At 67.8% G+C, this 451644-nt stretch carries 450 protein-coding genes, 1 tRNA gene, 1 pseudogene and 1 riboswitch (1 of these 453 running past the window's edge); of the genes and pseudogenes, 218 read left to right on the top strand and 234 right to left on the bottom strand.

All coding sequences use genetic code 11. The features are described from left to right. The first annotated feature begins 60 nt into the window (after positions 1–60). Entirely contained in the window at positions 61–201 is a 141-nt protein-coding gene (locus tag OG474_RS10800; protein ID WP_405062123.1) for a hypothetical protein, read from the top strand. Positions 202–271: 70 nt separating this feature from the next. On the opposite strand, the gene OG474_RS10795 is transcribed toward OG474_RS10800, so the two are convergent. Next, positions 272–1558, bottom strand: coding sequence for a citrate synthase (locus tag OG474_RS10795; RefSeq protein ID WP_405062122.1), 1287 nt, complete (start codon positions 1556–1558; stop codon positions 272–274). A 287-nt stretch (positions 1559–1845) separates the two neighbouring features. On the opposite strand from OG474_RS10795, the gene rplM reads away from it, so the two are divergent. From rplM to glmM, 3 genes are read left to right on the top strand one after another with little or no spacing between them, the layout of a single operon-like run. Then, positions 1846–2289, top strand: coding sequence for a 50S ribosomal protein L13 (rplM, locus tag OG474_RS10790; protein ID WP_391541438.1), 444 nt, complete (start codon positions 1846–1848; stop codon positions 2287–2289). Between the two features lie 35 nt (positions 2290–2324). Next, positions 2325–2846, top strand: coding sequence for a 30S ribosomal protein S9 (gene rpsI / locus OG474_RS10785; RefSeq protein WP_405062121.1), 522 nt, complete (start codon positions 2325–2327; stop codon positions 2844–2846). A 7-nt stretch (positions 2847–2853) separates the two neighbouring features. Continuing rightward, a complete protein-coding gene (gene glmM / locus OG474_RS10780) occupies positions 2854–4200 on the top strand; it encodes a phosphoglucosamine mutase (RefSeq protein WP_405062120.1) in 1347 nt (448 codons plus the stop codon). A 51-nt stretch (positions 4201–4251) separates the two neighbouring features. On the opposite strand, the gene OG474_RS10775 is transcribed toward glmM, so the two are convergent. Next, positions 4252–5715: a ketol-acid reductoisomerase gene (locus tag OG474_RS10775; protein WP_405062119.1), complete on the bottom strand. Its 1464-nt coding sequence runs from the start codon at positions 5713–5715 to the stop codon at positions 4252–4254. A gap of 74 nt (positions 5716–5789) precedes the next feature. Here OG474_RS10775 and ilvY point away from each other — a divergent pair, with 74 nt between their 5' ends. Then, positions 5790–6626, top strand: coding sequence for an HTH-type transcriptional activator IlvY (ilvY, locus tag OG474_RS10770; protein ID WP_405062118.1), 837 nt, complete (start codon positions 5790–5792; stop codon positions 6624–6626). Here the strand turns inward: ilvY and OG474_RS10765 are convergent. The 3 genes from OG474_RS10765 to OG474_RS10755 form a co-directional block, all read right to left on the bottom strand. After that, entirely contained in the window at positions 6612–8105 is a 1494-nt protein-coding gene (locus OG474_RS10765; protein WP_405062117.1) for an apolipoprotein N-acyltransferase, read from the bottom strand. The two genes, ilvY and OG474_RS10765, sit on opposite strands and share 15 nt — an antisense overlap. Before the next feature lie 104 nt (positions 8106–8209). Further along, on the bottom strand, positions 8210–8767 hold the full coding sequence (locus OG474_RS10760) for a helix-turn-helix domain-containing protein (protein WP_405062116.1): 558 nt from the start codon (positions 8765–8767) through the stop codon (positions 8210–8212). A 216-nt stretch (positions 8768–8983) separates the two neighbouring features. Then, positions 8984–9997, bottom strand: coding sequence for a LacI family DNA-binding transcriptional regulator (locus tag OG474_RS10755; protein ID WP_405062115.1), 1014 nt, complete (start codon positions 9995–9997; stop codon positions 8984–8986). A gap of 105 nt (positions 9998–10102) precedes the next feature. On the opposite strand from OG474_RS10755, the gene OG474_RS10750 reads away from it, so the two are divergent. The 13 genes from OG474_RS10750 to OG474_RS10690 all read left to right on the top strand — a co-directional run bounded on the left by OG474_RS10750 (position 10103) and on the right by OG474_RS10690 (position 26065). Beyond that, entirely contained in the window at positions 10103–11332 is a 1230-nt protein-coding gene (locus OG474_RS10750) for an ABC transporter substrate-binding protein (RefSeq protein WP_405062114.1), read from the top strand. A gap of 1 nt (position 11333) precedes the next feature. Continuing rightward, the gene (locus tag OG474_RS10745; RefSeq protein ID WP_405062113.1) at positions 11334–12266 is read left to right on the top strand and encodes a carbohydrate ABC transporter permease; all 933 of its coding nucleotides are present in this window, start codon (positions 11334–11336) and stop codon (positions 12264–12266) included. Between the two features lie 12 nt (positions 12267–12278). After that, positions 12279–13094, top strand: a complete 816-nt coding sequence (locus OG474_RS10740; protein ID WP_405062112.1) for a carbohydrate ABC transporter permease — start codon at positions 12279–12281, stop codon at positions 13092–13094. 22 nt (positions 13095–13116) lie between these two features. Beyond that, positions 13117–13881 carry a ThuA domain-containing protein gene (locus OG474_RS10735; protein WP_405062111.1) on the top strand — a complete coding sequence of 255 codons (765 nt, stop codon included), beginning with the start codon at positions 13117–13119 and terminating at the stop codon, positions 13879–13881. Further along, positions 13874–14959: a Gfo/Idh/MocA family protein gene (locus OG474_RS10730; RefSeq protein WP_405062110.1), complete on the top strand. Its 1086-nt coding sequence runs from the start codon at positions 13874–13876 to the stop codon at positions 14957–14959. The genes OG474_RS10735 and OG474_RS10730 overlap by 8 nt, the downstream gene beginning before the upstream one ends. A 29-nt stretch (positions 14960–14988) precedes the next feature. After that, on the top strand, positions 14989–16122 hold the full coding sequence (locus OG474_RS10725; protein WP_405062109.1) for a low temperature requirement protein A: 1134 nt from the start codon (positions 14989–14991) through the stop codon (positions 16120–16122). Between the two features lie 88 nt (positions 16123–16210). Further along, entirely contained in the window at positions 16211–17995 is a 1785-nt protein-coding gene (locus OG474_RS10720; RefSeq protein ID WP_405062108.1) for a glycoside hydrolase family 3 protein, read from the top strand. 2 nt (positions 17996–17997) lie between these two features. Next, on the top strand, positions 17998–19281 hold the full coding sequence (locus OG474_RS10715; RefSeq protein ID WP_405062107.1) for an exo-beta-N-acetylmuramidase NamZ domain-containing protein: 1284 nt from the start codon (positions 17998–18000) through the stop codon (positions 19279–19281). A gap of 50 nt (positions 19282–19331) precedes the next feature. Then, entirely contained in the window at positions 19332–21020 is a 1689-nt protein-coding gene (locus tag OG474_RS10710) for a serine hydrolase (RefSeq protein ID WP_405062106.1), read from the top strand. Between the two features lie 202 nt (positions 21021–21222). Further along, on the top strand, positions 21223–22110 hold the full coding sequence (locus tag OG474_RS10705; protein ID WP_405062105.1) for a MurR/RpiR family transcriptional regulator: 888 nt from the start codon (positions 21223–21225) through the stop codon (positions 22108–22110). A 90-nt stretch (positions 22111–22200) separates the two neighbouring features. Beyond that, positions 22201–23094 (top strand): N-acetylmuramic acid 6-phosphate etherase, encoded by an 894-nt coding sequence (gene murQ / locus OG474_RS10700; RefSeq protein WP_405062104.1) that lies wholly within the window; start codon positions 22201–22203, stop codon positions 23092–23094. A 567-nt stretch (positions 23095–23661) separates the two neighbouring features. Then, positions 23662–24279: a phosphotransferase gene (locus OG474_RS10695; RefSeq protein ID WP_405062103.1), complete on the top strand. Its 618-nt coding sequence runs from the start codon at positions 23662–23664 to the stop codon at positions 24277–24279. 376 nt (positions 24280–24655) lie between these two features. Beyond that, positions 24656–26065, top strand: a complete 1410-nt coding sequence (locus tag OG474_RS10690; protein WP_405062102.1) for a class I adenylate-forming enzyme family protein — start codon at positions 24656–24658, stop codon at positions 26063–26065. Here OG474_RS10690 and OG474_RS10685 read toward each other — a convergent pair. Next, positions 25996–26604, bottom strand: a complete 609-nt coding sequence (locus OG474_RS10685) for a 4'-phosphopantetheinyl transferase family protein (RefSeq protein ID WP_405062101.1) — start codon at positions 26602–26604, stop codon at positions 25996–25998. The two genes, OG474_RS10690 and OG474_RS10685, sit on opposite strands and share 70 nt — an antisense overlap. A 17-nt stretch (positions 26605–26621) precedes the next feature. Here OG474_RS10685 and OG474_RS10680 point away from each other — a divergent pair, with 17 nt between their 5' ends. The 12 genes from OG474_RS10680 to OG474_RS10625 are packed head-to-tail and all read left to right on the top strand — an operon-like array spanning position 26622 to position 37462. Further along, complete coding sequence (locus OG474_RS10680) at positions 26622–26876, top strand: acyl carrier protein (RefSeq protein ID WP_405062100.1); 255 nt, start codon at positions 26622–26624, stop codon at positions 26874–26876. Continuing rightward, positions 26876–27124: an acyl carrier protein gene (locus OG474_RS10675; RefSeq protein ID WP_405062099.1), complete on the top strand. Its 249-nt coding sequence runs from the start codon at positions 26876–26878 to the stop codon at positions 27122–27124. Before OG474_RS10680 ends, OG474_RS10675 begins: the two co-directional genes overlap by 1 nt. Continuing rightward, complete coding sequence (locus OG474_RS10670; protein WP_405062098.1) at positions 27117–28118, top strand: beta-ketoacyl-[acyl-carrier-protein] synthase family protein; 1002 nt, start codon at positions 27117–27119, stop codon at positions 28116–28118. The genes OG474_RS10675 and OG474_RS10670 overlap by 8 nt, the downstream gene beginning before the upstream one ends. Then, positions 28115–28576 (top strand): hypothetical protein, encoded by a 462-nt coding sequence (locus tag OG474_RS10665; protein ID WP_405062097.1) that lies wholly within the window; start codon positions 28115–28117, stop codon positions 28574–28576. Before OG474_RS10670 ends, OG474_RS10665 begins: the two co-directional genes overlap by 4 nt. Beyond that, a complete protein-coding gene (locus OG474_RS10660) occupies positions 28573–30159 on the top strand; it encodes a class I adenylate-forming enzyme family protein (protein ID WP_405062096.1) in 1587 nt (528 codons plus the stop codon). The genes OG474_RS10665 and OG474_RS10660 overlap by 4 nt, the downstream gene beginning before the upstream one ends. After that, on the top strand, positions 30156–31427 hold the full coding sequence (locus OG474_RS10655) for a beta-ketoacyl-[acyl-carrier-protein] synthase family protein (protein ID WP_405062095.1): 1272 nt from the start codon (positions 30156–30158) through the stop codon (positions 31425–31427). Before OG474_RS10660 ends, OG474_RS10655 begins: the two co-directional genes overlap by 4 nt. Next, positions 31428–32495, top strand: coding sequence for a 4-hydroxyphenylpyruvate dioxygenase (gene hppD / locus OG474_RS10650; RefSeq protein WP_405062094.1), 1068 nt, complete (start codon positions 31428–31430; stop codon positions 32493–32495). It abuts the gene before it with no gap. Next, a complete protein-coding gene (locus OG474_RS10645) occupies positions 32485–33390 on the top strand; it encodes a phytanoyl-CoA dioxygenase family protein (RefSeq protein WP_405062093.1) in 906 nt (301 codons plus the stop codon). Before hppD ends, OG474_RS10645 begins: the two co-directional genes overlap by 11 nt. A gap of 12 nt (positions 33391–33402) precedes the next feature. After that, positions 33403–34218: a DUF3050 domain-containing protein gene (locus OG474_RS10640; protein ID WP_405062092.1), complete on the top strand. Its 816-nt coding sequence runs from the start codon at positions 33403–33405 to the stop codon at positions 34216–34218. Between the two features lie 3 nt (positions 34219–34221). Then, positions 34222–35163 (top strand): thiamine pyrophosphate-dependent dehydrogenase E1 component subunit alpha, encoded by a 942-nt coding sequence (locus OG474_RS10635; RefSeq protein WP_405062091.1) that lies wholly within the window; start codon positions 34222–34224, stop codon positions 35161–35163. Continuing rightward, on the top strand, positions 35163–36125 hold the full coding sequence (locus OG474_RS10630) for an alpha-ketoacid dehydrogenase subunit beta (RefSeq protein WP_405062090.1): 963 nt from the start codon (positions 35163–35165) through the stop codon (positions 36123–36125). The genes OG474_RS10635 and OG474_RS10630 overlap by 1 nt, the downstream gene beginning before the upstream one ends. Further along, complete coding sequence (locus OG474_RS10625) at positions 36122–37462, top strand: hypothetical protein (protein ID WP_405062089.1); 1341 nt, start codon at positions 36122–36124, stop codon at positions 37460–37462. Before OG474_RS10630 ends, OG474_RS10625 begins: the two co-directional genes overlap by 4 nt. On the opposite strand, the gene OG474_RS10620 is transcribed toward OG474_RS10625, so the two are convergent. From OG474_RS10620 to OG474_RS10595, 6 genes are read right to left on the bottom strand one after another with little or no spacing between them, the layout of a single operon-like run. After that, positions 37446–38684: an MFS transporter gene (locus OG474_RS10620; protein ID WP_405062088.1), complete on the bottom strand. Its 1239-nt coding sequence runs from the start codon at positions 38682–38684 to the stop codon at positions 37446–37448. The genes OG474_RS10625 and OG474_RS10620 overlap by 17 nt on opposite strands. Positions 38685–38715: 31 nt before the next feature. Further along, entirely contained in the window at positions 38716–39996 is a 1281-nt protein-coding gene (locus OG474_RS10615) for an aminotransferase class I/II-fold pyridoxal phosphate-dependent enzyme (protein WP_405062087.1), read from the bottom strand. Continuing rightward, positions 39996–41048, bottom strand: a complete 1053-nt coding sequence (locus tag OG474_RS10610) for an alpha-hydroxy acid oxidase (protein WP_405062086.1) — start codon at positions 41046–41048, stop codon at positions 39996–39998. Before OG474_RS10610 ends, OG474_RS10615 begins: the two co-directional genes overlap by 1 nt. Beyond that, positions 41041–41967 carry an alpha/beta hydrolase gene (locus OG474_RS10605; RefSeq protein WP_405062085.1) on the bottom strand — a complete coding sequence of 309 codons (927 nt, stop codon included), beginning with the start codon at positions 41965–41967 and terminating at the stop codon, positions 41041–41043. Before OG474_RS10605 ends, OG474_RS10610 begins: the two co-directional genes overlap by 8 nt. A 4-nt stretch (positions 41968–41971) precedes the next feature. Further along, positions 41972–43207, bottom strand: coding sequence for a cytochrome P450 (locus OG474_RS10600; protein ID WP_405062084.1), 1236 nt, complete (start codon positions 43205–43207; stop codon positions 41972–41974). A gap of 3 nt (positions 43208–43210) precedes the next feature. After that, on the bottom strand, positions 43211–44497 hold the full coding sequence (locus OG474_RS10595) for an SGNH/GDSL hydrolase family protein (protein ID WP_405062083.1): 1287 nt from the start codon (positions 44495–44497) through the stop codon (positions 43211–43213). A gap of 292 nt (positions 44498–44789) precedes the next feature. Between OG474_RS10595 and OG474_RS10590 the strand changes: the two genes are divergently transcribed. From OG474_RS10590 to OG474_RS10580, 3 genes are all read left to right on the top strand, one after another. Beyond that, the gene (locus tag OG474_RS10590; RefSeq protein ID WP_405062082.1) at positions 44790–46319 is read left to right on the top strand and encodes a class I adenylate-forming enzyme family protein; all 1530 of its coding nucleotides are present in this window, start codon (positions 44790–44792) and stop codon (positions 46317–46319) included. Positions 46320–46434: 115 nt separating this feature from the next. Next, the gene (locus OG474_RS10585; protein WP_405062081.1) at positions 46435–47652 is read left to right on the top strand and encodes an MFS transporter; all 1218 of its coding nucleotides are present in this window, start codon (positions 46435–46437) and stop codon (positions 47650–47652) included. Next, positions 47649–48326 carry an SGNH/GDSL hydrolase family protein gene (locus OG474_RS10580; RefSeq protein WP_405062080.1) on the top strand — a complete coding sequence of 226 codons (678 nt, stop codon included), beginning with the start codon at positions 47649–47651 and terminating at the stop codon, positions 48324–48326. Before OG474_RS10585 ends, OG474_RS10580 begins: the two co-directional genes overlap by 4 nt. A 725-nt stretch (positions 48327–49051) precedes the next feature. On the opposite strand, the gene coaA is transcribed toward OG474_RS10580, so the two are convergent. Then, positions 49052–50005 (bottom strand): type I pantothenate kinase, encoded by a 954-nt coding sequence (coaA, locus tag OG474_RS10575; protein WP_405062079.1) that lies wholly within the window; start codon positions 50003–50005, stop codon positions 49052–49054. 119 nt (positions 50006–50124) lie between these two features. Between coaA and OG474_RS10570 the strand changes: the two genes are divergently transcribed. The 4 genes from OG474_RS10570 (at position 50125) to OG474_RS10555 (ending at position 55904) form a co-directional block, all read left to right on the top strand. Then, on the top strand, positions 50125–51135 hold the full coding sequence (locus tag OG474_RS10570) for a LacI family DNA-binding transcriptional regulator (RefSeq protein ID WP_405062078.1): 1011 nt from the start codon (positions 50125–50127) through the stop codon (positions 51133–51135). 116 nt (positions 51136–51251) lie between these two features. Continuing rightward, positions 51252–51602, top strand: a complete 351-nt coding sequence (locus OG474_RS10565; protein WP_132170681.1) for a holo-ACP synthase — start codon at positions 51252–51254, stop codon at positions 51600–51602. Between the two features lie 3 nt (positions 51603–51605). Further along, positions 51606–53003 carry an NAD(P)H-hydrate dehydratase gene (locus OG474_RS10560; protein ID WP_405062077.1) on the top strand — a complete coding sequence of 466 codons (1398 nt, stop codon included), beginning with the start codon at positions 51606–51608 and terminating at the stop codon, positions 53001–53003. Between the two features lie 48 nt (positions 53004–53051). Beyond that, positions 53052–55904, top strand: coding sequence for a sugar-binding protein (locus tag OG474_RS10555; RefSeq protein WP_405062076.1), 2853 nt, complete (start codon positions 53052–53054; stop codon positions 55902–55904). On the opposite strand, the gene OG474_RS10550 is transcribed toward OG474_RS10555, so the two are convergent. After that, positions 55891–56661, bottom strand: coding sequence for an META domain-containing protein (locus OG474_RS10550; protein ID WP_405062075.1), 771 nt, complete (start codon positions 56659–56661; stop codon positions 55891–55893). The two genes, OG474_RS10555 and OG474_RS10550, sit on opposite strands and share 14 nt — an antisense overlap. A gap of 250 nt (positions 56662–56911) precedes the next feature. Between OG474_RS10550 and OG474_RS10545 the strand changes: the two genes are divergently transcribed. Genes OG474_RS10545 through OG474_RS10500 form a run of 10 tightly spaced genes read left to right on the top strand, consistent with a single transcriptional unit; the run spans position 56912 to position 65422 of the window. Next, entirely contained in the window at positions 56912–58117 is a 1206-nt protein-coding gene (locus tag OG474_RS10545; protein ID WP_405062074.1) for a GH12 family glycosyl hydrolase domain-containing protein, read from the top strand. Positions 58118–58176: 59 nt separating this feature from the next. Beyond that, positions 58177–58818: an HAD family hydrolase gene (locus OG474_RS10540; protein ID WP_405062073.1), complete on the top strand. Its 642-nt coding sequence runs from the start codon at positions 58177–58179 to the stop codon at positions 58816–58818. A 15-nt stretch (positions 58819–58833) separates the two neighbouring features. Further along, positions 58834–60012 (top strand): alanine racemase, encoded by a 1179-nt coding sequence (gene alr / locus OG474_RS10535; RefSeq protein ID WP_405062072.1) that lies wholly within the window; start codon positions 58834–58836, stop codon positions 60010–60012. Positions 60013–60015: 3 nt separating this feature from the next. After that, the gene (locus OG474_RS10530; protein WP_405062071.1) at positions 60016–61128 is read left to right on the top strand and encodes an alpha/beta fold hydrolase; all 1113 of its coding nucleotides are present in this window, start codon (positions 60016–60018) and stop codon (positions 61126–61128) included. A gap of 7 nt (positions 61129–61135) precedes the next feature. Next, the gene (gene tsaE / locus OG474_RS10525; RefSeq protein ID WP_405062070.1) at positions 61136–62062 is read left to right on the top strand and encodes a tRNA (adenosine(37)-N6)-threonylcarbamoyltransferase complex ATPase subunit type 1 TsaE; all 927 of its coding nucleotides are present in this window, start codon (positions 61136–61138) and stop codon (positions 62060–62062) included. A gap of 1 nt (position 62063) precedes the next feature. After that, on the top strand, positions 62064–62732 hold the full coding sequence (gene tsaB, locus OG474_RS10520) for a tRNA (adenosine(37)-N6)-threonylcarbamoyltransferase complex dimerization subunit type 1 TsaB (RefSeq protein ID WP_405062069.1): 669 nt from the start codon (positions 62064–62066) through the stop codon (positions 62730–62732). Next, positions 62729–63178 carry a GNAT family N-acetyltransferase gene (locus tag OG474_RS10515; protein ID WP_405062068.1) on the top strand — a complete coding sequence of 150 codons (450 nt, stop codon included), beginning with the start codon at positions 62729–62731 and terminating at the stop codon, positions 63176–63178. The genes tsaB and OG474_RS10515 overlap by 4 nt, the downstream gene beginning before the upstream one ends. Then, positions 63175–64230 carry a tRNA (adenosine(37)-N6)-threonylcarbamoyltransferase complex transferase subunit TsaD gene (gene tsaD / locus OG474_RS10510; RefSeq protein ID WP_405062067.1) on the top strand — a complete coding sequence of 352 codons (1056 nt, stop codon included), beginning with the start codon at positions 63175–63177 and terminating at the stop codon, positions 64228–64230. The genes OG474_RS10515 and tsaD overlap by 4 nt, the downstream gene beginning before the upstream one ends. After that, entirely contained in the window at positions 64227–64676 is a 450-nt protein-coding gene (locus tag OG474_RS10505; RefSeq protein WP_405062066.1) for a GNAT family N-acetyltransferase, read from the top strand. The genes tsaD and OG474_RS10505 overlap by 4 nt, the downstream gene beginning before the upstream one ends. Beyond that, a complete protein-coding gene (locus OG474_RS10500; protein WP_405062065.1) occupies positions 64673–65422 on the top strand; it encodes an alpha/beta hydrolase in 750 nt (249 codons plus the stop codon). Before OG474_RS10505 ends, OG474_RS10500 begins: the two co-directional genes overlap by 4 nt. Before the next feature lie 304 nt (positions 65423–65726). Here the strand turns inward: OG474_RS10500 and OG474_RS10495 are convergent, their stop codons facing one another. Continuing rightward, positions 65727–66875: a THUMP-like domain-containing protein gene (locus OG474_RS10495; RefSeq protein WP_405062064.1), complete on the bottom strand. Its 1149-nt coding sequence runs from the start codon at positions 66873–66875 to the stop codon at positions 65727–65729. Between the two features lie 101 nt (positions 66876–66976). Between OG474_RS10495 and OG474_RS10490 the strand changes: the two genes are divergently transcribed. Next, positions 66977–67987, top strand: a complete 1011-nt coding sequence (locus OG474_RS10490) for a hypothetical protein (protein ID WP_405062063.1) — start codon at positions 66977–66979, stop codon at positions 67985–67987. 11 nt (positions 67988–67998) lie between these two features. On the opposite strand, the gene OG474_RS10485 is transcribed toward OG474_RS10490, so the two are convergent. Beyond that, positions 67999–68598, bottom strand: a complete 600-nt coding sequence (locus OG474_RS10485) for a peptidoglycan-binding protein (RefSeq protein ID WP_405062062.1) — start codon at positions 68596–68598, stop codon at positions 67999–68001. A 68-nt stretch (positions 68599–68666) separates the two neighbouring features. Continuing rightward, the gene (locus tag OG474_RS10480) at positions 68667–69140 is read right to left on the bottom strand and encodes a peptidoglycan-binding domain-containing protein (protein ID WP_405062061.1); all 474 of its coding nucleotides are present in this window, start codon (positions 69138–69140) and stop codon (positions 68667–68669) included. 291 nt (positions 69141–69431) lie between these two features. Here OG474_RS10480 and groES point away from each other — a divergent pair, with 291 nt between their 5' ends. Together groES and groL (OG474_RS10470) are read left to right on the top strand one after the other, a co-directional pair. After that, positions 69432–69728: a co-chaperone GroES gene (gene groES / locus OG474_RS10475; protein WP_130384566.1), complete on the top strand. Its 297-nt coding sequence runs from the start codon at positions 69432–69434 to the stop codon at positions 69726–69728. Between the two features lie 129 nt (positions 69729–69857). After that, positions 69858–71477, top strand: a complete 1620-nt coding sequence (gene groL, locus OG474_RS10470; protein ID WP_405062060.1) for a chaperonin GroEL — start codon at positions 69858–69860, stop codon at positions 71475–71477. 323 nt (positions 71478–71800) lie between these two features. On the opposite strand, the gene OG474_RS10465 is transcribed toward groL (OG474_RS10470), so the two are convergent. Then, positions 71801–72394 carry an SRPBCC family protein gene (locus tag OG474_RS10465; protein ID WP_405062059.1) on the bottom strand — a complete coding sequence of 198 codons (594 nt, stop codon included), beginning with the start codon at positions 72392–72394 and terminating at the stop codon, positions 71801–71803. 87 nt (positions 72395–72481) lie between these two features. Between OG474_RS10465 and OG474_RS10460 the strand changes: the two genes are divergently transcribed. The 9 genes from OG474_RS10460 (at position 72482) to OG474_RS10420 (ending at position 80982) form a co-directional block, all read left to right on the top strand. Continuing rightward, on the top strand, positions 72482–73042 hold the full coding sequence (locus tag OG474_RS10460; protein ID WP_405062058.1) for a TetR/AcrR family transcriptional regulator: 561 nt from the start codon (positions 72482–72484) through the stop codon (positions 73040–73042). Positions 73043–73154: 112 nt separating this feature from the next. After that, positions 73155–73766, top strand: coding sequence for an RNA polymerase sigma factor ShbA (gene shbA, locus OG474_RS10455; RefSeq protein ID WP_405062057.1), 612 nt, complete (start codon positions 73155–73157; stop codon positions 73764–73766). Next, positions 73759–75120: a hypothetical protein gene (locus tag OG474_RS10450; protein ID WP_405062056.1), complete on the top strand. Its 1362-nt coding sequence runs from the start codon at positions 73759–73761 to the stop codon at positions 75118–75120. Before shbA ends, OG474_RS10450 begins: the two co-directional genes overlap by 8 nt. A 120-nt stretch (positions 75121–75240) precedes the next feature. Continuing rightward, positions 75241–76755: an IMP dehydrogenase gene (gene guaB / locus OG474_RS10445; RefSeq protein ID WP_405062055.1), complete on the top strand. Its 1515-nt coding sequence runs from the start codon at positions 75241–75243 to the stop codon at positions 76753–76755. 95 nt (positions 76756–76850) lie between these two features. Continuing rightward, positions 76851–77990 carry an AAA family ATPase gene (locus OG474_RS10440; protein WP_405062054.1) on the top strand — a complete coding sequence of 380 codons (1140 nt, stop codon included), beginning with the start codon at positions 76851–76853 and terminating at the stop codon, positions 77988–77990. Continuing rightward, positions 77987–78658, top strand: a complete 672-nt coding sequence (locus tag OG474_RS10435; RefSeq protein ID WP_405062053.1) for a DUF4276 family protein — start codon at positions 77987–77989, stop codon at positions 78656–78658. Before OG474_RS10440 ends, OG474_RS10435 begins: the two co-directional genes overlap by 4 nt. Positions 78659–78693: 35 nt before the next feature. Beyond that, positions 78694–79800: a GuaB3 family IMP dehydrogenase-related protein gene (locus OG474_RS10430; RefSeq protein ID WP_405062052.1), complete on the top strand. Its 1107-nt coding sequence runs from the start codon at positions 78694–78696 to the stop codon at positions 79798–79800. Next, positions 79797–80516 (top strand): alpha/beta fold hydrolase, encoded by a 720-nt coding sequence (locus OG474_RS10425; RefSeq protein ID WP_405062051.1) that lies wholly within the window; start codon positions 79797–79799, stop codon positions 80514–80516. Before OG474_RS10430 ends, OG474_RS10425 begins: the two co-directional genes overlap by 4 nt. Positions 80517–80580: 64 nt before the next feature. Then, entirely contained in the window at positions 80581–80982 is a 402-nt protein-coding gene (locus tag OG474_RS10420; RefSeq protein WP_405062050.1) for a hypothetical protein, read from the top strand. 10 nt (positions 80983–80992) lie between these two features. Here OG474_RS10420 and OG474_RS10415 read toward each other — a convergent pair whose 3' ends face one another. After that, positions 80993–82462, bottom strand: coding sequence for a hypothetical protein (locus OG474_RS10415; RefSeq protein WP_405062049.1), 1470 nt, complete (start codon positions 82460–82462; stop codon positions 80993–80995). Between the two features lie 205 nt (positions 82463–82667). Here OG474_RS10415 and OG474_RS10410 point away from each other — a divergent pair, with 205 nt between their 5' ends. The 3 genes from OG474_RS10410 to bioB all read left to right on the top strand — a co-directional run bounded on the left by OG474_RS10410 (position 82668) and on the right by bioB (position 87546). Then, complete coding sequence (locus OG474_RS10410; RefSeq protein ID WP_405062048.1) at positions 82668–84260, top strand: succinic semialdehyde dehydrogenase; 1593 nt, start codon at positions 82668–82670, stop codon at positions 84258–84260. A gap of 20 nt (positions 84261–84280) precedes the next feature. Then, entirely contained in the window at positions 84281–85990 is a 1710-nt protein-coding gene (locus OG474_RS10405) for a GMC oxidoreductase (RefSeq protein WP_405062047.1), read from the top strand. Positions 85991–86550: 560 nt separating this feature from the next. Beyond that, complete coding sequence (gene bioB, locus OG474_RS10400; protein ID WP_405062046.1) at positions 86551–87546, top strand: biotin synthase BioB; 996 nt, start codon at positions 86551–86553, stop codon at positions 87544–87546. Between the two features lie 172 nt (positions 87547–87718). On the opposite strand, the gene OG474_RS10395 is transcribed toward bioB, so the two are convergent. Beyond that, positions 87719–89152, bottom strand: coding sequence for a S8 family peptidase (locus OG474_RS10395; protein WP_405062045.1), 1434 nt, complete (start codon positions 89150–89152; stop codon positions 87719–87721). A gap of 168 nt (positions 89153–89320) precedes the next feature. Between OG474_RS10395 and OG474_RS10390 the strand changes: the two genes are divergently transcribed. Genes OG474_RS10390 through guaA form a run of 5 tightly spaced genes read left to right on the top strand, consistent with a single transcriptional unit; the run spans position 89321 to position 95016 of the window. Next, positions 89321–90622 carry an adenosylmethionine--8-amino-7-oxononanoate transaminase gene (locus OG474_RS10390; protein WP_405062044.1) on the top strand — a complete coding sequence of 434 codons (1302 nt, stop codon included), beginning with the start codon at positions 89321–89323 and terminating at the stop codon, positions 90620–90622. Beyond that, the gene (locus OG474_RS10385; RefSeq protein ID WP_405062043.1) at positions 90622–91743 is read left to right on the top strand and encodes an 8-amino-7-oxononanoate synthase; all 1122 of its coding nucleotides are present in this window, start codon (positions 90622–90624) and stop codon (positions 91741–91743) included. The genes OG474_RS10390 and OG474_RS10385 overlap by 1 nt, the downstream gene beginning before the upstream one ends. Beyond that, entirely contained in the window at positions 91740–92402 is a 663-nt protein-coding gene (gene bioD / locus OG474_RS10380) for a dethiobiotin synthase (RefSeq protein ID WP_405062042.1), read from the top strand. Before OG474_RS10385 ends, bioD begins: the two co-directional genes overlap by 4 nt. Continuing rightward, entirely contained in the window at positions 92399–93463 is a 1065-nt protein-coding gene (locus tag OG474_RS10375) for a hypothetical protein (RefSeq protein WP_405062041.1), read from the top strand. The genes bioD and OG474_RS10375 overlap by 4 nt, the downstream gene beginning before the upstream one ends. 2 nt (positions 93464–93465) lie before the next feature. Then, a complete protein-coding gene (guaA, locus tag OG474_RS10370) occupies positions 93466–95016 on the top strand; it encodes a glutamine-hydrolyzing GMP synthase (protein ID WP_405062040.1) in 1551 nt (516 codons plus the stop codon). A 44-nt stretch (positions 95017–95060) separates the two neighbouring features. Here guaA and OG474_RS10365 read toward each other — a convergent pair whose 3' ends face one another. Continuing rightward, complete coding sequence (locus OG474_RS10365) at positions 95061–97718, bottom strand: hypothetical protein (protein WP_405062039.1); 2658 nt, start codon at positions 97716–97718, stop codon at positions 95061–95063. Then, a complete protein-coding gene (locus OG474_RS10360) occupies positions 97715–99484 on the bottom strand; it encodes an HSP90 family protein (RefSeq protein ID WP_405062038.1) in 1770 nt (589 codons plus the stop codon). The genes OG474_RS10365 and OG474_RS10360 overlap by 4 nt, the downstream gene beginning before the upstream one ends. 80 nt (positions 99485–99564) lie before the next feature. Here OG474_RS10360 and OG474_RS10355 point away from each other — a divergent pair, with 80 nt between their 5' ends. After that, on the top strand, positions 99565–100527 hold the full coding sequence (locus OG474_RS10355) for an endonuclease/exonuclease/phosphatase family protein (RefSeq protein ID WP_405062037.1): 963 nt from the start codon (positions 99565–99567) through the stop codon (positions 100525–100527). On the opposite strand, the gene OG474_RS10350 is transcribed toward OG474_RS10355, so the two are convergent. After that, positions 100524–101267 carry a TetR/AcrR family transcriptional regulator gene (locus tag OG474_RS10350; RefSeq protein WP_405062036.1) on the bottom strand — a complete coding sequence of 248 codons (744 nt, stop codon included), beginning with the start codon at positions 101265–101267 and terminating at the stop codon, positions 100524–100526. The genes OG474_RS10355 and OG474_RS10350 overlap by 4 nt on opposite strands. 73 nt (positions 101268–101340) lie before the next feature. On the opposite strand from OG474_RS10350, the gene OG474_RS10345 reads away from it, so the two are divergent. From OG474_RS10345 to OG474_RS10330, 4 genes are all read left to right on the top strand, one after another. Then, on the top strand, positions 101341–102174 hold the full coding sequence (locus OG474_RS10345; RefSeq protein WP_405062035.1) for an NAD(P)H-binding protein: 834 nt from the start codon (positions 101341–101343) through the stop codon (positions 102172–102174). A 37-nt stretch (positions 102175–102211) separates the two neighbouring features. Then, positions 102212–103309: an Rv2578c family radical SAM protein gene (locus OG474_RS10340; RefSeq protein WP_405062034.1), complete on the top strand. Its 1098-nt coding sequence runs from the start codon at positions 102212–102214 to the stop codon at positions 103307–103309. Positions 103310–103446: 137 nt separating this feature from the next. Continuing rightward, entirely contained in the window at positions 103447–103995 is a 549-nt protein-coding gene (locus OG474_RS10335; RefSeq protein WP_405062033.1) for a GNAT family N-acetyltransferase, read from the top strand. A 47-nt stretch (positions 103996–104042) separates the two neighbouring features. Next, positions 104043–104378, top strand: coding sequence for a YnfA family protein (locus tag OG474_RS10330; RefSeq protein ID WP_405062032.1), 336 nt, complete (start codon positions 104043–104045; stop codon positions 104376–104378). Positions 104379–104411: 33 nt separating this feature from the next. On the opposite strand, the gene map is transcribed toward OG474_RS10330, so the two are convergent. Then, entirely contained in the window at positions 104412–105179 is a 768-nt protein-coding gene (gene map, locus OG474_RS10325) for a type I methionyl aminopeptidase (protein ID WP_405062031.1), read from the bottom strand. Positions 105180–105304: 125 nt separating this feature from the next. Between map and OG474_RS10320 the strand changes: the two genes are divergently transcribed. Beyond that, positions 105305–106489 carry a CapA family protein gene (locus OG474_RS10320; protein ID WP_405062030.1) on the top strand — a complete coding sequence of 395 codons (1185 nt, stop codon included), beginning with the start codon at positions 105305–105307 and terminating at the stop codon, positions 106487–106489. 61 nt (positions 106490–106550) lie between these two features. Further along, positions 106551–107093: an rRNA adenine N-6-methyltransferase family protein gene (locus OG474_RS10315; RefSeq protein ID WP_405062029.1), complete on the top strand. Its 543-nt coding sequence runs from the start codon at positions 106551–106553 to the stop codon at positions 107091–107093. A 52-nt stretch (positions 107094–107145) separates the two neighbouring features. Here the strand turns inward: OG474_RS10315 and OG474_RS10310 are convergent, their stop codons facing one another. After that, positions 107146–108882: an ABC transporter ATP-binding protein gene (locus tag OG474_RS10310; RefSeq protein ID WP_405062028.1), complete on the bottom strand. Its 1737-nt coding sequence runs from the start codon at positions 108880–108882 to the stop codon at positions 107146–107148. Further along, complete coding sequence (locus OG474_RS10305) at positions 108879–110615, bottom strand: ABC transporter ATP-binding protein (protein ID WP_405062027.1); 1737 nt, start codon at positions 110613–110615, stop codon at positions 108879–108881. The genes OG474_RS10310 and OG474_RS10305 overlap by 4 nt, the downstream gene beginning before the upstream one ends. 77 nt (positions 110616–110692) lie before the next feature. Here OG474_RS10305 and OG474_RS10300 point away from each other — a divergent pair, with 77 nt between their 5' ends. Continuing rightward, positions 110693–111322: a lysoplasmalogenase gene (locus OG474_RS10300; protein WP_405062026.1), complete on the top strand. Its 630-nt coding sequence runs from the start codon at positions 110693–110695 to the stop codon at positions 111320–111322. Here the strand turns inward: OG474_RS10300 and OG474_RS10295 are convergent. Then, on the bottom strand, positions 111257–112399 hold the full coding sequence (locus OG474_RS10295; protein ID WP_405062025.1) for a DUF418 domain-containing protein: 1143 nt from the start codon (positions 112397–112399) through the stop codon (positions 111257–111259). The genes OG474_RS10300 and OG474_RS10295 overlap by 66 nt on opposite strands. 130 nt (positions 112400–112529) lie before the next feature. On the opposite strand from OG474_RS10295, the gene OG474_RS10290 reads away from it, so the two are divergent. After that, on the top strand, positions 112530–113495 hold the full coding sequence (locus OG474_RS10290; protein ID WP_405062024.1) for a glycerophosphodiester phosphodiesterase family protein: 966 nt from the start codon (positions 112530–112532) through the stop codon (positions 113493–113495). Here OG474_RS10290 and OG474_RS10285 read toward each other — a convergent pair. Then, entirely contained in the window at positions 113492–114754 is a 1263-nt protein-coding gene (locus OG474_RS10285) for a M48 family metalloprotease (RefSeq protein WP_405062023.1), read from the bottom strand. The two genes, OG474_RS10290 and OG474_RS10285, sit on opposite strands and share 4 nt — an antisense overlap. 81 nt (positions 114755–114835) lie before the next feature. After that, positions 114836–115168 (bottom strand): PspC domain-containing protein, encoded by a 333-nt coding sequence (locus OG474_RS10280; protein WP_405062022.1) that lies wholly within the window; start codon positions 115166–115168, stop codon positions 114836–114838. A 154-nt stretch (positions 115169–115322) separates the two neighbouring features. On the opposite strand from OG474_RS10280, the gene OG474_RS10275 reads away from it, so the two are divergent. After that, positions 115323–115658 (top strand): MmcQ/YjbR family DNA-binding protein, encoded by a 336-nt coding sequence (locus tag OG474_RS10275; protein WP_405062021.1) that lies wholly within the window; start codon positions 115323–115325, stop codon positions 115656–115658. A gap of 54 nt (positions 115659–115712) precedes the next feature. Continuing rightward, entirely contained in the window at positions 115713–116642 is a 930-nt protein-coding gene (locus OG474_RS10270) for a zeta toxin family protein (protein WP_405062020.1), read from the top strand. On the opposite strand, the gene OG474_RS10265 is transcribed toward OG474_RS10270, so the two are convergent. After that, positions 116609–117481: a GlxA family transcriptional regulator gene (locus tag OG474_RS10265; RefSeq protein WP_405062019.1), complete on the bottom strand. Its 873-nt coding sequence runs from the start codon at positions 117479–117481 to the stop codon at positions 116609–116611. The genes OG474_RS10270 and OG474_RS10265 overlap by 34 nt on opposite strands. Positions 117482–117569: 88 nt before the next feature. Here OG474_RS10265 and OG474_RS10260 point away from each other — a divergent pair, with 88 nt between their 5' ends. Next, on the top strand, positions 117570–117971 hold the full coding sequence (locus OG474_RS10260; protein WP_405062018.1) for a RidA family protein: 402 nt from the start codon (positions 117570–117572) through the stop codon (positions 117969–117971). Between the two features lie 212 nt (positions 117972–118183). Continuing rightward, entirely contained in the window at positions 118184–119809 is a 1626-nt protein-coding gene (gene groL, locus OG474_RS10255; protein ID WP_405062017.1) for a chaperonin GroEL, read from the top strand. A 70-nt stretch (positions 119810–119879) separates the two neighbouring features. On the opposite strand, the gene OG474_RS10250 is transcribed toward groL (OG474_RS10255), so the two are convergent. Next, positions 119880–120248, bottom strand: coding sequence for a ribonuclease domain-containing protein (locus OG474_RS10250; protein ID WP_405062016.1), 369 nt, complete (start codon positions 120246–120248; stop codon positions 119880–119882). Between the two features lie 214 nt (positions 120249–120462). On the opposite strand from OG474_RS10250, the gene OG474_RS10245 reads away from it, so the two are divergent. Together OG474_RS10245 and OG474_RS10240 are read left to right on the top strand one after the other, a co-directional pair. Next, positions 120463–121401: a GNAT family N-acetyltransferase gene (locus OG474_RS10245; RefSeq protein WP_405062015.1), complete on the top strand. Its 939-nt coding sequence runs from the start codon at positions 120463–120465 to the stop codon at positions 121399–121401. A 38-nt stretch (positions 121402–121439) separates the two neighbouring features. Beyond that, positions 121440–121898, top strand: coding sequence for a hypothetical protein (locus OG474_RS10240; RefSeq protein ID WP_405062014.1), 459 nt, complete (start codon positions 121440–121442; stop codon positions 121896–121898). Here OG474_RS10240 and OG474_RS10235 read toward each other — a convergent pair. Further along, positions 121869–123047: an epoxide hydrolase family protein gene (locus tag OG474_RS10235; RefSeq protein WP_405062013.1), complete on the bottom strand. Its 1179-nt coding sequence runs from the start codon at positions 123045–123047 to the stop codon at positions 121869–121871. The genes OG474_RS10240 and OG474_RS10235 overlap by 30 nt on opposite strands. Before the next feature lie 115 nt (positions 123048–123162). On the opposite strand from OG474_RS10235, the gene OG474_RS10230 reads away from it, so the two are divergent. Together OG474_RS10230 and OG474_RS10225 are read left to right on the top strand one after the other, a co-directional pair. Further along, positions 123163–123903 carry an SDR family oxidoreductase gene (locus OG474_RS10230; protein WP_405062012.1) on the top strand — a complete coding sequence of 247 codons (741 nt, stop codon included), beginning with the start codon at positions 123163–123165 and terminating at the stop codon, positions 123901–123903. A gap of 27 nt (positions 123904–123930) precedes the next feature. Further along, positions 123931–125811, top strand: coding sequence for a prolyl oligopeptidase family serine peptidase (locus tag OG474_RS10225; protein WP_405062011.1), 1881 nt, complete (start codon positions 123931–123933; stop codon positions 125809–125811). On the opposite strand, the gene OG474_RS10220 is transcribed toward OG474_RS10225, so the two are convergent. From OG474_RS10220 to OG474_RS10160, 13 genes are all read right to left on the bottom strand, one after another. Further along, positions 125808–126938, bottom strand: coding sequence for a Fic family protein (locus tag OG474_RS10220; protein ID WP_405062010.1), 1131 nt, complete (start codon positions 126936–126938; stop codon positions 125808–125810). The two genes, OG474_RS10225 and OG474_RS10220, sit on opposite strands and share 4 nt — an antisense overlap. Before the next feature lie 108 nt (positions 126939–127046). Beyond that, the gene (locus OG474_RS10215; RefSeq protein WP_405062009.1) at positions 127047–127763 is read right to left on the bottom strand and encodes an FHA domain-containing protein; all 717 of its coding nucleotides are present in this window, start codon (positions 127761–127763) and stop codon (positions 127047–127049) included. Beyond that, complete coding sequence (locus OG474_RS10210; protein ID WP_405062008.1) at positions 127760–129037, bottom strand: VWA domain-containing protein; 1278 nt, start codon at positions 129035–129037, stop codon at positions 127760–127762. The genes OG474_RS10215 and OG474_RS10210 overlap by 4 nt, the downstream gene beginning before the upstream one ends. A gap of 46 nt (positions 129038–129083) precedes the next feature. Beyond that, positions 129084–130157 (bottom strand): protein phosphatase 2C domain-containing protein, encoded by a 1074-nt coding sequence (locus tag OG474_RS10205; protein ID WP_405062007.1) that lies wholly within the window; start codon positions 130155–130157, stop codon positions 129084–129086. Then, the gene (locus OG474_RS10200) at positions 130142–132421 is read right to left on the bottom strand and encodes a tetratricopeptide repeat protein (protein WP_405062006.1); all 2280 of its coding nucleotides are present in this window, start codon (positions 132419–132421) and stop codon (positions 130142–130144) included. Before OG474_RS10200 ends, OG474_RS10205 begins: the two co-directional genes overlap by 16 nt. Continuing rightward, a complete protein-coding gene (locus OG474_RS10195) occupies positions 132418–133542 on the bottom strand; it encodes a hypothetical protein (protein WP_405062005.1) in 1125 nt (374 codons plus the stop codon). The genes OG474_RS10200 and OG474_RS10195 overlap by 4 nt, the downstream gene beginning before the upstream one ends. Next, entirely contained in the window at positions 133539–134489 is a 951-nt protein-coding gene (locus tag OG474_RS10190; RefSeq protein ID WP_405062004.1) for a glutamate ABC transporter substrate-binding protein, read from the bottom strand. Before OG474_RS10190 ends, OG474_RS10195 begins: the two co-directional genes overlap by 4 nt. Next, a complete protein-coding gene (locus OG474_RS10185; protein ID WP_405062003.1) occupies positions 134486–135817 on the bottom strand; it encodes a hypothetical protein in 1332 nt (443 codons plus the stop codon). Before OG474_RS10185 ends, OG474_RS10190 begins: the two co-directional genes overlap by 4 nt. Then, positions 135814–137211, bottom strand: a complete 1398-nt coding sequence (locus OG474_RS10180) for an AAA family ATPase (RefSeq protein WP_405062002.1) — start codon at positions 137209–137211, stop codon at positions 135814–135816. The genes OG474_RS10185 and OG474_RS10180 overlap by 4 nt, the downstream gene beginning before the upstream one ends. Continuing rightward, positions 137208–137780 carry a hypothetical protein gene (locus OG474_RS10175; protein ID WP_405062001.1) on the bottom strand — a complete coding sequence of 191 codons (573 nt, stop codon included), beginning with the start codon at positions 137778–137780 and terminating at the stop codon, positions 137208–137210. Before OG474_RS10175 ends, OG474_RS10180 begins: the two co-directional genes overlap by 4 nt. 26 nt (positions 137781–137806) lie before the next feature. Beyond that, a complete protein-coding gene (locus OG474_RS10170) occupies positions 137807–139099 on the bottom strand; it encodes a toxic anion resistance protein (protein WP_405061999.1) in 1293 nt (430 codons plus the stop codon). Between the two features lie 127 nt (positions 139100–139226). Further along, on the bottom strand, positions 139227–139682 hold the full coding sequence (locus OG474_RS10165; protein ID WP_405061998.1) for a dihydrofolate reductase: 456 nt from the start codon (positions 139680–139682) through the stop codon (positions 139227–139229). After that, positions 139679–140470, bottom strand: a complete 792-nt coding sequence (locus OG474_RS10160; protein WP_405061997.1) for a thymidylate synthase — start codon at positions 140468–140470, stop codon at positions 139679–139681. The genes OG474_RS10165 and OG474_RS10160 overlap by 4 nt, the downstream gene beginning before the upstream one ends. 33 nt (positions 140471–140503) lie before the next feature. Between OG474_RS10160 and OG474_RS10155 the strand changes: the two genes are divergently transcribed. Continuing rightward, positions 140504–141157: a peptidyl-tRNA hydrolase gene (locus OG474_RS10155; RefSeq protein ID WP_405061996.1), complete on the top strand. Its 654-nt coding sequence runs from the start codon at positions 140504–140506 to the stop codon at positions 141155–141157. 144 nt (positions 141158–141301) lie between these two features. On the opposite strand, the gene OG474_RS10150 is transcribed toward OG474_RS10155, so the two are convergent. The 4 genes from OG474_RS10150 to OG474_RS10135 are packed head-to-tail and all read right to left on the bottom strand — an operon-like array spanning position 141302 to position 143384. Beyond that, complete coding sequence (locus OG474_RS10150; RefSeq protein ID WP_405061995.1) at positions 141302–141979, bottom strand: DUF6928 family protein; 678 nt, start codon at positions 141977–141979, stop codon at positions 141302–141304. Between the two features lie 9 nt (positions 141980–141988). Continuing rightward, a complete protein-coding gene (locus tag OG474_RS10145) occupies positions 141989–142576 on the bottom strand; it encodes a dihydrofolate reductase family protein (RefSeq protein WP_405061994.1) in 588 nt (195 codons plus the stop codon). 2 nt (positions 142577–142578) lie between these two features. Then, complete coding sequence (locus OG474_RS10140; protein WP_405061993.1) at positions 142579–143049, bottom strand: SRPBCC domain-containing protein; 471 nt, start codon at positions 143047–143049, stop codon at positions 142579–142581. Then, positions 143046–143384: an ArsR/SmtB family transcription factor gene (locus OG474_RS10135; protein WP_405061992.1), complete on the bottom strand. Its 339-nt coding sequence runs from the start codon at positions 143382–143384 to the stop codon at positions 143046–143048. The genes OG474_RS10140 and OG474_RS10135 overlap by 4 nt, the downstream gene beginning before the upstream one ends. Before the next feature lie 123 nt (positions 143385–143507). Here OG474_RS10135 and OG474_RS10130 point away from each other — a divergent pair, with 123 nt between their 5' ends. Together OG474_RS10130 and OG474_RS10125 are read left to right on the top strand one after the other, a co-directional pair. Further along, positions 143508–143732: a hypothetical protein gene (locus tag OG474_RS10130; protein ID WP_405061991.1), complete on the top strand. Its 225-nt coding sequence runs from the start codon at positions 143508–143510 to the stop codon at positions 143730–143732. Beyond that, the gene (locus OG474_RS10125) at positions 143732–144214 is read left to right on the top strand and encodes a Clp protease N-terminal domain-containing protein (protein WP_405061990.1); all 483 of its coding nucleotides are present in this window, start codon (positions 143732–143734) and stop codon (positions 144212–144214) included. Before OG474_RS10130 ends, OG474_RS10125 begins: the two co-directional genes overlap by 1 nt. On the opposite strand, the gene OG474_RS10120 is transcribed toward OG474_RS10125, so the two are convergent. The 6 genes from OG474_RS10120 to OG474_RS10095 all read right to left on the bottom strand — a co-directional run bounded on the left by OG474_RS10120 (position 144211) and on the right by OG474_RS10095 (position 148275). Next, positions 144211–145719 (bottom strand): multicopper oxidase family protein, encoded by a 1509-nt coding sequence (locus OG474_RS10120; RefSeq protein ID WP_405061989.1) that lies wholly within the window; start codon positions 145717–145719, stop codon positions 144211–144213. The genes OG474_RS10125 and OG474_RS10120 overlap by 4 nt on opposite strands. Before the next feature lie 2 nt (positions 145720–145721). After that, positions 145722–146150 carry a hypothetical protein gene (locus OG474_RS10115; protein WP_405061988.1) on the bottom strand — a complete coding sequence of 143 codons (429 nt, stop codon included), beginning with the start codon at positions 146148–146150 and terminating at the stop codon, positions 145722–145724. Further along, positions 146147–146521 carry a hypothetical protein gene (locus OG474_RS10110; RefSeq protein WP_405061987.1) on the bottom strand — a complete coding sequence of 125 codons (375 nt, stop codon included), beginning with the start codon at positions 146519–146521 and terminating at the stop codon, positions 146147–146149. The genes OG474_RS10115 and OG474_RS10110 overlap by 4 nt, the downstream gene beginning before the upstream one ends. 88 nt (positions 146522–146609) lie before the next feature. Further along, positions 146610–146954, bottom strand: a complete 345-nt coding sequence (locus OG474_RS10105) for a hypothetical protein (protein ID WP_405061986.1) — start codon at positions 146952–146954, stop codon at positions 146610–146612. A 63-nt stretch (positions 146955–147017) separates the two neighbouring features. Beyond that, entirely contained in the window at positions 147018–147227 is a 210-nt protein-coding gene (locus OG474_RS10100; protein WP_405061985.1) for a hypothetical protein, read from the bottom strand. Between the two features lie 13 nt (positions 147228–147240). Continuing rightward, positions 147241–148275, bottom strand: a complete 1035-nt coding sequence (locus OG474_RS10095) for a LacI family DNA-binding transcriptional regulator (protein WP_405061984.1) — start codon at positions 148273–148275, stop codon at positions 147241–147243. A gap of 114 nt (positions 148276–148389) precedes the next feature. Between OG474_RS10095 and OG474_RS10090 the strand changes: the two genes are divergently transcribed. Then, a complete protein-coding gene (locus tag OG474_RS10090) occupies positions 148390–149094 on the top strand; it encodes a copper homeostasis protein CutC (protein ID WP_405061983.1) in 705 nt (234 codons plus the stop codon). Further along, positions 149091–149375 (top strand): DUF4031 domain-containing protein, encoded by a 285-nt coding sequence (locus tag OG474_RS10085; protein ID WP_405061982.1) that lies wholly within the window; start codon positions 149091–149093, stop codon positions 149373–149375. The genes OG474_RS10090 and OG474_RS10085 overlap by 4 nt, the downstream gene beginning before the upstream one ends. Positions 149376–149391: 16 nt before the next feature. Here the strand turns inward: OG474_RS10085 and tuf are convergent, their stop codons facing one another. From tuf to OG474_RS10065, 4 genes are all read right to left on the bottom strand, one after another. Continuing rightward, the gene (tuf, locus tag OG474_RS10080; RefSeq protein ID WP_405061981.1) at positions 149392–150579 is read right to left on the bottom strand and encodes an elongation factor Tu; all 1188 of its coding nucleotides are present in this window, start codon (positions 150577–150579) and stop codon (positions 149392–149394) included. Positions 150580–150851: 272 nt separating this feature from the next. After that, a complete protein-coding gene (locus tag OG474_RS10075; RefSeq protein WP_405061980.1) occupies positions 150852–153233 on the bottom strand; it encodes a hypothetical protein in 2382 nt (793 codons plus the stop codon). A 214-nt stretch (positions 153234–153447) separates the two neighbouring features. Further along, the gene (locus OG474_RS10070) at positions 153448–155706 is read right to left on the bottom strand and encodes a PQQ-binding-like beta-propeller repeat protein (RefSeq protein ID WP_405061979.1); all 2259 of its coding nucleotides are present in this window, start codon (positions 155704–155706) and stop codon (positions 153448–153450) included. Between the two features lie 22 nt (positions 155707–155728). Beyond that, the gene (locus OG474_RS10065; protein ID WP_405061978.1) at positions 155729–156040 is read right to left on the bottom strand and encodes an ArsR/SmtB family transcription factor; all 312 of its coding nucleotides are present in this window, start codon (positions 156038–156040) and stop codon (positions 155729–155731) included. 89 nt (positions 156041–156129) lie between these two features. Here OG474_RS10065 and OG474_RS10060 point away from each other — a divergent pair, with 89 nt between their 5' ends. Genes OG474_RS10060 through OG474_RS10050 form a run of 3 tightly spaced genes read left to right on the top strand, consistent with a single transcriptional unit; the run spans position 156130 to position 159758 of the window. Then, entirely contained in the window at positions 156130–157323 is a 1194-nt protein-coding gene (locus OG474_RS10060) for an MFS transporter (RefSeq protein ID WP_405061977.1), read from the top strand. 15 nt (positions 157324–157338) lie between these two features. Next, positions 157339–158349 carry a hypothetical protein gene (locus tag OG474_RS10055; protein WP_405061976.1) on the top strand — a complete coding sequence of 337 codons (1011 nt, stop codon included), beginning with the start codon at positions 157339–157341 and terminating at the stop codon, positions 158347–158349. Next, positions 158346–159758, top strand: coding sequence for a hypothetical protein (locus OG474_RS10050; protein WP_405061975.1), 1413 nt, complete (start codon positions 158346–158348; stop codon positions 159756–159758). The genes OG474_RS10055 and OG474_RS10050 overlap by 4 nt, the downstream gene beginning before the upstream one ends. Here OG474_RS10050 and OG474_RS10045 read toward each other — a convergent pair. Next, a complete protein-coding gene (locus OG474_RS10045; protein WP_405061974.1) occupies positions 159735–161000 on the bottom strand; it encodes a PucR family transcriptional regulator in 1266 nt (421 codons plus the stop codon). The two genes, OG474_RS10050 and OG474_RS10045, sit on opposite strands and share 24 nt — an antisense overlap. 85 nt (positions 161001–161085) lie before the next feature. Here OG474_RS10045 and OG474_RS10040 point away from each other — a divergent pair, with 85 nt between their 5' ends. After that, positions 161086–162183 (top strand): ferredoxin reductase, encoded by a 1098-nt coding sequence (locus OG474_RS10040; RefSeq protein WP_405061973.1) that lies wholly within the window; start codon positions 161086–161088, stop codon positions 162181–162183. 13 nt (positions 162184–162196) lie between these two features. Continuing rightward, positions 162197–163351, top strand: coding sequence for a fatty acid desaturase family protein (locus OG474_RS10035; protein WP_405061972.1), 1155 nt, complete (start codon positions 162197–162199; stop codon positions 163349–163351). Here OG474_RS10035 and OG474_RS10030 read toward each other — a convergent pair. The 5 genes from OG474_RS10030 to OG474_RS10010 form a co-directional block, all read right to left on the bottom strand. After that, positions 163290–165329 carry a HelD family protein gene (locus OG474_RS10030; protein ID WP_405061971.1) on the bottom strand — a complete coding sequence of 680 codons (2040 nt, stop codon included), beginning with the start codon at positions 165327–165329 and terminating at the stop codon, positions 163290–163292. The two genes, OG474_RS10035 and OG474_RS10030, sit on opposite strands and share 62 nt — an antisense overlap. A 37-nt stretch (positions 165330–165366) precedes the next feature. Next, on the bottom strand, positions 165367–166080 hold the full coding sequence (locus OG474_RS10025; protein ID WP_405061970.1) for a phosphatase PAP2 family protein: 714 nt from the start codon (positions 166078–166080) through the stop codon (positions 165367–165369). 219 nt (positions 166081–166299) lie between these two features. Beyond that, complete coding sequence (locus OG474_RS10020; protein WP_405061969.1) at positions 166300–167145, bottom strand: carbohydrate ABC transporter permease; 846 nt, start codon at positions 167143–167145, stop codon at positions 166300–166302. Continuing rightward, a complete protein-coding gene (locus OG474_RS10015; RefSeq protein ID WP_405061968.1) occupies positions 167142–168050 on the bottom strand; it encodes an ABC transporter permease in 909 nt (302 codons plus the stop codon). Before OG474_RS10015 ends, OG474_RS10020 begins: the two co-directional genes overlap by 4 nt. Then, a complete protein-coding gene (locus OG474_RS10010) occupies positions 168047–169645 on the bottom strand; it encodes an extracellular solute-binding protein (RefSeq protein ID WP_405061967.1) in 1599 nt (532 codons plus the stop codon). Before OG474_RS10010 ends, OG474_RS10015 begins: the two co-directional genes overlap by 4 nt. Positions 169646–169708: 63 nt before the next feature. Here OG474_RS10010 and OG474_RS10005 point away from each other — a divergent pair, with 63 nt between their 5' ends. Genes OG474_RS10005 through OG474_RS09995 form a run of 3 tightly spaced genes read left to right on the top strand, consistent with a single transcriptional unit; the run spans position 169709 to position 172393 of the window. Next, on the top strand, positions 169709–170743 hold the full coding sequence (locus OG474_RS10005) for an exo-alpha-sialidase (protein ID WP_405061966.1): 1035 nt from the start codon (positions 169709–169711) through the stop codon (positions 170741–170743). A 16-nt stretch (positions 170744–170759) separates the two neighbouring features. Continuing rightward, on the top strand, positions 170760–171668 hold the full coding sequence (locus OG474_RS10000) for a dihydrodipicolinate synthase family protein (protein ID WP_405061965.1): 909 nt from the start codon (positions 170760–170762) through the stop codon (positions 171666–171668). A gap of 26 nt (positions 171669–171694) precedes the next feature. Continuing rightward, positions 171695–172393 (top strand): FadR/GntR family transcriptional regulator, encoded by a 699-nt coding sequence (locus OG474_RS09995; RefSeq protein WP_405061964.1) that lies wholly within the window; start codon positions 171695–171697, stop codon positions 172391–172393. Positions 172394–172426: 33 nt separating this feature from the next. Here OG474_RS09995 and OG474_RS09990 read toward each other — a convergent pair whose 3' ends face one another. The 3 genes from OG474_RS09990 to OG474_RS09980 all read right to left on the bottom strand — a co-directional run bounded on the left by OG474_RS09990 (position 172427) and on the right by OG474_RS09980 (position 177275). Beyond that, positions 172427–174067 carry a DNA repair helicase XPB gene (locus OG474_RS09990; protein ID WP_405061963.1) on the bottom strand — a complete coding sequence of 547 codons (1641 nt, stop codon included), beginning with the start codon at positions 174065–174067 and terminating at the stop codon, positions 172427–172429. A 75-nt stretch (positions 174068–174142) separates the two neighbouring features. After that, positions 174143–176431, bottom strand: coding sequence for a helicase-associated domain-containing protein (locus tag OG474_RS09985; RefSeq protein ID WP_405061962.1), 2289 nt, complete (start codon positions 176429–176431; stop codon positions 174143–174145). Between the two features lie 67 nt (positions 176432–176498). Continuing rightward, the gene (locus OG474_RS09980) at positions 176499–177275 is read right to left on the bottom strand and encodes a GNAT family N-acetyltransferase (protein WP_405061961.1); all 777 of its coding nucleotides are present in this window, start codon (positions 177273–177275) and stop codon (positions 176499–176501) included. A gap of 122 nt (positions 177276–177397) precedes the next feature. On the opposite strand from OG474_RS09980, the gene OG474_RS09975 reads away from it, so the two are divergent. Beyond that, positions 177398–178183, top strand: coding sequence for an alpha/beta fold hydrolase (locus OG474_RS09975; RefSeq protein ID WP_405061960.1), 786 nt, complete (start codon positions 177398–177400; stop codon positions 178181–178183). Here OG474_RS09975 and OG474_RS09970 read toward each other — a convergent pair. Beyond that, complete coding sequence (locus OG474_RS09970; protein WP_405061959.1) at positions 178170–178547, bottom strand: DUF427 domain-containing protein; 378 nt, start codon at positions 178545–178547, stop codon at positions 178170–178172. The two genes, OG474_RS09975 and OG474_RS09970, sit on opposite strands and share 14 nt — an antisense overlap. A 57-nt stretch (positions 178548–178604) precedes the next feature. On the opposite strand from OG474_RS09970, the gene OG474_RS09965 reads away from it, so the two are divergent. Both OG474_RS09965 and OG474_RS09960 read left to right on the top strand, forming a co-directional pair. Then, on the top strand, positions 178605–179477 hold the full coding sequence (locus OG474_RS09965) for a LysR family transcriptional regulator (protein WP_405061958.1): 873 nt from the start codon (positions 178605–178607) through the stop codon (positions 179475–179477). Positions 179478–179563: 86 nt separating this feature from the next. Further along, complete coding sequence (locus tag OG474_RS09960; RefSeq protein ID WP_391547001.1) at positions 179564–179746, top strand: 4-oxalocrotonate tautomerase family protein; 183 nt, start codon at positions 179564–179566, stop codon at positions 179744–179746. Between the two features lie 25 nt (positions 179747–179771). Here OG474_RS09960 and OG474_RS09955 read toward each other — a convergent pair whose 3' ends face one another. From OG474_RS09955 to OG474_RS09940, 4 genes are all read right to left on the bottom strand, one after another. Beyond that, positions 179772–180560 (bottom strand): metallophosphoesterase, encoded by a 789-nt coding sequence (locus OG474_RS09955; RefSeq protein WP_405061957.1) that lies wholly within the window; start codon positions 180558–180560, stop codon positions 179772–179774. A gap of 1 nt (position 180561) precedes the next feature. Next, on the bottom strand, positions 180562–181797 hold the full coding sequence (locus tag OG474_RS09950; RefSeq protein WP_405061956.1) for an Nramp family divalent metal transporter: 1236 nt from the start codon (positions 181795–181797) through the stop codon (positions 180562–180564). 62 nt (positions 181798–181859) lie between these two features. Beyond that, positions 181860–182618: a sensor domain-containing protein gene (locus OG474_RS09945; RefSeq protein WP_405061955.1), complete on the bottom strand. Its 759-nt coding sequence runs from the start codon at positions 182616–182618 to the stop codon at positions 181860–181862. Positions 182619–182710: 92 nt separating this feature from the next. Then, positions 182711–183331: an SIMPL domain-containing protein gene (locus tag OG474_RS09940; RefSeq protein ID WP_405061954.1), complete on the bottom strand. Its 621-nt coding sequence runs from the start codon at positions 183329–183331 to the stop codon at positions 182711–182713. A gap of 53 nt (positions 183332–183384) precedes the next feature. Between OG474_RS09940 and OG474_RS09935 the strand changes: the two genes are divergently transcribed. Further along, on the top strand, positions 183385–184332 hold the full coding sequence (locus OG474_RS09935; protein ID WP_405061953.1) for a DUF6454 family protein: 948 nt from the start codon (positions 183385–183387) through the stop codon (positions 184330–184332). On the opposite strand, the gene OG474_RS09930 is transcribed toward OG474_RS09935, so the two are convergent. Then, positions 184325–185788 carry a restriction endonuclease gene (locus OG474_RS09930; RefSeq protein ID WP_405061952.1) on the bottom strand — a complete coding sequence of 488 codons (1464 nt, stop codon included), beginning with the start codon at positions 185786–185788 and terminating at the stop codon, positions 184325–184327. The genes OG474_RS09935 and OG474_RS09930 overlap by 8 nt on opposite strands. Before the next feature lie 81 nt (positions 185789–185869). On the opposite strand from OG474_RS09930, the gene OG474_RS09925 reads away from it, so the two are divergent. Then, on the top strand, positions 185870–186766 hold the full coding sequence (locus tag OG474_RS09925; protein WP_405061951.1) for an AMP-binding protein: 897 nt from the start codon (positions 185870–185872) through the stop codon (positions 186764–186766). Positions 186767–186946: 180 nt separating this feature from the next. Here the strand turns inward: OG474_RS09925 and OG474_RS09920 are convergent, their stop codons facing one another. Both OG474_RS09920 and OG474_RS09915 read right to left on the bottom strand, forming a co-directional pair. After that, positions 186947–187492 carry a hypothetical protein gene (locus OG474_RS09920; protein WP_405061950.1) on the bottom strand — a complete coding sequence of 182 codons (546 nt, stop codon included), beginning with the start codon at positions 187490–187492 and terminating at the stop codon, positions 186947–186949. 54 nt (positions 187493–187546) lie between these two features. Next, positions 187547–188284, bottom strand: a complete 738-nt coding sequence (locus OG474_RS09915) for a multiprotein-bridging factor 1 family protein (RefSeq protein WP_405061949.1) — start codon at positions 188282–188284, stop codon at positions 187547–187549. A gap of 197 nt (positions 188285–188481) precedes the next feature. On the opposite strand from OG474_RS09915, the gene OG474_RS09910 reads away from it, so the two are divergent. From OG474_RS09910 to OG474_RS09900, 3 genes are all read left to right on the top strand, one after another. Beyond that, positions 188482–188700 carry a hypothetical protein gene (locus tag OG474_RS09910; protein ID WP_405061948.1) on the top strand — a complete coding sequence of 73 codons (219 nt, stop codon included), beginning with the start codon at positions 188482–188484 and terminating at the stop codon, positions 188698–188700. Between the two features lie 202 nt (positions 188701–188902). After that, positions 188903–189226 (top strand): hypothetical protein, encoded by a 324-nt coding sequence (locus OG474_RS09905; protein ID WP_405061947.1) that lies wholly within the window; start codon positions 188903–188905, stop codon positions 189224–189226. A gap of 31 nt (positions 189227–189257) precedes the next feature. Continuing rightward, entirely contained in the window at positions 189258–189548 is a 291-nt protein-coding gene (locus OG474_RS09900; protein ID WP_405061946.1) for a hypothetical protein, read from the top strand. On the opposite strand, the gene OG474_RS09895 is transcribed toward OG474_RS09900, so the two are convergent. From OG474_RS09895 to OG474_RS09600, 60 genes are all read right to left on the bottom strand, one after another. Next, on the bottom strand, positions 189545–189742 hold the full coding sequence (locus OG474_RS09895; protein ID WP_405061945.1) for a hypothetical protein: 198 nt from the start codon (positions 189740–189742) through the stop codon (positions 189545–189547). The two genes, OG474_RS09900 and OG474_RS09895, sit on opposite strands and share 4 nt — an antisense overlap. Beyond that, entirely contained in the window at positions 189739–190068 is a 330-nt protein-coding gene (locus OG474_RS09890; protein ID WP_405061944.1) for a hypothetical protein, read from the bottom strand. The genes OG474_RS09895 and OG474_RS09890 overlap by 4 nt, the downstream gene beginning before the upstream one ends. Further along, positions 190065–190340, bottom strand: a complete 276-nt coding sequence (locus tag OG474_RS09885; protein ID WP_405061943.1) for a hypothetical protein — start codon at positions 190338–190340, stop codon at positions 190065–190067. Before OG474_RS09885 ends, OG474_RS09890 begins: the two co-directional genes overlap by 4 nt. Position 190341: 1 nt before the next feature. Continuing rightward, positions 190342–190605 carry a hypothetical protein gene (locus OG474_RS09880; RefSeq protein WP_405061942.1) on the bottom strand — a complete coding sequence of 88 codons (264 nt, stop codon included), beginning with the start codon at positions 190603–190605 and terminating at the stop codon, positions 190342–190344. A gap of 1 nt (position 190606) precedes the next feature. Beyond that, complete coding sequence (locus OG474_RS09875; protein WP_405061941.1) at positions 190607–190843, bottom strand: hypothetical protein; 237 nt, start codon at positions 190841–190843, stop codon at positions 190607–190609. Positions 190844–191025: 182 nt separating this feature from the next. Beyond that, positions 191026–191316 carry a hypothetical protein gene (locus tag OG474_RS09870; RefSeq protein WP_405061940.1) on the bottom strand — a complete coding sequence of 97 codons (291 nt, stop codon included), beginning with the start codon at positions 191314–191316 and terminating at the stop codon, positions 191026–191028. A gap of 112 nt (positions 191317–191428) precedes the next feature. Then, positions 191429–191599, bottom strand: coding sequence for a hypothetical protein (locus OG474_RS09865; RefSeq protein WP_405061939.1), 171 nt, complete (start codon positions 191597–191599; stop codon positions 191429–191431). Further along, on the bottom strand, positions 191596–191976 hold the full coding sequence (locus OG474_RS09860; protein WP_405061938.1) for a hypothetical protein: 381 nt from the start codon (positions 191974–191976) through the stop codon (positions 191596–191598). The genes OG474_RS09865 and OG474_RS09860 overlap by 4 nt, the downstream gene beginning before the upstream one ends. Further along, positions 191973–192647, bottom strand: coding sequence for a hypothetical protein (locus OG474_RS09855; RefSeq protein WP_405061937.1), 675 nt, complete (start codon positions 192645–192647; stop codon positions 191973–191975). The genes OG474_RS09860 and OG474_RS09855 overlap by 4 nt, the downstream gene beginning before the upstream one ends. Next, the gene (locus tag OG474_RS09850; protein ID WP_405061936.1) at positions 192644–192976 is read right to left on the bottom strand and encodes a hypothetical protein; all 333 of its coding nucleotides are present in this window, start codon (positions 192974–192976) and stop codon (positions 192644–192646) included. The genes OG474_RS09855 and OG474_RS09850 overlap by 4 nt, the downstream gene beginning before the upstream one ends. Continuing rightward, positions 192973–193266 carry a hypothetical protein gene (locus OG474_RS09845; protein WP_405061935.1) on the bottom strand — a complete coding sequence of 98 codons (294 nt, stop codon included), beginning with the start codon at positions 193264–193266 and terminating at the stop codon, positions 192973–192975. The genes OG474_RS09850 and OG474_RS09845 overlap by 4 nt, the downstream gene beginning before the upstream one ends. Then, positions 193266–193877 carry a hypothetical protein gene (locus tag OG474_RS09840; RefSeq protein ID WP_405061934.1) on the bottom strand — a complete coding sequence of 204 codons (612 nt, stop codon included), beginning with the start codon at positions 193875–193877 and terminating at the stop codon, positions 193266–193268. The genes OG474_RS09845 and OG474_RS09840 overlap by 1 nt, the downstream gene beginning before the upstream one ends. Before the next feature lie 136 nt (positions 193878–194013). Continuing rightward, positions 194014–194250, bottom strand: a complete 237-nt coding sequence (locus tag OG474_RS09835) for a hypothetical protein (RefSeq protein ID WP_405061933.1) — start codon at positions 194248–194250, stop codon at positions 194014–194016. Beyond that, positions 194247–194636, bottom strand: a complete 390-nt coding sequence (locus tag OG474_RS09830) for a hypothetical protein (protein ID WP_405061932.1) — start codon at positions 194634–194636, stop codon at positions 194247–194249. Before OG474_RS09830 ends, OG474_RS09835 begins: the two co-directional genes overlap by 4 nt. Beyond that, a complete protein-coding gene (locus tag OG474_RS09825) occupies positions 194633–194974 on the bottom strand; it encodes a hypothetical protein (protein ID WP_405061931.1) in 342 nt (113 codons plus the stop codon). Before OG474_RS09825 ends, OG474_RS09830 begins: the two co-directional genes overlap by 4 nt. Continuing rightward, positions 194971–195414 (bottom strand): hypothetical protein, encoded by a 444-nt coding sequence (locus OG474_RS09820; protein WP_405061930.1) that lies wholly within the window; start codon positions 195412–195414, stop codon positions 194971–194973. The genes OG474_RS09825 and OG474_RS09820 overlap by 4 nt, the downstream gene beginning before the upstream one ends. Continuing rightward, positions 195411–195695: a hypothetical protein gene (locus OG474_RS09815; RefSeq protein ID WP_405061929.1), complete on the bottom strand. Its 285-nt coding sequence runs from the start codon at positions 195693–195695 to the stop codon at positions 195411–195413. Before OG474_RS09815 ends, OG474_RS09820 begins: the two co-directional genes overlap by 4 nt. 199 nt (positions 195696–195894) lie before the next feature. After that, complete coding sequence (locus OG474_RS09810; RefSeq protein WP_405061928.1) at positions 195895–196725, bottom strand: hypothetical protein; 831 nt, start codon at positions 196723–196725, stop codon at positions 195895–195897. Between the two features lie 317 nt (positions 196726–197042). Continuing rightward, the gene (locus OG474_RS09805) at positions 197043–197354 is read right to left on the bottom strand and encodes a hypothetical protein (protein ID WP_405061927.1); all 312 of its coding nucleotides are present in this window, start codon (positions 197352–197354) and stop codon (positions 197043–197045) included. A gap of 200 nt (positions 197355–197554) precedes the next feature. Beyond that, the gene (locus OG474_RS09800; protein WP_405061926.1) at positions 197555–199480 is read right to left on the bottom strand and encodes a DNA polymerase; all 1926 of its coding nucleotides are present in this window, start codon (positions 199478–199480) and stop codon (positions 197555–197557) included. Beyond that, on the bottom strand, positions 199477–200712 hold the full coding sequence (locus OG474_RS09795) for a DNA cytosine methyltransferase (protein WP_405061925.1): 1236 nt from the start codon (positions 200710–200712) through the stop codon (positions 199477–199479). The genes OG474_RS09800 and OG474_RS09795 overlap by 4 nt, the downstream gene beginning before the upstream one ends. Positions 200713–200821: 109 nt before the next feature. Beyond that, a complete protein-coding gene (locus tag OG474_RS09790) occupies positions 200822–201088 on the bottom strand; it encodes a hypothetical protein (protein ID WP_405061924.1) in 267 nt (88 codons plus the stop codon). Between the two features lie 10 nt (positions 201089–201098). After that, positions 201099–203660, bottom strand: a complete 2562-nt coding sequence (locus OG474_RS09785) for a phage/plasmid primase, P4 family (RefSeq protein WP_405061923.1) — start codon at positions 203658–203660, stop codon at positions 201099–201101. 165 nt (positions 203661–203825) lie between these two features. Then, a complete protein-coding gene (locus OG474_RS09780; RefSeq protein ID WP_405061922.1) occupies positions 203826–204005 on the bottom strand; it encodes a hypothetical protein in 180 nt (59 codons plus the stop codon). Next, positions 204002–204238: an SPOR domain-containing protein gene (locus OG474_RS09775; protein WP_405061921.1), complete on the bottom strand. Its 237-nt coding sequence runs from the start codon at positions 204236–204238 to the stop codon at positions 204002–204004. The genes OG474_RS09780 and OG474_RS09775 overlap by 4 nt, the downstream gene beginning before the upstream one ends. Continuing rightward, the gene (locus tag OG474_RS09770; protein WP_405061920.1) at positions 204238–204462 is read right to left on the bottom strand and encodes a hypothetical protein; all 225 of its coding nucleotides are present in this window, start codon (positions 204460–204462) and stop codon (positions 204238–204240) included. Before OG474_RS09770 ends, OG474_RS09775 begins: the two co-directional genes overlap by 1 nt. Positions 204463–204472: 10 nt before the next feature. After that, positions 204473–205042, bottom strand: coding sequence for an ATP-dependent Clp protease proteolytic subunit (locus OG474_RS09765; protein WP_405061919.1), 570 nt, complete (start codon positions 205040–205042; stop codon positions 204473–204475). A gap of 7 nt (positions 205043–205049) precedes the next feature. Further along, on the bottom strand, positions 205050–205436 hold the full coding sequence (locus OG474_RS09760; RefSeq protein ID WP_405061918.1) for a hypothetical protein: 387 nt from the start codon (positions 205434–205436) through the stop codon (positions 205050–205052). 93 nt (positions 205437–205529) lie between these two features. Next, positions 205530–205862 (bottom strand): hypothetical protein, encoded by a 333-nt coding sequence (locus OG474_RS09755; protein WP_405061917.1) that lies wholly within the window; start codon positions 205860–205862, stop codon positions 205530–205532. Beyond that, positions 205859–206095, bottom strand: a complete 237-nt coding sequence (locus tag OG474_RS09750) for a hypothetical protein (protein ID WP_405061916.1) — start codon at positions 206093–206095, stop codon at positions 205859–205861. The genes OG474_RS09755 and OG474_RS09750 overlap by 4 nt, the downstream gene beginning before the upstream one ends. Next, a complete protein-coding gene (locus OG474_RS09745) occupies positions 206095–206436 on the bottom strand; it encodes a hypothetical protein (protein WP_405061915.1) in 342 nt (113 codons plus the stop codon). Before OG474_RS09745 ends, OG474_RS09750 begins: the two co-directional genes overlap by 1 nt. A 20-nt stretch (positions 206437–206456) precedes the next feature. After that, a complete protein-coding gene (locus OG474_RS09740; RefSeq protein WP_405061914.1) occupies positions 206457–206690 on the bottom strand; it encodes a hypothetical protein in 234 nt (77 codons plus the stop codon). Between the two features lie 130 nt (positions 206691–206820). Further along, a complete protein-coding gene (locus tag OG474_RS09735; RefSeq protein WP_405061913.1) occupies positions 206821–207483 on the bottom strand; it encodes an RNA ligase family protein in 663 nt (220 codons plus the stop codon). Then, the gene (locus OG474_RS09730; RefSeq protein ID WP_405061912.1) at positions 207480–207809 is read right to left on the bottom strand and encodes a hypothetical protein; all 330 of its coding nucleotides are present in this window, start codon (positions 207807–207809) and stop codon (positions 207480–207482) included. The genes OG474_RS09735 and OG474_RS09730 overlap by 4 nt, the downstream gene beginning before the upstream one ends. Positions 207810–208022: 213 nt before the next feature. Further along, on the bottom strand, positions 208023–208415 hold the full coding sequence (locus OG474_RS09725) for a hypothetical protein (protein WP_405061911.1): 393 nt from the start codon (positions 208413–208415) through the stop codon (positions 208023–208025). A gap of 121 nt (positions 208416–208536) precedes the next feature. Further along, positions 208537–209616 carry a hypothetical protein gene (locus tag OG474_RS09720; RefSeq protein WP_405061910.1) on the bottom strand — a complete coding sequence of 360 codons (1080 nt, stop codon included), beginning with the start codon at positions 209614–209616 and terminating at the stop codon, positions 208537–208539. A 215-nt stretch (positions 209617–209831) separates the two neighbouring features. Then, the gene (locus OG474_RS09715) at positions 209832–210422 is read right to left on the bottom strand and encodes a hypothetical protein (RefSeq protein WP_405061909.1); all 591 of its coding nucleotides are present in this window, start codon (positions 210420–210422) and stop codon (positions 209832–209834) included. Between the two features lie 154 nt (positions 210423–210576). Next, positions 210577–210849, bottom strand: a complete 273-nt coding sequence (locus OG474_RS09710) for a hypothetical protein (protein WP_405061908.1) — start codon at positions 210847–210849, stop codon at positions 210577–210579. Further along, positions 210846–211418 carry a hypothetical protein gene (locus OG474_RS09705; protein ID WP_405061907.1) on the bottom strand — a complete coding sequence of 191 codons (573 nt, stop codon included), beginning with the start codon at positions 211416–211418 and terminating at the stop codon, positions 210846–210848. The genes OG474_RS09710 and OG474_RS09705 overlap by 4 nt, the downstream gene beginning before the upstream one ends. 63 nt (positions 211419–211481) lie before the next feature. Further along, positions 211482–211667, bottom strand: a complete 186-nt coding sequence (locus tag OG474_RS09700) for a hypothetical protein (RefSeq protein ID WP_405061906.1) — start codon at positions 211665–211667, stop codon at positions 211482–211484. Next, positions 211667–211915 (bottom strand): hypothetical protein, encoded by a 249-nt coding sequence (locus OG474_RS09695; protein WP_405061905.1) that lies wholly within the window; start codon positions 211913–211915, stop codon positions 211667–211669. The genes OG474_RS09700 and OG474_RS09695 overlap by 1 nt, the downstream gene beginning before the upstream one ends. Before the next feature lie 22 nt (positions 211916–211937). Then, positions 211938–212750 carry a hypothetical protein gene (locus OG474_RS09690; protein ID WP_405061904.1) on the bottom strand — a complete coding sequence of 271 codons (813 nt, stop codon included), beginning with the start codon at positions 212748–212750 and terminating at the stop codon, positions 211938–211940. 38 nt (positions 212751–212788) lie between these two features. Continuing rightward, positions 212789–213586: a hypothetical protein gene (locus OG474_RS09685; RefSeq protein ID WP_405061903.1), complete on the bottom strand. Its 798-nt coding sequence runs from the start codon at positions 213584–213586 to the stop codon at positions 212789–212791. Then, on the bottom strand, positions 213583–214728 hold the full coding sequence (locus OG474_RS09680; protein ID WP_405061902.1) for a hypothetical protein: 1146 nt from the start codon (positions 214726–214728) through the stop codon (positions 213583–213585). The genes OG474_RS09685 and OG474_RS09680 overlap by 4 nt, the downstream gene beginning before the upstream one ends. A gap of 21 nt (positions 214729–214749) precedes the next feature. Continuing rightward, the gene (locus OG474_RS09675) at positions 214750–216039 is read right to left on the bottom strand and encodes a hypothetical protein (RefSeq protein WP_405061901.1); all 1290 of its coding nucleotides are present in this window, start codon (positions 216037–216039) and stop codon (positions 214750–214752) included. A 12-nt stretch (positions 216040–216051) separates the two neighbouring features. Further along, complete coding sequence (locus tag OG474_RS09670; RefSeq protein ID WP_405061900.1) at positions 216052–216888, bottom strand: phage distal tail protein; 837 nt, start codon at positions 216886–216888, stop codon at positions 216052–216054. After that, complete coding sequence (locus tag OG474_RS09665; protein ID WP_405061899.1) at positions 216888–219242, bottom strand: hypothetical protein; 2355 nt, start codon at positions 219240–219242, stop codon at positions 216888–216890. The genes OG474_RS09670 and OG474_RS09665 overlap by 1 nt, the downstream gene beginning before the upstream one ends. Next, positions 219239–219676, bottom strand: a complete 438-nt coding sequence (locus OG474_RS09660) for a hypothetical protein (RefSeq protein ID WP_405061898.1) — start codon at positions 219674–219676, stop codon at positions 219239–219241. Before OG474_RS09660 ends, OG474_RS09665 begins: the two co-directional genes overlap by 4 nt. Next, positions 219583–219852: a hypothetical protein gene (locus OG474_RS09655; RefSeq protein ID WP_405061897.1), complete on the bottom strand. Its 270-nt coding sequence runs from the start codon at positions 219850–219852 to the stop codon at positions 219583–219585. The genes OG474_RS09660 and OG474_RS09655 overlap by 94 nt, the downstream gene beginning before the upstream one ends. Before the next feature lie 147 nt (positions 219853–219999). Then, complete coding sequence (locus OG474_RS09650; protein WP_405061896.1) at positions 220000–220560, bottom strand: hypothetical protein; 561 nt, start codon at positions 220558–220560, stop codon at positions 220000–220002. Positions 220561–220576: 16 nt separating this feature from the next. Next, a complete protein-coding gene (locus tag OG474_RS09645; protein ID WP_405061895.1) occupies positions 220577–221011 on the bottom strand; it encodes a hypothetical protein in 435 nt (144 codons plus the stop codon). A gap of 3 nt (positions 221012–221014) precedes the next feature. Then, a complete protein-coding gene (locus OG474_RS09640) occupies positions 221015–221314 on the bottom strand; it encodes a hypothetical protein (protein ID WP_405061894.1) in 300 nt (99 codons plus the stop codon). Continuing rightward, on the bottom strand, positions 221314–221586 hold the full coding sequence (locus OG474_RS09635; protein ID WP_405061893.1) for a hypothetical protein: 273 nt from the start codon (positions 221584–221586) through the stop codon (positions 221314–221316). The genes OG474_RS09640 and OG474_RS09635 overlap by 1 nt, the downstream gene beginning before the upstream one ends. Next, positions 221583–222056: a hypothetical protein gene (locus OG474_RS09630; RefSeq protein ID WP_405061892.1), complete on the bottom strand. Its 474-nt coding sequence runs from the start codon at positions 222054–222056 to the stop codon at positions 221583–221585. The genes OG474_RS09635 and OG474_RS09630 overlap by 4 nt, the downstream gene beginning before the upstream one ends. Before the next feature lie 33 nt (positions 222057–222089). Next, positions 222090–223034 carry a P22 phage major capsid protein family protein gene (locus OG474_RS09625; protein WP_405061891.1) on the bottom strand — a complete coding sequence of 315 codons (945 nt, stop codon included), beginning with the start codon at positions 223032–223034 and terminating at the stop codon, positions 222090–222092. Between the two features lie 24 nt (positions 223035–223058). Further along, positions 223059–223616: a hypothetical protein gene (locus tag OG474_RS09620; protein ID WP_405061890.1), complete on the bottom strand. Its 558-nt coding sequence runs from the start codon at positions 223614–223616 to the stop codon at positions 223059–223061. Between the two features lie 63 nt (positions 223617–223679). After that, positions 223680–224411 (bottom strand): hypothetical protein, encoded by a 732-nt coding sequence (locus OG474_RS09615; protein WP_405061889.1) that lies wholly within the window; start codon positions 224409–224411, stop codon positions 223680–223682. Then, on the bottom strand, positions 224411–225802 hold the full coding sequence (locus tag OG474_RS09610) for a phage portal protein (protein WP_405061888.1): 1392 nt from the start codon (positions 225800–225802) through the stop codon (positions 224411–224413). Before OG474_RS09610 ends, OG474_RS09615 begins: the two co-directional genes overlap by 1 nt. Positions 225803–225826: 24 nt before the next feature. After that, entirely contained in the window at positions 225827–227509 is a 1683-nt protein-coding gene (locus OG474_RS09605) for a hypothetical protein (protein ID WP_405061887.1), read from the bottom strand. Next, entirely contained in the window at positions 227506–227937 is a 432-nt protein-coding gene (locus OG474_RS09600; RefSeq protein WP_405061886.1) for a hypothetical protein, read from the bottom strand. The genes OG474_RS09605 and OG474_RS09600 overlap by 4 nt, the downstream gene beginning before the upstream one ends. 339 nt (positions 227938–228276) lie before the next feature. Between OG474_RS09600 and OG474_RS09595 the strand changes: the two genes are divergently transcribed. Continuing rightward, positions 228277–228420 carry a hypothetical protein gene (locus OG474_RS09595; protein ID WP_405061885.1) on the top strand — a complete coding sequence of 48 codons (144 nt, stop codon included), beginning with the start codon at positions 228277–228279 and terminating at the stop codon, positions 228418–228420. A 791-nt stretch (positions 228421–229211) separates the two neighbouring features. On the opposite strand, the gene OG474_RS09590 is transcribed toward OG474_RS09595, so the two are convergent. Then, complete coding sequence (locus OG474_RS09590) at positions 229212–230699, bottom strand: recombinase family protein (protein ID WP_405061884.1); 1488 nt, start codon at positions 230697–230699, stop codon at positions 229212–229214. A gap of 35 nt (positions 230700–230734) precedes the next feature. On the opposite strand from OG474_RS09590, the gene OG474_RS09585 reads away from it, so the two are divergent. After that, positions 230735–231646 (top strand): AMP-binding protein, encoded by a 912-nt coding sequence (locus OG474_RS09585; protein ID WP_405061883.1) that lies wholly within the window; start codon positions 230735–230737, stop codon positions 231644–231646. On the opposite strand, the gene OG474_RS09580 is transcribed toward OG474_RS09585, so the two are convergent. After that, positions 231582–232763, bottom strand: a complete 1182-nt coding sequence (locus tag OG474_RS09580) for an MFS transporter (RefSeq protein WP_405061882.1) — start codon at positions 232761–232763, stop codon at positions 231582–231584. The two genes, OG474_RS09585 and OG474_RS09580, sit on opposite strands and share 65 nt — an antisense overlap. A 51-nt stretch (positions 232764–232814) precedes the next feature. Here OG474_RS09580 and OG474_RS09575 point away from each other — a divergent pair, with 51 nt between their 5' ends. Next, entirely contained in the window at positions 232815–233240 is a 426-nt protein-coding gene (locus tag OG474_RS09575) for a winged helix-turn-helix transcriptional regulator (protein WP_405061881.1), read from the top strand. Here the strand turns inward: OG474_RS09575 and OG474_RS09570 are convergent. The 3 genes from OG474_RS09570 to OG474_RS09560 are packed head-to-tail and all read right to left on the bottom strand — an operon-like array spanning position 233237 to position 235759. Beyond that, entirely contained in the window at positions 233237–234187 is a 951-nt protein-coding gene (locus OG474_RS09570) for a R2-like ligand-binding oxidase (protein ID WP_405061880.1), read from the bottom strand. The two genes, OG474_RS09575 and OG474_RS09570, sit on opposite strands and share 4 nt — an antisense overlap. After that, positions 234187–234774, bottom strand: a complete 588-nt coding sequence (locus tag OG474_RS09565) for a TetR/AcrR family transcriptional regulator (protein ID WP_405061879.1) — start codon at positions 234772–234774, stop codon at positions 234187–234189. Before OG474_RS09565 ends, OG474_RS09570 begins: the two co-directional genes overlap by 1 nt. A gap of 55 nt (positions 234775–234829) precedes the next feature. Beyond that, positions 234830–235759: a TauD/TfdA dioxygenase family protein gene (locus tag OG474_RS09560; RefSeq protein ID WP_405061878.1), complete on the bottom strand. Its 930-nt coding sequence runs from the start codon at positions 235757–235759 to the stop codon at positions 234830–234832. A 106-nt stretch (positions 235760–235865) separates the two neighbouring features. Between OG474_RS09560 and larE the strand changes: the two genes are divergently transcribed. Continuing rightward, positions 235866–237353, top strand: coding sequence for an ATP-dependent sacrificial sulfur transferase LarE (gene larE / locus OG474_RS09555; protein WP_405061877.1), 1488 nt, complete (start codon positions 235866–235868; stop codon positions 237351–237353). A gap of 101 nt (positions 237354–237454) precedes the next feature. Further along, positions 237455–237838 carry a cold-shock protein gene (locus tag OG474_RS09550; protein WP_405061876.1) on the top strand — a complete coding sequence of 128 codons (384 nt, stop codon included), beginning with the start codon at positions 237455–237457 and terminating at the stop codon, positions 237836–237838. Here OG474_RS09550 and OG474_RS09545 read toward each other — a convergent pair. Then, entirely contained in the window at positions 237835–238542 is a 708-nt protein-coding gene (locus tag OG474_RS09545) for a TetR/AcrR family transcriptional regulator (protein WP_405061875.1), read from the bottom strand. The two genes, OG474_RS09550 and OG474_RS09545, sit on opposite strands and share 4 nt — an antisense overlap. 106 nt (positions 238543–238648) lie before the next feature. Here OG474_RS09545 and OG474_RS09540 point away from each other — a divergent pair, with 106 nt between their 5' ends. Beyond that, on the top strand, positions 238649–240178 hold the full coding sequence (locus OG474_RS09540) for an MFS transporter (RefSeq protein WP_405061874.1): 1530 nt from the start codon (positions 238649–238651) through the stop codon (positions 240176–240178). A 318-nt stretch (positions 240179–240496) separates the two neighbouring features. On the opposite strand, the gene OG474_RS09535 is transcribed toward OG474_RS09540, so the two are convergent. Beyond that, positions 240497–242377, bottom strand: a complete 1881-nt coding sequence (locus tag OG474_RS09535; RefSeq protein ID WP_405061873.1) for an MFS transporter — start codon at positions 242375–242377, stop codon at positions 240497–240499. Between the two features lie 84 nt (positions 242378–242461). Here OG474_RS09535 and OG474_RS09530 point away from each other — a divergent pair, with 84 nt between their 5' ends. Next, complete coding sequence (locus OG474_RS09530) at positions 242462–243364, top strand: DUF3027 domain-containing protein (protein WP_405061872.1); 903 nt, start codon at positions 242462–242464, stop codon at positions 243362–243364. Between the two features lie 283 nt (positions 243365–243647). After that, positions 243648–244154 carry a MarR family winged helix-turn-helix transcriptional regulator gene (locus tag OG474_RS09525; protein WP_405061871.1) on the top strand — a complete coding sequence of 169 codons (507 nt, stop codon included), beginning with the start codon at positions 243648–243650 and terminating at the stop codon, positions 244152–244154. Here OG474_RS09525 and OG474_RS09520 read toward each other — a convergent pair. From OG474_RS09520 to OG474_RS09510, 3 genes and pseudogenes are all read right to left on the bottom strand, one after another. Further along, on the bottom strand, positions 244151–244987 hold the full coding sequence (locus OG474_RS09520) for an SDR family NAD(P)-dependent oxidoreductase (protein ID WP_405061870.1): 837 nt from the start codon (positions 244985–244987) through the stop codon (positions 244151–244153). The two genes, OG474_RS09525 and OG474_RS09520, sit on opposite strands and share 4 nt — an antisense overlap. 40 nt (positions 244988–245027) lie before the next feature. Then, positions 245028–245210, bottom strand: a pseudogene (locus tag OG474_RS09515) (WYL domain-containing protein); the annotation flags it as partial. 106 nt (positions 245211–245316) lie between these two features. Next, entirely contained in the window at positions 245317–245622 is a 306-nt protein-coding gene (locus tag OG474_RS09510) for a DUF2530 domain-containing protein (protein ID WP_405061869.1), read from the bottom strand. Positions 245623–245702: 80 nt separating this feature from the next. On the opposite strand from OG474_RS09510, the gene OG474_RS09505 reads away from it, so the two are divergent. Further along, the gene (locus OG474_RS09505) at positions 245703–247172 is read left to right on the top strand and encodes an NCS2 family permease (protein WP_405061868.1); all 1470 of its coding nucleotides are present in this window, start codon (positions 245703–245705) and stop codon (positions 247170–247172) included. Positions 247173–247178: 6 nt separating this feature from the next. Here OG474_RS09505 and OG474_RS09500 read toward each other — a convergent pair whose 3' ends face one another. Next, positions 247179–247805: a TetR/AcrR family transcriptional regulator gene (locus OG474_RS09500; RefSeq protein WP_405061867.1), complete on the bottom strand. Its 627-nt coding sequence runs from the start codon at positions 247803–247805 to the stop codon at positions 247179–247181. A 73-nt stretch (positions 247806–247878) separates the two neighbouring features. Between OG474_RS09500 and OG474_RS09495 the strand changes: the two genes are divergently transcribed. Then, a complete protein-coding gene (locus tag OG474_RS09495) occupies positions 247879–248265 on the top strand; it encodes a Dabb family protein (RefSeq protein WP_405061866.1) in 387 nt (128 codons plus the stop codon). Here OG474_RS09495 and OG474_RS09490 read toward each other — a convergent pair. Next, positions 248233–249333, bottom strand: a complete 1101-nt coding sequence (locus OG474_RS09490) for a hypothetical protein (protein WP_405061865.1) — start codon at positions 249331–249333, stop codon at positions 248233–248235. The two genes, OG474_RS09495 and OG474_RS09490, sit on opposite strands and share 33 nt — an antisense overlap. 83 nt (positions 249334–249416) lie before the next feature. Here OG474_RS09490 and OG474_RS09485 point away from each other — a divergent pair, with 83 nt between their 5' ends. Both OG474_RS09485 and OG474_RS09480 read left to right on the top strand, forming a co-directional pair. Further along, positions 249417–249866: a MarR family winged helix-turn-helix transcriptional regulator gene (locus OG474_RS09485; RefSeq protein ID WP_405061864.1), complete on the top strand. Its 450-nt coding sequence runs from the start codon at positions 249417–249419 to the stop codon at positions 249864–249866. Then, on the top strand, positions 249863–251179 hold the full coding sequence (locus OG474_RS09480; RefSeq protein ID WP_405061863.1) for an MFS transporter: 1317 nt from the start codon (positions 249863–249865) through the stop codon (positions 251177–251179). Before OG474_RS09485 ends, OG474_RS09480 begins: the two co-directional genes overlap by 4 nt. On the opposite strand, the gene OG474_RS09475 is transcribed toward OG474_RS09480, so the two are convergent. Both OG474_RS09475 and OG474_RS09470 read right to left on the bottom strand, forming a co-directional pair. Next, entirely contained in the window at positions 251176–251817 is a 642-nt protein-coding gene (locus OG474_RS09475) for a DUF4429 domain-containing protein (RefSeq protein WP_405061862.1), read from the bottom strand. The two genes, OG474_RS09480 and OG474_RS09475, sit on opposite strands and share 4 nt — an antisense overlap. Positions 251818–251819: 2 nt before the next feature. Then, complete coding sequence (locus OG474_RS09470) at positions 251820–252560, bottom strand: DUF4429 domain-containing protein (RefSeq protein WP_405061861.1); 741 nt, start codon at positions 252558–252560, stop codon at positions 251820–251822. A gap of 45 nt (positions 252561–252605) precedes the next feature. On the opposite strand from OG474_RS09470, the gene OG474_RS09465 reads away from it, so the two are divergent. Continuing rightward, a complete protein-coding gene (locus tag OG474_RS09465; RefSeq protein ID WP_405061860.1) occupies positions 252606–254006 on the top strand; it encodes a mycothione reductase in 1401 nt (466 codons plus the stop codon). Between the two features lie 1153 nt (positions 254007–255159). Here the strand turns inward: OG474_RS09465 and OG474_RS09460 are convergent. After that, the gene (locus OG474_RS09460) at positions 255160–256596 is read right to left on the bottom strand and encodes an LLM class flavin-dependent oxidoreductase (RefSeq protein WP_405061859.1); all 1437 of its coding nucleotides are present in this window, start codon (positions 256594–256596) and stop codon (positions 255160–255162) included. A gap of 69 nt (positions 256597–256665) precedes the next feature. Here OG474_RS09460 and OG474_RS09455 point away from each other — a divergent pair, with 69 nt between their 5' ends. Genes OG474_RS09455 through efeB form a run of 5 tightly spaced genes read left to right on the top strand, consistent with a single transcriptional unit; the run spans position 256666 to position 260825 of the window. Beyond that, complete coding sequence (locus tag OG474_RS09455) at positions 256666–257004, top strand: hypothetical protein (protein ID WP_405061858.1); 339 nt, start codon at positions 256666–256668, stop codon at positions 257002–257004. A gap of 14 nt (positions 257005–257018) precedes the next feature. Continuing rightward, positions 257019–257573: an RNA 2',3'-cyclic phosphodiesterase gene (gene thpR, locus OG474_RS09450; RefSeq protein ID WP_405061857.1), complete on the top strand. Its 555-nt coding sequence runs from the start codon at positions 257019–257021 to the stop codon at positions 257571–257573. A 45-nt stretch (positions 257574–257618) separates the two neighbouring features. Continuing rightward, entirely contained in the window at positions 257619–258461 is an 843-nt protein-coding gene (gene efeU / locus OG474_RS09445) for an iron uptake transporter permease EfeU (RefSeq protein ID WP_405061856.1), read from the top strand. After that, entirely contained in the window at positions 258439–259572 is a 1134-nt protein-coding gene (gene efeO / locus OG474_RS09440) for an iron uptake system protein EfeO (protein WP_405061855.1), read from the top strand. Before efeU ends, efeO begins: the two co-directional genes overlap by 23 nt. Further along, the gene (gene efeB, locus OG474_RS09435) at positions 259569–260825 is read left to right on the top strand and encodes an iron uptake transporter deferrochelatase/peroxidase subunit (RefSeq protein WP_405061854.1); all 1257 of its coding nucleotides are present in this window, start codon (positions 259569–259571) and stop codon (positions 260823–260825) included. The genes efeO and efeB overlap by 4 nt, the downstream gene beginning before the upstream one ends. On the opposite strand, the gene OG474_RS09430 is transcribed toward efeB, so the two are convergent. The 5 genes from OG474_RS09430 to OG474_RS09410 all read right to left on the bottom strand — a co-directional run bounded on the left by OG474_RS09430 (position 260822) and on the right by OG474_RS09410 (position 265680). Further along, complete coding sequence (locus OG474_RS09430) at positions 260822–261277, bottom strand: MaoC family dehydratase (RefSeq protein WP_405061853.1); 456 nt, start codon at positions 261275–261277, stop codon at positions 260822–260824. The two genes, efeB and OG474_RS09430, sit on opposite strands and share 4 nt — an antisense overlap. A 47-nt stretch (positions 261278–261324) precedes the next feature. Then, complete coding sequence (locus tag OG474_RS09425; protein WP_405061852.1) at positions 261325–262164, bottom strand: carbohydrate ABC transporter permease; 840 nt, start codon at positions 262162–262164, stop codon at positions 261325–261327. Then, complete coding sequence (locus OG474_RS09420) at positions 262157–263137, bottom strand: carbohydrate ABC transporter permease (protein WP_405061851.1); 981 nt, start codon at positions 263135–263137, stop codon at positions 262157–262159. Before OG474_RS09420 ends, OG474_RS09425 begins: the two co-directional genes overlap by 8 nt. Beyond that, a complete protein-coding gene (locus OG474_RS09415) occupies positions 263137–264453 on the bottom strand; it encodes an ABC transporter substrate-binding protein (protein WP_405061850.1) in 1317 nt (438 codons plus the stop codon). Before OG474_RS09415 ends, OG474_RS09420 begins: the two co-directional genes overlap by 1 nt. 153 nt (positions 264454–264606) lie before the next feature. Beyond that, the gene (locus OG474_RS09410) at positions 264607–265680 is read right to left on the bottom strand and encodes a LacI family DNA-binding transcriptional regulator (protein WP_405061849.1); all 1074 of its coding nucleotides are present in this window, start codon (positions 265678–265680) and stop codon (positions 264607–264609) included. Positions 265681–265763: 83 nt separating this feature from the next. On the opposite strand from OG474_RS09410, the gene OG474_RS09405 reads away from it, so the two are divergent. After that, complete coding sequence (locus tag OG474_RS09405; RefSeq protein ID WP_405061848.1) at positions 265764–267410, top strand: acyltransferase; 1647 nt, start codon at positions 265764–265766, stop codon at positions 267408–267410. Here OG474_RS09405 and OG474_RS09400 read toward each other — a convergent pair. Genes OG474_RS09400 through OG474_RS09390 form a run of 3 tightly spaced genes read right to left on the bottom strand, consistent with a single transcriptional unit; the run spans position 267379 to position 270697 of the window. After that, positions 267379–268479 carry a LuxR C-terminal-related transcriptional regulator gene (locus OG474_RS09400; RefSeq protein ID WP_405061847.1) on the bottom strand — a complete coding sequence of 367 codons (1101 nt, stop codon included), beginning with the start codon at positions 268477–268479 and terminating at the stop codon, positions 267379–267381. The genes OG474_RS09405 and OG474_RS09400 overlap by 32 nt on opposite strands. After that, positions 268476–269585 (bottom strand): helix-turn-helix transcriptional regulator, encoded by a 1110-nt coding sequence (locus OG474_RS09395; protein WP_405061846.1) that lies wholly within the window; start codon positions 269583–269585, stop codon positions 268476–268478. The genes OG474_RS09400 and OG474_RS09395 overlap by 4 nt, the downstream gene beginning before the upstream one ends. Beyond that, positions 269582–270697, bottom strand: a complete 1116-nt coding sequence (locus OG474_RS09390; RefSeq protein ID WP_405061845.1) for a response regulator transcription factor — start codon at positions 270695–270697, stop codon at positions 269582–269584. Before OG474_RS09390 ends, OG474_RS09395 begins: the two co-directional genes overlap by 4 nt. A gap of 222 nt (positions 270698–270919) precedes the next feature. On the opposite strand from OG474_RS09390, the gene OG474_RS09385 reads away from it, so the two are divergent. Then, positions 270920–272260, top strand: a complete 1341-nt coding sequence (locus OG474_RS09385; RefSeq protein WP_405061844.1) for an FAD-binding oxidoreductase — start codon at positions 270920–270922, stop codon at positions 272258–272260. A gap of 301 nt (positions 272261–272561) precedes the next feature. After that, a complete protein-coding gene (locus tag OG474_RS09380) occupies positions 272562–273692 on the top strand; it encodes a hypothetical protein (protein ID WP_405061843.1) in 1131 nt (376 codons plus the stop codon). On the opposite strand, the gene OG474_RS09375 is transcribed toward OG474_RS09380, so the two are convergent. After that, positions 273619–274923, bottom strand: a complete 1305-nt coding sequence (locus OG474_RS09375) for an MFS transporter (protein ID WP_405061842.1) — start codon at positions 274921–274923, stop codon at positions 273619–273621. The genes OG474_RS09380 and OG474_RS09375 overlap by 74 nt on opposite strands. Then, positions 274920–275519 carry a helix-turn-helix domain-containing protein gene (locus tag OG474_RS09370; RefSeq protein ID WP_405061840.1) on the bottom strand — a complete coding sequence of 200 codons (600 nt, stop codon included), beginning with the start codon at positions 275517–275519 and terminating at the stop codon, positions 274920–274922. Before OG474_RS09370 ends, OG474_RS09375 begins: the two co-directional genes overlap by 4 nt. Positions 275520–275693: 174 nt before the next feature. Between OG474_RS09370 and OG474_RS09365 the strand changes: the two genes are divergently transcribed. The 5 genes from OG474_RS09365 (at position 275694) to OG474_RS09345 (ending at position 280566) form a co-directional block, all read left to right on the top strand. Then, positions 275694–276059, top strand: a complete 366-nt coding sequence (locus OG474_RS09365; protein ID WP_405061839.1) for a hypothetical protein — start codon at positions 275694–275696, stop codon at positions 276057–276059. 72 nt (positions 276060–276131) lie between these two features. Beyond that, positions 276132–277424, top strand: coding sequence for a class I SAM-dependent methyltransferase (locus tag OG474_RS09360; RefSeq protein WP_405061838.1), 1293 nt, complete (start codon positions 276132–276134; stop codon positions 277422–277424). Beyond that, positions 277421–278521, top strand: coding sequence for a hypothetical protein (locus tag OG474_RS09355; RefSeq protein ID WP_405061837.1), 1101 nt, complete (start codon positions 277421–277423; stop codon positions 278519–278521). The genes OG474_RS09360 and OG474_RS09355 overlap by 4 nt, the downstream gene beginning before the upstream one ends. A gap of 80 nt (positions 278522–278601) precedes the next feature. After that, complete coding sequence (locus OG474_RS09350) at positions 278602–279369, top strand: RibD family protein (RefSeq protein WP_405061836.1); 768 nt, start codon at positions 278602–278604, stop codon at positions 279367–279369. A 111-nt stretch (positions 279370–279480) separates the two neighbouring features. Then, a complete protein-coding gene (locus OG474_RS09345; RefSeq protein ID WP_405061835.1) occupies positions 279481–280566 on the top strand; it encodes a hypothetical protein in 1086 nt (361 codons plus the stop codon). A gap of 1421 nt (positions 280567–281987) precedes the next feature. On the opposite strand, the gene OG474_RS09340 is transcribed toward OG474_RS09345, so the two are convergent. The 3 genes from OG474_RS09340 to OG474_RS09330 form a co-directional block, all read right to left on the bottom strand. Beyond that, entirely contained in the window at positions 281988–284429 is a 2442-nt protein-coding gene (locus tag OG474_RS09340; protein ID WP_405061834.1) for an excinuclease ABC subunit UvrA, read from the bottom strand. A gap of 50 nt (positions 284430–284479) precedes the next feature. Next, positions 284480–285607: a phosphoserine transaminase gene (gene serC / locus OG474_RS09335; protein WP_405064560.1), complete on the bottom strand. Its 1128-nt coding sequence runs from the start codon at positions 285605–285607 to the stop codon at positions 284480–284482. 110 nt (positions 285608–285717) lie between these two features. Then, a complete protein-coding gene (locus OG474_RS09330) occupies positions 285718–286554 on the bottom strand; it encodes a phytanoyl-CoA dioxygenase family protein (RefSeq protein ID WP_405061833.1) in 837 nt (278 codons plus the stop codon). A gap of 63 nt (positions 286555–286617) precedes the next feature. Between OG474_RS09330 and OG474_RS09325 the strand changes: the two genes are divergently transcribed. Then, the gene (locus tag OG474_RS09325) at positions 286618–287376 is read left to right on the top strand and encodes a helix-turn-helix domain-containing protein (RefSeq protein WP_405061832.1); all 759 of its coding nucleotides are present in this window, start codon (positions 286618–286620) and stop codon (positions 287374–287376) included. On the opposite strand, the gene OG474_RS09320 is transcribed toward OG474_RS09325, so the two are convergent. Continuing rightward, complete coding sequence (locus tag OG474_RS09320) at positions 287373–288485, bottom strand: citrate synthase 2 (RefSeq protein WP_405061831.1); 1113 nt, start codon at positions 288483–288485, stop codon at positions 287373–287375. The two genes, OG474_RS09325 and OG474_RS09320, sit on opposite strands and share 4 nt — an antisense overlap. 96 nt (positions 288486–288581) lie before the next feature. On the opposite strand from OG474_RS09320, the gene OG474_RS09315 reads away from it, so the two are divergent. Continuing rightward, the gene (locus OG474_RS09315; protein WP_405061830.1) at positions 288582–289613 is read left to right on the top strand and encodes a hypothetical protein; all 1032 of its coding nucleotides are present in this window, start codon (positions 288582–288584) and stop codon (positions 289611–289613) included. A 76-nt stretch (positions 289614–289689) separates the two neighbouring features. Then, on the top strand, positions 289690–290331 hold the full coding sequence (pdxH, locus tag OG474_RS09310) for a pyridoxamine 5'-phosphate oxidase (protein WP_405061829.1): 642 nt from the start codon (positions 289690–289692) through the stop codon (positions 290329–290331). On the opposite strand, the gene OG474_RS09305 is transcribed toward pdxH, so the two are convergent. Continuing rightward, on the bottom strand, positions 290280–292469 hold the full coding sequence (locus OG474_RS09305) for an MMPL family transporter (protein WP_405061828.1): 2190 nt from the start codon (positions 292467–292469) through the stop codon (positions 290280–290282). The genes pdxH and OG474_RS09305 overlap by 52 nt on opposite strands. 103 nt (positions 292470–292572) lie before the next feature. On the opposite strand from OG474_RS09305, the gene OG474_RS09300 reads away from it, so the two are divergent. The 4 genes from OG474_RS09300 to OG474_RS09285 all read left to right on the top strand — a co-directional run bounded on the left by OG474_RS09300 (position 292573) and on the right by OG474_RS09285 (position 295601). Further along, on the top strand, positions 292573–293277 hold the full coding sequence (locus OG474_RS09300; protein ID WP_405061827.1) for a TetR/AcrR family transcriptional regulator: 705 nt from the start codon (positions 292573–292575) through the stop codon (positions 293275–293277). Positions 293278–293735: 458 nt separating this feature from the next. After that, a complete protein-coding gene (locus tag OG474_RS09295; protein ID WP_405061826.1) occupies positions 293736–294029 on the top strand; it encodes a hypothetical protein in 294 nt (97 codons plus the stop codon). Next, positions 294029–294982 (top strand): SPFH domain-containing protein, encoded by a 954-nt coding sequence (locus tag OG474_RS09290; RefSeq protein ID WP_405061825.1) that lies wholly within the window; start codon positions 294029–294031, stop codon positions 294980–294982. The genes OG474_RS09295 and OG474_RS09290 overlap by 1 nt, the downstream gene beginning before the upstream one ends. Positions 294983–294986: 4 nt before the next feature. Continuing rightward, entirely contained in the window at positions 294987–295601 is a 615-nt protein-coding gene (locus tag OG474_RS09285) for a CGNR zinc finger domain-containing protein (RefSeq protein ID WP_405061824.1), read from the top strand. A 52-nt stretch (positions 295602–295653) separates the two neighbouring features. Here the strand turns inward: OG474_RS09285 and OG474_RS09280 are convergent, their stop codons facing one another. Beyond that, positions 295654–296376 carry a hypothetical protein gene (locus OG474_RS09280; protein ID WP_405061823.1) on the bottom strand — a complete coding sequence of 241 codons (723 nt, stop codon included), beginning with the start codon at positions 296374–296376 and terminating at the stop codon, positions 295654–295656. 830 nt (positions 296377–297206) lie between these two features. Here OG474_RS09280 and OG474_RS09275 point away from each other — a divergent pair. The 5 genes from OG474_RS09275 to OG474_RS09255 all read left to right on the top strand — a co-directional run bounded on the left by OG474_RS09275 (position 297207) and on the right by OG474_RS09255 (position 301809). Then, positions 297207–297833, top strand: a complete 627-nt coding sequence (locus tag OG474_RS09275) for a TetR family transcriptional regulator (RefSeq protein ID WP_405061822.1) — start codon at positions 297207–297209, stop codon at positions 297831–297833. Positions 297834–297975: 142 nt separating this feature from the next. Further along, positions 297976–298911: an ROK family protein gene (locus tag OG474_RS09270; RefSeq protein ID WP_405061821.1), complete on the top strand. Its 936-nt coding sequence runs from the start codon at positions 297976–297978 to the stop codon at positions 298909–298911. After that, entirely contained in the window at positions 298908–300038 is a 1131-nt protein-coding gene (nagA, locus tag OG474_RS09265; protein WP_405061820.1) for an N-acetylglucosamine-6-phosphate deacetylase, read from the top strand. Before OG474_RS09270 ends, nagA begins: the two co-directional genes overlap by 4 nt. Continuing rightward, entirely contained in the window at positions 300026–300964 is a 939-nt protein-coding gene (locus tag OG474_RS09260) for a 1-phosphofructokinase family hexose kinase (RefSeq protein WP_405061819.1), read from the top strand. Before nagA ends, OG474_RS09260 begins: the two co-directional genes overlap by 13 nt. Before the next feature lie 11 nt (positions 300965–300975). Further along, positions 300976–301809 (top strand): ketose-bisphosphate aldolase, encoded by an 834-nt coding sequence (locus OG474_RS09255; protein ID WP_405061818.1) that lies wholly within the window; start codon positions 300976–300978, stop codon positions 301807–301809. Here OG474_RS09255 and OG474_RS09250 read toward each other — a convergent pair. The 4 genes from OG474_RS09250 to OG474_RS09235 form a co-directional block, all read right to left on the bottom strand. Continuing rightward, positions 301806–302849, bottom strand: coding sequence for an ABC transporter permease subunit (locus OG474_RS09250; RefSeq protein ID WP_405061817.1), 1044 nt, complete (start codon positions 302847–302849; stop codon positions 301806–301808). The genes OG474_RS09255 and OG474_RS09250 overlap by 4 nt on opposite strands. Then, positions 302846–303724 carry an ABC transporter ATP-binding protein gene (locus OG474_RS09245; RefSeq protein ID WP_405061816.1) on the bottom strand — a complete coding sequence of 293 codons (879 nt, stop codon included), beginning with the start codon at positions 303722–303724 and terminating at the stop codon, positions 302846–302848. The genes OG474_RS09250 and OG474_RS09245 overlap by 4 nt, the downstream gene beginning before the upstream one ends. Further along, positions 303721–304113: a GntR family transcriptional regulator gene (locus OG474_RS09240; protein WP_405061815.1), complete on the bottom strand. Its 393-nt coding sequence runs from the start codon at positions 304111–304113 to the stop codon at positions 303721–303723. The genes OG474_RS09245 and OG474_RS09240 overlap by 4 nt, the downstream gene beginning before the upstream one ends. Before the next feature lie 67 nt (positions 304114–304180). Then, positions 304181–305482 carry a cryptochrome/photolyase family protein gene (locus OG474_RS09235; RefSeq protein WP_405061814.1) on the bottom strand — a complete coding sequence of 434 codons (1302 nt, stop codon included), beginning with the start codon at positions 305480–305482 and terminating at the stop codon, positions 304181–304183. Positions 305483–305532: 50 nt separating this feature from the next. Here OG474_RS09235 and OG474_RS09230 point away from each other — a divergent pair, with 50 nt between their 5' ends. The 8 genes from OG474_RS09230 to OG474_RS09195 all read left to right on the top strand — a co-directional run bounded on the left by OG474_RS09230 (position 305533) and on the right by OG474_RS09195 (position 311665). Further along, a complete protein-coding gene (locus OG474_RS09230) occupies positions 305533–305826 on the top strand; it encodes a hypothetical protein (protein ID WP_405061813.1) in 294 nt (97 codons plus the stop codon). A 43-nt stretch (positions 305827–305869) separates the two neighbouring features. Next, the gene (locus OG474_RS09225) at positions 305870–306574 is read left to right on the top strand and encodes a metal-dependent transcriptional regulator (protein ID WP_405061811.1); all 705 of its coding nucleotides are present in this window, start codon (positions 305870–305872) and stop codon (positions 306572–306574) included. A gap of 72 nt (positions 306575–306646) precedes the next feature. Then, positions 306647–307423, top strand: coding sequence for a class I SAM-dependent methyltransferase (locus tag OG474_RS09220; RefSeq protein ID WP_405061810.1), 777 nt, complete (start codon positions 306647–306649; stop codon positions 307421–307423). Positions 307424–307495: 72 nt separating this feature from the next. Then, complete coding sequence (gene pabB, locus OG474_RS09215) at positions 307496–308830, top strand: aminodeoxychorismate synthase component I (protein ID WP_405061809.1); 1335 nt, start codon at positions 307496–307498, stop codon at positions 308828–308830. A 10-nt stretch (positions 308831–308840) separates the two neighbouring features. After that, positions 308841–309530: an aminotransferase class IV gene (locus OG474_RS09210; RefSeq protein ID WP_405061808.1), complete on the top strand. Its 690-nt coding sequence runs from the start codon at positions 308841–308843 to the stop codon at positions 309528–309530. 319 nt (positions 309531–309849) lie between these two features. Then, positions 309850–310761 (top strand): SPFH domain-containing protein, encoded by a 912-nt coding sequence (locus OG474_RS09205; protein WP_405061807.1) that lies wholly within the window; start codon positions 309850–309852, stop codon positions 310759–310761. Between the two features lie 9 nt (positions 310762–310770). Beyond that, on the top strand, positions 310771–310998 hold the full coding sequence (locus OG474_RS09200) for a hypothetical protein (protein WP_405061806.1): 228 nt from the start codon (positions 310771–310773) through the stop codon (positions 310996–310998). Next, entirely contained in the window at positions 310991–311665 is a 675-nt protein-coding gene (locus OG474_RS09195; protein WP_405061805.1) for a GPP34 family phosphoprotein, read from the top strand. The genes OG474_RS09200 and OG474_RS09195 overlap by 8 nt, the downstream gene beginning before the upstream one ends. Here OG474_RS09195 and OG474_RS09190 read toward each other — a convergent pair. Further along, complete coding sequence (locus tag OG474_RS09190) at positions 311662–311835, bottom strand: hypothetical protein (RefSeq protein ID WP_405061804.1); 174 nt, start codon at positions 311833–311835, stop codon at positions 311662–311664. The two genes, OG474_RS09195 and OG474_RS09190, sit on opposite strands and share 4 nt — an antisense overlap. Before the next feature lie 140 nt (positions 311836–311975). On the opposite strand from OG474_RS09190, the gene OG474_RS09185 reads away from it, so the two are divergent. From OG474_RS09185 to OG474_RS09175, 3 genes are read left to right on the top strand one after another with little or no spacing between them, the layout of a single operon-like run. Further along, on the top strand, positions 311976–312335 hold the full coding sequence (locus tag OG474_RS09185) for a GntR family transcriptional regulator (protein WP_405061803.1): 360 nt from the start codon (positions 311976–311978) through the stop codon (positions 312333–312335). Next, a complete protein-coding gene (locus OG474_RS09180) occupies positions 312335–313249 on the top strand; it encodes an ATP-binding cassette domain-containing protein (RefSeq protein ID WP_405061802.1) in 915 nt (304 codons plus the stop codon). Before OG474_RS09185 ends, OG474_RS09180 begins: the two co-directional genes overlap by 1 nt. Then, positions 313246–314016: a hypothetical protein gene (locus OG474_RS09175; RefSeq protein WP_405061801.1), complete on the top strand. Its 771-nt coding sequence runs from the start codon at positions 313246–313248 to the stop codon at positions 314014–314016. The genes OG474_RS09180 and OG474_RS09175 overlap by 4 nt, the downstream gene beginning before the upstream one ends. A 363-nt stretch (positions 314017–314379) precedes the next feature. Here the strand turns inward: OG474_RS09175 and OG474_RS09170 are convergent, their stop codons facing one another. The 4 genes from OG474_RS09170 to OG474_RS09155 form a co-directional block, all read right to left on the bottom strand. Then, positions 314380–316764: a glycogen debranching protein gene (locus tag OG474_RS09170; protein ID WP_405061800.1), complete on the bottom strand. Its 2385-nt coding sequence runs from the start codon at positions 316762–316764 to the stop codon at positions 314380–314382. A gap of 208 nt (positions 316765–316972) precedes the next feature. Beyond that, positions 316973–317974 carry a LacI family DNA-binding transcriptional regulator gene (locus tag OG474_RS09165; RefSeq protein ID WP_405061799.1) on the bottom strand — a complete coding sequence of 334 codons (1002 nt, stop codon included), beginning with the start codon at positions 317972–317974 and terminating at the stop codon, positions 316973–316975. Between the two features lie 81 nt (positions 317975–318055). Next, complete coding sequence (locus tag OG474_RS09160) at positions 318056–318796, bottom strand: SDR family NAD(P)-dependent oxidoreductase (protein WP_405061798.1); 741 nt, start codon at positions 318794–318796, stop codon at positions 318056–318058. Positions 318797–318881: 85 nt separating this feature from the next. Continuing rightward, positions 318882–322907: an RICIN domain-containing protein gene (locus OG474_RS09155; RefSeq protein WP_405061797.1), complete on the bottom strand. Its 4026-nt coding sequence runs from the start codon at positions 322905–322907 to the stop codon at positions 318882–318884. A gap of 203 nt (positions 322908–323110) precedes the next feature. Between OG474_RS09155 and OG474_RS09150 the strand changes: the two genes are divergently transcribed. The 3 genes from OG474_RS09150 (at position 323111) to OG474_RS09140 (ending at position 331468) form a co-directional block, all read left to right on the top strand. Further along, positions 323111–329398 carry an RHS repeat-associated core domain-containing protein gene (locus OG474_RS09150; RefSeq protein ID WP_405061796.1) on the top strand — a complete coding sequence of 2096 codons (6288 nt, stop codon included), beginning with the start codon at positions 323111–323113 and terminating at the stop codon, positions 329396–329398. Between the two features lie 142 nt (positions 329399–329540). Further along, positions 329541–330986: an AlkA N-terminal domain-containing protein gene (locus OG474_RS09145; protein ID WP_405061795.1), complete on the top strand. Its 1446-nt coding sequence runs from the start codon at positions 329541–329543 to the stop codon at positions 330984–330986. Further along, positions 330983–331468 (top strand): methylated-DNA--[protein]-cysteine S-methyltransferase, encoded by a 486-nt coding sequence (locus OG474_RS09140; RefSeq protein WP_405061794.1) that lies wholly within the window; start codon positions 330983–330985, stop codon positions 331466–331468. Before OG474_RS09145 ends, OG474_RS09140 begins: the two co-directional genes overlap by 4 nt. On the opposite strand, the gene OG474_RS09135 is transcribed toward OG474_RS09140, so the two are convergent. Beyond that, complete coding sequence (locus OG474_RS09135) at positions 331465–332682, bottom strand: cation:proton antiporter (protein WP_405061793.1); 1218 nt, start codon at positions 332680–332682, stop codon at positions 331465–331467. The genes OG474_RS09140 and OG474_RS09135 overlap by 4 nt on opposite strands. Position 332683: 1 nt before the next feature. Next, the gene (locus tag OG474_RS09130; RefSeq protein ID WP_405061792.1) at positions 332684–333169 is read right to left on the bottom strand and encodes a cation:proton antiporter regulatory subunit; all 486 of its coding nucleotides are present in this window, start codon (positions 333167–333169) and stop codon (positions 332684–332686) included. A 142-nt stretch (positions 333170–333311) separates the two neighbouring features. Here OG474_RS09130 and OG474_RS09125 point away from each other — a divergent pair, with 142 nt between their 5' ends. From OG474_RS09125 to OG474_RS09115, 3 genes are all read left to right on the top strand, one after another. After that, positions 333312–333851: a PadR family transcriptional regulator gene (locus OG474_RS09125; RefSeq protein ID WP_405061791.1), complete on the top strand. Its 540-nt coding sequence runs from the start codon at positions 333312–333314 to the stop codon at positions 333849–333851. Next, the gene (locus OG474_RS09120; protein WP_405061790.1) at positions 333848–335869 is read left to right on the top strand and encodes an FAD-dependent oxidoreductase; all 2022 of its coding nucleotides are present in this window, start codon (positions 333848–333850) and stop codon (positions 335867–335869) included. The genes OG474_RS09125 and OG474_RS09120 overlap by 4 nt, the downstream gene beginning before the upstream one ends. A gap of 685 nt (positions 335870–336554) precedes the next feature. Beyond that, positions 336555–337769 (top strand): FAD-dependent monooxygenase, encoded by a 1215-nt coding sequence (locus OG474_RS09115; RefSeq protein WP_405061789.1) that lies wholly within the window; start codon positions 336555–336557, stop codon positions 337767–337769. Here the strand turns inward: OG474_RS09115 and OG474_RS09110 are convergent. After that, positions 337728–338309, bottom strand: a complete 582-nt coding sequence (locus OG474_RS09110) for a TIGR03086 family metal-binding protein (protein WP_405061788.1) — start codon at positions 338307–338309, stop codon at positions 337728–337730. The genes OG474_RS09115 and OG474_RS09110 overlap by 42 nt on opposite strands. Positions 338310–338494: 185 nt before the next feature. Here OG474_RS09110 and OG474_RS09105 point away from each other — a divergent pair, with 185 nt between their 5' ends. Beyond that, positions 338495–339427, top strand: coding sequence for a GntR family transcriptional regulator (locus tag OG474_RS09105; RefSeq protein WP_405061787.1), 933 nt, complete (start codon positions 338495–338497; stop codon positions 339425–339427). Here the strand turns inward: OG474_RS09105 and OG474_RS09100 are convergent. The 4 genes from OG474_RS09100 to OG474_RS09085 are packed head-to-tail and all read right to left on the bottom strand — an operon-like array spanning position 339384 to position 343877. Continuing rightward, a complete protein-coding gene (locus tag OG474_RS09100) occupies positions 339384–339971 on the bottom strand; it encodes an HhH-GPD-type base excision DNA repair protein (RefSeq protein ID WP_405061786.1) in 588 nt (195 codons plus the stop codon). The two genes, OG474_RS09105 and OG474_RS09100, sit on opposite strands and share 44 nt — an antisense overlap. Before the next feature lie 4 nt (positions 339972–339975). Continuing rightward, entirely contained in the window at positions 339976–342051 is a 2076-nt protein-coding gene (locus tag OG474_RS09095) for an iron ABC transporter permease (protein WP_405064559.1), read from the bottom strand. A gap of 5 nt (positions 342052–342056) precedes the next feature. Then, a complete protein-coding gene (locus OG474_RS09090) occupies positions 342057–343037 on the bottom strand; it encodes an ABC transporter substrate-binding protein (RefSeq protein WP_405061785.1) in 981 nt (326 codons plus the stop codon). 12 nt (positions 343038–343049) lie between these two features. Continuing rightward, positions 343050–343877 carry an ABC transporter ATP-binding protein gene (locus OG474_RS09085; protein WP_405061784.1) on the bottom strand — a complete coding sequence of 276 codons (828 nt, stop codon included), beginning with the start codon at positions 343875–343877 and terminating at the stop codon, positions 343050–343052. 153 nt (positions 343878–344030) lie between these two features. Between OG474_RS09085 and OG474_RS09080 the strand changes: the two genes are divergently transcribed. After that, complete coding sequence (locus OG474_RS09080; RefSeq protein ID WP_405061783.1) at positions 344031–344630, top strand: dihydrofolate reductase family protein; 600 nt, start codon at positions 344031–344033, stop codon at positions 344628–344630. Positions 344631–344657: 27 nt separating this feature from the next. After that, entirely contained in the window at positions 344658–345563 is a 906-nt protein-coding gene (locus tag OG474_RS09075) for a hypothetical protein (RefSeq protein WP_405061782.1), read from the top strand. Positions 345564–345657: 94 nt separating this feature from the next. On the opposite strand, the gene OG474_RS09070 is transcribed toward OG474_RS09075, so the two are convergent. Beyond that, positions 345658–346605 (bottom strand): NAD-dependent epimerase/dehydratase family protein, encoded by a 948-nt coding sequence (locus OG474_RS09070; protein ID WP_405061781.1) that lies wholly within the window; start codon positions 346603–346605, stop codon positions 345658–345660. A 162-nt stretch (positions 346606–346767) separates the two neighbouring features. Between OG474_RS09070 and OG474_RS09065 the strand changes: the two genes are divergently transcribed. The 4 genes from OG474_RS09065 to OG474_RS09050 all read left to right on the top strand — a co-directional run bounded on the left by OG474_RS09065 (position 346768) and on the right by OG474_RS09050 (position 350904). Then, the gene (locus OG474_RS09065; protein WP_405061780.1) at positions 346768–347445 is read left to right on the top strand and encodes an SDR family NAD(P)-dependent oxidoreductase; all 678 of its coding nucleotides are present in this window, start codon (positions 346768–346770) and stop codon (positions 347443–347445) included. Between the two features lie 136 nt (positions 347446–347581). Then, positions 347582–349042: an LCP family protein gene (locus OG474_RS09060; protein WP_405061779.1), complete on the top strand. Its 1461-nt coding sequence runs from the start codon at positions 347582–347584 to the stop codon at positions 349040–349042. Positions 349043–349123: 81 nt separating this feature from the next. Further along, on the top strand, positions 349124–349513 hold the full coding sequence (locus OG474_RS09055) for a YciI family protein (RefSeq protein WP_405061778.1): 390 nt from the start codon (positions 349124–349126) through the stop codon (positions 349511–349513). 140 nt (positions 349514–349653) lie between these two features. Then, positions 349654–350904 (top strand): RNA polymerase sigma factor, encoded by a 1251-nt coding sequence (locus tag OG474_RS09050; protein ID WP_405061777.1) that lies wholly within the window; start codon positions 349654–349656, stop codon positions 350902–350904. Here OG474_RS09050 and OG474_RS09045 read toward each other — a convergent pair. Together OG474_RS09045 and OG474_RS09040 are read right to left on the bottom strand one after the other, a co-directional pair. Next, entirely contained in the window at positions 350901–351533 is a 633-nt protein-coding gene (locus OG474_RS09045) for a response regulator (protein ID WP_405061776.1), read from the bottom strand. The two genes, OG474_RS09050 and OG474_RS09045, sit on opposite strands and share 4 nt — an antisense overlap. Continuing rightward, on the bottom strand, positions 351530–352651 hold the full coding sequence (locus tag OG474_RS09040; protein ID WP_405061775.1) for a sensor histidine kinase: 1122 nt from the start codon (positions 352649–352651) through the stop codon (positions 351530–351532). The genes OG474_RS09045 and OG474_RS09040 overlap by 4 nt, the downstream gene beginning before the upstream one ends. A 113-nt stretch (positions 352652–352764) precedes the next feature. Here OG474_RS09040 and OG474_RS09035 point away from each other — a divergent pair, with 113 nt between their 5' ends. Continuing rightward, positions 352765–354306: a carboxylesterase/lipase family protein gene (locus OG474_RS09035; protein ID WP_405061774.1), complete on the top strand. Its 1542-nt coding sequence runs from the start codon at positions 352765–352767 to the stop codon at positions 354304–354306. A 63-nt stretch (positions 354307–354369) separates the two neighbouring features. On the opposite strand, the gene OG474_RS09030 is transcribed toward OG474_RS09035, so the two are convergent. The 3 genes from OG474_RS09030 to OG474_RS09020 form a co-directional block, all read right to left on the bottom strand. Continuing rightward, the gene (locus tag OG474_RS09030) at positions 354370–354990 is read right to left on the bottom strand and encodes a snapalysin family zinc-dependent metalloprotease (RefSeq protein WP_405061773.1); all 621 of its coding nucleotides are present in this window, start codon (positions 354988–354990) and stop codon (positions 354370–354372) included. Between the two features lie 211 nt (positions 354991–355201). Beyond that, complete coding sequence (locus tag OG474_RS09025) at positions 355202–355513, bottom strand: DUF3618 domain-containing protein (RefSeq protein ID WP_405061772.1); 312 nt, start codon at positions 355511–355513, stop codon at positions 355202–355204. Beyond that, on the bottom strand, positions 355510–355932 hold the full coding sequence (locus OG474_RS09020) for a phage holin family protein (protein WP_405061771.1): 423 nt from the start codon (positions 355930–355932) through the stop codon (positions 355510–355512). Before OG474_RS09020 ends, OG474_RS09025 begins: the two co-directional genes overlap by 4 nt. Positions 355933–355989: 57 nt before the next feature. Between OG474_RS09020 and OG474_RS09015 the strand changes: the two genes are divergently transcribed. Further along, entirely contained in the window at positions 355990–356409 is a 420-nt protein-coding gene (locus OG474_RS09015; protein ID WP_405061770.1) for a DUF4440 domain-containing protein, read from the top strand. On the opposite strand, the gene OG474_RS09010 is transcribed toward OG474_RS09015, so the two are convergent. Then, entirely contained in the window at positions 356399–360517 is a 4119-nt protein-coding gene (locus OG474_RS09010) for a GH116 family glycosyl hydrolase (RefSeq protein WP_405061769.1), read from the bottom strand. The genes OG474_RS09015 and OG474_RS09010 overlap by 11 nt on opposite strands. 147 nt (positions 360518–360664) lie before the next feature. Further along, on the bottom strand, positions 360665–362737 hold the full coding sequence (locus tag OG474_RS09005; protein ID WP_405061768.1) for a M4 family metallopeptidase: 2073 nt from the start codon (positions 362735–362737) through the stop codon (positions 360665–360667). 516 nt (positions 362738–363253) lie between these two features. Between OG474_RS09005 and OG474_RS09000 the strand changes: the two genes are divergently transcribed. Then, positions 363254–364045 carry an alpha/beta fold hydrolase gene (locus OG474_RS09000; RefSeq protein ID WP_405061767.1) on the top strand — a complete coding sequence of 264 codons (792 nt, stop codon included), beginning with the start codon at positions 363254–363256 and terminating at the stop codon, positions 364043–364045. A gap of 33 nt (positions 364046–364078) precedes the next feature. Here the strand turns inward: OG474_RS09000 and OG474_RS08995 are convergent, their stop codons facing one another. Together OG474_RS08995 and OG474_RS08990 are read right to left on the bottom strand one after the other, a co-directional pair. Beyond that, positions 364079–364705, bottom strand: a complete 627-nt coding sequence (locus tag OG474_RS08995; RefSeq protein WP_405061766.1) for a superoxide dismutase — start codon at positions 364703–364705, stop codon at positions 364079–364081. 195 nt (positions 364706–364900) lie between these two features. After that, positions 364901–365845 carry an NADP-dependent oxidoreductase gene (locus tag OG474_RS08990; RefSeq protein ID WP_405061765.1) on the bottom strand — a complete coding sequence of 315 codons (945 nt, stop codon included), beginning with the start codon at positions 365843–365845 and terminating at the stop codon, positions 364901–364903. 93 nt (positions 365846–365938) lie between these two features. Here OG474_RS08990 and OG474_RS08985 point away from each other — a divergent pair, with 93 nt between their 5' ends. Further along, a complete protein-coding gene (locus tag OG474_RS08985; protein WP_405064558.1) occupies positions 365939–366289 on the top strand; it encodes a winged helix-turn-helix transcriptional regulator in 351 nt (116 codons plus the stop codon). On the opposite strand, the gene OG474_RS08980 is transcribed toward OG474_RS08985, so the two are convergent. Together OG474_RS08980 and OG474_RS08975 are read right to left on the bottom strand one after the other, a co-directional pair. Further along, the gene (locus OG474_RS08980) at positions 366245–367060 is read right to left on the bottom strand and encodes an alpha/beta fold hydrolase (RefSeq protein ID WP_405061764.1); all 816 of its coding nucleotides are present in this window, start codon (positions 367058–367060) and stop codon (positions 366245–366247) included. The genes OG474_RS08985 and OG474_RS08980 overlap by 45 nt on opposite strands. Further along, the gene (locus OG474_RS08975; RefSeq protein WP_405061763.1) at positions 367057–367986 is read right to left on the bottom strand and encodes a methyltransferase; all 930 of its coding nucleotides are present in this window, start codon (positions 367984–367986) and stop codon (positions 367057–367059) included. Before OG474_RS08975 ends, OG474_RS08980 begins: the two co-directional genes overlap by 4 nt. Before the next feature lie 383 nt (positions 367987–368369). On the opposite strand from OG474_RS08975, the gene OG474_RS08970 reads away from it, so the two are divergent. Beyond that, positions 368370–371357, top strand: a complete 2988-nt coding sequence (locus OG474_RS08970; RefSeq protein ID WP_405064557.1) for a glycine--tRNA ligase — start codon at positions 368370–368372, stop codon at positions 371355–371357. A gap of 86 nt (positions 371358–371443) precedes the next feature. On the opposite strand, the gene OG474_RS08965 is transcribed toward OG474_RS08970, so the two are convergent. Then, positions 371444–372436 carry a GDSL-type esterase/lipase family protein gene (locus tag OG474_RS08965; RefSeq protein ID WP_405061762.1) on the bottom strand — a complete coding sequence of 331 codons (993 nt, stop codon included), beginning with the start codon at positions 372434–372436 and terminating at the stop codon, positions 371444–371446. A gap of 55 nt (positions 372437–372491) precedes the next feature. On the opposite strand from OG474_RS08965, the gene OG474_RS08960 reads away from it, so the two are divergent. Both OG474_RS08960 and OG474_RS08955 read left to right on the top strand, forming a co-directional pair. Then, entirely contained in the window at positions 372492–373454 is a 963-nt protein-coding gene (locus OG474_RS08960) for a pyridoxal-phosphate dependent enzyme (RefSeq protein ID WP_405061761.1), read from the top strand. Between the two features lies 1 nt (position 373455). Next, a complete protein-coding gene (locus OG474_RS08955) occupies positions 373456–374364 on the top strand; it encodes a ribonuclease Z (protein ID WP_405061760.1) in 909 nt (302 codons plus the stop codon). Positions 374365–374900: 536 nt separating this feature from the next. Here the strand turns inward: OG474_RS08955 and OG474_RS08950 are convergent. After that, entirely contained in the window at positions 374901–375785 is an 885-nt protein-coding gene (locus tag OG474_RS08950; RefSeq protein WP_405056218.1) for an IS3 family transposase, read from the bottom strand. Further along, positions 375782–376102 (bottom strand): transposase, encoded by a 321-nt coding sequence (locus OG474_RS08945; RefSeq protein WP_405056219.1) that lies wholly within the window; start codon positions 376100–376102, stop codon positions 375782–375784. Before OG474_RS08945 ends, OG474_RS08950 begins: the two co-directional genes overlap by 4 nt. A gap of 441 nt (positions 376103–376543) precedes the next feature. On the opposite strand from OG474_RS08945, the gene OG474_RS08940 reads away from it, so the two are divergent. Continuing rightward, on the top strand, positions 376544–377716 hold the full coding sequence (locus OG474_RS08940) for an IS30 family transposase (protein ID WP_405064556.1): 1173 nt from the start codon (positions 376544–376546) through the stop codon (positions 377714–377716). A 1914-nt stretch (positions 377717–379630) separates the two neighbouring features. Here the strand turns inward: OG474_RS08940 and OG474_RS08935 are convergent. Beyond that, positions 379631–380455: an alpha/beta fold hydrolase gene (locus tag OG474_RS08935; protein WP_405061759.1), complete on the bottom strand. Its 825-nt coding sequence runs from the start codon at positions 380453–380455 to the stop codon at positions 379631–379633. 75 nt (positions 380456–380530) lie between these two features. Here OG474_RS08935 and OG474_RS08930 point away from each other — a divergent pair, with 75 nt between their 5' ends. Further along, positions 380531–381091, top strand: a complete 561-nt coding sequence (locus OG474_RS08930) for a DUF3558 family protein (protein ID WP_405061758.1) — start codon at positions 380531–380533, stop codon at positions 381089–381091. Between the two features lie 4 nt (positions 381092–381095). Here the strand turns inward: OG474_RS08930 and OG474_RS08925 are convergent, their stop codons facing one another. After that, a complete protein-coding gene (locus OG474_RS08925) occupies positions 381096–382019 on the bottom strand; it encodes a helix-turn-helix transcriptional regulator (RefSeq protein ID WP_405061757.1) in 924 nt (307 codons plus the stop codon). A 62-nt stretch (positions 382020–382081) separates the two neighbouring features. Between OG474_RS08925 and OG474_RS08920 the strand changes: the two genes are divergently transcribed. Beyond that, positions 382082–383227 (top strand): epoxide hydrolase family protein, encoded by a 1146-nt coding sequence (locus OG474_RS08920; RefSeq protein WP_405061756.1) that lies wholly within the window; start codon positions 382082–382084, stop codon positions 383225–383227. Here the strand turns inward: OG474_RS08920 and OG474_RS08915 are convergent. Further along, positions 383224–384042: an SDR family NAD(P)-dependent oxidoreductase gene (locus tag OG474_RS08915; RefSeq protein WP_405061755.1), complete on the bottom strand. Its 819-nt coding sequence runs from the start codon at positions 384040–384042 to the stop codon at positions 383224–383226. The genes OG474_RS08920 and OG474_RS08915 overlap by 4 nt on opposite strands. A 109-nt stretch (positions 384043–384151) precedes the next feature. Here OG474_RS08915 and OG474_RS08910 point away from each other — a divergent pair, with 109 nt between their 5' ends. From OG474_RS08910 to OG474_RS08895, 4 genes are all read left to right on the top strand, one after another. Next, a complete protein-coding gene (locus tag OG474_RS08910; RefSeq protein WP_405061754.1) occupies positions 384152–384709 on the top strand; it encodes a TetR family transcriptional regulator in 558 nt (185 codons plus the stop codon). 82 nt (positions 384710–384791) lie between these two features. After that, on the top strand, positions 384792–386498 hold the full coding sequence (locus OG474_RS08905) for a trypsin-like peptidase domain-containing protein (protein ID WP_405061753.1): 1707 nt from the start codon (positions 384792–384794) through the stop codon (positions 386496–386498). Between the two features lie 1256 nt (positions 386499–387754). Beyond that, positions 387755–389158, top strand: coding sequence for an MFS transporter (locus OG474_RS08900; protein ID WP_405064555.1), 1404 nt, complete (start codon positions 387755–387757; stop codon positions 389156–389158). Beyond that, positions 389155–389688: a TetR family transcriptional regulator gene (locus OG474_RS08895; protein ID WP_405061752.1), complete on the top strand. Its 534-nt coding sequence runs from the start codon at positions 389155–389157 to the stop codon at positions 389686–389688. The genes OG474_RS08900 and OG474_RS08895 overlap by 4 nt, the downstream gene beginning before the upstream one ends. Before the next feature lie 15 nt (positions 389689–389703). Here OG474_RS08895 and OG474_RS08890 read toward each other — a convergent pair whose 3' ends face one another. Both OG474_RS08890 and OG474_RS08885 read right to left on the bottom strand, forming a co-directional pair. After that, positions 389704–391155 carry a multicopper oxidase family protein gene (locus OG474_RS08890; protein ID WP_405061751.1) on the bottom strand — a complete coding sequence of 484 codons (1452 nt, stop codon included), beginning with the start codon at positions 391153–391155 and terminating at the stop codon, positions 389704–389706. Next, positions 391152–391586, bottom strand: a complete 435-nt coding sequence (locus tag OG474_RS08885) for a hypothetical protein (protein ID WP_405061750.1) — start codon at positions 391584–391586, stop codon at positions 391152–391154. Before OG474_RS08885 ends, OG474_RS08890 begins: the two co-directional genes overlap by 4 nt. Positions 391587–391739: 153 nt before the next feature. After that, positions 391740–391831: riboswitch (S-adenosyl-L-homocysteine riboswitch) on the top strand. A 22-nt stretch (positions 391832–391853) separates the two neighbouring features. Here OG474_RS08885 and metH point away from each other — a divergent pair. The 3 genes from metH (at position 391854) to OG474_RS08870 (ending at position 396557) form a co-directional block, all read left to right on the top strand. After that, positions 391854–395459, top strand: a complete 3606-nt coding sequence (gene metH, locus OG474_RS08880; RefSeq protein WP_405061749.1) for a methionine synthase — start codon at positions 391854–391856, stop codon at positions 395457–395459. Between the two features lie 9 nt (positions 395460–395468). Then, positions 395469–395639: a hypothetical protein gene (locus tag OG474_RS08875; RefSeq protein WP_405061748.1), complete on the top strand. Its 171-nt coding sequence runs from the start codon at positions 395469–395471 to the stop codon at positions 395637–395639. A 63-nt stretch (positions 395640–395702) separates the two neighbouring features. Beyond that, positions 395703–396557: an HAD family acid phosphatase gene (locus tag OG474_RS08870; RefSeq protein WP_405061747.1), complete on the top strand. Its 855-nt coding sequence runs from the start codon at positions 395703–395705 to the stop codon at positions 396555–396557. On the opposite strand, the gene OG474_RS08865 is transcribed toward OG474_RS08870, so the two are convergent. Beyond that, on the bottom strand, positions 396545–397585 hold the full coding sequence (locus OG474_RS08865) for a LuxR C-terminal-related transcriptional regulator (RefSeq protein WP_405061746.1): 1041 nt from the start codon (positions 397583–397585) through the stop codon (positions 396545–396547). The genes OG474_RS08870 and OG474_RS08865 overlap by 13 nt on opposite strands. A 116-nt stretch (positions 397586–397701) precedes the next feature. On the opposite strand from OG474_RS08865, the gene OG474_RS08860 reads away from it, so the two are divergent. Continuing rightward, positions 397702–398058 carry a nuclear transport factor 2 family protein gene (locus OG474_RS08860; protein WP_405061745.1) on the top strand — a complete coding sequence of 119 codons (357 nt, stop codon included), beginning with the start codon at positions 397702–397704 and terminating at the stop codon, positions 398056–398058. A 235-nt stretch (positions 398059–398293) separates the two neighbouring features. On the opposite strand, the gene OG474_RS08855 is transcribed toward OG474_RS08860, so the two are convergent. Next, positions 398294–398959 carry a TetR/AcrR family transcriptional regulator gene (locus OG474_RS08855; RefSeq protein WP_405061744.1) on the bottom strand — a complete coding sequence of 222 codons (666 nt, stop codon included), beginning with the start codon at positions 398957–398959 and terminating at the stop codon, positions 398294–398296. A 106-nt stretch (positions 398960–399065) separates the two neighbouring features. On the opposite strand from OG474_RS08855, the gene OG474_RS08850 reads away from it, so the two are divergent. Continuing rightward, positions 399066–399992: an SDR family oxidoreductase gene (locus OG474_RS08850; protein ID WP_405061743.1), complete on the top strand. Its 927-nt coding sequence runs from the start codon at positions 399066–399068 to the stop codon at positions 399990–399992. Here OG474_RS08850 and OG474_RS08845 read toward each other — a convergent pair whose 3' ends face one another. Together OG474_RS08845 and OG474_RS08840 are read right to left on the bottom strand one after the other, a co-directional pair. Continuing rightward, entirely contained in the window at positions 399993–402002 is a 2010-nt protein-coding gene (locus OG474_RS08845; protein ID WP_405061742.1) for a DUF4157 domain-containing protein, read from the bottom strand. A gap of 93 nt (positions 402003–402095) precedes the next feature. Then, positions 402096–402626: a GNAT family N-acetyltransferase gene (locus OG474_RS08840; protein ID WP_405061741.1), complete on the bottom strand. Its 531-nt coding sequence runs from the start codon at positions 402624–402626 to the stop codon at positions 402096–402098. Positions 402627–402686: 60 nt separating this feature from the next. Between OG474_RS08840 and OG474_RS08835 the strand changes: the two genes are divergently transcribed. Further along, positions 402687–402980: a YciI family protein gene (locus OG474_RS08835; protein WP_405061740.1), complete on the top strand. Its 294-nt coding sequence runs from the start codon at positions 402687–402689 to the stop codon at positions 402978–402980. On the opposite strand, the gene OG474_RS08830 is transcribed toward OG474_RS08835, so the two are convergent. Next, positions 402977–403510, bottom strand: coding sequence for a dihydrofolate reductase family protein (locus OG474_RS08830; protein WP_405061739.1), 534 nt, complete (start codon positions 403508–403510; stop codon positions 402977–402979). The two genes, OG474_RS08835 and OG474_RS08830, sit on opposite strands and share 4 nt — an antisense overlap. 61 nt (positions 403511–403571) lie before the next feature. After that, on the bottom strand, positions 403572–405005 hold the full coding sequence (locus tag OG474_RS08825) for a chondroitinase-B domain-containing protein (RefSeq protein WP_405061738.1): 1434 nt from the start codon (positions 405003–405005) through the stop codon (positions 403572–403574). Between the two features lie 251 nt (positions 405006–405256). On the opposite strand from OG474_RS08825, the gene OG474_RS08820 reads away from it, so the two are divergent. The 4 genes from OG474_RS08820 to OG474_RS08805 all read left to right on the top strand — a co-directional run bounded on the left by OG474_RS08820 (position 405257) and on the right by OG474_RS08805 (position 409510). Further along, positions 405257–406087 carry an SAM-dependent methyltransferase gene (locus OG474_RS08820; protein WP_405061737.1) on the top strand — a complete coding sequence of 277 codons (831 nt, stop codon included), beginning with the start codon at positions 405257–405259 and terminating at the stop codon, positions 406085–406087. A gap of 1300 nt (positions 406088–407387) precedes the next feature. Next, positions 407388–408287, top strand: coding sequence for a hypothetical protein (locus OG474_RS08815; RefSeq protein ID WP_405061736.1), 900 nt, complete (start codon positions 407388–407390; stop codon positions 408285–408287). Further along, positions 408284–408655 carry a YciI family protein gene (locus tag OG474_RS08810; protein ID WP_405061735.1) on the top strand — a complete coding sequence of 124 codons (372 nt, stop codon included), beginning with the start codon at positions 408284–408286 and terminating at the stop codon, positions 408653–408655. Before OG474_RS08815 ends, OG474_RS08810 begins: the two co-directional genes overlap by 4 nt. A gap of 273 nt (positions 408656–408928) precedes the next feature. Then, positions 408929–409510, top strand: a complete 582-nt coding sequence (locus OG474_RS08805; RefSeq protein WP_405061734.1) for an adenylate kinase — start codon at positions 408929–408931, stop codon at positions 409508–409510. On the opposite strand, the gene OG474_RS08800 is transcribed toward OG474_RS08805, so the two are convergent. After that, positions 409486–410667: an MFS transporter gene (locus OG474_RS08800; protein WP_405061733.1), complete on the bottom strand. Its 1182-nt coding sequence runs from the start codon at positions 410665–410667 to the stop codon at positions 409486–409488. The genes OG474_RS08805 and OG474_RS08800 overlap by 25 nt on opposite strands. 229 nt (positions 410668–410896) lie before the next feature. Here OG474_RS08800 and OG474_RS08795 point away from each other — a divergent pair, with 229 nt between their 5' ends. Then, positions 410897–411487: a TetR/AcrR family transcriptional regulator gene (locus OG474_RS08795; protein WP_405061732.1), complete on the top strand. Its 591-nt coding sequence runs from the start codon at positions 410897–410899 to the stop codon at positions 411485–411487. Next, on the top strand, positions 411487–412542 hold the full coding sequence (locus OG474_RS08790) for a biotin/lipoate A/B protein ligase family protein (RefSeq protein ID WP_405061731.1): 1056 nt from the start codon (positions 411487–411489) through the stop codon (positions 412540–412542). The genes OG474_RS08795 and OG474_RS08790 overlap by 1 nt, the downstream gene beginning before the upstream one ends. Here OG474_RS08790 and OG474_RS08785 read toward each other — a convergent pair. The 6 genes from OG474_RS08785 to OG474_RS08760 form a co-directional block, all read right to left on the bottom strand. Further along, on the bottom strand, positions 412526–413353 hold the full coding sequence (locus tag OG474_RS08785) for a PhzF family phenazine biosynthesis protein (RefSeq protein ID WP_405061730.1): 828 nt from the start codon (positions 413351–413353) through the stop codon (positions 412526–412528). The genes OG474_RS08790 and OG474_RS08785 overlap by 17 nt on opposite strands. Before the next feature lie 4 nt (positions 413354–413357). Further along, positions 413358–413984 carry a dihydrofolate reductase family protein gene (locus OG474_RS08780; protein ID WP_405061729.1) on the bottom strand — a complete coding sequence of 209 codons (627 nt, stop codon included), beginning with the start codon at positions 413982–413984 and terminating at the stop codon, positions 413358–413360. A 64-nt stretch (positions 413985–414048) separates the two neighbouring features. Further along, on the bottom strand, positions 414049–414561 hold the full coding sequence (locus OG474_RS08775; protein WP_405061728.1) for a DUF1707 domain-containing protein: 513 nt from the start codon (positions 414559–414561) through the stop codon (positions 414049–414051). Then, a complete protein-coding gene (locus tag OG474_RS08770) occupies positions 414558–415259 on the bottom strand; it encodes a PadR family transcriptional regulator (RefSeq protein WP_405061727.1) in 702 nt (233 codons plus the stop codon). Before OG474_RS08770 ends, OG474_RS08775 begins: the two co-directional genes overlap by 4 nt. A 132-nt stretch (positions 415260–415391) precedes the next feature. Then, complete coding sequence (locus OG474_RS08765) at positions 415392–416114, bottom strand: DUF2993 domain-containing protein (protein ID WP_405061726.1); 723 nt, start codon at positions 416112–416114, stop codon at positions 415392–415394. A 74-nt stretch (positions 416115–416188) separates the two neighbouring features. Further along, positions 416189–417115 carry an NAD-dependent epimerase/dehydratase family protein gene (locus tag OG474_RS08760; protein WP_405061725.1) on the bottom strand — a complete coding sequence of 309 codons (927 nt, stop codon included), beginning with the start codon at positions 417113–417115 and terminating at the stop codon, positions 416189–416191. 92 nt (positions 417116–417207) lie between these two features. Here OG474_RS08760 and OG474_RS08755 point away from each other — a divergent pair, with 92 nt between their 5' ends. Next, a complete protein-coding gene (locus OG474_RS08755) occupies positions 417208–418236 on the top strand; it encodes a hypothetical protein (protein WP_405061724.1) in 1029 nt (342 codons plus the stop codon). Between the two features lie 100 nt (positions 418237–418336). Next, positions 418337–419470: a S1 family peptidase gene (locus tag OG474_RS08750; protein ID WP_405061723.1), complete on the top strand. Its 1134-nt coding sequence runs from the start codon at positions 418337–418339 to the stop codon at positions 419468–419470. Between the two features lies 1 nt (position 419471). Here the strand turns inward: OG474_RS08750 and OG474_RS08745 are convergent, their stop codons facing one another. Both OG474_RS08745 and OG474_RS08740 read right to left on the bottom strand, forming a co-directional pair. Next, positions 419472–419741, bottom strand: a complete 270-nt coding sequence (locus OG474_RS08745) for a hypothetical protein (RefSeq protein WP_405061722.1) — start codon at positions 419739–419741, stop codon at positions 419472–419474. Continuing rightward, the gene (locus OG474_RS08740; RefSeq protein WP_405061721.1) at positions 419734–420183 is read right to left on the bottom strand and encodes a DUF5994 family protein; all 450 of its coding nucleotides are present in this window, start codon (positions 420181–420183) and stop codon (positions 419734–419736) included. The genes OG474_RS08745 and OG474_RS08740 overlap by 8 nt, the downstream gene beginning before the upstream one ends. Before the next feature lie 202 nt (positions 420184–420385). Between OG474_RS08740 and OG474_RS08735 the strand changes: the two genes are divergently transcribed. Genes OG474_RS08735 through OG474_RS08725 form a run of 3 tightly spaced genes read left to right on the top strand, consistent with a single transcriptional unit; the run spans position 420386 to position 423520 of the window. After that, positions 420386–420973, top strand: coding sequence for a TetR/AcrR family transcriptional regulator (locus tag OG474_RS08735; protein WP_405061720.1), 588 nt, complete (start codon positions 420386–420388; stop codon positions 420971–420973). A gap of 1 nt (position 420974) precedes the next feature. Then, positions 420975–421727 (top strand): ABC transporter ATP-binding protein, encoded by a 753-nt coding sequence (locus tag OG474_RS08730; RefSeq protein ID WP_405061719.1) that lies wholly within the window; start codon positions 420975–420977, stop codon positions 421725–421727. After that, entirely contained in the window at positions 421712–423520 is a 1809-nt protein-coding gene (locus OG474_RS08725) for a hypothetical protein (protein WP_405061718.1), read from the top strand. The genes OG474_RS08730 and OG474_RS08725 overlap by 16 nt, the downstream gene beginning before the upstream one ends. A 2-nt stretch (positions 423521–423522) precedes the next feature. On the opposite strand, the gene OG474_RS08720 is transcribed toward OG474_RS08725, so the two are convergent. Further along, a complete protein-coding gene (locus tag OG474_RS08720; RefSeq protein ID WP_405061717.1) occupies positions 423523–423969 on the bottom strand; it encodes a hypothetical protein in 447 nt (148 codons plus the stop codon). Positions 423970–424062: 93 nt separating this feature from the next. Here OG474_RS08720 and OG474_RS08715 point away from each other — a divergent pair, with 93 nt between their 5' ends. Beyond that, positions 424063–424512 (top strand): hypothetical protein, encoded by a 450-nt coding sequence (locus OG474_RS08715; RefSeq protein WP_405061716.1) that lies wholly within the window; start codon positions 424063–424065, stop codon positions 424510–424512. A 1-nt stretch (position 424513) separates the two neighbouring features. Here the strand turns inward: OG474_RS08715 and smpB are convergent, their stop codons facing one another. Then, positions 424514–425002 (bottom strand): SsrA-binding protein SmpB, encoded by a 489-nt coding sequence (gene smpB, locus OG474_RS08710; RefSeq protein ID WP_405061715.1) that lies wholly within the window; start codon positions 425000–425002, stop codon positions 424514–424516. 93 nt (positions 425003–425095) lie between these two features. Between smpB and OG474_RS08705 the strand changes: the two genes are divergently transcribed. Then, positions 425096–425419 carry a hypothetical protein gene (locus tag OG474_RS08705; protein ID WP_405061714.1) on the top strand — a complete coding sequence of 108 codons (324 nt, stop codon included), beginning with the start codon at positions 425096–425098 and terminating at the stop codon, positions 425417–425419. A 46-nt stretch (positions 425420–425465) separates the two neighbouring features. Here OG474_RS08705 and OG474_RS08700 read toward each other — a convergent pair whose 3' ends face one another. Beyond that, positions 425466–426575 carry an alpha/beta hydrolase family protein gene (locus OG474_RS08700; RefSeq protein WP_405061713.1) on the bottom strand — a complete coding sequence of 370 codons (1110 nt, stop codon included), beginning with the start codon at positions 426573–426575 and terminating at the stop codon, positions 425466–425468. A 147-nt stretch (positions 426576–426722) separates the two neighbouring features. Here OG474_RS08700 and OG474_RS08695 point away from each other — a divergent pair, with 147 nt between their 5' ends. From OG474_RS08695 to OG474_RS08680, 4 genes are all read left to right on the top strand, one after another. Then, complete coding sequence (locus tag OG474_RS08695) at positions 426723–427709, top strand: ArsR/SmtB family transcription factor (RefSeq protein WP_405061712.1); 987 nt, start codon at positions 426723–426725, stop codon at positions 427707–427709. Between the two features lie 82 nt (positions 427710–427791). Beyond that, complete coding sequence (locus OG474_RS08690) at positions 427792–428244, top strand: hypothetical protein (RefSeq protein ID WP_405061711.1); 453 nt, start codon at positions 427792–427794, stop codon at positions 428242–428244. A gap of 191 nt (positions 428245–428435) precedes the next feature. Beyond that, the gene (locus OG474_RS08685; protein WP_137252348.1) at positions 428436–428678 is read left to right on the top strand and encodes a type II toxin-antitoxin system Phd/YefM family antitoxin; all 243 of its coding nucleotides are present in this window, start codon (positions 428436–428438) and stop codon (positions 428676–428678) included. After that, positions 428675–428935 (top strand): Txe/YoeB family addiction module toxin, encoded by a 261-nt coding sequence (locus OG474_RS08680; protein WP_405061710.1) that lies wholly within the window; start codon positions 428675–428677, stop codon positions 428933–428935. The genes OG474_RS08685 and OG474_RS08680 overlap by 4 nt, the downstream gene beginning before the upstream one ends. A gap of 862 nt (positions 428936–429797) precedes the next feature. Here OG474_RS08680 and OG474_RS08675 read toward each other — a convergent pair. The 3 genes from OG474_RS08675 to OG474_RS08665 all read right to left on the bottom strand — a co-directional run bounded on the left by OG474_RS08675 (position 429798) and on the right by OG474_RS08665 (position 432864). Beyond that, a complete protein-coding gene (locus tag OG474_RS08675) occupies positions 429798–430232 on the bottom strand; it encodes a transposase (RefSeq protein WP_405061709.1) in 435 nt (144 codons plus the stop codon). Between the two features lie 326 nt (positions 430233–430558). Beyond that, positions 430559–431641 carry an IS110 family transposase gene (locus OG474_RS08670; protein ID WP_405061708.1) on the bottom strand — a complete coding sequence of 361 codons (1083 nt, stop codon included), beginning with the start codon at positions 431639–431641 and terminating at the stop codon, positions 430559–430561. Positions 431642–432336: 695 nt separating this feature from the next. Beyond that, positions 432337–432864 carry a hypothetical protein gene (locus tag OG474_RS08665; RefSeq protein ID WP_405061707.1) on the bottom strand — a complete coding sequence of 176 codons (528 nt, stop codon included), beginning with the start codon at positions 432862–432864 and terminating at the stop codon, positions 432337–432339. A gap of 161 nt (positions 432865–433025) precedes the next feature. Between OG474_RS08665 and OG474_RS08660 the strand changes: the two genes are divergently transcribed. The 3 genes from OG474_RS08660 (at position 433026) to OG474_RS08650 (ending at position 435656) form a co-directional block, all read left to right on the top strand. Further along, a complete protein-coding gene (locus OG474_RS08660; protein ID WP_405061706.1) occupies positions 433026–434291 on the top strand; it encodes a hypothetical protein in 1266 nt (421 codons plus the stop codon). A 115-nt stretch (positions 434292–434406) separates the two neighbouring features. After that, positions 434407–434850: a hypothetical protein gene (locus OG474_RS08655; RefSeq protein WP_405061705.1), complete on the top strand. Its 444-nt coding sequence runs from the start codon at positions 434407–434409 to the stop codon at positions 434848–434850. Continuing rightward, positions 434850–435656, top strand: a complete 807-nt coding sequence (locus tag OG474_RS08650) for a S1 family peptidase (RefSeq protein WP_405061704.1) — start codon at positions 434850–434852, stop codon at positions 435654–435656. Before OG474_RS08655 ends, OG474_RS08650 begins: the two co-directional genes overlap by 1 nt. 480 nt (positions 435657–436136) lie before the next feature. Here the strand turns inward: OG474_RS08650 and OG474_RS08645 are convergent. Both OG474_RS08645 and OG474_RS08640 read right to left on the bottom strand, forming a co-directional pair. Next, a tRNA-Arg gene (locus tag OG474_RS08645) sits at positions 436137–436212 on the bottom strand. Beyond that, positions 436175–437020: an NAD(P)H-binding protein gene (locus tag OG474_RS08640; RefSeq protein ID WP_405064554.1), complete on the bottom strand. Its 846-nt coding sequence runs from the start codon at positions 437018–437020 to the stop codon at positions 436175–436177. Before OG474_RS08640 ends, OG474_RS08645 begins: the two co-directional genes overlap by 38 nt. Positions 437021–437117: 97 nt before the next feature. On the opposite strand from OG474_RS08640, the gene OG474_RS08635 reads away from it, so the two are divergent. Continuing rightward, the gene (locus tag OG474_RS08635; protein WP_405061703.1) at positions 437118–437540 is read left to right on the top strand and encodes a winged helix-turn-helix transcriptional regulator; all 423 of its coding nucleotides are present in this window, start codon (positions 437118–437120) and stop codon (positions 437538–437540) included. Positions 437541–437542: 2 nt separating this feature from the next. Here the strand turns inward: OG474_RS08635 and OG474_RS08630 are convergent, their stop codons facing one another. The 4 genes from OG474_RS08630 to OG474_RS08615 form a co-directional block, all read right to left on the bottom strand. Next, a complete protein-coding gene (locus OG474_RS08630) occupies positions 437543–438856 on the bottom strand; it encodes a hypothetical protein (RefSeq protein ID WP_405061702.1) in 1314 nt (437 codons plus the stop codon). Positions 438857–438948: 92 nt separating this feature from the next. Continuing rightward, a complete protein-coding gene (locus tag OG474_RS08625; RefSeq protein ID WP_405061701.1) occupies positions 438949–439557 on the bottom strand; it encodes an META domain-containing protein in 609 nt (202 codons plus the stop codon). Then, complete coding sequence (locus tag OG474_RS08620) at positions 439554–440048, bottom strand: SigE family RNA polymerase sigma factor (protein ID WP_405061700.1); 495 nt, start codon at positions 440046–440048, stop codon at positions 439554–439556. Before OG474_RS08620 ends, OG474_RS08625 begins: the two co-directional genes overlap by 4 nt. Positions 440049–440250: 202 nt before the next feature. Further along, entirely contained in the window at positions 440251–440883 is a 633-nt protein-coding gene (locus OG474_RS08615) for a hypothetical protein (protein WP_405061699.1), read from the bottom strand. A gap of 175 nt (positions 440884–441058) precedes the next feature. Between OG474_RS08615 and OG474_RS08610 the strand changes: the two genes are divergently transcribed. The 3 genes from OG474_RS08610 to OG474_RS08600 are packed head-to-tail and all read left to right on the top strand — an operon-like array spanning position 441059 to position 442518. Next, positions 441059–441748, top strand: coding sequence for a hypothetical protein (locus OG474_RS08610; RefSeq protein ID WP_405061697.1), 690 nt, complete (start codon positions 441059–441061; stop codon positions 441746–441748). Between the two features lie 9 nt (positions 441749–441757). After that, positions 441758–441898, top strand: a complete 141-nt coding sequence (locus OG474_RS08605; RefSeq protein WP_405061696.1) for a hypothetical protein — start codon at positions 441758–441760, stop codon at positions 441896–441898. Beyond that, complete coding sequence (locus tag OG474_RS08600) at positions 441895–442518, top strand: alpha/beta fold hydrolase (protein ID WP_405061695.1); 624 nt, start codon at positions 441895–441897, stop codon at positions 442516–442518. Before OG474_RS08605 ends, OG474_RS08600 begins: the two co-directional genes overlap by 4 nt. Here OG474_RS08600 and mscL read toward each other — a convergent pair. From mscL to OG474_RS08585, 3 genes are all read right to left on the bottom strand, one after another. After that, entirely contained in the window at positions 442515–442907 is a 393-nt protein-coding gene (gene mscL, locus OG474_RS08595; protein ID WP_405061694.1) for a large conductance mechanosensitive channel protein MscL, read from the bottom strand. The genes OG474_RS08600 and mscL overlap by 4 nt on opposite strands. 98 nt (positions 442908–443005) lie before the next feature. After that, complete coding sequence (locus OG474_RS08590; RefSeq protein ID WP_405061693.1) at positions 443006–443617, bottom strand: Flp pilus assembly protein CpaB; 612 nt, start codon at positions 443615–443617, stop codon at positions 443006–443008. A 55-nt stretch (positions 443618–443672) separates the two neighbouring features. Further along, complete coding sequence (locus OG474_RS08585; protein ID WP_405061692.1) at positions 443673–444014, bottom strand: FmdB family zinc ribbon protein; 342 nt, start codon at positions 444012–444014, stop codon at positions 443673–443675. 181 nt (positions 444015–444195) lie between these two features. On the opposite strand from OG474_RS08585, the gene OG474_RS08580 reads away from it, so the two are divergent. Continuing rightward, positions 444196–446742 (top strand): penicillin acylase family protein, encoded by a 2547-nt coding sequence (locus OG474_RS08580; RefSeq protein WP_405061691.1) that lies wholly within the window; start codon positions 444196–444198, stop codon positions 446740–446742. 11 nt (positions 446743–446753) lie between these two features. On the opposite strand, the gene OG474_RS08575 is transcribed toward OG474_RS08580, so the two are convergent. Then, entirely contained in the window at positions 446754–447302 is a 549-nt protein-coding gene (locus OG474_RS08575; RefSeq protein WP_405061690.1) for a 5-formyltetrahydrofolate cyclo-ligase, read from the bottom strand. A gap of 146 nt (positions 447303–447448) precedes the next feature. Here OG474_RS08575 and OG474_RS08570 point away from each other — a divergent pair, with 146 nt between their 5' ends. The 6 genes from OG474_RS08570 to OG474_RS08545 form a co-directional block, all read left to right on the top strand. Next, on the top strand, positions 447449–448837 hold the full coding sequence (locus OG474_RS08570; protein WP_405061689.1) for a UTP--glucose-1-phosphate uridylyltransferase: 1389 nt from the start codon (positions 447449–447451) through the stop codon (positions 448835–448837). After that, on the top strand, positions 448837–449340 hold the full coding sequence (locus OG474_RS08565) for a GNAT family N-acetyltransferase (RefSeq protein WP_405061688.1): 504 nt from the start codon (positions 448837–448839) through the stop codon (positions 449338–449340). Before OG474_RS08570 ends, OG474_RS08565 begins: the two co-directional genes overlap by 1 nt. A gap of 64 nt (positions 449341–449404) precedes the next feature. Beyond that, on the top strand, positions 449405–450631 hold the full coding sequence (gene glp, locus OG474_RS08560; protein WP_405061687.1) for a gephyrin-like molybdotransferase Glp: 1227 nt from the start codon (positions 449405–449407) through the stop codon (positions 450629–450631). Next, positions 450628–451107 (top strand): cyclic pyranopterin monophosphate synthase MoaC, encoded by a 480-nt coding sequence (gene moaC, locus OG474_RS08555; protein ID WP_405061686.1) that lies wholly within the window; start codon positions 450628–450630, stop codon positions 451105–451107. Before glp ends, moaC begins: the two co-directional genes overlap by 4 nt. Beyond that, positions 451104–451592: a molybdenum cofactor biosynthesis protein B gene (locus OG474_RS08550; protein WP_405061685.1), complete on the top strand. Its 489-nt coding sequence runs from the start codon at positions 451104–451106 to the stop codon at positions 451590–451592. Before moaC ends, OG474_RS08550 begins: the two co-directional genes overlap by 4 nt. After that, on the top strand, positions 451592–451644 hold the 5' portion of the coding sequence (locus OG474_RS08545; RefSeq protein ID WP_405061684.1) for a GNAT family N-acetyltransferase. Its footprint extends 565 nt past the window's final position; only the first 53 of its 618 coding nucleotides appear in the window; the start codon lies at positions 451592–451594; the stop codon falls past the right edge of the window. Before OG474_RS08550 ends, OG474_RS08545 begins: the two co-directional genes overlap by 1 nt.

Here is a 451644-nt window from a genome sequence, read left to right as displayed (position 1 = left end):
GGCAAACCCCCGTGCCTGCTTAGAGAGACGTTCCATCCCACCCATTTGGTTGTAACCGAAGTGAATTCTCCGGAACTCGCCCGCTCCAGGGTCGAGTCGTGGGACTACGTCGACCACGGGGCGATGGGGAAGGCGCGGGTCCGGATCGGTGAACTCACCGCGGAACGGCGGGAACCGGCGGCCGGAGATGGTGCGTCGTAGGTCCAGAAGCGCAGAAACGGCCCCGGTCCCTGGCGATAAGCCGGACCGGGGCCGTTCCCAATTCTTTGGATCAGCGGTCGCTCATGGGGACGTAGGAGACGCCACGGGCACCGGTGTAGATCTGCTTCGGACGCGCGATCTTCTGGTCGGTGTCACCCAGCGACTCCGACCACTGCGCCAGCCAGCCCGAGGTGCGCGGGATGGCGAACAGCACGGTGAACATCTCCGGCGGGAACTGCAGGGCCTCGTAGATCAGGCCGGAGTAGAAGTCGACGTTCGGGTAGAGCTTGCGGGAGACGAAGTACTCGTCCTCCAGCGCGATCTTCTCCAGCTCGACGGCGATCTTCAGCAGCGGGTTGATGCCCGTCACCTCGAACACGTCGTCGGCGGCCTTCTTGATGATCTTGGCGCGCGGGTCGTAGTTCTTGTAGACCCGGTGGCCGAAGCCCATCAGCCGCTCTTCGCCGTTCTTGACGCCCTCGATGAACGACGGGACGTTCTCGACGGTGCCGATCCGGCGCAGCATCTTCAGCACCGCCTCGTTGGCGCCGCCGTGCAGCGGGCCGTAGAGGGCGGCGATGCCACCGGTGACCGCGGAGTACGGGTCGACCTGGGTGGAGCCGATCGCGCGGACCGCGTTGGTGGACGCGTTCTGCTCGTGGTCGGCGTGCAGGATGAACAGGATCTCCAGTGCGCGCACCAGCCGGTCGTCGGCGGCGTACTTGGGCTCGCTCATCTTGAACAGCATCGAGAGGAAGTTCGCCGCGTAGCTGAGCTCGTTGTCCGGGTAGACGTACGGCTTGCCCTGCGCGTGCCGGAACGAGAACGCGCCCAGCGTCGGCATCTTGGCGATCAGCCGCCGGATCTGCAGCGCGCGGGACTCCTCGTCGAAGATCTCCCGCGACTCCGGGTAGAAGGTCGACAGCGCGCCGACCGAGGCCAGCAGCATGCCCATCGGGTGCGCGTCGTACCGGAAGCCCTGCATGAAGGTCTTCAGGTTCTCGTGCACGAAGGTGTGATATGTCACGTCGTGCACCCAGGCTTCGTACTCCGCCTTGTTCGGCAGTGCACCGTTCACCAGCAGGTACGCCACCTCGAGGTAGTTCGACTGCTCGGCGAGCTGCTCGATCGGGTAGCCGCGGTACTCCAGGATGCCCTTGTCGCCGTCGATGAAGGTGACGGCGGAGCGGGTGGAGGCGGTGTTGACGAACCCGGGGTCGTAGGTGGCCAGGCCACCGTCTCCGTCGGATGCGCTGATCTGCTTGAGATCGGCGGCACGGATGGTGCCATCGGTGATGGCAAGGTCGTAGTCCTTGCCGGTCCGGTTGTCCCGGACGGTGAGCGACTGTTCGGTCACGATGCCCTCTTCGGAAGCTGGCGTCATCGCCCGGGTGAGTGAGGGTGTATATCAGCCGGCGGGACGCGATTCGGACTGCAATCTTCACCGCTAAACTAGTGCGGTCCGCAGCTCCTTCCAAGCCGGGGTGCCCGACCCGTCCGGTCTCACTTTGACCCCGGGTGGCGTACGCCGGTATTCTGGGCTGCTGTTGTGCGTTTCAGGTCCCGAAGAGGTTCAATCCTGTCGGCGGACCGCTCGCCGACGTACTTGATTTGTCAACCTCTGAGAAACGAAGGTCAACGACCGTGCGCACGTACAGCCCGAAGCCTGCGGACGTCACTCGCGAGTGGCACGTGATCGACGCTACCGATGTGACGCTCGGTCGGCTCGCCGTTCAGATCGCCACTCTTCTGCGCGGCAAGCACAAGCCGACGTACGCTCCCCACGTCGACGGCGGCGACTTCGTCGTCGTCATCAACGCCTCCAAGGTCTCCTTGTCCGGTAAGAAGCGCACCGACAAGCTGGCCTACCGCCACTCGGGTCACCCGGGTGGTCTGACGGCCACGCCGATCGGCGAGATCCTCGACAAGGATCCTCGCAAGGCCGTCGAGAAGGCTGTCTGGGGCATGCTCCCGAAGAACCGTCTCAGCCGGAAGCTGCTCACCAAGCTGAAGGTCTACGCCGGTCCGGAGCACCCGCACACGGCCCAGCAGCCGAAGCCGTTCGAGATCACCCAGATCGCCCAGTAAGCGATCGACGAGCCAGGTAAACGAGGATTTTCAGCGTGAGCGACATCACCACCGAGACCGAAGAGTTCGACCCCGAGGTCCCCATCGAGACCGACGGCCCGGTTGCCTACACCTCCGAGACGAACCCGTCGCCGGAGCAGCGCGCCGAGACCGGTCGGGTCGCGGTCATCAACCCGGCCGGCGCCACCGGCCGTCGCAAGGAGGCCGTCGCTCGCGTCCGCCTCGTGCCCGGCACGGGCAGCATCACCGTCAACGGCAAGCCGATCGAGGCTTACTTCCCGAACAAGGTTCACCAGCAGCACGTGAACGAGCCGTTCGTCGTCGCGGGCCTCGAGGGCTCGTACGACGTCATCGCCCGGATCAACGGCGGTGGCATCACCGGCCAGGCCGGTGCGCTGCAGCTCGGGATCGCCCGGTGCCTGAACGCCGCCGACGAGGAGGCGAACCGTCCTGGCCTCAAGAAGGCCGGTCTGCTGAGCCGCGACGCGCGGATCAAGGAGCGCAAGAAGGCCGGTCTCAAGAAGGCCCGCAAGGCTCCTCAGTACAGCAAGCGCTGATCTCCTGATGGGTCGTTTGTTCGGTACGGACGGAGTCCGTGGCCTGGCAAACGTGGACCTGACCGCAGAGCTCGCACTCGACCTTTCGGTCGCTGCGGCTCACGTACTCGGCGAGGCCGGTGCCTTTGAAGGGCACCGGCCACGCGCCGTTGTGGGGCGGGATCCACGCGCCAGTGGAGAGTTCCTGGAAGCCGCCGTGGTGGCCGGTCTGGCCAGTGCCGGCGTCGACGTCTTCAAGCTCGGCGTGCTGCCGACCCCGGCCGTCGCCTATCTGACCGGCTCGACCGGAGCCGACCTCGGCGTGATGCTGTCCGCCAGCCACAACGCGATGCCGGACAACGGCATCAAGTTCCTGGCCCGCGGCGGGATCAAGCTCGACGACAAGATCGAGGACGCGATCGAGGTCCGGGTCGGCGAGGAGTGGCAGCGTCCGACCGGTGCCAAGGTCGGCCGCGTGGTCGACGACGGGCAGGGCTTCGAGACGTATGTCTCGCACCTGGTCCGCTCGGCGCCGAACCGGTTCGACGGGGTCAAGGTCGTGATCGACTGCGCGAACGGCGCCGCCTACGGGACGGCTCCGGAGGCGCTGCGCCGCCTCGGCGCCGAAGTGATCACGTATGCCGCCGCTCCGGACGGCCTGAACATCAACCTGAACTGCGGATCCACCCACCTGGAGGGTCTGCAGCGTGAGGTGATCGGGCACCGGGCCGACCTGGGCATCGCCCTGGACGGCGACGCCGACCGCTGCCTGGCGGTCGACGCCAACGGTGAGCTGGTGGACGGTGACCAGATCCTCGCGATCCTGGCGCTGGCGATGCGCGACAGCGGCCGGTTGTCCAACGACACCGTGGTCGCGACCGTGATGAGCAACCTCGGCTTCGTCCAGGCGATGGTCCGGGAGCGGATCGCGGTCGAGCAGACCAAGGTCGGCGACCGGTACGTGCTGGAGGCGATGAAGGCCGGCGGCCACAAGCTCGGCGGTGAGCAGTCCGGACACGTGATCCTGTCCGACCACGCCACCACCGGCGACGGCACGCTGACCGCGGTCATGCTGCTGGCCCGGATGGCTCAGACCGGGAAGACGCTGGCCGATCTGGCCGGCGTGATGACCCGGCTGCCGCAGGTCCTGGTCAACGTGAAGAACGTGGACAAGGGCCGCGCCGGCACGGACTCCGCCGTACAGACTGCTGTTGCCGAGGCCACCAAGCGGCTCGGCGACACCGGCCGCGTGCTGCTGCGCCCCTCGGGCACGGAGCCGCTGGTGCGCGTGATGGTGGAGGCGGAGTCGTCCGACCTCGCCGACGAGATCGCGCACGCACTGGCCGATGTGGTCGGTTCTTCGCTGAAGCTCTGAAAGCACTAAAGGCCCGGAACACCTGTTAGGTGTTCCGGGCCTTTTGCTGTCTCAGGACACCGAGATGTCGACCGACGGGCGGAGTTCGGCGGCGACGGCCAGGGCTTCATGGACCGGGTTCTGCAGGAACGCCTCGATGGCCTTCGCGTCCGCCGGGTTGTCCAGCGCCGGAAGGGCGAGCTGCTCGTACGCCGCCTGGAACCTCGGGCCCCATCGCCGGGTGCCGAGCCGGGCGGTCCGGGAGCAGTTGTCGACCATGAAGGCGACATCCCGGGCGTGCATGTACGGCAGCAGCGAGTCGACCGCCTCGATGATCGACTCGTTCACGATCTCCGACCAGGCGTGGCCGCGGGCGGCGAACTCGTCGACCTGAGCGGTCATCGTCGCGACGAAGAGCCCGGCCGTCAGCGGATCGAGGGCGGTGGTCGTGGTGGCTCGCCGCTCGTGGACCTCGGCGCTGTGGGACCACATCTCGCTCCCGGCGATCGCGGTCATCGGGCGGGTCGCGAGACGCTGGTCGGCCAGCACGACGCTGCGGAGTTCGGTGCCTTCGGCAACTTCGTCGTAGATCTCGGCGACCAGGTCGCGGGCCGGCAGGTAGGTCGCGCTGTAGGCGCGGTCGAACAGCTCCTGGTCCGCTCCGGACAGAGCAGCCCGTACGGCGGGGAGCCCGGCGGCCGAGATCGTCCGGGCGATCGGCCCGGTGACCGCTTCCGTCGAACGCTCGTACGCCGTGATCGGGTCCGAACCCTGGAGCCGGAAGTACCGGTAGAGCGCCTCGACCAGGCCGTGAACCGCGCCGAGCAGGATCGCCCGCTCACCGACGATGTCCGAGCGGTACTCGGACGAGAGCGTGGTGGCGAACGTGTACGGCGAGCCGAGTGCGACCGACCACGCCAGTGCCCGGTCGGTCGCGTGACCGTCCGGATCGGCGTGGACCGCGATGCTCGCGTTGATCCCGGCGCCGTTGACAGTCGCGCCCTGCTGGTAGAGACGCCGTACCGAGTCGCCCATGCCCTTCGGGCAGACCGCGATCACCGGGTGTCCCTCGGGGAAGTCGCGGCCGCTCGCCTGCAGGTGGCCGAGCAGGAAGCCGTGCGACAGGCCGATCGTCGCGCCGGGCTTCAGGGTCTGGAAGATCGTCTCGTGCTGGGCCGCCAAGGCCGCGTCCGCGATCAGCAGGATCACCAGATCGGAGTCGGCAGCGACGGTGAGGAGCTCGCCGAGGGTGCCGTTCTCCTCGGTGAACCCGTTGGCGCGGGCGTCATCCGCCGACGTCGAGCCGGGCCGGAGGCCGACGGAGACCGTGATGCCGGTCCCGGCCAGCGAGTCGCGCAGGTTGAGCGCCTGGGCCCGGCCCTGGGGGCCCCAGCCGAGGACGCCGATCTTCTCGATGCCGTGGAAGCCCTCGGGGAGCAGCGGGAACAGGTCCCGGCCGCCGCGAAGGATGGTCTCTGTGCCCCCGGGCACCGTCATGGTCTCGGTCGTGAAGACCGATGAGTTGATGGTGGTCATGTCTTTCAGTGAAGACCGGACTTACTCTTGCAGCAAGCGCAAGATTCGCATCGCAGCGTTGCAAAAGGTGAAACATGGACCATCGCGAGCTCGAACTGTTCCTGCACCTGGCCCGCACGCTCAACTACGGCCGCACCAGTCTGGAGTGTCACGTCAGCGCCGCGACCCTGACCCGGACCATCCAGCGCCTCGAGGTCCGCACCGGCAGCCGGCTGTTCGACCGCGGTCCGCGCGGGGTCGTGCTCACCGCCGACGGCCGCCGGTTCACGACGTACGCCGAACAGGTCCTGGGGCTGTGGAACGACTACCGCGCCGGAACCGACGTACCGCCTGACCTGTCCGGTGAGCTGCGTATCTTCGCCACTGTCACCGCCTGCGAGGCGCTGCTCCCCGACCTGCTTGCTCCGCTGCATGCTGCGCACCCGCAGATCCGTCTGGACATCCGCACTGGCGACGCTGCGATGGCACTGGCTCGGTTGGACGAGGGCGAGGTGGACGCTGCCGTCGCAGGCATCCCCAAGCGGCTACCCGAGACGCTGGTCAGCCGCACCATCGCCACCACTGACCTCATCCTGGTCAGTGCGCCAGGTGTGCCGTCAGACAGCCCGTACGTCGTACCGGCGCGCGGGCTGGTGCGTGAGGCAGCGTTCCGGTGGTTCCGGCAGCAGGGCCTGCGGCCGTCGATTGCGGCCGAGCCGGATGGCCATGAGGCGTTGCTGGCCTTGGTGGACCTCGGTATCGGCATCGGTGTCGTTCCGCGGCTGGTGCTCGACACCTCGACCTTCTCCGGCCGACTGGTCGAGCGACGGGTCCAACCGTCGCTCGACTCACTCGCGATCGGACTGTGCGTCCGGCGTACCGACCTGCACCGACCGCTCGTCACTGCGCTGTGGAACTCACCCGCGAGTTGAACTTCGCCGGCGCAGTCCAGCCACTGTCAGCAGGACAAGCCCAGCGAGGCAGAGCCAGGTGAACAGGTCTCCGATCGTGGTGTAGGCCGTGCGGAGACCGTGGGTCGGTACTGAGACCACCATGGTCTGTTGCTCGGTGCTGAAGTAGTCCACGCTGCCGACCGAGCGCCCGAGTGGGTCGAAGGCACCGGACTGGCCGTGGCTGTCCGCGCGGATCAGCGAGTAGCCGTTCTCGACCGCGCGCAAGGCAGTCTTCTCCGTGTGCGTGCGGCCGAACTCCACCCAGTCGTTCGACGGCACCAGCATCAGGTCTACCTCCGGCTGCTGCCGCATCAGGCTGGGGAAGTCGGCGTCGAAGCAGATCACGTTGGCGATCCGCCCCACCGGGCTGTCGACCGCCGGTACCTTGCCGTCGCCCGGCTCGATCCGGTCCATGGCCGGCACCGGCTTGCTCTTGTCGTACGTCCACCGAGCCTGGCCACGCGGGTCGATGAGCACTGCCTGGTTGCGGGCGTAGTACGGGGCCTTGCTGGTGAGAACCAGTAGGCCGGCGTTGATGTAGGTGCCGGTCTGACGTGCCACTGCGGCGATCTGCAGGAGCAGCGCGTCCCGGTCGGCCTCGCGGACCAGCGTGCCGGCCTCGGGCCAGACGACGATCTGCGCGCCGGCTGCAGCCTCGCGCTCGGTGGACTTCAGCAGGTCGTTGCTGACCAGTGCCAGCGCCGGACGCACTACCGCGGGGTCGCCGGAGGTCATCCCCTTCACACCCTCGTACTGCGTCAGTAGCCCATCCAGGCGAGCATCGACAGACCTGGACGGACTGATCGTTGCCACCCGGACGGTCTGAGCATCAGGAGCGAAGAAGGCGATCCGGATCGTGCCACCTACCAGCACAAGTGCCAGTACGGCGGCGTGCACCGTGGTGGCCAGCTTGATGTCTGGCCAGCGCAGTCGCTGCTCCCAGATGTGCAGAACTGTCGTGGCGAACCACGCCAGAATGAAGGTGATGCCATAGGTGCCGGTGATCGATGCCATCTGGATCAGCGGCAGGTTGGCGTGCTGAGTGGTCCCCATGGAACTGAGTGCGACGCCTAGCGGGCTGAGAGCGCCCAGGACGTACTCGGCGCCGACCATCGCGGTGGGGAAGACCAGAGTGCCGAGGAGACCCGGCAGTCGTCCGGCGAGCAGCCGGTCCACCACGTAAGGCACGACCAGGAAGGTGCTGTAGACCAGGATGATCGCGAACGTCGGGGTGAACACCTCCAGGCCGGACTCCGCCAGGTAGAAGGCGCCGCCGAGCGCGTACACCAGCCAGATAGCAGCGGTGCCGGTCAGCACGCGAGTGCTCCGGGTGAAGCGGAGCAGGAAGATCGTGAAGACCCAGGCGGCCAGTGCCATCCCCCAGCGGCCGTGATAGGCCAGCAGTGAGCCGGCTGAGCCGACGAGTAACCAGGGCCACGACTTGCTTTTGAGCAGCATGAACTGCTGTCCTTTCGGTGATTCGTGCGCGGTGAAACACGCCCTCGGGCGTGGTGTGCGGATCCGTGGCCGCCGAGTTGCCTCTCGGCGGCCACAGCCTTGTGTCAGTCCTTCGCCACCTCGGGGAAGGCCAGGAAGTAGGCCCGGACCGAGCGTGCGTCGGCACTGCTCTGTTCGCTGTTCGAGTACTTCAGCAGCAGCGCGATGTACTCCTCGAAGAACTCCTCGAGCTGGCCGAGCGTGACCTCGAGAACGCCCCGGGAGAACGGCAACGCGTCCGCCCACGGACCAAGCTCGTCGCGCTGCCGCAGGAACCGCTGCAGCGCCTCCTGGTCCTCGGCCAACGCCAGGTTGTTGAACTCCTGGAACGCCGCCCGGGTCGCCTCGTCCTGCTCGCTGTGCCTAGGAAAGCGGACATCCTGCGCGACACTGCGCCACCAACGCTCCCGACCGTTGCCTCGGCCAGGCACCTCCTCGACGAACCCGGCCTCGGCCAGGACGCGAAGGTTGTAGCTGGTGTTGCCGGTAGTCACACCGAGCGCCTTGGCCAGCGTGGTCGACGTGACCTCGCCCGCTTGGTTCAGCTCAGTGAGGATCCGTTGCCGGATCGGGTGCGCCAGCGCTTTCATCGCCCGCAGATCAGCGGTTCTCGACTCGGCCATAACTGCACGATAATCCGTGCACGGAAACCCGTGCAATCAGGGACAACCCTGGTTCCCGCTTCGCTTCCTCGCTCGGGCTCCTCGTGCCCGAAGGTGGGTCGGCTTCTCTTTGTGCACGAGGGCGATCTTTGTGCACCCACCAGTCACTTTTGCGGTCGAGAAGTGGTTGGTGGGTTCCCAAAGATGAGCGGGGTGCACAAAGAGGCTGGGGGAGAGCTAGTGCGGGGGTGGGCCTACTGTGCCGCCGGGGGTGAGGGTGGCGGGGACTAGTTGGGGTGGGAGGGGGGCTGCGCCTTCGAGTTGGCGGATCAGGGCCTCGATGCCCAGGCGGCCGAGCTCGGGGCCCGGCGTACGGAGGAAGGTGAGCTCGGGGTCGCTGAGGGCGGCGATCTCCGGAACCATCAGGAGCGAGAGCACGGACACGTCGCCGGGGACGTCGCGTCCCTGGCGTTTGAGGGCGGAGACGACGCCCAGTGCGCCGAACTCGTTCGCGACCAGGATCGCGGTCGTCGTCGGGTGCTCGCGCAAGAGACGTTCGGCCGTCTCACGGCCGGCGCGGGTGGTGTCCGAGCAGGGCTCGACGACGGTGCGCAGGCCGTACTCCGCCATGACCCGCCGGTACGCCGCCTCTGACCGGACCCAAGGGCCGTACTCGTGGAACCGAGGGTCGGTCAGGTCGCCTGAGATCAGTGCGAGCTCGCGGTGGCCGAGGTCGTAGAGATGGCCGACCGCGGCCTCGACGGTCGCGTCGAAGTCGATGTCCACATGAGCGAGGCCGTCGAGCTCCGTGGTCCGGCCGATCAGGGCGAACGGCGTACCGGTCCCGCGCAGCACCTCGACCCGCGGATCGGCGAGCTGGACCTCCATCAGGACGACGCCGTCGACCAGCCCCTGGCCGAGCAGCTCGCGCAGCTCCACGCCGTCGTTGCCGACCGGCCACAGCACCAGGTGATACTCCTTCGCGCGGGCCCGCTCGGCCGCCGCCGTGAAGAACTCCGCGGTCGACATCCCGAACCGGTGCTCGAGCGCGGGATAGGCCATCGCGATGATCCGGGTACGACGGCTGGCCAGGGCACGCGCGACCACGTTGCGCCGGTAGCCGAGCTCGGCCATCGCCGCCTCGATCCGGGCCCGGGTGGCCGGTGTCACCGGCTTGGTGTCGTTGAGCAGGAACGACACCGTCGCGATCGACACTCCAGCGCGCTCGGCGACGTCGCGCATCGTGACCATCGAGGCTGCCCCCTTGTGAACTCTTGACACCACTGTGACCCAAGGAACATAGTCCTTGCACTCCGGAGTTAAGCGCTTTACCTGCGACTGTGCAAGGAGTCCGATGTGATCAGCAGCAAGCGGCCCACCGCCGTCCTGGCGGCTGCGACAGCCCTGGCACTCGCCCTGGCGGCCTGCGGTGCCAGCGGAAACGCCAACAGCGGAAACGGCGGCGCGGTCAGCAGCCTGACCGTGCTCGACTACTACAACAACGATCCCGACAAGGCGCTGGTCCAGAAGGGCCTGGACGCGTGCGGGACCAAGCTCGGCGTCACTGTTCAGCGGGAGACGGTGCCTGGTGACACCTTGATCCAGAAGGTGCTGCAGCAGGCGTCGTCGAAGACACTGCCCGACGTGCTGATGCTCGACAATCCCGACGTCCAGCAGATCGCGGCCACCGGCGCCCTGGCGCCCCTGAACGACCTGGGTCTGAACGCGGACGGAGTCATTCAGGGCATGGTCGACGCGACGTCGTACCAAGGCAAGCTCTACGGACTGGCGCCGGTGACGAACACGATCGCGCTGTTCTACAACAAGGACATGCTGGCCGAAGCCGGCGTGCAGCCGCCGAAGACCTGGGACGAGCTGAAGGCCGCTGCCCAGAAGCTGACCAAGCCCGGCCGCTACGGCATCGCGTTCAACGCCAACGCGACGTACGAAGGTTCGTGGCAGTTCCTGCCGGCCATGTGGACCAATGGCGGCGACGAGACCGACCTGAAGAGCCCGCAGGTGGCGGAAGCCCTGCAGTTGTGGGTTGATCTCGTCCGGTCCGGCTCGGCGTCGAAGAGCGTGATCAACTGGACCCAGGGCGACGCCAAGGACCAGTTCGTGGCCGGCAAGGCCGCGATGATGGTGAACGGTCCGTGGCAGATCCCGGCGCTGCAGGAGAGCCCGAAGGTGAAGTGGGATGTCGTCACCTTCCCGCTGAACAAGCCGGATCAGACACCGATCGCGCCGCTCGGTGGCGAGGCCTGGACGGTCCCGCTGAACAAGGACCAGGCCAAGCAGCAGAAGGCCGCCGATTTCGTGAAGTGCCTGAACTCCGATGAGAACGAGCTGGCCTGGGCGAAGGCCCGCTTCACCCTCCCGACCAGGACCGCGCTGCTCGACCAGTACGCCGAGGAGGTGCCGTCGATGAAGGCGTTCGCCGAGCAGGTCAGGACGGCCCGGTCGCGGACCGGCAAGCTCGGCGACAAGTGGCCCGAGGCCGCCAAGGTGATCTACCAGGCGATCCAGCTGGCCCTGACCGGCAAGGCCTCGGCGCAGGACGCCTTCAAGCAGGCCTCGGGCGGCTGACATGGCGCAGGCGGCACTGACCCGGACAATCGCCGTACGCCGGCAGCGCGGCCGGCGTGGCGAGAGTCTGACGAAGGTCTTGTTCGTGCTCCCGGCCGCACTCGCGATGGCCGCGCTGTTCGGCTACCCGGTCCTGAAGAACCTGGTGATGAGCCTGCAGGCCTACGACCTGCGCACGTTCTTCACCGGGCAGGCGCCCTTCGTCGGGCTCAAGAACTACTCGGCGATGGTGAGCGACCAACTGTTCTCACAGGCGATGCTGAACACCGCGCTGTTCACCGTCGGCTCGATCGCCTTCCAGTTCGGCATCGGGCTGGCGCTCGCGCTGTTCTTCCGGCGACGCTTCCCGCTCGGTGGTCTGCTGCGATCGCTGCTGTTGCTGCCCTGGCTGCTGCCGCTGATCGTCTCGAGCGCGACCTGGCGCTCGATCCTCGAGCAGGACAACGGCATCCTCAACCGCACGCTCGCCGGTCTGCACCTGATCGATCAGCCGGTGCCGTGGCTGAACTCGCCGTCGGTCGCCCTGATCGCGGTGATCGGGGTGAACATCTGGATCGGCATCCCCTTCAACGTCACCCTCCTGTACGCCGGTCTGGCCGAGATCCCGGATGAGCTGTACGAAGCGGGGCAATTGGACGGAGCGACCGGGCGGCGCGCGTTCGTCCACATCACCTGGCCGAACCTGCGGGCGGTGGCCGGCGTGCTGCTGATGCTCGGCGTCGTCTACACGATCAAGGTGCTGGACATCATCCTCGGCCTGACCGGTGGCGGCCCGGCCAACGCGACGCAGACGCTCGCGACCCAGTCGTACGAGCGGTCCTTCGTCGACTTCAAGTTCGGTGAGGGCGCGGCGCTGAGCAATCTGCTGATCGCGATCTCGTTCTTGTTCGCGATCTTCTACCTGCGCGGCACCCGCCGTGCCGTGGACGAGTGAGGAGGCTCGGAGATGACGGATTCGGCCACCCGCCGAGCGACGTACACGGTGATCGGCGTACTGGTGCTGGTCGTGATGCTGTTCCCCGTCTACTGGATGGTGAACGCGTCGCTGCAACCGTCCGGGAACACCTTGACGGCTGGTCTGCTCCCGCTCGATCCGAGCTTCGCCGGCTACCGGCGGGCGCTCAGCGAGCAGGGTGGCAACCTCGTCACCAGCCTGATCATCGCCAGCGGCACGGTCGTGCTGAGCCTGTTGATCGCAGCTCCGTGCGCCTACGCGCTGGCCCAGTTCCGGTCCCGCTGGGTGTCGGTCGGCCTGCTGGCGATCCTGATCTCGCAGATGATCCCGGGGATCGTGATCGCCAACGCCCTCTACACGGCGTACGAACGGATCGGGTTGCTGAACTCGGTCCCGGGGCTGATCCTGGCGAACTGCAGCAACGGGGTGCCGTTCGCGATCCTGATCCTGCGGTCGTTCATGCTCTCGCTGCCACCGTCGCTGGTGGAGGCCGCGCGGGTCGACGGCGCCGGCCTGTTCCGCGCGTTCGTCGCGATCGTGCTGCCGATCAGCCGGAACTCCCTGATCACCGCGGGACTGTTCAGTTTCCTGTTCTCCTGGAGCGACTTCCTGTTCGCGCTGACGCTGACCACCAAGGGCGGCGTCCGGCCGGTCACGCTCGGCATCTACCAGTACCTGGGGACCCAGGTGCAGAACTGGAACGCGGTGATGGCCACCGCGGTCCTGTCGGCGATCCCGGCCGTCGTGCTGCTGGTCGCCGCGCAGAAGTACATCGCCGCCGGCGCCGTCGGCGGAGCGGTCAAATAACCTGCCTGACAAGGACATACAGATGACGATTCGCGTACTCGTCTGGGGCGAGAACCGGCACGAGCAGACCGAGCCGCACGTCGCCGGGATCTACCCCGACGGCATGCACGCCGCGATCGCCGCCGGGATCGCGGAGAACCTCGGCGACCAGGCGACAGTCGGTACGACGACGCTCGACGAACCAGAGCACGGGCTGACCGAGGAGGTGCTCGCCGATACCGATGTCCTCGTCTGGTGGGGGCATGCGGCGCACGGTGAGGTTGAGGACAAGGTGGTCGAGCGGGTGTACCAGCAGGTGCTGGCCGGGATGGGCCTGGTCGTCCTGCACTCCGGCCACTGGTCGAAGATCTTCGGCAAACTCATGGGTACGTCGTGCACGCTGCGCTGGCGCAGTGAGCGCGACCGTGAACTGGTGTGGACGGTGAACCCGACGCATCCGATCGCGCAGGGCGTGCCGCACCCGATCGAGATCGAGCAGCAGGAGATGTACGGCGAGTTCTTCGACATCCCGGTCCCGGACGAGCTGATCTTCATCTCGACCTTCAGCGGCGGTGAGGCCTTCCGGTCCGGCTGCACGTTCCGCCGGGGGCACGGGAAGATCTTCTACTTCTCACCGGGTGACCAGGACTTTCCGGTCTACCACCACAAGGACATCCGCCGGGTGATCGCGAACGGGGTGGCCTGGGCGAAGTCCGACCGCCCGGAGCGCGCCGTACCGACGCTGCTGCGGTACGAGAGTGGGGACTTCTTCAATGGTCACGGTTACGGCGGACCGATCGATGCCTGAACCCCTGCGCGTTCTCCAGGTGGGTGCCGGCGGTATGGGTCGTGCGTGGCTTCGGACCATTGCCGAGAGCCCGGACGCCACATTGGTCGGACTGGTCGACCTCGACACCGGGCTGGCCAGGAGTGCGGCCGACGAGCATGGGTACGGCGATGTGCCCGTGGCGGCGTCGATCGACGAGCTGGCGTCGCTGGCGGATGCCGTGGTCGACGTGACGGTGCCGGCCGCACACCCAGTCGTGAGTGCGACTGCGCTGCGGCATGGGCTGCCGGTGTTGTCGGAGAAGCCGTTGGCAGCGACTGTTCGCGAGGGACTGCAGATGGTGGCTGCCGCGGAGGTGAGCGCGAAGCTGCTGATGGTGTCGCAGTCCCGGAGGTACTTCCGGACCGGCAACGCCTTCGCCCGGCAGATCGCTCAGCTTGGCGTGGTCGGCTCCCTGTCGTGTGAGTTCTTCAAGGCACCGCGGTTCGGTGGCTTCCGCGAACAGATGGCTGAGCCGCTGCTGGTGGACATGGCGATCCACCAGTTCGACCTGGCTCGGAAACTGATCGGTTCGGCGCCGGTCTCGGTGTACTGCGACTCCTACAACCCGGAGTGGAGCTGGTTCGAGGGCAATGCGGCCGCCAATGCCGTATTCACCTTCGCCAACGGGACCAGGTTCGTGTTCAACGGCAGTTGGTGCGCTCCGGGCCTCGAGACCTCGTGGAACGGTGGCTGGCGAGCGAGCGCTGCGCAGGGAACGGCGTACTGGGACGGTGACAACGCACCGACCGGAGAGCTTGCTGACGGTACGGCGCTGGTAGCGGAGCTGACCGAGGAGCCTGAGCAGATCGCCGGTTCGCTGGCCGAGTTCGTCGCTGCGGTTCGTCAGGGGACCACGCCGCAGTCGGAGGTGCACTCCAACGTGGTCAGCGTGGCCATGGTGGAGGCCGCCGTACAGTCCGCCGCTACTGGTGCGCCGGTGCGGATTGCCGACGTACTGACTGCTGCGCATGAGGAGGCGATCGCTACTGCGTCAGACTCCGCTGTGCGTGCCTGCTTGGAGTCATGGCCGGACGTACTGAAGACTCTGGAGGTATGACGACCCTTTCGCGGTCACGGTTGGTTCCAATGCGACCGCGGGACCCGCACGAGCCCGGGCGCGTGGCGTCCACTCTGGAGCTGTTCTTCGACTTGGTGTTCGTGGTCGCCGTGAGCGTGGCGGCCGCCCAGCTGCACCATGCCCTCACTGAGAAGCACATCGCGCACGGCGTGCTGTCGTACGTGGTGGTGTTCTTCGCGATCTGGTGGGCGTGGATGAACTTCACCTGGTTCGCCACGTCGTTCGCGGTCGACGACTGGCTCTACCGGGTGCTGACGATCCTGCAGATGAGCGGAGTGCTGGTCCTCGCGGCCGGGATCGAGCGCGTCTTCGCCGACGAGGACTTCCGGGTCGTCGTCGTCGGGTACGTCGTGATGCGGGTCGCGATGATCGCGCAGTGGTTGCGGGCGAGCCGGGCCTCGGAGCATCGGCGGGTCACCCAGTTCTACGCGGGTGGAATCGCTGTGGTGCAGGTGCTGTGGATCGTCCTGCTGTTCCTGCCGCACGAAGTCACCATCATCGGCTGGGCGCTCTTCGCGCTCGCGGAGCTGGCGGTGCCGGTGCTGGCCGAGCGGCAGGGGCGGACCACGCCCTGGCACCCGCACCACATCACCGAGCGGTACGGCCTGTTCACGCTGATCCTGCTCGGCGAGAGCCTGCTGGCGTCGGCCAACGCGATCATCGAGGCGGTGCACGAGCATGAGGAGTTGCCGCCGCTGATCGCGATCTCGGTGCTCACCTTGGTCGTCACGGCGGCGCTGTGGTGGATCTACTTCTGGCCGCCGCACCACGCCGCGATCACCTCGTTCGCGAGCTCACTGCGCTACGGCTACGTGCACTTCTTCGTGTTTGCCGCGGCCGGCGCGTTCTCGGCCGGTGTCGAGGTGCAGATCGATGTCATCACCCATCACAGCAAGCTCAGTGAGTTCCTGGCGTCGTTCACGGTGACGCTGCCGATCGCCGTCTTCGTGCTCGGGATCTGGTGGATCGCGCTGCGCCGGAGCGCGGACCGGGTGGTGAACATCGTCGTACCGGTGGGTGCGCTGCTGGTGTTGTTCGACCCGATCATTCCGGTGCCGTTCGTGGTTACGGCGGTCCTGATGGTGGCGATTGTGGCGGTGCTCGTGATCAGGCCGCCGATAACTGTCGGTGGCGAGCAGTAGTTTCCCCTTGACCCACTGTGGCGATATTGTGGTTAACTTTCGCTACTGGGGGATGCGCCTGTAAGTCACTTACTGTTGGGGGTCCGCCATGCCCGCCCTACGCCGCCTCAGTCTCGCTGGACTGGCTCTTGTCACCACCGTCGCGGGAGTGTCGATGACCGCCGCCGCCGAACCACCTGAACCCACAGGGCTCGCGCAGGCCAACCGGACCATCCAGGGCATGTCGCTGGAGGAGAAGGTCGGGCAGCTGTTCGTGCTGTTCGCCTACGGACCCGACGCGCAGCTGCCGGACACGCGCAACACCAAGTTGTACGGCGTCCCGACCGCGGCCGAGGTGGTCGCGAAGTACAAGCCGGGTGGCTGGATCTACTTCGACGGCCGTGGCAACGTGCAGAACCCGACCCAGGTCGCGACGTTGTCCAACCAGCTCCAGCAGGCCGCGATCGGGACCGGGCTGCACGTGCCGCTCCTGATCGCCACCGACCAGGAGCAGGGCGTGGTCACCCGGATCGGTCCGCCGGCCACCCAGTTCGCCGGCGGGATGGCGCTCGGTGCATCCCGCAGTACGGCGGACGCCCGGACAGCCGCCGCGATCACCGGGCGCGAGTTGAAGGCCCTCGGTATCCGGCAGGACTACGCGCCGGACGCCGACGTGAACGTGAACGCGCTCAACCCCGTGATCGGCACCCGGTCGTTCTCCAGCGACCCGAAGCTGGTCTCGGACATGACTGTCGCGCAGGTCCAGGGCTTCCAGCGCGACGCCGGGATCACCGCGACCGCGAAGCACTTCCCCGGCCATGGGGACACGGTCGACGACAGTCACAACGACCTGCCGACGATCAACCACACGCTCGAGCAGTGGAACACGATCGACGCGCCACCGTTCAAGGCCGCGATCAAGGCCGGGATCGACTCGATCATGACCGCGCACATCGTCGTACCGGCGCTGGATCCGTCCGGTGACCCCGCGACGCTGAGCAAGCCGATCCTGTCCGGTGTGCTGCGGAAACAGCTCGGGTTCCAGGGCGTGATCGTGACCGACGGGCTGGAGATGGCCGCGGTCCGCGAGCAGTACGGCGATGCCGAGGCCGCGGTCCGCGCGATCGAGGCCGGGGTCGACCAGTTGCTGCTGCCGCCGGCTCCGGAGGTTCAGTTCAACGCGGTCTTGAACGCGGTGCGCTCCGGGCGGATCAGCGAGCGGCGGATCGACGAGAGCCTGCTGCGGATCCTGCTGCTCAAACTGAAGAACGGCGTCTTCTTCCAGCCGTACGTCGATGTCGCCAAGGCCGCCGCGATCGGGCCGGCGGAAAGCCTGGCGACGGCTCAGAAGATCGTGGACAAGAGCATCACGCTGATCAAGGACCACACCAAGACGCTGCCGCTGAGCAACACGCCGCGGAAGATCCTGGTGACCGGTTGGGGCGTCTCGACCACGCAGAACCTGGCGAACAGCCTCACCAAACGCGGTGCGGCCACGACCGTTGCCCAGACCGGTGCGGCGCCGAGTGACGCAGTCATAGCGGACTCGGTGGCGAAGGCCGCGGTCAACGACGTGACCGTCGTACTGACGCGAAAAGCCTGGGACTCGAAGGTCACCGACAAGCTCGGCAAGCAACGGAAGCTGGTCAACGACCTGCTGGCCACGGGTAAACCCGTGATCGTCGTTGCGGTCCAGGACCCCTATGACATCGCCTACTTCGACGCGGCACCGACGTTCCTGGCCACCTATGGCTATGCCGCGGTGTCGATGGAGTCGCTGACCAAGGCCCTGTACGGCGAGATCAAGCCGACCGGCAAGCTGCCCGTGGACATCCCGGTCGCCGGAGACCCGCAGAAACCCCTGTACCCCTTCGGCTACGGAATGAGCTGGTGACGATGAAACGACGCACTCTGTTCGCCGGTGCCGGCGTGATCGCCGCCGCGCCGCTGCTCGACGCACCCACTGCGCTCGCCCATGGCTCGGGAGGTGGCCGGACGTTGCTGACCGGGGCCGAGGTGCTGGCCAAGGACAACTGGAAGGCGCTGGCCGGGCAGAAGGTCGGAGTGATCAGCAACCCGACCGGCATCCTGTCCGACCTCAACCACGTCGTCGACGTCATGCATGCGTCCGGGAAGGTCAACGTAGTCGCGGTCTTCGGGCCCGAGCACGGCTTCCGCGGTTCTGCTCAGGCCGGTGGTTCCGAGGGCGACCACGTCGATCCGCGGACCGGCATCATGGTCTACGACGCGTACGGTGCGAACGCGGACAAGCTGGTGAACCTCTACACGAAGTCCGGCGTTCAGACGGTCGTCTTCGACATCCAGGACGTCGGTGCGCGGTTCTACACCTACATCTGGACGATGTACGAGGCGATGCTGGCCGCGGTCCGCACCGGCGCGCGCTTCGTCGTACTGGATCGGCCGAATCCGACCGGTGGGTCCGCGCGCGGGCCGATGCTGAAACCCGGCTACACGTCGGGCGTCGGCAAGCGGGAGATCATCCAGCAGCACGGGATGACGGTCGGCGAGCTGGCCCGGATCTTCAACGCCGAGTATCTGCCGCTCGACACCAACGGCGCCCGGCTGAAGGAGCTCCAGGTGATCCAGGTGCGCGGCTGGACGCGCGACCAGCTCTACGCCGACACCGGGCTCACCTGGGTGATGCCGAGTCCGAACATGCCGACACCGGATACCGCACTGCTCTACCCCGGCATGTGCCTGTTCGAGGCGACCAACATGTCCGAGGGGCGCGGGACGACGCGGCCGTTCGAGCTGATCGGAGCGCCGTACGTGGACTATCGCTGGGCGCAGGCGCTGCAGGCGAAGAAGATCCCGGGCGTGGCGTTCCGGGAGGCCTACTTCACGCCGACGATCAGCAAGAACGCGAACGTGCTCTGCGGCGGGGTCCAGGTGCAGATCACCGACCCGCGCAAGGCCGAGGCGATCGTCGCGGCGACGCACATGATCGTCGAGGCGCGGAGGCTGTACCCGGGCTTCGCCTGGCGGGCCGAGAACCCGCCCGGCCGCTGGATCGACCTGCTCACCGGGTCGGACCGGTTCCGGACCATGCTTTTGGCGGATGCGACTGCCGAGGAGATCGTGGCAGCCTGGAAGGCCGAGACCGACGCGTGGACCGCGCGGCGGGCCAAGTACCTGCTCTACAAGGGAGCGCATCGGTGAATCGCGTCCTTCCAAGAACAGTCCAAATGGCCACGATAGCCTCTGCGGTGATGCTGACGATGACTTCCCCTGCGGTTGCCCATGGCAACAAATCCGGCCGGTTCGACCAGCCCTATGACGGGTATGCGCCGAAGACGACCTTGCTTCGCGAGGCGACTCCGGCGAAGGCAGGTCTCGATCCGGCGCCGATCGACGCGGCGCTGGCCCAGGTCGACGGCTGGACGCGTCCGGCCGGTACGGCGAAACCTCTGTACGCCGGCGCGGTGACGCTGCTCGGTCATGACGGGCGCGTGGTCGCGCGGCAGGCGACCGGTCTCGCTCTGAAGTATGCCGACGGCAATGGCACCGAGCTGCCGGCCGACCAGCAGATCCCGATGCGGACCGACACCATCTTCGACATGGCCTCGGTCTCGAAGCTGTTCACCTCGATCGTGGTGCTGCAGCAGGTCGAGAAGGGCAAGATCGGGCTCGACGAGCCGATCGCGAAGTATGTGCCGGAGTTCGCCGCGAACGGCAAGGGCGCGATCACGGTCCGGCAGGCGCTCACGCACACGACCGGGCTGCCCTCGTGGCTGCCGTTGTGGAGTTCGCGGCCCGATGCGGCCTCGCGGCTGCTGATGGCGCTGACGGCGACGCCCACCACCACGCCTGCGGGGACGACGTACCTGTACAGCGACCTGAATCTGATCGCGCTCGGCGAGGTCGCGCACCAGGTGAGCGGCAAGACGCTCGACCGGCTCGTTGCCGACGGCATCACCAAGCCGCTGCAGATGCGCGACACCGGCTACAACCCGGATCCGAAGAAGAAGCCGCGGATCGCCGCGACGGAGTACCAGACGGCACCCCCTCGCGGGATGGTCTGGGGCTCGGTGCACGACGAGAACGCGTGGTCGCTGGATGGCGTCGCCGGGCATGCGGGTGTCTTCAGTACGGCGGACGACCTGGCCGTGCTCGCGCAGAGCTTCCTGAACGGCGGCAGCTACCGCGGTGCCCGGATCCTCAAGGAATCCTCGGTGACCGCGATGATCACCAACTTCAACCAGGCCTTCCCCGGGAACGACCACGGCCTCGGCTTCGAGCTGAACCAGCGCTGGTACATGAGCGGCCTGTCCGGGCCGCGCGCCGCCGGCCACACCGGCTACACCGGGACGTCGCTGGTGATCGACTTCGACTCGCGGTCGTTCGCGATCCTGCTCACCAATCGGGTGCACCCGAGCCGCAACTGGGGTTCGAACAACCCTGCCCGGCGTGCGGTCGCGCAGGGACTGGCGCTGGCGCTCGGGGTCGGTCCGCGGCACGGCAAGGACGCGTGGTTCTCCGGTACGACGGATGCCGCGACAACGACGCTCGCCACGACAGTCGCCGTACCGGCTGGTGGGGCGAAGCTGGCGTTCGACCTGTTCGTCGACACCGAGGACTCGGATCTGCTGTATCTCGAGACGTCGGAGGACGGGCAGACCTGGTCCAAGGTGCCGTTCACGGTCCGGGACCGGGGCACGGTGATCGACACCGACGGGACGATCAGTGGCTCCGGTGACCGGCACTGGCATCAGGTGACGGCCGAGCTGGCCGCTGGGCAGCGGTCGCTGCGCTGGCGGTATACGACCGATCCGCAGTACCAGGGCCGCGGTATCTACGTCGACGGTGTGAAGATCACGAGCGGTCGTGATGTTCTTCTCGACGGGGAACGAACGCCTGAGTCATTTACTGCAACAGGTTGGAGACTTTCGCGTCGGTGATCCCATCTGGTGCCGGGGGCTTGTCACCCAACCACACGCCTACTGCGGGGCGCTTGGCACGGCATCTCGCCGCACTGGTGCAAAGGCCACGATGGAAAAGCATCGAGGCCTTCGCCCCAGCACGCCGAGCTACCGCACCAAGCACCTCCTCGCTACGGCGTGTGGCTGGGCGACAAGCCCCAGTCGCCGTACCGTGGCTGTCATGAGTTCAACAACCTCTCCAGAACCCACGGGGCCGCTGCTGGTCCGAGTCCGCGCGGTGATGCCCGCGCTGGCGCCGGCCGAGCAGCGGGTGGCGAACGCGGTCCTCGCGGACCCGGGCGGAGTGGCTGCGATGACGATCTCGGAGCTGGCCGAGGTGGCCTCCACCTCGGAGACCACGGTCATCCGGTTCTGCAAGCAGATCGGCGTCCCCGGCTACCCGCAGCTCCGCCTGCAGTTGGCGGCCCAGTCGGCGACGGAGAACCTCCGGCCCGAGGTCGGTGGCGACATCGAGCCGGGTGACTCGCTCGACGACGTGGTCCGCAAGGTCGCGTTCGCCGACGAGCGCGCGGTCCGTGAGACCGCGCAGCAGGTCGACGTCGATGCGCTGGCCAAGGTGGTCTCCGCGGTCGTGAAGGCGCCGCGCGTCGACATCTACGGCTTCGGCGCGAGTGCCTTCGTCGCGCTCGACCTGCAGCAGAAGCTGCACCGGATCCGCCGCGTCGCGTTCGCCTGGTCCGACGTGCACATGGCGCTGCCCTCGGCCGCGCTGCTCGGCGAAGGCGATGTCGCGATCGGCATCTCGCACACCGGTGTCACGGTCGAGGTCGTCGAGGCGCTCGAGGAGGCCGCCAAGCACGGCGCCACCACGGTCGCCGTGACCAACTTCCCGCGCTCACCGCTGGCCCGGACCGCCGACCTGATGCTCACCACGGCCGCCCGCGAGACGACGTACCGGTCGGGTGCGATGTCCTCGCGGATCGCGCAGCTCACGGTGATCGACTGCCTGTTCATCGGGGTCGCCCAGCAGGTGCTGCCGGACGCGGTGAAGGCGCTGGAGCAGACGGCGACCTCGGTGCGTGGGCACCGGCTCAAGAGTTCGGAGTGAGAGCGGTCGGGTACGGATCGTTACGTCAATCTATTCTGTCAACGATGAACAGAATTGAAAATCCTTCAGTAGAAAACTAACATCGACACTGTGAGTACACCGACGGAGCAGCGCAATCCCCGCACGCTCGCCATCGACGCGGTGGGCACGACCGAGATCCTGCGGATGGTGAACGCCGAGGACGCCTCGGTCGCCGGCGCCGTCGCTGTGGTTCTGCCGCAGCTGGCCGATGCCGTCGACCGCGCGGTCGAGGCGATCCGCCGCGGCGGCCGTGTGCACTACTTCGGCGCCGGTACGTCGGGACGCCTGGCGGTGCTCGATGCCGCCGAACTGCTCCCGACGTTCCACGTCCCGGACGGTCTGGTGGTCGCTCACCACGCCGGCGGGATGGAGGCGCTGCTGCGCGCCGTCGAGAACGTCGAAGACTCCGAGCAGGGCGGCGCCGACGACGCTGCCGCGGTCACCGCCCGCGACATCGCGATCGGCCTCGCCGCCTCGGGCAGCACGCCGTACGTCGCGGGCGCTTTGAAGGCCGCCCGGGCGGCGGGTGCCGCCACGGTGTTGATCACCTCGAACCCGGACGCCCCGCTCGCGCCGCTGGCCGACATCGTGATTGCCGCGGACACCGGTCCCGAGGTCATCGCGGGCTCCACGCGGCTGAAGGCCGGTACGGCGCAGAAGATGATCCTCAACGCCTTCTCCACCACGCTGATGATCAAGCTCGGCCGCACCTGGTCCAACCTCATGGTCGACCTAGTAGCCACCAACCAGAAGCTCCGCAACCGCATGCTCCGCATCCTCGCCGAAGCCACCGGCGCCGACCCCGACGCCTGCGAATCAGCCCTCGCCGCCGCCGACGGCGAACTCAAGCCGGCCCTGGTCCACCTCCTCACCGGCGCCCCCATCCCCGCCGCCCGAGCCGCCCTCGAAGCCGCCAACGGCCGAGTAGCCACCGCCCTGACCACCCTCAACACCCACGCCTAACCCGCCCGCTCCAGCAACCGCCCCGTCCCCGGCCCCACCCCGTCGGCCCCGCCGCTCGCCGGTTCGCCGGCCCGCCCGCTGCCGCCTGCCCCGTGCCCAAAGGTGGGCTGCCTTCTCTTTGTGCACGGGATCCAACTTTGTGCACGGGATCCAACTTTGTGCACCCACCAACCATTTCTGCAGCCTCTAGGTGGTTGGTGGATACCCAAAGATGACCCAGGTGCCCAAAGAGCAGCGGGCTGCTCTTTGGGCACGGGTGGTGGGGGCCCAAGGGTGGGTTGGCTGCTCTTTGGGCGCGGTGCTCGTCTTTGTGCACGCATCGGTCGTTTTCGGGGGCTCTGGGTGGTTGGGGGATACCCAAAGTTGGATGAGGTGCACAAGGAGCGGCGGGCTGCTCTTTGGGCGTGGTTGGGTTTGGGGGTGGATGAAGAGTTGAGTGGTGGGCGGTTTTCGGGGGCTGTGCGGCGGGGGGAGGTGGTGGTGCGGCGGCGGGGGTCGGCGAACTCGCAGGGGTTGTTGCGGCATTTGGAGCGGGTGGGATTTGGGTTGGCGCCTCGGCTGATCGGGGTGGATGGGGAGACGGAGACGTTGAGCTATCTGCCGGGGGTGGCTGGGTATCCGCCGTTGAGTGCGGAGATTCGGTCGGATGCGGCGTTGGTGAGTGTGGCTCGGGCGGTACGGCGGTTGCATGACGCTACGGCGGGGTTTGAGCCGGTTGATGGGGAGTGGCGGGACCTGGAGGTCGCGGCACCGGTGCAGGTGGACTGCATCGGTCACCATGATCTGGCGCCGTGGAACCTGGTGTTCGATGGGCCCGAGGTGGTGGGGATCATCGACTGGGACACGATCCGGCCCTCGAACCGGCGGTGGGATCTGGCGTATGCGGCGCACCAGTTCGTGCCGTTCCATCCGCCGGCGTGGTTGGAGCCGTTCGGGTGGGACGTGGAGCCGGATCGGGCGAGGCGGTTGCGGTTGTTCTGCGACGCGTACGGGCTGGGGGTCGAGCCGGCCGAGCTGGTCGATCTGATCGGGCTCCGGCTGCTGGGGCACGCGGCGAACATCGAGCAGCAGGTGAAGGCGGGCAACTCGGCGTTCGACGTTCACCGGGACGAGGACCACGCGGGCGGCAACCGCGCAGCCGTCGCCTACATCCTGGCGAACCGCGCAGCGCTACTCGGCAACTGAGGACCGCCAGTACTCCACATTTGCGTTCGCGGCCGGGCGCGCATGCTCACTCGTTCCCGGCCGACGCAGTTGTGATGGCCTGGGCGTCCAGAAAGTTTCTGATGTCTTTCGGATGCTGTTCGGAGGTGAGTGCGGGGAACCCTTCGAATGTGTGTCGAGGGTGCTGCATTTCTAACCCTTCGGCGAATTTCCTGCGGTTTGTTTTTGGGGCGCTGGAGCGTTTGTTTTGAGGGGTTGCTTCGCGTGATGGGATCATTACTTCTGGTCCATAGCGCGTCCGTGTGATCGTGTCGTATCGTCCAGTCATCGCCAGGCCTTGGTGGGGGTGCTGGCCTTCGAATCCTTTGTGTACAAAGCCTTTGGAGCTCGGATGGCCATGGACGACACCAATAGTGTTGGGCACCGTGTCGTGCCCGGAGTCGAGAACGGTGCGGCCTGGGTCGACGAGGTGCTGCTGGACGGCGCCGGAGCCCAGGTGTGTTTGCGGCTGCCGGAAGTGATCGACCGCGCGAAACTGCGGCGATTGGTTCAGGAGCGGCAAATTGAATTGGCCCAGTCCGGTTTGCGGGCGGGTGGTGCGGCGGCTTTACGTTTACCGCCGTCGCTGGCATTCGTGACGCATTTGCTGGCAGTGTGGCGCAGCGGCGGGCAGGCGATCCTCCTGGATCACCGGCTGACCGATTACGAGGTGCGGAGGGCGATCGAGCGGCTGGTGCCGCAGGTGGTCGTTTCGCCGGATCGACCGGTTCCGGCCGGGCTGCGCACGTTCCACGATGTCGACGCGAGTGTCGCCAGTTATTCGGGCCATCCGGCCAGTACGTCGCACGCCGTCGTACAGCTCAGTTCTGGGTCGACCGGGCCGTCCAAGGTGATCGGTCGGACCGCGCAGGACCTGGTCGAGGAGATCAAGCGGTACACGCAGATCGACGGCGTACCCACCAAGAACGAGCGAGTGATTCTGCTGCCGTCGATGGTGCATGTGCTCGGTCTGGTCGGCGGTCTGCTCTACGGCCTGCACGCCGGAGTCGAGCTCGTTCCGCCGGCCCGGCTCACCGGTGACGCGATCCTGCAGGCGATCGCGGCCGAGACCACGCCGGCCACCGTGCTCGGCGTACCGTTCCACATCGGTTTGCTGGCCTCGGTTCAGCAGCCGCGGTGGCTGCCGCAGTTCAAGCGGATGACGACCGGTGGCGAGCTCGTGCCGAAGTCTGTGTCGGACGCGTTCGAGCAGAAGTACGGCGTCCCGCTCGGGAACATGTACGGGATGACCGAGGTCGGTGTCATCGGCACCGATCTGTACGGGCGGCATCGGCCCGCGATCCGCCCCGCGCCCGGGATCGACGTCCGGACGGTCGACGGCGAACTGCAGATCGCCAGGACGGAATCGCCGTACCTCGGCCTGTCCGATCCGGCCCGCTGGTCCGACGGCTGGCTGCGGACGCGCGATGCCGGGGTCGTCGATCCGGAGACCAGGCTGGTCAGCATCAAGGGCCGGCTGGATTCGCAGGTGTCGGTCGGTGGGCTGAAGGTCGACCTGACCGAGGTCGAGTACACCCTGGGAACGCTGCGCGGCGTCGAGGCCGCGGTCGTCGTCTATGACGGCTCGATCACCGCCTACCTGCAGCTTCGCGAACGCCGGGAGACCGCGCGCCTGGAGGCGGAGCTGTCGCAGCGGCTCGCGTCGTACAAGCGGCCGCGGACCCTGTACGTGCTCGATCAGTTGCCGCGGACAACTACCGGGAAGCTGGTCCGGGACCTCACCGTACTGCGCAAGGCGGTGTCGTGATGCTCGGTCACTACGATCTCCGCCGGTGGCTGGTCGAGGGCCACGGCCAGTACGGCGTCGTCGAGCGGCAGGCGGACGACGTACAGGCCGGGCACCGAGTCGACCGGACCGTCGCCAAACGGGACACGTCGCCGCAGGCCGGAGTTCCTAAGGCCCAGGCCGAGTGCTTTGCCGACGGCCTCCTTCGCGGTCCAGAGCTGCAGGAAGGCGAGCAGGTCGCCGGCCATCCACTCCAGCTCGGCGGGGTCGAACCAGCGGCGGGCGAGCCCGCTCACCTCCCGCGGATACACGTCCTCGACGTCGATCCCCACGACGCCGGTGCGCCGCGCGGCGACGGCGACGAGCGAGCGGCTGTGGCTGATGCTCACCGCCAGCCCGTCGATCTCGGGTCGGCCGCTCGCATCGTGGCGCAGCACCGGATCCGCACCGAAGGTGCCGGCGAGCGAGAGCAGCAAGGCGTGGGCGGTGGCACGGGAGTCGGCACCGGCCGGCGCCGTCCAGACCTCAACAACAGCATCACCCACGACAGCATCATTCACAGAAGGAAGGTAACCCGATGAAGGACGAGGTTCGCGATTTCGTCATCGCGCAGCTGCAGGACATGAACTACGACGTCGAGGGAATCGACGACGAAACGACCCTCGGCCCGGCCGGAGTGGACCTCGAGTCGCTCGCACTGGCCGATCTGTCGGTCCGGGTCGAGGACAAGTACGGCGTCCGCTTCTCCGACGACGAGTCCGAGCAGCTGGCACTCATGACGGTCGGCGAGTTCACCGCTGAGGTAGCTGGCCGGTTGGCTCAGCAAGTCTGATGAGCTCCCAGCTTGCGCACGGTGAAACACAGCCCCCGCCCGGGAGGGCCGAGATCATCGACTGGTTGGCCGGACTCGGTCAGCGACCGCCCGGTACCGAGCGGATCGACTCGATGGAGCTGGCGTGGCTGGTCCATCAGGTCGAGCAGCGGTACGGCGTGGAGCTGCCGGACGAGCTGCTCGAGCGGATGACCACGATCGACGCGGCTGTCGCCGTACTGGCTGAGGTGCTGTCCAGTCATGTCTAACCCCAGACCGGTCGCGGTGACCGGGCTTTCCGTGCTGACTGCCCTCGGGCGTGGTCCCGAGGCGCAGCTGTCCGGTGAGCCCACGTTCAGCGAGGTACGGCGGTTCGACACCGGCGCACTGCGGGTTCGGTACGCCGCATTGGCCGCTGAGACCGGGACTCTGGACGAGGAGCTCGACCTGGCGGTTGCTACGGCGTGCGCGCAGGCCGGTGTGGACCGCAGTACGACGACGCTGTTGCTGGCGATGCATGAGCCGCCGGAGTGCGACTTCAACGCAGCGCGGATCTACACGAGTGCCTGTGTGTCTGGCAGTACGGCGCTCGCGGACGCGGCAGCGTTGATCAGAAGGGGCCGGGCGGACCGGATCGTCGTCGCGGGTGCGTATCTCGTGGAGCCGTATCAGTTCGCACTGTTCGACGCTGGTCGCGCACTGGCCTACGACAACGTCGTCCGGCCGTTCAGCGCGCAGCGTCGCGGGACGCTGCTTGGTGACGGGGTTGCGGCCGTAGTGCTCGAGGCTGGCACCGGTCTGGCGCAGCTGGCCGGCTGGGGGCGTGCAGGCGACGCCCACCACCCCTGCCAGCCCGCACCGGATGGACGCGGTCTCGCTGCGGCGCTTCGGCGAGCGCTCCAGCGCGCTGAGGTCTCCGCGGAGGACGTGGGGTATGTGAACGCGAATGCGACCGGCACGATCTTCAGCGACCAAGCCGAGGCCGCTGCGCTGAAGGCGGTGTTCCGGAGCAGTCCGCCGGTCAGCTCTACCAAGGGGCTGCACGGGCATGCGCTGGAGGCCTCAGGGGTCGTGGAGTTCGTGGTGACGGTGCAGGCGTTGCTCGAGGGGAAGCTGCCGGTCAATGCGGGGTTCCTGGGGAGTGATCCGCACTGCGAGGTCGATCTCATCCTGGATGCGCCGCGCAGTGTGCGGACGCGGGTCGGGGTGTCGGTGAACTCGGCGTTCGGCGGCGCCAATACGGCTTTGGTGGTGAAGGTGTGATCGAGGTTCATGACTTGGTGGTGCTGGCGACGGGCCGTTGGCCGGAGCCGGGGGACGACGTGCCGCCGGGAGTGCCGGGGTTCGTGGACTCGGCGTTCAGTCCGATGGTGGCCGCAGCGGCGGAGCGGTGTCTGGAACGCGTCGGTACGGCGGGTGCCCTGACCGGGATCGTGATTGAGAGTGCCGGGGATCGGGTGAGCGCCGACCGCGTCCGGCAGCTGGTTGCTGTGGGCAAGCGAGTTGGGCCGTTGCAGTTCTTCCAGTCGGTGCCGAACAGCATCGCGGGCTGGATCGCGGCGAAGTGGGACCTGCGCGGGCCGGTGGTGTGCGTGACGGACTGCGGATTGGACGAGGCCGCGCTGCTGATCGGGGACGGCGACGCCGAGCTGGTGCTGGTCGTGCGGGTGGAGGCGGACGAGGCGTCCGCACAGATCGTGAGTGGGGGAGAGCCGGAATGAAGCAGGCAAGAGGCTGGCGCGCGCGGCTGGCGGCGGATCCGGGGATCGGTACCGGGAATGTGCTGGCGGCGGTGATTGCCCAAGGCGCCGATCTGGACGGGCCTGGGTTGACCTTCGACACGGCTGTGGACGGCTTCCCGGCCGAGCATCCGCTGACGTTGGGGGAGCTCGACGAGCGGGTCCAGGCCCGGACGGCGTGGTTGCACGAGCACGGGATCGGGCGGCGGGACGTGGTCGCGATCTGGGCGACCGAGGCGCAGGACATCGTGCTGAGCTTCCTGGCGTTGGCTCGGGTCGGCGCGATTCCGGCCTTGCTGAACGGGAAGATGGCGCCGGCGATCGCGGACGAGTACATCCGGCGGCTGCGGGTGAGCGCCGTACTGGCTGATGCCGGGCACCGGCAGTTGCTGGATGCCGACGTACTGGCTGAGCCGCGGGAGCTCGGGGCGGGTGATCCGGCGGCGGCGCCGGCTCACTACCAGCATCATCGGGACGACCCGGTGGTGATCACGCACACGAGCGGGACCACCGGCGTACCGAAGGCCGTGTTGCATACGCAGACGACGTTGTACGCCGCTTTGAAGCACCTGCTGACGATGCCGCAGGCGCAGGGGACGGATCGGATTCTGAACGCGCTGCCGATTCCGCATACGGCGACGATTCTGATGGTCAACCAGGTGCTCGGGAACCGCGCGGAGATGTTGCTGCTGTCGAGCCAGGACTCTCCAGGTGTACTGCAACAGATAGAGCGGTGGAAGCCGCATGCGGTGTATGGGTTCGCGGTTACGTGGGCCGGACTCGCGAAGGAGAATCTGGCCCAGCACGACCTGGATTCGGTGCGGATGTGGTTCAACACGGGGGACTGCGCGCATGAGCCGCATATTCGGAAGCTGGTCGCCGCCGGGAGTCGCGAGACGGTGACGCGGGCCGGTCGGGTGATGGTGCCGGGGTCGCATTTCATTGACGGGCTGGGCTCGAGCGAGATGGGGCACAACGGGTTCCACATCACGCACACGGTCGAGTCTGAGCATTACGGGCGGTGTATCGGGAAGCCGTACGAGTTCGCGGCGGCGACGGTGCTGAGCTCGACTGGTGTCGAGTTACCGGCGGGGAAGGCGGGGATCCTCGGGTTCCGGTCGCCGACGGTGTCGCCGGGGTACTGGAACGACTCGGTCAATACCTACCGTTTCCGACTGAACGGTTGGTTCGTGACTGGTGATCTCGTTTATCGGGACGAGGGCGGTCACTACTTCCATCTGGATCGCATTCCGGATGCTGTTGCTGGGTTCGAGGGACCGCAGCTTTACACATCCCTGTCCGAGGAACGCATCCTCGCAGCGCTTCCCGATGTTGCCGACTGCACAGTCGTGATCGTGGCGGAGGGTGGCCAGTACGCCGCCGACGTCCTCCTCGAGCTCACCCCGGATGCCCCCGAGGTAGACCGCACGGACGCCGTCAAAGCAGCCGTCGGCGAGGAGGTCGCCGCCATCCTCCGCCACGTGACTGTGGTCGGCGCCGACGACGTCCCAGTGACCGTCACCGGCAAAGTCCGCAAGGTCGCCTTACGCGAGGCCCACTCATGAGTACGACGGCGGGCGTGACGATCACCGGGATCGGGATGCTCACCCCGGTGGGGCGGGGGGCCGCTGAGGTCTTCTCCTCGTTGCTCCATGGGCGGTCGGGGATCAGCCGACCACCGGAAGGACATCCGGTGGCGGGGTCGGTTGAGCTGGGTGGGTTCTTGCCGGAGTTTGATGCTGGGCGGATTGCGTCCGGGCCGGACGGGAAGGTGATGGATCGGACCGTCATCCTGGCGCAGTTGGTAGCTGCGGAGGCGTTGGCTGATGCGGGGCTGGTGGTGGGGGAGAACGTTGATGCTGAGCGCATTGGCGTGATTGTTGGTGGGGTTGGGGGGATGGCGACGCTCGAGCGGCAGGTGCTGGCGAGGGCGGAGCGAGGAAAGGTTGCTGTTAGCCCTTATTTGCTGACGGGGATTCTGCCGAACATGCCGGCCGCGCGGGTGGCGATCCGGTTCGGGATGCGGGGGTATACGTCGGCGGTGGGGACGGCTTGTGCGTCGGGGGCGCAGGCGATCGCGGATGCGGTCCGGATCATCCGGGCGGGCGAGGCTGACGTCGTACTGTGTGGGGCCAGTGAGGCGCCGCTGTTTCCGACGTTCGCGGAGACGTTCGCGAATGCGCGAGCGCTGGCCCGCGGCTGGGACGATCCGACCGAAGCGAGTCGGCCGTTTGACCTTAGGCGTAACGGGTTTGTGCTGAGCGAGGGTGCGGCTCTCCTGGTTCTTGAGAGCTCCCAGCATGCAGCCGCCCGAGGTGCGAGCGGGTACGCCGATGTGGCCGGGTACGGGGTCAACTCGGACGCGCATCACCCGACGGCTCCCCGGCCGGACGGCACCGGAGCGGCTGCCTGCATGCGGATGGCGTTGAAAGACATCCGCCCCGAGCAGGTCGGATACGTCAACGCACACGGCACCAGCACGAAGCTCGGTGATGTCGCGGAGTCCGTCGCGATCGGCCTTGCCTTTGGCAACCATATGCCGGCGGTCAGCTCTACAAAGGCGTTGACCGGACACATGCTCGGCACCTCCGGAGTTGTCGAAGCGGCGGCCGCCGCGTTGGCGATCAACACCGGCCTGGCGCCCCCGACGTACCACCTGGACGACCCGGATCCGGCCTGCCCGCTGGACCACGTCCGCAAGGAACCACGAGCGATCCCGCTCGAGTACGCCGTCTCGAACTCGTTCGGGTTCGGCGGCCAGAACGTGAGTCTGCTCCTCGGCACAGCGAGCACGCCGAAGATCCGGCAACTATCAAGTGAGGAGAAGGCGTAGATGGAGATTTACGGGATCGACCACGTGGAGATGTACGTGGGCGACGCTCGGCAGGCGGCGTTCTACCTGGCGCATGCGTTCGGGCTGCAGGTGCACGGTCAGGGCGGGCCGGAGACCGGGCTGCCGGACCAGCGGTCGTTGCTGCTGCGGCAGGACGCCGTACAGATCGTGCTGACGTCCGGGCTGGCCGCGACCCATCCGGCCGCGGAGTACGTGCAGCGGCACGGGGACGGCGTGGCGGTCGTCGCGATGGAGGTCGACGACGCGACGGCGGCGTACGCCGAACTCACCTCGCGTGGGGCCGTAAGCCTCAAAGGACCGGAGCGGTTCGAGGCCGGGGAGTCGGTCGTGGTGGTCGCGGAGGTGGCCGGCTTCGGCGACGTGATCCACCGGCTGGTCGAGCGGCACGGCCCGCGGCACGAGTTCCTGCCGGGGCGGATCCAGCTGACCGCGCCGATCGGCGTACCGGACGAGAAGTTGTTCAGCGAGATCGACCACCTGGCGATCTGCGTACCGTCCGGTGAGCTCGAGCCGACCGCGAAGTTCTACGAGGACGTGTTCGGTTTCCCGCGGATCTTCGAGGAGTACATCGAGGTCGCGGGGCAGGGCATGGACTCGAAGGTGGTGCAGAGTCCGTCGAAGCACGTCACGTTCACGCTGATCGAGCCGGACCTGAGTCGCCGGCCGGGCCAGATCAACGACTTCCTCACCTGGCACGCGGGCGCCGGCGTCCAGCACATCGCCTTGCGGACCAGCAACATCGTCGAGGCGGTCAGCACGCTCTCCGACCGCGGGGTGAACTTCCTCGGTACGCCGGCGACGTACTACGACGCTCTCGCGGACCGCGTCGGCGAGGTGGATACGCCGATCGAGGAGCTGCAGCAACGCGGCATCCTCGTCGACCGCGACCACTGGGGGCAGCTGCTGCAGATCTTCACCGAGTCGATGCACGTCCGGCGAACGCTCTTCCTGGAGATCATCGAGCGGCGCGGCGCGATGACGTTCGGCAGCGGCAACATCAAGGCCTTGTACGAAGCCAAGGAGCGGGAGCTTGCTCATGACGTTTGAGTTCAAGCTCTCCGAAGCGGAGATCGAGCTTCTTCCGACCGACGAAGATGTTGCCTTCTACAACGAGCACGGCTGGTACCTCTCGAAGAAGCTGCTCACCGACGACGAGACCGACGAACTCGTCAACGCGAGCGAGCGGTACTACGCCGGTGAGCGGGACCGGGCCCTCCCGACGGCCCCGCCCAAGCTCGCGTACTGGGACCCCTCCAAGGGCAATGTCCAGCGCCACAACGACTACGTGCACTACGAGCACGAGGGCCTGGCGAAGATCCTGCGCAAGCCGCTGATCGGTGCGGTCGCGGCCCGGCTCGCGCAGACCGACGCGATCCGGATCTTCCAGTCCACCTTGATCTACAAGCCGCCGGTCGAGGGTGAACCGTCGAACATCGTGCCCTGGCACTTCGACAAGCACTACTGGTCGTCCTCGGCCTCGGACAAGATGCTGACCGCGTTCATCCCGTTCCACGACTGCCCGCCCGAGATGGGCACGATCACCATGGTCGACGGCAGTCACCGCTGGCGGGAGATCGGCTCCGACGACACCGTCGTCCGGCACTTCGCCGAGCGGGACCGCTCCCAACTCGACCAGATGCTGGCCGAGAACGCGGCGTACAACGGAGCCGAGGTGGTCAAGCTGGCGATCACGATCCCGCGCGGCCACCTGAACTTCCACCACTGCCGCACGTACCACGGCAGCGGTGCGAATATCAGCGACCGCCCGCGCCGGGCGATCTCGCTGCACCTGCAGGACGGGGACAACCGCTACCGCGAGTTCCCGCTGTCCGACGGCACCACGGCGGCGTACAACCACGACGTCCTGGTACGGCGGACCTCCGACGGGCGGCCGGATTACGCCGATCCCGAGTACTGCCCGACGCTCTGGGCCGATCGCTAAAGGAGTAGTGCCATGTCACGTTACGACTGGGGTCAGACCCACCCCGGCATCGAACAGCTGGAGAAGGCCGTCTCGGAGGCCCGCGACAAGGTCGTCCAGCATCCGCTCTACGCCATTCTGGACACGCACGACGCGCTGGTGACCTTCATGGAGCACCACGTGTTCGCGGTCTGGGATTTCATGTCCCTGCTGAAATCCCTGCAGCGTGAACTCACCTGCGTCACCGTGCCGTGGATCCCGACCGAGCACCGGAGCAGCCGCCGGCTGATCAACGACATCGTGATGGTCGAGGAGAGCGACGAACTCGGTGGCTCGGACGGCAAGCCGGCCTTCATCAGCCACTTCGAGCTGTACGTCGACGGCATGCACGAGGCCGGCGCGGACACGGCCGCGATCGACCGGCTGATCGACCTGCTCCGGGGCGGTGCTCCGGTGGTCGAGTCGCTGGGCGCGGCCGGCGTACCGCAGGCTTCGATCGATTTCGCCGGGACCACCTGGGGGATCATCGAGAACGCGCCGGTGCACTGCCAGGCGGCGGCCTTCGCGTTCGGCCGGGAGGACCTGATCCCGGACATGTTCACCCAGGTCGTCGCGGTGAACGAGCGCTCGAACAAGCTCAACACGTTCGTCGACTACCTCGAGCGGCACATCGAGGTGGACGGGGAGTTCCACACCCCGATGGCGATGCAGATGGTCGCCGACCTGTGCGGTGACGACCAGGCCAAGTGGGACGCCTGCGCGGACACCATCAACACCGCCCTCGCGGCCCGCGCCCGCCTCTGGGACGCGATCGCCGCCGCGATCGTGACGGCCCCGGCGACGGTCTGACCGATGTCCACAGATCTCTACCGGACCGTCCGGCTGATCCGCAGATTCGAGGAACGGGCGATCGAGTTCGTGCGATCCGGAGAGATCGTCGGCGGTATCCATCCGTACCTCGGGCAGGAGGGCATCGCGGCCGGAGTGTGCGCGGCTCTCGGCCCGAACGACGTCATCACCAGTACGCACCGCGGTCACGGGCATGTGCTCGCCCGCGGTGCGAATCCGGCGCGCCTGCTGGCCGAGCTGATGGGTCGTGAATCCGGTCTGAACAAGGGCCGGGGCGGCTCGATGCATGCGGCCGATTTCAGCCTCGGGATTCTCGGGGCGAACGCGATCGTCGGCGCCGCCGGTTCGATCGCGACCGGTGCCGCCTGGGCTTTGAGGCAGCAGGGCCGGGACTCAGTCGCCGCGACCTTCTTCGGGGACGGCGCGATGAACGAAGGCATGCTGCTCGAGGCCTTCAACCTGGCCGCGCTCTGGCAGGTGCCGGTGGTCTTCGTCTGCGAGAACAACGGCTACGCGACCACGATGCCGGTCGCGGCCGCGGTCGCCGGCAGCATCACCGGACGCGCCCGTGCCTTCGGTATCCCGGCCTTCACCGTCGACGGGCAGGACCCCGAGAAGGTGCTGGAAGCAACCAGTACGGCGGTCGCCCGGGCCCGGGCCGGGAAGGGGCCGACGTTCCTGGAGTGCGTCACGTACCGGTTCGACGCGCACCACACGTTCGAGCACCGGACCCGGGTCACCTATCGCTCGGCCGAAGAGATCACGACTGGGCGTTCGCGGTGTCCAGTGGAGATCCAGGGCGCACGGCTGACGGCCGCGGATCGGGCGGCCGTCGATGCCGAGGTCGAGTCGCTACTGGAGGCGGCGGCGGGCATCGCACTGGGCAGCGCCCACCCAGATCCCGCTGCCGCACTCTCGTACCTGTATGCGGGGGAGCTGCCCTGATGCCGAAACTGTCCTACCTGAAGGCGCTGAACCGGGCCCTGGGCGACGAGCTGGAACGCGATCCGGCCGTCTTCCTGCTCGGCGAGGACATCCGCGCGGCCGCCTCGAACCTGACGGCCGGTCTGCACACGCGCTTCGGCTCCGACCGCGTGCTCGATACGCCGTTGTCCGAGCAGGCGTTCACGAACTTCGCCACCGGCGCGGCGCTGGTCGGGATGCGGCCGGTGATCGAGTTCCAGATCCCGTCGCTGTTGTTTCTGGTGTTCGAGCAGATCGCCAACCAGGCACACAAGTTCTCGCTGATGACTGGTGGGCAATGCAAGGTCCCGGTCACGTACGTCGTTCCCGGGTCCGGCTCGCGGACCGGGTGGGCGGGTCAGCACTCGGATCACCCGTACTCACTGTTCGCGCAGGTGGGTGTGAAGACCGTGGTCCCGGCGACTCCGGCCGACGCCTACGGACTGCTGGTGACGGCGATTCGTGATGACGATCCGGTGGTCGTGTTCGCACCATCCGCCACGCTCGGCGTTCGCGACGACCTCGACTTCAGTGCGCTGGGACCGATTCCGCTGGGGGTTGGCCGGGTTGCTCGAATTGGTGACGACGTGACGGTGGTTGCCCTCGGCCACCTGCTCCACGATGCCTTGGCGGTCGCCGATGAGCTGGCCGGGCAACTATCCGTCGAGGTCTTCGATCCGCGCACGGTCTACCCATTGGACGTGGCTGGGCTGGTCGCATCCGTGCAGAAGACCGGTCGGCTCGTGGTGATCGATGACTCGAACCGGACCAGTGGGTTCGCCGCTGAAGTCCTCGCGGTCGTTGCCGAGCAGTGTGACCTGAAGACGCCACCACGCCGGATCACCCGCCCGGACGGCGCCGTACTGCCGTTTGCCCTCGCCCTGGACCGGGCGGTGCAGCCCGGCCGGGACCAGCTCCTCACCGCCCTCCTGGAGATGTCGTGACAGACCTGTGGAACCAGTTGCCCGAAGCAACCCGGACGGCGTTGCTCGCGCGCGGCGTCGATGCGTGGCGGTCCGTGTACGAGGGCGTTGCCACGCACAACAAGCAGTGGCGGCCGCTTCGGCCGCCGATCATGGCTGCTTCCGTGTACGACGAGTTCACCGCGATTTCTGCGACCGTCGCCCGGTTGATCCTGACCGCGTGTCAGCAGCGGGCGACGACCGCGGGTGAGCTGCGGGATGCGCTCGGGATGCCGGTCGGCGCGATCGACCTGCTCGATGAGGATCTGCCGTTGACCGAGGAACTGCTCGGCGGTGTCCGGGCGGACATCCTGCTCGCGGACGGAACGCCGTACATGGTGGAAGCGAACATCGACAGCGCGCTTGGTGGTGCGCATGATTCTGACGGCATCGCGGGGCGCTTCCTTGCGGCGTACGGCGGTGATCCGGTTCTTGATGCGGTTGGGCTGACTGCGCCGCCGTCTGCGGTCGATGCGCGGTACGAAGCGGTGCGGTCGGCGCTGGCGCTTGGTGGGCAGGATCGGTTGGCGATGGTGTTCACGACCGGCGGGAGTTATCCGGGGTCGCAGGACGGGTTGGCGATGATCAAGCTGCTGGAATCGTTCACCGAACGCGGTCGGCAGCTCGGGCTGGATATGCGGGTCTACCCGGTGGAGTGGCTGACCCTCGACGACGCCGGTCGGTTGTGCGTCGACGACGGCCCGATTGACGCCGTACTGCGGATGTTCGTCCCGCAGGGCACGCTGCCGAGCGTCGGTCTGGATGCGTTGGGGAAGGCCGTGCAGACGGGCGCGGTTCGGATCTTCACGCCGACTGCGAGCTGGTTGCTGGCGAGTAAAGCGATCTTCGCGTGGCTGTGGGATGACCTCGACACGCTCGCTCCAGCTGATGCTGAGGTTGTACGTCGCCACGTCCCACGCACGCAGGTGTTGTCGGCCGCGCTTCGGGAGCAGGCGTTGTCGGAGCAGCGAGAGTTGGTGCTGAAACCGTCCGGTTCCTATGGCGGTGTCGGCGTGGTGGTTGGTCCCGAGGTAGCGGCTGAGGAATGGCAGCATGCGGTCGACGAGGCGCTGGTGGAGAACGGCTACATCCTGCAGAAGTACGTCCCGGTCGACCGGCTGACCATGCAGTTCGTCGAGATGGAGACCGGCGCGATCAAAGAAGCCGACGTCCCCTTCTGCCTGGCGCCGTACCTCTTCGGCGGGGTGGCGGCCGGGGCGTACCTGCGGTTCGCGGTGCCGGGGGCGGGACCGGTGGTCAATGTCGCCCAGGGTGCGCTGACGAGCGGGCTGCTGCTGGTGCCTAAGGACAGGTACTAGTCGCCGAATCGGGGTCGAGGGAGCTCGGCTCAGGCGTGCGGAGCGGTATACGTACATCCCTATGACCTGTCCTTAGCGACGCTTTGAGGGCGGGGATGATGCCTAGGGCGACGATGGCGGCGGTGAGGGCGAAGGCGGTGGGGTAGCCGGTGCCGGCTACTACGGTGCCGAAGGCGATGGCGCCGATGCCCCAGCCGCCGTCGTACGCGAGGTTCCAGAGGGCGCTGACCTGGCCGTACCGGGAGGTGGGGGCACTCTCGTACATCATCGTGAGGGTGAGGTTCTGGGCGGCGCCGAAGCCGATGCCGAACAGGGCCGCGCCGGCGATCACGACGGCGGGGGAGCTGACGAAGACGAGGCCGGATGCGCCCAGGGCGGCGAAGAGCAGCGCGACCGGGAGCAGGCGGGCGGAGCCGATCCGGTCGCCGTACCGGCCGGCCAGCCAGCGGGCGCCGGGAGCGGTGACGGCTTGCAGGAAGAGGGCGGTGGCGGCCAGCGAATGGTTGCCGGCGGCAAGTGGGAGGAACGTGATGCTGATGCCGGCGGCGAGGGTGACGCCGGCGAAGACGAAGGCGGGCATCAGGAGACCGTGGCCGCGGAGGTCGTGGAGCACCTTGACCTGAGCCTTCTCGGTGCTGGTCCGGGTGGGGACACCGGCCATGAGACCGAGGACCGCCAAGGCCATCACCGCGGCGATGACGAACAAGGCATGGAAGCCGATCACGTCGATCAGGTAGACGCCGAGCGGAAGGCCGATGACCGCCGGCAGGCCGTTGGCGAGGCCGTACACGCCCAGCGCCTCACCGCGGCGGTTCGGCGGTGCGAGGTCGGCGATCAGGGCAACCGCGCCGACCACGTTGATGGCCAGGCCGGCACCGCGGACCATGCTGATCAGTACGACGATCGGCAGCGAGGTCGTGAAGAGCAGGGCCAGCGCCGGAACGCCCATCAGGACGAGGCCGAGACCGAGGACGACGCGGTAGCCCCAGCGGGCCAGCATCCGTGGCACCAGCAGTTCGACGGCGACGGCCGAAAGCATCATCGCGCCGGTCGAGAGGCCGGGGCCCAGTCCGGCCGAGCCGTTCGCGGCGAGGTAGAGCGGGATCACCGAGGTCAGCAGATACATGCTCAGCCCGGATCCGAGCACTATCCCCAGCAGGCGGACGAACTGCCCGCCGATGAGTGGGGCGGATCGCTCGACAGGGACTTCGCAGGTCGTCATACCTGCAACGCTAGGGCCGAACCGGTCTTTGCTACAGGTCCAGTTCTGACCGCGTAGAGAGAACCAATTGATCGGTGATGAGCGCGGTCAGCCGGTTGAGGGCGACTTGGAGCTGAGCGCCGGTGGTACCGCTGCACGAGATGCGGAGGGCGTTGACCGGCGCATCCGTGTCGTAGAAATGCGCCATCGGGGTCCACAGCACGCCGTACTCCTGGGCGGACTTGGTGAGGAGTTCGTCGTCGACCACGAACGGGACGGTGATCACGACGAAGAACCCGCCGGAGGGGATCGTCCAGGTCAGTTCACCGTTCGGGAAGTGGGCCGCGAGGTGGTTGCTGACGATCGCCAGGTTGGTCGCGTAGATCGCCCGCTCGCGCTGGTTGGCCGCGGCCAGGCTGAAGTCGCAGTCCAGCAGCTTTCCGCCGATCACCGCTTGCGCGATCGGTGAGGTGTTGACGGTGACCATGCTCTTCAGCTTGGAGAGTTCGTCGGCGAACAGTCCGCCGGTGTTGACGGTTTGGTCCGCGACGACGAAGCCGACGCGGGCGCCGGGCAGGCCGGTCTTGGCGAATGAACCCAGGTAGATCACGCGCCGCTCGGTGTCGAGCGCCTTCAGGGTGGGCAGCCGGTCGATGCCTGCAGCGGGGAACAGTCCGTACGGGTTGTCCTCGAGCAGCAACAGCTCCTCGGCCGTGGCGAGCTCCAGCAGGCGGCGTCGAGTGGGCAAGTCCATACTCAGGCCGGACGGGTTGGCGAAATCGGGCATGACGTAGAAGCCGCGGGGGCGCAGGCCGTCGGCCCGGGCGCGTTTGATCACGGCCGGCAGATCGTCGAGGTCAGGCACCGGCAAGACCGGCAGGTCGACGATGCGCGCGGCCCCGGTGATACCGACGTACGCCGGGGAGATCGCCAGCAGCACGTCCGCCGCGTCGGCCCGGAGCGCGCGCAGCGTGAGCAGCATCGCCTCTTGGCAGCCGGCCGTGACGACGATCGCCTCGGGATCGACGTACAGGTCCTCGTCGACGGCGAGATTGCGGGCGATCAGTTCGTGGATGACGCCCTTGGTCCGCCCGTACTGCAGGATCGTCCGGCGGACCGCCGCCTCATCGAGACCCTTGGTGCGCAGGTGTTCGGCGAAGAGTTCGAGATACCGCGGGATGTCGTCGAGATCGAAGAACTCCTCGGTCGGCCGGCCCGCGGCCAGCGAGATCGCGTCCGGGTAGTGGTGGGAGATCTCGTTCAGGAAGTTCATCGAGTTCAAGGCGCGATCGGTGAGCGACGCGTGCAACGAGCTGAGCTCGAGGTCGGCCATCAGTTCCTCCCCGTCACCAGCTCGGCGACCGCGGCCAGGTCCGCGCAGCCTGCCAGCAGCATCGCATCCCGCAGCTCACGGCCGAGCAGCGTCAACGCCTCATCAGGGGCCCCAGCGGCCAGTGCCCACAGCAACGGACGCCCGACCAGTACGGCGTCGGCGCCGAGCGCGAGTGCTTTCAGTACGTCGGTGCCCCCACGAATCCCGCTGTCGAGGAGCACCGGATAGTCGTTGCCGAGTGCATCGATCACGGAGCCGAGGGCATCGATCGAGGCGGGTGCGCCGTCGAACTGCCGGCCACCGTGGTTCGACACCACCACGCTGTCGGCCCCGGCGTCGACCGCCGCGCGCGCGTCCCGCGAATCGAGAATCCCCTTCACCGCCAGGGGAATCTCGGTCATCGACCGGATCCATTCGAGATCGCGCCAGGAGAAGGTGGGGTCGAAGGCAAGGGCGGTATGAGCGGCCACGGCCGACACCCCATGGGCCGCGGAATGTGCCTCTGTGTATTTGTCGACAAGATTGGCGGCGACGACCTCGGCCGGCAGTGCGAACGAGTTGCGGACGTCGCGTAGCCGGCGACCCATCACTGGCACATCGACCGTGACCATCAGCGCACCACAGCCGGACTCGGTGGCACGGTCGATCAGCGACCGGACCATGCTGCGATCGCGCAACCAGTACAGCTGGAACCACGATGGAGCGACCGCCGCGATCTTCTCCAGCGGGACGCTGCTCAACGTGCTGATGACATAGGGGATCCCGGCCTTGGCAGCGGCTGCGGCCAGCAGGAGTTCGCCTTCCGGATGGAACAGGCGCTGGTATGCCATGGGCGCGACCGCGATCGGATACGAGGCCGGCGTACCGAGGATTGTGCAGGTGGTGTCGGGGGACTCGACTCCGGCCAGGACGCGCGGGGTCACCGTGAGCGCGTCGAGGGCGGCGCGGTTGCGGTCCAGGGTGAGCTCCGCACCGCTGCCGCCGGCAACGAAATCGCGGACGGCGGCGGGCAGTACGGCGAGCTGTTCGTAGTCGGCGAAAGCCTCAGCCATGGGTGAAGGTCCGGCTGAGCCAGGCGGCGGCTTCGGCGGTCGCTCGTCGTCCGCCGTCGAGAATGCCCGCCATGGCGAAGAAGCCGTGCACCATCCCGTCGTACCGGCTGAGTGTCGTCGGGACGCCGGCGGCGTGCAGCTTCTCGGCGTAGAACTCGCCCTCGTCGCGCAGGGGGTCGTACTCCGCCGTGATCACCAGGGCCGGCGGGAGGTCAGCGTGGGACTCGGCGAGCAGCGGCGAGGCCAGCGGGTCGAGTCCGTCGAGCGAATCGGTCAGGTAGTGATTCCAGTACCAGCCGACTGAGGTCTTGTTGAACAGGAACGGGTCGTCGCCGGTCACCATCGACGGGGTGTTCGCGCCGTACCGGGTGTTCGGATAGACCAGCAACTGCCCGGCGAGCGCAGGACCCTTGTCCCGGGCAAGCAAAGTAGTTGCCGCCGCCAAGTTGCCACCGGCACTGTCCCCACCCACGACCAGCCGGGCCGGATCCACCTGTAGCTTCTCGGCGTTCGCCGCGATCCACAGCGCGGCGTCGTGACAGTCGTGCACCGCGGCCGGGAACGGATGCTCCGGCGCGAGCCGATAGCCGACAGTGATGACCTGGCACGGTACGGCGTTCGCCAACCTGCGGGTGATGCCGTCGGCGGTGTCGATGCTGCCAAGCGTCCAGCCGCCGCCGAAGAAGTAGATCAGTGTCGGCAACGGCCCGGCCAGATCCGGCCGATAGAGCCGGAGCGGCAGTCCGGCGTCGGTGCTGAGGTCCTCGACGTGGTGGACAGGCTCGGCCTGACCGCCGGCTGCCTGGATCGAGGCCAGGTCGGCCGCGCGTGCCTCGGCCAGCGTCTGGGTGTAGAGCTGCGGGACGTCACGCGTCTGGCGGTCGGCGCGCATCGCCTCCACCTGTGGGTCCAGCGGCATGAGCTCACCCCAATCGGATCGGCATGGACCGATGTCCACGCAACAACAAGCTAGGACTGCGTTCGGGTGGCCCCGCAAGCTCCAGCCCCGGGAACCGCCCGAAGAGCTGCCCGAACGCCGCGCGGCCCTCCATCCGGGCCAGGGCCGCGCCGACGCAGAAGAACGGGCCCGCGCCGAACGACAGATGCTGCAGGTCGCCCCGGCCCGGATCGAACGTGTCGGCGTTCGGATGCTTGGCCGGGTCGCGGTTCGCGGCACCCGGCAGGATCAGCACCAGACTGCCTTCGGGGATCGTCTCGCCGGCCAGTTCGAGATCGGTCGACGCCTTGCGGCTGATCAGCTGGACGGAGCTTTGGTGACGAAGGACCTCTTCGACGTAGCTTGCCGCCAGCTCGGGATCGTCGCGCAGGGCAACGATCAGGGCAGGTTCGGCGAGCAGTAGCTCGAGGCCGTTGGTGAGCAGGTTCATCGTCGTGACGAAACTGGCGTTGACCAGCACCAGCAGGTTGTCGATCAACTCCTGCTCGTCGATCCCCGACGTACCGGAGTCCAGAGCGTGCACGAGTGAGCCGACGAGATCATCGCGTGGGCGCAACCGCCGGTCGGCGATCATCTTGGCGTAGTAGGCGTTGAGCTCCTCGGCCGCCTGGTTCGCGGCGGCCAGCTTGGCCGGCTCCTTGCCACCTAGGTCGAGGTAGTCGTCGATCTGCTGGGTGCGGTCCTTGAACCAGTCGACATCGGAGCGGGGGATGCCGAGGAAGGTGGCGATCACCGTGATCGGCAGGCGGTAGGCGAAGTCGGTGAACTCGACCACCTGCCGGTTCGCGCCGGACTTGGCGAGGTCGTCGAGCAGTTCGGTGGTCAGTGCGTCGACGACCGGTTCGAAACCGGTCAGGCGGCGCGGGGTCAGCACGGCCTGGAACACCTTGCGCATCCGGAGATGATCGGGCTCGTTGCGGAACATCATCGATCCGCCGAGATGACGCAGTACCGGATCCTGAGGGTCCGGATCCGCCGTCAGCAGGCGGTGGAACCGGACGTCCTTCAGGGCTTCCTGGGCGGCGTCGTACCCGTTGATCACGAACGCGTACGGCGAGGTGCCGGGGGTGAGCCGGCAGACCGGGCCGATCCGATGCAGCTCCGCGAAGAGCGGCATCGGGTCCCGGCGGGCTTCTTCGGAGCCGAGGGCGGCGACGATTTCCGCGGCGGACCGGGAATCGTTCGTACTCCGAGCAGGCATGGCTTACTGCACCAGCTTCAACGGGATGGACGCTGCCATGGCCTGGTAGCCGGCGTCGTTCGGGTGGATGTGGTCGCCGGAGTCGTACAGCGCGTTCAGCTTGCTCGGTGCGGCCGGGTCGCGCAGCACCTTGTCGAAGTCGAGGACGCCGTCGAACTCGCGGCTGGTCCGCAGGTAGCTGTTGACTGCCTGACGCGTGGATTCCTTCGCCGGGGTCCAGCTGTCGGTGCCACCAAGACCCTCGTACGGCGTGATCGTGCTGACGAGGCTGCTCAGTCCACGCTCCTTGACCTGGGTGTTGATCTGCCGCAGGGCGCCGATGATCTCGGCCGCGGAGTCGTCGGACATCCAGATGTCGTTGACGCCGAGCTCGGTGATCACGGTGCGCACGCCGGTCTGCGGGAACACGTCCTCGTTCAGCCGGGCCAGCGAGTTCACGCCGACCTCGTTGAAGCCGGGGAACGCGCCGTTGTCGGACGGCTCGGTGCCGTCGTGGTTGAGCCGGCTGCCGGCGAGTCCGGCGTTCAGCACGCCTGGGAACGGCTTGTGGCCGGCGGAGGCGGCCAGCCGCTCGGCGAGCTGGTCCGGCCAGCGGTTGTTCGCGTTGAAGGTGCTGTTGGTCCCGTCGGTGATCGAGTCACCGAGGACGACGATCGACCCGGCCGACTTGTCGGTCTGGACGTCGACGCCGGACAGGAAGAAGAAGCAGCAGCGCCGGGTCAGCGTGTACGCCGCTCCGCCGGGCTGGGTGACGAGGTTCGTCGGGCCGACGAAGTTGTCCTGCAGCGACGAGCCGTGGAACGTGGTCGGGCCGGTGTTCTCCGGGAAGTACAGGCTGACCACGAGGTCGTCCAGATTGCCGAGCTTGAAGTTCAGCGGGTCGCTGAGCAGCTCGCTGCCCTTCACCATCGACGCCGTACCGGAGCCGTTGAATGTCAGTGTGCGCAGAGTGTTCGGGTCGATGTCGGACAGCTCCGGCGTGGCTTTGTTGGGCTTGGCAACAGTCGCCGCACCGACGGTGACGGTCTTCTCGCCGTAGATGTTCGACAACCGGATCCGGATCTTGTCCCCGCCGACCGTCGGCCGCACGACCAGCCGAACGCTCTGGTCGGTGAGCCCGAGGTTGGTCGACCCGGTCGCGTTGCCGTGCGTGACCGCGGTGGCCCAGCTGCCGACCCAGGCATTGGCGTGATGACCACCGCCGCCGTAACTCGCGCCGGCCAGGGTGGACCCGGCCAGAGTCAGTGCGGCAGTCAGCGCGACCGCGCGCCATTGCTTCGGAACATGCATGGACGGACCTCCCGGCGGAATGGAATCGGACGGAACGTAATACGTTTTCTTCAGGCCGGTCAATGCATCGGCAAATGCTTGTTTCGAATAGCCGGAGTGGTGGTTAGCGAGGGGTTCGTACCCCCGGTTCGCAGGGGTATACCTTCGCCTGGGAACGTCGGTGACCGGGTGGCTCCGGAGAGCGACGAAACCCTGTACAGAAGGCGGTTTCGGGCTCTGGTCAGCCGCTGGGGCGTCCAGTAGAGTCGCCGCACGGCTGGGGGTGGCCGTTGCTGAGGGGATCGATACTTAAATGCCGCCTGAATTGGTCGTGCCCAAAATATCCGGCAATTACGTGCACCGGGTCCTGGAGTTGTTCGCGCAATTCGCCGAGCGGCCCGCGCTGGTGCGCGGGCCCCGGCGGGCGACGTACGGCGAGTTGATCGCGGACGTGCTGCGGATCGCCGCCGCGCTGCGCGATGCCGGGGTCCGTCCCGGCGGCAAGGTGCTGGTGATGGCGGCGAACTGCTTCGACGCCCCGGCGCTGCAGCTCGCTCTTCATCTGCATGGTTGCCGGGCGTTGTGGTGCGCGCCGATCACGTCCCGGCGGGAGATCGATCGGTTCGCTGTGCTCGCCGATGCGGATGCGTTGGTGTACGACGAGGCCGCGGAGCTCGGTTCGGAGCTCGCGGCCGCGCTCGCGCCGATGCCGTCGTACGGGCTGAACGATCTGGTCGCTCGCGCGGCCGCAACGCCGTACGTGATCGGTGAAGTTCCGGCGCCGGATTCGGTGTTGCAGACGAGTGGGACGACGGGGGATCCGAAGCTCGTTCACCACACGCAGGCGTTCTATTCGCAGATCCTGGAGTTGGCGAAAGCCTTTGTGGATAACGGGTTTCCGCTGCTTCGGCACTACTCCAGCTCGCCGTTGTGGTTGGCGAGTGGGCAGATCACCAGCTTCTTCAACCTGTTCACCGGTGGCGTGCTTTTCCTGACCGATACCTGGTCACCGGAGGAGTTCTACCGGACGGTGTCGGGCGAGCGGATCACGTCGACGTACGTGACGCCGCCGATGCTGTACGAGGTGCTGGATCATCCGGGCGGCTCGGCGTTCGACTGCAGCAGTTTGTTCATGCTGAACGTCGGTGCCGGGCCGGCGACTCCGGCGCGGTTGCGGCAGGGGATCGATCGGTTCGGGCCGGTGCTGCGGATCGTTTACGGGTTGAGCGAGGCCGTGGTCGTTACTGCGCAGCCTGGGTTGACCGAGGATCCGGCGCATCCGGAGCGACTCGCGTCGGCGGGTACGGGGTACGGGGATGTCGAGCTGGAGATTCGTGATGACGACGGGAAGGTGCTCGAGCCGGGGCAGGACGGGGAGGTGTGGGTGCGGAGCAAGCTCACCTTCGCCGGGTACCTCGGTAAGCCGGAGCTGACGGCGGAGACGCTCGTCGACGGCTGGCTGCGGACTCGGGACCTCGGGCATCTGGATGCGGACGGCTATCTGTTCCTGGTCGACCGGGTGCACGACATGATCGTCACGACGCGGCGGAACTGGGCGATCTTCTGCCGGCCGATCGAGGATGTGCTCGGCAGTCATCCGGCGGTGCGGACGGCGGCGGTGATCGGCGTACCAGATGCGGTGGTTGGCGAGGCTGTGCATGCCTTTGTGGTCACGCGATCGGTGGTTGCTGTTGCGGAGCTGCAGCAGTGGGTGGCTTCGGAGTTGAACGAGATGTGGGCGCCGGCCGCGATCGACTTCGTCGCCGAGTTGCCGTTGACTCGTATTGCCAAGGTGGACAAGGTTGCCCTGCGCAAGCTCTATGCGGAATTGCATCCAGCATGACGGTATTGGATGCCACGCCTCCGGCGCAGCGGTCATGGGGCTTTAACTCCAGCTCTTCCCTCGTCGCTCCAGTCGCTTCGCTCCCTACTCTCCTCAGTCCAGATCTGGAGGCCCCATGACAGGCCGTCGTGGGTTGGTGATCCTGTTCGTCGCGGACGTGCTGTCCGCGGTGGGCAGCCGGATCACGATGGTCGCGATTCCGTGGCTGGTGCTGATCACGACCGGCAGTGCGGCGCGGATGGGGTTGGTGGCCGCGGTCGAGCTGGTGCCGTACATCGTGGTGAGCATCATGGCCGGTCCGGTGATCGACCGGCTCGGACCCCGCCGTACGGCGATCTTGGCGAACCTGACGAGCGCTGTCGCGGTGGCTGCGATCGCGGGTGCGGCGACCATCGGGTTCGCCGTACTGCTGGTGTTGGTTGCGCTGGCTGGTGGTCTGCGGGGCGCGGCCGATCGGTCCAAGGATCTGCTGGTGCGGCCGATGGCCGAGGCGGCTTCGGTGGAGCTGATTCGGATCACGTCGTTGCACGAGACCTTCGCCCGCGGCGCGACGTTGCTCGGGGCACCGCTTGGTGGACTGCTGATCTACTGGACGGATGCGTCGTCGGTGTTGTGGATCGACGCTGTCACGTTTCTCGTGTGTGGGCTGCTGATCGCAGGGTTTGTTCGGCCGCCTGAGGTGGTGGCCGCGTCCCGGCCGGACAAGTACTTCCGCTCGTTGGCGGTCGGTTTCTCTTATGTACGTCGCGACGCGTTGCTGGCGACGATGCTGATCACCACGTTCACCGTGAACATCTTCGCCAGCGCGAGTACGGCGGTCTTCATCCCGGTCTGGGTCGCGGACGAACTCGGCTCGCCGGCCGGCCTTGGACTGACCCTCGGCGCGTTCGCTGGTGGGGCGTTGCTCGGCAGTATCGCGTTCACCGTCTGGGCTACTAAGTTGCCGCGGTATCTGACGTTCGCGCTCGGTGCGTTCATCGGTGGGAGTCCGCGGTTGCTGGTGCTCGGGTTGAGCGACAACCTGGTTCTGGTGGCGGCGGTGACGTTCCTGTCCGGGATCGGGATCGCGGCGATCAACCCGGTCTTCGGTGCGGTCCTGTACGAGCATGTCCCGAAGGAGTTGCAGGCGCGGGTGATCGGGTTGGTGGCGGCCTCGTCGTTCGCTGGCTTGCCGTTGGGCGCGCTGTTGGCCGGGGAGTTGGTGAGTGGGTTCGGGCTGTTCCCGGCGTTGATCGGTTCCGGGCTTGTTTGTCTGGTGGTGAGCGTCTATCCGCTGGTACGGCGTGGGCCGGGGCGGATCCTGGACGCGCCTGCTGTGGTGGAGGCGACGTGAACGAGGAAACCGATCCGTACTGTCTCGCGTTCGGCGAGAGCGAGGAGCTGCTTGCCGGTCACCCGTGGCGGCGCTTCGTCGTACTGGGCGACAGCGTGGCTGAGGGGTTGTGCGAACCGGTCGAGGGCTACAGCGACTTGCAGTGGGCGGACCGGATCGCGCATGAGCTTGGGCCCATCGCCTACCTCAACCTCGGCGTCAGCGGCTTGCGAACGCGCGAGATCCTGGCCACTCAGCTCGAACCAGCCGTTGCCTTCGGCCCTGACCTGGCGCTGGTGGTTGGCGGCGGCAACGATGCCTTCCCGGCAACGTACGACGCGGATCGGGTCGACCGTGAGCTGACGGAGATGATCACCAGGCTGCAGGACGCCGGGGCGGACGTGATGACGTTGGGGATGTTCGACGTCTCGTACAGCCCGGCCGTGCTCGACTGGCTACGCCCGGGCCTCCGGCAACGAATGCGAACCCTCTCGGACCGCACGGCCGCCCTCGCAGCCAAACTCGGCACGATCCACGTGAACCTGACCGACCACCCGCTCTCCACCGCCCCAACCCTCTACAGCTCCGACGGCCGCCACGGCAACGCCCGCAGCGACGCCGTAGCCACCGCCGAAACCCTCCGCCAACTCAGCCACCACCTCAAGTCCCGCCCAATCCGCCCCAACCCGCGCTAACCGGTGGATTTTCGTCGCGGAGCACCCCCAATCCACCGGATAGCGGGGGCGCAGTCGGCGGCCCGATCCGCTGCCGCCGATCGGGCCTGCCCGGGAGGTCCGTGCGTTATCCGGTGGATTTTCGTCGCCGAGCACCCCTAATCCACCGGATAGCGCAAGGTCCTGCGCCTCAGCCGCAGCCCGTCAGCCCCAGGCGACGGGATCGCGGTCGCCGGGCTCGGCGTCCGGCTCGGCCATGCGCTCTGCTCGCCGCGCGTTTCAGTCGGCTGGCCTTGGCGGTCGGGCGGGGTGCAGACCGAAAGGACTCGGCCGGGCACGTGGGTTTGTGGTTGCTCGCCGCGACCGGCCGACCTGAAAGACAGCACGGCTGGCCGCCGCAGTGGCCGAGGTGGATGGCGAGGCCGGTTCCCGCGTTTCCGTTGCTTGGGCTTCCGGGCTTGGGTTGCCGTCCGGGAGAGAGGCCGGTTCCCGATGCGCCGGATGCTTAGAGCCGACGGGCTCTGGTTGCGGTCCGGAACCCGCCGCCACGTTCCCGCCCCGCCCGTCTCACCCAGCTCCATCTCATGGGTTCCCCAGCAGACGCCGCCCGGCGGTAGCCCCATTTGATGGGTCCACCCACCGGGTTGTGGGAGGGCTCGCCGCATGCGGTTGGCCAACCCGGTATTTGGCTGGTCCACCCATCAAATGGGGTCGCCGCGCGCCGTCGTACCGGGGTTCTCGTGGGGTTAGAGCTTGCGGAGGCGGACCCAGCGGACGGCGTGGTCCTGGCCTTTGCGGAGGACGAGGGTGGCGCGGGAACGGGTGGGGAGGATGTTCTCGCGGAGGTTGGGGCCGTTGATGCCGTCCCAGAGGGATTCGGCTTTGTTGACTGCTTCCTCGCGGCTGAGTTCGCCGTACCGGACGAAGTAGGACTCGGGGTTGCGGAAGGCTGTTTCCCAGAGTTTGAGGAAGCGGTGCACGTACCAGGAGCGGATGTCGGCGGCGGCCGCGTCGACGTACACGGAGAAGTCGAAGAAGTCGCTGACCGCGAGGCCGCTCTTGCCATCGGCGTGGCGGGGGGCGGGCTGGAGGACGTTCAGGCCTTCGAGGAGCAGGATGTCGGGCTGCTCGACGGTGGTGCGGACGCCGGTCATCCGGTCGTAGTGCAGGTGTGAGTAGACCGGCGCCTCGACCGCGTCCATCCCGGACTTCACCTCGACCACGAAGCGCAGCAGCGACTTGCGGTCGTAGGACTCCGGGAAGCCCTTGCGCAGCATCAGGCCGCGTTTCTCGAGCTCGGCGTTCGGCCAGAGGAAGCCGTCGGTGGTGACGAGGGCGACGCGCGGGTGCTCGGGCCAGCGTGCGAGCAGCTCGCGCAGCAGGCGGGCGGTCGTCGACTTGCCGACGGCAACCGATCCGCCGATCCCGATCACGAACGGGGTCCGGGTCGCGGCGGGCTTGCCGAGGAAGCCTTCGGTGTCCTCGTGCAGCGCCCGCGCGTGCCGGACGTACAGCGAGAGGATCCGGGACAGCGGGAGGTAGACCTCGCGGACCTCGTCGAGGTCGATCTCGTCCCCGAGTCCGCGCAGGCGCTCGATCTCCTCGGCCGTCAGTGGCGAGACGGTACTCTCCGCCAGCTTCGCCCAAGCGGCCCGATCCAGCTCGGTGTAGGGAGTCACCTCCCGCGACGGCTGCAGCATGGCCCCCATTCTTCCCATCCCCGAGGAGTGCGCCACACCACACCGGCGTGGGCTTCGTCTCAACCGTACGTCGTTGGGTCCGAAAGTTTCGGGTTTACGGGCGATAAGGTGTGGTGGTGATGGCGCAGCGGGTGACGATCGCGGAGATCGCGGCGATGGCCGGGGTTTCGGTGCCGACCGTGTCGAAGGTGCTGAACGGGCGGGCGGATGTGGCCGAGGGGACCCGGGCGCGGGTCGAGCGGCTGATCCAGGAGCACGGGTACCGGCGGCGGACGGCCGGTACGACGAGTAGTCCGATGATCGATCTGGTGTTCAGTCAGTTCGGGGGCGAGTGGGCGATCGAGCTGATCGGCGGGGTCGAGGAGGTGGCCCGGGCCGAGGGGGTCGAGGTCGTGCTGTCGGAGTGCGGTGGTGGGTGGCGGCCGCGGCAGGAGTGGATCGAGTCGGTGCTGAACCGGCGGCCGCTCGGGGCGATCCTGGTGGTCTCGGACCTGGATGCGGATCAGCGGGCGCAGTTGGAGGCGCGGCGGATCCCGTTCGTGGTGGTCGACCCGGTGGGGGACGTCGCGGACGACGTACCGGCGATCGGTTCGGCGAACTGGAGCGGTGGGCGGATGGCGACGCAGCATCTGACCGGGCTGGGGCATCGGCGGATCGCGGTGATCGGCGGGCCGGTCGAGGTGTTGTGCTCGCGGCAGCGGGTGGACGGGTATACGGACGCGCTGCGGTCCGCTGGGCTTGCGGTTGATCCGGAGCTGATCCGGGTGGGCGACTTCGGGGTGTCCGGTGGTTATCGGGAGGCGATCGCGCTGCTGCGGTTGCGGGAGCGGCCGACCGCAATCTTCGCCGGCAGCGATATGCAGGCGCTGGGGGTGTACCAGGCGGCGCGTGAGCTCGGGCTGGAGATTCCGCGCGATCTGTCGGTGGTCGGGTACGACGATCTTCCGGTCGCACAATGGGTCGGCCCGACCCTCACCACCGTGCATCAACCCCTCCGCCGGATGGCCGAGCTCGCCACCCGCCTCGTGCTGGACCTCGCCCGCGGCATCACTCCGGCGGCGACGCGACTGGATCTGGCGGTGGACATGCGGGTGCGGGGGTCGAGCGGACCGCCACCACTCACCAACTAGCTGTACGGCGGTCTGCGGCGCCCGCGCTGAGCGTGGGCAGGCCGGGCGGGGCGAGGTTGGTGAGTGGGGGCGGTCCGCCCCCAACAGCTCCAGGCCAAGGGAGTTAGGCTGGCGACATGATCGTCGGCGTGGGTATTGATGTGGTCGACGTGGAGCGGTTCATGAAGACGCTGGAGCGGACGCCGGGGTTGCGGGACCGGGTGTTCACGCCGCTCGAGGCCGTGAAGCGGCCGGCGTCGCTGGCGGCGCGGTTCGCGGCCAAGGAGGCGTTGGCGAAGGCGCTGGGGGCACCGGCGGGGATGCACTGGCACGACGCCGAGGTGCAGACCGACGAGACCGGCCGGCCCTGGCTGGAGATCACCGGGACGGTCGCCGCCCAGGCAGCCCGCCTCGGGGTACAGAGCATGCACCTGTCGCTGAGCCACGACGCCGGGATCGCCTCCGCCGTGGTCGTTCTGGAGGGCTGAACCATGCGCCGCGCGCACACCGTCGACCAGGTCCGCGCCGCCGAGGCCGACCTGATGGCGAGAGTTCCCGAGGGCACGCTGATGCAGCACGCGGCCAACGGGCTCGCCGTTGCCATCAGCAACTTCCTCGGCCGCACGTACGGCGCCCGCGTCGTGCTGCTGATCGGCTCCGGCGACAACGGCGGCGACGCCCTGTACGCCGGTGCCCGCCTCGCCCGGCGTGGTGCGCAGGTGACCGCGGTCCTGCTCTCCGATCACGCGCACCCCGAAGGCCTGACCGCCCTCCGAACCGCTGGCGGCCGGATCGGCTCAGCCGACGACATCCCGAACGCCGATGTGGTCGTCGATGGCATCGTCGGGATCGGCGGCCGCCCGGGCCTGCGTCCCGACGCTCTCGACGCAGTGACGCTGGCCGCCGAGTACGGCGTACCGATCGTTGCTGTCGATACTCCGTCCGGCGTCGACGTAGACAGCGGCGAGACGCCCGAACCGCATGTGCACGCCGCCCTGACCGTCACCTTCGGCACTCACAAGATCTGCCATCTGGTCGACCCAGCCGCCTCAGCCTGCGGTCCGGTCCACCTGATCGACATCGGACTCGACCTGCCGGACGCACCGGTCCAGTCACTCCAGACGAGCGACGTCCGCGCGCTCTACCCGCTCCCGGACGCGCACTCCGACAAGTACTCGCGCGGTGTGCTCGGACTGATCGCCGGCTCCACGCAGTACCCAGGTGCGGCAGTGATCGCCACCACCGGCGCGCTGGCCGGCCCACTCGGGATGCTCCGGTACGTCGGCCCCGACGCGGTTGCCGCTGCTGTACTGGCGGTGCACCCGGAGGTCGTGGTCGGTGAGGGCCGGGTGCAGGCCTGGGCCGTCGGCTCCGGACTGAGCGACGAGACGCTGGACCGTGAGCTGTTCGACCGGGTGACCCAGCAGCAGGACCTCCCGGTCGTGGTGGACGCCGGTGGCATCGGCGCGCTCGACACGGACCGCGCTGGGTACGTCGTCATCACCCCGCACGCTGGTGAGCTGAGCGCGCTGATCGACGTGCCGCGGGACGAGATCGAGGCGCGGCGACTCCACTACGCCCGTCTGGTCGCTGAGGACCGCCAACTCGTCGTACTGCTGAAGGGTGCGACCACTGTGGTCGCTGCGCCGGACGGCTCGGCCTACGTGAACCCGATAGCCACCCCCTGGCTGGCGACCGCCGGTTCGGGTGACGTGCTGGCCGGACTGCTCGGTTCGCTGCTGGCCGGCGGCGTACCGGAGTTTGAAGCGGCCGCACTGGCCGCCTACCTGCACGCAGCGGCTGGACAGCTTGCCGCAACCGACGGTCCGGTCACCGCAATGAAGGTGGCGGCCGCTCTCCCTGAGGTCACGCGCCAGATCCTGCTTTGACCTGACGGGTAGTGGGTAGGAATGCACCCACCGCCCGGAGGTGCTCGAATGAAACGTTTCGCCCTGCTGGTTGCCGCGCTGTTGATCGCCGGTCCGCTGCCCGCCTCGGCCACTTCCAGGCCGTACCTGGCGGATGCGGCGACCAAGATCCATGTGATGGGGGAGTGGGCCCATCCCGATGACGACACGAGCATCATCGGCCCCTGTGGCGTGTGGCATCAGCGGTACGGCGTCAAGTGCGGCGTGATCATGGTGACGCGGGGTGAGGGTGGTGGGAACGCGGTCGGGACCGAGCTGGGTCCGGACCTCGGCCTGCGGCGGGAGAACGAGGACCGGATCGCGCACTACCGGTCCGGGACCGTCGACATCTTCAACCTGGACCGGATCGACTTCTTCTACAACCAGAGTGCGCCGCTGACGCAGTACTTCTGGGATGAGGAGGAGACGCTGCGCCGGGTGACCCGAGTGATTCGGCAGACGCAGCCGGAGATCTACATCGGGTTCACTCCGACACTGGCTGCGGGCCATGGCAACCACCAGCAGGCCGGACGGCTCATCTGGGAAGGCGTGCTCGCCGCAGCGGACCCGACGCGGTTCCCTGAGCAGTTGCGTGGAGCGCATGCGCTCAGCACGTGGCAGGTGAAGAAGGTGTTCTCCGGCGGCGGTACTGCGGGCACAGGTGGTACGACGACCGCCGGGAACTGCACCACCGGCTTCACCCCGAGCGGGCTGGACACGGTGGCCGGGGTGTGGACCGGCTACCCGTCGCCGTACAAGTGGCCGGCCGGGAACGTGCAGGGTCAACCAGCCGGTACGGCGAAGAGTTGGCAGCAGGTAGCGGACGAGGGGCGGGCTGCCTATCCGACCCAGAGCCGGGTGATGTTCAAGGGCACATCCGCTCCGGCGTGCCCGCGGTTCGCGATGACGCAGTCGTTCGTACCGTTCCAGCCGAACAGCAGTCCGACGGCGGGGCTGGACGACGCCATCCTGTTCGGGGCGACCAAGGCCGATCCGGGTGGACTGCCGTTGGGAACGTTGCAGTACTTGACGTTCTCGCGGTTCTACAACGTGGCTGGGGAGCCGTTCCAGGCGACCGTGCATCTGCGCGGAAAGCTCGCCCGTGGCAACGTCACGCTAGACGTGCCGGCTGGCTGGGCAACCGATGGACCGAAGCAGGTCCGCGCGGGCAGTAAAGCCGATGTGACCTTCACAGTCACCCCGTCGGCCACCGCGACCGTCGACCAGAACGCACGGATCGCTGCGCGCTACACGACGGCAAAAGCGTCCGGGTACACCGACAACGTCGTACGGATCGTGGCTGCGGCCGAGGGACGCTTCCAGCGCTGGGGGAACTGGCAGGAGTACGACGAGTGGCTGGAAACCGTTGCACCACAGGCGAATCGGCTCGGCCGGTCCCAGGCGATCCAGTCGATGGGCGTCGGCCAGAGCATCGACGTACCGGTCGTGGTGCGCAACTGGTCGGCTCAGCCGCAGACTGGTGCGGTGTCTCTGGAGGTGCCGCCGAACTTCACTCTCGATGCCGCCTCCAAGCCCTACCAGTTGCAGCCCGGTGCCGACGCTATGGTGACCTTCCGGCTGACCAACACCGACACTGCGTTGCCAGCACAGCAGAACGTGTCGATACCGATCCGAACTGCGTCAGGCAGCGAGACGCTGACGCTGAGCCTTGTACCAACCACAGTGATCCCGCCGGCAGCGATCACCGTGGATGGAAAGGCCGGACCGGGTGAGTACCCCGGCCAGACGCTCGATGTGAACCGTATCTGGCAAGGAGCGTCCGGCTGTACCAGTCCGGCCGACTGTGGCAGCACCGCCAAAGTCAGCTGGTCGGATGACGCGCTCTACTTCTTCATCCACGTCAACGACGACTACCAGTCGTACGCCGTCACTCCGGAAGAGTGCGTCGGCCACTGGCAGGCGGACTCGGTGGAGATCCTGCTGGACCCGCGCGGTACGGCGTCCCAGTCGTTGATGGACACCGCCAACACCTTCAAGCTCGGCATCTTCCCGTTCAGCCAGACTGGCAAGCCCTGCTGGTCTCGCGACGCCGACAACAACCAGGGTCCCGCAGCAGGTGTCGAGGTGGCGTCGACTGCGCAGTGGGTGGGCAGCAACGAGACCACCGTGCCGCATGCGTACACCGGTGGTGGCTACGACCTCGAAGTGAAGATCCCACTCGAGCTCCTGCCGGCCGCGGTCGACCCAACCCGGCTCGGCCTGAACATCACGCCGTACGACAACGACGACACGTCAGCCGCCGGTACGACGACGCTGCGGCACATCGACCAGAGCACTCGGCTCGGATGGTCCGCACTCGGTTCCGTGCAGTCCGACCCGTACCGCTGGGGCCTGGCCACTCTCCCCGGCTACACCGCACCGGCGGATCGCCCCACGGTTCCCGGACCACCAGATGTCTCCAGTCCGAACCTCAACGGCGCACTGTCCCCGCAGACCATCGCCCAGTCCGCGCGCAACGGCGTACCGATCTCTGGCCGTGTCCCCAGTACAGACCTGCAGCTCCTGTACGCCGGACTGCGCGGAAACGCCGTGGACGTCGTGACGACGTCTCGTGGCAAGGGGACTGCCCGCGCGTTCCTGACGACTGGGGAGCTCGGTGCGATCCCGGTCTGGACCACGAGCTGCCCCGGCGACTCGTTCACGCCCTGTGCGGTGACGGACGGGGGTATTCCGCCCTGGGCTCCGGACATGAGCGGTCACCTGGTCAAACAGTCCACGCAGCAGATCACCCGAGGTCTGCAGCTGTGGTCGATCCCGCTCACTGCTGCTCAGCGTCAGAAGCTGGCGCAGGACGGCCGGCTGCTCGTCTCGTACGAGACCGCAGCCGACCAGGTCCAGGCCTTCGAGGTCAGGCTGCGATGAAGGTCAGGCCGGCGTTGCCCGCGGAGAGCGTGAGGTTCTTGGCGTCGATCTTGTAACTCATCTCGCCCTTGAGGCCGTTGACCAGCGCCTTCTCCATACCGGCCTCGGCTTCGGCGCACGCCCGCCGAGTGGTGGCCAGCTCGCCGAACGTGATGGTGTTACCGGCACGAGCGACCTTGCCGTTCAGCTCGTTGCAGCCGGTGAAACCGGTGACACGGTCGCCGTTGAAGGTGATCCAGGCCTTCTCGGCCCCGGCCTGGTGCCCGACCGAGTCGTAGTCGATCACGCCGCTCAGGGTCCACTTGGTGCCGTCGATAGCAGCATCCGGCTCGACGATCTCCCGGTCGCTGAAGGCGATCGTCGTACCGCCGGCGACCACGGTGAGCTTCGTGCTGTCCAGCTTCCAAGTCGGTTTGCTCTGCAACAGATTGCTCAGCCAGCTGTCCAGCTTCCCGCGATCGCCCGGGCAGCCCATGGCGGTCATGGCCAGCGGCTCCTTCAGCGTGAGCTTGCCGTCGCCGGTCGACACCTTGGCCTGCATCGTGTTGCAGCCGGCGTCCGCGACCAGCCGGCCGTCATCGGTGAACTGCATCCGCACGCGCGTGTTCGGCGAGGGCGGTGGGCCGTCGCCCTCCTGGGTGATGGAGGTCGACAGGTACGTCTTGCCGGCCAATGACCCACCGGCGGCCGACTCGTTCCCGCACGCGGCGAGTCCGAGCAGCAGGAGGCCGGCTCCGGCGAGGGCAGTCATCCGCATCTTCACACTGTAGGGACGCGGAAGGTGAGCGCCGCGTTGCAGTCCGTAGATGCGTCAAGGACGCGTAAAGTCGGCAGAACCCCGCCATCAGGGGTAGCGCATCAGGTCACGGTTGGATAACGTCGGCGCGCTGACAGACCACGGCCGGCCTCGCCGGTCCCACTGGGGTCCAACCGAACCAGGTGCCGGACGCTGTAGCGCTGGGGCAACACAGTGACCGCCCGTCGTACAAGACGAAGGATCGTTACGCATGCCCCCCATCCGAACTGCCCGACGCCGCGTGGTTGTCCCGGCGGTCCTCCTCGCACTGGGCGCGCTGGTCGCTGTCCCGTTCGCCGTCCAGGCGTCCAAGGAGAACCCCGTCGCCGCGAGTACGGCGAGCGCCGCGGACAGCACGGTCACCACCCTCCCGAGCGTCGGCCGCGTCGAGAGTTGTGTCCTCGACAAGAGCTCGGCCTGCACAGTCCTGCACGGTTTCGGCAAGAAGCCGGTCGCGATCACCGCGACCGCCTCCGGACCGGCGCAACTGTCGATCGACGCGGGCCAGACCACCGACAAGAGCTACCGGCTGCGCGCCCTGCGGCGCGACGGCCAGAACTACCGCGAAGGGACCAAGCTCCGCTACACCGCGCACTACGACTTCGTCGCCGCGCCCGCGCAGCCCCCGACGCCGACCCCCAAGCCCCCGACCGTGGCGCCGCCGACGCGCACACCTACCAAGCCGCCGACGACCAAGCCCCCGACCACGAAGCCACCGACCGTCAAGCCCACAACGGCTCCGCCGACCAGCAACCCGGGTCAGACCTGCACCAAACCGACGTGGACCACCACAGCGACCGGCAACGCCGGTGAGGGCCGGACCTACGGCCAGTACTACGTCCACAACAACATGTGGAACAACCACAACGGCACCTACACGATGGCGGTCTGCAACTACAACAGCTGGTACGAGGACGTCACCCAGTCCAAGCCCGGTGACAACGGCGTGCAGGCGTACCCGAACGTGCACAAGGACTACAACGACTTCCCGCTGGCCAAGATCCAGTCCGCCAAGTTCGCCGCGACCGCGCCGACCTGCGCCGGCTGTATCTACAACGTCGCCTTCGACGTCTGGATCAACGAGGGCTTCGAGAACGAGCTGATGATCTGGACGCAGAACTCGGGCCAGACCCCGGCCGGTTCCAAGATCGGTACGACGACGATCGGCGGTCAGTCCTACGAGGTGTGGAAGACCGACGGGGCGAACAAGCCCGGCGGGATCTTCACCTACAAGTCGGTGACCACGCAGAACTCCGGCACGATGCCGCTGCAGGCCTTCTTCAAGGACCTCGAGGCGCGCAAGTGGATCCCGGCCAACTCCACCACCTGGCAGGTCGACTTCGGCGTCGAGGTCGTCTCCACCAACAACACCAAGCAGCGCTTCACCTTTGACGCCTTCGAAATCCAAGAAAACTAGTTCGATCGCGGAGAGCTAACGCGGCAATCTGACCGGACCGGTTGCGTAGGGTTCCTTGCGTGACCGGTCTGGTGATTTTCGACAACGACGGCGTACTGGTGGATTCGGAGCGGCTGGCCAACACGATCCTGGCCGAGCTGCTGACCGAGGCCGGACTGCCGTACACGTTCGACGAAGCGGTGCGGGACTTCATGGGCGGGAGCATGAAGTCGATGCGCGAGAAGACCGAGGCGCAGCTGGGGCGGCCGTTGCCGGCCGATCTCGAGGACCGGTACCACCAGCGGCTGTTCGACGGCTTCGCACACCTGCAGGCGATCGAGGGGGTCGAGGACGTCCTCGACGAGCTCGACGCCACCGGTACGCCGTACTGTCTCGCCTCGTCCGGGACCCACCAGCGGATCCGGACGGCGCTGACCGCGGTCGGTTTCCTGGACCGGTTCGCGGGCAGAATCTTCAGTGCCGAGGATGTCGCGCACGGCAAACCCGCGCCCGATCTCTTCCTGCACGCGGCCGCCACCCTGGGCGTGCAACCGGCTGACTGTGTCGTGGTCGAGGACAGCCCGCTCGGCGTCGCCGCCGCCAACGCGGCCGGCATGACGGTCTTCGGCTACGCGGGGATGACGGACCCGGCCAAGCTCGCCGACGCACGTCAAGTTTTTCACAAGATGACATCCCTCACCGGATTGATCTCCGCGGCCTGACACACTGGAAGGGCCATGGCTACTCCCCAGTCACCCCAGGTTCACCCGCCACGCGAGCGCCCGACGCGCGCCGAGGCGATCGTTGACCTGGCTGCGATCCGCCACAATGTCGCGACGCTGCGTGACCGTGCCGAGGGTGCGCAGCTGATGACAGTGGTCAAGGCCGACGGCTACGGGCACGGCATCGTGCCGGTCGCCCAGGCGGCCCGCGCTGCCGGTGCGGACTGGATCGGCGCGGCGGTTCTGGAGGAGGCGCTCGCGCTGCGTGACGCCGGTGACACCGGGCCGATCTTCTGCTGGCTGACCACTCCCGGTGAGCCGCTGGCCGAGGCGATCGCCTCCGGGATCGACCTGTCCGCCGGTGCGCCGTGGGAGATCGACGAGCTGGCGGCCGCGGTCGGCGACCGACCGGCCCGGGTGCACCTGAAGATCGACACCGGCATGAGCCGGGGCGGCGCCGTACCGGAGGAGTGGCCGGCGTTGATCCGGGCCGCGCTGCGGGAGCAGGCCGCCGGACGGATCGAGATCAAGGGCATCTGGTCGCATCTGGCCCAGTCGGACGAGCCGAAGAGCGAGATCAACGAGATGCAGCTCGCGACGTTCATCGAGTCGATCGAGGTGGCCGAGTCGTTCGGAGTCGAGGCCGAGTTCAAGCACCTCGCGAATTCCGGTGCCACGCTGCAACTCCCCGAGACCCACTTCAACCTGGTCCGGCCGGGCGTGGCGACGTACGGGCTCTCGCCGTTCGGGCATGCGCTGAGCGCTACCGAGCTGGGACTGCGGCCGGCGATGACGCTGAAGGCTCGGCTCGCGATGGTGAAGCGGGTCCCGGCCGGTGTGGGCGTTTCGTATGGGCTGACCTGGACGGCGCCGCGGCCTTCGACACTCGGGCTGATTCCGCTCGGGTACGGCGATGGTCTGCCGCGGCACGCGTCAAACGGAGCGCCGGTGCAGTCGGCCGGTGGGCGGCGCAGCGTGGTCGGGCGGATCTGCATGGATCAGTGTGTGGTGAATCTCGAGGACGACGACGTCGTGGCGGGAGACGAGGTCGTGCTGTTCGGTCCGGGGACGGCGGGAGAACCGACCGTCGACGACTGGGCCGAGGCCGCGCGGACGATCAACTACGAGATCGTCACCCGGCTCGGGCCGCGGATCCCACGGCGGTACATCGACAGTTCTCCGGTCGAGGAGTAGGGGATGTCGAAGGCAGGACGGACCGCAGGACTCATCGGAGCCGCGGTCGGAGTGCTGGCCGCCGGTGCGGCCGCCGGGGTTGCGGTCGAGCGCACGGTCATCGGACGCCGGTCCGGTCAGCGTGCGCAGTTGGAGGCGGAGCCGTTCGGCTCCCTGCGTGGCACTCCACATGTCTTCACCGCGGACGACGGCGTCGAGCTGTACGTCGAGGTGGATGAGCTGAAGCGGTCCCGGCGACCGGTGCCGCCGCCGAAGAAGCGTTTTGGGCGCAAGCTGCCGACGCCGCCCGAGGATCTGACAGTGGTCTTCGCGCATGGCTACGGGCTGAACATGGACCTGTGGCACTTCGAGCGCCGCGATCTCGCCGGGATCGGCACGATGGTGTTCTACGACCAGCGGTCCCATGGGCGGTCGGGGCGCTCGCCCAAGGAGAACATCAGCATCGACCAGCTCGGGCGCGATCTGCACGGGATCCTGGAGCGGTTCGCCCCGAGCGGTCCGGTGATCCTGATCGGGCATTCGATGGGCGGGATGACGATCATGGCGCTCGCCGACCAGTACCCGGAGCTCTTCGGGGACCGGATCATCGGCGTCGGGCTGTGTTCGACGAGTGCCGGGCAGCTGGACGAGGTGCCGATCATCCTGCCGGGACTGCCCGGCCGGTGGTTGCGGAAACTCGCGCTCCCGACGGTGTCCGCGCTGGCCCGGGTCCCGGATGCGGTCGAGCGGGGGCGGAAGGCGGGGACGGACATCAGCTATCTGCTGACCCGGCAGTACGCGTTCGGCTCCGAGGTGCCGCCGGCGTTCACCGAGTTCGTGAACGAGATGATCGCGGCGACGCCGATCTCGGTGATCGCGGACTTCTACCCGATCTTCGCGCTGCACGACAAGTACGCCTCGCTCGAGCCGTTGCAGAAGGTCGAGTGCGTGGTGATCGGGGGCGACAAGGACGCGCTGACCCCGTTCGAACACGCCGAGGAGATCGTCCGCCGGGTCCCCGGCGCCGAGCTCGTCGAGGTGAAGAACTGCGGCCACCTGGGCCTGGTCGAGCACCACCGTGAGTTCACCGCGGCACTCCTTGGGATGATCGAGCGAGCCGAACAATCCTTGGGATGATGCTGGTATGACCGATCTGCATGTCGTTGACGCGACAGCCGAGCACGTGGACGAGATCGTCACGGTGATCCACCACGCGTTCTCCTCCCGCCGCGTGCTCGATCCGCCGTCGACGGCGTTGAGCGAGAACGCGACCACAGTGGCGGAGGCGATCGCGCAGTACGGCGGCCTGCTGGTCCGCATCGACGGTGTGCCGGCGGGTGCGGTGCTGTTCGAGGTGTCGGGTGACGTGCTGGTGCTGCGCCGGGTCTCGGTTGATCCGCGGCATCAGGGTCGCGGGGTCGCGTCGGCGATGGTCGGGTGCGCCGAGGAGGTCGCCGTACGGCGTGGGCTCGCGCGGGTGCGGTTGGTCGCGCGGGTTGAGCTGCCGGACACGGTGGAGTTCTGGCGGCGCCGTGGGTATTCGGTGGTTGAGCAAGCCGAGCACAACCTGATCTACGCGAAGGCGATGCCGGTCGAGCGGACCGTGCCGACGGCTGAGGAGATGCGGGCGATCGCGGAGGAGCTGGCCGGTCAGTTGCGGGCGGGCGACGTACTGGTGCTGTCGGGTGACCTCGGTGCCGGGAAGACGACGTTCACGCAGGGGCTTGGTGCTGGGCTGAAGGTTCGGGGTGACATCACGTCGCCGACCTTCGTGATCTCGCGGGTGCATCCGTCGTTGAGTGGTGGGCCGGCGCTGGTGCATGTGGACGCTTATCGGCTGGGTGGGTTCGCGGAGTTGGACGATCTTGATCTGGACGCGAGTCTGGACGAGGCGGTGACCGTGGTCGAATGGGGACACGGGCTGGCCGAGGCGCTTGCTCCCGATCGGCTCGACATCGTGGTGACCCGCGGCGACGACGACACCGACGAGACGCGGGAGCTCCGGATCACGCCCGTGGGACCGCGCTGGGCGGCGTCCGGCGTCCGGGTCACTGCACTGGAGAAGAACTGACATGCTGCTTGCCTTCGACACCTCGAGTGCCGCCGTCACCGTCGCCATCGCCGACCCGGTCACCGGCGCGATCGTCGCCTCCTCGACAACGGTCGACGCGCTGAGGCACGGCGAACTGCTGGCCCCCGCCATCGCTGCCGCCCTGGCCGAAGCCGGTTGTACGCCCCGCGAGCTGACCCGCATCGCCATCGGCGTCGGCCCCGGCCCCTTCACCGGACTGCGTGTAGGCCTGGTCACGGCCCGCACCATGGCGGACGTGCTGGGCATCGAGGTAGTCGGCGTCTGCAGCCTGGACATCCTCGCCCGCCAGTCCTCCCTGTCGTTGCCGGTCGCCGTAGCCACCGACGCCCGTCGCAAGGAGATCTACTGGGCTCTCTACGACGGCCCCGCCCCCGACGGCAGCCGCCGCCGCCTCGAAGGCCCCGCCGTAGACAAACCAGCCGCCGTAGCCCACGTCCTAGCCGGCCTCCCCCTCATCGGCCGAGGCGCAACCCTCTACGCCGAAACCCTGAGCGTTCCTGCTGACGAAGTAGTGGAGTACCCGTCGGCGGAGGTTCTTGCGTACGGGGTGGCGACGGGGACGCTTGAGGTTGTTGCGCCTGACCCGCTTTATCTGCGGCGGCCTGATGTGACTCTGTCGGGTGGGCCCAAGAGCGTGTTGACCAAGTGAGACCGGCTATTCGTCCTGCGGTTGTTGAGGATCTGGCGGCGGTCGCTCAGCTGGACGAGGTGTGCTTCGGCAATGAGGCTTGGAGTCTTGCGGCTTGGGAAGGTGAGTTCGAGCGGCTGGCTGAGGATCGGGTGATTCTCGTGGCCGACGAAGGTGCGGTTGCCGGGTATGCGGTTCTGCTGGTGCCGCCGGTGGTGGTGGATGTGGTGGAGTTGCTGCGGATCGCGGTCGCGCCGGAGGAACGGCGTACCGGGATCGGTGGGCAGTTGATGACGGCCGCGCTCGCGCGGTGTGCCGGGCGGACGGTGCTGCTGGAGGTTGCTGCGGGCAACGAGTCGGCGATCGGCCTGTACGGCGGGTTCGGGTTCGGACAGATCAGCCGGCGGCGCGGGTACTACGCCGGCGGCGAGGATGCGGTGATCATGCGGTGGCGGGAGACAGTGTGAGCAAGACAGAACCCTTGATCCTCGGGATCGAGACGTCGTGCGACGAGACCGGCGTCGGCATCGTGCGCGGGCAGACTCTGCTCGCCGACGCGATCGCGTCCAGTGTCGAGGAGCATGCGCGGTTCGGCGGCGTCGTACCGGAGGTGGCCAGCCGGGCGCACCTCGAGGCGATGGTGCCGACCATCCGGCGTGCCTGCGAGACCGCCGGGATCAAGCCGACCGACGTGGACGCGGTCGCCGTCACCAGCGGCCCAGGCCTGGCCGGCGCGCTGCTCGTCGGTGTCGCCGCCGCGAAGGGGCTCGCGCTGTCGCTCGACAAACCCTTGTACGGGGTCAATCACCTGGCTGCGCACGTTGCCGTCGACACGCTGGAGCACGGCGATCTGCCGAAGGGTGCGATCGCGATGCTGGTGTCCGGCGGGCACTCGTCGCTGCTCGCGGTCGAGGACATCACCGAGGGCGTCGTACCGATGGGAAGCACGATCGACGACGCCGCGGGCGAGGCCTTCGACAAGGTGGCGCGCGTGCTCGGCCTGCCGTTCCCAGGTGGGCCGTATATCGACAAAGCCGCTCGCGACGGTGGCGATCGGTTGTACGTGCGCTTCCCGCGCGGGCTGACCTCGCAGCGCGACCTTGAGCGGCACCGGTTCGATTTCTCCTTCTCCGGTTTGAAGACCGCAGTCGCACGCTGGGTCGAGTCGCGACGCCGGGACGGCGAGGACGTGCCGGTCAACCACGTTGCCGCCGCCTTCCAGGAGGCGGTCTGCGATGTGCTGGTCCGCAAGGCGATCGACGCTTGCAAGGATCGCGGTTACGAGCACCTGTTGATCGGCGGTGGCGTTGCGGCCAACTCCCGGCTCCGCCAGATGGCCGAAGAACGGTGCAGCGCGGCCGGGATCGCCGTACGGGTTCCGCGTCCTGGGCTGTGCACAGACAACGGCGCGATGGTCGCGGCGCTGGGCTCCGAGCTCGTGCGCGCGGGCAAAGCGCCGTCGCCGCTTGGGCTTCCGGCCGACTCGTCGATGCCGATCACGGAGGTGCTGAACAAATGAGGTGGTCCCACCCGGACGGGTTCGAGGCCGACGACGATGTGGCGCGGATCGATGTCGACGCCGTGCACGGATTCCTCAGTACGGCGTACTGGTCGCCCGGCGTACCGCGGGAGATCGTCGAGCGGTCGATCGAGGGTTCGCTGAACGTCGCGGTGTATGCGCCGACCGGTGAGCTGGTCGCGTTCGCGCGGGCGGCGACCGATCGGGCCACGTTCGCGTGGATCGCGGACGTGTTCGTGCTGCCGGAGTTTCGCGGGCACGGTCTCGGGAAGTTCGTGGTGACGTCGTTGCTCGAGCATCCGGAGCTGAAGGGGCTGCGGCGGATCATGCTGGCGACGAAGGATGCGCACGAGCTCTACCGCCAGTACGGCTTCAACGAACTTCCCGACCTGACCACGATGATGGTCATTCGCCGGGATCCCGCCGAGCTCTACGCCGGCCAATGAGGCGTGCCGGCGTCGACCTGCTCTGGAATCCACCGGGGGCAACGGATCTCGTGCTGCTGGCGCACGGTGGCTACGAGCACTCGCACAAGAACCCGCACCTGTGGCGCGGTCCCATCCTGCGCATGTGGCCCTTCGCCGCAGCCATCCGTACGGCGGTCCCGGCGGCCGCCGTTGGTCTGGTGCGCTACCGGTATCGCGGTTGGAACGACATCGGCGATCCGGCGATCGACCTGCGCGCCGTACTCGACGAGCTGCCGCCGTTGATCCAGCGGGTGGTGCTGATCGGGCACTCGATGGGTGGTCGCACGGTCGTCGCGGTGGGCGATCACCCGCGGGTGGCCGGCGTACTCGGACTCGCCCCGTGGCTGCCGCCGGCGGACCCGCTGATCGCGCTGCGGCCGCCGGTGATGTTTGCCCATGGCAACGATGACACGGTCACGTCGCCGCAGGAGACCCTCGCCTACGCCAATCGCGTGCGGGCCGCGGGCACTCCGGTCGGCATGGTCTTCCTGGCCGGCGAGACCCACCCGATGTTGCGCCGTACCGAAGACTGGAACACCCTCGTCGCCACCTTCACCCAGCACGCCTTAACCGGCGAAGGTGAGTTGGGAGAGGGAGACCGGGAGTGGCCGGTGAGCGGCGCGCAGGGCTCGACCCTGGGTGCGGTCGTGCGGCTGGCCCGGATCCGCTTCGGGATGCCCGTGCGAGAGCGCTTCCGCGTCGGCCACCTGGCAACCCACGTTTGAGCGGACTGCTTAGGGCGCGCCGTAGTGCGGGGGAGGGCGCGGCGGCGAGGAGGTAAAACCTGGGGCGGAGATGCCGCTTGCCCCAGGTGAGCGGTCAGCGGCCGACCGGTTCTCCTGCCAGCTTGCCGAAGGCAGATGAACGGCCTGCTGCGCCCGTGTGACGTCTTAGTGGCGGGCCCCCGGGGAGTGCATCAACTGGACGCAGCACCTCGTCCGCCGGCTAATCACCCGGGGGCCCGCTCGTGGTTCGATCATATGTTCGAATACGGTTCGAGCGCAAGTCCGCTACGGGAACGTTCGTCGTTCAGGGGCGGCGGCAGGAGTAGGCGACGGCGTCCCTGCCGATCCGGGTGATGATGAGGGTGGCCGAGGTGCTGCCCTTGGGGGCGAGCTTCTTGCGGAGGACGGCCGGGTCGAGGTCGACGCCGCGCTTCTTGATCTCGAGAGTGCCGATGTCCGCGCTGCGGACCCACGCGCGCAAAGCCTTCTCCTTGTACGGCAGTTCCTCGATCACCTCGTACACCGACGCGAGCGGAGTCTCCACGAGCTTGTCCGCCGTCACGTAAGCGATCCGCGGATCCAGCAGCCAGCCGTCCACCGCAGCGGCCACAGCAGTGACCAGACCGGCCCGTACGACGGCGCCGTCCGGTTCGTAGAGGTAGTTGCCCACCGGGCCGCTGTCTGTCTCCGGTGCGTCCGTCACGGTTGCACCGCCCGGCAGCAACGTCGCCCGCCGCGCAGTGCCGGAGTACAGCGCCCCCGACCACAGCGCAGCCTCCTTCACCTCACCCGCGTCGCTGATCCACTCCGCCTCAACCCCATCCGGTACGGCGTCGTGCGGGATCCCCGGTGCGACCTTCACACACGCGGTCCGCTCCAGCAGTCCCGTGACGAAGGTCCACGGCGGCGAGTAGGCGTTGTGGTCGAACACTCGCCGCCCATCCGCTCGCCGCGCCGGATCGGCGAACACGACGTCGTACGGCGTGATGTCCGTCGACTCTGCGTCGCCGACCAGTACCTCGCCGGGCAGGTCGAGCGCAGCGAGGTTGGCGCGCGCGGCTGCAGCGGTCTCGGGATCGCGTTCGACCCCAGTGACTCGAAGGCCGGCTCGGGCTGCGCTGATGAGGTCACCGCCGATTCCGCAGCCCAGATCGACCACACTGCTGCCAGGCAACGCTGCTGCGATCCGTGCGGCACGGTGAGCGCCCACGACGGTCCGAGTGGACTGCTCGTAGCCGTCCGGGGTGAAGTACATCCGTGCGGCGTCCGCACCGAACTTGGTGACCGCCCGGTGCCGCAGTGCGGCCTGCGTGACCGCAGCACTGACCAGCACGCCGTCGTACCGGCGTCGGAGCTTCTCGACGACCTGTAGCTCGCGACCCACCTGATACTCCGCACAGGCCGCTGCGAGTACTTCAGCACCAGAAGCGTCCAGGAGCGCGGTGACCGTCACCCCGCAACCTTAGGGCCAGCTCGTTCGGCTGGGGCCGAAGAGTCCTTTCCACCGGCCCCGAAGGGATTGGTGTGGCCCGGCGCGGCTGTCAGGGTGCGGCCATGAGGAGATCCTTCGCAGGCCTGGCAGTGCTCACCCTGGCGCTCGCGGTGACGCCGGCCCTGCCCACCCAGCTGGCCGCGGCAGACGAGCCGTGCCAAAAGTTGCCTTCCTGGCACAGCTTCGACATTGAAGGCATCGATCCCTCCGGCCGGTTCAAGGTCGTGACTACGCGCGGGGACGGAATGGCCACGACCGGCATCGGCATCTTCCGTAACGGCGTCGCTGCCGACCTGGTCCCGATCACCCGGGCCAGCTACACCGAGGCAAACGATGTCAATGTTCGCGGCGTCGCGGTCGGGTCCGTATCCGGGTCCGGATCCAACCCGATCCCGTTCGCCGCTTGGAGAATCACCTCCGCCGGGAAGACGGTGCTACCGGAGGCTGAGTCCTCGAGGGTTTTTGGCAGCAAGCCGGTGGCGATCAATGCCGCCGGTGAGATCGCCGGGACGGGGAATCTGGACACGCACGGGGAGGGGCACATAACGAAGCGCGCGGTCCTCTGGAGTCCGGACAACGTGATCCGCGTCCTGCCGGTCCCGGCAGGGTTCACCGACGCCACCGCTACCGATATCGACGACGACGGCACGGTCGTCGGCTACGCCACCGACGTGGACGCCAACTCGATGCCGGCCAATCAGCAGCCGGTGGTCTGGCCGGCCGACGGCGGTTACCGGATTCTGCCGACGAGCAACACAGTCGACGGGTATTCCACCGTCGAGGCGGTTCGCAACGGCATCGCGGTCGGCGCCGACAACGAGCAGGCAGTCAGTTGGCGGCTCGACGGCGACACCAAGACGATCCTGGATCCGACGGCCTCGTGGTCCCTCGCGAGGTTCGTCAACGCGGGTGGCGACATCCTGGTGGAGAGGACGGCCGGCGCCGACGGCGGGTGGGTGAGTACCTCGGACCTCATTCGCCGCGGGCAGCCGGCGCAACACGTCGGCGACCGGATCAGCTACGGGCTCGACGACTTCGGCCGGGCCTACGTCAGGTATGTCGGGTCCTGCTGAACCGGCACCGGTCAGAGCGGGCTGGAGCAGGTTTTGCTCCAGGTGCGGGTGCTGGTCGAGTAGAGGCGCCAGTTCATGGCTGAGCGGGTTTTCGGGCCGTAGATGCCGTCCGCGATGATGTTGTGCTTGCGCTGGACCATGGTGACGACGGCTCGGGTGTTCTTCCCGTAGATGCCGTCGATGGCGAGCTTGGTGCCGTAGCAGGAGTTCAGGTTGCGCTGCAGGACCTGGATCGAGGTCTCGGGGTCACCCGTGCGGTCGGAGCCGCGGTGCGGGTTGTCGCCGTACTTCAGGTTGCAGTTGGTGCTGGAGCTGCCGTTGACCGACGGCATCGGGATGCCCCAGGTCTTGTTCACCGGGATGAGTCGCGCGGAGCGGCACTGGTCCAGCTTGGCCTCGGCTGCGGCGGTCGCCTCCAGGGAGGTCTGGTCGCTGGCCTTGTTCGCGGTGAGCGGTGCGGCGGCCTGGTCGCCCGCGGGCTTCGGCTGGGCCGCTTGCTGGTGCTTGGAGGCGTTCGCTGCGACCGCGCCGATCGCCAACGCGCTGACGGCGGCGAGCACCATGACGGTGCGGCCGGACAGTTTTGGCAGCTTGGGCAGCGTGAATGCCATGGGAAGACGGTCCCACGCCGGCCTGCGTTAGGCCAGCGTGGGACCACTATCCGTACCCGACCGGATGCTCAGAGCTTGTCGTAGCAGCTCTTGCTCCACACCTTCGTGGTCGGGTTGTACATCCGCCACTTCATCGCCGAGCGGGTCTGCGGGCCGTAGATACCGTCCGCGGTCACCCGGAGTTTCTTCTGCACGGCCTTCACGGCGTCGCGGGTCTTGGCGCCGTACCGGCCGTCCTTGGCCAGCTTGGAGCCGTAGCAGTAGTTCAGATTGCTCTGCAGTGCGGCGATCGCCTGCGTCGGGTTGCCGCTGGGGTTCTTCGGGTCGCGGTCCGGGTTGTCGCCGTACTTGAGGTTGCAGGTGGTGCTGACGTCCTCCCAGACATCCGGGACGAAGACCTTCCAGCCGCCCCCGACGCTGCGGAAGGTCGCGGACTGGCACTGGTAGAGCGGCGCTGCCGACGCGGTGGTGGCGGCGGTGAGCGGCGCGACGACGAGGACGGCCGCGGCGAGTACGGCGGCGGGACGAAGGCGAACGGTCATTGGTGACCTCCCCAAGGACGGATCCCGACCGTTCGGAATCCTGTGCCGATGGGACTCGCGGACCGGGCGGATGGTTGGGGTCCGGGCCCCGAAGTGATCACTCCGCGATGTCTCGTATCGAGACAGACTTGGCACTCGAGTTGACCGAGTGCTAATCGCGGCCTAGATTCGGTGTTGGCACTCTCCTAGTGGGTGTGCCAACGGTCCGGCCTCCTGAGCCCCGCGACGGCAGGGGAGCGCGACCGCGCAGCACCACAGACAAAAATGCGAATCGACCGTGGAGGTCAGCAAGTGTCGGTCACGATCAAGCCGCTCGAGGACCGCGTCCTCGTCGCGCCGCTCGAAGCCGAGCAGACCACGAAGTCCGGCCTGGTGATCCCGGACACCGCCAAGGAGAAGCCCCAGGAGGGCGAGATCCTCGCCGTCGGTCCGGGCCGGATCGACGACAACGGCAACCGCGTCCCGCTGGACGTCGCCGTCGGCGACAAGGTCATCTACTCCAAGTACGGCGGCACCGAGGTCAAGTACGACGGCCAGGACTACCTGATCCTGGGCGCCCGCGACATCCTCGCAGTCGTCAGCAAGTGACGACCGCCCACTGTTCCTGACTGACACCGCCCCGGCTACCTCTGGTACCGGGGCGGAGTGGGTCAGGGCAGTGGGATCTTGGTTCGAAGCCTGCTACGCGAGACATTCAGAAAAGGACTGGTTTTCTTCATGCCGAAGATCCTCGAGTTCGACGAGAACGCTCGGCGCGCGCTGGAGCGCGGCGTCGACAAGCTCGCGAACACGGTGAAGGTGACGCTGGGCCCGAAGGGCCGCTACGTCGTCCTGGACAAGAAGTGGGGCGCCCCGACCATCACCAACGACGGTGTGACCGTCGCCCGTGAGGTCGAGCTGGACGACCCGTTCGAGAACCTTGGTGCACAGCTCGCCAAGGAGGTCGCCACCAAGACCAACGATGTCGCCGGTGACGGCACCACCACCGCGACGGTGCTGGCGCAGGCGCTGGTGCACGAGGGCCTGCGGGCCGTCGCCGCCGGGGTCAACCCGATGGGCCTCAAGCGCGGGATCGAGGCGGCTGTCGAGGCTGTCTCCGCGCGGCTCGTCGAGACCGCCCGGCCGGTGGACGACAAGGGCGACATGGCCCACGTCGCCACCATCTCCGCCCGGGACGCCGAGATCGGCACCCTGATCGCGGACGCGTTCGACAAGGTCGGCAAGGACGGTGTGATCACCGTCGAGGAGTCGAACACCTTCGGGACCGAGCTCGAGTTCACCGAGGGAATGCAGTTCGACAAGGGCTACATCTCGCCGTACTTCATCACCGACGCCGAGGCCGGCGAAGCGGTGCTGGAGGACCCGTACATCCTGATCCACCAGGGCAAGATCTCCGCGATCGCGGACCTGCTGCCGCTGCTGGAGAAGGTCGTGCAGTCCGGCAAGACGCTGCTGATCATCGCCGAGGACGTCGAGGCCGAGGCCCTGTCCACCCTCGTGGTGAACAAGATCCGCGGCAACTTCACCTCCGTCGCCGTCAAGGCGCCGGGCTTCGGTGACCGCCGCAAGTCCATGCTCGAGGACCTCGCCGCCCTCACCGGCGCCCAGGTCATCGCGCCGGAGGTCGGGCTGAAGCTCGACCAGGTCGGCCTCGAGGTGCTCGGTACGTCGCGGCGCATCGTCGTCACCAAGGACAACACCACTGTTGTCGAGGGTGCCGGCAAGTCCGACGACATCGAGGGCCGGGTCAACCAGATCAAGGCCGAGATCGAGCGGACCGACTCCGACTGGGACCGCGAGAAGCTGCAGGAGCGGCTGGCGAAGCTCGCCGGCGGCGTCTGCGTGATCAAGGTCGGCGCGGCCACCGAGGTCGAGCTCAAGGAGAAGAAGCACCGGATCGAGGACGCCGTCTCCGCGACGCGCGCCGCGATCGAAGAGGGCATCGTCGCCGGTGGCGGCTCTGCTCTGGTGCACGCCGCCACGGTGCTGGACGACGGCCTGGGCCTCGAGGGCGATGAGCTCGCGGGTGTCCGGATCGTTCGCAAGTCGGTCGTCGAGCCGCTGCGCTGGATCGCCGAGAACGGTGGCTACGAGGGTTACGTCGTGACCTCGAAGGTTGCGGAGCTCGAGGTCGGCAGCGGCTTCAACGCCGCCACCGGCGAGTACGGCGACCTGCTCGCCCAGGGTGTCCTGGACCCGGTCAAGGTGACGCGTTCCGCGCTCGCCAACGCCGGCTCCATCGCCGCCCTGCTGCTGACGACCGAGACCCTGGTCGTCGACAAGCCCGAGGACGAAGAGCCCGCCGCAGCCGGTCACGGCCACGGCCACGGTCACTGACCTTGGCACAGCACCACACGCACCACCACAGCACCGCCCCGGCACCCCGTGTGCCGGGGCGGTGCTGCGTTCCGAGCCCGCGCACCCCCCGCAGCCCCGTAGCCCACTTTGTGCACGACCGGCATCTTTGGGAACCCACCAACCACTTGCGCACCCGAAAAATGGTTGGTGGGTTCCCAAAGTCCTTCCGATCGCCCAAAGACACGCCGACCCACCTTTGGGCGTGAGCGGCGTCTTTGGGCGCTGTGGGCTTCTTTGGGCGCCCACCAGTCGTTTTGGGTCGGCGAAAGTGGTTGGTGGGTTCCCAAAGATGGGTGGGATGGTCAGCAGCCCTTCTCGGACTGGGTTTTTAGGTCGAGGAGCCAGGCGTCCAGGCCTTGGCCGAGGAACTGGCGGGAGAGGTCGGGCATGGCCTCGACCTGGGGGCCGGTCCAGGTTTCCTCGGTGCGGACGATCGTGCCGCCGTGGACCTTCTCGAAGTTCCAGACGTGCACGCCACGGTCGATTGTCAGACCTTCGCCGATGGCCGGGCCGCTCCAGCGCAGGCACTGGTTGTGTTTGGCCTGGTGAACCGTCGAGGTGATCACCAGCGTCGTCTTGGGCGTGTACGGCGTCGCCTCCACCGGGGTCGTCCAGCGGAACGCGGAGCCCGCGCGGAGGGGACCGTGGTCGAGGCGCTCGGCGCTCGCGACCGGCTGCTGCCAGCGCGTCCACTTCGCCACGTCCGTCTGCACCTTCCAGACCTTGCTCACGGGGGCCTTGATGAAGATCTCGTTCCGGTAGCTGATCTTCGCGGTCCGGTCCACGGTCTGCCCCTGGCAGGTCAGCGGTGCCGGTGCCCTCGTGGGCGCCGGCACCGGCCCGGCGAGGATGGATGCGGCGGCCAATGGTGCGGCGATCAGGGCAGTGATGCTCATCGGATTCTCCTTATTGGTTATCGCATTAGTTAGAAGCTATAACACTCCAAGGTTGAGAGTCAATAAGAAAAGTGAGAGGTTCTAACCATGGGTCCGAGGGAGCGTTATCGCGAGCAGGTTCGCGACGAGGTCAAGCAGCACGCCTGGGAGCAGATCGCCACGGCCGGCGTCACGGCGCTCTCGCTCAACGCGATCGCCAAGCAGATGGGCATGAGCGGTCCCGCTCTCTACCGATACTTCGCCAGCCGCGACGACCTGATCACGGCACTCATCCGGGACGCCTATCGCAGCCTCGCCGACACCACGCGAGCGGCGTACGACGGAGGGGCGGATCTGGTCGGAGTCGCCGGAGCGATCCGGGAGTGGGCACTCGTCGATCCGCATCGGTACCTCTTGATCTACGGCACACCTGTCCCCGGCTATCAGGCCCCCGCGGACACCACCGCGATCTCGGACGAGGTCATGACCGTACTGGTCGAAGCCGCCGGTGATCCGGCCACCGCCGTTCATCGGGGATTGCTGTTCTGGACCCGGCTGCATGGTGTGCTGTCACTCGAGCTGGCCGGGCATTTCGCCGGCATGAGCCTCGATCCGGCCGCGCTGGTGACCGAGGAGATCGGTGCGCTGGCAGTCCGTACGGGCGGGTAGTCACAGAATGTGAGGAAGTGGCCAGTAGTGGCCACGGATTGCCACTAGGCAAAGCAGAGATGAGAGCCGTACCATCTTTCACGCTGACCGGTCCGACACGAGGGGGCGAGGGGTGACTGAGGTCCGAGTACCGCACACCCACGACCGGGTCGAGCTCAGGGATCTAGCCGCGCTTGCCGCCAACGGGGACCATGCAGCTCTCAACGACCTGCTCACCAGGGTGCGCGCTGTGGCGCACCGCTATGTACGGTCCCGTCTGTGGACCTATCCCGGCGGCGCCGACATGGTCGACGACGTCGCTCAAGAGGTCTGTGTCGCGGTCTTCGGCGCGCTGAGCCGGTACCGTGACGAGGGAAGGCCCTTCGAGGCCTTCGTCTACGGCATCGCGGCCCGCAAGGTCGCCGATGCCCAGCGCGCGTTCGCGGTCGCCGACGTCACCACGCCGGACCTGCCGGACGGCGCGGACGAGTCGCCGACGCCTGAGGAGCACGCGGTCCGGCACTCGGAGGTCCAGCACATCATGGACCTGTTGGAGAGGCTGCCGGAGAAGCTGCGGGAGATCCTGCGGCTCCGGGTGGTGGCGGGGATGTCAGCCGAGGAGACCGGCCGGGCACTGGGAATGACACCGGGGGCGGTGAGGGTCGCACAGCATCGGGCGTTGAACACGCTCAGGGGGTATGTGGGGCATGAGGGACGAGGAGCAGGGGAGGGGCATCATGGCTGACCGATTCGACCTGGACGCGATCGACGCCGATGACGCACTGCTCGACCTGCTGGCTGCAGGAGGGGAGTCCGCGCGGTTCGCGGGCGAGCACGACCCGGCCGTTGCGCTGCTGGTCGAGCTGCGCATGGCGGTAGAGGTCGAGGACGAGCTCCCGGTGGAGCGGATCGACGACGCGGAGAGCTTCCTGGCGCGCTGCGCGGCGCTGAACCCGGTGATGGACCCGTTCGCCCGCAAGATGGCGGCCCGTGGTCTCGCGCTCGGGATCGCCGCGGTGGCCGCGCTGTCGGTCTCCGGTGTGGCCGCCGCGGTCAACGGCAACCCGCTCTCGCCGTACGAGAAGGTGATCGAGAAGATCACCGACGCCGTCACCCCGACCACCGACTTCCCGAAGGAACAGCTCGACGGCCTGCCGGTCGTCGACAAGGCCAAGATCGTCAAGGTCTCGAAGGACTTCCAGCACAAGCAGGAAGAGAAGGCCGCCGACGCCGAGCAGGACCGGACGGTCGCGAACGGCGAGCTGCCGGCCGCGCACGTCGACCCGAACCCGCCGTTGCTGCGGGTGCAGCCGGAGATCAAGCCGTCGGTGATCGAGCAGCCGCCGGTGGTTCCGCCGCCGTCGACTCCGACCGATTCGCCGACCGAGCCGGCGCCGTCCGACCCGACCACCAAGCCGTCCGACCCGACGCCGACCGACCCGCCGTCGACGGAGCCGAGTACGCCGACGGAGACTCCGCCGCCGTCGACTCCGACCGACCCGCCGACCTCACCTCCGACGACGGAGCCGACCAACCCGCCCTCGACCCCGCCGACCAACAACGGCGAGACCGGGACGGGGAACCCGGCGCCGGGCGACCCGGGGCCGGGGAGCCAGCCGAGCACGGCGCCGACCGGTGACACCGGCACGAAGCCGGGCGACGACAGTTCGCTGCCGGGCAGTGACGACAGCAGCCAGACGGGTAACACCGGCGAGACCGGCGACGGCAAACCGACCGGGGACGTCAAGCCCAGTACGCCGCCGCTCGGTGACCAGACGGGTCAGACCGGGGACAGCAAGCCGGTCGACGAGGCCGCCGAGCTGGCCAATCTGATCGCACCGGTGCTGCCGCCCCCGACCGGTACGCCGGTCGAGGTGCAGAGCGCGGTCCAGTACTTCGGCGGCGGGCTGGAGCTGACCGGGAAGCACTCCAACGGCAAGGTGACGACCGGTTCGGTCCGCAAGCACTACGCCAAGGGCAAGCACTCCACGGGTTCCTACGCGGAGGGTAAGCATGCGGCGATCGAGCGCACCCACGGGTCGCTCGACGACGAGACCGTTCTGCGGATCCTCGGCGTACTGAACAAGCGCACCAACTGACACTGAACACGGATTCAGGGCCCGGGCTGCTGCCCGGGCCCTAGGTCTGATTCTGACTCCGGGTAGCGGCGGCATACGATGGTGGTCCGTTCTCGCCGGACAAAGGTGCACGTTTTTCCCATGGACATCACCCCCGCTGGAGTTCCCGACAAGTTCGCCGCTCTCGGCCTCACCTTCGACGACGTTCTGCTGCAGCCGAACGAGTCCGATGTCATCCCGTCCGAGGCCAGCACCCGGTCCCGGGTGAGCCGCAACATCGAGGTCAACATCCCGCTGCTATCCAGCGCGATGGACACCGTCACCGAGGCCCGGATGGCGATCGCGATGGCGCGCCAGGGCGGTCTGGGCGTGCTGCACCGCAACCTGTCGATCGAGGACCAGGCCCAGCAGGTCGACCTGGTCAAGCGGTCCGAGTCCGGCATGATCGCGCAGCCGATCACCATCGGTCCGGACGCCTCCATCGGCGAGGCCGACGCGCTCTGCGCGCAGTACCGGATCTCCGGCGTACCGGTCGTCGACAACGCCGGCGTACTGGTCGGCATCGTGACGAACCGCGACATGCGCTTCGAGAACGACATGGAGCGCCCGGTCCGCGAGGTGATGACCAAGCAGCCGCTGATCACCGGCAAGCAGGGCATCTCCGCCGACGACGCGATGGCGCTGCTCAGCAAGCACAAGGTCGAGAAGCTGCCGCTGGTCGACGACGCCGGCAAGCTGACCGGCCTGATCACGCTGAAGGACTTCGTCAAGCGCGACAAGTTCCCGCTCTCCACCAAGGACGCCACCGGCCGGCTGATGGTCGGCGCGGCGATCGGCTTCTACGGCGAGGCGTACAAGCGGGCGATGGCGCTGGTCGAGGCCGGTGTCGACCTGCTCGTCGTGGACACCGCGCACGGTCACTCGCAGGCCCAGTTGGAGATCATCCGCAAGCTCAAGGCCGACCCGGCCGTTCGCGGCGTCGACGTGGTCGGCGGCAACGTCGGCACCCGTGAAGGCGCGAAGGCGCTGGTCGAGGCCGGCGCGGACGGCGTGAAGGTCGGCGTCGGACCGGGCTCGATCTGTACGACGCGAGTCGTGTCCGGCGTCGGCGTTCCGCAGGTCACCGCGATCTACGAGGCCTCGCTGGCCTGCAAGCCGGCCGGGGTCCCGGTCATCGGCGACGGCGGCCTGCAGTACTCGGGCGACATCGCGAAGGCGCTCGTCGCCGGTGCGGACACGGTCATGCTCGGCTCGCTGCTGGCCGGCTGCGAGGAGTCGCCCGGTGATCTGGTCTTCATCAACGGCAAGCAGTTCAAGGCCTATCGCGGCATGGGTTCGCTCGGTGCGATGTCGTCGGCCGGCGGGCTGCGCAAGTCGTACTCGAAGGACCGCTACTTCCAGAGCGATGTCGGCAGCGACGAGAAGCTGATCGCCGAGGGCATCGAGGGTCAGGTTCCCTACCGGGGCCCGCTCTCCGCCGTCGCGCACCAGCTGATCGGCGGCCTGCGGCAGTCGATGTTCTACTGCGGCTCGCGCACCGTGACCGAACTGCAGGACAAGGGCCGTTTCGTCCGGATCACCTCGGCCGGCCTGCAAGAATCGCACCCGCACGACATCCAGATGACGGTCGAAGCGCCGAACTACTCCGGCCGCTGACGCGACGAATGAGCCCGAGGCCGCGCTGGGGTATGGCAAGGTGTTGCCAACCACCTATGGCAATAGGTGATTAGCAACGAGTGGTGGAGGTCCGGGTGACCGTCGAGGTCCCGCTGCGGCGGATCGAGGTGAGTGGTCTCACCTCGCTGCGGCATGCCGTGCTGGACCTCTCGAGCGCGGTGACTTTGCTGGTCGGGCCCAACGGTGCAGGCAAGAGCAACGTCGTCGACGCCTTCGAGCTGCTCGGCAGGATCATCGATCAGCAACTGAACGACACCTTGGTCCGCTCCGGGGGGTTTGCCGCGCGGCTACACCGAACCCCCGATCCGGCGCTCGCTCCCGAATCGATCGAGATCAAGGTGTGGGGTGCCTGGCAGCGCGAGACCTCGAACGGCTACCAGGTCCGGGTCGAGGCGGGACCTGACGACACGGCCATCGTGCGCGAGACCACTATGTTCCACGACCGGTCGAGATTCGATAATCCACACACGACAACCCTCCGGTCCGCCCGCGAGAGCCGGCTGCGGACCGAGGCGGAGACAGCCCCCAAAGCGTCGTACGTGCTCGACGTGGTGTCGGGCTGCCGGGTGTTCCATTTCGACGACACCAGCGCGGACGCGCCGGTGAAACGCCGGGTCGACCCGGCCGACAACATCACTTTGGCGCCCGACGCACGCAATCTTGCCGCCGTGCTGCTGCGCCTGCGCGACGAAGACGCCTCCCGGTACCGGCGAGTGGTCCGGACGGTCCGCACGGTCGCTCCGTATTTCGACGACTTCGTGCTCGAGCCGGAGGGCGGAGCGATCCGGCTCCGATGGAGAGAGCGCGGTCTCGACTCCGTTTTCTCTGCCGACAACCTCAGCGACGGGACCCTCAGATTCGTCTGCCTGGCGGTCCTCCTGCTGCAGGACAACAAGCCCGGGACCATCGTTCTCGACGAGCCCGAGCTCGGCCTGCACCCGTTCGCGATTCATCAACTGGCTGCCCTGCTGCGTCGCGCGGCCGAGGACCGGCGGGTCGTCGCCGCTACTCAGTCGGTCACGCTGCTGGAGCAGTTCAGTGTCGACGAGGTGGCGATAGTCGAGCGGACCAGCGAAGGAACTCAACTCCAGCGGCCGGATCGCCGGGTTCTCGAGCAATGGCTCGGGGACTACTCGCTCGGTGAGCTGTGGGAAAAGAATCTGCTCGGGGGGCGTCCCCGTCCGGATGGTTCACCTCGTGTGGTGGGTGGATGAGCACGTTCCGCCAGATCGCGATGGTGGTGGAGGGGCAGACGGAGTCGGCGTTCGTCAGCGAGATCCTGGCGCCGCACTTGCAGCCGATGGGCGTCTACATCACGCCAGTGATCGTGACGACCTCGCGTCTGGCCGACGGCACTACCTTCAAGGGTGGCGGGGCGGTGTGGCGCCACTACGAGAACGACATTCGGCGACTGCTGGGCGCCTCCCATCTCCAGTGTGTCTCGATTCTCGTCGACTTCTATGCCTACCCGCGGAACGCGCCCGGTTCGGATTGTTGTGGCCGGCCGCATGAGCCACGGCTGTGTGTCGAGCGACGGATCGCGGCGATGGGGGCAGCGATCGACAACCCACGCTTCCTGCCGAATGTCGTACTGCACGAATTCGAGACCTGGGTGATTGCTGCATCGATGGACACGAGCCACGTGCTCGGGGACGCAAGCGTCGCCAGGTGCTTGCAGGCCGAAGCCGACTCCGTGGGCTGCGATGTCGAATTGCTGAACGACTCGGTGGCGACCGCGCCGTCGAAGCGTGTTCAGAAGTGCTGGCCCGACTACGACAAGGTGACCGATGGCATCGAAGTTATCCGGGAGGCGGGCCTGACCTCGGTGTTGGAGCGTTGTCCGGGCCTCCGGAGCTGGGTCGGACGACTTCTGGCCCACTGAAACGCCTGCATCGCCGCGCTCGGTAGGCTGAGCACATGAGTGAGATCGAGATCGGCCGGGCCAAGCGTGGGCGGCAGGCTTACGCCTTTGACGACATTGCGATCGTGCCGTCGCGCCGGACCCGGGATCCCGAGGAGGTTTCGGTCGCGTGGCAGATCGACGCGTACCGGTTCGAGCTGCCGATCCTGGCCGCGCCGATGGATTCGGTGATGTCGCCGGCGACGGCGATCGCGATCGGGAAGGCCGGCGGTCTCGGGGTGCTGAACCTCGAGGGGCTGTGGACCCGGTACGAGGACCCCGCGAAGCTGCTCGAGGAGATCACGTCGCTCGATCGTGAGCAGGCGACGCACCGGCTGCAGGAGATCTACTCGGCGCCGATCAAGCCTGAGCTGATCTCGCAGCGGGTGCAGGAGATTCGCGACTCCGGGGTCACGGTCGCGGGGGCGTTGTCGCCGCAGCGGACCAAGCAGTTCGCGAAGCACGTGGTCGATGCGGGCGTCGACCTGTTCGTCATCCGCGGGACGACGGTCTCCGCCGAGCATGTGTCGGGTCAGGCCGAGCCGCTGAACCTCAAGCAGTTCATCTACGACCTCGACGTACCGGTGATTGTCGGCGGCTGCGCCACGCACCAGGCTGCGCTGCACCTCATGCGGACGGGTGCGGCCGGCGTACTGGTCGGCTTTGGCGGCGGTGCTGCGCACACCACGCGCAAGGTGCTCGGGGTTGCGGTGCCGATGGCTTCCGCGGTGGCTGACGTCGCTGCGGCGCGGCGGGACTACATGGACGAGTCCGGTGGTCGCTATGTGCACGTGATCGCGGATGGCTCGGTCGGCCGGTCCGGTGACGTGGCGAAGGCGATTGCCTGCGGTGCGGATGCCGTCATGGTCGGGTCGCCGTTGGCGCGGGCCAGCGATGCGCCGGGCGGTGGCTACCACTGGGGTGCCGAGGCCTGGCACGCGGATCTGCCGCGCGGCGAGCGGGTAGAGGTCGGCGTCACCGGGACGATGGAGCAGATCCTGTTCGGGCCGTCCTGGGTGCCGGACGGCACGATGAACCTGGTCGGTGCGCTCAAGCGAGCCATGGCCACCACCGGGTACACCGAGCTGAAGGAGTTCCAGCGGGTCGAGGTCGTCGTCGGTTGAGTACCGGCGTTCTGCTCCTGCACGGCTCCAGCGGTACGCCGGACCTCGATCGGGCCCGGCTTCTCGAGGCCGAGGGGTACGACGTACTGGCGCCGGCCTGGCCTGTCCAGGCCGAGGTGGCGCTGGAGGCGTTCCCGCTCGACGAGCTCGAGGACCGCAACGAGCGGATCGTGGTGATGGGCAGCTCATGGGGTGCCGAGGCGGCGTTGCTGCTCGGTGCGCTGGACGAGCGCGTGGCCGCGGTGGTCGCGTTCGCTCCGAGCGCCTACGTGTGGGGTCGGGTCGAAGAGGACGGCACCCAGCGGTCGGCGTGGACGTGGCGGGGTGTGCCGGTGCCCTTCGTCCCGTACGCCGCGGACTGGCAGCCGGATGAGGATCCGCCGAGCTACACCCCGATGTACGAGCACAGTCTGCGGACCGCCCCTGAGGCAGACTCGGCCCGGATCCCGGTCGAGCAGATCCGGCAGCTGTTGCTGATCGCCGGTGGTGACGACAAGGTCTGGCCGTCGGTGGACTTCGCGGACGAGATCGTCCGGCGGCGCGGTGCGTTGCCGACGCGGTTGGTGGTCGGCCGTGCAGCGGGACATCGTGTGGTGCTGCCGGGCGAGACCCCGAAGACCGCGGGGCAGCAGATGGCGCGTGGCGGGACCGAGGCGGCCGACCGGGAGCTCGGCGATCGAGCCTGGCCGGAGATTCTGACGATCCTGGCCGGCTGACTCCGCTGGGTGGACGACGTGCGGCGTGGCCGCGCGGCTTGGTGAACTCTGAAAGGATTGCGGTATGGGACTGTTCAGCCGAAGCAACCGCAACCAGGACGCCGACAACGCCGCCCTCTCTGGGGCGCGCGCGAAGCTGGCATCGGAAGACGTGGAGCAGGTCCGGTTCCTGATCACCTCGAAGCTGCTCGTGCATGCCACGAAGCTGGTGATGGACCGGACCGGACTCGACCTGAAGAAGTCGCGGCAGATCGTCGACGAGATCCGCTACGGGACGTATGTGCCGCCGATCCAGAAGACGCCGCTGATGCGCACACCGGGGACGAATCTGGCCGAGCGGACGCGCGCACTGAAGGCGGCCGGCGAGCTGCACCAGGCGACCGCCCTCGTGGTCTCCGAGACCGGCATGACCGAGGTCGAGGCCGGCCTGTTCGTCGGCGCCCTCAAGCCCCAGCAGGACTACTGACCGACGCTGATCAGCCGCCGATGAGGCGGTCCGGGCCGCTGAGGAGTTGGTGCGCGGCTTCGTGGGCGTGCTGGGAGGCGGTGAGGTCGCCGGTGGCAGCCAGCAGCTCGCCGTGCTGGCGGTAGCAGTCGGCGGCCAGGTCCTTCATTGCCGGATCGTCGTCCGTGAAGGGGATCAGCGCAGTGGCCACCTCGGCGCACCAGCTCGCTAGGTCGAGCGCCAGCTCGAGCCGACCGGACTGGTAGTAGGCCTGCGAGACATCGCGCAGCAGCTTCGCCCAGATGGGGGCGTAGGTGCTCGTCTCGTACCGCATCCGCTGTGACTCGCGCTCTGACGAGATGGCGAACAGGTAGTGCGCTTCCACGCCCAGTGTCAGCGCAGCGTCCACGTCATGCAGCAGTAACTGCGGCACGAGCTCAGCCAGCTCAGTTGCCCGTACGGCGGCCGACTCGGGGTCGGTGCGGCCGGAGACAGTCGCCAGAGTCATACCGGGCGCAGGCTCGGCCAGAGCGAGCAGTCGGAAGTACTGCTCGTAGGGGCCGAGCTTGATCTCCGCATTCTCCAGTGCGGTAACCAGAGTCAGCGGCAGACCGCGCTCCAGCTCCTCGGTAACCCGTGCGGCCGTCTCAGCGTCGGTGTCGAAGGCAGTGCGGAGGCAGGTCTCGCCCTCCATGATCCGCCCGACGATTCCGAGGTGCTTGCCCTTGCGGGTGAGTGCTGCGACCAGAGTGCGCATGTCGGTCGCGGAATCCGAGTCGGCGAGGGTATCCGCCGTAGTCAGACCGATCTCGTCCGCCTCCAGCGCCAGGTCGAGCCGCCCCTCGGCTGCGTGGACGTCGGCCGACACAGCGGTCGCCGTACAGAGGTAGCGGGCGTAGGACAGCGACTGTGGGCTCTCGTTGATCTGGTCCGCGAGCTGCAGGAAGAGCTGGGTCGCTGCGTCGGCAGACGCGACGGCCAGCGCCGGATCGCCGTACCGGCGCAGGATGAGGGCGTTCATCGCGAGCACCCGGGCGAAGTCCGGCTGGTGCCGCAGACCGTCCTCACCACTGACCAGCTGCCCGTAGGAGATCACCGCGCCGTCCATCTCCAGTACGGCGGTGGCGCCACGACCGCGGTGCGCCTGCGTCATCGCCCGCCGTGCCCGGACGTCAGCCAGGAACGATGTGGCGTCGAGCACACCGGCGTCACTCAGCTCGGTATAGCCCAGCTGCGCCTCGTGCAGTGCGGCCAGCGCCTCCTCATGCCGTCCGGACGCGTTCAGCGAGCCGGCCAGCTCGTACTGGGTCGCGGCCATCAGGTGCTTGGCCTCGTAGTGGTTCGGGCTCCCTTCAGCCCGCTCCCTGGCCAGCTCGATCACGCGCTGCTGATAAGGCCCTGCCTCGTCGGCACGGCCTTCCTCGATCAGCACCTGGGCTGTCTGCAGCGCCTCACCGAGCTCGTCCTCAGGAGGCGTCCAGAGCCCCCCGCTGTCCACCATCTCGCAGTTCCACCCCTTCGAAGCTTCAGCCGTCCAGCCTAGGGCACACCATCTGCACGTGCAGGGGGACACGAAGGCGACTTCCACTACTGACATCCTCTATTACCGGCAGGTAGCCTGGCTGAATGAGCGAGCGGAGCGAGCGAACAGACAATACTGCCGAGCTCTCGCTCGTGTCGGAGCCGAGCGCCAGCGAGGTGGAGGCATGAGCGAGCAGACCTCGATTCCTGCCGATCCGGAGCTGGACCCGACTGCGTCGTACGCGACCGATCAGTCGGTCATCCGGCGGTTGTCGGGGCTGCTGCGCGCGAGCGCCGGGACGCGGACGACGTATGCGCCCGCGACTGGGCAGCCGATCGCGGATCTGCCGCTCTCGAGTCCGGACGACGTCGTCGCCGCGGTGCGGACGGCGCGGAAGACGCAGGCCAGCTGGAAACGGGTGCCGCTGGACGAGCGGGCCGCGATCCTGCTGCGCTACCACGATCTGGTCCTGGATCACCGGCACGAGCTGGTCGACCTGGTGATCCGGGAGTCCGGCAAGGCGCGCAAGCAGGCCTTCGAGGAGGTCGCGCACGTCGCGCTGACCGCCCGGTACTACGGCCGCAAGGCGCACGAACTGCTCGACCCGCAGCGCAAGCTCGGCATGTTCCCGGTGCTGACCCGTGCGGAGCAGCGGTTCGTCCCCAAGGGCGTCGTCGGCATCATCTCGCCGTGGAACTACCCGCTCAGCATGGCGATGGCCGACGGCCTGCCCGCCGTCCTGGCCGGCAACACCGTCGTGCACAAGCCGGACAGCCAGACCCCACTGACCGCACTGCGCGCGATCGAGCTCCTGTACGACGCTGGGCTGCCGCGCGAGGCGTGGATCCCGGTGAACGGGGACGGTGCGACGGTCGGCGGCGCGATCATCCAGAACACCGACTACATCTGCTTCACCGGCTCCACCAAGACCGGTCGCCTGGTTGCACAGCAGGCTGCTGAGCGACTGATCGGTTTCAGCCTGGAGCTCGGTGGCAAGAACCCGATGCTGGTACTGCGTGACGCGGACGTCGCACGTGCCGCCGAGGGCGCCGTACGGGCTTGTTTTGCGAGTGCTGGTCAGCTCTGCGTCTCTATGGAACGCCTGTACGTCGCGGACCAGGTGTACGACGCGTTCGTGACCGCGTTCGTCGCCAGAGTGAACAAGCTGAAGCTGTCCGCCGGGACGGGCTGGGACGTCGACATGGGCTCGCTGATCTCGAAGGCGCAGCTGGAGACGGTGACCCGGCACGTGGACGATGCCAAGGCCAAGGGTGCTGTGGTGCTGGCCGGCGGGAAGGCGCGGCCGGAGATCGGTCCGCTGTTCTACGAGCCGACTGTGCTGTCCGGCGTGACTCCGGCGATGGAGTGCTTCGACAACGAGACCTTCGGGCCGGTTGTGTCGATCTACCGGTTCTCCGACGAGTCCGAGGCGATCCAGCGGGCGAACGAGGGGGAGTACGGGCTGAACGCGAGCGTGTACACCCGCGACACCCGCCGCGGCCGTGCGGTCGCGGCACAGCTCGTGGCCGGCACAGTCAACGTGAACGAGGGCTATGCGGCGACGTTCGGCTCGATCGACACCCCGATGGGCGGCATGCGGTCCTCCGGGGTCGGCCGCCGCCAGGGCGTCGAGGGCATCCGCCGGTACGTCGATCCGCAGGCGATCGCGACCCAGCGGCTGATCCCGATCGCGGCGTCGCACGGTCTGTCCGACCAGGCGTACGCCGAAGTGATGACTGGTGCCCTCCGGGTTCTGAAGAAGCTGGGCCGCGCTTGATCTTCTAGCTTGGAGTCAACATGTCCTTCGATTATGACGTGCTCATCATCGGGTCCGGGTTCGGCGGGTCCGTCAGTGCGCTACGGCTGACGGAGAAGGGCTACAAGGTCGCGGTGCTCGAGGCGGGCGCGCGGTTCGAGGACTCCGGGTTCGCGAAGAACTCCTGGGACACCAAGCGGTTTCTGTTCGCCCCTCGCTTTGGGCGGTACGGCATCCAGCGGATCACGGCTCTGAAGGACGTGATCATCCTGTCCGGCGCCGGGGTCGGCGGCGGCAGCCTCGTCTACGCGAACACGCTCTACGAGCCGCTGGACGCCTTCTACAAGGACCGGCAGTGGGCGCACATCACCGACTGGAAGTCCGAGCTCGCGCCGTACTACGACCAGGCGAAGCGGATGCTGGGCGTCGCCACCTACCCCGGTTTCACCCCGGCCGACGAGGTGATGAAGCAGGTCGCCGACGACATGGGCGTGGGCGACACCTTCCATCCGACCCCGGTCGGGGTCTTCTTCGGCTCGCCCGGCGTCGAGGTCGACGACCCCTACTTCGGTGGCGCGGGCCCCCGCCGTACCGGCTGTATCGACTGCGGCGAGTGCATGACCGGGTGCCGGCACAACGCGAAGAACACCCTGACCAAGAACTACCTCTACCTGGCCGAGAAGGCCGGCGCAGAGGTCTACCCGCTGACCACGGTCACGTCGGTCGAGCCGCTGGCCGACGGCGGGTACGCCGTGGACACCCGCGGGACCGCGGATCGGCGGAGCGTCCGCCGGTTCACCGCGCAGCAGGTCATCTTCGCGGCCTCCGCCATCGGTACGGCGAAACTCCTGCACCGGCTGCGGGACGAGAACAAGCTGCCCCGGCTGTCGACCCGGCTCGGCGTGCTGACCCGGACGAACTCCGAGTCGCTGCTCGGCGCCATGGCGATCAGCCGCGACATCGACTACACCCGCGGAGTCGCGATCACCTCGTCGTTCCACCCGGACGAGATCACCCACATCGAACCGGTCCGCTACGGCCGCGGCAGCAATGCGATGTCGCTGCTGCAGACCGTCCTCACCGACGGGGACGGCGACCGGCCGCGCTGGCGGACCTGGCTGCACGAGCTGCGGGTGCAGTGGCGGAACCTGCGCCGGCTCTACGACCTGAAGCACTGGTCCGAGCGGACCGTGATCGCACTGGTCATGCAGACCGCCGACAACTCGATCACCACCTTCGGCAAGCGGGACCGGTTCGGCCGCTGGCGGCTGTCCTCGGAGCAGGGGCACGGTGCCCCGAACCCGTCCTGGATCCCGGTCGCGAACCAGGTGGTCCGCCGGATGGCGGGGGTGATGAAGGGGACGCCGGGCGGCACCATCGGTGAGCCGTTCAACGTGCCGATGACCGCGCACTTCATCGGCGGCTGCGCGATCGGCGACTCCCCGGCCACCGGCGTGGTCGACGCCTACCACCGCGTCTACGGGTACGACGGTCTGCACATCATGGACGGATCCGCGATCTCGGCCAACCTCGGCGTGAACCCTTCGCTGACGATCACCGCGCAGGCCGAGCGGGCGCTGTCGTTCTGGCCGAACAACGGGACGGCGGACCCGCGGCCGGCGATGAACCGGCCCTATCAGCGGCTGCAGCCGGTAGCGCCGACGGCTCCCGTGGTTCCCGCGGATGCGCCCGGAGCACTCCGGTTACCGATCGTGCAGATCACCACAAAGCAGCCTGTGACGAAGTCGTAACGCATTCCTGATATTGCAACGAGGTAATTCCCGGGACCCCGATGAAATGAAAGAACCTCAACCCTGGAGAAGGTTGAGGTTCGGTGCTGCAAAGGTGCCGTAAAAGGGAGCGAGCCCCTCGGGAACGTTTCCGCCCAAATCGTTTCCCGAGGGGCTCACTCAAGCCGGGGTGAGGCGCCCGGCGCTTTGGGATCGGGTCACCAGCCATAGCTGGCGACCCGAGCTCTTGGTCACTACCTTACATCCGATTTCTGGAGTTTCGAGCCCTGCGGAGTGGTTGTTATCACTCTGCGTGCTGTTCGTAATGATCAGCTACTCGTCGCTCTTTGTTACCGGGTGGCGGTCTTCCTTGCGGTAACCGCCTCTGTTCACATCAACGAGCCCCTCTACAGGGGGTTACGAGGTTCCAAAGAAAAATCCAAAAACTTTCTCCGGGCTCTTGCAACGGTCGCTCAGAGTTGCTGCGGCCTCAGCTGTCCCACGTGACGCGGACCGCAGCCCCGCCGTACCGCCCTGCCCTAGGGTGAGCCGACCCCCCGTCCGGATCAGGCAGGAGAACCATGGGCGACATCGTGGACGTGGCACGTGAGCAGGTGCTCGAGCAGGGCATCGGCCTGCGCGAGGAGCAGCTCGTCGAGGTGCTGCGGACGCCGGACGACCGGCTGCCGGAGCTGCTCGCGCTCGCGCACGACGTCCGGGTGAAGTGGTGCGGCGAGGAGATCGAGGTCGAGGGGATCATCTCCCTCAAGACCGGCGGGTGTCCCGAGGACTGCCACTTCTGCTCGCAGTCCGGTCAGTTCACCTCACCGGTGCGTGCGGTCTGGCTGAACATCCCCGAGCTGGTCCAGGCGGCGCAGGAGACGGCGGCGACCGGTGCGACCGAGTTCTGCATCGTCGCGGCGGTCCGTGGTCCGGACGCGCGGCTGATGTCGCAGGTGAAGGCCGGCATCGAGGCGATCAACGCTGCGGTCGAGATCAACATCGCTTGCTCGCTCGGCATGCTCACCCAGGAGCAGGTCGACGAGCTGAAGGCGATGGGGGTGCACCGCTACAACCACAACCTGGAGTCGGCGCGGTCGTACTTCCCGGACGTCGTCACCACGCACTCCTTCGAGGAGCGCTGGGACACCTGCCTGATGGTCCGCGAGTCCGGCATGGAGCTGTGCTGCGGCGGACTGGTCGGAATGGGTGAGTCCCTGGAGCAGCGTGCCGAGCTGGCCGCGCAGCTGGCCGAGCTGGAGCCGCATGAGGTCCCGTTGAACTTCCTGAACCCCCGGCCGGGCACACCGTTCGGGGACATGGAGGTGATGGACGGCAAGGACGCACTGCGCACCATCGCCGCGTTCCGGCTCGCCATGCCGCGCACAGTGCTCCGGTACGCCGGTGGCCGCGAACTGACCCTGGGCGACCTGGGGACCCGCGACGGTCTGCTCGGTGGGATCAACGCTGTGATCGTCGGCAACTACCTGACCACGCTGGGTCGCCCGGCTACTGCTGACCTCGACCTGCTGGCCGAGCTCAAGATGCCGGTCAAGGAGCTTCAGAAGACGCTATGACGTTCTGCAGCCACTGTGGACTCGCGGAGACCGACGGCAGCCACGAGGACTGCCGTCGTTCTTTGCTGATGGAGCCACCGCGCTACTGCGCGGAGTGCCGCCGACGGATGGTGGTGCAGGTCCACCCGATGGGGTGGACCGCCCGTTGCTCCGTCCACGGCACTCTCTCGTCTTAACGCACCGCGTCGGACGCTGCCACCACGTCGACGAGGCCGTGGCCCTTGTCGTACGACGTCGTGCCGCCGCCTCGGCTGTCCGTCTCGTACGCCGCGCCGTTGGTGTACTTGTGCGCCGTCGAGATCAGTGCGGCCTCGATCTGGGCCGGCGTGGCCGACGGGTTCGCCTGGAACAGCTGGGCGACGATCCCGGCGATGTGTGGCGCAGCCATCGACGTACCGCTGATGGTGTTGTAGTTGCCACCGTCCAGCGGAGCCAGACCGGTGGTGCAGATCGGCAGATAGATCCGGCAGGACGAGGTGATGTCCTCACCAGGTGCCGACAGGTCCGGGTAGGTGGCCTGGGTGCCGTTGAGGCCACGCGAGGAGAAGCTGGAGACCTGTCCGTCCCGCGTGCCGGTGGCAAGGTCGTAGTACGAGGCGACCGACAGGATGCCGCCGGTCGGATCCTGGCCGGGCGGGTTGGTCAGCGACGTGCTGCCGTCACCGCCGTCGTTGCCTGCTGCCCAGACTGTGACGACACCCTCAGCAGCAAGCGCACGCTGGAGTTTGACGGTGGCCGAGTTCGGGTCGAAGGCGCCGCCACCGGTCGGGCCGTACGAGTTGTTGGTGACCTTGATCGGCGGGCACTTGCTGGCCGGTACTGCGCTGCCGCAGGGTGCCGCATGGTTCTCCAGCACCCAGTTGAGCGCCGCGTCCGCGCCGACGATCAGCAGTGCGGCGCCGACCGAAACTGAGACGAGTGAAGCGCCCGGTGCGGCGCCCTGGAGCTTGGTGCCGTCGGCGAGAGTCACCTTGCGGCCGGCAACGATGCCGTTGACGTGGGTGCCGTGGCCGCCGACCGAGAGCAGGTCGGTGTCGAGCGAGCCGGCATCCACCGGCAGACAGAGCGTCTCCGACAGCGGGTCGCAGACGATCTTGAGGTTCTTCACCACGGCTGAGCTGCCGTCAGGCTTCTTGAAGAACGGGTGAGTCGGGTCGACACCGCTGTCGATCACCGCGACGCTCACGCCACTACCGTCCAGCGCCAGGCCGTTGGCCCCGGTCCGGGTGTCCGCGGCCTCCGCGCCGCGGGTGGCGAGATGCGAGGTCGACGTACTGATCTCGACCGGCTGGTTGCCCTCGAGGTAAGTGACGCCGGGCTGGGTGCGGGCGGCCAGGATCTGCGAGCGGGTGCCTTCGGCAACCACTACTCCAATCCGGTCGTACGACGAGAGCCGGTGCAGGCCGCTGGCCTCGACAGCGGCGTTGGCGGCAGCCAGATCGGTGCCGTGCACAAGGACTGTGGTTCGCTGCAGCAGGTTGAGCTGCTGACTCAGAAATCCTTGTACTGGTGCGGAATTCTGGGCCTGGGCATGGATCGGGGTACTGATCGTCAGTGCCAGCAGACTGACTGCGGCTGCGGCGATCAACGGGCGGGATCTGCGCATGAGTGCTCCTCACAAAGGCCTGACAACGTGGGCGGGTGACGGCCAGTAGCGATTGCTGGGCTCAATGTAAGCGGGCATGGCGGTCCGCGGAAGTGATTCGCGCAACGTCAGAACTATCAGATCGCAGTGATCTGCGATGCTTCGGAGATCACGGATTCGGGAGGCATAGTGGCACGGACGGTCGACGAGTGGCTGGAGCGCGACGCCCAGCTCCTCTGGCATCCGTACTCCTCGCTGAGCGAGCCCTCGCCGGTGCGGATGGTCCGTGGTGCGTCCGGTGTGCGCCTGCAGTTCGACGGTGGCGTTGAGGCGATCGACGCGATGTCCTCGTGGTGGAGCGTCATCCATGGCTACCGGCACCCGGTTCTGGATGCCGCACTGAAGAGCCAGGTGGACGATTTCAGCCATGTGATGTTCGGCGGGCTCACACACGAGCCTGCGATCCGGCTGGCCGAGCGACTGGTCGAGATCACGCCGGCGCCGCTTGAGCACGTGTTCTTCTGCGACTCCGGTTCGGTGTCGGTGGAGGTCGCGATCAAGTTGGCGCTGCAGTACCAGGTGGCCCGTGGGTACGTCGGGCGCACGCGCATGCTGACTGTGCGCGGCGGCTATCACGGTGACACCTTTGCGCCGATGAGTGTCTGTGATCCCGTGAACGGGATGCACTCGCTCTTCACGGGAGCCCTGCAGGAGCAGGTGTTCGGTCCGCAGCCACCGGCCGGATTCGACCGCCCTGCTGACGATCCGGAGCTCCAGGCCTGGGCAGCTGCGATGACTGCCATCGCTGCGGAGCAGGCTGGCTCAGTCGCCGCCATCGTGGTGGAGCCGATCCTGCAAGGCGCAGGTGGCATGTATGCCTACAGTCCGGCCTGTCTGCGCGTGCTGCGCGAGTTGGCCGATCAGTATGGCTTCCTGCTGATTCTCGACGAGATCGCCACCGGCTTCGGCCGGACCGGCACGCTCTTTGCCTCAGAGCACGCAGACGTCGACCCGGACATCCTGTGTGTCGGCAAGGCGTTGACCGGGGGCTACCTGAGCTTGGCCGCGACGCTCTGTACGGCGGAGGTCGCGCAAGCGGTTTCCAACGGCCCTGGTGGGGCCTTGATGCACGGGCCGACATTCATGGCCAATCCGCTGGCTTGCTCGGTCGCACTCGCATCAATCGACCTGTTGCTGTCTCAGGACTGGGCTGCGCGGGTGGCTGGGATTTCAGCTGGGCTGACGGCCGGTCTGGCGCCGGCTGCTGAGTTGCCGGCGGTGAAGGACGTTCGGGTGCTCGGTGCGGTCGGCGTGGTGCAGTTGGCTGGTCCGGTGGACATGGTGCGGATGACAGACGCCGTACTGCGGCGTGGTGTCTGGGTGCGCCCGTTCCGGGACCTCGTCTACACGATGCCGCCGTACGTGTGCACTGATGCGGAGATCGCCACCATCGCGTCCACGATCACGGATGCGGTGCGGGAGGTCGGCTGATGCTCGAGGAGTGGCTTGCGCCGAAGGCTGCCGCGCTGGAGACGCGTGGCCTGACCCGGCGGCTCCGGGCCCGGGCTGCCGACGAGGGCCTCATCGACCTGGCCGGCAACGACTATCTGGGCCTGGCCCGGGACCCTCGGGTCATTGAGGCCGCCGCTGAAGCAGTCTGCCGCTGGGGGACCGGCGCCACCGCCTCTCGCCTCGTCACCGGTACGACGACGCTGCACGAGGAGCTGGAGTCGCGTCTGGCGTCGTACGTCGGTCAGGCCGCCGGACTGGTGTTCTCGTCGGGCTATCTGGCCAACCTGGGTGTGGTGACCGCGCTAGGCGGCCCGGGGACGCTGCTGGTGACGGACGAGCACGTGCACGCGTCACTGATCGATGCGGCGCGGCTGGCTCGGTCGCGGGTGGAAGTCGTTCCACACAACGAGGTTGATGCAGTTGTGAAAGTGCTTGCTGAGCGCAACGAACCACATGCGGTACTGGCGACCGAGTCGGTCTTCAGTGTGCTCAGCGATGAGGCGCCACTGGTCGCGCTGGCTGAGGTCGCGGCGGCCCACGACGCCGTACTGCTGGTGGATGAGGCGCATGGGCTTGGGGTGACCGGTGCTGGCCATGGCTCGGTGCATGCGGCTGGGCTAGCCGGATTGGATCATGTGATCGTCACCATGACGCTGTCCAAGGCACTGGCCTCACAGGGCGGCGTCGTACTCGGTCCGGCGGTGTTGCGGGACCACCTGATCAACCGGTCCCGGCCGTTCATCTATGACACCGCACTGGCCCCGGCGTCCTGCGCTGCTGCCCTGGCCGCGCTGGAGGTGCTGGTGGCCGAGCCGGAGCGGCCTGCGGCCATCCACTTGGCCGCCGCGCGGCTGGCTGCGGCCGGTGGGGTTCCTGCGGCGGCAGGGGCGGTCGTTTCGGTCCCGATGCCCGGTCCGCGAGAGACTGTCCGGGCGGCGGAGATTTGCCGGGACAATGGCGTACTGGTCGGCAGTTTCCGGCCGCCGTCGGTCCCGGATGGCATCAGCCGGCTCCGGCTGACTGCCCAGGCCGGTCTGTCCGACGACGAGCTGGCCCGAGCCTGCGCCGTAATCAGTCAAGCCATCAGCGAGGTTTCATGATCACCATCGTCACCGGTACCGACACCGGCGTCGGCAAGACCGTCGCCACCGCCGCACTCGCCGTCCGCGCCGCCGTGCACGGCAAGGTCGCGGTCGTGAAGCCGGCCCAGACGGGCGTCGGCAAGGACGACCCTGCCGACCTGGACGACGTCAACCGCCTGACCGGCATCACCACCCTCTACGAAGGCGTCCGCCTCCGGGACCCGCTCGCGCCGACAACGGCCGCGCGTCGCGAGGGCGTTCCGCTGCCGACGGCCGAGGTGCACGCCAAGTCCGTCGACGGGCTCTCCGCGACCCACGAGAACGTGATCGTCGAGGGCGCCGGCGGTCTGCTCGTCGGTCTGGACGCCGACGGCGGGACGCTGATCGACCTGGCGAAGGCTTTGACCAAGCCGTTCACGTTCGTGGTCGTGACCCGCGCTGGGCTGGGCACGCTCAACCACACCGGTCTGACCGTCGAGGCGCTGCGGGCCCGCGGTCTGCCGGTCGACGGGCTGATCATCGGCTCCTGGCCGGAAGAGCCGGGTCTGGCCGAGCAGTGCAACCTAGAGGACCTTCCGGCCACCACAGGGCTGAAGGTGCTCGCCCGCATCCCCGCTGGTGCCGGTGCCTACGACCAGGAGACTTTCACGAAGGCTGTGCCCGGCTGGTTCGCGTGACCGGCTGCCCGGCCCGGTACGACGCCGAGCTGGGGTACTGGGTCGTCGACGACCCGGCGCAGGTGCGCGCGGTGATGCTGGACCCGGCCACCTTCCGGCCGGACAACGCCGTACTGGCTCACACGCCGTTGTCGGTGAAGGCACTCCGCGTGCTCTCTGCCGTCGGCTTCGCCCTGCCGCCGACGCTGGCGAACAACGGAGGAGAGTCGCACCGGGCGATCCGTGCTGCTGTTGCCCGTTTCTTCAGCCCAGCCCGGGTGGCCGCGATCGAGCCGCTGACTCGGTCGCTCCTGACCGCCAGGGTGGCTGCTGCTTCCGAACGGCTCGCTGCGGGCGAGCAGGTCGACCTGGTCGAGGCGATCGCCGCCGAGCCACCGGCACTCGTCGTACTGGAGTTGCTGGGGCTGACAGAGGTGCCTGTCGCCGAGCTGAAGGCCTGGAGCCTTGATTCGCTCGAGCTGTTCTGGGGTTGGCCGGATGCCGACCGGCAGCTGGAGCTGTCGCACAGCGCTGCCGCTTTCTACGCCTGGCTGCGGTCCCGGACGGCGGCGGCCCGGCGGACCGGTGGTGACGACCTATTGGGAGTCCTGGTCGGGCTGGGCCTCACCGACGAGGAGGTGTGTGCGGTTGGCTACTTCCTGTTGATCGCAGGCCAGGAGACGACCACTCAGCTGATCTCCACCGCGTTCCAGCGGGCTGTGGGCGGCGGTGTGGTGTCGGTGGACGACGTGCTGGCGGAGGCGTCGTCGGTGCCGACCTGGCGGCGGGTGACTGCCGGAGCGGTCGCTGTCGGTGCCGTCGAGCTGCCAGCCGACGCGCCTGTGCTGCTCGGCCTGAGCGGACACGGCGGTCCGGCTGACCTGGCGTTCGGTGTGGGGATTCACCGGTGCCTGGGAGCTGGTCTGGCCCGGCTGGAGGCCCGAGTGGCCCTGGAATGCGCGGGGGACCTGTTGAGCGCCGTACGGCTCGTCGAGGAGCCGCCGATGATCGATCTGCTGTCCTTCCGGGCGCCGAAGCGGCTGCTGGTTACAGCCTTGCTGAGCTGCACCGATACGCTTTGACGGTGGCTGAGCATGAGTTGGTCCTGGTTGTTGACTTCGGAGCGCAGTACGCGCAGCTGATCGCGCGGCGGGTGCGCGAGGCGAAGGTGTACTCCGAGATCGTGCCGCACTCGATGCCGGTCGAGGAGATGCTGGCGCGGCAGCCGAAGGCGATCATCCTGTCCGGCGGCCCCCAGTCGGTGTACGCCGAGGGCGCGCCGCGGGTCGACTCCGCGCTGTTCGACTCCGGAGTCGCCGCGTTCGGGATCTGCTACGGCTTCCAGGCGATGGCTCAGACGCTCGGTGGCGAGGTACGCCGTACCGGGCTGCGTGAGTTCGGCCGGACACCGGTGACCGTGAGTTCGGCCGGGACGCTGCTGGCCGGTATCCCGTCCGACCTGAACGTGTGGATGTCGCACGGTGACGCTGTGCACGCCCCGCCGGCCGGCTTCGACGTACTGGCTGCGTCCGAGGGCGCACCGGTCGCGGCGTTCGAGGATCTGGATCGGCAGCTGGCCGGTGTGCAGTGGCACCCGGAGGTGCTGCACTCGCAGGCCGGACAGGCCGTGCTGGAGCACTTCCTCTACGACATCGCCGGCTGTGTCGGTGACTGGACCACCACGAACGTTGTGGACGAGCAGATCGAGCTCATCCGCCAGCAGGTCGGTGACAAGCAGGTGCTGTGCGCGCTGTCCGGTGGTGTGGACTCCGCAGTGGCCGCAGCGCTGGTCAGCAAGGCCATCGGTGACCAGCTCACCTGTGTGTACGTCGACCACGGCCTGCAGCGCGCCGGTGAGTCCGACCAGATCGAGAAGGACTTCGTCGCCGCCACCGGGACCCGGCTGGAGGTCGTCGACGCGGAGGACCAGTTCCTCGGCGCACTGGCCGGTGTGACCGACCCGGAGCAGAAGCGCAAGATCGTCGGCCGCGAGTTCATCCGCACCTTCGAGGCCACCGCGCGCAAGCTCGACGCGGACCGGCACATCGAGTTCCTGGTCCAGGGCACGCTCTACCCGGACGTCGTCGAGTCCGGCGGTGGCGCGGGTACGTCGAACATCAAGTCGCACCACAACGTCGGCGGCCTGCCCGACGACCTGCAGTTCAGCCTGATCGAGCCGCTGCGGACGCTGTTCAAGGACGAGGTCCGTGAGCTGGGCATCGCCCTCGGCCTGCCCGAGACCCTGGTCTACCGGCACCCGTTCCCCGGTCCGGGCCTGAGCATCCGCATCATCGGTGAGGTCACCCGCGAGCGCCTCGACATCCTGCGCGCCGCCGACCTGATCGCCCGCACCGAGCTGACCGCAGCCGGCCTGGACCGCGAGATCTGGCAGTTCCCGGTCGTCCTGCTCGCCGACGTCCGTTCGGTCGGTGTCCAGGGCGACGGCCGCACCTACGGCCACCCGGTCGTCCTGCGCCCGGTCACCAGCGAGGACGCGATGACGGCCGACTGGGCCCGCCTCCCGTACGACGTGCTGGAGCGCATCTCGACCCGGATCACGAACGAGGTCGACGAGATCAACCGAGTCACCGTGGACATCACCAGCAAGCCCCCAGGCACCATCGAGTGGGAGTGACCCCGCCGCATCGAAGGCGGCGGGGCCGTTTCAAGCGTGGGTGATCAGGAGTTGCTGCTGTTGAGGCGGGTCTCCAGCGCGGCGGCGGCATCTGGGTTGCCGACGCCGCGGAGGCGGTCGACCAGCAGGTAGCCGGTGCGGTACCAGAGGTCGGTCTCGGGGGTCAGGGAGTTGAACAGGTCGTCGAGGGCCTTCTCGTCCTCGGTGCCGTGTTCGGCCAGCAGGAGCTGGGCGTTCAGGTACTGGTCCTCGTAGCCGCCTCGTTCGTAGAGGTCGGCGGCCTCGTCGGCGTGGGCGACCGCGGCGGTGCGGTCGCCGTGCTGAAGGTGGATCAGCGCCAGGTCCCAGTAGACGCCCGCAGTCTGGAAGATGACGTCCTGGTCCGCGGACGGCAGTGCTTCGAGGATCGGCTGGACCGAGCTGACCAGCTCGACAGCCCGCTCGTTGTCGCCGGTGTAGCGGGCGGACTGTGCGGCCAGCCGAATGGCTTGGACCTGCGAGAGTGCTGACTCGGCAGTGGCGAAGTGCTGGGCGGCGGCGAGGAAGACGTCGACCGCCTCCTCGTCACGGTCGAGCTGCTCGAGCAGGATGCCCTCGTCCTGGCGCAGCGTGCCCAGCCAGCCCGGGTGTGCGTCCGCAGGGACGTCGGCCAGCAGCTCACGGACCTTGGTGAGCGCTGACTCGTTCTCACCGAGCATCCGGTAGGAGTCGATCAGTACGCCGCGGGCGTCTGCCAGCGCGTCGTCGGTCAGCACCGACAGCGACTCTTCGGCAGATTCCGCAGCCTCCAGCGGCCGGCCGGTCAGCAGGTAGGCGCGGGCCAGCATCAGCTGCGAGTAGGCGATGTGCCCTTCCAGACCCGGTACGCCGGCTGCGAGGGCGACCGCTTCGATCAGGTCCTCGGCGGCTTCGGCGGGACGCTCCAGCTCCAGCCTGCTGCGTCCGCGCAGGTGGTGCGCGAACGACCGCTGAGTATCCTGCGGCGAGTCGAAGGCGACGACCAGTGCCGCGTCCGCCTCCTCGAAACGCTGCTCCTGCATCAGCAGGTTGGACAGCAGGATCGCAGTGCTAGCTGTGTGCTCAGGACGAGTGTGGGCCTTCCCGGGCCCGGTCAGAACCTCGATGGCATCGGTGAACCGACCTGACTGCGCGTAAATGATGCCCAGTGAGTCCCGCCAGGCGGCCTGGCGGTCCGGCTCGTCGTTCGCGATGAGCCAACGCAGCGGCTCCTCACCGGTGGCCAGGCCTTCGTCCAGCTGGCCCTGCTCACACAGCATCCGGCCGATGCGGGCCCGGGCACGCAGCATCCGGACCTCGTCGCCGATCTCGTCGTAGAGTGCCAGCGACTCACTCCAGGCGGTCAGCGCCACTTGCGGGTCGTCCGCACCGACCAGACCGCGACCGTCCAGCAGCCGCGCGCGGTCGAGCGTGGTCCACTCGCTCTCCGGTACCTCGCGCTCGAATGCCTCCCAGGCGGCCGTGGCCTCTGCACCGGCGAAGCTCCGCCAGGCTTCCTCGGCCCGGTCGAGCCACTCACGACCAGACGCCGGGGGACGCACGACCGGCTGCTCGACCTGCTCGGGTTGAGCGGTCTGGGCCTCCTTGCGCAGCTGAGCGCGCCGGGCAGTCTCCGACAGCGGCAGGTACTCGACCCAGGGCTCAGCCGTCAGCACCTGCTGGATCTGCTCGCTGCGATGCGTAGTGCCGTTACGGGCATCGAACTGTGCCGCCAGCTCCAGTGCACGAGCCGCATACCGCTCGGTCAGCGCACCGGCAGGCACAGCGTCCGCCTGCGGCTGCCGGATCTGCAGGTCGCTGTCCACCCGGCTCAGCGCCAGTGAGGCGGAGGCCGAGAATGCCATCTCCGCGTACGGCGAGGGCGGGTCGGCCAGCTCGGCTGCGTGCCGCTCGATCAGCTCGATCGCCTTGAGCTCGTTACCGGTCCGGGCCAGGAACTCGACGTGGTCCGCGTGCTCGCTCAGCTCACCGACCCGGTTCCGCAGCAGGCGGTAAGCCTTGCGGTGCGCGTCGACCGCCTCGTCATACATGCCTTCGGCAACATAAGCCGGGAGGAGTGCGGTGAGCATCTGCTGAGGCTGTTCGGCGCAGGTGAGCTGACCGTCCAGCACGTTCACGGCCAGCGCCACGGCGTCCGCCGTACGGCCGACTGACGTCAGGTGGTGCACCTTCGACGTCGGGTCGCAGCCGACGCAGTCCGAAAGATCGTCACGTGGTGCGGTCGACCACAGGCGGAACTGCTCGGCCGCGGTCTCCGTGTCGCCGATGTGGTGCGCGACCAGCCAGCGGTGCTGGTGGACGGCGTGCATGCTGTGCCCGCTGAGCCGCCACCGCTGCTCCATATCGTCCAGTACGGCGTACGCGCGATCCAGCGGCACCTCGGGGAACTTGCTGAGGGTGCTGGGCACGTACTTGTAGCACCAGTGGAACAGGTGTGAGTACTCGCGATACTTGTCCGGCTCCGCGTCCCAGTCCGCCACGCAGCGAGCGAACGGAACCAGTGACTTCCGCGGCTCGCCACCCATCACGTACGCCGTGACGAGGGACAGGCGGCTGTAGAACGCCAGGTCTGATTCACCCGCCGCGTCAGCTCGCCGGACGACGTCCTCGAGCAGAGCGGACCGGACTTTCCCGTACGGCGCACCCTCGGCGCGCTGGAGCAGGTCGATGAGTTCCGAGTTCATGGCGTCGGGTCCTTCGGCGTGGGGACGGCCTGGTCGAGCAGGCCGAGGAAAGAGCGGTTCACAAGAGCGGAGTCCGCAGGGGTGATCGGGTGGTAGCCGAGCATCAACGCGTGCCCGTACAACCCTTCCACCGCGAGTTGGGTCAGCTCAGGATCGTTGAGTGACGCCATCCGCCGTACCAGCGGGCTGCGGTAGTTCAGGACGAGCTGTGGGCGACTGTCGTCCTGGGTGTCGAGTGCACCGAGCACCTCGGACCAGAGCGCGTCGGCTCGGTCCTTGGTAGCGCGGAGCTCGCTGGCGAACTGCGCTGACCGGTCGACGAGATAGAGCGCGGGCAGTCCGGCCGGCTCGAAGGCCCGGAGGACCACCTCACAGCCGACCGGGTCCAGTGCGTCCTGTGCCAGCTGGACGAACGGCCGCAGCCGCAGCTCGGTGTCCGGGTCCAGGCTGTCGAAGCTAGTGCTCAGCTCGGTCGGGTCGAACCGGCTGGTGCTCAGGCCAGGGACCACCTCCGGAAGCCGAGCGAGCAGCTCGCTGTCGTAGGTGTAGCCGCCGTTCACCACGGTGATCTGCTGCGCGGCCGCGACCGCTGCGAGCTGACGGAACTCTTCGACCGTGGTGACGTACCGGATCTGGCTGGTGCGCTGCTGCAGCTCAGCAGTGGTCATCCGGCCGTGGTTGGTCTCGAACCGCAGCCAGCGGTGGACGAGCTGAAGCATCTCGTCGTCGTGCAGCGCCAGCGCCTTCACACCCAGCTGATGGATGCCGAGGAACCGGTCCAGCTTGCCGGGGTCGGTGTTGCCGAGCCGGACCAGCCAGCCGCGCAGCTGGTCGCCCAGCGCGTCCCGGGTGGCCTCCAGGGTGCCGTCGTCGAACAGCGCCTCCCGGCTGGCCGTGGGGCGCAGCTCGGAGGTGTCGATGACCGCTCGGACGAAGAACGCCCAGTCCGGCAGCAGGCCCTCGACGTTCTCCGCGAGCAGCATCCGCTTCAGGTACACGCGATGGGTCGCGCGCTCGGCAGGGTTCGCGGCGAACGGCAGCACGAACGCCACACCGGTGAGCCCGGTGGCCGGATTGTTCAGGTGGATCACGTCGAACGGGGTGAAACCGAGCTTGTCCTGCGCATAGCCGACCAGCTCGGCCCGCTGCAGCGCACCGGTGTTCTCCCAGGGCGCCTTGCCGTCGGTCACCTGCTCACCGTTGACCCGGATCTCGATCGGCAGCAATGCGCCGAACAGTCGGATCAGCTCGACCACAGTGGCGTGTTTGTACCACTGCTCGGCACCACGCCGAGCCTTCAGCGTCACCGTCGTACCGGTCTCGGAGCGGTCCGCCGTGGCTGCGAGCTCGTAGCGGCCGTCCGCCGTACCGATCCAGCGCGTGGCCGGGCCACCGGACGGCTGGGTGACGACCTCGATCTCGTCGGCGACCATGAAGGCCGAGAGCAGTCCGATGCCGAACTGCCCGAGGAACTCCGAGCGGGCGAACCCGATCTCGTCCCGCTTCGAGCTACGGCCGATGGTGGCCAGCAGTTCGCGCACCTGCTCCGGCAGCAGGCCGATGCCGGTGTCGGCGATGCTCAGGACACCGTCCGTCACCTGGACGTCGATCCGCCGCGGTGCCTCCGCCTCGCCGGCTTGACGCGCCGTGATCGCGTCCACGGCGTTCTGCAACAGCTCCCGCAGGTAAACCCGCGGGCTGCTGTACAGATGGTTGCTCAGCAGGTCGACGATGCCTTGGAGGTCGACCTGGAAGTTCTCACTCACCCCAAACCCCCTTGTTCGCCGCCAACCTACCCAATCGGCAGTTCGCGCCGTACTTTTGAGATTGTCCGGGGGAGGACGTTATGGCCTTGACGGTGGGGACCTTCAATCTCAACAACCTGTTCGACCGCTGGAACTTCACCGGCGCGCTCGACGTACTGGCACAGGGCAGCAGCACGGTGCCGGCCACCTACACGTTCGACGACGAGCATCGTCGCCGGCTGCAACTGGACGGCCACGGGAAGCTGCTGGTGTCCAAGAAGCCGGAGGACACCGACCGGGTGGCCGAACGGCTGCTGACGGCCGATGTGGACGTCTGGGTGGTGCAGGAGGTCGAGAACGTCGACGTGCTGCGGGAGTTCAACCGGGAGCATCTGAACGGCGCGTACCAGCACGTGATGGTGATCGACGGCAACGACGCGACCCGGTTCATCGACATCGGGATCCTGTCCCGGCGGCCGATCGGCGGTGTGACGAGCTACCAGCGGACGTTCCATCCGGACGTGCCGAGCAGGCCGATCTTCTCGCGCGACCTGGTCGAGGTGGAGATCCTGGACGCGCGCGGGCGCAAGGCGCTGACGGTGTTCGGGACGCACCTGAAGTCGAAGTTCGTCGACTTCACCGTGGAGAACCCGGTGGAGGCCGCGGCCGAGGCAGAGCTGCTGCGCACCCGGCAGGCCGACACCATCGTGCGGATCATGGCGGCCCGGATGAGCAGCCGGCAGCGGTACCTGCTGTGTGGGGACATGAACGACACTCCGGACTCACCCGCGCTCGCGGCGTACGCACGGTCGGGACTGGTCAACGCGCTCACCGCACCGACCGAGATCGGCGCTGTGAAGACCACAGTCGAGCTGCCGGCCAGTCCGGCGTGGACGTCGACGTTCAAGGCCGCACGGCAGCCACGGTCGTTCGATCTGATCGACCAGATCTGGCTGTCGCCGGCGCTGGTGCCGCGGCTGCAGGGTGCGTTCATCGGCCGGCGGAAGAAGCTGGCGCGGGACGGTACCGACCATGACCCGGCCTGGATCGCACTGGATATCTAGGAGCCGATGCCGTCGAGCAGACGGTCGAGGCCGTAGCGGTACGACTCCGCGGCGACCTCGTTCGAGCCTGCGGTGAAGCCACCGGCGTTCCAGATCGCTGTCATCGCCGGGTGCCGCTCGACATCGAAGTACGTCTCCCACAGGTCGGAGCGGTCGATCCACCACGAGTCGTGGCTCTGACCGCTGGCGCGCTCGATCAGCTGGCTCTCCGCCTCCAGACTGGCCGCAGAGTCGACGTACGTCGAGATGGCCAGCGCAGCGGTGTTCGTATCGCGCGGTGTGAGGTTCAGAGTGCTCACGACGGAGAGCAGGTACTCGCGGCCTGCCAGCAGCCCCGGTCCGGCGGGTGGGCGGATGGGGGAGACCTGTGACAGCCAGGGGTGCCGACGGAACATCAGCTGGGTCTGGCTGGAGTAGATCTCGACCTGAGCGCGCCAGTCGGCCGGACGGGGATCACCGGGGCCGGGGAGCTCTCGTTCACCGAGCACCTGGTCGACCATGAGCTCCAGGAGCTCGTCCTTGGACGGGACATAGGTGTAGAGCGTCATGGTGCCGACGCCGAGCTCTTTGGCCACGCCGCCCATGGAGGCTGCGGCCAGGCCGTCGCTGTCGGCCAGCCGGATCCCGGTGGCGATCACCTCGTTCACATCCAGCGACGGACGCCGGCCGGCGCCCTTGGCCGCGGCCGGGAGCGGGCGGTGGTTGCGCCAGAGCAGCGCAAGCGTGCGATCGACCGTCACAGAGGCAACCATAGGCGCTGATTTGAATTCTCGTATACCCTACGAGAATTGCTCCGAGTGTGAGGGGAACGATGTGACGATCTTGGTGACCGGCGCGACGGCGAGCGTCGGACGGCTCCTGGTGGACGAGTTGGTGGCTGCTGGTGCGCCGGTGCGGGCGCTGACGAACAAGCCGGCCCGGGCTGCGCTCCCGGCGGGTGTTGAGGTCGCGCAGGGGTACCTCGGTCGGCCGGAGTCGCTGCCTGCGGCACTCCAGGGGATCGACATGGTCTACCTGGCGCCGCTCCCGGCGTACGTGGATGACTTCGTGCGGTGTGCGCGCGAGGCCGGCGTACGGCGAGTTGTCGTGCTCTCGGGGGAGCCGGCCGACTATGAGGCGCAGGGGGATCCGGAGAGCTGGCACTACTACCGGTTGGAGCGGGCGATCGAGGAGGCCGGTTTCGAGTGGACCTTCCTGCGGCCTGGGCAGTTCATGAACAACACGCTCGACTGGGCCCCGTCGATCAAGGCGGAGGGAGTCGTGCGAGCGCCGTACGCCGATGCGGTGCAGACGCCGATCGATCTGGTTGATATCGCCGCCGTGGCTCGAGTCGTGCTGCTGGATGAGAGCTTCACTGGCCAGAAGCTGGTGATGAGTGGGCCGGAGGCGCTCACGCAACCCCAGGAGGTCGAGCACATCGCGGCCGCGATCGGTCGGCCGGTGAAGTTCGAGGAGCTGGCGCCGCAGGAGTATCTCGATCAGTTGGCGCCGGTGATCGGGCTCGAGACCGCGCAATGGTTGCTGGACGGGTTCCGGATGATGGCCGAGCATCCGATGACGCCGGAGGCGACGGTCGCCGAACTGACCGGTCGGCCGGCGACGCCGTACCGGGATTGGGCGGTGCGGAACGCGGCGGTCTTCAGCTGACTTGCTTCGCGGTAGAACATGTGTTCGACTGTGGTGCATGAGATGGGCCGGTCAGCAACTCGACGCGGAGGCCCCCGGGGCGTTGCCGGGGCTCGGATCGATCGCGGGCCTGGTGCGGTCGGTGACGACGCCGGAGTTTCGCGGGGTGACTTTCCATGAGGTGGTCGCGCGGTCGGCGCTGAATTCGGTGCCCGGTGGTGGGTTGCCGTTCAACTGGACGGTCAATCCGTATCGCGGCTGCACGCATGCCTGCCGGTACTGCTTCGCCCGGCCGACGCACAAGTATCTCGAGCTCGATCAAGGGCTCGACTTCGATCGGCAGATCGTCGTGAAGACGAACGTGGCCGACGTGTTGCGGCGGGAGCTGGCGCGGCCGTCCTGGGGGCACGAACAGGTTGCCTTGGGCACCAATACCGATCCGTACCAGCGGGCCGAGGGGCGGTATCAGTTGATGCCGGGGATCATCGGCGCACTGGCCTCCTCGGGCACACCGCTGTCGGTGCTCACCAAGGGGACGCTGCTGCGTCGTGACCTCGAGTTGTTGGTGGCTGCGGCAGCCGAGGTGCCGGTCGGGATCGGGGTGTCGCTGGCGCTCGGGGACGAGGAGTTGCGGCGGCGGCTCGAGCCCGGCGTACCGTCTGTGCGTGGTCGGCTCGAGCTCATTCGTTCGGTGAGTGAGGTAGGGCTGCCGTGTGGGGTCATGGTCGCGCCGGTGCTGCCCTGGCTAACCGACTCGGCCGACCAGCTCGACCACCTCTTCGGTGAGCTCGCAGCCGCCGGTGCAACCGGAGTCACCACACTCGTCCTGCACCTCCGCCCCGGCGTGAAGGACTGGTTCATGCAATGGCTCGCCCACGATCACCCCGAGTTGGTCGGCCGCTACGAATCCCTCTACGCCCGCGGCTCGAACGCCGCCCCCAGCTACCGCACCGCCTTCGAGCAGAAGGTCCGCCCCCTCCTCGAAAAACACGGCTTCGGCCGCCGCTCCCGCCACCGCTCCACCAACAACCCGTACGGCGTAGTCGACGCCGCCGGCCCCACCTCAGCCTCCGGCTGGGGCGAAACCGCCGACCCAAACCAACGCTCCCGCCCACCTACCCGCACCCAAACCCCCGCCCAAGACCCCCTGTTCTAACCCCACCACCCGAGCCCCTTGCCCGATCGGGCTCAATTCGGGGTTTTGGGCGGTGCCGGGGGATACGGTCGCGACATGGCGGCCATAGAAGCTATCGAGCTGGAGATCTTCGGCAGGACGGTAAGGGTGAGCAATCCATGACGGTGATCGTCAGGCCGGCGCAGGTGGGTGATGCCGACGCGATGGGCCGGGTGTTCGTCGACTCGTTCCAGGCCGGGCACCGGGGGCAGGTCCCGGAGAACGTGCTGCAGTCCAGGACGTACGAGTCGTCAGCCGCCGCGTGGCGACGGGACTTGGCCGCGCCCACGCCCGGCGAGTACATCTCGGTCGCGTCCAGCGGCGGCGAGGTGGTCGGGCTCGCGATGGTCGGCCCGCCGCATCCCTGGGTGGACGATGACACCGCCCGGAGCGAGGTCCCGACGGCCGAATGCTGGGCCCTTTACGTCGATCCGTCCCGCCAGCGGGAGGGAATCGGCCGCCTGCTGATCGGCGACTTCTCCCGTCACCTGGCCGGCGAGGGGATCAGCCGCCTGCTGGTGGGCGTGCTCACCGCCAACGCACCGGCCCGGGCCTTCTACGAATCCCTCGGTGCCGTGCTGATCGGCAGCCGCTCGAACCTTGACGAGGACCAGACCTTCCCCGAGTCCGTCTACGTCTGGCCCGACCTCCCCGCCCTAGGTCTATAGAGGGCACCAGCCCTGCTCCCAGCAAGCCGCTCGATACCTTCTGACCCATGACGATCGTCAAGTCCATCGCGCTGTTCGTAGTGGCCGCCATCGCCGAGATCGGTGGCGCCTGGCTGGTCTGGCAGGGCTGGCGCGAGCATCGCGGCCTGTTGTGGATCGCCGGCGGGATACTTGCCCTCGGCGCCTATGGTTTCGTGGCCACCTTCCAGCCCGACCCGAACTTCGGCCGCATCCTGGCCGCGTACGGCGGTATCTTCGTCGCCGGCTCCCTGGCCTGGGGCATGCTCGTCGACGGGTTCCGCCCCGACCGGTGGGACCTGGCCGGCGCCGCGATCTGCCTGATCGGGGTCGTCGTGATCATGTATGCCCCGCGGAGTGCTTGAGCGCAGCCGACTACCCGCAGAGGAGAACGCCGATCAGGGGAGGGTGAGGATCTCGGGACCGGAGGCGGTGATGGCGATGGTGTGTTCGGCGTGGACGCCTCGGGTGCCGTCGGCGGAGCGGAGGGTCCAGCCGTCGGGGTCGATGACGTAGGTGTTGCCGGGGCCGGACCAGAACCAGGGTTCGATGGCGAAGGTGTGGCCGACCTGGAGTTTGAAGCCGCGGCCGGGGCGGCCGCCGTTCGGGACGTGGGGTTCCTCGTGCATGCGGCGGCCGATGCCGTGGCCGCCGAAGTCGAGGTTGGTGCCGACGCCGGCGTCCTTGCCGATCCGGCCGATCGCGGCGCCGACGTCGCCGAGCCGATTGCCGGCGAGGGCGGTCGCGATTCCGGCGGCCAGGGCCCGCTCGGTGATCTCGATCAGTTCGAGGTCCTCCGGGCGCGGCGTACCGACGCAGAAGCTGGTTGCCGCGTCACCGCACCAGCCATCGACCGAGGCACCGCAGTCGACGTTCAGCAGGTCGCCGTCGGCGAGCTTGAGGTCCGACGGGAGTCCGTGCAGGACCGCGTCGTTCACCGACGTACAGATCACGCCGGAGAACGGACTGGTCGCGAAGCCGGGCTGGTAGCCCTCGAAGAGCGACACGGCGCCGGCCGCGCGGAGCACCTCGCGGGCGACCTCGTCGAGCTCGCGCAGCGAGACCCCGACCGCGGCTTCTTTCTTCACGGCGGCCAGCGCGGTGCCGACGACCCGACCGGCCGCACGCATCGCCTCGATCTCCGCCGGTGTCTTCAGCTCAACCATCGCCCACGTCCTCCATCTCTTGGCCCAGCAACCGTACCTGGAAGGGCACGATCTGATCACCGACCCAACTCAAAGGCGCGCCAGGTCGTCCGAGGAGCGATAGACACTGAATCTTGGGGGCTGTGATGGCGGTACGACGGCGCGCGGTGCTGGGCGCTTTGCTGGCGGGAGCTGGGGCAACCGTCGTCGGTGGTTGTGCGGACACCGATCCGGGCACCGGCGGAAGGCCGTCGAACGACGGATCGACCAGCGAGCCGGGGACACCGTCGACGACGGACAATCGCCCCGAGGGTCGGCCGCGCCCGCACCGGATCTCGATCGTTGCCACGGGCGACGTTCTCCTGCACGAGCGGTTGTGGACCACGGCTCGCCGCGACGGTACCGGCGGTGCCTGGGATTTCGCCCCGTTGCTGGCCGGCGTCCAGCCGCGCGTGATCGGGGCCGACCTGGCGATCGCCCATCTCGAGACGCCGCTGGCGCCGCTGGGCGGCCCGTACAAGGGCTACCCGTTGTTCGAAGGCCCGCCACAGATCGCGACCGCGCTCAAGCAGACCGGCTACGGTCTGTGCACGACGGCCAGCAATCACAGCTTCGACGGTGGTGCCGCCGGGGTCGACCGAACGCTGACCGTGCTGGAGAAGGCAGGGCTGCGGACCTCTGGCACGGCACGCAACCGCAAGGAGGCCGAGACCCCCACGATCGTCGACGTCAAGGGCGTGAAGATCGCGTCGCTCTCGTACACGTTCGGCTTCAACGGCCTGCCGTACCCGAACGGCCAGACCTGGCGGGCCGGCATGCTCGAGGCGGCCGCGGTCAGCCGGATGGCCAAGGAGGCTCGGGATCGCGGCGCCGAGATCGTCATCGTCAGCTGCCACTGGGGGACCGAGTACTCGGCGCAGCTCAACGACCAGCAGCGCGAGCTCGCGCCGCAACTGCTTGCCGACAGCAACATCGATCTTCTGATCGGGCACCACGCGCACGTCGTCCAGCCGATGGAGCAGCACGACGGCAAGTGGGTGGCCTACGGCCTCGGCAACCTGGTCGCGGCGCACCGCCAGCCCGACAGCACCCGCGCCGAGGGGCTGCTGGTCCGCTTCAGCTTCACGCGGAACGGGGACAAGTGGACCACCGCCGACGCCGGGTACGCACCGTTGCTGATGACGGACGCGCTTCCGGTCCGAGTTCTCGACGTACGGCGGGAGCTCGCGAAGGTGAACCTGCCCGCGGCCGAACGGACCCGGTTGGAGCTGGCGCAACGGCGTACCGACGAGACCGTCCGGTCGCTGGGGGCGAGCCCGAAAATGCTTTGAGCACTCGCAGTACGGCGGTCTAGGGTCGACGCCATGATTACCTACTTCGTGATGGTGCGTCGTGCCCGGCTCCGGGCAGGCGCGGGGTGCCTGGGGATGGCATCCACTCGATAGCCGGTGGGCTCAACGAGTAGTGGACGCTGCCGGGGTCAGGCCTGGCGAGCTGATTCTCGACGTCGGAGCCGGGCTGGGTGCGCTGACCGCACCGCTGGTCCGGGCCGGAGCCCAGGTGGTCGCCGTCGAGCTGCATCCGGGGCGTGCGGATCGGTTGCGCCGGCGGTTCGCGGACGCGCCGGTGACGGTGGTTCGTGCCGATGCCGGTGACCTGCGGTTGCCGTCGCGCCCGTTCCGGGTGGTGTCGAGTCCGCCCTACACGGTGTCGACCGCGTTGCTGAAACGTTTGCTGGCACCGGGATCGCGGCTGGTCTCGGCGGATCTGGTGTTGCAACGGCAGGTGGTCAACCGCTATGTCCGCGGCGACGCACCGGGCGCGCAGCGCTGGCTTCGGCACTACGAGCCGTCTCTCGGGCTACGACTTCCCCGCAAGGCCTTTACCCCACCTCCACATGTCGACTCCGCAGTCCTGCTGCTGCGCAAACGCTGAGAGGACGAACGCCCCGCACAGTCAGAGGTGACTGTGCGGGGCGTTCGCTTTGTCAGCCGTGCCAGGACTTCCAGAGCTTGGCGTACGAACCCTGGCGCTCGACCAGCTCGTCGTGGCTGCCGAGCTCGGTGATCCGCCCGTCCTCCACGACCGCTACCCGGTCGGCGTCATGCGCTGTGTAGAGCCGGTGCGCGATCGCGATCACCGTGCGGTCTTCGAGGACCGCGGCCAGCGAGCGCTCCATGTGCCGGGCGGCTCGCGGGTCGATCAGCGAGGTCGCCTCGTCCAGGACCAGGGTGTGCGGATCGGCGAGCACCAACCGAGCCAGTGCCAGCTGCTGAGCCTGCGCGGGCGTCAGTGCGAGCTGGCCGGACCCGACGCGCGTGTCCAGTCGCTCAGGCAACGCCTCTGCCCACTCACGGGCATCGACCGCGGCGAGTGCGTCGTACAGCTCGTCGTCGGTCGCTGTTGGGCGTGCCATCGACAGGTTGTCGCGCAGCGTGCCAACGAAGACGTGGTGCTCCTGGGTCACCAGTGCGACCTGTCTGCGCAGCTCGTCGAGCGATAGCTCAGTCATGCCAACACCGCCGACCGTGACGGAGCCTGTCCGCGGTGGGTGGATTCCGGCGACCAAACGGCCCAGTGTGGACTTCCCGGCACCGGACGGACCCACCATGGCGATCCGCTCACCTGGCTGCACGGTCAGCTCCACGCCATGCAGCACATCGCGACCGTCGACGTACGAGAACCGGACGTCCTTCGCCTCGATCAGCTCACCCTCCGGTGCGCGTCCGGACGGCGTCCGGTCGTCCGGTACGTCGCTGATGCCGAGCAGGCGGGCGAAGGCCGCGCCACCGGACTGCAGCTCGTCCACCCACTGGAGCAGTCGGTCGACGGGGTCGATCAGCTGGTTCACATAGAGGACACCGGCGGTCACCGCTCCGAGCGTGACGTGTCCGTTGATGCTCAGCCAGCCTCCGAACAGCAGTGTGCCCACGATCGGCACCAGATACCCGACCTCGACGGCCGGGAACCACAGTGTCCGCAGACCCAGCGTGTATCGCTCGGCGAGATACGAACCGCGCGCGTCCTCATCGCCGCGCCGGACGCGATCGTCGTACCGGCGCAGGGCCTCGATCGTGCGCGCGCCCTCGACCGTCTCGGCGAGTGAGCTGGTCATTTGTGCGTACGCCGCGTTCTCCCGCAGGTAGCCGTCTTTCGCGCGGCGCAGATACCACCGGGTGCTCAGCCAGAGCAGTGGCACCATCGCGACCAGCGGGACGAGGACCCAGACGCCCACCAGCAGGGTCGCCGTCAGCGAGAAGATGACGGTGACGACCGCGATGATCGTCTCGGGCACGGCGAAGCGCACGGTCCGCGACAAGGTGTCGACGTCGCGGGACGTGCGGGAGAGCAGATCGCCCGTCCCGGCCCGCTCGACCGTGCCGATCGGCAGCGCCAGCGCGTTGTCGACGAAGTCCTCGCGGAGCTCCGCCAGCACCTGCTCACCGAGGGCGAACGAGCGATAGCGGGCCCAGCGGGTCAGCAGCGATTGCACGACGACGAACGCCGCGATCACCCCGATGACCAGATTGACCTTGGTCGCCGTCGTACCGTTCTGGACGTCCTGGACCAGGTCGCCGATCAGGCGTGGCGCGGCCAGCCCGGAGACCGCGGCGAGCGCATGCAGCCCGAGCGCGATCAGCAGCGCCCGGGGATGCTGAAGAACGAGCCGACGGGCATGCCGACGGATCTCGGCGCTGTCCGCGACCGGCAGGATCTGCCTCATCGGTGCGCTCCTTCCTGCTCCAGCTCTTCCTGTTCGGTCTCTCGGGTGACCGTCCGGCGGTACCGCGGCTCGCGGTCGAGCAGGTCACGGTGCTTGCCAGTGGCAACCACTCGGCCGGCGGCGACGAAGATGACCTCGTCGACCCGGTCCAGCAGCAGTGGGCTGGCGGTCAGCACGACGGTGCTGCGGCTGGCTCGGTGATCGCGGAGCCGGTCCGCGATCCGCGCCTCGGTGTGGGCATCGACAGCGGAGGTCGGCTCGACCAGGACCAGCACCGACGGATCCGCCAGCAGTGCGCGCACCAGCACCAGGCGCTGCCGCTGACCGCCGGAGAACGACCGGCCCTTCTCCTCCACCTCGGAGTCGAGCCCGTCCGCGAGGGCGACCAGTACGTCGTCGGCCGAGGCAGTCCGGATCGCCGCGAGCAACTCCTCCTCGGTACGGCGGCCTGTCGGGTCCAGCTCGGTGCGCAGGATGCCGGTGAACAACTGGGAACCGGAGTCACTGACCAGGATCCGCTCCCGGACGTCCGCCCGGGTCGCACTGGCCAGGGTCACTCCGCCGAACCGGACCTCGCTGGAGATGTCATACCGGCCCAGGCGGTCGGCGAGCTCGCCGTACACGTCTGCCTCAGCGGCGACGATGGCGGTCAGCAGGCCGTCCCGAGCGCGGACTCCGGAGACCGGGTCGACCAGGTCACCCCGCTCCGGCAGCCGCACGGCCTCAGCCGGGTCGGTGATCTCCGGGCGCAGCGACACGACCCGGATCACCCGCGCGCCTGCGACCAGACCGCGCATCAGTTGGTTGACGAAGTCGGTCACGGTCCGCAGCGGCAGCACCAGGAAAGTCGCATAGCCGTAGAACGCGACCAGCGAACCGGCGCTCAGCTCACCGCCTAGCGCGAAGTGCGCGCCGATGCCGACTACGAGCACCACAAACGTGCCCGGCAGCAGCACCTGGGCCGCGTCCAGCACGGACTGGATCCGGGCGACCCGGACGCCGGCCTGGCGGACCTGCTGCGACTCGCGCCGGTATCGCTGGGAGAAGGAATCCTCGCCGCCGATCCCACGCAGCACGCGCAGACCGGCCACGATGTCCGAACCCAGCGAGTTCAGCTCACCGACCGCCTCGCGCTGGGCGGACTGCCGCCGGTGCAGCGGCCGGAGCATCGGGCCGAGGCAGAACAGCATCACCGGCACGCCGATCAGCACGACCAGGCCGAGCACGGTCGACGTCGACAGCAGGATCGCCGCGACCACGGCGAACGCCACGATCGCACCGGCGAACCGCGCCGACACCTCCATCAGTGTCCCGATCGAGGCCAGGTCGCTCGCACCGACGCTGACCACCTCGCCGGTCGCGAGGTGCTTCGGCAGCGTCGCGCCGAGGTCGGCGGACTTCCGGGTGATCACCTGGACCGTCCGGTACGCCGCCATCAGCCAGTTCGTCACCGCGAACCGGTGCCGCATGATGCCGGCCAGCGCCTGCAGCAGACCGATCGCGAACAGGACCGTGGTCCACTGCAGCAGTTTGTCCCAGTCCTTCGCCGCGACGCCCTCGTCGATCGCCTTCCCCAGGACCGCCGGGATGAACGCCTGCGACGCCATCCACAGGATCCCGAACGACATCCCGCCCGCGAGCGTGCGGGCCTGCCCTCGCGCGACCCACAACAGGTAGCGGGCCGGCGAGCGGTCATCGGGGACGCCGGGATCGGCGAGAGGGAGATTTCGCATGGTCCCACCAGGCTAGGCGTGCCCACCGACAACTTGCATGCGAATTACTCGCACCTGGGATGGACCATGATCTAGGCATGAAGCGAGGATCGGGCCGGCCCGTCGCGTACGCCGTGATCGCCCTCCTGCACCTGGTCACGATCGCGGTCGACGAGCCTTGGTCGGAGGGGATCACGAAGGTCCTCCTGATGCCGGCGCTGGCCATCTGGGTCCGCTTGCGGGGCGGCCCGGTCATGCTGCTGGTCGGGCTGGCCGCGTCACTCGTCGGCGACTTCCTGCTGCAGATCGACCACCTGGTGCCGGGTATGGCGGCGTTCGGCGTCGCCCACGTCTGCTACGTGCTGCTGTTCACCCGGCGTACGAAGCGGCGATCGCTGGTGGTGGTCACGGCGTACGGGGTGATCTGGGTGGTGGTCTTGGCGCTGCTCTGGCCGGGGCTGGGGGATGTCCGGGTTCCGGTGATCGCCTACTCGCTGCTGCTGACGACCACCGCTGTCACGAGTGCCTGGAACGGTTGGCGGTCCGGGATCGGCGGTGCGGTGTTTCTGCTGTCCGATGCGCTCATCGGGGTGGGGCTGGCCGACCATGAGTTCGGTGCGCGGCCGTATCTGGTGATGGCGACGTACTGCGCGGCTCAGTACTTATTGGCGAGCAGTCTGCTGGCGGTAGGTCAATCGGCGGAGCAGGACCTCGAACGGGCCGCGTAGACCGCGTCGACGCATCAGGTCGGCCAGGAAGACAGTGAAGGCCCAGGTGGCGACGGCGAGGATGACTGACTGCCACAGCTTCATGCTGTGGCCCAGGTCGAGCAGGAACGGCGCGAACATGATCGTCCAGACGACGGACTGCGTCAGATAGCAAGTCAGCGAGCGCTGCCCGGTCGCCTGGATCGCAGTGATCAGCGGAGTCCGTCGTACTCGGACGGACCAGAGCGCGATCAGCGCGGCGTACGCCGGACCACCCGCGAAGCCGGTCAGAGCGTGCAGACCGCCCGCCGGGATGACGTTGGCGTCGGTGGCGTGCAGCAGGCCTGAGGTGTAGAGCGGGACTCCGCCGAGGAACGCGAGCGGTATGCCGATAGCCACCATCCGGCGCAGCGTCTGCTGATGCTGCTCCGGGTGTTCGTACAGACCACGACGTGCGGCCCAGATACCGAACAGGAACGCACCGGCTGCGGTGACCGTCAGCACGGGGGCGCTGATCGAGATGGCGAAGGCACGGCCGGCCATGCCAAGCAGTGGGTTGTGCTCCAGAGCCCAGGGGTACATCTCCGCGGCAGCGTCCGGAGCGTTAGGAGTGGAGAGGAAGGCGAACGCCCAGGAGCCGAACAGTGCGAGGACTGCCGCGGAGACGAGCAGGCGGGCATCGCTCCAGCGGATGGCCGAGACCAGCACCAGCGCGATGAGGCCGTAGGCGGTGAGGATGTCGCCGTAGTAGAGCAGCACCGCGTGCAGCAGTCCGAGCAGCACCAGCCACCGCGCCCGGCGGCGGAGCAGCTTGCGGGTGTCCTTCCACTCGCCGGACTGGCGCCGGGCGATCTGCACCATGCCGTAGCCGAAGAGTGCGGCGAACATCGTGTACGAGCGTCCGTCGACCAGAGTGGTCTCCAGGAACGCGACGATCCGGTCCGGCAGTGTGGTGGGGATCGGCATCGCACGGATGTCCCCGGCACCGGACGGGTGCAGGAAGCCGTGTGTGTTGGCCAGCGCGATGAACAGCAGGAGCAGTCCCCGGGCCAGATCCGGGCCCAGGGCGCGGTCCTTGATTGCTGTCGGGCCGGTCATGGCTGAGAGCGTAGGCGTGCGCCGGTGACGGTGGGTACTACTTAGGTATCTCCTAGTCCATCCGAAGAGCTTCACCTTGCGTTGGGCAACGAGTTCCCGGCGGGCCATGTCGGCCGCCTGTCCTGGAACCATGCTGGTCATCGCGCATCGGGGAGCGAGTGGGTACCGTCCGGAACACACGCCGGCGGCCTACCGCCTGGCTGCGGCCCAAGGGGCCGACTACCTCGAGCCGGACCTGGTCGCCACGCTGGACGGCGTGCTGGTCTGCCGGCACGAGAACGAGATCTCCGGTACGACGGATGTCGCGGACCACCCGGTCTTCGCGGACCGGCGGATCACGAAGATCGTCGACGGCGAGGCCGTGACCGGCTGGTTCGCCGAGGACTTCAGCTACGCCGAACTGCGGATGCTGCGGGCCCGTGAGCGGATGCCCGGGCTGCGATCGGCGAACACGGCGTACGACTGCACCGAACAGATCCCCACGTTCGACGACGTGGTGGCACTGGCCCGGCAGGAGTCACTGCGCCTCGGTCGGACGATCGGGGTGATCCCCGAGATCAAGCACCCGACGTACTTCCGCCGGCTCGGTCTGCCACTGGAGGAGCTCCTGACCGAGCGCATCCTCGCACTGGGTCTGCGCGAGGACGAGATCATGATCCAGTCCTTCGAGCCGACCAGTCTGCGCCGGCTGGCCGTGATGACCCGGGTCCCGCTGGTCCAGCTCGTCGACTCCGAGAGCTCGCCGTACGACTTCCTCCGCGTCGGCGACGGCCGCACGTTCGCCGACCTGCTCGCTCCGGCCGGCCTGCGCGAGATCTCGACGTACGCGCAGATCCTGGCCCCGCACAAGGACCTGGTCATCCCACGCACCCCCAGCGGCGCACTGGGCGAACCCACCCGCCTGGTCGACCAGGCCCACCGCGCCGGCCTCGGCGTCCAAGCCTGGACCTTCCGCGCCGAACGCCGCTTCCTCCCCACCAACACCGACTTCCGCACCGAGCTGTCGCGCTTCGCCGCCCTAGGCCTCCAAGGCATCTTCGCCGACCACCCCGACATAGCAGCCGCCACCCTGAAAGCCGCCTCCCTCCCCGGCTAACCCAACTCCGCCTTCAGATCGCGTAGCACCTGCTCCGACGCCGGTGCGAGCTCCCGGTCGATGTTCGTGGACTGGTCGATCCCCATGACCACCCGCGCCGATGTGGCGGGCCTGGTCCGGATCAGCTTGGTTCGCAGCGACGTCGGGGGATGCGTCGCATCTGTCCGGGTCTCGCGGATTCTGCTCGCCCGCAGCCGACGCTCGAGCTCACGCGCCGGTACGCCGGTCACCGCACTCCGGACGGCTTCCAGCGGCTCGACCTCGGTGGGGAACCGGAGTGCGCGGACCATGGCGTCGTACGAGCTGTCCGCGAGCAGCGACCGTTCCAGCGCGTGTGCCGCAGCCTCCGAGCCGGCGATCTCACCGGACTTGCGATCGGCGAGGTACTCGTCGCGCTGACCGCTCCGGAGCTCCAGGCGAGTCAGTACCCAACTGAGACCGCGGACCAGAGTGCCGACGGTCGCATTGAGCACGCGGGCGGCCATAGTGGCGCCGGTCCCGTCGTCGACGCCCCACGCGCGTCGGTGTCGCTCGACGTGGCCCTCGGTGAAGGTCATCCGCAGGCCGAACAGGACATGCTGCGCACTCGAGACCAGCCAGGAGCTGAGGTGGTCACCGTGCCGGCCATGGCCGAACTCGTGCGCCAGGATCGCCACCCGCTCCTGTGGGCGCAGACCGGCCCAGAGAGGAATGCCCAGCACGATGATCGGCCGGAATCGCCAACCGACCTGGCCGTAGCCGACGTTGGCGTCCGCCGTGACCGCAACCGCGTGCGCCTTGCGAGTGCCGACGGCGGTGGCGATTTCGTCGAGCACGCCGAAGAGCACCGGCGCCTCGTCGGCGTACAGCAGGACTGCGTCATCCGAGAGCCGACCGAGCCGCGGTCGGAAGAGGAAGGCCACCGTCAGAGCGAGCAGCGCGAGGATGGCGCTGAACCACAGGGGCCGGTAGAAGAGCAGGAGCGCGATGCCGGTCAGGAAGGCCGTCAGTGGCAGCAGCAGGATCAGGACCGACAGCAGGCCGGCGCCGATGCGAGCGGCGTCCCAGCCGGGGCGGTGGATCGCACCCTGCTCGAGCTCGCGGTAGAGCGAGTCGGCGAGCCGTTGCTCGAGCCTGAGCCGCCAGGCGGGAGTCGGGTCGAGCAACGGCGTCGGGTCGACGTTCCAGTCGCATTTCTCGCACCAGGTCACGTAGCGCCGATCGACACGGATCCGATGTCCGCAGTCGGGACAGGTGGTGGTCTCTTCGACGCTCTGCACGGCAGAAGTGTGGCAGTGCAGGTGGCGGGGTGGGCTGGGTGGCTCACCCCGCCGGGGGTGTGGAGTGGTCGTGCTGGGAGATCACGCGGCCGGGGGCTTGGGGGCGTCGTCGTAGATGCGCGAGGCGATGTCGCCCTCGGGGGTCTGGCTCTGGTGGTTGGTGGACTGCTGGACGGTCTGCCAGACGGCCTTGCCGTCGGACTCCGGAATCACGATCCACGCGATGGCGTAGCCGAGGATGGCCGTGCCGCCGGTGATGATGGTGAGGCCGACGATGCCGAGGCGGACCAGGGTGACGTCGATGTTGAGGTACTCGGCGATACCGCCGGAGACGCCGGACAGCATCCGCTGGGAGCTGGAGCGACGCAGGACCTTGCCGGACAGGTTCGAGAACGGTGCGTTGGAGTTCGTCATGGCTCTACTCTCCCGTCCGAAGGCCCTCCGCCACATCAGGATCGGTACCGACTGGCCCCTGACCCGACCCCGGGGACCCATGGTGCCGACCCTGACTACTTTCGGCGTGGTCGGCGGCTGAGAACTGTCGGTGGGGGTGCTTAGCGTTGGTGGCATGGATGCGCAGGTGGTGCTGAAGTTGGTGCGGGGGCTGCCAGGGGCGGAGGAGCACGTGGGGTGGGCAGGGCAGCCTGCCTTCAAGGTGCGTAAGAAGGGCTTCGCGTATCTGTCCGAGGACGAGACTCGGCTGATCGTGAAGGCTTTCCGCGAAGAGCAGGAGGCGCTCGTCGCCGAGAGCCCTGACGTCTACGCACCGTCCTGGGAGAGCGGCCGCTTCGCCTGGGTCGACGTGACCCTGGCGGTCGCCGACGAGGACGAGGTCACCGAGCTCCTCACCGAGGCCTGGCGCCTGACCGCCCCGAAGTACCTGATCGCCCAGCTGGACCACTGAGCCGCCCGCGGAAATGGCTCGCTGCGACGTAGCGAGCAGGGGCATGCTGAGTGGATGAGTGTGGATGCAGCCCTCACCACAGCAGAGCGGGAGCGGGCGTTTGCGGAGCGGCTCGCCCAGCTCACGCCTCGCTACCTACCGGACCGGGCCCCCGGCGTGCGACCGCGTGCCGTCGTGTTCGGCGGCCAGCCGGCGGCAGGTAAGACGACGATGCAGCGGCTGGTCCATGCAGCGCTCGGAGCCGACCGCATCGTGCTGTACGACGGGGACGACAACCTGCGGGTCCATCCCAGGTACTGCGCACTCCGGCGCGCGCACGGGATCCAGGGACTCGAGATGGTGGCCGACGCCGTGGAGAACGGTCCCGATGCTCACCTGCACGAGGTGATCCTGAAGCACTTCTGCACAGGAGATCCGCGGTACGACCTCTTGGCCGGCCATCCGCTCGCCCGGCAGAAGTGGGCGCGGAAGTGGGCTGGTGACTTGAGAGATCTGGGCTACCGGTGCAGCTTCGTCTACCTGATCGTCAACCACGCGGACAGCGCCATTTCACTCGCCGAGCGCCATCAGACGGCTCTGGACACCGAGGGAGACGGTGGCTGGTTCGACCCTGAGCTGCACGACGAGTTCTACAACGAGCTGCCCGACACGGCCCAGGCCCTGGAGACAGAGGGCCTGATCGACGACGTATACCTGGTCGACCGCGGCGGTCACGTCCTCTACGAGAACAACCGCGCTGCGGACGGCACCTGGGCGCGACCGCCTGCAGTCAAACACGCCATTCTCGAAGAGCGTGCTCAGCCGCCCACTCCGGCGTCGCACGACTACCTGTTGCGGACCGCGGAGCTGTTTCTCGAGCGCGGCAACCTAGCCCCCAAGGTGCGAGAGACCGTGGAGCGCGCTGTACGCCGGGAGGCCGAGCGCCCGGAGCCGCAGCCGGACAACCGGGGTCAGGACATCGCCGCGCGGCTGTCAGTGCGGTAGCTCGACGGGGAGGTGCTCAGCTCGCGGCGGAAGGCTTCGCGGAGGGAGGTGGCGCTGCCGAAGCCGGTGGTGGCGGCTATGCGGTCTACGGTCCAGTCGGAGGTTTCCAGGAGGCGGCGGGCGCTCAGGAGGCGTTGGAGGACGACCCAGCGCATGGGTGGTAGGCCGGTCTCGTTCTCGAAGTGCCGGATGAAGGTGCGCCGGGACAGGGCGGCTTGAGATGCCAGGCGGTCGATGGTGATCGGTTCGGCCAGGTGTTCCTGGACCCAGGCGCGGACCGGTCCCAGGTCTGACCGCGGTGGCGTGAGCACATCGGCGTACTGGCGGTGCTCTCCGCCTCGCTCTGGTGCGGCGAGCACCCACTTGCCGACCTCGTGGGCTGCGGCCGCGCCGTAGTCGGTGCGGATGACGTGCAGGCCGGCGTCGATGCCCGCGCCCCCGCCTCCGGAGGTCAGTACCCGGCCGTCCTCGACGTACAGCCTGTTCTCGAGCACGGTGACCTGTGGGTGCAGGAGGCGCAGTTGGTCGGTGTAGTGCCAGTGCGTGGTCGCCTCACGGCCGTCCAGCACACCTGCGGCAGCCAGGGCGAAGGTGCCGGTGCAGATGCCGAGCAGCCGGGCCGGAGTGTCCCGCAGCAACTCCAGGTACGGCGCGGGCGGCGGCAGCTCGGGCTCGTCGAAACCCGGTACGACGATGATGTCCGCACCGGCCGCGGTCTCGGGGTCGCTGTCCTCCAGCACCCGGTAGCCGTCATGGTGACCGAATACGTGGGCCGCGATCCCCAGGTCGAGCGAGATCGCCCGCGGGAGCTTCAGCAAAGCCACCACCAGCTCCGGCACGATGACTCCTCAGCAGGCACGAATCCGGCGGTTCCTGGCACTGCGGCCGATGGCCGCGACCTGCCCGCCCTCCCTAGGTTAGTTGAAAATGAATCTTTCCAAAGGGGAGTACAGCGTGATCGAGAACTTCGGTGTGCCGTGGGAGCAGGACTACGGCTATGTCCAGGCCATCAGGTCGGGCGACACCATCTACCTGTCCGGCCAGGTGGGCCACCGTGGCACGGAGATCCTGGCGGGGATCGAGGAGCAGATGCGGCAGGCCTACGCCAACGCCGAGGAGCTCCTCCAGCGGTACGGCGCTTCGCTGGCGAACGTGGTCGAGGAGACGCTGTTCGTCCGCGACATGGAGGCGGCGTTCCCGTTCGCCGGTCCGGTCCGCAAGGCGGCGTACGGGCGGGAGGACCCGCAGGTGGCGAGCACCATCGTCGAGACCACCCGGCTGGCCTTCCCGGAGCTGCTGATCGAGATCGCGTTCACCGCGCGGGTCTGACCTGGCTTGCACTCGTTTGGGTCGAGTGCTAATACTTGGTTAGCACTCCCTGGGTGAGAGTGATAAGGCTCGCGCCCCGGGAATGAGTACCAATGACGGCCCGATGAGGTGCCGGGAGCGGGGCGGGACATGAGCGCCACGACTCCGGTGCCGTCCGTCGCGGGCATCTGGCCGGCTGATCAAAAGACTCGACGCGGGAGGACTCGCGGAGAATGCCCAAGCTTATTGCGTTCAATGAAGAGGCGCGCCGTGGCCTCGAGCGGGGTATGAACACCCTCGCCGATGCCGTGAAGGTGACGCTCGGCCCGAAGGGCCGCAACGTCGTCCTGGAGAAGAAGTGGGGCGCCCCCACGATCACCAACGACGGCGTCTCGATCGCCAAGGAGATCGAGCTCGAGGACCCGTACGAGAAGATCGGGGCCGAGCTCGTCAAGGAGGTCGCGAAGAAGACCGACGACGTCGCGGGTGACGGCACCACCACCGCCACCGTGCTGGCCCAGGCGCTCGTGCGCGAGGGTCTGCGCAACGTGGCCGCCGGCGCCAACCCGATGGGCCTGAAGAAGGGCATCGAGAAGGCGGTCGAGGCCATCAGCGAGCAGCTGCTGGCACTGGCCAAGCCGGTCGAGACCCGTGAGCAGATCGCGGCGACGGCGTCCATCTCGGCCGCCGACACCCAGGTCGGCTCGATCATCGCCGAGGCGATGGACAAGGTCGGCAAGGAAGGTGTCATCACCGTCGAGGAGAGCAACACCTTCGGCCTCGAGCTCGAGCTCACCGAGGGTATGCGCTTCGACAAGGGCTACATCTCGCCCTACTTCGTGACCGACACCGAGCGGATGGAAGCGGTCCTCGACGACCCGTACATCCTGATCGTGAACAGCAAGATCTCGAGCATCAAGGACCTGGTCCCGGTGCTGGAGAAGGTCATGCAGACCGGCAAGCCGCTGGCCATCATCGCCGAGGACATCGAGGGCGAGGCGCTGGCGACCCTGGTCGTCAACAAGATCAAGGGCACCTTCAAGGCCGTCGCCGTCAAGGCGCCGGGCTTCGGTGACCGCCGCAAGGCCATGCTGGTCGACATCGCGGTGCTGACCGGCGGTGAGGTCATCTCCGAGGAGGTCGGCCTCAAGCTCGACACCGTCGACCTGGAGCTGCTCGGCCAGGCCCGCAAGATCGTCGTCACCAAGGACGAGACGACCATCGTCGAGGGCGAGGGTGACGCGGACCAGATCGGTGGCCGGGTCAACCAGATCCGCGCCGAGATCGAGAAGTCCGACTCCGACTACGACCGCGAGAAGCTGCAGGAGCGCCTGGCCAAGCTGGCCGGCGGTGTTGCGGTCATCAAGGTCGGCGCGGCCACCGAGGTCGAGCTGAAGGAGCGCAAGCACCGCATCGAGGACGCCGTTCGCAACGCGAAGGCGGCCGTCGAGGAGGGCATCGTCGCAGGTGGTGGCGTCGCGCTGCTGCAGGCTTCGGTTCTCGCCTTCGAGAAGCTGGAGCTCGACGGTGACGAGGCGACCGGTGCAGCGATCGTGCTGTCCGCGGTCGAGGCTCCGCTGAAGCAGATCGCCTTCAACGCCGGCCTCGAGGGTGGCGTTGTGGTGGAGAAGGTTCGCAACCTCGAGCCGGGTCACGGTCTGAACGCCGCGACCGGTGAGTACGTGGACCTGATCGCCACCGGCATCATCGACCCGGCCAAGGTGACGCGCTCGGCGCTGCTGAACGCAGCCTCGATCGCGGCCCTGTTCCTCACCACCGAGGCCGTCATCGCCGACAAGCCGGAGAAGGCCTCGGCCGCTCCGGGTGGCGCGCCCGACATGGGCGGCATGGACTTCTGATCCCCTGAAGTTCAGCAGTACCTCAGCAGTACGAGCGGTCCCGGGCTTCGGCCCGGGACCGCTTCTGCGTTCAGGTCACCTTGCAGAACGACGCGTAGTGGTCGCCGGTGTAGTAGACGTTCTGCGGGTTGGTGACCGGCGACCCGCCACCGATCAGCCGGCGGGCGCCGCGGTCGGAGGAGCCGGGCGTCTTGACGGTGTACTCGTGGTAGTAGCCGGTCGACTGCCCCGGCAGGATGCCTTCCCGGTTCTGGAAGACGGTGCCGTCCTGGCTGTACGGGAACGGGCCGCCGGAGTGGATCAGCCGGAGGGTGTCGGAGGCCTGTGACGGCAGCGAGCTCAATGCGCAGTTCGAGATGGCGGTAGGGGCGGCGTACGCCGCGGCGGGGGCGACTGTGGTCGCGACGGCGAGGGTGAGGGCGGTGATGAGGGTTCTCATGGCGGGAGGCTTCCCGGCGTGGGCAACGACCGCACATCCCAGGTGTGAATAACAGTTGGACTATGACCCTCCCGGCCTCTAAAGTCTGGCGCAGCGAGACCATCCCGTGAGCGGAAGGAGCGACCGATGATCACCCTGTCTGGTATTCCGGCGCGACCTGCCCGCCACCACAGCTCGCACTGAGCGGAGCGGCGCGCCTCCTGTTGGAGGATTTGTGAGCATCCGTAACACCGTCGAGGCCGACCTCGACACCATCCACACCCTGGTCGAGCAGCAGCCGTTGGCGAACAACGCCACGCTCGACCGCTATCGCGAGTCGCTCGTGTCCGGTCACTACCGGCACGAGTGGAGCTGGGTCGTCGAGGAGAACGGCGTCATCCAGGCGCTGGCCGTCTGGTGGGGCGTGCCCGGCCAGGAGCGCCCGTTCAGCATCGACGGCCTGTACTTCGTCGGCGACGGAGACCCGGTCCCGTCCTGGACGGCCTTGATCGAGCAGGAGCTGCAGATCAGGCCGGCCGACGGCGAGCCGGCCGAGTACCACTTCCTGCTGGACAGCGGCTGGGAGTCCGAGCCGGCCGTGGCCGGGGCGGTCGAGCTGCGCATGCGGGCAGCCGCGGCGGCCGGGCTGACCGCGATCACCGACCGGCTGCGGTACGAGTGGCAGCCCACCGACGGGCTGCCGCAGCGATCGACCCGGCTGCGGTTCGAGCCGGCCGACGACGAGGCCTTCGTGACCATGTTCATGCGGGTCAGCGAAGGCAGTCTGGACGCGTCGACCGCGCGGGACGTCGCGCGGCTCGGCGCCGAAGCGGCGGCTCGCGAAGAGGTCGAGCTGTACCAGACCATGCTGGTCGGTGACCGCGCTTGGTGGCGGTTCGCGTACGACGCCGAGGGCAAGCTGATCGGATTCGCGATCCCGTCGAAGAACAACGGCGGGCCGGTCGTCGGGTATCTCGGGGTCCTGCCCGAGCACCGCGGGCACGGCTACATCGACGACATCCTCGCCGAGATCACCCACCTGCTGGCGGAGACCGGCGCCGAGCGGATCCGCGCCGACACCGATTTCGGCAACGTGCCGATGGCGAAGGCGTTCGAACGCGGCGGTTACCGAAACTTCGCCGTACGGCGGGTTCTGTCCTTCCCGGAGGAGTGAGCCCGCCCTATGCTCCCTGACATGTCAGGGAGTGTCCGGTGCGAGATATCGCGCTGATTCTGCATGTGGTCGCCGGGGTCCTGGGAGTACTGCTCGGGATCCCGGCCATCGTCGTCACGCTGCGCCGCCGGGGGTTGAACTGGGTCGGCGAGAGCTATCACTGGGTGATCGCACTGGTCTGTCTGAGCGCGCTCGTGATGGTCCCGTACGACTGGAAACGGCTCTGGTTCTTCTGGCCGGTCGCCCTCGCCACCTACCTGTTCGTCTACCTGGGGCAGCGATCGGCCGAGTCTCCCGGCGGCCTCTGGTACCGCGGGGTCCTTCGCGGGTACGGCGGCGCCTGGATCGCCCTGTGGACAGGCATCGTCATCACCACCGTGCCCGATCACGCATGGACGTGGGCGATCCCGATCGTGCTTGGAAGCGCCCTCATCGAGTGGCAGTGCTTGCGGCCGGCCAGTCGGGCGTTAGCGCAGCGGGCGGAAGAACAGCTGTAGATCGCTGGTGAGCAACTCCGGCACCTCCATCGCGGCGAAGTGACCACCGCGCTCGTACTCCGTCCAGTGGGTCATGGCACCCGCCGGATCGACCAGGCTCTTGATTGCGGTCTCTGCACCGAACACCGCGACCCCGGTGGGAGGCGGCGTGGCTGGTCCCCAGGACGCGTCGCTGCCGCCGGACTGCTGCGAGAGCATCGCCTTCCAGGCCTGCATGCCTTCGTAGAACGCATGCGCCGACGAGGCGCCGGACTGGGTGAACCAGTACAGGCTCACGTTGGTGAGCAGCTGGTCGCGGTCCACGGCCTCATCCGGCAGCTTGTGGGTCGGGTCGGTCCACTCGGCGAACTTCTCCACGATCCAGGCCAGCTGTCCGATCGGCGAGTCGTTCAACCCGTACGCCAGTGTCTGCGGCCGCGTCGACTGCTGCACCAGATAGCCGACACCGTCCTCAAGGTACCGGTTGAACGCCTCAGCCCGGACCTGGTCCGACTCTGACAACCCCTCCAGTGACACCGGCCCGCCGAACGGCGTGGAGGCGGTCACTCCGGCCAGATGCGCGCCGACAACGTGTGCCGGGTCGATCATCGTCAGCATCCCGGTCACTCCGGATCCGGCGTCGGTGCCATGCGCCGCATACCGCTCGTACCCGAGCCGGCTCATCAGCTCGACCCACAGTTGAGCCACTCCGAACAGGTTGAACCCGCCTGGCCCGAGTGGCGTTGAGAACCCGTAGCCAGGCAAGGACGGCACGACGACGTGGAACGCGTCCGCCGCGTCCCCGCCGTACGCGACCGGGTTGGTCAGTCGACCGATCAGCGCCTGGAATTCGACCGGCGACCCCGGCCAGCCGTGGGTGAGGATCAGTGGCAGCGCGTCCGGCTCAGCCGAGCGCTGATGGAAGAAGTGGATCCTTTGTCCGTTGATTTCGGTGCTGAACTGCGGGATCTCGTTCAAGCCGGCCTCGGCGGCCCGCCAGTCGTAGTCGTCGGCCCAGTAGGCGGCCAGTTCCTGCAGGTAGCCAACCGGTACGCCGCGACTCCAGTCGTCCACGGCAGGGGGGACCGGCCAGCGCGCGGCACGCAGGCGGGCCTTCAGGTCGTCGATGTCGGTCTGCGCCACTTTGATAGTGAATGGCTCGATGCTCATGCCGTTCAGCGTGCCGCCGTGGCGAGATCCGCGGATCCGGCGAATGCGGTATTTGCCTGTCCGGTCAGGCTATCCTCTGTACTGACACGATCGTTTCAGTGGAGGGGTCGTCGGCATGAGTTTGACCGGACGGACGGCATTGGTGACGGGGTCGGTGCGCGGCCTGGGGCTGGAGATGGCGCGTGGCCTGGCTGCCGCCGGTGCCCGGGTCGTGCTGAACGGACGTGACGCCGAGGCGCTGGACCAAGCGGTCGGCGGGCTTCGCGGCGAGGGCCTGGACGTCACCTCCGCTGCGTTCGACGTGACCGACCCGACCGCCTGTGAACAGGTCGCCGAGCTCGGCCGGCTCGACATCCTGGTCAACAACGTCGGCCACCGCGATCGCCGAGGCTTCGACGTGCTGGACCCGGCCGATCTGACCCGGATCCTTGATGTCCACCTCACCTCGGCGTACCGGCTGAGCCGGCAGGTGGCTCAGCAACTGGTGGCGGCCGGGACGCCGGGACGAATCATCAACGTGTCCTCGGTGCTGGGCCAGCTCGGCCGGCTGGGCGACGTCGCCTACCCGGTCGCGAAGGCCGGCCTGGACGGTCTGACCCGAGCCCTCGCGGCAGATCTCGGGCCGCACGCCATCACCGTCAACTCGGTCGCGCCCGGCACCTTCGCCACCGAGGTGAACGCCGACCTCGCCCAGGACCCGCAGTGGTCCCAGTGGCTCCGCACCCGAACCGCCCTCGGCCGCTGGGGCCGCCCCGAGGAGATCGCCGGCGTCGTCGTCTTCCTGGCCGGCGACGCGGCCTCCTTCATCACCGGCCAGACCATAGCCGTCGACGGCGGCCTCATCGCCACGTTCTGATGGACTGGCCGCGAGCTACGGTCGACCGTGGACTTCGACCGCTTCCTCGCCCTGCCACGCCCCTCTTCGCTCGCGCTCGCACCGGATGGCTCGCGTCTGGTCGCGGCCATCGCGCAGTACGACGATGCGGCCGGCAAACTGATCAGTGCGCTCTGGGAGCTCGACCCCACCGGCAGCGCCGAGCCGCAGCGCCTCACCAGATCAGCAGGCGGTGAGAGGCAGCCCGTGTTCCACCCCGACGGCTCCCTGTACTTCATCTCCACCCGCGAGGACCAGTCCGCGCTCTGGCGACTGCCGACGACCGGTGAGGCCGAGCAGGTGCTCACCAGTTCGGGTGGCGTCGACGAGGTCCGCATCGGTGGCAGCACTGTGGTCATCGCTACCCCGATGCTCCCCGGCGCCAAAGACTCGGCCGACGACGAAGCGCAACGCAAGGACCGCAAGTCCAGCGGGATCCTGCACACCAGCACGCCGGTACGCATCTACAACCACGAACTAGGTCCGGACGAGACCCGGCTGCACGTCGTCGACGGCCTCGACCTGACGCCCACCCCAGGGCGGGCCTTGACCGAGACCGAGTACGTCGTCGCGCCCGACGGCCGGACCGTGATCGCCAAGTGGTCCGTCGACTGCCCCGGCTGGCCACAGGGACAGTTGGTCGCGATCGACGTCGCAACGGGTGAGCGTCGGGTCATCGCCGACGATCCGGCGGCCCTCTTCACCGAACCCGCCCTTTCGTCCGACAGCCGGTACGTCGTCGCGATCCGTAGCCAGGACCCGCAGCCCGACACCCCGCCGTCAGGAGGGGTGGTGCTGATCGACCTGCAGACCGGTGACCTCAGCGACCTGGTGAACGACCGGGCGGTCTGGCCGTCCGAGCCGGCCAGTCCCGTTTTCGCCGCCGATGGCAGCGCCGTCTACTTGGTGACCGACGATCATGGCGACCGCCCGATCGTGCGCGTCGACCTGGCGACCCGAGCCCGGACCCGGATCACCGACGCAGGCTCGTACCAAGGACTGCAGGTCTCGCCCGACGGCAGCACGTTGTACGCGCTGCACCACGACATCGACTCCCCGCATGCGCCCGTCCGCATCAACCTGGCGACCGGTGCCGTCGTACGGCTGGTGCCGTCGGAGGCTGAACTGCCGGGCCGGGTCGAACGCGTCCAAGCGATTGCTGCCGACGGTACGACGATTCTCGGCTGGCTGCTGTTGCCGCACACCGACGAGCCGGCACCACTGGTCCTGAGGGTGCACGGCGGCCCGAACATGTCAGGCGGCGGCTGGATCTGGTCCCTGAACCCGTGGTGGCTGGTCGCCGCCGGGTACGCCGTACTGCAGCCGGACCCGGCCCTGTCGACCGGCTACGGCCAGGAGTTCATCGAGCGCGGCTGGGAGGGCTGGGGCGCGACCGTGTACGACGACCTGATGGCGATCACCGATGTGGTCGAGCAGCGCCCGGACATCGACGCGACGCGGACAGCCGCGATCGGCGCCTCCTTCGGCGGCTACATGATCAACTGGATCGCCGGACAGACCGATCGGTTCCGTTGTCTGATCAGCCACGCCGGCATCTGGCACCATGCGAGCCACCAGGCCACGGCGGACTACTCCGGCTATTTCGCTCGCCAGTTCGGGACGCCGGAAGACCGGCCGGAGCGCTACGAAGAACGCTCACCGGTCCGGTTCCTCACGAACATCACCACACCGATCCTCGTCACCCACGGTGGCCTGGACGAGCGTGTCCCCACGAGCCAAGGCATCCACCTCTTCACCGACCTCCAACGCCGCGGCATCGAGTCGGCCTATCTGTCCTTCCCCGACGAAGGCCACGGCATCGTCAAACCAGCCAACGCCCGCCTCTTGAACCAGACAGTCCTCGACTGGCTGAACCGTTTCCTGCGCTAGGTCTGGCCGGGGGTCTGTCGGTAGGGAACGACGCGCTTCGGTCGCTCGCCCCGGGTGTCACCCGACTCTGTCGCTGCCGCGCGTTCGTAGTCGGTGAGTATCTCGAATACCCGAGGTGCCTCGAACAGCCGATACCGCTTCTGGTCGCCGACGGGCCGGATCACCTCAGCTGCGCTGAGGCTTTCGATCGCCGCGAAGACCGCCGACCGGCTGGCGCCGGTCAGCCGAATGGCGTCGTCGGCAGTCACGACCGGATTGGCTATCAGTTCGGACAGCAGGCGGTCCGCGGCACTTCCTGCACGCGGTTGGGCCGCCGTGCGCCACTCGAGTTGAACCTGTCCCAGCAGCGACTGCAGGTTCGCGGCATCGGCTGTGGCACGGCGGGTCGCGCTCAGGAACAGGTCAATCCAATCGCGGATCCCGCTGTGAGCTTGCGGGCTGTCCGCCTCGCCGACATAGCGGAAGCGGGTCAAGGCCTCGACGTAGGCCGAGGCTCGCGTCGCCAGAGTCAGGCTGATCGGTGGGACGAAGTGCCGGGCAAGTCCCCTGCGCTTGAGGACTACGTGGATCAGCGCGCGGCCGGTCCGGCCGTTACCGTCGGCGAACGGATGGATCGTCTCGAACTGTGCGTGGACGAGTCCGGCTTGGAGGGTGCCCGGAACGTCGTCTCGATTGATGAAGAGACAGAGGTCGTCCAGCAGATCTGCCAAGTATTCGGGCGGTGGGGGGACGAAGACTGCCTGGCAGGGGTTGAAGTCGTTGCCACCGATCCAGTTCTGCCGCGTGCGTACCTGACCGCCGATGTCCGGGTGATCGGAGTGCTCCATCAATGCCGCGTGGATGTCGAGCAGGTGCTTGAGCTCGACGGTTTCCGCCGTGGCCACCTGATCGACCGCGTGTCTCATGGCCAGGACGTTGCCGAGGACGGCGTCGGCAGTGGCGTCCTGATCGGGGATGCCTGCCGCGATCCGGGCCTCGTGCCGGGCCAGACGCCTGCTGTTGACCTGCAAACCCTCGATCTTGGATGAGGCGACGGCCTCCGCCCGGAGGAGAAACCGGGCAAGCTGCTCCAGTCCCTGATCTGGAGCGCCCTCGAAGGCCGCCAATCCGCGCTCGGTGTCAGCCACGTCGGCTGCCAGTTCAGCGCTACAACCTGGACTTCCCTTCGTCTAAGTCCAGGTTATTTGACAACCTGGACTTAGACGAAGATTAGTCCAGGTTTCTGATCAGAGTTCTTAAGCCTGGCCGGCTTGTTCTTCCGGGGTGGCCTTGCGGAGGACCAGGCGGGTCCAGGCGCCGACGTAGATGCGGTCGTCGGCGTCGAGTTCCTGGCGCTGGCCCGGGGGGATGGGGGTTTCGGGGAGGGGGCCGGCGGCGGAGGCTACGTAGGTGCCGTTGGAGGACTGGAGGTCCTCGACCCACCAGCGCTGGCCGTCTGTGGTCAGTTGGGCTTGGCGACGGCTCACACCGGAGTCGTCGCCGCAGTCGACCTCGGGGGCGATTCCGCGGCTGCGGGAGGGGCGTCCGACTAGGACACTCTTCTCCGCGACCGGGATCACCACGGGCAGGCCAGGTGACGGACAGGGGTCGTCACTCTGCTGTACGGCGTACCAGTCGGGGTCGACCCAGCGTTCGACGACCCACTCCGCCACGACTGGTGACGGGGCAGGCGGTGCGGTCGGGGGAGTGGCCGAGAGGTCCAGCGACGACGCTGCGCGCGGCATGGTGCCGGTGGTGAAGTCGTAGCCGCAGCTCTCGCAGAACAGTGCGTCTGCGGCGGCTGAGTCCGAGCAGTTCGGACAGGTCTGCGTGGCTACTGCCGGACCGGGCGCAGCGACCGCCGGTGCGGGCGGTGCGACCGGAGTGGCAGCCGCGCCGATGGGGAGGCCGCAGACGTCGCAGTAGTCGGTCGAGACGGACGGGTGTCCGCTCGGACAGTTGACTGTGCTCATTTCTTCACCCGAGTGGTCTTCGTGGACGCGGTATCGAGAGCCATCTCATCGGCCTTCTCGACAGTCCGCTTCAGCCGGACGGTGCCGGTGTCCTGATCGTCGATGTCGACCACCTTGCGCAGGCGCGTGGTGGCCTCCTCGTTGCCGGTCTGGGCGGCCAGCTGGACCGCACGGCCGAGCTTGGTGGTCGCCGTGGCGGTGTCGCCGGCTGCCTTCGCGGCGAGGCCGTCCTGGATCGCCTCGGCCAGCTCGGTCTGTCCGGTGTAGTGCGCGACCTCAGGGCTGATCCGCGTGGTCAGTGCCTCGTCGGCCGACCACAGCGCCTTCACCAGGCCCTGTGCGACCACGTTGTCGCCGATGGTCAGCTGGACACGTGCGGCCAGCTGCTCCTGGCCGATGCCCTTCGCAGCCAGCCGGATCGACACGTGGTAGTCGCGGGACTCGTCGCCCCACGAGCCGGTCGGGTACGAACCGGTCAGCGGGTTGATCGACGTACGGCGTGAGGTCAGGTCCTCGACGGTCGGAGCCACCTGGCGGACGAACAGCACCTCGGCACCCTGCGGCGCCCAGACCCGCAGGTCGGCCTGAGCGACACCACGGCTCATCGCGTTCTGGATGAGCTTCGAGAACTCGGCCGCGAGCTGGCTCGGCGCCGGGATGATGTCGACGGTGCCGAGCAGGGCCTGGGCGATCCGCCGTACCTCGTCGACCTGCCAGGCCACGCCGACACCACGGGTGTCGCACTGGAACTGGCCGGTGACGGACTGGATGGCCTGGGTCAGCGCCTCCGGCGTCTCGTGCTGGTTCTCGCCGTCTGTCAGCAGGATGGCGTGCTTCTGCGACAGCGACGGCACGGTCGCGAAGACCCGGCCCGCCAGCCGCAGCCAGGTGCCCATCGCGGTGCCGCCGTCGGCGTAGAAGCGGGACACCGCGTCCTTGGCGGCCTGCCGGGTGTACTGGTCCATCTTGACCATCACCGGCTCCGCGGACGGCGGGAAGGCCAGCTGTGCGCGGTCGTTGCCGGAGATCACCGCGAACCAGACCCCGTCGAGGATCTGGTCGAGCGCGGTCTGGGCAGCGAACGCGGCTGCCTGCACACCCTCGCGGCCCATCGAGCCGGAGGTGTCGACGATGATGATCTCGCCCGCGTCACCACTGCCGGACTGGCCGGCCGCACCGGCGCCGGTGCAGTTCACGGTGACGATCGCGTGCACGTCGGTACCGCCGTCAGGCAGGAACTCGTTCTGGTAAACAGCGGCGGTGAAGTCTGCCATCTCGGGTCCTCTCGTTCGGGGCGGTGGGGTGGGAGAATGTATTTGGCTAAACACGCGCAAGCGTGACGGTGATGTTGTCCTGGCCGCCCTGGGCGTTCGCCCAGTCGACCAGTGCGGATGCGGTGGCGAGCGGGTCGCCGCCGTTGGCCGCAGCGGTCTGACGGACGAGGTCGGCCAACGGTGCCGCCTCGGAGCAGTAGTTCCACAATCCGTCCGAGCAGACCATGACCCAGCCCGGCTCGGTCACCTGGACAGTCGTCGTACGGGGTGTGTGGTCCGGAGCGTCCTTGCCCAGCCAGCGGGTGATCGCATGGGCGTGCGGTCCGGACTCAGCCTCTGCACGGGAGATACCGGTGGCGATCAGCTCAGCGGCCCAGGAGTCGTCCACCGTCAGTGCGACGGCTTCGGACGCGTCCGGGAACCAGTACGCCCGGCTGTCGCCGACGCTGCCCGCTACGAGCATCCCGTCCTCCAGTACGGCGGCCACGAACGTGCAGGAGGCCGGGTTCGGACTGTCAGGGCTAGTGCTCTCCAGAACGGCGTCGCTGGCGGCATCTGCCGCGGCATTCAGCCGGGCCACGATCGCACCGCTCCGAGAGGACTCGGTGCCGATGCCCTGTGCATGCCCAGCGGTCAGTACGTCGCGTGCGGCGCGCGCTGCGGCTAGTGAGGCGACATCGGAGTCGAGCGACGAGCTGACGCCGTCGCAGACCACCAGTAGTGCCCGGCTGCCCGGCTCGGCGTCGGCCGCGATCGCCATCGAGTCCTCGTTGCGGCTGTGCCGGATGCCCCGGTCACAGACCCCGGCCACCCACGGCGCCGGCTGCTCGCTGAAGTGGTCGCGCGGCTTGGCCGCCTTGGTGCCGCAGGTCTCGCAGTACCCGTCCGCGCCGACAGTGCCACCGCACGACGTACAGGGGCCCACCGGAGGCAGGGCGTTGATCTCGACGGTCGGCTCGGTGTCCGTATCCAGCGCCGGCGACGTCCCGGCCTCGGCGGGTACCAGCTCGCCGGGCTTGAGCTCGGCGCCGCAGGCCTCGCAGAAGCGATCGGCCTCGGACACGTGGCCACCACAGCTGGGGCAGACCGTGTCGGTCGTACTCGTCATCGCAACGTCCATCCTCGAACCTCGTTGGCCAGGTCGACCAGGGCGATCCGTTCCGGCCGGCTCTGGGCCTGGGCGGCCAGTTGCCGGTAGGTGGCTTCGAGCCCGTCCCGCAGAGCAGGCTCGGTCGCCACCCGGCCGTCGATCCGCAGACTCTCCTGCGGGCCCGACTGCCGTACCTCGTCCAGTGCGGTCCGGAACACGCTCGCCGCCAGGTTGGCCCGGTCGACCGGGTCGATGGTCAGCGACTCGATGCTGTCCATCGCCTGAGCGAGCGCATCCAGGCCACGCCCCGATCCTGCCAGTAGACCGGCTCGCTGCCGACGAGCCCGCACGTACGCGCCGCTGGTTCGCGGCACCAGATCCAGTGCGCCGAGCGCGCCGTCCAGGTCGCCACGGCTGGTCCGGATCGACGCCAGCCCGAAGGCCGACGGTGCGATGTAGTTGGCGTCCGTGCGCGCACAGGTCTGATAGAGGCCCTCGGCAACATCGAACTCGCCACTGAGCTCACAGGAGATCGCCAGCGCCAGTTTGGGCGCCAGCTCACCCGGCACCTGACCGTAGACAGCGTTGAAGGCGGACTGGGCCGCCTTCGCGTCGCCACGCGCCAGAGCGACCAGTCCGGCCATCCAGACCGCCCGCCACTCCCAGGGGTCCGCTGCGAGCAGATCCGCCACCGCGGTGTCGACCAGGTCGAAACGGTCCGCCCCAACCTCCAGAGAGGTCTCGGCGATCTCCAGCAGAATTTGCGGTGACGGCTCGGGCGCGTCGACCAGCAGCTCGAGCCGCTTGCCCGCATCCGGCACGCTGACGGTCTTCAACCAGCCGGCCATCTTGTCGCTGTCATCGGTGATCAATGACGGCAGCCGCTGCCATGGGGCAGCCGCATCACCCAGTCCGAGCGACTTGTCGCCCGGCGTACCGAACAGCAGGGATGACGCCGAGTGCTGTGCGGCCTTGACGCCCTGCTTGTCGGCGACAACCTCACGCAGTACGCCGAGGAGCTGCACGCGGAACTCGTCAGCGGTCTGGAAGCGGTCCGCCGGGTCCTTGGCGCAGGCCTTGAGCAGGAGCCGGTAGACCGAGTCGTACTTCTGGAACAGCGCCACCTCGCCGACCGGCGGCAGCGACGTGACATAGCGCGACTGGTACCCGCGGAACTCCATCGCAAGCACGCACAGCGTCCGGCCGAGCGTGTAGATGTCCGATGCGATCGAGGGGCCGACCTCAGCCACCTCAGGCGCCTGGAAACCGACCGTTCCGTAGATGGCCGAGTCCATGTCGTCGATCCGCCGGACACCGCCGAGGTCGATCAGCTTGACCGCGTCACCGACCTGGATGATGTTGTCCGGCTTGAAGTCGCAGTAGACCAGGCCGAGGTCGTGCAGGTACGAGAACGCGGGCAGGATCTCCAGCATGTACGCGATCGCCTGGTCGATCGGCAACGCGTCGTACTGGTTGTTGTTGGCCGTCATGCGCTGCTTGAGCAGCGTCTTCAGCGACGTGCCGCCGACGTACTCCATCACGATGTAGCCGGCGCCGTCGTGGGTGACGAAGTTGTAGATCTCGACGATCAGCGGGTGCTCGACCCGGGCCAGGAACTGTTGCTCGGCGATCGCGGCCGCGACGGCGTCCGGGTCCCCTGAGTTCAGCAGACCCTTCAGAACCACCCAGCGGTCGTTCACGTTCTGATCCTGGGCCATGTAGATCCAGCCGAAGCCACCGTGCGCCAGACACCCCTTGACCAGGTACTGACCGCCGACCAGGTCGCCGTCCTTCAGCTTCGGCGAGAAGGAGAACGGGTTGCGGCACTTCGGGCAGAAGCCCTCGGTGCGGCCCGGCTGACCGTCACGGGACCGGCCGACCGCGTTGCCGCAGCTGGGGCAGTTCCGGCGGTCCTCCGGCACCATCGGGTTCGCCAGGATCGCTTTGCTCGCGTCGATCGGCGGAATCGTCGGCACGTGGGTCAGACCGGCGCCCAGCCGCGCACCGCGCAGCCGGGTGGACGACGTACCGAGTCGGCGGGTCAGCTTGGAGCCGGCGGCCGCTGCGCGCGCAGAGCCGAGCGGTGTGGAGGCCAGGCGGTTCGACGCGCGGGACACCGTCGACGGGGAGCTGATCGGGTCTGGGTCCGGCTGGTCCGGTGCGACCACATCAGGGGCTCCGGCGACGGCCGACGGGCTCACCGCGCCGGCTGGTGCAGGCGTGCCGCACACGTCGCAGTAGCCGTCCACGATGGTGCCCGTGCAACCGGGCTCCTGGCAGGCGATGGTCGTCATCTGGTCCCTCCTGTGCTCTCCAGGTAGGCCTGGTACGCGGTGACGAGTGCAGCGAGCCGGACTGTGTCCACTGGCTCCGACTCCATCACCGCACGGCCACGCCGGTACAACTCCGCAAGGTCTTCGTTCTTCGGGGCCACTTGGCCCGACTTCACCTGATACGCGTCCAGCAGCGCGGCCAACTCGTCCCGCCGCGTCACAGCCGCCGCGTACGCCGTCTGCGCCTGCCCGAGCGCCCGCCGTACGGCGTCCAACCGGGTCAGGTACTTCTCCAGCTCAGCCGGGGTATTCGGAACCGGTCCAAGCGCAGTGACATCCGGTACGGCGAGGCGCGGGGCCGGTGTGACCGCAGCGACCGCTTTGTCGGCCAGCGCACGCACTGCGGTGCCCTGTGCTTCCAGGTCACCGCGCAGCGTCCGGGCGCGGGCTACGTCGGCCGCACGCTCCTTGCGGGTGGCCGCACCGACGATCAGGTCTCGTTCGGCGTGGGCAGCCTCGATCTCGAACGGGCCGATCAGGCCGCCGATGTCCGCACCACGTTTGTTGCGGTCGACAAGGTCTGTCAGCCGCCGGTCGAGATCGTGGTGCTCGGCGAGCGCGCTGTTGCGAACGTTCGCCGGCTCCAGCTTGACGAGGTCACCGATCCGCTCGACCTGCGCGCGCAGCTGCCGCAGCTTGGCGGCCCGATCCGCGTCGCCCGGCTCCAGCGCCAGCTTGGCGCGCAAGCTCGAGGCGAGGGCGTCGGAGAGTTTGCATGCCTCCGGCAACGAAACCGCCAGGGACCCGCCGACGCTGCCGGTATCGAGCCCGCCCCAGATCAACGTCGAGATCCGCTCGGTCTCGGTCTGGCCGACCCGTCCCGAATCCCACGTCACCAGGATCAGCTCGTAACGATCCGAGACCGCCTTCCAGACCGCCATGCTCAGCACGACATCCGCACTCAAGGAATCGGCGTCGGGAGCGCTGAGCGCGGCCTGGTCCAACTCCTCCAGCTCCGCCTTGCGCCGATCCCGCCAGCTCCCGAGCGCGCTCAGGAACGACAGCAGCTCCGACGCCGGAACGCTGCTCCCCATCCGCCCCGGCGGCGCCGGCGCGGTAGCCGTAGGAGTTCGAACCGTCATCGGCGTCCGTAAACTGGCGCCGGCGCAGTGGCTTTGCCAAGGTCGGGCTCGAGCCACTTCTCGTACGACGCCGCCCACTCGCCGTTGGCCTTGATGTCCTCGAGCACCTGGTTCACGAACTGCACGAGATCCCGCTTGCGGATGTTGATCCCGAGGCCGTAGGGCTCAGCGCTGAAGGCCTTCTCCGGTAGCACCTTCGCGTAGGGATCCTGAGCTGCGTCGCCGGCGAGCACCGTGTCGTCGCCGCTGATCCCGTACGCCCGGCCCGACTGGAACAGCACCAGGCAGCCGGTGTCGGTGTCAGCCGTGATCGGTTTGATGTTCGGGTTCTCTTCCTGCAGGTTGTCCAAGCTGGTCGAACCGGCCGGGGCACAGATCGTTTTCCCGTCCAGCTGCTTGTCCTTGGTGCTGGTCGCGGTCGAGTCCCGGGGGACCAGCGTCTTCTGGCCGGAGTGGTAGTACTCGGCGGAGAAGGCGATCTGCTGCCAGCGGGCGCAGTTGATCGTCATGTTGCGCGCGACGATGTCGACCTGGTTGTCCTGCAGCACGGGGATGCGTTGCGGGCTGGAGATCACCCGCAGCTCCAGGTGACCGACGTCGGTGCCGAAGATCGCCTTCGCGACCGCCTTCACCATGTCGATGTCGAAGCCCTCGATCGCACCGCTGATCGGGTTGCGGGAGCCGAGGTGGAGGCTGTCCGCCGAGACACCGGCGATCAGTCGGCCACGCGCCTTGATCGCAGCCACGTTGGGGCTGCTCACTGACGCACCCTCCGGTGAATACGACCGCACCGGGTTCAGGGTGTCGGGGCACTTCGGCGGTGCTGCGGGAGCAGCCACAGCCGGTGGCTGGGGCTTCGGCGGGAGCTCGGTCGCGTCGTACGCTCCCGAGCCGCAGGCGGTGACTGTCATCAGCACTGCGACCGAGGCCGCGATCAGCTTCTTCATCGGTATTCCCCCAGTCGCTGCGAGATTCCCCAGGCGATCAGCAGTGCGACCAGGATCCCGATCGGCAATCCCAGCCAGCCGATCGGCGGCAGCCCGTCCTGGGCGGCCTTCAGCTGGGTGCTGACCCCGCTGCTCTTGATCTGAAGGTCCCTCGCCGAGGACTGGTCGAAGGAGCTGAACGCGGCAACAGAGTCGTACTTCACGGACACCGGCGCGTTTCCGGTGGCGATCTGGACTGCGAGATCCCAGTTCCCGCCGGTGTCCTGCTTCCGGACCTCGGCGTGGGCGACCTGGTAGGTGTCCCACAGCCCGATGCCTGTGCTGGGACCGGTGATCTTGCGGAGCTGCTCGTCGACGACCTTCGCGGACGCGATGTAGGCCTTGTCGTACGCGTCGCCGGAGCCGCGGGCAATCAGGGTGAGGCTCTCATTCGAGCGTGCGTCGTACGCCGCGATGCGGGCTCGGGACAGCGCCAGCGTGGAAGCGTAGTCGCCGTCGCGTGCGTCCTTCGCGTGACCGGACGCGGCGAACAGCGCGAACCCACCGATCAGCGTGGTGAGCAGCACGATGACTCCGCCGACTGCGATCGGCACGTTGAGGTAGCGGTGCGTACGGCGGGCCAGCCAGCGCAGGGTGATGAACAGGATGACCAGCGCGACCAGTCCGCCGACGAACACCCACCAGACGCCGTTGCCGACTCCATCGAACTCAGTGTCGACGCGCTTCTCGTTTGCTCCGACCAGTGCCTTTACCAACGGCAGTGAGTCGTTCTGGAGAGTCGCATTCGCGTCCCGCAGGTACTGCGAGCCGATGGGGAGCCCCTGGCGGTTGTTGGCACGCGCCTGCTCGATCTGGCCCTGGTAAGTGACCAGGGTGGTGTTGAGCTGGCCCAGCGCGTCACGGTCGGCCGGCTGCGCGCTGGCGGCCTCGGCGACCAGACGTGCGGCCGAAGCCATCGAGTCGACGAAGTGCTGGCGCTGCTCGGGAGGCTCGAGCCCGCCGACCAGGAAGGCGTTCGTCGCGTCCGCGTTGGCGCTGACAAGGTTGGTGTGGATCGCCTGGATGCGGATGAGCTGGGCTGTGTTGGCCTCGGCGCGTTGCAGTGCACCGTCGGACTGGTCGAAGCCCTGCGCCGCGCACAGCCCGAAGACCACACTGATCGCAGCCGCGAGCACGAGGAACGCACGCATCCGCCCCGGCGTGCCTTCGAACCACTGCGCGACGGCGCCACGAGGAGCCGGCGTACCGGGTTGCTGAAGCGCTGCGCCCTGCTGCTGTGGCGCCGGCGGCGACCAGGTCGCGGGCGGCGCACTCTGAGTCTGGGTCACGCCTCAACTCCTTGCTCATTGGCGTCCGAAGGATCCGTAACGTCCGAAGACTCGCCGACGCCCGTCTCCGGTTCTTCGGACGTTGTGTCTTCGGAGGCGGGGGGATCGTCGCTGAGGTCCTCGGCGAGGATCTGACGCAGCTGGTCGGTCGTGGGTGCCGTCACATCGCGGAGGCGCCAGGCGTGCCGTCCGATGGCGGCTTCGAGCGTGTTGCGGGCGAAGCGGCCGTTGCCGAAGGACTGGCCGCGGGGAGTGTCGGTGAGGATCTCCCCGAACCGCTCCAGGGCCTCCGGCACCAGCTCGTAGTCGGCGCCCTCGGTCAGCCCCGTGAGGATGTCGGTGAGCTCTTCGTCGCTGTAGTCGTCGAAGGCGATCGTGGTCCGGAACCGGCTGGCCAGTCCGGGGTTGGCGGCGATGAAGACCGCCATCGGCTCGGGGTATCCGGCGACGATGACGACCAGGTCGTCCCGCCGGTCCTCCATCTCCTTCACCAGCGTGTCCACGGCCTCACGCCCGTACTGGTCGGCGCCAAGATCGCCTGCGGTCAGGCTGTACGCCTCGTCGATGAACAGCACTCCACCGACTGCTGAGGCCACCACCTCGGCAGTCTTGGTCGCGGTCTGGCCCAGATACCCGGCGACGAGCTCAGAGCGGTCCACCTCGACCAGTTGGCCCTTCGACAGCAGTCCGAGTGCTTTGTAGATCCCACTGACCAGCCGGGCCACAGTGGTCTTGCCGGTCCCCGGATTGCCCACGAAGACCAGGTGGCGGGTGATGGTCGGGCTCTTCAGCCCTGCCTCGGTCCGGAGCTTCTCCACGCGCAGTACGGCGACCTGCCGGTGCACCTCGCGCTTGACTCGCTCCAGACCGGTCAGCTCGTCCAGCTCGGCCAGCAGTTCGTCGACCGTCTTGGCGGGCGCCTCAGGCTTCTCCTCCGCCTTTGCCACAGCCGGAGCTGCGGGGGCAGGTGTGGAGCCAACTTGCAGCGGCCGGGCGCCAGCTGCCTGCAGCTGGGCAGCCGCAGCAACAGATGCGTTGCCGACAACCCGCATGGTCGGCTCACCCAACGTGCACGAGGCAGATGCGAGCTCGGCCAGCGCTTCGGCGTACGCGATCTTCTCGGGTGAGCCTGCGGTGACCAGCTCGGTCAGTACGCCGGTTGGTGCGCCTCGCCAGCGCCGTCCGCGGACGGCGGCGTCGAAGAAGTCCTGTGTGGTCGCACCAGGGAAGGCTTTGGCCCAGTCCGCCGGTGCACCGGGAGCCGACTCCGCCAGAGCGGCCGCAAGCGATAGAGCCTCCGTGCGGGCCCGCTCCTCGTCGACACCGGCACGTACGGCGATCTCCAGCAGCGCGGCCAGCGCCTGCTGCAGTGACAGTCCCCCCTCGCCGCTCATGCTCCCCCTCGTCCTGGTGGTGGTTGTAGTGGCCCGGTGTTAGGTGGTGGTGTGGAGGTGGTCGGACCGAGCGCCAAGCCTCCCCCTGTGGATCCGGTGCCGAACTTCTCCTGCAGGAACCGGCCATGGGCGATCAGTGCGGCCGCGTCGGCCCGGTTGACCGCGTCGAACACCTTGTCCATCGTTGCGCCCAAGAGGTCCAGCTGGTCGATCAGGATCATCAGAGAGGTCTTGCCACGGTCCACCGGCCGGGTGTCGGCCCACTGGCGTGGCAACCGCAGATACCCACCGATGGCCTCCGGCAGGTAGTCCGTCGCCGTAGCCATCACCGAGTACGCCTGGGCGCTCCCCGCGAGGTTGCCGAGCCGCGGGATGGTCTCCCGGACGATCCGCACCACCCTGTTGACCCGTGACGCCACCACAGCCGGTACGGCGCCCTCCGCGATCAGCTGCTCGACTCTGACCAGTGCTGCGAGCAGGTCGTCGTTCGTCGGTGCACGGGGTCCCGGGGCAGGCTCCGGCTCCTGCTGGCGACCAGTGAGTCGCGCAAAGAAGTCCCCCAGAGCCATGCCCGTCCCCTGCTAGTGGATTGGTGTCAGCGACCGATGTTGATATCGAGGCTGCCCTGGACGACCTGCTGGTTCTGGCCGGCGACTCGGTCCAGGTAGCTGCGGGACTTGGTCACCTCGGACTCCAGCGTGCCGATCGTTGCCGCCATGCTGTCGAGCGCCTCGGACTTGAACGTGTCGATCGCGTCCATGGTCGCGTAGATGTTCGCGAACGCGGCCTGCAGCTGCGGCAGCCCGATGGTTGCCGACGCAGCCTGCTGCTGGATCGCCACCGAGTTGTCCCGCAGCATCTGCGAGGTGCGCTCGATCATGCCGCTGGTGGTCGTGTTCAGCGCGGTGATCTGGTCCAGCACGAGCTTCTGGTTGCCCAGCGCCTGCGCCACGATGACCGCGGTCCGGAGTGCCGACACGGTGGTCGTGGAGGCCCGGTCGACGCCCTTGATGAGCTCGATGTTGTTCTTGATCACGATGTCGATGGCCAGGTAGTTCTGGATCGACACCGCGAGCTGGGTGAGCAGGTCCTGGTGCTTCTGCCGCACGTAGAACAGCACGTCCTCACGGAAGGCCTTCGCCTTGTCCGGGTTGGTCGCGTCCAGCTCCGCGATCGCTGCGGACAGACGTGCGTCCAGCCGCTCGGCGACGTACACGTACTGGTTCAGCCGCGTCATGGCGTCCCAGAGGTTCTGCTTCTCCAGGTTCAGCGCGGCGTTGTCCTTGCCGAGCTCGTCCTGGCCGTTCCGCAGCGAGTGCAGGATCCCCTCGAGGTGCGTCTGCGCGCTCTGGTACTTGCGGAAGTAGTCCTCGATCTTGTCGCCGAACGGGATCATCCCGAGCAGCTTCCGGGTCCCGGTCGCGCCCTTCGGGTCCAGGTCCTCGACGGTACGACGCAGGTCGAGCAGTGTCTTGCCGACCGTCGACCCCTCGGACAGTCCGCCGCTCTGCAGCGCCTTGACCGGCTGCTGCAGCAACCGGTTCGAGCTCTCGGCCGCGTTGCGGATGTCGATGTCGCCCATGCTGCGCACGTCACTGGCCTTGGCGGCGAACTCCGGCGAGCGGGGCTCGGCCACCATCAGCGCTGTGAGGAAGGTGTCCACCTTCGCGTCCAGACCAGGCAGTGCGGCCGCGTCAACGGCCGGAGCCAGGCTGGGCGCCGCCGTGGCGGCTACTGCCTGTGATGGCGGCGGAGCGGTCAGTATCAGGCCGGGCGCGGTCGCAGTCGGCGGCTGCAGCGGCGAGATCGCCGGCTGCGCAGCCGCTGCTCCAGCGGCGCCGGGCTGCCCGGTTCCTGCTGCTCCGGCGGTGTTATCGGCTTCGGTCATCGTCGTTCCCCTCCGGTGGCCTGCGCGAGGCGTCCCCCACCCTCGCGTGCTGTCACCTCCGTGACGCGCACACAATCTACGCGGTTCCCGGGCGACTTGGTGGTGTCGTTGTGTAGTCGTTGCCTGCTCAGCTACGCCGGTAGCTGACGAACGTGAAACCGTCGTGCGGGTCGCGGGCGGTTTCGGTCCAGTCCGAGCGGTCGAAGGCGGGGAACGTGACGTCGCCGGCGGGGGACTGGTCGACCTCGGTCAGTTCCAGGCGATCGGCGTACGGGAGTGCCTGTCGGTAGATCTCACCACCGCCGGCCACGTAGAGGTCACCGTCCTGTTCGAGGGCTTCCTCGAGCGTGTGGACTGTCTCGACGCCGTCTGCTGCCCAGTCCGGTTGCCGGGTGACGACGACGGTACGGCGGCCGGGGAGTGGTCGGCCGATCGAGTCATAGGTCTTGCGGCCCATCACCAGCGTGTGTCCGAGGGTCAGCTGCTTGAAGTGCTGCAGGTCCTCGCGGATACGCCACGGCAGGTCGTTGTCGCGCCCGATCACGCCGTTGGCGCCGACCGCCGCGATGAGGATCACCGTCATACGGCGATGGGGGCCTTGATGCCCGGGTGCGGGTCGTAGCCGACCAGTTCGATGTCGGCGATCTCGTAGGAGTCGATCGAGTCGCGCTGTGCCAACTTGAGGGTCGGGAGCGGCCGGGGCTCGCGGGTCAGCTGCAGGCGGGCCTGGTCGAGGTGGTTCAGGTACAGGTGCGCGTCGCCGAGGGTGTGGACGAAGTCACCGACCTCGAGTCCGGTCTGCTGGGCGACCATGTGGGTCAGCAGCGCGTACGACGCGATGTTGAACGGCACACCGAGGAAGATGTCGGCGGACCGCTGGTAGAGCTGGCAGGAGAGCCGCCCGTCGGCCACGTAGAACTGGAACATCGTGTGGCACGGCGGCAGCGCCATGTTGTCGACGTCCGCGACGTTCCACGCGTTGACGATGTGCCGGCGCGAGTCGGGGTTCTTCTTGATGCCCTCGATCAGTCCGGCGATCTGGTCGACCTGACGGCCGTCCGGAGTCGGCCAGGAGCGCCACTGGTAGCCGTAGACCGGCCCCAGCTCGCCGTCCGCGTCGGCCCACTCGTCCCAGATCTTGATGTTGTTCTCGTGCAGCCACTTGATGTTCGTCGAGCCGCTGAGGAACCAGATCAGCTCCCCGAACACCGACCGCAGGTGCAGCTTCTTGGTGGTGACGGCCGGGAAGCCTTCAGTGAGGTCGTAGCGCGACTGGTACCCGAAGACACTCAGCGTGCCCGTCCCGGTACGGTCCCCTTTCTCCGCCCCGTGGTCCAGCACATGCTTCAGGAGATCCAGGTACTGCTGCATGCGGTCAACCTACTCCCTGACAGACTCGCGTCCGTGGAGCACGTACTCACTCTGGTCATTCGCGTCGAGAAGAACGCCCGCCCGCAGCAGACCGACGCTCTGGAGGCCGCTGCGCTCGCAGTACTCGCGATCCTCGCCGACGACCGCTCCACCGGCGAGGGGGAGTGGGCCGCCGCCATGGCGGCCTGGCAGGACCACCGCATCCGCAAGGTGGTACGCCGTGCGCGTGGTGCCGAATGGCGCCGAGCCGAAGCCCTCCCCGGCCTCACCATCACCCACGGCACCGCCGAGGTCCGCGTCTTCCCGCCGGTCCCACTGGACGATGTCCCCAAGGACCTCGCGAAGCTCCAGGTCACCGGCACCGACTTCGACCAGCCCGAACCCCCTGCAGTACCGCACCCCGGCGTACCAGTCATCTGGATCAACCCGGCACTGCAGATGTCCAGCGGCAAAACCATGGCCCAAGTAGGCCATGGCGCCCACCTGGCCTGGCTGGCCCTCTCACCCCAGCACCGCAAGGAGTGGGCCGCCGCAAACTTCCCCCTGGCCGTCCGCAAAGCCGCCCCCGGCCACTGGGCCCAGCTCCTCCACACCGACTTCCCCGTCATCCAGGACGCCGGCTTCACCGAAATAGACCCCGGCTCCCGCACAGTCATCGCCGAACACCCGCACCTCAGATCAACCTGATCTGCCACCGGCGCCGGTCCCCGCTCGTCGACGAGGTCCAGTTGCTGGGGGTGTAGACAGGAAACGGTGGGCCTGAACAATGCATAACTTGTTCAAGTCCCCGGCGCGGTGTGCCTACCCCCGGTAGAGGTCCCTGCCGACGTTTCAGCCCACCTGATAGCCCGCCAGTACGATTCGGTCGAGGTCTGGCGCATTGGCCGGCATCTCGCTCTCGTAGGCGAAGCCGAACAACGTTCTCAGTGCCTCCTCGGCCAGGTCGAGCGGGTTGAAGTCGAACGGGCGGGGTGGCGCGTCCTCGAGTGGTCCGTCGATCACGATGAAACGGGTGAACTCGGCGATGTCGAGGTCCTCCTCCTCGTCGGCAGTGCGCTTGCCGGCCCAATAGGGGAGTTCGAAGGCGAGTGGTTCGCCAAGGTTCTCGAGGATGTGGTCGTCCGGCGACAGGCTCAGAGAGCGACGCAGTGTGCCGCCCTCCCAGATCGCGTACGCGAACCAGGCATCGGTGCTGTGCATCGCGTGGAGGTAGAGCGTGCGATCCCGGGCTTCGTCGATGTAGTGCTGCGGTAGCTCGGACGGCTCGTACTGTGCAGCGGATTCGGTGAGTATCAGGGTGAGCCCGGGGAAGACGCCGGCGTACACGGTGCCCTCGTCCGGGGCCGACTCCGATCCGAGGCTCGCGTCGTCGATAGGGGTCAACGGAGCGCTCGGGTGGAGTCGTTCGACGAAGGCTCGCGTTGCCTCGCGGTCCAGCGTGGGCTGGCTTCGGAGGATGTCAGCGGCGTTGCCCTCGGCGTACACGAGCATCCAGTCCTTGGCTCCCATGGAGCAGTTCTACCGGATGACCTTGTAGTGGAGGTGGGTGACTCGGTCACCCTGGATGACTCGGGGGTTGTCGAGGAGGAGTTCGGGGCCGGTGTAGTCGCCGAAGAACTTGCGGCCGGTGCCTAGGAGGACGGGGGCCAGGCTGTAGGCGATTTCGTCGACGAGGCCGGCGGTCAGGGCCTGGCCGGTGAGGTTGCCTCCGGTGATGGCGACGTCGTGGTCGCCGGCGTGGGCCTTGGCTTGGGCGACGGCTTCTTCGATGCCGTTCACGAAGGTGAAGGGGGCGTCGGGGAAGGGCCAGTCGGTGGGCGGCTGGTGGGTGACGACGAAGACGTGGTCACCCACCGAGGGGACGCCGTTCCAGCCGTTGGTGATGTCGAAGAGTCGGCGGCCGATGATGCAGGAGCGGACGTTCGGCCAGGTGCTGTTGATGTAGTCGGCACTGGCCTGGGTGACGTGGAAGGCGCGGTCCGGGTCGGTGCCGTAGACCTCTACCGGTCCGTTGCCGTACCAGTCGAACAGCGGCCCGACACCGTCGTCGAGGTTCGCCACGAAGCCGTCGAGTGACACGACGGCGGATGCGATCACGTTGCCCATGACTACTGCTCCTTGGCGACCAGTTCGGCGAGGCGGTCCATCGAGTCGTTGACGCCGTCGGCCATGCCGTACTCGACGGACATGTCGCGGGCCTCGACGGACGGGAAGACTGACTGCTGGTGCAGCCGGACTCCGGTCTCGGTCGGCTCCAGGGTGATCTTCTCGATGCACACCTGGCCCGGTGCGCCCTCCCACTCGAAGGTCTGGATGATCATCTTGTCCTGCTCGACGGAGTGGAAGACCCCGCGGAACGCGTACTCGCCGTTGGCGTCCTTGTGGACGTAGCGGTACGCACCGCCCCGGCGGACGTCGTACTCCTGGATGTCCGCCTCCAGATCACGCGGACCGAGCCACTGGCCCAGCAGCTCCTTGCTGGTCATCACCTTGAACAGCTGCGCGGGTGTGGCGTCGAACTCGCGAGTGACCTCGACGAACGGCGTACCGGCGGGGGTGTTGATGGTGGTGGCGTTCATTGCTCCTGCTCCTTCATGGCGTTGAGGACCGCGTCCATCCGGCGGAAGCGGCGTTCGGTCTCCAGTCGGTACTCGTCGATCCAGCTGGTCAGTGCCTCGAGCGTGGCCGGCACCAGGTGGCAGGGGCGGCGCTGGCCGTCCCGCGTCCGGGTGATCAGCCCGGCGGCCTCGAGCACCTGGATGTGTCGCGACACCGCCTGTGTGGTGATCGGGAAGGGCGCGGCCAGCTCGTTGACGGTCGCCGGACCGCGCGACAGCCGCGCGATCATCGCCCGCCGTACCGGGTCGCCGAGCGCGGCGAAGGCCCGATCGAGCTGCCCGTCATCAACCGACATCTTTATCAACCATTCCCTTGATCAACCGATGTGTTGAATATAGGGAAACGTGCCGGCCGGCGTCAAGAGGTGGCTTTAGCAACTCTGGTTGACAAGCGTGAGTTGTCAACCTAAGTTGCTTGCATGAGTGAGTTGGTGGATCCGGAGGACCCGGGGGCCGGTCTGGCCTCGGTCGTGGCGTTGCGCCGGTTGGCCGACCGGCTGGAGGACAGCCAGGTGGAGCAGGCGATGCGGGCCGGCTGGAGCTGGACCGAGGTGGCCGAGGTGCTGGGGGTCACCCGGCAGGCCGTGCACAAGAAACACGCCCGGCGGCTGGTCGCCGCCGGGGTTGCCTTGAGGAGGCGCTGATGTCGTCGGACACGAAGGACCTGCGGTCGTTGCTGGTGCACGAGGCGCGGGAGATCGCGCGCCGGGACGGTTCCCGGACGGTCGAGGCCGAGCATGTCCTGCTGGCGTTGTCGCGGACCGAGACCGCGGCCGCCCGGATGCTGGCCGAGGCCGGGCTGACCGAGGACACGATCCGGGCCGCGCTGGATCGCGAATGGGAGCAGGGGCTGGCGGTCGCCGGGATCGCGATCCGGATCGGCGTGCTGCCGGTGGCCACGCCGGATCCCGACCGGTCGCCGAAGGTCGGGGAATCGGCCATCCAGTTGCTCCGCCGCGCGCTCGACGCCCCGCCGAAGCGATCCGTCGGCCGGATCACTCCGATGCGTCTGCTGGCCGGCATTCTCGACAGTGAGCGAGGCCGCGTCGCCCGGGCGCTCCGGGCCTCCGGCATCGACCGCCGAGCCCTCCACGCCCAGGTGCTCGAGGTGATCGCGGCCGGTTAGATCGTTTCGAAGGCGGCCATCATGGCCATGTCTTCGTGTTCGAGGTTGTGGCAGTGGATGAGGTACTTGCCTTTGTGGGCGGTGAACTTCACCAGGACCTCGACGACCTCGGCGGGCTTCACGTCGACGGTGTCCTTCCAGCCGGCGTCGTACGGGCCGGGTTCGCGGCCGCGGCGGCTGAGGACCTGGAAGGGGGCGAGGTGAACGTGCACGGGGTGATGGACGTCGGTGACGAACGACCAGATCTCGTACTGGTCGAGCTTCACCTGCGCCTGCATGGTCACCGGGTCGAAGGGCTTGCCGTTGATCGTCCAGCCCTGGTGGCCGCCCGCATCGCCGCGGCGGAAGCGCCACTGCCGTTTGATCAGTCCAGTCGGTGCTGGGATGGCGGCGTACGTCGAAAGCTTGGCCGGGATGCTGCTGTCGTCGCTGGCGTGGCGTGCGACCTTGAAACGCAGTACAGGCGCGTCTTTGTCGAGTCGGTTGACCACAGTGACCTCGTCACCAGGCTGGTACGCCGAGAAGTCCACGATCACGTCGAATCGCTCGGCCGGTGCGATCACCAGCGTCTCGTGCTCGACCGGTGCGCCGAGTAGTCCGCCATCACTCCCGATCTGCACGAACTTCGCCGGACCACGATCCAGCGCCAGCTCGTAGCGCCGTGCGTTGGCAGCGTTCAGAATCCGCAGGCGGTACCGCGCCGCGTCCACCTCGTGCACTGGCCACGGTGCGCCGTTCACCAGCGTCACATCGGCCACAACGCCTTCCATATAAGCCGCTTCGACACCTGGGCCGTCCTTGGCAGCCGGGTAGATGAACGAGCCGTCCTCGGCGAACGCACGGTCCGCAATGACCAGTGGGAGCTCACGCTCGCCATGTGGCAGCGGTAGCCGGTCCTCTTCCTCGTCACGGATCAGATGCAGGCCGAAGAGCCCCCGATAGACCTGTGGTGCGGTGTAGTCCATCCGGTGGTCGTGGTACCAGAGCGTGGCCGCGCGCTGTGTGTTCGGAAACGTGTACGTGCGGCTCCCGGTCTTCACGTCACCGCCCTGCATGGTGTGGTGACCGGAGTGGTCGTGGTGCTCGCCTGCTGGCATCAACAGGTCCAACGGCCAGCCATCGCTCGCAGCGGGCGTGTGGCCGCCGTGGAGATGCAGAGCAGTCGGTACGTCGAGTTCGTTGACCTGCTCGACCACAGTGGTCTGGCCACTCCGCACGTCGAACGTGGGCCCCGGGAACAGGCCGTCGTACCCGAGCACCTCGGTCTTGAGTCCAGGGAGGATCTCCAGGCTCGCCTTGCGCTGTACGACGCGGTAGTGGCCCGGCGACGTGGGCTTCTTCACCGGTGGGATTGGCAGCGGGACGGTGAACGGCTGGGGGAGTTTCGCCTTGCTGCGCAGGAGTTCACCGGCCTGCGAGGGAGAGGCATCCAGTCCGCAGCTGGCTAGCGTGCCGGACAGTGTGACGGCAGCTCCGGTGGCTGCGAGCAAGGTACGGCGGGACACCTTCACTGCTTGACCTCCTGGCGGCCACGGCGTGCGGCCGGACGGAACGACCAGATGGTCATCCAGATGACGACGGCGACGATCGCCGTACCGAGTGGGATGTGGACGGCGAAGTTCTGCAGGTAGCCGAAGGTGATCTGGGCGGCCTCGGCCGCCACCAGCACGACGGACAACAGCAAGGGCCGGATGCGTCCGCCACCGCCGAGCCAGTAGATGCCGGCGATGATCACCTGCACGAACCCGAGCATCCAGACCGTCGAGCCGATCGGGCCGTGCAGGTTCATCGCATCGACCTCCCCGGCCAGGAAGTAGCCGGCCAGGATCGGCTGCATGCAGACGAAGGCGGCGTGCAGCAGCAGGATGATGCGCAGTGCCCACAGTGACGCCTGCGGGCGCCGGATTCGCTGCTGTGGCTGGGCTGTGAGTGTCATGCCGCCACCTCGGTCCGTACGACGCGTCGGCAGGTCCAGGCGGCGAAGCAGACCGTACTGCCGATCAGTGCGACCCCGAGCGGGATGTGGATCGCGAGCTGCTTGTTGAAGCCCATGGCGATCTGAACGGCCTCGGCGGCCAGGATCGCCAGGGCGATGAGCGGTGCGAGCAGTCGGCCACCGCAACGCCAGTAGACGATCGCGACGACCAGCTGGGTGAGTCCGACGAAGGCGAGCCCGATGCCCACCGGCTCGTGGATCTGCAGACCGGTGGTGGAGCCGTTGAGGTAGATGCCGATGGCGATCGGCTGCAGGCAGATCGCCGCGGCATGCAGGACCGCGACCAGGCGGAGCACGGCAAGTGACTTCATGTAGACAGACAATAGTAGGCTGGCTACATGTAGAGCAATCAGGTTTCCCCCGGACAGAGCTCTCCTGGGGAATCAGGGATGGAGTTGTTTACGTGAGGCGGCCGAGCGGCGCGACGGTGATCCCGGCGCGCTCGCAGACCCAGTGCGGGTCGGGGCCGAGCTCCGGCTCGATGCGGAGCTCGTGGTCGTTCAGGTCGTCGCAGGCGGTGCAGCGCGGCCAGCGGACGCGGGAGTCGACCAGACGGTCCTGGACGTCCTGTGCCACCAGCCCGGCGATGTGTTCGGCGCCGTCCGGCCACTGATCGAGCCACCACTGCCGCTCGGCCACCGCGTCCTCGACCACCGTCACCATGACGGCGTCGTTGAAGCCCCGCGCGGCCAGGTCGTGCAGGACCATGGCTCGGGCGGTCAGTAATACCCCTGGCTCACTCATCGCCCTTCAGAGTGCCAGACGCCACCGACAAACCCCAGTCAGCTGCCAGGTAGCTGGGCCCGACTAGTTGGCGCAGCTGGGGCTCGGGTCCAGGCGGTCGGCCAGGCGGAGCTCGCGGGCGGCGGCGGAACGAAGGGCTGTGCCGAGACGGGTGCGCAGTGCTGCGATGCGGCGCGGCGGCTCGTCATACGGCTCCTGCGGAGCGTTCGGGAGAGCCGACTGCGCCAAGGCGCGAGAGTTCTCGACTGCGGTGTTACCGGCCATGAATGACATGGGTGCTCCTTTCTCAGAGCGTTCTCGGTGCTGGTCCGCTGCTGGAGCGGACGACCAGGTTGGTCGGAAGCATGATCTGGCGTTCGGTGGCTTCGGGGTCGAGCAGGAGTCGCCCGAGTGCTCGGCCTTTGTCCTTGATGGGTTGGTGAATGGTCGTCAGTCCGGCCTGCTCGGCGGCTGGGATGTCGTCGAAGCCGGTGACGGTCACGTCGCGCCCGGGAACCAGCCCGCGCACCCGGATCGCCTCCATCGCACCAAGCGCCTGCACGTCGCTCAGTCCGACGATCGCGGTCGGCCGGTCCTGAGAGTCCAGCACCCAGCCGGCGCCGGCCACTCCGGAGTCGAAGGCGTTGTAGCCACCGGACACCAGCCGGATGCGGGCCTCCGGCATCGCCTTCCGTAGCCCCTCGACTCGCAGGATCGGATTGCCGCTTGCGACCTCGTCCAGCCCCATCTCCACCGGGCTGCCCGGTGCCTGCGCGTTGTCGAGCAGTACGACGATGTCGCGGTGGCCGAGCCTGGTCAGGTACTCACCCAGTCCAGCCGCTGCTGCCACCTCGTCGATGGCGACCCAGCTGTCGGTGAAGTTGCCAGGATCGGTCGCTGCGGCCGGCAGGCCGCGCGCGGCCAGAATGTCCAGTGCTGGATGGCCATGTGGCACGCAGAAGATCGCTGCGGCGTCGATCGCGGCCTGTTTGACCGCTGTGCTGTCGTCCTCGGTGTCCTCGCCGCCGAGCGGCATCAGCAGCAGGCTGGTGCGGAACTCCTCGGCGACCTCGGCCAGTCCGGCCAGGAAGCCGACGGCGAACGGATCCGAGAACGCGTAGGACAGCTTGTCGGTGAACAGCACTCCGATCGCCCCGGCCTTGCCGCTGCGCAGGGCCCGCGCGGACGCGTCCGGTCCGGCGTAGCCGAGCTCGCGGGCGGTGGTCAGGATCCGGTCGCGGAGTGCGGCGGACAGCTGGTCGGGCTTGTTGTAGGCGTTCGACACCGTCGACAGGGAGACGCCCACGGCCTTGGCCACGGTCTTCAACGTCACTCCGGCCATCTCCCGCACCCACCTTCTGTATCGTTCTTCTAAATCGATCTAGAAAAACGATACAGAAGGTTGCGGAGGAGTGCAACCGCTTAGTCGACGGACACCGCCTGGGAGGATGGGCGCATGGCTTCGTTGCTGGAGGTGATCGCGCTGCATCCGGCGGATGCAGAGGCGGCGCAAGAGGGTGGGGCGGACCGGCTGGAGCTGTGTGCCTCGATGGAGGCCGACGGGCTGTCGCCGTCGGTCTCGACGGTCAGTGCGATCCGCCGGGTCACCGATCTGCCGCTGCGGGTGATGCTGCGGCTCTCGGACTCGTTCACCACCAACGGAGCCGAGCTGAACCGGATGACCGCCCAGGCGCAGGCCTACCTCGCGGCCGGCGCGGACGGGTTCGTGCTGGGCTTCCTGACGCCGGACAACGTGGTGGATGCGGAGTCGGTGGCCGCACTGGCCAGCACCTTCGCCGGTACGCCGTGGACGTTCCACCGCGCGATCGACGCCGTACTGGAGCAAGCTGCTGCATGGCGTGCGTTGCGCTCGCTGTCCGGTCTGGACTGTGTGCTGACCGCGGGGTCGTCGCTGGGCGTCGGCCACGGGCTGGACGACCTCTGCAAGCTGGCCAAGGCGGATCCGGCCGTGGCCAGCGTCATGATGGCCGGCGGTGCGCTGAAGCCCGAGCATGTGCCGTGGCTGTACCAGTCCGGCGTGCGGCGCTTCCATGTCGGCTCGTCGGTCCGACAGGACGGCTCCTGGACCAAGGCCTACGTGAACTCGCGTTTCGTCCGGTCCTGGCGCAACCTGCTCGACGCACAGGACTCCCGCGGATGATTCTGATCGATCCGCCAGCCTGGTCCGCCTGGGACCGGCTCTGGTCGCATCTGGTCAGTGACGAGTCGCATGAGGAGCTGCACGCTTTCGCCAAGGCGGCCGGCATCCCGGCGCGCGGGTTCGATCGCGACCACTACGACGTACCCAGTGATCGGTACGACGACCTGATCGCGGCCGGCGCCGTACCGGTGTCCAGCCGGGAGCTGGTCAGCCGCATCACCGCAGCAGGGCTCAGACACCGCAAAGGTCACCGTAATGGGCAACAGCCCCCAACCAGGTGAGGTTGGGGGCTGTCGGTCAGTCGAGTAGCTCGGTGACTGTGCCTGCGGCGACGGTGTGACCGCCTTCGCGGACCGCGAAGCCGAGGCCGACGTTCATGGCGATCGGCTTCACCAGCTCGACGGCCAGGTCGACCGTGTCGCCCGGCATGACCTGAGTGGTCGTGCCGAGGTCGATACCACCGGACACGTCCGTGGTCCGGAAGTAGAACTGCGGCCGGTAGTCCGAGGCGAACGGCGTGTGCCGGCCACCCTCGGCGGTGGACAGCGCGTGCACTGTGGCCCGGAACGCGCGGTGCGGACGGACCGTACCGGGCACTGCGACCACCATGCCGCGACGAACCTCGTCCCGCTTCACACCACGGAGCAGGATCGCCGCGTTGTCACCGGCCTGCACTGTGTCCAGCGTCTTGCCGAACGTCTCGATCCCGATCGCCGTGCTGCTCACGGTCTCGCCGAGACCGACCACGTCGACCGCCGCACCGACCTTGAGCGTGCCGCGCTCCACCGCACCGGTGACAACCGTGCCCCGGCCGCTGATCGTGAGCACACCCTCGATCGGCATCAGGAACGGCTCGGTCAGCTCCCGCTCCGGGGTCGGAACGTAGTTGTCGACCGCATCCAGCAGCTCACCGATCGCAGCGGTCCACCGCGGGTCGCCCTCCAGCGCCTTCAGGCCGGAGACGCGCACCACCGGTACGTCGTCGCCCGGGAAGCCGTACTCCGTCAGGAGCTCACGGACCTCCAGCTCGACCAGGTCGAGCAGCTCGGGGTCGTCGACGGCGTCCGCCTTGTTCAGTGCGACCACCAGGTACGGCACACCGACGCGCTGCGCGAGCAGCACGTGCTCCCGCGTCTGCGGCATGGCACCGTCCTGTGCGGACACGACCAGGATCGCGGCGTCCACCTGGGCGGCGCCGGTGATCATGTTCTTCACGTAGTCGGCGTGCCCGGGCATGTCGACGTGCGCGTAGTGGCGGGACGCGGTCTCGTACTCGACGTGGCTGATGTTGATCGTGATGCCACGCGCGACCTCCTCCGGCGCCCGGTCGATCCCGTCGAACGCGACGAACCGGTTGGCGACCGGGTCGCGCTCGGCGAGCACCTTGGTGATGGCGGCGGTCAGCGTGGTCTTGCCGTGGTCGACGTGACCCATCGTCCCGATGTTGAGGTGCGGCTTGGACCGCACGAACTGGCTCTTGGCCATGAGTTTTCCCTTGCTGGTCAGAAGAATCGCCTGATCCAGGACCCTCCGGCTGGCCTCCCGGCGCTGTCACCGCGCGGAAGGGGGCCGGTCTCGGGCCACCCTCCTCCGCGGGTCCTGATCAGCAGGAAGAGGGTCGGCTATCGACTGACGCGGCAGCCCACGTGGGAGCGCCCGTCAGGCCGGTGCCTGACAGGTTCAGCTCGAAAACCACGCGGTACATGCGGATCACGTTAGGAAGTAACACGCGCTACCGCAACGTAATTCCCAGCAGGTCAGTTGAGGGCGAACAGGCGGGTGCCGTCGGAGAAGACGGGCCGCGCACCGGCCACTGTGGTGACCGGCTTGTTGCAGGTGACCTCTTCGGACCGGGCCACCGACGCCGCGGTCGGGCCGGGCAGGATCGGCCGGGGCTGGATCCCCGCGGTGCCGATCATCACTGGCGAGCAGCTGCCGTTCGACTGCGGCATCAGCGTGACCACGCGCCCGTCCGGCAGCAGTGCGAAGCCGTCACGCGGGTACTCGGGCTGCTGCAGCTTCGGCGGCACCTCCAGCAGGTGATGCCACTGCGGAGTGCCATCAGCCGGGCTGGCCGCCGACACGTCGTAGGTCTGTGGCTGTGTGGGGTCCGTTGCGTTGCGGCAGGTGATCAGCACGAGCGATGCGTGGGTAGCAGCGAGCTGGGCGTCGCAGGACGCCTGACCCAGCTGCGGTCGCGGAGTGCCAGGTACTGGCGTCGCCCAGCTGATGCTGCGTTCGCCGACGTCGATCGCCCACTGGTAGAGCGTTCCGCCGGCTGCAGCCGTCCAGATCAGGCCGGAGACCTGACGGGTGTCCGGTACGGCGACCAGATCGCCGACCCAGGTGTCCGGGTCCAGCTCGGTACTCAGCTCGAACCGCTGACCCAGATCGACCGCCCAGCGCTCCTCACCGGTCTTCAGATCCAGACCGCGCACGACAGCGCTGTTGCCGGCGCACGCGTCGACCACGATCGCTTGGTCGTTCAACAGCTCGCCCTGCGTCACGTTGCAGCGCAGCTGCGTCCGCCAGTGCGTCGGGTTGCTCACGCCATGCGCGGCGACGTAGTTGCCTTCGGCGACCAGCAGTTGGTCCTGGTTGACCGCGAGTGCCCGTCCGTCCGAGTGAACCTCGGTCAGCACCTCACCGGTCACGGCGTTCAGTACGGCGTACGTCGGCAGGTCGATTCCGGTCGGTGCGCGATTTCCGGCGTACGGGAGGTTGGCAGCGACGATGCGGCCGTCGCCCGAGACGAGGAGGCCCTTCGAGCCGCTGGAAGCTGCGTCGTCGACATCTGCCCGCGCGTACCGCCAGCGGATCTGGCCGGAGTTCGCGTCGGACATGACCACGCCGTCCTGTCGCAGCTCGGCCACGCCACCCGCCGTACCGGCGATGGCACCAGCTGCAGGTACCTCGCGGGTCCAGGCGAGGGTTCCGTCGAACTGCACCGGGAGCTGAGTGGGCTCGGCGGTGGTCGTCGTACTGACGGTGTTGGCGGTCTCCAGTCGGGCCTGGACGAACGGCTCGCCGGCAGACACCACGATCGAGGCGAGCAGTGCTCCGCACACGGCAGTGGCGGCGACACCCAGCCAGTCAGGGGGAGCCTGCGAGTACGGCGGTGAGCGGCGGAGCCGGCGTGCCAGCGCCAGCAGTCCGCCGGAGAGGATGAGCGCGATCGAGGCGAGCAGGAGGTACGGCCAGCGCTCCGACATGGCCGCACCGGGCTGTGCAGCCGGCCAGCGCCACCAGCAGACCGCTACCGCGATCGCCCCGGCCACTGCGAACAGCAGTGCCGGTATGGCCAGCATCCGCTGCCGGGCACGCCGGAACCAAGCACAAGCGAGTCCGGTGGCAATTGCCGTGCCGGCGATCGGAGTCCAGAGCGGGAAGCCGGTGATGTCCGACGGGTCGGCGGGCCACTTGGAGGCGGCGCCCAAGCCGCGGCCGAGCAGCACAGACGCGGCCACGACCGCACCGAGGGAAGCGCCGAAGTAGACGAGCGGCACGAGCCCACCGATCGGCCTGGCCGCCTTCGGGCCCCAGGAGTCGAGCTCTCGGTCGATGTTGGCGCGCGCGGTGCGCTCCCAGGCGTCGTGCCCCTTGCCGGTCGCATACAGCTCGGTCTCGGCCAGCCCCTGCAGGAACGACATCCGGCCGCGGGCGAAGTCCCGGTCGTCGATGTGCGCGTACTCCAGGCGGATGCCGGCCGCGTACTCGTCGTACCGGTCCGCGGGCATGCTCAGGATGCGCAGGTCGGCATCGCAGAGCACCGAGCCGTTCGCGTCGTCGGGGGCACAGTCGTGCTTGGCGGTCAGCCGGACCAGACGGCCGACCTCCTCGACCTTGGCGGCGTCGACGCCGTACGCGGCGAGCTCGAGCTCGGCCAGCTGGGCCGAGACCTCTTCGTTCTCGCCGGGGTCGGCCTGCGGGTCGTAGATCGCGTCGTGGAACCAGGCGGCCAGCCGGACCGTGTCCGGGTCGTCGGCGGCGTCGGCGAGCTCGTCCACCGTGAGCAGAACCTCGGTCAGATGGCGCTGATCGTGATAGTGACGATGTTGCTCTGCGTAACGAGCCAGCAGATCATCGCCCAACGGCTGCGCGTGCGGCAGCAGGCGATTCCACTGGTCGCGCAGGTCCATGGCTGCGAGTCTCGCACCCGGAACGAGTCCCGGCCGACCGATCCGGGGCTCCCGGAGACGGTCGTGGCCAAAGCGATACCGGCTCGTCACCTGACCGCTTCGCAGGGTGTGGGCGGCCCTCGAATTGCACGGTTGCAATTGCGTTGTGGGTCACAGTGCGGTCGTTCCGGGACCACATTCCGGGCGGAGTCGTTCCGGTCGTGACTACACGCAGTTAGCGCAGCGCGATGACAGCGTTGTCCCCGGTCACCAGAACCTGATTACCGACGGCATATGCCTCGCGACTGCAGGTGATTCCGAGGGGTAACCGGACCTGGCGGAAACCGGCCCGTTCGATGATGTTGGCCCAGCATCCTTCGGTGTCCTGGCTCAGTGAGACCACCCGGCCGTCCTCGGTGACCGTGACCTTGGCGCGCGGGTCCACCCGCGCCGTGACCTGCCACGCAGTGTGTCCGGTGGCGGTGTCGATCGCAGTGACCACAGTGCGCCGGTTCTGGATCGTGCTCGGGCCCGGGCAGTCCACCACGATCAAGTAGCGGCCGGCCGCGTTCAGCAGCGTCCGGCAGGCCCAGGTCTGCGGCACTGGCCAGCGCCACTTCACTGCGCCCGTCCGCGGCTCGATCGCGGTCAGAGCGACCGGTACGTCGGAGTCGCCGCCCGGCTCGGCCACGACGACCAGACCGCCGGCGACAACCGGCCGACGGTACGGATCGGTCGCGGACTTCGTCCACAGCTTCTTGCCGGACTTCAAGTCCAGTCCGGCCATCGCATCCGGCTGGTCGCCGCAGTTGCCCAGGAACGCGACCACGGTGTCCATTGAGGCGACCGCTCCGAGATCGGAGCAGTCGCCCGGCTCGAAGCTCCACCTCTCGTGGCCGTTCGGATCCAGGCCGTGCAGCTTGTCAGGTCCGCGCGTGGCCCGCTCTCCGGTCAGCAGCGGTTGCGCTTGCTGGATGACGTGGTCGCGCGTCCGGCCGGACCAGGCTGCCTTGCGCTCGCCGGTGTTGGCGTCGAGGAGCAGATAGCCGAGGTCGGGGAACTCGGCGAGCACGTACTCGCCGTCGCCGGTCGCCACGATCGTCGGGCGCTCGTCGGAGTCGGACCGGGTGTACCGCCAGCGCAGATCGCCGGTCGCAGCGTCGAGCATGTCGACCACGCCGTTCGGCCGCGGGATCGCGATGCCGTACTGCGTGCCGACCGCTTCCTCTGCTCCAGCTCCGAGCGTCGCCTTGCTCACCCAAGCGACCGTGCCGTTCAGAACGGATGGTGCGGCCATGCCTGCCGGGCGCTGCGATCGATCTACGCGCTCATTGCTGCTGAGGACGTAGTTGCGAGCCAGCGGCTGCACGGTCAGCAGCAGTGCGAGAGCAACAACTCCCGGTACGGCGAGCCAGGCCAACTGCTGCCCGAGGTTCCGGCTCGGAAGGAATCGTGCGGTTCTGGTGCGCAGTAGGGACGCTGCGAGTGCAGCCGCGCCGGCCACCAGTAAGAGCACCAGTGCGGAGATCAGCAAGGGCACTCGGAGTCCGACACCGACTGCCGGGTTGGTCCGCGGCAAACGTGCCCACGCAACCAGCAGCCCGGTGACGGCAATCGCCAGTACTGCGCCAGCGATCAGACAGGCCCGCTGACTGGAGCTCCGCGCGCAGCGGAACAACACTGGAGCGCTGAAGAACGCCACCGCGGCCAAGGCGACTGGTGGCCAGCCCGCTTCGCTCGGTGCGGTCGGAATCTGCCAGGACGCACCAGCCGCGGCAATGGCGACCACTGAGGCTCCGATCGCGCAGAACGTCGCGGTCGCGGTCAGTCCGGCCTGTTGCCAACCACGCCAGGGCGCGGGCAGTTCGCTGTCGAGACCGGCCAGCTCTGTCTCGAGGTTGACGCGGGCGACCGGTCCGAGGCGTTGCCGCGCCAACTGGGTCCGGTAGTGGTGGCCCTCGAGCAGTTCGCGGACATCGGCGTACCGCTGCTCCATAGCGCTCCGGCGTTCACCCGCGTCCCGTCGGACCTCAGCCGCGTGGACGGCGTACCGGACCGGGTCGGCGGACAGGATCGCGTTGACTGCATCGAGCAGTACGTCGCCGTTCGCGTCGCGTCGGGGTGGTGCGTAGGAGTCGGTCGGTGGTGCGGTCAGCTCGCCGGTGAGGCGTATCAGGCGGGCGACTTCGGCGACGCGGATCCCGGAAACGCCGTACCGCGGCAGCATGTCTTCCGCCAGCCGGGCTGAGGCCTCGGCGTCCTCCGCCGCTGTGCCGCCGGGCTCATGGACGGCCCGGTGGAACCAGGCGGCCAACCGGACCGACGCGGGGTCGGTCGACAGTTGGATGAGCGACTCCAGCGCGGCCAGCACGACCTCGAGGTACTGGTCGCGGTAGGCGCGTCTGTTCCGCTCGACGTACTGGGTGATCAGCGCGTCGGCGAGTTCACCAGGACCGGGCACCAGGCCGTCCCAGCGCGCGCGTAGCTCGACCACCGCACCAGTCTGCCAGTCGCCGTCACTGGTCGGCGGACAGCACTCCGGTCAGCAGGCCTGGGTACAGCGCGTCGAGGTCCTCGCGGCGCAGGCTGCTGATCCGCCGTGTGCCCTCGGTGTGGGTGGTCAGCACGCCGGCCTCGCGCAGCGTGCGCAGGTGGTGGGCCCGGGTCGACGGGGTGACCGCCAGCTCGATGTCACCACAGGCGATGCCCTCCGGGAGGTCCGCGAGCGCGCGGACGATCTGCAGCCGCACCGGCTCGCCGAGGGCCTGCAGAACCGCCTCGACGCGGATCTCCGCCCGGTCCGGCTGGGGGAGTTGTTTCCTGGTCATACCGCCATAGTACGACGTCGGTCGAAGTTCGATGAGTTTCGTAGTACGATCATCATCGAACTACTCGAATCTTCCCGGGGAAGGACCTCATGTCCGCACGGATCTACCTGCTCGGTGCTGGTGCGTTCGCGGTCGGCACCAGCGCGTATGTCGTGTCCGGTGTGCTGCCCGATGTCAGCTCCGAGCTCCATGTCTCGCTGACCGCCGCCGGTCAGCTCGCTACCGCGTTCTCGCTCGCGTATGCCATCGGTGCGCCGCTCCTGGCCACGCTGACCGGCCGGTGGGAGCGCCGTACCCTCCTGATCGCCGCACTGGTCCTGGCTGCGCTGGGCAACCTGATCGCGGCCGTTGCGACCGACTACCCGGTGCTGATGGTCGGGCGGGTCGTGGCCGCATTCGGCGCTGCTGCCTACACGCCGGCCGCCACGCTGTTCGCCACCGGGCTGCTGCCACCTGAAGAGCGCGGTCGTGCGGTGGCGGTCGTGTTCGGCGGCCTGACGTTCGCTCTGGTGCTGGGTGTTCCGGCCGGCAGCTTCCTCGGCCCGACCCTCGGCTACAAGGGCGTGTTCGCACTGATCGCCGTAGTCGCGGTGCTGGTCGCACTGATCGAGCGGAGTGCGCTGCCGAAGGTTCCGGCGCCACCTGTGGTCAGCCTGCGTGAGCGTTTCGCCGGACTGACTGACCGTCGCGTGCAGATCGTGCTGGCGATGTCGGTGCTCGGTGTGCTCGGTGCCTTCAGCGTCTACATCTACATCGTGCCGCTGCTGAAGGAGACCGCCGGTCTGACCGGCAACACCACCGGAATCCTGCTCCTCGTGTACGGCGTGGGCGCGGTGGTCGGCAATCTGATCGGTGGCCGCGCGACGGATCGCTTCGGCAGCATCCGCACCCTGATCGTGCTGCTGATCGGCATCATCCTGGCAGTCAGCACACTGGACCTGACAGCCCGCAGTACTGCGGGTGCAGCCGTCGCACTGTTCATCTGGGGCATGTTCACCTGGGCCTTCAACCCGCCGATCCAGAACCTGCTGCTGGAGCTCGGTGGCGGGCTGCTGATCGCTCTCAACGCCTCGGCGATCTACCTCGGCGCCGGTCTGTCCGCAGTGGTCGGCGGTCTGGTCATCCAGGTGGCCGGACTGCGCTACCTGCCCCCGCTGGCCGCCGTACTGTCGCTGATCGTCCTTGCCCTGACGCTGACCCTCCGACGTGACCCAGGTCTGGAAGACATCGAAGACCTCGAGCATGTCGAAGAGGACGCAGTAGCTGTTTCGCCCTCTGCCTAGGGCAAGGTAGCGGCCATGCGATTGCTGGCCGCGCTGATGCTGCTGACCACCACGATGACCGGAGCGGCTGACCCCGCTCCGGTCATCGACGGGTGGAAGAACTCACCTGTGTACGTCGATGCCACGCAGCGCGCGCTGGTTCCAGAGCGAGACGCGGATGCGCTGAAGTCGCGGATCGATGGGCGGGTGCCGGCTATCCGGATCGCAGTGGTGCCGACGGCGGTGCTCAACAACGGCGGTGGCGACAACGGCGCCGCGGCCAAGGCCTATGTGGACGCGCTGGTCGACAAGCAGGCCGCGGACGGCATCTACCTGGTCGTCTTCGGCGGTGCGCTGATCTGGGGGAGTGCTGTCGGTGTCGACACCCCGATAGCGAACATCCTGAGCGAGGAGCTCGCCAGACACAGTCGGTCCGATCCAGTCGGCACGCTCAACGGCGTACTCGACCAACTCGACGTACCGAAGGCTTCCAGCGGTCCGCCTGGCTGGATCTGGGTGGCAGGTCTCATCCTGGTGCTGCTCGCGGCTCTTGGGCTGCTCCGTCGCTGGTGGAAGTCGCGTCCGGCCGCAGACGCCGGTCCGGCGCTGTACCGGCCGTCGTACGACGTGCTTCCGGATGAGGCCGACACGTTGGCCGAGCGGCAGGCGCTGGCGCGTGAGGATGTCACGCGGTTCGGTGAGGAACTGGATGCTGCGGACGTGCGTCTGGATGGCGTGGACAACGCAGCGGATGTGCAGGCAGCGCTCGATGCGTACTCCGACGCCGGACGGGTGGTCAACGGCGACCTGGATGACGACGAACTGCGTGATGTGCGCGCCCGCGTCGAGTATGGACGCTGGCGGCTCGCCTGTGCGCAAGCACTGGTCGCGGGCACGCCTGCACCGCCGCGGCGAGCACTCTGCTTCTTCGACCCGGCACACGGCATCTCGGTGACCGACTGGATGTTCACACCGGGCGGCGGAAAGCCACGAGAGATCCCAGTCTGCAAGGCCTGTCAGTCCCGCCTCGAGAGGACCAGCCGATGAAGCGACTCCTTGCAGTGCTCGCATTGCTGGTGACCCCAGTGCTGGTGATCCCAGTCCTGCCGGCCGAGGCAGCGTCGTCACCGGAGGGGTACATGAACGACGTGGCCTCCCACCTCGGTGACCCAGGTGTGTGGGTCGATCCCGATGTCGGAGAGCTGAGCTCCAGTGAGGTCGCCAGCCTGGACGCGGCGGCCAAGAGTGCCGCGGCGCCGATCCGGATCGCAGTCATCCCCGCGGACAAGATCAAGAACGGCGAGTACTCACCCCTCGCCTGGGAAGGTGAGGAGATCGCCGACCAGCTGTACGACCGGGTCGGGGTCGAGGGCGTGTACGCCGTACTGGTCGATGCGAGCTCGCAGAGTTACGGTCGTGGGTTCCACGCCGTCCAGCGGGCCGACCATGGTCCGACGTACCACGTAGGTGATGCGGTGGATGCGGCTGTCGACTGCTGTGCTCCCAACTACGAGCGCATGCTGGAGCGCTTCATCCAGCGTGCACAGGTGATCGACAAGCCCTGGTACATCGACATCGCGCCGTACGCCGGCGGTCTGGCCGGACTGTTCGGTCTCTGGTGGGGCGTGGTGACGCTGGGAGCGCGCAGGGCGCGACGGAGCGACGAGAAGGCGCATCTGACGATCACTCGGCCGATGCTCAACGAGGAGATCATCGCGCTGTCGCAGCAGGTGTCCGCGCTGCCCACGACGAATGAGCCGCAGCAGGCCAAGATCTCCAAGGATGTGCTCGACACGGTCGAGAAGGCACGCCAGCGCTTGGACTCTGCCAAGGGTGACCCGGACGTCGAGGCAGTGACCACACTGCTGGGTTCTGCACGCTACGGGTTGGTCTGCATCGACGCAGTGCGCGCCGGGCAGCCGATCCCCAAGCCGACTGCGCCCTGCTTCTTCGACCCACGACACGGTCCCAGTACGGCGGAGGTGGAGTGGGCGCCTTTCGAGGGCAGCGTGCGCAAGGTCGACGTGTGCACGGCGTGCAAGCAGCGGGCCGAAGCGGGCGAAGAGCCGCAGGTCCGAATGGTCAAGCTCTGGCAGCAGCCGCGACCGTACTGGTCGTTCGGTGAGGAGATGGGTGCCTACATCGACGGCTACTGGTCGCAGGGTGACGGACGACGCTGGTGGTTCCCGGACGAGGACGCCCGCCGAGCAGGCGATCGCATGCGTGCACGCTGGGCAGGCCGCCGGGCGGGCTCCCGGTTCGGCCGCTGGCGCTCCGACGTCGGTGAGTCGGTCAGCAGCTGGGCGTCGTCGTCCAGCAGCAGCTCGTCGGATGACGACAGCGACGGCTGGTCGAGTGGGTCGTCGGGAAGCTCCTGGTCGTCCCGCACGCAGTCCAGTGGTGGCGGCTCCTCTCCGCGCTCCTCGCGACGCTCAGGTGGGTCCCGCGGCTTCTGAGTCGACGTGAGTGGACAAGGCGATGGTCAGGTCGAGGACGGTCTGCGGGTCATCCAGCCGGGGGCCGAAGAGCTGCCGGAGCTGGGTCATGCGGTAGCGGACAGTCTGCGGGTGGATGTGTAGCGCCGCGGCGACATCGTCGCGGCGCCCAAGGTGCAGCAGCCACTCGCGAAGTGTCTCGGTGAGGCGGTCCGCAGTGGCTGGGCGCAGGTCTTCGAGGGGCGCCAGCACCTGGCGGCGGAGATCCGCAAGAGCCGTCGGATCCGAGGTGACAACCAGCGTGGCCAGATGGCTCTCGGTGTCGACTGCCGCCTCCGCATCGGCGGTCAGCCGCAGTCCGCGGGCCTGCAGAGCACGCAGGTACGACGTACGCGCAGTCATCCAGGGTTGGGCCGGGCCAACGGTGGCTTGGCGGCCGCGGAGACTTCGCAGCAGGCCTGCCCGGGCCGGTCCATCGGCATCGGCGACCAGCAGCGCGCCCACCTCGGTCGGGTCTTCCGCACCCAGCGGTTCGGGATGGCCTAGCTCAGCCAGGTCGTCCTCCGGGTGCAGAGTCCGTGGATCCAGCGCGCCCAGGATGCCCCGGACGTGCGCACTCGGCAGGAGCACAGCGGTCAGTGTCCGCGGCGGATCCCAGTCGGCCTGCTTGGCCCTGCTGATCAGGTGGTCGGGTGCGTCGCCCTGCAACAGGCTGCGGCTCAGCGCCTGCAGATAGCGCTGCCGGACGCGGCCGGTGGTGGCCAACTCGTCGGTGTGGCCGGAGACGCTCGCAGCGGAGAGCTCGTCGATGTAGGCGAAGACCAGCTCGGCGAACTTGGCCACAGTGCCGGCAGGGAGCCCAGCTTCGACCGCGGTCCGGGAGAGCTCGCGCCAGGACACCCGGGCACCGACGCGATAGGCGGCCAGCAGGGCGTCCATGCTCCGGCCGCTACGGGCCTCCCCGCGACCCAGCACATACGCGGCCTCGAGCGTGGGCGCGAGCGGCGTACCGGGCTCTCCGCTGCTGGCCAGCCGGAGGAAGCCGCCGAGGGCGAACTGGACCGCGCCCTCGATCTTGGCGCCCATCGGTCCGGCCAGCGCGTTCGTGTAGCCCGGAACCTCGACGATGATCGCTGTCACCGTCTGACCGGCGATCTCCGGCAGTCGCGCGCGCAGGAGATCGATTGCCGCTTCGCCGAGCTCCAGCTCGGCGGCTCCACGAGCTGTCCGGCTGGTGTGCCGGGTCGGATCAGTGCCGGACAAAACTGTTCCCTCCGAACAAAATGAAGTTTCAGATTCACCGTCTCTGGTCATGAAACTACACCGTGGGTCGAGGATGCTGGAACGCATGACGACCTTTGCCTCTGACCCGCGCGCGCGGACAACGCTCCGCAGCCGGCTGCGGGACCGGGCCTGGCAGGTTGCGGCGGCGGCCACCCACCCGCGTGACCCCGCCGACTACCTGGACATGTTCCGACCACTTCGGGCCGGCGCCGACCTGCGCGCCCGAGTGGTCGAGGTCCGGCCCGAGAACTGCAACGCGGTGACGGTCGTCCTGCGGCCCGGCAACGCCTGGCGCGGCCACCGGCCGGGGCAGTACGTCCGGATCGGGCTCGACGTCGACGGAGTCCGGCTGTGGCGCTCCTACTCGCTGACCTCCGCGCCGGGCGACGGGCTGATCACCATCACTGCCAAGGCCGTCCCGGACGGCGTGGTCAGTGCCCACCTCTCGCAGGAGCTGAGCCCGGGCCAGCTGGTGCACCTCGACCAGGCGGTCGGGGACTTCGTGCTGCCGGATCCGGCGCCGCGCAAGATCCTGTTCATCACCGGCGGCAGCGGCATCACACCGGTGATGGGAATGCTGCGCGCCGGCCTGGGCCGGTTCGAGGACGCAGTGCTAGTGCACTCCGAGGCCTGTGCCGACGACGTGATCTTCGGTGCCGAGCTGCGCGACTACGCAGCGGCCGGACACCTGCGGCTGGTCGAGCAGCACACTGATACACACGGCAGGCTGGACGTCGCCGCGCTAGCGGACGTCGTACCGGATCTTGCGGAGCGGGAGACGTGGGCCTGTGGCCCGGCCGGCCTGCTCGATGCGATCGAGGAGCAGTGGGCATCGCTGGAGGAGATCGGCGAGCTGCACACCGAGCGATTCCGGACTGCGCTGGCTGAGCCCGGAGAGGGTGGCAGCGTCACCTTCTCGGCGACCGGTACGACCGTCGAGCTCGACGGTGCGACGCCGATCCTCGACGCCGGCGAACAGAACGGCGTACTGATGCCGTCCGGTTGCCGGATGGGCATCTGCTTCTCCTGCGTGCTTCCGCTGCGCTCGGGCTCGGTGCGTGACCTCCGCTCTGGAGAAGTCACCACAGCTGCACCCGGTGACGGCGTACTCATCCAGACCTGTATCTCGGCCGCGGCCGGCGCCTGCGACATCGACTGTTGAGAGAGAGACCCCTGTGACCGTTCTGCAGAAGAAGGCCGCCAACCCCATCGCGCACCTGTCTCCCGAAGACATCGAGGAGATCGGTCGCCGGCTGGACGAGATCCGCGACGAGGTCATCGCCACCCGTGGCGCCCGCGACGCGGCGTACATCCGCAAGGTGATCAGTGTGCAGCGGAAGCTGGAGCTGGGCAGCCGTGCGGTGCTGCTGCTGTCGCTGTTCCCGCCGGCCTGGCTGATCGGCACCGCGGGGCTGTCGGTGGCCAAGATCCTGGAGAACATGGAGATCGGTCACAACATCCTGCACGGCCAGTGGGACTGGATGCGGGACCCGAAGATCCACTCGACCACCTACGAGTGGGACCACGCGTCGCCGGCCGAACAGTGGAAGCACGCGCACAACAACCTGCACCACACGTTCACGAACGTGGTCGGTAAGGACAACGACCTCGGCTACGGCATCATGCGCGTCGACGAGGACCAGCGCTGGTACCCCCTCTACCTGGCGCAGCCGTTCTGGAACTTCGTCAATGCGATGTTCTTCGAGTACGGCATCGCGGCGTACGACCTGGAGCTGGGGAAGAACCTGGCCACCAAGGAGCGCCGCCAGGACCCTGACTTCAAGGCCCGCACCAGGCAGGTGCTGAAGAAGATCCGCGGCCAGATGACCAAGGACTACGTGGTGCACCCGCTACTGTCCGGGCCGTCGGTCCTGCACACGCTGGCCGCCAACGCGGTCGCCAACGTGGTCCGCAACGTCTGGTCCCACTCGGTGATCATGTGCGGGCACTTCCCCGAGGGCGTCGAGACGTTCGAGAAGAAGTCGATCGACGGCGAGACGCGGGGCGAGTGGTACCTGCGGCAGATGCTCGGCTCGGCCAACATCAACGGCAGCCGGGCGATGCACATCATGACCGGCAACCTCTCGTACCAGATCGAGCACCACCTGTTCCCGGACCTGCCGAGCAACCGGTACCAGGAGATCGCACCGAAGGTGCGGGCGATCTTCGACGAGTACAACCTGCGCTACACCACCGGACCGCTGCCGAAGCAGGTCGCATCGGCCTGGGCGAAGGTGTTCCGGCTGTCCCTGCCGAACGACTTCGGTTCTAGACTGCGGTCGCTAGGACGGTCGGCAGGTCCTCGCTATGGAGCACTGCCAGCGAGGTAACGGCTCGCGTCAGACAGACGTAGAGCCGACGGAGGCCGGTGCGCTCATCGGCCTCACCGGCCACGATGCCGGCCGGCTCCACCAGGACCACGTGGTCGAACTCGAGACCCTTGGCGAGTGATGCCGGTACGACGTCCAGGTGCGAATCGGCATCGTCCTCGTCACCCAGTACGGCGTACACGAGCCCCTGCTCCTGGAGTGCCTTCCGAGTGGCCGGGACGAGCGCATCGGGGACGATCAGGCCGATGGACCCCGGTCGGCTCGACACCTCGGACACCGTCTTCACCGCAGCCGCCAGACTGTCGCTGACCCGAGTGATGGCGAGCTCACCGCGCGCACGTCGTACGGCGGTGGGCGGTGTCAGGTGCGGGGCGATGATCGGGAGCAGGCGAGCGGCGTACTCGATCACTTGGCCGGGGACGCGGAAGCCGGCGGTCAGTTCCTCAGTGTGGGCGCCCGTCTTGCCCAGGTGCTTCAGGGCCTCGTCCCATGACGGAGTGGCCCACGGAGTGGTGCCCTGAGCGATGTCGCCGAGCACTGTCATCGATCCTGTCGAGCACCTGCGGCCGACAGCGCGCAGCTGCATGGCGGACAGGTCCTGTGCCTCGTCCAGTACGACGTGGCCCAGCGACGGCGTCCGGTCGACCAGATCGGCGATCTCGTCGATCAGGGTGGCATCGGCAACCGACCACTTGACCGCACCGGCGGATCGCGGCGCCTTCTCCCAGACCAGCATCGCCTGCTCGTCCTCAGTCAGGATGCCCTCGGCGTGCTCAGCCAAGAGCTCCGGCTCAGTGAACAGCCGGAACAGCAGCTTGGCCGGGTCCACGGCCGGCCACAGCGCTTCGGCGTACTGCTTGACCGGACGGCTGCGAGCCACCGCGTCCTGGACCCGGTCGTCCGGTGAGTCACCGGCCGCCTCCATCCGCAGCAGTACGGCGTGAGCCAGCCGCTGCGGCAGCATCGTGCGACCGGCGCCGTACCGGATGCCGCGGGTCCGCAGCTCGGTGACCAGCTCCTCGGCCTGGTACGTCGCTACCCGCCACCGGTGCGAGCCGCGCGGGACCACGAGTGCCTCCTCGGGTGTCCGCACCTGCGACCAGACAGCCCGGTGCAGCACCTCTGCCATCCGCGCATCGCCCTTGAGCACATCGAGAGCCGCCGGACCTGGCCCGCCGATGCGGACGCGGGCGACCATCTCCTCGACGGTGGTCTGCTTGGCCTCGATCTCACCCAGTGCCGGGAGCACGTCACCGATGTAGCGCAGGAAGCTCGCGTTCGGCCCGACCACGAGCACTCCGGACCGGCTGAGCTGGTCCCGGTACGCATAGAGCAGGTACGCCGCTCGGTGCAGACCGACCGCGGTCTTTCCGGTCCCCGGTGCGCCCTGGACGCAGATCGTGTCCTCGACGCCGGCGCGGACGATCACGTCCTGCTCGGGCTGGATGGTGGCGACGATGTCGCGCATCGGGCCGGAGCGCGGACGCTCGATCTCGCTCTCTAGAATGGTACTAGTGAGGATGTCGCTGTGCTCTTCGTCCGGCGAAGCCGGTGCCGACGTCAGGTCCTCGTCCTCGAAGGCGGTCATCTCGCCGTGTGTGAAGCCGAACCGGCGGCGGGCACCGACCCCCATCGGCTCGGTCCGGCTGGCCCGGTAGAACGGCACCGAGATGTCTGCCCGCCAGTCCACCACGAGCGGTTCGCCCATGGCGTCGTTCACGTGCCGGCGGCCGATGTGGAACGTCTCCGGGGCCGGGTCGACGTAGTCGAGCCGGCCGAAGAACAGCGGGACCTCCGGGTCGTCCTCCAGCTCCTTCATCCGCCGCCAGATAGCGGCCTTCAGGTACTCCTCGTTCACCCGGTCCGCGCTGTGGATCTCCAGTGCGCCGGTCTTCTCCCGCATCTGCGCCAGTGCGGCCCGGGAGGCCTTCAGATAGTTCTTCTCGGCCTGGAGGGTGTCGGACGTGTCTGCGGGCATGAGTGACCTCCGGCAGGGGGTGGGGAGCCCGGCTACGTTACTTGAGCACCTGACGGATCGGTACCGAATTACGCGTCCTCGGCAGGTCGCTGTGCAACCCCCGCCGCAGCAGGAGCGGCAGACAGGCTGCAAGTAGTACCAGGGCGACCAGACCGTCCAGCCAGTAGTGGTTCCCGGTCACCACGACCACTGCGAAGGTGATGATCGGGTGGGCGAGCCATAGCCAGCGCCAGCGAGACCGGGTGATCAGGATCATCGACAGGGCGATCAGGGCGGCCCACCCAACGTGCAGGCTCGGCATGGCGGCGAACTGGTTCACCACGCTGCCGGACCGGTCCGCGCCGTACACGGACTGGTCGAATGCCAGCCCGGTGTCGACGAACCCGGGCATCATCCGCGGCGGTGCGAGCGGAAACGCGATGTGACCGATCAGTGCGAGTCCCGTCAGCGCAGCGATCGTCCACCGCACGTTCGAGTACGCCTTGGGGCGCCAGATGCTCAGCCAGAGCAGTACGGCGCCGGTCAGTGGCGCGTGCACGGAGGCGTAGTACAGGTTCGCGGACTGGATCAGGTGCGGGATGCCGAGCGCGGCCTGCTGGATCGTTGCCTCGTTGGGCAGATGCAGCCAGTTCTGAAACGACAGCACCTCGTGCGCGTGGTCGAAGGCCGACCCGGTGTGCTTGGCCGCGATCTGCCGTCCGGCGCTGTAGACCCCGAACAGTGTCGCGAGCAGCACCGCCTCCCGAATCACTCGCCAGACGGTTGCCCGGCGCTGTTGTCCGTCCTGCTCCCGCCCTAGCCCCACCCGCTCAACAGCTGGCTCATACCTTCCCCGCCCCACCGCCCCAGTCGTCCCCATACCCCTCGACGCTACTCGTCGTTCCGTCAGGATTTCCCCAGGCGCAACCCTGACGTTGCCCTGGGCAACCCCTGGGCAACCCTTTGTGACGAGGTCGACACGTCGTCGAGATCAGCCCTTGACGGCTCCGGTCAGCACGCCCTTCGCGAAGTGCCGCTGCAGGAACGGGTAGACCAGCAGGATCGGGACGATCGACACCACCAGGATCGCCATCTGGATGGACGCCTGGGGCGGCAGCAGTTCAGTCCCCAGCTCGGCGCTACCCAGCTGGGTGTCGTTGATGACGTAGGTCCGTAGCACCAGTTGCAGTGGCCAGAGCTTGCTGTCGTTCAGGTAGAGCAGTGCGGAGAAGAACGCGTTCCAGTACGACACCGCGTAGAACAGCCCGATCACCGACAGTACCGCCTTCGACAGCGGCAGGACGACGTACCCGAAGGTCTTGAGCTCGCTGGCACCGTCCATCCGCGCGCTCTCGGTCAGCTCACCCGGCAGGTTCATGAAGAACGCGCGCAGGACGATCACGTTGAAGGCGCTGATCATCGTTGGCACGATCAGCGCCCAGATGCTGTCCAGCAGTCCGGCGCCCTTGACCACCAGGTAGGTCGGGATGATGCCGGGTGAGAACAGCATGCTGAACAACACCACCAGCAGGATTGGCCGCCCGGCCACGAAGCTCGGACGGGCCAGTGCGTAGGCCAACAGGCACGACACGGTCAGACTGAGCAGAGTGCCGACCACAGTGACGAACACGCTGATGCCCAGTGCCTGTGTCACCACACCGCCGGCAAACAACGACCGATACGCCGTGAGGTCGATCGACTCGGGTAAGAGCACCAGTCCGCCGGACTCGGTGATCTGTTTGTTCGGTGCGATGCTCGTTGAGATCACTGCGACGAACGGGATGATGACGACTGCGCAGAACACCAGGAGCACCACGCCTTTGAGCATCCGGATCATCGGTTGTACACCCCTTGCTCACCGAAGATGTGGGCGACCTTGTTCGCAGCCAGGACCAGTGCGACGCCGACGAGTCCCTTCACCAGGCCGACCGCGGCAGCGACTCCCCAGGCGCCGCCGAGGACGCCGTTGTTGTAGACGTAGGTATCCAGGACCTCGCTGATGTCTCGGCCGACGGCCTGCTGCTGCAGGATGATCTGCTCGAAGCCGACGGTCAGTGAGTCGCCCAGTCGCAGGATGAACAGCAGGATGATGATTCCGCGCAGTCCGGGCAGAGTGACGTGCCAGAGTTGCCGCGTCGGGCTGGCGCCATCCACACTGGCCGCCTCGTACAGCTGCGAGTCGATCTGGGACAGCGCGGCCAGGAACAGGATGGTTGCCCAGCCGGTGTCCTTCCAGATGATCTGCGACGTGAGTAGGACATGGAACAGCTCGGAGTTGCCGATGATGTTCAGCGTGGCCAAGTCGTGTGAGCGCAGGTAGTTGTTCAGTAGGCCGCTACCACCGAGCATTTGCTGGAACAGCGCGACCACGATAACCCAGGACATGAAATGCGGCAGGTAGAGGATGCTCTGGGCGATCCGCTTGATGCGCTCGGAGAACAGCGAATTGAGCAGCAGGGCCAGCAGGATCGGTGCGGGGAAGACGAAGACCGACTGCAGTCCGGTCAGGATCAGTGTGTTCTTCAGAGCGCGCAGGAAGGCCGGATCGCCGTTGAAGATCACTGCGAAGTTGGACCAGCCCGCCCAGTCGCTGCCGCCGATCCCCAGGAACGGTTGGTAGTCCTTGAAGGCGATCACGTTGCCGAGTAGCGGCACGTAGTGGAAGGCGATGATCAGGGCAGCGCCGGGCAACGCGAACAGCAGCAGAACCCGGTCGCGGCCCAGGCGGTGCCAGAGGCTCATTTACTCTCCGCCAGAGCCTGCTCGAGTTCGGAGCGGATCTTGTCACCGCCGGCCGACTTCCAGCCCGCCACTCCACGCGTCCAGTCCGCGACAGGCTTCTTGCCCTGCACGATCTGACCTTCCAGGTCGGTCATCGTCTTCGCGAGCTGCGCCTGCTTCTTCGACTGGGTGTCGGAGTACAGGCCGTACGACGCGTCGTACACGAGGCGTTTGGCGATCTTCTGCTGGACTGCGTGCTGTTTGCGCGGCACGTCCGGTTTGCCGGCCCAGTAGAGCGCCAGGGGTGAGTCGCTGATGTACTGCAGGCCGATGCCGGTCTCGACGACGCCTGCCTTCGTCGGCACCGGATCCGTTCCTTGCAAGGTGTAGTGGCGGCCGGCGACGCCGTACTTGCGGAACAGGTACTCCTCGGTGCCGAACGGTGCGGCCATCCAGTTGGCGATCTTGAGCAGGGTGTCCGCTGTGTGCTTGCTGTCTTTGCTGAAGGCGGTGACGTTGTTCAGTGCGCCGCCCATCCACGGACTGCCCGCGCCGCCGGTGAAACCGGGTACATCGAGCATGTTGACCGCGAACGAGTCGCCTGCGGTGTTGTCGGCGTAGTACTGGTTCCAAGCGACGAAGCTGTCGTAGTCGAAGGCCGCAGTGCCGCCGTTGAACCACTGCTTGCGCGCACTGGCCTTGTCGTTGAAGGCATCCGGGTTGATCACTCCGGCAGCGACCATCTTGCGGGCCGCCTCGAGCGCCTCCTGGTTTGCCTCGTGTTCGTAGCTGGAACTGAACTTGCCGCCCTCCTCCTTCCAGACGTTCGGTACGCCGAGCATCTGGCGGATCGTCGACAGTGGTACTCGGGTCCAGGCCCACTTGTTCTGTTTGGCAGCGGTCAGCTCCTTGGCCAGGCTGAAGAACTCCTCGAAGTTCTTCGGTGCGGGGTCCTTGATGCCCTTCGCAGCCAGCAGGTCCTCGCGGTAGAGCGTCAATGACGTCCTGGACATCCCGCGTGGCACCGGCACGCCGTAGATGGCTCCGTTGAAGACGCAGCCCTTCCAGTAGTCGGCAGGGATGTTCGCCAGGAACGGGTACTTCTTGATCGCGTCGCCGGACAGGTGCTCGGTGAGGTCCAGACACTTGGCCTTCACCAGCCCCGGGATCTGTGCGGTGTCGACAGGGATGTTGAGGATGTCCGGGAGGTCACCGCCGGCGATCCGGGTGGCGAACTTGTCCTTGTACTCGTCGTTGGACGCCATGCTGATCTGCAGCTCGGAACCGAGCCGTTCGTTCAGGGCCTGCCAGAACTGGTTCCGGTCCGCCGCGGGCGGGATCGCGCCCGGGATGTTGGTGAGGAACGTGATCGGCTGACCGTCACCCGGAGCCGCGGCGATCGCCTTGATCGGATTCGCCGGGTACTTCAGGAAGGCGTCCAGGACCACGCTGTCGCCGGGCAGGTCAGGGGTGACTCCGGCGTACTTCGTGTACGTCGGCAGTGCCACCGCGCGGTTGGCGGCCGCGGTGTTCTTCGGGCCGGACGAGCAGCCGGTGACCGCGACAGCGGCGGCGGCCAGTCCACCGCCGAGGAACGTGCGTCTGCTGACGGACATGGGCCTCACCCTCTTCGAAACAAGCACTGTCTTTGAGGGCCACACGATGACATAGTACGTCCTATGTCATCAAGGGTCAGGGTCGTCTTCGAGCCGGCCGGGAGCGGGTATCACACCTTCCGGATCCCGGCTGTGGTGTCGCGCGGTCAGCTGGTGCTGGCGTTCTGCGAGGGCCGGCGGCACGGAGCTGGGGACGCGGGAGAGATCGAGCTGGTACTTCGGCGGTCGCTGGACGGCGGAGTGACCTGGCTGCCGCTTCAGGTCGTGCTGGCGGTCCCCGGGAAGACCTGTGGGAACCCGGCACCGGTCTTCGACCCGGCCAGCGGAGACGTCGTATTGGTGTCGGTGCAGAACGGCGCTGAGTCGGTGGAGTCATCGCTGGCGCGGGGGAGCGACCCGGAGAACGGGCGGCGCGTGTTCGTGCAGCGGTCCGCGGACGACGGTACGACGTGGAGCGCGGCCGTGGAGATCACCGAGCAGGTGAAACCAGCGGACTGGGGCTGGTACGCGACCGGCCCGTGTCACGCGATCGCCTTGCGCAGTGGGCGTCTAGTGATCCCGGCGAACCACTCCGCATTACCTGATGGTGTGAACGGCGGCCACTGCATCGTGAGCGACGACGGTGGCCGGACGTGGTCGGTGGGGTTTGTCGATCGCAACGACGGGCCGGAGATCAACGCCAACGAGACTGCGGTCGCCGAGCTGCCCGACGGCCGGTTGTACTTCAATGCACGCAACCACCTGGGCACAGGACCGGCCCGGGTGCATGCGTGGTCGTCGGACCACGGCAGCACGCTGGAGGCGCCGTACCGGGGGATCTCGGAGGTCACGGCACCGGGGATCCAGGGGAGCGTGCTGGCACTGCCCGACGGGCGATTGTTGCTGTCGACACCGATCGACCCGACGGTCCGGCGGGAACTGGCCGTTTTCGTGAGCTCCGACGCCGGTGCGTCCTGGGAGCCCTTGCTGGTTGTGCATCCCGGGATGGCCGGGTACTCCGATCTGGTGTTGCTGGCCGACGGGTCAGTGGGGATCTTCTACGAGGCCGGTGAGACCTCGTCGTTCGCTGCACTGCACTTTGCCACCTACACCCTTTGAGCATGAGGAGATCGCCTTGCTGTCTGGTGTCGTACCGCCACTCGTCACACCGTTCACTTCGTCGTACGACGTGGACACCGGATCGCTGGCCCGGTTGATCCAGTACCAGCTGGCTGGAGGTGTGAATGGTCTGTTCGTCCTCGGCACGTCTGGTGAGGGGACGTTTCTGAGCGACGAACAGCGGCAGGTGGTGCTGGAGACAGTCGTGGGTGAGGTGGCCGGGCAGGTTCCGGTGCTGGCTGGAGTGATCGACACTTCGACGGCACGGGTCGGTGCGCACGTTGCCGCGGCTCTGAAGGCCGGAGTGGACGGGCTGGTTGCCACCGCGCCGTTCTACGCCGCAACGCATCCGGCGGAGATCGAGCGGCACTTCACCCGGCTGGCCGTGCTGGCGGGTGAGACACCGTTGTATGCCTATGACATTCCGGTCCGGGTTGGGACGAAGCTGCCGACCGCACTGGTCATTTCACTCGCCCAGGCTGGCGTTATCGCTGGAGTGAAGGACTCCAGCGGACAGGAGCCGAGTCTGCGGCGGCTGGTGATGGAACGGCGAGCAGCCGGGCTCAAGGAGTTCGCCATCATGACTGGGTCGGAGGTGGCGGTCGACTCCGCACTCGCCTTCGGCGTGGACGGCGTCGTACCGGGGCTGGGGAATGTGGACCCGGCTGGGTACGTGCGGCTGTTCGGTGCGTCCAGTGATGACGCCTGGGACGAGCAGGAGCGGCTGATCCGGCTCTTCGACATCGTCGATGTGGCGGACCGGTCGCGGATGGGCGCCAGCTCGGCGGCACTGGGTGCGTTCAAGGCCGCGCTGTACCTGCTCGGGGTGATCGACTGCCCGATCACCGCCTACCCGTCCATTCCCCTCGACGAGGCGGAGATCGCCGCAATCCGGCCGCTGCTGGACCAGGCCGGATTACACTGACGATCTTTACGGGAGGTGGACTGGCTGTGACGATCGGCCGGGCACGTGGTGCGGCGGGGAACCAGACCTTTATTCGCGACCAGATGAAGTCATACATCCTCGAGCGTGGGCTGAAGGCCGGCGACCCGCTGCCGAACGAGCAGGACCTGATGGCTCAGCTCGGGGTCGGCCGGCATCCGTTGCGGGAGGCGATGAAGGCGCTGCAGGCGGTCGGCATCATCGAGATCCGGCACGGCTACGGCACCTACGTCGGTGCGGTGTCACTGCAGTCCCTGGAGGACGGTCTCGCCTTCCGGATGTCGCAGTCGATGGCAGGAGACCTGCGCGACGTCCAGAACGTCCTGGAGGTCCGCCAGGCGCTCGAGGTCGGCCTCGCCGAGGACGTCGTCGCCCACTTCAGCACCCACGGCTCCGAGCCGCTCGAAGAGCTCGTCGAGCGGATGGAGGCCAAGGCCGCCGCCGGCAGCTACTTCCCCGACGAGGACTGGGCCTTCCACCAGGCCCTCTACGAACCGCTCGGCAACGCCCTCGTCATCGACCTGCTCTCGGTCTTCTGGCGCACCTTCGCCGACGTCGACGCCCGCCTCCCCGGCGCCCGCTACACCCCCGCCGACGCGGCCGCCTGGCACCGCGACCTCCTGGACCAGCTCCGGACCGGAGACCCCGACGCCTTCGCCCGCTCGATGAAGTCCCACTTCAACGGCATCCACACCCGCTTCGCCTAGAGCGACTTCTGCTCGAACTGCTCCGCGGTCGGTTCAGGCGAAGAGGTTTTCGGCGTCGACGATGGTGTAGGCGTAGCCCTGTTCGGCGAGGAAGCGCTGGCGGTGGGCGGCGAACTCGGCGTCGATGGTGTCGCGGGCGACGATCGAGTAGAAGCGGGCGGTGCGGCCGTCGCCCTTGGGGCGGAGGACGCGGCCGAGGCGCTGCGCCTCCTCCTGGCGGGAGCCGAAGGTGCCGGAGACCTGGATCGCCACCGAGGCCTCGGGGAGGTCGATGGAGAAGTTGGCGACCTTGCTGACGACCAGGCGGTTGATCTCGCCGGTCCGGAAGGCGTTGAACAGGCGCTGCCGCTCCTTGACCGTGGTCTCGCCCTTGATGACCGGACAGTTCAGACGCTCGCCCAGCTCGTCCAGCTGGTCGATGTACTGGCCGATCACGAGCAGCGGCTCACCGTCGTGGTGTTCGGCGATGCGCTTCACCAGGCGGGACTTGGCCGGGGTGGACGCGGCCAGGCGGTAGCGGTCCTCCGGCTCGGCGGTGGCATAGACGAAGCGCTCGGTCTGCTCCAGGTCGACGCGCACCTCGATGCAGTCCGCCGGAGCGATCCAGCCCTGCGCCTCGATGTCCTTCCAGGGCGCGTCATAACGCTTGGGGCCGATCAGCGAGAACACATCACCCTCGCGGCCGTCCTCACGGACCAGAGTGGCGGTCAGACCGATCCGTCGCCGCGTCTGCAGGTCAGCGGTCATCCGGAAGATCGGAGCGGGCAGCAGGTGCACCTCGTCGTACACGATCAAGCCCCAGTCGCGTGCGTCGAACACCTCGAGGTGCGTGTACACACCCTTCCGGCGCGTGGTCATCACCTGGTACGTCGCGATCGTGACCGGCCGGATCTCCTTGCGGGCACCGGAGTACTCGCCGATCTCGTCCTCGGTGAGGCTGGTGCGCTTGAGCAGCTCGTCCTTCCACTGCCGTGCGGACACTGTGTTCGTGACCAGGATCAGTGTGGTCGCGGACGCCTGCGCCATCGCAGCGGCACCGACGATGGTCTTGCCGGCTCCACAGGGCAGCACGACGACTCCCGAGCCACCGTGCCAGAACGACTCGACTGCTTGCTCCTGGTACGGCCGTAGCTCCCAGCCGTCCTTCACCAGCTCGATCTGGTGCGCCTCCCCGTCGACATACCCGGCGAGGTCCTCAGCCGGCCAGCCGAGCTTCAGCAGCGTCTGCTTGAGGTGACCGCGCTCCGACGGGTGCACCAGCACGGTGTCGTCGTCGATCCGCTCCCCGAGCATCGGCTTGATCTTCGCCGAGCGCAGGACCTCTTCCAGCACCGGACGGTCGGTCGTCACCAGCACCAGACCGTGCTGCGGGTGTTTCTCCAACCGCAGTCGCCCGTAGCGATCCAGAGTCTCCGCGATGTCGACCAGAAGCGAGTGCGGCACCGGATAGCGGCTGTAACGCAGCAGTACGTCGATCACCTGCTCGGCGTCGTGCCCAGCAGCCCGTGCGTTCCACAGGCCGAGCGGAGTCAGCCGGTAGGTGTGCACGTGCTCAGGAGCTCGCTCCAACTCGGAGAACGGGGCAATGGCCTTCCGGCACTCCCCAGCCTCCGGATGTGCGGTCTCCAACAGCAGAGTCTTGTCCGACTGCACGATCAACGGCCCGTCCGTCACCCGTCACTTCCCGTCTTTTCAACTGCCTAGCTGTTGCCCGACCCTCCATTGTGCCCCCACCCGCCAAACCGGGTGTTAGCTCTCCATCGCCCGCGCGGCGGAGATGCGGTGCAGCGCGTAGGTGTGGGGCTGGTTGGTGGCCGGGTCGTAGGCGGTCAGCCAGCCGTCGGCCACTCGGGTCGGCTCGACGATCCGCTCGGACGCGGTGCCGTTGTGGTCGACGTAGGAGATCCAGGCGCGGCTGTGTGCCTCGGCCGCGTTGGTGAGGACGGCGATGGTCTCGGCCGGCGCGGTCGGCTCGGACGCTACCTCGTCGGACGGCCGGTCTGCTGCCAGCCGGTCGCCGGCGCGGACCTTCTCGATGACGGCCTTCACCTGGTCGTCAGTGAGGTCGGCCGGGCTGTCGGCGAAGTCCCGGCTGGTACGGCGGCGCGGCGGATCACCACGTCGCGTCGTAGCCGTGCTGACGTGCAGCACGCCATCGAATGTCTCGGCCAATGGAGCCAGCCCAGCGTCACGCAGCCTGCTCAGCACCATGTCCGGCGGTGACGGCGAGACGACCACCGTCGGCGCCAACCGGCGGAAGCGCACGCCAGGCAGGTTCGAACTGATCAGCTGGCTGAGGACGTTCTCGTCATCACACCGCAGGTACGTCGACGCTGTCCCCAATCGCAGTACGCCGTGCCGCCGGGCCACGTCATCGACCAGGTAGGTCAACGGCTGTGGGACCGGAGTGCGCGAGTGCTCGGCCAGCCACTTGTGCAGTTGATCGGCGGTCCGGCCGAGGTCGAACGCACGCCGTACCGAGGCTTCGCTGAAGCGATAGACCGCAGCGCCACCCTGCGACTCGACATCCGCCATGGCGGACAGATCGTCCTGCACGGATCGCACAAGCGGGCCGGGAGCCACTGCGGTCAGATCGGCCTGCAGGAGGATTTCTGACACCGGCTCTGGCACCAGCGGGCTGATCGCCTTGGCCAACTCGTCGACAGTCGGCTCCTGCTCGAGCAGCGGTCGTCCATGGGTTGCCAGCGCGCCGAGACCGGTCAGGCCGAGCAGTGCGGCCTCGGTCAGCGTCCACTCGACCAGCTCATCGCGGAACTGCCCGCCGCGCCGCGGTCGATGCCAAGCCACCCACGTGACCACCGAGTGCGTGGATGCGGCAATCCCGTTCGCTGTCTTACCCAGTGCGTTCAGCGTCAGCACACGGATCTCCGGAGCCAGCAGGCGCTCCAAGTCCGGGGCGAGGGCGTTGATGAGCCGCTCGCGCGCAGCGGCAGTCGCGCCGCCGGAGTCGCGCCGACCGATCAATCCGATCGCCCGAAGCCCGCCGAACCACGCTGTCACGAGGTGGGCCCAGCGATGCGCCACATCCAGCTCAAGCCAGTCGTCGTACGCGTTCGTCGGCAGCCAGAGCTCGTTCGTGCCCACCTCGACTGCCGCGACCAGTCCGGCGGCATACGCGATCTCGAGCACGGCTCCGGTGGTTGTCTCTTCCGCACCGACCTTCCCGGCCAGACTGCGCAGCTCACGCACTCCGATGCCGCCAGTACGCAGCACGGGCGGCGGCTCCAGGCCAAGCTGCTCCAGCGCCCGGTCGACCTGACGCACCAGGTCCAGCGCGGCTCCGGCCGCGGCCCGATCGACGATCGACGCCATCACCGTCTTGCCGTCCAGCGGCGGCGGAGTGGGTCGGGTGGATGCGAGCACGCGCCCGCCACGTAGGTGCAGGCCGATCTGCCGCGGCAGCACCACCGTGTTCGGATCACGCGGTACGACGAGGCCGCGGGCGAGCAACCGCTCGACCGGGGTCCGTGCCGACGCGATCGTCACCGGACGCTCGGCCTTCTCGACCGATCCGGTCGGGGGACCCCAGGTGAGTTTGTCGAGCACCTCACGCGCTTCCGGACCGGCATCCGCGATCAGCTTGTCCAGATCGCCGAAGTGCCGGGTGGTGATCGGGCCCAGGCCGGCCGGTGTCGGGCCGAGCAGCTCGTGGACCGCGCGGATCAGCTTCAGGTCGTCCTCGGTGCCCCAGACCAGCGCGAGGTCCAGCAGCTCGGCCACTCGGGGCTGCACGACCTCCACCGGCTGGTCCACCCCGGCGGCCAGGTCGGCCAGGCTCACCGGCTCGGGCAGTGCGGACAGCGACTCCAGCAGGTCCACACCGAACTCGTCGAGCCGGTTGATCGCCCGGGCCGCCGACGCGTTCGTGGTGGCCCGGGCGGCCAGCTGGCTGGTGTCGGCCGGGATCGGAATGGCCAGATCAGGCCGGTGCTGGAGCAACGTCCCGAGGGCAGGGTCGTCCCAACTACGCAGAGCCTCAGCGAGGGTGCGTGGGCGGTACCGCTCGGACGTGGTCATCCCTCCAACGGTACGGCGCATCCGACCCGATCACTAACCGCTGGTCACTCCGTGGCCGAACGGCAGGTCACTCCGCGGCCCCGGCGAACCCGATCCGGCGGAAGCCGACCCGCTCGTAGACCGCTGCGACCGCGTCGCTCTCCGCCGAGAGCAGCAGCAGCTCCACGCCGTTGTCGAAGGCGTGCTCGGCCAGTACCGAGGTCACCGCCGCTGCCAGCCCGCGGCGGCGCATCGAGGGCAGGGTGGCGACCCCGACGATCTCCGAGGCCGGTCCGACCGGCTGGTGCTGCCCGCTGGCGACGATCCCGTCATCGGTGAACGCCCCGGCGGACACCGTCACGCCGCGGTGGTGCCGGTCCACAAGGCCGGCGATGAACTCGTCGGTCAGCTCGGCAGCCGCAGCGTCCCGCTCTGCCGGGCCCCCGGCACCGATCGCAGTGCCGCCGTCGCTGAAGGCCACGTTCTGCAAGCCGCGTCCCTGTCGTAGCACGGCGGGCTCGGCCGGAAGAATCTCGACCCGGGCATCCGCCGTCGCCGGCTTGAAGTCGGCCCGCTCCATCACCAGCAGTGGGTGCTCGATCACCTTCAGCCCGGCTGCGGCTGCCGCCGGTCCCAGCGATGGGCAGGCCTCGACGACCCACTCGAAGCTCAGTGGCAGCTCCAGCTCCGCACAGCGAGCACGGACTGCCTCGACATCGGCCTGCTCCACCGTCACCCCGGCCCGGGGGCGCGCGTAGTACGGCCAGATCGTCGTACTGCGGAACAACGTGAACGGACCGACCTGCTCGGGCTCGGAGCCGGACAGCGGCACAGCATGCAGGTACTCGTCGACTGTGGTGATCATGGCCACGCAGTGAACCACCAGTCGGGGATCACTGCCACGAAATATCTCCCCGCCGCGACACATGTCGATTTCTGCCGGACAGCTCCGACATAGAGGTAGAGACGACGAGCTGGAGGACTTCGATGGAGCATGTGACGTCAGCAGACGGTACGGCGATCGCCTACGAGCGACTGGGCAGCGGGGACCCGCTGATCCTGGTTCCCGGAGCACTCTGCGACCGGAGTGCTCTCAAGCCGTTGGCCTCGGCATTGGCCGGTGAGTTCGACGTGATCAGCTACGACCGGCGCGGCCGCGGTGACTCCGGCGACAGTACGCCGTACTCCGTGGAGCGCGAGGTGGAGGACATCGCAGCGCTACTGACTGCGCTGGGCAGCCGAGCGGCGATCTACGGACACTCGTCCGGTGCCGGGCTGACGGCGATCGCTGCGAGCAGCGGGCTGCCGTTCACCAAGGTAGTGCTGCACGAGCCGCCCTACGGGCCGGATGACGTCGACTCCAGTGACGATGGCGGAGAGGTGCTTGAGCTTCTGGGGGAGGGCCGCAACCGGGAGGCGGTCGAGAGGTTCCTGCTGATGACGGGCATGCCGATGGCAGCGGCCGTGAAGGTCGCCGCCGCGCCCGGTGTCGCCGAGCTGGCTCCGACGCTCGCCTACGACTTCGCAGTGATGGACCATGGCGCTCCGGGCGGACGCCTTCCGGTCGAGCTGCTGGCGAAGATCGACCAGCCGACACTGGTGCTGGCCGGCACCGCCTCACCGCCGTTCATGATCGACGCCGGCTACCGCGTGGTGAAGCAACTCCGGGCGGCCGCGCTGATCGAACTCGCCGACCAGAACCACGTCGTACCGCCGGAGTTCCTCGCGCCCGTGCTGCGGTCGTTCCTGCAGGGGCGGTTCAGTCGACGATGATCTCGATCGACACCTTGTCCGGGTAGAAGGCCACGTGGTCGCGGATGTCGGCCACTGCTTCGTACGGCTGCTCGTAGGTCCAGACCGCGTTCACACCGGCCTCGCCCGCGGGCAGGATGCTGTAGTAGGACGCATCGCCCTTGTACGGGCAGTACGTCGTGAGCTCGGTGCGCTCCAGCAGTGTGAAGTCGACGTCCGCCCGGGGGATGTACTGCGCCGCCGGGTACGTCGACTCCTGCAGCGACAGCGCGTCACGGGTGTCCGCGATCACCTGCTCGCCGAGCTTCACCACCACGCGGTCCGGGTTCTTCCCGACAGTGATCGGGTGGTCCGGGCCTGGGATCTTCCGCGTCTTCTCAGCCATAACCCGGAACAACCGCCCACCGCGCACCGGCATTCCCGGATCGGCCATGCTGGGCAGATGGAACTGCGGCAGCTGGACTATTTCGTCGCACTGGCCGAGACACTCCACTTCGGCCGGGCCGCTGAGCAGCTCGGGATCGGTCAGCCGGGACTCAGCCAGCAGATCGCCCGGCTGGAGCGGGAGCTCGGCGTACCGCTGGTGGACCGCTCGGCGCGCGCGATCCGGCTCACTGAGGCCGGCCAGCGCTTCCTGCCCGCCGCCCGTGCCGCACTGGTCGCTGTGGACGACGCCCGGGCGGCTGCAGTCGGAGAGCCGGTCGGCAGTCTTCGGCTCGGTACCAGTACCGGTCTGGGCGAGCGGCTGGAGACGGTCGTGGCCGAACTGGCTCAGAACGCCGTACCGGTCGAGTTGATCAGTACGTCGACGCGCGCGCGACTGGACCGGGTACGGAGTCGCCAACTGGACGCTGCGTTCGTCCGGGGCGTCGAGGAGGTGGCTGGGCTCGAGCTGATCCCCGTGTGGGAGGACGCGCTGCTGGTAGCGATGCCGGGGGCGATCGCACCGGACGGACCGGTCGCATTGCGGGAGCTGAAGGACCTGCCCTTGCGCATCACTGCCCGCCGCAACAACCCACCGCTGGTGGATCTGGTCATGTCGGCCTGTGCCGCCGAGGGCTTCGAGCCGTTGCTCGGTGCGACGTCGAGCAGCCTGCAGGACACCCACGCCGCCATCGGCGCCGGTACGCCGAGCTGGACCGTCATCTACGAGTCGCACGCCCAGCTACTGCGTGAAGGGCGCGTGGTCTATCGGCATCCGCAGCCGCGACTCACGCTGACGACCAGCCTGGCCGTGCCTGTCGGCTCCCGGATCGGTGGTCGGCTCGCTGCCTTGCTGGCCGCCTGCCGGGCAGCGTCCGATCAGTTCGAGTGATCGCTGGGCAACGGATCTGTGTCTCGTTCCCAGCGGCGGTGACGGCTGGAATGAGGACACCAACCGAACCACGAAAGGAAGATCCGATGCCGATCGTCACCGTCCTCCAAGGCCCGCGCAGCACCGAGCTGAAGCGCGCGCTGGTGCAGGACATCACCAACGCCTTCGTCGACACCCTCGGTGTCCCGGCCGACAGCGTGCAGGTGTGGATCCAGGAGACCGCACCGGAGAGCTGGTCGGTCGCAGGCAAGCTGCGCGCCGACGGCTGACCGCGGAGCCGGTCGTGGTGCTCGGTCAGGCGGGCTGTTCGAGCTCCACGACCAGGCAGGGGCCGCCGTCGAAGGCGCCGCCGTCGATGCCGAGCACCAGGCCGTCGGCGTACAGGTGCGGGCCGGTGAGGAACTCGGGGGAGATGTGCAGCATGTCGGCGACGATGCTGTGACCGTGCACGATCCGGCGGCCGCCGAGGGCCTGGAGCATGATCCGGGCCACCTCCGGACCGCTCTCGCCGCGGAACGCGTAGCGCGACGTCATCCGGCGCCAGATCTCCCACCAGACCACGATGTTGTCGGTGTGCAGGTCGGTGCGGGCACGGGTGTTGATCTGGTCGATCGTGTCCCCCCACTCCACGTACTCCGCGGTGTCGGAGTGCATCAGCAGGTGATCGGCGTCGAGGGCGAGCAGCGGCTGCTCCAGCAGCCAGGCTGCGTCGTCGTCGGTGAACAGCTCCTGGTCACGGTCCTGCCCGCCGTTCAGTGCCCAGGAGCGTTCGAAGCTGCGGCTGGTGATGCCCTCGTGCGGGACGAAGGTGTCGCCGAACTTGCGCATCCCCAGCGCGAGGATCTCGTGGTTGCCGAGCAGCACGTTGACCGCGCCGGCCGGTGCCTGCTCGACCAGACCACGGACGAACCGCAGCGCGCCGATCCCGTCCGGGCCGCGATCGAAGAAGTCACCGAGCACCCAGAGCCGTGCGTCCGTCCCCGACCAGTTGCCTTCGGCATCGGTGAGTCCGGCGGCCAGCAACGACCCCTGCAGCTTGGCAGGGTGCCCATGGATGTCGCTGACGGCGAAGACGCGCGTCATCTCAGCCCCGAACGGTCAGCACAATCAGTACGACGTTCAGCGCGGTCACGGCGGTTGCTACCAGGCATGCGGCGAGAGTAGTCGCTTTGCGGTTGACGAGGCTGCCCATGACGCGCCGGGAAGCGGTCAACCGGACCAGTGGCCACAGTGCGCACGGGATACCGAAGCTCAGGACTACCTGTGAGACCACCAGCGCCCGGCTGGGGTCGATGCCGATCGCGAGGATGGCCAGAGCGGGAACCAGTGTGACGAGACGCCTGGTCCACAGCGGGATCTTGCGGTGCCAGAACCCGTCCAGGATGACGGAGCCTGCGTAGGTGCCGACCGATGACGATGCGAAGCCGGAGGCCAGCAGTGCGAGTGCGAACAGCAGTGCGGAGAAGTGGCCGAGCCGGTCACCGATAGCTGCGTGGGCAGCATCCAGGGAGTCTGCGCCGGTCCCGCTGAGCGCTGCGGCGGCCAGGACGACCATGGCGAGGTTGACCGCGCCGGCCAACGCCATGGCCACGCCCACATCGGTGCGGGTCGCTTTGAGGACCCGCTGCTTGCCTGCGGCGGAGCGGATCGCCTTGCCGTGCCGGTCGGTGATCAGGGCTCCATGCAGCCAGATCGCGTGTGGCATCACTGTCGCTCCGAGCATGCCGGCGGCCAGTACCAGTGATTGCACGCCATCCAGGCGCGGGACCATGCCGCCGAGCACTCCGGAGGCTGACGGCTCGGACTGGATGGTGGAGACCACGAAACCGACCAGGACGACGGCGAGCAGTCCGATGATCGCGGCCTCGAACGGGCGCTGTCCGCGCTTGGACTGGTAGATCAGTAGGCCGAAGGAGACCACACCAGTGATCACTCCGCCCAGCAGAAGCGGGATGCCGAACAGCAGGTTCAGCGCGATCGCACCACCGACGACCTCGGCCAGGTCGGTCGCGACCGCGACCAGTTCGGCCTGGGCCCAGAGCCCGGTCGAGGTGGACCGCTTGAAGTGGTCACGGCACAGCTGCGGCAGCGTCCGTCCGGTCGCGATACTCGCCTTTGCCGCCAGATACTGCACCAGAACGGCCATCAGGTTCGCCCCGACGACCACCCAGCACAGCAGATAGCCATAGGTCGCACCGGCCGCGATGTTGGTCGCGAAGTTCCCCGGATCGACATAAGCGACCGCCGCGACGAACGCCGGTCCGAGCAGCAAAAGCCCGGACCGGTTCAACTGCCGCCTCAGTGGCGCCGGTGCATACATGAGAGCAGTCTCTACGACACAGCTCTGAGCGCAACCCTCGTTCTAGCTTTGAGACAGGCGTCTCAGGCGCCCTGGGTCGATGCCCCGAGCACCTCGCGCACCTTGTCCGCGGCGGCCAGTGTCGGCTCCTCGATGTCGGAACTGTCGAAGTTCATCGACAGAAGCACGTCGTTCAGCGCAGCGAAGGCGAAGTGGATCTCCAGGCCCTGCAGAGCACCGGAGGTCGCGCTGACCCGGACACCGACGGCGGCGTCCCCGGCCTTCGGCGCGGAGACCTCGGCGATCGCGACCGGCGACGTACCGGCGCCGGTGATGGTCAGCTTGGCCTGCTTGCAGCTCGCGACGGCCGTCTTGACGCTCGTGAGGTAGGCCTTGGCCGCAGCCGCGGACGGCAGCGCGTCGAGCTGCTCACCGACGAACGGTCCCTCCTGCCCACCGGAGAAGTCGCGGCTCACGGTGACCTTGGAGCCCGTCGGAGCCTCGTCGTTGAACAGCTTGATGAGCGGGGCGCACTTGGCGTTGGACGACGTCAGCTTGGTCCCGTCGTCGTCACCGCCGGAGTCCGGTTCGACGGCGAGGCCGGAGGGCAGGTCGTCCAGGGCCAGCAGAGCCTTGGTCAGCGAAGCCTTCGTCCGGGCTGCCGGCGCGGGCGGTGCGCTCGGAGTGGTCGGCGCAGTGCTGGCCGGCGGCGTCGGAGTGGAGACCGGCGCGGTCGGCGTGGTGTTGCTCGGAGCGGCGGCCGGCTTGTTGCCACCGTCGCAGGCGACGAGGCTCAGGCCGAGGCCCAGCGCGAGTACAGCAGCGGCAAGGGGTCGTTGCATGGGGTGGAGGCTAGCAGCGGGATTCGGCGTGGCTGCACGCCTTGGGACGACCGTGACTGGACCGGAATCAAGCACGTTCCAGTCACGCGGTGTCACGCCCAGGAGAAGTGCACTTCGAGGGATACCTCGACGGAGTGGTCGCCGGGGGTGATGTTGATCGAGGCGGCGTCGAAGGCCTTGGCCGCACCGGCCATGGCGACCTCGCGGATCGGGGCGTGGCTGTAGGTCTCGGCGATCGCGGTGACCGAGCCGAGCGAGTAGCCGGCCAGAGCGGCGAGCTCTGCGCCCTTCTCCTGCGCCTGCCGGAAGGCCAGCTCGCGAGCCCGGGTCAGCAGCGCAGACTTCTCCTGTACGTCGAATTGCAGCGACTGCAGGCCCAGCGTGTTGCCGGCTGCGTCGACCGCTGCGTTGAGCAGCTTGCCGAAGCCGGTCAGGTCCTTGGTCGTCACAGTGAGCTGGTGCGAACCACGGAATGCCGCTGCGGTCCCCGGCTCGCGGTACTCCTGGTAGACGTTCACAGTCGTCGTGCCGATGTCGGACGCCGCGACGCCTTGCTCGCGCAGGGCCGCGATCACCGCATCCGTCCGCTCGGCCACCTGCGCGACAGCGGCCGCTACGTCCGCTGCGACGTGCTCCACACTCAAGGACACCCGCAGTACGTCGGGCGCCGCGCTGACCTGACCTGATCCGACAACCGTTACCCCAGTTTCCATGGCAGTTAGTCTGACACTTCCCTGCGGACAGCGGAGTCTGCTCAGCTGGTGTCATGCGTAGCCGAATCGTCATCGCCACCGCGCTCGCCGGTGTGCTGCTCACCGGCCTCACCACTGCCCAGGCCACTGGGAGAGCCGAAACTACTGAAAAGCACAGCGAGGTCGCCCGTGCATTCACTGCGACCGATCGCAGTACCACGTGGACCCAGGTCGCACGCATCCCGTTGCGCTTCCCGACGTACCACCCGCAGGGGTTCGCTCTGGTCGGCGATCTGATCTTTCTGTCGAGTGTCGAGGTGCTCGAGGCGCCGGTGAAGTACCCGGTGCCGGTGGACGGCTACGACCGCACACCGGGCAAGGGGATCGGCCACCTGTTCGTTCTGGACCGACAGGGCAACCTGAAGCGGGACATCCGGCTCGGCGAAGGTACGGCGTACCACCCGGGCGGCATCGACTTCGACGGACGCGACGTGTGGGTCCCGGTCGCGGAGTACCGACCCAACTCGCTGGCGATCGTGTACACCGTCGACCCCAAGACCTACCGCGTCACCGAGCGCTTCCGGGCCAACGACCACGTCGGCGGCGTGGTCCGCGACCGGACCACCGGCCAGATCCACGGAGTCAGCTGGGGCTCGCGCACTCTCTACAACTGGACTCCCACCGGCCATCGCCTCGAACGCGTTGCCAACGAGAGCCATCTGCTCGACTACCAGGACTGTGACTACACGTCCCGCGGCAAGCAGCTGTGCGGCGGTGTGACGAGCCTGCCCGGCCCGAAGGGCTCCTACGACCTAGGTGGTCTGGCCCTGCTCGACCTGCGCACCAACCGGATCCTCCACGAGATCCCCTTCCCCTACTTCTCGCAGACCGGCCACAACGCCACCCGGAACCCGGTAGCCCTGGAAACCACCAAGGACAAGCTCCGCCTGTTCACCGCTCCCGATGACGGCGAAGACTCCACCGGCACCGAGATCCAGATCTACGAGTCGCCTCTTAGCTAGCCCTGGGGATGATGCGGGCCGGGATGTCGTGCAGGTGGCACAAAGCCAGCAGCGCCGTGCCGTCGATGAGCTGGAGTGGCTTACCGGTTGCGAACTGATAGCTGGTCGGTCCAAAACCGCTGGTGGTGATGAGGATGCCTTTGGTGGCCCCGGCATCGACGACGGTGCCGAACAGGTCGCGGACTGCGGATGGCGGCACAGTGCGGGTCCAGAGCTTGGCCTGGACGACGAACTTGCCACCGGTGATCGGCCGCGGGTCGTAGGCGACGCAGTCGATGCCACCGTCGGTGCCCAGCCGGAAGAGGCGAGCCTCCAGGCCCATCCGGGTCAGCAGGTTCTGGACCAGGTGCTCGAAGGACTCCGGGCTCAGGTCCAGCAGATTGGGCCGGCTGTCGATCTCACTGAGCACATCGATCGCCTCGACCGTGCGGGGGTCGGCCAGATCGAAGTCCAGAACCGGCTCGACCGGTTGGAGCTCCTCCGGGTGCCGGGAGACCTCAGCGGCGAAGTAGTGCCGCACACATGCGACGGGGTCGAGCTGGTCGAGCACCAGCGCCTGGAACTGCTCACGTGTTGCCCGCAAGGTGATCAGGCACGGTCGAACGGTCTGGCCGGTCGGCAGGTCCACCGACTCGACCATGCCGTTGAACACCACGGTGTCGACCACGCCGTACCGGTCGCTGCCGAAGACGAGGTGCAGCGCGCGCAATGCGAGCTGGGCGACCAGTTGCTGGTAGAGCAGGCGCACCTCCTTCTCCGGACGCGGCTCCGCCACCACGGTGTCGGCCACGCGGTCATACCGGTACGACGCCTCGGTCGGTACGACGGCCATGTCCGGCAGGTCCCATTCGACGGCCAGCAAGGTGGATTCGGGCACATAGCCGACCCGTCGCCGACGAGGAAAGTTGAGCGGCTCGGTCACGCGCTCCAGCGCCTTGGTGAAGTACCGCGTGACGGCAGCCCGGTCATGGCTCTCCACAGCACGCTGGTACGCGTCGACGCGGGCGTGCTGCTCGGCGGTCGCCTCGTCCAGCCGGCGCTGCTGCTCGACCTGCTCACGCATCGCGCGAGCCACTCGGTCGCGGCGGTTCTGCTCGGCGGCCCGGTGCCGCTCGATCGCCTCCGCGAACCTGTCCTCGGCCGCGGCCAGCCGGCGCGCATAGCGGCGTTCGGCTCCCCACCACCGGAACCGGCCGGGTGACTGGGGCAGGAACGCGTCCCAGACCGGTCCGGGACGCGCTGTCAGATCGGCTGCCGGTACGGCGGGCGGCGCGCGCCGGGGCGCTCGCTTCAGAGTCTGGAGATCGGTGCCGTGCACATCGATCGCCAGTGCGTCGGCCAGGACGTTGCCCAGCTCCCGGACATGATCGGTTACCGCAGCGGTACGTTGTGCCGCCTCGGCGGTACGTCCGGGCGGACGGTCGCTGCGGGCGTGACCTGCTACGGATCGGCCCATCGCCTCACACCTCTCCCGTTCACTGTAACGGCCCAATGACACAGCGCGACCGTTGTGACGGAGAGTTGGCAAGGACATTGCTTGCCGTCCACCCCCTGTTTCCTGCTGCACGTGCAGTTGCAGACGCACCTGACGCGGGTCACGATGACAGGCATGAGCCTGCCTTCCTATGCCTCCGGGATCTCCGACGTGCCGTTGCTGGGCGAGACGATCGGCGCCAACCTCAGACGGACGATCGCGCAGTACGGCGACCGTGAGGCGCTGGTGGAGGTGCAGACCGGGAGACGCTGGACGTACGCCGAGCTGGGTGCCGAGGTGGATCGGGTCGCGAAGGGCCTGCTGGCGCGGGGGATCGCCAAGGGCGACCGGGTCGGCATCTGGGCGCCGAACTGCGCCGAGTGGACAATCACGCAGTACGCGACCGCCACGATGGGCGCGATCCTGGTGAACATCAATCCGGCGTACCGGACGCACGAGCTGTCGTATGCGCTCAACCAGTCCGGTGTGCGGCTGCTGATCTCGGCCACCGAGTTCAAGACCAGCAACTACCGAGCCATGGTTGAGGAAGTGCGCCCGAACTGCGCAGCGCTCGAGGAGACCGTCTACATCGGCACCGGTGACTGGGACAGCCTGCGCGACGCGGCGGACCGGATCACCGACGAGGAGCTGCAGCAGCGCATCGACGAGCTGTCCTTCGACGACCCGATCAACATCCAGTACACCAGCGGTACGACAGGCTTCCCGAAGGGCGCGACGCTCAGCCACCACAACATCCTCAACAACGGCTTCTTCGTCACCGAGACGATCGCCTTCACCGCTGAGGACCGGCTGTGCATCCCGGTGCCCTTCTACCACTGGAAGGGAAGTCGCCGTAACCTCTCCGTGAGGGGAGTGACGAGTCGTCACTCTCTGTTGGGGTTGCAGGTAGCAGGTGGGTTACACCCTTATCCCACCTCTTTCTATACGGGAGCGCGGTAGAAAGAGGTAGGAATAAGGCTGCAACCCCCTGCAACCTGCTACCCAGAGGGCCATTTCGGGCCTCCTCCGTGGCGTAGCGCAGCCGCCCAGCTACCCTCCGCGTCTGCCGCCTCGCCCCGAACGCAACGAAGCCCCCGTGCTCAGTGAGCGCGAGGGCTTCGGGTTGCTACCGGGTAGCAGCTAGGAGGCAGCCGCCGTCTTGAACTTCGCGGCGTATTCGGCCGCCTGCGCGGGCGTCAGATCCCCTGTGACGCGGAGGAGAGCAGTGCCCACGACGGTGTCGTACTCAAGGGAGCTGACGGCCTTGGTTGCCGCCGCAACGTACTTGGCGCGGGCGGCGACGTCCTCGGCGGAGGCGAACACCTCTACCGACGCGCCGCACGAGACGCCCGCGTTCTTGGGCTCCGAGCACTCCACGCGCTTGTCCCGCACCGACGCCGCGGAGGTGTATCCGCCGGGCCGGCCGAGGAGCTTGTTGGGGTCGTCCTCGGCGGTCCAGACGCGGGGCTTCCCCTGCCCCAGCTCGGATGCCAGCGTCGCCGCGTCCTTCGCCTTGGGTGCCGCCGGGGTGGTGGCCTTCACGGGCACTGGCGCTGTCGAGGTCTTGCTCTGCGGGGCTTTCCCCGCGTCGGTGGGTGCTGCGCCGTCGCCACTGCCACAGGCGCTTAGAAGGGCGCCCAGGGCGAGGGCGGTGGCGAGGACGTGGACGGGCTTCGTGCGGTGCATGGTGTTCCCCCGTTAGGTGATGTGGCTGGTGTATCGCGGTTGCGGGCTTGGCCGTTACTCCGGCAAGTGGGTGTAGTCGTCGGCCCGGCGGGTGTCGTTCTCGACGCGGCGCAGGGACCACGGGCCGGTGTTGACGTCGAAGTCGCGGCCGAACCCTGCCCACGCGCCCGCCATGCGTGCGTTAGATGCTTCGATCTGCATCTGGATCACGCCGTGGAAGATCGCACCGCGGTAGTAGGACTTGGCGCCTGTGACCTGCTCCCATGTACCGCTGGCGACGCGTCCCCGTAGCTCTAGCTTCATGATCAGGGAGCCGCCGTCGGTCACCGAGCCGTCGATCGAGCGCAAGGTGACGGAGTCGCCCGCGTGGACGGCCACCAGATAGGCCATATCGACGCGGTCCTCTCCGCCCCGACTGGACGACTTGTAGGTGCACCGCGACTCCCAGATGCCGGCGAGCGTCGGCATGATCGGCACGAGCACGGCGGGCTCCTCCAACGCGTTGGGCGTGATCTGCACGGGCTCAACGTCCGTGTGATCCCAGAAGCTCTCGCCGCGGGCAACGTGATCGAAGCCGAGAGCCTCCGCGGCGTACCCGGTGGCCTTCTCGATGGCGCGGACCATGTTGCGGCGCGGGTAGGACACGCTGCCCGTCTCCCAGCGCTGCACAGTGCGGGCGGTGCACTCGTTGGGTTCGCCCAGCGCCGCGCCCGCCTCCTGGATCTTGGCGGCGAACTCCTCTTGTGAGAGGCGCATGGCCTCGCGTACGGCGCGAATTGTGGTGTTCGGCATAAGGCTCTGTCCGGTCTCTGTCGTTGACATGTCGTCTTGTGCGTCGTTGTGTCGTGCTGTCGGGTTGCGACATTCTTACGACATCAGCACGACAGAAGCCTAACTCGGCAGGTACTGCGAAGAGAAGCCCGGGCAGGCTGGCGCCTTGGGTCCGCCCGCGTCGGCCTGCCCGTTCCAACTGGGGAAGGACGGGGACGATGACTCACCCGGAGGACTGCGAGCGCTGTGAGGTCTACCAGCGTGTGCGCGCGGTGTTGGAGTCGAACCGCCTCCCCGGAGACAAGATCCGGGCCGTTGAGATGGCGCTCAACGCGCCGCCGGCTCGCCCCGTCCGCACGATGACGCGGGACGTCGATCAGTGGCCGCAGCTCAGCGCGGACGCGTGGGAGCGCCACGACGACCCGGAGCTGTCGTGAGCGCCGACGCCTTCGTGCAGATCGAGCGCGAGGCGGACGAGGCCCCGGTCGTCGTGGAGGATCGTTGCTTCATGCATCGAAAGGTCGTGGACGGGAAACTCGTTTGCGGATGTGGCAAGGTGGTTTTAACGTTCTACCTCCAGCCGTCGCGCCGGTCTGGGCGGCATCCGAGAACCTTCCCCCGGGAGGCGTGACGGAGGGCATGCGAGTCGTCACCTCGTACCGCACCGCGTTCCTGCTTGAGGCCGCGGAGGGCTTCCGGGTGCGCGTGCAGGCGTACGGCCCCGGTGGCGTTCTGTGGGTCCGCGAAGTCGTTGCCGACTGGAGTATCGAGAACCGGTGGCCGACCGTGACCCTCAACGGGTTCGCGATGGACGAGGGAGACGCGGTCTCCGAGTCGGTGGCGTCGCACGTCGCGCACGCCGCTCGCTCCGAGGACCACTGGGTGATCTCGCAGATCCCCGCGTCGATCAAGTCGGCGATGTGGGCCGCCGGGATGGCGCTGCCCCCGAAGTCCGAGTTCTGACGTAATCGAACATCTGTTCTAGCATGGTGGCATGGGCACGAACCGCCGGTATCCCCGCGAGGAGCCGCCGAACAACCTGCGCCGGCACGTCTGGGTGCGCGGTACGGCGGACCAGCGTGGCCCGTGGGTGCCGGGGCTGATCCTGGAGTGGCGCCGTACGCCGTCGCGAGACTGGCAAGCGCGGGTCATCTACGTGCCGAGCCCTCGCGAGGTCATGGCCGTCGAGCGGTGGGTTGCCGCGGCGCTGCTCCTGCCCGTAGACGTAGAGCCGCCGCCGTCCCGGGATGCGCGGACGGCGGCGTATGGGCAGGCGATGAGCTAGTCGTCGGCTACGCCCTGGACGTACACCTTATGGCCGTTGGGGCGGTCCCAGCCGAAGACGCGGTGCTCGGTCGGGACCATCACGTACGACTCCTCACCCCGCGACACGGCGGCGTCGAACTCGCGGGCCATCTGCTCGTCGTAGAACTCCAGCGTGTACGTGCGCCGTACCGGCGTCGGGTCGACGGTGCTCATACGGCTGATTCTCGCACTCGGCGGCCTTCGACGACGAAGCCCGGGCCTTGCGAGGTCTCACGAGGGAGTGCGGTGTAGACGACCCACGCGTCGGAAGTGTGGCCGGAGATCGCGAGGCGCTTGCTGGTCAGCTCGGTCAGGGGGTAGCTGGATGTCAGCCACAGCGGCGCCGCGTCGGGAGCCGTCGCGAGCGGGACTCGCCACAGCTTCCCACCTTCCATGTACTCGCGACGGGTGGGGTAGAGGCGCTCGACGCGGGCGCCGTCGGGGATGGCGAAGCCTAGCGAGCGCAGGCGGTCCAGGAAGCGGAGGGAGTTCGTGGTCACGCGGCGTCTCCGTCCCGCGTGGTGCTGTTGGCGTACAGGTAGGCGAGGGCGCGAACGCCGTACACCTCGGCAAACCGCGTTGCCTTCGTCGCGCGATAGCGGACGCGGGCCTCGCGACGGGAGAGGTAGACGCGACGGTGCATGTCCGCGACCACCTCGGCGCGAGCTGCCTTGAGGCCGAGGGTGTCGGCGCCGGCGCGGCGCTTCAGGTCGTGCGCGAGTATGGCGGCAACGATCAGAAGCACGGCGACGACCGCGAGGAAGATAGGCATGTCAGACCTCCAGAATCCGGCCGTCGGCGGACAGGCACATGGAGTCCGACGTGACGACCGTTACCGGCCGCCCAGTGGACGGGTCGATGCCGCTGCCGACGCCGTGCGAGGTGAAGACGTGGCCACCGGCGGCCTTGCAGTCGGCCTCCCACGCGTTCGACGCTCGGACGACGGCGACGATGCCGACGGCAACGAGTGCCACGACTGCGAGGGAGCTGAGGACGACGGCGCCGAGGCGGCCGTAGGTCCTGATGAAGTCGAGCATGTCACTTCTCCTTGATGAGGCTGATGGCGGTGACGACGGCGCCTTCGAACGTGTGGGCCGTGGCGACGGGGAACCGCTCGCCGTCGCGGAACACGACGTACGGGCGGAGGCCGATGGACTTGCCGACCGAGACGCCCGGGTACTGCTCCGAGCGGTAGCGGCCGGTCTCGAAGACGCGGACGAACGACGCGACGACGGCGTCGAGTTCGGCGCGCTGCTCCCTCAGGGACTTGGGCATGTCAGCGTCCTTTCCGGACCGTGCGGCGGCGGTCGATGATCGTGGCGGCGTTCCAGAGGTGCGAGAAGACGACGAGGGCGGCGATGAAGAGGCCGGCGGCGAACATGAGCGCTCCTTCCGCGCGGAGGTTCGGGGTGGTGGGACCGGCTCCCGCCCCGTGACGGGAGCCGGTGGTGTGGGGGTCAGTCGAGGACGTGGCGCGAACGAAGCTCGTCGACGACGGCGCAGTGCCGGTTGTGCTGGGCGGAGGTCTTGACCCCGTCGCGGCGAGCGAACTCGCGGACGAGGGCCGGAGTGGACATGTCGGCGGGCGACTCCGTGGCGCATCCACCGGGGCAGACGCCCGGGGAGGTGCAGCCGGGCTCGAAGCACAGGAGGTTCTGCTCGACGGGCACCCACGCTTCCGCGTCCTCGGTGAAGGCGTGGTTGCCGAGGGCGGCCCGACCGGCGGCCTTCTCTTCTTCGGTGGTCATCTCGGTTGCTCCTTCGTCGTGGTGGCCTTGCGAGATGAGTAAATCACGCGGAGGTTCGCCGTGGCAATAGGAAAGCCCCCGCCTCCCGGAGACAGGGGAGACGGGGGCTTGGTCACAGCCGACGGAAGGGGTCGCCGGCTCGGTACTCGGCAGTGCGAACGAGGGCGCGAGCGCGGGAGGTGGTGCGCTCGCGACGCCACTTGGTGATGACGGTGTGCAGGTGCGTGGTGGCGAGGCCGCCGAGGAAGGCGCCCCCGCAGACGCACAGGGTGTAGAGGATCACGGGATGCGGGTGTAGTAGGAGGCGTCTGACCGCGTCAGGAGCCGACCGTGGCCGACCAGTCCTTCCCCGTTGGTGACTACGACGTCGACGTAGCCGTCGTGTGTCTCGTCGGAGACCACTGTCCGTGTCGCCCGGGGACTGCCGTCGCAGTAGACCTGCTCGCCACGCTTGAGCTTCCGCGCCGCCTCGGCCTCTCGGGCGTCCGCGGCCTCAACCACCTCGGTGATGGCGGCGATGATCGCGACTGCACCCTCGCGGGTGAGCCAGCCGCTGTTCATCTCTGCGATGTAGACGACGGCGCCCTTGTTCTCGTAGGCGGTGGCCCGCTCAACGAGGAGGCTGTCTTGGTCACGGAAGTTCTTGATGACGGTGCTCACGCCGGCACCGCCACTGCGCGGGCGAGGTGGGCGACGTGGACGAAATTGGTGTCGCCGTTGCCGAGGGCAACTAGGACCTGTCCGCGACTGTGGAATCCGGAGAGGTCCGGGTGGTCGATGACGTTCACGGCCTTGCCGTAGAAGATGGGGGACACATAGGCGCTGCCAGGCTCGGCCTTGGTGCCTGGGTTGTCGCTGACGATGGCCGTGTCGCCCGGCTTGAACTCGGCGGCGAGGGCGGCGTAGTCGGGGGTGTACGGACGCACGTACTCCAGGCCGAAGCCGAAGCCCCCTTGCTTGAAGGCAGCACGGCGGACGCCGTCGAACGCGATGAGCAGGCTCTGATAGCGCGAGAGGTAGTCGGTGTTGACGACCGTGCCGACGCCGTCCCACTCGTCGCAGTAGCCGAAGACCTCGACGCGGTCGCCGACGTTGTAGCCGTGGCTCGGGATCTTGGGCTCCGGCGGGTGCTCCGCGGCGTCGCGCTCCTCGATCGCAGCGGACAGCGCGTCACGCAGCGCGCGGGCGCCGTCGCGGTCCAAGCGGTGATGCTTGCGACCCGTGCTGACGACGGTGACGTAGGCGGAATCCTTCTTGGGCCACGGGCCGATCAGTCCCAAGATGCGATCGGCGTCGAGGGTCGGGATGTTCGTGTCCTTGTTGAAGCTCACTTCGCTGTCTCCTTGCTGGCGGTCTTCTTGGCGGCGCGCTTGCGCGGTGTCTGGGGTGCATTACTGCTGGGCGTCGGCGTCGTGCTCACGTCTTCCGCGACTGCCTGCACCAACTGAGCGATCTGCGCCTCGTCGACGTCGTGGAAGTTGACGTAGATGACCTCGGGACGCGGGGCAGGACCGGCGCCCATCAGCGCGTGAACCGTTGCCCTGTGCAACATGTCCACGCGGTATGGGTGGCTGGGGGCGTAGTCGTCGCGGTAGACCTGCGCGAGGAGTTCGTTGGCCCGGAGGCGGTGCTCGTCGGCCGTGGGGTAGGGCGTGGTCATGCGAGTCCTGCCTCTCGTGCGCGGAGGATGCGCTCCTGGAAGTACTCGACGAGGTACTCGGCGGCCTCGATCGAGAGCACACAGCCGGGCGCGGTGGTCTGGAGGTGGAAGCCGGCGACCGCGCCCTCGTCGACGTCAGCGAGGGAGCGGACGAAGTAGGCGAAGGTGATGGTGTCGCCGTCGCCGTCCTTGGCCTGGATCACGTCGTCGGGGTTGACGTCGTCGAAGACCGCGGAGGTCATCTCGGCGAGGTCGTCGAGTCCGGCGACGGCGTCGTCGAATGCGCCCATCAGCCGAGCAATCCGGTGAGCTTGTCGCGGAGGTCGATGGCGTCGCCCTTGGTGAGTCCGACGAGGTCGCCGCCGCCTGCGCGGATAACTACCGCGTGTGCCCCGATGCCCGTGACGACATAGCCGTCAACGGTCATGGGAACACCGTCGGAGTCGGTGATCTTGTAGCGGAAGGGCTCGGGGTCGCCGGCGCTGGGGAGGAAGCTCCTCGCGCCCTCGCCGAGGCCGACAATGAGCCCCGCGGACATGTTGCGTCCGGCAACGTCCATAGCTGCGGAGATGGACGGTGCCTCGTGGCCGTTGAGGAACTCCGCCAGCGTGACGACGTCGTACACGTCCGCCGCGTCGCCGAGGATGTCCCGGGCGATGCGAGCGCAGTGGGCGCGGCGGGTGATGTCCAGCTTGACCGCGGGGATGGTGATGTCGGGGTCGAAGGGCGGGTCGACGAGACGGACGTCCTCCGGGCGGAAGGTGCCGACCGGCAGGCGCACTCGATCGAAGCGGACCTTAGGGTCGCCGTCGTGGAGGTTGATGACCGTCCCGCGGCCGTTCCATTCCGGGTAGTTGGGGGCCTCGACGACGACGCGATCGCCGACCTTGAACTCAGTCATTCGGTGGTCTCCTTGGGGTGGCCGTTCGGGCAGATCCAGCGGACGGGCAGGGATGGTGCGCAGACGAGAACCGCCCCGCACGCTGGACAGTGGGTCCGAGGTGCGGGGCGGGGGAGGACGATGGGCGGAGCTCGTTTCAACGGAGGGTCAGCACCTCCACGCCACCGGGCCAGTCGTGCGGCGTCCCGGCGTGGAACATCCCGTAGTTGCGGATGCGGCCGACCTTCCATAGCGCGAACTTCAGGGCGCCGGCGTGGTCGACGAAGGACCAGAACGGAGCCAGATCCTCTTGATCCGTGAACTGAACGATCCAGCGTCCGACGCTGAGAGGGTGCTCGTTGTGTCGAAGCTTGCGAACGCGGAGACGGCTCACGGCGTCTCCCGGGGCTCGGCGGCCTTGACCTCGTCGCGCCAGTCGAGGAGTTCGTTGATGCGCTCGTGCCACGAGACGTACTCGCGGGCGGCGCGGCCGTTGCGGGACGCCTTCAGGGCAAGCTCGGTGATCTCGGCCTCGATCGCTTCGAGCGACGTGGACGCGGGGAGTGCGGGTGCCACGGGAACCTCCTGATCGGCTTGACGTGCGGCGGCTCGTGCATAGATGGCGGACAACTCGGGGCACTCCTTCCGGTGCTCGGTGAGGGCGGCGGAGATGGCGGCTTGGTCGGTGTTGAAGGTGGCGGTGCTGACGTCGAGCTGCCACTTGCCGCAACCCGGGCAGGTGTAGGTGACCTGCCGCTCGCGGCGGCCGAAGAAGCTCATGCGCGGGACCTCGCGGCCTTGAGGATGCTGGAGGCAACGACCTGCGGGTCGCCGTGGCGGTGACATCCGCGGTCCGGCTCGCCGGCGTCGAGGATTTCGGGCTCGGGCCATCCGCGTGTCTCCGGCGGCTTGCATGAGCACGGCGGCGGCGTCCAGCCCGCGGGAGCGTTGGCTACGTCCTTGACCCATGAGCGCGGGAACCAGCGGACCTCGGCGGTCTCGGCGTCGCGGAGGAACGGCTCGCCGCGAGGTCCCCAGACGAGGACCTCGCCGTACCACTCCTTGCCCGACGTGCTGGAGATGACGCGGGCGGTTGCGCCGTTGCCGGGGGTGCTCACTGCGGGTCGCTCACGACGATCTCGAAGCCGTACCCGTAGTAGAACGGGTTGCCGCATGACCATCCGACGGTCAGCTCCAGCACGTCGCCCATGTCGGCGAAGATGTGCCACTTGGTGTAGCCGTCGGTCGTGGCGACGCCAGTGATGATGTGGTCGATCTGGTCGGCGTGGAGGAGGAATGCTTCCAGCTCGGTGTATGCGCAACAGTCGCCCGTGCCGATGAGGCCGACCCGGACGCCGTTGTCCAGCGTGATCACGGTGCCGGTGTTGCCGTGCCAGTAGTACTCGTCGGGGTCGAGCTGCTGACGGACGTTGGCGCCCTTCTCGACGCTGACGATTCGGTGACCGACGACGGCCTCCGACAGCGAGGCGACGTTCGCGGGCATCGTGCCGTCGTCGTCCTGGTACTCGCCCAGGGTGTCTGCGGGATAGCTGGTCATGCGACGGCTCCGTTCGGGAAGGCTTCGGCGTGGGCTTCGGTGCAGGCGCGGACGACGGCGTCAACGGCGGTGCCGCCGTCGCGGAGGGAGAAGGTGGACCAGGCGAGGCACGTGGAGCCGACGCGGTCGTTCAAGCGGCGCACCTCGACGCGGACGACGTGGTCCGAGTGGGTCTCCTGCTTGATGCGGTAGATGTGGTGGTCGGGCAGCTCGGGGGCGCCGGCGGAGTGCAGCGTCGCGGCAATCGACTCGCCCATCAGGGCGCGGCTCGCGGCGTTCACCACTCGTTCCCGTCGATCAGGATGGCGAGGGCCGCCTCGTGGTTCTGGGCGTCGACCTCGTCGCGGTCCTCGAAGGTGAGGGCGTCGTACTCGGTGGTGTCGAACATGGTGGTGGCTCCTTGCTGCGCTGTTGCTGTGGCTTGTGCAGTTGGTGGTTCGCTTGGTTGCAGGTGAGGTGTGCGGGAGCCCCCGCTACTTCTCACTGCTCGGCGGCGATTTCCGCGGCGAGTGCTTCGGCGTCCGCGGCGCGCATCGCGTCGAGGGCCTTGTGGGCTTGGCGGTTGACGGTGGCGCGGGGCATGTCGATGACGTCGCCGACGCGGGCGTCGTCGAGGACCTCGCCGAGCGGGTAGAGGATGTGGGCGTTGTCTTCGTTCCAGGCCGCGAGGAGGTTCGCCGTGGCGAGGTCGTCGAAGCCGTAGCGGAGCCGGAGGATGGACTCCTGGACGTCGGAGACGTGCGTGTACAGCCACTCGACGTAGTCGGCCCGGATGATGGCGTCGTCGGGCTGAGGGGCGCGGTCGGCGAGGATGACGTCGGCCTCGTTGTTGTGGGGGTCGAAGGTCTCGACGCCGCCGAGGGCCGCGTGTGCGGCGAGGAAGGTGGCGGAGGTGAAGTCGTTCACCTCGTGGAGGCACTCTTCGTACGCCGCGTTGGCGTCCATGTTGTGCTTGTGCATGAGCCGCCAGTACTTGGCTGCGGTGTTGTCCTTGACGCGGACGAGGTCGGAGGCGCGGGCCTCACGGAGCACGGCGGCGCGGAGGATCGAGGAGACGGTTGCCGCGAAGGGGAGGTCGGAGTCCGGATCGTAGTTGCGGACGGCAAGGACGAACGCCTCGGCCGCCACCTGGTAGGCGTCGTCGGAATCGAGCGCCTTGCTCGCGTGGGAGGCCGCCCGGATCGCGGGGGCGTAGGCGATGGTCAGGTCTTCGAGGGCGCCGGCGGCGGCGGGGGAGTTGGACTGGGCGGTGATGATCAGGTCCAGGTGCTCGACGCGGAGGTTTGCCGTGATGATGGTGGAATTGGGCATAACGAAGTACCTCCAGGGTGTGGGTAACGAGCGCGAGATCCGCGCTTCCACGGAAAACCTCCGCGTGCCCCGAGTATGCGCCCAAGTGAGCGCTTAAAGCAACGGTCTTCGGAGCGGGGGTCGGGTCACGGTTGAGTCACAAGGTGGCCGGATGCAACAAACCGCCGACACCGGGGAGGATCGGTGTCGGCGGTTAGGGGATGCTAAGTATGCAAGGAGCTACGCCTTGGTTGCGTAGAGCAACTCCTCAATGAGTGCGTCGGCTTGGGCGGCCATCTCGTCGTACAGCTCCTGGGCGGCGACGAGTTCTTCTGATGTCATTCCGAGTTTCCCCCCTCGTGGCCCTCCCACCGCGTGAGGGCGGCGGCAAGGATGATGCGCTGTTCGGTGAGTTCGCCGGTGATGCGGGCGAGAGTCGAGCTGGTGGCCCGAACCGCCTCCGATAGCCCGAGGCGCCGCGGGTCGATGACCGTGTCGAGAGTCGGGTTGGGGATGCCGTTGCGGGCAACCTCCCCGGTTCCCCCCGGCGGCGGCGAGTACTGCGCTGCCACTGCCGGCCCGAGGACCTTCTCTAGATCACGGAGAGTGTGGATGAGAGCGGCGTAGCTCTCCTGAATCGTCGTGGTCATCTGTGGTTGTGCTCTCAATAGGTCGAGGTTAGACCGTGGCGGGGACAATTTCGGCCACGGCCGATAATCAATCGATCGCTCGTTTGTGACATGGATCACGTAACTGTCTGAATTGTCTTGACATTTGGAAGCTGACAGATCGTCAGCTAGCGCCTACCGCGCAGTAGGGCAAGTGGTTGTGCACTGCAACTTGATGCAACTCAGGCGGCGTGTGCGTAGCCGTAGTGGTGGGGGTGGTCGGTGTCGACGCGGCAGGTACCGGCGTCGTCGCGCTTGCAGCCGTAGCCGGCGCCCCAGCTCTCGCCGTAGACCTCGGGGTCTGAGGTGATCTCAACGCCCTTGAAGGTGGAGTCCATGAGGCGGCCGAGTTCGTGGACGAAGTCCTTGGCGTCGGCGATCGGGGCTTGGCCGATTAGCTCGTCGTGGACCGGTAGGAGGATGTGGTCGGACAGGCCCGCCTCGTCGATGTCGATGAGAGCCTTGGCGAGAAGGTCGCGGGCGGTGGACTGGACGACGTAGTTGGTTGCCGCGTACGCCCTATCGCGGTCTAGCGGGAGGTGTCGGCCGAACGGGGTAACGACCTCGTGGCCGCCGAAGTTGGCCGCGCGCTGGAGCCGTCGGCCGTACGCCTTGATGCCGGGGAAGGTCTTGTCGTAGGCCGCAATGGCGACCTTGACGTCGGCGATGGGGGCGCCGGTCTGCTTCGCGATGGTGACCGCGCCGCCGCCGTACACCTTGCCGAAGCCGACCGCCTTGCAGAGCTTTCGGGCGCGGGCCTTCTGGGAGTCGGACATGGTCGGCCACGCGGCGGCGTAGACGAGCTTGGCCGTGAAGGTGTGCATGTCCTCGCCCGACCGGATTGCCGCGAGGAGAGCGGGGTCGCCGGACAGCGCGGCCAAGACGCGCATCTCGACTTGGCTGTAGTCGCAGGCAACGATCAGGTTGCCGGGGTCGGCGATGATCGCGCGGCGGATGGTCCAGTCGCCGGAGGGGAGCTGCTGGAGTGGCGGGTTGGAGATGGACATGCGGGCGGTGCGGGCGGCGAGCGCTTTGACGTCCGGGTGGATGCGGTCGTTGGAGTCGCGGCGATCGAGCATCGCCTGTGCATAGGACTTGGACCACTTACCCGCGCGCTTCGACCTGATTACCGCGTCGGCGACGGGGTTGGGGTCGCGGGCCTCGATGCGCTCCCAGTCGCGGTCAAGGTCGGCCATCGGAAGGAGGACGTCCTTGCCCACTGAGGGGGCGCCGCCGTCGGTCTTCTCTGACCACTCCTCTCCCATGCCCTGGAGGGCCGCGATGATCTGGGCGTTGGAGTTGACGTTCTCGACGCCGTACCGGGCGGCGACGTCCTTGAACTTGTCGGCCTCGGCGGTCAGCTCGCCGACGAGGTTGGTCGTGTACCCGACGTCGATGAGGAGGCCGCGCTTCATCTGCGCGGTGGTGATGAGCTGTACGCGGTGCTCCCAGTGGGCGAGCTTGGAGAGGCCGTTGCCCTTGATCAGCGTGCCGAGTTCGCGCAGGAGGCGGCAGGCGTAGATGACGTCGAGGCCGGCATAGCGGACGTAGACCGGGTGGTCGATGTCGATGAGAGCCCAGCCGGTCTCCTTGGTTGCCTTGTACTCCGATCGGAAGATCTTGTAGAGGCCCGCCTGAGTGTCCTCGGCGTTCTGGTCGACGTAGATGGCGGAGAGCGGCTTGAGGCCGAGGCCGGTGCCGCCCTCGTGCTCCATCCGCGGGTCGCAGAGGTGAGCGAGGATCTTGGTGTCAAAGACGCGGGGACCGAGGTCGGCGAGGGAGGCGAGGCCGAGGCGGTCCAGCACGAGAAGGTCGAAGGGCGCGTTGTGGGCGACCCATTGCTTGGTGCGGTCGGCGAGGGCGGCGCGTACGTAGAGGCTGAATCGCTCGACGTTCAGGACCCAAGCTTCAGTCTCGCTGCCAAATTGAACGAGGCGGCAACGAAACTCGGCGCCGTAGATGTGGAGGCCGGTGGTCTCGGTGTCGAGGCCGAGGACGCGGTTGGTATTGCGGGCAAGAAACTCGGTGAACCCGGCGACGTCGTTGTCCGTCTCGGGGAAGTGGATGAGGCACTCGGTGCCGGAGACGCGGTGCGTGAAGGTCTTCACTCAGGACTCCTTCCGAGTGCAGAGGCGAGAACAGCACCGGCGAGAAGGGGGGGGATCGCGTTTCCAACCTGTTGGTATTGCTTGGTCCGCGAGCCTTGCCACGGGTAGTCAGCGGGGAAGGACTGAAGGACGGCGGCCTCCTGGACGGTGACGCGGACCCCCGACGCCTTCGGATCTGAGGCTGTTGCCTCCGGCATCCACTCGACTTTGTTGGCGCGCTCGGCGAAGTTCACCGTCGGCGCTGGGTGATGGAGCGGTCGACGAGCGGCGTGGGCTTGGTTGCTGCCTCGGTAGACCCAACGGGCGCCAGCGGGATCGTGACCGAAGGCCATCGTCGGCGCGGGATGGTCGACGGGTCGGACCGTTGCGCGGGACTGGGTACCCGCTACGTAGGCGTCGGGAAACCTGGTCCAGCTCCGAGCCTTCTCGGTCACTACCTGCGCAGGGACGTCCGCCTGCCGCAGATCGCGAGAGCGATAGTCGACGCCGCCGATGGCGATGACGCGGTCGGTGTCGGCGAGGCGCGGGAAGCCCACGAGGTCGCCAGCTCCCCAGCCGAGAGCCTCCGCCATGGAGACCCACTTCAGGAGGCCGACATCAAGCTTGCCGGGGTTGCGGCCGTAGTACTTGGAGTGGGTTGCACCGGGGAGTGTCGCCTCCCCGTGCAGGCGGGCTACGAGGATGGCGCGCTTGCGGGTTTGCGGTACGCCGTATTGCTCGGCCTGTAGGTTGCCGGTGGCAACGGAGTAGCCGAGGACGCGGAGGACGTCGGCGTACGCCTCCCAGATCGGAAGCACGGTGGGGACCTGCTCAAGGGTGATCCACTCGAAGGGCCGGCCCCAGTCGTGAGCCTCCATGATCCACCGGAGCGGCTCCAGTACGAGGGCCGTTCGGTAGTCGGAGAACACGTCGTAGCTCATGTGCTCTCGCGCGGCCAGAGCGGCGACGCCCGCTAGTACGGCGTCGAGTGCCAGGCGTCCGGCGCCCTTGCCCGCTGTAGAGAAGGTCTGGCAAGGAGGCGAGGCGATGAGACCTCGCGCATTCGGGAAGTCCTTGACGCTGTAGTTCCGTACGTCGTCGTGGATCGTGTGCAGTCCGGCAGCGGTGCGGGTCTGGCAAGCGGCTAGATCGAACTCGATACCAACCGCGTCAAGGCCCATCCGAGCGGCAGCGTGATCCCAGCCGCCGGGACCGGCGAAGAGGTCGACGACCTCGGCGTCGTGGTGGAGCACGGTGCCTCCCTAGGCATGAAGAAAGGCCCCCGGACTCCGTCGTGATGACGGGCCGGGGGCCTTGGGTGTCCGCGTACGAGGACGCGGGGCGGTGGTCCTCGTACGAGGATCAGAAGGTGAAGGACTCGCGGATCTTGCTGGCGCGCTCGCGGTTGCGCCGGGCGGCGGTGCGTGCCCCATCCGCGCAGTCTTCGTGCTTGACGGCTTCGGAGCCGTGGATGTCGGCCAACTCGTCCAGCTCGGCGGCGGCGGTCTCCAGGTCGGTCGCCGCGTTGGCGAAGACGACGAGGGCGGCCTCGGTGGTTGCGGCGGCCGAGGCTGCGCGCTCCTCCAACGTCAGGGGCTGGTTCAGCTTGTCCCGGTTGATCAGGGGCATTGGTGGTCTCCTACGGGATGAAGGTGTCGAGGTCGGGTGCGTTCTCGGTGTCGACAGAGAGGTGTGCGGGATCGGTGTCTGCTTCTCGCGGATCTTCGATTGCCTCGGATGGGCGGCGCCGGCGAAGGCCGCGGAAGCCCCGAACGCCCTTGCGGCCGGTCTGCTCGACGCCCTCGCGGGTGGTGATCTCCTGGTAGAGGGTGGCGTTGCGCCACGGGTGCTTGTTGCCCTCGTTCTCGCACCACTCCTCGTACGCCTTGTAGAGGTCGGCGCGGGACATCCACGACTCTTCGTCGTGCACGAGGAAGCCCGGGTAGAACTCCAAGAGCTTGTCTGCCTCGGCCTGGTAGCCGTTGACGGTGTCGGTGACGGACTTGGGCTCCAGGAGGCCGCTGCGGTACCACTCGATGGCGCCGCGGACAGCCCACGCGAGGATGCCTTCTCGCTCGGCGTGGAGCTTGGCGGAGAGGCCGGAGTCCTTGCGCTTGCCCTTGAACTGCTGCTTCCACTCGACGATCTTCTGCCGACGCCAGATGCCGTCCGAGTTGTCGCGGACTTCGGGGATGGCGTTCGTGCTGAGCATCAAGAGGAAGCTCGGCATGAAGGTGAACGCCTCCTTGTAGAGGTGGCGCGCGGTGACGGGGTCGCCGCCGGTGAGGCGCTTGATCTTGGCTTCGGCCATGCGGGCGCCTGCCTCGGCCTCGGAGGTGAGGACGAGACGGGAGCCGCGGAGGGCGGCGACGTCGGGGGAGGAGGACGAGCCGTCCGCGGTGTTTGAGCCGGTGAGGAAGGTCTCGATGCCGACGTTGGCCGTGATGGGGGCGAAGACGTCGAACAGCGCGGTAGTGAAGACGGACTTCCCGTTGCCGCCGCTGCCGTGGAGCATCACGTAACACTGCTCCGTTGAGTAGCCGGTGATGCCGTAGCCGACGAGGCGGCGGAGATAGTCGACGACGTCGCCGTTGTCGGGGAAGCACTCGGCGAGAAAGGACGTCCAGCGTGGGGCTTCGGCGTCCGGGTTGTAGTCGATGTGCAGGGCCTTGGTGAGAAGGTCGTTCGGGTCTGCGGGCTTGAGTTCTCCCGTGCGGAGGTCGATGGTTCCGTTGCGGCAGGCAAGGAGATCGGGCTTGGTGTCGAGGTCACCGGCGTCGACGGCGATGCCGGGGAGGGCCTTGACCTCGTTCATGACGGCCTCGATGCCGCGGGACCGCTGAGAGTCGTGCGCCCAACGGAGAGCGGCGGCTCGGCGCTTGGCGATCGGTGAGCCCTCGACGTCGCGGGGCATGGCGAGGGCCTCGGTCATGAGGTCGATCGCGGACTGTTGCGCGGCGGCGCGGACGGAGCTGCGCTTATCGATCTCCCACGCCGCGCCGTTCCATACGAGGAAGCCGAGGGCGGGTGTGTATCGGAGGTGGTGGTTGAGACGACGGGCGAGGCGGATCGCGTTGGCAAGCTCGGTGTGCGGGAGCTGATCCTCGGCGGGGTCGGTGCGGGTAGGAGTGTTCGGGGTATTGGGCTGTTCCGCTGCCGCCGGAATCCACGGTTTTCCCGAACTGATGGCCTCGGTGAGCGCGGGATAGAAGGCGTCCGGATCGGCCTCACGCCACTCCGACAGGTCGCCGGCGGGGATCTCTAGGACGTGGACGGTCAGGCCCGCGGATGTCAGGCGCTCGCCGACGAGCTGGTTGAACTGACGGCCGCCGCGATCGTTGTCTCCGGCAAGGATGAAGGTCTTGTCGGGGAAGCGCGCGGCGAGGTCGGCGAGGACTTCGTCCGTGAGGCCGATGGCGGCTCCGCGGATGAGGAGCGTGTCGTATCCGGCGCCGACGGAGGTGAGGCCGTCGCCGGGGCCTTCGGTGACGATGACCTCGTCCCAAGGGAGGTCGCCGGGGAACCAGCCGTATCGGCCCCATGAGGCACCGTCAGGGTTGGCGGGTCCGGACCACTTGGCGCGACCTGCGTACGCCGGGTCGAGGGCGCGAGCCTGGAGGTAGTGCGGGTGGCCGTCGAAGTCGTTGAAGGGAACCACTAGACGCGGAGTGTCGCGATACAGCTCACGGGAGAGGGAGACGATGCCGGACGGCGTCGCGCCCTCGTCGTATCCGATGCCCAGAGCCACGGCTTGCTCATGGACGATGCCGAAGCGGTGGAAGACGTAGTCAATCGCCGGGACGCCCTGTGGCGCCGCCGGGAAGTCGGCCACGGGGCGGGCGGCCTTGTCCAGGTACATCCGGAGGGCGGCCTTGTGCGCGATGCCGACGGGCTCGGGGACACCGCCCGCTGCGCGGACGTTGGCGAGGTCGCCGGGCTCGACGTTGAAGAGGGCGGACATGGAGAGATCGAGGGCGGCCACGACGTCAGTCGTCTTGCAGCCGGCTCGGCATTTGAGGCCGATGAGCTTGCGCTCGGCGTTGTAGATGACGCGGAGGGTGGGGGTGGAGTCGTCGTGGGAGGGGCAGGTGACGGCGTAGCCGTTGGCCTCTTCGTCCACCTCCGAGAAGCGGTCGAGGAAGTCGGCGAGGGTTAGGGCTCCCGCGGTGCCGTTGTCGGGCTGGGCGAAGGGGTCGGCCATAGTGGCGGTGGTCTCCTTGTTAGACGAGGTGCCCGCAGGACGAGCAGTAGTAATAGGGCTGGACGTCTCCGTCGTCGGTGACCTCCGCGCGCTCGTGGACGACTCCTCGGCAGACGGGGAGGGGGCAGGTCGTCCACGAGGGCGGAGGTGGGTCTTGGTCTTCGTTCACTCGGGCGCGGCTTCCACGTGCTGCCACATCCCGCGCGCCCACACTGAAGCGGTGCTGACCGCGGTGGTGTGGACGGAGAGGTCACCGTCCTCGTGGACGGCGTACCGCGCTCCGCTGTACCGGACGGGCGGGCCGCCGTTGGCCGGGTAGACGGCGACGTTGCCGTAGCCGATCACTCGACGTCCTCCCAGACGAGGGCCGCGCGCTGGACGGTGCCGGTGACGGTGGGCTTCGGGTCGCCGTAGTACCAGCGCTGTGGGTCTCGCTTGGCTCGGGTGATCGCCGCCGACGCCTGGCGCTTGTCCTCAAAGGGGCCGTAGATGAGGACGAAGTCGGGGCGGCCGTCCGTGGATGTGGTCACGATGGCGCGGAAGACCTCGGGGGACGTGACATGCATCAGCCGTGCCATCAGCGGACCGCCCGGCGTCCGGCACGCTGGCGCTTGCCCGCTGCGCGACGGGACTTGCGCTCGTCGCCGGTGACGGTGTTGCGGTAGATGTGCTTGCCGAGGGCAAGGAGGGCGCGGGTGTAGCGGAAGCGGAACATGCTGGCTTCGGCGAGCTGGTCCTTCAGCGCCTTGGCCTCGTCGCGGTCGACGCCGGGGAGTTCGACGCGGGGGAAGCTGCGTTCCATGGTGGGTCTCCTAGCTGAAGAGTTCGTCGGCGAAGCCGAGTTCGATGGCCTGACGCGCAGGGATGTACCAGTCGATTCGGGAGTCGACCTCGCGGCGGATTTCGTCGGCGGAGAGGTTGCCGCGACCTGCGTAGAGGGCGATCATGCGGTCGTACATGAGGCCGAGGCGGTCGGCCTTCTCGCGGATCTCGTGGACGTTGCCCCAGACACCGGAAGACGGCGGGTGAAGGTGGAGCGTGGACTCGTGGCCGATCTTGCGGACCGATCCGGCCTGGAGCATCAGGCCCGCCATGGAGGCGGCGAGACCGGAGGCGCGGGTCGTGACGGTGTGGGTGCGGCGGAGGTGGCGGACTTCTTCGATGAAGCGGAAGCCGGAATCGACGTCGCCGCCGGGGGAGTGTAGGACGATCTCGATCGGGGCCTTGGAGGCGGCGGCCCACTCGTTCAGTTGCTTCAGGCAAGCACTGACAGAGCGGACGTTGACGTTGGAGTCGAAGACGTAGGTGCGGAGGGTGGTGTCGTCCTCGGCGACCGAGATGAGGCGCTCCAGGACGCGGCCGACGGCCTTGGGGATCTTCATGGCGCTCCTAGTCGTAATCGCGGCGGTAGTTGTCGTAGTCCTCGGAGACCTTGGAGAGGTCGTGGAGTTCCTTGGCCACCTCGCGGAAGGTCTCCAAGGTCATGGAGACGCGGGCTTGTGAGATGTGGGCGTTGCGCTTCTTGATGACGACGACGGCCCACCGCTCGCCCGCGTGGACCTTCTGCACCTCGGCGCCGGCGAGGCCGATGTTGAGGGCGGTGGCGACGTCGGCGTAGTTCTTTGCCTGGATGACGAAGGGCGAGAGGTGCAGGTCGCCGACGTCCTTGAAGCCCTCGTTGTGGGGGCGACGGACGAGGCGGCCGAAGACCTCGAAGAGGTAGCGGAAGATGGCGAGTTCGAACGCGGAGCCCTTGGCCTTGTTGGGGTTGGTCATCGACGCACCCGAACCCACGCACAGACGGCGATGATGCAGAGGGTGTGGACGGCGAAGACGGCCATAGCGGCGACGTCGGGCCACGTCATGTGCTCACTCATTGCGTGCCTTCCGTGGGCGTCCGGTGCGGGCGAACTTCTGGAGCCGCCGGACGGTGTCGGCGAGGATGGCCTTGGCCTCCTCGTAGTCGGGGTCGGGCCACGAACGTTCCGTGTGATAGCCGCGTTCGCCGTACTGCGGGCAGTCCATGTGCTCTACGGGACAGGCGAAGACCAGCTCTCCAGCCTCGACGCGGATGCGGTAGCCCCAGTGCCCCGCGGTCTGCATCTTGTGGAGGTTGCCGAGGGCGGTTTCGGCGCGGGAGAGAACTGTGCGGATCTCAACTAGGTTGGTGGAGGTCTCGCGCCCGATCTCGCGGGCGGTCACTCGTAGTCCTCCGGGTGGTTGAGGGCCTCGCCGTACCACTCCCAGTTGTCGACGCCTGCGTTGTTCAGGAGCTGGAGCGTCTTCTCGTCGTCCTTGAGAAGATCGAACTCGGCGCGCGGGATGGTGATGGTCTCGGTGCCGGGGGCAACGACGCTGTAGTCGTGGGCGCGGAGGACGTCGGCCATTCGGTCCAGCTCTGATTGGCGAAGGGCTCCGGAGTCGTCGACCTGCATCACGCCGCCTTCAGGTGTCGGGTTGCCCGGACCGCCTGACGGTTGCTGTGGGCAAGGATGATCTCGGTGGCCTTCGCGGTACGGCGGGCGCCGAGGTGGGGGAGGACTGCGCGCATGACGGCGACGGCGGAGTCGCCGTGGATCTGGGCGACGAGGCAGGGCTTGTGATGGGGCTGACGCGGTGGCTCTGCGTGGACGCGGGCGTTCATGAGGGTGGCCGCGCGGATGATCACGTCGTGGTCGGACATCTTGACGCGGAGGCGTGGCGAGGAGTGCGTCATGTCGAAGCACCCCTCGCCGTCGAGGAGGCCGGCGAGCCAGGCGGCTTGCTCCGGAGTCATGGGGGCGGCGTCGGGGAGGTTCATCCGCGACGCCCGACGACGTGGGACGCGGCGTAGAAGAGGCCAGCCACCAGAGCGATGGCGCCGACGACGGCGAGGACAGCGAGGGTCGGGCCGTAGAAGGGCAGGAGGACCAGCCACCACGACCAGTGGATGACGCCGACCAGCTTGAGGACGACGAACGCGACGCCGAGGACACCGGCGATGGGGAAGGTCTGCCCGGTGTTGTGCTGGATCGTCTGACGGGTGGTCATGTGCGCTCGTCTCTGCACTCGGGGCATTCGCCGAGCGGCTGGTGATAGGTGAGGTGGTGGGTCGGGCAGACGGTCTCGTTGGGGGCGAGGCCCGAGGTGGGGTTGATGACAGCGAGGGAGTCGGGGTGGATCACGAGGCCGATCCCTTCGGGGCTTCGTCGTTCTCGATCAGGGCCTTGAAGGTCTGGCGGGCGGCGGTGTGGTAGACGACGACGCCCTCGGGACGCATGAAGCCGGGGGCGGCGGAGGAGCCGTTCTTCTCCAGCTCGCGGAGGATGTGGCGGACGTCGTCGAGGTCGAAGGGGCCTTCGGCAAGCGTCGGGACGAGGTCGATGTCCTTGAAGACGCCGGAGATCCCTGCGTAGCGGTTGACGTTGAAGAGGGAGAAGCGCTTCTCGCCACCGGTGAGGCCGTAGCCGCGGTTGATGCCAGAGCCCCACCACTCGCCGAAGTGACGACCGGGGCCGAGAAGCGCGACGAGGTCGGCGGCGTGCTCGTAGACCCAACCGGCGAAACCGTGGTTGTCGGTGGACTTGCCGGGAGTGACGAGCTGCTTGCGGGACTGCGCGCCGACGAGGTAGATGCGGCCGTCGTGCTCGACCACCTTGGCGTCGTGAGCGACCCAACTCTTGATGTATTCAAGGTGATAGGCGCCGAAGGAGCGCCCACTGTCGTCGAGGTGATCCCACGCGTCTTCGATGATGACCGCGGCGTTGGTGCCGTCGAGCTTCTCGGTGACGACCATGTCGCGGAAGAGGCGCGGGGTCTTTGGCCAGGCTTGGAAGGTGATCACCGGATAGGCCCGTAAGCCTCGGCGATGAAGTCGAGGGTCGACCGGGCGGCGTCGCTGTCCTTGGTCAGGCTGTAGAAGCCGTTGGGACAGAGGTACCAACGGTCGCCGTCTACGTCCTGGACGGACTTCGGCTGCTTGGCGGGCTTGCCCTCGGCAACGTTCGCGGCGCGCTTGAGGGCCTTGGCGATCTTCCGGGCGGTGGTCGGCATCAGGTCGTCCGAGCACACCTCTCCGTGGTCGGAGACCGACAGCCAGACGAAGCCGTCGTCTTCCACGGTGACGGAGACGCCGTCGCCGTATTGGTTCTTGATTGCCTTCTCGTACACCGTGGCTCCTTACAAGAAAGGGGAAACGCCCCGCCCGCCGGGTGAGGGCGAGCGGGGCGTTGGGGTTGCGCGCCGCGGGATGGTGGATTCGAACTCACTGCTCCTTGCGGAGCCACGGCATCCCATATCCGCCCAGCCGATCCGGTCCGCGTGGTTGGTGCGGCACTAGCTGGGACTCTCTTCCGCGACGCGCGGTCTAGCGGGGGACGCCGGTCAGAACGGCGCTTCGGTGGACTTCGCGAGGTACTCGCGGGCGACCTTGGCGTCGGCCTCGGTGTTCGGCGAGAGCTTCCACGGCGGGGACTGCTTCGGCTTCGCCTCGCCCTGACCGACGCGGCCGAGGACCATGCCGCCGACCTTGTTCTTGACCTGCGACTGGAGCACCTTCGGGAAGATGAGGGTGTCCAGGAACTCCGTTCCCGCGTCGACCTTCTCGCCCTTGTCGTCGAGGACGATGACGTCGGCGCGGACCGCGGTGGTCTCGCCGAAGTCGGTCTTCATGGCGATGTTGGCCTCGTGCACCTTGACCAGGACGAGGGCGCCCTTGAGGTCAGACCAGGTGATGCCGGCGGAGTCGGACGGCTGGCCGAAATCGTCGCTGCTCATGCTGTTGTGTTCTCCGTTGCTCTTGCTAGCGAGCGGCCGGGCGGCGGCTCAGTGGAGAGGTGTGCGGGATTGGGCACAGCTTCTCGGTGCAGAGCAGGGAGTTTCGTCAGCCCTGTAAGGCTCAGCCTTCGATCTCGGCGCGGCGCTCCGTGGCGAGGGCGGTGAGGCCCGGCGTCCACTTCGCGGAGTTCATGGCGTAGATGCCCTGCAACGCGGTGTACGACGTCGCGGCCTTGATCTGCTCGACGAGGGTCGGGCCGGCCTGGACGGTGACCGAGGTTGAGGCGAAGACGTGCGTGAGGTCCTTGCGCTTGCGCCAGCCCTGGACGCCCTTGGCGAGGGTGGACGCGGCCTCGAATCCCGCGGCGATGTCGAACCACAGAAGGCGCGCCGAGCCGGTGCCCGCGGGGAGGTGGACGACGACGCCCCACTCCTTCGACGGGTTGCCGGGGAGCGGCGACCGGGTGCCGAGGGTGTGGTCGTAGCTGACCGAGTTGGCGTAGACGCCTTCCTGCATGGCGATCTTGCCTTGGCCGAGGTCGACGTGACCGGTTTTGACGTCGCCGATTGCGGCCTCGCCGGGCTGGATTTCCTCGCCGCCTTGGGGAGTGAGAACGCCGAGGGCGTTGCGGCCGGGCCAGCGGAGGCGGAAGCCGTTGACTCGCTCGAAGTTGTCGAGGAACTCCGCGGTGAAGATGAGGATGCGGTCGTAGGTGCCGCCGACGCGGAGAGCGTCGTTGACACAGAAGCCCTCGATCTCGGCGTAAGCGAGGCCCTTGGTGATGTCGGCGTATGCCTTCAGGTCAGGGAGGTACTCCTCCGGGACGTAGTCGCCGAGCCCCTCGCCTTTGTCGATGCGTTCGGTGAGGGTGTGGATGGCGGTTCCGGTGTTCGCCGCGGCGTCACCGGCGGCGGCATCCTTCGCGGCCTTGGCGATGTCGTTGAGCTTGCGCTTCTGGTACTGGTCCGTGGGGTCGTCGATGGCGGACGCGGCGAGGATGAGGTCCTTGCGGCGGGACATTCCGAGGACGGCCATGCGCAATTGCCACTGACCGAGGTGGTAGGTGTCCTCCAGACAGCCGACGAAGGTCGTGCATCGGGTGTAGGCGACCGGGTCGCCGCCGTCGGGAGGGGTGATGAGCGGGCGGCCCCAGCGGTCGCGGGGGAGTTCCGTCTGCACGGTCGAGAATGGGTCTGCCACTAGGGCTCCTTGGGCTTTGGGGAGGTGAGGTCCAAGGAGGAGGTGTGCGGGATTGGGTGAGGCTTCTCAACAGGGCATGCGAAAGCCCCCGGACGCGGGGTGCGGCCGGGGGCTGGGTAGCAGGTAGCAGGTGGGTTACACCCTTATCCCACCTCTTTCTATGCGAGGGAGCGTAGTAAAGAGGTAGGAATAAGGCTGCAACCCCCTGCTACCTGCTACCCCGCATCAGCGCTGGGGTCCCCCGCGACGGCGCCCCGGAGGTTTTCCGTGTGCTCCGCGATGTTGTCGAGGGCGATTCGGATGACCTGACGGTGACTGGGGGCGAGGGCCGCGATGTCCTCGCCCGCCGCCTGTGCTAGGAGGCGCTCGGCGAAGACCACGCGGTTGGCGGCCGTCGTGTCGGGCGCGAAGGTCGCCGCGATGGCCGCGTCGGTGGTCCGCTTCTTCGTCTGCCGCGCTTTCGGGTTGAGCGGCTTGATGCCGTTGGCCGTCAGCTCCTCGGAGGGGATGCCGCGGTCGTCGAGGGCGAGACGGACCCAGTAGGCGAACGTCTTCCGGAACGGCTCCCGCTCGGCGGCGCTCAGGCCCGCACGGCTGTAGATCTCGCCGACTGCGGTGCGGTACGGGCCGGTGTGTCCGCTCCAGTCGGGTAGGCCGTCGGCGGTGCGCGTGAAGCGGGAACGCAGCTCGACGAGGTCCGCGGCGGCTGCCTTGAGAAGGTCAGCGTCCTTCCTGCCTCCGGCGTAGTACTCCCGGAGCGCGCCGGCGGCGTCGTCGATGAGGCGCTCCTGCGACTTGCGAGCCACGTCGTGCCCTTCTGTAGAGTTCCCTACGCGGCCGTAGGTTCGGAGCTACAGTTTGCACACCCTAAGGACCACGCGCAACCTCCGCGTGACTAGTCCCCGGAACTATAACGAAAAAGCCCCCGACACCGAGGGTGACGGTGTCGGGGGCTTTGGGTTAGTGCAGGAGGCGGTACCAACTGCCGACCTGGAGGCGGCGGTATTCGGGCTCGGGGGCGCACCCCGTTTCCTCAGTGCCTTTGGAGGTTCGGACCCAGACGCGGAAGCACTCAGGAGTCTTGTGGGCGGGGCGTCCATGCTCCGGCTCGTAGTGCAGTCCGGTTACCGTGCCCTCGACGGGTGCCTGTGCCCAGTCGTGGCGGGCGGCGAAGAAGATCCCCCAGAAGAGGGCGACCGCTGCGAGGGCGGCCCACACCACGCGCAGCCTCACCGCTCAGCCGCCCAGAGGACGGATGCGGCGAGGAGGTCGGCCTTCCGGTTGAGGATGGCGACGTCGCGGTCGTTGCGGATGACGGCGTCGGTGAGGACGTTGTCGAGGCCGGTCTCCGAGATGTGGGTGTCGGTGTCCTGACCCGGGCGGGTGATGCGGACGGTGGTGCCCCGCGCCTGCACGAAATGGTGCTCGTTCGGGAAGCGGACGTCGGTGATGACGACGGGGCCGTCGTGGGCGTCGACGGCATCCATCACCGTGCGAACCCAGAAGTCAGGGTCAAGCTTCCGGATGGACTCGGTGCCGAAGTTCTGGAGGACGCGGCGCACCTCCGCGTAGTCCTTGGCAAGCTCCCATCCGAACATGCTGACTAGTTCGGACAGCCGCAAGGCTCGGAAGTCCTCGTCATCTCCGGCGGGCAAGATCCAGGGGTCCAGGTCAAGCGCGGCCTGACGGACGTTGTCGGCGAAGGCGAAGCGTTTGTAGCCGTGAGCCTCGACGAGGCGGGCGGCGAAGGTGTCCTTGCCGGAGCGCTTCCGGCCGAGTAGTCCGATGAGGTGCGTTGCCATTGGTCCGCGGGTCTCCCTAGATGGTGGTCTCCCTAGGAGGTGTGCGGGATTGGCGGCGACTGCTCAGACCAGATGCGAGACGAGCTGCGACAGCCCGGCGCCGCCTGCGATGGCGAAGCCGGTAGCGATGAACACCGCGCGCTCCAGCCGGCGGAGGCGGGACTCGTGGTCCGCCTGCGCCGCGTGCCAGACGTCGAGCTTGGTCTCGATGCGGGCGAGGCGCTCGACGACGGTGTCTTCGTCGCCCATTACTCGGCCTCGTCGCTTAGTACGGCGTGCTCGTCGGCGTAGGCGTCGTCGGTGGGCAGCACCGGCGAGACGCCCGCCCGCGCGGTCTCGGTGCCGAGGACGATGCCGAGGACGGAGAGGATGAACTCCTTGTCCGTCGGGCTGACGACGCCGCGGACGAGGAGATAGCCGACGACGAGGGCGGCGACGGTGTAGATGCGGACGCGGACGGGGTTGGACTTGAGGGCGTTCAGGATCTTGTCGAGCATGATGCGGGGTCCTTTTCTTGCGTCAGGCAACGACGCGGAACGAGTACTTGGCGAGCATGGCCTTCATGTGGGCCTTGGTCTTGGTGCCGACGACGCCGTCGGGGAAGAGGCCGAAGCGGACCTGATAGCGGCGGACCATCCCGGCGTACTGCTTGCCGGCGAGAGTCCAGGCGGCCTTGGTGTCGGCGCCCTTCGCCTCGCTGATGAAGCGCTCCCAGATGCGGAGGTCCTTGTCGGAAACGACTTCCTGGCGGTTCATCCAGCGCACGACGGCGCGGGCGTCGTCCTCGGCGGGCTTCTGGCTACTGTGGAAGTAGCCGCCCTTCGCGGCGTAGGCGATCGCGCCGAGGGAGACAAGTTCGCCGGTCTTCGGGTTGAGGCCCGCCTTGTAGGACTCCCACGTGTTCTTCACGTAGAGCTGGTCGCCGTCGTCTTTGCCGTTGCCGACAAGGCCGTTGCGTCCCTTGTGGTACGCGGCTACCTGGTTCGCGGCGCCCTTGGACAGGACAGTTGTCTTGGCGCCGACGGGCGGGACGGCGATGCAGTGGATGTGCTCTACCCACTTGCCCTGTGCGGGAGTGCGGTGCCACGCGGCGAAGCCGACCTGACGGAGGCGGCGGATTGCCTCGGCGATCTGAGTGTCGGTGAGGTTCTTGGCGCGGATGTCGAGCGCGCCGCCGCCGTCGTGGGTGCCGGCGGACGCGGGGACGGCGCCGTTGTTGTAGCCGCCCTGGGTGATGAAGAGAGGCGCGGTGCAGATACGCCGCGCCTCGATGAGCATGTCGCGTGAACGGGCGTCCAGACGGAAGCCCTCGAAGATGATGTAGTTGGCCATGGTGTTGCGCGGGGTGCTTTCGTAGGTGGGCGGCGGCGTCAGAGAATCCCGTAGGACCCCGAGCCGTAGATCCAGGACGGGCAGGCTTTGACCTTCCCGGCGGTGGCGCTGTTCTGTCGGCCCTCAATGAGGACCTGCACGACCTGCCCCGGTGTGAACGGAGCGAAGGTGGGCACGTTGACGGTGAAGTTCTGGTCGACGAAGGTGTTGGAGGCAACGACGATGTCGGAGCCGACCTGGATGCTGTTCAGGCTGACGCGGACACGCCCGCCGGTCGTTGCGGCCTCGGCGAAGGTGGAGATGCCGATCTCGAGGATCGGGTTCCACAGAGGCATGTAGTTCAGCCACAGCCCAGCCCAAACGCCCGCGGTGCTGGTGGTGGTGCCGGGCCAGACCACGGGGTCGAATGATGGGTACATGGGCAGCGAGTGCGTCGGCGTCGCGAGGCCCCATCCGGAGATGGTGTCCTCGGAGAAGATGACGTTGCCTTGGGCATCTTGCATCTTCAGGAGCTGGCGATAGCTGCCGTCGTTGGGGTTGGGGTCGTCGAGGGCGAAGGCGAGGGAGCCGTCGTTGCGGCGGAGGATGAAGCCGGGTTGAGGGTTGCCGTCGGGGTCGTGGGGGATGTCCTCACGGATTCCCATGCGGGCAATCTCGCGGCCGTCGACGTCCTGGAGGATGATCGCGCCGCCCTTGATGGTGATGCCCCCGCGGCCGATGGTGGCGGCCTCCAGTCGGCGGGCGGCTTGGGCTTGCTGTACTTGGCGTTCTAGGTCTTCGAGACGCCGGAGGAGTGAGGTGTGGTCGTTCGGCTTCATGTCTTCGAACTTGCTCACGCGTCGTCGCTTTCCTCTTGCAGGAGTGGGGTAACGGTGCCGGCGCCGGTGGTGTCCAGCTCCCAGCCGATGGCGCGGGCGCGGGTGGTGATGCCGTTCGGGTGCCGCGGAGACCAAGCGACGTCGACGGCGATGTCGTCGCCGAGGAACCAGTCGACGCCGAGGAGCGGGCCGTCGGTGGCGTTGGCGGTGACGGTGAAGATCTGAGCGCCCTTGGCCTTCCAGGCGAGCTGAGAGAGGGCGTGGTCGATGAGGGTGGGGACCTCGACGACGCCGGAGCGGGTGGCGCGGTACTCGACTCGCGGCCAGCCGGCGGCGATGAGTGCGGTGGCGTCCTGCGGGCCGGACGTCGGCCGGGTGTCGCCCTCACCGTCGCCAAACATGGTGATGTGGTTGGCGCCCTTGGAGGAGGTGTAGTCCTCCGAGAACTCGTAGGCGGTCACACAACCCGGCATGTCGAAGACCGCGCGGGGTGTGGCCGACGCGGTGCCGATGCGATCCCTGGCGCGGAGGAACTTGTCGAAGCCGGTGCGGGTGGCGTTCCAGCGGATCTCGATCGTCCACTCGGGACCAGACGAGGCCATGAGTTCGGTTGCCTGTGAGTAGACGGTCTGGTCGGAGACGTCGGTGTAGGTCCGGGTGACGGTCTCGGAGCTTGTGCCTACCGCGTACTGAAGGCCGAGGCCGTTGATGTGGTCGACGCTGTAGAAGAGGTCGATGAGGACCTGAGCGGCGTTGCGGTTGACCTCGGCGAGGTCGCCGACGAAGCGGCGGTCGTAGTAGGACTCAAGCGTCGCGAGGGGGAGGGTGACGGTGTTGGCCGAGCCCCCCTTTCGGCCGAGTACGATCCCCGCCCATAGAGGGACGAGGTCGTCGGCGCGGACACACACGAGCATCGTGCGCATCGGGTCGGTGGCGCGTTCCCAGTTCGGCGGGCAATCCGCGAGGGTGAGTTCCCCGCCGCCGGACGTGTAGGCGCCGAGGAGCGACTGAAGGGGGCCGGAGGCAACGAAGGGGAGTTCCTCGACGATGGTGCCCGTGACGAGGTCGCAGCCGAACCAGAGGTAGGCCGCGGGGGCGCGGGGTGTCGGAGGGTCAGGAACCGGCCGCGACGCAAAGGCGAACGAAAACAGATCAGGCACGAGGCCGGTTCCCTTTCTGGATCAGAAGTAGGTCGTGACGATGACGCGGCCAGGACCGCCAGCGCCGCCAGCGTTGGCAGCTCCGGCGCCGTTGATGAATGCGCCGCCACCGCCAGCCCCGTAAGCGCCTCCGATGTCGCCGACGTCGGCGGCCGTGTTGGACGCGGACGCCTTGGATCGGCCGCCACCGCCGTAGTAGCTAGCGCCGCCCGCTCCGGAACCGCAGAGGGCGCCGGAGCCGAATCCGAGGGAGCCGCCGGAACCGGTGACGGACATGTCGCCGCCGGACGCGGTGCCTCCCGCGCCGCCTGCAATGGCGAATGCGGCGGTCGTGGTGTTGGAGCTAGCTCCGCCGGCTCCGCCGTTGGCAGCAACGGGCGTGGAGTGGGCGAAGGATGAGGCGGTACCGGAGGGGCCGTCGGCTCCGGCGGTGGCCGCGCCACCCGCACCAACGGTGACGGTGACGGTCGCGGCGAGTGCCGTTGCGTCAAAGCGCTTCCAGGACCAGCCGCCAGCGCCGCCGCCGCCGCCCTTGGAGTGGCTGCCGCCGACGGAGGTCTTGCCCCCTCCGCCAGCGCCGCCACCGCCGACTACTTCGACCTCGACGTACTTGGCGCCCGCGGGCTTGGTCCAGGTGCCGGATGCGGTGAAGATCGTCGTGACGGGCTGGGCGGTTGAGAAGGAAATCCACGTGGTCCCGTTGTGGTACTCCATCTGGCCTGAGGTCAGGTTGTAGATGGAGAGGCCCGGGTAGGTGCTTGTCGGCCGCGTTGCGGTCGGGAGGATGCCGCCGGAGGCTACGGTGTACTTGTTGCTCTGGACAACGGACGGGGAGCCGGCGCCAACCTTGGGGACGTCGACCGTGCCGAGGAGGAGCGACTTGCCGGGGACTGCGGGAGCTGAGGGGACGGCGGCGGGGGTGCCGGTGATGTAGACGACGAGGGCTTCTCGGGTCGCGTCGCCGTTCTCAGCGTCCTTGACCGAGAGGACGATGATGTCCTTGCGGGGGAAGGTCACGTCGGCGGCGGGGACGACTCCGGTCTCCGTCGCGGTGACGGGGACGATGTAGATGCCGAGGGCGCCGGTGGCGATCCCGGAGACGGCACCGATGCCAGCGGCAACGTTCCAGTTGAGCGGAGAGCCTGAGAGAGTGACGGCCAGCGGGTTGCCGCCAGGGCGAGTGCCCTCTCGGGCGCCGAGGACGGCGCCGTCGTACGAGGCGAAGAAGGTGTCGATGACGCGGAGTTCGGTGGCGTCGTAGGTGGGGAGGCCGGCGCTAGCCGCAAGCCACGCCGGGGTACCGACGGTCATGGAGGGAGGTCCTTACTTCCACGCGTCGCGCCAAATGATCTGAGCGGCGGCGTCCGCGGAGTACGTGGGCGAGTTGAAGGCGACGAATGTCGTGCCGGGGTCAAGCGCGAACCACGTGCCGGAGACGCTGCCGCGACGAGACGCGGTGCCGTTCAGGTAGGCCGTGTGCGCTGTGAAGTCGAGATCGAGGTACTCGCCGGCGGCGATGTCGAGATCGATGAAGAGGGATTCGCCGGTCGCGACCTTGGTGAGGCGGGCGTCGCTGACGGGGCCGTAGATGATGATTCGCGGGAAGGTGGCGGCGTTGCCGTTGTTGTCAACCTGCGCGACACCGGAGACGGTGACGGAGTCGATGCTGAACGGCACCGAGAAGGGGACGGACAGCCCGCCTGTAGAGCTAGGCAGGCTGGTCGATTCGGCCCGTTCGATGGAGCCGTACTTCAGTGGGTCGTCGGCGACGAGACCGATGGAGAAGGACGCCTCGCGGGGCGAGACGATCCGGATGTCGGGGTCGCCCTCTTGCCGCACGTAGATCAGGCGGTCGTCGGTGTTGACGCCGTAGACGGTGAGGGCGTCGGGGACGTCGAGGGGGATGGCGCTGACGAGCTTGTCGAGGATGTCGCCCACGTTGGGGACCGACGTGACGACGGAGCCCCGGAGGGTGAGACCACGCGGCGTGTAGAACGCTCGGTTGCGCCATCCGCCGTGACGGGCGGTGCGCTGCGTGGTCTCACCCGACGAGCCGGGTGCGTGCCAACCCTCGATGTCGTAGAGAATCCAGTGGTTGCCGTCAGCATCGAAGTCACCGAGGAGAAGCGACCCGAGGGAAGCGCTGTAAGGGCCGGACATCAGACTCCTAGGTCGGCGAGCTTGCGGCCGACGATTCGGGCGGTTGCCTCGGGGTCGTTCTGACCGTTGACGGTGATGTCGATGTCGTTGCCGACGCCGACCTGAGAAGCCGCGCTCGTGATCGCGCCGCCGTTGGAGGCGGACCGGATGGGCAGTGAGGCGCGCGGGATGGCTGCGGATGCCATGGCCTGGGAAGCAGCGGTGACGAGACCGGTCGACTTCTTGAGGCCGTTGGCGAATCCCTGACCGGCGAAGACACCGACTTCTGTTAGGACCTTCGACGGCGAGTGGATGCCGAGGGCTCCGGTGATGGCGTCCTTGGCGGCGTTCGCCAGCTCTTTGGCCTTGTTGGCGGCGTCGCCGACGAGGTTTCCGATGCCGTTGATGAAGCCGCGTGCAAGGTCCTTGCCGGCGGATAGCAGCGTGCCGGTGAGGTCGCCGATGGCTCCGGTGATGCGCTTCTTGATGCCGGACACCGTGGACACGACACCGTCGATGGCGCCGGAGACCGTGGTCTTGATGGCGTTCCAGGCGCCGGAGGTTGCGGACTTGATGAAGGTCCACACGGCCGACATGACGGCCTTAACGAGGTTGATGCGGTCGGTGACGTACGAGACAACGAAGCCGATCACCGCAGACACGGCGGTCTTGATCGCGTTCCACGTGGCGGAGGTCGCGGTCTTGATCGCGTTCCATACGGCGACCACGCTGGCGCGGAGACCGTTGACGTAGGCAACCACCGCGTTGACGACGAAGTTGACCGCGGCCTTGATGGCGTTCCACGTAGCGGAGGTGGCGGACTTGATCGCGTTCCACGCGGTGACTACGGCGTCCTTCACAGCGGTGACCGCACCGACGACGAAGTCCTTGACCGCGGAGAAGACGGCGTTGACGATCTTCCGGAAGGTCTCGCTGTGCTTGTAGGCGTAGATCAGGCCGGCGGCGAGAGCGGCGATCGCGATCACTACGAGCAGGACGGGGTTCAAAGCCATTACGGCGTTGAGGATTCCCTGCGCCACCGCGAAGGCGCGGGTGACGATGGCAATGCCCTTCATGATCACTGCACCGGTGGCTAGCGCGAGCTGGAATGCCTTCCAGACAACGAGTCCCGCTCCGATGGCGACGGCCAGCGACTGGAAGGTCGTCGCGTTGTTGCCGACGAAGGTGCCGAGTTCCTTGAATCCGGTGAGAATGCTGCCGCCGATGAGGGTGGCGAGCTTGATGACGACCGGGAGCACCTTCGACCCGATCGAGAGCGCGAGCTTGGCGGCGCTGACGACGAGGGGAGCGATGGCCTTGACGAGACCGACGACTCCGGGGACGACGTTGGAGATGATCTTCCGACCGATCTCCTGGAGGACCGGGAGAACCTTGGCGCGGATGGTGTCGATGGCCGTGCGAGCGACGATTGCAACGCGCTCCATCGCGCCGGCGAAGCCTGAGGAGGTGACGCCATCGCCAGCGTTGGAGAACGCGGAGGCGAAGGCGGTCACGCCGCCCGAGATCTCGGAGAAGATCGGGAGGGCCTTGGTGTTGAGGAACGTGACGAGGGTGGTGATGATCGGGAGTAGTGCGCCGCCGACCTTCGCCTTCACGTCGAGGAACTGCGCGGCGAGGATGCGCTGTTGGTTCGCGAGGCCGCCGGATGTGCGGGCGAAGTCGCCTTGGGCGGTCTTCGTCTGAGCCATGATCAGCGCCTGCGCGGCGAGAGCCTTGGTCTGCGGGTTGAGCGCGTCCTTGGTGCTCTTGATCAGCCCCATCTTGAGGGCCTGGGCCTTTAGGGTGGCGTCGTTCATGTTGACGCCGAACTTCTTGAGGGGCTCGGCCTCGCCGGTCAGACCGGCCTTCAGGGCGTCGAGCGCTTCCTCGGGAGAGACGTTGTTGAACGAGGCAAGGTCTCCGGCCAGCTTGACCATCTGCTGGGACATGTCGGCGGCCTTCTGGGGCGCCAGATCGAGGGAGACGAGAAGGTTGCCGAGGGTGCCGGTAGCCGCGAGGTACGCCTCTTTGGAGAGGCCCATACCCTTCGCGGAGGTTTGGCTAGCCTGGAGGATCTGAGCTGCCGAGGACTTGAAGACGACGCCGACCTTGGAGGTCGACTCGGAGAGGTCAGAGGCGCCGTTGACGGCGTCCTTGAAGAAGTCGATGACGGCGGTGCCCGCGACGAGGGCGGCGATGGGGCCAGCGATTCCCTTGAGGGAGCCGAGGATGCCGCTGCGGAACTTGCCGCCGGCGGCCTTGCCTTCCTTGTCGCCTACGCTGCCAAGGGGCCCGTTGACCTCCTTGTCGAGGAGGGCCTTGAACCCCTTGGCCGAGGGGATGATTTGGAGAGTGCCGTAGCCGACGTTGCTCACTGCTTGTTCCTTTCGAGCCGTGCGCGCTGGGCCTTCAGACGCGCGGTGACGTCACGGGCACGGTCGGCGGAGCTGGTGTCCTTGGGGAGGGACGGATGCGGGGTGCCTGTCCAGGCGTGGAAGAGATCGGCCAGAAGGACGGCCTCGGTGGTCCACTTCGCGTGCTCGCCGCCGAGGGCCTTGTAGGTGGCCGACTCGCGGGGGAGGTGTGCGGCGAGATGGGAGACGCGGCGGAGGGAGAGACGGCCTCGCCAGAGGTCGAGGAGGTCGATGCCGTAGAAGCGCAGGAAGTCAGCCTCTACAGCGCCGCTGTGCTCGCGGAGGAGCGCACCGAGGCCGTTCAGTTTCCCGAGATACCGGACGCCTCGCCGAGGGCTTCCATCAGACCGGAGATGTCTTGGACGTCCGGGTCGGTGGACATGAACGCCGTCCACTGCACGGGACCGAGGAGGGCTCGGCAGAAGGTGGCGATCTTCTCGTCCTCGAAGGCCATGAGGGCGGAGACGGGCCACTTGATCGAGGGCGGGACGGTGTAGGTCTTGTCGCCGTAGGGGAAGGTGACCGGGGCGTCGGTCGCTTCGGCCTTGGCGGCGGGGAGGTCGTTGGACATGCGCGGGGCTTCCTTACCTGAAGGGAGAATGGGGGCGCGGGGCAACAACCCGGACTTAGCTGGGCGTAAGTCCGGGTTAGAGGGCAGATAGATGGAGGCGCCGTCCTGCCCCGCGCAGGGGGACGGCGCCTCCGGTAGAGGGGAGGACTACGGAGTCGGGTCCTCCGCCGGGCCGGTCAGCGTCTTGTACAGCTCGCCGTCGGACTCGGGGTAGAGGGTCGTGGTCATCTCGTAGGCGGTGAGGTCGGCCTCGGAGTCCTTGATCTCGCCGACCTCGGTGATTTCGCCGCGCTTCACGATGCGCCGACGGACCTTGTCGCCGTCGCGGACCTCGAAGAGGAAGGCGTACTCCTGGGCGACCGGGACGCGGACGGTGTCGACGACGACGCCGTTGACGTCCGCGGCGGCGCGGTCGCTGCCCGGGTTGACGAGGGCGAAGACGTTGTCGTTGTCTTCGAGCGCGACGAACTTGATGGTCCGCTTGTGCTTGCTGCGCGTGGACTTGACGAGGATGCCGCCCCACGCGTAGTGCTCGGAGGTGTCCTCGTCGCGGGCCTCGGTCATGCCCTCGTCACCGTCGAGGAGGCCAACGAGCTTCCAGGCAACGGCCGGGGCGGTGTAGGTGTCGGTCGGCGCGGTAGTGCCGACGGGGGCGTAGTAGACGTCAGCGTTTGCCCAGAGGGAAGCCTTGGTCGGGTCTCCAGCCATTGTGTGGATACCTCTTTCAGAGGGAGATAGGCCGCAGGCGAACCGCGACGGTGAGGAATGCGAAGGGCGAACCGGCGTCAGATGCGCGGTTCACGAGGGGGCCGGCGTCCGGATCGGAGGCGGGCGTTGGGCCGATGGGGTTGGCGAACCCTCGACAGATCGAGCTGCCTGGGAACGCCATCAGTACGGCGAGGCAGGTCTGAGCGAGGGCGAGCGAGTTGGCAGCCGAGGTGTTCCACACGACGACGCGGAGGAAGTCGGTGCGGGCCACGGGGTACCGGACGTCGGCCGGGCTGTCCACGGTGACGCGGATGTAGGGGAGGCCCTGCTTATCGGCGGGGCGTTTCTCCGGCGGGATGGTGCCGACCTTGACGGAGTCGGGGAGGCCGTCGCGAAGGATGCCGACGGCAACGATCAGCGCGTCGGGGAAGGTCACGGGAGGCGCTGACATGGGCTACGCCTTCTTCGCTTTGACCTCAAGGCCCGCCGCACGGGCGGCCTTGGTTAGAACGCCGTGCTTGCCCTCCATGCCGAGGCCGGCAGGGTGGGTGATCGTGACGGAGGTGGCGGCGCGGTCTGTGACGTAGTCGTCGACGGAGACCTCGCCTTCGATGCCGCGGCGAAGGATGTTGGGGTCGGCGCGGACGTTGTCAGCTACGTTCTCGGCAACAGCGTGGATAGCGGCGGCGACCTCGGCGGACCGAAGCATTGCCTGAATCCCCGCGCTGTCGAGCTTGATGCGGGTGGCGGCCATCAGTCCTCCAGTCGGGAGATTGGGATCTGCCAGAGCTTCGAGGCGGAGGGCGATCGGATCAGCGCGGGATCTCCGGCGAAGGTGTCGTCTCCCAGCCGGTAGCGGTCGCCCTTGCGGACGTCGGCTGACGGGGGGAGGAGGAGCAGAGTGCCTTGCACGACCTCGAAGCACTTCTCGGTGTGCTCGTCGGCGTTGTCGAAGTTGACGCCCTCGTTGCCGTAGGCATCGGTCTCAGTGGGCCGGAGGACGGTGATGGTGTCGGGGAAGTTCACAGGGTCCACCGCCCGTAGAACGGGTCAGGCGGGCCTGTGCCGGGGTCGTAGTACGCGGAGGGCGTGCGGATTGTGCCGACGCCCTTCCAGGCTTCGGGATCTGTCCCGGAGTTCTTCGCGGCCTTCTTGATCATGGCGACCTCGTCCTCGGAGAGGTAGACGGTCGCCTCGCCGGCGGCGAAGGTGTAGCTGTAGGCGCCGGAGCCCATGGCCTCGTTGTTGACGCCGGAGGGGTTTCGGAAGTCGCGGACCGCCGCGCGGACGATGATGGTGAGCACCTCGTCCGGCGCGGTGATCGAGTCGTCGTCGGGGTCCACCCATGTGACTGGGTTGGAGACCGAGCGGACGAGCGCAGACGCATCCTTGAGAGACGTCTGCGCGGCCACCAGGTCGAGACCGGCTAGAGAACCGACCTCGACCCGGAGGCGGACCTCCATGTCGGCCACGGTGGCGAGAGGGGGAAGTGTCATCGTGACTCGCTTAGGAGGTTTGAGGGGCGAGGATTACGCGGCGACCGTGGTGGTGTTGATCCGGTACGCGGACGGAACCGTGGCGATGACCGCGGTGGCGCCGGAGCGATCCACCTTGCGAGCCGGGATGTACTGCGTGCCGATGAAGGTCGACAGGAGCGAGCGGTCGGAACCGATCTGCGAGTCGTAGTCCTGGATGTGGAGCATGGCGAAGCCGTTGCTCGACACCGACGCGGAGAACGGAGCGCCGTTCGGAGCCTGCGGGGCGCGGACGGCCAGGGTGAAGGCCGCCTTGTGGTAGAAGACGATGTCGTCCTCGGCGAGGCGGTTGGTCTCGAAGGTCTCGAAGCCAGCCACCGGGCGCGCGCCCGTGCTCGGGTTGGTCGCCTGCGTACCGAGGTCGGAGAAGACCTTGGCGTCGACGAGGTTCTTGTAGACCTTGGTGCCACACGCGGCCATCAGGCCCGTGGTCGGCAGACCGTTGTCCCGCAGGAGCTTGCGGATCGCGGTGAAGGTCTTGGTCGGGTCCAGCGGGTCGTACGCGCCACCGGCGGCGATGGTCGCGGTCTCGGCGAGGGCGGTCATCTCGGCCGCGACCTTGGACTCCACCCAGTCGACGAGGGCGTCGATCTGCGGGGCCAGGACCTGACGGCCGAAGTCCTCCAGCTCGAAGGTGCGCTCGCGGTCGTTCAGAGCCACGACGCTGTACGGGTTCTCGTCGAGCGAGACGGTGAAGGTCGTCTCGGTCACGGTGTCCACGACGAACGCGGAGTTCTGGCCGGTGACGCCGGACTCGGTCAGGTCGCGGGTGCGAGCCTTCAGGACGGCGGGCACGCGCACGTTGACGCTGGTGCCCTTGCCGCCGCCGTAGTTGGCTTCGTAGTCGCGGTTGATGGTCTGCGCGAGGACGAGGTCCTTGGAGGCGAGAGCGTTCGCCAGGGCCACGACGTCGGGCGCGGTGTAGAGGGTGTTAGCCATGGGGTGGGGTGGCCCTTTCTAGGGTCAGATGGAGCGGATTCGGTCGGCCATAGCCGCCGCGTCCAGGGGGGTGGCGGGTGCGCCGCCGGTGCCGGGAGTGGCCGCGGGAGCGGGCCGGCCGGGCGGGGTCGCAGCCGGAGTGCCTGCCGGGAGAAGGGCCTTGATGGCTTCGGCTTGCGCGCGAAGGCCGGCCTCATCGGCGGCCGTCAGCAGGACGGCGGGGACGCCGAACTCAGCGGCGAGGGTGGCAACGAGGGTTTGTGCGGTCGCCGCGGCTAGTGCCTTCTCGGCGGCGTCGGCGCGAGCCTGGACCCTCTGTAGCTCGGTCATCTCGGCTTCGGCGCGCGTCTTCTCGGCGGCCTCGAAGGCGGCGAGCTTCTCGCGGGCCTTCTTCAGGTCGTCGGCCTGCGCTTCGATCTTCTTCTTGGCGCGGTCCTCGTCGTACGGTCCGTCGAAGACGACGGCCGGGGTCGCTTCCGCGGCGGGAGCTGCCGGGGTCGCGGGGGTTGCCGGTGTAGCCGTGGCCTCCGGGGTCACTGCGGGAGTCGCAGGAGTGGCCGGGGTGGCGGGGGCGTCGGGCATGGGTGTTCCTCCTGGGAACGCGGAGCGGCCGGGCCTGCCGGTCGCAAGATGTGGGGGTGGTGGTCAGCGCTGCGCGTCGTACGCGCGGCGGAAGGCGCGGGCCTTCTCGGCGCCGGAGAACTCGCCTGTCGTGGCGGACCAGAGGTCGGAGAACTCCTGACCTCTGCCGGGGACGGCGTCGTCGTGGCGATACATCGGTTGCGCGAAGCAACCACAGCGGTCGTGGTACTGGCCGCCGGCTGTCTCTTCGGACTTGTAGACGAAGCCGCGGGAGGCGAGCATCGCGCAGAAGGCGCAGGGCTTGCCGTCGGTGACGCGGGCGAAGCCGAGGGCCTTGGTGTCGCGGAGAGTCGTTGCGTGGATGGTGTTTCGGCCGCCGTCGGCGACGATGCGGAAGATGGCGCCGAGGGTGGACGACTCGGCCGCGCGCATGGCGGCTTCGATGGTCGCGCCCTTGGCCAGGGTCGTCCTGACGGTGACCGGGCCTGTGTAGAGCAGGGAGGCGGCTGTCTGCTCGATCGTGAGCGGATCGGCGAAGACGATCTCAGCGGCGCCGGGGATGCCGGAGGCGAATCGGTGCGACGTGTAGTACGCGGCGGCTAGCTGGGCAGTCTCGCGGCGGCCTGCACCAACGAGGAGGTTCTGAAGGGCTAGATACTGCGGGAACGTGCCGTTGAGGTCCGCGGGGTTGAGCAGGGTGCGGAAGGCGATGGTTGCCTGTGCTGCGACGGTGCCGGCTGCCCTCGCCTGAGCGACGCGGTAGGCGTTGGTCAGAGCGAGGGTTTCAGCGGACACTAGGCAGCCGCCGGGGGCTCCGCCGGAGGTTCAGCGGTGGCCGGATCGGGCGGCGGGGCGGTCTGGCGCGAGATGGCGTCAGCGAGCTGGCGAAGGCCGGTGTCGTTGGAGCCGAGTGCACGCCAGCGTTTGATGGTGGCCTGCGTGACGCCGGGGATCATCTCCCATGCACCCTCGGCCGGGACCGAGAGCATCTGGACCATCTTGCCGAGGGCATCGACGGTCTGAGCGAGGGAGCGGGCTTCGGTGTCGGCCCACTGGACCTGAGCGGTCTCGGTGCCCTCGTTGACGGGGTCGCCGGCGGCGATGGCGGCGAGCTTGAGGACCAGCTCCCACGACTCGCCGAACAGGGTTTGGAACCTCTTCAGCTTGCGCTGTGTGCCCTTCTCCGCGGCGGCGAGAGCGTCGGCGGAGAGGTTGATGAGGTCGCCGAGGAAGACGTGAGGCGAGGTTTGCGCGATGGCGGAGAGCGAGCTGACGGCCTGCTCGTACGAGGAGATGTGCCCTGCGACCTCGGTCTGTGCGAAGTCTCCGAACTTGGTGTCCGGTGAGTCGCTGATCCAGAGGCGGTCAACGGCGGCCTTGAAGGGCTCAACGGCCTTGCCGGTCTCGGGGTCGATGGGGACGTCGAGTCCGGTCGCCCAGCGCTGCCGGAACGAGGCGTACTGGATGGCGATCATGAGCGAGAAGACCGCGGTGTTGATGCGGTCCTGGATCGTCATCAGGGGCTTGATGATTCCGACGTTCTCGCCGTCGAGGCGGTCGCGGAATCGAACGAGCGGGGGCTTGTCGAAGCCGTGCGCGATGGGGCCTTCGCCGATGACCTTGAAGTTGTCCTGGCCCTTGGGCTTCTCGATGTCCCATACGTTCGGGCCTTCGAGGAGGGTGTACAGCTCGGAGCCCTGGGCGGAGACGCCGTTCTTGATGAGGGCGAGGACGGGGAAGTCGTCGTCCTGATCCTCGTACAGCGCCCACACGCGGGTTGGGTGAAGGGCCTTGATCGAGGGGTCTGGGTCGCCCTTGCGGACAAGGACGTAGGCCGCGCCGTACTCCAGAGCGGCGAGGTGCACGACACTCTGCCGGGCGTCCATACCGTTGCGCTGCCAGTGCGCCCATGCGGCGTCGTCGGCCTCGGCGGACGGCGTCCGGTAGCCGCTGACAGCGAGGCCCTGCGAGAAGGTCTCGGAGACCAGCGGGAGCCAGTTGGTAATGGAGGTCTCGGCGAGGGCCTTGTACTCCGCGGTGGCGCCGCGCGGCATGTAGGGGAGGTCGTGATCGCCCTTGAGGTACCGGCGGATCTTCCCGAGGAAGGCGTCCTTCTGGAGCGAGCTTGTGAGCTGGGACGCCATGTCCTGCGCGGTTTTGGCTACCTCTTCGGGGGCGAGAGCCATAAGGTCGCTCCCTTCAGGGGCGGGTTAGAAGCTGTGGAACTTGCCGGCGGGCTTGCGGCGTTTGGCGAGGACGTTTTCGCCGAGGACGCGGGTGCGAGCCATGCGGGCGAGGAGGAGCGCGGCGAGTGCGTCGACCTTCTTGGGGGATTCGCGCGACTCCTTGCCGAACGAGACGCCGAAGCGGCCCACACGACGGCGGGCGTTGAGGACGTGGCGACGGAGAGCGGCGGCGCCGTCTCGCTTGTCGTCGAGGTTGTGCGGGCCCCACGGGAGATCCCCGTCGGTGATGGCGCGGTGCAGAGCCTCGATAGAGCGTGTGGTTTCGGACTGGTGTCCGCGCATGTCGAACGCGACAGCGTGCCGGGTGGTGGCCTTGAGCAACAGCTTTTCTCCGTGCTCGTCGCGCCAGTTGTCGACGTCGGTTTCCCAGTAGGCGACGTCGGAGAAGAACGCGACGACGTCGAGGCTCTCGAAGGCCCAATCGACCATGCCGCGGACGGCGGTCTTGTCAATGGACCAGCCCACGCCGGCAGCGCCGGTGGGCTTCTCCCAGAGGCCGAGGAGGAACGGGGCGCCGTCGGAGATGCGGACGGCGACGAGGGCCGAGCTGTCGTCGGTGAGGCCGCCGTCGAAGCCGAGCGAGACGGGCTCGTCGGACTTCAGGGGCGGCAGATCGAGGCGGGCGTTGGCGTCCCACTGGTCGGGGTCGATCCAGGAGTTAGCCGCGGCGACGATCTGGTTGAGGTAGAACCGTCGCGAGTCCTCGGGGGAGGTGTCCGGGTCGTAGATCTCCTCGACGAGGCGGTCGATGTCGATCCACGTGGAATCGCCGTACGCGGCCTTCAGGGCAAGGCGAAGGATGACCTCGTCGGCCATCTCCTCCATGGAGATCGGGGGAGCCTCGCGGGAGTCGTAGAGGATGCCGGAGCCCCTGGAGCGGCCGTCCTTGATCGCGAGGTACGCGAGGTAGGAGCCCTCGGCAATCGAGCCTTGGTCGGGCTCGTGCGCGTTGGTGGTCTCGATGACGCGGGCGGCACCGTCGCGGGACTTAGCGAGGTTGCGCTTGATGACCGCGGCGAGCTTGTGACCGCCGTTGGACTCGGTCCAGTGGTGCGGCTCGTCCATGACGGCGAACGACGGGCGCGCGCCTTCCTGGGTCGACGCGGACGCGGTAAGGGGGATGAGCTTTCCGCCGCCGGGAAGGAGGATGCGGGTCATGCCGACGTCGAGACCTATGGTCTGGGGGAGGTCGGAGTCCTCGCACATGGCGCGGACGGCGGAGAGGGTGTTGTCGGTCTGCGTCTCGGAGACGCCGGCGACGACCACGACGGGGAGCGGGTGTCGCTTGCCTACCGGCTTGCCGTCGTCGAAGTGGGAGAAGCGGACGGGTCCGCACAGCTCGGCGAGGCAGAGGGCGCCGATGAACGGCGACTTACCCCAGCCCTTGGGGCGGCGGAGGACGCCGCGGCGGGAGAGGAACTTGCCGTTGTCGTCGACGGCGTACCACCACAGGATGAACGAGATCTGTTCGCGGGTGAGGCGGTACGGGTCGCCGGCCTCGTCGCCGTCGGGCTGGAGGAGGTGGGCGTGAATCCAGCGGATGACGCCGAAGCCGAGGCTCTTGACTGAGCCGTCGGTCGGGAAGGTTTCGAGGGTGGTGACTGCCGCGAAGCGCGGGTCGTTGACAGCGGCCTCGGCGAGGCTCACGAGAGCTGACCGAGGATGTCGTCGTCGTCTTCCTCGTCGACGAGGGAGAGGATGGTCGCGTCGATGCCGTCTCCAATGGAGATGCGGGCGCGGAGGCGATCGACGACGGTGGCGCCGAGGCGCTCCTCGTTGAGGCGGATCTCGGACATCGTCGCGCCGGTCGGGGAGGCGAAGTGCTTCTCGACGAGCGGGGCGAGGAGAGCGAGCCGAGCCCAGTCAGTCGGCTGGAAGATCTGTGCCTGCGCGGAGTTGCGCCACACGTCGTACCAGCGGTTGACGTCGTCGTCCCACGTCCGGCCTGTGGCCTCTTCGAGGGAAGGGCCACGGGTTACGCCGTCGGCGGTGAGGACGTGGTTGTGAGCGCCGAGGCCGGAGTTGTTCCGGTTGACGCTGTTGGGCTTCTTGGGGTTGAGCGTGCCTCTGGCCATTTGCGGCCTCCTGGGCAGCGTTAGGAGCGCGTCGCCTGGACGCGCGAGGGGCGGTGATGTTGTTGAGCTGCCGGGGAATGAACTCGCACACGACAAGTCAGGGATCACTACATGGAGTTACTTGCATACGCGGGTTGAAGCTGTATGCATGTACAATTCCTGAGGCGCTATGCCAACTGGCCTTGGTGTCCAGGCTGGAAGGGGTCGCCCCCCACCCCGTCGAGCGTCGATCGAGCCGACTTCGGGTTAGTTGAGCGCGCCTGGGTGCCTAGACGGCCGGCGGGCGCTGTATCCCCGGCGTTCGCGAGCTTCAACGCCTTCACGCGAGGACTTCTCAGCGTGGTGGTCTTGGCACAGGGCGCGGAGGTTGGCGGGGGAGTGATCGTTGCCAGGCTCGATGTGATCGACCTGGTTGGCGCGCGTAACACAGTCGCGTACGCCGCGGTGGTCGCGGTGCTCGCAGGTGTAGCGAGCGTTACGTAGGACACGCAGGCGAATGGCCTGCCAGTTAGGGGGAAGCTCTGCTCTGCGGGCACTGTCGTCAGCCCATGGCATGGGGTGCCTGCCTGTTGAAATACGGAGGGGAGGGGGCCTTGTTCAGGAAGCAGGGGCTTTCACTAAAACTGAACAGGGTGGGGGATTGAACAGAAGAGGGGGTGGGGGGTGTTGGAAGAAGGGCGCACGGCGTCCGCTCAACCACGCAGGGGCGGGGAGGTTGGACCACCTCAACCGGGCCTGACGCTTGCGTGGGAGGGACGCCGTGCGGGTCCAGTGCTGGACGCGGGGTTGCCGCTATCGGTGTCCAGCGCACCGGCCGTGTGGGCGCTACCCACTCACACCGACGGCTCGGCGCCCGGTCATGACTGTGAATCAGTAGATACCGGGGCTGTGGTCATCGGGGAGTCGAACCCCGTTCTTCCAGCGTTTGGGCTGGCGCGCTGCCGTCATGCTCATGACCGGGCCACCGTGCGAGCGTCCTCGCCGTGGCCGCTGGAGTCGATCCCAGAAAGGCGCCGCGTGGGCCTGCCAATGGTCCGCGATTTCAGGTCGCGTCGGACATCCGGCGTGCGGGCGCTGCGCACCTAGCCGGGGACGAACCGGCCCAGTCGAGGGTGCGCGTAGAAGACCTGGTCCACGAGGGACGAGGTGGGTGGGGGAGACGCTTCCGGGCACGCCCCATCAGGGCTCGCGTGCGCGCGTAAAGGTCTCCCAATATAGAAGTGTGCGGGATCTGGCGATCTGCTCATATTTGACGATGTGAGCTGCGTCACACCTCACCATTCGAGGCGGTCGGGGTCGAAGGTGCCCTTGGTGCCGCGGTGGACGGTGACGCGGTTGTTGAAGGCCAGACCGAGAATCGCGGCCTTCTCGAGGATCGTCTCGGCGGCGTCGAACGCCTCGCCGTAGGTGCGGCCGGGCTTGGTCTCGCGGTAGGTGATGTGTGTCGGCGTCGAGGCGGCCTGTGCGGCGTCCTGGAGGGCGGCTAGGCGGATGCGCAGGTCTCGCCGTTGCCGGAACACTACGAGGGCCTCGTCGTCGCTCAGGTCGCCTTCTAGGGCGCTGTCCGCGGCGGTGATGGCTTCGGTGAGCTTGGCGACCTCGACGGGGTCCGCGGTGACGGCTTCGGGCATCCAGCCGCCGAGGTCTTCGGTGTCGTGGGCGAGGGTGCGGCGGAACTCGGCGAGGAGGAACGTCTCGACGTCCTCCATCTTGACCGAGACGGTTGCGGGGCAGGCTGAGCCGCCGCGGCAACGGTAGGTCCAGACGCGGCCGTTACGCGGTCGGTGAGGGCCCATCACGCGTTCACAGCTCCCGCAGTAGAGCAGGCCGGCGCAGAGGGCGTCATCCGTGTTGTTCGGGTGGTCGCGGGAGGTGGCGCGTTTGGCTAGGAGGTGTTGCAGCTCCACGAACTCAAGGTAGGTCAAGGCGGCTTGCTCCTCGTCGATGCGTACCGTGCCGTCCTCATTGCGGAGTAGTTGGTCGTGGTCGACGGTGGCGCCGTAGAGGTTCGGGTTGTTCAGGATGCGGGTGATGGGCGTGATGTGCCACGCGGTCTGGATGCCGGCTTTGCGGGCCTTCGCCGAGCCCTTGGGCTTCAGCTTGCGGGCAGTCCACTCGCGGACGATGGCGGCCTTGCTGCCACCCTTCCTGAGGTGGTCCAGTGCCCAGCGGACCGCATCGGCGTGCGCGGCGACGGGACGGCGTACGGAGCCCGGACCGTGGGGGTTTGGGACGGTCTCGAAGAGCCATGGGCGCCGGCCGCCGACGGCTCGGCCTACCTTGCGGTTGGAGGCGCGGTGGGCGAGGAGGCGGGCGGAGGTAGCGTCACGCTCGCCCTTGGCTCCCTCGGCGTGTAGGGAGAAGATCGTCTCCCAGCGCGGTTGCGACGAATCGACGCCGTCCTCCGCGGTGAGGATGCGGGGGCGGTGCGCCTTGGACGGGAGCCCGGTCGTTGGGTTGATCCCGTTGGCAAGGTCGACGAGGGGCGCGATGGAGGCGATGCCGCCACGGGAGATGCGGTCGGACTTCCACGCGATGAGTAGGTCAGCTCCCTCGGCGCCGTCCTTCATCCAGGCGAGGAAGCCGGGGCGCTGACGGAGTACGCCGGACCAGCCATCGTCCTTCCGGACGGCGATAACGCGGGCACCGAGGCGCTCGGCGATGGCGCGGCTGTGCGCCTCCTGTGTCTCGAAGCCCGTCCTGTCCTCCTCGTCAGGGGACGAGAGGCGGAGCATGATGGAGGCGGTGAGTTCGTCGGCCATGGTTACGGAGTCTACCGTTTCACCACTGCTTCGGCATGGTGATGGCGAACCTGGGCTGTACGACGCACGGTGCGTGCATGGTGATCCCCGGTCCGGCGTTCGACCCGGCTGCCACACTGCAGGCGGTCCAGGACGAGCGGTGCACCGGACTGTACGGCGTACCGACGATGTTCATCGCCGAACTGGGACTGCCGAACTTCAAGGGCTATGACCTGTCCACACTGCGCACTGGGGTGATGGCTGGGTCACCGTGTCCGGTAGAGGTGATGAAGCGGTGTGTTGCCGACATGCACATGGCTGAGGTGGCCATCTGCTACGGCATGACCGAAACGTCGCCGGTGTCCACGCAGACCCGGCGTGACGACGACCTGGACCGCCGTACGTCGACAGTCGGGCGCGTGATGCCGCATGTCGAGGTGAAGCTCGTGGATCCGGCCACTGGTCTGGTGGTCGAGCGTGGTGAGCCGGGAGAGCTGTGCACTCGCGGCTACTCCGTCATGCTCGGCTACTGGGACGACCCCGAAAAGACTGCCGAGGCGATCGACCAGGCGCGCTGGATGCACACCGGCGACCTGGCCACGATGCGCGAGGACGGCTACGTGAACATCGTCGGCCGGATCAAGGACCTCGTCATCCGCGGCGGCGAGAACATCTACCCGCGCGAGGTCGAGGAGTTCCTCTACACGCACCCGTCCATCGCCGACGTCCAGGTGATCGGTGTCCCGGACGAGAAGTACGGCGAGGAGCTCTGCGCGTGGATCAAGCTCAAGGACGGCGCCGAACGGCTCGACGCCGACGCGGTCCGCGAGTTCGCCACCGGCAAGCTGGCCCGCTTCAAGATCCCGAAGTACGTGCTGCTCGTCGACGACTTCCCGATGACCGTCACCGGGAAGATCCGGAAGATCGAGATGCGCGAGAAGTCGGTCGGCCTGCTCGGCCTGTCGTGAAGCGAACTGTCGTGAGCAGGGCGCCGACGGCGAAGGCCGCGCCGAGCACGCTGACACCGGTCCAGCCGGCGTGGGCGTACAACCAGGTCGACGCGATCGCGCCGAGGCCACTGCCGAGCGAGTAGAAGATCATGTAACCGCCGATCAGGCGGCTGCCCGCATCCGGCCGGAGCGGGTAGATCCGGCTCTGGTTGGTGACGTGGATCGTGCTGTTGGCGAAGTCGAGAACGACGGCGCCGATCGCCAGTGCCAGCAGGGATTTCGGCGTCCAGAAGATGACCGCCCAACTGGCGACCAGTACTGCGGCGGCAACCAGCGTAACCAGTTGCCCATGGCCCCTGTCCGCCAGTCGCCCGGCCGGGCCGGCCGCGATCGCCCCCGCCGCACCGATCAGCCCGAACGCACCGATCGCCGTGTGCGACAGACCCTGATCGGTCAGCGGCAGGGCGACGGCGCTCCACAGTGTGCTGAACGAGGCGAAGATGAAGAAGGCGCGCAGCCCGGCGTTCCGGAACACCGGCTCCGCGCGCCACAGGTCGATGATCGAGCGGAGCAAGGCGCCGTACGAAAGGTCGGTGCGCTGCTGGGGCGGAGCCGGGACGAAGGTTGCGGCGATCAGCAGGCAGAGGGCGCAGGCCACGAGATAGATCGCCCGCCAGCCGGCCACGTCGGTGAGCGCTCCGGAGGCGGTGCGGGCCAGCAGGATGCCGAGTACGACGCCTGTGGTGATCGCGCCGACGGTCCGGCCGCGTTCGTCCGGCGTACTGAGTGAGGCGCCGAACGCGACCACCGACTGCGTGACCACCGCGAGCCCGCCGACCGCGGCCAGCCCGATCAGCAGCAGGACGGCGTTCTGCGCGAAGCCGACGATCAGCAGTGCACCCGCGAGCAGGACGAACTGCGTGCGGATCAACCGGCGGCGGTCGAGTCGATCGCCCAAGGGGACCAGGAAGAACAGGCCCAGCACATAGCCGATCTGGGTGACGGTCACGAACAGTCCGACCGTGCTCGTGGACAGGCCGAGGTCCTGGCCCATCGTCACCAGGAGCGGCTGGGCGAAGTAGACGGTGGAGACCGCGATCGCGGCGGACACCGCCAGGAAGAGTCTTGGTTTCATGTTGAAACCGTACGACCTCCTGGTAGCATCTTGCAACTAGGAGGTGGTGAGGTGGTCAAGCGGACCCGGTTCGACGAGGAGAGTTGCCCGGTGGCGCGATCGGTGGATGCGGTCGGCGACTGGTGGTCGCTGCTGATCGTGCGCGATGCGTTCGACGGCAGCCGCCGCTTCGGTGAGTTCCAGCGGAGCCTGGGGATCGCGAAGAACATTCTCAGCGCACGCCTGAAAGGCCTGGTGGAGCAGGGAATTCTCGAGCCGGGCGACCAGCACGAGTACGTACTCACGGCCAAGGGGCAGGCGCTGTTCCCGGTGATTGTGGCGTTGCGTCAGTGGGGTGAGGCGTTCTCGTTCGGCCCTGGCGAGCCGCGCTCGGAGCTCCTCGACCGCCGGGACGGCCAACTGCTACGGCCGCTTGAGGTGCATGCTGCCGACGGCCGTCTGGTGACGGCCGCCGACACTGAGGTGCGAAAGCCTTAACGAACCGCAGCTAGCGCAGCTGAGTCTTCGTCGCCGAAGACGTCTTCCAGCTTCTCGGGGGAGTAGTCCAGGTCGATACCGGCCACATCTGCGCCGACGGCCGACTCGATCGCGCCGAGACGCCGGGTGGCCCGGTCGCCGGCGTACGTCATCAGTGCGGTCGGGTTGATCTCCGGTGGGAGTTCGGGGGAGTTGTCGAGCGCCCACTGGATCTGGACGAGTGCGTGGGGCAGCAGCTCCTCCATGGTGTCGGTGACGACCTTCCAGTTGGTTGCGTCGCCGGCGACGTGCCGGCGGCAGGTGAACGTGCCCCATGCCATGTGGCGGCGTTCGTCATCACCGATCCGGCGGATGAGCTCCTGCATGCCGGGCAGTACGCCGCGCGCCGTACAGAGCAGGTTCCAAGCGTGGTAGCCGGTCAGAGCGAGTGTCCCCTCGACTACGTGGTTGTAGGTGACGGATGCGCGGACCTGGTTGGCCGGTGAGGGGTCGTCGGCCAGTGACTTGAGTGCAACGGGGAGGGCCTCGTAGAAGATGGCCCGGTAGCCCGGATTGGTCTCGACGTACCGGTGCAGGTCCTCGGTGACGCCGATAGCGTCCAGCCAGAGCCGGAAGACCGCAGTGTGCTTGGCCTCCTCGAAACAGAACTGCGTCAGGTACATCTCGTCACCGAAGCGACCCTCCGCTGCCATGGCTTGCAGAAACGGCTGCAGGTCCTCGGTGACTGCCTCCTCGCCCGCGATGAACTGTGAGCAGAGCATCAGCGCGTTGTCTTTGTCGTTCTCGCTCATGCCTTGCCAGTCGAGAGCGTCCTGGGTGAAGTCGATGTCACGTGGGTTCCAGAACTTGCGGTTGCCCTTGTCGAACAGTCGCAGCGGCAGTGCGTCCCAGTTGAAGCCACCTGACTTCAATGAGCTGAAACCCTGTCTGTGCAACGGATTCGTCATCACTGCCTCCTGGACTGGACTAGGAAGGGACTGAGAACGCGAGCCAGCTGCGCCGCCACAATCGCCGGTGGGGGACCCGGCGTGACGATGTGGCTCAGGACGACGCGGAGTGCGATGTCGACGCAGCTGGTCGCGTCCTGTGGTGGCACCTCGGGCCAGTGCTCACGGACGTGGGCATCCAGCGCCTGGTGGCTCACCTCCAGCAGTTGCTGCCCCCGTGTGGTCAGCAGCTGACTGGCCTGGTCCGATCCCGGCTGTCCCAGCATCGCCTTCACCAGCGGGTTCTCCCCGGCCAGTGTGAGCGCCCGCTCGACCGCGGCCTGCAAACCGGCGATCGGATCGGACTCTGCAGCGAGTGCCGCGTTCACTTCCAGCAGGAACCGTTCCGTCTCCCGCGTGGTGACCGCCTGCAGCAGCCCCCACTTGTCGCTGAACTCGTTGTAGACGGTCTGCCGGGACACTCCGGTACGCCGAGCCACCTCGGCCATCCGGAGTCCGTCGTACCCACCGTCGACGATCGCGTCGTGGGCAGCGTCCAGCAGCTCGTCACGCAGCCGCCGCTTGGTCCGGTCCGCGAACGAGTCCATGTCCCTGATGGTTTACAAAACAGTCCAAAGTGTCAAGAGGTCGGACAATCAATCCTCAGTTGTCAAGTGACGAGAAGTGCGAGGCATCCCCGGTGCGCGGCGTGCTGCGGACACCGTCGACGCTCACCGGTACGTCGCCGGCCAGCGTGATGCGGTGCAGCCGGCGCGGCTGGTCGTCGTAGTCGGCGACCCCGTAGTGCTGGGTCGCGCGGTTGTCCCAGATCGCCAGGTCACCCGGCTGCCACTGCCAGCGGACGGTGTTGTCGAGGTTCGTGATCCGGTTCTGCAGCAGCTGGAACAACGCGGACGTCTCGGTGCTGCTCAGCCCGACGAAGCGGCGTAAGAAATGCCCGAGGACCAGCGAGCGCTCACCGGTCTCCGGGTGCACGCGGACCACCGGGTGCTCGGTCTCGAACAGCTTCGACTCGAACTCCTTGTGGTGCTCCTCGAACTTCACATCGACGCCACCGACCCGGCCCTCGTCCGCATGCCCCGCGTAGTCGTACACGTTGCTGTGCACCGCCCACAGTCGATCGACGAGAGCCTTCAAAGCAACAGGCAAGCCCTCGTACGCCGACACCGTGTTCGCCCAGGTGGTGTTGCCGCCGTACGCCGGAAGGGTCACCGCACGCAGCAGGCTGATCGCGGGGATCCGGTCGACGAACGTGACGTCGGTGTGCCAGCTGTTCGCCTTGCTGTAGTCGGAGTCGATCGGCAGCACGTTCGCCGCGCCGTCGATACTGCGCGAGGTCGGGTGCGCGAGCGTCGGCGTACCGAGGAGTCGTGCGAAGGCGAGCTGGCCGGCGTCGTCCAGCTCGTGCTGGTCGCGGAAGAAGATCACCTTGTGGTCGAGCAGGGCCTGCCGGATCGCCGCCACGGTCTCGGCGGCGAGATCCCCGCCGAGCCGGACGTTGCCGATCACGGCGCCGATCGCGCCGCCGGCCTTGCTGACGGTGATCTGGGGTGCTTCGAGCTGAGCGGTCATGATGCCTCCAAGGGGTTCATCCCATAATCCAACTGATTTACTCGACATAGGGCGGGTTTCGGGATGCGAGACCGGGCTGTCGGCGGCAGGACGTAGGGTTGGGGACGTGTCAACCGCCGAGATCCAGCCCCCTTCGTTCGCAAAAGGGGAGGTCGCGACCTTCGACGTACCGGAGCTCGTGGTCGGGTTCGACCTGGACATGACGCTGATCGACTCCCGGCCGGGGATCCAGCTGGTCTGGGATCTGCTCGCCGCGGAGACCGGCGTCCACATCGACTCCGAGCTGGTGGTGAGCCGGCTCGGGCCGCCGCTGACCTGGGAGATGGCGAACTGGTTCCCCCCGGAGCAGGTCGACGCGATGGTCAAGCGGTACCGCGAGCACTACCCCTCGCACGCGATCACCGGCAGCCTGCCGTTGCCGGGCGTGGCCGAGTCGCTGGCCGCCATCCGGGCCCTGCGTGGGCGGACGATGGTCGTCTCGGCGAAGCACACGCCCTCCGTGCGGCTGCACCTCGAGCACCTCGGGCTGGACGTCGACGAGCCGGTCGGTGACCTCCACGGAGCCGAGAAGGGTACGGCGCTCCGCGAGCACCACGCGGGCATTTTCGTCGGAGACCACACCGCCGATATCGATGGCGCGCATGCCGCCGGGGCGGTCGCGGTGGCGGTGGCGACCGGGCCGTTCACGGCTGACGAACTCCGTGGGTACGGCGCCGACGTCGTACTGAACGATCTGACCGAGTTCCCGGCCTGGCTCGACGCGTATGTGCTCGAGCAGCGGCTGGAAGCGTTGATGAAGCGGTTGGCGAGCTACGACAAGCTGGTCGTCGCGTTCAGCGGTGGCGCCGACTCGGCGTTCCTCCTGGCGGCCGCGGCGCGGGCGATCGGCCCGGCCAATGTGGTGGCCGCGACGGCGATCTCGCCGAGCCTGCCGGATGTGGAGCTGGAGCCGGCCGCGCGGTTCGCCGATGGTCTCGGCGTTCGCCATGTCACGCCGCACACGCACGAGATGGAGCGCGAGGGCTATCAGGCGAACGCGGGAGACCGCTGCTACTTCTGCAAGGCCGAGCTGGTCGAAACCCTGCAGCCGATCGCCGACGAGTTCGGGATCACCGCGATCGCGACCGGGACGAACGCCGACGACGCGATCGCCGGGTTCCGGCCCGGCATCCGCGCCGCGCACGAGCGGGGTGCGATCACGCCCTTGAAGGATGCGCGGCTGACCAAGGCGCAGATCCGGGAGGCCTCGCGCAGTTGGGGTTTGGCGACCTCGGACAAGCCGGCCGCGGCCTGCCTGTCCAGCCGGATCGCGTACGGGATCCGGATCACGCCGACGCTGCTCGCCCGGGTCGACCGGGCCGAGGAAGCGGTCCGGTCGCGACTGGCGGCGTACGGGGTGCAGAACGTGCGCGTCCGCGACCTGGGGGAGGCCGGCAGCATCGAGATCGACCACGAGCTGATCGCCCGGGTCGACCACCAGGAGCTCGTCGACGCGGTGATCGCCGTCGGGTTCACCGCGGCCCGGGTCGACCCGCGCGGGTTCCGGTCGGGATCGATGAACGAGCGGCTGAAGGATCCGGACAAGTACCGGTAATTTCCCACGGGCGCCGCGGCGCTCGGTCACGTACCCTGGGTAGCCGGTCGGGCCGCCCGCCCGGTCCTGTTCTTCCGACGATTGACACCGAAGAGGTTCCCGTGCCCGTTGGCAAGGTCAAGTGGTATGACTCCGAGAAGGGGTTCGGCTTCCTCAGCAAGGAAGAGGGCGGTGACGTCTACGTCCGCGCCGAGGCACTGCCGGCCGGAGTGACCAACCTCAAGCCCGGCCAGAAGGTCGAGTTCGGTGTCGTCGAGGGCCGCAAGGGTGAGCAGGCGCTGCAGGTCCGGCTGATCGACCCGCCGCCGTCGGTGGCGAAGGCGATGCGGCCGAAGCCGGAAGAGATGCAGCTGGTCGTCGAGGACCTGATCAAGCTGCTCGACAACCTCGGCGAGAGCTACCGTCGCGGTCGCCAGCCCGACGGCAAGGCCGCCCGCCAGGTCGCCACTGTGCTCCGTGGTGTCGCCGACAAACTGGACGTCTAGTTGATCCGGGCCTGGATTCCGTCGAGGACGGTGTCCAGGCCGTCGTTGAAGCCGTCGGTGCCGAAGTCGATGCCGAGTTCTTCGGGCCGCTGCATGCCGGCGGCGGTCGCCGGGAAGCGGTCCTCGGTCGCCAGATAGCGCAGCCGCTCGGCGTAGAGCCGGTCGGCCGCCGCGGACTCCGCGGGTGACTTCGTGAACTGGTGAACGGTGAGCTGGACGGCGCCGCGGACGTAGATGTTCACCAGCAACATCGCGGACAACTTCTCACCTGCCGTCAGTGCCGTGTCGTGGAAGGCCTGCAGCGCCGACTCCATCCAGCCCAGCTGGTTGGGTGACAGCGGCGGCTCGGTGACCGGCACCTGCAGGATCCACGGGTGCGCGCGCAGCCCGTCGCGGAATGCCTCCGCCCAGGACATCATCCGGCTCCGCCAGTCCTCGCCGTACAGGACCGGGGCCTCGCCGAAGGCCTCCTCGAGCATGACCGTGTAGAGGTCGTCCTTGGAGTCGACGTACCGGTACAGCGACATCGTCGTGAAGCCGAGCGCGGACGCGACCTTGCTCATCGACACCGCTGCCAGCCCGCCCGCGTCGGCCAGCTCGACCGCGGCCGCGCCGATGTCGCTCAGCTGGAACGTCGGTTTCGGGCCGGGGCGCGCCGGGCCCTCGACTCCCCACAGCTGTTCGAGCACCCGTGGTAGCTCCATCGCCGTACCCCTCTCGCCGCTGATTGTTTACATCATAGACAGATGTCGCTATCGTCTGTGTATGGCGCACACTGTGTGCGCCGTAGACAGATGTTCTGGAGGGGTTATGAGTACGACGGAACGGGCGGGGCGCAAGGAATGGATCGCGCTCGGCGTGCTCGCACTGCCGCTGTTGCTGGTCTCGATGGACGTCTCGGTCCTGTACTTCGCTGTTCCGTACATCTCGGGGGATCTCGGGGTGACCGCCACCGAGCAGCTGTGGATCTTCGACATCTACGGGTTCGTGCTGGCCGGGCTGCTGATCACGATGGGCTCGCTCGGTGACCGGATCGGGCGGCGCCGGCTGCTGATCTTCGGTGCGGTCGCCTTCGGGCTCGCCTCCGTCGCCGCGGCGTACGCGCAGAATCCGGAGCAGTTGATCGCCGCTCGGGCCGTGCTGGGGATCGGCGGCGCGACCTTGATGCCGTCGACGCTGGCGCTGATCCGCAACATGTTCCACGACGCCGGTCAGCGGCAGAAGGCGATCGCGTTCTGGAGCGCGGTGATGATGGGCGGGATCTCGCTCGGGCCGGTCTTCGGTGGTTTCCTGCTGGAGCACTTCTGGTGGGGCTCGGTCTTCCTCGCGAACCTTCCGGCGATGGCGTTGCTGCTGGTGCTCGCGCCGGTGCTGCTGCCCGAGTTCAAGGCGCCGACCGGTGGGCGGTTCGACCTGATCGGCTCGGTGCTGTCGCTGGCCGCCGTACTGCCGATCATCTGGGGGATCAAGGAGCTGGCCGCGCACGGTGTGGCCTCGCTGCCGGTGGTCGCGATCGTGGCCGGGCTGGTGTTCGGGGTGCTGTTCGTGCAGCGGCAGCGGACCGCGGCGTACCCGATGATCGAGCTGGCGATGTTCCGCAACCGGGCCTTCAGTGGGTCGCTCGCGGCGAACACGATCGGCACGCTGGCGCTGGTCGGCAACGCGGTCTTCATGACTCAGTACCTGCAGTTGGTGCAGGGGTTGTCGCCGCTGAAGGCCGCGCTCTGGTCGCTCGCACCGTCGGTCGCCGTCGGTGGTGCGGCTCCGCTCGCAACCACGCTGGCTCGACGGTTCGACCGTGCGTACGTGACCGGTGGCGCCTTCGTCCTCGGGGCCGGCGGCTTCGTCGTACTGACTCAGGTCCGCGTCGAGTCGTCGCTTGCGGTGATCCTGATCGGCGCCGGTTTGCTCGCGGCCGGTCTGGTGATGGTGATGTCGCTGGTCACCGAGGCCATCGTCGGCTCGGTCACCCCGGAGCGCGCCGGCTCGGCATCCGCGGTGATGGAAACCTGCAGCGAGTTCGGCGGCGCCCTCGGCATCGCGGTCCTCGGCTCCATCGGTACGGTGGCCTACCGCGCCACCCTGCCCACCGACGCGATCGCCTCCCTCCGCGAAGGCCTCCCCGCCGCCGCAGCAGCCGCCACCCACCTGCCGCCCGCCGCGGCCCAAGCCCTCCTCGCCACAGCCCGCCAAGCCTTCACCCACTCCCTCAACACCATCTCCCTGGTAGGAGCGCTCCTCCTCATCACAACAGCCGTCCTCACCACCCTCACCCTCCGCCGCCCCACCACCCCGGCCGACCCCACCCCCACCACTGAGCTCGCCGCCGTTTCCCACTGACTGTCATTTGCTGTCTCACGCCACCAGTTGTGGCCGGAGACAGGATGTGAGGGCCTGAGACCGAGTGCCACAGGTCTCCGGCCCTCGTTGGTTGTCTCCTGCCCTGGCTGGTGGGCCCGCGCCACCAGTTGTGGCCGGAGACAGGGAATGGGGGCGGGGGACGCGGCACCACAGGTCTCCGGCCGCCGGTGGCTGTCTCGGGCCGCGGTTGGCTGGGTCGCGCCACAAGTGGTGGCGTGAGACAAGAAGTGGGGGCCGGGGACAGGGCGTGCCTTGTCTCCGGGCCCGGGGTGTTGTCTTCGGCCGAGCTTCCGCGGGTCAGCGGGGTGGGCGGCGGGGCGGGTCGTGGGGGCGGCGGTGGTTTTCGACGGTGGGGTCGTTGGAGCCGGGGGCCTGGTCTTCGAGGGTGTCGTCGGCGTCGTCCTCGGGCTGACCGCTCCACCACTGGCCGACGGGCTGCGGGGGTTGGCCGGTGGTCGGTACTTCGATGGTCGGTTCGTTGACGGGTTCGTCGGGGTGCTGAGTTCGGTGGGCGCGTTGCTCGGCGATGCTCGTGGTGAGGATGGTCCGCGTCGTACTGGTCGGAGGGTCGGGCTCCGGGGAACGCTTGGCGGCGGGTGCCTGCGAGGAGCGCGACGGTCCGCTGGGTGCGCCCGTTTTGCGCGACCGGCCGCCGACACCAGGGATACCGGACGGTTTCATGCGCAGGACCAGGAAGACGGCGACCAGCAGGACCGCGGCGAGGAAGCCGAAGCCGAGGCGCGGGATGAGCGGCAGCACGATGCCGAACCCGCCGCCGATCACCCAGGACAGTTGCAGCACCGTCTCCGAGCGCGCGAACACCGACGTACGGACGGATTCGGGAACGTCCCGCTGGATCATCGCGTCCAGCGACAGCTTGCCGAGCGAGCTGCACGAGCCCGCGACCAGGCCGAGCGCGATCAGCAGCGGGAACCCGTAGAACACCGCCACCAGGACCGCGATCGCGGCGTCGGCGAGCAGCACGACCAGTACGACGGTCTCGGGTTTTCGGGCCTTGAGCAACGAACCGGCCAAGGTCCCGAGGCTGTTGCCGATGCCGGCCGCGGCGACCACCGCACCGGCCGCGACCGTGCCGTTGATGCCGGCGAGCGGCTGGTCGCGGAGCAGGAACGCGAGATACATGGTGAGGAAGCCGGAGACGAACCGGAGCCCCAGGTTGCAGCGGATCCCGCGCGCGACCGCCTCGGTGATCGCCTTCCGTCGCATCTCGCGCCCCGCCGTACCGGTGACTTCCTCGCCGGCCGGTGAGTCGACCGCGGCCGGCAGCCGGATCGCGAGGATGAGACCGACCAGATACACGAGCGCGGCCCAGCGCAGCGACCACTGCGGACCGATCGCCGCGAACGCACCCGCGATCCCGGCGCCGACCGTCGCGCCCGCGACACCGGCCAGGGAGATCCGCGAGTTGGCGGTGACGAGGGTGATCTCTTTGGGAAGCAGCCGCGGTACGGCGGATGCGCGCGTCACCCCGTATGCCTTGGAGGCGACCAAGCAGCCGAGGGCCGCCGGATACAGCCAGACCGAACTGCTGTCCGTGATCGACCCGGCGAGACCCCAGACCAGGAACCCGCGGGCACCGAGCGTCGCCCCGATCGCCCACCGCCGGCCGTGCCGGAAGCGGTCCAGGATCGGCCCGATCAGCGGAGCCATCAGCGCGAACGGCGCCATCGTCAGCAGTAGGAACAGCGCGACCCGGTCCCGGGCCTGGTCGCTCGGCACGGTGAAGAACACCGTCCCGGCGAGCGAGACCGCGAAGGCTGTGTCACCGGCCGCGTTCACCGCGCCCAGCTCGATCAGCCGCTGCAACCCGGACTCCCGAGCGCCCTGCGCGCCGGTCAGCCCGCTGATCCGTCGACCGGTCCAGCGGCCGACATTCCCGCCGACACTCGCCGTCTTCTTGGACGCTGCCGCGACACCGGTCGCCCCGACCTTCGAGGCTCGGCCGAACTTCCGCCCCGCCGTCCCCAGCCGCTCCCGAGCCGCTCCGACCCGCTCACCGGCAGACTTCTTGGCCCCCGAGCTACCGGCCCCCGTAGGGCGTGCGTGCCCGGATCCGCCCGCGTCGCCGGCGGGCGGCGTACGGCCGTCTCGAGCGGCACCGGACGGCGGAGTGCCGGAGGGTGTCGGCCGGGGGTCGGCGGGGTCTGGCGTCTGCATGTCTCCATCCTGCCTCCTGCGAGGGACAGACCGCAGTCACGGCGCGTTCGTGGCAGTGCGCAGGGCATGCGAGAATAGGCGACCGTGACTGCCCTCAGAACTCCGGAAGCTGTGCGCGCCAAGGCCGACGCGGTCTGTGTCGCGGCGGTGGAACCTGCTCGTGAGGCCGCGATCGACGAGGCCGGGGCCGCGCAGATCGGTGAGTACCTCGGTCACAACGTCGAGGGCGAGCGCCTCGTCACGCACTACTTCGCCTCCGCGCACCCGGGATATCGGGGCTGGCGCTGGGCGGTCACGCTGACCCGCGCCTCGCGTGCGAAGACGGTCACCGTCAACGAGGTCGTCATGCTCCCCGGCGACGAGGCGATCGTCGCGCCCACCTGGGTGCCGTGGTCCGACCGCGTCCAGCCTGGTGACCTGCGTCCCGGCGACCTGTTCCCGACGCCGGCCGACGATCCGCGTCTGGAGCCCGGCTTCACCGAGACCGGTGCCCCCGAGGATGTCCTCGAGGTCGTCGAGGAGCTCGGCCTCGGCCGCGAGCGCGTTCTCTCGGTGCTCGGTCGCGACGACGCCGCCGAGCGGTGGGCGGCCGGCGACTTCGGCCCGACCGCCGCGATCGCGCAGGCCGTTCCCTACAAGTGCAACGGCTGCGGCTACTGGATCCGCCTCGGCGACAGCCTCGGCCGCTCCTTCGGCGTCTGCGCCAACGAGATGGCCCCCGGCGAAGGCCGCGTCGTCGCCTTCGACTACGGCTGCGGCGCCCACTCCGACGCCGTCATCGACCTGGCCGAGCCGCCGATCGCCGACCACGCCTTCGACACCACCGGCTACGACTCCATGGAGCTCGCCACCGACGACGAGGCCGCCGAGGCCGACGCCGTCCACACCGAGCTCGAAGCCGCCGCCGAACCCACCTCCGACGACGAGGTCACCTCCGACGACGAGGTCACCTCCGACGACGAGGTCACCGAGATCACCGAGTCCTGACCCCGGGGTACACCCCAGCCAAGCCCCCGCCCGCACACCGGCCGGGGGCTATTCGCTGCCCAGCGACCGTCGCAACGACAGGACGTATACGTCCACGACCGGCGCTCGCCCATCACCTCCACGCGGGCGGCAGCGGCTACGCATACGGCTATGTCCTGTTCCTAGGCCGCCGATGTCGGGAAGGACATGAGGTAGGGGCTGCCGGGATGACCGGCAGGCGCGGGGGCGAGCTGGAGAGGCGACGTGTACCTGTTCTTACCGACGGGCTCGGTAGGGTGCGGGGATGGGTGAGTTGCGGGAGGCCGGGGACTTTCCGTACCGGTCGGAGTTGCTGGCCAGCCTGAGCGCGTTGATCCTGTTGTGGGAGTCGCCCGGTCTGCAGCGGGAGATCCTGACCTCGAGCGGCGAGCCGATCGATCAGCCGGCCCATCAGGCATTGCGGCATCTGGTCGCGGGGCAGCCGATGCGGGCGGGCGAGCTGGCGCAGGCGATGGGGACCGGCGCCTCGAACGTCAGCAAGATCGTCAAGCGCCTGGAGGCCGGCGGGCTGGTCGAGCGCACAACCGATCCGGACGACACCCGGTCCACGCGGATCACGTTGACGGCTGCGGGTACGGCGGCCGCCCGGCACATCTACGACCTCGGCGACGACATGATCGCGCAGGTGCTGGCCCGGTGGTCGTCCCGCGACGTCGCCCGGTACACCGAGCTCACCAAACGCTTCACCACCGACGCGATCGCGGCTGCCGAGGACATGCGCCGCGACGGCCTCAATCGCCGTACGGACTAGAAGTCCGCACCTCGCGACAGTGCTTCGCCGGACCGGATGTCGGCGAGGTTAGCCTCCAGGGTGCCGACCGCCGCGTCGAAACCGCCGCTGCCGAGCACCAGTCGATGCGGCGGCGACTCCAACTCCATCGCCCGCAGTACGGCGTCAACTCCGCGGACCGGATCGCCCGGCTGGTTGCCGTCCTGATCGATCATCGCCTTCCGTACGGCGTCCAGCTGCGGAAGGTAGGCGTCGACCGTCTCCCGCAGCGGCTCGTCCGCGAACCCCGCATAAGCGCGGGTCCGGAACGCACCCGGCTCAACCGCCAGCACCTTGATCCCGAACTCGGCCACCTCCTCCCGCAGCACCTCGGTCACCCCCTCGAGCGCGAACTTCGCCGCCGAGTAGTACCCGAACCCGTTGATCCCGCGCAGCCCCGCGACCGACGACATGTTCACGATCCAACCGTTGCCCCGGGCACGCATCTGCGGCAGCACGGCCCGCGTGACCGTGAGCACCGCAAAGAAGTTGAGTTCCAACGACCGCCGCACATCCGCCGAAGGCATCCCCTCGATCGACCCGTACCACCCGCGCCCGGCGTTGTTCACCAGTACGTCGATCCCACCGAACCGCTCCTCCGCGGCCGCCACCGCAGCACGCACCTGCCCCTCGTCCGTCACGTCCACCTCCAGCACCAGCACGCGCTCCCCGTACGGCGCCGCCCACTCCGCCAGCTCGGCCGGCCGGCGCGATGTGATCGCCACTCGTTCGCCCCGAGCCAGCACGGCGGTCGCGAACGTCAACCCGAACCCACCCGGCGTACCGCCGGTGATCAACCACGTTTTAGTGTCCATGCAGACATCATAAACTGTCCCCACCGACAGTATTTGAAGATCAGCTCTCCAGTAGCGCACGCAGGTGCGACCGGAACGCGTCCCGAACCGAAGGCGGCGAGACGACCTGCAGCTGGACCCCGAGGCCGAGCAGATACCGCACGAGCTCGTCCACATCGGTGCCGCCGATCCTGATCGAACCGTCGGGCGAGTGACGCCTCACGCGCCAAGGTCCTGGCCAACGGCCGCACCTTCGAGAACCACTACGTCTCGATCATCACGATCGAGAACCGCCGGATCACCCACTGGCGCGACTACCTGGACTCGTACGCCGTCATCCAGGCGATGTCCTAGTCGCGGACCGGCTCGCCGGCCTTGATCTTGCCCCAGCGGCGGTGGCAGTACCACAGGCCGATCCAGCCGAGGCCGAAACCGGCGGCGGCGACCCAGATCCACCACTCGAGGCCGTCGCGCTCGAGCGTGCTGCGGAAGAAGAGGAGCACGACGAAGGCGACCGCCCACAGGACGATGCCCACGATGACGGTGGGGATCCCGGACAGGTCGAGGGGCTTCACCTCGGCGTGCACCAGCTCGCCGCGGGCGAGCTGGCTGGTGGGGTCGGTGCGCTTCTTGGGCGCGGGCTGCTCCTCCGTCACGGCACCACCATAGACGCCCTGCCCGAAAGGCTTGGTGTTAGTGCTCGCAACCAGCGGGTCCGACCTGGCACCATTCCGTCATGAGCTCGCTCCAGGACACATCGGCCCGCTCCGGATCGAATCCCTTCGACTCGTTCTTCAAGATCAGCGAACGGGGGTCCACGTTCGGCCGGGAGATCCGGGGCGGACTGGTCACCTTCTTCACGATGGCCTACATCGTGGTGCTGAATCCGCTGATCCTCAGTTCGGGTGAGGACAGCACCGGTCAGCTCATCGGTGGTGGGCTGGACGCGGGGGCGGCGATCGCCAAGGTGGCGGTGGCGACCGCGTTGGTTGCGGGGGTCGTGACGATCCTGATGGGTCTGGTCGCGAACTTCCCACTGGCCCTCGCGAGCGGGCTCGGGCTGAACGCGTTTATCGCGTTCAGTGTGGCGGGCAAGATGACCTGGGCCGACGCGATGGGCCTGGTGGTGCTCGAGGGTCTGATCATCCTGATCCTGGTGCTGACCGGCTTCCGCAAGGCTGTCTTCGAAGCTGTGCCGGTGCAGCTGAAGGTCGCGATCAGTGTCGGCATCGGCCTTTTCATCGCGTTTATCGGCGTCGTCGACGCAGGTTTCGTGCGGCCCGTCAAGGGCGGGGTGCCCCCGGTCTCGCTCGGTGTCGGCGGCAACCTCAAAGGCTGGCCGGTCCTCGTGTTCGTCTTCGGGTTGTTGCTGATCATCACCCTGTACGCGCGCAAGGTGAAGGGCGCGATACTGATCGGCATCATCACCGCGACGGTCCTTGCGATCGTGATCGAGGCCGTGACGAAGGTAGGCAAGGGCACCCCGGAACACCCGGGATGGGGACTGAGTGTCCCGAAGCTTCCCGACCAGGTGTTCACCAGGCCGAACTTCGATCTGGTCGGCGAGTTCAACCTGTTCGGCTCGTTCAAAGCGGTCGGCCTGATCTCCGCGCTGCTGCTGATCTTCACGCTGATGCTGGCCGACTTCTTCGACACGATGGGCACGATGACCGCGATCGGCGCCGAGGCCGGGCTGCTGGACAAGGACGGCAACCCGCCGAACTCGCAGCGCATCCTCATCGTGGACAGCGTTGCCGCGGCCGCTGGTGGCGCAGCGTCGGTCTCCAGCAACACGTCGTACATCGAATCGGCGTCCGGTGTCGGTGAAGGTGCTCGGACCGGTCTGGCCAGCGTGGTGACCGGGATCTGCTTCCTGATCTCGATGGTGGTCGCGCCGCTGGTCACCCTGGTGCCCTACGAGGCGGCGACCCCGGCGCTGATCCTGGTCGGGTTCCTGATGATGACCCAGGTGAAGGGGATCGACTTCGACGACATCGAGGTCGCGTTCCCGGCGTTCCTGACCATCATCCTGATGCCGTTCACGTATTCGATCTCGGCCGGTATCGGCGCCGGCTTCGTCTCGTACGTCGTCCTGAAGTCGGTCCGCGGCAAGGCCCGTCAGGTGCACCCGCTGATGTGGATCGTCAGCGCGCTGTTCGTCATCTACTTCGCGATCGGCCCGCTGTCCGACTGGCTGACCAAGTAGCTCCGATCAGTTGTTGCCGAAGGCACGCAGAAACGTCTGTACGGCGTTCTGCGTGACCTCGGCCAGTTCCGCCGCAGGCACCTCGCGGCTCCCGAGCCGCGACCGCGTCTCCAGTGGGGCGGTCAACAGCGCGCCGAACTGCTCGGCCGCGACCGCCGGGTCGGCGAGCCGCAGATGCCCGGCGAGCGCGAGCCGCGCGAACCGGTCGGCCAAGGCCTCGTTCACCTTGTCGGCCGCGCGCTCGCGGACGATGTCCTGCAGGTCCGGAAGGTTCTGGATCTCGGCCTGCAGCAGCCGTCGGCAGGCGCGCGACCGCTCATCGCAGTAGCACTCGGCCAGCCGCAGCGCGACCTTGCCGAGAACGTCGGCGAGATCGTCCGAGCCGGCCGGCAGCCGCAGCAGATCCACTGCGGCGAGATTCCGCGCGAACGCGTCTTCGGCGAGCGCGGCGATCGTCGCGCGGAACAGACTCTCCTTGTCGCCGAAGTGGTTGTAGATCGTGTGCTTGGCGACACCCGCCGCCGCGGCGACGGCGTCCACACTTGCCGGCCGGTATCCCTCCTGGGCGAACACGGTGAAGGCCGCGTCGAGGATCGCCTGCCGCTTGTCGATCCGTCCTCTGGTCGCCGTCACCGGATCAGCCTAGCGATGAACCGCCAAGTGCGTTAAATTGCACTGGTCAGTGCAATCGACGCGAGGAGGGTTCATGTTCGTCAACCTGCTGCGCTTCCGGTTCAAGGACGGCGTGTCGGACGAGGAGCAGGCCGAGGTGCTTGCGGCGATGCGTCGTACCGCGTCGCTGGAGTCGTCTGCGTTCGGCGTCGTCGGCGCGGACCTGGGGGATCCGGCCGAGGGGTTCACGCACGCCTATCTGTCCGCGATCCCGGACCTCGAGGCGTTCCGGCGCTACACCTGGGATCCGGTGCACCTGGCCGGCGACGAGCTGATCCTGGGCAAACTGGCGAAGATGAGCGCGGTCCGGTTCGCTGATGATGATCCGGCGATCAGTCAGGCCATGTACGCCGAGGTCGCGGCCAAGCAGGAGAAGTTTCCGGCCTGGTCACAGGAGGTCGCCAGGCTGTTCGGTGAGTAGCTCGCGACGTAGTTCGAGGTAGTCGGCCCGAGCTGTGAAGAGATCTCGCAGCTCGGCGCTGACGTTGTCCAGAAACTCTTCCCGGTACGACGAATCGGTGAGCAGCGCGATCGAGTAGTAGAGCCCGGTGAAGTTGGCGATGCCGATGGCAACCTTCACCAGGCTCGCGGTGAGCAGCAGGTCGTGGCCCATCAACGGCAGCTCGACGGACCAGGACCCCGGCTGCACGCCCCATTTCTCGTAGATGTCGGCGTTGATCGAGATCATGCCGAAGGCAACGAAGAACAAGCCGACCCCGGTGCTCACTACCAGCGCCTGCACCCATTGCCGGATCACCAGGTTGACGCTCAGATTCAGTCGCTGCACCCGTCGTAGCGGCGGATCGGACTTCACGTCGTCCTCGATGGCGTCCAGCTCCTTCGGCAGCCGCACCATCAGGAACAGCGTGCTGAGCAGCGTGAACGCGAGCACCGACAGCACGATGAACGCGACCGGCATGCCGGCGAACACCTGCCACATCTCGGTGTTGATGAACAGCACCAGTGAGAACACCAGCAGTAGTGGCAACGCCCGGACCAGACTGGCCAGCGAGTTCGCCAGCTCCCCGACGATCCGGCGCAGACTCCAGTACGTCGTCGCAATCAGTCCGTACCCGACCACGACGTACACGGCGCCGATGAGCAACAGGTTGCCGACGGCAATCCCGAAGAACTGCTTCCACTGGTTCTCGGTGACGACCGGCAGCAACGCGGGCAGGAACACGAAGACTGCCAGCTCAGGCAGACCGAAGCGGGTCGGCAACGACCAGAACGGCCGTCGTCGCAGCTTGTTCAGGATGCCGAAAGCAGCAATCAGCACGAGCAGCGCCAGGCCGGCGGCCAGCACGTTCTTCCACGGCCTCCAGCCCAGTGAGGTTGCGCCGATCATCTCGGCCAGGAACACCAGCGTGAGCAGTGGCGCGGCCCGGTTGAAGATGTCGTGCGTCGGCGAGAAGTCCTCGATGAACAGCGGCAGCCCGGCCCGCCGGAACTGCTGCTCGTACCGCACCAGCTCGCGAGGCGTCCCCATGGCAGCGAACTCTAGCGCCTCGGGAATACCACTGGGCGGAACGAGGTTATTGTTAGCAAAGGTAATGAGTTAAGGTAAGGAATATGCCGGAAGTCGTAGCACAGCAGGTGAAGAGTGACGTGGGGCTCGTGAGTGCCCTGCGGTCGTCCACGTTGCGGTTGTCGCGGCAGATCCGGCGGCAGCGCGAGCCCGGTCACGACCTGACCGCGAACCAGCTCGGCGTCCTGGGCGCCCTGGCCAAGCACGAGCTGATGACGATCGGTGAGCTGGCCGCCCATGAGCAGGTCAAGCCGCCGTCGATGACGCGGATCATCTCGAACATGGAGGAGGCGGGCCTGGTGGTCCGCCGCCCGCACCCGACCGACAAGCGTCAGGTGACCGTCGAGCTGACCGGCAAGGCCGACGAGCTGATCCTTGCCAACCGCAAGCGCCGCGACGAGTGGCTGCACGCGAAGCTCAAGCAACTGACCCCTGAGGAGCGCGACATCCTGCGTAAGGCAGCACCTGTTCTCGAGCGGCTGGCGGCCAAGTGAGCCCCACCTTCCACGCCTTCCGCGTCCGCAACTTCCGGTTGTATGCGACGGGAGCGATCGTCTCCAACGTCGGCACCTGGATGCAGCGCGTCGCGCAGGACTGGCTGGTCCTCGAGCTCACCCACTCCGGTACGGCGCTCGGCATCGTCACCGGCCTCCAGTTCGCCCCCGCCCTCCTCATCGGCCCGTATGCCGGTCTGGTCGCGGACCGTTTCCCCAAGCGCAAGCTGCTCCAGATCACCCAGGTCTGGATGGCCATCGCCGCGCTCACACTCGGCGTCCTGACGGTCACCGGCCTGGTCGAGCCGTGGCACGTCTTCGTGATCGCATTCCTCTTCGGGATCGGTACGGCGTTCGACGCCCCGGCCCGGCAGTCGTTCGTGGTCGAGATGGTCGGCCGGGACGACCTGTCCAACGCAGTCGGTCTGAACTCGGCGTCCTTCAACGCTGCCCGCCTGATCGGCCCCGGTCTGGCCGGCCTGCTGATCCACTGGATCGGCACCGGCCCGGTCATCATCGTCAACGGCCTGAGCTACGCCGCGGTCATCCTGTCGCTCCGCCTGATGCGCACCGCCGAGCTGCACACCCCCAAGGTCGCGGCCCGGGACAAGGGCATGATCCGCGACGGCATGCGCTACCTGTGGCGCCGGCCGGATCTGATGATGGTCCTCGTCACGGTCGCCTTCGCCGGCATGTTCGGGCTGAACTTCCAGCTCACGTCGGCGCTGATGGCGACCGAGGCCTTCCACAAGGGCGCGGGGGAGTACGGCATCCTCGGCTCGGTCCTCGCGATCGGTTCGCTGTCCGGTGCCCTGCTGGCCGCCCGCAGAGTGCGGATCCGCGCGCGGATGGTGATCGGTGCCGCGATCGCGTTCGGTCTGCTCGAGGTCGTCAGCGCGGTCATGCCGACGTACCTGACCTTCGCACTGATCCTCCCGCTGGTCGGCCTGGCCTCGCTGACCATGCTCACCACGGCGAACGCGACCATGCAGCTCAGCATCGAGCCGACCATGCGCGGCCGGGTGATGGCGCTCTACATGACCGTCCTGATGGGCGGTACGACGATCGGCTCGCCGCTGATCGGGTTCGTCGGGCAGGAGCTCGGCGCGCGCTATTCACTGATCGTCGGCGGTGGCCTGACCGCGATCGGGGCGGTCGGTTCGGTGCTCTACTTCTCGCACCGGCGCGGCATCTCGATCCGTCCGCGCCTGCTGCCCCGCCCGCGCCTGGAGATCCTCCCGCAGAGCGAGCTGCTCGCCGACAAGGCCGTGGTCGACGTACCGGTCGCTGCCACTGCCAAAGAATCCGCCTAGGGCTGGATCCGGGTCAGCAGCCGGGCGGCGAAGAACAGCGCCTCGATCTCGTCCTCGGCCGCGACCCGCACCGCGGCCGGATCATGTTTCGGACGCGGCCGCTCGACCGGCGTCCCGGTGGTGCCGACCCGGACGAAGCCGGCGTGCCGGCCCTCCCGCGGCCGCCATTCGACATCGAGGATGTCGGCCAGCGAGATCGACCGCGGATTGCCGTCCGCCTTCTTCCGCCGCGTCGCCGACCGCGGGTACGCGAACATCAGCAGTCCGTTCGCGACCGCGACCGTGGCATCCCGTCCCTCCAACGCGTCGGCTGCCAGCGGCGGCGCGACCAGCCAGGCCGTCGCAGCAGTCTCCGGTACGGCGCGGCGCGCGCGAGCGATCCGGATCTCGGACGCGAGCCGCTCAGCAGCCGCCAGATCGTCGATCTCGAAGTGGTAGATCGACCCGTACGACCCGCCGCTGACACTCAGCAACGGGTCGGCATGCTCGCGCAGTTCGAGGTCGAGCGCTCCCGACACCCGTACGCCGCTCAGCGCTTCGACCGGGATCACCCGCTCGCCCAGCGGGCCGTCGTACCGGACGCGGATCGTGCCCGTCCCGTCCCACTCGAGCGTGCCGTGGTCGGTCTGCAGCCGCATGGTCACCAGTTGATCAGAGACAGCAGCTTGGCGCCGAGGAACAGCGCGTCGGTCTCGGACAGCGGCCCGGTGTACAGCGTCTCGGGATCATCCGCGGGCGCGGGTCGCTCCGCGGGGGTGTGCGTGGTGGTCAGCCGCAGGTAGCCCCGCTGCTGCGCCGAAATCATCACCCACTCGACGTTCCGCAGGTCGGCGACCGGCAGCCGCCACGGATCACCGTGAGCCTTCTTCGCCGCCGACGCGGCGAAGCCGTAGTCGAGGACGAGCACATCGCCGTCGAGCTGCGCCTTGACGTCCTGGAACTTCACCTTCTCCGGAGCCGCCGGTGCCTCGACCAGCCAGTGTTCGGCGGGCCCGGCCGGAAGTTGATGCCGCGCGATCGACTCGCGGATCTCCTGCGCGTAGAAGTCGGCGAGCAGCCACTGCTTGTTGTCGAAGTCGAACCGGTACGGATCGACCAGCTCGTCCAGCGAGCCCCCGGCGACGGCCAGGATCGGGTCGGCGCGTTCGCGCAGGATCAACCGGATCGTCGGGTCCTCGGTGCCGCCCGGCATCACCAGCTCGACCCCGGTCAGCGCCTCGACCGGGACGGTCCGCTGGCCGAGCTGCTTCAGCGCCTTGAACGTCTTCGTACTCTTCTGCCGGAGCCAGGACCCGCCGTACCGGAGCTGGACCGTGCCCAGACCGTCCCAGACCAGCGTCGCGTTCCGTCCCCGCAGTTCGTCACCACTCAAGCCCTCCACAAGCCACCATCCTGTCGGTTTTGAGGGTCAGACACATAATGGGGTGTGACTCATTACGATCTCGTCGTCATCGGCACCGGCTCCGGCAACTCGATCGTGAACCACCGGTTCGCGGACTGGAAGGTGGCGATCGTCGAGCGCGGGGTCTTCGGCGGCACCTGCCTGAACAAGGGCTGCATCCCGACCAAGATGTTCGTGCACACCGCCGACGTCGCGGCCACCCCCGCCGGCAGTTCCCGGTACGGCGTGGACGAGGAGCTGACCGGCGTTCGCTGGCCGGACGTCCGGGACCGGATCTTCGGCCGGATCGACCCGATCTCGGCGTCGGGTTCGGAGTACCGGCACCACAACCCGGACAACGCCAACGTCACCGTGTACGACGGCACGGGTCGCTTCACCGGCGCCAAGGAGCTGACCGTCGAGGGGACCGACGGGCAGACGAGCATGGTGACCGCGGACCGGTTCGTGCTCGCCGCCGGCAGCCGCCCGGTGATCCCGCCGATCGTGGGCATCGAGGAGACCGGCTTCCACACCTCGGACACGATCATGCGGCTCGACGAACTGCCGCGCCGGATGGCGATCCTCGGGTCGGGCTTCGTCGCGGCCGAGTTCGCGCACGTCTTCTCGTCGTTCGGGGTCGAGGTCACGCTGATCGCCCGCTCCAAGGTGCTGCTGCGCGGTGAGGACGCCGAGATCGCCGAGCACTTCACCGAGATCGCGCGCGGCAAGTACGACGTACTGCTGCAGCACGAAACCATCCGCGTGGCCCGGCGTGAGGACGGCTCGGTCCGGCTCTGGATGCTGTGCCCGGACGGCAAGGAAGAACTGATCGTCGACGAGCTCCTGGTCGCCGTCGGCCGCACCCCGAACGCCGACCTGCTGAACCCGCAGGCCACCGGCGTCGAGGTCGACCACGACGGCCGCGTCGTCGTCGACGAGTACCAGCAGACCGCGGTCGACGGCATCTACGCACTCGGCGACCTGACCTCGCCGCACCAGCTCAAGCACGTCGCGAACCACGAGGCCCGCGTCGTCAAGCACAACCTCCTCGAGCCCGACAACCGCATCAAGTCGGACCACCGCTTCGTCCCGCACGCCGTCTTCACCTCACCACAGATCGCCTCGGTCGGCCTGACCGAAGCCCAAGCCGAGGAACAAGGCATCGAGTACGTCGTCAGCCGCCAGAAGTACTCCGACATCGCCTACGGCTGGGCCATGGAAGACACCACCGGCTTCGCCAAACTCCTCGCCGACCCGACCACCGGCCAACTCATCGGAGCCCACATCATGGGCCCCCAGGCCTCCACGGTGATCCAGCCCCTGATCCAAGCCATGAGCTTCGGCCTGGGCGCCTACGAAATGGCCCGCAACCAGTACTGGATCCACCCCGCCATGCCCGAACTCATCGAGAACGCCCTCCTCAACCTCCCCCTCAAACCCAGCTAAGGCGTACCGAAGCACAGGTAGTACTCGGGTAGCTGCCTTCCGCCCAGGCAGGAGGCGGGGTCGGGGGCCCGCCGGAAGGCGACTACTACCTGTCCTTCCCTACGGCAGACCGCCTGCGATCTCGCGCTGCCGGCGCCGTGTGGGGGTGGAGGAGTGCGCCGCCAGGGCGGACCTGCATCACCCAGTAACTGTGGTTGTGGAGGGCTCAGGCGTGGCGTGTGGTCGGATGCGCGTGTTACTGGGTGATGGACGTCCGCCGGCACACGGCGCCGCCCCCAGCCCCAGCCCCAGCCCCAGCCCCAACCCCAACCCCAACCCCAAGCCCTTATCCGCGTGCCCGGCCCCCGCCCCGAGCCTCAGCTCCGGGCACGCACGCTCCTTCGTCGAGTGCTTGCGCCCGTGCGCCCCGCCGCCCTTCCACGCGGCTGCCGCCACTTCCTCCCAACAGCAGTAGACAACGAGCGCTCATTCGCCCCGCTCCGGGCACGGTCGCGTGCACGCGGCTTGCTGAGCCCGGGTTGGGTGGGACGGTCGCGCCGAGTGGCTCCTCGCCTTCGGGCCCAGGGTTGGTCGATGTCCGCGCCGTACCGAAGAACAGGTAGTACTCGGGTTGCTGTCTTCCGCCCAGGCGGGAGCCGAGGCCGTGACGCCGCCGGAAGGTGACTACTACCTGTCCGTCGGTACGGTAGGCCGCCCCGAGCCCCCGCCCCGGCCTCCCGCTCGCTTCCTCCCAACAGCAGTAGGCGGCGACTGCTCATTCGCCGCCGCCGCTAAGCCCGCTCCTTCGGCGCGTGCACTTGGCTTGCTGAACCCGAGTTGGGTGGACAGGGCGAGCCTGCGCCCTCAGTCCGCCTCGCAGCGCATGATCACCCCGACGCCCCCGACGCCCCCGACGCCCCCGACGCCCCCGACGCCCCCGACGCCCCCGACGCCCCCGACCCGCCGACCCGCCGACCCGCCGGGTGGGCCGAGTGCTTCGACTGCTCGGCACCTCCGCACTCGCCCGGCAGGTCCTCCGCGGGGGATCCGTGCCAAGGCGTACCGAAGGACATGTGGTAGTCGGTCAACCGCCTCCAGCCCAGGCGGGAACTGAGCTCCCGGGACCGCCGAAACCCGACCACTACATGTCCTTCCGGACGGCGACCCCGATTGCTCAGACTCGGAAGGCTGCGATCACTCGGCCGGCCTCGTCCAGGGTGTCCAGGTCAGGCAGAGTGAGCATGACCTCGGCGGCTCCGGCTTCGGCTAGTTCGCGGAAGCGGCCGATTTGGTCGTCGACTGTTCCTGCGTTGACGGAGGCGGCGTACTTGGCCGGGTTCTGGTTGCGCGGCCGCAACCGTTCGACCGCGGCGTCATCGCCGATCAACGTTGTCGACAGGTGGGTGATCTCCACCGGCCGATCCGTCAGTGAGCGCACGTACGCCGCCCGCTCGCGCACCGCCGCGACATCTCCGAACACGTTGACCGCGTCGGCGTACTTCGATGCCAACCGCAACGTTCTCCGACCGCTCCCGCCAACGAGCAAAGGCAGTCGCTCCTGCAGCGGCCGTGGATAGCAAGTCGTGTCCGGTACGTCGAGCACGCGACCCTGGAACGGTTTGTTGCCTGGCCCCCACAACACCGGCAGCAGCTGCAAGGCATCTTCCAGCAGCGCGTAGCGATCGCCCACCGACGGGAACGGCCATCCGTAGGCCTTGTGCTCGGCCTCGAACCAGGCGAGCCCAACCCCGCACACCGCACGTCCACCACTCAGTACGTCGAGGGTCGCGGCGATCTTCCCGAGATGCGCCACGTTGCGGTACGTGATCCCGGAGACCAGCGTCCCGAGCCGGACTCGCGTCGTACAGGCAGCCAGGTAGCCGAGGGTCGTCCAGCTCTCCAGGAAGTCGTCCCACGCCCGCCCGACCTGCGGGATCTGCCGAAAGTGATCCATGACATAGATCGCGTCGAACCCGACCGCCTCCGCCTTCGTCGCCACCTCCCGGACCCACGACGCCAACCCGGCCCGCCCACCCCGATAGCTGCTCAGCTGCAACCCGAACCGCAATCCCGTCGGTGCCGCAGCCTGCCGCTCCACCGCTGAGGACGCCTCGACAAACGCCTCCGGTACGACGCGCACGACGCCAGGCTGGAGCACGTCGTCGTACCCGTCATTGGGCAACTCACTACGTGCCGCACCCCAAGCGCGGATCTGCCCGGTGAGCACATCGGCCGGAATCCGCTTCGCTCGCAGGCGGTTCCGACGGCGACACTCGGCGGCCGGCGTATCGAAACCCACCGCCACACAAGGCATTCCAGCCGCGCGAGCCAACTGCAGCCACCGCAACCGCCGTGCACGATCCAGACCGAGTGTGTCGATCACCGTCGTCAGCCGTCGCCCGATCCGCTGCTCGACCACCGTCTCCAGCAGTGCGAACGCATCCGCACTCGCGGCCAGATCGTCCTCGCCGGCCCCCACCAACGCCCGCAGCCGATCACTCGACACCACCAGCTCAGCCGCGAACCGCTCCGCCGCCCACGTCGACTTCCCCGCGGCCCCGGCCCCGACCAGGATCACCACACACGGCGACGGCAGTCTGCGTTCGTCCATGCTCCAGTGTGATCCGGTCGCGCGGAATTCGGCGTACTGATCGACGACAACCTCGACGAAGGAGCACCCATGTCGTTGCGAACCCGCTCGATGATCGCGGCCCTGACCATGACCGGCGGACTGCTCGTCGCCGCTGCCCCCGCGTCGGCAGCGGCCGGGCCTTGTGAGCCGGCCGAGTACGGCTTCACGAAATCGGGCACAACTCTCCGGGCAACCGGCTCCCGCTTCTGCACCGGCAAGCCGACACAAGCCATGCCGGTGAAGATCGAGGAGTACTACTCGTACATTCTCGAACAGATCATCTATACCGGCTGGATGCAGCGGGCGAGCGGTGTCGGGTCCGTCTCCTGGACGTGCCGGCCCGGCAACAAGTACCGCGACGGACGCAGCGGGACCATCACCTGCTGACCTAAACTCCTCCAATGCGATTGTTCGTGGCCGTAGTGCCACCGGTAGACGTAGTGGAGGATCTGAACGAGTTCGTCGCACCGCGGCGGGAACATCCGGATGACGACATCCGATGGTCCGCGGGCGAACACTGGCACATCACCTTGGCGTTCCTGGGTGAGGTGCCGGACTGGAAGACCGATGAACTGGCGGAGCGGCTGGAAGCGGTCGCCAAGCGGCAGAAGCCGTTCCCGGTACGACTCGCCGGGGCCGGGGCGTTTCCCGGCGTACCGGATGCGCGGGTGCTGTACACCGGGGTCCGGGACGAGACCGAGGCGCTGCAGCATCTGTCGAAGACGACGCGGGCGGCGGCGAGCAAGGCCGGGATTGCCCCGGATGGGCGGAAGTTCGTGCCGCATGTGACGCTGGCGCGGTTCCGTCGGGAGATGGACGTGACACGCTGGGTGCGGGTGTTCGACACGTACAGTGGCGCCGAGTGGACAGCGGGCAGTTTGCGGCTGGTCGAGTCTCATCTTGGGACAGGTTCTGCGGCGTACGCCACAGTGGGCGAATGGGATTTCTTAGGTTAACCTCAGGAAGGTTAGCCACTCCTAAGGTTGGGAATCCTTTCCGCCATGCTCGCGAACTACTTGATCGGACTCCGTGAGGGTCTCGAGGCCTCCTTGGTCGTCAGTATCCTCGCCACCTTTCTGGTCAGGTCGAAGCGGAAGGACCAGCTGAAACTGGTCTGGATCGGAGTCGGCGCGGCACTGGCCGTGGCAGCCGCCGCCTGGGGGCTGCTGCAGTTCGTGACCGCGCTGACCGCCAAGTCCTTCACCACCCAGGAGACCGTCGGCGGGGTGATGTCGATCGTCGCGGTCGGCTTCGTCACCTGGATGATCTTCTGGATGCGCAAGGCCGCGCGCAGCATCGCCAAGGAGCTGCGCGACGGGATGGAGAAGGCGCTGGCGATCGGCCCGCAGGCCGTCGTGGCACTGGCCTTCCTCGCGGTCTTCCGGGAGAGCATCGAGACCGCCTTCATCGTGTACGCGTCGGCCGCCACCGCGACCACGGCGGCACCGTTCGCCGGCGTACTGCTCGGGCTCGCGACGGCCGTCGTACTGGGCGTACTGATCTACAAGGGCGCGGTGAAGATCAACCTGGCGGTCTTCTTCAAGTGGACGGGCGCGATCCTCATCCTGGTCGCGGCCGGCATCTTCGCCTACGGCTTCCACGACCTGCAGGAGGCCAACATCCTCCCGGGTCTGCAGCATCTGGCGTTCGACATCTCGCACGTCATCCCGCCGGACAGCTGGTACGGCGTACTCCTCAAGGGCATCTTCAACTTCAACCCGGCGCCGACCGTTGTCGAGTCGATCGCCTGGGTGCTCTACCTGGTGCCCGTGCTGGTGCTCTACTTCCGTCCGGTTTCCTCATCACCTGTTCAGGAGAAGCATGTTCCCGTCCAAGACTCGTAAGGCTGCGGTCGTCGTAGTGGGCCTCGCTGCCCTGACCGGTTGCGCCAAGGACGCCACTCCGGTGGCCGACGACGGCACCGGCCCGGTCACCGTCAAGGCGACCGACCAGGCGTGCGACCTGAGCCGCCGCGACGTGAAGTCGGGGACGAGCACGTTCTCGGTCTCCAACGGCGGGAGCAAGGTCACCGAGTTCTACGTGTACGCCGACGGCGACCGCGTGATGGGTGAGGTCGAGAACATCGGCCCGGGCCTGAAGCGCGACCTGATCGTCGAGCTGCCGACGGGGAAGTACAAGGCGGTCTGCAAGCCGGGCATGGTCGGCGACGGGATCCGCGGCGACCTGACCGTGGCCGGCGACGCGCCCGCGCAGGTGGACGAGGACACCCTGCTCAAGCAGGCCACCGAGAGCTACCAGCGCTACGTGAACTCGCAGGCGGTCGCGCTGGAGCAGAAGACCACCGAGTTCGTCGACGCGGTCAAGGCCGGTGACGTCGCGAAGGCGAAGACGCTGTTCCCGATCTCGCGCACGTACTGGGAGCGGATCGAGCCGGTCGCGGAGTCGTTCGGCGACCTGGACCCGAAGATCGATGCCCGGGTCAACGATGTCGAGCCGGGCACCGAGTGGACCGGGTACCACCGGATCGAGCAGGCGCTGTGGGAGAAGAACACCACGGCCGGTATGGAGAAGTACGCCGACCAGCTGCTCGTCGACGTGAAGACCGTTGTCTCCAAGGCGAAGACGGTCAAGCTGAACCCGCTGCAGCTCGCGAACGGCGCCAAGGAGCTGCTGGACGAGGTTGCCACCGGCAAGATCACCGGTGAGGAGGACCGCTACTCGCACACCGACCTGTGGGACTTCCAGGCCAACGTCGAGGGGTCGCAGGCCGCGATCCAGGCGCTCCGGCCGGCTCTGCAGGCCCGCGACGCGGCCCTGGTCACCTCGCTGGACACCAACTTCAAGGCCGTCTTCGCGGCGGTCGACAAGTACCGCGAGGGCGACGGTTTCAAGCCCTACAACGTGACCGAGGCGGAGAAGAAGGAGCTGGGCCGGGTCGTCGACGGTCTGGCCGAGCCGGTCTCCAAGGTCGCCGGCGTCATCGCCAAGAAATGACAGCAGAACAAAGCAAGGGCATCTCCCGCCGCGGCCTGTTCGGCGCGGCGGGTGCCGCCGTCGCGACCGGAGTCGCCGGGTACGCCGCTCATTCGGTGTTGTCCGGCGAGGAATCGCAGGCGGCCGACACCAACGGGCCGGTCGAGTTCCACGGACCGCATCAGGCGGGCATCACGACCGCCGTACAGGATCGGCTGCACTTCGCCGCGTTCGATGTGACCACGACCAAGCGCGAAGACCTGATTGCGCTGCTGAAGGAGTGGACGGCCGCGGCCGCGCTGCTCACAGCCGGGCGTGACATCGGCCAGTACGGCGCTGTGAACGGACCGGGCGAGGCTCCCCCGGAGGACACGGGTGAGGCGGTCGGTCTGCCGCCGGCCAGGCTCACATTGACGATCGGGTTCGGGGCTTCGCTGTTCGACAAGCGGTTCGGGCTGGCCGGCAAGCGGCCGGCGGCGCTGGTCGACCTTCCGCACTTCATCGGCGACGACATCGACCCGGCCCGCTCGGGCGGCGACATCGCCGTACAGGCTTGTTCGGACGATCCGCAGGTCGCGGTGCACGCGATCCGCAACCTGGCCCGGATCGGGTTCGGCCGGGTCGCGATTCGCTACTCGCAGCTGGGTTTCGGGCGGACGTCGTCGACGTCGCGCGCGCAGACCACCCCGCGGAACCTGTTCGGCTTCAAGGACGGCACGAACAACCTGAAGTCGGAGGATCCGGCCAAGCTCGAGCAGCACGTCTGGGTCCAGCCCGGTGACGGCGCGGAGTGGATGAGCGGCGGTTCGTACCTGGTGTCACGCCGGATCCGGATGAACATCGAGATCTGGGACCGGACGTCGCTCGGTGAGCAGGAGACGATCATCGGGCGCGGCAAGGGCACCGGAGCGCCGCTGGGCAAGGCCGAGGAGTTCGACGCGATCGACTTCGCTGCCAAGGGCTCCGACGGTGAGCCGAAGGTGCCGGCGGACTCGCATATCCGGCTCGCGCACCCGGACTTCAACAGCGGCGCGGAGCTGCTGCGGCGCGGCTACAACTTCGTCGACGGCTCCGACGGGCTGGGCCGGTTGGACGCCGGACTGTTCTTCCTTGCCTACCAGCGTGATCCGCGCAAGCAGTTCATCCCGATCCAGAAGCAGCTCGCCCGCTCGGACACGCTGAACGAGTACATCCACCACGTCGGGTCCGGCATCTTCGCATGTCCCGGTGGTGTCGCACCTGGCTCGTACTGGGGCGAGAAGCTCTTCGCCTAGGGCCGCGCCGGTTGGGCCCGGGCGCCGATCAGGTTGAGGACGACGCAGGAGAAGACCAGGGTGTTGTCCTGGTTGTAGAGCTCGGTGCGGGTCCGGACCAGGCCGCGATCCGGCTTGGAGCGGGAGCGGTCGGCCTCCTGTACTTCGGTGGTCAGGCGCAGGATGTCACCCGGGCGGACCGGCAGGTGCCAGCGCAGTTCGTCGACACCCGGGCTGCCGAGGCTCGCCACCTTGGACAGGTACTGGTCGGCGTACAGGCGCATCATCAGCCCGGCCGTGTGCCAGCCGCTGGCGATCAGGCCGTGGTAGGGCCCGTCGGTGGCCGCGACGGGGTCCACGTGGAAGGACTGGGGGTCGAATCGCCGAGCGAACTCGACGATCTCCCCCTGGCCGACCACGACCCGGCCCGGGTGTTCGGTCCGGGTCCCCACCACGTAGTCCTCGAAGTACATAGGTTCAAGATACTGATCAAACAACTATTTGCCGCGCCGAAGGCGATCTATTTCACTGCTCCGGCGGTCACACCGGCGACAAAGTGGCGTTGGGCAAGCAAAAAGCCGATCACGACCGGGATGCTGACCACGAGGGCCGCGGCCATGATCTGGTTCCAGTAGATATTGGTCTGCGTCGAGTACTGACGGAGACCGACCGACAACGTTCTGTTGGCCTCGGTCGTCATCACCGAAGCGAACAGGACCTCACCCCACGCGGTCATGAACGAGTAGATCGCGACCGCGATCACGCCGGGGCGTGCCGCCGGCAGGACGACCCGCCACAGCGCGCCCATCGGGCCGCAGCCGTCCACGAGCGCCGCCTCGTCCAGTTCGCGCGGGATGCTGTCGAAGTACCCGGCCAGCATCCAGATCGAGAACGGCAGGCTGAACGTCAGGTACGTGATGATCAGCCCGAGTCGCGTCCCGACCAGCTGCAGCCCGAACTGGTTGTTGATGTTCACGAAGATCAGGAACAACGGCAGCAGGAACAGCACACCGGGGAACATCTGCGTGGACAGCACCGTGGTGGTGAAGACCGTCCGCCCGCGGAACTTGAACCGCGAGACCGCGAACGCCGCCAGGATTGCCAGCGCCACCGAGAGCACGGTCGCGACGACGGAGACGATCGTGGAGTTCACGAAGTACCTTGCCAACGGCACCGTTTTCCACATGTCGATGAACGGTGTGATGGTCAGGTTCGACGGCCACCAGGTGAACGCGCCCTGCACGTCCCTCAACGGCTTCAGCGATGAGGTGACCATCACGTAGAGCGGGATCGTCACGAACAGCCCGAGGACGATCAGCACGACGGCCCGGTAGGCCTTGAATCCTCTGGTCTCAACCACGGCGAGTCTTCCTTCCCGTGACGACGAGATAGATGCCGGTGACAATCATCAGGAAGATCAGCAGCAGCACGGACATCGCGGCGCCGGAGCCGAAGTTCCAGGTCAGGAACGACGCGTTGTAGATGTGGAAGGTGATCAGGTCACCGGCCGGCGGCTGCGCCGTACCGAAGAGCACGTACGGTGTGTTGAAGTCGCTGAACGTCCACAGGAACAGCACGAGCACCAGCACCAGGTTGACCGGGCGCAGCGACGGCAGTGTGATGTTGCGCCACTGCCGCAGGTTGCCGGCGCCGTCCACGGACGCGGCCTCGTAGAGATCGCGGGGGATGCTCGTCAGGCCGGCCATCAAGGTCAGGAAGGCGAACGTCCAGAGCTTCCAGGTGGCGACCGTGATCAGTGAGATCAGGGCGTTGCTGCCGATCAGCCAGAACGGCTTGCCGTCGCCCAGGTGTAGTTGGGTGAGGACGTGGTTCACGGCGCCGGTGTCACGCTGGAGCATGAAGTTCCAGGTGAGGATCCCGGCGTACGCCGGAAGCGCGTAGGGGACCAGGAACAGCGTGCGGATGATGGCCCGACCCTTGAAGGCCGGCTGCAGCGCGACCGCGGCCGCCATCCCGAGCACCCAGGACAGCGCGACCGTGACGAGCGAGAAGACGAGCGTGACGCCGAAGGACTTCAGCAGGCCTTCGCCGACCGCGTTGTCGAAGTCGAGCGCGACCTTGTAGTTGTTGAGCCCGGCGCTCGGGGCGGCCGACCAGTTCGCGATGAAGAACTTGGTCAGCTTGACGAAGCTCATCCAGATCCCGACGAGCATCGGGAGGATGTGGATGACGAGCTCCATCAGCACCGCCGGGGCGACCAGTGCGTAGGGCAACCAACGGCGCAGACCGGGGCGATGTTCGATGCCGGGCTTGGACCTGCGAGCCGGCGGCGTGACCGCCGCCGGCTTCGCTTCGTGGGTGGCGACCGACATCAGTTGCCTGCGGCCACTTGGTCCTCGGCGGTCTTGAGCGCGGCCTTCACGTCGTCGGCGCTGACCGTTCCACCGGTGGCGATCTTGGCGAACAGGCCGTTCATCGCCTTACCGACCGTGCTCTCGAACTGGTCCTCGGCCGGCACCAGCGGCAGCGGCTTGGACTTGGTGTTGTAGATGTCCTGGAACGTCGCGGCCTCGGTCGCGTCGGTGGTGAAGACCGGCTTGGCGTCCTTCAGGACCGGCAGCGACGAGAACGGCTTGCCCAGCGTGGTCTGGGTGGTCGCGTCCGTCATGTACTTGACGAACTTCAGCGCCGCGTCCTTGTGCTTGGTGTTCTTGAACACCGACAGGTTGATCCCGGCCACGTGGCTGGCCACCTGCTCGCCCCCGGCGGGCGACGGGAACGGCACGACGCCGTACTCGCCGGCCTTCATGCCGTTGGCAACGATCGAGGAGTCGGCGTTGTTCTGGTTGATGACCATCGCGACCTTCTTGGTCGCGAAGTCGTTGACCGACTTGGTGCCGTTGTCGTACTGCGCGTTGGACGGGTTCGCGACCTTGTCCTTCTGCATCAGGTCGAGGTACCGCAGGACGCCCTGGACGTTGCCGTCACCGGTGAAGGTGGGCTTGCCGTCGGCATCGAACCAGTCGGCCTTGTTCTGCGCGGCGTTGATGAACGCGAAGTGCACGTTCTCGGTGTAGCTGCCGGCCGCGAGCGCCATCCCCCACTGGTTCTTGGCGGGGTTGGTCAGCTTCTGGGCCGCGGCGACCATCTCTTCCCAGGTCTTCGGCGGCTCGACCTTGGCCGCCGCGAACATCGCCTTGTTGTAGTACAGGCCGTAGGCCAGACCGTAGAGCGGGACCGACGTGACGTCCTCGCCCGCCTTGCCGCCGGTCGCCAGAGCCGTCGGCACGAACTTGTCCTTGCCCCCGATCGCGGTCATCGCGTCACCGTCGAACGGCAGGAACGCCTTGGTGGCCTGCAGTGAGGCCGCCCAGGTGTTGCCGATGTTGACGACGTCCGGCGCCTGGCCGGAGGTGATCGCGGTCTGGATCCGCGTCTGCAGGTCGTTCCAGCCGATCACCTCGAGGTTGACCTTGATCCCGGTGTCCTTGGTGAACTGCTCCAGGACAGGGGTCAGGACCTGCTTGTCGTTGTCCAGGCTGGTGCCCTGGTTGCTGGCCCAGTAGGTCAGCGTCTGGTCCCCGCCGGACCCGCTGCTGCCGGAGCCGGAGTCGCCGCCTCCGCAGGCGGCCAGGCCGACTCCCAGGGCGGTCGCCGCTACCGCGGCTACAAGCGAACGCAGTCTCACGTCGGACTCCTCGTCCTCGTGCGGTCATGATGTGGGCCCATAGTGGCCTAACCGGTTAAGTTCCGGAACCCTAACCGGTTCAGTTGCGTGATGTTTGTTACTCCCTCGTGACGTGCTCGCCACTGGTCGTCATCGCGCACTTGCCCAGAGTAGTCAGACAGGCGCGGGACCCGAAGAAGTGCGTACCCGCAGGAGCCCCGGCGGAGCCTCGAGGTGCAGCTCCTGCCGGCCGCCGGCGAGCCGGAGCAGCAGGTCGGCGGCGGCGCGGCCGCGCTCCATCGTCTGCTGGTCGACGGCGGTGATGCCGGGGCCGGCCAGCTCGCACAGCGGCGAGTCGTCCCAGGCCAGGATCGAGACCTCACCCGGTACGTCGATGCCCAGCTCCGTCGTGACCCGCAGCGCGGCGACCGCCATCAGGTCGTTGCCGAGGATGACCGCGGTCGGGCGGTCCGGCCCGGTCAAGAGCCGTCGGGTGTGGTCGGCGCCGTCCTCGTAGCGGTAGTTGCCCTCGACGTGGCGGACCGTGATGCCACGCCGCTCGGCGGACTCGCGCAGGAGCTGGACGCGGAGCTGTTCGTGGATGAAGTGGAACGGGCCGCTGACGTGGGCGATCTCGCGGTGACCGAGCTCGGCGAGGTGATCGAGCAGCAGCGTGACGGTCTCGTCCGGGCTGCTGATCAGGCGGCCGACGCCGTCGTCCGGCGCGTTGGAGCTGACCACGACGCACGGTACGCCGAGCTCCCGCAGCAACGGGATGCGCGGATCGTTCTGGTGTTCGTCGAACAGCACGAACCCGTCGACCCGCCCTTGCCGCGACCAGCGCCGCAGTACGTCGAGGTCTTCGCCGTTCTCGCCGGTGAGGCGCAGCAGGAGCGACGAGTCGACCTCGTTCAGGTACTGCTCGATGCCGACCAGGGTGCGCATGTAGAACGCCTCGGTCGAGATCAGCGTGGGGTCGCGGGCGATCACGATCCCGATCGTCCGGGTCCGGCTCGCCGACAGGGCGACCGCGGCCGAGTTCGGATGGAAGCCGAGCTGCTCGGCCAGGTCGAGCACCCGCTGCCGGGTCTCCTCGCTGACCCCGGCGCGGCCGTTCAGCGCGTACGAGACCGAGGCCTTGGAGATCTGCAGTTGCCGCGCCAGATCGCTGATCGTGACGCGATGACCACGGCGCCCAGCATCGGCCGGACCGTCGGCGTCGCCGTCAGCCAATGATCCCGATGTCATGCACTCCCACCCCGCATGGACGGGAGAGTAGCAGCGCCGAAACCGGCCAAGCGCGATTCCTGAGTGTTGGATAGCGTTATCCCATGACCTCCGCTGAGCCGTTGCGACTGGATTTCCTGCCGTGGGAGTACGCCCGGACCGCCTCGCCGGCCGAGCGTTCCCGCCAGACCGAGCGCCAGGCGCGGCTCACCGGCGAGGTGGTGCTGGCCGCGGACGTGTACGTCGCGGAGTCGGCCGCCGTCTACTGCGACGAACTACGGATGGGGGAGCGCGCCTACATCGCCGCCCACGCCTATGTCACCGGCCGCATCACTCTCGGTGCCGACACCACCATCAACCCGTTCACGGCCGTCCGCGGCGAGGTCACCATCGGCGACGGCGTCCGGATCGGCGCCCACACCTCGATCCTCGCCTTCAACCACGGCACCGCCCCCGGCGAGCCGATCTTCCGCCAGCCCCACACCAGCCGCGGCATCACCATCGCCGACGACGTCTGGATCGGCTCCGGCGTCACCATCCTCGACGGCGTCACCATCGGCCCCCACACCATCATCGGCGCCGGCGCCATAGTCACCAAAGACATCCCCGCCAACACCATCGCCGCCGGCAACCCCGCCCGCCCCCTCCGCTCCCGGGTGAGTTCCGCCAAGCCGGTCGCGAACCTGCCTGCTCGGCTCACCGCCTTTGCAGTGCGGGCTCGGGATCAGGTGGACGACGTACTGGCTCGGTCGTGGGACGGGGAGCGGTTCGTCGACCGGCCTGGGCTCGACCATGCACCGGCTGTCCGCCCATGGTGCGACGCGATCGAGATCGCCGACCTGCTGGTACGGCGTACCCCGGCCGGCCATACCCGCGACGACCTCGTCCGCCGCCTCCGTGCCCGCCAGGATCCGCAGACCGGACTGGTCGCACCAGGAGACCTCTCCGACGCCGGCCTGCACCTCCCCTCCGACGTCAAACTCACAGTCCTGCAAGGCGAAGCGCCGTACCACATCCTCTGCGTCGGCTACGCCCTCCAGGTCCTCGGCAGCAGCTTCGAGCACCCCATCGACACCACCTTCGACACCACCGAACTCGACAACTTGCCCTGGGCAAGAAACTCCTGGTCGGCCGGCGCCGCGATCGATGCCCTCGGCACCGCTCTCGCCCGAAACCTCCATGACCACAACGAAACCGGACCACTCGACAAGCTCATCGGCTGGCTCACCATCAACGCCGACCCGGCCAGCGGCACCTGGGGAAGTCCGCACCCCGACGACGGCTGGCTCCAAGTGGTCAACGGTTTCTACCGCCTGACCCGCGGCACTTACGCCCAGTTCGGCCTACCCCTCCCGTACCCCGAGCAAGCCATCGCCACAGTTCTTGCCCACAGCAACGACCGCCGGATGTTCACCGGCGACAACGACAACGCCTGCAACGTCCTCGACGTGATCCACCCACTCTGGCTGGCGCGCAAGCAGACGTCGTACGGCGAAGCGGATGCCCGCGCCTGGGCCGAGGAGCAGCTGAACCGAGTCCTCGACCGTTGGGTCGACGGTCAGGGTTTCGCCTTCGCCCCGAACGGCGCCGACGACCGCTCGATCCCAGGCCTGCAAGGCACCGAGATGTGGCTCTCGGTCGTCTGGCTCCTCGCCGACTACCTCGGCCACTCCGACGCCCTCGGCTACCGCCCCCGCGGCGTACACCGTCCCGAGCCGCTCATCCCTCCGCGAACCAGCCCGTGGCAGTAGGGCTCTGGCCAAGCCGCCCGACGTAGTGGTCGAAGAAGACCCGCGACGTCAGCTCCCGGCGGCTCGACACCCCCACCTTCTCGAACACCACCTTGAGATGGTCCTGCACCGTGTACGGCGACAGGTGCAGCCGCTGGGCGATCTCCTGGGTACTGGCCCCGCTGAGGACCTGCTGTACGACGCCCTGCTCCCGACCGGTCAATCCGTACGCCGCGATCACCAGGGGAACGATCTCGGCCGGTCCAGCCGGTGAAATCGTCACTGCGATGTCCGTGGTCACCCCCTCTGGCCCACGCACCCGCGCAGCATGCAGAGTCAGCCACTCACCAGCCATGGTGCGGATCTGCAGCTCCGGCACGAACGAGCCGCCCACTCCGCGCGCAGCCGCCAGCACACTCACCACAGGGACCGGTAGCTGCGACCACAGGTCACCCCCGAGGTCCTGGAACCGCTGCTCGGCCGCATCCGTCGCCGAAACGACCTGGTCCGCCGCGTTCAGAATCACCACCGCAGCAGCCGATGACCGCTGCGCACGCTGGAGGTCCCCGACGATCAGACCACGTCGCAACCCCCGCGCCAGTACCGGCTCGATCCGCCGCAGGAAGTCCGCCTCGCCCGGGGAGAACCCACTCCGCCCACTGCTGCGGTACAGCGTGAGCACACCCCACATCCGCCCACCGGACCGCAACGCACTGCGCATCTCGTGCGGGATGTCCCCTCTGGTCAGGAACTCCCGGTACCGCCGGCTCAGCTGCGGGTTGCCCTCAGTCTCCTCGGCCAGAATGCTCACCCCGACCGGCCGCTGCGCCAGATCGACGAAGTGGTTGTAGTCCGGATCGCCGTACTCGGCCGCCACGAACTCGTCCGTCGTCAACTGGTCGAGATCGTGCATCACCGCACCACACAACAGATTGGTCGCCGGATCCGCCGTACCCATGCACAACGAGTCGAACGGAATCGCCCGCCCCAGCAACTCCGTCGCCGCCACGCAGAAGTCGTCCCACCGAAGCCCCGCATCCGCCACCGCCTCAAGCCCAGCAGACGCACCCTCAGCGCGGTAGGTCTTCATCCGGCCAGCCAGCTGTTGGCATCGAGCTCGTTGCCGTCCCGGGTGAGGTAGTGCTCGAAGAAGATCCGGGACTGCAGCTCGCGACGGCTGGAGACGCCGGACTTGCTGAAGACCGCCTTGAGGTGGTCCTGCACCGTGTACGGCGACATGTGCAGCTGCTGGGCGATCTCGGCGGTACTGGCACCGGCCAGCACCTGCTGTACGACGGCTCGTTCGCGCTCGGTCAGTCCGTACGCGGCCACGATCAGCGGAATGATCGCTGCCGGACCGGCTGCCTCGATGGTGACGGCGATGTCGGAGGTGACTCCGCTTGGGCCGCGGACCGGTGCGGCGTGCACTGTGACCCACTGGCCGGACAGCGTGCGCAGCCGCATCCGTGGCAGCTGTGGTGGCCGACCGGGAATCCCGCGCGCGGCGGAGACGACGATGGTGACCGGGTGCGGGACCCGTGACCACATCTGACCGCCCAGATCGGCGATCCGTTCCTCGGCGGACTCGGTGGCCGAGATGATCTGGTCGGCGGCGTTGACGATCACCACCGCTGTGTCCGGCCTGCGCTGCCGGCGCCCCACGTCCGTGGCGATCAGTCCGCGCCTCAGACCGGCAGTCAGGATCGGTTCGAGCCGGTGCATGAACTGCGCCTCGCCCGGCGAGAAGCCGGTCCGGCCCACGTTCCGGTAGATCCCGTAGTAGCCCCACATCCCGGCCTTGGACCGCAGTGTGCCGCGCATCTCGTGACCCATCCCGCAGTCCGACCGCATCGACCGGTACCGGGCGCTGAGCTCCGGGCGTCCGCCGGTCGCCTCGGCCAGGATGCTCACTCCGACCTCGCGCTGGGCCAGGTCCGAGTAGCGGTTGAAGTCCTCGGCGCTGTACTCGTGCTGGAGGACCGAGACCTCGTGGTCACCCCCGCTCGACAGTCCGCCGACGGGGGCGCCGGACAGCAGGCTGGTGGCCGGATCCGCCGGTCCCATCCCGATACCGTCGTACGGGATCGCCTTCCCGAGCAGCTCGACCGCTACCTCGCAGAAGTCCACCCAGCTCAGTCCCGCCTCCGCGGCCGACTGTAGCCCGGCTCTGGCCGACTCCGCGTGATACGTCTTCATTCCTCGAACCAGCCGGTCGGAGTGAGCTCTTGGTCGAGCCGGCCGGCGTACTGGGTGAAGAAGATGCGGGAGGCAAGCTCCCGGCGGCTGGAGACGCCGACCTTCTCGAAGATTGCCTTCAGATGGTCCTGCACCGTGTACGGCGACAGGTGCAGCTCAGCCGCGATCTCCCGCGTACTGGAGCCTTCCAGTACCTGTCGGACCACGTCCCGCTCGCGGTCGGTCAGACCGTAGGCGGCGACGACCAGCGGGATGACTCCGGCTGCTCCGGCAGTCTCGATGCTGACTGCGATGTCGCCGGTGAGCCCGTCGCGGTTGCGCACTGGGCCAGCGTGCAGGGACAACCATTCACCGGTTCGGCTGCGGACCTTGGCCTCTGGGACGAAGCTGCCCGTTCCGCTCACCGTGGCCCGGGCCGCCAGCACCAGACCAGTCACTACCAGCGGCAGCTGCGACCACAGCTCACCGCCGAGCTCAAGGATCCGCTGTTCGGCAGCAGGCGTCGCTGACGCCACCTCGTCGTTGCGGTCGAACACCAGCACCGCTGCACCGGTGGACTCGCGTTGCCGACGATTCCGATCGAGACCTTCCGCGATCAGCCCTCTGCGTAACCCCAGGCTGAGCGTGCTCTCCACTCGATGCATGAACGCGGCCTCGGCCGGTGAGAAGCCGGTCCGGCCGCTCACGCGGTACAGCGCGTAGCCACCCCACATCCGCCCCGAACTGCGGACCACTCCACGCAGTTCGTGCCGGAGCCCCTGACCGTCCAGCCACCCGTGTTGCCGAGGACTGCGGCCGGGATCCCCACCGGTCGCGTCGTCCAGGATCCCTACTGCCATCGGTCGCTTGGCCAGGTCCGCGAACCGGTTGAAGTCCGGTACGCCGTACTCCAGCGCGAGGAACTCGGACTGGTCGGCGGGCTGCCGGGCCAGACCGGCCGATCCGGTCATCATCCCGGTGGTCGGATCGGCGATACCGACGCACAACGCGTCGTACGGGATAGCGCGCTCCAGCAGCTCGACGGCGGCCAGGGCGAACTCCCGCCAGGGCAGACCGGCACCCGCCGCGGCCTGGATGCCCGCGCGCGCGGACTCGGCGTGGTAGGTCTGCACAAATTGAGTGTGAACCCAGCGGGCCGAACTTCGCATCCCAGAAAGCTGGGAGTGGAATCCCCCAGACTGCTGGGATACCGGAGTGTGCCCGATCGGGCCACCGTTGGACCATGACGATTCCGAGCTGCCCGGCCGCCGTGACCGCCGGCGCGTACCGAACGCTGTGAAGCACCCAGAAAGTTGGGATACCGCCCGGGGCGCGGCTGGCCGAGGGTTTTGAACATGATCGAGGAACTCCGAGAAGTAGTGTCCGGGCGGCTGGTGACTCCGGCCGACCCGGCCTGGGCACTGGTCCGGCCGGCCTGGAACCTGACCGTCGATCAGCAACCGCTGGCCGTGGTGGAGGCCGCCGGGCCGAGTGATGTCGAGCACGCCGTGGCATTCGCTGCGGCGCACGGCCTGAAGGTCGCCGCGCAGGCAGGGGGACACGGCGCCACCCGGGCGCTCGACAACACGATCGTCGTCCGCACCAATGCGTTGGACGACGTCTGGGTGGATTCGCATGCCCGGATCGCCCGCGTGGGGGCCGGAGTCCGGTGGGGGACGTTGCAGACCGCTCTGGACGGGACAGGGCTGACCGGTCTGCCGGGGTCGAACGGGGACATCTCCGTCGTCGGGTACTGCACCGGCGGCGGGTTGTCCTGGTTCGCACGGCCCTACGGCTCCGGAGCCGGCAGCCTGCGGGCTGCCGAGATCGTCGACGGGGCTGGGGCCCGCCGATGGATCGACGACTCCACCGACCCCGAGCTGATGTGGGCACTGCGAGGTGGCGGAGGGAACTTCGCAGTGGTCACTTCGGTCGAGGTGGAGCTGCATCCGGCCCCCGCGATCGTGGGTGGGCGGCTGATGTTCCCGATCGACCAGGCACCGGACGTGCTGGCGGCGTACGGGAAGGCCACGCTGGAGGCGCCGGAGCACGTGACGCTGTGGGCCTATCTGACGCACTATCCGCCGGCCATGCATCTGCCGGACACGATCCGCGGCAAGTCGTTCTGCATGGTCGACGCAGCGGCGCCGTACGACCCGGAGGCGCTCGAGACGGCGCTGGAGCCGATCCGGGCCGCCGGCACGGTGCTGGTCGACACCATCGGTCCGCGGGAGGCCAGCGGAGTCGTCCACATCACGCAGGAGCCGCTCGCTCCGGCCGCGATCACGCTGGCCACCAGCACATTCGACGAGGTCACACCGGAGCTGATCGACACCCTGCTGGAGTACGCCGGTCAGCCGTCGCTGATCTCCCAGGTGCAACTGCGACATCTCCGGGCCAGCGACGAGGTGATCCACCCGGGCATCGCGTCGGCCGATCCAGCGGCGCAGTACATGTTGCTGGCCGCGTCGATCCTGCCCGTGCCCGAGCTGGTGAGCTCCGCCGAGCAGGCCCTGGCCGCACTGATGTCCGCGGTGTCTCCGTGGCGTGCGGGCAACCTGCCGCCGACCGGCCTGTCCACGAAGGGATCACTCCTGGAGTGCTTCACCGAACCGGACCTCGCGCGTCTCCGGGAGATCAAGCAGCGGGTCGACCCGGCAGGCACTCTGACCGGTAACTACCCCCTGCCCTACTAGGTGCCGGGCGGGGGTCCACTAACCTGAGCCGGTGGATCCCCGCACACGCCGCTTGGTGGTATCGCTCGTTCTGGCAGCGCTAGTCGCCATGGTGGTCATCGCAGCGCTCGTCAAGTGAACCTAGGGCACGCCTCTTGATCCCACGCCTACTGCGCTGCACTCGGCACGGCACCTCGCCGCACTGGAGGCAAGACCACGATGGAAAAGCATCGAGGCCTCCCCTCCAGCACACCGAGTCACCGCACCGAGCACATGCTCGCTACGGCGCGGAATCAAGAGACATGCCCTAACCTTCTGCCACATGACCCCCACCACCACGCGGTCGTCGTACCTGATGCGGGCGGGCCTGGTCCGCAATGTCCGTTCGGGCGAGCATCTGACCACCTTCGTGGTGTCCGGCGTGGCGACGGTGCTGATCACCCGGCTGATCCTCAGCCTGAGCGGCTACCCGCAGATCGGTGGCAAGGGCCTGCACATCGCGCACGTCCTGCCCGGCGGCATCCTGATGCTGATCGCGATCTCCCTGCTCCTCGGGTACGTCGGTCCGGTCGTCCGCCCGGCGGCTGCGCTGGTCGGCGGGGTCGGGTTCGGGTTGTTCATCGACGAGGTCGGCAAGTTCGTCACCTCCGACAACAACTACTTCTACAAGCCGACCGCGGCCATCGTGTACGTCGTCTTCGTGCTGATCGTGCTGGCCAGCCGGTTCCTGTCCACGCGGCGGCCGATCGACCCGCGCGAGGAGCTGGCCAACGTGATCGACCATGCGGTCGAGGGCGTCGCGGGCGGGCTGTCGCGGCAGCGGCGGGCCCAGGCCGCGGAGCTGCTGCATCGTGTCGAGCCCAAGGTGAAGGGACGGCGGGAGACCGAGGCGTTGCTCGAGGCCTGCCCACATGACGAGGTCGAGCTGGCGGCACCGGTCGATGCGGCTTGGCGGGCTTTGCAGCGAGCCTTCGAACGGCTGGCGACGCATCCGAAGGCTGCCACGGTGGCCGTCGTCGTACTCGCTGTCCAGGCCGTCGGTGCGATCACGATCGCGATCGTGGCCGGCCGGGGACTCGGGCAACTGTCCGTGGCCGGAGTGACGGCCGGGAGCTTGCTGTCGGCAACCTTCACGGTGCGGGGCGGTCTGCAGTTGCGGAAGGGAAACCGTGCCCGTGCGGTCCGGCTGTTCGAGCTGGCTGTCCTGGTGTCGCTGCTGATGACTCAGGTCTTCCAGTTCGCTCTGACCCAGTTCGCCGCGGCCGGTGGGATGCTGCTGGACCTGGTGATGCTGGGTCTCCTGCGCGCCGAGCGCGACCGCATGCAGCGCGAGGAGGAGCTGGCGAAGCAGACGCCGGCCGGGATCTTGCCGACGGCGACTACGCCGCTGGGACTGCCACCCGATCCTGCGGCTCCGCGCTTTCCTGAGGATCCGTCTGATCCGGTGCAGTGACCTTCCGCCACTGCTCCTTGCGGCCGAAGAACACCGGTGACATGGTCGCCGCGAAGAAGAGTGCCCCGGCCAGCAGCAGCGCGGGCGCCATACCGATCACGGCGATCGCTGCTCCGGCGAACAGACCGCCGAGCGGCACACCGGCCCAGGCGACCGCCGAGGACAGTGAGTTGACGCGGCCGAACAGGTGCGGCGGGATCCGCTCGATGAAGAGCGCACTCAGCACCGGGTTGATGAAGCCGGCGCCGATTCCGCAGACGGCATAGATGCCCGCCAGGGCCCACAGCGGCGCGTCGACGGCCATCACGACGAAGCGTGGTGCGCCGCAGATCAGGAACGCGACGATGAAGACAGCCTTGCGCGGAATCCGGTGCCCGATCGCGGAGGCGACCAAGGCGAACAGAGTGGCGGTCACGCCGAACGCGGTGAGGACCAGGCTGAGGTGTCCGGGACCGAGGCCGTGGTCGTTGATCCAGACCGGCAGGAAGACCGCGCCGACGGCAGTGTCCAGCAGGTTGGTCATACCGATCATCAGGACCAGCGGCAGGATCAGCTTGTCGCCGCGCAGGAACCGCCAGCCGTCCAGTAGCTGCTGCCCGTATCTGGAGTCCTCTGTTGTTGTCGCCTCCTCGACTACGGGCTGCCGGTGGGGGAGCCAGCGGTAGATGAGCGCCGCGCAGACGCCGAACGAAGCCGCGTCGACCCAGAGCGCGTTGACCTCGCCGACCAGGGTGATCAGACCGCCTGCGATCGCGACGGCGATGAACCCGGCCAAGCGGTCCGTCGTACTGGACAGGCCGGTGACCCGCTCCATCGGAACCCTCGCCGCGATGGCGATCTCCGGGATCATCACCCCCTTCGCGGAGTCTCCCGGGCCGCGCAGTGCTCCCGCGACGGCGACGAGCGCGAGAAGGACGGGGAATGACAACAGGTGGAGGGCGTGCAGCAGGGGGATGGCTGCGACCACTCCGGTGCTCGCGCTGTCGGCGAGGATGCTGACCCGGCGGGCACCGACCCGGTCGATCCAGGGGCCGCCGATCACCTTGCAGATCACCAACGGTGCCATCTCGGCCAGCGCGACCAGGCCGGTCTTGACCGGCGATCCGGTGCTGGTCAGAACGAACCAGGGGATCGCAATCGCGCTGACCCGGGTCCCGCAGATCGACACCACGTTGGCGATCAGATAGGCGATCAGCGGAGCGCGGTGCGGCGTACTGGTCGGGGTGTTCATCGCGTCTCCCGGGGGTAGGCCTGGATCTGCACGGTGACCTGCTCTTCGCCGTCCTCAAGGGGCGCGGCGAGGTCCGTGACGGTGTACTTGCGCAGTACGGCGGCCAGCTCCTGCCGCAGGTCCACGAGTTGGTCTGGGCGCAGGTGGCAGGTGAAGTCGGACAGCACGCTGGCCTCCTTCCACTCCGGAGCCATCGTTTCCAGGGAGTCGATGAACGCGAACATGTTCTCCGCGTAGATCTGGCCGACACCGTGCAGGAAGCCCATGGTCAGCTCGGGCTCCTCGTCCAGTAGCTGCGGCATGTCGAACGACGTCGACTGGTGCGCGGCCTTCCACCAGCGGTCCCGGGCGTTGCCCCGACTGTCGTCCTCGACCACCAGTCCTGCCTCGGCCAGTTGGCGCAGGTGGTAGCTGGTGGCGCCGGAGTTCACTCCGAGCCGCCCGGCCAGCGTGGTGGCCGTCTGGGGGCCGTGGACGCGGAGCAGCCCGAGTGCCCGGCTCCGCAGCGGATGGGACAGGGCCCGCACCAGCTTGCGGTCCAGCCGCACGATCTTGTCGTCGGAGATTCCCGGGTTGCTGCTCTCGCTCTCGCTCATGGGCCGATCGTAGGACTGCAAAGACAGTTTGCAAAGAGTTTTTGCAAACAGATTCTGCGATCGGTTGTCCACAGGTCCGAGATTGGTGGTCCGGGAGTGGGTGGGATCGCTGCATCTTCTCTGCTGACACAGCCGACGGCGGCAGACCGCCGCCTACGACACGGAGAGACCACCATGCTGCGAGTGATGCTCGAGGACGCCGACTACTGCGACGTCCCGGCCGATCTGATGACGTTCGACGACGGGGCCGTCGTGTTCTGGCGCGACGGCGAGGAGGTCGGCCGGCACCGCCAGGCGCGGATCCGCTCCCTGGAGGTGCTGGACAGCCGCTCGATGACCCGCAAGATCGCGGCTGCCCGCCGCAACCATCCGAAGGCGTTCCGCCCCTGGACCTCGGAGGACGAGCAACTGCTCGCCGAGATGTTCCGCGGCGGCGCCGGCAAGGACGAGTTGATCGACGCGCTGGGCCGCCAGGAGGGTGGGATCGCGACCCGGTTGCGCGGTCTCGGGCTGCTGCCGGACGACCAGAAGTTGCTCTGAGTCCGATGGCCGCGACCCCCTGCCGACGAGACCCTTTTGTGATCAGCCGGAGGCGTCGGACACAATGGCGCGATGCAGGCAGAGGTGGATGCGGCCGGACGCCCGGGCACGCCGACCGCGGAAGCGGTCGGCGAGATGGGGGCGTGGGAGGCGATCCGCGTCGCCTTGCTGGACCGGAGCGGCCTGGTGCGCGCGGTCGCGTCCGGGCGGCGTCGCGGTCTCGACCAACCGCCGTACCAGCGGGTCGAGCTGCGCTACGTCGACCTCAAGGGGCAGCGCCATCTCCAACTGACCGAGTACGACGAGCGCCAGGCCCACATCCGGAACTTCGTCGGCCCGGAGGTCCTGGAGGCGGTCGACAAGCTGCTCGCCCAGCCGTACGGGACGTGGCATGTCGAGACGACCGCCGAGACGCTGCGGCTGCGCTACACCAAGAAGGGCAAGGAGCTGCTGCAGCGGCAGGCCGAGAGCCGCGAGCAGACGACCAGCCACGACCGGGTGAAGCAGCGCGCGCTCGATCCGGCGGCGCCGTTCCTGATCGAGCTCGGGATCAGCGACCACCTGGGCCGGGTGAAGCCGTCCCGGCAGTCGAAGTACAAGCAGATCGACGAGTTCTGCAAGCTGCTCGAGCCGGCCCTCGACGAGGCGATCTCGGCCGGCCGGATCGCGACCGGCCGACCGCTCCAGATGGTCGACCTCGGCTGCGGCAACGCCTACCTCACGCTCGCGGCCCATCACCTCCTGACCGCGGCCGGGCATGACGTCCGGACGACCGGGGTGGACCGCAACCCGGCCGCCCGGAAGCGGAACACCCGGATCGTGACGGCGCTGGGCTGGCAGGACCAGCTGCGGTTCGTCGACGCGACGATCCAGGCCGCGGAGCTCGACGTCCAGCCGGATGTCGTGCTGGCGCTGCACGCCTGCGACACCGCCACCGACGACGCGCTCGCGCGGGCGGTCCAGTGGGAGGCGCCGCTGGTGCTCGCAGCTCCGTGCTGCCATCACGACATCCAAAAGCAGCTCAAGAGCGTCACACCACCGGCGCCTTACTCTCTGATGACGAGGTATGGCATCGTTCGTGAGCGGTTCGCCGACGTCCTGACAGATACTCTCCGGGCGGCGGTCCTACGACAGGTCGGGTACCGGGTGGAGGTAGTGCAGTTCGTGGACAGCCAGCACACGCCCCGCAATCTGCTGCTCCGAGCCGCCCGGACGAACGCCGCGGTGCCCGCCGATCTCGAGTCCGACTGCGCGACGTTGATCGCGGAGTGGCAGGTCACACCGCGGCTGGCCGAGCTGCTGCTCCCGGAGGCGGGCGGTCCACCCGCCGGGTCCGGGCGGCCGGCGTCGGAGGTGGGTGCGTGAAGCTCCTCCGCTCGGCGTTCGCCCTGGCAGCCGCGACCTGCGTCACGCTCGCCGTCGCCGCGCTGCCCGCCGTTGCAGTGGTGACCGCGGACCCGACACCGGCCGCACCGAAGAAGCTGTTCACGATCGACGACGCCCGCGTCAAGGTGCCTTCGGGCATGGCCAAGAGCCAGAAGTACCAAGACCTGTACTGGACGGTGAACAACACCAAGGGCGCCTCCGCGCGCGTCTTCGGGGTCGATGCCGAGGGCGACGTGAAGGTCACCCTCAGGTTCAGCGCCGAGGTGCAGGACGTCGAGGCGATCGCGGTCGACCGCGAGGGCACGATCTACGTCGCCGACATCGGGGACAACGCCAAGACGCGGGACATGATCGAGATCTACACGATCCCCGAGCCGGCCAGCCTCGAGAACGCCGAGAACGTCCGCTACCACCGCTACGACTTCAAGTATCCCGACGGCGCGCACGATGCCGAGACCCTGCTGGTCCAGCCCGAGACCAACCAGCTCTTCATCGTCACCAAGTCGAGCAAGGCTGCGATCTACGAGGCTCCCGGCACGCCGTCCCGCGAAGGCACCAACAAGCTCACCAAGCTTGCCGCCGCCCCAGCCGGCACCTTCACCGACGGCACCTTCCTCCCCGACGGGCAGCGTGCCGTCCTTCGCACCAACACCGACATCGCCACCGTCGCCTGGGGCGACAAGCCCGTGCTGGCGGCCCGCGGCTCGGTGGGCTCCGCGGCAGGCGACGCCTTGGCCGTGGGCCCCGACGACGACACCGTCCTGGCCGGGAGTGCAGTCTCCAAGTCGGTCGTCTACCAAGTGCAGGTCCCGGCCAAGAAGGAGGCCTCACCGCCGCCCGCGTCAGCCTCCACGCCCCCACCGAAGGCTTCTGCTGGTAACACCGACGCCGGAGCCGGTGCCCCCGAGAAGAACCACAACCTCCGCTGGATCATCATCGGCGCGGCCCTCTTCGCCCTGGTAGTCACCGTCGTGACCTTCCCGCCCGGCCGCCGCGAGCGCCTGGACCGCATGGCCGAGAATGCCCGCCTCACCGGCCAGGCTGCCGGCCCGACCCGCCGCCGCCACAGCGCGTAACGCGCCACCGCGCCGCACCGGATTGTCGGTGACCGCTGGTAGATGTGGGTGTCGACATCCAGCGACCGATGGAGGCCGTGATGGCTGAGCGACCGCGCGTGGTGGTCACTGTGGGAGCCAGCGTTGACGGGAAGGTGGCCCTGACCCGAGACGCGCTCTTGATGCACCAGCCGAGTACGGATCTGTGGGCCGCGATGACGCCGCCGGCCGCGGACCCGGCGCCGCTCGACATCGTCGAGCTGATCAGACAGCAGTACGGCTGCAACGCGATCCTGGAGGGCAGCGGCAGCCTGGTGACCGAGTCCGAGACTCCGGAAGAGCTGCCTCCCTATGACGGTGATACTGCCGGCCCCTACGAGCACTTCCTTCCATCGGACGTCACCAGCCTTCCGTCGCCGCCGCTCATGTGGTTCACCGTCGTCGACAGCCGCGGACGAGTGCGCTGGACCGAGAATCACGAGAACTGGGCCGCGCTGGTCCTGGTGGCTCAATCCACTCCCGCGGCCTATCTCGCATACCTCCGCCGCGAACACATCTGCTATCTCGTTGTCGGCGAAGACCGTGTCGACGTGGCGCAGGCGATCGCCGCGATGGGTACTGAGCTCGGCATCCGTTGCGTCTTGTCAGCTGCGGGCGGCGGCCTCAACGGCGTACTGCTGCGGGCCGGGCTGATCGACGAGCTCTACGTGACGTTGGCGCCGGCTCTGATCGGCGGCCTTGGGACGCCGTCGGTCATGGACGGGCCGCCTCTTGCCGTCGGGGAGGCTGCAACCGCGTTGCAGCTGCTCTCGGTGAACGCCGATACCAGCGGCTCCGTTCGTCTGCACTACGCCGTAGCCACAGGCTGACCCGGCGCTCGTAAAAAACCTTCCCCCGGACTCTCTTTGAGGTTTCTGAGTGACGGGATCTGCGGTACGGTGCTGCGACTACTGACAGCGTCAGCTTCGTGACTGGCCGCGATGAGTGTGGAAGGGGTCGACGCGATGCGCATGGTGCGTTTGCTGATGTCGGTGGTGCTTCTTGGCACCGGCATGATCTGGGGGACTGTGCCTGCGCAGGCGGCGAGCGTGGTTGTGCCGCCTGGCGTGACGGCCGGCGTGGCCGTGTTCGACCGGCAGACCGGTCGGTTCACCGAGTCGCTCAACCCCGATCTCCAGTTCCGGTCGGCTTCGGTCGTGAAGCTGCTGCTGGTGCTCGACTACCTGTGGAACCGCGGACCGGCGTACGACATCCCGGCGTCCGACCGCGCACGGCTCGAGGTGATGCTGCGCAGCAGCGACGACGATGCCGCGAGCTACTACTGGGATCAGCTCGGCCGCTCGGCGGTCATCGACCGGATGGTTCCGCGCCTCGGCCTGACGAACACCGCAGGCCCACCGGCCGGCTACCCCGGCTACTGGGGATACGCGGCCTTCACCGCAGCCGACACCGTACGGATCTACCGCTACCTGCTCGACCAGGCACCGGCCCCCGTCCGCACCTTCGTGATGGGCAACCTCCACCAGGCAACGCGCTACGGCACCGACGGCTTCGACCAGTACTTCGGTATCGCGTCCGTCTTCGAGCAGCCGTTCGCCATCAAGCAGGGCTGGTCAGGTTTCTCGAACTCGAAAGCTGTAGACCTCACCAAGGAAGCTCTGCACACCACCGGCACAGTAGGCCCCAACGACCGAACCATCGTCGCGGTCTACACCCTGCACCCCGACGGCACCGCCTACGGCAAGGCCTACACCGACGTCACCCGCTTGACCCGCACGCTGAACGTCCCAGGAGCCGTGAAGACCCCCGGCACCTGGATCACCTCCACCGGCTCCGGCGTCCGAGCGCGAACCGCACCGAACACCTCCAGCACCGTCATCGGCACCCTGCCCGCCGCGGTCGAAGTACTGGTGACCTGCCAGAAAAAGGGCCAACTGATCAACGACCCACCCCACGCCAGCGAATGGTGGGCCTACCTCCCCAAATACAACGGCTACGTAACCAACGTCTACCTAGGCACCGGCACCCCCAAACTCCCCAACATCCCCGACTGCCCAACCCCTTAACCGGTGGATTTTCGTCACAGAGCACCCAAAATCCACCGGATAGCGGGGGGTGCCGGCTGGTCCGTGCGTTAGTCGGTTGATTTTCGTCGCCGAGCACCCCCAATCCACCGGATAGCGCAAGGTCCCGCGCCTCCGCCGCAGCCCGTCAGCCCCAGGCGACGGGATCGCGGTCGCCGGGCTCGGCGTCCGGCTCGGCCATGCGCTCTGCTCGCTGTGCGTTTCAGTCGGCTGGCCTTGGCGGTCGGGCGGGGTACAGACCGAAAGGGCCTCGGCCGGGGACGTGGGTTTGTGGTTGCTCGCCGCGACCGGCCGATCTGAAAGACAGCATGGCCGGCCGCCGCGGTGGCTGAGCCGGATGGCGAGGCCGGTTCCCGCGTTCCCGTCGCCTACGGTTGGCGGGATCCGGTTGCGGTCCGGCGAGGGAGGCCGGTGACCGCGCTTCCCGTTGCCATCAGGTGACGGGCTTGTGGCTAGGGTCCGGGAAACGCCGGCGACCGCGTTCCCGTCGCCTTCGGTTGCTGTCCGGGCTGCGGTAATTTCGGGGGCTATCCGTTCAAGTTGCTCCTTCTCCGGTCGTATGAAGGGGGGAGAAGGAGCAATCTCAGGGGTTATCCGTTCAAATTTCGCTCGGCGGGCGGGCGAGGGGGTGACGGGGTGACGGGGTGACCGAGGCTCGCGTTGTTTGGGGTTGGCGTGCTCTGGTTGCCGTCCGGGGAAATCGCCACCCCTCACCTCGAACGCCGCAACCAGGCGCTGACCGAATGGGCCGCCAGCAGCAGCTACGGGGCCAACCTCACCAACTCCTGCTCGCTCTCCAGCAGCCGGTCGCCGGTCGCCGGTCGCCGGTTTCGGGGCGGATACTGGGGGCGTGAACAGGAACCGGTGGGCGTGAACAAGGTATTACCTGTCCACAGCCCCCACCGGGTAGGCGGACCCCCGGGTTGTGGCCGGCGCGACTGAAGCCACCGTGCACAACCACGCCGTACAGCCGGTCCCGACTCGATGCGCGCAGGCATGCGCTTGGAAGATCCCCATTTGATGGGTTCACCCATGGCGTTGTGGGTGGGCTAGCTGCATGCGGTTGGCCGACCCGCCAGGGGATGGGTCAGCCCACCAAATGGGGGCGCCGCGCTCGTCGTAGCGGGGTCTGGCGTGGTGCATTTGGTGGGTTCACCCATGGGGTGGGGGGTTCCGGACCCGCATGCGGTGGGGGAACCCACAAGCTGGTAGGTGGACCCACGAGGTGGTGCGGCGGTTGCTGGGTCGGGGCGGGTCGGGGTTGAGTGGAGGGCGGTTCACGGGGTTGTGCCGGCAGGGGTGGCAGTGGTCGTCCGTGGGGTGGCTCGGCTGGGGCGGCGTAGGTGACGTCCGGGGATGCCGACCGTGGGGCGCCGTACCGGGCTCTGCCCGGGGTGTGGTGGTTAGCGCGGGGTTAGGTAGTGGCCGGTGAGGCTTTGGGGGTGGGTGGCGAGGTTGGTGGGGGTGGTGGCGGCGACTATGCGGCCGCCGGCGGTGCCGGCTCCGGGGCCTAGGTCGATGACGTGGTCGGCGTTGGCGATGAGGTCCAGGTCGTGCTCGATGACGATGACGGTGGCGCCGGAATCGATCAGGCGGTCGAGGACGGTGAGGAGGACGCGGATGTCGGCGGGGTGCAGGCCGACGCTGGGTTCGTCGAAGATGAAGAGGGTGCCGGCCTGGGGTTTCTCGAGGTCGGCGACGAGTTTGAGGCGTTGGGCCTCGCCGCCGGACAGGGCGGGGGTGGCTTCGCCGAGGATGAGGTAGCCGAGGCCGATCTCGTCGAGGGTGCGCAGGCGGGACTGGAGTTTGCGCAGGTGGGTGAAGACGCCGCGGGCCTCGTCGATGGTGAGGGCCAGGGCTTGCGGGATGGTGAGGCCGTCGACGGTGACGGCGTCGGCGGCGGGGCTGTAGCGGGAGCCGCCGCAGAGTGGGCAGGGGATGTCGACGTCGGGGAGGAACTGGACGTCGAGCGAGATCTGCCCGGTACCGTCGCATTGCGGGCAGCGCAGGCTGCCGGTGTTGTAGGAGAAGTCCGCCGCGGTGAGGTCGGTCGAGGCCGCGGCGTAGGCGCGGCGCAGGTCGTCGAGGATCCCGCTGTACGTCGCCACGGTCGACCGCACGTTGCGCCCGATCGGTGCCGCGTCGACGACGACCGTGCGTTCGATGCCCCCGGCATCCAAATGCTGTACGTGCGCAGGCGACCGACCGAGGAGCGCGGCGGCCAGGCTGTCGAGGATCAGCGTGGTCTTGCCCGAACCGGAAACCCCGGTCACCGCAGTCAGCCGACGCAACGGGAACTCGGCTGACAAAGCCTTCAAGGTGAAGTACGGCGAAGTCTCCAACCGGATCCGCCCAAACGAGAAGGTCTCCGACTCAGGCACCCGCGGCCGAACGACCACCGGCTCGGCCCCACTCAAGAAGCCCCCGATCACCGAGGTGTCCGAGCCCTCCAGCGCAGAAACGGTGCCAATGGCAACAATCTCGCCACCGTGCGAACCGGCGCCCGGCCCGATCTCCACCAGCCAGTCCGCGTGCCGCAGTACTCGGACGTCGTGGTCCACGAGCACCACCGAGTTCCCGGTCGCGACCAATCGCCGTACGACGTCGATCAATGCGTCGATGTTGCTCGGATGCAGGCCGACGGACGGCTCGTCCAGCACATACAGCAGACCGGTTGCGCTGCTCCGCAGAGTCCGGGCAAGCTGCACCCGCTGCAGCTCACCCGTCGACAAAGTTCGCGACGCACGGTCGAGCGACAGATACCCGAGCCCCAACCCCAGCAGATGCTCAGCCGTCGGCGTAAAGGCAGCAGCTATCTGCGATGCCATCGACGCGAGCTCAGCCGGAACGACCAACGACCGCACAAAGTCCGTAACTTCTGAGAGGCTCCACGACGACAAAACATCAAGCGGTACGTCGTTCAGCAGCACCGACCGCGCCCGAGCGTTCAGCCGCGAGCCACCACAGGCCGGGCACCTGGCCACCCGCACGAACCGGTCGAGCCGCGCCACCGTCTTCTCGCTCTGCGCATTGTCCAAGGCATCCTGGACAACCCGATTGGCGTTCCGGTACGTCGCGTTCAGCTCGAAGACGTTGCCCTTCTTGCTCGTGACCACCACCGAGCGCTTCGTCTCGTCGCCACGAAAGATCGTCTCCCGCTCAGCCGGCGTCAGCTCCCGGAACGGTACGTCGGTCCGCACGCCCAACTGTGCAACCACCTGCGGCAGCAGGCTCGCGCCGAACGATCCCCAGGCCGCCACCGCGCCCTCGTCGATCGTGAGCGACTCGTCCGGCACCAGCGTGCGCTGGTCGATCTGCCGGCTCTCACCTGTCCCGCCGCAGGTCTCGCAGGCGCCGTCGCTGTTGAAGGCGAAACCCTCAGCCCCCAGTACGGCGAATTGTTCGCCATCGACCGGACACGTCAGCTGCCCGGTGGCCGCGATCTCGATCGTCGCCGCGACCCGATGCCCAGCAGGACACAGATGTGATCCCAGCCGCGAGTACATCAACCGCAACGAGTTCAGCAGCTCGGTCGCCGTACCGAAAGTGCTGCGCACCCCCGGCACCGCGGGCCGTTGGTGCAGGGCGATCGCGGCCGGAACCCCGTCGACCGCATCGACATCCGCACGAGCCGCCTGCGACAACCGGCGGCGCGTATACGTCGACAAGGCCTCGAGATACCGGCGGGAGCCCTCGGCATACAGCACGCCTAACGCGAGCGAGGACTTCCCCGAACCGGAGACCCCGGTCAACCCGACCAGCCCGCGCAGCGGGATGTCGACGTCGACGTTCTTCAGATTGTGAACCCGGGCCCCGCGAACCGCGACTTCCTCGCCCCAATGCATGCCACCACACTAGGGACAACCGCCGACAAAGGCGGTTGTCCCCGGCAACTTCAGCGCAGTTTGTCGACGATGTAGTCGATCGACTGGGTGAGCTTCTCGACGTCGTCCGGGTCGACCGCAGGGAACATGGCGACGCGGAGCTGGTTGCGGCCGAGCTTGCGGTAGGGCTCGGTGTCGACGATGCCGTTGGCGCGCAGGGTCTTGGCGACCGCGGCGGCGTCGATGGAGTCGTCGAGGTCGATGGTGCCGATCACCAGCGAGCGGGCGTCGGGGTCGGTGACGTACGGCGTCGCGTAGTCCGACTTCTCGGCCCAGGTGTAGAGCCGGTTGCTCGAGTCGGTCGTGCGGCCGACGCTCCACTCCAGGCCGCCCTGGCTGTTGATCCAGTCGGTCTGCTCGGCCATCAGGAACAGCGTGGCCAGCGACGGCGTGTTGTAGGTCTGGTTCTTGCTCGAGTTGTCGACCGCGGTGGCGAGGTCCAGGAACGCCGGGATCCAGCGGCCGGAGGCGGTGATCTCCTCGACCCGGGCCAGCGCGGCGGGGGACAGGATGGCGATCCACAGGCCGCCGTCCGAGGCGAAGCACTTCTGCGGGGCGAAGTAGTAGGCGTCGGTCTCGGCGATGTCGACGGGCAGGCCGCCGGCGCCGGAGGTGGCGTCGATCGCGACCAGTGCGTCGGCGTCGGCGCCCGCGACCCGCTTGATCGGGGCCATCACGCCGGTGGAGGTCTCGTTGTGCGGCCACGCGTACAGGTCGATACCGGCCTCGGCCACGGCGATCGGGCGGGTGCCCGGGTCGGACTTCACCACGGTCGGGTCGCCGAGGTGCGGGGCGAGCTGCGCGGCCTTGGCGAACTTCGAGGAGAACTCACCGAAGCTCAGGTGCTGGCTCCGCTCGCGGATCAGCCCGAACGTCGCGATGTCCCAGAACGCGGTCGAGCCACCGTTGCCGAGCACCACCTGGTACCCGTCCGGCAGCTGGAACAGGTCGGACACGCCCTGCTGCATGCGGGCCACCAGGTTCTTCACCGGGGCCTGGCGGTGCGAGGTGCCGAGCAGCTTGGCGCCCTCGGTCGCGAGCGCGGCCACGGCTTCCGGACGGACCTTGGACGGTCCGGCCCCGAAGCGGCCGTCGGCGGGCTTGAGCTCAGCAGGAAGAATGATGTCGCTGGTCACCAGCGGTTCCCTTCGTCGTCTGGCAAGTTCTGCGCCGACGACGCTGTCAGCGTGAACATCCTCCCACAGTGTCATCTTGGGCCACCAGCGGCCCGCTCCCGTGGGTCTCAAATTCACTCGTGTTTGCGCTCGATCACCTGCGTACCGGTCAGCACCGCCACTGGGCCGGACGGAGTGTCCGTCCACTCGCCACACGCGCCACCGCCCTCGGCGACGTCCAGCGGCAGCGGAGTCCCGTCCATCCGCAGCGCCGGGTGGTAGTAGGACGCCACCTTCTCGGCCTCACCCTGGATGTAGTGACCGATCAGCGCCCGCCGGAACCGGTCCGTCGTCACGTTCGGTGCACTCCCATGCACCAGCGCGCCATGGAAGAACAACACGTCACCAGCCTCCATAGAGATCGGTACGGCGGCCTCCTGCGTCGGAAGCGGCACGGTGACATCGGTGAAGCTGACCGTGGTGTCCGCCTTCTCGGTGCACAGGATCGGCCAGCGATGGCTGCCCGGCACCACCTCGAGGCAGCCGTTCGCCGGGTCGACCCGGTCGAGTGCCATCCAGGCCGCCACACAGGTCCCCGGCTCGGCCTTCAGGTAGAAGTTGTCCTGGTGCAGCGCCTGCCCGCGTGAACCCGGCGGCTTGAAGTAGATCATCGTCTGCACCGCGTACGGCGACCTGTCCAGCAGCACGGTCATCACCTGGTCGATGCGCGGGTCGATGAGCCACTGCAGCGACTCGTCGTCCCACCGGTGCATCTGCGCCATCCGCGGGTACCGCCGCAGCGGATCGCGGTCGCCCGACCGCACTCCGGACTCGTCGTTGTCATACGACCCTCGATGACGCAGCACCATGTAGTGCTCCCGCAGCCGCTCCGCCTCGTCAGCGCTGAACAGCCCGCGCACCAGCGTGTAACCGTCCCGCTCGAACTCCTGCTTGCACGATTCGCTCACCATTCTTCAAGTCTCCGGTCCACAATGGAGCTAGGCCACGGAAGATCCACGCGAGGAGTTGGACTTTTGTTGCAGCCACTACCGCTGACCCGGCTGTCTCCGCCGACCTTCTGGCGTTGCGAGCCCAACTGGTCCTGGGTGTCGCCCAAGCAGACGGACCACCTGCTGTGGTGTGTCTTGGACGGCCGCGGTCGCCTGGAGCTCGACGGCCGGCATCAGGACCTCAGCCCCGGCGTGTGCGCGGTCTTCCAGCCAGGCGACGCGCCCCGGGCTACCCACGACCCGCACCGACGGCTCCTCGTCTTCGGCATGCACTTCGCCACCAGCCAGTACGGCGTCGCCCCGGAACCGCGCTGGGGCGAGGTGATGGACCGCGAGCTGCTGAATGTGCTCGCGCGGACGAGCGACTCGGCGTACCGGCGTGGTGATGCGGTCGGACGGCGTCAGGCCGAGCTGTGCCTCGAGCAACTGATCGCACTGGTCTGGGACGCCGTGCAGCACCCCAACCGCCAGGTGACTGACACAGCGGTTGACGAGGTGGCGCGGCAACTCCGTCAGGACCCAGGCCGGGACTGGTCCGTGGCCGAGATGGCCGACCGGGCAGCACTGTCTCGGGCGCAGTTCACGAGACGCTTCGTCCAGCAGTTCGGGCGGTCACCGGCGCAGTACCTGATCCAGGCCCGCATCGACCGCGCACACCAACTGCTGACCGAGAGCGGCATGACGGTCACACAGACCGCTACCGCTCTCGGCTACACAGACGTTCCTTACTTCAGCCGCCAGTACAAACAACGCACCGGCCGCACTCCCAGCCAGGAGCGCTAGGCCCAGGACGTGTCCCAGCCCTCGATGGAGTCGGCCGAACGCGTTCCCGGGCCGGAGTAGATCGCCGACGGGCGGATCAGTCGCCCGGTGCGCTTCTGCTCCAGCACGTGCGCGCTCCAACCAGCCGTCCGGGCACAGGTGAACATCGACGTGAACATCGGCGGCGGAACCTCCGCGAAGTCCAGCACGATGGCTGCCCAGAACTCGACGTTGGTCTCCAGCACCCGGTCCGGCCGCCGCTCGCGCAGCTCGGCCAGTGCGGCCTTCTCCAGCGCCTCGGCCACCTCGTACCGCGGTGCGTCCAGCTCACGCGCCGTACGACGCAGCACGCGCGCCCGCGGGTCCTCGGCCCGGTACACGCGGTGGCCGAAGCCCATCAGCCGCTCGCCGGCGTCCAGTAGACCCTTCACATACGAACGGGCGTCGCCACTGCGCTCGACACCCTCGATCATCGTCAGCACCCGGGCCGGTGCGCCACCATGGAGTGGGCCGGACATGGCACCCACAGCACCGGACAGGGCAGCCGCGACGTCGGCGCCGGTCGAAGCGATCACCCGGGCGGTGAACGTAGAGGCGTTCATACCGTGCTCGGCTGCGGACGTCCAGTAGGCGTCGACTGCCTTCACATGCTTGGGATCGGGCTCACCACGCCAGCGGATCATGAACCGCTCGGTGATGGTCTTGGCCTTGTCCACCTCACGCTGCGGAACCATCGGCTGCCCGGTGCCGCGCGCGGCCTGCGCCACGTAGGACAGCGCCATCACCGCGGCACGTGACAGGTCCTCACGAGCCTGTACGTCGTCGATGTCGTACAGCGGGCGCAGTCCCCAGGCGGGGGCGAGCATGGCCAGAGCGGACTGGACGTCGACCCGCACGTCACCGGTGTGCACCGGCAGCGGGAACGGCTCGGCCGGCGGCAGACCCGGCGTGAACGCTCCGTCGACCAGAAGGCCCCAGACGTTCTCGAACGGCACCCGGCCGACCAGGTCCTCGATGTCCACGCCGCGGTAGCGCAGCGCCGACCCCTCCTTGTCCGGCTCGGCGATCTGCGTGTCGAACGCGATCACGCCTTCCAGCCCGTGCTGCACCTCGGTCTTCGGATCTGACATACCACTCCCTCGTCCTCATGTTTGGCGCCCAGGCAGCATAGATCGACGAAGCTACTCACGGATAACTTTCGTGGCCGGAATCGCATCGTGGAAAACGTGGAAATACTCGTCGCCTACGCCTTTCACCGGCCCGACTCCGCGGCGCGTGCTGCGGAGGGCGCAGCTCGGGTGCAGGCCTACTACGCCGATGCCGCCAAACTGGCGGGTCATGACGGCAGCACGAACGGCCTGCACCTGTGGGGCCCCAGCGCGCACTGGCAGCAGCAGGGGACAGTAAGGGTCGCCAGTCTGCATGCACCTGTCGACCACGAGCTGGTCGAGACAGCACGTCGTACGCCGGAGGCCTTCACCGAATTGGCCCCGCCGCTCACCATGGCTGTGCTGGACGGCGACCGGCTGGAGCTGTTCACCGACTCGGCCGGTCTGGGCCGGCTGTTCCAGGTGCGCTTGCCGGACGGCTGGGTGTGGAGCAACCGCCCAGTCGCTGCACTCCTCTTCGCCGGTGTCGGGGCCGTAGCGTCACCGCGGGGCTGGGCGTTCGCTGCGACGTGCGGCTGGTTCATGGGCGACAGTACGCCGTACGAGGGCGTGCTGGCCGTTGCCGGAGCGACCCACATCGTGGCTGACGGCAAGCTGCGTCGCCAGACCACCAGCCGCATCGAGCCGAGCTCCCTGTGGCTGTCCGACGCGATCGAAGAGCCCACCGAAGACGTGCGCCCCGTCGGCCCGCAGCCCGAGTCGCTCGCGGAACCGACTGGGCTCATCGACCGAGCACTCGCCCGGCATCGGCGTACTGAAGGCTTGCCGCACGACCCGTGGAGCCATGTTGCCTACGGCTACTACTACCCGGCTGACCTGCCGAAGACGGACGCCCTGACGTTGTCCGCGAAACTGCTGGTGTTCGGCAGACACCTGGAGACGGCGCTGGTCCCGGCGACCGGCCCGTCCGAGGCTTCCCGAGGGGCCGTGGCCACCCAGATCGAGCACGTCTTGCGCGACGCGGTCCGCGGGGGGATCGAAGACGCCAAGATGCTCGACTACTTCTACCTGATCGAACGCATCCGCCGGAGGAGCGGACCGCCCCCACTCACTAACTCCGCTGCGGGCCGTGAATCCAGTAGTCGCTGAGCGTGGACTCGATGCGGCAGACGAGGTTGATGAGTGGCGCAGGTCCGCCTGGAGGGCGCCCAGTAACCTCGGACCTGTGGATCTGAGCGAGATGCGGCAGACGTACGGGTTGGGTGAGTTGCTCGAGGATCAGCTGGAGGCGGATCCGATCGTGCAGTTCGGCACCTGGTTGGCCCAGGCGACCGAGGCTGGGATCACCGAGCCGAACGCGATGGTGCTGGCGACCGCCGACGCCGACGGCCGCCCGTCAGCACGCACCGTCCTGCTGAAGGGCCTGGACGAGCGCGGCTTCGTCTTCTACACCAACCAGCAGTCCCGCAAGGCCGACGACCTGGCCGCCAACCCGCACTGTGCCCTCGTCTTCCCGTGGCACCCGATGCAGCGCCAGGTCCGGATCGAGGGCACTGCCAGCAAGCTGCCCACCGACGAGGTCGATGCCTACTTCGCTGCCCGCCCGCGGGAGTCCCAGCTCGGTGCCTGGGCCTCGCAGCAGAGCCAGCCCGTCGATTCCCGTGACGAGCTGGATCTGCAGTACGCGTCGTACGAGCGGCAATGGCCCGAGGGCACGGAGATCGCGACGCCGTACTTCTGGGGTGGCTATCGGATCGAGCCGCAGGTGATCGAGTTCTGGCAGGGTCGGGTCGGTCGCCTGCACGACCGCCTGGCCTACCGCCGTACCAACTCCTCCTCGTGGGAGCTGGTCCGGCTCCAGCCCTGAGCAGGCGGCTCTCCCGAAGACTCCCGGATGCCGTGCTTCTCCCACCACCGGACCAGCGGCGCCGGAGCCCACCAGTTCGCCCTGCCGAGCAGCCGCATCGTCGCCGGAACCAGCAGCGCCCGGACGATGGTCGCGTCGAGGGCGATCGCGATCACCAGCCCGACCCCGATCATCTTCACGAACACGATGCCCGAGGTCGAGAACGCCGCGACCACGATCACCAGTAGTAGCGCAGCGCTGGTGATGATCCCGCCGGTCCGCTGCAGCCCGAGCGCGACCGCCTGGGTGTTGTCGCCGGTCCGGTCGTACTCCTCGCGGATCCGGCTCAGCAGGAACACCTCGTAGTCCATCGACAACCCGAACAGCACCGCGAACAGCAGCACCGGATTGGTCGCGTCCAGGAACCCGGCCGGCGTGAAGTCGAGGAACCCGGACAGATGCCCGTCCTGGAAGATCCACACCATCGCCCCGAACGCCGCCGACAACGACAGCACGTTCATCAGCAACGCCTTGAGCGGCAACACAAAGGAGCCGAAGGCAAGGAACAGCAGCAGGAAGGTGATCAGGACAACAAACCCACCCATGTACGGCGCTCGCTCCGCCAGCACGTCCAGCAGATCGATCAGCGCGGCCGTCTCACCACCGACCTCGGTGGTTGTCCCAGCAGGCGGTGCCACAGCCCGTACGGCGTGGACAACGTCCCGCGCGGGCAGCTCCTGGCCGGTGTAATGCGTGTGCACGACCACCTCGGCCACACCGTTCTTGAAACCACCGATCCGTACGTCGTCGACCTCGGGGATCTGCTTGAGCTTCGCCACGTACGGCTGCAACACCGGGGCAGGGTCAGCCTCGTCGAGGCGAACCGCGACGAACACCTCCGACCCGCCGGCCCCAGCGAAGTCGCGTTGCAGGGTCTCGGTCACAGTCCGGGAGGTCGCACCCGACGGCAGCGCTCGGTGGTCAACTCCACCCAACTGTGCTTGCAGGAAAGGGATTCCGAGCACGAGCAGCAGCGGTACGAGAACCAGCACGTAACGCACCGGCCGCCGCATCACGCTGTGTGCCAACCGATACCAGGCCCCGTGGTGGTCGGCCGCCGGACGCCGCCGCAGGAACGGCACCTGCAGGCGGTTCACCCGATGCCCGAGGACGGCAAGCAGGGCAGGCAATGCGGTCAGCGCGGCAACCATTGCCACCACGACAGCCGCGACGCCGCCGTACGCCATCGAACGCAGGAACATCACCGGGAACAAGGCCAAGCTACTGATCGCCACCCCGACAGTCACGCCCGAGAAGGCAACAGTCCGCCCGGCCGTAGCCATCGTCGTGGTCAGTGCCGCCTCGACCTCATTGCCCTTGGCAAGCTCCTCGCGGAACCGGGTGACGATGAACAACGCGTAGTCGATCGCCAGCCCGAGCCCGATCATCGTGACGATGTTGATCGAGAAGATCGACACATCGGTGAACGCCGACAACGCGCGCAGCAGCACGAACGCCCCGAGAATCGCCAGCGCACCAACGAACAACGGCAGCGACGCCGCGACCAGACCACCGAACACCACGACCAGCAGCACCAGCACGATCGGCATCGAGATCGTCTCGGCCTTCACGATGTCCTTCTCGGTCTGCGAGTTCACCTCGTCGAAGACCGCGACCTCGCCGCCCACCTTGGTGTCCAGCCCGGCCGGCCCGCTGCGAACCTGATCGGCGATCCGGTGGAAGGTCTCAAGCCGCTCCTCCGGAGTCGCGCCGGCCAGCGTCAGTACGGCGTACGTGCTGTGCTGGTCCTTCGACACGAGCACCGGGGACTTGCTTCCCCAGTACGTCGTCGCCTGCAGCACGTCGGTCGGCGGCAGCTCGGCGAGATCCTGCTCCACGGCGGACCGGAAGCCCGGATCGGCGACCGTCCGATCGGTACTGCGGTAGAGCACGATCACGTCGGTGCCGGTGCGGCCGACGTTCTGCTCGATGGTGGCGACGGCGTGGGCGGCCTCGGTGTCCGGGGCGTCGAAGCCGCCGTTCGCGAGGGAGCCGAAGACGCCGGTGCCCCAGGCCACCCCGAGGGCGACGAAGATCGCGGTCAGGGCGAGCACCAGGCGGCGGCGCCGATAGCTGAAGTGGCCGAGCGTCTCGAACACGAAACTCTCCCGAGGGGCGTAAAGTCAGGCGGAAAGATTGAGTGAACAGCGTTAACTGTTAACAGTGTTCACTCAAGGATCGACGCTGTCAAGGAGTGTGGTGATGAACCGGCGTGACGAGGCGCGGGCGGCGACGCTGGCCGAGATCAAGGCGGCCGCGCGCCGGCTGCTGATCAGTGGTGGCGTCGCGGCGATCGGCCTGCGGGCCGTGGCCCGCGAGGTGAACCTCACCGCCCCCGCGCTGTACCGCTACTTCCCGAGCCACGAAGCGCTCCTCACCGAGCTGGTCGCCGACCTGTACGACGAACTCACATCCGCGCTGATGGAGCTCGGCTGTGAGGGGGAAGGGGACCTCGGCGCGCAGCTCTACCTGCTGGCCAACGGACTGCGGGACTGGGCGCTGGCACATCCGGCCGAGTTCGCCCTGCTCTTCGGTACGACGGTTCCGAGTCCTGATGCTCCCGACCACAACGACACGTCGGGTCATCGGGCCGCGATGCGGTTCGGGGCGCTGTTCAAGGAGTTGGTGGCGGCGATCTGGCACGAGAAGCCGTTCCCGTACCCGCCCGACGACCAGCTCGGCACCGTGCTGACCGCGCAGCTCACCGCGGAGTCAGAGCACTTCCGGGGGATGCCGCCCGGCGCGATCTACCTGGGCCTGACCTACTGGACCCGGCTCTACGGCCTGATCTGCATGGAGGTCTTCGGCCAGCTGCACTGGGTGCTGCCCGACGCAGCGGCTTACTTCGAGGCCCAGCTCTACGAGATCGGCCTGGCCATGGGCCTCGACTGCCCGACCCCAGAGTAAATAGCTGTGCTGGGTCCAAAAAAAAAGACCCGCGGGCGCTTCCAGGCTCCTGCCGGTTGACAGAAGTCCAGGGCCAGACGGACTACCTGGCTACCCACGGGTCCGGTGGCGGCGTTGGATTGGCCGACCACTTGCCCAAAAGCTAGTGGTTGGCGGTCAGCCCGCCGCCACCTCACGAGTCCGGTAAGAAATCATTCTTAGGACCACCTCCCTTCGCGTGTACCGAAAATCTACGTCGCCCGCGAAGCCGGTTCAACTGCTTTTCGCCCTAAGAGGGGATCTGGGGCCCCCGCGCCTACTGCGCTGCACTCGGCACGGCACCTCGCCGCACTGGGCCAAAGGCCACGATGGAAAAACATCGAGGCCTTCGCCCCAGCACGCCGAGCTACCGCACCGAGCACATGCTCGCTACGGCGCGGGCTCCCCAGATCCCCTCTAGATGAACGACAATCTGCGGCATGGTCTTCAGACTCGGTCTCCCCGTCATCCTGCTGCTGGTCGGAACCGGCTGGTTCGCCTGGGCGTCGTACCGCCGGGCCGCCCAGGCAGAGCGGGCCCTGGCCGAGGTGAACGCCGAGCATCGGGCGTTGCTGCACGAGGTCAGGTCCCTTGAGCGGGCGGTCGCGGCTGCGGAGCAGGGTTTGCGTACGCTCAGCTCGCATCCGTCGGTGCCGCGTGATGTCGCGGTGACCGCCGACCTGACCCTCGCCGATGTCCGGCGACTGGTGGAACGCAAGGAGCTCGAAGACTGATGGCAAAGGTTGGGACCACCACGGTGAAGTCAGGTGGCAGCGTGAAGGCGAAGGTGATCGGCGGCGGCATCGTCGTCGTACTGCTGCTCATCGTGCTGTTCAACGTCTTCAACTTCGCGAGCACCGACGCGAACCGGATCGGCCTGCACTACGGCGGCGGCGTGATCGAGGACAAGAAGTTCAAGTCGGTCATCCCGCCCGGCTCGACCAACAAGATGATCGGCCCCGGCGACACCGTCTACGACTACCCGATCGACCAGCGTTCCTACATCATCGGCGGCGCCGGCGCGGACACCGACAGCGCCGACGAGGTCACCGTGGTCAGCAAGGACAACGTCCGCCTCGGCGTCCGCGTGCAGGTGTACTTCACGCTGAACCGGGACAAGAACGTGCTCGCGTCCTTCCACGAGCGGATCGGTCTGAAGACCGACGCCTACACCGAGCGCGGCTGGAACGACATGCTCCAGTCCTACTTCCGGCCGCAGATCGACCGGGCGCTGTCCGCGGTCGCGACCAACTACAACTGGGCCGAGCTGTACAACAACGAGGCGAAGAAGGCCGAGTTCCAGACCGCCGCGTCCAAGGAGTTCACCCGGCTGCTGCCGGCCGCGGTGGGTGGCGACTACTTCTGCGGCCCGGCGTACAACGGCACCAACAACTGCGGCGAGCTGTCGTTCACGGTGCAGAAGCCGACCCCGCTGGACAAGGGCATCATCGACGGCCTCGAGGCCAAGCAGCGCGCCGAGCTGGCCAAGGCCACCCAGGAGCAGACCAACCAGCGCGTGAACGTCGAGCTGCAGTCGGTCAAGCAGCAGGTCGCGATGCTGGGCGCTCAGGGCTACCTGCTGAAGACCGCGATCGAATCGGGCAAGATCCAGTTCATGGTCATCCCGCAGGGCACCAACGTCGCCATCCCGCCGGGTGCGGCAACCCTTCCCCCGGCCGGCAACTGATCCGATGAGCGCGCTGCCGTCGCACTTGGAGCTTGTGCAGGGTGTCGTCCTGCCCAAGCCGGTCGGCGCGCATCCGGTTCTCGACTTCGTCAACACCCGGTCCGACTGGACCACCCGTGGCCCGGCCCGGACCGAGTGGCTGACGTCGTACGAGGCCTTCCTGATCTGGAACTCGTCGGTCGGCCTGCTGTCACCGGCGGCGGTCTTCCGGCTGATCGAGCAGGCCGGTGGCCGCCCGACCGAGGCGGCCCGCCGGCTCACCACGACACTCGACTTCAGAATCGACCTGTACGACGTACTGACCGGGCGGCCGGACGAGACCGACGGACCGTTCGAGGCGGTCGCCCGGGTGATCGAGCGCGCGTCGGGGCGGCGGCAGTTCGTCCGGACCGAGGGTGATGCTGCGACCTGGGAGCTGCCGGAGGACCTCGCCCGGCCGCTCGACCAGTTGGCCCTGCTCGCCGCCGAGCTGCTCACCAGTCCGGAGCGGGCTCACGTGCGGACGTGCCCCGGCTGCGGCTGGCTCTTCCTGGACGCCCGCGGCCGCCGCCGCTGGTGCTCGATGGCGACCTGCGGCAACCGCGCCAAGGTCCGCGCCCACGCAGCCCGAACGCGTTAGTTGAACAGCGCTAGTTGAACGGCGCTAGTTGAACGGCGCTAGTTGAACGGCGCTAGTTGAACAGGGCTGGGTCCACGCTGATCCAGGTGTGCCGGGCGCGCGCGAGCACTCGTCCGTCGGAGTCGTAGAGCGTGCTGGCCGTGAACGTCTTCCGGCCGTCCATGCCGATGAGCTGTCCGAGCGCGACGCACTCCTCGCCCACCTGAGGCCGCGCGTCGATACAGGCGGTCAGCTGGCCGAGTACCGACGGCCGGCCCTCCATGTCGATCGACCAGCCGCCCGGGCAGTCCAGCGCCGCCCACAGGAAGACCGCGTCCACCAGCCCGTTGGTCGCCAGGTCGGCACTCGGCTGCCACGTGCAAGCCACCCGGCCATCGCCGAGCGGCCCCGGCTTCAGTTGCAGGCCGCTCGCGTTCTCCGGACCGCAGGCAAAGCATGACGGGAACGGATGCCGGCTCAACCCCTTGTACGCCGCCTCCGCCGCCCGCGCCTCGTCAGCCGGAACCGGTTCGACGGTCGCCTCGGCCAGGAAATCGCTCTCGACCGGAACCGCGTCAGCCACCACCGTCGTACCGTCCAGCAGTTGTGCACCGGCGCCGGTCGCCACGAGCTCGAGATCCCTCTCCATCGGAGGAGGCACCCGCAACGTCACCTTCGGCACCAAGCCCTCGCCCAGCTCCGCAGCCAACGCCGTACCGACCAATCCCGCGACGTACCCGCCGTTCCCCGACCGATCCGGCCCCTGGAACCGCCGCTCAACCCGCACCACAGTCATGACCCCCGACCCTAACCCCACCGCCACCCACCCAACCCACCCTCGCGCCCCCTCGCCCCGAATCCCCCCAAAGGTGGGCCAACCCACCCTTGGGCGCGAACCGCGTCTTTGGGAGCCCGCCAACCGTCCCGGGCCCCGAAAAGTGGTTGGTGGCTTCTCAAAGTTGCCCCAGGTGCCCAAAGACACGCCGACCCACCTTTGGGCGCGGGCGGCGTCTTTGGGCGCGAACCGCATCTTTGGGAGCCCATCAACCGTCCCGGGCCCCGAAAAGTGGTCGGTGGCTTCTCAAAGTTGCCCCAGGTGCCCAAAGACACGCCGACCCACCCTTGGGCGCGGGCGGCGTCTTTGGGCGCGAACCGCATCTTTGGGAGCCCATCAACCATCCCGCGCCCCGAAAAGTGGTCGGTGGCTTCTCAAAGTTGCCCCAGGTGCCCAAAGAGCCGCCGACCCACCCTTGGGCGCGAACCGCGTCTTTGGGCGGGTACGGCGTCTTTGGGTCGCCACCGACCATCGGGGGACCGCGAAAGTGGTTGGTGGGTTCTCAAAGTGGGGGCTGGTGGAGGGGCCGGCGGAGGGGGATGTGGATTGGGGGAGGCCAACGGGTATTTCAAGCGGACTTCGGAGACTCCGTAGTCCGATGGATGCGAGAGGTGTGAGCGGTGTGAGTGGTGGGAAGGAAACGGATTTCAGAGAGATCTGAGGATTTCTCGGAAAAGAAGGTGCTGAGGCCTCTGATTCAAACGACCGTTTGAACTATGCTGACTGCAGGCTACGGCCCGTGAGCAGGTGGGGTGCCTGCGCGAGTGGTGGCTGGGGGGAAGGAGAACTCTGTGGAGACACCGGTCGAATCGACCCGGGAACGATTGCTCAACGTCGCCGAACAGCGATTCGGCGAAGGGGGATACGAAGGAACCTCGCTGCGCGCGATCACGGTCGCGGCCGCGGCGAACATCGCGGCGGTCAACTATCACTTCGGCTCCAAGGAGGCGTTGCTGCGCGCGGCGGTGGCGCGCGCGATGGCGCCCGTCAACACCGAACGCAGGCGGCGGCTCGACCAGTTGGAGGCCGGCGGACCGCCGTCGGCCGAGCAGCTGATCCGGGCCTTCGTCGAGCCCGGTCTGGATCTGGTCCTGCGCCGGGGGGAGCGGGGTGCGGTGGTCGCGCGGTTCATCGGACGGATCGCGTTCGATCCGAGCCAGCGCATCCGCGAGCTGTACGTCGCGGAGTCGGATCCGATCGAGGCGCGGTACCTGGCGGCGTTGCGGGTGGCGTTGCCGCACTCGGCGCCGGAGGCGGTCGCCTTCGGGTACGTGAACATGCTCGGACTGCTGGCGCTGCACCAGTCGCAAGCGCTCACACCGGCGCCCGGCGGAGCCGAACTCGAGGAACCCGGCAAGCTCGCCGAGAACCTCATCGCGTTCCTGGTCGCGGCGTTCGACCGCGGCCTCCGCGCCTGACTCCTAGCGTCCGAAGACTCGCAGTACATGGTCGGCGAGTCTTCGGACGTTGCGAGATGTGTTGACCACGCTCGGTAGTGGTTTGTCCGAAGAATGCTCATGGATGTTCGGACTACTGGGTAACGCTGCATAATGGCGCTCCGTGGACCCCAGTGAAGTCGTGGTTGCCGTCGATCTCGGTGGAACCCGGATGAAGTGCGGCCTGGTCGCCGCCGACGGTGCCGTGCTGCACCGGGAGACCAGGCCGACTCCCCGGGCCGCCGGGGGTCGTGCCGTGCTCGACGCGCTGCTGGAGACCGTCGTGGAGCTCGGCCAGAAGGCGGCTGCGGACGGTCACCGGGTGCGTGCGATCGGTGTGGTGGTGCCCGGCATCATCGATGCCGAGACGGGCACCGTCGTGGCCGAGAACCTGGCCTGGTCTGGTACGCCGGTCCGCGCGGAGCTGATCGCCGCGGTCGGCAACGACGTACCGATCGTGCTCGCTCATGACGTCCGGGCCGGCGGGTACGCCGAGCTCCGCCAGGGCGCGCTGGCCGGGACGACCAACTCGCTCTTCCTGCCGCTCGGCACCGGGATCGCCGCCGCAATGGTCGTCGACGGCCGGCTGGTCAGTGGCGACGGGTACGCCGGTGAACTCGGCCACACCCGTTTCATCCAGGGCGACACGGCCGAGCTGTGCGCCTGCGGCCAGTGGGGCTGCCTCGAGACGGTCGCCTCCGCAGCTGCGCTGGCCCGCCGGTACGCCGCTCGCTCCGGTCGGATCGTGGATGGCTCCCGCGAGGTGCTGGAGCTGCTCGCTGCCGGTGACGAGATCGCCGCGGAGGTCTGGCGCGACGCGCTGACCGTCCTGGTCGACGCACTCGTCCTCTACACCACCCTGGTCGCGCCGACCCGGATCGCGATCGGCGGCGGCCTCGTCGGCGCCGGCGAGACGCTGCTGCAGCCGTTGCGCGACGGAGTACACGCACGCCTGACGTTTCAGCGCGAGCCGGAGATCGTGGCCGCCGTGCTGGGAGAGGAAGCCGGCTGCCTCGGCGCCGCGCTCTACGCCTGGGACCGAATCGAGGAGCAGTCATGACGACCTATCGGGTAGGCCGCCTCGTCACCCCTGACGATGTCCTGGAGAGCGCCTGGATCCAGGTCGTCGACTCCGACATCCTGGCCTACGGCCGCCGGTCCGAGGGGATGCCGGCCGACGGCAAACGGCCCGAGGATCTCGGCGACGTGACCGTGGTTCCGGGGTTCGTCGACATCCACACCCACGGCGGCGGCGGTTCGTCGTACTCGACGACCGATCCGGAGGAGGCGCGCAAGGTCGCGGCCTTCCACGCCAAACACGGTACGACGACCACCATGGCCAGCTTGGTCACCGGGCCGCTGGATCTGCTCGCGTCCCAGACCGCCTGCCTGGCTGACCTGATCACCGACGGCATCATCAACGGCGTGCACCTGGAGGGACCGTTCCTGTCCCAGGCCCGGTGCGGTGCGCACGACCCGACGCTGCTGCGCGACCCGGTGGCGGACGACGTCGCCAAGGTTCTCAGTGACGCGGTGCGGATGGTGACGATCGCGCCCGAGTTGGAGCACGGTCTCGACGCGATCCGTCAGGTGGTGGACGCCGGTGCGGTGGCCGCGCTCGGTCACACGGACGCGACGTACGAGCAGATGATCGCCGGTGCGGATGCGGGCGCCACGGTGGCGACGCACCTCTTCAACGGGATGCGGCCGTTCCACCACCGCGACCCTGGCCCGGTGGGCGCGGCGATCAATGACGAGCGGTTGCTGCTCGAGGTGATCAACGACGGCATGCACCTGGATCCGCAGGTCGTGCGAGTCGCGCTGGCCGCGGCCGGCGTGCACCGGATCGCGCTCATCACCGACGCGATGGAGGCGACCGGGATGGGCAACGGCCACTACAAGATCGGCAACCTCGAGGTCGACGTCAAGGACGGGCTGGCCACGCTTGCCAAGCCCCCACACTCGATCGCGGGCAGCACGCTGACCATGGATGTTGCCTTCCGCAACGCAGTCAAGGCCGGCACCTCGCTCGTCGACGCATCGCGGATGGCCTCGACCACGCCCGCTCAGGCCTTCGGCTGGTACGACGTCGGTGCGATCGAGACGGGTCGTCGTGCCGACCTGGTCCTGCTTGATGACGAGTACACCGTCCAGAAGGTGATGCGGGCCGGCGCATGGCTGGACTAGCGGTGGGGCGGGCTTCGAATTTGGTTGGCACGGTCACTCTCAATCTGGCGCTCGATGTCACGTACGACGTTGCTGAGTTGGTCGTCGGCGGTAGTCATCGGGTCGGCCGGGTGCAAGAGCGCGCCGGTGGCAAGGGTGTAAACGTCGCCCGAGTCGCCGCGACGCTTGGGCATCAGACGCTCGTGCTCGGCTTCGTCGGTGGTGTCACCGGAGAACTGGTCGCGGCCGAGCTGTTCGATGCCGGCTTGACCGCGCTGCTGACCCCGATCGCGGGGGAGACCCGGCGAACTGTTGCCATCGTCAACGGTGTCGACGGTGACGCGACGATCTTCAACGAGGCCGGCCCGACGATCTCCGCGGACGAATGGCGCGCCTTCGGTGAGCGCATGCCGTGGGGACGCCTTGGTGTGCTGGCATGTTCGGGCAGTATCCCGCCCGGCCTTCCCGCCGACGCCTACGCCGAGATCGCAGTCCGCGCGCGCCATCACGACGTACTGACTGTGATCGACGCTGGTGGCGATGCGCTGCTCGCGGCCGCGAAGGCCGGCGCTGTGGTTCGCTCGAATGCTGCGGAGCTGCGTGAAGCGGTCGGTGACGTCGAGGTCGAGGACGGTGCCCGGCAGCTCGTTGCCCTCGGCGCAACCGCCGCGGTCATCACCGACGGTCCGCGCGGCATGGTTGCTGCCAGCAACAAAGGCGTTTGGCGCGCGCTCCCGGTCGAGCAGGTCAGCGGGAATCCGACCGGCGCCGGTGACGCCTGTACGGCGGTCGTCGCGGCCGCTGTCGCGGAATCGCCCGACCCCGACTGGTCCGTCGTACTGAAGTCCGCTGTTGCCGCTTCTGCCGCTGCCGTGCTGACACCGGTTGCCGGAGACATCGACCTGGCTGCGTACCGACGCTGGCAGCCTCAGGTCACCGTAAAATAAGGGGAGAACTCATGCCGTTGGTTTCCGGAGCCGAGGTTGTGCTGGCCGCTGCCAAGGCGGGTCGCGGGGTTGGCGCGTTCAACGTCATCCAGCTGGAGCACGCCACCGCGCTGATCGCCGGTGCCGAGCAGGCCGGCACGCCGGTCGTGCTGCAGATCAGCGAGAACGCGGTCAAGTACCACGGCGCGCTCAAGCCGATCGGCGTTGCCACCTTGGCCGCAGCGGCCGCCGCGACCGTCCCGGTGGTCGTCCACCTCGACCACGCGATGGACCGCGACCTGGTCACCGAAGCGGTCCAGCTCGGCTTCACCTCGGTGATGTACGACGCGTCGAAACTCGAGTACCCCGACAATGTCGCCGCCACCACCGAGGTGACGAAGTTCTGCCACGACCACGGGGTGTTCGTGGAGGCCGAGATCGGTGAGGTCGGCGGCAAGGACGGCGTCCACGCCCCCGGCGCCCGCACCCGCCCCGACGAAGCAGTCGCCTTCGCCGAAGCCACCGGCGTCGACGCCCTCGCGGTCGCCGTCGGCTCCTCACACGCGATGACGGAGCGAACCGCCTCCCTCGACTTCGCCCTCATCACCGAGCTGCACGCAGCAGTCGCCGTACCGCTCGTCCTGCACGGCTCCTCCGGCGTCGCCGACCCCGACCTCACCCGCGCCGTCGAGGCAGGCATGACCAAGGTCAACATCGCCACCCACCTCAACAACGTCTTCACCGCCTCGGTCCGGCAGACCCTCACCGACAACCCGTCCCTGGTCGACACCCGTAAGTACCTGGGTCCCGCCCGGGACGCGGTCGCCGCCGAGGTCACCCGCCTCCTGGGCCTGCTGAAGGCCTAGGACAGATCCTTCCGGATCCGCCAGAAGCTGAAGCCGACGAGGCCGAACGCGAGCAGCAGGAACAGCCCGAACTCACGCCACTGCAAGGCCCAGAACTTGTCGGCGGCCAGGTACCTGACTTCCTGGTGGTAGCCCTCGTCGGCCAGCCGCTGGAAACAGGCGGCTCGGTCAGCGTCGGTGTTGGGCGCCCCGCGCGGGATCTCCGGGCCGCACTTGAGCGCCCAGTCCGGCAGGGTGCTGACCGCGGTGCCGTTCTTGTCGACGGTCTGGTCGTGCATCTTCCAGGCGCCGATCGATGCGCTGGCGACCTCCAGTGCCTTGACCTTCGGATCACCGCCTTGAACATCGGTCAGCATGAACCCGCGCACGTTCTCCTGCGTCGCGACCACGTTCAGCTCGGTCGGCGCCATCAGGTGCGGCCGGATCAGCGACGGTGTCACGACCTGCACCAGGATCACCACGGCGAGCGTGACGGCGAGGGCGACGAGGGTACGGCGAACCACCAGGCCGACCGCGACTCCGAGCGCGAACGCGAACGCGGCGTACCCGATCGGGACCAGGCCCCGGGCGGAGAACGTCACCGGGAACATCCTTGCCAGGAAGGTGTTCGAGCTCTGGCCGGCGTTGATCGCATCGTCGATCGGGTCCGACCACCACGTCACCGCCAGGCTGAGCAGCCCGGTGATCGCGACCGCGCTCAGTCCGGTGACCGCGAGCTTGGTCGCGAGCCAGCGGGACCGCGAGATGCTCTGGCTCCAGGCCAGTCGATGCGTCCCCGCCTCGAGTTCGCGCGCGATCAGCGGTGCACCCCAGAACGCTCCGATCACCGGAGGTACGGCGTACAGCAGGACCTGGCCGACGCGGTACAGCAGGGGATCGAACCGCTGGTAGCCGAGGTTCTTGATGAAGTCGCCGGCCAGGTGGTGGTAGTCGTCGAGCAGGCTGGGGCCGGTCGCCGCGAGCGCGGCGGCGGCCGCGAGCAGTACCGCGGCGACCACGAGGAACTGGACGCGGAACTGCCGCCAGGTCAGCCAGATCATCGCTGCACCTCCAGAACGGGACGCTCCGGCTGGAGCTCACGGCCCATGTAGGCCAGCACCAGGTCCTCGAGCGTGAGCTGGGTGACCGACCAGGCCGGATCGAGGATCGGCTGTTCGGTGCGAACCAGGAACGTGGACTGGCGATCCGTGTGACTCTCGCTCAGCACGTACTGGTCGCGCGGCAGTTCCTTCGCCGTACGGCGGGGGCCGGTGAGCCGGTAGTGCGTTGCCAGCAGGGTGTCGATCTCGCCACTGACCTGGACCCGCGAATCGACCAGCACGACCAGGTAGTCGCAGGACCGCTCGACGTCGGAGACGAGATGCGACGAGAGCACGACGCTGAGCTCCTGCTCGGCCACCGCCTCCATCAGGTCCTGCAGGAACTCGCGCCGTGCCAGCGGATCGAGCGCCGCGACCGGTTCGTCGAGGATCAACAGCTCCGGCCGCTTGGCGAGCCCGAGCGTGAGCGCCAGTTGCGCGCGCTGTCCGCCGGACAACCTGCCGGCCCGCTGCTTCGGATCCAGCCTGAGCCGCTGGATCCGTCGCTGGGCGAGCTCAGGGTCCCACGTCGGGTTGAGCCGGGCGCCGAGCTTGAGATGGTCGTCGACGCTGAGGCGGCTGTAGGTCGGTGTGTCTTGAGCGACATACCCCACCTTCGCCTGCTGCGTTCCTGCCGGCGCCCCCAGCACCTCCACCGATCCGGCGGTCGGTGTCAGCATGCCGACCGACAGGTTGAGCAACGTGCTCTTACCTGCGCCGTTCGGTCCGACCAGCCCGACCACGTGACCGGCCGGGACCTCCAGATCGCAGTCCGCCAACGCCCAGCGTCGTCCGTACCGCTTGCCCAGTCCGTGGGCCTGCAGCGCGGCCGTCACGCTATGTCCTGGACAGCGGCGGACCGAAAGGTGGTGAGGAACAACGCCTCGATGCTCTCCTCGTCCAGACCGGCCTTGCGGGCCTTGGCGAGCCAGCGCCGCAGGTCCTGACGCAGCGGACCGTGGGCGGCGAGCGTGTTGTCGGTGAGCGTCTTGGTCACGAACGTCCCGCGGCCGGGCCGGGCCTGCACGAGACCCTCGTGCTCAAGCTCGCGGTACGCCTTGAGCACCGTGTTCGGGTTGATCGCCAGCGCCGCGACGACGTCCTTCACCGTCGGCAGCTGGTCCCCTTCCCGCAGCAGGTCGAGCCGGAGCGCGTTGCGTACCTGCTGCACGATCTGCTGGTACGGCGACACCCCCGACCGGCCGTCCAGATGGAACTCGATCATCTCCAACCCCATTCAGCTAGTTACCTAGTACTATAGGGGTGGGGGTCGAGCGTCAGTCAAGCCGCAGTCAAGCTTTGATCGCTTCGTACCGCCGGAGTGCTTCGCGACGGGCCTCGGCGTGGTCGACGATCGGCTCCGGGTAGCCGTCGGCGCCGCCCTCGTGGACCGCCTTGCCGTCGAGGTGGCGAAGCTCGGGGACCCACCGCCGCACGTACTCGCCCTTCGGATCGAACTTCAGGCCTTGCGTGTTCGGGTTGAAGATCCGGAAGTACGGCGACGCGTCCGCGCCGCAGCCGGCCACCCATTGCCAGTTGAGCGAGTTCGAGGCGAGGTCACCGTCGTACAGGGACCGCATGAACCAGCGCGCGCCGTACTTCCAGTGCACCTGAAGATCCTTGACGAGGAACGACGCGACGATCATCCGGACGCGGTTGTGCATGAACCCCTCACCCGCGAGCTGCCGCATCCCGGCGTCGACGATCGGGTAGCCGGTCCGGCCTTCCTGCCAAGCGGTCAGCTGGTCGCCAGGCTCGTCGTACTGCATCTTCTCGAACTCCGGCCGGAGCGGCTTCCAGGCCGCCTGCGGATGGCGGGCGAGCAGGTCGGCGCAGAACTCCCGCCAGGCAAGCTCACGCCGGTACGAGTCCGCGCCCTGACTGCGCTTGCGGGCGAGGTCGGCCAGCATCGTGCGCGGATGGATCTCGCCCCATTTCAACGGGATCGACATCCGCGACGTGCTGTCGAGATCGGGCCGGTCGCGGACGTCGTCGTACTCGGCGACATCGTCGAGGTAGGTCTCCCAGTGCTGGCGCGCCGCGTCCTCACCGGCGCCCGCCGTCTCGCCTGGTGGCACGTCTTCGCTGTCGGCCGTGACCCAGTGCACGTTGGCCGGGGCCTCGACCGGCTGCCGCCAGCCGTGCTCGAGCCAGGCGCGGAAGTACGGCGTGAACACCTGGTACGGGCGATCCTGCTGGTTGAAGATCCGGCCCGGAGCGATCGCGTAGGGCGAACCTGTGGTCACCAGCGGACAGTTCAATGAGGCTTCAACTTCTTGATCGCGCTTCTGCCCGTACGGCGCGTAGTCCGCGCTGACGTGGACACTCACGGCCTCGACCTCGGCCGCGAGTCGGGGGATCTCGGCGACCGGATCGCCGCTGCGGATCACCAGGCGGCCGCTCATGGCCGTCGACAACGCTCTGAGCGACGCGGCGAGATGCTCACGCCGGGGATCGCCAGATCGCTTCCACAGCAGGGGATCGACCACGAACACCCCGAGGACGTTCCCGTCACCCGCAGCCACCGCATCCAGCAGCGCCGGGTTGTCAGTCAGCCGCAGATCACGCCGGAACCACATCACCGAAGTACTCATCGACCCATCCTGACAGTGATCTGAAAGCGAACGGTCGTTTGATGGTCGCCATGAACAAGAAGAAGTTGCTCGGAGCACTGGCCGCCGCGACCCTGGCCGCCGGTGGACTCACCGCCGTCGTCGCCGTGACCGGCCCGGAGACCGCCTCCGCCGCGGACAACTGCCACTACGAGCCCAGCGGCAACCCCTGGAAACACGTATGCCTCAAAGGCCCGCACCGCTACCAGTCGCAGTGCAACATGATGCGCAACGACATGGTCCGCAAGGGCTACGGCGTCCAGTCATGCCACTGGGCGACCTACAGCTCCAGCACCGGCTGGTACTTCTGGTACGGCACGAACTAGTCCCTGCACGTCCGACTTGCCTTCATAGGCGACAATGGTTGTCGTGAGCGAGCTGATCGATACCACGGAGATGTACCTGCGGACCGTCTACGAACTCGAGGAAGAAGGCATCCTGCCGCTGCGCGCGCGGATCGCCGAACGGTTGCACCAGTCCGGGCCCACGGTCAGTCAGACGGTGGCGCGGATGGAGCGCGACGGGTTGGTGACGGTCGAGGGTGACCGGCACCTCGAGCTCACCGACGTCGGCCGTAAGCAGGCTGTCCGGGTGATGCGGAAGCACCGGCTGGCCGAGCGGCTGCTGGTCGACGTGATCGGGCTCGAGTGGGAGGACGTGCACGCCGAGGCCTGCCGCTGGGAGCACGTGATGAGCGACGCGGTCGAGCTGCGGCTGCTCAAGATCCTCGACAACCCGACCGAGTCGCCGTACGGCAACCCGATCCCGGGTCTGGAGGAGTTGCTCACCGACGGCCAGGCCAGCGGGATCGAGGACTTCCGGATCGGCGTCGAGCCGCTGGACAAGGTGCTCGACCAGGCCACCGGCCAGAGCGTCCGCGTGCTGGTACGACGGATCGCCGAGCCGGTGCAGACCGACGACAACGCGATGTCCGTCCTGCGCAAGGCCGGCGCGCTGCCGGGCCGCGAGGTCGACTCGGCCCTCGACGCCGAGGGCGTGCTGGTCGGCAGCCGCGAAGCCGGCGGCGTGATCAGTGACGAGACGGCCGGCCACATCTTCGTGAGCCTCGTCTGACCGTCAAGGCTGCGTTAACGCTGAGCACTCGATGCGGTACGACGAGTGCTCAGCGGGTACCGTCTCGCTGAAATGTCCGAAAACGTCATCGACTGGCCGGAGTACCTGCGGGAGTTCCACACCGCGGCCCCGGGCAGCACCGAAGCCCTGTTGTCCCGCGCCGTCGCCGGCGACCATACGCCGTACCGGTGGCTTGTCCGAGCTGTCTCCGGCGAGGCCCGGCGCGTCCTCGACCTAGCCTGCGGTAACGGCCCGGTCGCCCGAGAGCTGTACGGGCGGTGGGTGGTCGGAGTCGACAACAACGCCGCCCAGCTCGCCGGCGCGCCCGGCCCGAAGGTCCAGGCCGATGCCCTGCACCTCCCGTTCGCGAACGAGGTCTTCGACGTCGTCACGTGTTCGATGGGTCTGATGGTGCTCCAGCCGCTCCCCGACGTACTGGCCGAGGCCGCGCGGGTCCTGCGCCGCGGCGGGGTACTCGCGGCGATCGTCCCGGCCGTGCGACCGCTGCGGCGAGGTGACATCCGCACGCTGAGCGGGCTGACCACGCGACTCCGGTCGACGCCGCAGTTCCCGGCCGGTGGGGAGATCACCGAGCTGAAGGAGAAGCTGCGGCACGCCGGGTTCGACGTGATGGAGAGCCAGCGCGAGCGGTACGTCTACACGATCCGCACCGCGGACGACGCCCGCCGGCTGGTGAACGCGGTCTACCTGCCCGGTACGCCGGACGCCCGCCGGGAGACCGCGGCCGAGTGGCTCGCGGACCGGGCGGAGGCAAAGGACGGGCTCGAGGTCGCGATCCCGATCCGCCGGATCACGGCGATGCGCGGCAAGGTGGCCCTGACCGGTTGAGTTGGGCCGGTTGAGCTGACCGCCTGATGAGTCAGCTGTCTGCCTGGGCCCGCGGGGAAGTAGCGTGTGCCTGTGGGTGCTGCTGCGTTGACCTGGTCCGTGCGGACCGTGGATCGGGCGCTCGACGGTGAGACGGTCTACCGTGAGCTGCTGGCCGCTGAGCCGGTCGCGTTCTGGCTCGACGGCAGCCTGACCGACCGCGCCGCCCGCCGAGTCTCAGTCCTCGGAACCGGATCGGACGTCCTGGCCCGGAACGCCGCCGACGGAGACGTGTTCGCCGAGCTGTCGTCGTTGCTCGCTGGGCGCGTTGGTGAGCCACCGGCGGTTCTCGACGGCTACTTCAGCGGCGGGTACGTCGGATACTTCGGCTACGAACTGAAGTCCCTCACCGGCGGTACGGCGGCTCACCAGGCGCCGACGCCGGACGCGTTGTGGATCTGGGCGGACCGTTTCGTCGTGATCGACCACGACCGGGATCTCACCCTGTTGGTTGCCATCGGCCAAGAGACGGCCTGGCTGGATCGCGCCGAGCGCGCAGCGGCCGACTGGTCGATGACCGAGGTGGTCCGGCCGGCGATCGCCGGCCTCGATCTGGAAGCCCATCTCGAACTCGACCGACCGGCGTACCTGGCCGCGATCGCCCGCTGCATGGCCGCGCTCGAGGCGGGCGAGACGTACGAGGTCTGTCTGACCAACCGGGTCCGGCTCCCACCGGTCCCCGACCCGTTCGAGTTCTTCTGCTGGCAGCGCGCCACGAACCCAGCGCCGTACGCGGCCTTTCTCCGGTACGGCGACCTGGCGGTGGCGAGCTCGTCGCCGGAGCGTTTCCTCACTGTCGACGCGGACGGGTGGGCCGAGTGTCGGCCGATCAAGGGGACGGCACCGCGGGACCTGGATCCGTTCCAGGACCAGGTGGCGGCGAGGGCGCTCGCCGAGGACGAGAAGACGCGCGCCGAGAACCTGATGATCGTCGACCTGATCCGCAACGACCTCGGCCGGGTCAGCGAACCCGGAACCGTGCAGGTACCGCAGCTGATGCAGGTCGAGAGCTACCGCACCGTCCACCAACTCGTCACCACGGTCCGCGGCCGGCTCCGCTCCGACGTCTCGGCGCTTGACGCGGTCCGGGCCTGCTTTCCGCCGGGTTCGATGACGGGGGCGCCGAAGCTCCGCACGATGGAGCTGCTCGACGAGCTCGAGCTGAGCGCGCGAGGCGTCTACTCAGGTGCCCTCGGCTACCTCACGGTGGACGGTCGCGCGGACCTCAGCGTGGTGATCCGTACGGCGGTCCTCACGCCGGACAGCACGGTGATCGGCGCCGGGGGAGCGATCGTGCTCGACTCCGACCCGGTGGCCGAGTACGAAGAAATGGTGCTCAAGGCAACGGCTACGGTCGGCGCCAGGTAAAGGGGTGGAGATGGGATTGCAGGTAGCGGACTCGTTCCTGGTGGTCGATGGTGCCGTGCGGGGGATCGACCTGCACCGCGATCGCTTTGTCGGTTCATGTGCGGCGGTCGGTGTCGACGCGGCCCCCTTCTGGGAGCAGCAGGTGCCGCGCCTGCCCAGCGTCGGCCGCTGGTTCCCACGCTTCGAGTTGCACGACACCGGTGAGCTGACGGTCCAACGCCGGCCGGCCCCCACCACCGGCGGCCGAGCCCGGGTGGCAGTCCACGAGGGCCCCGACCCCCGAACCGCTCCCCGCGTCAAAGGCCCCGACCTGGACCTCCTCGGCAAACTCAAAGCAGCCGCCCCCCACCGGGCCGACGAACTCATCCTGCTCGATGCCGATGGCACTGTCCTGGAAGCGGCGTACTCGGCGATCGCTTGGTGGGAAGGCGAAACCCTCTGCTTCCCACCCGCCAACCGCCCCCTCCTCCCGTCGGTAACAGCCGCCCTCCTCCGCCAAATCGCCGCAACCCAAGGCGTCCAGGTAGCCGAACACCCCCGAACCCCCACCGACCTGGCCGCCACCGAAACCTGGCTCCTCAACGCCCTCCACGGCATCCGCCCCATCCACGCCTGGAACGACTCCCCCATAGACCCCCTCCCCAACACCCCCACCCAAACCTGGCAATCCCACCTAACCGCCCTAACCACCCCCCTCTAACAGCGAGGGTTTCGAGCGGCACTCGCCCGGTGACCGGCGCGGGCTGGGGGTATCGCGCTATCCGGTGGATTTTGGGTGCCCGGCGACGAAAATCCGCCGGCTAACACGCCCCGGCCCCCGCCCAGTTGGGGGATGGGGTGGAGGCGGGCGGACCGCCAGCACTGACTAACTCTTGGCGGGGTGGCCGGTTTGCGCTCAGGGATGCCGGGCTGGGTGGCGTTTGGGCGGGTTGGTCAGTGGTGCAGGTCCGCGCCCGCTGGCCACTGTTGCAAATGTGATATCACTTTGCTACCTTTGCGATAGACGAGAGGAGCAGGGAATGATTGAGGTCGAGGGTGTTGTGGAGATGCCGAAGCCGAAGGTGACCGAGCGGGTCGCGGCTGAGGTGAACGGGTGGCCGATGGCGGGCGGTTCGTTCGTGCTGGTGGTCGGGGGCATCTTGGTGTTCTCGCTGGGAGCCGCCAACGGGAGTGGAGTGGCGATCGCCCTCGGGGTGGTCGCGTTCGTGGTCGGCGCGATTCTGGCGGCGGGGTTGACCCCGGTGCAGCCGGGGCGGGCGCGGGTGCTGCAGATCCTCGGTCGGTACGCCGGGACGCTCCGCACCGACGGACTGCGGTGGGTGAATCCGATCGCCACCCGGCGCGAGGTCTCCACCCGGATCCGCAACCACGAGACAGCCGTTGCCAAGGTCAACGATGCCGACGGCAACCCGATCGAGATCGCGGCGGTCGTGGTCTGGCAGGTCGAGGACACCGCGCAGGCGATGTTCGAGGTGGACGACTTCGTCGAGTTCGTGGCGATCCAGACCGAGACCGCGGTCCGGCACATCGCCAACAGCTATCCGTACGACGTGCACACCGACGAGGGCGGAATGTCGTTGCGGGACAGCACGGACGAGATCACCGAGACCCTGTCGACCGAGATCGGGGCGCGCGTCCAGGCGGCCGGTGTGCATGTGATCGAGTCGCGGATCACGCACCTCGCTTACGCACCCGAGATCGCGCAGGCGATGTTGCGTCGTCAGCAGGCCGGTGCGGTGGTCGCGGCGCGGCAGCGGATCGTCGAGGGCGCGGTCGGCATGGTCGAGCTGGCGCTGGATCGGCTGTCGGAGCACAACGTGGTCGAGCTCGACGAGGAGCGGAAGGCGACCATGGTCAGCAACCTGCTCGTGGTGCTGTGTGGTGACCGCGACGCGCAGCCTGTGGTCAACGCCGGTTCGCTCTACCAGTGAGCGGCCGTCATGGCTGCCGAACGTAAGAAGATCCTGCTCCGGCTGGATCCCGCGGTGCACGACGCGCTGGCCCGGTGGGCGGCCGACGACCTGCGCAGCGCCAACGCCCAGATCGAGTTTCTGCTACGGCGGGCGCTGGCCGACGCCGGCCGGCTCCCGTCCGGCGTCGGCAAGATCCGGCGGCCCGGCCGCCCAGCCAAGGAGACTGTCAATGATGAGTGGGCAGATGATGAGTAGAACGCTCCCCAAGCGGCCGCCGCGGGTCGGCCCGGCCGCACCGCCGGAGGCGCTGACAGCGCGGATGTTCTTACTGGCTTACGATCCCGCGAAGGGCCGCCTGGCCGGTCGGTCGAAGCTCGGCAAGGTGCTGCGGTCCGCCGCACTGATCGACCTGCAGCTCCGCGGAAACCTCGCCGACGACGACGGCCGCGCCAAACTCACCAAGGCCGCAGCGCCCAAGGACGAGGTCCTGGCCGGCGTCCTCACCGAGATCCGTACGACGGGTCCGCGCAAATGGCGGACCTGGGTCGACCGTCGTCAGCGCCAGATCGTCCGGGACGTACGCGACGACCTCGCCCGGACCCAACTGATCAAGGTCGAGCGGTACCGGATCCTCGGTCTGATCCCGGCCGATCGCATCACCATCCGTCACCCGCTGGTACGACGTCAGTTGCTGCAAAGCACCACCGACATACTGCGGCCGTCGCGACTCGTGACGCGGGTGGACCTCCGCGACGCGTCCCTCGCCGTACTGGCGTCGACCGCGGACCTGCGCACGATCATCCCCAAAGAGCTCCAGCGCCGGCACAAGGATCGCCTTGCCCAGCTGGCGGTTCGCGTCGGCCCAGTGATCCCGGCCCTGAAGAAGTCCATCCAGGCCAACGCGGCAGCGGCCGCGGGTTAGTCCTGCGGCGCGGCCGAGCGCGCGGCCAGCACGCTGAGGCTGTGCGCGATCGAGGTGAGCGCGAGTGCCGCGACCGAGTCGTAGGTTCCGGCCTTCAGCTTGGCGGCCGTGGTCGCTGCCTGCTCTGCGAAGTGCTTGGCCGCCTGCAGATCGTTCTCGTAAGCGTTCATGAGGCCGACGGTAATGGTCAGGCAGGCCGCACCCGGGGCGTCGTACCGGAATCGCAATTGACCTGAGCGCCCACTGTGGTGCTATGGTTCGTTGGTCAAGTAATGAACCTAAGAACCTAGTAGTCCGAAGGGAGGCCGTGATGTTCGACGAACGCAGCCCGATCTACCTGCAGATCGCGGAGCAGATCAAGAACGACATCGTCACCGGCGCCCTCGCCGAGGACGAGCAGGTGATGTCGACGAACCAGTACGCCGCCTTCTACCGGATCAACCCGGCCACCGCGGCGAAGGGGTTCGCGCAACTGGTCGACGAAGGCGTGCTCTACAAGAAGCGGGGGATCGGGATGTTCGTCAGCCCGAATGCCCGCGAGCTGCTGCGCTCCGGCCGCCAGGACGGGTTCTTCGCCGACGTGGTGGATCCGATGATCCGTGAGGCCAAGGCCATCGGGGTGCCGCTGCGCGACATCATTCAGCACATCCGCAAGTACGGAGACTCGTGATGGCAGACACCGCCCTCTCGGTGCACACCGAGAACCTGTCGGTCCGGTTCAACGGCACACCGGCGCTCGACCGGCTGGATCTGCGGCTGGCACCGGGCAAGATCCACGGCCTGCTCGGCCGCAACGGCTCCGGCAAGAGCACACTCGCCGCGGTCCTGGCCGGGTTCCGGCGACCGGACGAAGGCCAGGTGCTGATCGACGGCGCAGGCCTCGGTACGCCGCTCGCGCCGTACGAGAACGCGGTTGTCACCAGCCGGATCTGCCTGATCCGCGAGTCTGGCGATGTGGCCGACGGCCTCCAGGTCCGGCACGCTCTCCTGCTGGCCGCGAGCCTGCGCCCCTACTGGAACGCCGACCTGGCCGGTGAGCTGCTCGACCGCTTCGAGGTGCCGACCAACAAGCGGATGCAGAAGCTCAGCCGTGGTAAGAAGTCCGCCCTCGCGGTCGTCCTCGGCCTGGCGAGCCGGGCCCCGCTGACCATCTTCGACGAGACCTATCTCGGGATGGATGTTCCGTCCCGCCAAGCGTTCTACGACGCCTTGCTCGCCGACTACACCGAAGTGCCCCGGACGATCGTGCTCTCGACGCACCTGGTCAACGAGGTGAGCGCGTTGCTGGAGGACGTGGTGATCCTCGACAACGGCCGGCTCGTCACGCAGTCGCCGGTGGACGCCTTACGTGGTCGCGGCGCCGCGATCGTCGGTCCGGCCGCAACGGTCGATGAGTTCACCGCCGGGTTGACCGTGCTGGCCGAGGAGAAGCTCGGCGGCACCAAGTCCGCCACGGTCCTCGGCGATCTCGATCCGGCGCTGCTCGGGCAGGCCGTGTCGGCCGGTCTGGAGATCGCACCGGTCGGTCTGCAGGACCTCTTCGTTCATCTCACCGCTCCGGCGCCGAAGGGAACCCGCTCATGAGCTCCGCAGTAGCTGACCGTACCGCGGCCCTGCCGCCCGGCGTCACCAACGGTCTACGGCTCCGCCGCGTGCTGACGGCGATGCAGGTGGGCTCGCGCCCGATGCTGCTCGTCTACTGGGCCGTGATGCTGATCGCCTTCATGGCCGGCGGTCTGATCGTGCAGTTCCTCACCGACGGCACCGGGCACAGCATCTGGGACTACGGGACCCAGTCGCCGAAGTACTTCTCGATGGCGGTCGGCATCAGTATCGTCCCGACGTACATCACCGCGATGGTCGCCCAAGGCGTCACCCGACGGATGTTCTCGGTTGCCGCGAGCATCTTCTTGACCGTCGCCGCGTTGCTCACCGCGGTCCTGTGGGTGGTCGGCTACCAGATCGAGCGCTTCGTCTACGACTGGCAGGGCTGGTCGCAGACGATGGAGAACCGGCACCTGTTCACCAGTACGTCGCAGATCGGGCTGATCTTCGCCGAGTTCGCGCTGCTGGTCGTCTCGCACGAGGCAACGGGGTGGTTGCTCGGTGTCACCTTCTACCGGCTCGGTTTCTGGCGTGGGCTGGCGATGGTCCCGGTCTCGCTGCTGCCGGCCGCGGCGACCGAGTTCCTGCTGGTGTCGCAGTGGCTGGGTGGACCGCTGTCCGAGCTCGGCTATCACCGTCCGTCGCTGGCGATCGCCGTACCGGTGGTGGTCGTGGTGTCCGCACTCGGTCTGTACGCCGGTCATCGCATACTGCAACCGATGCCGCTGAAACCGGCGAAGGGCTGACTTATGCACAGGGCATGTGCATAACTCGGGTGCGTTCTGTGGATGGTTGCGTGCTCACTGTGGACGACACGCAGAGAGTCGCGAGATCGTGAGAACTGTTGTCTGGAAAGGGTTGTGCGACCGCCGTCGGCGGCGGTAGAAATGTCGACACGCTGTTCTCTCGAGGAGCGGCGGGTCGAACGGGAACCGAGGACCCGAGCGGTGGGGATCCCCACTGAGGTAGACCGGTGACGGGGTCTGCCGGTCCCACGGCTTCGTTCGGGAGGCTGGAGACGTCACCTTCCTTCAGCTTGTTGGGGCCCCTCCGACTCATACTCGGAGGGGCCCCACTTCTGTCGAATGGGACCCCTCCGTCTCGATATGTCAGGCGAGCACGATCCGCACGGCCGCCGAGGCGCGAGCTGTCACGTGCACCTCGGTGCCGCGCGAGGTCGTGACGAGCCGGTACGGCGTCGCTCGGCCGTTGAGCGTTACATTGTTGAGCTTCGCGCCAGCTGGGAGCACCGCACCGACGGTGAAGTCCGCCTTGAGGTGGTGCACCTTGAGATCGGTCCGCAACTCCTTACCAGTAAGGCGTGCGGTGACATCGATCGAACCGCGACCGAGCCGGATGTTGCTCCCGGCCACCTTCGGCTGACCGGCCGGCAGCTGCGGTACGACGGCGACGCGGCCGTGCCCGAGATCCGGATCGACGCCGAGCTGCTGGTGGATCACCGGCCAGAGGATGCCGTACGTGCCCCAGGCCTGCAGCGTCATCGAGCGATCGTAGAACGGCCGGCCGATGTTGGCCGCGGAGTCCGGTGAGGGCGCGATCTCCGGCATCGCACCGGGGGTCTCCCAGACCTTCGGGTCCAGCTGGATCCGTGCGTTGCCGGTGGTGTAGACCTGCTGCTGGTTCGCGCCGAGGCGGCCGTAGTTGCCTTCAGCAACGGCCATGATCGAGGTGTTGAGGGAGAAGATGCTGCGCTCACTCTTCACCTGGGAGACGACCGGATCACAGGACGCACCGGGGTTGCCGGCGGGATCGGAAGTCCGGCCGGTGCCGGTGTGGAACAGGCCGAATTCGCCTGTGTAGCAAGGCGTCTCGCGTTGGGTGAGTGCAGTCGCGGCGTGTTCGGGTGACGCGAGCGGCGAGGTCGGCTTGCCGGGGCGGACCAGCTCGGCCTCCATCGGGGTCACGCCGGTCCAGTGCCGTTGGAAGATCGGGGTGTTGTCGTTGGCCGGATCCGCGGGATCGTCGACCGAATCGGCGTACCCGAGAGCCTGGGGGACCCACCACTGTGCCTCGAAACGATTCTCGAGATCTTGTGCTCTGGCCGTCGCCCATTGCTGGACCTTGCGGTCGTGCTTGGAGGCGGCCAGGTCGGCGAGATCGCGTAGACCGCGGGCGAGGTAGACGGTGCTGTCGAGCTTCTCCGCGCCCATGCCGGAGCGTTCGACGTTCGCGAGTCCTTCGGGCCAACCGTCGTGGTCCTGGTCGAGTTCGCGATAGACGTACTGCAGGTTGCGGACGCTGAAGTCGTAGAACTCGTCGCGGAACCGGTCGTCGCCGGTCCACCGCCAGAGCAGCGCCACGATGCTGGGGAACTTCACGGTCTCGTCGGTGTTGCCGGCGCTCTGGTTGGAGCCGAAGTACACGTCACCGGTCGGGATGATCTCGTGCGCGACCTTGCCACTGCGGGCGTTGAGCAGATCGCTGATGTCCCGCAGCGACTTGAGATGCGCCTTGACGGTGTCGAACTGGCCGGCCGCGACGGCGGCGTACGACGTGTACTCGCCGTCTGTCGCGAAGAGCCATGGATAGTCCGGGAAGCCGGCGCCGAACCAGCGCGCGGTCTCAACGGTGCCGACCGGGGCCGGGTAGTCCTTGCCCTCGTTGACGTCGCGGATCTTCAGATTGCGTGCTTCCTGGACGGAGTCGGCCAGATTCTGCTTGCTCCACTCGACACTCTGCTGCAGTAGCCGGTCACCAGGCAGGTCCACCGCAGACTGCTGGTCGATCTGCCGCCTTGCGGAATCCTTTGCCTGCAACAGTTTTCCTGGGCTGCTGAGCGCGCGATCGTATTCGCGCTGAGCAGCGGCCGGGCCGTCATCAGACCCGGCGACCGCGAACCAGATCGTCTGCTCACGACCGGGCTTCAGTACGACGTCGTACGTGAGCCGTCCACCGGTGCCCTTGCCGACCAGCGAATCGTCGCAACGGGCAGGCGTCGTACCGTCGGCTGGGCAGATCACGGCGGGGTCTTGCGGACCACGGTGGTTCGGACCGAGCGCGTGGTTCGTCGGACGCAGGGACGATCCGACGTACGCCGCGTAGTCGTGGCTGGTGTTCTGCTCGCGGAACCGCAGCGCGCCGTTGCCGTAGCTCCCGGTGTCGGCGAGGTTCGCGTCGGCCGCGCTCGGCGTCGTCCAGCCCCACGGGTACGACGACATCAACTCCGAATGCGCGTCGACATCGAGGCTGACCGTCTTCGCAGTTGCCGAACTGAGCGTCAACCCGACGACGGTCGCCCGGACCCCATCAGGAACGAAGTCGGTACGCCGTACCTGCACGGCACCGGAGTAGTCGATCCTGCTGTACCCGTGGCCGCTCGTGTACTTCGCTGCCGCCACGTCCTTGCCCAACCACTGTCCGTCGAGCCCGAACCACAACCCGTCCAGCACCTTGATCGGCTGCGTCCAGAACCCACCCATCTCCCCCCGAATGTGCCACCCGGTCGCCGGGTAGAGGCCGCTCTCGTCCCCCATCGCATAAGCCCGATCCCCCACCACCAACGACCGCCGATCAGCCAGCCGACTGCTCTCGGAGAGCTCATGGGGAGATGGCTGTGGAATTGGTGTACCCGCAGCGGCAGTAGCTGTTCCTGCCAGCAGCGCTGTGACCACAAGCACTGTCAGGCCCGGTAATCGGCGAGTCATGGCGGTCCTCCTTTTCCCGGCGCGGTCGGGCACCGGATCAGCCAGGGGCTGTGCTGCCTCTGACGACTAGTTCGGGGAGCAGCAGGCGTTCGACAGTGCCTGCGGGTGGCTGGGTGAGGATGGTGATCAGCTCGGCGGCGATGTCGTCCATCGGTTGGCGCAGGCTGGTGAGGCCGGGGGAGACGACGTCGGCCAAGGGGGAGTCGTCGAAGCCGGTGACGCCGAGGTCGATGCCAGGTCTGAGGCCGCGGCGGGTGAGTTCGCGGAGTGCGCCGAGCGCCAGAACGTCGCTCAAGGCAACGATTCCGTCGGGCGGTTGCGGTCCGTCCAGCAACGCGGCCGCCGCACGCGCACCTTCGTCGAGGGTGTCCTCGGGGCAGTGCACAGCCAACCCGCTCGTCGGCAGGCCGAGCGATTCACACGCAGCTCGCCAGCCCTCCAAGCGATCCTCGGCCAGACCGGACGTCTTCGGCCAGCCGATGAACGCGATCCGGCGCCGACCGGTCTCGTGCAGGTGCCGAACCGCGAGCCCGGAGCCAGCCGCACCATCGACATCCACCCACGGCCCCGGCTGCGTGCTCTCCTTCCACACCCGCCCGAACGACACGAACGGGATCGTCTTCTCCTTCAGCCATCCGTGCCGCGGATCCCGCGTCTCCGTCTGCGACAGCACGAACCCGTCCACCAGCCGCCGCGCATGCAGATCGTCGTACACGGGCATGCCCTCGACACCGGGCGGCGCGGTGAACAGCAGAATGTGCCGCCCCGTACTCTCCGCGGCGGCACACAATGCGTGCAAGAACTGGTCCATCACGAGGTGCGTCCGGTGCGGCCAGCTCGGAACGCAGTACCCGATCAGCTCGACCGCGCTTGTCCGCAGGCTCCGGGCGTTACGATTGGGCCGGTAGTTGAGCAGCTCGATCGACCGGTTCACCCGCGCGAGCGTGTCCGGCCGCAGCCGATGTGGTGCGTTCAACGCGTTCGACACCGTCTGCACCGAGACCTCCGCATGCGCGGCGACCTGCTTGAGCGTTGCCACCGCAACCTCCCGCGGACGTTTTGAACGTTAAAACCACCCGCAGTCTGCCTCCGCTCGCACCCCGTGTCAACGCCTCGGCGATCAGGCCGCGTGACCGCCGTCGATGGTCAGTTCGGTTCCGGTGATGTAGGCGGCGTGCGGCCCGGCCAGGTAGGTGATGGCGGCCGCCACCTCGGCCGGGGCGCCGAAACGGTCGAGGGCCAGGTGGGCAAGCTGCGGATCGGCGTACGGGCCGTCCGCAGGATTCATGTCGGTGTCGATCGGACCAGGCTGTACGACGTTCGACGTGATCTGCCGTACGCCGAACTCGCGGGCCAGCCCCTTGCTGAGCCCGACCAGCGCGGCCTTCGTCATCGCGTACAACGTCATCCCCGGCCCGGTCACCCGAGCGGCGGCGCAGCTGCCCAGATGGATCAGCCGCCCACCGTCGGACACGAGCGGCGCGGCCGCCTGGCAAGCGGCGTACACGGCTCGGATATTGATCGCCAGCGCACGGTCGACGTCGTCCAACGTGAAGCCGTCGATCGGGCCGATCGCGCCCATCCCGGCGTTGTTCACCAGGATGTCCAGCCCACCGAGCGACCTATGAGCCTCCCGGACCGCATTCGCCACCACGGTGGCATCCGCAGCGTCGGCTTCGATCGCGAAACCACGACGCCCGAGGCGCTCAACCTCCTTCACCACAGTCGCCCCCGCGTCGGCGGAACTGTTGTAGGTAAAGGCGACATCGGCCCCCGCCTCAGCAAGGGCAAGCACGGTGGCAGCGCCAATCCCACGGCTGCCACCAGTAACCAGAGCAAACTTGTTCATCAATGCGTTCATGGCTCTACTTCAAGCGATCGACGCCCCGGGTTCCGGCGGGAATACGACGCGAGGACCTGCCGTCGCATTCCCGCCATAACTGGTCTCAGGGCTGCTTGAAGAACCATCTTTGACAGGCGCCGCCGTGGTAGAACCAGGTGATCAGCCTGGTGCCCTCCGCGGGGTTGCACTCGAGGACGTCGAGAGCAAGACCGGTGCTGACGGCGAGGACACTGAAGCTGCCACCGGGGGTCGGTTCGATCCGCCACTTCTGGCACTCGGAATCGTTGCTGCTGAAGACCTGGATCTGTCCCTTCGGGACCTTGGAACAGCCGTCGACGTCGAGAGCCTTGCCGTTGTCCGGGTCGATGATCTTGTAGACGTCGTCGCCGAGGCTCTGCAACTGCCATGCCTGACAAGGGCTGCCGGGGACCCAGTTCCACATTCGGACCCGTCCCGGATCGGTGTCCTCGCAGTCGATGACGTCGAGCACCTTCGTGTTACTGGTCGCGGCCTCGACCCGGTAGCGCGCCGTGCCGTTCCCGCCGAGCTGGACCGTGTTGTAGGCCGGGCGAAGGATCCACTGCTGATTGCTGACCTGGCCGCAGGTCTGCTGGACCACCGGCACCAGGTCGGCGGTTCCGGCGTCCTTCACCGTCGCGCATTTGCCGCTGTGCGCGAATCGCAACTGGACCACGGTGTCGTAGGAGCTCCCGTCGACGTAGTCGACAGTCATCTGCTGATGCGCGAAGGGGTCTCCGGTGCCACCGCCGCACAGGTACTGGATCACCGGCGCGCCGTCAGCTGTGTCGGCATTCAGTACGTCCGCGCATTTCACCGGGCCGTCGCCAACGGCGGTGTGAGCGGGCCGGAGACTGTACTGGTCGGTGCCGGGGATCGGCACGACCCGGAAGCGGGCGTTCAGGTCGACCGCTCCACACTGGTACTGGATGTACTTCGAACCGTTGTCCGCGGTGGCGCCCTCGACGTTGAGACACCGCCCGCTGTTGCGGTTCACCAGTTCGTACTGGCGATTCTCGATGTCGAACTTCGGTCCGGTGACCGCACCCACCGGGCCGGACCAGCCGAGGGCCTTGTCGGCGAAGGTGGTGCCGGTCGAGTGGTAGGTGTAGATCTGACGATCTCCGACCGAGCCGCCGGCGTAGACGATCGCCGCGTCGTCGCGGTGATCGCCGTCGAAGTCACCCGCGCTCAGAGTCGCTTTCGAGAGATCGAGGTCGCCGGCCTTGCGCCACCACGACGAAGGCGTGAAGGTCGTGCCGGTGGAGCGGAAGACGGTCAGCCCGGCATCGTTGGCGGCGTACTCGTAGAGCGCGACGATGTCGTCCTTGCCATCGCCGTCGGGATCCGCGACGACCGGCTTGCTGCGTTCCCAGCAGTAGGCGCCGGCGCCGGAGTCGTAGACCGTGTTCGCCGCGGCGAACGCCGTACCGGTTGATCTGTAGACGTCGATCGCCGTTCGGCAGCCGGTCAGATTGCGCATGCTGACCAAGTCGGACCGGCCGTCGCCGTCAACGTCAGCTAGTAGTGGTGCGCTCTGCGACCAGTTGCTGCCGGTGGCGGCCTGAGCCCAGGTGACGGGGGTGGCGAAGTTGTCGGCCGCCCGGAAGACCAGTGCCTGCCAGTTGTTCGCGGTACCGGCGTTCTGTACGACGATGTCGTCCTTGCCGTCGTGGTCCACATCGCCGGAGACCACCCTGGCCGTGCTCAGCGGCCAGGAGTTCGCTCTGCTGGTCCAGACGGCGACCCCGGAGTCGTACCGATTTCCGTCGGAGAGGACCTTGTACAGCCAGACCTGACGCCCGGCGCCTTCGCGGAACACCGCCAGGTCGGTCCGGCCGTCGCCGTTCAGATCGCCTTGCACCGAACGGGTTCGATAGAGCGAGAAGCCACCACCCTCCTGGGTGTCCCAGCCGATCACGCCGGTGTGGAAGCCGGTGCCGCCCTTCGAGATGAAGTTCCAGGCCGTGGTCCGGCCGAAACCGAGGTCGAACAACGAGGTGACGTCGGCCAGCCCGTCGCCGTTCGCATCGCCTCGGACCTTCGGCGGATCCCCGACCGGGTCCTGCGCGTACATCTTCCACAGCGGCCGGATCGCGCTCTCCTTGCCGGCTTGGTCGACGGCCTTCACATACAGGTTGAGCGACGGGACCTGGGTCTGCGGGTTCGGCGGGATCGTGATGGGAACGGTGGCGGTGCCGTCGGCGCCGGCCTTCACCACCATGGTCAGCTTGTCTTTCAGGAAGCCGTAGGCGTACTCGGCCACGTCGGTGTCGCCGCCGCCCGGCAGGAACTTCACCGAGCCGGTCTCGTTGGCCTTCTTGAGGCCCTCTTCACCGTCGGGGAAGTCCGTGGACTGGATCACCGGCGTCGTGGGTGCGACCGAGTCCACCACGAAGTAGCAGTCCGGGGTCGCCGCACCGGTGGCGATCGCATCCGCGGTGAACGCCCGATACCGGTAAGCCACGCCTGGGGTCAGCTTGCCGGCGGGGACCTCGGGCCAGGAGAAGGCGGCGCCGCTGGCAACCGGGTCGAGCGCGTCCTGGTAGACGACCCCGCCGGACGTGTCACGGATCTGGAGTGTGTTCACCAGGTTGTCGCCGACGTCCGGATCGTTGCCCACGGCAGCGAACTGCGGTGTGGCGGTACCGATCCGGGTCGGCGCCGCCGCGGTGCCACAGGGACGAGGCCGGCTGAGGGTGAGACCCTTGGGCGTTCGCGGGGTGCTGTTGTACTTGATCGCCAAGGTGGCCGAGTCCGGATAGAACTTCTTCCACTGGGACTCGAGGTTCTCGTTCTCCGCTTTGAGGCCGAGCGAGACCGTCGGCGCGCGGTTGTCGGCGGCGGTCTGGACGAGGGCTTTCAGGGCGGTGGAGTTGAACTCCATCAGCTGGTCCGGTTGATGACCGGTCCAGGCGTTGCCGCTCCTGGTGTCCAGCCTGTTCAACCAGTAGTTCCCGGTCGTGGCCCAGTTCAGGTAGTCGGTCCGCTTGAGCTCAGGCAGCTGCCACAGCTCCACCGGGGTCGCCGTACCGGTGGGGGAATGATCCAGCGTGATCCTGAAGGTGGCGTCGATGATCGTGGCGCCACCGATCGACATCGCGCCGCTGGTGGTGCCCAGCACGAACAGGGAGCGGTAGAGATTGGAGGTGTCACGCCAGGCCAGACCGACCTTGGCGCCGCCGTTGCCGGTGTCGTATCCCCAGCCGTCCTGATTCCCCATGTTGGAGTTGACGTGCAGCCAGCGAACCATCGGGCCGCTGAAGGACGGGTCGATCGTCAGCGGGAACCTGGCCGCCGGGTCAGTCAGCATCGCCATGTCCGGAGTGAGCACCAATTCCTTGCCCTTGGCAAGCGTAAGGCCGACCCTCGCCTGCTTCGGGACCTTCGCGCCGACGGGGGTGTCCCACATCATCGCCGTTGCGGCGGTGAAGACAGCCCGGCCGGACTTGTCCGCCGCCGTGCTGGTGCCATTCGCGCCGACCTTCAGGGTCAGCCCGTCCAGCCGGACCGGATAGCGCAGCTTCCGCAGTGCGGGGTTCAGTGCGGCTTCGCGGTTCTTCACCACCAGCAGGTGGGAGAACCCGTCCACTCCGACCGTCACCTGGAGATCGACGCCCGGCAGAACCTCGCCGTACGTCGCGGTGGCGCCCTTGAGGTGTGGCGTCGGTAACCGTCCGGCCCAGCCGAGTTGCAGGCTCGCACCAGGCTTGCCGATGGTCACCAGCGGGCTGGAACCGCCACCGGACAAGGTGATCGGCGATACCGTGGCGGCCGGCACCACGGTCCCTGCCGTTGCCTTACGCAACGTTGGGTCCGGGGCGATCCACTGGGTACCACGCCGGACCCGGACCGGAGCGGGATGCTGCTCGAGGGTCTTGGTGCCGTCGGGATTCGCATAGGTCTGGCTGGTTTCGGTCCGCTCCCCGGTCAGCTCGACCCGCTGGCCGGTCTGGACGGCCTTGGCCATCGGACTGGTCTGCGAGTCAGCTTTGGCGGCCGGCGGAGTCGGTGTGGGCCCCGGCGCCGGTGGCTGCGAACTACCCGGGACAGCGGGCACCATCAACGCCATGATCAGAGCGCCCGTCAGTAATGGTCGTCGCACCCGCATGTCTCCACCTCACTGTCGGCACCACGCTGCTCTCGCGCTCACGATGACACGCAGACCTGTGCGGGGCAGACCTTTCGACGGCCGTGGAACAGGCATTTAGTGCAGGGCCGAACAGGCATTTTGAGCAGGGTGGAAGAGCGCTCGGAGGGGGGCGATCCGAGGTGTACTTCCGGTGGAAGATCCTTCTCGCCCTGGAGGTATCGATGTCCCCCCGTCCCCCTTACCACCGCTTCCGGAGACGCCTGCAGGTCGGCATCGCCGCCGGCCTTGGAATCGCGCTACTGCTCGGCGCCCAGCAACAAGGGATGAGTGTGGCCGCGGCCACCAAGCCCGACCCCAAGATCAAGATCCAGAAGGACAAACCGCTCAAGACCAGGGCGGCCAAGGCCGAACCGCGACCACCTGATCAGGCCCAGTCGCGCCTCCTCACCGGTTCTCCGAAACAGCGGTGGCCGGGACCGGGCAGTGCGGAGCTGACCGTTCCCCAACCGACCAAGTCCCTTGACCTGCAGGCATTACGGACGACAGCGAGCGAGCTTCCGGTGTGGGTCGCGCCGAGCGACGCCGCGCGGCAGCAGAAGGCAAAGGGCGGTGCGATCAGCGCAGCCGAAGTACCGGCCAAGGTCAAGGTCGAGTCGCTCGGCCGGCAAGGTGATGCGCTGGCCCTGAAGATCCAGCGGACCGACGGGCTGGCCCAGACGGGGAGGGTGAAGCTGGGCATCAAGTATCAGGACTTCCGTGACACCTTCGGCGGCGACTGGGCCAACCGGCTCCGAATCGTCACATCACCGGTCTGTACGTCGGCCGGCTGCACCTCGAAGGTGATTCCGACCAAGAACAACGGTTCCGGCGAACTGTCCGCGGACGTGCCTGTCTCGGCCCAGGCGGCCGGCTTGTTCGTCGTTGCCGGCGACTCCAGCGGAGCCGGCGACTACAAGCGCTCCGATCTCAGTGGCGGTGCGGCCACCTGGGAGATCGGCGGCTCGTCGGGCAACTTCGAATGGTCCCTGCCGATGGACACGCCACCTGGGATCGGCGGCCCACAGCCGGATCTGTCCCTGCAGTACTCGTCCGGCGGCCTGGACGGTCTGTCCTCCGCCACCAACAACCAGACCTCGGTGGTCGGCCAGGGATTCGATCTCAGTGCCGGCGGTGCGATCGAGCGGCGCAACAAGAGCTGTGCCAAGGACAAGGCCGGCGGCAACAATCCCAAGGACGACACGGGGGACCTCTGTTTCGCCGGTGACACCGTGAACGTCTCGATGGCCGGTAAGTCCGGCTCGCTGGTACTGGATCACCGAGACTCCAGCGGCGAGGTCTGGCGGGTCCGTGGCGACGACGGATCGTTGGTCGAGCACAAGTACGGCGCGGTCAACGGCGACGACGGCATCGCCGCGTCCGAAAAGGGCGAGTACTGGGTGATGACCGGTACCGACGGCACCAAGTTCTACTTCGGCCTCAACCGGCTGCCCGGCTGGAGCAGCGGCAAGGAGGAGACGAAGTCGGCCTGGACCGCGCCGATCTTCGGCAACCAGGCGGGTGAGCAGTGCAACAAGCCGACCTTCGCGGCCTCCTGGTGCCAGCAGGCGTATCGCTGGAACCTCGACTACGTCGTGGATCGCAACGGCAACACGATGAGCATGTTCTACGACACGGAGTACGGAAACTACGCGCGGGCACGGGTCGCCACCGCGGTCAGCCCGTACGTCCGGGCGGGACACCTGAAGCGGATCGAGTACGGCCAGCGTGACGGCCAGGTCTTCAGCCAGAAGGCTGTCGGGCAGGTGCAGTTCGACACCACCGAGCGCTGTACTCCGGAGCCTTGCGGTCCGGACAAGCCGGCCAGCTATCCGGACACGCCCTGGGACATGAACTGCCAGAGCACCACGAACTGCGACAACCACTACACACCGACCTTCTGGACCCAGCAGCGATTGCAGAAGATCACCACGAAGGTCTGGCGGGCGAGCACCTCCTCGTTCCAGGACGTGAAGTCCTGGACGTTGCGGCAGGAGTACGTCCGTGGTGACAACACGAGTCCGTCGCTGTGGCTGGAGGGCATCACTCCGACCGGCTACACCGGCGGCCAGCCCCAGCAGCTCCAGGAGACCAACTTCGACGGCGTACCAGGCGCCAACCGGGTCGACTCCGGTAGCGACTCGATTCCGCCGCTGGAATGGTTCCGGATCAATGCGGTCCACTACGGCACGGGTGGAGATCTGAGCGTCACCTACGACGGCATCGAATGCCTCCCGAGCGACAGGCCCGCGGCCGAAGCCAACGACAAGCGCTGCCGGCCCCAGAAATGGACGCCACCAGGCGCCGCCGAACGCGAGGACTACTTCCACAAGTACGTGGTCAAGACCGTCTCCGAGACGGATCGCACGGTCAGCGCGAGCGATCCGTGGCAGGCCCCCGTCCCCGTTGTCACGAACGTCCAGTATCTCGACAAGCCGGCGTGGCGGTTCGAGGAGCAGGACGCGGGCACGGACCTCAAGGAATCGACCTGGTCCCAGTGGCGTGGGTACAGCAAGGTCCGGCTGACCAAGGGGAAGGAGGGCGAGACCAAGACGGTCACCGACAGCCTCTTCTACCGGGGCATGGACGGTGACCGCAAGAGTGCCTCCGGTTCGGAGACGAAGAAGGTCAACCTGACCGACTCGACGAACACTTCGGTACCGGACGTGAACGAGTTCGCCGGCAAGACCCGGGAGCGGATCAAGTACGACGGGGCGCCGACGACCGGAGCGATCGTCGACAAGACCATCACCAACTACTGGCTGTCCGCACCGACCGCGTCGATGACCCAACCCTGGGGCACGCTGACCGCCCGGAGATCGGGCGACGAGGAGAACAAGCAGTTCCGGAGTACCGACAACGGCAACCTCGTCACCGGTAGCCGCAACGTCGTCGACAATGCGACCGGGCGGCTGACCGCCAAGGAGGAGAAGAACGATGTCAGCACCACCGCCGATGACACCTGCCGCCGGTACGAGTACGTCGAGAACCCGGCGAAGGGTCTGCTGAACCTCCCGACGCGCGAACAGATCGTCTCGAAGCCATGTGGCGCGGCCTGGACGCCCGCCGACGTGATCAGTGACGACAGGCTGTACTACGACGACGCCGGCAGCACGACCGCGACACCCAGCCGAGGCCAGGTCACCCGGGTCGATCGGCTGACCGGGTTCGACACCGCGGGCAAGGAGAAGTACGAGACCGAGTACACGGCCACCTTCGACGACATCGGCCGCAGGATCAGCGTCACCAACGGGCTGAACCACACCACCCGCACGATCGTCAGCCCGGCGTACGGACCGGTCACGCAATCGGTCGATGTCGCGCCGAACGGCCAGGAGATGACCACCCAGTTCGAGCCTGCCTTCGGCCAGCCCGTCGCCCAGACCAAGGCGGACGGTACGACGATCGCCCGATCGCTGGACGCGTTCGGCCGGCTCGCGAAGTCCTGGGGCCCCGGGCATCCGAAGGCCACCAGCCCGGCGGACGTGGAGTACGAGTACCTGCTGCGTGACAACGGCGCCTCGGTCGTCACCACCAAGACCCGCCTCGACGACGGCGCCATAGACCTGAAGTACGAGCTCTACGACGGGTTGCAGCGGATCCGGCAGACCCAGACCCCCGCCTCCGGTGGCGGCTGGCTGATCACGGACCACCGCTACGACTCCCGCGGGCACGTCGTGAAGCTCAACGGCCCGTACTACACCGACGCCATCGCCGAGAAGGAGCTCGCGATCGTCAACGAGGACTCGCTGCCGAAGCAGGAAGTGACGCGCTACGACGAGGCCGATCGGCCGACCGCGCAGATCTTCAACTCCGCCGGCCAGGAGAAGTGGCGGATCAACCACGACGTGACGTCGAACCGGCAGAGCATAGACCCGCCCGCCGGCGAAACACCCACCATGCGTCTGTCCGACTCGTTGGGCAGGCTGACCGAGCTCCGTGAGTACGCGGGTGCCCATCCGACCGGCACGGACTACAACAAGACGACCTACAGCTACTGGCCGTCGGGGAAGCTGAAGACCGTCACCGACCCCGCGATGAACGTCTGGAGCTACGAGTACGACCCGCAGGGCCGCAAGATCAAGGAGAGCGACCCCGACCGGGGAGTCACGACCTACACCTACGACCGTGCCGACCAACTGGCGTCGAGCACCGATGCCAACGGCGTCAAACTGACCTACACCTACGACAACCTCGGGCGGAAGACGTCGACGCAGCAGGTCACCGCCTCCGGCTCGACGCCCGTCTCCAGCTGGATCTACGACAAGGTGGTGACGGGGCAACTGAGCTCCGCCACCCAGTACGTCGACGGAAAGCCTTACACCACGGCCATTACGGGGTACGACGCCTCGACCCGTCCGACCGGGGTCAGCGTGACGTTGCCCTCGTCCGAAGGAGCACTGGCCGGTACCTACACGATCGGGCAGACGTATACGGCGACGGGCGGGATCAAAACCCGGTCCCTGCCTGCTCTCGGTGATCTGCCCGCGGAGACCCTCACTGTGGGGTACGACGATCGGTCGTTGGCCACCAGCTTGAAGGGAGCCGACAGCTACGTCCGCGACACGGAGTACACGCCCTTCGACGAGCCGATGCTGATGACGTTGGGTACCACCACCGGCAAGTGGGTGCAGCAGACGTTCGAACACGACACCGTCACCCGGCGCTTGTCCCGCGTCATCACCGACAAGCAGGCGTCACCTCGACGGGTCTCCGACCTCGCCTACGACTACGACCCCGCCGGCAACATCACCAAGATCACCGATACCCCGTCGGCCAGTAGTACCGAGCAGACAGACACTCAATGCTTCAACTACGACAGTCTGCGCAGGCTTACCGAGGCCTGGGCACCGAAACCGGGAGCCGGTAACACCGCCGGCGACTGCACCGCGGCCCCGAATTCGGCCAGTCTCGGCGGCCCAGCGCCGTACTGGCAGAAGTGGACGCTGGACAAGCTCGGCAACCGACAGAGCGAGCAGACCGTCACACCGGCCGGCACGACGACAAGCAACTACGAGTACGGCAGCACTGCCGGCTCCAGGCCGCGGCAGCTGACGAAGGTCACCACCACAGCCCCGACGGGTAGCACCAGCAAGACCTTCGGGTACGACGCTGTGGGCGGACTGAACAGCACGACCGAGGCCGGCGTGACCGAGACCATGAACTGGGACGCGCAAGGTCATCTCAGCAGTACGTCCAAGGGTGGCAAGACAACCTCCTCCGCGATCTACGACGCCGATGGCAACCGGCTGCTCCGCAGAGACTCGACGGGTACCACTCTCACGGTGGGAGAGACGGAGCTGCGGCTCGCACCGGATGGAAAGACCCTGACCGGTACGCGTTACTACAGCTTCAACAACTCCGTCGTCGCGGTCCGAACCGGTGGCAAACTGAGCTGGCTGCTCACCGACATCCACGGCACCCCGACGATCGCGATCGACGACACCGCCACCCAGGCGGTCCAGCGCCGACGCAGCCTCCCGTACGGCGAATTGCGTGGCGCGGCGCCGGCCCAGTGGCCGGGGCAGTTGGGCTACCAGGGTGGAACCGACGACGCCGACACGAATCTGATCCATCTCGGCGCCCGTGAGTACGACCCGAGCATCGGGCGCTTCATCTCGATCGATCCAGTGATCGACCCGGAGAAACCCCAGCAGCTCAACGGCTACTCCTACGCGAACAACAACCCGGTCAGCATGGACGACTCCGACGGCCGGTTCTTGACGCTCGTCGCCCTCGCTGTGATCGCGATCCAGCTCATCTGCCTGGTGATCATCTTCTATTTGCTGATGAAGATCGTGGAGGCGATCACCGAAGCCGTCACCGTCGAGGTCCCGCAATCTTTCTGGGACTTCTTCTCCTGGAAGACCATCGTCAAATTCGTGACCTTCCTGGTGACGACATATATCGAGTTCAGATACTGGCTCAAGCAACGGATCGAGGAGTGGATCACCGTCCAGCGGATGGAGATCCGGTGGGAGTGGATCGACAAACCCGACCCGAAGCCGGACAAGGGTAAAGATCCCGAGCCGACCAAGCCTCAGAAGCCGGACAAGCCCAACAAACCCGACAAACCCGACAAGCCGGACAAGCCCGGCAAGACCGACAAGCAGCCGCGGGGCAAGCAGGAGAAAGAGGACAAGGAGAAGCTCCGTAAGCTCTTCGACGACGGCAGCAAGAAGACTCCCCGGGACCTGGACAAGGCCGGAGAGGCCGACTATGCCAAGACCTGGGACGAGTTCATCAAGGGCAGGATCGATCCGTCCAAGACCCGCAGCCACGCCGAGGAAGGCCTGAAGAACATCAAGCCGAAGTTCGACGCCGAATCGAACGACTTCAGCGCGATCGGAGCCGGGTCCGGCAAAGCGGGCCAGGTCGCCCTCTGGAGCATGATCGCGACGGGCGCGGCGGTCGGCGTCCTCAAGAACATCGACAAGTGGGGTCCGCTGTTCGGGCCGTTCTTCGGTCACTGACCCAGCGGTGAACCAGCAGGGCCGGCGCCTCCTCCGGCCCTGCTGGCGCTACACCTTGATGTCGTAAAACCGCTAGATACTGTCGGTGGGGCCAGGGATGCTGGGGTACGTGTATGAGTGCAGGGAGCGTTGCGTCCGGGCGGTGCAGTCGAAGGACGCGCGGTTCGACGGGTGGTTCTTCACCGCGGTGCTGACGACGCGGATCTACTGCCGGCCGAGTTGTCCGGTGGTGCCGCCGAAGGTCAAGAACATGGAGTTCTACCCGAGCGCTGCCGCCGCGCAGCAGGCTGGGTTCCGTGCGTGCAAGCGCTGCCGGCCGGACGCGAGCCCCGGCTCACCGGAGTGGAACGACCGGGCAGACCTGGTCGCCCGCGCGATGCGGCTGATCGCCGACGGCGTTGTCGACCGCGACGGCGTACCGGGGTTGGCGACGCAGCTCGGCTACAGCGTTCGGCAGGTGCAGCGGCAGTTGCTGGCCGAGCTCGGTGCCGGGCCGCTCGCCTTGGCTCGCGCGCAACGAGCACAGACCGCGCGACTGTTGATCGAGACCAGCGACCTGCAGATGGCCGATGTGGCCTTCGCAGCAGGCTTCTCGAGCGTGCGGACCTTCAACGAGACCGTGCAAGAGGTCTTCGCGTTGTCGCCGACCGAACTGCGAGGACGCCGCGGTACGACGGCAGTCGCGCCTGGCACGATCTCGCTGCGACTCCCGTTCCGTGCACCGCTGACCCCGGACAATCTCTTCGGCCATCTGATCGCAACCGGCGTACCGGGCGTGGAGGAGTGGCGCGACGGTCACTACCGCCGGACGTTGCGACTCCCGCACGGTCACGGCGTGGTCGCGCTCAAGCCGATGCCCGATCACATCGCCTGCCAACTGTCGCTCACCGACCAGCGTGATCTCGCGATCGCGATCAGCCGCTGCCGCCGGATGCTCGACCTCGATGCCGATCCGGTCGCGGTCGACGAGCTGCTCGCGACCGACCCCGTGCTCGCCCCGCTGATCGCGAAGGCGCCCGGCCGCCGGGTCCCGCATACGGTCGATGGTGAGGAGTTCGCCGTACGGGCGGTGCTCGGGCAGCAGGTGTCGACCGCGGCCGCACGGACGCACGCGCATCGGCTGGTTCTGCAGCACGGTGAACCGATCGACGATCCGGCCGGCGGCCTCACCCACCTCTTCCCGACCATGCAGGCGCTGGCCGGATTGGACCCGGAGACGTTGGCCTTTCCGAAGTCCCGCCGTACGACGTTGACGACTCTGATCGCGACCTTGGCCGCGGGTGAGATCGACCTCGGCGCCGGTGCCGACTGGGAGCGTGCCCGCGAACAGCTCGCCGCGCTCCCGGGGATCGGCCCGTGGACGGTCGAGTCGATCGCGATGCGCGCCCTCGGCGATCCGGACGCGTTCGTCGCCAGCGACCTCGGCATCCGGTACGCCGCCCGCGACTTAGGGTTGCCCGAGGCCCCTAAGGCCTTGACCGCACACGCACGAGCCTGGCGGCCCTGGCGCGCGTACGCCGTCCAGTACCTGTGGGCCACCGGCGACCACGCCATCAATAGGATCCCACCGGGAGCGGATCGAGCATGAGCTACGCCGTCATGGACAGCCCGGTTGGCCCGCTCATGCTGGTGTCGACGGAGGCCGGTGAGCTGGCTGGGCTCTACATGGAGGAGCATCGTCACCAGCCACCGATCGAGACCTTCGGGGCGCGTGACGACTCCGCGCTCCCTGCGGTCGTCGAGCAGCTGACCGACTACTTCGAGCACGGGCGCACGACCTTCGACGTACCGCTGAGTCTGTCCGGCACGCCTTTCCAGCAACGCGTTTGGACAGCACTCAAAGCCATCCCGTACGGCGAAATCACGACGTACGGCGAGATCGCCCGCGAGCTCGGGCTGGTGCCGGGAGCTTCCCGTGCCGTTGGTCTGGCGAACGGGAAGAACCCGGTCAGCATCATCGTTCCGTGCCACCGCGTTGTCGGCGCATCCGGCAGTCTGACCGGCTACGGCGGCGGCTTGCATCGCAAACAGGCCTTACTCGACCACGAACGCGGCGACGCCCTCTTCTAGCTGGTGCTGTTGGCGGTGTCGTCGAGGCGCTCGATGGCAGGGGCTTCGACGGCAGGCGGCTTGCGCTTGGTGAAGCGGCGCGCGAGGGGCTCGGTGTAGCGAGCGGCCAGCGGGCCGAGGATCACCAGGATCAGCACGTACGCCGTCGCGAGCGGTCCGAGCCGCGGTTCGACACCGACCGCGAGGCCGGCGATCACGATCGAGAACTCGCCGCGCGCGACCAGCGTTCCACCGGCACGCCAGCGGCCTGCGGTGCCCACGCCGGCCCGGCGAGCGGCGTACCAGCCGGTGGCGATCTTGGTCAGCGCGGTCAGAACGGCGAGCCCGAGCGCGATCGCGAACACCGGCGGAATCGCGGCCGGGTCGGTGCTCAGCCCGAAGAAGACGAAGAACACTGCGGCGAAAAGATCTCGCAGCGGGCTGAGCAGGTTCCGCGCGCCGTGCGCGACCTCGCCCGACAAGGCGATCCCGACCAGGAACGCGCCGACCGCCGCCGACACCTGCAGTTGCTGCGCGATTCCGGCGACCAGCAAAGTCAGCCCGAGTACGACGAGGAGCAGCATCTCGGGGTTGTCCGACGACACCGCGCGGCTGATCACGCGCCCGTACCGGAGCGCGATGAACAGCACGATGCTGACCGTGCCGAGCGAGATCAGCAGCGTGATGCTGCCACCGGCCAGGCCGACGCCTGCCAGGAGCGCGGTCAGGATCGGCAGGTAGACCGCCATCGACAGGTCTTCGAGGACCAGAATTCCCAGCACCACAGGTGTTTCGCGGTTACCCAGTCGGCCGAGGTCGCCGACCACCTTCGCGATCACCCCGGATGACGAGATCCAGGTGACACCGCCGAGCGCGACTGCGGCAACCGCGCCCCAACCCAGCAGCAGCGCGACGGCCGCACCGGGCAGTGCGTTGAGCAAGAAGTCGATGATCCCGGAGAGGTACTGCGTCTTGAGCGTGCCGACCAGATCCGAAGCGGTGTACTCCAGCCCGAGCAGCAACAGAAGCAGGATGACGCCGATCTCGGCGCCGGTGGCAACGAACTCTTCACTGGCTGCCAGCGGCAACAATCCGCCGTGCCCGAACGCCAGTCCGGCCAACAGGTACAGGGGAATCGGGGAGAAGCCGAACCGGCTCGCGATCCGCCCGAGGATGCCCAGGGCAAGAATCACGGCACCGAGCTCGATCAACAGCATGGTGAGGTCTTCGTGCATCTCACCCTCCCGCAATCAGATCGGCCACCGCGTCCACACCTTCGCGCGTCCCCACGACCACGAGCGTGTCGCCGATCGCGAACCGGAAGTCCGGCGTCGGCGACGGCGTCGCGCCGGTGCGGCGCAGGACCGCGACGATCGACGCACCGGTCCGGCTGCGGGCCTGCGTGTCGCCGAGCGTGCGTCCCGAGTACGGCGATTTGGCCGTGACCGGGATGTGTTCGGTGACGAGGTCGATCTCGATCTCGTTGCGGACCGGGTCGAGCTGTTCGGGGATCAGCAGGTTCGCCAGCGCGGCGGCTTCGCCGGGATCGAGGGGCACCGAGTTCGTGCAGGCGTCGTCGTCCTCGGGATCGTGGAAGCCGAGGTACCGACGGCCGTCGTTGCGGACCACGATCGACACATGTTTACCGCCGACGGTGACCAGGTCGTACCTTATGCCGATCCCGGGCAACGTCGTCTTGGTCGGGTGGGCCTTCTGGTCCATGGTCTTCCCCTTCATCGCCGGCGCCGAAATAAGTGGCGTCTGCAACCATTGTCTCAAGTTCTGACAAGCCTGTCCGAGGTCTCGCTGTGATTTGTGCTGCAACCAGGTGCACTGCACCTCGTTGCATAGGTATGGTCACCTCATGGCGCTGGAACACGCGATCCTCGTGTCGCTGACCGAGCGGACCGGCTCGGGCTACGAGCTGGCCCGGCGGTTCGACCGGTCGATCGGCTACTTCTGGCCGGCCACCCACCAGCAGATCTACCGGGTGCTGCGCCGGATGGACGAGGCCGGCTGGGTCACCCACACCGAGGTCGCCCAGGAGGGCCGCCCGGACAAGAAGGTCTACCGGATCTCCGACGGCGGCCGGGCGGAGCTCAGTCGCTGGATCGAGGAGCCCGGCGAGGTCGCGATCCTGCGTGACGCCCTCGGGGTCAAGCTCCGGGCCGCCTCGATCGGCGGCGTCCCCGCCGTACTGCGGGAGGTGGCGCGGCACCGGGCCGAGCACGCCACCCGCCTCGAGGTGTACCGCGGGATCCAGGCCAAGGACTTTCCCAAGCCGGCCAAACTGCACGGCCGCGAACTGCACCAGTTCCTCGTCCTCCGCGGCGGCATCCGCGCCGAGGAGTCCTTCGTGGCCTGGTGCGACGAAGTCACCGAAGCCCTCCAGGAGGAATCGTGACCGCATATCCGCACCTGCTGGAGCCGCTCGATCTCGGTCACGTGGTGCTGCCGAACCGGGTCATCATGGGGTCGATGCACACCGGCCTCGAGGACCGGCTGAGCGATCTGCCCAAACTCGCGGCGTACTTCGCCGAGCGGGCCCGCGGCGGGGTCGGCCTGATGGTGACCGGTGGCTACGCGCCGAACCGGGCGGGCTGGCTCTTCCCCTTCGGGTCGACGCTCAACACGCGCCGGCAGGCTCGCAAGCATCGCGTGCTGACTGACGCCGTACACAAGGAAGGCAGTCGGATCGCGCTGCAGATCCTGCACGCCGGCCGCTATTCGTACCAGCCGTTCAGCGTCTCCGCCTCCGCCATCAAGGCGCCGATCAACCCCTTCAAGCCGCGCGCGCTGTCCGACCGCGGCGTCCGCAAGCAGATCAAGGCGTACGTCGGCTGTGCCGCGCTGGCGCAGGAGGCCGGGTACGACGGTGTCGAGATCATGGGCTCGGAGGGGTACTTCATCAACCAGTTCCTCGCCGAGCGGACCAACAAGCGCACCGACCGCTGGGGCGGCAGCCCGGAGAACCGGCGCCGGCTCGCGGTCGAGATCGTCCGCCGGACCCGGGAGCGGGTCGGCCCGAACTTCATCATCATCTACCGGCTCTCGATGGCCGACCTGGTCGAGGGCGGTCAGACCTGGGACGAGGTCGTTGCGCTAGGCAAGGAGATCGAGGCGGCCGGCGCTTCGATCATCAACACCGGCATCGGCTGGCACGAGGCGCGCGTTCCCACCATCGTCACCTCGGTGCCGCGAGCCGCCTTCACCAGCGTCACCGCCGCTTTCAAGCCGCACGTGAGCATCCCGGTCGTCACCTCGAACCGGATCAACCTGCCGCAGGTCGCCGAAGAGGTGCTGGCCCGCGGCGACGCCGACATGATCAGCATGGCGCGCCCGTTCCTGGCCGACCCGGATTGGGTGCGCAAGGCAACGGCTGATCGGGCCGACGAGATCAATGTCTGCATCGCCTGTAACCAGGCCTGCCTGGACCACGTGTTCGCCAAGAAGAAGGCGAGCTGCATGGTCAACCCGTACGCGGCTCGCGAGACCGAGCTCAAGCTCCTGCCGACCCGCAAGGTCAAACACATCGCCGTCGTCGGTGCCGGCCCGGCCGGGCTCGCCGCCGCGGTCACTGCAGCCGAGCGCGGTCACCGCGTCGAACTGTTCGAGGCGGACAACGAGATCGGCGGCCAGTTCGGCATCGCCCGCCGGATCCCCGGCAAGGAAGAGTTCGCCGAGACGATCCGCTACTACAGCCGCCGCCTCGAGCTCACCGGCGTCAAACTCCACCTCGGCCGCCGCGCGACCGCCGAGGACCTGGCCGGCTTCGACGAGGTCGTGCTCGCGACCGGCGTCGTGCCCAGGGTTCCCGCCATCCCCGGCATCGACCACCCCAAGGTCCTGTCGTACGCCGAGGTCGTCCGCGACGGGAAACCGGTCGGTGGGACGGTCGCCGTGATCGGCGCCGGCGGAATCGGCGTGGACGTCAGCGAATTCCTCACCACCGCCGAGTCACCCACCCTGAACCTCGAAGCCTGGAAGGCCGAGTGGGGCGTCGCCGACCCGACAGTCACCGCCGGAGCCCTCGGCGTACCGCATCCCGAAGCCTCACCCCGCCAGGTCTACCTCCTCCAACGCAAACCCGGCCGCATCGGCGCCGGCCTCGGCAAAACCACCGGCTGGGTGCACCGAGCCGCCCTCAAGAACAAGAAGGTCGAGCAACTCCGGGGCGTCAACTACGAACGCATCGACGACGAAGGCCTCCACGTCACCTTCGGCCCCCAACGCGAAAAGCCCCGCGTCCTCTCGGTCGACACCATCGTCATCTGCGCCGGCCAAGAATCAGTCCGCGACCTCGCCGAGCTCCTCACCACCGCCGGCCGCCCCGTCCACATCATCGGCGGCGCCGACGTAGCCGCCGAACTCGACGCCAAACGAGCCATAGACCAAGCCACCCGCCTAGCCCTAACCCTCTAACCCTCCGCCCCGAACCACCCCCTCAAACGGGGAACGGTCGGGCTGGCGTCTGGTGGGGGAACCCGTGAGATGGAGCTGGGTGAGACGGGCGGGAGCGTGGTGGCCGGTTCTGGGACCGCAACCGAAGCCCGGGAGCTCAGGCGACGGGAGCGCGGGAACCGGGCTCGCCATCCACCTCGGCCACTGTGGCGGCCAGCCATGTTGTCTTTCAGATCGGTCGGTCGCGGCGAGGAACCACGAACCGACGTGCCCGGCCGAGGCCCTTTCGGTCTGTACCCCGCCCGACCGCCAAGGCCGGCCGACAACACAGCGCGGCGAGCAGAGTGGATGGCTGAGGGCGATGGCGAGCCCGGCGACCGCGATCCCGTTACCTGGGGCTGGCGGGCTGGCGGGCTGGGGTTGAGGCGCGGGATCTTGCGTTATCCGGTGGATTGGGGGTGCTCGGCGACGAAAATCCACCGGATAGTGCGCGACCAACCGGGCGGGCCCGATCGGCGGCAGCGGATCGGCGGGCAGTTGCGTTATCCGGTGGATTTGGGGTGCTCGGCGACGAAAATCCACCGGATAGTGCGCCTAGGGCGGGGAGGGGGTGGTGCGCTAGGGCGGGCTGGTTTGGGGCGGGGGGATTAGTGGAGCGTGTACGGCGTACGCGCACTAGTCGAGAGGGGTGGTTGTGGTGTTGAACGTGTTGATCAGTGGGGGCGGGATCGCGGGGCCGGCGTTGGCGTTCTGGTTGCGGCGGGCCGGGTTCACGCCGACGGTCGTGGAGGTGGCGGCGGGGCCGAGGCCCGGTGGGCAGACGGTCGACCTGCGGGGGATCTCGCGGGAGGTGGTCGAGCGGATGGGCCTGATGCCCGCGGTCGCGGAGCGGCAACTGCATGAGCGCGGCTTCGAGTACGTGCGCGAGAACGGCCGTCGGATCGTCGCGATGCCGGCCGAGCTCTTCGACGGGGCCGGTCCGGTTGCCGAGATCGAGATCCTCCGGGGTGACCTCGCCGAGGTCCTCGCCGCTGCGACGACCGAGGTCGAGTACCTGTACGGCGACTCGATCACCCAGCTCGATCAGGACGCGACCGGCGTCCAGGTGACGTTTGCGAGCGGCCGAACGCGACGGTTCGACCTAGTTATCGGGGCGGATGGCGTCCACTCGCGGGTGCGGCAGTTGGCGTTCGGCCCGCATGAGCGGTTCGTGCAGCACCTCGGCGGCTACTCGTCGTACTTCACCGTCGACGCCCCGGAGGACCTCAACCACTGGATGAAGGTCTACACCGCACCCGGCGGACTCTGGGTCGGCCTGCGGCCCGATCACGATCCGCGGTTCGCCAAGGCGCTGCTGGGCTTCCGGTCGCCGGTCATCGACTACGACTACCGCGACGCGGCTGCGCAGAAGGCCATGCTGCTGGAACGGTTCCGCGGAGTCGGCTGGCACACACAGCACCTCCTCGCCGGGCTGCGCGACGCCGACGACTTCTACTTCGACAGCACCAGCCGAGTCGCCGTACCGGAGTGGTCGCAGGGTCGGGTCGCTCTGGTCGGCGACGCCGGCTACTGCGGCTCACCGCTAGCCGGCCACGGTACGGCGCTCGCCCTGGTCGGCGCCTACGTTCTGGCGGGGGAGCTCAGCCGGGCAGAGGGCGACCACGCACACGCGTTCACCAAGTACCAGCGCCTGATGCAGCCGTACGTCGATCAGCGGATGGAACTGCCGCCCGGCGGAATCAAGATGGCGATGCCGATGACCGCATTGGGCATCCGCTCCCGCGACTCCATCACCAGGCTGATGACGTCGAAGCTGTTCGTCGGTGCGATGGGCAAGCTGATCGCCGGCAAACCGGATGCGATCGACCTACCCGACTACTCAGCGCGTCCACTCCGGGTCGCGGCCGAGCAGGCCGAGTAGCTGGTGGAACGGCGACGCCGTACCGGAGACTTTGAGGCTGCGCTCGAACGCCGCCCCAGGACCGCGGGCCGACTCGGTGTCGGGGATCCGGCGGGCCAGATCGAGCGCGGCCTCAACCAGGTCGTACGGCGGGGAGTAGGGAAGGTCGAGGGCCTGGGCCAGGTCCCACGCGTGGATGACGCAGTCCAGGTGGTGGAAGGTGAGTGCGATCCGGCGCGGGAACGACCCGTACTCGCGGACCTCCATCAGCCGGTCCAGCGCGCCACCGTCGGCGAACGCATCGGCCACCGCGACGTTGGACCGCCGGTACGCACCGGCCGGGTTGTCCCCGAGGCGCCCGCCGGTCCAGGTCTGCACCGGTGCGGAGCCGTTGGTCGCCGCGGCTGCGAAGCCTTCGTTCTCGCTGACGATGTGCCGGAGCAGGCCGCGCACAGTCCAGTCGGGGCAGGGCGTCGGCAGGCTCAGGTGCTCTGGCCGCACCTGCATGACGATCTCGCCGAGTACCGCGCCGGCCCGCCGATCCAGATCCCGGACGTCCATCCGCGCTCCCTCCCTGTGCAGTGCCCGCCCCTAGCTGAGGATAGGCCGCGGTACGCCGTTTCTGCACCGACTCGGCCCGACCACAAGGGACAACCCTCAGCTGGTGGCACACTGAGGATCCGTACGAACCTGGAGGCATTGATGAGCAAGGAGGTCGGCCTCTGACGGCCGAACCGCCGTACCTGGTGATCGCCGCCGAGCTCCGGCGCCGTATCCAGACCGGCGAACTCCAGCTTGGCGACCGGGTCCCGTCGACCCGGTCCCTGGTCCGCGACTTCGGCGTCGCCATGGCCACCGCCACCAAGGCGCTTCGGGCTCTCCAGCAGGAGCAGCTCGTCCATGCCAGCCCCGGCGTCGGCACCGTGGTCGGCCCACCGCCGAAGTCCCGTACGGCGAAGCCTCCCGCCCGACTGACGCCGCAGCGCGCGCACCAGCCCATGCTTGCCCTGGAGCGGGAGCGCGTAGTGCAGATGGGCCTCGCTATCGCGGACTCAGAAGGGCTGGCCGCGGTCTCGATGCGCCGGATCGCGGCCGAGCTCGGGGTCTCGACGATGGCCCTCTATCGGCACGTCGGCGGCAAGGACACGCTCGTCCTGCACATGGTCGACGCAGCCTTCGCGGAGTTCCCGCTACCGCCGCTGACCGGTGACTGGCGGACGCGGGTGACGGTAGTCGCCCAGACGCAGTGGGCGGCGTACCGGCAGCACCTCTGGCTGGCCGGCGCGGTCACAGTAGGCCGACCCCAGCTGCTGCCGCGCGTGCTGCCGCACACCGATGCGCTGCTCGCCGCGTTCAAACCGCTCGGCAAGGCCCCGGCCATGTACGCCGCGATCACGGTCTTCGGCTATGTCCGTGGGCTCGGGCAGTCGCTGGAGATCGAGGCGCAGGCCGAGCAGGACACCGGCCTGACCGGCGACGACTGGGCCGCGCACCAGGGCGACCAGATGGCCGCGCTCATCGCAGCCCAGAACCTGACGGCCTTCCGCGATCTGTTCGCAGGCGGCTTCGACCTCGACTACGACCTGGACCAGCTGTTCGCGTTCGGCCTCGAGTTGATGCTGGACGGGCTCGCGGTCAGGCTGTCGCAGCCTTGGCCGCGGCCTTCGCTTCCTTCTTGAAGGCGCGAACCTCGCCGAGCGACTTGGCATCCACGACGTCAGCGATCGAGCGGCGCGAACCACGATCGCCGTACGAGCCGGCCGCCTCGCGCCACCCCTTCGGCTCGACTCCACGCTGCTTCCCGAGCATCGCGAGGAAGATCTTCGCCTTCTGCTCCCCGAACCCAGGCAGCGCCTTGAGCCGCTTCAGCACCTCCGCACCATCCGGCTTCGGCCGCCCGGCCGTCCACAGGTTCGCGGTTTCGCCGTCGTAGTTCTCGATGATGTGCTGCGCCAGCGCATGCACCCGCCGCCCCATCGACCCGCCGTACCGGTGGATCGCTGGCGGCGTCACACACAGCTCGACGAACTTCTCCACATCACTGGCCGCGATCTTGTGCAGATCGAACCCGTCCATCCGGTCCGCGATCTTCCGCGGCCCCGCGAACGCATGCTCCATCGGGTACTGCTGATCCAGCAGCATCCCGACCAGCAAAGCGAACGGGTCGTCGTTGAGCAACTTGTCCGCAGCCGGATCCCCGGTCAGGTGCAGTTCGCGCAGCATGCCCTCATCTTGACACGGGAATCCGCGTGCGCCACAAGAGATAGACGAAGTACGGCGCTCCGATGAGGGCGGTGAGGAGGCCGGCGGGGATCTGGGCGGGGGCCAGGAGGGTGCGGCCGAGGCTGTCGGAGACGCTGACGAGGATGGCGCCGAGGAGGGCGGAGACGGGGAGGATGCGGTTGTGGTTGCCGCCGACGAGGGCGCGGGCGGCGTGCGGGGCGACCAGTCCGACGAAGCCGACGACTCCGATCGCCGAGACAGCGGCGGCCGTCATCAGGGCCGCGCAGAGCAGGATCAGCAGGCGGGTCCGCTCCAGCCGTACGCCGAGGATTCGCGGTACGTCGTCGTCCAGCGCGAGCAGGTCGAGTTCGCGGCGGTGGTGCGCGATCAGCGGGGTGAGCACGAGCAGGCCGATCGCGACCGGGACGACCTGCGGGAGCGTGCGGCCGTAGGTGCTGCCGGACAGCCAGGTCATCGCGAGGCTGATGTTCCAGGGGTCGGTGGCGACGATCATCAGCGTGATGATCGCGGTCGCGGCCGACGACACCCCGACGCCGATCAGCACCAGCCGGTCGGAGCTCAGGCCGCCGCGCCACGACACCAGGTAGACGAGTGCGAAGGTCGCCAGAGCGGCCACCGCGGCGACACCGGAGAGCAGCCAGATGCTTGCCGACGGCAAGATGATCAGCGTCGCGACGGCGCCGACTCCGGCACCGCCAGTGATTCCGAGAATGCCCGGCTCGGCTAGCGGATTCCGACAAACAGCCTGTACGGCGGTGCCCGCGATCGCGAGCGCGGCACCGCAGAGGAGCGCGGCCAATACCCGCGGGAACCGCTGGTCGAGGACGTAGGTGATGGCTCGGCCGGACCGGCCGTTGACCCAGTTCGCGATATCGCCGGTGCGCAGGAACGCATCACCAGCAAGCATCGCGAACACAGCCGCGCCGACGACCAGCACGAGCAGCGCGACCGTCACCAGCAGGAACCGCCGCCGGCTACGGATCCCAGAACTGGCGCCACCAGGCGTCCGGCTCGCACCCGAGTCGCGGTAGCGACGCGCGAGCCAGACCAGCACGACCGCGCCGACCATCATCGTCGTGATGCCGGTCGGGATCTCGACCCCCGCCTGCCCACCGAACGCGGCCCGCAGACCAACATCCGACAAGAGCACGACCAGTACGCCGGCCAGTCCGGACAGCGGCAGCAGCACCCGGTGCCGAAGTAGCCCAGGGACGAGTGGTGCGATCAGCCGCACGAGAACCGGGGCGACCAGGCCGACGAAACCGATCGGTCCGGTCACTGTCACAGCGGCCGCGGACAACAGCACCGTGATCAACGTGATCATCACGCGCACCCGCCGTACATGCACTCCCAGTACGGCGGCGGTGTCGTCGCCGAGCGCGAGTATGTCCAGCTTGTTGGCCAGGAGCAACGAGCCGATGATGCCAAGGGCAACGATCGGCGCCATCTGGTTGAAGGCGTTCAGGTCGGTCTGGACCAGGGTGCCGGCACTCCAGGCGAAGGTCCCGACGGTCTCCTCGCGGTAGAGCAGCATCAGCAGCGTGGTGATGCCGCCCAATGCCATCGCGACCGCCGACCCGGCCAGGATCAGCCGGGTCGGTCCGGAGGCGCCGCCCGCGGACAGCGCGAGAACCAGGACCGCAGCCGCCAGCCCACCGGCGAACGCGACACCACCGGCCGGAAGAACCGGCAGGTGGATGCCGAGGGCCGCCACCACCACAATCGTCAGATACGCCCCTGCATTGACCCCCAACGTGTCGGGCGAGGCGAGTGGGTTGCGGGCCAGCGACTGCAGCCCAGCACCGGCGACCCCGAGGGCAAGCCCCACGAGGACGCCGGCGAGCAAGCGGGGCAGTCGGGACGCGACGAGCACGTTCGCCGCGTTATCGGTGCCCTGTCCGAACACAAGCTTGATCAGGTCCCCGGCTCCCACCGAGGAGGTGCCCTGGGTGAGGTGGATCCCCGCGAGGACGACGATCGCCGCGAGCGCGATCAGGAACACCCCGGCGACGCGGATCCGCCGTACCGGCTGCTTCAAAGCCTCCGGAGCGGTGACCACCTGGGTCAAGAGGTGACTGCCTGTACGGCGGCGTCGATGAACTGCTCGGTGGACTTCGGTCCGCCGAACATCCAGATGCCGTCGGCCAGCCGGTGCACGTTGCCGGTCTTCACGAACGGAAGGTTCTTCCAGATCGCGTTCCCGGCCAGGTCCTTGCCGAAGACGTCACCGCCGTCGGTGTCGTTCGCGATGTAGAGGAACTCGCCGTCCTTGAGCTTGGTCAGCCCCTCCAGGTCGGTCGGCGCCAGACCGTAGTCCTTGTCGCCGCCGGCCGGCCAGGCGTTCTGCAGGCCGAGTTCGTTGCCGACGGCACCGAGCAGCGAGCCCGAGGTGTACATCCGCATCGAGATCGTGCTGCCCTGCTTGTACCCGTCGGCCATCGTGAACGACGTACCGGCCTTGCCCGCGGCGGCGATCTTCTGCTTGCCGTCGGCAAGGGCCTTGTCGAAGCCGGCATTGATCTGCTTGGCCTGCTCGGTCTTGCCGACCGCGCTCGCGGTCAGCTCGAGGTTGGTCTTCATCTGCGGGATCGCGTTCTTCGCGTCCGCCGCGTGCACGACCAGGACCGGGACTGCCTTCTCGATCTGGGCGAGCGCGCTCGCGGACTCGTCGCTGGTGGTGATCACCAGGTCCGGGTTCAGCGCGACGATCGCGTCCACGCTGGATTCGCCGCGGGTCCCGACATCCTTGACGCTGGGGTCGAGCTTGGCCGCGGTGACCCAGGCGTTGTAGCCCTTGACGTCGGCGACGCCGACCGGCATCACGCCGACCGAGATCAGGTTCTCGACCACGCCCCACTCGAGGCCGACCACCTTGGTGGCGGGCGCCTTCAGATCGACCTTCTTGCCGCGCGAGTCGGTGATCGAGACCGGCTGCGCCGCCGCGGTGGACGGGTTGTCGCCGTCACCGGAGGCGGCCGGCTCGCTGGTCCCGCACGCCGTCGCGGCGAGCAGGACAGCGGCGGCGAGGACGATGGTTCGCTTCATGGGTCAGAACTTTCAGCTGGTCGGAATGCGACTGAGGTGCTTGCCGATCGGGCGGGTGGTGACCAGGCCGGTGGCCGGGTCGGTGCCCACCTCGATCGCGATGCCGTAGGTCTCGGACAGCGCGCCGGCGTCCAGTACCTCGGCGGGCATCCCGGTCGCACGTACTCGCCCCTGATCGAGCAGTGCGATCCGGTCCGCGACTGCTGCGGCCTGGTTGAGGTCGTGCAGTACGACGCCCACCGCGACCCCGTGGTCGTCGGCCAGGTCACGCATCAGGTCGAGGATCTCGATCTGATAGCGCAGATCGAGAAAGGTGGTCGGCTCGTCGAGCAGCAGGACGCCGGTGTCCTGGGCCAGGCAGGTCGCGAGCCAGACACGTTGCAGCTCGCCACCGGACAGCTCGTCGACCGCGCGGTCGGCCATCCGGGTCACCCCGGTGACCTCCATCGCGTGCCCGATCGCGCGGTGCCCGTCCGGGTCGTCACCGCGCCAGCGGCCTCGATGCGGATGGCGTCCGTACCCGACGACGTCGCGGACGCTGACACCGTTCGGAGTCGGCCGGGACTGCGACAACAAGGTCACCTTGCGGGCGAACTCCTTGGCGGACAAGGCGAGTGCGTTCTCGCCGCCCGGGAACGTGATGCTGCCGGCCTCCGGTTGATGCAGCCGAGCGAGGGCGCGCAGCAGGGTCGACTTGCCGCTGCCGTTGGGCCCGACCAGCGCGGTGACGCTGGCGGCCTCGATCCGCAGCGACGCACCGTCGACCACGCGAACGCCGTGATATCCCAGGCGCAGGTCGTCCCCTGCAAGCCCTCTGACGTCCTCACCGGCTTCGTGCATGGCCGAAGCATAGCCTTACCTAACCTGTCAGGAATATCGCCGAGATCGCCTTCCAGCCAGACGCAAGCGGTTGCCTTGGTCACACGGCGAATGATGTGGTGACAGGACGTGCCGCCGTACTCACGGTGTGCCCGGAACCGAAGGGGTGTGGGGATGGGCCGGCTGGTGGTGACCGCGTTCATGAGCATCGACGGGGTGGTTCAGGCGCCGTCGCTGGCCGACGAGGACGGCGACGGCGGGTTCACCTTCGGCGGCTGGATGACGCCGTACGCCGATCCTGCCGTCACCGAACTGCTCACCCGCGTGGTGCTCACGGCCGACGCGCTGCTGCTCGGACGCCGTACCTATGAGATCTTCGCGAGCTTCTGGCCGACCGCGGACCCGGCCGACCCACGGACCATCCGGCTGAACGAGCAGCCCAAGTACGTCGCCTCGTCCACGCTGACCGACCTGCGCTGGCGCAACTCGACCCGCATCGAAGGCGACCTCGCCAGCACCGTCCGTGAGCTCAAGACCCGGCACCGCGAGATCGGGGTCTGGGGCAGCACCACCGTGCTCCCGCAGCTGCTGCACGCGGACCTGGTCGACGAGTTCGTCCTGCTCGTCCACCCGGTCCTCCTCGGCCCCGGCAAGCGCATCTTCGACAACACGCCGCGCCTGAGCCTGCACCTCACCGAATCCACCACCTACGCGACCGGCGTAGCCCTGCACACGTATCAACGCGTCCCGACCGTGCTGGGGGAAGCCCTCTGAAAGACGGTCAGGCCGCTACGCTGAGTGGTGACGAGCTCAGCGGAGGTGGCGATGGAGCCGGTGTTCGCACCTGGTGTGCCGGAAGCGGTACGGCGGTTGTACGAGCATCGGCCGGAGTTGTTCGTGCCCGCGGACACGCCACGACCGAAGCGGGAGACGTGGTGGTCGGTGGCACCGGCGAACACGTTGGGCCAGTTGCTGGTGTGGATCGCGGTCTGCGTGGGCGGGTGGCTGCTGGCCGTGATCATCATGGCGGGCACATTGCCGGCCGCGGTCGCGGTGTGGATCTCTGTGGCGCTGGCGGCGATTGCCGTCGTGGCGACCGGCGGGGTGCTGGTGAAGTCGATGGTCGAGGACCGCGGGCACAAGGCGGTCCGCGTGCAGCACGGGTCGTACCTGCTGCCGGCCGATTTCGACGATGCGGCCGCGCGGTTGCTGGGCCGGGCTCAGCGTGCGGTGAAAACGGTGCTTGAGGCAACAGTTACCCGGCGCGGCCTACTCGACGACATGCAGAACGAACTGGTCCTGCCGGAGCAGGTGTGGGACATCGCGCAGGTGCTCCGCGAGCAGACCGTCCTGCGGGCCCGGCAGCGTGACGTCGCCCGCGGGATGGCGACCGCCGAGCTCGACACCGTCCTCGGCCCGCAACGCCGCGCGCTCGCCCTCTCGGTCAACGCCATCGAGCGCAAGGTCGACCTGCTCGAGCACTACGCCCACCGCGTCCGCTCCGCCGACGCGGCCCTCCGCGCCGAAGCCGCGCTCGCCGACGGCGACCGCTACATCGAACTGCTCGCCCGCACCGAACCCGTCGGCGACACCACCGTCGTCCAAGGCTTCGCCGACGAAGCCAGCGCCCTCCGCGACACCTTCACCCGCTCCATCAACGCCGCCCGCGACGCGGGCCGAACGCTCGCCCTCCCCGAGGGCCAATAGCCGTCGGTAAGGACACGTAGATGCCGGCGCGGATCGCTCCGGCCCCGCTCACGTCGGCGTTCGACGCCTCTGCCCGCGACACCTCTAGATGTCCTTACCGACGCTGCAGGAGGTCTGCCTCGGCTTGGTCGGAGAGGCCGACCTCCAGTGGGGGCTCGCCGCGGTCGTGGTCCCAGGCGCGGAGGTCGGCGACGGTGTCCTTCAGCGAGGTGACCGGCATGCCGGCGGCCCGGGCCTTCGACGGGTCGCGGCGGCGGGCGGCCCACACCTCCTCCGCTTCCATCAGCGGGAAACGCGCCGGTACGGCGTCCGCCGGGACCTGCACGAGCTCCACCGCGGAACCGGCCAGCTCGGCCGCCGTCGTGATCAGTTCGCCGATCGTGCTGTCCGGGCCGATGGCGTTGAACGCACCGGGCCGGTCGTCCGCGATCAGTTGCACCACGAGCCTGGCGAGATCCCGGCTGTCGATGAACTGCAGCGGCTGCTCCGGCGTGGTCGGCAGCGCAACCCGCCCGCCGCGCGCGCCGCGCCGTACCCAGTAGAGGGCGGTGGTGGACGAATCGCCCGGACCGGTCACGCGCCCCGGACGCACGAGGGTCGCGCGATCGCCGTACCGCTCGAGAACGTCGTCCTCGCAGGCGACCTTGCAGCGTCCGTACGTCTCGTTCGTGAGGACGTCGGCGGCACGCAGCGGAGCTTGGCGCGGCGCGTCCTCGGTCATGCCGGCCGGCAGGGTCCGCACGTAGACCGCGTGGCTCGACACGAAGACGTACCGGCCGACGCGATCGCCGAGCACGTCCATCGCCTCATCGACCTGCTTGCTCTGGTACCCGCTGAGATCCACAACCGCATCCCACTCGCCCGTCTCCAGGGCCGCGTAGTCACCGGCATCCCGGTCGCCGACCAACTGCACCACTTCGGCCGGCAGACCGTCCCCGCTCAGCCCGCGACTGAACGAGGTCACCTCCGCCCCGTGTTCCAGCGCGTCCAGCACGACCGCACGCCCGACAAACCCGTTCCCGCCCAACGTCAGAATCCGCATCCCGCGACGCTATCCCCGCCCCCGCGCCGCCGCGACCGAATAGTCACCGGCGCAAGAACAGGACGTATGCCTGTAGTAGGTCCCGCTGCCACGCTCCGACGGTGCTCGACGCGGTCCCAGTGGGCATATACGTCCTGTCGTTGGGAGCTCTAGGCTCGGGCCATGATGGAGCGGACTGTGGTTGTTGCCGGGGGCACCGGTGGGTTGGGGCGTGCCGTCGTGGCGGGGTTCCTCGCGAGCGGGTGGCGGGTCGTGGTGCCGGGGCGGACGGAGGAGTCGCTGGAGCGGTTGGGCGCGGACCCGGCCCTGACCCCGATCGTGGCGGACCCGTTCGACCCGGCGGGGGTGGCTGACGTGGTCGCGTTGGCGACGTCGGAGCTGGGCGCGCCGGTGCGTGCGCTGGTGAACCTCGTCGGCGGATTTGCCTCCGGAGCGCGGGTCCACGAGACGCCGATCGAACAGTTCGAGGAGCAGTTCCGGCTCAACCTGCGGCCGACGTACCTGCTCACTCAGGCGGTCCTCCCGCACCTGCTGGCAGGCGGCGGCGGAGCCATCGTCTGTACGTCGAGCCGGGCTGCCCAGCGGCCGTTCTCCGGAGCGGCGGGGTACATCTCGGCCAAGGCCGCAATCCTCGCGTTCGCCGATGCCCTGCACGTGGAGTACGCGAAGGACGGCATCCGGGTGAACACGGTCCTGCCCGGGACCATCGACACCGCCGCCAACCGCAGCGCCATGCCGAACGCCGACACCAGCGGCTGGACACCGCCCGAACGGATCGCCGGAGTCATCCGGGCACTGGTCGAAACCGATGGGTTTGCGGGCGGTCACTACCCGGTATGACAACCAAACGCCTCTGTAACACGTCTGGAGATGTGGAGTGTGCTGCAACGATGCACACTGACTGGGGACGGCGACAGGGGAGTCGATGGGGAGACACTCGCACACGGCAGTCACACGGGCACGCTCGGTACCGAAGGTGCTGGGTCTGACCCTGCTGGGTGCGTTGCTGCCCGGAATCGGACTGATCGTCGGCGGTCGCCGCAAGATCGGTGCGTTCGTCCTCACCATCACCGTCGGCCTGCTCGGTCTCGGCGCGTACGTCGCTCTGACCCGGCGGGACGAGGTCCTGGCCGCGGCCGTGGATCCGAGCCGGCTGCTGGTCACCTCGGTCTCGATCGCGGCGCTCGCGCTGCTCTGGATCGTCGTGATCGTCGCCTCGCACCGTTCGTTGCGTCCGGCAACTGGTCGGGCCGGCGGCCGGGCGATCGGTGCGACCTTCGTCGGCGTGCTCTGCTTCGCGATCGCGGCTCCGACGGCGTTCGCCGTACAGACCGTGCTGGCGCAGCGGACGCTGGTGCAGGACGTGTTCGTCGCGCAGGGCGAGAGCAAGAGCGCCACCCGGCCGAAGACGGTGAACGTCAAGGACCCGTGGGAGAACAAGCCGCGGCTCAACCTGCTGCTGCTCGGCGGCGACGACGCGCCGGGCCGGCCCGGGGTCCGGACCGACACCGTGATCGTGGCGAGTATCGACACCAGGACCGGCAACACCTCGCTGATCTCGATGCCGCGGCAGCTCACCTTCATGCCGTTCCCGAAGGACTCGCCGCTGTACAAGAAGTACCCGAACGGCTTCGGCAAGGAAGGGCTCAGCCTGGAAGGCCGGCTCGAGTGGATGCTGACGGCGATGTATCAGAACATCCCCGACAAGTACCCCGGCATCCTCGGACCGTCCGACAACGAGGGCGCCGACGTCCTGAAGCAGTCCGTCGGTGAGGCGACCGGCCTGAAGCTCGACTACTACCTGCAGGTCAACCTGACCGGGTTCCCCGAGCTCGTGAACGCGCTCGGCGGGATCACCGTCAACGTGAACGAGCGGGTGGCGATGGGTGGGGTCAGCAGTTCGCACACCCCGCCGAAGGAGTGGATCGAGCCCGGCCCGAAGCAGCACCTGGACGGGCGGCACGCCCTGTGGTTCGCCCGCGGCCGGTACAGCGCCGACGACGACCAGCGGCAGGTCCGCCAGCGCTGCACGATCAACGCGATGGTCGCCGCGGCCGACCCGGCCACGCTGGTCACCAAGTACAAGGCGATCGCCAAGGCCGGCCAGCGCCTGCTCCGCACCGACATCCCGCAGGAGCTCCTCCCGGCGCTCGTGCAGCTCGCCGTCAAGGTCAAGGCGGGGACGGTCTCGAACGTCAACCTCGACGTCTCGAAGCTGAAGATGAAGTACCTGCACCCGGACTACGACGGGATGCGCGAGGCGATCGAGCAGGCCCTCGAGCAGCCCGCCCCGCCGGCCACCCCGGTGAGCAAGACCCCGCCGAAGACGCCGAAGTCCCCGAGTTCCCCGTCCGGCACCAAGACCACGCCGCCACCGACCCAGAACCTGGCCGACGCCTGCGCCTACCAGCCCGAAGGCGGCGACCAGCCGAGCTGAACTCTTTCCGACCCGAGTGTCGATCCGGACTCCCGCCGTACGACGTGAGAGTAAGAGACCGACACCGACAAGGGGAGAGCCATGCGTTACATGATCATCAACAAGGTCGACGCGGACAGCGAAGCCGGTAAGTTTCCGGCGCCGGCGGTGATCGAAGGGGTCGGCCAGGTGGTCGAGGATCTCTCGAAGGCCGGCGTGCTGCTCTTTGCCGAAGGTGTGCACCGTAGCTCGCTCGGCGCCCGCGTGCAGGTCGCCGACGGGCGCCGTACCGTCACCGACGGCCCGTTCGCCGAGACCAAGGAGCTCGTCGGCGGCGTCATGGTGGTCGACGTCCGCTCCCGCGAGGAAGCCGTCGAGTGGGCCGCCCGGCTCGCCGAAGCCCTGGGTAGCGAGGTAGAGGTTCGGCGCGTGGTGGAGGAAGCGGACTTCGCTCCGGATTCCGACGTGTTTTCCGTACCGACCAACGGGTAGTAGTCCGCTCGTCCCGCCGCGATCCCGCCTGCCCAGGCGGGGGAGCGCTGTGAAGGCTGCACCACTACCCGTTCGTCGGTACGCCGTCACCCGTGGCAATCATGGTTGCTGTTTGGGGTGGGGTGGGGTTTTATCGCGGAGTGACGGATGTGCACGGGGCGATTGATGCGGTGTGGCGGATCGAGTCGGCGCGGATTGTGGCCGGGGTGGCTCGGATCGTGCGGGATGTCGGGCTGGCCGAGGAGCTGGCCGGGGATGCGTTGGTGGCGGCGCTGGAGCAGTGGCCGGAGTCGGGGGTGCCGAACAACCCGGGCGCCTGGCTGATGGCGATCGCGAAGCGGCGGGCCATCGACCTGATCCGGCGCAAGGACACGTACCAGCGCAAGCTCGCCGAGATGGGGCACGAGCTCGAGATCGACGGGGAGAGCGTCGAGGACGACGTGGAGGCGATCCTCGAGGACACCATCGAGGACGATCTGCTGCGGCTGGTGTTCACCGCGTGCCACCCGGTGCTGACGATGGACGCGCGGGTGACCCTCACCCTCAAGCTGCTGGGTGGCCTGAAGACCGACGAGATCGCACGCGCGTTCCTCGCGCCGGAGTCGACCATCGCGCAGCGGATCGTCCGGGCGAAGCGCAACCTCGCCAAGGCTGGCGTCGAGTTCGAGGTGCCGGTTGGGCCGGAGTTGCTGGACCGGCTGGGCAGTGTGCTCGAGGTCGTCTACCTGATCTACAACGAGGGCTACTCCGCGACCACCGGCGACGACTGGATGCGGCCGACGCTGTGCAACGAGGCGATGCGGCTCGGCCGGTTGCTGGCCGAGCTGATGCCGGACGAACCCGAGGTGCACGGCCTGCTCGCCCTGATGGAACTGCAGTCGTCCCGCGCGAACGCCCGCCTCGGCCCCGACGGCGAACCCGTCCTGCTCCTCGAGCAGGACCGCCGCCGCTGGGACCGCCTCCTGATCAACCGCGGCCTGGCCGGTCTCGACCGCGCCTGGGCCCTGGAGAAGCCACCCGGCCCGTACCTCGTCCAGGCCGCGATCGCCGCCTGCCACGCCCGAGCCGCCGTCGCCGACGACACCGACTGGGAACGCATTGCCGGCCTGTACGCCGTCCTCGCGCAGCTCGTGCCGTCACCGGTCGTCGAGCTCAACCGGGCGGTCGCGATCTCGATGGCCTTCGGCCCGGCTCAGGGCCTGGAGGCGGTCGACGCGTTGGCCGACGAGCCGTCGCTGAAGGACTACCACCTGCTCCCGAGTGTTCGCGGTGACCTGCTCTTCAAGCTCGGCCGCCTCGACGAAGCACGTAAGGAGTTCGAGAAGGCGGCCGGCCTCACCCGCAACGAACGCGAACGCACCCTCCTCCTCGAACGCGCCGCCGCCTGCTAGTTTTCCGCGTCCTGCAGGAGTACGGCGACCTGGGTCCGGTTGGTCACCTTCAGCTTGGTCATCAGCCGGCTGAGGTGGGCCTTCACGGTGCCGGTGCTCAGGTAGAGCTCGGCGGCGATGTCGGGGTTGGTCAGCCCGCGGGCGACCGCGGTGGCGATGGCTCGCTCGCGGTCGGTGAGCGAGGCGAGCAGGTCGCGAGCCCGGTCCTGCTCGGGCGCGGTGACATGCTGGATCAGCCCGGCCAGCACGGTCGGCGACAGCACCGGCTCGCCGGCGGCCGCTCGCCTGATCGCGTCGACGATGTCCGCGGGCGGTGTGTGCTTCAGCACGAAGCCGGCCGCGCCCGCCCGCAGCGCCCGCAGCACCTGCTCATCGGCGTCGTACGTCGTCAGCACGATCACGACCGGCGGATCCGGCAGCGCCCGCACCTCCGCGGTGGCGGTGATCCCATCGGTGCCAGGCATCTTGAGATCCATCAGCACAACGTCCGGCCGCGTCGACGTCACCAGTTCGCAGACCGCGGATCCGTCGTCCGCCTCGCCCACGACCTCCATGTCCGGAACGCCGCCAAGCATCGTCCGCAGCCCCATCCGGACCAGCGGATCGTCGTCGACCAGCAGCACCCTCATGGCGCCAAGGGTAACCACGCGGTCAGCCGGAACGCACCGTCCAGCAGGCCGTAGTCGAGCCGCCCACCCAGCAGATCCAGCCGCTCCCGCAGACCCAGCAGACCGAGCCCGGTCCCCGGAACCGCTGCCGACGCGGCCGTCACTTCGTTGCTGACCACAATGATCAGGCCGTCGGAGACCTCGAACGACACGTCCACCGTGCGCCCCGGCGCATGCTTGCGCGCGTTGGTCAGTCCCTCCTGCACCACCCGGTACGCCGTCCGCCCGGTCGCCTCGGAGATCGTTGCATCCGGCAACTCGTTGATCCGGACCGGCTGACCGGAGCGGGTGGCGTCGTCGACCAGCGCGCCGATCTGGCGCAGCCCGGGAACTCGCAGGTCCGGTTCCGGCGGCGGGTCGTCGTCGCGGAGCACCCCGATCACCTGCTGCAGATCGGTCAGGATGTCGTGCGACGCGCGCCGGATCACCTCCGCGGTTGCCGCGACCTGCTCGGCGGGCGCGTCCGGCCGGAACGCCAACGCTCCCGCATGCACGCTGAGCAAGGAGATCCGGTCGGCGAGTACGTCGTGCATGTCGCGCGCGATGCGCAACCGCTCGGACCGTCGCGCGTGCTCGATCCGGGCCCTCTCCTCGGCCCGCGACCGCAGTACCCGTTGCTCCGCCTCTTGGGCCAGCCGGAGCCGTAGCCGCAGGAACAGGCCCAGTTCGATCGCCCCGATCAGCACCAGGACCCCGAAGATCGGCCAGTACGTCGCGAACCCCTGGCGGAGGAACAGGTTGACCGTGACCATCGCCAACGCGAACCCCGCGACCGCCAACGCCTGCTGGTACCGCCGGCGGACCATGACCGAGGCGATCGCCGCCGCCGGACCGGCAGTCGTCGTCACAGCGGTCAGCACCAGCAGGACAACGGCCACCGGGATCGGCCACCGGCGGCGGAAGAGCAGCAGGGGCGGACCGATCACGGTCGCCGCCACGTCCAGCACGATCCAGGCCTGGGCGGGCGGCCGGCCCGCGGTCAGCTCACCGGCCAGCGTGAAGCCGGCGACGACGTACGCGAGGAGCATCAGCGCGACGTCGGCCAGGCGCCGGCGACGCGGCCAGGGAGGTTCGTCCATGCTCCGAGCCTAAGAGCAACGCGGCCGGTCCGGGCCGGATCATGGACCATCGGCCCGGACTCTGGCCACCTGGCTACTGCCGGATCGACCATCGCGGCCAGCAGGCTGAAGCCATGATCAGAAGACTGAGGTTCCTCCCGGCAGCGGTCGGCGTACTCCTCGCCACGCTGCCGGTGCCCGCAAGCCAAGCCGGTGCCGACCCCGCGGTCGTCCGGCTCCAGGACGGCGTGGTGCGTGGCGTGACCGGTCCGTCGACGATCACGTTCCAAGGCATCCCGTACGCCGCTCCGCCGGTCGGCAAGCTGCGGTGGGCCGCACCGCACCGTCCGGCCGCATGGTCCGGTGTCCGCGACGCGTCCAAGCCGACGCCGTACTGCCCGCAGCCCGGTGGGGACGGCAAACCGATGCCGACCACGTCGGAAGACTGCCTCTACCTGCACGTCACCGTGCCGAAGTCCAAGTCCAAGGGGCCGCGACCGGTGATGGTGTGGTCGCACGGGGGCGGGTTCAGCTCCGGATCGGGCAGTGGGCACGTACCGACGAGTCTGTCGGCTGAGGGCGATGTGATCGTGGTGACCGTCGACTTCCGGATCGGGATCTTCGGGAACTTCGGCCTGCCCGGCCTCCCCGGCTCGGGGACGTTCGGGATGCAGGACCAGCAGGCGGCGCTGCGGTGGGTGCGCGGCAACATCGGTGCGTTCGGCGGGGACGCGCACAACGTGACGCTGTTCGGCGAGTCCGGCGGTGGTGTCGGGACCTGCGGGCTGCTGACCTCACCCGGTACTCGCGGTCTGGTCGATCGGGCCATCATGCAGAGCGGCTCCTGCCTGATGGACTGGCCGCGCAACGGCCTCTGGATGGACGCGGCGGCAGGCTCCTTCTGGGAGCCGACGGCGAAGATCCAGAAGCAGGGCCGCGCGGCGGCCGCGAAGCTGAAGTGCACGGGCCCGAACGCGGCGGTCCTGAGCTGTCTGCGGAGGCTGGACACCGCCGACGTGTTCGCCGAGTCGGCCGTCTTCGGTTCTGTTGCCTACGGCAACGCGACGCTGCCGCTCGAACCCGGCAAGGCGTTGCGGGCGGGACTCGTGCCGCGGATCCCGATCATGTCCGGTCACACCAAGGACGAGGCGCGCGCGATCGCTGCGATCGCGGAGCTGCTCAGCGATCCCGTCACGGACGAGAAATACCCGACCCTGCTACGAGAGGCGTTCGGCGAGCGGGCAGCTGAGGTTCAGGCCGTCTACCCCGCCAAGAACTACGGTACGGCGGCGCTCGCGTGGTCGGCGATGGACACCGATCGGGTCTGGGCCTGCACGCAACGTGCCACCACGAAGGCGTTCGCGCGGCACGGCGATGCCTACGCCTATGAGTTCGCCGACCCGGCGGCACCTGGGTATGTGCCGTTCCCGGCGGGCTTTCCGACCGGTGCCTCGCACGGGTCCGAGCTGAACTATCTGTTCGACGCGGCGGGCGGCCCGCCGTACCAGCTGACTGCGGCGCAGAAGAAGCTCGCACAGCAGATGCGGAAGGCGTGGACCGACTTCGCGCGGACGGGTAACCCTGGCTGGGCGCAGTGGCCGACGGTCCAGCAGTTGGCTCCGGGAGCGGTCCGGCCGGCTGACCATCACTGTGACTTCTGGAGCAGCTTCAAGTAGAAGAAAACAGTCCGGGAGCCCCTTGCAGCGAGGGCTCCCGGACCGGGTACGGCGGTCAGTCGATCACCAGAGCTGGTTCACCCGGGAGCGCTCGGCGGCGTTCGGGTTCGGGTTGGTGCAGGACGGGCCGGGGCCACCACCGGACATCAGCTCCGAGCAGGGCCCGGAGTAGTGGTCCGGCAGACCGAGCACGTGGCCGGTCTCGTGGGCGGTGATCCGGGTCGAGTCGTACTGCTGGGCCTGTGCGTGGTCGATGAAGATGTAGCCCCGGCCGTGACCGTTGGTGGAAGCGTACGACCCGCGAGAGTCATTGCCTTGCCTGTAGTCGAAGTCGTAGCTACCACTGGTCACCTCGACGAGCTGGACGTCGGTGACCGAGGAGTTCCAGATCTGCGTGCTGCGGCTGATCTGGCTGCGGTAGGTCGATGCGTTCACCTTGTACCGGACGGTGACCGCGGCGAGCTTCTGGCCGGACTTGGCGGCCTTTGCCTGCTGGGCGCGGACGGACGTCCAGACCGCGTCGTAGAAGGCCTTGGACGCGGCCTGGTCGGCAGCCGAACCGGTGTACGACGAGATCGTCGTGGCGGTCGACTCCGGCGCGGGTGCCGCGGACGCGGTGGCGACCGGTGCGGCAACAGCAGTGGCGAGTACGGCGAGGGTTGTCAGGGCATGACGGTATGACATGGGCGGGCCTCACTCCGTTGGGCGGCGGATACAAATAGCGACCAGGGGACTACGTGTCGCTACCACTCCGGAGAATGCCAAACCTGTTCGCTGTATGCATCCCCTCACCGCCAACGCAGGGGATAACCCGCGCAAATCCCTGCCATCTCGCGAAAAACCCGCTATCCCCCTGCCCCGAAGGCAAGGGGATAGCGTCAAGCGATAGCCCGGCCTACTTGTGGCGGGTGACGAGCCAGGCTGCGGCGCCGGCGCCCAGGACCAACGCGCCACCGACGGCGGCCGTGGCCTTGGGGTGCTGCTTCGTGAGCGCCGGGACCTGACCCGCGGTGTCCTTCACCCGGAGGCTGGCCATGCCGGCGTTCGCCTTCACCCGACTGCCTGCCTCGGCGGCGGACTCCTTCAGACGTCGTGGGACGTTGAGCTGGTGGGTGAGCTCCTGCACGGTGTCGGCCAGGTGCTGGCGGGTCTGCTCGAGATCGAGGCGCAGTGCCTCGGTCTCGGAGATGTCGTCGCGGTGCTTCATGAGGTCAGAGTCCCTTCCCGATGGTGGCCCTTGAGGGCTTCGATGTCCTCGTGGACACCCTCGACGGCGCGTTGCGGAATGGGCGGAGTTGCTTGACTGACATGGCGTTTGCCGAGCAGCGCCGCGACCGCGGCCACCGCGAACAGCGCCACGGCGACGATCAGCGCCGCCAGCCACGCAGGCAGTACGACGGCGAGCCCACAGATGGCCGCCGCGATCAGTGCACCGAGTCCGTACAGCGCGATCGTCCCGGCCCCACCGAACAGGCCGATCCCGACACCGGCTTCCTTACCCTTGTCCTTCAGCTCGGCCTTGGCCAGCTGTAACTCGTCCCGAACCAGTCGACTCATGTCGCTGGTCAGGTCACTTACCAGTGCGCCGACATGCTGGTCCTGTACGACGTCCGAACGCGTACTCATCTCCGGCCTCCCGTGATCGGCTCCCACACCCGGTACCCACCCCGTTAAGTTGTGAACATGGACCAGACCGCCCTGAACGAGCTCATCCGCCGGTTCTTCGACGCTTTCGTCTCCGCCCCGGACTGCAACGAGCGTCTGGACGCGCTGCCGGAGCTGTTCATCCCGCAAGCGCTCATCGTCCGCACCTGCGGCATGGAGCCGCTGGCGTACACGGTGGACGAGTTCATCGCGCCCCGCCGCGTGCTCCTCACCGGAGGCACGCTCACCGACTTCCACGAATGGCCGCTGGACGGCCGGCTCGACATCTTCGGCGACATCGCGCACTGGTACGGCGCGTACGCCAAGGAAGGTAGTCAGGACGGCGTCGCTTTCACCGGCCGCGGGATGAAGACGATCCAGTTCGTCCGGACCGCGGCCGGTTGGCGGATCAGCGCCGCCGCCTGGGACGACGAGCGCCCAGGTCTGTCTATGCCGTGAGGGTGATCACCAGATCCTGATCGGTCACGACGACCGGGGTGCCGAGGGTCACCAGGGCCCGGTTCCCGCTCACCGCCAGCGTGGCGGGCAACGTCGTACCGGCGTGGGTCACGGAGACCGCGGTTGCGGGTCGGGCGGTTTCGAAGGCGAGTGTTGCCAGTCGCACCCGCCCGTGCCGGACTTCGACAGTCGCCACCTGCGAGGTCGCCGTACGGGTCTGGTGGTAGCGACCCCAGCCCTCAGCGGCCGTGAACGCGCAGGCGAACTCCTCCGGCGTCAGTCGCGGCGCGAACCCGAGATGACCGCGTGGCCCGTGGTATTCGTACCCGCATGCAGCCAGGTAGGCGCCGAAGCTCATCATCGCCCGCGCGTAGTGGTCGCTGGCCTCGATCTCGTTGTAGGGATTGCGTTTCTCGCCGCGATGCCGGTCGTAGATCGCCTTCGAGACCGCCAGTCCCTCGGCCGTCATCCCCTCCGCGAACAGCTGCGCGGCGAACTGCCACTCCTGCCCGGTCCACACCTCGTTGAAGTACGGATGCCCGCCCGCCGTGGTAGAGCCGCCGTTCGGCCAGGTCACCATGATCGTGCCGGGCTCGTTCGCCGTGGTGTAGACCCGGCCGGCGGGCAGACCCGGTGGCCGGTACGCCGACGGGTTCGGCTGGAAGTTGTTGCGATACAGGCTGGTCAGCGCGGTCCGCGCCTTGTCCGCCGCGAAGACGCGCGGCAGCCCGAGCTGTGCGGCGTACGTCTGCCCGTACATCTGGTCCACGAACACACCGCGGTTCGTGTTCGCCGCCGGATGCGCGGCGTCGACCTTCTGGATGTAGTACCCGTAGGTCCCGTTCCACAACGAGCCGTTCAGGTACGCCGAACCGCGGTCGGCGATCGTGCGATACCGGGTGGCCGCGGTGTTGTCGCCCATCTCGGTCGCCATCGCGGAGGCGGCCCGCAGCGCGGCGACGTACAGACCGCTCAGCCAGGGGATCTCGCCGAACCACTCGGTGTCCAAGGTGTTCCACTGCCCACCGCGGAAGATGCCGTCCTGGTCGGAGCCGTCGCGCGCCGAGATGACGTACTCGACCGAGGTCTTCACCTTGGCCCAGACCCGAGTCAGGAACGATGCGTCGGGTGCCATCTGGTGTTCGCGGTAGATGCGCAGGATCGTGCCGCAGTGGCCGTCGGCGAACGACGAGGCCGCGTCACCGGACTCACCGCGGTTCGCGATCTCGCCGCTGGGCTTGTAGGCGATGCCGAGGTCGACGCGCTCGCGGGTGTCCCGTTCGAGCTCGGGGAACAACCGGCCGATCGCCTGCGCGTAACTCCACACGTGCTGGCAGGTGCCGTGGCAGCAGTAGACGCCTTCCCACGCGTAGAAACGGCCGTCGCTCCAGCGGTAGCAGGTGCCGGTCGCGATCGTCGACGCGGTCGCGAAGGTTCGCTCGAGAAACCAGTGCGGCAAGGTGGAATCGTCGTACCAGGTCTGCACCCAGGCACGCGTGCCGGACTCGAGTCGCTCGAGGTTCGCGCCGACGTGCTCGGTGACCTTGCGGGCCGACGAGAAGCGGGTGGCGTAGTGCCGGAGGAACGTCGAACCGTTGGTCAGATGGCCGAAGTGCCGCCGCTCGGGTGTCGGGTAGAACCAGCCTTGGACGAAGCGCAGGGTCTTCGACTCACCGGGCGCGAGCCGGACGCTGAGTGCGACCGTGCCGATCTGGGTGTCCGAGCCGTCCACCTCGGCCGGACCGTCCGCCGCGGCGAACAGTTCGGCCGGGGTCGACCAGGACGCGATCGACCGTCGTACGACGGCGCCCGGATCCAGCGCGGTCAACGCGAAGCTGCCCGCATCGGTGCGGTCGGCAACGGGTTGCTGACGGATCGGCCGGTCGCTGAAGATGATCCGGTCGACGTTGACGTGCCCCCAGCCGCCGGTGGACTTGTCGATGATCTGGATCTGCGCGGACTTCCCGGCCCAGCGGCCGACCGACCAGCAGATCGCGTCCAGCGGCTCGATGTCCGCGCCGGTGGCGGTCGCGACCACGGCGCCGTCCACCAGCAGGTTTACGGCGGTGGTCGCCGGATTGCTGCCGCCGCCTGTCCACACAGTGATGTAGCGCCGGTCGATCGTGAAGACGCGGCTCGTCAACGTCCCTTGCGAACCGTCGAGGGATCCGTCCCGGAAGTTGTACGACGTGACGAAGCGGCTGCCCGAGACATTCAGCTCGGTGCGGTTGCCGAACGCCCGCCGGAAGTCGGCCGGTGTCTCGGCGACGGTCACCGGCCCCGATCCGAACGCCGTACCGGTGACTGTCCAGCCGGAGTAGTTGGATCGTTCCCAGTCCTCGAAGAGGATGTCGGCGCGGTCGGTGAACGTGATACTGCCGACGTTGATGTGCGCCCAGCCGCCGGTCATGTTGTCGACCACCTTGATCCGTGCGGTCTTGCCCTCGTAGTTGCCGACATCAAGCAGTTGACCGACCAGAGGCTCGCTGTTGGTGCCGGTTGCCGTGGCAACGACGTTGCCGTCGACAACCACACTCACACTGCCGCGATTGCCGCCGCCGATCGCGACCGCGACGTACCGGCGGGAGATCTCGAACGCCGGGCTGGTCAACGTGCCTGTCCGGTTGTCCGGATCGCCGCTCAGCCGGAAGTTGTACGACGTGACGAACCGCGAGCCGTAGACGTTCAGATCGCCGTACCGCTGCATCAGCGCCGGAGTCTGCTCCGGCTTCACCGGCCCGCTCCTGAACGCCTCACCGGTCGTCATCCAACCGCCGAACGTGTCGCTGCCCCAGGTCTCGAAGATGACGTCGGCCCGGTCGCTGAAGATGATCCGGTCCACGTTCAGATGCGCCCACGCGCCTGATGCGTTGTCGACCAGCCGGAGCTGCGCGGTCCTACCCTGGTACGCCGAGACGTCGAGCAGCCGGGTGGTCATCGGCTCGGTGTCCGCGCCACTGGCCGTCGCCACGACTCTGCCGTCCACGATGACCTGCAACGCCGTACCGGAGCCCGCTCCACCACCGAGAGACGCTGTTACGTAGCGACGATTCACTACGAAGGGCGCACTGGTCAGCGTGCCCAGGTGGGCGTCAGCCGCGCCGATGTCATTCGGATTGGCGCGGTAGTTGTGCGACGTGACGAACCGCGTCCCATGCACCTTCAGATCGCCGAAACGCTTCATGTACTCGGGTACGGCGGCCACCGCGACCGGGCCGGAGCCGAAGGCGGTACCGGTGGCCGTCCAACCGTCGTAGGTCTCGCGTTCCCAGTCCTCGAAGAGGATGTCCGCCTGCGTCGAGGTTGCCGGATCAGCGGCGGACCACTCGATCCCGGATGAGAATGCGGTCGCCCGCTGGGTGGTCGGCTGGTTACGCCGGCTGTCCAAGCAGACCGGATTCTCGGAGTACCCGAGCAGCGTCGCGTCGACAGCCTCGCCCGAGACATTGCGCAGGGTGAACGCGAACACCGTGGCAGGCAAGGTCGAGTCCAGCGTCTCCAGCGGGATGAACGGCGAGAACGCGTCGAGCGTGACGTCGATCGGGCTCGCGATGCTCCGGTACGACACCCGGCCGATCGGATACTGCCCGGTGAATCGCACATCGCTGAAGCCACGCGTATCGACGTACCGAGACACTGTCCCGGTCCGCAGCGCGAAGCCCTGCCGGAAACGAGTCGCGCCTGGCGCATCAGCAGACAGCGGCGCTGTGTAGTGCGTACCGGCGAAGTCCGCGCCGCCGAGCGGATACGTCAGCGCGTTGGAGACATCCCATCCCCACATACGTCCGTCGCCCGACAGGTACACCTGACCTGCGCATCCGCCACCAACCGGCATCCCGATCTTGGCCAGCGCGGCGCCCGAGTACTCCGTCGGCACCCCGCGATCGGCTAGCGCAGCAACCTCGGCCGCACTGACCGGAGCACGCGGTACCAGCGGCGCGGCGGCCGCCCGCAGGGCATCCGGCGCGGCGATCGCGCCCAGACCAGCGGCGCTGATGGAGAGAAAGGTACGGCGAGCGACGCCGGCCCGAGGGCAGTTGCCCCCACAGGCGGGGTTGTCGCAACCCGAAAGATCAGCGGGGGCGGGTACGTCGAACTGGTCGGCCATGGCGGTCTCCCCGGGGCGGTGGGAACTCCTGCCAGCACATTAGCTCCGCACGGCCTCGTGGGCAATCGATTTCCCCGTGTGAAAAAAGATTGGCCGAAACAGGCCGAAGGCCCGGCGGACGAATCCGCCGGGCCTTCGGGAGAGGTACTACTTCGAGCAGGTGTAGATGCTCGCGTTGTCCAGCCACCAGTTGGCCGGAATCAGGTCGGCGAAGTCCTTGCCGTGTTCGGTCCAGCGGAACTTCAGTTGCTTGCCCTGGAACTCGGTCACGTCCAGCCGGCTGGTCTCCCAGCCGCCCGAGTTGCCGTGCCAGGCGGCGGGCTCGTCGTCGAAGTTCGGGTCGACGGTCGGGCCGTTCGTCCAGCCGGTCAGCGCGGAGCTGTCCTTCCAGGTCGCGCCGCCGTTGTCGGAGTACTCCAGGGTGGCGGTACCGGTGCGGACACCGAAGATGATGAACACGTTGTAGAAGTTGTACGCGTGCTGGAAGCGCAGGTACGTCTTCTGGGCCTTCACCTTGGTGCCGTTGGCGGTCTGGATGCCGATCGCCTGGTCGGGGGCGGTCACCATGCCGAACATGGAGTCGTCACCGTCCTTGCTGTACGACGTGTCGACCTGCGAACCCTCGACGCCCTCGGCCTTGCCGAGCACCCAGCCCTGGTCGCGGACGACCTTGCCGTCCGGGTACTCCGTGAAGCTCGTCTTCAGCAGGTTCTTGACCTTGGCGCCGGCGGTGTCGCAGACCGGGGCCTGCGCCGGCAGACCGACGGTCGGCTCCTTGTCGAGCTCGGTGGCCTTGATGGCCAGCTCGACCTGGGCGCAGTCCTTCTTGGTCATGCCCGACTTCTTCTTCTTGGCCAGCTTGTCGCAGGTGGCGCGCAGGCCCTCGGCGAGGTCGCCGTAGTCGGCGCCGGAGGTCAGCACCTTCTGGGTCTCGTGCCACAGCACCTCGGAGCGGGCCAGGCCGATGCCGAGCATCTTCTGGCCGTTGAAGGCGCCGCCGTCGGCGATCAGGTACGCCGTCTTGTTGCCGACGCCCGAGTTCAGGTGCACGCCGCCGTTGTCCTGGAAGAAGTCGTCGACGAACCAGTTCGCGCTCGTCATCTTGTCCGGGTCGTTGAACTTCGTCGGGTCGGACATGCTGCGGATGACGCCGAGGCTCGAGCCCTCACCGATCTGCCAGCGGTTCTCGGCGGTGTCGTCCGCGGAGCCGTTGGTCAGGTCGACGAACTCGCCCATGATGTCGGACAGCGACTCGTTGATCGCGCCGGCCTCCCACAGGTAGGCCAGGCCCGAGGTGTGCTGGGTGACGCCGTGGGTCAGCTCGTGACCGGTGACGTCGTCGGTGCTGACGCCTTCACCGAAGGCCATCTGCTCGCCGTTCCAGAACGCGTTGGCGTAGGGGCAGCCGCCGTCGACACAGATCCGGACGGTGCCGCGCAGCGCCTTGCCCTTGCCGTCGCCGTAGTCGACGCCGATCAGGTTGGTCAGGTCGGTGCCCAGCGACGCGTAGGTGTCGGAGGTGTCACCGAAGAAGTCGAAGACCTGGTTGACGTCCTGGACGTCCGAGGCCGGACCGCCCTCGACGCGCGACGGCTGGAACACCGTGCCACAGCGGACGTCCTCGCCACCGGTCTGGATGACCGCGTGGTTGGCGTCGCAGACGACGCGGTTGATCTTCTCGCTCAGGTCCCAGGCGAGCAGTGCCTGGCCCGAGGCGTGCACCATGGCCTGCCAGCGGGTGTCGTTCGGGCCGGTGACCTCGTACAGGTAGACCGGGATGGCGACCGAGCCGGGCTGCCGGGTCATCAGGCCCATGTCGAACCAGCGCGGGCCGGTCAGGTCGGCCTTCAGCTTCGAGGCGTCGAGCTTGCCCTGCTGGGCGACAGCGGCCAGCGCGGACTGCTGCGCCTTGGCCTTCGCCGCGTCGACCTTGTCGGCGGCCGGGAAGGCGCCGTACGTCGCCAGCGCGACCTCACCGTTGGCGGACTCCAGGGAGCCGGCCTTGTCCAGGTTGGCGACGATCTCGCCGCCGAACACCTGCACACCGTCGATGGTCTGCTGGAAACGGGTCTGCGAGCCGTACTCCGACATCGAGGTGCCGGTCGAGACCAGGTCGGCCGGGCGGGCGCCGAAGTACGGCGCGACCGCGTCGACCTGGGCCTTCGCGACGGCTGCCGAGTCGGGGCGGCTGGTGGCGGCCTTGGCCGCGCGCGAGGCCACTGCCTTCGGGCCTTCAGCGGGGTGGTCGGACGGACCGAGTGTGCGCGGCCGAGGGCATCGCGCTTGGTGACGATCCCGGCGCCGCCACCCGCGGGCGTGTCGAGCTGGCGGATCGACGGCTTCGGCGCGGGGTCCGCGGCCGGGGCGCCGATGGCAGCGTTGGGCGCTGCCAAAGTCAAGGCGACTGCACCGGCGGCAAGGCCGGCGAGCCAGGTACGGGCTTTCACAGAGTTCCTCCCAGTTCCGTCTGGCGCCAGGAACGTATCGAGCCCCCAAGCTCGCTCCTGGCCGGAAACGTCCTCAGCCTCAACGGCGAACTGCAAGCGAGGCGGACGCTTGTTGACCGCACCCTGTCATCCGATGACTCCGCATCGCGACCAGCTGTGATCCATGTCACATTGGTCTCCGAAGTACACGGGTTTTCCTCCTCACCCCGCGTAATTTCCGCACTCTGTGTCGATCTCGCCGGAGGATTTTCGACGCACGGGCAAGACCCCGAAAGCAAGGAGCGGTGCCATGAACACAGCGGTTTCCAAGGACGGTACGACGATCGCCTATGACCAGCACGGTTCCGGCCCGGCGCTGATCCTCGTCGACGGCGCGCTGTGCAGCCGCGCGCAAGGCCCGATGCCCGATCTCGCCGAGCAACTCGCGGATCGCTTCACCGTCTACAACTACGACCGCCGCGGCCGGGGCGAGTCCGGCGATACCAGCGACTACGAGGTCGACCGCGAGATCGAGGACCTGGCCGCGGTGATCGAGGCCGCCGGCGGTTCGGCCTGCGTCTACGGAACCTCGTCCGGTGCCGCGCTGGTACTGCGCGCCCTGGCCGCCGGGGTGGCGATCGAGAGGGCGGTGGTGTTCGAGCCACCCTTCGTGGTGGACGACAGTCGCAAGCAGATCCCGCGCAGCTGGGTCGCCGACCTGGAGGCGCTCGAGCCCGGCCCGGCGATCAAGTACTTCTTCACGAAGGGCATCGGGCTGCCCGGGTTCGTGGTGACGATGATGAAGCTGATGCCCGCCTGGAAGCCGATGCGGGCGATCGCCCACACCCTCCCGTACGACGCGCGGTTGCTGGGGGAGAACTGCTTCGGCGATCCGCTGGACGCAACACAGTGGGCGGCGATCGACGTACCGGTCCTGGTGGTGAACGGCGGGAAGAGCCCGGCCTGGATGAAGACGTCGACCCGCGCGCTGGCGGCCGCCGTACCGGGTGCTGAGCACACCGAGGTTCCAGGTCAGAACCACGTCATCAAGGCAACCGCGATCGCCCCTGTCATCGCCGGGTACAGCACAAGACCCCGGTGAACCGCGAACGGTTCACCGGGGCCTCGTCGAGCCTCAGGCTCCGGTGATCAACGCACCGGCGCCGGCGCGGGCGGCGTCGAAACGCGCCTGGGCGTCGGCCCAGTTGACGACGTTCCACCAGGCCTTGACGTAGTCCGGCTTCACGTTCTTGTACTGCAGGTAGAAGGCGTGCTCCCACATGTCCAGCATCGCGATCGGGGTCTGCCCGGCCGGCAGGTTGCCCTGCTGGTCGTACAGCTGGTGCACGAGCAGCTGGCTGCCTACCGCGTCCCAGCCGAGGATCGCCCAGCCGGAGCCCTGGATCGTGGTGGCCGCGGCGGTGAAGTGCGCCTGGAAGCCGTCGAACGAACCGAACGACTCGTCGATCGCCGCGCCCAGCTCGCCGTCCGGCTTGTCGCCACCCTCCGGCGACAGGTTCTTCCAGAAGATCGAGTGGTTGACGTGGCCGCCGAGGTTGAAGGCGAGCGTCTTCTCGAGGCCGACGATCGAACCGAAGTCACCCTTGTCGCGGGCCTCGGCCAGCTTGTCGAGGGTGTCGTTCAGAGCCTTCACATAGGTCGCGTGGTGCTTGGAGTGGTGCAGCTCCATGATCTCGCCGGCGATGCTCGGAGCGAGTGCGCCGTAGTCGTAGGAAAGATCGGGAAGCGTGTACGTGGTCAACTCTGCTCCTTCGTCGGGGCCTGCGGGGGCCGGTATACCTGTCCAGCTTGAAACTTCAACCACGGTTGAGGTCAAGACGCCACGCGGAGGGACGGGTCCCGGCAGCACCTCGGATCGGTGCCCGATGCGTTCCATCTGTAACCCACCGGACCCCACCAGCCTTACACATGACCCCGCAGTACCCGACGGTGCGTCTCAGTTGACCTCGAGGACGAGCTTTCCCTTGGTGCGGCCGGACTCCTGGGCACGGTGGGCGTCGGCCACCTCGGTCCACGGGAAGACCTGCTCGACCTCGACCCGGACCGCGCCGCTCTCGACCAGTTCGGCGATCTCGCCGAGCGCGTGCCCGTCGGGCTCGACCAGGTACGACGAGACCCGGACACCGGCCTGTTTCGCCGACTCGAGCAGCTCGGGGGAGGTCCCGGACGGCACCGCGACGAGCAGTCCGCCCGGCTTGAGGACCTTGATCGACTGACCGAGGGTGGTCTCGCTGCCGATCAGGTCGACCACGACGTCGATGTCGCCGGTCGCGTCCTCGACGGCGGTTGTCGTGTAGTCGATGACCTCGTCGGCGCCGAGTTCACGCAACCACTCGTGCTTGCCGGCGCTCGCCGTACCGACGACGTGGGCGCCGAGCGCCTTCGCGAACTGGACGGCCAGGTGGCCGACTCCGCCCGCCGCGGCGTGGATCAGCACCCGCTGGTCCTTCTGTACGTCGGCCAGCGCCGTCAGGATCTGGTACGCCGTCAGTCCGGCCAGCGGGAGCGCGGCCGCCTGGATGTGATCCAGGTTGGCGGGCTTACGGGCGAAGTGCCGGGACGGCGCGGTCACGTACTCGGCGTACGCGGAAGCGGCCCGCGGGAACCACGGCATCCCGTAGACCTCGTCGCCGACCTTCAGGGTGTGCACCCCGTGGCCGACTGCCTCGACGACACCGGATACATCCCATCCGAGGATGAACGGCAGCTCGCCGAGCACGCCGGCGATGCCGCCGCCGGCGCGGGTCTTGGCGTCGACCGGGTTCACTCCGGCGGCGTGGACACGGACCAATACCTCGGTCGGCAGGGGCTCGGGCCGGTCGACCTCGACCAGCTGCAGGACCTCCGGGCCACCGAACTCTTTCTGGCTGATTGCTCTCATGGGCAAGAAGGTATCTGTGCGGCCCTAGTTTCCCGCAAGGCCTAATACTATCTTTTGGAAAGCACGGGTGCTATCTTTTGGAAAGTGACTACCATGTGCGTGACCGGGAAGCATGACCACCACGACGTCTACGCGGCGCAGTGCCCGTGCCGCGACGTGCTCGACCTGCTCGCGAACAAGTGGGCCGCCCTCGCGATCGGATCGCTGGAGGACGGCCCGCTGCGGTTCGGCGAGCTGCAACGGCGCCTGCAGGGCATCAGCCCGAAGGTGCTGACCCAGACCCTGCGCCGCCTCGAGGAGAACGGCTTCCTGCACCGCGAGATCTTCCCCGCAGTCCCGCTGCACGTGGAGTACTCGCTGACCAATCTCGGTCAGAGCGTCTCCGTGCCGCTGTCCGCACTACGCTCCTGGGTCGAGGACAACCTCGACCAGCTGACGGCGTAGCTCCGGTTCGAACGCCTTCGGATCGTCGGCGAATCCCGTGTGCCCGCCCGGGAAATGCGTCGGCTTGATGCCCAAGAGGTCGGCCAGTGCGGTCGAGGTTCGGTCGCAAAGCTGACCCGTCGAGTCGCTGCCGATACCAACAAGCACCCGTACGGCGCTGAGCCGCGCGAGGTCCGGCCGCCAGCTGATCGACTCGCGCATCTCGTGCGCGAACCAGAACCGCTCGTCGGCCACCTGCTGCGGATCCCTCTCGCCGCCGAACATCATCTGCGCCATCCCGGGCGGCAGCTGGATGTTCGCCAGCGCGAAGAACTGCTCCCAGGCGCCGACCACGTCGCCGCTCAGGTAGTCGGCCATCAGCTTCTCCGACTTCGCGAGCAGCTCGTCGCCGTCCGCGACCAGGTGATCCAGTGGCGGTTCATGGGCGATCACCGCCCGCACGGTTTCCGGATGGTTCTGCGCGAGCGCCAGCACACTCACCGCCCCACCGCTCGACCCGAACGCCACGGCCGGCCCGCGGTCGACGTACTGGATCAGTCGGGCCAGGTCGTCGGCCCGCTGCTCAGGAGTCGACGTACCGCCGTCTGTGAGCTTGCTGCGCTTGACGCCGCGCGGGTCCGTGGTCAGCACGGTGTAGCTGTCGGCGAGCAGGTCGGCCAGCGGTGCGAACGAGTCCGCATCCATCGGTGCTCCGACGAGCACGACCAACGGCCCGCTTCCGCGCACCTCGTAGTACAGCTCTGCCTCGGGGACTGTCAGTAGGTTGTTCATGCCTCCTCCACGAACGGCGCGGCCTCCGATGGACGCAACCGCCATAAATAGGTGGTCTCGTCGTTCCGGGCCTTCCGATGGGTCGGTGCGGCGCTCGAACGCCCGACGACCTCCAATCCAGCTGCCTGGAACTCGTCGAGCAGCTCCGCTCGCGACCGCAGCTCCAGCAGTTCGGCGAGATCGGACAGGATCAGCCACGCCTCGCCACCCGGATTGAGGTGGTCGCGCACCCCGTGCAGGAATCCGCGCAGCATCCGGCTGTCCTCGTCGTACACGGCGGTGTCGAGCACTGTCATCGGTCGTCCGGGAACCCATGGCGGGTTGCAGACGATCAGATCGGCCCGCCCTGGTGGGAACAGGTCGGCCTCGATCACCTGGGCTCGGGTGCCCAGGGTTTCCCGTGCGCATTCGACCGCTCGGGGGTTGTTGTCAGTAGCAATGACAGTCCGAATCCCTTTGTGGACAAGGACTGCTGCCAGTACGCCGGTGCCGGTTCCGATGTCGAAGGCGACCTCGGCCGGCGGCAGTGGTTCGTTGGCGAGCAAGGCGACGTACTCGGATCTGGTCGGTGCGAACACCCCGTAGTGCGGATGGATTCGCGTGTCCAGTGCTGGAAGATAGATGCCGCGTTTGCGTAGCTGGTGGGCGCCGATGACGCCGAGCAGTTCACGCAACGGGATCAGGCGCTCGCCGTCAGGTGGGCCGTACGCCTCCAAGCAGGCTTGATAGACGTCCGGTGCCCGGCGCAACCGGATCTCGTAGTCAGTCATTGCTATGAGCAACGAATTCAGTTGTCTCGGACGCCGGGTGCGGCGGCCGAGGGCGGTGAGTAGTTGTCTCGCATTCTGGAAGTCACCCTCCCAGCGGAGGGTGCGGCCCTGGCGGATCAGGCGCAGCGCCCGATCCGCGGACGTCGTGTCGTCCACGGTGAAGATGTTCAAGAGAAAGTCGTCCCTGCCGTCGAAAGCGGAAAAGGGCAGCACGGCTCACCCGGAGGCCTGATCGGCGCCGGGGAGCGGACGACGGAACTAGCGGACTACCGCTGCGTGCAGGGGTGAGGTCACCCGGTAAGTCTAGGCCGTGCCGGGTGGTCCCACGCCTACTGCGCTGCACCCGGCACGGCACCTCGCCGCACTGGAGGAAAGGCCACGATGGAAAAGCATCGAGGCCTCCCCTCCAGCACGCCGAGCTACCGCACCGAGCACATGCTCGCTACGGCGCGGGACCACCCGGCACGACCAAGGGTGGAAACCGAATAGAATCGCGCCCAGGAATCCCCGAAGACGGCTTGAGGTTTGCTGTGCTCACCATGCAGGACGCGCTGATCGCGCTGACGAAGTACTGGACCGACCGGGGCTGCATGATCGTGCAGCCGTTCAACACCGAGGTCGGTGCCGGGACGCTGAACCCGGCGACGATCCTGCGCGTGCTCGGTCCCGAGCCGTGGCGGGTCGCCTACGTCGAGCCGAGTGTCCGGCCCGACGACGCCCGGTACGGCGAGAACCCGAACCGGCTGCAGACGCACACCCAGTTCCAGGTGGTGCTCAAGCCGGACCCGGGGAACCCGCAGGAGCTGTTCCTGGACAGCCTGACCGCGCTCGGCGTCGACATCCACGCGCACGACGTCCGGTTCGTCGAGGACAACTGGGCCAACCCGGCGACCGGCTCGTGGGGTCTCGGCTGGGAGGTGTGGCTGGACGGGCTGGAGATCACCCAGTTCACCTACTTCCAGCAGGCCGGCGGGATGACGCTGGACCCGGTGTCGGTGGAGATCACCTACGGCATCGAGCGGATCATGATGGCGCTGCAGGGCGTCTCGCACTTCAAGGACATCGCCTACGCGCCCGGCATCTCGTACGGCGAGGCCTTCGGCCAGGCCGAGTACGAGATGAGCCGGTACTACCTGGACGACGCCGACGTGGAGTCGCAGAAGCGGCTCTTCGAGGAGTACGCGAACGAGGCCCGCCGCCTGCTCGACCTGCGGCTGCCGGTGCCCGCGCATGTCCAGGTGCTGCGCTGCTCGCACACCTTCAACGTCCTCGACGCCCGGGGCGCGGTCAGCACGACGGAGCGCGCCAAGGCCTTCGCCCGGATGCGGACGCTGGCCCGCGAGGTCGCTCAGCTCTGGGCCGAGCGCCGTACTGAGCTGGAGCACCCGCTCGGCGTCGCCGAGCTGCCGCCGGCCGCCGAGGTGCCGACGACCTTCCCGGTCGCCACCGGGACGCGTCAGCTGACCTTCGAGATCGGCACCGAGGAGATGCCGCCGTCGGAGGTCACCAAGACCGCCGCGGCCGTGAAGGCCGCGCTGACCGAGAAGCTGGGCGCGACCCGGCTCGGCCACGGTGCCGTCACCGTCTACGCGACCCCGCGCCGCGTGGTCGCCTTCGTCGCCGAGGTGCAGGCCGGTGAGCCCGACGCCGAGCGCGTCAACCGCGGTCCGAAGAAGGTCGCGGCGTACGACGCCGACGGCAACGTGACCAAGGCCGCCGCCGGGTTCGCCCGCGGTCAGGGCGTCGAGGTCAGCGAGCTGCACACCCTCGACGTCGACGGCGTCGAGTACGTCGCGGTCACGAAGCCGGACCCGGGTCGCGGGGCGGCCGAGGTGCTGAGCGGGGTCCTGAGCGAGATCGTCGCCGGGCTGCGCTCGGACAAGAACATGCGCTGGAACGACGCCAAGCTGTCCTTCACCCGGCCGGTGCGCTGGCTGGTGGCGCTGCTCGGTGACGAGATCGTGCCGGTCTCGGTGTCCTCGCTGGCCGCCGGCCGGACCACCCGCGTGCACCGCACCGCGGCCCAGCCGAAGGTCGAGATCGCCGCGGCCGAGGGCTACCTGGACCTGCTCCGGATCCACGGCATCGAGGCCGACCCGGCGCGCCGCCGCCAGGTGATCGTCGAGACCTCCGAGCAGCTGGCCGCCGAGGTCACCGGAAGCATCGACTTCGCGGCGGAGTCCGCGCTCCTCGACCAGATCGTCAACCTGGTCGAGGAGCCGACGCCGATCCTGGGCAACTTCTCGGCTGACTACCTGGAGCTCCCTGCGGAGATCCTCACCACGGTGATGCGCAAGCACCAGCGCTACCTGCCGGTGCGCGGCGCCGATGGTCAGCTGCTGCCGCACTTCGTGGCTGTGGCCAACGGTTCGGTCAAGGAAGCGACCGTGCGGGACGGCAACGAGGCCGTGCTGCGGGCGCGGTACGAGGACGCGGCCTTCTTCTGGCGCGCCGACCTCGAGACCCCGCTGGCCGACATGAAGGCCGAGCTGGACAAGCTCGCCTTCGAGCAGAAGCTCGGCTCGATGGCGGACCGCGCCGGCCGGATCGGCCGGATCGCACTCGCCCTGGCCGCGGTGGCCGGGGTCGAGGGTGATGACCTGGTGACGCTTACGCGGGCTGCTGAGCTGGCCAAGTTCGACCTCGGGTCGCAGATGGTGGTTGAGCTGACTTCGCTCGCCGGCACGATGGCTCGTGAGTACGCGCGCCGTGCCGGGGAGACCGAAGGTGTCGCACAGGCACTCTTCGACATGGAGCTGCCGCGCTCGGCCGGTGACCCGGTCCCGGCGACGACTCCGGGTGCGCTGCTGGCGCTCGCGGATCGCTTCGACCTGCTCGCCGGGTTGTTCGGGATCGGCGCCAAGCCGACCGGCAGCTCGGACCCGTTCGCGCTTCGGCGTGCTGCCGGTGGTGTGGTCGCGATCCTCCGCGAGCACCCCGCGCTGCGGGCGATCACCCTTCCCGCGGGTCTGCAGGCAGCGGCCGCGGAGATCGGTGCCCAGGGCATCGACGTACCGGCCGAGTCGTTGGACGAGGTGGTCGAGTTCACCATCCGTCGTTACGAGCAGCAGCTGATCGACCGCGGCGAAGACCACCTCCAGGTGGCCGCAGTGTTGCCGTTGGCAACCGCACCGGTGGTCGCCGACGAGACCCTGACCAGCCTCCAGCAGCTGGTCGGCAGCCCCGACTTCGCTCAGCTGGTCGCCGTCCTGCAGCGCGTCCGCCGGATCGTCCCGGAGGGTACGGCGGCGTCGTACGACGCGGGCAAACTGACCGAGCCCGCCGAGGTAGTCCTGCACGAAGCCGTCCAGAAGGTAGGCCAAGCGCCCACCGCCCTCGGCGACTTCGTCCCCGCCGCCTCGATCCTGGTCGACCCCGTCACCACCTTCTTCGAAGACATCCTCGTGATGGCCGAAGACCCCGAGGTCAAAGCAGCCCGCCTAGGCCTCCTAGCCACCATCGGCACCCTCGCCGCCCCCGTCCTCGACTGGCAAGCCCTGGGCACCAGCCTCACCCCCACGGAGTAACTCGCTGGGGGCGTGAACAGGAAACGGTGGCCTTGAACAATGCATAACTTGTTCAAGGCCACCGTGCGTTGTGCGCACCCCCGGTTTCAGCCTGCCGGGTGGAGGAGTGGGATGAGTCTCTGGGCGATGAGGCGGTAGCCGGCGCGGCCTGGGTGTAGGCCGTCTGTGTAGAGGGTGCGGGGTTCGTCGCCGGTGAGGATGGTGCGGCCGTCGATGATCTGTACGGCGGGGTCTGCGCGGGCGCCGAGTTCGACGCAGGTGCGGATGTCGTTGAGGGTCAGGCCGACGGCGTTCGGTTCGTCGTCGCGGTCGGGTACGGGGAGCGGGGTGATGACGACGATCGGCGTGGTGGGGTGGCCGGAGCGGATGGTTGCGATGAACGACTCGACCTGGCCGGGGAGGGTGCGGCCGCTGAAGGTGGCGCCGCCCTGGATGTTGACGCCGAGGCAGAGCGAGATCAGCCGGGCCGGGGTGTCGCGGATCGTTCGGGCGACCACTGGATCCAGGTGACACTCGCCGGAGAGGCCGAGGCAGGTCAGGTCCCAGCCGTGGTGGCGGGCGACCAGCGCCGGCCAGGTCTCTGAGGGTCCGGCCGCACCGCTGCACTGGGTGATCGAGCTGCCGTAGGTGATCCACCGCGGCCCGCTCAGCGGCACCGGTTCAGCCGCGCCGTCGAACTCCAGCCCGCGGACCGCGATCCGTCCCGCTTGCGGCAACCAGATCTCGACACTGAGGGGCCCGGCCGGCAGTTCCACGGCGAGCTGTTGTTCGCCTTCCTCGAGCATGCAGCGTTCGTGCAGTTCGCCGTTCACGAGCACATCCAGCGGGGCGATCCTGCCGTAGATCCCCTGCGCCGCGCGGACCTCGAGCCGAACGGAGGCGGCCGTCGTACGCCAAACGCCGCGAACCCCGGCGGGTGTCGCCGCGCGCTCCCAGAGCCGATGACCGAGTTTTGTGGCGTCGCCGAGCCAGTCGTTCAGCGCGAGGTTCTGGCCGCGCGGGTCCAGGCGCCAGTACGTCGACCAGCCGTCGGCATCGGTCTCCTCGTACTGGTACCCGCTCCACATTGACTCCGTCACGCGCCCACCCTCCGGATAACCTGCAGTCGAGACGCACAGCTTATGAGGAGGCACAATGCCGGTGACCGCTGCCGAGATCGCCGATCGCTCGCGGGGGATCGCGCCGTCTCTGCACGAGTACCTGCCGCCGACGCCGCTGCTCCCGTTCCACGGTTTCAGTGCTGACCTGGGCGTCGACGTACTGGCCAAGTGCGAGCACCTGCAGCGCACCGGCTCGTTCAAGGCGCGGGGTGCGCTGGCGAAGATCCTCACGCTGACCGACTCCCAGCGGCAGGCCGGCGTGGTCACCGCGTCCTCGGGCAACCACGGACTCGGTGTCGCGAATGCGCTGGCCCTGCTGGGCGGGCGGGCGATCGTCTACCTGCCGGAGAACGCGTCGAGCAGTAAGGTCGCCGCGCTCCAACGGCTCGGGGCCGAGCTGCGGGCCGAGGGCAACGACACCGGCGCCCAGGAGCTCAAAGCCCGCGCCTATGCGGACGAACACGGCCTGACCTACGTCTCGCCGTACAACGATGCCGACGTGATCGCCGGCCAAGGCACGATCGGCGTCGAGCTGATCAAGCAGCTGAAGGGCGAGTCCCTCGACGGGGTGGTCGTCGCCGTCGGTGGCGGCGGTCTGATCAGCGGCGTCGCTGCCGTGCTCAAACAACAACTCCCCGGCATCAAGGTGTACGGCGCTTCGCCGTCGGCCGATGCCGCGATGGCCGAGTCGGTGCGCGCGGGCAAGATCATCCCCGTCGACGCGGGGCCGACGTTGTCCGACGGGACTGCGGGCAGCGTCGAGCCCGGTTCGATCACCTTCGACCTCTGCCGCGAGCTGGTCGACGAGTGGATTCTCGTGGACGAGCCCGCGATCCGTGCTGCCCTGAAGGCGGTCATCGACACCGAACACCACCTGATCGAGGGTTCCGCCGCGATGGCGTTCGCAGCGGCTCGGACGTTCAACTCTGGCCGGGTCGCCGTGGTTTCGTGCGGTGCCAACATCTCCTCGGCCACGCTGGCCGACGTACTGGCCTGACATGCGCGAGTTCGTCATGCTTGGCACGGGAAGTCAGGTGCCTTCGCGGGAACGCACCCAGAACGGCTACTTCCTGCGCTGGGACGGGGAAGGGTTCCTGTTCGATCCGGGGGAGGGGACCCAACGGCAGATGCTGTACGCCGGGGTCGCGGCCGGCGCGATCACCCGGCTCTGCATCACTCACTTCCACGGCGACCACTGCCTCGGCGTACCGGGAATCGTGCAGCGGCTGTCACTGGACGACGTACCGCATCCTGTTCACGCGCACTATCCGGCGTCGGGGCAGGAGTACTTCACCCGCCTCCGGTACGCCGCCTCCTTCTACGAGCGAGCCGAGTTGCTGGAGGAGCCGGTCGAGGAGGACGGTCTACTCGCCGTCGGCCCGTTCGGCCAGCTGTGGGCCCGCCGATTGGAGCACTCCGTCGAGTCCTTCGGCTACCAACTGATCGAGCCCGACGGCCGCCGCATGCTCCCCGACCAGCTCAAGGCCTTCGGCATCACCGGACCGGACATCGCCCGACTCCAACGAGCCGGCTCCCTCTCGATCGACGGCCGCACGGTGCGCGTCGACCAGGTCAGCGAACCACGCCCCGGCCAACGCTTCGCCTTCATCATGGACACCCGCCTCTGCGAAAACGTCCTCCGCCTCGCCGACCAGGCCGACCTCCTCGTCATCGAGTCCACCTACCTCTCCGCCGAAGCCGACCTGGCCCGCCGCTTCGGCCACCTCACCGCCCGCCAAGCCGCCCGAGTAGCCCAGGAATCCGGCGCCCGCAAACTCGTCCTCACCCACTTCTCCCAGCGCTACCTCGAACCCGACCGCTTCCACGAAGAAGCCGCCGCCGAATTCACCGGCGAAATCATCATCGCCTCCGACCTAACTCGAACCCCCGTCCCCACCCGCCGCTAACCCCATTCCACGGGTCCACCCACCACCCGGGAGGTCCCCCCAGCAACTCCCGGGCTGGGAACCCCCAACCGAGTAGGTGCCCCCACCAACAGCCCGGTACGGCGGGCGCGCGGGGACCCGATTTGGTGGGTGGGCCAGGCAATTCGCGGGTTGGCCAACCGCATGCGGTTAGCTCTCCCGCAACCGGATGGGTGGACCCATCAAATGGGGACCGGTCGGGCCGGGTCTGCTGGGTTGACCCGTCGGCTTGTGGGTTCTGGCCCCCACCGGGTGGGTGCCCCGACCAAACGAACCACTCCAGCCCGGTACGACGGGTGCGCGGCGGCCCGGTTTGGTGGGTGGGCCAGGCAATTCGCGGGTTGGCCCACCGCATGCGGTGGGCCAACCCACAACCGGATGGGTGGACCCATCAAAATGGGGAACGGTCGGGCTGGCGTCTGCTGGGTTGGCCCATCAGGTGGTGGGTTCTGGACCCGCATGGCGGGTTCTCGTGGTCGTTGCAACGCTGGAGTGTTCCCGCTTTTTTGGACGCCGGTTTAGGCTGCCAGTTGGTTGATTTCTCTGAACCCTAGCTCGTATTCTCGGGGTGTCAAATATCCGAGAGTGGAGTGACGGCGGATAGTGTTGAAGTAGTCATCTACCCAGTCGATTGTTGCGGCCGTGAGGGTTTTAAGGTCCGGCCAGGGCCGGGTGTGGATGAGTTCTTTCTTGTAAGTCGCGAATGTTGATTCGGATACCGCATTGTCGTAACAGATCCCGGTCCGGCCGAGCGATCTGCGGATTCCGGCTTTTGTGCAGTACCGGTCGAATTCGCTGGATGTGTATTGTGTGCCGCGGTCGGAATGGAAGATGACACCGGCCGATGGTTTCCGGTTCGCGATGGCCATGTCGAGCGCGTCGGTGACGAGGCTGGTGCGCATGTGGTCGGCGATCGCGTAGCCGATGATGGCGCGCGAATGCAGGTCGATCACGGTCGCGACGTAGGCCCAGCCGGTCCAGGTCTTGACGTAGGTGATGTCTCCGCACCACTTCTGGTTCAGTTCGTCAGCAGTGAACGAGCGGTCGATCAGGTCTGGTGCGTTGACTGGATGGTCGCCGTGGACCGTGGTTCGCTTCCAGGCCTTCGGATGCCGGCCACGCAGCCCGGCCAGCCGCATCAGACGGTAGACGCGCTTGTGCCCGACCCGGTGCCCGGCAGCGGCCAGCTCCGCGCGCATCCGCCGCACGCCAGGGTTCCCGCGCGCCTGAGCATGCAGATGCCGCAGGAGCACCATCAACGCCTCGTCGTCGGTCTGGTGCTGCGACGGGGCAGCTTTGCGCCAGGCGTAGTAGCCCGACCTGGAGACACCCAGCTCGGCGCACATGAACGCCACCGGATAAACATCGGAATCAGCCCAATCCGCGACAGCAGCGAAAATCACTGCTTTCCTTTCGCGAACCAGGTCGCTACTTTTTTCGCGAACTCGACCTGCATCTGCAGCTCGGCAATCGCGGCCTTGTCATTCTTGGCCTGTTCCCGCAACCGGATCAGCTCCAGCCGCTCGGACTCACCCAACGGGCCATCATCAGGCACCGCCGGCTCCTCGGAGTCTTTAGCTTTCTTCACCCATCTACCCAACGTCATCTCGTGAACACCGATATTGCGCGCGACCTCAGCAACCGACCGGCCACCAGCAAGCACGAAACCCACCGCCTCGCGCTTGTACTCCTCACTGAAACTACGACGAGTCGAACCCATCTACAAACTCCCGACGAATCGGGCAGCTACCCCAGGTGTCCACCGAAGCGGGAACGGTTCACGCCTTGATCTGGAGGAGTTGCAATGTCTGTGTCGTTGGCTGTGGATGTTGAGCGTCATGGTGGTGTGTTGTTGCGGTTGGTTGATGGTGGGGTTCTGGTCTCGGTGGCGTGTGAGTCGTTGGGGATCAGGGCTGATCGTGGCTATGAGGTGTTGCGGGCTTTGGGCCGGAGTGGGGCTGGCCGGCGGACGGTGATCACTGATGTGTTGCGTGAGCGGGTGATCGCGGAGTTCAAGGACTCGGGGAACATCACGGGTGCTGGTAGGTCGTGCGGGTTGAGGCATGACACTGCCCGGCGGATCCTGGCGGCTGCGGGGCTGGTTCCCGCGGTGCGGGCGGTGAAGCACAACGCGCAGGCCCAGGCCCGGTTCAGCGAGCTGATGGGGTCGGGCTGGTCGATCACTGCCGCGGCCCGTGAGGTGGGGGTGGACCGGCGCACCGGGTGGGACTGGCATCACGGGGTCCGCACCGTCGACGGCGCGCGGGTCTATCCCGATGGCCGGGTCGTGGGTTCGGGTGCTGCGACCTGCTATGCCACTACTGTGACCCGACCAGCCGATGCCGTGATCAGTGACCGTTACCTGTCCTTGGATGATCGGCTGGCGGTGGCTGACGGGCTGGTGAACAAGCGCACTTTCACCGTGATCGCTGAAGGTATCGGGAAGAACAAGTCCACGGTGTCGCGTGAGGTGGCTGCGCACAGCGTTGAGGGGATCTACCTGCCCCACCAGGCCCACCGCGACGCCGCGGCGAGCCGGGCCCGGCCCAAGACCTCCAAGCTGGTCACCAATCCCGTCCTGCGGGCCCAGGTCGAAGAGTGGCTGGAGCTGAAGTTGTCTCCGGAGCAGATCTGCCACAGGCTCGTCAAAGACTTCCCCGATGACGAGAGCATGCGCGTGAGCCCCGAAACGATCTACCAAGCGCTCTACTTCCAGGCCCGCGGCGGCCTCAAACGCAAAGTCGCCGAAGCACTGCGCACCGGAAGGACCCGCCGCAAACCCCACCGCGACCCCGAACAGCGCCAGTCCCGGTTCATCGACGACATGCTCATGATCTCCGAGCGCCCCGCAGACGTCGAAGACCGCGCAGTCCCAGGCCACTGGGAAGGCGACCTGATCATGGGCGCGGGCAACCAGTCCGCGATCGCGACCCTGGTCGAACGCACCACCCGCTACACGATGCTGGTCCACCTGCCCGGCAGCCACGAAGCCGAACCCGTCCGCGACGGACTCATCAAAGCCATGCAGACCCTGCCCGAACACCTACGCGGCTCGCTGACCTGGGACCAGGGCTGCGAAATGGCCCGCCACAAACAGTTCACGATCGCGACCGACATGGCCGTCTACTTCTGCGACCCCCACTCACCCTGGCAGCGCGGCACCAACGAGAACACCAACGGGCTCCTGCGCCAGTACTTCCCCAAAGGCACCGACCTATCCGTCCACGGACCAGCAGACCTCGAACACGTCGCCCAGCAACTCAACGCCCGACCACGCAAAACACTCGACTGGGACACCCCAGCCGAACGCCTACGTGATCTACTCACTACCTAGAAACCAACCCGGTGTTGCAACCACCCCTAGAAATCGCCCATGCGAGTGCAGAAGCCGCAAGCTGGTGGGGGAACCCATGAGATGGGGCTAGGTGAGATGGGGTGGGAGCTGGCGGCGGGTTCTTGGACGGCAACCGAGGTCCGGAAGCTCAGGCGACGGGAGGTTGGTCGTCGGTGTCTTGCCGGAACCGCAACCAGAGCCCATCAGCCCTAGGCAACGGGAGCTCGGGAACCGGCGCTTTTCTCGGGCCGCGACCGAAGCTCGGAAGTTCAGGCGACGGAAACGGGGGAAGCGGCCTCCTCGCTCGGACCGCAACCGAAGCTCGGAAGCCCTAGGCAACGGGAGCTCGGTCACCGGCCTATCCATCTCAGCTACTGCGGCGACCGGCCGTGCTGTCTTTCAGGTCGGTCGGTCGCGGCGAGGAACCACGAACCGACGTGCCCGGCCGAGGCTTTTTCGGTCTGTACCCCGCCCGACCGCCATGGCCGGCCGACAACACAGCGCGGCGAGCAGAGCGGATGGCTGAGGGCGATGGCGAGCCCGGCGACCGCGATCCCGTTACCTGGGACTGACGGGCTATGGCTGAGGTGCGGGATCTGCGCTATCCGGTGGATTTTGGGTGCTCGGCGACGAAAATCCACCGGATAACGCGCGGACCTTCCGGGCGGGCCCGAACGGCGGCAGCGGATCGGCGGGCAGTTGCGTTATCCGGTGGATTTTGGGGACTCTGAGGCTGTTGCAGAATCGGCGTGGCTTTGGTGACTGCAATCCGGTGGCTGGGCGGGGTTGGTGCGGGTTCACGGATGATTGCTGCCGGTATTTTGGCAGTAGGTCTCCGTGAATCTGTGGCTGGTCGGGGTTTCCACGTGTTTGCGGGGAGCTGCTGTCGCTGGGAGGCAGTAGATCCCCGCAAAGAGAGCTGTACCCCCGATTCGCGCCGCACCGGACAGGCCGGGCACGTCGACGGTGGCTGGTCGCCGCGGCGGCCGATTTACTGAAGCGCTAGGCGGGCGTCGCCTGGGGCTGAGGGGGATGGCGCGGCCGGTGACCACGGTCGCGGTTGCTTGAGCTTCCGGGCTATGGCTGGGGTCGGCAGGGTTGCGGTAGTCGGTAAGTTTTGGTCGCTATATAGGAAAAAGTATCGGCTAAAGAACCCGGCTACCCGATCTGCACGGCAGCAACCCCCGGCGGTGGATCACCTGCCCGACTTCCTCACCGCCAGCCCAGCCACAGCCCGCCAACCACAAGCAACGGGAACCGCGGTCACCGACCGCACCATCCCCCTCAGCCGAAGACCACCCCAGCCACACCGCTTCAGGTAATACCGGCCGCAGCGGCGACCAGCCACCGCGAACGCCACCGGCCGAATCCGAGCGGACGGACGGGACGAGCACATCCGGGAAGGAGGGGTTCCTGTCCAGGCAAAGCCCTCAGCCCACCGCGACCGACCACCTGCCGCGATCTCGCTCCCCGAACCGGTCTGGAGAGCAACAGCCGCCAAAACGCAACAGGCACTCTGTGACGAAAATCCACCGGCTAACGGAGCGGGTGCGCTCGGGCGCTGCGGAAGGGCAACGGGCGGGGGCGGATCGCTGCAGCATCGCAATTGGCGGTTGGGGTGCGGTTCAGGCGGAGCGGGTGGGGTTGCGGGGCGGTTGTGATGGGGCGGCGGATCGGGCATCACCCCGGGGCGGTTGTGATGGGGCGGCGGATCGGGCATCACCCCGGGGCGGTTGTGATGGGGCGGCGGATCGGGCATCACCCCGGGGCGGTTGTGATGGGGCGGCGGATCGGGCATCACCCCGGGGCGGTTGTGATGGGGCGGCGGATCGGGCATCACCCCGGGGCAGTTGTGAAGGCGGGGCGGACCGGGCGTCACTCCGGAACGCGTTCTGCGGGGCGGCGTTCGCGGGCTTAGGGGTTGTCGGCTAGGAAGTCGTCTATTAGGGCGTTGACCTCGGTGGGGGATTCTAGGGCGGCGAGGTGGGCGGACTGCTCGAGTACGACGAAGCGGGCGCCGGGGATGGCGTCGGCCATGGCCTCGGTTTCGGCGACTGGGAAGGTGGGGTCCTCGGCGCCGGCGACGACGAGGACGGGGGTGCGGATGCGGGCGAAGAGGGCGCGCTGGTCGGGGCGGCGGGGGACCACGCTGGTGACGGCGTGGGTGCCGGAGCGGATGTTCACCTGCTGGGCGAGTTGCTTGACTGTGGCAACGACTTCGGGCTTCTCGCGTTTCGCGGTCGGGCCGAGGAACGCATCGACCACGGGACCGACCAGGGGACCGCGGATACCGCCGAGCACGCGGGCTGTCGTGGTCATGATTCCGAACTCAAGTTTCTGGCGCGCTTTCGACGGTGAGGCGGTCGCGTTCATCAACACAGCAAGGCCGATCCGGTCCGGGTGCAACGCGGCGAACGTACCGCCGATCATCCCACCCCAACTGTTGCCGATGACATGGACCTTCTCGATACCCAGGTCGTCGATGATCGCCAGGATCACGTCGGCACACTGCTCGAAGGTGAACGGCCCGGCCAGATCCGAGCTGCCACCGTGCCCCGGCGGATCGACCAGCAGCACCTGATAGCGGTCGGCGAAGTGCGCGGCCTGCGCGGCCCACAAGGTGCCGTCCATCAGCAGGCTGGGCCAGAACAGCATCGCTTCCCCGGAACCTCCGACCCGCACCCGGATCCGCCCCAGCACTGTCTCGACGTACCGATCCTGAACCCCGGTCAGCGACATGAACGCACGCTACCGCCGATGACCCCTTGCGGTCATCAGGGACCGGTCCCGGCAGATCTCGATAAGTTGGGGTCCATGATCCGAGCAAGCCGGTTCGCCGCAACCACCGCTGTCGCCGCAATCGCCCTGACCGCGTGCAGTGTCTCGACGCCGGACAAACCGCAGGCGGCACCGTCCACTCCGCGGCCGACGAATGTCCAGGAGGCTGAGCCTTGTCAGCTCGTCACCCAGGACCTGTTGGACAAGGATGGGCTGAAACAGGCCGGCAACGACAAGTCGGCGACTTCGCGGAGCTGCTCCTGGACCTCGGACAAACTCTCGATGATGGTCCTGATCCGCTGGGACCGGGACTCGCTGATCGACTTCAGCCAGGCGTTCCCCACCATGGTCGGCACGGATGTCGAGATCGACAAGGTGAAGGTCATCGTCGGGAAGAGCAACGAGCGGCCGGCCTGCGCCACCGTGCTGTTCGCGGCGCAGGGCACGATCGTCGAGGTCGTCGCCGGCTACACGCCGCCCGCCAAGGTGACTGCTGCGTGTGACCAGGCGAAGGCCGCGACCGCGATCGCGATCAAGAAGCTCCGCGAGCAGCAACTGCTGCAGCTCGACCAGACCCCGACCCCGACGCAACGCTGAGGCTCTAACGCACCGCAGATGCCAGCCGCGCGGTCAGTTCGCGGACGTGGGCGATGAGCTCGGGCGGTGACTGGATCTCGAAGCGGTGGCCGAGCAAGCCGACGTACAGGGCTAGTTCGTCGAGGGAGTTGGAGCCTGCCTCGACCTGACTGGTTGTCGCGTCGATGGCAGTGACGGTGGCGACGCTCGGGCTCAGTTGGTCAGCCACGACCTCGACAGGTGCGTGGATCAGGAATCGAGCCTGGTAGCGGTATCCGCCGGATGCGGCCTTCGAATCGGGCACCTCGCGCGGCGTGAAGCGTGGGCCGGTGGGGACGATCGGCTCGAGCCGGTCCAGGCGGAAGGTGCGCCAGTCGTCGCGGTCGAGGTCCCAGGCGATCAGGTACCAGCGGCGGCCGGTGTTCAGCAGCCGATGCGGTTCTGTCGTACGGCGAGCCGCCGTACCGTCGTGGTTGCGATAGTCGAACCGCATTCGCTGGTGGTCGCGGCATGCCTCGGCAACCGCCAGCAGTACGTCGGGTTGCACCGCGGCCGCGCCTGACGGAGTGACCGCGACACCCTGCAGCAGCTTGACCCGGTGCCGGAGCCGGGAAGGCAGCACCTGCTCGAGCTTGGTCAGCGCGCGCACCGACGACTCCTCGATCCCGGCGACCGTGCCCCCGGCAGCCGCCCGCAGACCGACCGCGACGGCGACCGCTTCTTCGTCATCGAGCAACAGCGGCGGCAGCGACGCCCCGGCGCCTAACCGATAGCCGGCCACCCCCGGTACGGCGTCGACCGGATAACCGAGGTTGCGGAGCTTGTCCACGTCCCGGCGAACGGTTCGGGGGCCGACGCCGAGCTCAGCGGCCAGGGCGCTACCGCTCCAGTCCTTGGGCGATTGCAGCAGGGACAGCAGTTTGAGGAGTCGTGCGGAGGTTTCCAGCATGGGCAAAGTCTCTCGATCACCTAGGACAGAAGCCGTCCTAACTGGCTGACAGAGTACAAGACATGACGACGATCAAGCCATTCCGCATCGACATCCCGCAGAGCGATCTCGACGACCTGGCCGCGAAGCTGGCCGGCGCCCGCCTCCCCACCCCGCTGCCCGGTGACGACTGGACCACCGGCGTACCGGTCGCGTATCTGGCTGAGCTGGTCGACTACTGGCGGACGAAGTACGACTGGCGGGCCGCGGAGGCCGAGCTGAACGCGTTCCCGCAGTACACGACCGAGATCGAGGGTCAGCAGATCTACTTCCTGCATGTGACGTCGGCCGAGCCTGGTGCGTTGCCGCTGCTGTTGACGCACGGTTGGCCGGGTTCGGTGGTCGAGTTCCTCGACGTCATCGGGCCGCTGACCGATCCGGTCGCGCATGGTGGTGACGCGGCGGACGCGTTCCACGTGGTCATTCCGTCGCTGCCCGGGTTCGGGTTCTCGGGGCCGGTCTCCGAGGGCGGTTGGACGGCGGACCGAATCGGCCGGGTCTGGGCCGAACTGATGAACCGGCTGGGCTACGACAAGTACGGCGTACAGGGTGGCGACATCGGTGGTGCGGTGTCACCTGAGGTTGCGCGGGCGGCTCGGCAGCACGTGGTCGGCGTACACACGAACGGCGGTCCCGGCCCGATGCCGCCGTACCCGATGGATGCGGATGAGCTGGCGAGCCTGACCGAGCTGGAGCAGGACCGGGTCGCTCGGATCGGGAAGTTCATGCAGCAGGAGTTCGGCTACATCGCGATCCAGGCGACCAGGCCGCAGACGATCGGCTACGGCCTGGTCGACTCTGCGGTCGGACAGCTGGCTTGGATCATGGACAAGTTCCACGCCTGGACCGATCCGGGCAACGTGATCAGCCCGGATCGCCTGCTCACCAACGTGATGCTCTACTGGCTGACCGGTACGGCGAACTCTGCGGCCTACGTCGGGTACGCGCAGGCGCAGGCGTGGGGAGCCGGGAAGGAGAACTCCGGCGTCCCCACTGCGGTGCTCGCCTTCGCGCATGACGTGCCGATCCGCAGGTACGTCGAGCAGGAGAACACGGTGACCCGCTGGAACGACGTCGCGCATGGCGGTCACTTCGCAGCGCTGGAAGAGCCCGAACTGCTGGTGAGCGATGTCCGGGAGTTCTTCAGCACCCTGCGCTTGCCCAGTTAGTCGAAGTCGGTTGCGGTGGAGAGGTGTGCCCAGGTCGCGGTCTCGGCGGACCGGTCCTGTGCACCTTGCTCGGCTCGGGTCAGAGCATCCGTGCCGAGCAGCAGCCGCAGCGGCGGCTCGTCGAGGTCTGCCACCTGGAGAATCACCTGGGCAGCCTTCGCCGGGTCGCCGGCCTGCTTGCCGTCCGCCTCGACGCGGTAGCGGTTCATCGCGCCGACGGTCTCGTCGTAGTCCGCGTGGGTCGGGGCGATCGTCATCGACGAACCGCCCCAGTCGGTCCGGAACGCGCCCGGCTCGACGATGGTGACCTTGACCCCGAACGGCTTCACCTCGTTGTTCAGCACCTCGGAGAACCCTTCGACGGCGAATTTCGCAGTCTGGTAGGCGCCCATTCCGGGCGTGCCGCCGACCCGTCCGCCGATCGACGAGAACTGCAGGAAGTGCCCGTGCCGCTGCTCGCGGAACACCGGCAGCGCCGCCTTCGTCACGTTCACCACCCCGAACAGGTTCGTCTCCACCTGTGCGCGGAAGTCGTCGTCCGGTGTCTCCTCGATCGGTGCGCTGTTCGCATAACCAGCGTTGTTCGCCACTACGTCGAGCCCGCCGAACTCGTCCAGCGCAGTCTGTACGGCGGCTCGCGCGGCCGCCGCATCAGTCACGTCCAATGCCACTGCCCGCACCTGATCGCCGTACTTCGTCACCAGGTCGGCGAGCTGCTCGGGCGTCCGGGCGGTTGCGACGACCCGGTCGCCGGCCGCCAGCACCGCCTCGGCAGCGCACGCCCGAGGCCACGGGAACTTCCGGTGATCAACCACACCTTGCTCATTGTCGGTCCTAACTAACCAAACGGTTGGATACATCTCTAGCTAACCTCGTCGTCGACCAGAAAGCAACCAACCGGTTGGTTAGTTGTATGCTGGGCGTATGCAGCAGCGGAACGCCGACCGGACCCGGAGCAAGATCCTGGCCGCCGCCACCGAGGAGTTCGCCGAGCGCGGCATCGCCGGGGCGCGGGTGCAGCGGATCGCGGAAGTGGCCGGATGCAACAAAGCCATGCTCTACGCGTATTTCGGCAACAAGGACGGGCTGTTCGACGCGGTGTTCAGCGCGTCCGTCGAGGAGTATCTGGAGGTCGTCGGCTTCGACACTGAGGACCTGCCCGCTTATGCCGGCCGCTTGTTCGACTACTTCGAGGACAATCCGGCGCGGCTCCGGCTGACGAGCTGGTATCGGCTCGAGCGGCCGGCGGGTGAGCCGCTGGAGGCGATCATCGCGGTGAACCAGAGCCGGCTCGACGAGCTGGATCGGGCGCAGCGCCGACGTACCGTCCCGAAGCAGTTCTCTTCGGTCAGCCTGCTGTCACTGATCCAGGCGATCGCGACCAGCTGGTCGTCGATGACACCTGAGTACGGCGCGGCCGCGCCCAGCCGGGTGTCGCGGCGGAAGGCAGTGGTTTCGGCGGTGGAGAAGATTCTCAGCTGATTCATTGGTTGACCCGAGTCTGTTCTCAGTTCCGCGAGCTCTACTCGTACCAGAAGGAACTGGGCTGAGGAGGGCAACGGCGATGAGCGACGGTGCAGGACAGCAGGACGACGACAAGCAGACACAAGGGCCGCAGCCCGATCAGGGTCCGCGACCGGAGTGGAATGCTCCGCAGGCCGAGCAAGCTGCGCAGGCGGCGCAGCCTGAGCAGGGCGACCAGCGGCCGGCGATCCCGCTTCCGCCAGGCCCGCAGTACCAGCAGCAGCCGATGCTGAACCCGGGTGCGCAGGCTCCGGGTGCACAGAATGCAGGTGCACAGAATGCAGGTGCGCCAGGGCAGGGCTGGCAGAACCCGGGGTGGCAGTTGCCGGGGGCACCTGTTCATGGCCAGCAGTACCCGCAGCACGTGCAGTATCCGCAGCAGGCACAGGCGCCCGCGCCGTACGGCGGCTGGCACGGTGGTGGCGGCTATCCGCCGGTACCGGGTCAGGTCATCGGTTCCGGCCCGGCCAAGCCGCCGCGGAAGAAGCGCCGGCTGCTCGCCGCCGGTGCGATGAGCATCGCGGCGCTGCTGGTCGCCGGATCGGTTGCCTGGGGCATCGATCAGCAGGTGGGCGGCAGTCAGGGCTCGCAGCTGTCGCAGTCGCAGTTCGACCCGGCCGCGGTCGCGTCGAAGGTCTCGCCCGGTCTGGTGAACGTCAACACCGTGCTCGGCCTGGAGAACGCGAAGGCCGCCGGTACCGGGATTGTGCTGACCTCGGACGGCGTGATCCTGACCAACCACCACGTCATCGAGGGCGCGACGTCGATCACGGTCACGGATGTCGGCAACGGCAAGACGTACGTGGCGAGTGTCGTCGGGTACGACGAGGACCACGACATCGCCGTACTGAAGTTGAAGGATGCCTCCGGGCTGCAGACCGCGAAGCTCGGGAACTCCGACAACGTGAAGGTCGGCGACCAGGTGGTCGGCATCGGGAACGCCGGTGGCAAGGGCGGTACGCCGACCTACGCGGCCGGCAAGATCACCGCGCTGGACCAGGCGATCACCGCGACCGACCAGAACGGCCAGGACCCGGAAAACCTGAAGAACCTGCTCCAGACCGACGCGAACATCCAGGCCGGCCAGTCCGGTGGACCGCTGGCGAACGCCAACGGCGAGGTGATCGGCGTCGACACCGCCGGGAACAACGGCGGGAACGGCGGCCAGGGCAACCCCGGGCAGACGTCGGCCGGCACGGCTACGAAGTCCAACCCGCAGCTCGCTGCCGACGGTGACCCGTACGCTCCCGGCGACGGATCCGGCTTCGGTGACGGTCAAGGCGACAGCCCGTACGGCGGTCCGGGCAGCGGCTTCGGCCAAGGCAACGGTGGTCAGGGGCAAGGCGGTCAGGGTCAGGGCGGTCAAGGGCAGAGCGCCGGTCCGCAGGGCTACGCGATCCCGATCAACGAGGCGATGGACATCGCCAAGCAGATCCAGTCCGGTCAGGAGTCCGCGAGCATCCACATCGGGGCCGACCCGCTGCTCGGTGTCTCGATCGTCCCGAACGCCGGCGTCCAGGGCGCCGCGATCCAGGACGTGATCCCGCAGGGCAAGGCGGACGAAGCCGGCATCACCGCCGGTGACGTCATCACCTCCTTCGACGGCAAGCCCGTCACCTCCCCGGACACGCTGTCCCAGCTGCTCGACCAGCACCACCCCGGCGACAAGGTCGAGGTCGCCTGGACCGACCAGCAGGGTCAGTCCCACAAGGCCACGATCGAACTGATCACCGGCCCCGTCCGCTAACCAGCCGGCTCACTCCGGCAGCCCCCAATCCGGGTCGCCAGCGCCACCCCCTCGCCAGCGACCCGCACCGGGCCCGGCGCGCCTCCTCCTCCCGAGGCGCCCGGGCCCGTTTCACGTTCCCCCACCCACCCCGCCCCCAACGAGCAGCCCGCCCACCCTTGTGCACCCGCCGCAACTTTGGGAACCCATCAACCGTTTCGGGGCCGGTCAAACGGTTGGTGGGTGCACAAGGTGGGGTCTCGGGCCCAAAGAGCAGTCGGCCCACCTTTGGGCGCGCGCCGCGACTTTGGGCAGCCGCCGCAACTTTGGGAACCCATCAACCACTTCCGGGCCGGTCAAACGGTTGGTGCGTACCCAAAGTGGAGTCTCGGGCCCAAAGAGCAGCCGGCCCACCTTTGGGCGCGCGCCGCAACTTTGGGCAGCCGCCGCAACTTTGGGAACCCATCAACCGTTTCGGGGTCGGTCAAATGGTTGGTGGGTGCCCAAAGTGGGGTCTCGTGCACAAGGAGCAGGCGGCCCACCTTTGGGCGCGCGCCGCAACTTTGGGCGCGCGCCGCGACTTTGGGCAGCCGCCGCAACTTTGGGAACCCATCAACCGTTTCGGGGTCGGTCAAATGGTTGGTGGGTGCCCAAAGTGGGGTCTCGTGCACAAGGAGCAGCCGGCCCACCTTTGGGCGCGCGCCGCGACTTTGGGCAGCCGCCGCAACTTTGGGAACCCATCAACCGTTTCGGGGTCGGTCAAATGGTTGGTGGGTGCCCAAAGTGGGGTCTCGTGCACAAGGAGCAGGCGGCCCACCTTTGGGCGCGCGCCGCAACTTTGGGCGCGCGCCGCGACTTTGGGCAGCCGCCGCAACTTTGGGAACCCATCAACCGTTTCGGGGTCGGTCAAATGGTTGGTGGGTGCCCAAAGTGGGGTCTCGTGCACAAGGAGCAGCCGGCCCACCTTTGGGCGCGCGCCGCGACTTTGGGCAGCCGCCGCAACTTTGGGAACCCATCAACCGTTTCGGGGTCGGTCAAACGGTTGGTGGGTGCCCAAAGTGGGGTCTCGTGCACAAGGAGCAGCCGGCCCACCTTTGGGCGCGCGCCGCACCTTTGGGCAGCCGCCGCAACTTTGGGAACCCACCAGCCGTTTCGGGGTCGATCAAACGGTTGGTGGGTGCACAAGGTGGGGTCTCGTGCACAAAGAGCAGCCGGCCCACCTTTGGGTGTGAGGGGTGGGAGGTGGGGTTCCGGCTGGTGGAACGGATGGGTGGGGAGTGGTGAACGAGTGTTTACCATGGGGGGTGAGGGCTAGGGCGGTTCTAGGGGTTTTGGGGTCTTGCGGGGTCCTGGTTTCGGTTAGTCAGACGATTGTGGTGCCGTTGTTGCCGCTGCTTCCCGGGATTACGGGGAGTCCGGCGGCGGATGCCAGTTGGTTGCTGACGGTGACGTTGCTGACCGGGGCGGTGTTCACGCCGCTGCTCGGTCGGGCGGGCGACATGTACGGGAAGCGCCGGGTGCTGCTGATCGCGCTCGGTTCGATGGTGATCGGGTCGTTGTTCTGCGCGCTGAGTTCGGACTTGCCGGTGCTGATTGTCGGCCGCGCGTTTCAGGGGGCGGCGATCGCCGTGGTGCCGCTCGGCATCAGCATCCTGCGCGACGAACTGCCACCGCGACGGGTGATCCCGGCGATCGCGTTGATGAGTTCGACCCTCGGTGTCGGCGCAGCGTTCGGTATCCCGGCCGCCACGCTCGTGGTCGAGTACTGGAACTGGCACACGATGTTCTGGATCTGCGTCGGCCTCGGCCTGCTCGACATCGTGCTGGTGGTGCTGATCGTGCCGGAGTCGGTGGTGCGCACCAGCGGACGCTTCGACGTCTTCGGTGCGCTCGGGCTCGCCATGTTCCTCGTCTGCCTGTTGCTCGCGGTCTCGAAGGGCAGCGCCTGGGGAGCCGGTCCGACGATCGGACTCTCCGTCGCGGCCATCGCCGTCGTACCGCTGTGGGTCTGGTATGAACTCAAAACAACCAGCCCACTCGTCGACCTCCGCGTCTCGGCCCGCCCCGCGGTCCTGTTCACGAATCTCAGTGCCCTGCTCATCGGCTTCGCCTTCTACGCCAACTCGCTGTCCACCGCGCAGCTCGTGCAGGAGCCGACCTGGACGGGGTACGGGCTCGGCGCTTCGATCGTGGTCAGCGGCCTCTGCCTGCTCCCGGGCGGTGTCGCGATGGTGCTGCTGTCCCCGGTCTCGGCGCGGATCTCGGCCGCGCGTGGCCCGCGGTTCTCGCTCGCGATCGCTTCGGTGCTGATGGCCGCCGGGTACGTCGTGCGCCTGTTCACGAGTCATTCGATCGCCGGGATCGTGATCGGTGCGACCGTGGTGGCGGCCGGTACGGCGATCGCGTATTCGGCACTCCCGGCCTTGATCATGCATGCTGTGCCCGTGACCGAGACGGCGGCGGCCAACGGCCTCAACACCCTGATGCGCACGGTCGGGACCGCGATCTGCAGCGCGATCGTGGCGACTGTGCTGACCACCGTGACCGTGACGGACGGCGTACGGGTCGCTCCTGACCTGTCGGCGTACCTGATCGTGTTCGCGATCGCCGGCGTGGCCGCGGCGGTCGCGGCCGGGCTGACCTTACTGATCCCCAGTCGCAGGCCGGCGGTGGCGTCATGATCGACCCCGGCCGTACGGCGATCCTCCGGGCCGCCCGGCGTGCGTTCGCGCTGCAGCCGTACGCCGCGGTCACGTTGCGCGGGATCGCCGCGGACGCGAACGTGAGCGCGGCCCTGATCGTGAAGCACTTCGGCAGCAAGGAAGCGCTGTTCGAGCGCGTCGCGGACTTCAGTGAGGCCGCGGAGCTGCTGCTCAAGGCCCCGGATGCCGAGCTCGGCGCCCACCTCGTCCGGACCTTGGTCACCTACCGTCGCGACAACGGTCTGGACCTGCTGGTTCGGGTGATCTTCGCGGCCGGCGGCGGTGACGAACGCGCCCTGATTCGCGAGCACTTCCGCGACCAGGTGACGCGCGCGTTCGCCGACCGCCTGACCGGGCCGGACGCCGACCTCCGCGCGGAGCTCATCACCGCCCAACTGCTCGGGCTGAGCGCCGCGATGGCGATCGAGCGGACCGGCGCGGCCGCCACCGCGGAGGCCGAGCAGATCGTGGACCTGTACTCCCCTGCGATCCAGGCCCTGATCCACTGACCCCACCAGGGGGTCCTAACGCTTGACCTCCATCGTCGCCATCATCCCGGCGTCGGCGTGGCCGAGCAGGTGGCAGTGGTACAGGAACTTCCCGGTGAAGTCGCCGAACTTCATGATGATCCGCACCCGCTCACCCGGCATCACCGTGACGCTGTCCTTCCAGCCCGATTCGATCGGCGCCGGCGCGACGCCGTTCCGGTCGAGGATCTGGAAGCGCACCAGGTGCGTGTGGAAGACATGGGGGATCGGCAGCTCCGCGCTCTCGCCGTTGATGATCGTCCAGACCTCCGTCGTTCCGAGCTTCGGCGTGATGTCGACCCGGCCCGGTTCGAAGGACTTGCCGTTGATCACCATCTGACCGGTCGCGAGATCCAGGTTCAGCGTGATGTCGCGCCGTACCTTGGCCTGCGATTCCTTGAGCCGCTGGATCGGCACCAGCTTGCTCGGCAGTTTGTGGCTCTTGCCGGTCGCCTTCACGACGTCGAAACGCATGATCTGCAGGGGCGCACCGAAGATCGAGCTGTTCAGAACGATCTGCGACCCGACCGGGTAGCGCGCGAAGTCGATCACGACCTCGGCACGTTCGGAAGGTGCCAACGGCAACTTTGTCACCGGTGCCGGCGCGGTCAGCAGACCGCCGTCGGTGCCGATCACGTGGAAACTGTCGCCGGGACCCAACGTGAGTTCGTGCAGCGTGTCCACCGACGAACCATTGAGCAGCCGGAAGCGGTAGCGCCGCTGCTCAACCTTGAGGAACGGATGCGCCTTGCCGTTGACCACCGCGACCTCACCGAAGAACTCCCCCGCCTCCGGATTGGGTAGCCGGAACGATCCGTCCGCGTTGAAGCTGCGGTCCTGGATCACCAGCGGTACGTCGTACTTGCCGTCCGGAAGCCCGAGGCAGTCCTCCTGGGAGTCCGTGATCAGGTAGAGCCCGGTCAGCCCCTGGTAGGTGTTGAAACTCTCGTGGTGGTGGACGTGATCGTGGTACCAGAGCGTCGTCGCCGGCTGCCGGTTCGGGTAGTAGTAGAAGCGGTCCTCGCCGAACTCGATCTCGTCACCGGGCAGACCGTCGGAGCCCGACGGCACGTTGCCGCCGTGCAGGTGGACGGCGGCCTGGATGTCCTTCCCCAGCTTGTTGTGCTGCCGGATCACGATCGGCCGGTTCCGCCGTGCCTTGATGGTCGGGCCGGGGAAGACTCCGTCGTACCCCCAGATCGGGGTCTGGAGACCGGGCAGGATCTCCTGCGTGGTCGCGCGCATCGACATGTCGTAGTAATCGGTGCCGAGGACGCTGTACTTCGGCTTGAGCACCGGCGGCACCTTCAGTGGGGTGTCGAACAGCCGGACCTTGGGGCCGGGCGCGGCCGTGGCGGTCGCGGTGAACGGGCCGAGTAGTCGCTCGGCCGGCAGTGCGGCGGCAGCACCGGCCAGCAGGCCGAGCTTCAGGACGTTTCTTCTCTTCATCGAGCCTCTCCAGCGGAAGTGATGCGCCACGGAACGCCGAACAGCACAACGGCGGCGAGCGTGAGCGCGAAGGTGTAGCGAAGGGTGACCAGCGCGACGAACAGCGGCTGGTGGGCGTGGACAGTGAGGACGTTGGCCGCTGCCGCGACCACGGCGGCACCGGCCGCGAAGCCGACCCGCGACCAGATGCCTTCCCCGAGCCCGAGCTCGCGGGCCAGAACAGCGACGACGATCAGTACGGCGATGCTCACGGGGAGCGCGATCGTCGAATCGCGGAGGAAGTGCAGCAGCGGGTTCGCCGCGTGCTCGGGCGTTCCCGTTCCGTGATGGGCCGTCGGCGCGGCCTGGTGAACCGGTGGGTAGACGTAGTGCAGTACCCAGCCCACCAGGTAGTTCTGAATCAGGCCGAGAACGGCCACCTTTCCCAACATGTCATCAGCGTCGGCCGGGGGACGGCGTACCGGCATCGGTGGCTGTTGCCTATCTCGGGCGGCGGCTACCTAGAACTCGAAATATGGACAGGTATCTCGTACGCTGGACAAAGAGTCGGTCATAGGGCGACCCCGCCGCTAACATGGCGTGACCAGCTCGAGAGGCGCTGCAACGGATCTTCATGATCCGCCACGCTCGGGTGGGGCCTCGGTGGGAGGCACTGTTGCAAGGGCGCCTCCGGAGCGAATCTGGAGGTGACGCGACGGATGGGTAGCGAGACCGAACTTCGGGAGTTGCTGTCGGAGCGGGTGGCGGTACTCGATGGTGCGTGGGGCACCATGTTGCAGGGCGCCAAGCTGGCCCCGGAGGACTACACGGGGGACCGGTTCCGCAACCACACTCACGATCTGACCGGTGACCCGGACCTGCTGAACCTGACCCGTGAGGACGTCATCCTCGACGTCCACCGGCAGTATCTGGCGGCCGGCGCCGACATCACCACGACGAACACCTTCACCGCGACGAGCATCGGCCAGGCCGACTACGGCATGGAGGCCTACGTTCGCGAGATGAACGTGCGCGGCGCGCAGCTGGCCCGCCAGGCCGCCGACGAGTTCGACGGCCGGTTCGTGGCCGGTTCGATCGGCCCGCTGAACGTGACCCTGTCGCTGTCCCCGAAGGTCGAGGACCCGTCGTACCGGGCGGTGACGTTCGAGCAGGTCAAGGCGTCGTACGCCGAGCAGATCGCCGCGCTCGACGAGGGCGGCGTCGACCTGCTGCTGATCGAAACCATCTTCGACACCCTGAACTGCAAGGCCGCGATCGCGGCCGCCCACGAGGTGGCGCCGCATCTGCCGCTGTGGATCTCGGTGACGATCGTCGACCTGAGCGGCCGGACACTGTCCGGTCAGACCGTCGAGGCGTTCTGGAGCTCGGTCGAGCACGCGAAGCCGCTCGTGGTCGGCGTGAACTGCTCGCTCGGTGCGGCCGAGATGCGCCCGCACGTGGCCGACCTGGCACGGTTCTCCGACACCTTCGTCGCCTCGCACCCGAACGCCGGTCTCCCGAACGCCTTCGGTGGGTACGACGAGACTCCGGATCAGACCGCGGGCATGCTGCAGGAGTTCGCGGAGTCGGGTCTGGTCAACATCGTCGGCGGCTGTTGCGGGACGACCCCGGCGCACATCAACCGGATCGCGACCGCGGTCAAGGGTCTGCCGCCGCGCCCCGTCGTGGAGTCGGATCACACCACCCGCTTCTCCGGGCTGGAGCCGTTCAAGATCAGCGCGGACACCGGCTTCGTGATGATCGGTGAGCGGACCAACGTGACCGGTTCGGCCCGGTTCCGCCGGCTGATCGAGGGCGACAACCACCAGGCCGCGGTCGACGTGGCACTGGAGCAGGTCCGCGGTGGCGCGAACCTGCTGGACGTCAACATGGACGCCGACCTGCTGGACTCCGAGCAGGCGATGACCACGTTCCTGAACCTGGTCGCGACCGAGCCCGAGGTGGCCCGGATCCCGATCATGATCGACAGCTCGAAGTGGACGGTGCTCGAGGCCGGCCTGAAGTGTGTGCAGGGCAAGGGTGTGGTGAACTCGATCAGCCTGAAGGAGGGCGAGGACGAGTTCCTCGAGCGGGCCCGGATCATCATGAGCTACGGCGCCGGCGCGGTGGTGATGGCCTTCGACGAGCAGGGCCAGGCCGACACCGTCGAGCGCAAGGTGGCGATCTGTGGTCGTGCCTACGACCTGCTGACCGGGATCGGGTTCCCGGCCGAGGACATCATCTTCGACCCGAACGTGCTGGCCGTCGCGACCGGTATGTCCGAGCACAACGGCTACGCCTTGAACTTCATCGAGGCGCTGCCGCTGATCAAGGAACGCTGCCCGGGCGTGCACATCAGCGGCGGTATCTCGAACCTGTCGTTCTCGTTCCGTGGCAACGACATCGTCCGCGAGGCGATGCACTCCTCGTTCCTGTACCACGCGGGCAAGGTCGGCCTGGACATGGGCATCGTGAACGCCGGCCAGCTGGCGGTCTACGAGAACATCCCGAAGGACCTACTCGAGCTGGTCGAGGACGTCATCTTCAACCGTCGTGACGACGCCACCGACCGCCTGGTCAGCTTCGCCGAGAACGTGAAGGGCAAGGGCACCAAGCGCGAGGTCGACCTGACCTGGCGCGAGGGCACGGTCGAGTCGCGGCTGTCGCACGCGCTCGTGCACGGGATCGTCGACTTCATCGAGGCCGACACCGAGGAGTGTCGGCAGAAGCTGCCGCGGCCGCTCGAGGTGATCGAGGGCCCACTGATGGACGGCATGAAGGTCGTCGGTGACCTGTTCGGCGCGGGCAAGATGTTCCTGCCGCAGGTGGTGAAGAGCGCGCGCGTGATGAAGCGCTCGGTCGCCTACCTCGAGCCGTACATGGAGGCGGAGAAGGAGCTGGCCCGGCTGGAGGGCCGCGCCGAGGCCGTTCGAGGCCAGGGCAAGGTCGTGCTGGCAACGGTCAAGGGCGATGTGCACGACATCGGCAAGAACATCGTCGGCGTTGTCCTTGGCTGCAACAACTATGAGGTCATCGACCTCGGCGTAATGGTGCCTGCGGCAAAGATCCTGGACACGGCTGTTGCCGAAGGCGCCGATGCGGTCGGGCTGTCCGGTCTGATCACCCCGTCGCTGGACGAGATGGTTGCCGTCGCCAGCGAGATGCAACGGCGCGGACTCAAGCTGCCGCTGCTGATCGGTGGCGCGACCACGTCGAAACAACACACCGCGGTTCGCATCGCTCCGGCGTACGAGAAGACGACTGTGCATGTGCTCGACGCGTCTCGCGTGGTTGGCGTCGTGTCGGATCTGCTGGACGACGACCGCGCCGAAGCGCTTGCCATCAGCAACGCTGCGGACCAGGAGCGGCTGCGTGAGCAGCACGCCAACAAGCAGCGCGCGCCACTGCTGACCGTTGAGCAGGCGCGGGCGAACTTCGAGCCGGTCGAGCACGGTACGCCGCCGGTGCCCACCTTCACGGGATTGCGCCGGGTGTCGCCGAGCCTGGAGGAATTGCGGGCGATGGTCGACTGGCAGTTCCTCTTCCTGGCTTGGGAATTGAAGGGGAAGTACCCCGCGATCCTGGAGCAGCCGGTGGCGCGCGAGCTGTTCGACGACGCGCAGACGCTGCTCGACGAGATCATTGCCAACGGCTCCTTCCAGGCCGAGGGCGCCTACGGTTTCTGGCCGGCGCACAGCGAGGGTGACGACATCCTGCTGGACGGCCTGGACATCTCGTTCCCGATGCTGCGGCAGCAGACCGAGAAGCCGGCCGGTCGGCACAACCGGTGCCTGGCCGACTACGTGGCGCCCGCGGACGACTACCTCGGTGGCTTCGGCGTGGCGATTCACGGTGCCGAGAAGCTGGCGGCGACGTACGAGGCGAAGAACGACGACTACCGCGCGATCATGGTGAAGGCGCTGGCCGACCGGCTCGCCGAGGCGTTCGCCGAGTGGATCCACTTGGAGGCGCGGAAGGCCTGGTTCGAGCCGGATGCCGAGCCGCTGCTGTCGGATCTGCACGCGGAGCGCTTCCGGGGGATCCGGCCGGCGCTCGGCTACCCGGCCAGCCCCGACCACAGCGAGAAGAAGGAGCTGTTCGAGCTGCTCGAGGCGGACAAGCTCGGCCTCGCGCTGACCGAGTCCTTCGCGATGACCCCGGCGGCCGCGGTCTCCGGTCTGATCTTCCAGAGTCCGGCCGCGCGTTACTTCAGCGTCGGTCGCCTGGGCAAGGACCAGATCACCGACTACGCCGCCCGGCGCGGCGAGACGGTCGAGGAAATCGAGCGCTGGCTCCGCCCGAACTTGGCCTACGAGCCGGTCTGACCTGACCGCATGACCGTGACTCTGCGCCCAGCCGTTGCTGCCGACTCCGACGCCATCGCGTCCATCTGGCACCTCGGCTGGGCCGATACCGGCCGCTTCGACTACCCAGCGTCAGTCGAACGTGGCACCCTGCCAGTGCCGTGTCACCGCTACGTCAAAGCTGTGACATCTGTCAGCTGACTTCTCAGCACTGGCGGGTTTAGGTTGCTGGGGCAAGCCAAACTCGTTCTGGGAGAGGTCATCATGGGTATCCGCATCTCGCGGCGGATGGTTGCCGTCGGTACGGCGGCAGTCGCGTTCACGTCGGTGGTCGGGGGAGTGGCGTATTCGGCGGGGGTGGCGGCGCAGCAGCCGGCCATTCAGACGTCGACGCCGCACAAGGAGCGTGACGTCACCAATATCGACGTGCTCCGGCAGCAGCTGCGGAACTACTACGGGGATCCGCTCGGCACCGGCACATTCGGTGCCAAGAGCAACTATGCGCGCGAGGCCACGGCGGTCGCGCAGGCCGGGAAGCGGGCGCTCGCCGTACCGCATCACAGCAAGCAGTATCAGTCAGGCAAGGCTAAGGCGATCCTCCTGGACGTCGACGACACCTCGCTGGCGACCTGGAACTACGAGATCGCCAGCAACTGGGCGTACAACCCGGGGACCAACGCGGACTACGTGCTGGGGCAGAAGTTCCCCGCCGTACCGGGGATGGTGGACCTGGTGAAGACGGCTGAGCGGGAGGGGTATGCGATCTTCTTCCTGACCGGGCGGGGTGCCGCGCAGGAGCAGGCGACGCTGGGGAACCTGACGGCGGACGGGGTCGGGGTCGACGCCGGCTACCCGAAGCCGACGGGGCTGCCGAACGGCGAGGACGGGCTGTTCACGAAGCCCGCGGTCGCGGACTACCCGGCGTACCTGAAGCAGGCCTGTGCCGCGGATCCGAACGGCTCCTGCACGACGATCCACTACAAGTCGGCCACCCGCGCGCACATCGAGTCGCTCGGCTACGACATCGTCGCGAACTTCGGCGACCAGTACTCCGACCTCAAGGGCGGGTACGCCGACCGCACGTTCAAGCTGCCGAACCCGAACTACTACCTGCCCTGAGTGCTGATCCGGCCCACGAGTTCGCGGCGGCTGCGGACACCGACCTTCGCGAAGATCGACTTCAGATGACTCTGCACGGTGTGCGGGGACAGATGGAGCTGACCGGCGATGGCGCGGGTGTCGTTGCCCTGGAGGACGAGCTCGGTCAGCTCGCGCTCGCGCGGAGTCAGCCCGTACGCCGCTGAGATCAGCGGCGCGATCGCCGGTACGGCGGCCGCCTGCAGGACCACTGCCACGCGCTGGTCCCAGGTGGTCGCCGCCGTCGCAGGCGCCGCGTGGATCTGGATCCATCGACCGGATTCACCGAGCATCCGCGCGGTCGCCTCCTGGCCGGTGAGGCGAACCCGCTCGACCATCGTGGCGATCTCGAACGGCAACCGGTCGTGTGTCACGGACCCCTCGAAGCCGAACTCCTCCAGCCAGCGGGCGGTCGCCGGTGTGTGTGACTCGACCCGGCGGTCGGTGCCGAAGACCAGGACTCCCGGCCACATCTCCGCGCCAGGTCCGGCGGCCCGGGCGTGAATGCCCGCGGCCCGGAAGCACAGTCCGAGCAGCGGGGCGATGACATTGGCGAAATCTCGCTCCTCCGGGATGAAGTCGCCCTGCCGGAAGAGTGAGAAGCATCCCCACGCTGCCCCGTCGACGACGAAAGCGGTCCGCAGTTCGCCGGTCATCCCCATCGGCTCGAGCAGCCTGCGGTAGCGGACACAGCGGCTCAGGTCCCCACCGGTTGCTTCGCTGAGGACGCCGCTGTGCAGAGGCCCTTCGACCAAGGACGCGAACGAGTTGTAGTCGTCGTACAGGTAGGCGATCTCCGCGATCTCGCCGGTCGGTCCGGGCATCCGCTCGGTGGCCCACCGGGTCTCGATCAGCGTGACCGGATCCATCGCATGCCAGCAACTGCTGTCCCGCGGCAACGCGCGCTGAAGGATCTGCTGAGCCTCGTCGAAGAGGTCAGCCAGCGGCAGCCTCGCCTCGGTCAGCGAGACCACCCGGTCGTACGCGCGGACATGTGCGGCGAGAGTCACCCTCCGATGGTCACACGACGCCGTACGGCGGCATATCCCTTAAATGTGGCATGGCCCTTCTGGGCATCCCTGGTTAGCGTCCAGCATCCGTACTTTCGTACTTCTTGGGGGAATCAATGCCTGAAGCAAGCATGGTGTTCGCGGCCGTCGACCAGCAGGACATGACCGCGTTGCGGGCGATGTTCGCCGCCGATGGGCGGTTCGTCTTCGGCAATCAGGAGCCGCTGCTCGGGATCGAGGCGATCATGGCCGGCAACACGGCCTTCTTCACCACGGTCCAGTGCACCGAGCACCACATCGACCGGGTCTGGACGGTCGACGCGACCACGATCGCCGAGACCGACGTGACCTACACCCGGCTGGACGGCAAGGAGGTCACGCTGCCGACCATCAGCATCTGGACCGTCGACTCCGCCGGCCTCATCACCGACTACCAGATCTACTCCGACACCACCCCCATCATCGCCCCCTGATCCTCGTAACGTCCGAAGATCCGGAGACGGGGTGCGCACCTTCTTCGGACGTTAGCGGGGGGCCTCGTTAACGTCCGACGATTCGGAGACGGGGTGTGGGGGTTCTTCGGACGTTAGCGGGGGCCTCGTTAACGTCCGACGATTCGGAGACGGGGTGTGGGGGTTCTTCGGACGTTAGCGGGGGCCTCGTTAACGTCCGACGATCCGGAGACGGAGCCTGCAACTCCTTCGGACGTTAGCGGGGGAGGACGCCGGTGAGGAGGGTGGTTAGCTGCTCGCGGAGGGTGGGTTCGAACTCCATTCGGAGGGGCGCGAGGGAGGGGTCCGCGGCGAACGCGGCGAGCAGGGCCGGGGTGGGATGGGCATGCGTCCAGACCGCCCCGGCCAGCATGCTCGCCGGGGGAATGAAGCGCATCGCGCCCTCGCGGCCGATCTCCGGCAGGGCGATCGTGACGACCTCGATCATCCGCTCGTAGCCGACCGCCGCCGAGCGCTTGAAGGCCAGCGCCGTCTCGGCCGAGATGTTGCGCTCCAGCACCGACGCCTGCGCACTGATCAGATCGCAGAGCACCGGCCGTGCGCTGAAGGTCCTGACGACCACGTCCACCAGCTGCGCTGAACGCTCAGCCAGCGGTGCGGCCGACGGTATGGCGGCGAGCCCGGCGGCCAGATCGTCCACCCAGGACGTCAGCTCGGTCCCGGACAGCTCCAGCAACACGGCTTCGCGGGACTCGAAGTACTTGAGCACGTTCGACTTGGCCAGGCCGACGCGGCGGCTCAGCTCGTTCAGGCTGACGTCGCTGACCGGCATCTCGGTCAGCATCTCCGCGGCCGTGGCCAGGATCGCCTGCCGCCGGACCGCCCGCTGCTCCTCGCTCCGGGCGCGCTGGAATGTCGTCACCCTCACATCCTACAGACCAACGGTCTGTTGTTATCGAACCATCGGTCTGATAACGTCGAAATCATAACAGACCATCAGTCTCTTATGAGCCCTCGTGGAGGATCCGATGTACGTCGTTCCTGACCAGACCGGCAAGCTCGCCGTCGTCACCGGTGCCAACAGCGGTACCGGTAAGGAAGCCGCCAAGCGCCTGGCCGCCGCCGGTGCCCGCGTCGTCATGGCGGTCCGGACCGTCGCCAAGGGCGAGGCCGCCCGCGCCGAGATCCTCGCCGAGGTGCCCGGCGCCCAGCTCGAGGTCCGCCGTGTGGATCTGGCCGACCTCGCCTCGATCCAGGAGTTCGCCGAAGGACTGGCCGCCGACGAGCCGCACCTTGACCTGCTGGTCAACAACGCCGGCGTGATGCACCCGCCGGAGCGCATGGCCACCGCCGACGGTTTCGAGCTGCAGTTCGGCTCGAACTTCCTCGGCCCGTTCGCGCTCACGATCCGCCTGCTGCCGCTCGTGCTGGCCGCGCCGGCGCCGCGCATCATCACGATGAGCAGCGGTACGGCGAGCTACGGCAAACTGAACTTCGACGATCTGAACTGGGAGCGCCAGTACCGCGCCGAGCAGGCCTACGCCCAGTCCAAACTGGCCGACCTGATGATGAGCAACCAGCTCGCCAAGATCGCCACCGACCGCGGCTGGAACCTGCGCAGCGTCGCAGCCCATCCCGGCTTCACCCACACCAACCTCCAGACTGCAGGCGCCGCCCTCGTCACCGGCGGTACCACACCCCTCCTCCACCGTGTCCTGGCCCGCCTGCTCCCGACCCAAGAGGTTGCCGAAGGCACCGAACCGCTGCTCTACGCCGCCACCAGCCCCGACGCCCAGCACGGCGCCTACTACGGCCCCTCGAAGTTCTTCGGCCTGGTCGGCCCCACCAAACTCACCAACCAGCCGAAGCGCGCCCGCAACGAACCGGACGCCGCCCGCCTCTGGTCGGCCGCCGAGGCTCTGACCGGAGTGGAGCTCGCGGCCCAGGTCGCCTGACTACTTCTGCCCGGCCTGGCTGGCGCGGTAGGCCTTGAGCGCGGCGGCAGCGCGCTCGCGGTAGCTGTTGATCACCTCGGCCAGGGGGTGCTGCCTCGACGGCAGGGAGATGAGCTTGTCGAGGGTGTCGTAGATCTCCTTGAGCCGTTCGTCGGCCACCGCCGCGTCCGGCGCGTTGATGACAGCCTTCATCTTCCCGGTCACCTCGTGGTCGGCGGCGACCGACAGCGCGTGCGCGAACTCGAACTTGATGGTCTTCAACTCGCCGAAGGCGTTGTGTTCATGACCGGGCTGGTCCTTGGCGAGCAGCCCGTGCGCCTGCCGGTCGCCGGTCTTGAGCTGTTCGGCTTCGACGTGTTCGTCGAGCAGTTCCGAGACGGTGCGTAGCAGAACCACGCCGCTGCGGCTGCCGACCGCACTGCTCAGTTTGCCGATGACCGCTCCCTCGAGTGCGCCGATGATCGGGCCCGGAATCAGGCCGCCGCGCTTCGACCCGCGCCGCCAGCCCCGCTTGGCGCCTTCGATGATCGCACCGCCGGCCGCGCTGTCGACCGCCTTGGCCTGCTCCTGCGCGAGACGCTGGTCCTCGGCCTCGTCCTCGTGGTGCACCGGGGCTTCGTCCCCGAGGGTGATCTGGTCCGGCGACGGCGCGTCCTTGCGCCGGCCGGCCAGCTTGTCCACCAGCGGCATCTCGGCGTCGATCTCGTCGGCGGCGCCCCGGATCTTGTGCGCCAGCGCGTGGGTGCTGTCGGTCGCCCCGAAGGTGGCAGTGGTCAGACCGCCGAGTTTGTACTCCACCTCGTCGATCGCGGTCTCGACGAAGTTCGAGTGCGACCAGAAGTCCTCGAGCGCGTGCGAGGCCCGGCCGACGAGCTCCAGTGACTCCGGATCGACAGCCGGCCCGATTCCCGCGCCCGCGCCCGAGGTACGCCGTACCTCGGGCGCGGTCTCGTCGGCGACAGCACCGGAGGGCATCCCGCCGATCATCGCCTTCGGCGTGTCCTTGTCGAGCACCGCGCGCATGGACTTGGAGTGGTCGGCGGCGGCCGCGGTCTGGCCGCGGGAGAGCTCGGGATGGTTGAGCCGGGCGGCGTTGAACAGCATCTCCTTGATGTACTCGCGAGAGATGTAGACGTGGGGCGGCAGCCCGCCGGTGTCGAGGTCGCCGAGCTCGGCGACCTTGTCGTTGGCCGCGGTCGCCTGTGGGTTGTCCATGTGCTCGTAGAACTTGTACCCGCCGTAGGCCGACCCGGCGGCGAGCCCGCTCGGGTCGGTGACCGCGGCGTCGAGGACCGCCTGACACGCGTTGTGGAAAGCGGTGATGTCGCCCTCACCCAGGGAGCCGTTGTAGGCGGCGAGCTTGAGCGCCTTCCACTCCAGGATCGTGTTCCCCAGTGCCGGGTGGGCCTGGGAGAGGTCGCGTTCCCAGTTCGCGGCGTAGATCAGCCCGACTTCGTCGGCTGAGAATCCTGAGTCCGCGAGGCCTTCGACGACTGAGGTGCGGTGGTAGCGGGGGTCGAAGTGCTGGACGGCCAACTGCTTGGGGGCTGGTAGGGCTTCCAGACTGCCGCCGCCGTTGGAGCGCTGGTTGGCGATGGATTCGGCGCCGGCTTCCAGGGTGTCGTGGCCGCCGGAGGCACCGGTGCTTTGCTGTACGACGTGGCCCAGTTCGTGGGCGAGGACGTGGTCGCCGTGCGGGGTGCCGGGAGAGATGCCGGGGGCCAGGTGGACCTCGTGGCCTTCGGTGAGGCCGTGGACGCCGGCGGAGGCGGCTCGGGTGCTGTCGCGGTGGATGGTCGCGGGGGACAGGTCGAATCCGGTCACGCCTTCGACCTGGCTGCGGACGCCTGATTCAGGACCGCTCATCATCGCGCCGACGACGGCTGCGTTGCCGGCCAGCTTGCCGAGTTCCTGCATCCGGGACTGCTCGGGCGACAGCGTCTCCTCTTCGTGGGCGTGACTGACCGGACCGCTGTCGAACTCCTCGTCCTGCTCCGACGTCTTCCGCATCCGTCCCCCTCCGCCCGGACTACCGACGGTAGCCGGGAGGCGACGTACGTCGTAAGAGTCAAACGGGCATCGCAGACTGCACCCTGGGGAGGCTCAGGGCAGCCGGTAGTCGCTGCGCAGTAGGCCGAAGAGCAGGTCGTCGGTCCACTCACCTTTGATCCAGGTGTGCGATCGGCGCAGGCCCTCGCGCTGGAAACCGACCCGCTCGAGCAGCCGCGTGGATGAGGTGTTGCGGGCATCGCATTCGGCCGAGACCCGGTGCAGGTTCTTCACACTGAACAGGTGGTCGAGCAGGCCCCGCACAGCCTCGGTCGCATAGCCCTTGCCCTGGTACGCCGGTGCCAGGGTGAACCCGAGCTCCGCCTGCATGAGGTTCTCGTCCAGGTGCAAACCCAGATCCCCGATCAGCATGCCGTCCAGATCAACGGCGTACTGGAACCAGCCGGGTGCATCCGGGTCGCCGGTGCCGTAGCCGGTCACCGTGGTGAGCGCCTCCGGCTCGCTGACCGGCGCCTCCCAGGACTGGTAGCGAGCGACCTCGGGATCCGACCGGTACGCCGCGAACGCGGTCGCATCGTCTGGGGTGAAACGGCGCAGCGTCAGCCGCTCGGTCTGCACGAACATCTCGTCATCATGTCAAACCTGCGCAGGCGGCTCCGTCTGATAGCTGAGAGGAGTATTCCGATGAGATTCCTGTTGATCCTGCACGGTGAAAGCTGTGCTGACCTGCGTAGATCCACCTTCGAAGAAGCCGCCCGCGACGCCGGTGAACTGGTCGGAGGTGAGCTGCTGGCGCACCAGCAGCTGACCATGACTGTGCCCGATCGGGCCAGCTCCGGAGTCATCGACGCGTACTACCTGATCGACGTCGAGGACCAGGACCGCGCGGTCGCTCTCGCCCGTCTCCTGCCGGATGCCCGCACCGACGGCCGGTACGTCGAGATCCGCCCGGTCATGCGGTCCGCGGGCGACCTCTAACGCAGTACGTCGTACCGCAGATTGCTGCCGGATGCGGCCGGGTGCGGTCGCAGCCGGACGGTTCGCCCGCCGGGCTCGGCGAAGACCCGGGTGCCGTCGCCGAGGAACACCGGGGCGACGATCAGCAGCACCTCGTCGACCTCGCCGGCCGCGAGACACTGCCGGGCGATGTCGGCGCCGATGATGTTGACGTACTTGTCCCCGGCCGCCGCCTTCGCGGCGGCGATTGCCTTAGGCAACTGATCGACGTACGTGACACCGGGTTCCGGCGTCGACGGCGGGCGGTGGGTGACCACGAAGAGCGGTCCGTCCCAGCCGCCGCCGAAGGCCTCGCCCGCACCTGGTTCGCCCTTGTGCGGGTCGTCGCCGTCGTGGGAGCGGCGACCGACCAGGATCGACCCGATCTGCGGGATCAGCTCGTCGACCCCGGGATTCGGCTCCAGATAGGGACGCATCCACTGCATGTCGCCGTTCGGCCCGGCGATGAATCCGTCGGCCGACATCGTCACCGAATACAGCAGCTTCGCCATGCTGTCCTCCCGCTCGCTCGATAGTGGTGATCGTAGAGACGAGCGAGCGGAAGAAAACTCATCAGGACGCCGGGCCGACCTCCGCCGGACTGAGCGGACGGCGTACCGGAGTGGCGGTGCTGAACTCGTCGGCGCCGACGTCGGCGCGGCCCGAGCGGGCGTGACCGTCGACGTCCAGAGTCACCGACGAGTAGGTCCGGGCCGCGGCGTTGATGGCCGGGCTCCCCGCAGCAAGGCGTCGTACGGCGTCGGAGCCCGTGGCGAGCTTCGGGTCGGTTCGGGTGAAGCCGGCGGCCGGGATGGTGCCGTTGGCGGCGGCGCCCCAGAGGATGTTGCCCGCGAAGGTGATGCCTTGCTGGAACGGCATCGACACCAGCTTCTGACCGCTGTCGCCGACCAGCAGGTTGTCGGTGATCGTGCAGGCCGCGGGCGCGATGGTGCGCTCCGATTCGCCGCTGATCGCGGTCACCGATGACAGCACGGTATTGAGAGCGATCGTCACCCGGTCCGGCGCATCGTTGCCCTTGCGGCTCTCCGCGGAGTCCTCCGGCTTGTGGTCCTTGACGTTGCCGCTGCCCAGCACGATGCCGGCGGTGGTCAGCCTCTCCAGGTAGTTGTTCACCACCAGGTGATCGTTGCCGTAGATCCGGATGCCGTTGCCGCCGTCGAGGACGAAGTTGCCCTCGACCCGGGTCCGGTTGCCGTGCCGCAGCACGATGCCGCCGAAGCTGTCCCGGACCGTGTTGTAGCGGATGGTGTTGCCCGACGACTTGGTCGAGATCGCTTCCCGGTCGCCGTCGCAGCGCTCGAAGAGGTTCTCCTCGATGATCGCCGCGGCATCGCTCAGCGAGCGGCCGCTGAGACCGAGCCGAATCGGTTCGCCGCCGTTGTCGCCGCCGTAGGTGTGGTCGGAGAAGTAGTTCCGGACGATGCGCACGCCCCGGGCCATCCCGGCCGAGCCGGGTCCCTCGACCGCGAGGAAGACGCCGAGCGTCGACTTGTGGTGGAAGTGGTTGCGCTCGACAACGGTGTTGTCGGCGCGGACCACGACGTAGTTCACGCCCTCGGTGTTCGCGACCTGGATGTCGTTGCGGCTGATCCGGAGGTTGTTGCAGGTCGTTGGGAGGTCGAACGTGGTCTTCTGCCGCAGCTTGAAGCCGGTCAGGACGATGTACGACGAATTGGCCGCCACGAACCCGCGGTCGCCGGTCAGCGTCGCGCCGCCGGTCGTCGCGGCCCGCACGGTGATCGGGGCGGACGCCGTACCGTGCCGTCCTTGGATCGGGATGCCCTGGCTGCCGGTGACGTTGTAGGTGCCGTTGGCGAGCACGATCTCGGCGCCGGGCTGGGCGGTCGCGATGGCCTGGCGGAGTTCGTCGACGGTATGGACCTGGACGGCGCGGGTGGCGGCTCGCGCCGAGCTGGTCCCGCCGGCAGCAGCGGCGGTGGTGGCCAGGGCGGCGGTCAGGAAGGTACGGCGGGCGAGTTCGGGCATGGGTCTCTCCGGGTGATCGGGGCGGTGGGCCGGAAGGTGGCGCTCAGTCTGCGGTCGTCCCGAGGGTGCTGGCAAGCGCTTACCGTCGGGGTTGCCGGAATCTCCCGTGAGGCGGAAGATTCGGAGTCGGAGTTCCGCAACGCGCCCCGTTTGGGAGCTCGCGCCGAGGGCGCGGTAGCCTTCCGGACAAGCGGCCTTTTCGGTTGCGGACAGACTTTTGGGCGGAATGTCGGAGTGAGGTGGTCGGGGCGATGCCGGAGGGTAACGTCACGCGCCGGGTCGGGCCCGAGCTCGATCTGAACCGTCCGTCCGACGCCCGCATCTACGACCTGATGCTGGGCGGCAAGAACAACTTCGAGATCGACCGGCACGTCTTCGCCGAGCTGCTCAAGGTGGCCCCGGAGATCCCGCAGTTGGCGACCGAGAACCGGCGCTGGATCGCGGCCGCGATCGCGCGGATGACCGAGGCCGGGGTCGGCCAGTTCCTCGACCTCGGCTGCGGGCTGCCGTCCGACCGTAATCTGCACGACGTCGTCCTCGCCGCGAATCCGCGCGGCCGCACGGTGTATGTCGACAACGACGTGACCGCGATCTCGCACGGTCAAGCCTTGCTCGCCGACGACCACAGCGCGTTCTTCGCCGCCGCCGACATCCTCGACCCGGCGATGGTGCTCGAGCACCCGACCGTCGTCGACGCGATCGATCGGGACAAGCCGGTCGGGCTGATCTTCGGCCTCACCCTGCACACGCTCGCCGACAACGACCAGCTGCGGCAGCTCCTCGCCGACTACCTGGCGCCGTTCGCCTCGGGTTCGTTCATCGCGCTCACGCACCCGATGAACCCGAACGACGGCAGCCGGCTGGCCGATTTCGCCACCTCGATCGAGGCGAAGTTCCGCGAGTTCTTCCCGCGGCTGCGCTTCCGCACCCCCGAGGAGATCACCGAGGCCGTGGCCGGCCTCGAGATCCTCGACCCCGGCATCACCGACCTCGCCCACTGGTGGCCGGCCGGCGAGCAGACCACCCTCAGCCCCACCGGCGCCGCCCGCCTGGTGATCGGCGCCCTGCTCCGCAAGCCCTAACCCCGCCCCGCCCACCCGCCACGGCGTCGCTTCACCCGCCCAACGTCCGAACGATCGCAGTACGCCGTCAGCGTGTCTTTCGGACGTTGTGACCGCGTCGCGTCTAACGTCCGAACGATCGCAGTACCTGGTCTTCGTATCTTCGGACGTTAACCGCAGCGACTGCAGGTTTGCCCGGTTCACGGGGATCTGCTGCCGCTGGGTGACAGTAGAACCCCGCAAACCTGCATCCACGAAGCAGCTCGCCCCGCTGGACGGCGGCCGGGCTGTCGCGCGCTATGAATCGCTGGCGGGATTCGGTTCTGCTCGTCTTTGTGGAGTCTCGTGGGCGCTGGGCGCCTATTTGGTTCCACAAAGACGCGATTCGCCCGCCTTCGGCGGCCACTGAAGCGCCCAGTACGGCGAGTCTGTAGCTGAGGGGGATGGCGAGGCCGGTGACCGCGGCTCTTCGTCGCCTACGGCTGACGGGCTATGGCTGAGGCACCTGAACGGGCCGCGATGACAGTGACCGTTGCCTGAGGTGAACAGCGCACGACCGCCCTGGTGGGCATCGGTGGCCAGTGAAGAACCACCGCGGCGGGTCAGCTGTCAGGCCTCCTCGCGACCGGCCGCAACCGTAGCCCGCTAACCACAAGCAACCAGAACCGCGGTCACCGGCCTCGCCATCCCCCTCAACCGAAGACCACCCCAGCCACCCGTCTCAGTAGATCCGGCCGCAGCGGCGACCAGCCACCGCGTACGCCCCCGGCCGAATCCGAGCGGCCGGACGGGACGAGCACATTCGGGAAGGAGGGGTTCCTGCCCAGACAAAGCCCCCAGCCCACCGCGACCGAACACCGACGACGACCTCGCAACCCAACCGCCCCTGCCAGCCGGCCGCAGCGGCGAACAACCACGAACCGACCCCACCGGCCGCATCCGAGCGCGCCCCCCGCCGTACCGACCAACCCCGCAGCACAACGTCCGAAAAAACCGCCAACCACGTACTGCGGTTCTTCGGACGTTAGCGATTGGAACAGCCCGACCCCCTGATCCACCGGCCGTGTGGTCTCGCGCCGGGGACGGTGAACGCGACAACCTGCTGTTCTTCGTGCTGGCACATCCGTCGGGATCGGGGCGGGCATCGAGCGGAAGGGCGGGAAATGGGTGGTGGGCGGGGGGAAGAGCAGTTGATGATGGGGGCATGTCTGCTGAGGCTGCTGCCGCTCACTGATCCGTGGTGTACCGCGTGATCGCGCCCGTCGGGTCCGACGGGTATTTCGGTGTGCAGTTACCCCAGCCCTTGGAGTTCGTTCCCCACGTGTCCGACGTTGAGATCGCTTGTGACGAGTCCGGCTTCTCCGGATCCAATCTGCTGGATCCGTCCGCGCCGGTGATCACGCATGCCTCGGTCGACCTGAGCTTCACGGAAGCGGCGGAGCTGATGACCGGTCTCGGCTCCCGAACCACCAGCGAGTACAAGTCGAACCGGCTGCTGCGCCTCGAGCAGCGGCCCACGCTCCAACGATTCCTGACCGTGCTCGCCGGTCGGGCGCACGTGCATGTGATCGACAAGCGGACGTACGTCGCCACCCGGGTGCTCGAGCTGTTCACGGGCGAGCCGTCGTACGGCGATGGCACGCGACTCGGCCGGAGCTTCGGGGCGAGCGTCGACGTACTGCGGCCGCGGACCGACTTCCTCGACTCGTTCCTAGTGTTGTGCCGGACCAAGCGGTTGCGGCTGCTCGACCATGACGTCATCGACCGGTTCTTCGGGCTGCTGCCGGACGAGCTGCGCTGGTTGTCCCGGAGCCGGGTCGAGGAGACGCTACTCCGGCTGATCGAGGACGACCCGGCAATCCCGCCGCCGTTGGAGCCGCTGGTTCCCGCGCTGGCCGAGACCGCGTTGTTCTGGAGTGCCGGTCAGCGGTCGGTCAGCGTCGTCCACGACGAGCAGAGCGCGCTGAGCCGGCGCCGGGTCGCCCGATTGGCCGGCTACCTCGCGAGCGCCGTCGTACCGGCTCCGCCGCCGTTGGCCGGGCTCCGGCAGGTCGATTCCCGGCAGGATCCGCGGGTGCAGGTGGCCGATCTGCTGGCCGGAGTGGCGCGCCGCGCGGCCGAGGTACCCGGGCTGGAGAAACTTCTCGGCCCAGAATGTCGAGCGTCGATCGGCGGCTCCGACGTCGCGGGCACAGAGCAACAATCTAGGAGGATGTCGTGAAATACCTGATCCTGATCCACTCGAACCCGCAGCCGTGGGGACACCCGACGATGGACTTCACCGAGATCGGCCGGACGGTTCCGCAGGACGAGCGGGACGCGATGAACAAGGAGTTCGAGGAGCGGCTGAACGCGCTCTCCGCGTCGGGTGAGCTGATCTCCGGGCAGGCGCTCGGTCCGGCCGACGGCGCGAAGGTGTACCGGATGGAGGGGCGCCGGCGGGTCACCACCGACGGCCCGTACGCCGAGGCGAAGGAGCACCTGGCCGGGTTCTTCCTGATCGATGTCGCCTCCCAGGAGCGCGCGGAGGCCATCGCCGAGCTGTTCGCGAGCCCGGGCGACACGATCGAGCTCCGGTCAACAATGTGACCAGGTGATCTAATTCCCATTCCGGCACCGCCATCGACGTGACGTACGCCGTACCGCAAACCTCCTGACTCCCCTAATCTGAGTGCCTCGTCAAGAAGCATTCGGCACCTCTAGCGGCGCCCCAGACGCCCGCTGACGGCGTTGTCGTCGTCGCGAGATGCTCCGCATCGCGCTCCTCCTCCGCCTTGCCAGCGAACGACTGGACCACCGCTAGAGGCACCAATGCTCCTCGACGAGACACCGGAAACTTACCGAGAGTCAGGAGGCGACGCAGTGACGACTGTCGTCCTGATGGGCCCACCCGGTGCCGGGAAGGGTACCCACGCCGGGATCCTGGCCGCCGAGGTCGCCGTGCCGGCGATCTCCACCGGCGACATCTTCCGCGCGCACCTCGCGGCCGGAAGTGAGCTTGGCCGGACCGTGCAGCAGTACGTCGACTCCGGGGCCTATGTCCCCGACGAGGTGACGAACGCGATGGTCCGCGAGCGGCTGGCCGAGGAGGACGCCCGCTCCGGCTTCCTGCTGGACGGGTATCCGCGGACTCTCGACCAAGCCGCCGTGCTCGACGATCTCCTGTCTGCCCAGGGGCGCGACCTGACCGCGGTGATCGTGCTGCGGGTCGACCGGGAGTCGCTGGTTCAGCGGCTGCTGCGGCGGGCCGAGCTGCAGGGACGGTCCGATGACTCCGAGGACGTCATCCGGCACCGCCTCGAGGTGTACGCCGAGCAGACCGTCCCGCTCGTCACCCTGTACGGCGGTCGCGGGCTGGTGCACGAGATCGACGGCAACGGGGACATCGACGAGGTCCGCGAGCGGATCCTGGAGATCACCTACACGTTCACGCCCGCCGGCTGAGCAGTCGCCCGCCGGATCGTGAATGCGGTGATCAGGGCAACGAGTCCGACCGCCGCGAACGTGAGGAACGCTGCGACGTACCGGCTGTCAGTGGGAGTGCCGGTGAGGATCACGGCGCTGAGTTGGGCGCCGATCGCGGCGCCGAGCGTGCGCAGGATCGTGTTCACGCCGGTTGCCGCGCCGGTGTGCTCAGCCGGCGCCGCGTCCATGACCAGGTGACCGAGTGACGAATAGGCCAGCCCGTACGCCGCTCCGATGACCGCGCCGGCCAGATACGTCTGCCACACGTGGTGATGGGCGACTGCCAGCAGGACGAACGCGACCGCGGCCAGCGCGGCGCCGAGCTGGAACGACGTCCGCGCGGGGAGGTGGGCTGAGACCCGACCGGCCGCGAGCATGAGCACGGCCATCGGGATCATCGCGATCCCGGTCTCGGTCGGTGAAGCGCCGAGTGCACCCTCCAGGAGTTGGGGGAGCAGCGCGACCGAGGCGAACATCGCCACGCTGATCACGATCGTGGCCAGGTTGACGGTGATGAGCGCTCGGGAGCGCAGCACGTCGAGGCTGCCGGAAATCCCAGCTGGGGTTGCGGATTCGGCCCGGGGCGCGGGGAGGTTCAGTGCGCCGGCGAGGCTGGCGGCCGCGACGATCGCCGTACACCAGAAGAGCGCGGAGGTGCCGAGCCAGTCGGTGATCGGGCCGGCCAGGACGATGCCGAGCGCGCCACCGACGCCGAAGATCGCGCTGATCATCGCGATCACCGGGCGCAGCCGGGCGGCCGGTACGACGGTGCGCGCGAGGCCGAAGACCATCGGGAACACGCCGCCGCCGATGCCTTGCAGGAGCCGGCCGGTGAGTACGCCGGGGAACCAGCCGTTGCTGTTGGCAACAGCTGCCAGGACGGTGCCGGTGAGGAAGATGAGCAGGCAGGCGATCAGCACCCGGCGGTAGCCGAGCAGGTCGCCGAGCCGACCGGCGATCGGGGTCGCGACGGCGGAGACCAGCATGAATCCGGTCAGCAGCCAGGTGATCGTCGTACCGGTGGTGTGGAGTTCGCGGCCGAAGACCGGCAGGGCGGCGACCACGATCGTCTGTGCCAGCGAGACCCCGAACGCGGCGGTCAGGAGCGTCGGCGTGGCGGTGCGCGAAGAGCTCATAAGGGCACCCTAACATCATTTGTGACCAGTGGTCACAAATTAGCTGAAGCACAGTGCTCCGCGTTGAATGTTCTTTGGCGCTTGCGGCGCCCAGGCACGCACCTCGCCGCACCGGAGGAACAGCCACGATGGAAAAGCATCGAGGCCGCCCCTCCGGCACGCCGATGCACGCACCTGAACACCGCAATCACTCAAACAACATCCAACGCGGAGCACTAGGCTCCCGGGCATGGTGGCGAAAGCGGGCAGACCGGCACGGCTGAATCGCGAGCTGATCGTGGCCGCCGCCCTGGAGACCGGTCTCGACGGCCTCACCATGCGTGAACTCGCCACCCGCCTGGACGTCTCGCACTCGGCGCTCTACCGCTGGGTCGGCAACCAGGACGAGCTGTTCGACCTGGTCAGCGAGGTGATGACGGCGCGCATCATTCCGACGGACGAACCGACGCCGGACACCTGGCGGTTCTGGCTCGCTCGCCTCGCCTGGTCCATGCACGACGAGTTCCTCGCCGTCCCCGGCTACGCGACCCGGATCGCCACCCCGCACCGCCACAACCCCGACTCCTTCAATCTGCTCCGGACCCGAGTCATTGGTGCCTTCACGATCGCCGGCGTCGCACCCGAGCTGGCCGACCAGAGCTGGCACATCTTCGCCATCGGCGTCACGACCTACCTGGCCCAACTCCAGTCCTCCCATGACCACGGCCCCACCCAGCCCCGCTTCGACCTCTACCTGGACGCGTTGCTCAGAGGCCTCCCCGCCCAGATCCCTGTTACGTATCAACGTTCCGGAACAACTCCCTCCGAAGGCGGGTTGTGATGGGTATGCATGGTGAGTACAAGGTGCCGGGTGGGAAATTGGTCGTAGCGGATCTGGACGTGGTGGGGGACCACGTCCGAAGTGCGCAGGTGAGTGGGGACTTCTTCCTCGAGCCGGATGACGCGCTGGAGCGCATCAACGGAGCGCTGGCCGGGTTGCCGGTGGTGACCCCGGCGGCTCAGGTAGCGGCTCGCGTGCGGGGTGTCTTGGGTGACGGCGTCGAGATGGTCGGCTTCTCACCGGAGGCAGTGGCTGTCGCCGTACGACGCGCGCTGACCGGCGCGACCGGCTGGCACGACCACGCCTGGCAGTTCGTGCACGACGTACCGCGGGAGCCGGCGCTGCAGATGGCGTTGGACGAGGTGCTGACCGAGCAGGTCGGATCAGGCGAGCGGCCGCCGACGTTGCGGGTGTGGGAGTGGGACCGCAACGCGGTGATTATCGGTAGCTTCCAGTCGCTGCGCAACGAGGTCGACCTGGACGGCGCCGCGAAGAACGACGTGACGGTGGTACGGCGGATCTCCGGCGGCGGCGCGATGTTCGTCGAGCCCGGGAACACGATCACCTACTCGCTGTACGTCCCCGAGTCCCTGGTCTCCGGGCTCTCGTTCGTCGAGTCGTATGCCTTCCTCGACGACTGGGTGATCGGTGCGCTCAACGACCTCGGCATCGCGGCGACGTACCAGCCGATCAACGACATCACCTCGCCCGCCGGCAAGATCGCGGGCGCCGCGCAGAAGCGGTTCGCGGGCGGCGCCGTACTGCATCACGTGACGATGGCGTACGACATGGACGCGACGAAGATGCTGCAGGTGCTACGGATCGGCCGCGAGAAGCTGTCCGACAAGGGCACGACCAGTGCGAACAAGCGTGTCGACCCGCTCCGCAGCCAGACCGGTCTCGACCGCCGCGAGGTGATCGACCGGATGGCCGCATCCTTCAACAACCGCTACGGTCTCGCCGACGGCACGATCGACGCGGAGACGGTTGCGCGCGCCGAGGAGCTGGTGGCAACGAAGTTCGGCACCGACGGATGGCTCAAGCGAGTCCCGTGATCGGTACGGCGGTGCCGCTCACCCGGACCCTGGTATCGCCCGGCCGCAGCTCGACCTGAATGCGGCTGGGCCGACCCATGTCGTCCCCTTGATGCAGCAGCACCGTGACCGGCGGCTCCACGAGCTTGAGCTCGCGCAGATAGGCACCGAACGCCGCCGCGGCCGCACCAGTCGCCGGATCCTCAACCACGCCGCCGACCGGGAACGGGTTGCGGACGTGGAACACCTCCGCCGACTCCCGCCATACCAACTGCAGGGTCGTCAGCTCTCGCTCCTGCATGTAGGCCAGCAGTCGATCGAAGTCATACGCCAAGGCGGCCAACCGCTCGCGACCAGCCACGGCCAGCACCAGATGCCGAGCCCCGGCATAAGCGACGTACGGCGGTAGTGCCGGATCGAGCTCATCCGCCCGCCAGCCAAGGATCTCCAGTACGTCGCCCAGGTCGTCCACCGCTTCGACGTACGGCTCGACGCTGGTGAGCGTCGCTCGCAACCCGCCCTCGGCGGGCTCGACCAGAACCGGCACCAACCCGGCCGCGGTCGAGAAGGTCCACTCGCCCGCGCCCAGCGCGACGGCGGTAGCGACAGTCGCGTGCCCGCAGAACGGCACCTCGGATGTCGGTGCGAAGTACCGAACCGGGATCACCGGTCCGTCCCGCCCTTCGGTGAGGAAGGCGGTCTCGGAGTACCCGACCTCCGCCGCGATCGCCTGCATCGCGGCGTCGTCCAACTTCCGGGCGTCGAGCACAACCCCGGCGGGATTCCCGCCGGCCGGGTCGGCCGAGAACGCGGTGTAGCGCAGCACTGTCATCTGTTCATCGTCGCAGCTTGATCAAGGTCCCCTTCGGTACGGCGGCCGTCGAGGTCACCGTGAACTCGCGCATCGCCTCGCCGATATCGTCGAACAGGCGCTCCCCGCCGCCGGTGAGCACCGGCGCGATGAACAGGTCGATCTCGTCGATCAGCCCGGCCCGCAGATACTGCCGGACCGTCGACGCGCCGCCCGCGATCACGATGTCCTTGCCGTCGGCCGCCTCGCGCGCCCGCTCCAGCACCACTTCGACCGGCTCGCTGGTGAAGTGGAACGTCGTACCGCCGTCCATCTCCAGCGACGGCCGCTTGTGGTGCGTGTGGACGAACGTCGCGTGGTGGTACGGCGGGTTCTCGCCCCAGTAACCGCGCCACGACTCGTCCGCCCACTCACCGCGCAGCGGGCTGAACATGTTCCGGCCCATGATCGTGGCGCCGACGCCGTCCTTGTACCGGTCGAGCTGCTCGACGGCGGCGTTCGTCCGGCCCTGCTCGCGCTCAGCCATCGCGAGCTCCATCCACTCGTGCAGGTTGTCGGCCCGGTCACCGAACGGCGCGTCCAGCCGCTGGTTCACACCGGACCCGAACCCGTCGACGCTGATGGTGAAGTTCGCAACGCGCACCTTGCTCATGACTGCTCCTTCCGAGGAATTCCTCTTTCACCCCTCGGTCGGAGCAGTCACGCAGGCTTTGACGTCAGGTGGAGAAATTTCCGCCCGGACCGCGAGGGTGGTGCCGGCGGCGGTGCATGCCGCTGAAGATCGCGACCCAGAACACGCCCCACAACAGCCAGGGCGCGGTCAGCGTGACCGCGGTGACGACCAGGCCGACCATCAGGAACGGCAGCACCAACAGCATCGGCGACGGCCGCACGAACTGCTGCGGGTGCCGACCGGCCCGAGCCACCTGCAGCTCGCCGGTGGCCGGGAGGTCCTCGAACAGCGGCTCCAGCTCATCGACGTACCGCGCTCGCGTCGCCGTCTCGCTGCGTTCCTCGAACTCGTCCTGCGTCAGCCGCCCGGCGACGAAGTGCTCGCCGAGCTGCGCCACCGCCCGGTCCCGCTCCGAGTCACCGATCCGCACCGCGCGACGTTGCGCCCGGGTGCCGCGGTCGTCCCGATCATCGCGACCCGACCGGACCGAGCGCAGCGGGCGGTTCCGCCCGACTGCGTCGTACCACTCGGGGCCTTGCCACTGGGGTGTGCTCATGAGCGGTCTTGCTCGTCGTCTGTGCGGTCGTCGGCGAGGATGCCGTAGAGCTTCCGCCGCAGGTCGGCGACCGCGTCCTTCGCCTGCGCCTGCTGCTCCGGCGTACCGGTCGACATGACCTGCCACATCGCCGTGGCGACCTGGCCGAGCATCGGCTTCAGTCCGTTGTCGTCGGCCTCCGGGGGCGCGCTCATCGCCTCCCAGGGCGCCGCGACCTCGTCGGCGTGCTCGGCGACGTACGCCCGGCCCTCGTCGGTCAGCGTGAACGTCCGTCGCCCGGTCTCGGCGTCGGCCGTCACCAGGCCCTCGTCCTCGAGCTGCTGCAGGGTCGGGTAGATCGAGCCGGGGCTCGGCTTCCACGCGCCGCCGCTGCGCTCAGCGATCTCCTGGATGATCTGGTAGCCGTTCATCGGCGCCTCGGCCAGTACGGCGAGGATCGCGGCCCGGACGTCACCACGCCGCGCCTTCGGCCCACGCCAGCGCGGACCCGGCCCGGCCCACGGCGGCCCGAACTGCCCGCCGCCGAACATGGCGGCCCACGGCGGGCCGCCGAACCCCTGGTGCCCTTGGTGTCCCTGGTGCCCGCGGCGGCCGTTCAGCGCCGTCTGCAGTTCCCGCTTGAGATTCTCGAAGAAGTCGTCACAGTTACGCTCCGCGCCCGCCCAGGGCCAGCCGGCCGCGTATGCCGATCCCGTCATTCCGATCCACCGTCCTTCAAGTAGCGATAGTTCGACGATATATCGCGAACGATCGCTACCCAACCCCTCGGAAGAGTGAAAAAAACCCGCCGTACCCCTAAGGGTGCGACGGGCTTCCGAACGAGCCGACGATCAGGTGCTGAGCTTCAGGTTCGCCGCCGAGGCGATCAGGACGACGGAGCTGCCCTCGACCTCGACGTCCTTGAGGGTCGCGTTGTAGGGGAGCTTCGGCAGCGGGATCCCGCGTGCGAGCCGGACCTTCAGCAGGTCGGCGGCCGCGGCCGGCACGTTGCTGGAGACCTCGTCGACGGCCAGTGCGACCCGGCCGTTCTTCGCCGACGGGGTGACCGCGACATCTGCGGCGAACTCGCCGAGCGTCAGCTTTGCCCGCAGCTTCCCGTCGACGGCCTCCATCTTCAGCCCGCCGAGCCCGGCGCTGCGGGCGGCCAGCTTGGCCACCTCGGCCGGGGACAGCGTCAGCCGGATGTCGGTGGTGTCGACGGTGACGTCGGTGCCGGCGTCACCGGTGATCACGCCCCGCGGGACGTGCACGCCGTTCATCTTCACCTCGAGGTTCTCACCCGGCACCTCGGAGAACGTCGGCTTCGTCATCGTCATCGTGACCGACGAGAACTCCTCCTTCGCCACCTGCGGCAGGAAGCCGAACCCGCCGATCTGGACGGAGGTCTTCTCCGCGGTCAGGTCGTAGCGGGCCGCCTGCTGCTCGGCCATCGACGCCAGCCGATTCTCGGCCGCCCATGCGGCAGCCCGGTCGGCCGCGACCGCGAGCACGCCCAGCACGATCAGCGTGACCACCAGCCGCCGCACCCAGCGACGTGGTTTTCTCGAACTCATCCCAGCCCTTCCGGCTTCGGTGTCCCCGTCGAACCCGCACAGCTTAGGGTGTGCTTCCAAGTGCTCTGCACTAGCTACTGACGCCGGGCCGAGCCATTCGGTTCGATCATCTCCCGTACGGCGTCCGCGACCGAGGCCGGTTCGATGCCAAAGGCAACAATCGCCGGGGTGCTGTCGAGGGTGAACGGGTGACGCCATTGGTACTGCGTCTCGATCGACGCGCGGGCCGTCTTGTCGACGAGTCCGGCCAGCCGCAGGGCGAACTGCGGCATCGACGAGATCCGGGCTGGCGCCGTACCGGCGAGCTCTGCGGTCAGGGCCGCGAGCTCGCGCATCGACAGCGGTTCCGGGCTCGGCACATGCCACGCGCGACCCCATGCGGTCTGGTCGTCGGCTACGGCAATCAGCGTTCGTGCGACATCGCCGACGTACGTCCAGCTGTGCGGCGCGTCCAGATCGGCCGGGACCGAAGCCGCCTTACCTGCAAGGAGTTTCGGCAGGACAAGCACGCTGTACGCCGAGACCGCGCCGACGCCGAGATAGTCCGAACCGCGAACCTCGGCGGTCCGGATTCGCCCAGCCTCGTGCGCTCGCAATGCCTCGGTCCACACCTGCACGCGGACCGCGCCCTTCTCGGAATTCGGCTGCAGCGGCAGGTCCTCCCGGATCGGCCCGTCCACCTGTCCATACCCGTACAGGTTGCCGGTCGTCACAAGCAAGGCTCCGCTGAGCTCCGCCGCCTTCACAAGCCCCGCACCCAACGGCGGCCAGTCAGTGGCCCACTGGTGGTACGCCGGTCCGGCACACGAATAGATCGTCGCAGCGCCCTCGGCAATCCGCGCCAGCCCGTCGCCGTCCGTTGCATCGGCGGCCACACCCTCGACACCGTCCGGAGCGCCACCCCGCCTACTGATGAGCCTCACCTGATCCCCGCGCTCGGTCAGCAACCGCGTCACCGCCGTACCGACCGGACCGCCCCCGACAACCACCTGCAATGCCATCCCGCCAACCTACTGGTGCCGCGGGTCTGTGCTGTTGCCGAGCAGGCGATCACCATGCGTCAATTAGCCTCCGCTCGCTGTGAGGATCCTCAATGGACAGTTTGATTCTGCAGACGGTCATCGGACTTGTCTTCGCGTTTGCTGCCTTCTCGATTCTGGTTTCGGTGTTGACCGAGGCGGTCGCGCGTTACATCGGGCTGCGGGGTGAGTACCTGCTGCGCGGCATCCGGTCGTTGGTCGACGGCAAGAGTGAGTTCGCGTTGAGGTTGCCCGATCTGGTCCGCCGTACGTCGCGGGAGCCGGAGATCAAGGCGGGTGATCCGGTGCAGCCGATGGTGACGCAGATTGTCGAGCAGCCGATGGTGGCGCGGTCGGCCGACAAGGGGGCGGCTCCGGCGAACGCGGGGAACGCCAAGCTGAGTGCGAAGGACCGGCGGAGCCTGCCGTCGTACGTGTCGGGTCGGTCGTTCGCGCGGGCGCTGGTCGGGGTGCTGGTGCCGGACCCGTCCGGTACGACGACGATCGACGAGGTGCGGGTGAAGGTCGACGCGCTCGAAGCGTCGAACCCGCTCAAGCAGCCGCTGCTCGGTCTGCTCGCGGAGGCGGGGGAGGACCTGGCGAAGTTCCGGGCCGGCATCGAGGAGTGGTACGACGACCACATGGCGGCCGTCTCCGGTTGGTACAAGCGTCATGTCCGGTGGATCTCGCTGGCGCTCGCATCGATCGTGGTCGTGCTGTTCAACGTGAACGTTGTCGAGCTGACCCGGTCGCTCTACACCGACGAGGCCCTCCGTGGTGCTGTCGTCGCCCAGGCTACGGTGAACTCGAAGTGCGCCGGGACTCCGGCCGAGTGCCTGGATGACCTCCGTCAGCAGATCCGAGATGCGCGCGCGTCCGGCCTGCCGATCGGCTGGGGTGTCACTGCTACCTGCGCCCTACCGGACGCATCCTGCACCTGGTTCGAACGCCACGGCCTCTCTGGTGTCGGTGCCATCCTGCTCACGCTGGTCGGCTGGCTCCTGATGGCGCTGGCGACGTTGCCCGGGGCCCGTTTCTGGTTCGACGCGCTGTCCCGTTTGGGTTCACTCCGCTCCGGCGGGCCGAAGCCGCAGGCGACCTAAGCCTTTGGTGGTAGTGCATTCACTGCTTCTGCCCGATGCCTACCGCCTGCTCGGATCCCTAGGTTGGCAAGTGTTCTGATCACACGAACCAGGGAGAACGATGAAGCGGATAGCCCTCGTCGGCATACTTGCCGTCGCGGTGGGAGTGCTGGCGACCGGCCCGGCGAACGCGATGACAGGCGGTACGCCGGCTCGCAGCACGGACGCACCATGGATGGTGGGGATCGCCAACGTCGGGGACAAGCCCGGTGAGCCCTATCTGCAGCGGTACCGGTGCGGCGGCGTACTGATCTCGCCGACCCGGGTGCTGACCGCTGCGCACTGTCTGGACTACGCCGCACTCGGGGATGTCGAGTTCCACATCGGGGGGACGTTGCTGAGTGGTGATCCCGGCAAGGTGGTGCGGGCGAAGGGGTTCTCGACGCATCCGGGCTATCGGATGATGCACTCGCCGGTCGACCCGAACAACCCGCAGGCGGATGTCGCCGTCGACGACCTCGCCATCGTGGAGCTGGCCCGGCCGGTACGAGGGGTTCGGCCGTTGCCACTGGCCCGGAAGGCGTTGCAGCCGGGGACTCCGCTCACGGTGTACGGCCACGGCATCACTGCGCCGCCGACGCAGACTACGACGTACAGCGACGCGTTGCTGAAGGCCGGACTGCAGGTGCAGAGCTCGTCAGCGTGCGCGGCTGAGGACAAGTCCGGCGCTGCGGATGATCCGTCGGTGCTGTGCGCACGGTCGGCCGACCCGAGCGGTCCGAGCGCCTGTCCGGGTGACAGTGGCGGTCCGGTGGTGGCGGTCGAGTACGGGCGACCTGTGCTGGCGGGGCTGGTCAGCTCCGGTGGCGAGATCGTCGGCAAGGAGTGTGTGCGGGGGACGATCAACGAGTTCACGAACATCCCCGCGCTGCGCGACTTCGCCGTACAGGCGCATCCGGTCTGGGCGCCTCGGCTTTCAAGCGCTGTGAAGCTGGACGGCACTCCGGCGGTCGGCAAGACGCTGACCTGTTCGGTGCCCAGTTGGCTCAACCCCAAGCCCAGCAAGGCGATCGAGTACGACTGGGTGCACCGCAAGACCGGCAGTGACGACTGGTACTTCGAGATCGATGGAGCCAAGGCGTCGACGTTCACGCTGACCAAGGCTCAGTCCGGGGAGGACGTGCGGTGCATCGTCTTCGCGGAGAACCAAGGCGGGCACACCGAATACCTGTCCGACCCGGTGCCCATCCACTGACCTACGGGAGAGCTAGGCGCAGCCGGAGCTCGTCACGGATGACCGGCGGCACCGGCAGCGCGTAGCCCTCGAGCGCTGTGGTGTAGGCGACGAGTGCCGTGGTGAGGCGGTCGCCGTTGTTGCGTGGACCGCCGCCCGGGGGCCGCGTGCCGCGCCCCAGCCGCTCGGCCACGCGGGCCGACACGACTGCGGCGTACAAGTGGGAGAGATCGTGGTCGGCGTTCGACCGGCGGCTGACGTCGCCTAGCTCGGGACCGCGCAGCTCACTCACTGCTCGCTGCCTTGATACCGGCGAGGACGAACTGTGCCGGGACCTCGTTGTCATCCGCGCTCGCCTGCTCCATCGCCTGCTCGGCGACGTCCTCCGGCGTACCGGGCGGGACCGTCAGGAGATCGAGGCGCCACCCGTACGAATCGCGCATGGCGATCAGCAGGTTCAGCGGCTGCGTCGTGAAGTAGCCCATCGTCACCACGCGACCGGCCACACCCAGCCGGGCCGGATGCGAACTCCAGGACGGCCGGTGCAGCAGCAAGCGGGTGACGATCCCGTCGCCCAGCTCGTCCAGCGCCATGATCAGCCCCGGCAGCTCCGCGACCGGGTCGTCCGACCGCGGCCACCAGGCGCCGTTCAGCGGCAGTTCCTTGTTGGATCCCGCCCGCAACCGCACCCGCGGCGTCGACGGCTGCTGCTCAAACCCTGCTACTCGTGACACTGACTGAAACCCACTCACGACGCGGACATGGACTCGAACCGAACCTTCATGGCGCATCCCTACGGGTGGCCGGACAACCGGCACCTCAAGTGGGATGTCGACGACTCCGGATACCCCCACCTTACGCCCTCCGTCCTATCCCTATCGCCGTCCCGCGAGCCCGCGGATCGACAGTGTTGAAGGTCTGTGTTATTTTCTGAACATGTCTTCAGAAAATGAGACGTTCATTGAGGCGGCCCGGCGGGCTCAGCTGGCGGACTGTGCGGTGGCGGTGATCGGTGAGGTCGGCATCGGCAAGGCGTCGATGGCGCGGATCGCCGAGCGGGCCGGTGTGAGTGTCGGCGTGATCTCCTACCACTTCGGCAACAAGGCGGGCCTGATCGCCGCGGTGATGGCGGAGTCGGCGAAGGCCGCGGTCGCGATGATGGAGCCGCTGATCGTCGCCCAGCCGAGCGCGACGCTCGGGCTCCGGACGCTGATCACGAGCAATCTCGAGTTCATGCGGCAGCAGCCCGAGCGGTTGCGCGCGATGCTCGAGATCATCCGGCACGACGACGGTGTGTACGCCGAGCAGGGGGCGCAGGCCATCGCCGACGTGCAGAAGGTCCTGCACTGGGGACAGCGGACGGGCGAGTTCGGCGACTTCGACACCCGCGTGATGGCGATCTCGCTGCGGGCCGCGATCGACGCCGTACCGGCGATGCTCGGTCGTGCCGAAGACCTCGACCTGACCATGTACGGCGAGGAGCTCGCCGACCTCTTCGAGCGAGCCACCCGGAAGGGGCGCTGACATGCAAGCACTGGAATTGATCGGCCTCGGCAAGACGTTCGGCACGCAACACGCCGTCGCCGATCTCAGCCTGACCGTCCCGCAGGGATCGTTCTTTGGTCTGCTCGGCCCGAACGGCGCCGGCAAGACGACCTCGCTCTCGATGGCCGTCGGCCTCCTCCGCCCGGACTCCGGTACGGCGAAGATCTTCGGCGTCGACGTCTGGGCGAATCCGCTCGAGGCGAAGGCCCTGGTCGGCGTACTGCCGGACGGGCTGGGCCTGCCGGAACGCCTGACCGGCCGCGAGGTGCTCACGTACCTCGGCCTGCTCCGCGGTCTACCGGCAGCTGACGTCAACGCCCGTACGGCGGAGTTGCTCGACGTACTGGAGCTGGCGGACGAGGACGACAAGCAGGTGATCGGCTATTCGACCGGGATGCGTAAGAAGCTCGGTCTGGCCGTCGCGCTCCTGCATGCGCCGCGGCTGCTCGTTCTGGACGAGCCTTTCGAGGCTGTCGACCCGGTGTCGGCGGCGACGATCCGGACCATCCTGAACAGGTTCATCGCCGGCGGTGGGTCAGTGGTGATGTCGAGCCACGTGATGGCGCTGGTCGAGCAGCTGTGCGATCGGGTCGCCGTCGTGACCGCCGGCCAAGTGGTTGCCTCGGGCACCGTCTCCGAGGTGCGGGCCGGTGGCAGTCTGGAGGATGCGTTCGTGGCACTGGTCGGTGCGTCGACGCGGGGTGCGGAGGGGTTGGCATGGCTGTCGCACTGATTTACGCGACCTCGCAGACGCTGGTCCGGATGCGCCTGGCCGCCCTCCGGCACGCAGTGCGCGACAACGCCCGGGTCGCCTTCTTGCTCGGCGGTGCGTTCCTTGGGCTCGTCCTCGCGGGGGCGACGATCTGGGCCGCGGCCAGGGGTGACGTCGACGTGCTCGCCGTTGGTGTGTGGATGCTCGGCTGGATCGTCGGTCCGCTGTTCCTGGGCGGTGGTGACGAGACTCTGAAGGTGGAGTACTTCGCCATGGTGCCGCTGCCGTCGCGCACCCTGGCAGGCGGACTGCTGGCGGCCGCATTGGCCGGTGTGGCGCCAGTGGTGAGTTTGGTCGCGTTGCTGAGCCTGGTGGTGATCGGTGGGCAGCTATCTGTCGCGGCCGCCTTGCTGGCGCTACCTGCGGTGTTGCTGCAACTGCTCTGCTTCGTGCTGGCTTCCAGACTGGCTGTCGGGCTCTATGGCGTGCTCCTGCGCTTCCGTGTCGGCGCTGTGTTCGCAGGACTTGTCAATGCCTTCATCCTCGCCTTCGCCGCCCAAGGCTGGGCATTGATCGCAGCCTTCGTCAGCACGGATGTGAAGGGTGTCATCGCGCATGCGGCGCGACTAGCTCCGTCTGGTTGGGGGTTGGCGGCTGTTGAGGCTGCTGGCCGGGGCGACTGGCTGCAGTCGATCGGTGCGCTGCTTGGGCTCGCACTGTTGAGCGCGGCGATGTTCGTCGTCTGGTCTGCCCTCCTGGTACGGCGGACCACCGCCGGGCGCGTGGGAGTCCGGCCACGGCGGCGACTGGTGGCGACTGATCCTGCCGGAGCCGCGGCCGCGAAGGAACTGCGCTCGTGGACGAGAGACCTGCTCTACGGACACCGCGTCGTCTTCTCGATCGCGTATGGCCTGCTCTTCTGTCTGATGCCGTTGGCGATCGGCTGGAAGGGCATGGTGCCCTGGGCCGGTGCAGTCGGAGTGGTGATGGCCGGTGCCATGTTCGCCAACCTGTACGGCGCGGACGGCAGCGCGTTCTGGCTGACCCTGATGACACCGAGGTCGGCGCGAGTCGACGTGCGGGCGCGGCAACGTGCCTTCCTGCTCGTGCTCTCGCCACCGGCACTCGTGATCACGGTGCTGCTCACCTGGTGGTCAGGTGAATCCGTGTGGCCAGTGGTCCTCAGCGTCGTACCGGCTTTGCTGGGTGGAGCGTCGGGGCTGATCGTCCTCGCCTCGGTGTTCGCCGCCGTACCGACGACCGACGCCCACAAGCGGTCCGGCAACACCCTGGACTCCGGTGAGAACGAGGGCGAGACGATGGGCCTCGTCTACGTGATGCTCGTTCTCGTTGCTCTCACCGGTTCGCCGGCTCTGCTCGTGGCGCTCAACTGGTCGTGGTGGGGGATCCCCACCGGCCTGGCATCCGCCGTACTGGCTTGGTGGGGTTTCGGTCGGCTGGCGGCGACTCGCCTCGAGCGACGTGGCCCTGAGCTGCTTACCCTGCTGCGGCATGGGCGCACCACTGGCCGCCCGACCTCTATGGCCGGCAAGCTGGAGCGGATCCCCCAGTGGCGTCGTACCGTCGCTGGGCTCTGCTTGGGCTTCGGCGCGATCCCGCTCGTGCCGCAGGCCGTCGTACCGGCCATCTTCAAGCTCAACGATGTGAACGCGAAGTCCTGGTTCCTCGCGCTCCACGTCGCGTCGCCTTGGCAATGGCCTGTGATCGCTGTGATGGCTCTGATCGGCCTGAGCATGTACGGCTTCGGAGGTCGCACCTACTGGCGAGCTGCCAAACTCAAGCCACAGGTCTGAGTTCAGCGGTGGTCGAGCGTGCCCAGTGGCCAGCTGGACTCGAGCCAGTCGACCACGGCGGTGTGGAGCGTGCAGTCGAGGTCGGCCCGGTCGGCGCGCACCCAGCTGCGGAGGACAGCGTCGTACTCGGGCTTGCGTGACGGGTAGAGGTAGACGCAGCCGATGACATCGTCGGTGCTGGGGTCGAGCACCGTGTAGGTGAACCCACGGCGGCCGGCGAAGTCATCGGCGTGGCGCTGTAGATCGCCAAGATTCGCCTCCAGCGTCATGCCCTCCGCCGGCGGCCACTTGCCCATCTCCGCGGTCGCATGGATGTGCTCGATGCTTCCGCTCCACGCCGCATGATCCGCGACGTTGTGCTCCGGCCCCAACGGCTCGAGCCGGAACCCCGGCCCGGCGAACTCGGTCGGTACCTCGAAGTCATCGGGAACCAGCGCGCTCTCAGCCATGCCGGCCAGCCTAATGCGTGCAGTCATCGCCGAGTCAGCGCAATTTCATCGCGACCGGTGACCATGTGATCACTCTCGATGAAGGGATTCGACATGGCACGCAAACTCGTCGCCAGCCTCCTCACCACAGCCTGCTTGCTCGCTGGGCTCACCACTCCCGCTGAGGCTGTCGCCCCTGGCATCCAGGCGGAGGTCAACGCGATCCTCGCCGACGGTCCGGGCGGGCGGCAGATCTCGCCGGACACAGTTCAGTACGACGGCTACACGGTCACCGCGCGAACCGTCGGTGCGAAGTTGGCCGCCTGTCGCTACGGCCACCTCTGCGTCTACACACCGAGCCGGACCTTCGACTACTACCAGTGCGACATCTACCCCGTGACGGGCTACACCGGGAACGGCAGCTACGTGAACAACCAGACTTCGGGGACGATGACGACGTTCCTGCGCTCGAACTACTCGATCTACATCGCGTCGATCGCCTACAGCTCGGGCAACGCGAACTGGGATCCGGTCTACTACGTCAACGTCTGCCCGCGGAGCTGAGTCAGTCCGGGCGGCCCTTCAGCCGGCGGCTCACCGCGCGCTCGGCCTCCCGGTTCGCCTCGCGTTCGGCGAGGACGTGGCGCTTGTCCCAGGTCTTCTTGCCGCGGGCCAAGGCGATCTCGACCTTGGCCCGGCCGTCCTTGAAGTAGAGGGTGACCGGGACGATCGTCAGCCCGCTCTCGTTGACCTTGCGCTCGATCTTGTCGATCTGGGCACGGTGCAGCAGCAGCTTCCGCTTGCGGCGGGAGCCGCCTTCGAACCAGCGGGCCTGGGAGTACTGCGGGATGTGGACGCCGTGCAGCCAGATCTCGGAGTCCTCGATCTGGGCGAAGCCGCCGACCAGCGACGCCCGCCCGGCCCGCAGACCCTTCACTTCCATGCCCTGCAACACGATCCCGGCCTCCCAGGACTCGCCCAGCTCGTACTCGTGCGCGGCCTTGCGGTTGCGCGCGACCACCGGGTCGGTCTCGGGCTTCTTCACACCCTTCATTCTGCCTCGATCGCCGGGCCGTGGCGGTTTGGACCCGGTTGTTACGCTGGGTGATTCCCTCCTAGCCGACAATGACTGAAGGGTTTCTCCCTCATGGGCATCTTCGACTCTCTCAAGGACAAGGCCACCGAGCTCCTCTCCGGAGCCACCGACAAGGTCACCGAGGCCACCGGTATCGACCTGTCCGGCGCCACCGACAAGCTCGCCGAAACCACCGGCATCGACGTCAGCGGCGTCACCGACCAGGCCAACCAGGCCACCGAAGGCCTGACCGAAGCAGCCCAAGGCCACGCCGATGCAGCCCAGGACCACGCCAACACCTTCGGCGACCAGGTCACCGAGGCCACCGGCATCGACCTCCCGACCGAAGGTCTCACCGACCAGGCCAACCAGGCCACCGACAAGCTCGGCGGCTGACGGTTGCGATCCGCTCCCGCCGCTAGCGGGAGCGGATCGACGGGACTCAGAACCAGAAGTCGGCTTCCGGGTTTTCTGGGCTGGGCCCGTTGAGCACCGGGCGTGCTTGGTCCTTGAGGTGCTGGTCGAAGAATGACCGGACGTAGGTGCGGGTCAGGGCGAGACCGCGGGCGCCGTCGAGGCCGCCTGGGTCGGACAGGCCGAGCTGGTCGGTCAGGACCGTGAGGTCGGTGAAGCTGGCGTGGTCGGACTTCTTGAAGGTGATCCAGCGCTTCCAGCCGGCGAGCTTCGGGTAGTCCCGGTCCCAGGACGGCTCGTGTCCGCCGGGGACGTGACCTTCACCGTTGCCCAGCAGCATGAACGGCCGGTTGAAGCCGGTCGCCGGGATCGGCGCGAAGAACGTGCCGTCCATGTTGATGCCGGCCAGCACGCGGCGATCGCTCAGCATCACCTGCGATGCCGAGTTGCCGCCGATCGAGTGACCGGCCATGCCGATCCGCTTCGGGTCGATCATCCGGGGAGCCGGCGTCCAGGCAGGGTCCGGTCCGATCAACCGGTCGATCACGAACTTGACGTCAGCCGTTCGGACCTGCGTGATGTGCGCGCTGTCCGCCGTACCGCAGGCGACACAAGTAGTGACGTGCCCATCGGGGAACTCGGTGCCGTAGGACTCGTAGTTGTGACCGATCAAGGCGACCACGTAACCGTGGCTGGCCAGATCCTCGGCCAGACCGGTCAGTGTCGAGCGCGTGTAACTGAAGCCGGGCGACAAGACGATCAGCGGGCGTTGTCCCGCCAAGTAGGGCGCATTCACCCGCGCCTTGCTCTTCGTCCCCGCGAGCACCTCCGCCGGGATCGTCGTAGCGCCAAGCCAGTCGAGGAACAGCCGGGACTCACCAGTGGTCATGTACTGCCGCGGCGCACCGAGCGCCCGCAAAGCGGGGTAGAACATCGACACCATCAACTCGCGCGGCCCGGACTCGGGCACCCACGGGTCAAGTCGGGACTGGTCGACCATGTGCAAGGTCACCGTCCCGACGACGGGGTTGCCGGTCGGATCCGGGATGGTCAACGAAGTAGAGGCAGAAGCGGGCGTTGCGACCAGCAGCGCGCCCAGTACGGCGAGGCCGGTCAGTAAGGCTCGAAACTTGTGCATGCCAGCGAGGCTAGGTAGCCACCCACCCCCACCAACACGACCAAAAAGGCAGCCCTTCGGCCTGGTTCGTGCGCCCAGCCACAGGCACCGGGGTTGACGCCGACCTTAGGATCCCGAGTGGGGAAGTGCCGTCGGCTGGGGGTCGCGATGAGCTTGCGCATTCATTTCACGGTGGCCGACCTGTGCAACGTGCGGGTCGCCGACGGTCCGCATCCACTCTGGGAGCTGGTGCTCGGCATCAACACCCTGCAGCAACGCGAGCTGCCGCCGCGATTCTGGGGCTGGCGGGACAGGGTCCGGCGCAGTGCCGCCGCTGGTACGGCGGACATCCTGAAGGCCGCGTGTTCCGTCGTACCGGCTGCGGGCAACCTCCCGGATTTCATCACGCCGTCGGTCGACGAGCTCGAGGCGCAGGCGCATTTCGACGCGATGCTCGAGCTCCCGAAGCCTGTGCTGCAAGCCGATCTGGCGCGCACCTACCGCCGGCTCGACCGTCCTCCTCGGTGGGCACACAGTCTGCACGGCAGGGGCCGGCCGGACGGGGTGATCCGGGTACTGCGGCAGAGTCGCTCGATCGTCCTCGAGGAAACGGTCTGGGCCGACGTACGACGGGAAGTCGAGGCGGCTCGACATCGCTATGCGGCGCAGCTGCTGACCGGTGGCATCGACGTCCTCCTCCGCAGTCTGCACTCATCGATCCGTTGGGACTGGCCTGTCCTCGAAGCCTCGTACCCGTTCGAGGTCGACCTCCGGCTGGAGGGGAGAGGCCTGCTCATCGTTCCCTCCTATTTCAGCCACGGTCACCCGATCACGCTGATCGAGAGCGGTGAACGCCCGACCCTGGTCTGCCCGGCACTTCCGGATCTGGGTGGTCTCTCCGCCGACCCGCGCGGCGACGACCTCAAGAGCCTCGGCACGCTGATCGGCCGAACCCGCGCCGAACTGCTCGCAGCAGTCACCATCGCCGCCTCCACGAGTCAGCTCGCCGAGCGCCTGCACATCTCGGCGGCTGTCGTCAGCCAGCACACCAAAGCGTTGCGCGAGGCCGGACTGATCTCCACCACGCGCCGCGGCCAGACGGTCCGGCACACCATCACTCCGTTGGGTCGTGCGGTGCTTTTAAGGAATAGCTAAAAAGTCATAGCGGAAGTCTTCCCGGTTCTACGATCGGTGCCGTCGCCCCGCATCGAGAAGGGAAATTCCCAGAATGTTCCATATGAAAATAGCCAAAAGCATCGCGGTAATTGCCGCCCTCACCGTCGGTCTCGCCGTGACCCCGACGACGGCGCAGGCCGTCGACCCGGAGCCCACCACCTCGCCGGGCCCAGCCGCCCGAATCCGCGTCCAGGAATTAAGCGCATCCCAATGCTCTTCCGGATACCTGTGCGCCTACGTCGAAAGCAACAGTGATCACCTGCACGGTTGGTGGCTGTTCAAGTACACGCGCTGCGGAATTGTCAACCTGAACAATTGGCACGACCAACTCTCCGGCTACGACAGCTTCGTGATCGACGACCAGACCGGCGGCGTCACCACCACCCTGTACTCCGGCTACAACGGAACCGGAACAGTCCTCCAAAGAATCACCCCCCGCGCCGGCCAACGCCAAGACGTCCTCTACGGCGGCGGCCGCGGCTGGAACCCCGTGAACTCGATCCGAGTCTGCTGACCCCGAACCTGACACCTCGGTTGAACTCCGGACCCTCGAGTGGTACCGTTTTTGGTACAACTAGGATCCAGTGCTGACGCCCGAGACGTCACCAACTGACAACTGAGAACGACACTGACGACTGAGAGCTACGCGCACAAACCACGAAAACAACGAACTCACAAAATGACGCGAATGACATGGAGGGCCACGTGGCGATCAACGCATCCGCAGCACGGCGGGATCTGTTCCCGCTGATCGAGCAAGTCAATGACGACCACACCCCGGTGGAGATCACGTCAAAGGCCGGCAACGCGGTGCTGATGTCGCTGGACGACTACACCGCCTTGGAGGAGACGGCTTACCTCCTGCGGTCCCCCGCCAATGCGCGGCGGCTGCTTGAGAGCTTGAACCAGGCCAAGGCGGGCAACCGAGAGGAACACCCGCTGTCGTGAAGGTTGCATTTACCCCTACAGGGTGGGAGGACTGCACCTATTGGCAGGTCAACGACCGCGCTCAGGTCAAGCGGATCAACCGCCTGCTCGACGACGCGTTGCGTGATCCGGCCAGTGGTATCGGGAAGCCGGAGCCTTTGAAGCACGTACTTCAAGGCGCGTGGTCCCGACGGATCGACCAGGAGCACCGGCTCGTCTACCTGGTCGACGGCGACTACCTCGTGGTGCTGGCAGCCCGGTATCACTACGAGAAGTAGGCCCACTCGCAATACCTCTGAGCCCGGTTCTTCGAGAACCGGGCTCAGGTTTGCGTTGTGCCCCCAGCAGGATTCGAACCTGCGACGCACGGTTTAGGAGAGCATCGCTCTAACCAAACTGTGATCGATTTACGCCTTCAGGCCCCCGGGATCGAAGCCTGGTATCCCCTCTGGCGATCCTGGTCGTCGCGATTTGGCCCCATGGCTACGTACAACACTTGATAATCGCAACGGCGGAACACCAGCCTCAGCGAGGGAGCGGGAGCTCCCCATCGGGCTAGATCCGGGTAAAGGTGACGGAACTGCCTGTTCGTCACGACTCGGCGTGCTCGACAGCCAGCGTCGATCCAGCGGGCGAGGATGCCGAATGCAGCAAGTTGCTCGAGAGCTTCGTTCTCGGATAGTTCTTCCTCGACCGGATGGGAAATCGGATTCGGATCGCTCCGTAGACGCTGTGGGCCTGACTTCGGTCAGCCTCGCCGGACTGGAAGCACCGCATGGCGCTGACCTGCGAGGATGCCTGTCCGAGCGGGCGAGTTCAGGCACTGATATGGAGCGACCTGCTGTCAAGGGGCAGGGTGAGGCGCCCGGCTGGGATGTTGCCCGGTCGGGCGCCTCGTGGCTTCGTTGGCGCGTGGGCTGTTGTGGTGAGCGTGTCGTTGGCGACGCGCGGTCAGACTGATATGCGCGGGTTGGTTACCGCAGGACGGGGTGTTCGGCTGGAGCGGGTCCGCGTGTCTAACATCGAGCGTGACCGCCTCTCCCTGTCGGAAGGGGTGCTGGTTGCTCATAGTGCCGGTCGCGGGTTTGCTCCACGCGCTGTCACCACTGGCCTTTGGTCGACGAAGCCGGTTTGTGGGGGCTAGTCGTCCATGATGGCCAGTGACCAGCACCAGCCGGCGAGTTCGCGGGCGATAGCGACGTCGGCGATGGTGGATCTCTTGTTCCGTTCGAGGAACTTGATCCAGCGGGCGTGCAGGCGCCGGTTGCCGGCGTCGCCGCGTGCTCGGGCTGCGGGGGTGGCCAGTGCCCAGCGGTCGTGGATGGTTTTGCCTGGCCGGTAGCGGGTGCGGTGGTGCCAGGCGGCCTCGACCAGGAGCCGGCGGGCGTGGGTGTTCCCGGTCTTGGTGATCGGGCCCTGGACGCGTGATGCGCCTGATGAGTGTTCGCTGGGCACGAGGCCGACGAACGAGCCGATGGTGTTGCCGGTGAACCGGGTCCAGTCACCGATCTCGACCGCGAGCGCGAACCCGGTCAAGGTCGCGACACCGCGCAGGCAGCCCAGCCTGCGGGTCACGGCGGTGAACTGATATGGAGCGACCTGCTGTCAAGGGGCAGGGTGAGGCGCCCGGCTGGGATGTTGCCCGGTCGGGCGCCTCGTGGCTTCGTTGGCGCGTGGGCTGTTGTGGTGAGCGTGTCGTTGGCGACGCGCGGTCAGACTGATATGCGCGGGTTGGTTACCGCAGGACGGGGTGTTCGGCTGGAGCGGGTCCGCGTGTCTAACATCGAGCGTGACCGCCTCTCCCTGTCGGAAGGGGTGCTGGTTGCTCATAGTGCCGGTCGCGGGTTTGCTCCACGCGCTGTCACCACTGGCCTTTGGTCGACGAAGCCGGTTTGTGGGGGCTAGTCGTCCATGATGGCCAGTGACCAGCACCAGCCGGCGAGTTCGCGGGCGATAGCGACGTCGGCGATGGTGGATCTCTTGTTCCGTTCGAGGAACTTGATCCAGCGGGCGTGCAGGCGCCGGTTGCCGGCGTCGCCGCGTGCTCGGGCTGCGGGGGTGGCCAGTGCCCAGCGGTCGTGGATGGTTTTGCCTGGCCGGTAGCGGGTGCGGTGGTGCCAGGCGGCCTCGACCAGGAGCCGGCGGGCGTGGGTGTTCCCGGTCTTGGTGATCGGGCCCTGGACGCGTGATGCGCCTGATGAGTGTTCGCTGGGCACGAGGCCGACGAACGAGCCGATGGTGTTGCCGGTGAACCGGGTCCAGTCACCGATCTCGACCGCGAGCGCGAACCCGGTCAAGGTCGCGACACCGCGCAGGCAGCCCAGCCTGCGGGTCACGGCGGTGAACTCTGAATCGGCTGCCATCGCTGTGATCGCGCCATCGAGGCGGTCGCGGCGCGCGCTGGTGGTCAGGACGCAGTCGTAGCAGGAATCGAACGTCAGCCGTGACGCCGGCATCTCGAAGTGTTGACTGCGCAGCCAGGCGTCATGTTTGCCGGTCCAGGCAGCACCGCCGGAGTAGACGATCCCGTGCCGTAATAGCAGTTTCGACAACCGGTGCCGCGCGCGCATCAGGTCACCGCGGCAGTCTTCCCGGGCCCGGACCAGATCGCGTGCTGTCTCCTGCCCGATGCTCGGCACCGCGACCGGCGTGATCTCGTCGAGTCGCAGCAGCCGCGCTAGATGGATCGCGTCCTTGGCGTCGGTCTTCACCCGGTCACCAGTTGGGCGTTGCAGTTTCGACGGTGCCGCGACCTCGCACCGCACCCCGGCAGACATCAACGCCCGATACAGCCCGAACCCGGTCGGCCCGGCCTCATACGTCACCGCGACCGGTCCCGGTAACTGCCGAATCCAGGACCGGATGTGGTCATGGGCCGGGGTCAGCCTGGCCTGCACCAGTTCGCCGGTGACTCCATCGATCGCAGCGGCCGCGACCGATCGGGCGTGCACGTCCAGCCCAACACTCGTACGCTCGGTAAACACCGGGGGCCTCCCCACATTGTCGGATAGGCCGAGCAGCCGAAATCTGCTCGGTAACCCACGAATCTGTGCGGTGAGGCCCCCGGCCCACAACCCCTCACCGTGCTAGGGCCATCGGCCACAGCTCGCCGTTGCCCGGCAGGCGGCCAAACCAGCCGGCCGATGCGACGGCGTCAACGTGGAGCACGCGCAGCGCAGCGAGCATGAACGACGTTGACACCGGCCCACCGGCCGGCTCCACAATCCATCCGCCGGGAACGGTGCCACGCCTCCACCGCCTACAAACCCGAGAGTCACTCCATACCGTCTAACGAGATCGGATACCGCTCTTGTGCCGGGAGACGTAGGTCCGGTCCTGGGGTACCGCGAGCCGCCGCGCGTAACGCCCGAACGATCGGAGGGCGTGTCTGGTTTGGGGAAGGTAGTGAACCAGAATCGGTTGGTTGTGCTCCCCAAACGGTTTAGGGAGCGTCCGGGCCGGACCCGATCGCTGTTCCTAAACCGGTTCGGGGAGTCCTGGCCCCCTGAATCGGGCGGTTTTGCTCCCCAGCACCCGCGACCGTGCCCCAGCAGAGACCCCTAGGGGCGCGACCCAGGGCGGGAGCGCACACTTCTCACACTCGCCGGGCGCACGGGCGGCCGCGCGTCGACCTGCTGTCACCGGTTGCCGACTCAGGCACTGACCCAAATGACCGAAGTCAGGTCGGATAGTTCTTCCTCGACCGGATGGGAAATCGGATTCGGATCGCTCCGTAGACGCTGTGGGCATTAGTTCCCGACGCCGTCATGGAGAGCTTCGGAATGTCTCGCTGTGAGCCGAAGGCGTGGCTGACCCGGAGCCGGCGGCCGAGTGCTGAGAGCGTTCGAGAGCGGCTTCGATTTAACAAGTCACGGCTCCCCGAGACCCACGGGTGCATAGTGTCAGCGTTGAGTTGAGGAGCGAGGCCGCCCGTATTCTCGTCGAGGTCGTCATGTCGCTGAAGCTGCGCGATAGCTCGGATCGTGGCTTGTCGACGTTGGCTGAACGTCATGGTGCCTCGCAGCATCCAGGGTGCCGTGCGTCCGCTAGGGATCACGCGGTCGAGGATGTGCTCGACGATCTGTGCCGCTCCCTGCCGGTCAGCTATGGAGCTCGCGTAGACCGTCTTCCTCCCAGAGCTATACGGCGATGAATTTTTCTGGACCTCCTTCGTCTCAATGAGAAACCCGTCGAGCATCGCAGCCATCATGGCACCAATGCAGATGCTGCCCATTCTGTCAAGACCCGCGCCACGAACTGCAGCTTGTGGCATACATTCCGTGTCCGCTTGACAGCGGTGAGTAATTCACGTGAGTCTTTTGATCGGTAGCCCGTCGACGGGCTGCGTGAGGAAATAGGGGGAATCTGATGAGACTGACCCGTTCTGTGGCGGCGATCGCCGCCCTCGCCCTACTCGGTAGTGGCCAGTACTCGGCTTCTGCGGAGCCATCTGAGAAATCGGCGGACGCGAAGGTAAGCGCCTCCGGTCTTCGTGGTTCCGCATCACTGAGTACGCCGGTCGTCGTCGGCGGCACGGTGCGTACCCCGAATGACACACCATTGGCTGGGGCCAACGTTGTGCTGCTGGCCTGGCCGAGCAACGAGGTTGTCGAAAAGATGGCCATCGGTGACAAGCTCACCCTTCAGCCGGTGGCCACGGCAGTAACGGGCGGCGATGGCTCGTTCCAGCTCCGGCTTGATTCAAACGACAGGGTCAGGCCGATGGCCGACTCATACGGAATCGTGAACTTCGACATCGTGGCCTCCCCGGTTGACCCGGCGAGTGGTCAATCGGGCAGTTCGTTCAGCTTCTCGCGCAGGCTGGTCGACACTGCCGCCGGGCCGGTGCTGGCCGATGTGAACGCGCCGGAAGGCGAAGCGACACCGGCCCCGTCGACCGAAGTGCAGTTGAAGTCCGACGGTACGGTGCGGGAGGTCAACCCTGAGCCCCAACTGCCCGTGGACAAGTCAGCGGAGGTGATCGAGACCAACCCGGCGCCGTTGCAGAAGGGTGGAGACACCGTCTGCGAGGTGGACTACGTGAAGGGGCTCGGCCCGATCTGGGTGCTTGTCGGGCAGACCTTCAATGTGGCGACCTACATGGAGGCGCAGTTCACCTACATTCAGGGGTCGTCCAGCTCGCTCGGAGTTGGCATCTCGACCAGCGGTAAAGCGGGAACCTTCTCGGCGAACGGAACGACATCACGCTCGAGTACGACAACGCTGGGATATGGCGTACATGGTGGTACCACAAAACGCTTCTTCGACACGCAATTCCAGTTCGGAAAGTATCAGCACAATTGCTACGATTCCGAATCCGGATACAAGTGGACGTTCTACACAATACGGACCAACGGATTTGTTGGTAGTACACGTATCCGTAAGCTGAACTCTGCTCCGGCGGCGAACCACTGCGCTGTCCTCGCGGCGAAGACCTCCATTGAGAAGGATGAGACCCGAGCGGTCACCTGGTCGGACGGTGTCGAACTCGCCGGCATGGGCATGGGTTTCTCCAGCACGACCGGCTACAGCACCAGCTCCAAGCTCTACTACAAGGCAACGAAGTACGCCCGTCAACTTTGCGGTCTGTACTCCACTCCAGGTGGACAACCGGGCTACCTTGTCGCCAAGTAGTTAGGGGATGCTGCCCGTGATTCGGGTTCGATCTTTGGTGAGCATGGTAGTGACAGGTCTCCTGTTCACTGCCATGCTCGGCAGTTGTTCATCCGCTGCACGCGAGGGTGGGCCGATGAAGTTCGGGAGCGACGAAAAAGGCAGGTGGTGTAACCCCACCGCGGTTCACGAGAACACAATGGCCGAAGACCTTGGGAACCCCGGTCCGGGTGATCTGAAGATCACGGCCGTGTCGCTCGTCGGTGGCGAAGGGCTCGAAATCGTCGACTCGTACGTCGTGCTGATCAAAACACAGACGAGCTTCGGATATGGTCCCGAGTGGCCGCCACCGAAGAGCACCTTGGCCGTGACCGGGGTGGCGATGGAGGATCTAAAACCGGCTGCCGGTGCGATCCTCGCGCCGAACGCCGGGGTTGATACATGGAACGTTGTACTTCACTTGCGGCGTCCTGATCTGACGAAACCGGCCAAGTACACGTCCGTGCGGGTCGACTATCAAGTCAAGGGTCGACGTTATTTCAAGACGTCGGCGATGCGGCTGGAGCTTCCGTGCCTGTAGTGACGCGATCGAGGGCGCTCGCGATGGTGGTCGTCGTGCTGGCAGGCCTTGTGGCGGGATGCTCGGGGGTGGACTCGAACCGCCAGCCGAGCGTCCCGCCGGACGCCGTCGAGAAGGCTGCTTCGAGCCCACAAGTCGCCGTGGTGGTCAACGCGAGCGCTCCGCGAGACGATCTGCTCGGCTCGGCCAAGTGCGGGGGCACCCTGGTCGGGCCGAGCATGGTGCTCACCGCCCGGCACTGCATCGGCGACCTCAATCCAGCCAAACTCGACGTCGTCATCGGGGTGGAGAATATCTGCCGAACCGCGGAAGTCCGCGGCGAACGCATCCGGGTCTCGGCGGTCAAGACCGCCCAGCCCGACACCCTGGACGCAGCCGTCCTCGTGCTCAGTCAACCGGCCAAAACGCCGCCACTCGCGGTCTTCACGGCCCCTGAGAAGGAGACCGGACCATACGTCGCGGTCGGGTGGGGCAGCACCGGACGATCGCCGACCTCATGCCACAGACAAACAGTCGAGCTCACCGCCGGCGCCCACGATGCCTGCGAATCCGGCCGCAAGACCGCGCCGCGATGGGCCTCCTCTACCCAGTTCTGCGGTGTTCCAGTAGCAGGCGCCGATCGAAACACCTGCTCCGGCGACTCAGGTGGCCCCGTTCTTCACCTCGACGGCGACACCGCGACGTTGTTCGCCATGGTCAACTGGGGAACGGGGTGCGGTGTGAGAGATGTCGGCTTCTACACCCGTCTGGACAATCTCCGCCCGTGGCTAGCAGCGACCGAGAAGCTGATCGCCGCGCAAGGCTAGCGCTGCGCAGTGTGCCCAGCTTGCGCCGCGCTGGGGAGCTAAGCGGCAATGGCGAGATTGCGCGCGCTTTGGGTGTCGACGCCGGTCTCCGATGCAAGCCCGTGAGGATGGGCACTCGCCTTTCTTCGGGTCGATGTGCGGTCGGCGGCGGTCGTGCCGTGGCAGGGGTCATGGCGCGACCGCCGTGATTTGGTGTCTGACGTCGCGCTTGAAGTGACTCGACCAAGGGACGCCCTGAGCCTGATGGGACCTACGGCACGCCATCATTCCTCCTCGTAATGAGAAGGCTGTCGATTCGACTTTGATGAGGGGATCCACGCAGGAACGCGACGATTCGCCCCGTCCTCAAGCCGTCCGATCGCACGGCTTGATTCATTCCAGATGACTTGAATCGACGGAGCTTGGCCCCAAATGTCCCCACGTCGGCGGCTCTCGGCCAGGGCATCACATCTCGTGATGCCCCTGACCTGCAGGTTTGTCTGGTGCCCCCAGCAGGATTCGAACCTGCGACGCACGGTTTAGGAAACCGACGCTCTATCCCCTGAGCTATGGGGGCGCACTGCGGGGGACAGCTTAGCGGAAAGTGTGTTGGCGGCGACGAGGATCGGGTCTGTGCGGGGGCGGTCGAGTAGGGCGGCCAGGTCGGGGGTGGAGGTGTTGAGGAAGCCGTGGCGGATGGTGGTGGCGATGGAGGCCAGCATCGGGGGCTGGAACGGTAAGAGGGTTGGGTCGGGGAGTAGTTGGGAGCGGTACTCGGCCAGGGGGAGTGTTTGGTGGGTCACTCCTAGGCGGGTGGCTACGTCGTTGGCGCTGATTGGGTCGCCGACTAGGTCGTAGGTGGTGTTGGCGTGTACGGCGGGGGCCTGGGCGATGGTGGCTGTTACTGCGGCGAGGTCTTTTCGGGCTACGGCGGAGAGGCGGCCGGTGCCGAATGGCGATTCCAGGCCGTTGGAGCTCCAGGCGATCAGGGCGCCGAACAGTTCGGCGTACAGGCCGTTGCGGAGGATGGTCCAGGTGAGGCCGCTCGTCTTGAGCAGGTGCTCGGTTGCTCGGTGGGCAAGTGCGAAGCTGAGATGATCTCCGGCGCCGGTGAGGCTGGTGTAGATGACGTGGCCTACGCCGTCGCGGACTGCGGCGTCGAGCACGGCCTGATGCCGCGCGATGACCAGGTCGTCTTCGGCGTACCCGGCTGAGACGAGGACCAGGGTCGTTGTGCCGGCTAGGTCGAGGGTGGCGGGATCGTCGAAGTCGAGGAGGCGCTGGCCCGCGGCTGGGGTGCGGCTGCCTCCGACGGCCGGGATTCCCCGCGCGGTCAGCTCCGCCAGGGTGAGTGACGCCAGTTGGCCGTTCGCTCCGGTCACCATGATCATCGAAGTTGCCGTCCTCACCTGTTGGTTCTCATCAGTAACTACCCTGGAGATACTGAGGGCCCGGTCGCTCGTCCCACAAGGAGGCAGTTCCGTGTCAGCGAGGCACACCGAAGTAACCGTCGGCGCTGCCGATCTCGACCCCTGCGGCAAGGTGGATCACCCTGACTGCGGGATCCGCGATGTTCTGGACCGCGTCGGGGACAAGTGGTCGGTTCTGGTCGTCGTCGAGCTGGCGAACGGCGTCCGCCGATTCAGGGAACTGCAACGGGCTATCGACGGGATTTCCCAGCGGATGCTGACGCTGACGGTTCGCAGGCTGGAGCGGGACGGATTGGTGGTGCGCACCGTCTACCCGACGGTTCCGGCGCAGGTCGACTACCGATTGACCGAGACAGGCACGAGCCTGACCCACCTCGTCAAGGCGCTGGCCGACTGGTCTCTCGACAACCGGGCAACCATTGCCGAGGCCCGCCAGAGCTACGACACGGAACACCCCGACAACGACATCCGCTGACTTCAGCCGGTGAGGGCGCGGACTCCTAGGTGGCCGGTGATCGAGGCGTAGCGCTCGGCGTACAGGGTGGTGCAGCGGGAGGAGGCGCAGCCGGCGCCGGCGAAGGCGATGCCGCGGATGGTGGCGGTCGTGGAGCTGGGGCGGCTGTAGATGGGGCCGCCGGAGTCGCCGCCGATGATGGCGATCTGGCCGCCACGGGTGGCGCGGATGACGTAGGTGGTGCAGCCGTCGACGTCGCAGTACTTGGCGGAGGTGGAGCGGACGGTGAGGCCGCAGAGCGAGGTGCTGAAGCTGCCGGACTGGCAGATGACGGTGCCTACGCCGGGGTCGGCGCCGCCGGTGACGGTGCGCTTGGAGGCGGAGTCGCCGGGGCCGTCGGTCCAGATGCGGGCGCCGTAGCTGCTGCCGGTGAGCAGAGACTGGTCGTAGTCGGGGTAGTTGGTGCGCACCGAGGTGGTGCCGTAGAAGTTCGAGCCCGACTTCCACTCGGTGCCGACGCCGCCGCAGTGGCCCGCGGTGACGGAGCCGCGCTTGTTGTCGGAGCGACGCACGACGGAGAAGCCGGCTGAGCAGTTCTTCGAGGCGGAGGTGATCCGGGCGCCGCCCCAGTGGCCACCCTTCGGGGTGTCACTGAGCCGGGAGGTGCGCTCGAGGCCGCCGGCAATTGCCTGTACGCCGGTCAGTCCGCGCAGGCCGTCGACTGCCTCGGGGGACGTGCTGGCTTGGTCGTACTCGACCTGGATGTCCTCGCTGACCGGGTCGAGATCGGCGGCGAACGTGGTGCGCTTCGCGTCGCCGGACCAGCCGCGGGCGCCGACCGTGTTCCAGGCGTCGGCGATGGACTTGGCCGAGCGGCAACTGCGCTCGAGGCCGACCATCTGCTTGCCGGCCGCGGGCACGTTCTTGGAGAGAGCGGCCTGGTACTTCTTCTCGTCCAGCACCTTGGTGTCGACGACGACCTTGTAGCCGGTCGACGCCGTACCGATCACGCCGATGACGCCCTGGCTCAGCCCGAACGGCAGCCCGGACTTCGGCCGGCCGGTCGCGTCGAGCGGCTCCAGTGAGCGGACGGCGATCCCGATGCCTTCGCCCATGGTTTCGCCGAGCGGGCGCGGATCCTTCGTCGAGGTCGGCTGCGACAGCCGCTTCGCCGCGGCCGAGCTGACGCTCGGGCCGCCGTGCGAACAGGCTGCGCCAGAGACTCCTGCTGTGTCCGCCGCAGCCTGTGGACGCCCGGACGCAGTGGCGGTGAGGCCGACTGCGAAGAGTGAGACTGAGCCAAGGGCCAGCAAGGGGACGGTGGCTGAGAGTCGCACAGGGCTCCTTCATCGGTGGACGACCTCGGTCAATCGTCCGCGTAGAGGCTCCGCTCAGTCAATAGGTGATCACCGTCCGCAAGCAAATTTGACTACCGTGCGCGAGCGTATCTCGCAAGCTCGTGACCGTCCGCAGCGGCGAATGTCAGCGTGTCAGTGCCGACCTCGATCCGCTTGGCGGACTGCAGGACACCGGTGTGCGGAACGTTGTCGCAGCCGATCAGGCGCTGCGGACCGATCTTCGCGGCGAACTCGCCCCGCTGACCGATCGTGAACGTGCCCTGGAGCGGGTTGCAGCCGTCCGAACCGGACCACGTGCCGTCGGCCTTGAAGACCAGGACCGGGTCGACCGGCCAGGTCGCCTTCAGCTTCGTCCCGGTGATCGTGGTGGCTCGCCACGTCCCGGCGACGGTCTCGGCCGACGCCGGCCGGACCGCAGTCGTCGTCGGGGCTTTGCTCTGGGGGGCTCCATTGGCGGCAACCGGTGGTTGCTCCGGTGTGTTGCCGCCAGTGAGAGCAAAGCCCGTGACGGCGACCGCGGCGACTGCGACCGCTGCCGCGCCGGAGACCATCCAGCTACGGCGGCGGGCCTGCCGGGCTCCGGTCGCGGCCCGGTCGGACAGACCGGTGGCTTGCGGCACGGAGGCGGCGGCGCGGTCCAGCGTCCCGCGCAGGTCATCCTCGAGATCGGTGTTACTCACGACAACCTCTCATCAACACGGTTGGACTGCCTGGTCTGTCGCAGGGTGGCCAGCCCACGGCTGGCCGTCGCCCGGACGGAGGACGGTTTGATGCCGAGCAGGTCGGCGATCGTGCGGTCGTCCAGGTCCTGGTAGTAGCGCAGCACCAGAACGACCCTCTCCCGGGCCGACAACTCCTGCAGGGCATGCCAGAGGTCGTCGGAATCCACGATGCCGGTGGCGGGATCGGGCACCGTGCTGTGCGGGTCGACCTCGGCGGTCGGCGCCTCGGTGAACGAGCGCCGCCGCGTCATCGACAGATACTCGTTGATCAGGATCCGCCGCACGTAGTGATGCGGATCGTCGGCCTTGCGGACCTTGCGCCAGGACCGGAACGCCTGCATCAGCGCGGTCTGGGCCAGGTCCTCGGCTCGTTGATAGTCGCCGGAGACGGTGAAACCGAGCCGCACCAGTTCCTGTCCGCGCGCGGACACATACTCCTCGAACTCCACTCGCCACTCCCCGGCTGGGCGTAGAACACCTCACATCTATTAGATGCATCGAGGCGGCCAGAGTGCTGCACGGATCCGGCATTCGTTGCCGCACAGTCTGATCTCACGTCCGAGATCACCGCGCGGTCCAGACCGGGTGAACCGGTCTGGACCGCGGTGTGACCCGGTCCGGACGGCTTCGGGGGGCGCGTCCGGCGCCGGGTCAGCGCAGGCCGAGCGACTTGATCAGCTCGGGGGTCGCCTGGCGCGGCGCCGGCAGGGCGCCGGGCTTGCCCTGACCCTCCAGCGAGGTCGCGACCAGGTTGCGGCAGCCGAAGCCCTCCACGGTCACGGACAGCACGCCGCGGTCGTTGTCGGTGAACCGCAGGACCCAGGTCGGGCCGAGTTCCTTGGTGCAGAAGGCGGGCTTCTTCGCCGGCGGCTTCGCTGCGTTGACCAGGCCGAACAGCTCGGTGGCCTGGGCGCCGTTGCGCTTCGTCGTCACATTCGCGTACGTCGGGCCGGTCGCCGCGGCGTCGTACTGGCAGATCGTCACCGAGACCGGCTTGAACAGGGACTTGGCCGGTCCGGCTCCCCAGGCGACCTTGTCGGTGGCGGTCTTCACCGCGGCGATGGTCTCCGGGCAGTCAGTGCTGGGTGTGCCGCTCGGCGTACTGCCGGGGGTGGTGCTCGGGGGCGGCGTGCTGGAGCTGGGGTTGGTGCTGGTGCTCGGGGTTGTGGTGGGCTGGGCGGCGGGCGGTGACGAGGAAGCCTCGGAACCGCAGGCGGCGGTCATCCCGAGAACTGCCACGACGAGCGTCGCACCGATCAGGCCCCGTGTCCGTAGTGCGCTCACGACTGGGTCCTTCCGGTAGGCAAGGCCCCCCATGATGGTCGACAGGAGTCTCATAGCGGGTGCCAAATCATCACGGCGGCGCGTCGTTCAGGTCACACGCCTCGATCGTGCGGGAACCGAACCTGACCTGTAACGCGCACGCGCTGTACGCGATTGCCGACTACGATGCTGTCCTGTGGGCCGCAACGACAGATCCGGTACGGCGCAGCGCGAGCGCGAGGAATGGCAGCTCGGCATCGACTGGGCGCGCTGGCTGCTGGCCAGGAACCATCCGCAGCCGCTGACTGTCTACGGTCTCGTGCTCGAGCCGGGCGAGGTCGCGTACCTGAACACGACCGCGCACTACTCGCGGCTCTACCGGGGAAGTGGCCGCTACACGCACAGCGGTGGCTTCATCATGGGTTCCCCGGCGCTGGTGGTCGGCGTGCTGGCGGCCAACGCCGCCGTCAACATGAGCCGGAAGGCCGCCGCGAAACGCAACACCGAGCTGATGTGGCGAGACATGCAAGAGGTCCCCACGGTCGCGACGAACTACCGGATCCTGTGCCAGCTGCCGGGTCGTGGCTGGTTGAGCTTCTACTACAACTCGGTGCAGGAGTTCTATCCCGATCCCGCGAACTGGCGGATCACCTTCGGCTTCCAGAACGCCGAGCCGTTGCAGCTCGGTGGTCTGGCCATCCCGACGCTGTCCGTGCTGACCGCGTGGTCCGTGCTCGGGAGCGACCGCTGGCATGGCGAACCGGGAATCCAGCCGCTCCTCCAGGCCGCCGTCGCCCCGCAGGTCGACCCGCAGGCCGTGCAGGGTGAGGTGGTCGCCGACCAGCCGCGCGAGCTCGGCACCGGAGAGCCCCCGCAGGGTCGGTAACCTGGAACCATGACGAGCCCGTACGAAGACGACGAGCCGGTGCTGCCCGACCAGACCCGCGACGACGACCCGCGGAGCTGGGGCGAGAGCGACCCCGGCACTGACGACGACGAGCGCATCTTGCGCGAGGTCCCACCGCACCACGGATGAGCCGAACTGTTCTGCTCGTTCACGGCGGTCTGTGGGAACCCATGGATTCGCAGCGGTTCTGGGGTACGCCGGGGATCACCGCCGGACTCGTCTCCGCGGGGATGACCGTGCTCGCCCCTGATCGCCCGAAGCATCCGAGTGGTTGGGATGTCGAGGTCGAAGCGCTCGGTGAACTTCTGGCGAACCGCACCGAACCGCTCACGCTCGTTGGTGCATCCAACGGGGGCACGGTTGCCGCTCAACTGACGTTGGCCTATCCCGATCTCGTCGATCGTCTCCTCTTCGCCTGGCCGGCGACCGCCGGTGATGTCGAGGTCGACACGTTGACCCTGGCCGGTCTGCTCGGCCGCGGTTGCCCACCGGAGAGTGCCGAAAGCCTGTTGGCCGGCGACACCCTGCGCGGAACCACCGATGCCGAACTAATCGATCTCGCCCGGATCCCGGTCGCCGTCCTGCCGTCGCTGCTCGAGAATCCGATGCATCAACGCAGGACGGTCGATGCGCTGCTCGCGTTGATCCCGGGAAGCCGGGAGCTGTCCGGTTGCCCGGAACCACCGCGCCCCGACTTCCCGCCGTACTTGGACCACTTCGTGCGAACGATCGTGGAGTTCGTGAACTAGGAGCGCTGCCGCAGTGCGTCGCGGATCTCGGTCAGCAACTGCTGGTCCGTGGTCATCGGGTCGTCAGCCGGCTCCGGCTCCTGACCGCGCTTGCGACGCTCGGCCAGCTTGTTCAACGGGTAGACGATGAGGAAGTACACGGCTGCTGCGACGAACAGGAAGTTCAGGATTTCCTGCAGGATGACGCCGAAGTGAAACTCGGACCCGTTCCACTTGGCGAGCCAGAGCTTGCTGACGTCGGCCGCGCCGAAGATTGCTCCCACGAGTGGGGTGATCAGGTTCTCGACGAGTGCGGTGACGATCTTGCCGAACGCTGCGCCGATGACGACGGCGACCGCGAGGTCGACGACGTTGCCGCGCATGATGAATTCCTTGAAGCCCTTGAGCATTGGAGTGCCTCCACGAAGCGGATGTTGTACTCCGGTCAACGTAGGACTGCGCCGGTGGTCACGCGAGGGCACGCGCCGCAGTGCTCGAGGGGCAGTGATCAACTCGTGTCCGGAGTCAGTGCGACGCTGATCCTCGAGTTGGTTGTGGCCTGGGCCAGTCTGGTGGCAACCGTGGGGGAGGCGGCGACCACGATCAGTGCGCCGGTCGATCGTGAGGCCGGGAGCGCGATCACCCGGACTGCGTGGGCCACGAGCCCGGCCGAGGCACTCGTCGTACTGGTCCCGGCGTAGAGATCGAGGCGATCGCCGACTCGGAGCAAGGCACTGATCTCGGAGTCGTCGATCCGGAACGGGTAGGCGACCGAACCCGGTGGAACCAGACCTGGCCCCAGGAAGCGGGCGTCGGTCAGTGGCTCACCGGATCTGACCGGTCCGCTCAGGACACGACGGGCGACGTCCGAGCCCGGTGTCAGCGCTCCGGAAGGGATGGCGTCGGCGGGGAGTTCGAGAGAACGAACATCGTCGGCAGCGGGCGCGACGCCGCCGGACAGATCACGTGCTGCCGCGAGCACTGTGACTGTCGGAGGAGGCGCGGGCGCCAGTGAGGTCAGGCCGAAGTAGACGGCGGCCGCCGCGGCGACACCGGCCAGAAGACGGCGGTGCCAGCGAGCGGCCCGGGAGAGATCGCGGAGGAACGAAAGGCTTGTCATGCCAGAGAAAATACGAGCTTCTCCGGCCCTGCTTTCAGTTGTCCACAGGCCAAAATCAGGCGGCGCTGGTCTTGCTGGAGGAGCTGCCCTTGCTCGAGGAGTCCGAGGACTTCGACGACGAACCGGAGTCCGACGAGGAGGACGTCGTGGACGAGCTGGAGGACGACTCCGACTTGCTCGACGACGACTCCGTCTTGGCCGGAACCGAGCTCGTGCTCGTGGAGCGGCTGTCGTTGCGGTAGAAACCGGAGCCCTTGAAGACAACACCCACCGCGTTGAAGACCTTACGCAGCGTGCCCTGGCAGTTGGGGCAGACGGTCAGGGCGTCGTCGGTGAAGCTCTGCCGAACCTCCAGCGCCTCACCGCAGTCGGTGCACTGGTACTGGTACGTGGGCACGGTTGGTTCCCTTCAGGCCGCTGGCACTCGTACTACTCGACTGCTAATAATGCGTCAGCGCCCCGAAGTATTCCAAACTTCACGCTCAACTCCGCCCCGCAGTCCCCTCCGGACGCAGAGCAACGCAAAGTTCCGGGCACCCCATTTGGGCCCAGGGTCCGCATTCTCTACGGTTGGGTCCGTGCGTCGCCTGCTTCGAGCCGTCATCATCTGCGGTATCGCGCTCGCCACGGTCCTCGTGGTGATCGCCGGTACTGCCGTCTTCGTCGTCCGCCACTCGTTCCCGTCGTACGACGGAACGGTCGAGCTGGCGGGTCTGGACGCCGATGTCGAGGTGGTCCGGGACGCCAACGGCATCCCGCAGATCTACGCCTCCAACCCGGCCGACCTGTTCGCCGCGCAGGGTTATGTGCAGGCGCAGGACCGCTTCTTCGAGATGGACTTCCGCCGCCACGTCACCGCCGGCCGGCTGAGCGAGCTGTTCGGCAAGAGCGCGCTGGAGACGGACAAGTTCGTCCGCACGCTGGGCTGGCGCCGGGTCGCGGAGAAGGAGCTCGGCCTGGTCAGCCCGTCCACCCGGCAGTATCTGGACGACTACGCCCGCGGCGTGAACGCCTACCTGGACAAGCACAGCGGCTCCGGCCTCAGCCTGGAGTACGCCGTACTCGGTCTGGATCCCAACGGTCGCCGTGACTACCGTCCGGAGCCGTGGACCGCGGCCGACTCGCTGGCGTGGCTGAAGGCGATGGCCTGGGACCTCGGCGGCAACATGGACGAGGAGATCAACCGCACCAAGCTGCTGGCAAGTATCCCGTCCAAGAGTGTCGACGCGCTCTACCCGTCGTATCCGTTCGACCGGAACGAGCCGATCGTCGCAACCGCTTCGGTGGGCGCGGACGGCAAGTTCAGTGCCGCTCCGCCGGCGAACAGCGAGCTCCGGCGCGGCATGCTGACGAGCGACCTGCTGAAGTCACTCGACTCCGTGGACAAGGTCGCCAAGGGCCTGCCGATGCTGCTCGGCCAAGGCGAGGGCATCGGTTCGAACTCGTGGGTCGTCTCCGGCGACCACACCCAGAGCGGGAAGCCGCTGCTGGCGAACGACCCGCACCTGGGCGCCACCATGCCGGGCGTCTGGTCGCAGGTCGGTCTGCACTGCACCAAATTGGTCCGCAGCTGCCCGTACGACGTTTCCGGCTTCAGCTTCGCCGGACTGCCCGGTGTGGTGATCGGCCACAACAACGCGATCTCCTGGGGATTCACCAACCTCGACCCCGATGTCCAGGACCTCTACCTGGAGCGGATCGAGGGAGACAACGTCCTCTACAACAACCGCTGGAAGCCGCTGACCAAGCGTGCGGAGACCTTCAAGGTCGCCGGTCAGGACGATCCGGTGACGATCACCGTGCGGGAGTCCCGGCACGGTCCGATCATCTCCGACGTGGGCGCCGACCAGCGCGAGACCGGCGAGCTGGCCGGGAAGCGTCTGCAGGCCGACAAGGCGTACGCGGTGGCCCTGCAGTGGACCGCGCTGCGGCCGGGGAAGACCGCCGACGCGCTGTTCGCGATCAACCGTGCGCAGAACTGGACCCAGTTCCAGGATGCGGCCCGGGACTTCGAGGTGCCCTCGCAGAACCTGATCTACGCCGACACCGAGGGCCACATCGGTTACCAGGCGCCCGGTCTGGTCCCGATCCGCAAGACCGGCAGCGGGAACTGGCCGGTGCCCGGCTGGGACCCGAAGTACGAGTGGACCAGCTACATCCCGTTCGACGCGATGCCCACCGAGCTCGACCCGGCCGACGGCATCATCGTCACGGCGAACCAGGCCGTGGTGCCGCAGACCTACCCGTACTACCTGAGCGACAGCTGGGACTACGGCTACCGGTCGCAGCAGATCCTGGAGCGGATCAAGGCGGCCGGCACGCTGGACGCGGGCAAGATGGCGGAGATCCAGCTGGACACCAAGAACCGGGCCGCCGAGATGCTGGTGCCGTCGCTGCTCAAGATCGGGATCAACGACGCCTTCGACCGGCAGGGCCAGGACACGCTGAAGGGCTGGGACTTCACCCAGCCGGCGGATTCGGCGCCCGCGGCGTACTTCAACGTCGTCTGGCGCAATCTGCTCTCGCTGACGTTCCACGACCAGCTGCCGAAGGAGACCTGGCCGGACGGAGGGTCCCGGTGGATGGAGATCGTGCACACGTTGCTGGGCCAGCCCGACAACAGCTGGTGGGACGACATCCGGACGCCGCAGAAGGAGACCCGCGACGACATCCTCCGGCAGGCACTGGTCGACGCACGGACCGAGATCACCAAGAAGATGGCCCGCGAGCCCGCGAACTGGCAGTGGGGCCGGCTGCACAAGCTGACGCTGACCAACGAGACCCTGGGTACGTCGGGGATCGGTGCGGTCGAGAAGCTCTTCAACCGCGGTCCGTACGAGCTCGGCGGCGGCGCATCGATCGTGGACGCGACCTCCTGGGACGCGTCGGTCGGCTACGAGGTGACCGCGGTGCCGTCGATGCGGATGGTGGTCGACCTCTCCGACTTCGACAAGTCCCGCTGGATCAACCTGACCGGTGCGTCGGGCCACGCGTTCTCGAAGAACTACACCGACCAGACCAAGCTGTGGGTGAAGGGCGAGACCTTGCCCTGGGCGTTCACCCGGGGCGCGGTCGAGGCGAAGCGCGAGCACACGCTCACATTCACGAACAAACCTGATCGGTAACCGGCACAGCGTTAGGTCAGTGGGATCAGTCCACTCGGTGTGAGCGCCGAGTGGACGAGCTGGTCGTGCGGATCGGACGGCAGCGAGTCGACGACCTCGGAGTCGTAGACGGCCGCCCAGATCGGCGTACCGGGGGTGACTCTGGCCAGTGCCCGGTCGTAGGAGCCACCGCCACGACCCAGCCGTACGCCGTCTCGCGCGACCGCCACCGCCGGGCAGATGATCAGCTCGGCGGTGCTGATCGCTACTGGGCCCAGATCGGTCCGGGGCTCGGACATTCCGAGGCGTCCGGGGACCAGGTCGGCCGCTCCGGGCGCTACACCCCAGCCGAGGTCGTTGTCGGCGTACAGGATCGGTAGCAGCACCTCATGGTTGCTCGCGAGCAGCCAGTCGATCAGTCCGCCGGTCTGCGGTTCCGGGCCCATCGAGACGTACAGGGCGATCCGCCGTGCGTTCAGCACGGCCGGTAGGGAGCGGGCACCTGGCAGCAGGTCCTCAGCGGGCCTCGCCTTGCGGGCGGAGAGGAAGTGCTGCCGCGCTACAACCTTCGACGCGAACACGCGTTGATAGTAGGCGGCGTGACGCGGTTAACACCCCGATTGCCCCGTGTCCCCTAGGGTTGTGTCATGAGTGAGCGCAGCGAGCGAACAAAAGGTAGAGCTGAGTTCTCACTCTTGGTGGAGCCGAGCGCCAGCGAGGTGGAAGCATGAGTGAGGCGGGGTTACGGCAGGCTCAGGAGAAGATGCGTGCGGCTGGTGCGGCTGAGGTCGCCATCCGCGTGTTCACCCACTACTACCGGATGTTGGAGTCCGGTCAGCAGGGGGCGATCCGCGAGGCGGACATCGAGCCGGTAGGTGACCTGCCGCACCTGGACCACCTCGATCCCGATCCCGAGGCGATGCGGGCCGCACTGGCCGAGACCGTGGTGATCAAGCTCAACGGCGGCCTCGGTACGTCGATGGGCGTGACCGGACCGAAGTCGGCACTGCCGGTCAAGGACGGTCTGAGCTTCCTCGACATCATCGCCCGGCAGATCCTGAGCACCCGGCGCAAGTACGACGTACCGCTGCCGCTGGTGCTGATGAACTCCTTCCGCACCAAGGAGGAGTCCCTGCAGATCCTGAGCGAGTACGACGGTCTGGCGATCGACGGACTGCCACTGGGCTTCCTGCAGAACATGGAACCCAAACTGCTCGCCGAGGACCTCACGCCGGCCGAGTGGGAGCCGGATCCGGAGCTGGCGTGGTGCCCGCCCGGCCACGGCGACCTGTTCACCGCACTGGTCGCCTCCGGCACGCTGGACGCGCTGCGCGAGCACGGCTTCCGGCATGCGTTCATCTCGAACGCCGACAACCTCGGTGCGACCGCGGACCCGCGGATCGCCGCTTGGATGGCCGAGCACGACGTGCCGTTCGGGATGGAGGTCTGCCGACGGACCCGGTCCGACCGCAAGGGCGGGCACGTGGCGATCCGCAAGTCCGACGGCCGGCTGATCCTGCGGGACAGCGCGCAGGTCGCCGAAGGGGAAGCGCAGTACTTCCAGGACGTCACCCGGCACCGCACGTTCAACACCAACAACCTGTGGATCGACCTGGACCGGCTGGCCGACCTGATGGACGGTCACGACGGCATCCTCGGGCTCCCGATCATGGTGAACCGCAAGACCGTCGACCCGGCCGACCCCGGCTCACCGAAGGTGATCCAGCTGGAGACCGGGATGGGGACCGCGATCGAGACCTTCGAGGGCTCGCAGGCGGTGATCGTGGACCGCAGCCGGTTCAAGCCGGTGAAGACCACGAACGACCTGCTCGTACTGCGCTCGGACGTCTACGAGCTGGACGACGCGGGCGACCTCACCACGACGCACGAAGGTGACGAGCCGTACGTCGATCTGGATCCGGAGTACTTCAAGATCCTGGCCGACTTCGACACCCGCTTCGTGGCCGGAGCGCCTTCGCTGGTCCGGGCGGACCGGCTCGAGGTGCGGGGCGACGTGGTGTTCGGCAAGGACGTGACAGTGATCGGTGAGGTCGAGATCGAGGCGCCTGCGGGCGAGCGGCGGCTGATTCCGGACGGGACGGTTCTCGAAGGCTGATGAAGTACCTTCCCCGCCCCACCGCCCCGGTCGACGACCTGCTGATCCGGCCGCTGGAGCCGTACGACACTGACGAGGCTGCGCAGGTCTGGTGGCGTTCGCGGCACGCTCCCGGAGCACAGCTGCCGCCTGCGATCCACAGTCCGGAGCAGGTCGAGACCTGGTTCGCTGATGTGCTGCTACCGGACGCACAGACCTGGGTGGCGCTCGACGACGGCCGGATCGTCGCTGTGCTGACACTGGACGGCGACGACCTCGACCAGCTGTACGTCGACCCGGAGCTGGCCGGTCGTGGCATCGGTTCGACCCTGGTCGACCTGGCCAAGGACCTGCGGCCCGGCGGGCTCGCACTGTGGACCTTCCAGACCAATCTGCGCGCCCAGGCGTTCTATGCCTTCCATGGCTTCACCGAGGTACGCCGTACCGACGGCGCGGCCAACGAGGAGCGCGCACCGGACGTCCGGATGGTGTGGGGTAAGCACCCGGAGGCACGCACCGACTGAGGGCATACCTGGTGATTCCCCGCCTACGGCGCGGAATCACCAGGCATGCCCTAAGGTCAGCCACGTGAAGCGGAGTGTGGAAGAGCATCTGGAGGCCGTGCTCGGGCGGGTGACCGCACTGCCGGCGTTCGACCAGCCGCTGATGGAGGCGCTCGGTCTGGTGCTTGCCGAGGACATCGTCTCCGGGGTGAGCTTGCCGGGGTTCGACAACTCGGCCATGGACGGGTACGCCGTTCGGGCCGAGGATCTGGCCGGTGCGACGGCGGAGTCACCAGTCACGTTGTCTGTGGTCGGTGAGCAGCGGGCCGGTCGGCCGGAGCCGACCATCGTCACACCGGGCAAGTGCATCCGGATCATGACCGGTGCGCCGATGCCGCGTGGCGCGGACAGCGTCGTACAGGTGGAGTGGACCGACGGTGGCACGGTCGACGTGCGGATCAACCAGCAGCCGTCCCTTGGCGCATCGGTACGGCGGTTCGGTGAGGACGTGAAGGCCGGGCAGCAGGTGCTGGACCGGGACACCATGCTCGGGCCGCGGCAGATCGCCGTACTGGCTGCAGTGGGCCGTGCTCGGGTCAAGGCGCGACCGCGGCCGCGGGTCGTCGTGATCTCCACCGGGTCAGAGCTGCGTGAGCTGGGCTCCGCTCTGGGCGATGGACAGATCTACGACTCGAACAGCTACACCATGGCCGCGTGTGCTCGGGACGCCGGCGCTGAGGTGTACCGGGTCGGAGTGGTCGATGACGACCCGAAGAAGATCATGGACACGCTGAACGACCAGCTGTCCCGTGCGGACCTGGTGATCACCACCGGTGGTGTCAGCAAGGGCGCGTACGACGTGGTGAAAGAGGTGCTGGCCAAGACGGGCACTGTCGACTTCCCAGAGGTCGCCATGCAGCCCGGGAAGCCGCAGGGCTTCGGAGTGCTCGGTCCAGACGAGGTGCCGATCTTCACGCTGCCCGGGAACCCGGTGTCGGCGTATGTCTCGTTCGAGGTCTTCGTCCGGCCCGCACTGCGCAAGCTGATGGGCCAGATGCCGTACCAGCGCAGTCTTACGCGCGGAGTGGCTCTGGACGAGTTCAAGTCACCGTCCGGACGGCGACAGTTCGTCCGCGCAGCGGCCAGGTTCGGTGACGAGGGCTGGATGGCCAGTACAGTCGGCGGGCACGGCTCACACCTGCTCGGCGGGCTGAGCCGGGCGAACGCCCTGATCGTGGTACCGGAGGACGTGACGTCGGTCCGGGCCGGTGACCAGGTGGAGCTCTTGCTGCTGGACGAGGAGACCGGATGACGCAGGACCGGGGGCTGACCCACGTCGACGAGACGGGGGCGGCACGGATGGTGGACGTGTCCGCCAAGGACACGAGCGCCCGACGAGCTGTTGCCTCTGGCAAGGTTCTGGTCTCGGCCGAGGTGGTCGAGGCGCTGCGCGGCGACGGTGTCCCGAAGGGCGACGCCCTCGCGGTCGCGCGGATCGCCGGGATCATGGGGGCCAAGCGGACGCCGGACCTGGTCCCGCTGTGTCACCCGATCGCGATCACCGGCGCCAAGGTGGACCTCGAGGTGGCGGACGACGCCGTACTGATCACGGCGGCTGTGAAGACCACTGATCGGACCGGTGTCGAGATGGAGGCGCTGACCGCGGTGGCTGTGGCCGGGCTTGCGGTGATCGACATGGTGAAGGCGCTGGACCCGGCTGCGGTGCTGTCCGACGTACGCGTCGAGCGCAAAGAGGGTGGCAAGACCGGACTCTGGGAGCGCTCGTGAAGGCGCTGGTGGTGAGCGTGTCCAACCGGGCCGCTGCTGGCGTGTACAGCGACACCACTGGTCCACTGATCGCGGAGCGGTTGGCTGAGTGGGGTTTCGAGGTGTCCGGGCCGCAGGTCGTGCCGGATGGTGCACCGGTCGGTGAGGCGCTGCGTGCTGCGGTCGCTGCGGCGTACGACGTCGTACTGACGACAGGTGGCACGGGGATCTCGCCGACCGACCGGACACCCGAGGAGACGGCCGCGGTCGTCGACAAGGTCGTGCCGGGGGTTGCGGAGTCGATCCGCGCGTACGGCGTGGCGAACGGCGTGCCGACGGCCGCACTGTCGCGTGGGCTCGCCGGAGTGGCCGGTACGACGGTCATCGTGAACCTGCCGGGATCGCGTGGTGGGGTGAAGGACGGTCTCGCCGTACTGGAGCCGCTGTTGCGGCATGCGGTGGAGCAGGTGCGCGGCGGGGACCACGTGCGGACGGATACCGACTGATGGCAATCGTGCACTGGCCTGTCGAGCTCCAGCACGGACAGGTCGCACTCCG

It is taken from the genome of Kribbella sp. NBC_01505, assembly GCF_045040285.1.
GTDB lineage: Bacteria > Actinomycetota > Actinomycetes > Propionibacteriales > Kribbellaceae > Kribbella.
This window is presented reverse-complemented; position numbering and strand designations above follow the sequence as displayed.

Bases quoted from the DNA above. Each gene is read 5' to 3' on its own strand.
- glmM (WP_405062120.1), top strand. From the start codon at position 2,854: ATGGGTCGTTTGTTCGGTACGGACGGAGTCCGTGGCCTGGCAAACGTG.
- OG474_RS10775 (WP_405062119.1), bottom strand. From the start codon at position 5,715: ATGACCACCATCAACTCATCGGTCTTCACGACCGAGACCATGACGGTG.
- ilvY (WP_405062118.1), top strand. From the start codon at position 5,790: ATGGACCATCGCGAGCTCGAACTGTTCCTGCACCTGGCCCGCACGCTC.
- OG474_RS10765 (WP_405062117.1), bottom strand. From the start codon at position 8,105: ATGCTGCTCAAAAGCAAGTCGTGGCCCTGGTTACTCGTCGGCTCAGCC.
- OG474_RS10760 (WP_405062116.1), bottom strand. From the start codon at position 8,767: ATGGCCGAGTCGAGAACCGCTGATCTGCGGGCGATGAAAGCGCTGGCG.
- OG474_RS10755 (WP_405062115.1), bottom strand. From the start codon at position 9,997: ATGGTCACGATGCGCGACGTCGCCGAGCGCGCTGGAGTGTCGATCGCG.
- OG474_RS10745 (WP_405062113.1), top strand. From the start codon at position 11,334: ATGGCGCAGGCGGCACTGACCCGGACAATCGCCGTACGCCGGCAGCGC.
- OG474_RS10740 (WP_405062112.1), top strand. From the start codon at position 12,279: ATGACGGATTCGGCCACCCGCCGAGCGACGTACACGGTGATCGGCGTA.
- OG474_RS10735 (WP_405062111.1), top strand. From the start codon at position 13,117: ATGACGATTCGCGTACTCGTCTGGGGCGAGAACCGGCACGAGCAGACC.
- OG474_RS10730 (WP_405062110.1), top strand. From the start codon at position 13,874: ATGCCTGAACCCCTGCGCGTTCTCCAGGTGGGTGCCGGCGGTATGGGT.
- OG474_RS10725 (WP_405062109.1), top strand. From the start codon at position 14,989: ATGCGACCGCGGGACCCGCACGAGCCCGGGCGCGTGGCGTCCACTCTG.
- OG474_RS10720 (WP_405062108.1), top strand. From the start codon at position 16,211: ATGCCCGCCCTACGCCGCCTCAGTCTCGCTGGACTGGCTCTTGTCACC.
- OG474_RS10715 (WP_405062107.1), top strand. From the start codon at position 17,998: ATGAAACGACGCACTCTGTTCGCCGGTGCCGGCGTGATCGCCGCCGCG.
- OG474_RS10710 (WP_405062106.1), top strand. From the start codon at position 19,332: ATGCTGACGATGACTTCCCCTGCGGTTGCCCATGGCAACAAATCCGGC.
- OG474_RS10705 (WP_405062105.1), top strand. From the start codon at position 21,223: ATGAGTTCAACAACCTCTCCAGAACCCACGGGGCCGCTGCTGGTCCGA.
- OG474_RS10690 (WP_405062102.1), top strand. From the start codon at position 24,656: ATGGACGACACCAATAGTGTTGGGCACCGTGTCGTGCCCGGAGTCGAG.
- OG474_RS10680 (WP_405062100.1), top strand. From the start codon at position 26,622: ATGAAGGACGAGGTTCGCGATTTCGTCATCGCGCAGCTGCAGGACATG.
- OG474_RS10675 (WP_405062099.1), top strand. From the start codon at position 26,876: ATGAGCTCCCAGCTTGCGCACGGTGAAACACAGCCCCCGCCCGGGAGG.
- OG474_RS10670 (WP_405062098.1), top strand. From the start codon at position 27,117: ATGTCTAACCCCAGACCGGTCGCGGTGACCGGGCTTTCCGTGCTGACT.
- OG474_RS10660 (WP_405062096.1), top strand. From the start codon at position 28,573: ATGAAGCAGGCAAGAGGCTGGCGCGCGCGGCTGGCGGCGGATCCGGGG.
- OG474_RS10655 (WP_405062095.1), top strand. From the start codon at position 30,156: ATGAGTACGACGGCGGGCGTGACGATCACCGGGATCGGGATGCTCACC.
- hppD (WP_405062094.1), top strand. From the start codon at position 31,428: ATGGAGATTTACGGGATCGACCACGTGGAGATGTACGTGGGCGACGCT.
- OG474_RS10645 (WP_405062093.1), top strand. From the start codon at position 32,485: ATGACGTTTGAGTTCAAGCTCTCCGAAGCGGAGATCGAGCTTCTTCCG.
- OG474_RS10640 (WP_405062092.1), top strand. From the start codon at position 33,403: ATGTCACGTTACGACTGGGGTCAGACCCACCCCGGCATCGAACAGCTG.
- OG474_RS10635 (WP_405062091.1), top strand. From the start codon at position 34,222: ATGTCCACAGATCTCTACCGGACCGTCCGGCTGATCCGCAGATTCGAG.
- OG474_RS10630 (WP_405062090.1), top strand. From the start codon at position 35,163: ATGCCGAAACTGTCCTACCTGAAGGCGCTGAACCGGGCCCTGGGCGAC.
- OG474_RS10620 (WP_405062088.1), bottom strand. From the start codon at position 38,684: ATGACGACCTGCGAAGTCCCTGTCGAGCGATCCGCCCCACTCATCGGC.
- OG474_RS10615 (WP_405062087.1), bottom strand. From the start codon at position 39,996: ATGGCCGACCTCGAGCTCAGCTCGTTGCACGCGTCGCTCACCGATCGC.
- OG474_RS10610 (WP_405062086.1), bottom strand. From the start codon at position 41,048: ATGGCTGAGGCTTTCGCCGACTACGAACAGCTCGCCGTACTGCCCGCC.
- OG474_RS10605 (WP_405062085.1), bottom strand. From the start codon at position 41,967: ATGCCGCTGGACCCACAGGTGGAGGCGATGCGCGCCGACCGCCAGACG.
- OG474_RS10600 (WP_405062084.1), bottom strand. From the start codon at position 43,207: ATGCCTGCTCGGAGTACGAACGATTCCCGGTCCGCCGCGGAAATCGTC.
- OG474_RS10595 (WP_405062083.1), bottom strand. From the start codon at position 44,497: ATGCATGTTCCGAAGCAATGGCGCGCGGTCGCGCTGACTGCCGCACTG.
- OG474_RS10590 (WP_405062082.1), top strand. From the start codon at position 44,790: ATGCCGCCTGAATTGGTCGTGCCCAAAATATCCGGCAATTACGTGCAC.
- OG474_RS10585 (WP_405062081.1), top strand. From the start codon at position 46,435: ATGACAGGCCGTCGTGGGTTGGTGATCCTGTTCGTCGCGGACGTGCTG.
- coaA (WP_405062079.1), bottom strand. From the start codon at position 50,005: ATGCTGCAGCCGTCGCGGGAGGTGACTCCCTACACCGAGCTGGATCGG.
- OG474_RS10570 (WP_405062078.1), top strand. From the start codon at position 50,125: ATGGCGCAGCGGGTGACGATCGCGGAGATCGCGGCGATGGCCGGGGTT.
- OG474_RS10565 (WP_132170681.1), top strand. From the start codon at position 51,252: ATGATCGTCGGCGTGGGTATTGATGTGGTCGACGTGGAGCGGTTCATG.
- OG474_RS10560 (WP_405062077.1), top strand. From the start codon at position 51,606: ATGCGCCGCGCGCACACCGTCGACCAGGTCCGCGCCGCCGAGGCCGAC.
- OG474_RS10555 (WP_405062076.1), top strand. From the start codon at position 53,052: ATGAAACGTTTCGCCCTGCTGGTTGCCGCGCTGTTGATCGCCGGTCCG.
- OG474_RS10550 (WP_405062075.1), bottom strand. From the start codon at position 56,661: ATGCGGATGACTGCCCTCGCCGGAGCCGGCCTCCTGCTGCTCGGACTC.
- OG474_RS10545 (WP_405062074.1), top strand. From the start codon at position 56,912: ATGCCCCCCATCCGAACTGCCCGACGCCGCGTGGTTGTCCCGGCGGTC.
- alr (WP_405062072.1), top strand. From the start codon at position 58,834: ATGGCTACTCCCCAGTCACCCCAGGTTCACCCGCCACGCGAGCGCCCG.
- OG474_RS10530 (WP_405062071.1), top strand. From the start codon at position 60,016: ATGTCGAAGGCAGGACGGACCGCAGGACTCATCGGAGCCGCGGTCGGA.
- tsaE (WP_405062070.1), top strand. From the start codon at position 61,136: ATGACCGATCTGCATGTCGTTGACGCGACAGCCGAGCACGTGGACGAG.
- tsaB (WP_405062069.1), top strand. From the start codon at position 62,064: ATGCTGCTTGCCTTCGACACCTCGAGTGCCGCCGTCACCGTCGCCATC.
- OG474_RS10505 (WP_405062066.1), top strand. From the start codon at position 64,227: ATGAGGTGGTCCCACCCGGACGGGTTCGAGGCCGACGACGATGTGGCG.
- OG474_RS10500 (WP_405062065.1), top strand. From the start codon at position 64,673: ATGAGGCGTGCCGGCGTCGACCTGCTCTGGAATCCACCGGGGGCAACG.
- OG474_RS10490 (WP_405062063.1), top strand. From the start codon at position 66,977: ATGAGGAGATCCTTCGCAGGCCTGGCAGTGCTCACCCTGGCGCTCGCG.
- OG474_RS10485 (WP_405062062.1), bottom strand. From the start codon at position 68,598: ATGGCATTCACGCTGCCCAAGCTGCCAAAACTGTCCGGCCGCACCGTC.
- OG474_RS10480 (WP_405062061.1), bottom strand. From the start codon at position 69,140: ATGACCGTTCGCCTTCGTCCCGCCGCCGTACTCGCCGCGGCCGTCCTC.
- groL (WP_405062060.1), top strand. From the start codon at position 69,858: ATGCCGAAGATCCTCGAGTTCGACGAGAACGCTCGGCGCGCGCTGGAG.
- OG474_RS10465 (WP_405062059.1), bottom strand. From the start codon at position 72,394: ATGAGCATCACTGCCCTGATCGCCGCACCATTGGCCGCCGCATCCATC.
- OG474_RS10460 (WP_405062058.1), top strand. From the start codon at position 72,482: ATGGGTCCGAGGGAGCGTTATCGCGAGCAGGTTCGCGACGAGGTCAAG.
- OG474_RS10450 (WP_405062056.1), top strand. From the start codon at position 73,759: ATGGCTGACCGATTCGACCTGGACGCGATCGACGCCGATGACGCACTG.
- guaB (WP_405062055.1), top strand. From the start codon at position 75,241: ATGGACATCACCCCCGCTGGAGTTCCCGACAAGTTCGCCGCTCTCGGC.
- OG474_RS10435 (WP_405062053.1), top strand. From the start codon at position 77,987: ATGAGCACGTTCCGCCAGATCGCGATGGTGGTGGAGGGGCAGACGGAG.
- OG474_RS10430 (WP_405062052.1), top strand. From the start codon at position 78,694: ATGAGTGAGATCGAGATCGGCCGGGCCAAGCGTGGGCGGCAGGCTTAC.
- OG474_RS10420 (WP_405062050.1), top strand. From the start codon at position 80,581: ATGGGACTGTTCAGCCGAAGCAACCGCAACCAGGACGCCGACAACGCC.
- OG474_RS10415 (WP_405062049.1), bottom strand. From the start codon at position 82,462: ATGGTGGACAGCGGGGGGCTCTGGACGCCTCCTGAGGACGAGCTCGGT.
- OG474_RS10410 (WP_405062048.1), top strand. From the start codon at position 82,668: ATGAGCGAGCAGACCTCGATTCCTGCCGATCCGGAGCTGGACCCGACT.
- OG474_RS10405 (WP_405062047.1), top strand. From the start codon at position 84,281: ATGTCCTTCGATTATGACGTGCTCATCATCGGGTCCGGGTTCGGCGGG.
- bioB (WP_405062046.1), top strand. From the start codon at position 86,551: ATGGGCGACATCGTGGACGTGGCACGTGAGCAGGTGCTCGAGCAGGGC.
- OG474_RS10395 (WP_405062045.1), bottom strand. From the start codon at position 89,152: ATGCGCAGATCCCGCCCGTTGATCGCCGCAGCCGCAGTCAGTCTGCTG.
- OG474_RS10385 (WP_405062043.1), top strand. From the start codon at position 90,622: ATGCTCGAGGAGTGGCTTGCGCCGAAGGCTGCCGCGCTGGAGACGCGT.
- bioD (WP_405062042.1), top strand. From the start codon at position 91,740: ATGATCACCATCGTCACCGGTACCGACACCGGCGTCGGCAAGACCGTC.
- OG474_RS10365 (WP_405062039.1), bottom strand. From the start codon at position 97,718: ATGAACTCGGAACTCATCGACCTGCTCCAGCGCGCCGAGGGTGCGCCG.
- OG474_RS10355 (WP_405062037.1), top strand. From the start codon at position 99,565: ATGGCCTTGACGGTGGGGACCTTCAATCTCAACAACCTGTTCGACCGC.
- OG474_RS10340 (WP_405062034.1), top strand. From the start codon at position 102,212: ATGAGATGGGCCGGTCAGCAACTCGACGCGGAGGCCCCCGGGGCGTTG.
- OG474_RS10335 (WP_405062033.1), top strand. From the start codon at position 103,447: ATGACGGTGATCGTCAGGCCGGCGCAGGTGGGTGATGCCGACGCGATG.
- OG474_RS10330 (WP_405062032.1), top strand. From the start codon at position 104,043: ATGACGATCGTCAAGTCCATCGCGCTGTTCGTAGTGGCCGCCATCGCC.
- map (WP_405062031.1), bottom strand. From the start codon at position 105,179: ATGGTTGAGCTGAAGACACCGGCGGAGATCGAGGCGATGCGTGCGGCC.
- OG474_RS10320 (WP_405062030.1), top strand. From the start codon at position 105,305: ATGGCGGTACGACGGCGCGCGGTGCTGGGCGCTTTGCTGGCGGGAGCT.
- OG474_RS10310 (WP_405062028.1), bottom strand. From the start codon at position 108,882: ATGAGGCAGATCCTGCCGGTCGCGGACAGCGCCGAGATCCGTCGGCAT.
- OG474_RS10305 (WP_405062027.1), bottom strand. From the start codon at position 110,615: ATGCGAAATCTCCCTCTCGCCGATCCCGGCGTCCCCGATGACCGCTCG.
- OG474_RS10300 (WP_405062026.1), top strand. From the start codon at position 110,693: ATGAAGCGAGGATCGGGCCGGCCCGTCGCGTACGCCGTGATCGCCCTC.
- OG474_RS10295 (WP_405062025.1), bottom strand. From the start codon at position 112,399: ATGACCGGCCCGACAGCAATCAAGGACCGCGCCCTGGGCCCGGATCTG.
- OG474_RS10290 (WP_405062024.1), top strand. From the start codon at position 112,530: ATGCTGGTCATCGCGCATCGGGGAGCGAGTGGGTACCGTCCGGAACAC.
- OG474_RS10280 (WP_405062022.1), bottom strand. From the start codon at position 115,168: ATGACGAACTCCAACGCACCGTTCTCGAACCTGTCCGGCAAGGTCCTG.
- OG474_RS10275 (WP_405062021.1), top strand. From the start codon at position 115,323: ATGGATGCGCAGGTGGTGCTGAAGTTGGTGCGGGGGCTGCCAGGGGCG.
- OG474_RS10270 (WP_405062020.1), top strand. From the start codon at position 115,713: ATGAGTGTGGATGCAGCCCTCACCACAGCAGAGCGGGAGCGGGCGTTT.
- OG474_RS10260 (WP_405062018.1), top strand. From the start codon at position 117,570: ATGAATCTTTCCAAAGGGGAGTACAGCGTGATCGAGAACTTCGGTGTG.
- groL (WP_405062017.1), top strand. From the start codon at position 118,184: ATGCCCAAGCTTATTGCGTTCAATGAAGAGGCGCGCCGTGGCCTCGAG.
- OG474_RS10250 (WP_405062016.1), bottom strand. From the start codon at position 120,248: ATGAGAACCCTCATCACCGCCCTCACCCTCGCCGTCGCGACCACAGTC.
- OG474_RS10235 (WP_405062013.1), bottom strand. From the start codon at position 123,047: ATGAGCATCGAGCCATTCACTATCAAAGTGGCGCAGACCGACATCGAC.
- OG474_RS10230 (WP_405062012.1), top strand. From the start codon at position 123,163: ATGAGTTTGACCGGACGGACGGCATTGGTGACGGGGTCGGTGCGCGGC.
- OG474_RS10215 (WP_405062009.1), bottom strand. From the start codon at position 127,763: ATGAGCACAGTCAACTGTCCGAGCGGACACCCGTCCGTCTCGACCGAC.
- OG474_RS10210 (WP_405062008.1), bottom strand. From the start codon at position 129,037: ATGGCAGACTTCACCGCCGCTGTTTACCAGAACGAGTTCCTGCCTGAC.
- OG474_RS10205 (WP_405062007.1), bottom strand. From the start codon at position 130,157: ATGGACGTTGCGATGACGAGTACGACCGACACGGTCTGCCCCAGCTGT.
- OG474_RS10200 (WP_405062006.1), bottom strand. From the start codon at position 132,421: ATGACGACCATCGCCTGCCAGGAGCCCGGTTGCACGGGCACCATCGTG.
- OG474_RS10195 (WP_405062005.1), bottom strand. From the start codon at position 133,542: ATGACGGTTCGAACTCCTACGGCTACCGCGCCGGCGCCGCCGGGGCGG.
- OG474_RS10190 (WP_405062004.1), bottom strand. From the start codon at position 134,489: ATGAAGAAGCTGATCGCGGCCTCGGTCGCAGTGCTGATGACAGTCACC.
- OG474_RS10180 (WP_405062002.1), bottom strand. From the start codon at position 137,211: ATGAGCGGCGAGGGGGGACTGTCACTGCAGCAGGCGCTGGCCGCGCTG.
- OG474_RS10175 (WP_405062001.1), bottom strand. From the start codon at position 137,780: ATGGCTCTGGGGGACTTCTTTGCGCGACTCACTGGTCGCCAGCAGGAG.
- OG474_RS10170 (WP_405061999.1), bottom strand. From the start codon at position 139,099: ATGACCGAAGCCGATAACACCGCCGGAGCAGCAGGAACCGGGCAGCCC.
- OG474_RS10165 (WP_405061998.1), bottom strand. From the start codon at position 139,682: ATGACGGTGATCCTCATCGCGGCGGTCGGCGCCAACGGCGTGATCGGG.
- OG474_RS10160 (WP_405061997.1), bottom strand. From the start codon at position 140,470: ATGCAGCAGTACCTGGATCTCCTGAAGCATGTGCTGGACCACGGGGCG.
- OG474_RS10150 (WP_405061995.1), bottom strand. From the start codon at position 141,979: ATGGGAGCCAAGGACTGGATGCTCGTGTACGCCGAGGGCAACGCCGCT.
- OG474_RS10145 (WP_405061994.1), bottom strand. From the start codon at position 142,576: ATGGGCAACGTGATCGCATCCGCCGTCGTGTCACTCGACGGCTTCGTG.
- OG474_RS10140 (WP_405061993.1), bottom strand. From the start codon at position 143,049: ATGAACGCCACCACCATCAACACCCCCGCCGGTACGCCGTTCGTCGAG.
- OG474_RS10135 (WP_405061992.1), bottom strand. From the start codon at position 143,384: ATGTCGGTTGATGACGGGCAGCTCGATCGGGCCTTCGCCGCGCTCGGC.
- OG474_RS10130 (WP_405061991.1), top strand. From the start codon at position 143,508: ATGAGTGAGTTGGTGGATCCGGAGGACCCGGGGGCCGGTCTGGCCTCG.
- OG474_RS10125 (WP_405061990.1), top strand. From the start codon at position 143,732: ATGTCGTCGGACACGAAGGACCTGCGGTCGTTGCTGGTGCACGAGGCG.
- OG474_RS10115 (WP_405061988.1), bottom strand. From the start codon at position 146,150: ATGACACTCACAGCCCAGCCACAGCAGCGAATCCGGCGCCCGCAGGCG.
- OG474_RS10110 (WP_405061987.1), bottom strand. From the start codon at position 146,521: ATGAAGTCACTTGCCGTGCTCCGCCTGGTCGCGGTCCTGCATGCCGCG.
- OG474_RS10105 (WP_405061986.1), bottom strand. From the start codon at position 146,954: ATGAGTGAGCCAGGGGTATTACTGACCGCCCGAGCCATGGTCCTGCAC.
- OG474_RS10100 (WP_405061985.1), bottom strand. From the start codon at position 147,227: ATGTCATTCATGGCCGGTAACACCGCAGTCGAGAACTCTCGCGCCTTG.
- OG474_RS10095 (WP_405061984.1), bottom strand. From the start codon at position 148,275: ATGGCCGGAGTGACGTTGAAGACCGTGGCCAAGGCCGTGGGCGTCTCC.
- OG474_RS10090 (WP_405061983.1), top strand. From the start codon at position 148,390: ATGGCTTCGTTGCTGGAGGTGATCGCGCTGCATCCGGCGGATGCAGAG.
- OG474_RS10085 (WP_405061982.1), top strand. From the start codon at position 149,091: ATGATTCTGATCGATCCGCCAGCCTGGTCCGCCTGGGACCGGCTCTGG.
- tuf (WP_405061981.1), bottom strand. From the start codon at position 150,579: ATGGCCAAGAGCCAGTTCGTGCGGTCCAAGCCGCACCTCAACATCGGG.
- OG474_RS10075 (WP_405061980.1), bottom strand. From the start codon at position 153,233: ATGGACCTGCGCGACCAGTGGAATCGCCTGCTGCCGCACGCGCAGCCG.
- OG474_RS10065 (WP_405061978.1), bottom strand. From the start codon at position 156,040: ATGACCAGGAAACAACTCCCCCAGCCGGACCGGGCGGAGATCCGCGTC.
- OG474_RS10060 (WP_405061977.1), top strand. From the start codon at position 156,130: ATGTCCGCACGGATCTACCTGCTCGGTGCTGGTGCGTTCGCGGTCGGC.
- OG474_RS10055 (WP_405061976.1), top strand. From the start codon at position 157,339: ATGCGATTGCTGGCCGCGCTGATGCTGCTGACCACCACGATGACCGGA.
- OG474_RS10050 (WP_405061975.1), top strand. From the start codon at position 158,346: ATGAAGCGACTCCTTGCAGTGCTCGCATTGCTGGTGACCCCAGTGCTG.
- OG474_RS10040 (WP_405061973.1), top strand. From the start codon at position 161,086: ATGACGACCTTTGCCTCTGACCCGCGCGCGCGGACAACGCTCCGCAGC.
- OG474_RS10030 (WP_405061971.1), bottom strand. From the start codon at position 165,329: ATGCCCGCAGACACGTCCGACACCCTCCAGGCCGAGAAGAACTATCTG.
- OG474_RS10020 (WP_405061969.1), bottom strand. From the start codon at position 167,145: ATGATCCGGATGCTCAAAGGCGTGGTGCTCCTGGTGTTCTGCGCAGTC.
- OG474_RS10015 (WP_405061968.1), bottom strand. From the start codon at position 168,050: ATGAGCCTCTGGCACCGCCTGGGCCGCGACCGGGTTCTGCTGCTGTTC.
- OG474_RS10010 (WP_405061967.1), bottom strand. From the start codon at position 169,645: ATGTCCGTCAGCAGACGCACGTTCCTCGGCGGTGGACTGGCCGCCGCC.
- OG474_RS10005 (WP_405061966.1), top strand. From the start codon at position 169,709: ATGTCATCAAGGGTCAGGGTCGTCTTCGAGCCGGCCGGGAGCGGGTAT.
- OG474_RS09985 (WP_405061962.1), bottom strand. From the start codon at position 176,431: ATGACCACGTCCGAGCGGTACCGCCCACGCACCCTCGCTGAGGCTCTG.
- OG474_RS09980 (WP_405061961.1), bottom strand. From the start codon at position 177,275: ATGATCACCACAGTCGACGAGTACCTGCATGCTGTGCCGCTGTCCGGC.
- OG474_RS09975 (WP_405061960.1), top strand. From the start codon at position 177,398: ATGGAGCATGTGACGTCAGCAGACGGTACGGCGATCGCCTACGAGCGA.
- OG474_RS09970 (WP_405061959.1), bottom strand. From the start codon at position 178,547: ATGGCTGAGAAGACGCGGAAGATCCCAGGCCCGGACCACCCGATCACT.
- OG474_RS09965 (WP_405061958.1), top strand. From the start codon at position 178,605: ATGGAACTGCGGCAGCTGGACTATTTCGTCGCACTGGCCGAGACACTC.
- OG474_RS09960 (WP_391547001.1), top strand. From the start codon at position 179,564: ATGCCGATCGTCACCGTCCTCCAAGGCCCGCGCAGCACCGAGCTGAAG.
- OG474_RS09955 (WP_405061957.1), bottom strand. From the start codon at position 180,560: ATGACGCGCGTCTTCGCCGTCAGCGACATCCATGGGCACCCTGCCAAG.
- OG474_RS09950 (WP_405061956.1), bottom strand. From the start codon at position 181,797: ATGTATGCACCGGCGCCACTGAGGCGGCAGTTGAACCGGTCCGGGCTT.
- OG474_RS09945 (WP_405061955.1), bottom strand. From the start codon at position 182,618: ATGCAACGACCCCTTGCCGCTGCTGTACTCGCGCTGGGCCTCGGCCTG.
- OG474_RS09940 (WP_405061954.1), bottom strand. From the start codon at position 183,331: ATGGAAACTGGGGTAACGGTTGTCGGATCAGGTCAGGTCAGCGCGGCG.
- OG474_RS09935 (WP_405061953.1), top strand. From the start codon at position 183,385: ATGCGTAGCCGAATCGTCATCGCCACCGCGCTCGCCGGTGTGCTGCTC.
- OG474_RS09930 (WP_405061952.1), bottom strand. From the start codon at position 185,788: ATGGGCCGATCCGTAGCAGGTCACGCCCGCAGCGACCGTCCGCCCGGA.
- OG474_RS09920 (WP_405061950.1), bottom strand. From the start codon at position 187,492: ATGCACCGCACGAAGCCCGTCCACGTCCTCGCCACCGCCCTCGCCCTG.
- OG474_RS09915 (WP_405061949.1), bottom strand. From the start codon at position 188,284: ATGCCGAACACCACAATTCGCGCCGTACGCGAGGCCATGCGCCTCTCA.
- OG474_RS09910 (WP_405061948.1), top strand. From the start codon at position 188,482: ATGACTCACCCGGAGGACTGCGAGCGCTGTGAGGTCTACCAGCGTGTG.
- OG474_RS09905 (WP_405061947.1), top strand. From the start codon at position 188,903: ATGCGAGTCGTCACCTCGTACCGCACCGCGTTCCTGCTTGAGGCCGCG.
- OG474_RS09900 (WP_405061946.1), top strand. From the start codon at position 189,258: ATGGGCACGAACCGCCGGTATCCCCGCGAGGAGCCGCCGAACAACCTG.
- OG474_RS09895 (WP_405061945.1), bottom strand. From the start codon at position 189,742: ATGAGCACCGTCGACCCGACGCCGGTACGGCGCACGTACACGCTGGAG.
- OG474_RS09885 (WP_405061943.1), bottom strand. From the start codon at position 190,340: ATGCCTATCTTCCTCGCGGTCGTCGCCGTGCTTCTGATCGTTGCCGCC.
- OG474_RS09880 (WP_405061942.1), bottom strand. From the start codon at position 190,605: ATGCTCGACTTCATCAGGACCTACGGCCGCCTCGGCGCCGTCGTCCTC.
- OG474_RS09875 (WP_405061941.1), bottom strand. From the start codon at position 190,843: ATGCCCAAGTCCCTGAGGGAGCAGCGCGCCGAACTCGACGCCGTCGTC.
- OG474_RS09870 (WP_405061940.1), bottom strand. From the start codon at position 191,316: ATGACCACCGAAGAAGAGAAGGCCGCCGGTCGGGCCGCCCTCGGCAAC.
- OG474_RS09850 (WP_405061936.1), bottom strand. From the start codon at position 192,976: ATGACCACGCCCTACCCCACGGCCGACGAGCACCGCCTCCGGGCCAAC.
- OG474_RS09845 (WP_405061935.1), bottom strand. From the start codon at position 193,266: ATGGGCGCATTCGACGACGCCGTCGCCGGACTCGACGACCTCGCCGAG.
- OG474_RS09840 (WP_405061934.1), bottom strand. From the start codon at position 193,877: ATGACTGAGTTCAAGGTCGGCGATCGCGTCGTCGTCGAGGCCCCCAAC.
- OG474_RS09830 (WP_405061932.1), bottom strand. From the start codon at position 194,636: ATGAGCTTCTTCGGCCGCCGCGAGCGGCAGGTCACCTACACCTGCCCG.
- OG474_RS09820 (WP_405061930.1), bottom strand. From the start codon at position 195,414: ATGACCAGCTATCCCGCAGACACCCTGGGCGAGTACCAGGACGACGAC.
- OG474_RS09810 (WP_405061928.1), bottom strand. From the start codon at position 196,725: ATGCCCAATTCCACCATCATCACGGCAAACCTCCGCGTCGAGCACCTG.
- OG474_RS09805 (WP_405061927.1), bottom strand. From the start codon at position 197,354: ATGACCACGACGATTCAGGAGAGCTACGCCGCTCTCATCCACACTCTC.
- OG474_RS09790 (WP_405061924.1), bottom strand. From the start codon at position 201,088: ATGCCCCTGATCAACCGGGACAAGCTGAACCAGCCCCTGACGTTGGAG.
- OG474_RS09785 (WP_405061923.1), bottom strand. From the start codon at position 203,660: ATGGCCGACCCCTTCGCCCAGCCCGACAACGGCACCGCGGGAGCCCTA.
- OG474_RS09775 (WP_405061921.1), bottom strand. From the start codon at position 204,238: ATGGCACGGCTGATGCATGTCACGTCCCCCGAGGTCTTCCGCGCCATC.
- OG474_RS09770 (WP_405061920.1), bottom strand. From the start codon at position 204,462: ATGGAACGCAGCTTCCCCCGCGTCGAACTCCCCGGCGTCGACCGCGAC.
- OG474_RS09765 (WP_405061919.1), bottom strand. From the start codon at position 205,042: ATGAAGATCCCCAAGGCCGTCGGCCGCGTCCTGGAGCGCCTCATCTCG.
- OG474_RS09760 (WP_405061918.1), bottom strand. From the start codon at position 205,436: ATGACCAACCCCAACAAGGCCAAGGGCTCCGCGTTCGAACTCGCCATC.
- OG474_RS09750 (WP_405061916.1), bottom strand. From the start codon at position 206,095: ATGCAGGTCGACGACTCCGGAGCCCTTCGCCAATCAGAGCTGGACCGA.
- OG474_RS09745 (WP_405061915.1), bottom strand. From the start codon at position 206,436: ATGACTCCGGAGCAAGCCGCCTGGCTCGCCGGCCTCCTCGACGGCGAG.
- OG474_RS09740 (WP_405061914.1), bottom strand. From the start codon at position 206,690: ATGACCACCCGTCAGACGATCCAGCACAACACCGGGCAGACCTTCCCC.
- OG474_RS09725 (WP_405061911.1), bottom strand. From the start codon at position 208,415: ATGAGCAGCGACGATTTCGGCCAGCCGTCCGACTCCGCCGGCATCACC.
- OG474_RS09705 (WP_405061907.1), bottom strand. From the start codon at position 211,418: ATGGCAACGCACCTCATCGGACTACTCGGCCGGAAGCGCTCCGGCAAG.
- OG474_RS09700 (WP_405061906.1), bottom strand. From the start codon at position 211,667: ATGGGCGACGAAGACACCGTCGTCGAGCGCCTCGCCCGCATCGAGACC.
- OG474_RS09695 (WP_405061905.1), bottom strand. From the start codon at position 211,915: ATGCTCGACAAGATCCTGAACGCCCTCAAGTCCAACCCCGTCCGCGTC.
- OG474_RS09690 (WP_405061904.1), bottom strand. From the start codon at position 212,750: ATGGCCAACTACATCATCTTCGAGGGCTTCCGTCTGGACGCCCGTTCA.
- OG474_RS09675 (WP_405061901.1), bottom strand. From the start codon at position 216,039: ATGACCGTCGGTACCCCGGCGTGGCTTGCGGCTAGCGCCGGCCTCCCC.
- OG474_RS09670 (WP_405061900.1), bottom strand. From the start codon at position 216,888: ATGTCCGGCCCTTACAGCGCTTCCCTCGGGTCGCTTCTCCTCGGTGAC.
- OG474_RS09655 (WP_405061897.1), bottom strand. From the start codon at position 219,852: ATGTCCAACGACCTCCCCGCCGCCAAGGCCGAAGCGACCGACGCCCCG.
- OG474_RS09650 (WP_405061896.1), bottom strand. From the start codon at position 220,560: ATGGCTGGAGACCCGACCAAGGCTTCCCTCTGGGCAAACGCTGACGTC.
- OG474_RS09645 (WP_405061895.1), bottom strand. From the start codon at position 221,011: ATGTCAGCGCCTCCCGTGACCTTCCCCGACGCGCTGATCGTTGCCGTC.
- OG474_RS09640 (WP_405061894.1), bottom strand. From the start codon at position 221,314: ATGGCCGCCACCCGCATCAAGCTCGACAGCGCGGGGATTCAGGCAATG.
- OG474_RS09630 (WP_405061892.1), bottom strand. From the start codon at position 222,056: ATGACACTTCCCCCTCTCGCCACCGTGGCCGACATGGAGGTCCGCCTC.
- OG474_RS09625 (WP_405061891.1), bottom strand. From the start codon at position 223,034: ATGGCTAACACCCTCTACACCGCGCCCGACGTCGTGGCCCTGGCGAAC.
- OG474_RS09620 (WP_405061890.1), bottom strand. From the start codon at position 223,616: ATGCCCGACGCCCCCGCCACCCCGGCCACTCCTGCGACTCCCGCAGTG.
- OG474_RS09610 (WP_405061888.1), bottom strand. From the start codon at position 225,802: ATGGCTCTCGCCCCCGAAGAGGTAGCCAAAACCGCGCAGGACATGGCG.
- OG474_RS09600 (WP_405061886.1), bottom strand. From the start codon at position 227,937: ATGGCCAGAGGCACGCTCAACCCCAAGAAGCCCAACAGCGTCAACCGG.
- OG474_RS09590 (WP_405061884.1), bottom strand. From the start codon at position 230,699: ATGGCCGACGAACTCACCGCCTCCATCATGCTCCGCCTCTCGTCCCCT.
- OG474_RS09585 (WP_405061883.1), top strand. From the start codon at position 230,735: ATGGTGATGGCGAACCTGGGCTGTACGACGCACGGTGCGTGCATGGTG.
- OG474_RS09580 (WP_405061882.1), bottom strand. From the start codon at position 232,763: ATGAAACCAAGACTCTTCCTGGCGGTGTCCGCCGCGATCGCGGTCTCC.
- OG474_RS09570 (WP_405061880.1), bottom strand. From the start codon at position 234,187: ATGACGAATCCGTTGCACAGACAGGGTTTCAGCTCATTGAAGTCAGGT.
- OG474_RS09565 (WP_405061879.1), bottom strand. From the start codon at position 234,774: ATGGACTCGTTCGCGGACCGGACCAAGCGGCGGCTGCGTGACGAGCTG.
- OG474_RS09560 (WP_405061878.1), bottom strand. From the start codon at position 235,759: ATGACCGCTCAGCTCGAAGCACCCCAGATCACCGTCAGCAAGGCCGGC.
- OG474_RS09545 (WP_405061875.1), bottom strand. From the start codon at position 238,542: ATGGAGCTACCACGGGTGCTCGAACAGCTGTGGGGAGTCGAGGGCCCG.
- OG474_RS09540 (WP_405061874.1), top strand. From the start codon at position 238,649: ATGAGTACGACGGAACGGGCGGGGCGCAAGGAATGGATCGCGCTCGGC.
- OG474_RS09535 (WP_405061873.1), bottom strand. From the start codon at position 242,377: ATGCAGACGCCAGACCCCGCCGACCCCCGGCCGACACCCTCCGGCACT.
- OG474_RS09525 (WP_405061871.1), top strand. From the start codon at position 243,648: ATGGGTGAGTTGCGGGAGGCCGGGGACTTTCCGTACCGGTCGGAGTTG.
- OG474_RS09520 (WP_405061870.1), bottom strand. From the start codon at position 244,987: ATGGACACTAAAACGTGGTTGATCACCGGCGGTACGCCGGGTGGGTTC.
- OG474_RS09505 (WP_405061868.1), top strand. From the start codon at position 245,703: ATGAGCTCGCTCCAGGACACATCGGCCCGCTCCGGATCGAATCCCTTC.
- OG474_RS09495 (WP_405061866.1), top strand. From the start codon at position 247,879: ATGTTCGTCAACCTGCTGCGCTTCCGGTTCAAGGACGGCGTGTCGGAC.
- OG474_RS09490 (WP_405061865.1), bottom strand. From the start codon at position 249,333: ATGGGGACGCCTCGCGAGCTGGTGCGGTACGAGCAGCAGTTCCGGCGG.
- OG474_RS09485 (WP_405061864.1), top strand. From the start codon at position 249,417: ATGCCGGAAGTCGTAGCACAGCAGGTGAAGAGTGACGTGGGGCTCGTG.
- OG474_RS09475 (WP_405061862.1), bottom strand. From the start codon at position 251,817: ATGCGGCTGCAGACCGACCACGGCACGCTCGAGTGGGACGGGACGGGC.
- OG474_RS09460 (WP_405061859.1), bottom strand. From the start codon at position 256,596: ATGGACGAACGCAGACTGCCGTCGCCGTGTGTGGTGATCCTGGTCGGG.
- OG474_RS09455 (WP_405061858.1), top strand. From the start codon at position 256,666: ATGTCGTTGCGAACCCGCTCGATGATCGCGGCCCTGACCATGACCGGC.
- thpR (WP_405061857.1), top strand. From the start codon at position 257,019: ATGCGATTGTTCGTGGCCGTAGTGCCACCGGTAGACGTAGTGGAGGAT.
- efeU (WP_405061856.1), top strand. From the start codon at position 257,619: ATGCTCGCGAACTACTTGATCGGACTCCGTGAGGGTCTCGAGGCCTCC.
- efeO (WP_405061855.1), top strand. From the start codon at position 258,439: ATGTTCCCGTCCAAGACTCGTAAGGCTGCGGTCGTCGTAGTGGGCCTC.
- efeB (WP_405061854.1), top strand. From the start codon at position 259,569: ATGACAGCAGAACAAAGCAAGGGCATCTCCCGCCGCGGCCTGTTCGGC.
- OG474_RS09430 (WP_405061853.1), bottom strand. From the start codon at position 261,277: ATGTACTTCGAGGACTACGTGGTGGGGACCCGGACCGAACACCCGGGC.
- OG474_RS09420 (WP_405061851.1), bottom strand. From the start codon at position 263,137: ATGTCGGTCGCCACCCACGAAGCGAAGCCGGCGGCGGTCACGCCGCCG.
- OG474_RS09410 (WP_405061849.1), bottom strand. From the start codon at position 265,680: ATGACATCGGGATCATTGGCTGACGGCGACGCCGACGGTCCGGCCGAT.
- OG474_RS09405 (WP_405061848.1), top strand. From the start codon at position 265,764: ATGACCTCCGCTGAGCCGTTGCGACTGGATTTCCTGCCGTGGGAGTAC.
- OG474_RS09400 (WP_405061847.1), bottom strand. From the start codon at position 268,479: ATGAAGACCTACCGCGCTGAGGGTGCGTCTGCTGGGCTTGAGGCGGTG.
- OG474_RS09395 (WP_405061846.1), bottom strand. From the start codon at position 269,585: ATGAAGACGTATCACGCGGAGTCGGCCAGAGCCGGGCTACAGTCGGCC.
- OG474_RS09385 (WP_405061844.1), top strand. From the start codon at position 270,920: ATGATCGAGGAACTCCGAGAAGTAGTGTCCGGGCGGCTGGTGACTCCG.
- OG474_RS09380 (WP_405061843.1), top strand. From the start codon at position 272,562: ATGACCCCCACCACCACGCGGTCGTCGTACCTGATGCGGGCGGGCCTG.
- OG474_RS09375 (WP_405061842.1), bottom strand. From the start codon at position 274,923: ATGAACACCCCGACCAGTACGCCGCACCGCGCTCCGCTGATCGCCTAT.
- OG474_RS09370 (WP_405061840.1), bottom strand. From the start codon at position 275,519: ATGAGCGAGAGCGAGAGCAGCAACCCGGGAATCTCCGACGACAAGATC.
- OG474_RS09365 (WP_405061839.1), top strand. From the start codon at position 275,694: ATGCTGCGAGTGATGCTCGAGGACGCCGACTACTGCGACGTCCCGGCC.
- OG474_RS09360 (WP_405061838.1), top strand. From the start codon at position 276,132: ATGCAGGCAGAGGTGGATGCGGCCGGACGCCCGGGCACGCCGACCGCG.
- OG474_RS09350 (WP_405061836.1), top strand. From the start codon at position 278,602: ATGGCTGAGCGACCGCGCGTGGTGGTCACTGTGGGAGCCAGCGTTGAC.
- OG474_RS09345 (WP_405061835.1), top strand. From the start codon at position 279,481: ATGAGTGTGGAAGGGGTCGACGCGATGCGCATGGTGCGTTTGCTGATG.
- OG474_RS09340 (WP_405061834.1), bottom strand. From the start codon at position 284,429: ATGCATTGGGGCGAGGAAGTCGCGGTTCGCGGGGCCCGGGTTCACAAT.
- OG474_RS09330 (WP_405061833.1), bottom strand. From the start codon at position 286,554: ATGGTGAGCGAATCGTGCAAGCAGGAGTTCGAGCGGGACGGTTACACG.
- OG474_RS09320 (WP_405061831.1), bottom strand. From the start codon at position 288,485: ATGTCAGATCCGAAGACCGAGGTGCAGCACGGGCTGGAAGGCGTGATC.
- OG474_RS09300 (WP_405061827.1), top strand. From the start codon at position 292,573: ATGAACCGGCGTGACGAGGCGCGGGCGGCGACGCTGGCCGAGATCAAG.
- OG474_RS09295 (WP_405061826.1), top strand. From the start codon at position 293,736: ATGGTCTTCAGACTCGGTCTCCCCGTCATCCTGCTGCTGGTCGGAACC.
- OG474_RS09290 (WP_405061825.1), top strand. From the start codon at position 294,029: ATGGCAAAGGTTGGGACCACCACGGTGAAGTCAGGTGGCAGCGTGAAG.
- OG474_RS09285 (WP_405061824.1), top strand. From the start codon at position 294,987: ATGAGCGCGCTGCCGTCGCACTTGGAGCTTGTGCAGGGTGTCGTCCTG.
- OG474_RS09280 (WP_405061823.1), bottom strand. From the start codon at position 296,376: ATGACTGTGGTGCGGGTTGAGCGGCGGTTCCAGGGGCCGGATCGGTCG.
- nagA (WP_405061820.1), top strand. From the start codon at position 298,908: ATGACGACCTATCGGGTAGGCCGCCTCGTCACCCCTGACGATGTCCTG.
- OG474_RS09260 (WP_405061819.1), top strand. From the start codon at position 300,026: ATGGCTGGACTAGCGGTGGGGCGGGCTTCGAATTTGGTTGGCACGGTC.
- OG474_RS09255 (WP_405061818.1), top strand. From the start codon at position 300,976: ATGCCGTTGGTTTCCGGAGCCGAGGTTGTGCTGGCCGCTGCCAAGGCG.
- OG474_RS09250 (WP_405061817.1), bottom strand. From the start codon at position 302,849: ATGATCTGGCTGACCTGGCGGCAGTTCCGCGTCCAGTTCCTCGTGGTC.
- OG474_RS09240 (WP_405061815.1), bottom strand. From the start codon at position 304,113: ATGATCGAGTTCCATCTGGACGGCCGGTCGGGGGTGTCGCCGTACCAG.
- OG474_RS09235 (WP_405061814.1), bottom strand. From the start codon at position 305,482: ATGAGTACTTCGGTGATGTGGTTCCGGCGTGATCTGCGGCTGACTGAC.
- OG474_RS09230 (WP_405061813.1), top strand. From the start codon at position 305,533: ATGAACAAGAAGAAGTTGCTCGGAGCACTGGCCGCCGCGACCCTGGCC.
- OG474_RS09220 (WP_405061810.1), top strand. From the start codon at position 306,647: ATGTCCGAAAACGTCATCGACTGGCCGGAGTACCTGCGGGAGTTCCAC.
- OG474_RS09210 (WP_405061808.1), top strand. From the start codon at position 308,841: ATGGGATTGCAGGTAGCGGACTCGTTCCTGGTGGTCGATGGTGCCGTG.
- OG474_RS09205 (WP_405061807.1), top strand. From the start codon at position 309,850: ATGATTGAGGTCGAGGGTGTTGTGGAGATGCCGAAGCCGAAGGTGACC.
- OG474_RS09200 (WP_405061806.1), top strand. From the start codon at position 310,771: ATGGCTGCCGAACGTAAGAAGATCCTGCTCCGGCTGGATCCCGCGGTG.
- OG474_RS09195 (WP_405061805.1), top strand. From the start codon at position 310,991: ATGAGTAGAACGCTCCCCAAGCGGCCGCCGCGGGTCGGCCCGGCCGCA.
- OG474_RS09190 (WP_405061804.1), bottom strand. From the start codon at position 311,835: ATGAACGCTTACGAGAACGATCTGCAGGCGGCCAAGCACTTCGCAGAG.
- OG474_RS09185 (WP_405061803.1), top strand. From the start codon at position 311,976: ATGTTCGACGAACGCAGCCCGATCTACCTGCAGATCGCGGAGCAGATC.
- OG474_RS09180 (WP_405061802.1), top strand. From the start codon at position 312,335: ATGGCAGACACCGCCCTCTCGGTGCACACCGAGAACCTGTCGGTCCGG.
- OG474_RS09175 (WP_405061801.1), top strand. From the start codon at position 313,246: ATGAGCTCCGCAGTAGCTGACCGTACCGCGGCCCTGCCGCCCGGCGTC.
- OG474_RS09170 (WP_405061800.1), bottom strand. From the start codon at position 316,764: ATGGGGGACGAGAGCGGCCTCTACCCGGCGACCGGGTGGCACATTCGG.
- OG474_RS09160 (WP_405061798.1), bottom strand. From the start codon at position 318,796: ATGAACGCATTGATGAACAAGTTTGCTCTGGTTACTGGTGGCAGCCGT.
- OG474_RS09155 (WP_405061797.1), bottom strand. From the start codon at position 322,907: ATGCGGGTGCGACGACCATTACTGACGGGCGCTCTGATCATGGCGTTG.
- OG474_RS09150 (WP_405061796.1), top strand. From the start codon at position 323,111: ATGTCCCCCCGTCCCCCTTACCACCGCTTCCGGAGACGCCTGCAGGTC.
- OG474_RS09140 (WP_405061794.1), top strand. From the start codon at position 330,983: ATGAGCTACGCCGTCATGGACAGCCCGGTTGGCCCGCTCATGCTGGTG.
- OG474_RS09135 (WP_405061793.1), bottom strand. From the start codon at position 332,682: ATGCACGAAGACCTCACCATGCTGTTGATCGAGCTCGGTGCCGTGATT.
- OG474_RS09130 (WP_405061792.1), bottom strand. From the start codon at position 333,169: ATGGACCAGAAGGCCCACCCGACCAAGACGACGTTGCCCGGGATCGGC.
- OG474_RS09125 (WP_405061791.1), top strand. From the start codon at position 333,312: ATGGCGCTGGAACACGCGATCCTCGTGTCGCTGACCGAGCGGACCGGC.
- OG474_RS09110 (WP_405061788.1), bottom strand. From the start codon at position 338,309: ATGGACGTCCGGGATCTGGATCGGCGGGCCGGCGCGGTACTCGGCGAG.
- OG474_RS09100 (WP_405061786.1), bottom strand. From the start codon at position 339,971: ATGCTGCGCGAACTGCACCTGACCGGGGATCCGGCTGCGGACAAGTTG.
- OG474_RS09090 (WP_405061785.1), bottom strand. From the start codon at position 343,037: ATGAAGCGAACCATCGTCCTCGCCGCCGCTGTCCTGCTCGCCGCGACG.
- OG474_RS09085 (WP_405061784.1), bottom strand. From the start codon at position 343,877: ATGCACGAAGCCGGTGAGGACGTCAGAGGGCTTGCAGGGGACGACCTG.
- OG474_RS09080 (WP_405061783.1), top strand. From the start codon at position 344,031: ATGGGCCGGCTGGTGGTGACCGCGTTCATGAGCATCGACGGGGTGGTT.
- OG474_RS09070 (WP_405061781.1), bottom strand. From the start codon at position 346,605: ATGCGGATTCTGACGTTGGGCGGGAACGGGTTTGTCGGGCGTGCGGTC.
- OG474_RS09065 (WP_405061780.1), top strand. From the start codon at position 346,768: ATGATGGAGCGGACTGTGGTTGTTGCCGGGGGCACCGGTGGGTTGGGG.
- OG474_RS09055 (WP_405061778.1), top strand. From the start codon at position 349,124: ATGCGTTACATGATCATCAACAAGGTCGACGCGGACAGCGAAGCCGGT.
- OG474_RS09045 (WP_405061776.1), bottom strand. From the start codon at position 351,533: ATGAGGGTGCTGCTGGTCGACGACGATCCGCTGGTCCGGATGGGGCTG.
- OG474_RS09040 (WP_405061775.1), bottom strand. From the start codon at position 352,651: ATGGACGAACCTCCCTGGCCGCGTCGCCGGCGCCTGGCCGACGTCGCG.
- OG474_RS09035 (WP_405061774.1), top strand. From the start codon at position 352,765: ATGATCAGAAGACTGAGGTTCCTCCCGGCAGCGGTCGGCGTACTCCTC.
- OG474_RS09030 (WP_405061773.1), bottom strand. From the start codon at position 354,990: ATGTCATACCGTCATGCCCTGACAACCCTCGCCGTACTCGCCACTGCT.
- OG474_RS09025 (WP_405061772.1), bottom strand. From the start codon at position 355,513: ATGAAGCACCGCGACGACATCTCCGAGACCGAGGCACTGCGCCTCGAT.
- OG474_RS09020 (WP_405061771.1), bottom strand. From the start codon at position 355,932: ATGAGTACGCGTTCGGACGTCGTACAGGACCAGCATGTCGGCGCACTG.
- OG474_RS09015 (WP_405061770.1), top strand. From the start codon at position 355,990: ATGGACCAGACCGCCCTGAACGAGCTCATCCGCCGGTTCTTCGACGCT.
- OG474_RS09010 (WP_405061769.1), bottom strand. From the start codon at position 360,517: ATGGCCGACCAGTTCGACGTACCCGCCCCCGCTGATCTTTCGGGTTGC.
- OG474_RS09000 (WP_405061767.1), top strand. From the start codon at position 363,254: ATGAACACAGCGGTTTCCAAGGACGGTACGACGATCGCCTATGACCAG.
- OG474_RS08990 (WP_405061765.1), bottom strand. From the start codon at position 365,845: ATGAGAGCAATCAGCCAGAAAGAGTTCGGTGGCCCGGAGGTCCTGCAG.
- OG474_RS08985 (WP_405064558.1), top strand. From the start codon at position 365,939: ATGTGCGTGACCGGGAAGCATGACCACCACGACGTCTACGCGGCGCAG.
- OG474_RS08980 (WP_405061764.1), bottom strand. From the start codon at position 367,060: ATGAACAACCTACTGACAGTCCCCGAGGCAGAGCTGTACTACGAGGTG.
- OG474_RS08970 (WP_405064557.1), top strand. From the start codon at position 368,370: ATGCAGGACGCGCTGATCGCGCTGACGAAGTACTGGACCGACCGGGGC.
- OG474_RS08960 (WP_405061761.1), top strand. From the start codon at position 372,492: ATGCCGGTGACCGCTGCCGAGATCGCCGATCGCTCGCGGGGGATCGCG.
- OG474_RS08955 (WP_405061760.1), top strand. From the start codon at position 373,456: ATGCGCGAGTTCGTCATGCTTGGCACGGGAAGTCAGGTGCCTTCGCGG.
- OG474_RS08945 (WP_405056219.1), bottom strand. From the start codon at position 376,102: ATGGGTTCGACTCGTCGTAGTTTCAGTGAGGAGTACAAGCGCGAGGCG.
- OG474_RS08940 (WP_405064556.1), top strand. From the start codon at position 376,544: ATGGGGTCGGGCTGGTCGATCACTGCCGCGGCCCGTGAGGTGGGGGTG.
- OG474_RS08935 (WP_405061759.1), bottom strand. From the start codon at position 380,455: ATGTCGCTGACCGGGGTTCAGGATCGGTACGTCGAGACAGTGCTGGGG.
- OG474_RS08930 (WP_405061758.1), top strand. From the start codon at position 380,531: ATGATCCGAGCAAGCCGGTTCGCCGCAACCACCGCTGTCGCCGCAATC.
- OG474_RS08925 (WP_405061757.1), bottom strand. From the start codon at position 382,019: ATGCTGGAAACCTCCGCACGACTCCTCAAACTGCTGTCCCTGCTGCAA.
- OG474_RS08920 (WP_405061756.1), top strand. From the start codon at position 382,082: ATGACGACGATCAAGCCATTCCGCATCGACATCCCGCAGAGCGATCTC.
- OG474_RS08910 (WP_405061754.1), top strand. From the start codon at position 384,152: ATGCAGCAGCGGAACGCCGACCGGACCCGGAGCAAGATCCTGGCCGCC.
- OG474_RS08905 (WP_405061753.1), top strand. From the start codon at position 384,792: ATGAGCGACGGTGCAGGACAGCAGGACGACGACAAGCAGACACAAGGG.
- OG474_RS08895 (WP_405061752.1), top strand. From the start codon at position 389,155: ATGATCGACCCCGGCCGTACGGCGATCCTCCGGGCCGCCCGGCGTGCG.
- OG474_RS08890 (WP_405061751.1), bottom strand. From the start codon at position 391,155: ATGAAGAGAAGAAACGTCCTGAAGCTCGGCCTGCTGGCCGGTGCTGCC.
- OG474_RS08885 (WP_405061750.1), bottom strand. From the start codon at position 391,586: ATGTTGGGAAAGGTGGCCGTTCTCGGCCTGATTCAGAACTACCTGGTG.
- metH (WP_405061749.1), top strand. From the start codon at position 391,854: ATGGGTAGCGAGACCGAACTTCGGGAGTTGCTGTCGGAGCGGGTGGCG.
- OG474_RS08875 (WP_405061748.1), top strand. From the start codon at position 395,469: ATGACCGTGACTCTGCGCCCAGCCGTTGCTGCCGACTCCGACGCCATC.
- OG474_RS08870 (WP_405061747.1), top strand. From the start codon at position 395,703: ATGGGTATCCGCATCTCGCGGCGGATGGTTGCCGTCGGTACGGCGGCA.
- OG474_RS08860 (WP_405061745.1), top strand. From the start codon at position 397,702: ATGCCTGAAGCAAGCATGGTGTTCGCGGCCGTCGACCAGCAGGACATG.
- OG474_RS08850 (WP_405061743.1), top strand. From the start codon at position 399,066: ATGTACGTCGTTCCTGACCAGACCGGCAAGCTCGCCGTCGTCACCGGT.
- OG474_RS08845 (WP_405061742.1), bottom strand. From the start codon at position 402,002: ATGCGGAAGACGTCGGAGCAGGACGAGGAGTTCGACAGCGGTCCGGTC.
- OG474_RS08840 (WP_405061741.1), bottom strand. From the start codon at position 402,626: ATGTTCGTGCAGACCGAGCGGCTGACGCTGCGCCGTTTCACCCCAGAC.
- OG474_RS08835 (WP_405061740.1), top strand. From the start codon at position 402,687: ATGAGATTCCTGTTGATCCTGCACGGTGAAAGCTGTGCTGACCTGCGT.
- OG474_RS08830 (WP_405061739.1), bottom strand. From the start codon at position 403,510: ATGGCGAAGCTGCTGTATTCGGTGACGATGTCGGCCGACGGATTCATC.
- OG474_RS08825 (WP_405061738.1), bottom strand. From the start codon at position 405,005: ATGCCCGAACTCGCCCGCCGTACCTTCCTGACCGCCGCCCTGGCCACC.
- OG474_RS08820 (WP_405061737.1), top strand. From the start codon at position 405,257: ATGCCGGAGGGTAACGTCACGCGCCGGGTCGGGCCCGAGCTCGATCTG.
- OG474_RS08800 (WP_405061733.1), bottom strand. From the start codon at position 410,667: ATGAGCTCTTCGCGCACCGCCACGCCGACGCTCCTGACCGCCGCGTTC.
- OG474_RS08795 (WP_405061732.1), top strand. From the start codon at position 410,897: ATGGTGGCGAAAGCGGGCAGACCGGCACGGCTGAATCGCGAGCTGATC.
- OG474_RS08790 (WP_405061731.1), top strand. From the start codon at position 411,487: ATGGGTATGCATGGTGAGTACAAGGTGCCGGGTGGGAAATTGGTCGTA.
- OG474_RS08785 (WP_405061730.1), bottom strand. From the start codon at position 413,353: ATGACAGTGCTGCGCTACACCGCGTTCTCGGCCGACCCGGCCGGCGGG.
- OG474_RS08780 (WP_405061729.1), bottom strand. From the start codon at position 413,984: ATGAGCAAGGTGCGCGTTGCGAACTTCACCATCAGCGTCGACGGGTTC.
- OG474_RS08775 (WP_405061728.1), bottom strand. From the start codon at position 414,561: ATGAGCACACCCCAGTGGCAAGGCCCCGAGTGGTACGACGCAGTCGGG.
- OG474_RS08770 (WP_405061727.1), bottom strand. From the start codon at position 415,259: ATGACGGGATCGGCATACGCGGCCGGCTGGCCCTGGGCGGGCGCGGAG.
- OG474_RS08765 (WP_405061726.1), bottom strand. From the start codon at position 416,114: ATGAGTTCGAGAAAACCACGTCGCTGGGTGCGGCGGCTGGTGGTCACG.
- OG474_RS08760 (WP_405061725.1), bottom strand. From the start codon at position 417,115: ATGGCATTGCAGGTGGTTGTCGGGGGCGGTCCGGTCGGTACGGCGGTG.
- OG474_RS08755 (WP_405061724.1), top strand. From the start codon at position 417,208: ATGGACAGTTTGATTCTGCAGACGGTCATCGGACTTGTCTTCGCGTTT.
- OG474_RS08750 (WP_405061723.1), top strand. From the start codon at position 418,337: ATGAAGCGGATAGCCCTCGTCGGCATACTTGCCGTCGCGGTGGGAGTG.
- OG474_RS08735 (WP_405061720.1), top strand. From the start codon at position 420,386: ATGTCTTCAGAAAATGAGACGTTCATTGAGGCGGCCCGGCGGGCTCAG.
- OG474_RS08730 (WP_405061719.1), top strand. From the start codon at position 420,975: ATGCAAGCACTGGAATTGATCGGCCTCGGCAAGACGTTCGGCACGCAA.
- OG474_RS08725 (WP_405061718.1), top strand. From the start codon at position 421,712: ATGGCTGTCGCACTGATTTACGCGACCTCGCAGACGCTGGTCCGGATG.
- OG474_RS08720 (WP_405061717.1), bottom strand. From the start codon at position 423,969: ATGGCTGAGAGCGCGCTGGTTCCCGATGACTTCGAGGTACCGACCGAG.
- OG474_RS08715 (WP_405061716.1), top strand. From the start codon at position 424,063: ATGGCACGCAAACTCGTCGCCAGCCTCCTCACCACAGCCTGCTTGCTC.
- smpB (WP_405061715.1), bottom strand. From the start codon at position 425,002: ATGAAGGGTGTGAAGAAGCCCGAGACCGACCCGGTGGTCGCGCGCAAC.
- OG474_RS08705 (WP_405061714.1), top strand. From the start codon at position 425,096: ATGGGCATCTTCGACTCTCTCAAGGACAAGGCCACCGAGCTCCTCTCC.
- OG474_RS08700 (WP_405061713.1), bottom strand. From the start codon at position 426,575: ATGCACAAGTTTCGAGCCTTACTGACCGGCCTCGCCGTACTGGGCGCG.
- OG474_RS08695 (WP_405061712.1), top strand. From the start codon at position 426,723: ATGAGCTTGCGCATTCATTTCACGGTGGCCGACCTGTGCAACGTGCGG.
- OG474_RS08690 (WP_405061711.1), top strand. From the start codon at position 427,792: ATGAAAATAGCCAAAAGCATCGCGGTAATTGCCGCCCTCACCGTCGGT.
- OG474_RS08665 (WP_405061707.1), bottom strand. From the start codon at position 432,864: ATGGCTGCGATGCTCGACGGGTTTCTCATTGAGACGAAGGAGGTCCAG.
- OG474_RS08660 (WP_405061706.1), top strand. From the start codon at position 433,026: ATGAGACTGACCCGTTCTGTGGCGGCGATCGCCGCCCTCGCCCTACTC.
- OG474_RS08655 (WP_405061705.1), top strand. From the start codon at position 434,407: ATGAAGTTCGGGAGCGACGAAAAAGGCAGGTGGTGTAACCCCACCGCG.
- OG474_RS08640 (WP_405064554.1), bottom strand. From the start codon at position 437,020: ATGGTGACCGGAGCGAACGGCCAACTGGCGTCACTCACCCTGGCGGAG.
- OG474_RS08605 (WP_405061696.1), top strand. From the start codon at position 441,758: ATGACGAGCCCGTACGAAGACGACGAGCCGGTGCTGCCCGACCAGACC.
- OG474_RS08600 (WP_405061695.1), top strand. From the start codon at position 441,895: ATGAGCCGAACTGTTCTGCTCGTTCACGGCGGTCTGTGGGAACCCATG.
- mscL (WP_405061694.1), bottom strand. From the start codon at position 442,907: ATGCTCAAGGGCTTCAAGGAATTCATCATGCGCGGCAACGTCGTCGAC.
- OG474_RS08590 (WP_405061693.1), bottom strand. From the start codon at position 443,617: ATGACAAGCCTTTCGTTCCTCCGCGATCTCTCCCGGGCCGCTCGCTGG.
- OG474_RS08570 (WP_405061689.1), top strand. From the start codon at position 447,449: ATGAGTGAGGCGGGGTTACGGCAGGCTCAGGAGAAGATGCGTGCGGCT.
- OG474_RS08565 (WP_405061688.1), top strand. From the start codon at position 448,837: ATGAAGTACCTTCCCCGCCCCACCGCCCCGGTCGACGACCTGCTGATC.
- moaC (WP_405061686.1), top strand. From the start codon at position 450,628: ATGACGCAGGACCGGGGGCTGACCCACGTCGACGAGACGGGGGCGGCA.